The sequence below is a fragment of the Pontimicrobium sp. MEBiC06410 genome, assembly GCF_053601615.1.
In genome coordinates this window covers 115,343-570,210 of the sequence record NZ_JBSHNT010000164.1, presented here as the reverse complement: position 1 = coordinate 570,210, position 454,868 = coordinate 115,343, and the positions used below count along the sequence as shown (strand labels likewise).

387 protein-coding genes, 1 tRNA gene, 1 other RNA gene, 1 pseudogene and 1 riboswitch are annotated in these 454,868 nt (G+C 31.1%); of the genes and pseudogenes, 194 read left to right on the top strand and 196 right to left on the bottom strand.

Translation table 11 applies throughout. From position 1 onward, the window contains the following. Nucleotides 1–159: 159 nt before the first annotated feature. The 19 genes from ACVC08_RS20270 to ACVC08_RS20180 all read right to left on the bottom strand — a co-directional run bounded on the left by ACVC08_RS20270 (nt 160) and on the right by ACVC08_RS20180 (nt 27,187). Complete coding sequence (locus ACVC08_RS20270; protein WP_452603432.1) at nt 160–2,820, bottom strand: T9SS type A sorting domain-containing protein; 2,661 nt, start codon at nt 2,818–2,820, stop codon at nt 160–162. 246 nt (nt 2,821–3,066) lie between these two features. Next, the gene (locus tag ACVC08_RS20265) at nt 3,067–4,863 is read right to left on the bottom strand and encodes an acyl-CoA dehydrogenase family protein (protein ID WP_452603431.1); all 1,797 of its coding nucleotides are present in this window, start codon (nt 4,861–4,863) and stop codon (nt 3,067–3,069) included. Between the two features lie 105 nt (nt 4,864–4,968). Beyond that, entirely contained in the window at nt 4,969–6,162 is a 1,194-nt protein-coding gene (locus tag ACVC08_RS20260) for an acetyl-CoA C-acyltransferase (protein ID WP_452603430.1), read from the bottom strand. A 56-nt stretch (nt 6,163–6,218) separates the two neighbouring features. Further along, nucleotides 6,219–6,578 (bottom strand): four helix bundle protein, encoded by a 360-nt coding sequence (locus ACVC08_RS20255; RefSeq protein ID WP_452603429.1) that lies wholly within the window; start codon nt 6,576–6,578, stop codon nt 6,219–6,221. 42 nt (nt 6,579–6,620) lie between these two features. Next, nucleotides 6,621–9,029 carry a 3-hydroxyacyl-CoA dehydrogenase/enoyl-CoA hydratase family protein gene (locus tag ACVC08_RS20250; RefSeq protein ID WP_452603428.1) on the bottom strand — a complete coding sequence of 803 codons (2,409 nt, stop codon included), beginning with the start codon at nt 9,027–9,029 and terminating at the stop codon, nt 6,621–6,623. 1 nt (nt 9,030) lies between these two features. Then, entirely contained in the window at nt 9,031–9,486 is a 456-nt protein-coding gene (locus ACVC08_RS20245) for a MarR family winged helix-turn-helix transcriptional regulator (protein WP_452596559.1), read from the bottom strand. Nucleotides 9,487–9,593: 107 nt separating this feature from the next. Beyond that, nucleotides 9,594–10,571, bottom strand: coding sequence for a VPGUxxT family thioredoxin-like (seleno)protein, type 2 (locus ACVC08_RS20240; protein ID WP_452603427.1), 978 nt, complete (start codon nt 10,569–10,571; stop codon nt 9,594–9,596). A 73-nt stretch (nt 10,572–10,644) separates the two neighbouring features. Continuing rightward, nucleotides 10,645–11,670, bottom strand: coding sequence for a helix-turn-helix domain-containing protein (locus ACVC08_RS20235; RefSeq protein WP_452603426.1), 1,026 nt, complete (start codon nt 11,668–11,670; stop codon nt 10,645–10,647). An 11-nt stretch (nt 11,671–11,681) separates the two neighbouring features. Then, entirely contained in the window at nt 11,682–12,143 is a 462-nt protein-coding gene (locus ACVC08_RS20230) for a hypothetical protein (protein WP_452603425.1), read from the bottom strand. 162 nt (nt 12,144–12,305) lie between these two features. Next, a complete protein-coding gene (locus ACVC08_RS20225; RefSeq protein ID WP_452603424.1) occupies nt 12,306–14,078 on the bottom strand; it encodes an AMP-dependent synthetase/ligase in 1,773 nt (590 codons plus the stop codon). Between the two features lie 367 nt (nt 14,079–14,445). Continuing rightward, complete coding sequence (locus tag ACVC08_RS20220; protein WP_452603423.1) at nt 14,446–15,246, bottom strand: helix-turn-helix domain-containing protein; 801 nt, start codon at nt 15,244–15,246, stop codon at nt 14,446–14,448. A gap of 199 nt (nt 15,247–15,445) precedes the next feature. Next, nucleotides 15,446–15,937, bottom strand: a complete 492-nt coding sequence (locus ACVC08_RS20215) for a GNAT family N-acetyltransferase (protein WP_452598992.1) — start codon at nt 15,935–15,937, stop codon at nt 15,446–15,448. Nucleotides 15,938–16,026: 89 nt separating this feature from the next. After that, on the bottom strand, nt 16,027–19,689 hold the full coding sequence (gene purL, locus ACVC08_RS20210) for a phosphoribosylformylglycinamidine synthase (RefSeq protein ID WP_452603422.1): 3,663 nt from the start codon (nt 19,687–19,689) through the stop codon (nt 16,027–16,029). A gap of 161 nt (nt 19,690–19,850) precedes the next feature. Then, a complete protein-coding gene (locus ACVC08_RS20205; protein WP_452603421.1) occupies nt 19,851–20,942 on the bottom strand; it encodes a heparan-alpha-glucosaminide N-acetyltransferase domain-containing protein in 1,092 nt (363 codons plus the stop codon). A 27-nt stretch (nt 20,943–20,969) separates the two neighbouring features. Beyond that, nucleotides 20,970–22,091 carry a serine hydrolase domain-containing protein gene (locus ACVC08_RS20200; RefSeq protein WP_452603420.1) on the bottom strand — a complete coding sequence of 374 codons (1,122 nt, stop codon included), beginning with the start codon at nt 22,089–22,091 and terminating at the stop codon, nt 20,970–20,972. A gap of 164 nt (nt 22,092–22,255) precedes the next feature. Next, nucleotides 22,256–22,747, bottom strand: a complete 492-nt coding sequence (locus tag ACVC08_RS20195; protein WP_452598188.1) for a hypothetical protein — start codon at nt 22,745–22,747, stop codon at nt 22,256–22,258. Between the two features lie 24 nt (nt 22,748–22,771). Beyond that, a complete protein-coding gene (locus tag ACVC08_RS20190; protein ID WP_452603419.1) occupies nt 22,772–23,254 on the bottom strand; it encodes a hypothetical protein in 483 nt (160 codons plus the stop codon). A gap of 133 nt (nt 23,255–23,387) precedes the next feature. Beyond that, entirely contained in the window at nt 23,388–25,799 is a 2,412-nt protein-coding gene (locus ACVC08_RS20185) for an endonuclease (RefSeq protein ID WP_452603418.1), read from the bottom strand. 173 nt (nt 25,800–25,972) lie between these two features. Then, nucleotides 25,973–27,187, bottom strand: coding sequence for an RsmB/NOP family class I SAM-dependent RNA methyltransferase (locus ACVC08_RS20180; protein ID WP_452603417.1), 1,215 nt, complete (start codon nt 27,185–27,187; stop codon nt 25,973–25,975). Nucleotides 27,188–27,580: 393 nt separating this feature from the next. Between ACVC08_RS20180 and ACVC08_RS20175 the strand changes: the two genes are divergently transcribed. Then, the gene (locus ACVC08_RS20175) at nt 27,581–28,588 is read left to right on the top strand and encodes a hypothetical protein (protein ID WP_452603416.1); all 1,008 of its coding nucleotides are present in this window, start codon (nt 27,581–27,583) and stop codon (nt 28,586–28,588) included. A 50-nt stretch (nt 28,589–28,638) separates the two neighbouring features. After that, on the top strand, nt 28,639–29,736 hold the full coding sequence (locus ACVC08_RS20170; RefSeq protein WP_452603415.1) for an oxidoreductase: 1,098 nt from the start codon (nt 28,639–28,641) through the stop codon (nt 29,734–29,736). 55 nt (nt 29,737–29,791) lie between these two features. On the opposite strand, the gene ACVC08_RS20165 is transcribed toward ACVC08_RS20170, so the two are convergent. From ACVC08_RS20165 to ACVC08_RS20135, 7 genes are all read right to left on the bottom strand, one after another. Further along, nucleotides 29,792–30,259, bottom strand: coding sequence for a sensor of ECF-type sigma factor (locus tag ACVC08_RS20165; RefSeq protein ID WP_452603414.1), 468 nt, complete (start codon nt 30,257–30,259; stop codon nt 29,792–29,794). A 1-nt stretch (nt 30,260) separates the two neighbouring features. Continuing rightward, nucleotides 30,261–30,839: a hypothetical protein gene (locus ACVC08_RS20160; protein WP_452603413.1), complete on the bottom strand. Its 579-nt coding sequence runs from the start codon at nt 30,837–30,839 to the stop codon at nt 30,261–30,263. Nucleotides 30,840–30,894: 55 nt separating this feature from the next. Beyond that, nucleotides 30,895–31,437: an RNA polymerase sigma factor gene (locus ACVC08_RS20155; RefSeq protein ID WP_452596466.1), complete on the bottom strand. Its 543-nt coding sequence runs from the start codon at nt 31,435–31,437 to the stop codon at nt 30,895–30,897. A gap of 243 nt (nt 31,438–31,680) precedes the next feature. Further along, entirely contained in the window at nt 31,681–33,510 is a 1,830-nt protein-coding gene (locus ACVC08_RS20150) for an ABC transporter ATP-binding protein (RefSeq protein ID WP_452603412.1), read from the bottom strand. Beyond that, a complete protein-coding gene (locus tag ACVC08_RS20145; RefSeq protein ID WP_452603411.1) occupies nt 33,511–35,241 on the bottom strand; it encodes a phospho-sugar mutase in 1,731 nt (576 codons plus the stop codon). 79 nt (nt 35,242–35,320) lie between these two features. Then, nucleotides 35,321–36,268 (bottom strand): glycosyltransferase family 2 protein, encoded by a 948-nt coding sequence (locus ACVC08_RS20140; RefSeq protein ID WP_452596555.1) that lies wholly within the window; start codon nt 36,266–36,268, stop codon nt 35,321–35,323. A 39-nt stretch (nt 36,269–36,307) separates the two neighbouring features. Continuing rightward, the gene (locus ACVC08_RS20135) at nt 36,308–36,838 is read right to left on the bottom strand and encodes a DUF4199 domain-containing protein (protein WP_452603410.1); all 531 of its coding nucleotides are present in this window, start codon (nt 36,836–36,838) and stop codon (nt 36,308–36,310) included. Between the two features lie 158 nt (nt 36,839–36,996). Here ACVC08_RS20135 and ACVC08_RS20130 point away from each other — a divergent pair, with 158 nt between their 5' ends. From ACVC08_RS20130 to ACVC08_RS20115, 4 genes are all read left to right on the top strand, one after another. Then, the gene (locus ACVC08_RS20130; protein WP_452596557.1) at nt 36,997–37,248 is read left to right on the top strand and encodes a type B 50S ribosomal protein L31; all 252 of its coding nucleotides are present in this window, start codon (nt 36,997–36,999) and stop codon (nt 37,246–37,248) included. 144 nt (nt 37,249–37,392) lie between these two features. After that, nucleotides 37,393–38,568: a GlmU family protein gene (locus tag ACVC08_RS20125; protein WP_452603409.1), complete on the top strand. Its 1,176-nt coding sequence runs from the start codon at nt 37,393–37,395 to the stop codon at nt 38,566–38,568. A 309-nt stretch (nt 38,569–38,877) separates the two neighbouring features. Continuing rightward, the gene (locus ACVC08_RS20120; RefSeq protein WP_452603408.1) at nt 38,878–39,489 is read left to right on the top strand and encodes a lysoplasmalogenase family protein; all 612 of its coding nucleotides are present in this window, start codon (nt 38,878–38,880) and stop codon (nt 39,487–39,489) included. Nucleotides 39,490–39,498: 9 nt separating this feature from the next. Beyond that, nucleotides 39,499–40,206, top strand: coding sequence for a lysoplasmalogenase family protein (locus tag ACVC08_RS20115; RefSeq protein ID WP_452603407.1), 708 nt, complete (start codon nt 39,499–39,501; stop codon nt 40,204–40,206). Here ACVC08_RS20115 and ACVC08_RS20110 read toward each other — a convergent pair. Then, nucleotides 40,181–41,821 (bottom strand): ABC transporter substrate-binding protein, encoded by a 1,641-nt coding sequence (locus ACVC08_RS20110; protein ID WP_452603406.1) that lies wholly within the window; start codon nt 41,819–41,821, stop codon nt 40,181–40,183. The two genes, ACVC08_RS20115 and ACVC08_RS20110, sit on opposite strands and share 26 nt — an antisense overlap. A 105-nt stretch (nt 41,822–41,926) precedes the next feature. On the opposite strand from ACVC08_RS20110, the gene mtaB reads away from it, so the two are divergent. Beyond that, complete coding sequence (gene mtaB / locus ACVC08_RS20105; protein WP_452599891.1) at nt 41,927–43,240, top strand: tRNA (N(6)-L-threonylcarbamoyladenosine(37)-C(2))-methylthiotransferase MtaB; 1,314 nt, start codon at nt 41,927–41,929, stop codon at nt 43,238–43,240. Nucleotides 43,241–43,310: 70 nt separating this feature from the next. Here mtaB and ACVC08_RS20100 read toward each other — a convergent pair whose 3' ends face one another. Next, nucleotides 43,311–43,607: an N-acetyltransferase gene (locus ACVC08_RS20100; protein WP_452599890.1), complete on the bottom strand. Its 297-nt coding sequence runs from the start codon at nt 43,605–43,607 to the stop codon at nt 43,311–43,313. 120 nt (nt 43,608–43,727) lie between these two features. On the opposite strand from ACVC08_RS20100, the gene ACVC08_RS20095 reads away from it, so the two are divergent. Next, nucleotides 43,728–44,390 carry an alpha/beta hydrolase gene (locus ACVC08_RS20095; RefSeq protein ID WP_452603405.1) on the top strand — a complete coding sequence of 221 codons (663 nt, stop codon included), beginning with the start codon at nt 43,728–43,730 and terminating at the stop codon, nt 44,388–44,390. Between the two features lie 52 nt (nt 44,391–44,442). Then, a complete protein-coding gene (locus ACVC08_RS20090; protein WP_452599888.1) occupies nt 44,443–45,372 on the top strand; it encodes a lytic transglycosylase domain-containing protein in 930 nt (309 codons plus the stop codon). Nucleotides 45,373–45,448: 76 nt separating this feature from the next. Here the strand turns inward: ACVC08_RS20090 and ACVC08_RS20085 are convergent, their stop codons facing one another. After that, a complete protein-coding gene (locus ACVC08_RS20085) occupies nt 45,449–46,030 on the bottom strand; it encodes a DUF2892 domain-containing protein (RefSeq protein WP_452603404.1) in 582 nt (193 codons plus the stop codon). A gap of 302 nt (nt 46,031–46,332) precedes the next feature. Between ACVC08_RS20085 and rpmH the strand changes: the two genes are divergently transcribed. The 4 genes from rpmH (at nt 46,333) to ACVC08_RS20065 (ending at nt 51,020) form a co-directional block, all read left to right on the top strand. Further along, the gene (rpmH, locus tag ACVC08_RS20080; RefSeq protein ID WP_452599886.1) at nt 46,333–46,494 is read left to right on the top strand and encodes a 50S ribosomal protein L34; all 162 of its coding nucleotides are present in this window, start codon (nt 46,333–46,335) and stop codon (nt 46,492–46,494) included. Between the two features lie 98 nt (nt 46,495–46,592). After that, on the top strand, nt 46,593–49,445 hold the full coding sequence (carB, locus tag ACVC08_RS20075; protein WP_452603403.1) for a carbamoyl-phosphate synthase large subunit: 2,853 nt from the start codon (nt 46,593–46,595) through the stop codon (nt 49,443–49,445). 201 nt (nt 49,446–49,646) lie between these two features. Next, entirely contained in the window at nt 49,647–50,201 is a 555-nt protein-coding gene (locus ACVC08_RS20070; protein WP_452603402.1) for an ankyrin repeat domain-containing protein, read from the top strand. A 3-nt stretch (nt 50,202–50,204) separates the two neighbouring features. Beyond that, complete coding sequence (locus ACVC08_RS20065; protein ID WP_452599883.1) at nt 50,205–51,020, top strand: T9SS type A sorting domain-containing protein; 816 nt, start codon at nt 50,205–50,207, stop codon at nt 51,018–51,020. Nucleotides 51,021–51,175: 155 nt separating this feature from the next. On the opposite strand, the gene ACVC08_RS20060 is transcribed toward ACVC08_RS20065, so the two are convergent. The 4 genes from ACVC08_RS20060 to ACVC08_RS20045 are packed head-to-tail and all read right to left on the bottom strand — an operon-like array spanning nt 51,176 to nt 53,410. Further along, nucleotides 51,176–51,724, bottom strand: coding sequence for a YceI family protein (locus tag ACVC08_RS20060; RefSeq protein ID WP_452596609.1), 549 nt, complete (start codon nt 51,722–51,724; stop codon nt 51,176–51,178). A gap of 49 nt (nt 51,725–51,773) precedes the next feature. Beyond that, the gene (locus ACVC08_RS20055; protein ID WP_452596608.1) at nt 51,774–52,145 is read right to left on the bottom strand and encodes a hypothetical protein; all 372 of its coding nucleotides are present in this window, start codon (nt 52,143–52,145) and stop codon (nt 51,774–51,776) included. A gap of 20 nt (nt 52,146–52,165) precedes the next feature. Further along, on the bottom strand, nt 52,166–53,014 hold the full coding sequence (locus tag ACVC08_RS20050) for a DUF5777 family beta-barrel protein (RefSeq protein WP_452603401.1): 849 nt from the start codon (nt 53,012–53,014) through the stop codon (nt 52,166–52,168). Between the two features lie 9 nt (nt 53,015–53,023). Beyond that, complete coding sequence (locus tag ACVC08_RS20045) at nt 53,024–53,410, bottom strand: OB-fold protein (protein ID WP_452603400.1); 387 nt, start codon at nt 53,408–53,410, stop codon at nt 53,024–53,026. A gap of 169 nt (nt 53,411–53,579) precedes the next feature. Between ACVC08_RS20045 and ACVC08_RS20040 the strand changes: the two genes are divergently transcribed. Continuing rightward, nucleotides 53,580–54,989 (top strand): T9SS type A sorting domain-containing protein, encoded by a 1,410-nt coding sequence (locus ACVC08_RS20040; RefSeq protein WP_452603399.1) that lies wholly within the window; start codon nt 53,580–53,582, stop codon nt 54,987–54,989. A gap of 21 nt (nt 54,990–55,010) precedes the next feature. Here ACVC08_RS20040 and ACVC08_RS20035 read toward each other — a convergent pair whose 3' ends face one another. From ACVC08_RS20035 to ACVC08_RS20010, 6 genes are all read right to left on the bottom strand, one after another. Then, complete coding sequence (locus ACVC08_RS20035; RefSeq protein ID WP_452596604.1) at nt 55,011–55,571, bottom strand: acyl-CoA thioesterase; 561 nt, start codon at nt 55,569–55,571, stop codon at nt 55,011–55,013. An 11-nt stretch (nt 55,572–55,582) separates the two neighbouring features. Continuing rightward, complete coding sequence (locus tag ACVC08_RS20030; protein ID WP_452596603.1) at nt 55,583–55,831, bottom strand: hypothetical protein; 249 nt, start codon at nt 55,829–55,831, stop codon at nt 55,583–55,585. Beyond that, nucleotides 55,821–57,209: a DNA recombination protein RmuC gene (gene rmuC / locus ACVC08_RS20025; protein WP_452603398.1), complete on the bottom strand. Its 1,389-nt coding sequence runs from the start codon at nt 57,207–57,209 to the stop codon at nt 55,821–55,823. The genes ACVC08_RS20030 and rmuC (ACVC08_RS20025) overlap by 11 nt, the downstream gene beginning before the upstream one ends. A 453-nt stretch (nt 57,210–57,662) precedes the next feature. Further along, nucleotides 57,663–58,457, bottom strand: a complete 795-nt coding sequence (locus ACVC08_RS20020) for an ABC transporter ATP-binding protein (RefSeq protein WP_452603397.1) — start codon at nt 58,455–58,457, stop codon at nt 57,663–57,665. 74 nt (nt 58,458–58,531) lie between these two features. Continuing rightward, nucleotides 58,532–59,563, bottom strand: coding sequence for a FecCD family ABC transporter permease (locus ACVC08_RS20015; protein WP_452603396.1), 1,032 nt, complete (start codon nt 59,561–59,563; stop codon nt 58,532–58,534). Then, nucleotides 59,564–60,721 (bottom strand): ABC transporter substrate-binding protein, encoded by a 1,158-nt coding sequence (locus tag ACVC08_RS20010; RefSeq protein WP_452603395.1) that lies wholly within the window; start codon nt 60,719–60,721, stop codon nt 59,564–59,566. A 70-nt stretch (nt 60,722–60,791) separates the two neighbouring features. Beyond that, nucleotides 60,792–61,080: riboswitch (cobalamin riboswitch) on the top strand. A 32-nt stretch (nt 61,081–61,112) separates the two neighbouring features. Here ACVC08_RS20010 and ACVC08_RS20005 point away from each other — a divergent pair. The 3 genes from ACVC08_RS20005 to ACVC08_RS19995 are packed head-to-tail and all read left to right on the top strand — an operon-like array spanning nt 61,113 to nt 65,592. After that, nucleotides 61,113–62,945 (top strand): TonB-dependent receptor plug domain-containing protein, encoded by a 1,833-nt coding sequence (locus tag ACVC08_RS20005; RefSeq protein WP_452603394.1) that lies wholly within the window; start codon nt 61,113–61,115, stop codon nt 62,943–62,945. A 9-nt stretch (nt 62,946–62,954) separates the two neighbouring features. Continuing rightward, entirely contained in the window at nt 62,955–64,013 is a 1,059-nt protein-coding gene (locus ACVC08_RS20000) for a YncE family protein (protein ID WP_452603393.1), read from the top strand. Between the two features lie 34 nt (nt 64,014–64,047). Next, nucleotides 64,048–65,592: a thrombospondin type 3 repeat-containing protein gene (locus ACVC08_RS19995; protein WP_452603392.1), complete on the top strand. Its 1,545-nt coding sequence runs from the start codon at nt 64,048–64,050 to the stop codon at nt 65,590–65,592. Nucleotides 65,593–65,642: 50 nt separating this feature from the next. Here the strand turns inward: ACVC08_RS19995 and ACVC08_RS19990 are convergent, their stop codons facing one another. From ACVC08_RS19990 to ACVC08_RS19980, 3 genes are read right to left on the bottom strand one after another with little or no spacing between them, the layout of a single operon-like run. Continuing rightward, nucleotides 65,643–66,335, bottom strand: coding sequence for a Dph6-related ATP pyrophosphatase (locus ACVC08_RS19990; protein WP_452603391.1), 693 nt, complete (start codon nt 66,333–66,335; stop codon nt 65,643–65,645). A gap of 10 nt (nt 66,336–66,345) precedes the next feature. After that, nucleotides 66,346–67,725, bottom strand: coding sequence for a thrombospondin type 3 repeat-containing protein (locus ACVC08_RS19985; RefSeq protein WP_452603390.1), 1,380 nt, complete (start codon nt 67,723–67,725; stop codon nt 66,346–66,348). Between the two features lie 29 nt (nt 67,726–67,754). Continuing rightward, nucleotides 67,755–69,170: a S41 family peptidase gene (locus tag ACVC08_RS19980; RefSeq protein WP_452603389.1), complete on the bottom strand. Its 1,416-nt coding sequence runs from the start codon at nt 69,168–69,170 to the stop codon at nt 67,755–67,757. A gap of 133 nt (nt 69,171–69,303) precedes the next feature. Here ACVC08_RS19980 and ACVC08_RS19975 point away from each other — a divergent pair, with 133 nt between their 5' ends. Genes ACVC08_RS19975 through ACVC08_RS19960 form a run of 4 tightly spaced genes read left to right on the top strand, consistent with a single transcriptional unit; the run spans nt 69,304 to nt 71,468 of the window. Then, complete coding sequence (locus tag ACVC08_RS19975) at nt 69,304–69,813, top strand: RNA polymerase sigma factor (RefSeq protein WP_452598723.1); 510 nt, start codon at nt 69,304–69,306, stop codon at nt 69,811–69,813. Continuing rightward, complete coding sequence (locus tag ACVC08_RS19970; RefSeq protein WP_452603388.1) at nt 69,800–70,264, top strand: hypothetical protein; 465 nt, start codon at nt 69,800–69,802, stop codon at nt 70,262–70,264. The genes ACVC08_RS19975 and ACVC08_RS19970 overlap by 14 nt, the downstream gene beginning before the upstream one ends. Nucleotides 70,265–70,298: 34 nt before the next feature. Next, nucleotides 70,299–70,898, top strand: a complete 600-nt coding sequence (locus ACVC08_RS19965; RefSeq protein ID WP_452598725.1) for a DUF4252 domain-containing protein — start codon at nt 70,299–70,301, stop codon at nt 70,896–70,898. 24 nt (nt 70,899–70,922) lie between these two features. Further along, nucleotides 70,923–71,468, top strand: a complete 546-nt coding sequence (locus ACVC08_RS19960) for a DUF4252 domain-containing protein (RefSeq protein ID WP_452603387.1) — start codon at nt 70,923–70,925, stop codon at nt 71,466–71,468. A gap of 147 nt (nt 71,469–71,615) precedes the next feature. Here the strand turns inward: ACVC08_RS19960 and purB are convergent, their stop codons facing one another. Then, nucleotides 71,616–72,959 carry an adenylosuccinate lyase gene (gene purB / locus ACVC08_RS19955; protein ID WP_452603386.1) on the bottom strand — a complete coding sequence of 448 codons (1,344 nt, stop codon included), beginning with the start codon at nt 72,957–72,959 and terminating at the stop codon, nt 71,616–71,618. Between the two features lie 166 nt (nt 72,960–73,125). Further along, on the bottom strand, nt 73,126–73,689 hold the full coding sequence (locus ACVC08_RS19950) for an adenylosuccinate lyase (protein WP_452603385.1): 564 nt from the start codon (nt 73,687–73,689) through the stop codon (nt 73,126–73,128). A gap of 36 nt (nt 73,690–73,725) precedes the next feature. Here ACVC08_RS19950 and ACVC08_RS19945 point away from each other — a divergent pair, with 36 nt between their 5' ends. The 4 genes from ACVC08_RS19945 (at nt 73,726) to ACVC08_RS19930 (ending at nt 77,920) form a co-directional block, all read left to right on the top strand. Continuing rightward, nucleotides 73,726–74,202: a heme-binding domain-containing protein gene (locus ACVC08_RS19945; RefSeq protein WP_452598729.1), complete on the top strand. Its 477-nt coding sequence runs from the start codon at nt 73,726–73,728 to the stop codon at nt 74,200–74,202. 164 nt (nt 74,203–74,366) lie between these two features. Beyond that, nucleotides 74,367–75,599 (top strand): glycosyltransferase, encoded by a 1,233-nt coding sequence (locus tag ACVC08_RS19940; protein WP_452603384.1) that lies wholly within the window; start codon nt 74,367–74,369, stop codon nt 75,597–75,599. Nucleotides 75,600–75,753: 154 nt separating this feature from the next. Further along, a complete protein-coding gene (locus ACVC08_RS19935; RefSeq protein ID WP_452603383.1) occupies nt 75,754–77,304 on the top strand; it encodes a serine hydrolase in 1,551 nt (516 codons plus the stop codon). Nucleotides 77,305–77,314: 10 nt separating this feature from the next. After that, complete coding sequence (locus ACVC08_RS19930) at nt 77,315–77,920, top strand: carboxymuconolactone decarboxylase family protein (protein WP_452600299.1); 606 nt, start codon at nt 77,315–77,317, stop codon at nt 77,918–77,920. A 7-nt stretch (nt 77,921–77,927) separates the two neighbouring features. Here ACVC08_RS19930 and ACVC08_RS19925 read toward each other — a convergent pair whose 3' ends face one another. From ACVC08_RS19925 to ACVC08_RS19905, 5 genes are all read right to left on the bottom strand, one after another. Next, nucleotides 77,928–78,857 (bottom strand): M28 family metallopeptidase, encoded by a 930-nt coding sequence (locus ACVC08_RS19925; RefSeq protein WP_452603382.1) that lies wholly within the window; start codon nt 78,855–78,857, stop codon nt 77,928–77,930. Further along, the gene (locus tag ACVC08_RS19920; protein WP_452603381.1) at nt 78,850–79,296 is read right to left on the bottom strand and encodes a GNAT family N-acetyltransferase; all 447 of its coding nucleotides are present in this window, start codon (nt 79,294–79,296) and stop codon (nt 78,850–78,852) included. The genes ACVC08_RS19925 and ACVC08_RS19920 overlap by 8 nt, the downstream gene beginning before the upstream one ends. A gap of 69 nt (nt 79,297–79,365) precedes the next feature. Beyond that, nucleotides 79,366–80,001 (bottom strand): tRNA (guanine-N1)-methyltransferase, encoded by a 636-nt coding sequence (locus ACVC08_RS19915; RefSeq protein WP_452600302.1) that lies wholly within the window; start codon nt 79,999–80,001, stop codon nt 79,366–79,368. Between the two features lie 160 nt (nt 80,002–80,161). Continuing rightward, nucleotides 80,162–81,610, bottom strand: coding sequence for a glyceraldehyde-3-phosphate dehydrogenase (locus ACVC08_RS19910; protein WP_452600303.1), 1,449 nt, complete (start codon nt 81,608–81,610; stop codon nt 80,162–80,164). Nucleotides 81,611–81,759: 149 nt separating this feature from the next. Beyond that, nucleotides 81,760–83,169: a trypsin-like peptidase domain-containing protein gene (locus tag ACVC08_RS19905; RefSeq protein ID WP_452600304.1), complete on the bottom strand. Its 1,410-nt coding sequence runs from the start codon at nt 83,167–83,169 to the stop codon at nt 81,760–81,762. 180 nt (nt 83,170–83,349) lie between these two features. Here ACVC08_RS19905 and dapF point away from each other — a divergent pair, with 180 nt between their 5' ends. The 5 genes from dapF to ACVC08_RS19880 all read left to right on the top strand — a co-directional run bounded on the left by dapF (nt 83,350) and on the right by ACVC08_RS19880 (nt 87,388). After that, nucleotides 83,350–84,123, top strand: a complete 774-nt coding sequence (gene dapF / locus ACVC08_RS19900) for a diaminopimelate epimerase (protein WP_452603380.1) — start codon at nt 83,350–83,352, stop codon at nt 84,121–84,123. Then, entirely contained in the window at nt 84,123–84,656 is a 534-nt protein-coding gene (locus ACVC08_RS19895; RefSeq protein ID WP_452603379.1) for a GNAT family N-acetyltransferase, read from the top strand. The genes dapF and ACVC08_RS19895 overlap by 1 nt, the downstream gene beginning before the upstream one ends. Further along, nucleotides 84,646–85,689: an endolytic transglycosylase MltG gene (mltG, locus tag ACVC08_RS19890; protein WP_452596973.1), complete on the top strand. Its 1,044-nt coding sequence runs from the start codon at nt 84,646–84,648 to the stop codon at nt 85,687–85,689. Before ACVC08_RS19895 ends, mltG begins: the two co-directional genes overlap by 11 nt. A gap of 2 nt (nt 85,690–85,691) precedes the next feature. Next, the gene (locus ACVC08_RS19885) at nt 85,692–86,600 is read left to right on the top strand and encodes a DUF2279 domain-containing protein (protein ID WP_452603378.1); all 909 of its coding nucleotides are present in this window, start codon (nt 85,692–85,694) and stop codon (nt 86,598–86,600) included. 107 nt (nt 86,601–86,707) lie between these two features. Continuing rightward, nucleotides 86,708–87,388, top strand: coding sequence for a peptidoglycan-binding protein LysM (locus ACVC08_RS19880; protein ID WP_452596971.1), 681 nt, complete (start codon nt 86,708–86,710; stop codon nt 87,386–87,388). Between the two features lie 6 nt (nt 87,389–87,394). On the opposite strand, the gene ACVC08_RS19875 is transcribed toward ACVC08_RS19880, so the two are convergent. The 3 genes from ACVC08_RS19875 to dnaA form a co-directional block, all read right to left on the bottom strand. Then, a complete protein-coding gene (locus ACVC08_RS19875; RefSeq protein ID WP_452596970.1) occupies nt 87,395–88,111 on the bottom strand; it encodes an SAM-dependent methyltransferase in 717 nt (238 codons plus the stop codon). A gap of 113 nt (nt 88,112–88,224) precedes the next feature. Next, a complete protein-coding gene (locus ACVC08_RS19870; RefSeq protein WP_452603377.1) occupies nt 88,225–88,686 on the bottom strand; it encodes a low molecular weight protein-tyrosine-phosphatase in 462 nt (153 codons plus the stop codon). A gap of 14 nt (nt 88,687–88,700) precedes the next feature. Next, complete coding sequence (dnaA, locus tag ACVC08_RS19865) at nt 88,701–90,128, bottom strand: chromosomal replication initiator protein DnaA (RefSeq protein WP_452603376.1); 1,428 nt, start codon at nt 90,126–90,128, stop codon at nt 88,701–88,703. A 215-nt stretch (nt 90,129–90,343) separates the two neighbouring features. Here dnaA and ACVC08_RS19860 point away from each other — a divergent pair, with 215 nt between their 5' ends. After that, complete coding sequence (locus ACVC08_RS19860; RefSeq protein ID WP_452603375.1) at nt 90,344–90,739, top strand: acyl-CoA thioesterase; 396 nt, start codon at nt 90,344–90,346, stop codon at nt 90,737–90,739. Here the strand turns inward: ACVC08_RS19860 and ACVC08_RS19855 are convergent. From ACVC08_RS19855 to ACVC08_RS19835, 5 genes are read right to left on the bottom strand one after another with little or no spacing between them, the layout of a single operon-like run. After that, entirely contained in the window at nt 90,736–91,356 is a 621-nt protein-coding gene (locus tag ACVC08_RS19855) for an IMPACT family protein (protein WP_452603374.1), read from the bottom strand. The genes ACVC08_RS19860 and ACVC08_RS19855 overlap by 4 nt on opposite strands. A gap of 1 nt (nt 91,357) precedes the next feature. Then, the gene (locus ACVC08_RS19850) at nt 91,358–92,218 is read right to left on the bottom strand and encodes an EamA family transporter (protein ID WP_452603373.1); all 861 of its coding nucleotides are present in this window, start codon (nt 92,216–92,218) and stop codon (nt 91,358–91,360) included. Further along, nucleotides 92,215–92,826 carry an HAD family hydrolase gene (locus ACVC08_RS19845; RefSeq protein WP_452603372.1) on the bottom strand — a complete coding sequence of 204 codons (612 nt, stop codon included), beginning with the start codon at nt 92,824–92,826 and terminating at the stop codon, nt 92,215–92,217. Before ACVC08_RS19845 ends, ACVC08_RS19850 begins: the two co-directional genes overlap by 4 nt. Nucleotides 92,827–92,878: 52 nt before the next feature. Continuing rightward, nucleotides 92,879–93,916 carry a bifunctional diaminohydroxyphosphoribosylaminopyrimidine deaminase/5-amino-6-(5-phosphoribosylamino)uracil reductase RibD gene (ribD, locus tag ACVC08_RS19840; protein WP_452603371.1) on the bottom strand — a complete coding sequence of 346 codons (1,038 nt, stop codon included), beginning with the start codon at nt 93,914–93,916 and terminating at the stop codon, nt 92,879–92,881. Nucleotides 93,917–93,918: 2 nt separating this feature from the next. Continuing rightward, nucleotides 93,919–94,374 (bottom strand): LEA type 2 family protein, encoded by a 456-nt coding sequence (locus tag ACVC08_RS19835; protein ID WP_452603370.1) that lies wholly within the window; start codon nt 94,372–94,374, stop codon nt 93,919–93,921. Nucleotides 94,375–94,428: 54 nt separating this feature from the next. Between ACVC08_RS19835 and ACVC08_RS19830 the strand changes: the two genes are divergently transcribed. The 5 genes from ACVC08_RS19830 (at nt 94,429) to ACVC08_RS19810 (ending at nt 99,618) form a co-directional block, all read left to right on the top strand. Continuing rightward, on the top strand, nt 94,429–94,920 hold the full coding sequence (locus tag ACVC08_RS19830; protein ID WP_452600105.1) for a GNAT family N-acetyltransferase: 492 nt from the start codon (nt 94,429–94,431) through the stop codon (nt 94,918–94,920). A 141-nt stretch (nt 94,921–95,061) separates the two neighbouring features. Continuing rightward, entirely contained in the window at nt 95,062–95,940 is an 879-nt protein-coding gene (gene prmC / locus ACVC08_RS19825; RefSeq protein WP_452603369.1) for a peptide chain release factor N(5)-glutamine methyltransferase, read from the top strand. Between the two features lie 93 nt (nt 95,941–96,033). After that, entirely contained in the window at nt 96,034–96,615 is a 582-nt protein-coding gene (locus ACVC08_RS19820) for an LOG family protein (RefSeq protein WP_452603368.1), read from the top strand. Between the two features lies 1 nt (nt 96,616). Beyond that, nucleotides 96,617–98,611, top strand: coding sequence for an NAD-dependent DNA ligase LigA (gene ligA, locus ACVC08_RS19815; RefSeq protein ID WP_452603367.1), 1,995 nt, complete (start codon nt 96,617–96,619; stop codon nt 98,609–98,611). Between the two features lie 287 nt (nt 98,612–98,898). Continuing rightward, entirely contained in the window at nt 98,899–99,618 is a 720-nt protein-coding gene (locus tag ACVC08_RS19810; protein WP_452600110.1) for a hypothetical protein, read from the top strand. On the opposite strand, the gene ACVC08_RS19805 is transcribed toward ACVC08_RS19810, so the two are convergent. The 3 genes from ACVC08_RS19805 to ACVC08_RS19795 are packed head-to-tail and all read right to left on the bottom strand — an operon-like array spanning nt 99,610 to nt 101,728. Then, on the bottom strand, nt 99,610–99,990 hold the full coding sequence (locus tag ACVC08_RS19805) for a DoxX family protein (protein ID WP_452603366.1): 381 nt from the start codon (nt 99,988–99,990) through the stop codon (nt 99,610–99,612). The two genes, ACVC08_RS19810 and ACVC08_RS19805, sit on opposite strands and share 9 nt — an antisense overlap. 52 nt (nt 99,991–100,042) lie before the next feature. Next, nucleotides 100,043–100,960, bottom strand: a complete 918-nt coding sequence (locus tag ACVC08_RS19800) for a bifunctional metallophosphatase/5'-nucleotidase (protein ID WP_452603365.1) — start codon at nt 100,958–100,960, stop codon at nt 100,043–100,045. Between the two features lie 9 nt (nt 100,961–100,969). Continuing rightward, nucleotides 100,970–101,728 (bottom strand): 5'-nucleotidase C-terminal domain-containing protein, encoded by a 759-nt coding sequence (locus ACVC08_RS19795; protein WP_452603364.1) that lies wholly within the window; start codon nt 101,726–101,728, stop codon nt 100,970–100,972. Nucleotides 101,729–101,892: 164 nt separating this feature from the next. Between ACVC08_RS19795 and ACVC08_RS19790 the strand changes: the two genes are divergently transcribed. The 16 genes from ACVC08_RS19790 (at nt 101,893) to ACVC08_RS19715 (ending at nt 117,555) form a co-directional block, all read left to right on the top strand. Continuing rightward, on the top strand, nt 101,893–102,414 hold the full coding sequence (locus tag ACVC08_RS19790) for a DUF6913 domain-containing protein (protein ID WP_452603363.1): 522 nt from the start codon (nt 101,893–101,895) through the stop codon (nt 102,412–102,414). 2 nt (nt 102,415–102,416) lie between these two features. Continuing rightward, nucleotides 102,417–103,295, top strand: a complete 879-nt coding sequence (dapA, locus tag ACVC08_RS19785) for a 4-hydroxy-tetrahydrodipicolinate synthase (protein ID WP_452603362.1) — start codon at nt 102,417–102,419, stop codon at nt 103,293–103,295. Between the two features lies 1 nt (nt 103,296). Continuing rightward, nucleotides 103,297–104,220, top strand: a complete 924-nt coding sequence (locus tag ACVC08_RS19780; protein WP_452603361.1) for an ion channel — start codon at nt 103,297–103,299, stop codon at nt 104,218–104,220. A 139-nt stretch (nt 104,221–104,359) separates the two neighbouring features. After that, nucleotides 104,360–105,160 (top strand): outer membrane protein assembly factor BamD, encoded by an 801-nt coding sequence (locus tag ACVC08_RS19775; RefSeq protein WP_452599652.1) that lies wholly within the window; start codon nt 104,360–104,362, stop codon nt 105,158–105,160. A gap of 12 nt (nt 105,161–105,172) precedes the next feature. Further along, nucleotides 105,173–105,496 (top strand): DNA-directed RNA polymerase subunit omega, encoded by a 324-nt coding sequence (locus ACVC08_RS19770; RefSeq protein ID WP_452599651.1) that lies wholly within the window; start codon nt 105,173–105,175, stop codon nt 105,494–105,496. Between the two features lie 15 nt (nt 105,497–105,511). After that, on the top strand, nt 105,512–106,723 hold the full coding sequence (gene coaBC / locus ACVC08_RS19765) for a bifunctional phosphopantothenoylcysteine decarboxylase/phosphopantothenate--cysteine ligase CoaBC (protein WP_452599650.1): 1,212 nt from the start codon (nt 105,512–105,514) through the stop codon (nt 106,721–106,723). Then, nucleotides 106,716–107,603 carry a type IX secretion system protein PorD gene (gene porD, locus ACVC08_RS19760; RefSeq protein ID WP_452603360.1) on the top strand — a complete coding sequence of 296 codons (888 nt, stop codon included), beginning with the start codon at nt 106,716–106,718 and terminating at the stop codon, nt 107,601–107,603. The genes coaBC and porD overlap by 8 nt, the downstream gene beginning before the upstream one ends. Before the next feature lie 69 nt (nt 107,604–107,672). Then, a complete protein-coding gene (recN, locus tag ACVC08_RS19755; RefSeq protein ID WP_452603359.1) occupies nt 107,673–109,325 on the top strand; it encodes a DNA repair protein RecN in 1,653 nt (550 codons plus the stop codon). 17 nt (nt 109,326–109,342) lie between these two features. Further along, nucleotides 109,343–109,861 carry a hypothetical protein gene (locus ACVC08_RS19750; RefSeq protein WP_452600074.1) on the top strand — a complete coding sequence of 173 codons (519 nt, stop codon included), beginning with the start codon at nt 109,343–109,345 and terminating at the stop codon, nt 109,859–109,861. A 29-nt stretch (nt 109,862–109,890) separates the two neighbouring features. Then, nucleotides 109,891–110,712 carry an enoyl-ACP reductase FabI gene (locus ACVC08_RS19745; RefSeq protein WP_452603358.1) on the top strand — a complete coding sequence of 274 codons (822 nt, stop codon included), beginning with the start codon at nt 109,891–109,893 and terminating at the stop codon, nt 110,710–110,712. A gap of 154 nt (nt 110,713–110,866) precedes the next feature. Further along, nucleotides 110,867–112,588: an FG-GAP-like repeat-containing protein gene (locus ACVC08_RS19740; RefSeq protein WP_452603357.1), complete on the top strand. Its 1,722-nt coding sequence runs from the start codon at nt 110,867–110,869 to the stop codon at nt 112,586–112,588. 49 nt (nt 112,589–112,637) lie between these two features. After that, the gene (locus ACVC08_RS19735) at nt 112,638–113,645 is read left to right on the top strand and encodes a glycosyltransferase (RefSeq protein WP_452603356.1); all 1,008 of its coding nucleotides are present in this window, start codon (nt 112,638–112,640) and stop codon (nt 113,643–113,645) included. Then, nucleotides 113,645–114,607, top strand: a complete 963-nt coding sequence (locus tag ACVC08_RS19730) for a YbbR-like domain-containing protein (protein WP_452600078.1) — start codon at nt 113,645–113,647, stop codon at nt 114,605–114,607. The genes ACVC08_RS19735 and ACVC08_RS19730 overlap by 1 nt, the downstream gene beginning before the upstream one ends. Before the next feature lie 5 nt (nt 114,608–114,612). Beyond that, nucleotides 114,613–115,206 (top strand): dephospho-CoA kinase, encoded by a 594-nt coding sequence (gene coaE, locus ACVC08_RS19725; RefSeq protein ID WP_452603355.1) that lies wholly within the window; start codon nt 114,613–114,615, stop codon nt 115,204–115,206. A gap of 70 nt (nt 115,207–115,276) precedes the next feature. Continuing rightward, nucleotides 115,277–116,842, top strand: coding sequence for a sensor histidine kinase (locus ACVC08_RS19720; RefSeq protein ID WP_452603438.1), 1,566 nt, complete (start codon nt 115,277–115,279; stop codon nt 116,840–116,842). Between the two features lie 5 nt (nt 116,843–116,847). After that, a complete protein-coding gene (locus ACVC08_RS19715) occupies nt 116,848–117,555 on the top strand; it encodes a response regulator transcription factor (protein ID WP_452599535.1) in 708 nt (235 codons plus the stop codon). A 91-nt stretch (nt 117,556–117,646) separates the two neighbouring features. Here the strand turns inward: ACVC08_RS19715 and miaA are convergent, their stop codons facing one another. The 9 genes from miaA to ACVC08_RS19670 all read right to left on the bottom strand — a co-directional run bounded on the left by miaA (nt 117,647) and on the right by ACVC08_RS19670 (nt 127,466). Next, nucleotides 117,647–118,555: a tRNA (adenosine(37)-N6)-dimethylallyltransferase MiaA gene (miaA, locus tag ACVC08_RS19710; protein ID WP_452603437.1), complete on the bottom strand. Its 909-nt coding sequence runs from the start codon at nt 118,553–118,555 to the stop codon at nt 117,647–117,649. 36 nt (nt 118,556–118,591) lie between these two features. Then, on the bottom strand, nt 118,592–119,422 hold the full coding sequence (locus ACVC08_RS19705; RefSeq protein WP_452597881.1) for an ion transporter: 831 nt from the start codon (nt 119,420–119,422) through the stop codon (nt 118,592–118,594). A gap of 28 nt (nt 119,423–119,450) precedes the next feature. Further along, the gene (locus ACVC08_RS19700; protein WP_452603354.1) at nt 119,451–121,415 is read right to left on the bottom strand and encodes a DUF3857 domain-containing protein; all 1,965 of its coding nucleotides are present in this window, start codon (nt 121,413–121,415) and stop codon (nt 119,451–119,453) included. Next, complete coding sequence (locus ACVC08_RS19695) at nt 121,416–122,777, bottom strand: exonuclease domain-containing protein (protein ID WP_452603436.1); 1,362 nt, start codon at nt 122,775–122,777, stop codon at nt 121,416–121,418. It abuts the gene before it with no gap. A gap of 49 nt (nt 122,778–122,826) precedes the next feature. Beyond that, nucleotides 122,827–123,498, bottom strand: coding sequence for a YggS family pyridoxal phosphate-dependent enzyme (locus ACVC08_RS19690; protein ID WP_452603353.1), 672 nt, complete (start codon nt 123,496–123,498; stop codon nt 122,827–122,829). A 98-nt stretch (nt 123,499–123,596) separates the two neighbouring features. Then, entirely contained in the window at nt 123,597–124,835 is a 1,239-nt protein-coding gene (locus tag ACVC08_RS19685) for a DUF1015 domain-containing protein (protein ID WP_452597878.1), read from the bottom strand. Nucleotides 124,836–124,856: 21 nt separating this feature from the next. Next, nucleotides 124,857–125,507: a M23 family metallopeptidase gene (locus ACVC08_RS19680; protein ID WP_452597877.1), complete on the bottom strand. Its 651-nt coding sequence runs from the start codon at nt 125,505–125,507 to the stop codon at nt 124,857–124,859. A gap of 19 nt (nt 125,508–125,526) precedes the next feature. Beyond that, the gene (locus tag ACVC08_RS19675) at nt 125,527–126,414 is read right to left on the bottom strand and encodes a 3-hydroxybutyryl-CoA dehydrogenase (protein WP_452603352.1); all 888 of its coding nucleotides are present in this window, start codon (nt 126,412–126,414) and stop codon (nt 125,527–125,529) included. A 92-nt stretch (nt 126,415–126,506) separates the two neighbouring features. Then, complete coding sequence (locus ACVC08_RS19670) at nt 126,507–127,466, bottom strand: Gfo/Idh/MocA family protein (RefSeq protein ID WP_452599925.1); 960 nt, start codon at nt 127,464–127,466, stop codon at nt 126,507–126,509. A gap of 161 nt (nt 127,467–127,627) precedes the next feature. On the opposite strand from ACVC08_RS19670, the gene ACVC08_RS19665 reads away from it, so the two are divergent. After that, complete coding sequence (locus ACVC08_RS19665) at nt 127,628–128,269, top strand: protein-L-isoaspartate(D-aspartate) O-methyltransferase (RefSeq protein ID WP_452603351.1); 642 nt, start codon at nt 127,628–127,630, stop codon at nt 128,267–128,269. Between the two features lie 6 nt (nt 128,270–128,275). Next, on the top strand, nt 128,276–129,556 hold the full coding sequence (locus tag ACVC08_RS19660; protein WP_452603350.1) for a T9SS type A sorting domain-containing protein: 1,281 nt from the start codon (nt 128,276–128,278) through the stop codon (nt 129,554–129,556). A 57-nt stretch (nt 129,557–129,613) separates the two neighbouring features. On the opposite strand, the gene ACVC08_RS19655 is transcribed toward ACVC08_RS19660, so the two are convergent. The 16 genes from ACVC08_RS19655 to ACVC08_RS19580 all read right to left on the bottom strand — a co-directional run bounded on the left by ACVC08_RS19655 (nt 129,614) and on the right by ACVC08_RS19580 (nt 145,078). After that, a complete protein-coding gene (locus ACVC08_RS19655; RefSeq protein ID WP_452603349.1) occupies nt 129,614–130,699 on the bottom strand; it encodes a serine hydrolase in 1,086 nt (361 codons plus the stop codon). Between the two features lie 581 nt (nt 130,700–131,280). Then, the gene (locus ACVC08_RS19650) at nt 131,281–133,746 is read right to left on the bottom strand and encodes a DUF5686 and carboxypeptidase regulatory-like domain-containing protein (RefSeq protein ID WP_452603348.1); all 2,466 of its coding nucleotides are present in this window, start codon (nt 133,744–133,746) and stop codon (nt 131,281–131,283) included. Nucleotides 133,747–133,930: 184 nt separating this feature from the next. After that, entirely contained in the window at nt 133,931–134,386 is a 456-nt protein-coding gene (gene smpB / locus ACVC08_RS19645) for an SsrA-binding protein SmpB (protein ID WP_452596829.1), read from the bottom strand. A 35-nt stretch (nt 134,387–134,421) separates the two neighbouring features. Next, on the bottom strand, nt 134,422–134,958 hold the full coding sequence (locus ACVC08_RS19640) for an aspartyl/asparaginyl beta-hydroxylase domain-containing protein (protein ID WP_452603347.1): 537 nt from the start codon (nt 134,956–134,958) through the stop codon (nt 134,422–134,424). An 81-nt stretch (nt 134,959–135,039) separates the two neighbouring features. Further along, nucleotides 135,040–135,597: a GNAT family N-acetyltransferase gene (locus ACVC08_RS19635; RefSeq protein ID WP_452603346.1), complete on the bottom strand. Its 558-nt coding sequence runs from the start codon at nt 135,595–135,597 to the stop codon at nt 135,040–135,042. Between the two features lie 7 nt (nt 135,598–135,604). Continuing rightward, entirely contained in the window at nt 135,605–136,276 is a 672-nt protein-coding gene (deoC, locus tag ACVC08_RS19630; RefSeq protein WP_452603345.1) for a deoxyribose-phosphate aldolase, read from the bottom strand. A 332-nt stretch (nt 136,277–136,608) separates the two neighbouring features. Beyond that, nucleotides 136,609–137,100, bottom strand: coding sequence for an acyl-CoA thioesterase (locus ACVC08_RS19625; protein ID WP_452603344.1), 492 nt, complete (start codon nt 137,098–137,100; stop codon nt 136,609–136,611). 51 nt (nt 137,101–137,151) lie between these two features. Then, a complete protein-coding gene (locus tag ACVC08_RS19620; protein WP_452603343.1) occupies nt 137,152–137,748 on the bottom strand; it encodes a TetR/AcrR family transcriptional regulator in 597 nt (198 codons plus the stop codon). 74 nt (nt 137,749–137,822) lie between these two features. Continuing rightward, entirely contained in the window at nt 137,823–139,736 is a 1,914-nt protein-coding gene (locus ACVC08_RS19615) for a hypothetical protein (protein ID WP_452603342.1), read from the bottom strand. A gap of 266 nt (nt 139,737–140,002) precedes the next feature. Beyond that, on the bottom strand, nt 140,003–140,536 hold the full coding sequence (locus ACVC08_RS19610; protein WP_452603341.1) for an acyl-CoA thioesterase: 534 nt from the start codon (nt 140,534–140,536) through the stop codon (nt 140,003–140,005). Nucleotides 140,537–140,668: 132 nt separating this feature from the next. Beyond that, the gene (locus tag ACVC08_RS19605) at nt 140,669–141,286 is read right to left on the bottom strand and encodes a hypothetical protein (protein WP_452603340.1); all 618 of its coding nucleotides are present in this window, start codon (nt 141,284–141,286) and stop codon (nt 140,669–140,671) included. A gap of 76 nt (nt 141,287–141,362) precedes the next feature. After that, entirely contained in the window at nt 141,363–141,509 is a 147-nt protein-coding gene (locus ACVC08_RS19600) for a hypothetical protein (RefSeq protein WP_452603339.1), read from the bottom strand. Nucleotides 141,510–141,617: 108 nt separating this feature from the next. Continuing rightward, a complete protein-coding gene (locus tag ACVC08_RS19595; RefSeq protein WP_452603338.1) occupies nt 141,618–142,415 on the bottom strand; it encodes a 1,4-beta-xylanase in 798 nt (265 codons plus the stop codon). 75 nt (nt 142,416–142,490) lie between these two features. Continuing rightward, nucleotides 142,491–143,420, bottom strand: coding sequence for a hypothetical protein (locus ACVC08_RS19590; RefSeq protein WP_452603337.1), 930 nt, complete (start codon nt 143,418–143,420; stop codon nt 142,491–142,493). A 74-nt stretch (nt 143,421–143,494) separates the two neighbouring features. Continuing rightward, nucleotides 143,495–144,073 (bottom strand): hypothetical protein, encoded by a 579-nt coding sequence (locus ACVC08_RS19585; RefSeq protein WP_452603336.1) that lies wholly within the window; start codon nt 144,071–144,073, stop codon nt 143,495–143,497. Between the two features lie 141 nt (nt 144,074–144,214). Further along, complete coding sequence (locus tag ACVC08_RS19580) at nt 144,215–145,078, bottom strand: HEAT repeat domain-containing protein (RefSeq protein ID WP_452603335.1); 864 nt, start codon at nt 145,076–145,078, stop codon at nt 144,215–144,217. 152 nt (nt 145,079–145,230) lie between these two features. Between ACVC08_RS19580 and mqo the strand changes: the two genes are divergently transcribed. Next, nucleotides 145,231–146,721: a malate dehydrogenase (quinone) gene (mqo, locus tag ACVC08_RS19575; protein ID WP_452603334.1), complete on the top strand. Its 1,491-nt coding sequence runs from the start codon at nt 145,231–145,233 to the stop codon at nt 146,719–146,721. Between the two features lie 600 nt (nt 146,722–147,321). Here mqo and ACVC08_RS19570 read toward each other — a convergent pair. The 3 genes from ACVC08_RS19570 to clpB form a co-directional block, all read right to left on the bottom strand. After that, nucleotides 147,322–149,250 (bottom strand): PEP/pyruvate-binding domain-containing protein, encoded by a 1,929-nt coding sequence (locus ACVC08_RS19570; RefSeq protein ID WP_452603333.1) that lies wholly within the window; start codon nt 149,248–149,250, stop codon nt 147,322–147,324. Continuing rightward, complete coding sequence (locus ACVC08_RS19565) at nt 149,251–149,820, bottom strand: DUF4956 domain-containing protein (RefSeq protein WP_452603332.1); 570 nt, start codon at nt 149,818–149,820, stop codon at nt 149,251–149,253. It lies immediately after the preceding gene. An 829-nt stretch (nt 149,821–150,649) separates the two neighbouring features. Then, nucleotides 150,650–153,256: an ATP-dependent chaperone ClpB gene (clpB, locus tag ACVC08_RS19560; protein WP_452603331.1), complete on the bottom strand. Its 2,607-nt coding sequence runs from the start codon at nt 153,254–153,256 to the stop codon at nt 150,650–150,652. Between the two features lie 160 nt (nt 153,257–153,416). Between clpB and ytxJ the strand changes: the two genes are divergently transcribed. Continuing rightward, the gene (gene ytxJ / locus ACVC08_RS19555) at nt 153,417–153,806 is read left to right on the top strand and encodes a bacillithiol system redox-active protein YtxJ (RefSeq protein ID WP_452603330.1); all 390 of its coding nucleotides are present in this window, start codon (nt 153,417–153,419) and stop codon (nt 153,804–153,806) included. Nucleotides 153,807–153,868: 62 nt separating this feature from the next. On the opposite strand, the gene ACVC08_RS19550 is transcribed toward ytxJ, so the two are convergent. From ACVC08_RS19550 to fahA, 3 genes are all read right to left on the bottom strand, one after another. After that, nucleotides 153,869–155,050: a hypothetical protein gene (locus ACVC08_RS19550; RefSeq protein ID WP_452603329.1), complete on the bottom strand. Its 1,182-nt coding sequence runs from the start codon at nt 155,048–155,050 to the stop codon at nt 153,869–153,871. Between the two features lie 227 nt (nt 155,051–155,277). Continuing rightward, the gene (locus ACVC08_RS19545) at nt 155,278–157,461 is read right to left on the bottom strand and encodes a hypothetical protein (protein ID WP_452603328.1); all 2,184 of its coding nucleotides are present in this window, start codon (nt 157,459–157,461) and stop codon (nt 155,278–155,280) included. 102 nt (nt 157,462–157,563) lie between these two features. Then, on the bottom strand, nt 157,564–158,853 hold the full coding sequence (gene fahA / locus ACVC08_RS19540) for a fumarylacetoacetase (protein ID WP_452603327.1): 1,290 nt from the start codon (nt 158,851–158,853) through the stop codon (nt 157,564–157,566). 210 nt (nt 158,854–159,063) lie between these two features. Here fahA and glyA point away from each other — a divergent pair, with 210 nt between their 5' ends. Beyond that, a complete protein-coding gene (glyA, locus tag ACVC08_RS19535; protein ID WP_452603326.1) occupies nt 159,064–160,338 on the top strand; it encodes a serine hydroxymethyltransferase in 1,275 nt (424 codons plus the stop codon). 48 nt (nt 160,339–160,386) lie between these two features. Then, nucleotides 160,387–162,105 (top strand): FG-GAP-like repeat-containing protein, encoded by a 1,719-nt coding sequence (locus ACVC08_RS19530; protein WP_452603325.1) that lies wholly within the window; start codon nt 160,387–160,389, stop codon nt 162,103–162,105. 70 nt (nt 162,106–162,175) lie between these two features. On the opposite strand, the gene ACVC08_RS19525 is transcribed toward ACVC08_RS19530, so the two are convergent. From ACVC08_RS19525 to ACVC08_RS19500, 6 genes are all read right to left on the bottom strand, one after another. Continuing rightward, nucleotides 162,176–162,802 (bottom strand): hypothetical protein, encoded by a 627-nt coding sequence (locus tag ACVC08_RS19525; protein WP_452603324.1) that lies wholly within the window; start codon nt 162,800–162,802, stop codon nt 162,176–162,178. Nucleotides 162,803–162,905: 103 nt separating this feature from the next. After that, nucleotides 162,906–164,471: a right-handed parallel beta-helix repeat-containing protein gene (locus ACVC08_RS19520; RefSeq protein WP_452603323.1), complete on the bottom strand. Its 1,566-nt coding sequence runs from the start codon at nt 164,469–164,471 to the stop codon at nt 162,906–162,908. A gap of 133 nt (nt 164,472–164,604) precedes the next feature. Then, nucleotides 164,605–165,354: a hypothetical protein gene (locus tag ACVC08_RS19515; protein ID WP_452603322.1), complete on the bottom strand. Its 750-nt coding sequence runs from the start codon at nt 165,352–165,354 to the stop codon at nt 164,605–164,607. 139 nt (nt 165,355–165,493) lie between these two features. Then, a complete protein-coding gene (locus ACVC08_RS19510) occupies nt 165,494–165,967 on the bottom strand; it encodes a carboxypeptidase-like regulatory domain-containing protein (RefSeq protein ID WP_452603435.1) in 474 nt (157 codons plus the stop codon). Nucleotides 165,968–166,227: 260 nt separating this feature from the next. Beyond that, nucleotides 166,228–166,371, bottom strand: coding sequence for a hypothetical protein (locus ACVC08_RS19505; RefSeq protein ID WP_452603321.1), 144 nt, complete (start codon nt 166,369–166,371; stop codon nt 166,228–166,230). A gap of 73 nt (nt 166,372–166,444) precedes the next feature. Continuing rightward, nucleotides 166,445–167,479, bottom strand: a complete 1,035-nt coding sequence (locus ACVC08_RS19500; protein WP_452603320.1) for a glutaminyl-peptide cyclotransferase — start codon at nt 167,477–167,479, stop codon at nt 166,445–166,447. A gap of 88 nt (nt 167,480–167,567) precedes the next feature. On the opposite strand from ACVC08_RS19500, the gene ffs reads away from it, so the two are divergent. The 3 genes from ffs (at nt 167,568) to fsa (ending at nt 169,418) form a co-directional block, all read left to right on the top strand. Then, nucleotides 167,568–167,666: signal recognition particle sRNA small type (gene ffs / locus ACVC08_RS19495), an RNA gene on the top strand. A gap of 136 nt (nt 167,667–167,802) precedes the next feature. Next, nucleotides 167,803–168,606 (top strand): SDR family oxidoreductase, encoded by an 804-nt coding sequence (locus ACVC08_RS19490; protein ID WP_452603319.1) that lies wholly within the window; start codon nt 167,803–167,805, stop codon nt 168,604–168,606. A 158-nt stretch (nt 168,607–168,764) separates the two neighbouring features. Next, nucleotides 168,765–169,418: a fructose-6-phosphate aldolase gene (gene fsa, locus ACVC08_RS19485; protein WP_452603318.1), complete on the top strand. Its 654-nt coding sequence runs from the start codon at nt 168,765–168,767 to the stop codon at nt 169,416–169,418. 75 nt (nt 169,419–169,493) lie between these two features. On the opposite strand, the gene fumC is transcribed toward fsa, so the two are convergent. Further along, nucleotides 169,494–170,891 carry a class II fumarate hydratase gene (fumC, locus tag ACVC08_RS19480; RefSeq protein WP_452597664.1) on the bottom strand — a complete coding sequence of 466 codons (1,398 nt, stop codon included), beginning with the start codon at nt 170,889–170,891 and terminating at the stop codon, nt 169,494–169,496. Between the two features lie 185 nt (nt 170,892–171,076). Here fumC and ACVC08_RS19475 point away from each other — a divergent pair, with 185 nt between their 5' ends. Both ACVC08_RS19475 and ACVC08_RS19470 read left to right on the top strand, forming a co-directional pair. Further along, nucleotides 171,077–172,012, top strand: a complete 936-nt coding sequence (locus ACVC08_RS19475) for a tetratricopeptide repeat protein (RefSeq protein WP_452603317.1) — start codon at nt 171,077–171,079, stop codon at nt 172,010–172,012. 106 nt (nt 172,013–172,118) lie between these two features. Next, nucleotides 172,119–172,292: a hypothetical protein gene (locus ACVC08_RS19470; protein WP_452603316.1), complete on the top strand. Its 174-nt coding sequence runs from the start codon at nt 172,119–172,121 to the stop codon at nt 172,290–172,292. 137 nt (nt 172,293–172,429) lie between these two features. Here the strand turns inward: ACVC08_RS19470 and ACVC08_RS19465 are convergent, their stop codons facing one another. The 3 genes from ACVC08_RS19465 to prfB form a co-directional block, all read right to left on the bottom strand. After that, entirely contained in the window at nt 172,430–174,895 is a 2,466-nt protein-coding gene (locus tag ACVC08_RS19465; protein ID WP_452597469.1) for a TonB-dependent receptor domain-containing protein, read from the bottom strand. A 247-nt stretch (nt 174,896–175,142) separates the two neighbouring features. Continuing rightward, nucleotides 175,143–175,484, bottom strand: coding sequence for an arsenate reductase family protein (locus ACVC08_RS19460; protein ID WP_452597468.1), 342 nt, complete (start codon nt 175,482–175,484; stop codon nt 175,143–175,145). A 16-nt stretch (nt 175,485–175,500) separates the two neighbouring features. Beyond that, nucleotides 175,501–176,611, bottom strand: a protein-coding gene (gene prfB, locus ACVC08_RS19455; RefSeq protein WP_452603315.1) for a peptide chain release factor 2 whose coding sequence is annotated in 2 segments (ribosomal slippage) — nt 175,501–176,547 and nt 176,549–176,611 — 1,110 coding nt in all. Because the reading frame shifts where the segments join, the coding sequence is not laid out codon by codon here. Nucleotides 176,612–176,703: 92 nt separating this feature from the next. Between prfB and ACVC08_RS19450 the strand changes: the two genes are divergently transcribed. From ACVC08_RS19450 to ACVC08_RS19440, 3 genes are all read left to right on the top strand, one after another. Continuing rightward, nucleotides 176,704–177,723 (top strand): threonine aldolase family protein, encoded by a 1,020-nt coding sequence (locus ACVC08_RS19450; RefSeq protein WP_452603314.1) that lies wholly within the window; start codon nt 176,704–176,706, stop codon nt 177,721–177,723. Nucleotides 177,724–177,945: 222 nt separating this feature from the next. Further along, nucleotides 177,946–179,619: an OmpA family protein gene (locus ACVC08_RS19445; protein WP_452597465.1), complete on the top strand. Its 1,674-nt coding sequence runs from the start codon at nt 177,946–177,948 to the stop codon at nt 179,617–179,619. 326 nt (nt 179,620–179,945) lie between these two features. Next, entirely contained in the window at nt 179,946–180,470 is a 525-nt protein-coding gene (locus tag ACVC08_RS19440) for a hypothetical protein (protein WP_452597464.1), read from the top strand. A gap of 66 nt (nt 180,471–180,536) precedes the next feature. Here ACVC08_RS19440 and ACVC08_RS19435 read toward each other — a convergent pair whose 3' ends face one another. After that, nucleotides 180,537–180,860: a YbaB/EbfC family nucleoid-associated protein gene (locus tag ACVC08_RS19435; RefSeq protein WP_452597463.1), complete on the bottom strand. Its 324-nt coding sequence runs from the start codon at nt 180,858–180,860 to the stop codon at nt 180,537–180,539. 140 nt (nt 180,861–181,000) lie between these two features. On the opposite strand from ACVC08_RS19435, the gene ACVC08_RS19430 reads away from it, so the two are divergent. The 3 genes from ACVC08_RS19430 (at nt 181,001) to ACVC08_RS19420 (ending at nt 185,667) form a co-directional block, all read left to right on the top strand. Then, nucleotides 181,001–183,070, top strand: a complete 2,070-nt coding sequence (locus ACVC08_RS19430) for a S9 family peptidase (protein ID WP_452603313.1) — start codon at nt 181,001–181,003, stop codon at nt 183,068–183,070. A 69-nt stretch (nt 183,071–183,139) separates the two neighbouring features. After that, on the top strand, nt 183,140–184,180 hold the full coding sequence (locus tag ACVC08_RS19425; RefSeq protein ID WP_452597461.1) for a PLP-dependent cysteine synthase family protein: 1,041 nt from the start codon (nt 183,140–183,142) through the stop codon (nt 184,178–184,180). A 227-nt stretch (nt 184,181–184,407) separates the two neighbouring features. Continuing rightward, nucleotides 184,408–185,667: an aminotransferase class I/II-fold pyridoxal phosphate-dependent enzyme gene (locus ACVC08_RS19420; RefSeq protein WP_452597460.1), complete on the top strand. Its 1,260-nt coding sequence runs from the start codon at nt 184,408–184,410 to the stop codon at nt 185,665–185,667. 70 nt (nt 185,668–185,737) lie between these two features. Here the strand turns inward: ACVC08_RS19420 and ACVC08_RS19415 are convergent, their stop codons facing one another. Together ACVC08_RS19415 and ACVC08_RS19410 are read right to left on the bottom strand one after the other, a co-directional pair. Continuing rightward, a complete protein-coding gene (locus ACVC08_RS19415; RefSeq protein ID WP_452603312.1) occupies nt 185,738–186,859 on the bottom strand; it encodes a GTP cyclohydrolase in 1,122 nt (373 codons plus the stop codon). Nucleotides 186,860–186,869: 10 nt separating this feature from the next. After that, on the bottom strand, nt 186,870–187,901 hold the full coding sequence (locus tag ACVC08_RS19410) for a transporter (protein WP_452603311.1): 1,032 nt from the start codon (nt 187,899–187,901) through the stop codon (nt 186,870–186,872). A 121-nt stretch (nt 187,902–188,022) separates the two neighbouring features. Between ACVC08_RS19410 and ACVC08_RS19405 the strand changes: the two genes are divergently transcribed. The 5 genes from ACVC08_RS19405 (at nt 188,023) to ACVC08_RS19385 (ending at nt 194,593) form a co-directional block, all read left to right on the top strand. Next, nucleotides 188,023–188,286, top strand: a complete 264-nt coding sequence (locus tag ACVC08_RS19405) for a DUF4834 family protein (protein ID WP_452597457.1) — start codon at nt 188,023–188,025, stop codon at nt 188,284–188,286. A gap of 35 nt (nt 188,287–188,321) precedes the next feature. Continuing rightward, complete coding sequence (locus ACVC08_RS19400) at nt 188,322–189,269, top strand: peptidase (protein WP_452603310.1); 948 nt, start codon at nt 188,322–188,324, stop codon at nt 189,267–189,269. Nucleotides 189,270–189,371: 102 nt separating this feature from the next. After that, entirely contained in the window at nt 189,372–191,810 is a 2,439-nt protein-coding gene (locus ACVC08_RS19395) for a YfhO family protein (RefSeq protein ID WP_452603309.1), read from the top strand. Nucleotides 191,811–191,860: 50 nt separating this feature from the next. Then, entirely contained in the window at nt 191,861–193,138 is a 1,278-nt protein-coding gene (locus ACVC08_RS19390) for a glycosyl transferase family 1 (protein WP_452603308.1), read from the top strand. Next, nucleotides 193,139–194,593, top strand: coding sequence for an oligosaccharide flippase family protein (locus ACVC08_RS19385; RefSeq protein WP_452603307.1), 1,455 nt, complete (start codon nt 193,139–193,141; stop codon nt 194,591–194,593). A 60-nt stretch (nt 194,594–194,653) separates the two neighbouring features. On the opposite strand, the gene ACVC08_RS19380 is transcribed toward ACVC08_RS19385, so the two are convergent. Then, nucleotides 194,654–195,712: a hypothetical protein gene (locus tag ACVC08_RS19380; RefSeq protein ID WP_452603306.1), complete on the bottom strand. Its 1,059-nt coding sequence runs from the start codon at nt 195,710–195,712 to the stop codon at nt 194,654–194,656. Between the two features lie 139 nt (nt 195,713–195,851). On the opposite strand from ACVC08_RS19380, the gene ACVC08_RS19375 reads away from it, so the two are divergent. Then, nucleotides 195,852–196,460 carry a DEAD/DEAH box helicase gene (locus ACVC08_RS19375; protein WP_452603305.1) on the top strand — a complete coding sequence of 203 codons (609 nt, stop codon included), beginning with the start codon at nt 195,852–195,854 and terminating at the stop codon, nt 196,458–196,460. 54 nt (nt 196,461–196,514) lie between these two features. Here the strand turns inward: ACVC08_RS19375 and ACVC08_RS19370 are convergent, their stop codons facing one another. Next, on the bottom strand, nt 196,515–197,219 hold the full coding sequence (locus ACVC08_RS19370; protein ID WP_452596519.1) for a hypothetical protein: 705 nt from the start codon (nt 197,217–197,219) through the stop codon (nt 196,515–196,517). A gap of 246 nt (nt 197,220–197,465) precedes the next feature. Between ACVC08_RS19370 and ACVC08_RS19365 the strand changes: the two genes are divergently transcribed. Next, complete coding sequence (locus tag ACVC08_RS19365) at nt 197,466–198,539, top strand: DUF3667 domain-containing protein (RefSeq protein WP_452603304.1); 1,074 nt, start codon at nt 197,466–197,468, stop codon at nt 198,537–198,539. 115 nt (nt 198,540–198,654) lie between these two features. On the opposite strand, the gene uvrA (ACVC08_RS19360) is transcribed toward ACVC08_RS19365, so the two are convergent. Next, on the bottom strand, nt 198,655–201,429 hold the full coding sequence (gene uvrA, locus ACVC08_RS19360) for an excinuclease ABC subunit UvrA (RefSeq protein WP_452603303.1): 2,775 nt from the start codon (nt 201,427–201,429) through the stop codon (nt 198,655–198,657). Between the two features lie 238 nt (nt 201,430–201,667). On the opposite strand from uvrA (ACVC08_RS19360), the gene ACVC08_RS19355 reads away from it, so the two are divergent. Then, nucleotides 201,668–202,252 carry an RNA polymerase sigma factor gene (locus ACVC08_RS19355; protein ID WP_452596516.1) on the top strand — a complete coding sequence of 195 codons (585 nt, stop codon included), beginning with the start codon at nt 201,668–201,670 and terminating at the stop codon, nt 202,250–202,252. Between the two features lie 84 nt (nt 202,253–202,336). Continuing rightward, nucleotides 202,337–202,480 carry a hypothetical protein gene (locus ACVC08_RS19350; protein ID WP_452596515.1) on the top strand — a complete coding sequence of 48 codons (144 nt, stop codon included), beginning with the start codon at nt 202,337–202,339 and terminating at the stop codon, nt 202,478–202,480. A gap of 60 nt (nt 202,481–202,540) precedes the next feature. Here the strand turns inward: ACVC08_RS19350 and ACVC08_RS19345 are convergent, their stop codons facing one another. Beyond that, nucleotides 202,541–203,740, bottom strand: a complete 1,200-nt coding sequence (locus ACVC08_RS19345) for a sensor histidine kinase (protein WP_452603302.1) — start codon at nt 203,738–203,740, stop codon at nt 202,541–202,543. 133 nt (nt 203,741–203,873) lie between these two features. Beyond that, nucleotides 203,874–204,530 (bottom strand): endonuclease III domain-containing protein, encoded by a 657-nt coding sequence (locus ACVC08_RS19340; RefSeq protein ID WP_452603301.1) that lies wholly within the window; start codon nt 204,528–204,530, stop codon nt 203,874–203,876. A 34-nt stretch (nt 204,531–204,564) separates the two neighbouring features. On the opposite strand from ACVC08_RS19340, the gene bcp reads away from it, so the two are divergent. Beyond that, nucleotides 204,565–205,023 carry a thioredoxin-dependent thiol peroxidase gene (bcp, locus tag ACVC08_RS19335; protein ID WP_452603300.1) on the top strand — a complete coding sequence of 153 codons (459 nt, stop codon included), beginning with the start codon at nt 204,565–204,567 and terminating at the stop codon, nt 205,021–205,023. A gap of 56 nt (nt 205,024–205,079) precedes the next feature. Here bcp and ACVC08_RS19330 read toward each other — a convergent pair whose 3' ends face one another. The 4 genes from ACVC08_RS19330 to ACVC08_RS19315 form a co-directional block, all read right to left on the bottom strand. Further along, entirely contained in the window at nt 205,080–206,252 is a 1,173-nt protein-coding gene (locus tag ACVC08_RS19330; protein ID WP_452603299.1) for an MFS transporter, read from the bottom strand. Nucleotides 206,253–206,258: 6 nt separating this feature from the next. After that, entirely contained in the window at nt 206,259–206,840 is a 582-nt protein-coding gene (miaE, locus tag ACVC08_RS19325) for a tRNA isopentenyl-2-thiomethyl-A-37 hydroxylase MiaE (protein ID WP_452603298.1), read from the bottom strand. 27 nt (nt 206,841–206,867) lie between these two features. Continuing rightward, the gene (recG, locus tag ACVC08_RS19320) at nt 206,868–208,970 is read right to left on the bottom strand and encodes an ATP-dependent DNA helicase RecG (protein WP_452603297.1); all 2,103 of its coding nucleotides are present in this window, start codon (nt 208,968–208,970) and stop codon (nt 206,868–206,870) included. A 104-nt stretch (nt 208,971–209,074) separates the two neighbouring features. Beyond that, complete coding sequence (locus tag ACVC08_RS19315; RefSeq protein ID WP_452596523.1) at nt 209,075–209,842, bottom strand: universal stress protein; 768 nt, start codon at nt 209,840–209,842, stop codon at nt 209,075–209,077. 220 nt (nt 209,843–210,062) lie between these two features. Here ACVC08_RS19315 and ACVC08_RS19310 point away from each other — a divergent pair, with 220 nt between their 5' ends. Together ACVC08_RS19310 and ACVC08_RS19305 are read left to right on the top strand one after the other, a co-directional pair. Next, nucleotides 210,063–212,015, top strand: a complete 1,953-nt coding sequence (locus ACVC08_RS19310) for a M1 family metallopeptidase (protein WP_452603296.1) — start codon at nt 210,063–210,065, stop codon at nt 212,013–212,015. Between the two features lie 54 nt (nt 212,016–212,069). Next, on the top strand, nt 212,070–212,990 hold the full coding sequence (locus ACVC08_RS19305; RefSeq protein ID WP_452596525.1) for a patatin-like phospholipase family protein: 921 nt from the start codon (nt 212,070–212,072) through the stop codon (nt 212,988–212,990). On the opposite strand, the gene ACVC08_RS19300 is transcribed toward ACVC08_RS19305, so the two are convergent. From ACVC08_RS19300 to ACVC08_RS19290, 3 genes are all read right to left on the bottom strand, one after another. Further along, the gene (locus ACVC08_RS19300) at nt 212,987–213,508 is read right to left on the bottom strand and encodes a DUF7935 family protein (protein WP_452603295.1); all 522 of its coding nucleotides are present in this window, start codon (nt 213,506–213,508) and stop codon (nt 212,987–212,989) included. The genes ACVC08_RS19305 and ACVC08_RS19300 overlap by 4 nt on opposite strands. Before the next feature lie 99 nt (nt 213,509–213,607). Then, nucleotides 213,608–215,173: an FMN-binding glutamate synthase family protein gene (locus ACVC08_RS19295; RefSeq protein WP_452603294.1), complete on the bottom strand. Its 1,566-nt coding sequence runs from the start codon at nt 215,171–215,173 to the stop codon at nt 213,608–213,610. Nucleotides 215,174–215,253: 80 nt separating this feature from the next. Then, on the bottom strand, nt 215,254–216,498 hold the full coding sequence (locus ACVC08_RS19290) for a hypothetical protein (RefSeq protein WP_452603293.1): 1,245 nt from the start codon (nt 216,496–216,498) through the stop codon (nt 215,254–215,256). Nucleotides 216,499–216,628: 130 nt separating this feature from the next. Between ACVC08_RS19290 and ACVC08_RS19285 the strand changes: the two genes are divergently transcribed. Both ACVC08_RS19285 and ACVC08_RS19280 read left to right on the top strand, forming a co-directional pair. Beyond that, nucleotides 216,629–218,974, top strand: coding sequence for an ATP-dependent helicase (locus tag ACVC08_RS19285; protein ID WP_452599603.1), 2,346 nt, complete (start codon nt 216,629–216,631; stop codon nt 218,972–218,974). Nucleotides 218,975–219,053: 79 nt separating this feature from the next. Next, a complete protein-coding gene (locus tag ACVC08_RS19280; RefSeq protein ID WP_452603292.1) occupies nt 219,054–219,659 on the top strand; it encodes a hypothetical protein in 606 nt (201 codons plus the stop codon). Here ACVC08_RS19280 and ACVC08_RS19275 read toward each other — a convergent pair. Next, a complete protein-coding gene (locus ACVC08_RS19275) occupies nt 219,640–220,503 on the bottom strand; it encodes an alpha/beta hydrolase fold domain-containing protein (protein WP_452603291.1) in 864 nt (287 codons plus the stop codon). The genes ACVC08_RS19280 and ACVC08_RS19275 overlap by 20 nt on opposite strands. A 334-nt stretch (nt 220,504–220,837) precedes the next feature. On the opposite strand from ACVC08_RS19275, the gene ACVC08_RS19270 reads away from it, so the two are divergent. Continuing rightward, a complete protein-coding gene (locus ACVC08_RS19270; protein WP_452597799.1) occupies nt 220,838–221,458 on the top strand; it encodes an L-threonylcarbamoyladenylate synthase in 621 nt (206 codons plus the stop codon). 91 nt (nt 221,459–221,549) lie between these two features. After that, nucleotides 221,550–222,440 carry a tail fiber domain-containing protein gene (locus ACVC08_RS19265; protein ID WP_452603290.1) on the top strand — a complete coding sequence of 297 codons (891 nt, stop codon included), beginning with the start codon at nt 221,550–221,552 and terminating at the stop codon, nt 222,438–222,440. Between the two features lie 89 nt (nt 222,441–222,529). On the opposite strand, the gene ACVC08_RS19260 is transcribed toward ACVC08_RS19265, so the two are convergent. The 4 genes from ACVC08_RS19260 to ACVC08_RS19245 form a co-directional block, all read right to left on the bottom strand. Continuing rightward, nucleotides 222,530–223,888, bottom strand: coding sequence for a cytochrome-c peroxidase (locus ACVC08_RS19260; RefSeq protein ID WP_452603289.1), 1,359 nt, complete (start codon nt 223,886–223,888; stop codon nt 222,530–222,532). Nucleotides 223,889–224,003: 115 nt separating this feature from the next. Then, nucleotides 224,004–224,864, bottom strand: a complete 861-nt coding sequence (locus tag ACVC08_RS19255; RefSeq protein WP_452603288.1) for an OmpA/MotB family protein — start codon at nt 224,862–224,864, stop codon at nt 224,004–224,006. A gap of 88 nt (nt 224,865–224,952) precedes the next feature. Then, entirely contained in the window at nt 224,953–225,942 is a 990-nt protein-coding gene (locus ACVC08_RS19250) for a glycosyltransferase family 2 protein (RefSeq protein WP_452603287.1), read from the bottom strand. Between the two features lie 33 nt (nt 225,943–225,975). Then, the gene (locus ACVC08_RS19245) at nt 225,976–226,422 is read right to left on the bottom strand and encodes a type I restriction enzyme HsdR N-terminal domain-containing protein (RefSeq protein ID WP_452603286.1); all 447 of its coding nucleotides are present in this window, start codon (nt 226,420–226,422) and stop codon (nt 225,976–225,978) included. Nucleotides 226,423–226,537: 115 nt separating this feature from the next. On the opposite strand from ACVC08_RS19245, the gene holA reads away from it, so the two are divergent. From holA to ACVC08_RS19220, 5 genes are all read left to right on the top strand, one after another. Continuing rightward, nucleotides 226,538–227,542 carry a DNA polymerase III subunit delta gene (gene holA / locus ACVC08_RS19240; protein WP_452603285.1) on the top strand — a complete coding sequence of 335 codons (1,005 nt, stop codon included), beginning with the start codon at nt 226,538–226,540 and terminating at the stop codon, nt 227,540–227,542. A 24-nt stretch (nt 227,543–227,566) separates the two neighbouring features. Next, nucleotides 227,567–228,490, top strand: a complete 924-nt coding sequence (locus tag ACVC08_RS19235) for a hypothetical protein (RefSeq protein ID WP_452603284.1) — start codon at nt 227,567–227,569, stop codon at nt 228,488–228,490. Nucleotides 228,491–228,803: 313 nt separating this feature from the next. Continuing rightward, nucleotides 228,804–229,583, top strand: a complete 780-nt coding sequence (locus ACVC08_RS19230; RefSeq protein ID WP_452603283.1) for a hypothetical protein — start codon at nt 228,804–228,806, stop codon at nt 229,581–229,583. Nucleotides 229,584–230,182: 599 nt separating this feature from the next. Next, nucleotides 230,183–230,959: a sensor histidine kinase gene (locus ACVC08_RS19225; protein WP_452603282.1), complete on the top strand. Its 777-nt coding sequence runs from the start codon at nt 230,183–230,185 to the stop codon at nt 230,957–230,959. Then, the gene (locus ACVC08_RS19220) at nt 230,949–231,629 is read left to right on the top strand and encodes a response regulator transcription factor (RefSeq protein ID WP_452603281.1); all 681 of its coding nucleotides are present in this window, start codon (nt 230,949–230,951) and stop codon (nt 231,627–231,629) included. Before ACVC08_RS19225 ends, ACVC08_RS19220 begins: the two co-directional genes overlap by 11 nt. Nucleotides 231,630–231,650: 21 nt before the next feature. On the opposite strand, the gene ACVC08_RS19215 is transcribed toward ACVC08_RS19220, so the two are convergent. The 9 genes from ACVC08_RS19215 to ACVC08_RS19175 all read right to left on the bottom strand — a co-directional run bounded on the left by ACVC08_RS19215 (nt 231,651) and on the right by ACVC08_RS19175 (nt 235,719). Beyond that, the gene (locus tag ACVC08_RS19215; protein ID WP_452598751.1) at nt 231,651–232,157 is read right to left on the bottom strand and encodes a hypothetical protein; all 507 of its coding nucleotides are present in this window, start codon (nt 232,155–232,157) and stop codon (nt 231,651–231,653) included. Between the two features lie 98 nt (nt 232,158–232,255). Further along, the gene (locus ACVC08_RS19210) at nt 232,256–232,519 is read right to left on the bottom strand and encodes a RebB family R body protein (protein WP_452598752.1); all 264 of its coding nucleotides are present in this window, start codon (nt 232,517–232,519) and stop codon (nt 232,256–232,258) included. A gap of 108 nt (nt 232,520–232,627) precedes the next feature. After that, entirely contained in the window at nt 232,628–232,894 is a 267-nt protein-coding gene (locus tag ACVC08_RS19205) for a RebB family R body protein (protein WP_452598753.1), read from the bottom strand. 109 nt (nt 232,895–233,003) lie between these two features. Beyond that, nucleotides 233,004–233,270 (bottom strand): RebB family R body protein, encoded by a 267-nt coding sequence (locus ACVC08_RS19200; protein ID WP_452598754.1) that lies wholly within the window; start codon nt 233,268–233,270, stop codon nt 233,004–233,006. A 42-nt stretch (nt 233,271–233,312) separates the two neighbouring features. Then, entirely contained in the window at nt 233,313–233,564 is a 252-nt protein-coding gene (locus tag ACVC08_RS19195) for a RebB family R body protein (RefSeq protein ID WP_452598755.1), read from the bottom strand. 54 nt (nt 233,565–233,618) lie between these two features. Continuing rightward, nucleotides 233,619–233,984 (bottom strand): hypothetical protein, encoded by a 366-nt coding sequence (locus ACVC08_RS19190; protein WP_452603280.1) that lies wholly within the window; start codon nt 233,982–233,984, stop codon nt 233,619–233,621. A 35-nt stretch (nt 233,985–234,019) separates the two neighbouring features. Next, nucleotides 234,020–234,829, bottom strand: a complete 810-nt coding sequence (locus ACVC08_RS19185; RefSeq protein ID WP_452603279.1) for a hypothetical protein — start codon at nt 234,827–234,829, stop codon at nt 234,020–234,022. 6 nt (nt 234,830–234,835) lie between these two features. Continuing rightward, nucleotides 234,836–235,477 carry a hypothetical protein gene (locus ACVC08_RS19180; protein ID WP_452603278.1) on the bottom strand — a complete coding sequence of 214 codons (642 nt, stop codon included), beginning with the start codon at nt 235,475–235,477 and terminating at the stop codon, nt 234,836–234,838. A gap of 17 nt (nt 235,478–235,494) precedes the next feature. Then, the gene (locus ACVC08_RS19175) at nt 235,495–235,719 is read right to left on the bottom strand and encodes a RebB family R body protein (protein WP_452599308.1); all 225 of its coding nucleotides are present in this window, start codon (nt 235,717–235,719) and stop codon (nt 235,495–235,497) included. A 250-nt stretch (nt 235,720–235,969) separates the two neighbouring features. Between ACVC08_RS19175 and ACVC08_RS19170 the strand changes: the two genes are divergently transcribed. Next, nucleotides 235,970–236,629 (top strand): hypothetical protein, encoded by a 660-nt coding sequence (locus ACVC08_RS19170; RefSeq protein WP_452603277.1) that lies wholly within the window; start codon nt 235,970–235,972, stop codon nt 236,627–236,629. Nucleotides 236,630–236,635: 6 nt separating this feature from the next. On the opposite strand, the gene ACVC08_RS19165 is transcribed toward ACVC08_RS19170, so the two are convergent. The 13 genes from ACVC08_RS19165 to uvrA (ACVC08_RS19105) form a co-directional block, all read right to left on the bottom strand. Then, nucleotides 236,636–237,106 (bottom strand): hypothetical protein, encoded by a 471-nt coding sequence (locus tag ACVC08_RS19165; RefSeq protein ID WP_452599306.1) that lies wholly within the window; start codon nt 237,104–237,106, stop codon nt 236,636–236,638. A gap of 58 nt (nt 237,107–237,164) precedes the next feature. Beyond that, nucleotides 237,165–237,860, bottom strand: coding sequence for a LytR/AlgR family response regulator transcription factor (locus ACVC08_RS19160; protein WP_452603276.1), 696 nt, complete (start codon nt 237,858–237,860; stop codon nt 237,165–237,167). Next, nucleotides 237,857–238,723 (bottom strand): sensor histidine kinase, encoded by an 867-nt coding sequence (locus ACVC08_RS19155; RefSeq protein ID WP_452603275.1) that lies wholly within the window; start codon nt 238,721–238,723, stop codon nt 237,857–237,859. The genes ACVC08_RS19160 and ACVC08_RS19155 overlap by 4 nt, the downstream gene beginning before the upstream one ends. A 187-nt stretch (nt 238,724–238,910) precedes the next feature. After that, nucleotides 238,911–239,573, bottom strand: a complete 663-nt coding sequence (locus ACVC08_RS19150) for a hypothetical protein (RefSeq protein ID WP_452599303.1) — start codon at nt 239,571–239,573, stop codon at nt 238,911–238,913. 99 nt (nt 239,574–239,672) lie between these two features. Beyond that, nucleotides 239,673–239,936 carry a DUF202 domain-containing protein gene (locus tag ACVC08_RS19145; RefSeq protein WP_452603274.1) on the bottom strand — a complete coding sequence of 88 codons (264 nt, stop codon included), beginning with the start codon at nt 239,934–239,936 and terminating at the stop codon, nt 239,673–239,675. Beyond that, nucleotides 239,937–241,541: a class I SAM-dependent methyltransferase gene (locus tag ACVC08_RS19140; RefSeq protein WP_452603273.1), complete on the bottom strand. Its 1,605-nt coding sequence runs from the start codon at nt 241,539–241,541 to the stop codon at nt 239,937–239,939. A gap of 84 nt (nt 241,542–241,625) precedes the next feature. Beyond that, nucleotides 241,626–242,825, bottom strand: a complete 1,200-nt coding sequence (locus ACVC08_RS19135; RefSeq protein ID WP_452603272.1) for a cytochrome-c peroxidase — start codon at nt 242,823–242,825, stop codon at nt 241,626–241,628. A 74-nt stretch (nt 242,826–242,899) separates the two neighbouring features. Further along, nucleotides 242,900–245,311, bottom strand: a complete 2,412-nt coding sequence (locus tag ACVC08_RS19130; protein WP_452603271.1) for an alpha-ketoacid dehydrogenase subunit alpha/beta — start codon at nt 245,309–245,311, stop codon at nt 242,900–242,902. A 235-nt stretch (nt 245,312–245,546) separates the two neighbouring features. Next, nucleotides 245,547–245,933: a hypothetical protein gene (locus ACVC08_RS19125; protein ID WP_452599067.1), complete on the bottom strand. Its 387-nt coding sequence runs from the start codon at nt 245,931–245,933 to the stop codon at nt 245,547–245,549. A gap of 50 nt (nt 245,934–245,983) precedes the next feature. Further along, nucleotides 245,984–248,191: a S41 family peptidase gene (locus ACVC08_RS19120; RefSeq protein WP_452603270.1), complete on the bottom strand. Its 2,208-nt coding sequence runs from the start codon at nt 248,189–248,191 to the stop codon at nt 245,984–245,986. A 174-nt stretch (nt 248,192–248,365) separates the two neighbouring features. Then, a complete protein-coding gene (locus ACVC08_RS19115) occupies nt 248,366–251,203 on the bottom strand; it encodes a metalloprotease (RefSeq protein ID WP_452603269.1) in 2,838 nt (945 codons plus the stop codon). A 75-nt stretch (nt 251,204–251,278) separates the two neighbouring features. Continuing rightward, on the bottom strand, nt 251,279–251,968 hold the full coding sequence (locus ACVC08_RS19110) for an LOG family protein (protein WP_452603268.1): 690 nt from the start codon (nt 251,966–251,968) through the stop codon (nt 251,279–251,281). Nucleotides 251,969–252,291: 323 nt separating this feature from the next. Next, complete coding sequence (uvrA, locus tag ACVC08_RS19105) at nt 252,292–255,129, bottom strand: excinuclease ABC subunit UvrA (protein ID WP_452603267.1); 2,838 nt, start codon at nt 255,127–255,129, stop codon at nt 252,292–252,294. A gap of 197 nt (nt 255,130–255,326) precedes the next feature. On the opposite strand from uvrA (ACVC08_RS19105), the gene ACVC08_RS19100 reads away from it, so the two are divergent. Then, on the top strand, nt 255,327–255,851 hold the full coding sequence (locus ACVC08_RS19100; RefSeq protein WP_452603266.1) for a hypothetical protein: 525 nt from the start codon (nt 255,327–255,329) through the stop codon (nt 255,849–255,851). A gap of 56 nt (nt 255,852–255,907) precedes the next feature. Here the strand turns inward: ACVC08_RS19100 and ACVC08_RS19095 are convergent, their stop codons facing one another. After that, entirely contained in the window at nt 255,908–256,390 is a 483-nt protein-coding gene (locus tag ACVC08_RS19095; protein WP_452603265.1) for a hypothetical protein, read from the bottom strand. A 19-nt stretch (nt 256,391–256,409) separates the two neighbouring features. Beyond that, on the bottom strand, nt 256,410–257,126 hold the full coding sequence (locus tag ACVC08_RS19090) for a hypothetical protein (protein WP_452603264.1): 717 nt from the start codon (nt 257,124–257,126) through the stop codon (nt 256,410–256,412). Between the two features lie 103 nt (nt 257,127–257,229). Between ACVC08_RS19090 and ACVC08_RS19085 the strand changes: the two genes are divergently transcribed. Then, entirely contained in the window at nt 257,230–257,832 is a 603-nt protein-coding gene (locus ACVC08_RS19085) for a hypothetical protein (protein ID WP_452603263.1), read from the top strand. Nucleotides 257,833–257,842: 10 nt separating this feature from the next. On the opposite strand, the gene ggt is transcribed toward ACVC08_RS19085, so the two are convergent. Both ggt and ACVC08_RS19075 read right to left on the bottom strand, forming a co-directional pair. Further along, nucleotides 257,843–259,561 (bottom strand): gamma-glutamyltransferase, encoded by a 1,719-nt coding sequence (gene ggt, locus ACVC08_RS19080; RefSeq protein WP_452603262.1) that lies wholly within the window; start codon nt 259,559–259,561, stop codon nt 257,843–257,845. Nucleotides 259,562–259,564: 3 nt separating this feature from the next. Continuing rightward, nucleotides 259,565–260,167 (bottom strand): acyl carrier protein phosphodiesterase, encoded by a 603-nt coding sequence (locus ACVC08_RS19075; RefSeq protein WP_452598480.1) that lies wholly within the window; start codon nt 260,165–260,167, stop codon nt 259,565–259,567. Between the two features lie 78 nt (nt 260,168–260,245). On the opposite strand from ACVC08_RS19075, the gene glmM reads away from it, so the two are divergent. Both glmM and ACVC08_RS19065 read left to right on the top strand, forming a co-directional pair. Continuing rightward, entirely contained in the window at nt 260,246–261,634 is a 1,389-nt protein-coding gene (gene glmM, locus ACVC08_RS19070; RefSeq protein WP_452603261.1) for a phosphoglucosamine mutase, read from the top strand. A gap of 27 nt (nt 261,635–261,661) precedes the next feature. After that, nucleotides 261,662–263,161 (top strand): aminotransferase class V-fold PLP-dependent enzyme, encoded by a 1,500-nt coding sequence (locus ACVC08_RS19065; protein ID WP_452596694.1) that lies wholly within the window; start codon nt 261,662–261,664, stop codon nt 263,159–263,161. A gap of 73 nt (nt 263,162–263,234) precedes the next feature. On the opposite strand, the gene ACVC08_RS19060 is transcribed toward ACVC08_RS19065, so the two are convergent. Beyond that, nucleotides 263,235–264,125 (bottom strand): lysophospholipid acyltransferase family protein, encoded by an 891-nt coding sequence (locus tag ACVC08_RS19060; RefSeq protein ID WP_452603260.1) that lies wholly within the window; start codon nt 264,123–264,125, stop codon nt 263,235–263,237. A gap of 146 nt (nt 264,126–264,271) precedes the next feature. Here ACVC08_RS19060 and ACVC08_RS19055 point away from each other — a divergent pair, with 146 nt between their 5' ends. Next, on the top strand, nt 264,272–264,943 hold the full coding sequence (locus ACVC08_RS19055; RefSeq protein WP_452603259.1) for a rhomboid family intramembrane serine protease: 672 nt from the start codon (nt 264,272–264,274) through the stop codon (nt 264,941–264,943). Nucleotides 264,944–265,000: 57 nt separating this feature from the next. On the opposite strand, the gene ACVC08_RS19050 is transcribed toward ACVC08_RS19055, so the two are convergent. Beyond that, nucleotides 265,001–266,131, bottom strand: coding sequence for a redoxin domain-containing protein (locus ACVC08_RS19050; RefSeq protein ID WP_452598331.1), 1,131 nt, complete (start codon nt 266,129–266,131; stop codon nt 265,001–265,003). A 232-nt stretch (nt 266,132–266,363) separates the two neighbouring features. Between ACVC08_RS19050 and mnmE the strand changes: the two genes are divergently transcribed. The 24 genes from mnmE to ACVC08_RS18930 all read left to right on the top strand — a co-directional run bounded on the left by mnmE (nt 266,364) and on the right by ACVC08_RS18930 (nt 296,386). Next, nucleotides 266,364–267,755: a tRNA uridine-5-carboxymethylaminomethyl(34) synthesis GTPase MnmE gene (mnmE, locus tag ACVC08_RS19045; RefSeq protein ID WP_452598332.1), complete on the top strand. Its 1,392-nt coding sequence runs from the start codon at nt 266,364–266,366 to the stop codon at nt 267,753–267,755. A 153-nt stretch (nt 267,756–267,908) separates the two neighbouring features. Further along, nucleotides 267,909–268,328 (top strand): helix-turn-helix domain-containing protein, encoded by a 420-nt coding sequence (locus tag ACVC08_RS19040; RefSeq protein WP_232225197.1) that lies wholly within the window; start codon nt 267,909–267,911, stop codon nt 268,326–268,328. Nucleotides 268,329–268,334: 6 nt separating this feature from the next. Continuing rightward, nucleotides 268,335–269,429: a phage integrase SAM-like domain-containing protein gene (locus tag ACVC08_RS19035; protein ID WP_452603258.1), complete on the top strand. Its 1,095-nt coding sequence runs from the start codon at nt 268,335–268,337 to the stop codon at nt 269,427–269,429. Next, nucleotides 269,429–270,433, top strand: a complete 1,005-nt coding sequence (locus tag ACVC08_RS19030; protein WP_452603257.1) for a DUF6617 family protein — start codon at nt 269,429–269,431, stop codon at nt 270,431–270,433. Before ACVC08_RS19035 ends, ACVC08_RS19030 begins: the two co-directional genes overlap by 1 nt. A 210-nt stretch (nt 270,434–270,643) precedes the next feature. Then, the gene (locus ACVC08_RS19025; RefSeq protein WP_452603256.1) at nt 270,644–270,946 is read left to right on the top strand and encodes a helix-turn-helix domain-containing protein; all 303 of its coding nucleotides are present in this window, start codon (nt 270,644–270,646) and stop codon (nt 270,944–270,946) included. After that, nucleotides 270,943–271,239 (top strand): helix-turn-helix domain-containing protein, encoded by a 297-nt coding sequence (locus ACVC08_RS19020; protein ID WP_452603255.1) that lies wholly within the window; start codon nt 270,943–270,945, stop codon nt 271,237–271,239. Before ACVC08_RS19025 ends, ACVC08_RS19020 begins: the two co-directional genes overlap by 4 nt. After that, a complete protein-coding gene (locus ACVC08_RS19015; RefSeq protein WP_452603254.1) occupies nt 271,226–272,134 on the top strand; it encodes a BT4734/BF3469 family protein in 909 nt (302 codons plus the stop codon). The genes ACVC08_RS19020 and ACVC08_RS19015 overlap by 14 nt, the downstream gene beginning before the upstream one ends. Further along, nucleotides 272,131–273,870 (top strand): DUF3987 domain-containing protein, encoded by a 1,740-nt coding sequence (locus ACVC08_RS19010; RefSeq protein WP_452603253.1) that lies wholly within the window; start codon nt 272,131–272,133, stop codon nt 273,868–273,870. Before ACVC08_RS19015 ends, ACVC08_RS19010 begins: the two co-directional genes overlap by 4 nt. 163 nt (nt 273,871–274,033) lie before the next feature. Then, nucleotides 274,034–274,336, top strand: a complete 303-nt coding sequence (locus tag ACVC08_RS19005; protein WP_452603252.1) for a helix-turn-helix domain-containing protein — start codon at nt 274,034–274,036, stop codon at nt 274,334–274,336. A gap of 11 nt (nt 274,337–274,347) precedes the next feature. Further along, complete coding sequence (locus ACVC08_RS19000; RefSeq protein WP_452603251.1) at nt 274,348–276,411, top strand: Piwi domain-containing protein; 2,064 nt, start codon at nt 274,348–274,350, stop codon at nt 276,409–276,411. A 25-nt stretch (nt 276,412–276,436) separates the two neighbouring features. Then, the gene (locus tag ACVC08_RS18995; RefSeq protein WP_452603250.1) at nt 276,437–277,462 is read left to right on the top strand and encodes a helix-turn-helix transcriptional regulator; all 1,026 of its coding nucleotides are present in this window, start codon (nt 276,437–276,439) and stop codon (nt 277,460–277,462) included. Between the two features lie 20 nt (nt 277,463–277,482). Next, nucleotides 277,483–279,051 (top strand): AAA family ATPase, encoded by a 1,569-nt coding sequence (locus ACVC08_RS18990; RefSeq protein WP_452603249.1) that lies wholly within the window; start codon nt 277,483–277,485, stop codon nt 279,049–279,051. Further along, entirely contained in the window at nt 279,048–280,067 is a 1,020-nt protein-coding gene (locus ACVC08_RS18985; protein WP_452603248.1) for a hypothetical protein, read from the top strand. The genes ACVC08_RS18990 and ACVC08_RS18985 overlap by 4 nt, the downstream gene beginning before the upstream one ends. A gap of 84 nt (nt 280,068–280,151) precedes the next feature. Next, nucleotides 280,152–281,963: a type I restriction-modification system subunit M gene (locus ACVC08_RS18980; protein WP_452603247.1), complete on the top strand. Its 1,812-nt coding sequence runs from the start codon at nt 280,152–280,154 to the stop codon at nt 281,961–281,963. Continuing rightward, the gene (locus tag ACVC08_RS18975; protein WP_452603246.1) at nt 281,963–283,309 is read left to right on the top strand and encodes a restriction endonuclease subunit S; all 1,347 of its coding nucleotides are present in this window, start codon (nt 281,963–281,965) and stop codon (nt 283,307–283,309) included. The genes ACVC08_RS18980 and ACVC08_RS18975 overlap by 1 nt, the downstream gene beginning before the upstream one ends. Before the next feature lie 2 nt (nt 283,310–283,311). Continuing rightward, complete coding sequence (gene rmuC / locus ACVC08_RS18970; protein ID WP_452603245.1) at nt 283,312–284,781, top strand: DNA recombination protein RmuC; 1,470 nt, start codon at nt 283,312–283,314, stop codon at nt 284,779–284,781. A gap of 2 nt (nt 284,782–284,783) precedes the next feature. After that, nucleotides 284,784–287,768: a type I restriction endonuclease subunit R gene (locus tag ACVC08_RS18965; protein WP_452603244.1), complete on the top strand. Its 2,985-nt coding sequence runs from the start codon at nt 284,784–284,786 to the stop codon at nt 287,766–287,768. Between the two features lie 16 nt (nt 287,769–287,784). Next, nucleotides 287,785–289,557, top strand: a complete 1,773-nt coding sequence (locus ACVC08_RS18960) for an AAA family ATPase (protein WP_452603243.1) — start codon at nt 287,785–287,787, stop codon at nt 289,555–289,557. Further along, nucleotides 289,550–290,854, top strand: coding sequence for a 5-methylcytosine restriction system specificity protein McrC (locus tag ACVC08_RS18955; RefSeq protein WP_452603242.1), 1,305 nt, complete (start codon nt 289,550–289,552; stop codon nt 290,852–290,854). Before ACVC08_RS18960 ends, ACVC08_RS18955 begins: the two co-directional genes overlap by 8 nt. 793 nt (nt 290,855–291,647) lie before the next feature. After that, nucleotides 291,648–291,944, top strand: a complete 297-nt coding sequence (locus ACVC08_RS18950) for a helix-turn-helix domain-containing protein (protein WP_452603241.1) — start codon at nt 291,648–291,650, stop codon at nt 291,942–291,944. A 246-nt stretch (nt 291,945–292,190) separates the two neighbouring features. Continuing rightward, a complete protein-coding gene (locus ACVC08_RS18945) occupies nt 292,191–292,664 on the top strand; it encodes a DUF6943 family protein (protein ID WP_452603240.1) in 474 nt (157 codons plus the stop codon). An 88-nt stretch (nt 292,665–292,752) separates the two neighbouring features. After that, nucleotides 292,753–293,394, top strand: coding sequence for a DUF6266 family protein (locus tag ACVC08_RS18940; protein WP_452603239.1), 642 nt, complete (start codon nt 292,753–292,755; stop codon nt 293,392–293,394). A 402-nt stretch (nt 293,395–293,796) separates the two neighbouring features. Then, nucleotides 293,797–295,185: a DUF1800 domain-containing protein gene (locus ACVC08_RS18935; protein ID WP_452603238.1), complete on the top strand. Its 1,389-nt coding sequence runs from the start codon at nt 293,797–293,799 to the stop codon at nt 295,183–295,185. Between the two features lie 10 nt (nt 295,186–295,195). Then, nucleotides 295,196–296,386, top strand: coding sequence for a DUF1501 domain-containing protein (locus ACVC08_RS18930; RefSeq protein WP_452603237.1), 1,191 nt, complete (start codon nt 295,196–295,198; stop codon nt 296,384–296,386). A gap of 268 nt (nt 296,387–296,654) precedes the next feature. Here the strand turns inward: ACVC08_RS18930 and ACVC08_RS18925 are convergent, their stop codons facing one another. Both ACVC08_RS18925 and ACVC08_RS18920 read right to left on the bottom strand, forming a co-directional pair. Then, complete coding sequence (locus ACVC08_RS18925) at nt 296,655–297,326, bottom strand: hypothetical protein (RefSeq protein ID WP_452603236.1); 672 nt, start codon at nt 297,324–297,326, stop codon at nt 296,655–296,657. A gap of 108 nt (nt 297,327–297,434) precedes the next feature. Continuing rightward, the gene (locus ACVC08_RS18920) at nt 297,435–298,568 is read right to left on the bottom strand and encodes a formylglycine-generating enzyme family protein (RefSeq protein ID WP_452603235.1); all 1,134 of its coding nucleotides are present in this window, start codon (nt 298,566–298,568) and stop codon (nt 297,435–297,437) included. 141 nt (nt 298,569–298,709) lie between these two features. Here ACVC08_RS18920 and ACVC08_RS18915 point away from each other — a divergent pair, with 141 nt between their 5' ends. The 11 genes from ACVC08_RS18915 (at nt 298,710) to ACVC08_RS18865 (ending at nt 315,948) form a co-directional block, all read left to right on the top strand. Continuing rightward, complete coding sequence (locus tag ACVC08_RS18915) at nt 298,710–302,540, top strand: hybrid sensor histidine kinase/response regulator transcription factor (RefSeq protein ID WP_452603234.1); 3,831 nt, start codon at nt 298,710–298,712, stop codon at nt 302,538–302,540. Nucleotides 302,541–302,739: 199 nt separating this feature from the next. Continuing rightward, nucleotides 302,740–305,484 carry a reprolysin-like metallopeptidase gene (locus ACVC08_RS18910; RefSeq protein ID WP_452603233.1) on the top strand — a complete coding sequence of 915 codons (2,745 nt, stop codon included), beginning with the start codon at nt 302,740–302,742 and terminating at the stop codon, nt 305,482–305,484. Between the two features lie 4 nt (nt 305,485–305,488). Next, entirely contained in the window at nt 305,489–305,929 is a 441-nt protein-coding gene (locus ACVC08_RS18905) for a DUF6438 domain-containing protein (protein WP_452603232.1), read from the top strand. A gap of 184 nt (nt 305,930–306,113) precedes the next feature. Continuing rightward, the gene (locus tag ACVC08_RS18900) at nt 306,114–307,571 is read left to right on the top strand and encodes a sulfatase (protein WP_452603231.1); all 1,458 of its coding nucleotides are present in this window, start codon (nt 306,114–306,116) and stop codon (nt 307,569–307,571) included. Then, entirely contained in the window at nt 307,568–308,548 is a 981-nt protein-coding gene (locus tag ACVC08_RS18895; RefSeq protein WP_452603230.1) for an aldose 1-epimerase family protein, read from the top strand. Before ACVC08_RS18900 ends, ACVC08_RS18895 begins: the two co-directional genes overlap by 4 nt. Before the next feature lie 136 nt (nt 308,549–308,684). Beyond that, complete coding sequence (locus ACVC08_RS18890; protein ID WP_452603229.1) at nt 308,685–310,457, top strand: T9SS type A sorting domain-containing protein; 1,773 nt, start codon at nt 308,685–308,687, stop codon at nt 310,455–310,457. Next, the gene (locus ACVC08_RS18885) at nt 310,458–310,658 is read left to right on the top strand and encodes a hypothetical protein (RefSeq protein ID WP_452598224.1); all 201 of its coding nucleotides are present in this window, start codon (nt 310,458–310,460) and stop codon (nt 310,656–310,658) included. Nucleotides 310,659–310,905: 247 nt separating this feature from the next. Then, the gene (locus ACVC08_RS18880; protein ID WP_452603228.1) at nt 310,906–312,624 is read left to right on the top strand and encodes a hypothetical protein; all 1,719 of its coding nucleotides are present in this window, start codon (nt 310,906–310,908) and stop codon (nt 312,622–312,624) included. Nucleotides 312,625–312,637: 13 nt separating this feature from the next. Next, nucleotides 312,638–312,994: a hypothetical protein gene (locus tag ACVC08_RS18875; protein WP_452598222.1), complete on the top strand. Its 357-nt coding sequence runs from the start codon at nt 312,638–312,640 to the stop codon at nt 312,992–312,994. 65 nt (nt 312,995–313,059) lie between these two features. Beyond that, the gene (locus tag ACVC08_RS18870) at nt 313,060–314,283 is read left to right on the top strand and encodes a T9SS type A sorting domain-containing protein (RefSeq protein WP_452603227.1); all 1,224 of its coding nucleotides are present in this window, start codon (nt 313,060–313,062) and stop codon (nt 314,281–314,283) included. A gap of 75 nt (nt 314,284–314,358) precedes the next feature. Then, complete coding sequence (locus tag ACVC08_RS18865) at nt 314,359–315,948, top strand: solute:sodium symporter family transporter (protein ID WP_452603226.1); 1,590 nt, start codon at nt 314,359–314,361, stop codon at nt 315,946–315,948. A gap of 95 nt (nt 315,949–316,043) precedes the next feature. Here ACVC08_RS18865 and ACVC08_RS18860 read toward each other — a convergent pair whose 3' ends face one another. After that, nucleotides 316,044–317,375 (bottom strand): exonuclease domain-containing protein, encoded by a 1,332-nt coding sequence (locus ACVC08_RS18860; protein ID WP_452603225.1) that lies wholly within the window; start codon nt 317,373–317,375, stop codon nt 316,044–316,046. A gap of 195 nt (nt 317,376–317,570) precedes the next feature. On the opposite strand from ACVC08_RS18860, the gene ACVC08_RS18855 reads away from it, so the two are divergent. From ACVC08_RS18855 to ACVC08_RS18815, 9 genes and pseudogenes are all read left to right on the top strand, one after another. Beyond that, nucleotides 317,571–317,948: a DUF423 domain-containing protein gene (locus tag ACVC08_RS18855; protein WP_452603224.1), complete on the top strand. Its 378-nt coding sequence runs from the start codon at nt 317,571–317,573 to the stop codon at nt 317,946–317,948. A gap of 397 nt (nt 317,949–318,345) precedes the next feature. Further along, nucleotides 318,346–318,867, top strand: a complete 522-nt coding sequence (locus tag ACVC08_RS18850; protein WP_452603223.1) for a hypothetical protein — start codon at nt 318,346–318,348, stop codon at nt 318,865–318,867. Between the two features lie 215 nt (nt 318,868–319,082). Continuing rightward, nucleotides 319,083–324,050: a glycosyl hydrolase family 18 protein gene (locus ACVC08_RS18845; RefSeq protein ID WP_452603222.1), complete on the top strand. Its 4,968-nt coding sequence runs from the start codon at nt 319,083–319,085 to the stop codon at nt 324,048–324,050. 307 nt (nt 324,051–324,357) lie between these two features. Continuing rightward, a complete protein-coding gene (locus tag ACVC08_RS18840) occupies nt 324,358–325,443 on the top strand; it encodes a restriction endonuclease (protein ID WP_452598902.1) in 1,086 nt (361 codons plus the stop codon). A 115-nt stretch (nt 325,444–325,558) separates the two neighbouring features. Then, nucleotides 325,559–326,401 (top strand): glycosyltransferase family 2 protein, encoded by an 843-nt coding sequence (locus ACVC08_RS18835; RefSeq protein ID WP_452603221.1) that lies wholly within the window; start codon nt 325,559–325,561, stop codon nt 326,399–326,401. Nucleotides 326,402–326,403: 2 nt separating this feature from the next. Further along, a complete protein-coding gene (locus ACVC08_RS18830; protein ID WP_452603220.1) occupies nt 326,404–327,156 on the top strand; it encodes a glycosyltransferase family 2 protein in 753 nt (250 codons plus the stop codon). After that, nucleotides 327,153–330,449 carry a glycosyltransferase gene (locus tag ACVC08_RS18825; RefSeq protein ID WP_452603219.1) on the top strand — a complete coding sequence of 1,099 codons (3,297 nt, stop codon included), beginning with the start codon at nt 327,153–327,155 and terminating at the stop codon, nt 330,447–330,449. The genes ACVC08_RS18830 and ACVC08_RS18825 overlap by 4 nt, the downstream gene beginning before the upstream one ends. Further along, nucleotides 330,436–331,068 (top strand): 7-cyano-7-deazaguanine synthase QueC, encoded by a 633-nt coding sequence (gene queC / locus ACVC08_RS18820; RefSeq protein ID WP_452603218.1) that lies wholly within the window; start codon nt 330,436–330,438, stop codon nt 331,066–331,068. The genes ACVC08_RS18825 and queC overlap by 14 nt, the downstream gene beginning before the upstream one ends. Nucleotides 331,069–331,164: 96 nt before the next feature. Next, nucleotides 331,165–332,501, top strand: a pseudogene (locus ACVC08_RS18815) (MATE family efflux transporter). An 18-nt stretch (nt 332,502–332,519) separates the two neighbouring features. Here the strand turns inward: ACVC08_RS18815 and ACVC08_RS18810 are convergent. The 6 genes from ACVC08_RS18810 to ACVC08_RS18785 form a co-directional block, all read right to left on the bottom strand. Then, the gene (locus tag ACVC08_RS18810; RefSeq protein WP_452603217.1) at nt 332,520–333,071 is read right to left on the bottom strand and encodes a tyrosine-protein phosphatase; all 552 of its coding nucleotides are present in this window, start codon (nt 333,069–333,071) and stop codon (nt 332,520–332,522) included. Nucleotides 333,072–333,106: 35 nt separating this feature from the next. Further along, entirely contained in the window at nt 333,107–333,460 is a 354-nt protein-coding gene (locus tag ACVC08_RS18805) for a DUF6686 family protein (RefSeq protein WP_452596727.1), read from the bottom strand. Nucleotides 333,461–333,479: 19 nt separating this feature from the next. After that, nucleotides 333,480–335,681: a PepSY domain-containing protein gene (locus tag ACVC08_RS18800; protein WP_452603216.1), complete on the bottom strand. Its 2,202-nt coding sequence runs from the start codon at nt 335,679–335,681 to the stop codon at nt 333,480–333,482. 12 nt (nt 335,682–335,693) lie between these two features. Further along, nucleotides 335,694–336,182 (bottom strand): DUF2271 domain-containing protein, encoded by a 489-nt coding sequence (locus tag ACVC08_RS18795; RefSeq protein WP_452603215.1) that lies wholly within the window; start codon nt 336,180–336,182, stop codon nt 335,694–335,696. A 93-nt stretch (nt 336,183–336,275) separates the two neighbouring features. Next, nucleotides 336,276–337,772, bottom strand: a complete 1,497-nt coding sequence (locus ACVC08_RS18790) for an ankyrin repeat domain-containing protein (protein ID WP_452603214.1) — start codon at nt 337,770–337,772, stop codon at nt 336,276–336,278. A gap of 7 nt (nt 337,773–337,779) precedes the next feature. After that, a complete protein-coding gene (locus tag ACVC08_RS18785; RefSeq protein ID WP_452603213.1) occupies nt 337,780–338,682 on the bottom strand; it encodes a DUF6607 family protein in 903 nt (300 codons plus the stop codon). A 103-nt stretch (nt 338,683–338,785) separates the two neighbouring features. Between ACVC08_RS18785 and ACVC08_RS18780 the strand changes: the two genes are divergently transcribed. The 10 genes from ACVC08_RS18780 to ACVC08_RS18735 all read left to right on the top strand — a co-directional run bounded on the left by ACVC08_RS18780 (nt 338,786) and on the right by ACVC08_RS18735 (nt 350,311). Then, complete coding sequence (locus ACVC08_RS18780; protein WP_452603212.1) at nt 338,786–340,933, top strand: TonB-dependent receptor plug domain-containing protein; 2,148 nt, start codon at nt 338,786–338,788, stop codon at nt 340,931–340,933. 4 nt (nt 340,934–340,937) lie between these two features. Beyond that, nucleotides 340,938–342,341 carry an HmuY family protein gene (locus ACVC08_RS18775; RefSeq protein ID WP_452603211.1) on the top strand — a complete coding sequence of 468 codons (1,404 nt, stop codon included), beginning with the start codon at nt 340,938–340,940 and terminating at the stop codon, nt 342,339–342,341. A gap of 18 nt (nt 342,342–342,359) precedes the next feature. Then, nucleotides 342,360–343,601 carry a T9SS type A sorting domain-containing protein gene (locus ACVC08_RS18770; protein ID WP_452603210.1) on the top strand — a complete coding sequence of 414 codons (1,242 nt, stop codon included), beginning with the start codon at nt 342,360–342,362 and terminating at the stop codon, nt 343,599–343,601. Between the two features lie 274 nt (nt 343,602–343,875). Continuing rightward, entirely contained in the window at nt 343,876–345,489 is a 1,614-nt protein-coding gene (locus tag ACVC08_RS18765; RefSeq protein WP_452603209.1) for a vitamin K epoxide reductase family protein, read from the top strand. Nucleotides 345,490–345,614: 125 nt separating this feature from the next. Continuing rightward, nucleotides 345,615–345,851 (top strand): hypothetical protein, encoded by a 237-nt coding sequence (locus ACVC08_RS18760; RefSeq protein ID WP_452603208.1) that lies wholly within the window; start codon nt 345,615–345,617, stop codon nt 345,849–345,851. A 95-nt stretch (nt 345,852–345,946) separates the two neighbouring features. Next, a complete protein-coding gene (locus ACVC08_RS18755) occupies nt 345,947–348,133 on the top strand; it encodes a peptidase domain-containing ABC transporter (protein WP_452603207.1) in 2,187 nt (728 codons plus the stop codon). A gap of 114 nt (nt 348,134–348,247) precedes the next feature. Beyond that, nucleotides 348,248–348,415 (top strand): hypothetical protein, encoded by a 168-nt coding sequence (locus ACVC08_RS18750; RefSeq protein WP_452597942.1) that lies wholly within the window; start codon nt 348,248–348,250, stop codon nt 348,413–348,415. 102 nt (nt 348,416–348,517) lie between these two features. After that, nucleotides 348,518–348,700 (top strand): hypothetical protein, encoded by a 183-nt coding sequence (locus ACVC08_RS18745; protein WP_452597941.1) that lies wholly within the window; start codon nt 348,518–348,520, stop codon nt 348,698–348,700. 18 nt (nt 348,701–348,718) lie between these two features. Then, nucleotides 348,719–348,904 carry a hypothetical protein gene (locus ACVC08_RS18740; protein WP_452597940.1) on the top strand — a complete coding sequence of 62 codons (186 nt, stop codon included), beginning with the start codon at nt 348,719–348,721 and terminating at the stop codon, nt 348,902–348,904. Between the two features lie 120 nt (nt 348,905–349,024). Further along, nucleotides 349,025–350,311: an HlyD family efflux transporter periplasmic adaptor subunit gene (locus tag ACVC08_RS18735; protein ID WP_452603206.1), complete on the top strand. Its 1,287-nt coding sequence runs from the start codon at nt 349,025–349,027 to the stop codon at nt 350,309–350,311. 8 nt (nt 350,312–350,319) lie between these two features. On the opposite strand, the gene ACVC08_RS18730 is transcribed toward ACVC08_RS18735, so the two are convergent. Both ACVC08_RS18730 and ACVC08_RS18725 read right to left on the bottom strand, forming a co-directional pair. Beyond that, complete coding sequence (locus ACVC08_RS18730; RefSeq protein ID WP_452598548.1) at nt 350,320–351,663, bottom strand: sensor histidine kinase; 1,344 nt, start codon at nt 351,661–351,663, stop codon at nt 350,320–350,322. Next, complete coding sequence (locus tag ACVC08_RS18725; protein WP_452603205.1) at nt 351,653–352,996, bottom strand: sigma-54-dependent transcriptional regulator; 1,344 nt, start codon at nt 352,994–352,996, stop codon at nt 351,653–351,655. The genes ACVC08_RS18730 and ACVC08_RS18725 overlap by 11 nt, the downstream gene beginning before the upstream one ends. A 209-nt stretch (nt 352,997–353,205) precedes the next feature. On the opposite strand from ACVC08_RS18725, the gene ACVC08_RS18720 reads away from it, so the two are divergent. From ACVC08_RS18720 to ACVC08_RS18670, 11 genes are all read left to right on the top strand, one after another. Then, complete coding sequence (locus ACVC08_RS18720) at nt 353,206–354,651, top strand: S41 family peptidase (RefSeq protein WP_452603204.1); 1,446 nt, start codon at nt 353,206–353,208, stop codon at nt 354,649–354,651. A 286-nt stretch (nt 354,652–354,937) separates the two neighbouring features. Next, entirely contained in the window at nt 354,938–356,188 is a 1,251-nt protein-coding gene (locus ACVC08_RS18715; RefSeq protein WP_452598551.1) for an efflux RND transporter periplasmic adaptor subunit, read from the top strand. A 27-nt stretch (nt 356,189–356,215) separates the two neighbouring features. Beyond that, complete coding sequence (locus tag ACVC08_RS18710; RefSeq protein ID WP_452598552.1) at nt 356,216–356,893, top strand: ABC transporter ATP-binding protein; 678 nt, start codon at nt 356,216–356,218, stop codon at nt 356,891–356,893. A 51-nt stretch (nt 356,894–356,944) separates the two neighbouring features. Beyond that, complete coding sequence (locus ACVC08_RS18705) at nt 356,945–359,347, top strand: ABC transporter permease (RefSeq protein ID WP_452598553.1); 2,403 nt, start codon at nt 356,945–356,947, stop codon at nt 359,345–359,347. Between the two features lie 23 nt (nt 359,348–359,370). Further along, nucleotides 359,371–361,815, top strand: a complete 2,445-nt coding sequence (locus tag ACVC08_RS18700) for an ABC transporter permease (RefSeq protein WP_452603203.1) — start codon at nt 359,371–359,373, stop codon at nt 361,813–361,815. 38 nt (nt 361,816–361,853) lie between these two features. After that, nucleotides 361,854–364,280: an FtsX-like permease family protein gene (locus tag ACVC08_RS18695; RefSeq protein WP_452603202.1), complete on the top strand. Its 2,427-nt coding sequence runs from the start codon at nt 361,854–361,856 to the stop codon at nt 364,278–364,280. Nucleotides 364,281–364,305: 25 nt separating this feature from the next. After that, a complete protein-coding gene (locus ACVC08_RS18690) occupies nt 364,306–366,693 on the top strand; it encodes an ABC transporter permease (RefSeq protein WP_452603201.1) in 2,388 nt (795 codons plus the stop codon). Between the two features lie 220 nt (nt 366,694–366,913). Further along, complete coding sequence (locus tag ACVC08_RS18685) at nt 366,914–369,268, top strand: ABC transporter permease (RefSeq protein ID WP_452603200.1); 2,355 nt, start codon at nt 366,914–366,916, stop codon at nt 369,266–369,268. Nucleotides 369,269–369,332: 64 nt separating this feature from the next. Next, nucleotides 369,333–370,076 carry a head GIN domain-containing protein gene (locus ACVC08_RS18680; protein WP_452603199.1) on the top strand — a complete coding sequence of 248 codons (744 nt, stop codon included), beginning with the start codon at nt 369,333–369,335 and terminating at the stop codon, nt 370,074–370,076. Nucleotides 370,077–370,112: 36 nt separating this feature from the next. After that, complete coding sequence (locus tag ACVC08_RS18675; protein WP_452598559.1) at nt 370,113–370,781, top strand: ABC transporter ATP-binding protein; 669 nt, start codon at nt 370,113–370,115, stop codon at nt 370,779–370,781. 10 nt (nt 370,782–370,791) lie between these two features. Beyond that, nucleotides 370,792–372,210 carry a TolC family protein gene (locus tag ACVC08_RS18670; RefSeq protein WP_452603198.1) on the top strand — a complete coding sequence of 473 codons (1,419 nt, stop codon included), beginning with the start codon at nt 370,792–370,794 and terminating at the stop codon, nt 372,208–372,210. Between the two features lie 165 nt (nt 372,211–372,375). Here the strand turns inward: ACVC08_RS18670 and ACVC08_RS18665 are convergent, their stop codons facing one another. The 8 genes from ACVC08_RS18665 to ACVC08_RS18630 form a co-directional block, all read right to left on the bottom strand. Beyond that, the gene (locus ACVC08_RS18665) at nt 372,376–373,014 is read right to left on the bottom strand and encodes a peptidylprolyl isomerase (RefSeq protein WP_452603197.1); all 639 of its coding nucleotides are present in this window, start codon (nt 373,012–373,014) and stop codon (nt 372,376–372,378) included. Nucleotides 373,015–373,241: 227 nt separating this feature from the next. Further along, complete coding sequence (locus ACVC08_RS18660) at nt 373,242–373,883, bottom strand: MIP/aquaporin family protein (protein WP_452603196.1); 642 nt, start codon at nt 373,881–373,883, stop codon at nt 373,242–373,244. 63 nt (nt 373,884–373,946) lie between these two features. After that, nucleotides 373,947–374,345, bottom strand: a complete 399-nt coding sequence (locus tag ACVC08_RS18655) for a GlcG/HbpS family heme-binding protein (RefSeq protein WP_452603195.1) — start codon at nt 374,343–374,345, stop codon at nt 373,947–373,949. 129 nt (nt 374,346–374,474) lie between these two features. Then, entirely contained in the window at nt 374,475–375,311 is an 837-nt protein-coding gene (locus tag ACVC08_RS18650; RefSeq protein WP_452596749.1) for a helix-turn-helix domain-containing protein, read from the bottom strand. A gap of 432 nt (nt 375,312–375,743) precedes the next feature. Next, nucleotides 375,744–377,780 carry an alkaline phosphatase family protein gene (locus ACVC08_RS18645; protein ID WP_452603194.1) on the bottom strand — a complete coding sequence of 679 codons (2,037 nt, stop codon included), beginning with the start codon at nt 377,778–377,780 and terminating at the stop codon, nt 375,744–375,746. A 2-nt stretch (nt 377,781–377,782) separates the two neighbouring features. Beyond that, on the bottom strand, nt 377,783–378,892 hold the full coding sequence (locus tag ACVC08_RS18640; RefSeq protein ID WP_452603193.1) for a ferritin-like domain-containing protein: 1,110 nt from the start codon (nt 378,890–378,892) through the stop codon (nt 377,783–377,785). Between the two features lie 3 nt (nt 378,893–378,895). Then, a complete protein-coding gene (locus tag ACVC08_RS18635) occupies nt 378,896–380,722 on the bottom strand; it encodes a GMC family oxidoreductase (RefSeq protein ID WP_452603192.1) in 1,827 nt (608 codons plus the stop codon). Between the two features lie 142 nt (nt 380,723–380,864). Beyond that, nucleotides 380,865–381,197 carry a hypothetical protein gene (locus tag ACVC08_RS18630; protein WP_452603191.1) on the bottom strand — a complete coding sequence of 111 codons (333 nt, stop codon included), beginning with the start codon at nt 381,195–381,197 and terminating at the stop codon, nt 380,865–380,867. Between the two features lie 261 nt (nt 381,198–381,458). On the opposite strand from ACVC08_RS18630, the gene ACVC08_RS18625 reads away from it, so the two are divergent. The 10 genes from ACVC08_RS18625 to ACVC08_RS18580 all read left to right on the top strand — a co-directional run bounded on the left by ACVC08_RS18625 (nt 381,459) and on the right by ACVC08_RS18580 (nt 400,887). Further along, nucleotides 381,459–384,269, top strand: a complete 2,811-nt coding sequence (locus ACVC08_RS18625) for a triple tyrosine motif-containing protein (RefSeq protein WP_452603190.1) — start codon at nt 381,459–381,461, stop codon at nt 384,267–384,269. 265 nt (nt 384,270–384,534) lie between these two features. Further along, nucleotides 384,535–387,684: a glycoside hydrolase family 2 TIM barrel-domain containing protein gene (locus ACVC08_RS18620; protein WP_452603189.1), complete on the top strand. Its 3,150-nt coding sequence runs from the start codon at nt 384,535–384,537 to the stop codon at nt 387,682–387,684. A gap of 9 nt (nt 387,685–387,693) precedes the next feature. Continuing rightward, a complete protein-coding gene (locus tag ACVC08_RS18615; RefSeq protein ID WP_452603188.1) occupies nt 387,694–389,097 on the top strand; it encodes a glycosyl hydrolase family 16 in 1,404 nt (467 codons plus the stop codon). A 26-nt stretch (nt 389,098–389,123) separates the two neighbouring features. After that, nucleotides 389,124–389,957: a glycoside hydrolase family 16 protein gene (locus tag ACVC08_RS18610; RefSeq protein WP_452603187.1), complete on the top strand. Its 834-nt coding sequence runs from the start codon at nt 389,124–389,126 to the stop codon at nt 389,955–389,957. 24 nt (nt 389,958–389,981) lie between these two features. Beyond that, a complete protein-coding gene (locus ACVC08_RS18605) occupies nt 389,982–392,033 on the top strand; it encodes an immunoglobulin-like domain-containing protein (protein WP_452603186.1) in 2,052 nt (683 codons plus the stop codon). Between the two features lie 100 nt (nt 392,034–392,133). After that, nucleotides 392,134–395,574 carry a hypothetical protein gene (locus ACVC08_RS18600; RefSeq protein ID WP_452603185.1) on the top strand — a complete coding sequence of 1,147 codons (3,441 nt, stop codon included), beginning with the start codon at nt 392,134–392,136 and terminating at the stop codon, nt 395,572–395,574. A gap of 4 nt (nt 395,575–395,578) precedes the next feature. Further along, complete coding sequence (locus tag ACVC08_RS18595; RefSeq protein ID WP_452603184.1) at nt 395,579–396,865, top strand: glycosyl hydrolase family 17 protein; 1,287 nt, start codon at nt 395,579–395,581, stop codon at nt 396,863–396,865. 70 nt (nt 396,866–396,935) lie between these two features. Beyond that, nucleotides 396,936–398,384 (top strand): glycoside hydrolase family 30 protein, encoded by a 1,449-nt coding sequence (locus ACVC08_RS18590; RefSeq protein ID WP_452603434.1) that lies wholly within the window; start codon nt 396,936–396,938, stop codon nt 398,382–398,384. A gap of 11 nt (nt 398,385–398,395) precedes the next feature. Continuing rightward, complete coding sequence (locus tag ACVC08_RS18585; RefSeq protein ID WP_452603183.1) at nt 398,396–399,961, top strand: MFS transporter; 1,566 nt, start codon at nt 398,396–398,398, stop codon at nt 399,959–399,961. A gap of 17 nt (nt 399,962–399,978) precedes the next feature. Next, nucleotides 399,979–400,887 (top strand): glycoside hydrolase family 17 protein, encoded by a 909-nt coding sequence (locus ACVC08_RS18580; protein WP_452603182.1) that lies wholly within the window; start codon nt 399,979–399,981, stop codon nt 400,885–400,887. Nucleotides 400,888–401,197: 310 nt separating this feature from the next. On the opposite strand, the gene ACVC08_RS18575 is transcribed toward ACVC08_RS18580, so the two are convergent. The 5 genes from ACVC08_RS18575 to ACVC08_RS18555 form a co-directional block, all read right to left on the bottom strand. After that, on the bottom strand, nt 401,198–403,942 hold the full coding sequence (locus ACVC08_RS18575) for a CHAT domain-containing protein (RefSeq protein ID WP_452603181.1): 2,745 nt from the start codon (nt 403,940–403,942) through the stop codon (nt 401,198–401,200). 154 nt (nt 403,943–404,096) lie between these two features. Beyond that, entirely contained in the window at nt 404,097–405,851 is a 1,755-nt protein-coding gene (locus tag ACVC08_RS18570; protein ID WP_452603180.1) for a hypothetical protein, read from the bottom strand. A 4-nt stretch (nt 405,852–405,855) separates the two neighbouring features. Then, nucleotides 405,856–407,517, bottom strand: coding sequence for a T9SS type A sorting domain-containing protein (locus tag ACVC08_RS18565; protein ID WP_452603179.1), 1,662 nt, complete (start codon nt 407,515–407,517; stop codon nt 405,856–405,858). A gap of 19 nt (nt 407,518–407,536) precedes the next feature. Continuing rightward, nucleotides 407,537–408,088: a hypothetical protein gene (locus ACVC08_RS18560; RefSeq protein ID WP_452603178.1), complete on the bottom strand. Its 552-nt coding sequence runs from the start codon at nt 408,086–408,088 to the stop codon at nt 407,537–407,539. Nucleotides 408,089–408,090: 2 nt separating this feature from the next. Continuing rightward, on the bottom strand, nt 408,091–408,849 hold the full coding sequence (locus ACVC08_RS18555) for a hypothetical protein (protein ID WP_452603177.1): 759 nt from the start codon (nt 408,847–408,849) through the stop codon (nt 408,091–408,093). A 111-nt stretch (nt 408,850–408,960) separates the two neighbouring features. On the opposite strand from ACVC08_RS18555, the gene ACVC08_RS18550 reads away from it, so the two are divergent. From ACVC08_RS18550 to ACVC08_RS18515, 8 genes are all read left to right on the top strand, one after another. Then, nucleotides 408,961–409,506 carry an RNA polymerase sigma factor gene (locus tag ACVC08_RS18550; RefSeq protein WP_452603176.1) on the top strand — a complete coding sequence of 182 codons (546 nt, stop codon included), beginning with the start codon at nt 408,961–408,963 and terminating at the stop codon, nt 409,504–409,506. 9 nt (nt 409,507–409,515) lie between these two features. Beyond that, nucleotides 409,516–410,223 carry a hypothetical protein gene (locus ACVC08_RS18545; protein ID WP_452603175.1) on the top strand — a complete coding sequence of 236 codons (708 nt, stop codon included), beginning with the start codon at nt 409,516–409,518 and terminating at the stop codon, nt 410,221–410,223. 408 nt (nt 410,224–410,631) lie between these two features. Beyond that, nucleotides 410,632–411,150 carry a hypothetical protein gene (locus ACVC08_RS18540; protein WP_452596813.1) on the top strand — a complete coding sequence of 173 codons (519 nt, stop codon included), beginning with the start codon at nt 410,632–410,634 and terminating at the stop codon, nt 411,148–411,150. 209 nt (nt 411,151–411,359) lie between these two features. Continuing rightward, on the top strand, nt 411,360–411,851 hold the full coding sequence (locus ACVC08_RS18535) for a hypothetical protein (protein WP_452603174.1): 492 nt from the start codon (nt 411,360–411,362) through the stop codon (nt 411,849–411,851). Between the two features lie 41 nt (nt 411,852–411,892). Continuing rightward, on the top strand, nt 411,893–412,219 hold the full coding sequence (locus tag ACVC08_RS18530; protein WP_452603173.1) for a hypothetical protein: 327 nt from the start codon (nt 411,893–411,895) through the stop codon (nt 412,217–412,219). A 112-nt stretch (nt 412,220–412,331) separates the two neighbouring features. Next, the gene (locus ACVC08_RS18525) at nt 412,332–414,695 is read left to right on the top strand and encodes a hypothetical protein (protein ID WP_452603172.1); all 2,364 of its coding nucleotides are present in this window, start codon (nt 412,332–412,334) and stop codon (nt 414,693–414,695) included. 60 nt (nt 414,696–414,755) lie between these two features. Next, nucleotides 414,756–415,208, top strand: coding sequence for a type II RES/Xre toxin-antitoxin system antitoxin (gene parS / locus ACVC08_RS18520; protein ID WP_452597290.1), 453 nt, complete (start codon nt 414,756–414,758; stop codon nt 415,206–415,208). Further along, nucleotides 415,208–415,660, top strand: coding sequence for an RES family NAD+ phosphorylase (locus tag ACVC08_RS18515; RefSeq protein ID WP_452597291.1), 453 nt, complete (start codon nt 415,208–415,210; stop codon nt 415,658–415,660). Before parS ends, ACVC08_RS18515 begins: the two co-directional genes overlap by 1 nt. Before the next feature lie 90 nt (nt 415,661–415,750). Here the strand turns inward: ACVC08_RS18515 and ACVC08_RS18510 are convergent, their stop codons facing one another. From ACVC08_RS18510 to ACVC08_RS18465, 10 genes are all read right to left on the bottom strand, one after another. Next, complete coding sequence (locus ACVC08_RS18510; RefSeq protein WP_452597292.1) at nt 415,751–417,481, bottom strand: sodium:solute symporter; 1,731 nt, start codon at nt 417,479–417,481, stop codon at nt 415,751–415,753. Between the two features lie 143 nt (nt 417,482–417,624). Beyond that, complete coding sequence (locus tag ACVC08_RS18505) at nt 417,625–420,150, bottom strand: PIG-L family deacetylase (protein ID WP_452603171.1); 2,526 nt, start codon at nt 420,148–420,150, stop codon at nt 417,625–417,627. Between the two features lie 82 nt (nt 420,151–420,232). Then, nucleotides 420,233–420,769, bottom strand: coding sequence for a mechanosensitive ion channel domain-containing protein (locus ACVC08_RS18500; protein ID WP_452597294.1), 537 nt, complete (start codon nt 420,767–420,769; stop codon nt 420,233–420,235). A 32-nt stretch (nt 420,770–420,801) separates the two neighbouring features. Next, nucleotides 420,802–421,725 carry a septum formation inhibitor Maf gene (locus ACVC08_RS18495; RefSeq protein WP_452603170.1) on the bottom strand — a complete coding sequence of 308 codons (924 nt, stop codon included), beginning with the start codon at nt 421,723–421,725 and terminating at the stop codon, nt 420,802–420,804. 36 nt (nt 421,726–421,761) lie between these two features. Continuing rightward, nucleotides 421,762–422,352, bottom strand: coding sequence for a Maf-like protein (locus tag ACVC08_RS18490; RefSeq protein ID WP_452597296.1), 591 nt, complete (start codon nt 422,350–422,352; stop codon nt 421,762–421,764). Nucleotides 422,353–422,355: 3 nt separating this feature from the next. Next, entirely contained in the window at nt 422,356–423,267 is a 912-nt protein-coding gene (locus ACVC08_RS18485; protein WP_452603169.1) for a geranylgeranylglycerol-phosphate geranylgeranyltransferase, read from the bottom strand. Nucleotides 423,268–423,385: 118 nt separating this feature from the next. Next, nucleotides 423,386–423,898, bottom strand: a complete 513-nt coding sequence (locus tag ACVC08_RS18480; protein ID WP_452603168.1) for a KdsC family phosphatase — start codon at nt 423,896–423,898, stop codon at nt 423,386–423,388. Beyond that, nucleotides 423,888–424,646, bottom strand: a complete 759-nt coding sequence (locus tag ACVC08_RS18475) for a Rossmann-like and DUF2520 domain-containing protein (RefSeq protein WP_452597299.1) — start codon at nt 424,644–424,646, stop codon at nt 423,888–423,890. The genes ACVC08_RS18480 and ACVC08_RS18475 overlap by 11 nt, the downstream gene beginning before the upstream one ends. A 53-nt stretch (nt 424,647–424,699) precedes the next feature. Beyond that, complete coding sequence (locus ACVC08_RS18470; protein WP_452603167.1) at nt 424,700–425,074, bottom strand: hypothetical protein; 375 nt, start codon at nt 425,072–425,074, stop codon at nt 424,700–424,702. 83 nt (nt 425,075–425,157) lie between these two features. Then, nucleotides 425,158–425,745 (bottom strand): Crp/Fnr family transcriptional regulator, encoded by a 588-nt coding sequence (locus ACVC08_RS18465; RefSeq protein ID WP_452603166.1) that lies wholly within the window; start codon nt 425,743–425,745, stop codon nt 425,158–425,160. Between the two features lie 77 nt (nt 425,746–425,822). On the opposite strand from ACVC08_RS18465, the gene ACVC08_RS18460 reads away from it, so the two are divergent. From ACVC08_RS18460 to ACVC08_RS18415, 10 genes are all read left to right on the top strand, one after another. Further along, nucleotides 425,823–426,104: a hypothetical protein gene (locus ACVC08_RS18460; RefSeq protein ID WP_452597302.1), complete on the top strand. Its 282-nt coding sequence runs from the start codon at nt 425,823–425,825 to the stop codon at nt 426,102–426,104. A gap of 6 nt (nt 426,105–426,110) precedes the next feature. After that, nucleotides 426,111–426,521, top strand: a complete 411-nt coding sequence (locus tag ACVC08_RS18455; protein WP_452603165.1) for a group III truncated hemoglobin — start codon at nt 426,111–426,113, stop codon at nt 426,519–426,521. A gap of 100 nt (nt 426,522–426,621) precedes the next feature. Continuing rightward, on the top strand, nt 426,622–429,834 hold the full coding sequence (ccsA, locus tag ACVC08_RS18450) for a cytochrome c biogenesis protein CcsA (RefSeq protein WP_452603164.1): 3,213 nt from the start codon (nt 426,622–426,624) through the stop codon (nt 429,832–429,834). A gap of 195 nt (nt 429,835–430,029) precedes the next feature. Continuing rightward, complete coding sequence (locus ACVC08_RS18445; protein WP_452598679.1) at nt 430,030–431,436, top strand: MATE family efflux transporter; 1,407 nt, start codon at nt 430,030–430,032, stop codon at nt 431,434–431,436. A gap of 53 nt (nt 431,437–431,489) precedes the next feature. Beyond that, nucleotides 431,490–431,678, top strand: coding sequence for a hypothetical protein (locus ACVC08_RS18440; protein WP_452598678.1), 189 nt, complete (start codon nt 431,490–431,492; stop codon nt 431,676–431,678). Between the two features lie 152 nt (nt 431,679–431,830). Continuing rightward, the gene (locus ACVC08_RS18435) at nt 431,831–432,988 is read left to right on the top strand and encodes a trans-sulfuration enzyme family protein (RefSeq protein WP_452603163.1); all 1,158 of its coding nucleotides are present in this window, start codon (nt 431,831–431,833) and stop codon (nt 432,986–432,988) included. A gap of 11 nt (nt 432,989–432,999) precedes the next feature. Next, nucleotides 433,000–433,896, top strand: coding sequence for a 23S rRNA (adenine(1618)-N(6))-methyltransferase RlmF (gene rlmF, locus ACVC08_RS18430; RefSeq protein WP_452603162.1), 897 nt, complete (start codon nt 433,000–433,002; stop codon nt 433,894–433,896). A gap of 35 nt (nt 433,897–433,931) precedes the next feature. Further along, entirely contained in the window at nt 433,932–434,648 is a 717-nt protein-coding gene (gene bshB1 / locus ACVC08_RS18425) for a bacillithiol biosynthesis deacetylase BshB1 (RefSeq protein ID WP_452603161.1), read from the top strand. A 99-nt stretch (nt 434,649–434,747) separates the two neighbouring features. Next, nucleotides 434,748–434,823: transfer RNA gene (locus ACVC08_RS18420), tRNA-His, on the top strand. Nucleotides 434,824–434,889: 66 nt separating this feature from the next. Next, complete coding sequence (locus ACVC08_RS18415; RefSeq protein WP_452598674.1) at nt 434,890–435,042, top strand: hypothetical protein; 153 nt, start codon at nt 434,890–434,892, stop codon at nt 435,040–435,042. A gap of 8 nt (nt 435,043–435,050) precedes the next feature. On the opposite strand, the gene ACVC08_RS18410 is transcribed toward ACVC08_RS18415, so the two are convergent. The 3 genes from ACVC08_RS18410 to ACVC08_RS18400 form a co-directional block, all read right to left on the bottom strand. Continuing rightward, nucleotides 435,051–436,361 carry a C1 family peptidase gene (locus tag ACVC08_RS18410; RefSeq protein ID WP_452598673.1) on the bottom strand — a complete coding sequence of 437 codons (1,311 nt, stop codon included), beginning with the start codon at nt 436,359–436,361 and terminating at the stop codon, nt 435,051–435,053. Between the two features lie 200 nt (nt 436,362–436,561). After that, on the bottom strand, nt 436,562–437,212 hold the full coding sequence (locus ACVC08_RS18405; RefSeq protein WP_452603160.1) for a hypothetical protein: 651 nt from the start codon (nt 437,210–437,212) through the stop codon (nt 436,562–436,564). A 499-nt stretch (nt 437,213–437,711) separates the two neighbouring features. Then, the gene (locus tag ACVC08_RS18400; RefSeq protein ID WP_452603159.1) at nt 437,712–438,143 is read right to left on the bottom strand and encodes a hypothetical protein; all 432 of its coding nucleotides are present in this window, start codon (nt 438,141–438,143) and stop codon (nt 437,712–437,714) included. A 656-nt stretch (nt 438,144–438,799) separates the two neighbouring features. Between ACVC08_RS18400 and ACVC08_RS18395 the strand changes: the two genes are divergently transcribed. Beyond that, nucleotides 438,800–439,075: a hypothetical protein gene (locus ACVC08_RS18395; RefSeq protein ID WP_452603158.1), complete on the top strand. Its 276-nt coding sequence runs from the start codon at nt 438,800–438,802 to the stop codon at nt 439,073–439,075. A 79-nt stretch (nt 439,076–439,154) separates the two neighbouring features. On the opposite strand, the gene ACVC08_RS18390 is transcribed toward ACVC08_RS18395, so the two are convergent. The 5 genes from ACVC08_RS18390 to ACVC08_RS18370 form a co-directional block, all read right to left on the bottom strand. Then, nucleotides 439,155–440,705: a M28 family peptidase gene (locus ACVC08_RS18390; RefSeq protein ID WP_452603157.1), complete on the bottom strand. Its 1,551-nt coding sequence runs from the start codon at nt 440,703–440,705 to the stop codon at nt 439,155–439,157. Nucleotides 440,706–440,890: 185 nt separating this feature from the next. Continuing rightward, nucleotides 440,891–441,925, bottom strand: coding sequence for a M28 family peptidase (locus ACVC08_RS18385; RefSeq protein WP_452603156.1), 1,035 nt, complete (start codon nt 441,923–441,925; stop codon nt 440,891–440,893). 159 nt (nt 441,926–442,084) lie between these two features. Continuing rightward, nucleotides 442,085–442,426 (bottom strand): FUSC family protein, encoded by a 342-nt coding sequence (locus ACVC08_RS18380; RefSeq protein WP_452603155.1) that lies wholly within the window; start codon nt 442,424–442,426, stop codon nt 442,085–442,087. Nucleotides 442,427–442,452: 26 nt separating this feature from the next. Then, a complete protein-coding gene (locus tag ACVC08_RS18375) occupies nt 442,453–443,235 on the bottom strand; it encodes a DUF3108 domain-containing protein (RefSeq protein WP_452603154.1) in 783 nt (260 codons plus the stop codon). A gap of 199 nt (nt 443,236–443,434) precedes the next feature. Beyond that, nucleotides 443,435–444,226 (bottom strand): hypothetical protein, encoded by a 792-nt coding sequence (locus ACVC08_RS18370; RefSeq protein WP_452603153.1) that lies wholly within the window; start codon nt 444,224–444,226, stop codon nt 443,435–443,437. A 387-nt stretch (nt 444,227–444,613) separates the two neighbouring features. Between ACVC08_RS18370 and ACVC08_RS18365 the strand changes: the two genes are divergently transcribed. From ACVC08_RS18365 to ACVC08_RS18350, 4 genes are all read left to right on the top strand, one after another. Beyond that, on the top strand, nt 444,614–444,976 hold the full coding sequence (locus ACVC08_RS18365; protein ID WP_452596502.1) for a hypothetical protein: 363 nt from the start codon (nt 444,614–444,616) through the stop codon (nt 444,974–444,976). Between the two features lie 6 nt (nt 444,977–444,982). After that, on the top strand, nt 444,983–446,587 hold the full coding sequence (locus ACVC08_RS18360) for an FAD-binding protein (RefSeq protein ID WP_452603152.1): 1,605 nt from the start codon (nt 444,983–444,985) through the stop codon (nt 446,585–446,587). Nucleotides 446,588–446,682: 95 nt separating this feature from the next. Continuing rightward, entirely contained in the window at nt 446,683–446,871 is a 189-nt protein-coding gene (locus ACVC08_RS18355) for a hypothetical protein (protein ID WP_452603151.1), read from the top strand. Between the two features lie 140 nt (nt 446,872–447,011). Beyond that, a complete protein-coding gene (locus tag ACVC08_RS18350) occupies nt 447,012–450,065 on the top strand; it encodes a P-loop NTPase fold protein (protein ID WP_452603150.1) in 3,054 nt (1,017 codons plus the stop codon). A 107-nt stretch (nt 450,066–450,172) separates the two neighbouring features. On the opposite strand, the gene ACVC08_RS18345 is transcribed toward ACVC08_RS18350, so the two are convergent. The 5 genes from ACVC08_RS18345 to ACVC08_RS18325 form a co-directional block, all read right to left on the bottom strand. After that, a complete protein-coding gene (locus ACVC08_RS18345; RefSeq protein WP_452603149.1) occupies nt 450,173–451,051 on the bottom strand; it encodes a hypothetical protein in 879 nt (292 codons plus the stop codon). A 16-nt stretch (nt 451,052–451,067) separates the two neighbouring features. Continuing rightward, on the bottom strand, nt 451,068–451,541 hold the full coding sequence (locus tag ACVC08_RS18340) for a hypothetical protein (RefSeq protein WP_452597496.1): 474 nt from the start codon (nt 451,539–451,541) through the stop codon (nt 451,068–451,070). Nucleotides 451,542–451,615: 74 nt separating this feature from the next. Further along, nucleotides 451,616–452,044, bottom strand: coding sequence for a hypothetical protein (locus ACVC08_RS18335; RefSeq protein ID WP_452597495.1), 429 nt, complete (start codon nt 452,042–452,044; stop codon nt 451,616–451,618). Between the two features lie 10 nt (nt 452,045–452,054). Then, nucleotides 452,055–453,215, bottom strand: coding sequence for a hypothetical protein (locus tag ACVC08_RS18330; protein ID WP_452603148.1), 1,161 nt, complete (start codon nt 453,213–453,215; stop codon nt 452,055–452,057). Between the two features lie 386 nt (nt 453,216–453,601). Further along, the gene (locus ACVC08_RS18325; RefSeq protein WP_452603147.1) at nt 453,602–454,702 is read right to left on the bottom strand and encodes a helix-turn-helix domain-containing protein; all 1,101 of its coding nucleotides are present in this window, start codon (nt 454,700–454,702) and stop codon (nt 453,602–453,604) included. Nucleotides 454,703–454,868: the final 166 nt, after the last annotated feature.

The window sequence follows — 454,868 nt, the reverse complement described above, 5'->3', positions numbered from 1 at the left end:
CTCCAATACAAATGCACAAACAAAATAAACTTAAAAGAAAACAATACAAATCAAAAAAGCTGAACAATCATAGGATTGTTCAGCTTTAAATAATAAATTTAATCCTTTATTAATCTGTATCGATTATTTAGGACTAGACATATGTTAAACAGGTAACAATTACTTTATTATAAGTTTTAAAGTTTTTGTTTGCTGTTTTGTATTAGTCATTTTTACAAGATATAAACCGGCTGACAACTTTGATGTGTTTAATCTAAGAGGAGTATTCTTATTAAAAAGGTGTTTTTTAGAAATTACTTTCTGGCCTTGAATATTAATAATGTTAACAAACATTTCTGAAGATTCAGTAGAATTTAATGCAATCATTACATAATCGCTTGTAGGGTTTGGATACATTTTTATTTGACTTGTAATTAAGCTTTCTTCTTCAACGCTTAAAGTGTTTTCAATATTAAAATCTAAAATACCTGCTCCCCATGTTGCAAAGCGAATACTATTTGTAGAATTTATATAGTCTACATCCATTGCATTAAAAAAGCCTATACCTTCTGCTAGAGAGTACCATGTTTCTTGAGCTACATCAAACACATATGGACCAATGTCTGTTCCTGCAAAAACAAACTCACCACTAGGTATTACTATCATACCTCCAGTTTGTGCATCATCTCCAGAAGGAAAAATTCCTGTTACATCTGTCCAAGTATTACCACCATCTGTAGATAATATAGAGCCTACATTATTATTACTTGGTCCAGAAAATAATATCCAGTTATCATTTCCGGGTAGTACAACACCACTTCCAATATCCCCTCGTGTCCATCCGCCAGGTGTTTTACTAAATGGTGTAATTGTACCAGAATCGAAAGTATTACCTCTATCATTAGAAATAAATACCTTACCATCTTGTAACATGTATATTTTATTTGGGTTTACAGTTCCTTGAGCCAGTGCTGCAATTTGGTTATCTCCTTTATCTACAGTATGCCCAGATAAATTAGACCCATTCCATTCTGCTCTGTGCAAACTTTGAGATAGCATCCATATTCTTTTATCTGGATCATGGTGGTCTATGTAAGTTTGAACCCATCCCATTTCTGTATCTGAACTGAAGTTTACTGTTTGACTAGAATTAAATTGAGAATTTATAGAGCCAATTGATTGAAAGGCACCTCCACTTGAATATACATTTACAGGCGACCATACTTTATCTCCTTGTCTAGACCATTTCCATGCATTTTCTCCATCGTAACTATCTATGGAAGGCCCATCTCCACCTATAGATTGGTAAAAATCTAAGACGTCTCCACTAGTTCCAGGAATAATACTTTGCGAACCTTGGTCTTGCGTTCCGTAATTAATATGATTTGTATCATTAATACCAGTAAATAAACAATCTCTGTACACTAGAGGAGTAATAGTATTTAATACATTTAAGTTAATAAAATGAGCATTAGCATATCCAGAGTTATCATATCCGACACCTGAGGCTGGAAAATCGGACCATTCTTTATAAGAAATGAAAACACCTCCATCTGAACATCTTGCCGAAAATAAATCTCCGCTGCTATTATAGAAAAAATGTGACGATTGAAAGTCTGGATGATAGTTAAATCGAATTCGATTTTGATAATCTGTTGGAGATAAGTTAGTTCCATTTTGATACCAACCCCAACCAGTTTCGTCTGTTAAAACAGAATTTAAGGCATTTGTAGATATAATAGGTATAGCATAACCACCTAAGCAAATATTAGGATTTTCTGGATGTGCAGCAAAGAATTTACCGGCATCCATTTTTCCACTAAGGTCTCCATACCAGTTACCATGTGGAAATTTTGGTGTCCAAGTAACACCTTCATCATTAGAAACCCAGTAATTTTTATTTTCTGTTACGTATAGTAAACTACTATCTCCTCCAATACTAAAGGCATTATTGCCGTGCGAAGAGGTATAAGACCCCATAACATCAAAGTCTGTTTGCGAGGCATTTAATTTATACATTGCCCCACTTCTTGCTAAGTATATATTGTTTGCACCATCTTGAGTTGTATATCGTGGCGTATATAAAAAAGAGCTTAGAGAGGTCCCAAAATTTTTGAGTAATGAAAAATTAACGCCAAAATCTGTAGAAATATATATTGCAGAGTTATCTGTAACATATATTGTGTTGTTATCTTGTCTATTTATTGTAGAACTAGTATTAGTTGAAGGAAGCCCGTTTGAAAGTGTCCATGTAGCCCCATCATCATCTGAATAGTATAATGGGCCGTTTTCTATATGAGCAATAAGCCTAACTGTTCCACTCATATTAAATACCATTAAATTTTCATATCTATTTGGCCAACTTGCCGTTAATAATTGAAAATCGTCGCCTCCAGTGCCAGTGTTTGGATTATATACTGTTCCTTTATATATATAAGATTTAGAATTATATTCTCCTGCATAATGATTTAAAGTAACAGCATACATGGTATCTGTACCATCTAACATTTCTGCAAATTTAAATGCTCCAGGCATGTTTTTTGGACCTCTATTTAACCAGTTTCCTGTTAATGCTCCATTTGCATAAATATTACTTAGTAAATTATTTTTACTAGATGAAGGTTTAACTGTTTTAGATAATCTGGCTAATATTTCTTGATGACGAGCAGCTTGTTCTGGTGTCCATCTCGCATGTTTATCTGGATTATGATTTTCTTTTTCTTTATTTTCTGCTTGAAGTAGTGGTTTTTTTAACTTCCCATTGGTGTCTTTATCTTGTTTACAAGACTGTAGGTTAAATACCATTAAAAGTACTATTATAAAAAAGGAGAGTTTTTTCATTTTCATTTTTTTAGTTAATAAATGGGGTTTGCACAAATTTAATATAAAAAATAAGTTTTATTGTTTAATTAAACGAATCGCTATTTATAGTAAATGTGTTTTGTAGTAGATTCAAATAGAAAAAACGTTTCAAAAGAAACGTTTTTTTATAATTTAATAAGTTTTTTAGTTGATAGATTCTAAATATAACAAAAAAAGCTGCTTCAAATATTTGAAACAGCTTTTTTAATAATAATTAAAACTAAATTAAAAGCAGTACTTATTTTCTGCTTTAACTTTTTCTGCGATCTCGTTACGTAAGTCTACGATATCTGGGTAATTTGTATATTTAGTGAAACGTTTAAGTCCCATAAGCATCATACGTTGCTCGTCTCCTTCAGCAAAAGAAATAATACTTTCTTTTCCTTTTCCTTCCACAATACTTACAGCATTGTATAAATATAGTTTAGACATTGCAATTTGTACAGCTTGTTCTTTCTCTCCAAAACGTTTTGCGTTTTTCTCAGTTCTCAAAATTGTAGATTCTGCCATATAAATTTCAATTAAAATATCGGCAGCCGCAATTAATAATTGCTGGTGTTGTTCCATTTCTGGTCCAAATTTTTGAACAGCAGCTCCAGCAACCATTAAAAATACTTTTTTAAGTTTAGCTATCATTGCTTTTTCTTCAGAAAATAATTCTGAATAATCTGGCGTTTCAAAAGAAGGAATACCCATTAATTCTTCTTGTACGGCCATTGCAGGTCCTAATAAGTCTACATGCCCTTTCATAGCTTTCTTTACTAACATTCCAACAGACAACATTCTGTTAATCTCGTTAGTCCCTTCATAGATACGAGCAATACGCGCATCTCTCCATGCTGCTTCCATTGGCGTTTCTTCAGAGAAGCCCATTCCTCCAAAAATCTGGATACCTTCATCTGCACAATTTTGAACATCTTCTGAAACGGCTACTTTTAATATAGAGCATTCTATTGCATATTCTTCGACTCCTTTAAGTTCTGCTTCCTGATGTGTATTTCCTGCTGCTTCACGTAAAGCAATACGGTCTTCTATATTTTTAGCTGCTCTATAAGTGGCAGATTCTCCAGCATAGGCATTGGTAGCCATTTCTGCTAGTTTTATTTTAATAGCTCCAAAATCTGAAATTGGTGTTTTAAATTGCTTTCTTTCGTTAGCATATTGTACACCAATAGTTAATATTCTACGTTGAGAGTCTAAACAAGCTGCTGCTAATTTAATACGGCCAACATTAAGTGCATTCATGGCAATTTTAAATCCTTCACCACGACCAGCTAGCATATTTTCGATAGGTACAACAGTGTCGTTAAAGAATACTTGACGAGTAGAACTTGCTCTAATACCAAGTTTATGCTCTTCTTCTCCTAAAGTGATGCCGTTAGATGGATCATTCTCAACAATAAAACCGGTAATGTTTTTATCGTCTTCTATGCGTGCAAAAACGATGAATACGCTACAGAATCCTGCATTTGATATCCACATTTTTTGACCGTTAATTTTATACGATTTTCCATCTTCTGAAAGTTCAGCTGTAGTTTTTCCAGAGTTAGCATCCGATCCTGCTCCTGGTTCTGTTAAACAGTATGCTCCAAACCATTCTCCTGATGCTAATTTTGGAACGTATTTTTGCTTTTGTGCTTCTGTACCATATAACGTAATTGGCATTGTACCAATTCCTGTGTGTGCTCCAAATGCTGTACTAAAAGATCCTGTACCAGAGGAAATATAATCGCAAGTTAATACTGTAGAGACAAATCCCATTCCTAATCCTCCGTATGCTTCTGGTACAGCAACACTAAGAAATCCTAGATCGCCAGCTTTTTTCATACACTCTTCGGTTAAAGCATAATCTTTAGCTTCAAAGCGTGGTTTATTAGGTATAATTTCACGGTCATTGAATTCCATAACCGCTTCTTTCATCATATTTTGTTCTTCTGAAAAATCTTCTGGAGTGAATACGTGTTCACAATCTGTTTCTTTTACAAGGAATTGCCCTCCTCTTAATAAATCTTTTTCTTCCATTTTATTTGTAGATTCTAGACAGCTAGATTTTAGATTCTAGACTGCTTTGTTGATTATAATATTTTATTTTTTAAGTCTATGCTCTAGACTCTAATCGTCTATTTTCTAGTTAAGAAATTCAAATATTCCACATGCTCCTTGCCCTGTTCCTACACACATCGTTACGGCACCATATTTCCCTTTCATGTTTTGCTTACGCATTTCATCGAATAACTGTACAGATAATTTTGCTCCAGTACATCCTAATGGATGCCCTAAAGCGATAGCTCCTCCATTAACATTTATAATGTCTGGATTTAAGTTTAACTCACGAATGACTGCTAAAGATTGAGAGGCAAAGGCTTCGTTTAATTCTATTAAAGATAAATCGTCTTGTTTTAACCCTGCTTGTTTTAATGCTTTTGGGATGGCTTTTACTGGACCAATTCCCATAATGCGAGGTTCTACACCTGCAGCTGCATAGTTTACTAAACGAGCTACTGGTTCTAGATTTAATTCTTTTACCATGTCTTCGCTCATTACCATAACAAAGGCTGCACCATCACTCATTTGCGATGAGTTACCAGCTGTTACACTTCCGTCTTGAGCGAAAACAGCTCTAAGTTTTGCTAAAGCTTCTTTATTAGTTCCTTTACGTGGGCCTTCGTCTTTGGTTACGGTATAGGATTTTGTTGTTTTTTTTCCGCTAGCGTCAATATAAGTTTGTTCTACTTCTATTGGTACTATTTGGTCTTGAAAGCGATTTTCAGCTTGTGCTCTTAAGGCTTTCATGTGAGAGTTGTATGCAAACTCATCTTGATCTTCACGAGATACTTTAAATTGATTTGCTACAGCTTCGGCAGTATTTCCCATTCCCCAGTAATAATCTTCATGTCCTGCTTTTACAATAGCATCATAATTTAATTCTGGTTTAAACCCTGTCATTGGTACAGAACTCATACTTTCTGCTCCTCCTGCAATGATGCAATCGGCCATTCCCGCTTGAATTTTAGCAGTTGCCATACCAATAGTTTCTATTCCTGATGAGCAAAAACGATTTACTGTTACTCCTGGTACATCTACAATATCTAATCCCATTAAAGAGATTAAACGTGCCATGTTTAGTCCTTGAGATCCTTCTGGCATTGCATTACCAACTATAACGTCGTCTATACGCTTAGGGTCTAAGTTAGGCAGTTCTTTCATCATGTGTTTAATGGTTTCTGCTGCCAGTTCATCTGTTCTTTTAAAACGGAACACGCCTTTTGGTGCTTTACCAACTGCGGTTCTATATGCTTTTACTATATATGCGGTCTTCATAGTTCTACTGTTTGTTAATTAATAAGAATCTAGAGTCTAGACGTCTAGAAATTAGACTAGTCACCTAGGTTATCTATAAACTTTCCTAACATTTTTTGAATTTGTAATATTTTATTTTCTAGCGTTTCAAATTGATTTTTATCTAGATAGCCTTCATTAAATGCAACAATTAATTGTGTTTCCCATTCGAATGCTGAACCTAAGCTATTTTCTAAATATTTTTTGAAATGCTTATTTGTACTTTTACTTGAACCTTCAGAAATATTAGATGGTATTGATACAGCGCATCTATTCATCTGGCTAATCAAATTGAATTTTTCAGTATCAGGGAATGTCTTTGTTAGTTTGTAACTGTCACTTACCAGTGCAATTCCATCCTGCCAAATTTTTAATTTTTTAAAATTATGTCTTCCCATTTATCTAAAAATCTAATTGTCTATAATCTAGTCTCTATTAGTCTAGTTTCTTAACGGTTTCCCTTTAGTAAGCATGTGCTGAATACGTTCTAAAGTTTTACGTTCTGTACAAAGCGATAAGAAGGCTTCTCTTTCTAAATCTAATAAGTATTGTTCGCTTACTAGAGTAGGTTCAGATAAATCCCCACCAGCCATTACATATGCTAATTTGTTAGCTATTTTATGGTCGTGTTCACTTATGTAGTTACTTGCTTCCATAGAGTCTGTTCCTACTAAGAACATACTTAAGGCTTGTTTACCAAGTACTTTTACATCTTTACGTTTTACAGGTTGTGTATACCCCGCATCTGCCATTAATTTAGCATGTGCTTTTGCAATAGCTAATTGTCTGTCTTTATTTACAACAACGATGTCTTTTCCTTTTTGTAAGATTCCTGTATCGAAAGCTTCGTATGCAGATGTCGCTACTTTAGCCATACCTATTGTTAAGAAGTACTCTTGTAGTGTGTTAAGTTGTACATCTCCTTTTTTAAAGGTGTCCGATGCTCGTAAAGCCATTTCTTTAGAACCTCCTCCTCCAGGGATAACGCCTACTCCAAATTCTACTAAACCAATGTATGTTTCTGCTGCAGCAACTACTTTATCGGCATGCATTGATAGTTCACAACCGCCTCCTAATGCCATACCGTGTGGTGCAGCTACTGTTGGTATTGCAGAGTAACGCATACGCATCATGGTGTCTTGGAAATATTTAATGGCCATATTTAGCTCATCGTATTCTTGTTCGGCAGCCATCATGAAAATCATACCTATGTTTGCGCCTACAGAGAAGTTTGCAGCTTGATTTCCTACTACTAATCCTGCGAAATCTTTTTCTGCTAAATCAATTGCTTTATTAAGTCCTGCTAACACATCTCCACCTATGGTATTCATTTTAGATTGGAATTCTACGTTTAAGATTCCATCTCCTAAATCTTGAACAGATACTCCTGAATTTTTAAAGACTTCTGTTGTTTTTCTAATATTATCTAAAATGATAAATGCGTCTTGTCCTGGTATTTTTTCTTGAGATTTTTTAGGAATATCGTAGAAGTATGTAGCTCCATCTTTAATAGAGTAGAAGGCATCACTTCCAGATTCTAGCATGTCTATAACCCAGTCTGCTGGTTTTAAACCTTCGGCTTGCATCATTTCTATTCCTTTTTCTACTCCTATAGCATCCCAAATTTGGAAAGGTCCATGTTCCCAACCAAATCCTGCTTTCATAGCATCGTCTATTTTATATAGCTCGTCTGTAATTTCAGGAATACGATTTGAAACGTAAGCAAATAATGCCGAGAAACTTTTTCTGTAAAATTCTCCTGCTTTATCTTTTCCTTTTACTAACACTTTAAAACGGTCTGCTACTTTATCTATAGATTTTGTTAATTCTAATGTGGCAAATTTTGCTTTTTTAGCAGAACGATATTCTAATGTGTTTAAATCTAATGAAAGGATTTCTTTTTTTCCTTCTGCCGATACTTTTTTCTTGTAGAACCCTTGCTTAGTTTTGCTTCCTAACCACTTATTTTCCATCATAGTGTTGATGAAATCTGGTAGTTTAAACAATTCTAAACGCTCGTCATCTTTGCAGTTTTCTCTAATTCCATTAGCTACATGCACTAAGGTGTCTAAACCTACAACATCTACTGTACGGAAAGTGGCCGATTTTGGTCGTCCAATAACTGGCCCTGATAATTTATCGACTTCTTCTATGGTTAAATCCATCTCCTTAACGGTGTGGAATAAACTCATAATACTAAAGATACCAATTCTGTTTCCAATAAATGCTGGTGTGTCTTTAGCTATTACAGATGTCTTACCTAAGAATTTCTCTCCGTAACCGTTTAGGAATTCTAAAACTGACGCCTCTGTTTTAGGTCCTGGAATTATTTCAAATAATTTTAAGTAACGCGCTGGATTAAAAAAGTGAGTTCCACAGAAATGTTTCTGGAAATCTTCGCTTCTTCCTTCACTCATAAACTTAATAGGAATACCAGAAGTGTTAGAGGTAATTAACGTTCCAGGTGTTCTGTGTTGTTCTAATTTCTCGAAAACTTGTTGTTTAATATCTAATCTTTCTACAACAACTTCCATAATCCAATCTACATCTGCCACTTTAGCAATATCATCTTCAAGGTTTCCTGTTGTGATACGGTTTTTAAAAGAGGGATGGTATAATGGTGCTGGTTTCGATTTTATAGAGGCCGTTAGGGCATCATTAACCAGGCGATTACGGACTGCTTTATCTTGTAAGGTCAATCCTTTAGCTTCTTCTTTAGCATTTAGTTCACGAGGAACTATATCTAATAACAGGACATCTACACCAATATTGGCAAAATGACAAGCGATACCGCTTCCCATGATTCCGGAACCAACTATCGCGACTTTTTTTATTCTACGTGTGCTCATATTATTTTAAAACAGATTGTTTTTGGTTGTATATTTTTTTGTTTGAAATTAATTCGTTGATGACTTCTGATACTTCGTAGAAGTGTTTTAGTTTTTCTTCGGAAACATTTTTTCTTACTGTCTCATTAAAGATTAAAACACGGTCTCTTGAGTATTCTCTTTTTTCTCTACCAAATTCGGTTAAATGTATTAGTACTCCACGACCATCATTAGGGTTGGGTTTACGTTCTATTAAACCTAGTTCTTCCATTCTTTTTAGAATACGAGATAAACTTGTGGCTTCCATTCCCATAATTGGGCCTAGAGAAGTTGAAGGTGTGCCATTTTCTGGGTCTATACTTAATAAAGTAAATCCAGTTGCCATTGTAGAGTCAAATTTGGCAGCTTCTTCGTTATACATTTTATTCACAGCCAGCCATGTTGTGCGTAAAATATAATCTATCGTTTTATCTTTCATTTTAAGGGAACTATTTGTTAGTTCCCAAATATAATAAAAATTTACTATGCACGCATAGTAAATTTTAAAAAAGATTATTTTGATTTATAAAAACATTGGTTTGTAGTTTAGGAGTCTAATAGTTTATTCCAAGCGCTATCGAAATCTTTATTATAGAGAACTTCACTATTTTTCGCATCTACTTTAGCTAACCATTGTTTTTGTTTTGGACTTAAATAGGGTATAGGTGATTTATTATTACCTAAGGCACTATTTATTTTGGTTTTTTGAACTTGGCTTAAAGGTAAGAATTTTAATTGACTGTGTTGCAGATAATAATCTTCATCTTTTTCTGCCCATGTAAACTTGTTTTTAGAGATAACGGGAGACATTTTATTAGCTTTTGCAAATGTATTTAAAGTTTCTTCAGATATTTTAGTTGCATCATATTTTACTTTTACAACTTCTCCATTTATAAAACCTGCTTGTGTTATTAAAACACCATCTTGTGAACCTAGTTGTTTTTCGCCTGTCCAGAAACAATACATTTTATAATGGGTCTCTTTTATATTTGGGGTGTTGAAATTAATAGTTAATTCTTGCCCTAAAATTTTTACATATTCTGGTATTATTTTGCCTTCTGCTTTTAGTGCTTTTACCATAGCATGGTATAGTCCTTTTGCAGAATAATCGCTAGCGACTCTTTTTACTATATTATCTCCTTTTTTGTTTACAATACGTACCACTGGGTTATTCCAGGTTGGTTCGTTATACTTTTTTAATGTAATTAAATCTTTTCCTTTTTTATTGTTGAATATTGCTAATGGAATAAATTCATTTTCTATGGTTTCTGTCATTAAAGGATTACTTAATACATTATGGCCATAGTTTCTACAGGTTGCACAGCCTGGTACTTCTTGGAATAATATTAAAACGGGTTTGTTTTCTTTTTTTGAGGCTGCAATAGCTGCATCGTAATCGCGATACCAACTTACTTTACCTAATTCTTCATCTTGATTTTTTGGGTTTGTGCGTTCTTGCGCATTGCTATTTTGAAAGAGTGTTAGTACTAATGTTAACGTAATAGTTTTTATAATATGCTGCATAATTCCAGGTTTTATTTTCAGGAATTAAGTCTTAAATAGTTTGAAAATCTTACAAGTAGAGATGTTAAAAGGATTATAAATCAATATCTAATACTTCTTTTCTAGATTTTATATCTAGTTTGTTGTAAATACTGCTTACATGAGATTTTACTGTGCTTATACCTATATTGCAAGTTTCGGAGATGTCTTTATTTGACTTCCCTTCTTTTAACAGATTAAATATTTTTCGTTCTTGTATGCTTAAAGATTGTAATAGCTTCTTTTTAGTATTTATTTTTCTTTTAAAAATATAATTGAATAAAAAACCTAAAGTAAAAGAAACTAATATTGTTATGGTTAAACTTAAATAATTACTAAAATCATTTTTTTGAGCAGGTATTTTTTCTCTAAAATATTGAAAGTATGGTGATTTTTCTTTTTTCCATTTTTCTAAGAATGCATGATAAAATTTTGTGTTTTTAGAAATGTCTGTTTCATATTTACTTCTATGTAAAGCATATAAAGAAGCTAAAGGATACGTGGTTGTGTCTGCTATTTTTCGTAATTGTTCTTGAAAAGCATTGGTTATAAATTCGCTTTTTACTCTAGATTCATTAAAATTAGTACTATCTATATACCTTACTATTTCGTCGACTTTTCTAATAATGTTATTTTGTTTACTAGATTTAATGGTAACTGCACTTATAACGTTGTTAAGGTTATTAACCTGAAAGTTTGCATTTTTATTTGCGATAATAAAAAAATGGTTCTCGTCTTCTCCTCCTATAATTAAAGAGGCTGGTGACGCTCCTTTTTTAGAAACATGAATTCGATACAAATTATCTTCTTTTGGAAGGTAATTTGTATCGAAAGAGAAATAGCCGTTTTTATCGATATTCGACTCTGCTATTATCATGCTTTTAGACATCGTGTACATTTTGCTAAATGAAGGTATGTGAGACAAATAGACTTTAGGTGTCCAGATACTGTCTAATACAATTGTACCAGTAATTTGGTTATTTGTATTACTTTGCCCTATACTTATAGTAGAATGCAATACTATTAGTAATAATATATATATGGTTTTGGTTTGTTTGGTTGTATGGTTAGTTGGAATCAAAAGATATATTATTAATCGTTAGACATTACTCTTGAGTTAAACATAACTTGCCCAATTGTTTTATTAGTGACCATTTTTATAATCCATTTACCTGGAGTTGGGTTATTAATAAATTTTTCTATTTTTCCAGCAACTCTTTCCATAGTACTACTATTTGTTTTATCTACTTCTTGAATTGAGCTTTCTACAGAAAACTCTCCAACAATTGTTCCTTTAGGATTAAAAATTATAATGGTTAAGTTACCATTAGTTATTTCTGATGCTATTTGTAAAGCTATGGTTGTTGTTTTAGATTCTACATTAAGGGTAATGTTTCGTGTTGTAGAGTCTGGTTTTAACATATCTATGCGTCTATCTATGTTAAAGCTAGATTCTTGACTATAACTAAATACTGTAAATAGTAAGATTAAAATAAATACTGTCGATTTTTTAATTGATGAACTCTTTGCCTTTGTTGATTTAACTGTTCTCATTGTTTTTGATTTTTTAATTAATGTTGAGACAAATCTATTCGCCAAAAGCTAAAATACACAATTTTATACGTTTGAAAAGTGTATGAAAAAGGGACTAAAATTGGTTTTAAACAAAAACTCACCCTTTTTTAGAGTGAGTTTTATTGTTTATTTTAAAAGTGTTTATGGACGATAAATTTTCTCATAAAGATCTTTATATATTTCTTTAATAATATTTCGTTTCATCTTCATGGTAGGGGTTAGGTGCCCTCCATCTATAGACCATACATCTGGCGTTAACTCGAAACGTTTAATTTGTTCCCATTTTCCAAACTTGGTATTACAAGAATCTACTTCTTTTTGAATTCTGTCTATTACTAATTGAGATGCCGATATCTCTTCGTTAGATTTTCCTATGTTATGTCCTTTTTTATCTATCCAATCTTTTATGAACTCAAAGTTAGGTTGTATGATAGCGGCAGGCATTTTTTCTCCTTCTCCAACTACCATAATTTGTTCTATAAATAAAGATTGTTTTAAATCGTTTTCTAGTAGGGTAGGGATAACATATTTTCCTCCAGATGTTTTAAACATTTCCTTTTTACGACCAGTTATTTTAAGGAAACCGTCTTCATCTATCATACCTTTATCTCCTGTATGGAAGTAATCTCCCGTCATTACACTAGCCGTTTTTTCAGGATCCTTATAGTAGCCTTTCATTACATTTCTACCTTTTATAAGTAGTTCGCCATCTTCTGCGACTTTAACTTCTACACCATCAATAGGTTTTCCTACAGCACCAATTTTAAACATATTATCTGCGTATTTTCCAACGGATACAACAGGAGAGGTTTCGGTTAAACCATAGCCTTCCATAACTTGCATTTTTGCTGCACAGAATATTCTAGATAATCTAGGTTGTAAAGCGGCACTACCAGAGACCATTGTTGTTAATTCTCCTCCAAGTGCTTCTCGCCATTTACTAAATATTAATTTATTTGCAATTTTTAGTTTAAACTCATACCACGCTCCATTTTTACCATAAGGCTGCCATTGTTCTCCTAATGCTATTGCCCAATGAAAGAGTTTACTTTTTATACCTGTTAACTCAGTTCCTTTAGCATAAATTTTGTCATACACTTTTTCTAGTAGCCTAGGTACAACACTCATTAAATTAGGTTTTATTTCTTTGGCATTATCTCCAATTTTATCTATGCCTTCTGCAAAGTATATAGAAACTCCTGCATGTTGATATACATATATTAACACACGCTCGAAGACATGACAAATAGGTAAAAAACTTAATACTCTTGGGTTACCATGAGATAGTGGTAATCTTGGTATACTGTTTAAAACGTTACTTGTAATATTATCATGAGACAACATTACTCCTTTTGGTTTTCCTGTAGTACCAGAGGTGTATATAATTGTTGCTAAATCGTCAGGAGTAACGGCATCTTTTCTTGCGTCTACTTCTGCTTGATTGCTAGTTTCTTTTCCTAATTCGAATAATTCTGAGTAATGTTTACAGCCTTCTATATGGTCGAAACTGTATACTTCTTTAAGCTTTGTATTTGCTTTTATTTTATTAACTTTTGCTAAGACTTCTTCGTCTGATACAAAACAGTAAATAGATTCGCTATGGTTTAAAACATACTCATAATCTTCAGCAGAAATGGTAGGGTAAATTGGAATATTTTGGGCGCCTATTTGTAGCACTCCAATATCTACTATATTCCACTCTGTTCTATTTGTTGTAGATATTACGGCAATTTTATCATTTTTTTGCACGCCTAACTTTAAAAGTGCGCGACTCATTGCATTTGCTTTATCTATATATTCTTTAGTAGACGTTTTAATCCATTCTCCATTATATTTTGTAACTAAAGCGGCATCTAAATTGTGTTTTTCTAGTTGATAATAGGGAAAATCGAAAAGTCGTGTAATTTCTGTCATTCTCTTATAGGACGTTAGTATGTTCTTGCAAAGTATAAAAAATACAAGGATTATCAAATGTGATAATTAAAAAAGAAAGTAGTATAACAACACCTCTTTTTTATATTGTTATTAATAATTGTCTGGAAACTATCTATTTATATAATGTCGTTATTTACTTTAAATCATGACAAAAATAAGGGAGTTATTTTTTAATAACTCCCTCTGCTAATTAAATGATAGCAAAAATTTATGCTTCCTCGTATATATTTAATAACTAACTGTTTTTAAATGAACCCCTTAACTTTCATTTGATTAAATATGTAGCACAAATTCTTCGTAAAAGTATGTAGAATTTAAGAATTACAAATGTAAAAAATCGTAATTTTTACTCTTTTAGATATTCTTTCATAAAAGTATTATCCTTTTTAAAATACTCTTTTGGAGACTCTTTCATGAATAATTTGAATTCTTTTAAAAAATGAGACTCGTCATAATAATCGTACATAAAAATTAAATCTTTAAATTTAATAGGCTTACTGGCATATTTTCTCATTAATTTTAAAAAGCGATAGAGTTTTATGTATTTTCCTGGGGTTACACCTACAATTTCTTTAAATTTTGTTTCTAATGTTTTTTGAGAGACAGGGATGATATCTAGTAAATCGCTAACATTTAACAGGCCCTCTTTTTTTCTAATATATTTTATAGCATAATCTATGTTTTTGGTATGTTTTGTTGTTGTTCTTGTCAAATCTTTTAGTGCAGATTGAAATGCTTCTAGGGCTATTTTTTTATTACGATTAGATTGTAATAGTGGGAGTAAAACGTTTTCTAGTTCTTCTGAAAGTGTTTTTAATGCTACATGTTTGTTAGTTATTGCAGAGAGGTTTTGATTAGTAAGTTTATATAAAGCAGTTGGATGAAGCACTATACCAACAATTTTTGTTGCTTCATCAATTGCAAAATCGTAAGCATGTAAACATTGTCCAGATACTATTATATCGTTACATTTTTTTGAAACGTCTCCAACTTTTTTTAAACTTCCTTTTTTTATTAGGGTAATTAAAGGAAAAGCTATAGGTATAATTGTTGTAGCGAATGGCACGATGGCTTCGTTAAAGGATAACTCGAAATACTCCTCTACTAAATTATAATCATCTTTAGACCTATACGCACTATATATCATTCTTGATTTGTATACTACTTATTCAACAACATTGTAAAATACGATTTTTTACACAAAGTATGCTTGTTATTACCCTAAGCCTTTAATTAACAATTGTTTTAAAGTCTGTAAAGTAGTAATTAAATGAGGTGAACTATAAGGGTATTAGTAGTATTTTGCTATTACATTTGTTCCTTATAAATAGTATATCGTTTTTTATTTAAAAGCGATACTCAAAAATATAGTCATTCATAACATAGCCATTTCCTATATCGAAATCGTCTTCACCTATAATTTTAAAACCACTACGTTTATAGGCTCTTACTCCTTTTTCGTTACCTCTATTTACCGTTAAATAGACTGCTGTACAGTTATTTGTTTTGGCATAGTTTTTTACTCTATTAAGGGCTAGTTTACCTAAACCCAATCCTTGGACTTCTGTTTTTAAATATATTTTACTTAAAAACACGCGGTTGTCTTCTTTTATAACATAGGCAAGGTAACCAATAAGGTTATTGTTATGGTAAATAAGTTCCCATTGATAGCCTTCATTTAAATCTTTTTGAAGTTGCTCAGGATTATACATTAAATTTAGCATGTAATCTATTTGTCCTTGAGTAATCATGTCTCGGTAATTATTGTTCCAGATTTCTTTGGAAAGGTTAAAAACCAATTCGAATTGATTTGGAGTAATAGCGTTAAAACTGGTCATTGTTTATTATGAGTTTATTAGTAAAAATAAAAAAGACCTCATAAGTATCAAAAACTTATGAGGTCTAATATTTATATTACTTGAGTCTGTTATTTTTTATCAATCCAAACTCTTGCATTAACAAAAGCTTCTAGCCAAGGCGATACTTCGTCTTGTCTGTTTTCTGGATAATTTGCCCAGTTCCATTGAAAAGTAGAACGCTCTATGTGTGGCATCATTACTAAATGACGTCCTGTTGTATCGCATAACATAGCGGTATTAAAGTCCGATCCATTAGGATTGTTCGGGTAGCCTTCGTAACCGTATTTTGCAACAATATTGTATTGATCTTCTGTTTTTGGTAAACTGAATTTTCCTTCTCCATGAGAAATCCAAACGCCTAATGTAGCCCCTTCTAATGACGATAACATCACTGAGTTATTTTTTTGAATTGCCACAGATGTAAACGAGCTTTCGTGTTTTTTAGACTCGTTATGAATCATTTTACCATGGACATCATGCTCTGGGTTAATAAGGTCTAACTCCATGAATAATTGGCAACCATTACAAATACCTACTGATAGGGTGTCTTCTCTTTTAAAGAAATCGTTAATGACTTTATTCGCTTTTTCGTTGTATTTAATAGCTCCTGCCCATCCTTTTGCAGAGCCTAAAACATCACTATTAGAAAATCCTCCTACAGCTCCTAAAAATTGAATGTCCTCTAAAGTTTCGCGACCAGAGATTAAATCGGTCATGTGTACATCTTTTACATCAAAACCTGCTAAGTACATAGCGTTAGCCATTTCACGCTCAGAATTCGATCCTTTTTCGCGTAATATAGCAGCTTTTGGTCTTGGTTTACTAGCGTCTATAACAGGCAGTTTTCCTGTAAAATGTTCTGGAAACGTATAGGTTAAAGGTTGTGCTTTATAATTATTATAACGTGCTTCGGCTAAGTTATTAGCGGTTTGTTTTTGGTCTAATAGGTAAGAGGTTTTATACCAAACATCTCTTAATCTAGAGACTGTAAGTGTGTATACTTCTGCATGGTTAATAATGCTCAACGTATCACTTCCTGTAACTTTTCCTATGTTAAAAAATTCAATATTAGCTTCAGATAATACGTTTTCTATCGAAGCGTCTTTTGCTTGAATTACAATTCCTGAGTTTTCAGAAAATAATAGTTTTACTGAGTCTTTTTCGGCTAAAGCTGTAAGATCTAGTTCTGCTCCTAAATTTACATCGGCAAAACATAATTCTAACAATGTTGTAATTAATCCGCCAGAAGCTACATCGTGTCCTGCAACGATTTGATTATTGTTTATTAGGTTTTGAATGGTATTAAATACTGTTTTTACATAACTAGCGTCTTTTACATTAGGGGCATCGTTACCAATAGTATTTAATACTTGTGCGAAAGAACTACCTCCTAATTTAAATTGGTCTTGAGAGATATTTATATAGTATATATCTCCTGCATTTTTATTAAAAACTGGCTCTACTACTTTAGTGATTGCATTACAATTTGCTGCTGCCGAAATAATTACCGTTCCTGGAGAAATAACATCTTCGTTAGGATATTTTTGTTTCATAGATAAAGAGTCTTTACCTGTAGGAACATTAATACCTAAATCTATAGCAAATTCTGAAATGGCTTGTACTGCTTCGTATAAACGCGCATCTTCGCCTTCATTTTTACATGGCCACATCCAGTTTGCAGAGAGTGAAACCGATTGTAACCCATCTTTTAACGGTGCCCAGATTATATTAGTTAAAGCTTCGGTAATACTGTTACGGCTTCCTGCTACTGGGTTTATTAATCCTGATATAGGGGAGTGCCCAATAGAGGTTGCAATACCTTCTTTACCTTTGTAGTCTAAAGCCATAACACCAACATTGTTTAATGGTATTTGTAATGGGCCTACGCATTGTTGTTTGGCTACTTTTCCGCCAACACATCGGTCTACTTTATTTGTTAACCAGTCTTTACAAGCTACAGCTTCTAGTTGTAATACTTGATCTAGGTAATGCAAAATATTATCTGCATTATACTCTAAGTTTTTATAATTTCTATTAACTGTTTTGTCTGTTAATATCGTTTTTGGAGAGCTTCCAAACATATCTTCTAAGGCTAAATCCATTGGTTTGTCTCCTTTGGTTTTAGACTCGAAAGTAAAACGGTCGTTACCTGTAACGTCTCCAACAGTGTACATTGGCGAGCGTTCGCGTTCTGCTATTTTGTTTAGTATTTCTATATGTTTTTCGGCAATTACTAATCCCATACGTTCTTGAGATTCGTTTCCTATAATTTCTTTTGCAGATAGGGTTGGGTCTCCAACTGGTAAAGCGTCTAAATCGATGTGTCCTCCGGTATCTTCTACTAATTCACTTAAACAGTTTAAGTGGCCTCCTGCTCCATGATCGTGAATAGATACTATAAAGTTTTCATCGCTTTCTACCATGCCTCTTACTGCATTTGCGGCACGTTTTTGCATTTCTGGGTTAGAGCGTTGTACGGCATTTAATTCTATTCCCGAAGAGAATGCTCCTGTATCTGCACTAGATACGGCAGCTCCACCCATACCAATACGGTAGTTTTCACCGCCTAGTATTACTATTTTATCTCCTTCTTTAGGGGTATCTTTTAGGGCTTGGTCTGCTTTACCGTAACCAATACCTCCTGCTTGCATAATAACTTTATCGAAGCCTAGTTTTCTAGCGTCTTCTTCATGTTCGAAGGTTAATACCGAACCACATATTAATGGTTGCCCAAATTTGTTACCAAAATCTGATGCTCCATTACTTGCTTTTATTAATATATCCATTGGCGTTTGGTAGAGCCATTTACGCTCATCCATACCTTTTTCCCATGGTCTGTTATCTTCTAAACGAGAATACGATGTCATGTAAACTGCTGTCCCTGCTAATGGTAGCGAGCCTTTTCCTCCTGCAAGTCTGTCTCTTATTTCTCCTCCAGATCCTGTTGCTGCTCCATTAAATGGTTCTACAGTTGTTGGGAAGTTATGGGTTTCGGCTTTTAATGATATTACCGATTCGTAGTCTTTTGTAGTATAAAAGTCGGGTTTGTCAGCCGTTTTAGGCGCAAACTGTTCTACTTTTGGGCCTTTTATAAACGCTACGTTGTCTTTATATGCCGAAACTATATCGTTAGGGTGTTGTTTCGACGTTTCTTTTATTAATTTGAATAATGATGTTGGTTTTTCTTCGCCATCTATAACAAAGGTACCGTTGAATATTTTATGACGACAGTGTTCTGAGTTTACTTGAGAAAATCCAAAAACTTCTGAGTCTGTTAACGGACGTCCTATTTTTTTTGAAACGCCTTCTAAATAGTCTACTTCTTCATCACTTAAAGATAAGCCTTCTTGTGTGTTGTAAGCTGCTATATCTTCAATATTTAAAATAGCTTCTGGTTGTACGTCTATAGTAAATGACTCTTGATTTAATCCATCGAATTTCTCTGAAATCATTGGGTCGAAGTCCGAGAAATCTTTAGTTGATGCTTCAAATTCTTCAATTCTAATAATGCCTTCAATACCCATGTTTTGGGTAATCTCTACAGCATTAGTACTCCATGGCGTAATCATAGCTGCACGTGGGCCAATAAAAAAAGCGTCTAGAGACGCCGCATTTATTTTTGGTTGATTACCAAAAAGCCAGTTAAGCTTAGAGATAGTTTCGGTTGTTAATTCTTTTGTTGTTTGAACAGCGAATACTTTACTGCTTGTGTTTCCAAAGAAATGAATCATTTTATATGTAGTTTGTGTTGTTTTTTAAAAACGCAAATTTAAGCTTTTTTAATGGTATTTTTTTACTAAAATGTATACTTAATTTTTTAGTTGTTCACGGGGTTATTAACTATAATTAAAAAGATGTTCTAAAAAGCAATTTATTATTAATTAATCTATAATTAAGCTGTTTTATTCTTAAGGTATAACTTTCTAATTTTATTGTAGATAAAGGCATTTGTTTTAACGTAATGAAAAGAGATTAGGCAAACTATTATTACAAATAATAGTGCTCCTACAATGGCTTGATATGGTGTTAACGCTTTATAAAAAAAATGTTTTAAGCCATAACCTGTTAATGCCCCAAAAATAATTGCAAAATGAATGGTATATATAGATAGTGTTTTTTCTCCTATTTTAATTATTATAGATTTTTTAGAAAACCGCTCTAAGCAATAAAATATTCCAAATATTATTAATACATTACCTAAGCGAGTAAACAGGTAGTTATAACTAGCACTAGATTTTAGTAGCTCTATATTAGTTAAATTATATAGTTTTATTAAAAAAGTGGAGGAGTAATAAATAAGGAAAAAACCATAGACAAAAAAGGCAATAATGGTAAATGGTTTAAATTTAGGTTTGTGTTCTAGGCTAAAAAATAGTGTTGCTATGCATCCCCCAAAGGCAGAGAAGCCAAACCAAGGTAAAATGGTAAAAACAGATCCGTTTGCGGTTGTTATATAGTTTTCTAAAAACGTAGGGAGTTTTTCAACATTTAGTGTTCTGTAAAAGGGTTCGGTTACAAAGCATAAATTACCTATAATAAAAAGTACAATACCTAGTATGTGGTAAGATTTTTTAAATATAGAATAAAGAAATATTAATAGTAATAGGGATAAACCAATGCATTGTAAGACATCTACTGCTAAAAAATTAGGACTGAAGTAGCCGCTTATTAATTGGAAAATATTGGCTCTTAAAGCATAACCAATAAGTATTAGCATGATGCCTCGAATAATTCCCTTTTTTATTCTTTTCCTTTCGTTTCCTTTTATTTTTGCTTTTAATAGTAAGTAAATAAAGACTAATCCTGAAATAGTAAAAAAAGTTGGCGCTGTTATACCTCTAAAATAACTCCAAATATTATAAATGTTGTTAGTGGTATCTCTGTAAATAGGGTTTAAAAGTGTGTCAATAAAATGACCTTGCAACATCATTAATATAGCAAAAGCCCTAACGGCATCAATAAAATATAATCGCTTAGTTTCCAAGTAAGTATTATTGCGTTAAATTTATATTTACTCTGGTTTTGCTTTTAAAAACAGTTGGACTATTCTCTCTAATACATTCCCGTATTTGGTTTTGCTTGAGTTAGATAGTGCTACTACAACCATTTTATTATTTGGGTATACTATAAGTTTAGTTATACCTCCAACAGATGTTCCATCATGGCTAAACCTTTTTAAGTTTTTATCATTAACTACTGCCCATCCTATTCCATAACCTGTTTCTTTTCCATCATTTATAGTGAGAGATGTTGTTAATGTTTTTATAGTTTTTTCTGAAAGAAATCCTTTATTAATAAATGCTTCTCCGAATTTAATTAAATCTGCAGTTGTAGAAATAAAGCCTCCTCCAGCCCATTTATAGCTATTATCAACATAAGGTGCATGTACTATAGTTTTAGAGGAATCTAGTGTGTAAAAAGATGTACGGTTAAAAATAATTTTTTCATTTTTATCGGCATAGGTTGTATGCATTTCTAGCGCATCAAATACTTCTCGTTGTACATAATCTATAAAATTTTCTCCACTAGCACCTTCTATTACAGCACTTAGCAAATTATAGCCATAGGAAGAGTAGGAGAATTTTGTTCCTGGCTTAAATAATAATTTATCATCTTTAAATATAGCAACACCAGATTTAACGGTTGTATAGTTCTCTTTGGATAAGTATTCGTTATTTTTATAATGTCTTATTCCTGCTATATGTCCTGCAACTTGCTCTATTGTTATAGGGTGTTTTTTTTTAGGAAAGTAGGAGACGTATTTTTTTACGTTATCGTCTATATTAATTTTACCGCTATCTATTAATTTACCAAGAGCTGCAGTGGTAATGGGCTTAGAAACACTGCCAATTCTAAATACTGTTTTTCGTGGACTTACTGGGACATTGTTTTCAAGATCTGAAAACCCAAATGCTTCCGACCATACTATTTCTCCATTTATAGAAATTGCAATATCTATTCCTGGAATTTTTTGTTTTTGCTGAAGCGAATCTATAATACGGTGTGCTTCTAGTGTTACATTGTAATAATTATTATTTCTAATGGATTGGCTAAAGCCTTTTAAACTAGAGAAACTGAGTGTTATTATAGAGAATAGCGTATAATATATTTTTATGTAATTGTTACTGTACATTTAAGTATTGAAGGTTATGTTTTATAAATTAGAATTTAGGGCGTTTAAGTTTTTTTGGAAGCAAAAAAATAAAGATGAATAGATGCGTATTCTAAATGTTTTTAACATCTATAATTGTAGAACATAATTTGTGTATTTATTAATTTCTAGTACTCCTAAATTTGTTATTCTATATTTAATCGAGATTTAATTCTAGCTATAATGCTTTTATCTGTGTCGGCATGTATATCTCTTAGTAAGTAATTATAGTGATCGGGGTGCATTTTGTCTGCAAATTCAGTAATTCCTAAATTGAATAGGGCTTGTCCAAATCTTTGATCGTAGTTTTTTATTAAATATTGAGATATGAGTTCTATGATTTCTTTATGTTCTTGTTTTAATGTTGCATTTAACCATTCTTTTTGAAACTCATTTGCTTTAATTTGATATTTTAAATACTCAGAAAAATTAACTAATTTATGTCTTAAATGGCCATAATCGTCAGATTCGTTTTCTAAATCATATTGTAATCGATTACCATTTTCATAGACTTGAATTTCTCTTAAAGGTAGCCCTCTTTTACTGGTCTCGTAATAGCAGGTGTAATCTCCCCAAGAGCTACATTCTCCTTCTCTTAGATTTTTTCGTTGTCTTTTAAAATATTTGTGTCTATCCATGTTTAGGATTAAGTACGATGTTATTTAATTTAGCAATCTAAAGCTTTTCGCGATTTTCTGCCCTTCTCCTAAATCATTACTGTAGCAATATATTGTTGCTTCGTAAGCTATACCAAGTTTTTTGTTAAGTGCAGCTATTACAAAAACTGGATTGCGCTCGCCATCATAAACTTCATAAGCTATGGCGTAATATGCATTTGGTATGTGCGGTACTTTTCCGCCTAAAGCTGCATCTTCTAAACCTAAAGATTTTGCTGTACTTACAGCTCCGCGTTTTTGCGATGCTATAAAGCTAGCTGGTTGTTCTTCTATTTTAAATACCTCTATGTCTACTGCATAATTATTGTTTTCGTATCCTAAAACTGTCTCAGCTTCTGTTTCATACTGTTTTAGTTTTTCGGTAGTAGTAAAAGCTATTTTATATTTATCAGATTTTACTTCGTGTTGTGCATTCATAGTAGAACACATAACAATCATTACTATTAGGGTTGATAAAATTGATTTCATTTTATATTAGTATAGGGTTGTTTAAAATATATTTAAAGATACTTAATTCTTTTGTCTTTAAAAGCGTAATAAAATTTGAGAATAAAAAAACGACTAGTGTTAGTCGTTTTTTTATATAATAGTAGAACTATATTTAGTTTGCTCCTTCTGGTAATTGTTGTGTAAAGATATAAGTTGCAACTGGTGGGCCTCCAAACACAGAGTTTGATGGATTGTTAAAAATATTGTTTCTTATATGTAAAACATCACTTGTAGCGCCAGAGTATACTGTATTACCATCTAAATTTATATCTGTAGCATTATACCCAGCAGAAAGGTAAGTTGCTACTGGAGGGCCTCCAAATACAGAATTATTAGGGTCGTTAAATACTTGGCTTCTAATAGAAGGTACATCTGATTGTCCTCCTAAGTAATTAAGCTTTCCATCTTGGTTAGCATCTCCTGCCCACATTGCAGCAATACCTGTTGGCATTATATATGTTGTTTGAGCATCGGTACCAAAAGTAATAGGGGTAGCACTATCTGTAAAGTCTACTGTAGTAGCTATTGTAGATAACGTTATTGTATTACTAGACATTATGCCTAAGTGATTGCGGTGTTTTATTGCTATAAAATAATTATCTGGCATAGCTGTAAAACTTAAACTAGATGTGCCATCTACATCTACAATGTCACCATCTCTTTGTAATAGAGCAGATTGACTTTCTATTATCGAAGTATTATCTGCGGAGTCTCTTAATTGTACTAAAACCCAATCCACAATGGCATCACTACCTACAGTGTTAAAAACTGTAGCATTACATGTTGTTGCATCGTAAGGGCTTGTTGTTGGGATTAAATTATTTACTCTTAAATCATCTCGCATCCAATCTTCTTCTCCTGATACAAAACTTCTATTTATGGCAGCTCCTTGTAAATAAACTTTTGCTGCTAATTGTAAATCTGTAGATGGAGCAGAGTAGCAGGTCCATGATAAATCGTCTATTCTAACTCTATTAGAAGTAGATTGATTATCTAAAACAACAATAACATTACCTTCTATATTAATATTAGAAACCGTTGTTGTTGTAGGTGTTGTATTATCTCCACTGTAAGGTATACTACCTACAGATACGCCGTTTACTAATAAGTCAAATGTGCCAGAGGAACCTCCAAACGTTAATTGAGTTGTTACTGTTAACTCACCAATTCCACCTCCAATGGTAGGAGAGGTTAAATTACCATTTCTAACAGTAATTGCTTCTCCATTAATAGTTTGGTCTGTTCTTGCATCTGTAGCATTCCAGATAAGTCCATTATCTCCAGTCCAAATTCTAGTGGTATAGGATGTAGGAATACCGCCAGATGAAGGAATATTTTGGAAACTTTCGTTTGCACATTCACTACCACTTCCTGAGCCCATTAATGTAGTTTCATTCGCAGTTGTACTTTGTGCAGACATATTATTTGCAGCATCTGTGGCTAATACGGTAAATGCATACATTGTTTCTGGTGATAACCCTGTTACAGTATAAGTTGTTGCCGCCGAGTTAGTAGAAACATAAAATGAACCGCCTATGTATATATCATAATTTGTTACAGCAGTATTATCTGTAGAGGCTGTCCATGATAAATCTACAGTTGTTGCTGTAGGGTTAGAGGCTGTTAAGTTTGTTGGTGTTGTTGGTGCTTGCGTGTCTGCAGTACCACCTCCCCATATAGTATTTACCCATGTTGGATTATCTATAAATGGGTTTCGGTTATTTTGTCTGGCAAAAATAGCGTTATTTCTATCTATTTCTCTTTGAGATACAGGGTCTTGTGCATGCCATTGTAATAAAATACTTAAAAATGTATCTGTATATACTTGCTGACTTGATTTTATAATCATATCATAATTTGCTGAATATGTAGGGATATCATCTTCATAACGCGTTGCAAAATAAAAATGCATTCTTGCGATGTCTCCTTTAAATTCATCTATAGGCTCAAATACAGTATTGGTATATCCTGCCGAGTATCCAGAATTTAAGTTGTTACCTCTTCTAGAGCCATTTGTGTATGTTGCATTTGGTGTTTGTACTACACCGAATGGAAAACTACCACGTTGGTTATTTACATATTTGTCTGATGGGACTACAAAGTGCGCATCTGAACGTTCTGGAGTAGATTGACTAAAAAAAGACTGTGGTATAATATGTTCTCTATTAAAGTATTGCCCTTCGGAAGTACCACCAGAGCCAGGATCTCTATCTGTATCATGATCATATTCTTTAACATCTGTACCACTAGGGTTTTCTGTATACATATCTAATACAGTACCGTTATTCTCGTAGTAATTATCTACATCCGATGTTTTGTACGTTTCATATAAGCCACTATAACCAGGATCTGTAGATTGATATTCTGGAGATAAACCATCATTGTTATTGTCAATAATGTCTTTAAGTTGTGTTTTTAAAGTATACCCTGTTCCAGTTGCGGAATTATAATATCCAGAAGGAGCTTGAGCAAAAGTTGTTAAGCATACAATTAATAGGGTAATTGTTAAGTAAACTTGTTTCATTTAATTTAAATTATAGGTGGTAATTCTTTTTTGCACTTTACACTTATGTAATTTAAGAATTTATATTTATTGTTTTATTAATTTTGAAACTTAATTTTAAACACTGTATGGTTGAGGTATAGTGTTTTAGCTATTGTTTAAAGGTTTATTTACGTATAATATTATATGTGTAATTAGCCTTTTCTTTCTAATAAAGCCATGTAAAAGCCATCGAAACCAGATTCGTGAGCTAGTATTTTTTTATCCTTAATAAACGTAAAATCTTGTCCAGTTTCGCTGGTTAAGAATGTTTTTACTTGGTCTTGGTTTTCTGAAGGTAAAATAGAGCATGTTGCATAAACTAACTTTCCTCCTGGTTTAACCATTTTAGAGTAGCTGTTTAAAATATCGGCTTGTGTACTTTTAATTTTATCTATAAATTCTGGTTGTAATTTCCACTTAGCGTCTGGGTTTCTTTTTATAACTCCTAAACCAGAACATGGTGCATCTATTAATACACGATCTGCTTTGTCGTGTAATTTTTTAATAGGTTTAGTAGAGTCAATTACACGCATTTCAATATTATGTGCTCCAGCACGTTTAGCTCTACGTTTTAATTCTTTTAATTTATTATCATAGATGTCCATTGCAATAACTTGCCCTTTGTTTTCCATTAAAGCTGCAATGTGTAATGTTTTACCCCCAGCTCCGGCACATGTATCTACAACTCTCATTCCTGGCTTTACATCTAAGAATTTAGCAACTAATTGAGAGGATGCATCTTGAACTTCAAAATATCCTTTTTTAAACGCATCGCTAGTAAATACGTTTTTACGCTCTGTTAATTTTAAAGCATCTGGATAGCCTTTAATACTTTCGGTTTCTATATCTAAATCAAATAGTTCTGATTGCAGTTTGTCTTTTGTTATTTTAAGTGTATTCGTTCTTAAAATAACATCAGCTTGTACGTTTAAGGCAACTGCTTCTTTATTCCATACAGTTTCCCCTAGTTCCTTAACAACAAGTTCATCCATCCAATCTGTAAAGGATTCTTTTACTTTTCTAATTTTAGAAAGCTCATCAAAACGCCCTTTAATTTTACGTATTGGAGTCCCTTTAAAGTATTTCCAATCTGGTAATTTTATACCTTTTAAAGTAGCCCAAACTGCAAATAATCTCCAAATATCGTCTCTTGAAAATGGTTCTTTTACATTTGCAATTTCGCTATATAAACGTTTCCAACGTACAATATCGTAAGTTGTTTCTGCTACAAAACCTCTATCTCTGCTACCCCAGCGCTTATCGCGTTTTAAAAGTTGTTGTACTACTTTGTCTGCATACATGCCTTCGTTAAAGATTAGTAATAAACCATCAACAGTAGCAAAACATAAATTTCTGTGTAATCTCATTTCTTTATCCTCTATAATCTTCCTTTATTCTGGCATATTGCAGGTAAAGGCGATTGGTGTTTAATTAAACGAATTAAAATCAAAGAATTATCGTTTTTAATTCGGGCTTGCAAAGGTACGATTTTAGAAGCAATTAAAATTATTTACAATAGGTAATTAAACGTTTAAGGTTTATTGAAGTCTAATTAATTGAGTTTTATATGGTAAAGTTGATAACTAGTCCTGTCAACTTTATATTTAATTAATAACAACTCTAATAAAGGGAGAGTTGATTGTTTTTTGATTAATTAATTTTAAAAAAGCTTCAGTGTGGTTACTGAAGCTTTTTTTTGAATTCTCTTTTTTACGTTAAAGTGGCATAATTATATTATTTTTCAGTTTTAATTTTTGTTTATGGGTAATTTTAAAGTAGATATCTTAAATACTGGCTTAATTGTAGTTGCATTTATTTTGGCCTATTTTTTACCATTTGAACTTTTTTTATTTTCTTATGCCGTTCTAGGGCCATTGCATTACTTTACAGAGATTAACTGGATTAAGGATAAAAACTATTTTATAGATAATAAACTTTGGATTTATATTATCTGCGCCTTTTGTTTTATTATAACTTTGCCCACATTAATAAAGCTGCCGTTTTTTGAGAGTATTGGTAATAACACGCTAGTACAAAGTATACGATACATTATTTTAAAGTACGATACTGCACTGTTTTTTCTGGCAATAGTTATTGCTTTCGCCTTGTTGAACTTTAAAGATAGAAAGAAGCAATACGGAGTCGTTATCTTGGGTTTAATTGTTGCTTATTTATTGCGCAATGTAGAAGCATCTATTATTTTATTTAGCGTTTTTTTACCAACTATAATTCATGTATACCTTTTTACATTGTTATTTATGTGGTATGGCAATTTAAAAACCAAAGCTCGTGTAGGTTATTTTAATGTTATTTTATTACTGCTTGTTCCTGTTATTATTGCTATTATTAATATTGATGGTAAATCGTATCATTTTTCTGATAGTGTTAAGCAAATATTTACAGAGAACAATTTCCATATTATTAATGTGCATATCTATAAATTACTTGGTTTAAGTGATGGGACAAAGTTCTTTTTTTATGAGAGTATAGACCTAAAAGTGCAAATGTTTATTGCTTTTGCCTATACTTATCATTATTTAAACTGGTTTTCTAAAACAACTGTTATTGGTTGGCATAAACGTTTAAATAAAAAAAAGACAATTGTTATAATGGTGTTATGGATCGCTTCTGTAGCATTGTATTTTTATAGTTATAAAGTTGGTTTAATTATGTTGTTGTTTTTAAGTATGATTCATGTTTTTATGGAGTTTCCTTTAAATATTATATCTATAAAAACGATTGGCAAATCGTTCTATAAAAAGAGATAATCTGTAAAACAAATGCATTATATTTATTGGCAGAATTAAAATTGTTATAAATGAATAGAATTAATATTGTTTTACTGTTAGTATTACTGGTTATGTCATGCGGTAATAAGCGTTTAATGAAAGAGGCTAGGCCTAGTATAAAAACAATTAGCGCTGTAGATATTGATGTGCTTATTGAAGATTCTACATTAAACGTAAGGGCTCTTGAAGTAATTAAAAAGAAAGATGGTTTTGCTTTTTTAACTTCTAAAGGGCAATTTGGAACTTTTGTTATGCCCGATGTTACAATAAATATTAAAAAAGACTACATTAAAAACTTTCCTATTCAATTAAAGCACGATTCTATTTTGCCTAATTTTAGGGCTTTGGCTGTAAACAAAAAAACTGCTTATGGTATTAGTATTGGTAACCCTACTTTAGTGTATAGTCTAGATGTTGATAAAGAAAAAATAAAGCTAGTTTATACAGAAGTAAATGAGAAAGCATTTTATGATTCTATGGAGTTTTGGAATGAGGAGGAAGGTATTGCTATTGGAGACCCTACAGAAGATTGTATGAGTATTATAGTTACAAGAGATGGTGGTAATTCATGGTCTAAGTTATCTTGCGATGTATTACCAAAAGCTAAGGATGGAGAGGCTGCTTTTGCAGCTAGTGATACTAATATTGCTATAGTAGGTGATAAAACATGGGTTGCTACTGGTGGTAAAACCAGTAGAATTTTATATTCACCAGATAAAGGACATACTTGGCAGGTTTTTGAAACACCTATAATACAAGGTATAGAAACAACAGGAATGTATTCTGTAGATTTTTATGATGAATTGAATGGTTATGCTATTGGTGGTGATTATACAAAACCAGAGGCGAATGCAGCTAACAAAATAAAGACTAAAGACGGTGGAAAAACATGGGAGTTGGTTGCACAAAACCAAAACCCAGGGTATAGAAGTTGTGTTAAATATGTACCTAATAGTGGCGGAAAGGCTTTAGTTGCTATTGGTTATAAAGGGATAGATTATTCTAACGATAGCGGAAACACTTGGAAACATTTAAGTGATGATGGGTATTATACTATTAGGTTTTTAAATGACAGTATCGCTTTTGCAGCTGGAAATAAAAAAATCTCTAAATTAACGTTTAAATAAGAAGATTACCTTATGCTATAGAGATATTAAAAAAAAACAGCCAATTGGCTGTTTTTTAATGTCTTGATTTTCTTATTTCTCCTTTTTTACCTCTATGTCGTTCTTTAAACTCTCTAATCATTTTTTGTCTAAAAGATCTATCGGCCTGCATAAGTTTCATTATTTTTTTAGCAGAAAGTACCTCTTGAAGTTTTTTGTAATAACTTTTTTGTAGCTTAATACGTTCTTCTTCAATTTTAATAATATTATCCAAAAGCATTTTAGCTTCTGCTTCTGTTAAATCTTCAGGGTTTTTACCTTTTAATTTATGTTTTAAATCGCTCTTTTCTCTAATTTTATGTCTTGCTTCTTCATTTGCATTGTATATAGGCCAAAAGTCTTGAGCTTCTTTTGTGGTTAAGTCTAGTTTTTCGGTAATATGTGCTATTTTTAAAGCTTTTAATTTATCCTTACTTATGCGCTGGGCGTGCATATTAACTGTAAGGAGTAGTAATAGTATTGAGAGTATTTTTGTTGTATTCATTTTATTGCAATATTAATTCATTTTCATCTAAGTCTTCTAAATAGGTATCTAGTGCATCGTCACTTAAATTGTAATTTATAAAACTAGTTTCGTCTAATTCTGTTTCTGTAAATAGAATGGCTAGGTCTGTGGCCTGTGTTTCATCTAATACATATTTATCTATTAATTCTGTATCTATATCGGAGATAGAAAGTGCTTCTGTATTCTTCTCATTAGAGAAAATAGGTAAGCTAAAAAATAAAAGTATAACTGCTGCTATACTGGAGATATATAGAAAAGTCTTTTTATTAAATAATGGTATTATTTTTTGGTTTTGTTTTATCTCTACTTTATTAATAATAGTATCTTCTATGGTATCAAAATAATCTTCTGGTGTTTTAAAACCAGTAGTATTAACTTTTTCGCTAAGTTTAGCTTTACTTAAAATTATATCTTCTAAACCATCAAAATAATGATCTGGGACCTCTATATTTTCACTGAGTTGTACTTCATTTAAAATAGAATCTTCTAAACACTCAAAATAATGATCGGGTGTTTTAAATCCAGAGTCTTTAATGTTATGTAAGTTGTTTTTTTTCATTTAATTTTTTACAAAATAATCTTGTAATTGTAAGACTGTTAATGTATTAAATAGTTTAATGTGCTGTTAAGTATTTTTCTATTTTTTTTATAGCTATGTGGTACGATGCTTTTAAAGCTCCTTCACTTGTTTCTAGTATACTAGCCATATCTTTATATTTTATGTCTTGAAAATACTTCATATTAAAAACTAGCTGTTGTTTATCTGGTAATGTTGCAATGGCTTTTTGTAATTTTAATTGAATTTCATCTCCTTCAAAATAAACATCAGCTTGCAAGTTATTTATAGCTAAATGCTGTACTTCCTCACTTGTTATCTGCAATCGTTTAGCATTTTTATTTACTAATGTAATAGATTCGTTAGTTGCAATACGATATAGCCAAGAATATAGTTTACTATCTCCCTTAAAATTATCAATGTTTTTATAGACCTTTATAAAAGTGTTTTGTAGTACATCGTCTGCATCATCATGAGACTTTACTATATTTCTTATATGCCAATATAAACGTTCCTTGTAAAGGCTTATAAGCGTTCTAAATGCTTGGTCTTTACTAGTTTTTGTTTGTAGTTGTTTTACGAGTTCTTTGTCTTTAGTCACAAAAATTAATTTCTTATTAGACTACAATCGTTTATAATGGTTTAATTTTAAAATAACACTTTTTTAAACGTAAAGTTTGAATTCGATTAAGTGTTGCTATTTATCGATTAAAAACACTTTTTTTTGTTTTCTTATTTTTTTTAAATTACTTTTGAGGAACAAACATACTTATGTTGTTAGTCGTCCCCAAATCTAACAATGAACAAAAAAGGATAAACATTATGTTTATCCTTTTTGTATTTATTATTCGAAGCTTTGCATATCTACTAGTTTTTTATAAACTCCATTTTTAGCAATGAGTTCATTATGCTTGCCTTGTTCGCATATTTCTCCTTTTTGCATAACTATAATTTCGTCTGCATTTTGAATGGTAGATAATCTATGAGCAATAACTATAGATGTTCTATTCTTCATCATATTTTCTAAAGCTATTTGTACGGCCCGTTCGCTTTCTGTATCTAAAGCAGATGTGGCTTCATCTAAAATCATTATTGGCGGATTTTTAAGTACTGCTCTTGCAATGCTTAAGCGTTGTTTTTGTCCGCCAGAAAAATTGTTACCAGCGTCACCAACATTAGTTTCGATACCTTGTGGTAAATCTTTTACAAACTCCCATGCATTTGCTATTTTTAACGCTTTTATAATATCTTCTTGTTTTGCATTTTCTTTTCCAATTAAAAGATTGTTTTTAATAGAGTCATTAAATAGAATAGAGTCTTGTGTTACTAAGCCAATTAAACTTCGTAAAGATTTTTTTGTAATATCTTTTATGTTAGTATTGTCAATACTTATGCTTCCTTCGTTAACATCGTAAAACCTTGTTAGTAAATTTGCGATAGTACTTTTTCCAGATCCAGACTGCCCAACTAAAGCTATTGTTTTTCCTTTAGGTATATTTATTGAGAATTTTTTTAATATAGGATCATTATCATATTTAAAGGTGATGTTATTAATAGATATATTTTTATTAAAGGTGTTTAAGTCTTGTGCATCTGGTAAATCGGGCATTTCGTTATTGTGATGCAGAATTTCGAAAACACGATCTGCAGCAGCCATACCATTTTTTACACGGTATGAAGCTTTACTTATAGCTTTTGCAGGCGTTAAAATACCGTAAGCTAATAACATGAATCCTATAAAGGTTGTCCCTTCTATAGCTTTATCTATTAGTACTAATTTACCTCCATACCATAATAATACTGCTATAGTGATGATTCCTAATATCTCACTAACTGGGCCTGCTAGATTATTTTTAAGTCCTATACTGTTTGATAGTTTTAAAAGCTTACTAGCCGAATTTCTAAAATTAACTCTAAAAATGTGTTCTGCATTGTAGCTTTTAACAATTTTTAGTCCGGTTAACGATTCTTCAATTATAGAAATTAATTTTCCAGATTCTTGCTGTGCTGTTAGGGATTCGCTTTTAAGTTTTTTTCCAATTAGAGAAATTATAAATCCAGCAGTAGGAATAAAAACTAGAACAAAAAGGGATAGTTTCCAATTTATATAAAACATTGTTCCTAAAGCAAAAATAATATTTAATGGTTCTCTAACAATTAACTCTAAAACTATAAATAAAGAATTTTGCATTTCTACAATATCTCCTAAAATTCTTGACATTACGTCTCCTTTTTGTTTTTTAGAATGGAAACTTATAGGTAGATTAATGATGTTATCGTACAAATCATTTCGTAAATCTGTTAAAACCCCATTTTTTAGGTACATAACATGCTGGCTGGCTAGATAACCAAATAAATTTTTTAGAGCAAAAGTGAAGATTACTATAGAAATTACTATAATTAAGGCCATTTGAGCGTTATTGTCATCTAAATAACCACTAATTTTATAGTTAAGTAAATCGTTACCATAATCTTTTAAATCCCCAATTCCATTCCAAACAGGTTCTTTTGTTACTCTATTTGTTTTATCGAATAAAACATTTAGCATTGGTATTAATGCTACAAAAGAAAGTGTAGTGAATAAGGCATTAAGAATGTTAAAAATAACATTTAAAACAACATGTTTTTTATAACTCTTTATAAAGGGTAATAATTGATTTAATATTTTTTTCATTTAGTTTAGCTGCATATCTTTTAAAATAGCATCAATATTAGTTTCCAATTGTTGTTCCGTTACTTTAAATGCTGACATATTGTCTAGCGGTGAATTTACGCTAATGTAGAACTTAATTTTTGGTTCTGTTCCACTAGGGCGTAGTGCAATTTTACTTCCGTCTTCTGTATAGTATATTAATACGTTAGATTTAGGAATATCGATTGTTGAAACTTCTCCTGTACTTGTGTTTTTAGAAGTTGATAATTGATAATCTTCAATTAAAGTAACTTTAGAGTCATTAACATATTGTAAAGGGTTTTCGCGAGCATCAATCATCATTTGTTTGATTTCTTGTGCGCCTTCAATGCCTTTTTTTGTTATTGAAATTAAACGCTCTTTATAAAGCCCGTGTGTAACATATAGTTGTATTAACTCTTTATAAAACGAACTTCCTTTTGCTTTTGCTTGCGCTGCAATTTCGCAAGCTAAAAGGGCAGAGGTAATGGCATCTTTATCTCTTACAAAATCACCAACCATAAACCCAAAACTTTCTTCACCTCCACCAATAAAATCTAATTCGGGGAAGTCATTAATCATTTTTGCAATCCATTTAAAACCAGTTAGCCCTATTTTGCACTCTACATTATAGGCGTTAGTTAAAACAGACATCATTGGTGTAGATACAATTGTACTTCCTACAAATTCTTTGCCTTTTATTTTATTACTCGCTTTCCATTGCTCTAGAAGAAAGTGAGTCATCATAATCATGGTTTGGTTACCATTAAGTAAAACTAACTCGTTGTCTAAATTTCTAACTGCTATACCAACACGATCACTATCTGGGTCTGTACCTATTACTATATCGCCATCTACTTTATTTGCCAAATCTAAAGCCATTTTTAAAGCTTCGGGTTCTTCAGGATTAGGAGATTTTACAGTTGGAAAGTCGCCATTTGGTACTTTTTGTTCTTCAACGATATGTACATTGGTGTATCCTGCGCGTTTAAATGTTTCAGGAATGGTCATTATAGAAGTACCGTGTAAAGACGTGAATACTACATTTAAGTCTTCTTTTGCTTTTTGAGGTGTATTAAAACTTCCATTTTTAACTGAAGCGTTAATGAAAATATCGTCTACTGTTTTACCTATGTATTCAATTAAGTTATTATTAGCTTCAAATTTAATTTCAGAGTAATCTAATGTATTAATTATTTCTATAATTTCGGCATCTTGTGGTGGTACTAATTGTCCGCCATCTTGCCAATATACTTTATAGCCATTATATTCTGGTGGATTGTGAGATGCTGTTAAAACAATACCACAATGACAGTTTAAATGTTTTAACGCAAATGATAACTCTGGAGTAGGGCGTAAGTCTTCAAATAAAAAAACTTTAATATTATTAGCCGAAAAAACATCGGCAACGACTTTTGCTAAGGTTTTACTATTGTGTCTACAATCGAAAGCAATAGCTACTTTTAAGTCTTGGTTAGGGAATACCTTATGCATGTAATTGCTTATGCCTTGTGTATTTTTCCCTAGTGTATATTTGTTAATTCTGTTTGTGCCAATACCCATAACACCTCGCATACCGCCAGTACCAAACTCTAAATCTTTATAGAAACTTTCTTTTAGTTCTGTTGGGTTAGTAGCAATTAAATGTTTTATATGGTCTTGAGTGGCTGTATCAAAAACTGGAGTTATCCAGGTATTAACTCTGTTTAATAATTCGGGTTCTATGTGTATCATAGTTTATTGTTATAGACTGCAAAAATAATCAATTATGAAAATGTTAAAACCTAAGACGGTGTTAATTTGAGTGTTTTAATTAGAAATTTAATTCATTTCCAATTAAATAGCGTTTTTTGTCCCGTTTTGTGCTTAAAATAATTTCTCCTAAAAAGCCAGCCACAAAAAATTGTGTACCAATTATCATGGTTACTAAGGCTATGTAAAACTGTGGTCGTTCTGTTATTAAACGTCCTGTTTTATTTAGGTATAATTTATCTATTCCTAAATAGGCAGAAAATAAAATACCTATTAAAAACATAATAACACCTAGGGCACCAAACAAATGCATTGGACGCCTCCCAAAACGAGAAATAAACCAAATGGTAATTAAATCTAAAAAACCGTTTATAAAACGATCCATACCAAATTTGGTTTCGCCATATTTTCGGGCTTGATGTTGTACTACTTTTTCTCCAATGCTAGTAAATCCAGCATTTTTAGCTAATACAGGTATGTAACGATGCATTTCGCCATTAACATCTATATTTTTTACAACGTTTAAATTATAGGCTTTTAAACCACAATTAAAATCGTTTAATGTAACACCAGATGTTTTTCTAGCTGCCCAGTTGAATAATTTAGAAGGTAAGTTTTTAGTTAATTTATTATCAAATCTCTTTTTTTTCCATCCAGAAACTAAATCGAACTTTTCCTTTACAATCATGTTGTATAGCTCAGGGATTTCGTCTGGATTATCCTGTAAATCGGCATCCATGGTAATAACAACATCTCCTTTAGCTTTTATAAAACCAGCATGTAATGCTTGAGATTTACCAAAATTTTTAAGGAAACGAATGCCTTTTACATTATTATCCTTTTGAGAAAGATTCGTGATAGTCTCCCATGAACCATCTGTAGAACCGTCATCTATAAAAATGATTTCATAAGAAAAATGATTGGATTGCATAACTTTTGCAATCCAATCATATAATTCTGTTAGTGATTCTTGTTCGTTAAGTAGTGGTATGACTACTGATATGTTCATAAAATGTATTTGAAATTATATGTTTCAAATATATGAATATTATGCGTTTTGACGAGGTCTTTTAATAATTAACGCTATAATAAGTCCTATTATCGCTTGAATAATTAAAAAGATTGCAGTAGATTGTAATTGAGGTCCAATTGCAAATTGATTTTTTTGCGCTTCCATTTGTTCTAAACTCTTTGCTATAGCTTCTTCAGGAGCTCCAAAGTTTCTCATGATTTCTATAGATGATTCTATTGTTTTCTCTTTTAAAGTTATAGCTGCTTCAGGATCTATAAAATTAAATATGATTATGCCAACAGTCATACTTATAATAAGACCTACAGCTACAGTTATAAAATAAGAACTGAAGGCATCTTTGAATTCAATAAATCCTTCTTGTATTTTTTTAGATTTGTATCCAGACATAATTCCAAATACAATTATTACAATAAATAACAATACTCCTAACCACCATTTGGTTAGTAATCCTAAATTTACTGCATAGCCTAAAATAGTAACAGCAGAAAGAGTTCCTCCTAAATATAAGCCATAATTTAATGCTGATGATTTAATTGAATTTTCCATATTTTTGTAGTTTAATAGTTAATTATCTAGGTTAGTATTCAAATATAGCGAAACGTTACAAAAATAAGTTTAAAATTATTCTTATAAATTTGTTGTTAGTTAATAAAAAAGAATTAAATTTGCACCTCGAAAATAGAATAGAATTAAAGCATTTAGCGATGAAAAAAGGTATACATCCAGAAAATTATAGATTAGTAGCATTTAAAGATATGTCGAATGAAGATGTATTTATAACTAAATCTACTGCTAATACAAACGAAACTATAGAGTTTGAAGGAACTGAATATCCATTAATTAAAATGGAAATTTCAAGAACATCTCACCCGTTTTATACTGGTAAATCTAAATTAATTGATACGGCAGGACGTATTGATAAATTCAAAAACAAATACGCTAAATTCAAAAAATAATTTAAGCGAAACTATATATAAAGCCTTTCAAATTATTGAAAGGCTTTTTTTGTTATACACAATTAAGCTATTTTTGAAAAGACAAACAAGTATTTTAAATTAGGATGAAATTCCTAGTTTTAATATCTAACTTTTATGCATATAATGAACTATATTCTTTTTGATGGCCCATCACGTAATCAACTATTACCTTTTACATATACACGACCAGTAGCAGATATTAGAGTTGGAATATTAACTATTAGAGAAAAATGGGAACATTACCTTGAAGCAACAACAACTACCATAACAGAGGAGTATTTATCTGATAAATACCCAATGGTAGAACTGGAAACAAACATAATGATTAATGCATCGTATTGTCCAAATCCAGAATTGGTTGCTTTAATAAATGATTTAAAAGAAAATCAAGCTATTTTTAAAGGAGAAGATGTTATCGCATTTTTTACTTTAGAATCTCAAGAAGATATAGATTTAAATGCATTTGAGGCTATAGAGTTTAATGAAGATATATTACAAATAGAACACACTTGGGATATTTTTTCTAAAAATGCAGAGGCTATTGCTCAAGACTTTACTTTACTAACAAAAGGACGTCAATCTCAACCCATACCTAGTTCTAATAATATTATTGCTGCAGAAAATATATTTATTGAAGAAGGTGCCACATTAGAATTTACGACACTAAATGCAAGTTCTGGACCTATATATATAGGGAAAGATTCTGAAATAATGGAAGGTACTGTAGTACGAGGACCTTTAGCATTATGTAATAATGCAGTGTTAAAACTGGCAACAAAAATTTATGGAGCCACTACAGTAGGGCCATATAGTAAAGTTGGAGGGGAGGTTAATAATTCGGTTCTATTTGGATATTCTAATAAGGGGCATGATGGCTTTTTAGGGAATTCTGTATTAGGAGAATGGTGTAACTTGGGTGCAGATACTAATAATTCTAATTTAAAGAATAACTATGCAGAAGTAAGGCTTTGGGATTACGATACAGAAAGTTTTGCAAGAACAGGATTGCAATTTTGTGGGTTAATGATGGGTGACCATAGTAAATGTGGTATTAATACTATGTTTAACACAGGAACAGTAATTGGAGTAAATGCTAACATTTTTGGTAGTGGTTTTCCACGTAATTTTGTGCCTAGTTATAGTTGGGGAGGAAGTTCGGGATTTACAACATATAATACTAAAAAAGCTTTTGAAGTAGCAAAAGTTGTAATGTCTAGACGAAATCTAGAATTTACCGAACAAGATGAAAAAATATTATTAACTATTTTTGAAGACACTAAAAAATACAGAAGAGAATAATTTAGTGTCTACTAGTAAGTATTAAGGGGTATATTAGTCTACATAATTAATGAAAACAGCTCTGTAATTTTTCTAATAAGTATAGTACCCTATTATATAATGGCTATAGATACCGCCTATTTGTTTTGTTATTGATTTATAGTCGTTTGTCTATAAAACTGAATATAGAATCAATATGTAATAAAAAAAATATATATTGCTTAAGTATTCCCCTACAGTCTACTTATGAGCGTGCTATTTAAAAATTTTTGGTGTTTTTCTGTATTATACATAGTTCTATTAATAATAGACAGTTATATAAAAGTTAATATGGAAGCTTTTCCTTATCGTTATATAACTAAAACACTGCTTATTTTTTCTTTGATAGTCTTTTTTATAGTTAATGAAAAAAAAGAAAAATTAACCAAAGTATCTATTGTAATATTAGCATTATTAAGTTTTACAATTGGAGATGTTTTTCTAATAAATTCAGAATCGAGTGTAATGTTTGTTATAGGGTCTGTATTTTTTGCATTAGGTAAAATTTTGTATGCCATTAGGTTCTCTAATAAAGAAGACTTTAATATTTTAAAATTAATACCATTTCTGTTGTTTTGTTTTGTGTATATGTGTAGCCTAATGATGCTAGTATATAATAACCTAGGAGACTATTTTATATTTTTACTCATGTACTTATTTATAGTCATGATTTTAGCCCAATTTGCTTATTTAAGAAAAAATGAAGTTAATAAAACAAGCTATTGGTTAGTATTAGTAGGTGTTATTCTCTCCATGTTTTCTGATAGTTTAACCATACTTAAACAATTTTATGATAATAGCATAGCCTATAACCATATTACAATTATGCTGTTTTATGGTATGTCTCAGTATTTTATTGTTCTTGGAATTGTTAAAGAAAGGAAGAAGTTAAATACAGTCTAGAAGTAAAACATGAAGGCATTATTTAAAAATAAAGTTTGTTTTGTAGTTCTTTTTATGACGATAATAATTGTAGACCTAATAATAAAAGATACATTAAAAACAATACCATACCGTTACCTGTCGAAATCTCTAATAATGATTTCTCTTATTATTTTTTATTTTTTACATCAAAAAGAACAACAGAAAAAACATTTGTACTACATGTATATAGCTATGTTTTGTTTTTTTATAGGAGATATGTTTCTTATTAATTATGAGGAGGTTATGTTTTATATACTAGGTGTTTTTCTGTTTATAGTAGGAAAGTTATTTTATGTTTTTAGATTTTCTAATCAAAAAGACTTTAAACTGGTCGATTTATTCCCCTTTTTCGCTCTGTGTTTTATACATATGCTCTTAATAATGAATTTAGTAATAGGAAACTTAGGGAGTTTTTTAATACCAGTATTTATTTACCTATTTATTTCTCTAATACTAATGTTATTTGCATTTTTAAGAAAAAATGAAGTAAACAGAATTAGCTATATTTTAGTATTACTTGGGGTTTTACTATCTGTAATTAACGACAGTGTAACCGTTTTACAATCGTTTTACAACCCAGAGATTATACCACATTATGATGTTTTTGTAATGATACTTTATGGAGTATCTCAATACTTAATTATTTCAGGAATTCTTAAAGAGTCAGACACTAAAACGATGACTTCTGTTTCTTAACACGTTTTAAATTTAATAGGTTAATAGGGTTAATGCCTAGGCCAGAAATAGGTTTTTGAGTAAACCTTACAACTTCATCATAATATAGGGGAACTATTGGGGTTTCTTGCATTACCAAACTATCCATTTTAGTATAAAGTGCTTCTCTTTTTGTTATATTAGTTTCGGTAAAAGATTGCGTATACCATGCATCGAATACACTATTTTTAAAATGAGTATAGTTAGGGCCGTTTGGTGCAAAATTATTACTGTAATATAATGAAAGGTAATTTTGTGCATCTGGATAATCTGCAACCCAACTAGCTCTAAACATATCTAGCTTACCATTAGCTTTAGAGGATTTTAAGGTAGAGGCGGGTATAACATCTACTGCAACTAATAAGCCAGTTTTTTGAAGTTCGCGTTGAATGTATTCACAAAAATTTAAATAATTACTAGTTGTAGTTATTGTAATTTTGGGTGTTTTGTTTCCTGTTTCTTTTATATATTGAGCTATTAAAGCTTTAGCTTTTTCTGGGTTGTAAGTAAAACCAATAGATGCGTTATACCCAGGAAGCCCCTTAGGAATAAAACCACCATTTGCAGGAATGCCAATACCATTTCTTAAAAAAGTCATCATTTTTTGCCTGTCAAAACCATAATTTACAGCTTGACGTAATAATTTGGATTGCATTTCAGACGATTCAGATTCCATAAAAAAGGCTAAATATTCTGTGTTTAAATATGGCCCTCTTAACATGTCTATACGGTTAGAGTATTTGTCTCTTAACGTTCCTTTTGCTGTTAAAATATCATCTTGATAAGAAGCATCCAAAGAATTTAAAAAATCTAGATTACCCTGAATAAACTGTAAAAATTCACTTTGTTTATCGGGTAAAAAAGTAATAGCAACAGCTTCAAGATATGGAAGTTGTTTTCCGTTGCTATCAGTTTCAAAATAATAATTATTTTTTCTAAAAACTAATTTTATATTTTCTTCCCAGCGCTTAAATTTAAAAGGCCCAGTACCAATAGGGTTAGCCCTAAAACCTCTTCCGTAATGTTCAACAATTTCTTTAGGAACTACAGAGCAGTATTTCATGGTTAGTAGCCCTAAAAATGCAGGAAAGCCTTGTTTTAATTTAATATTAAAAATGGTGTCATTAATAGCCGAAAAAGACTCTACTTTATTCATTACCCAACGGCCAGAAGAAGCAACTTTATCATCTATTAACCTATTCAAACTATATTCAAAATCTGAAGCCTTAACCGTTCTAGTAGAATCTTTTCCAAAAAGCGAATGTTTATGGAAATAAACATCATCACGTAGTGTAAAGGTGTAATTTAAAGCATCTTCAGAAATAGACCAATCTTTTGCAATACAAGGCTGTACATTTAAATTGTTATCCATTTGTACCAAACCATTAAAAAGCTGATTCACTGCCCAAATATCTGCATTATCTTTAGCGAAAGCGGGATCCAATGATCCAATGTTTTTATGTTCGTTATATCTAAAAACAAGATGCTCATTATTTGAATTTACAGCTGTATTACAAGAAAAAAGTAATATAATACTACAACTAGCTAATAAATAGTTTGTTATTGGTTTAAAATGCTTAGTTACACGTTTTATCATATTATAATTTAGTTGTAAATTTGCACGCTCTTATTTGTACATAAGAGAATTAAAGAAAGTAAATATAAAGAGATTTATAGCGTCACGAAAACGACAAAACCATTTATGAGAAAAAAAGTAGCATTTTATACTTTAGGTTGTAAACTTAATTTTTCTGAAACTTCTACTATAGCTAGAAATTTTACAGATGAAGGCTTTGATCGTGTGGATTTCTCTGAAACAGCAGATATTTATGTTATTAATACTTGTTCTGTTACAGAAAATGCAGATAAGCGCTTTAAATCTATTGTAAAACAAGCTCAAAAAGCAAACCCAGAAGCTTTTGTTGCTGCTGTTGGATGTTATGCACAATTAAAACCACAAGAATTAGCAGATGTTAATGGTGTAGATTTAGTACTTGGCGCTACAGAGAAATTTAAAATTACAGACTATATAAACGACCTCTCTAAAAACGATTTTGGAGAAGTACACTCTTGCGAGATAGAAGATGCCGATTTTTATGTGGGTAGTTACTCTATAGGAGATAGAACACGTGCATTTTTAAAAGTGCAAGATGGTTGCGATTATAAATGTACGTATTGTACAATACCATTAGCAAGAGGAATATCTCGTAGTGATGCATTAGAAAATGTGTTGAAAAACGCAAAAGAAATTTCTGAAAAAAATATAAAAGAAATTGTATTAACAGGGGTTAATATAGGAGATTACGGAAAAGGAGAATTTGGAAATAAAAAGCATGAGCATACTTTTTATGAATTAGTAGAAGCTTTAGATACTGTTGAAGGAATAGAGCGTTTACGAATCTCTTCTATAGAACCTAATTTACTTAAAAACGAAACTATAGATTTTGTCTCAAAAAGTAGAACCTTTGTACCTCACTTTCATATACCATTACAAAGTGGAAATAACGAGATGTTAAAATTAATGCGTCGTCGTTACATGAGAGAGCTATATACAGATCGTGTAAACAAAATAAAAGAGGCAATGCCTCACGCTTGTATAGGAGTAGATGTTATTGTTGGTTTTCCTGGCGAAACAGAAGCCCACTTTTTAGATACTTATAACTTTCTTAATACGTTAGATATATCCTATTTACATGTGTTTACTTATTCAGAAAGAGACAATACAGTAGCTGCTACTTTGGATGGTGTGGTACCTAAAAATGTTAGAGCCAAACGAAGTAAAATGTTAAGAGGTTTAAGTGTTAAACTACGTCGTGCATTTTACGAAAAACAATTAGGAAGTAAGCGTACCGTACTTTTTGAAAGTGAAAATAAACAAGGATATATTTATGGTTTTACAGAAAACTATGTAAAAGTTAAATCACCATGGAATCCAGAATTAGTAAATACATTACAAACAGTTGAGCTAACCAAAATAGATGAAGATGGTATTGTTAGATTTAAGTTTATAGATTAAGGCTATAACTATAAAACATAAAAAAACCGAAGCTAATACTTCGGTTTTTTTATGTTTTTATATGTTGTTTTTAGATTCTTACACCCACAGGTAATAAACTTTTATATTGTCTATTACGTCTAATAAACTTAGCTATTTCTGGGCTTGTGGGAACAACACTTAAGTTGCGGTCTTTTACATTTTCGAATACTAATTTAAGAAATTCTGTAGTAAAATTTTCATCAGAAATGTCTTCAGGAATAATTAACTTAGTAAGAAAAATTTTGCGTTCTTGAAGAGAATATTCAATTTTTGCAAAATGATCGTCCATTTTTAATTCGAATTGACGTAAAAAATCGTTGTCAACTAGTTCAGCAGCATCAATCATAATATATTAAATTTAATTTTTAAGTAGGAATTCAAAAATAGTACTACTATTTTTATAGCTTTACTGCGCGAATTTACGAAATTTTTTTCGTTCTGGCGTGTTTTTTACTGTTAAATACTTATGAATCAAGATCTAATACACGTGTATTTAATGCCAGGGATGGCAGCAAACCCTTCTATATTTGATAATATAAGCTTACCTGAGTCTCAATTTAGACTTCATAAATTGCATTGGTTTATTCCAACAGAAAACGAAACGCTAAGTGATTACGCACTGCGCATGACCAAAAACATAAAACACGATAATATAGTACTAATAGGGGTTTCTTTTGGAGGAATTTTGGTTCAAGAAATGAGTAAGCATATTAAATTGCGTAAACTTATAATAGTATCTAGTGTTAAAACAAAGCACGAACTACCAAAACGAATGAAAGTATTACGAGCTACTAAAGCCTACAAACTATTACCAACACAATTAATGAGTAATATAGACCTATTAGCAAAATTTGCTTTTGGAGAAACCATTACCAAACGCATAGAATTGTATAAAAAATACCTTTCTGTAAACGATAAGCGTTATTTAGATTGGGCAATAGAGCAAGTTATAAATTGGAATCAAGATAAAGTGAATCCTGAGGTAATACATATACATGGCGAAAAAGATAATGTATTTCCATTTATTAATTTAGAAGGCTGTATTTCTATAAAAAATGGAACACATATTATGATTATTAATAAATACAAGTGGTTTAATGAGAATTTACCTCAATTAATTTTAGGTTAAAAAAGAACCAATTTCGCAAAATATTTTTAAATTTACGTAAAACGTATTGAAGATGAAGATTATATATAAAACACTAGCATTAATAGGAAGTGTATGCCTAGCAGGATTATTTATTAATGCCTACCAAAATGCACCAACAGATGAAAACTTTGAAACGAAACGTATTAACGACTATAATGTTTATGCACTACAAGTTCCAGATCATTTAGAATTTGCAGGAGAAGGCGTGCCTTTAGAAAATCCAGATATTTTAGAGCGCATGGACAAAGAGTTATTAGTAAATACCTATTGGCAATCTAACGGCTTATTAATGTTTAAACGTGCAAAAAAGTACTTTCCAATAATAGAGCCTATTTTAGCAAAACATGGTGTCCCTGATGATTTTAAATATCTAGCAGTTATAGAGAGTGGGCTAACAAATGCTAAATCTCCAGCTGGAGCCAGTGGCGTATGGCAAATAATGAAAGCAACAGGTCGTGAAAACGGATTAGAAGTTAATAGAAATGTAGATGAACGCTATCATTTAGAAAAAGCCACAGAAGTAGCTTGTAAATATTTAAAGAAATCAAAAAACAGATTAGGGTCTTGGACATTGGCTGCAGCTGCATATAATGCAGGAAATGCAGGTGTTTCTAGACGATTAAAAGCGCAAGACGTTACAACATATTACGATTTATTGTTAGGTGAAGAAACAGGGCGTTATGTGTTTAGAATAATAGCACTAAAAGAAATTTTGTCACACCCAGATAAATACGGATTTAATTTTAGAGATAAAGATTTGTATAAAACAGTTCCAACCTACAAAGTAAGTGTAGATACTGCAGTTACAGACTTTTCTCAGTTTGCTAAAAAATTCGATATTAATTATAAAATATTAAAATTGCACAACCCTTGGTTAAGAGAAAATGTACTTAACAATAAGTCTAGAAAGCAATATTATATTGATATTCCAGAAAAAGGCTATTACTCTAAAGTAGAGTAGTGGTGGTGTAATAATATAAAATTAAAAAGGAGCTAATATTAATATTAGCTCCTTTTTTAGTATAAATAATTCTTATTTATCGTCTACCAGCACGACGCTGTTGTCTCATAGAACCACCCTGTCCGTAATGTTGCTTAGGCATTTGAGCGCGTTTCATGTTATTTTTCATTTCTTTAATTTGCTCTTTTAACATGCCCTGCTTATCTAATTTCTGTGCTTCATTAATTAATAAAGTAGCTTCTTGCTTTCTTCTTTTTGAAAAAGCAATACCTGCCAAATTAAGTTTAGCCATAGCTAAATCTTGATCCATAGATAACCCTAAAGCGACGGCCTTTTTAAAATAACGTTCCGCCTCATTCATATCTGTTTGTGAAACTAAAATCCCATTTAAATAATTAAAATATCCTTGCTGTTTTGTAACTAAAGCAGCTTCTGGGTTTTTAATTTTATCTAACCAATTTTTTGCTCCAGCCATGTCTTGCTTACGTAGCTTTAAGAATGCAAGAAGTATAAATTCATTTTTAAAGTATAAGAATATAAATATTAGTGAGAGTAATATTAACATAATTCCATTACCTATACCACCTTCTGTAAACTGCCATACAGCTGTAGCAAGAATTAAACCAGCAATTATTAATTTAAATATTTTGTTATACATATTGTATTTTTAATGAAAATGACGACTTAAAAAGTCTTCAAAAGTTGTTATTTATTATTTTAGATTGCAAAGAAACTAATTTTTGATGAAATATTAAGCTTTATAAAACGTAATTTATACTTCTGTAAGTCCACAGTTTATGCAGTATTCATACAAAATAAAAAATAATAGCAACGATATTAAAATATTTTTAAAATAAGGTTTGCGAAATAAAAAAGTCGTTGTATATTTGCGCTCAGTTTTGGGGTAATACCAAAGACAATACAAAGTATATAATTTTTCAGATTTAAAGATATTATAAAATGAGTAAAAGAACGTTTCAGCCATCAAAAAGAAAGAGAAGAAACAAACACGGTTTCAGAGAAAGAATGGCATCGGTTAATGGTAGAAAAGTATTAGCTCGTAGAAGAGCAAAAGGAAGACATAAAATATCTGTTTCATCTGAAACTAGACATAAAAAATAATGATTAACAATTGTTAACATAAATTGGGCGTTACTTAGGTGTAACGCCTTTTTTTGTATCTTATTATTACTATTTTTGAAACTCTATAAATCAACACAATGCCAAAGAATTCAAAACTAAAATCTATACTAATTATAGGATCTGGGCCAATTATTATTGGTCAAGCCTGCGAGTTTGATTATTCAGGAACACAAGCGTTAAGGTCGCTTAGAGAAGATGGAATTGAAACTATTTTAATCAATTCTAATCCAGCAACAATTATGACAGATCCTTCTATGGCGGATCATGTCTACCTATTACCTTTAAATACAAAGTCTATAATACAAATCCTTAAAAAACATCCACAAATTGATGCTGTTTTACCTACAATGGGAGGGCAAACGGCTTTAAATTTATGTATTGAAGCAGATGAAAAAGGAATTTGGAAAGATTTTGATGTAGAAATTATAGGGGTAAATATCGATGCCATTAACATTACAGAAGATAGAGAGAAGTTTAGAGAGTTAATGTTAGAAATTGGTATTCCAATGGCGCCGCAAGCCACTGCAACATCATATTTAAAAGGTAAAGAGATCGCTCAAGAATTTGGATTTCCTTTAATTATTAGAGCCTCATTTACTTTAGGAGGTGCAGGTGCTTCATTTGTATATAAAGAAGAAGATTTTGACGAGTTATTAACACGTGGGTTGGAAATTTCTCCAATTCATGAAGTCATGATCGATAAAGCATTAATAGGCTGGAAAGAATACGAGTTAGAGCTATTACGTGATGAAAATGATAATGTTGTTATTATCTGTTCTATAGAAAATATGGATCCTATTGGTATTCATACAGGAGATTCTATTACAGTAGCACCAGCAATGACATTAAGTGATACAACCTATCAAAAAATGCGTGATATGGCTATACATATGATGCGTAATATTGGTGACTTTGCAGGAGGGTGTAATGTACAATTTGCAGTAAGTCCTGATGAAAATGAAGACATTATTGCTATAGAAATTAACCCGCGTGTATCGCGTTCATCTGCATTAGCAAGTAAAGCAACAGGATATCCTATTGCAAAAGTAGCAGCAAAACTAGCTATAGGTTATACTTTAGATGAATTAGAAAACCAAATAACTAAATCTACTTCGGCATTATTTGAGCCAACATTAGATTATGTTATCGTGAAAATACCACGTTGGAATTTTGATAAGTTTGAAGGATCAGACAGAACTTTAGGCCTACAAATGAAATCTGTAGGAGAGGTGATGGGAATTGGACGCTCGTTTCAAGAAGCGCTTCATAAAGCAACACAGTCATTAGAAATAAAGCGTAATGGTTTAGGAGCAGATGGTAAGGGCTACAAAAATTACGATCAAATAATAGAAAAGTTAACCTATGCAAGTTGGGATCGTGTTTTTGTTATTTACGATGCTATACAAATGGGGATTCCATTAAGTCGTATTCATGAAATCACTAAAATAGATATGTGGTTTTTAAAGCAATATGAAGAATTATACCTATTAGAAAAAGAAATCTCAACGTTTAAAGTAGATACCATCCAAAGAGATTTACTTCTAGAAGCGAAACAAAAAGGATACGGAGACAGACAAATAGCACACATGTTAGGCTGTTTAGAAAGTCAAGTTTATGCTAAACGAGAAGAGTTAAATGTAAATCGTGTATACAAATTAGTAGATACATGTGCTGCAGAATTTGAAGCTAAAACACCATATTATTATTCAACATTCGAGAATGAAGTTGAAACAGCAGATGGAAAACGTTTTGCAGATAATGAGAGTAAGGTTTCTGATAAGAAAAAAGTAATTGTTTTAGGTTCTGGGCCTAATAGAATAGGACAAGGAATTGAATTTGATTATTGTTGTGTACATGGCGTTTTAGCAGCTGCAGAATGTGGTTACGAAACCATTATGATTAACTGTAACCCTGAAACCGTTTCTACCGATTTTGATACCGCAGATAAGTTATACTTCGAGCCTGTATTTTGGGAGCATATATACGATATTATTAAGCACGAAAAACCAGAAGGCGTTATTGTACAATTAGGAGGACAAACCGCTTTAAAATTAGCCGAAAAACTAGAACGCTATGGCATTAAAATTCTTGGATCTAGCTTTAAATCTTTAGATTTAGCTGAAGATAGAGGAAGCTTCTCTAACATATTAAAAGAAAACAATATACCTTATCCAGAATTTGATATTGCTGAAACAGCAGAAGAAGCATTACAAGTAGCCGATAGATTAGACTTCCCTATACTTGTACGACCATCGTATGTATTAGGAGGGCAAGGAATGAAAATTGTAATTAATAAAAAAGAACTAGAAGAACACGTTGTAGATTTATTAAGAAGCATTCCAGGAAATAAATTACTATTAGACCATTATTTAGATGGAGCAATAGAAGCAGAAGCAGATGCAATATGCGATGGCGAAAATGTATACATTATTGGTATTATGGAGCATATAGAACCTTGTGGAATACACTCAGGTGATAGTAATGCTACGTTACCACCTTTTAACTTAGGGAATCTGGTAATGCAACAAATAAAAGATCATACCAAAAAAATTGCCTTAGCGTTAAATACTGTAGGATTAATAAATATTCAATTCGCTATAAAAGACGATACTGTTTATATTATAGAAGCTAACCCAAGGGCCTCTAGAACAGTACCATTTATAGCAAAAGCTTACGGAGAGCCTTATGTAAACTATGCAACAAAAGTTATGTTAGGCGAAAAGAAAGTTACAGATTTCGATTTTAAACCAGAATTAAACGGCTATGCCATAAAACAACCAGTATTCTCTTTTAATAAGTTTCATAATGTAAATAAACAACTAGGACCAGAAATGAAAAGTACAGGAGAGAGTATTCTATTTATAGACGATTTAAAAGACGACGAATTCTATAATCTTTACTCAAGACGTAAAATGTATTTAAGTAAATAAAAAATATAATCAACTTATATATTTATAACGCAATGCTAATGCTCGAAAAGAGTATTAGCATTGCGTTCTTTTTTTTCCTATATAAATTGTAGGGTTTTTTGAGAATGTATTGTTATATATATAACAATGGAATGTTAAAGAAAATTTTATGTGCAAAAAAAATGCTAACTTTACATATAACGTATATAAATCCCTATACTATTGAAAAAAACTACAATTGCTAATTCTATAAAAAAACAAACATTACTATGTGCTATAGTAATGCTATTTTGTGTGTCTTTATTTGCTCAAAAAAATATTTTTGATGTTAGCAGATCTGGCACTATTGAAGAGATCCAAGCACTTTATAAAGAAACCCCAAATATTATTAATACAGCTAACGAAAATGGCTATTCACCACTTGTTTTAGCATGTTATAATGGTAATGATGCCATTGTTACATTTTTAGCGGATAAAGTGGATAATATTAACGGTACTACTAATTACGGTTCTCCATTAATGGCAGCAACCGTAAAAGGCTATATTAAAATTGTAAATATATTATTAAAGCATAAAGCCGACCCAAATATAACGGATGCTAAAGGCGTAACAGCAGGACATTATGCTGTAATGTTTAGAAAATATAGTATTATTGAAATGCTTGTGGAAGCCAATGCAGATTTTAACCTAAAAGATGATAATGGTAAATCAGCATTAGATTATGCTAAAAATTATAACGACGAAAAAATAAATAAATTGTTAAATATAAAATTATAGACTATGAGAAAAATTACTTTTTTATTACTTTTTTTAACAGCTAACATTATGTTAGCGCAAACTTGGACAACTGGACAAGTTACTCTAGATGCTGGAGATAATTATTCTGTACAGTTTGATATTAATGTAGGAACCAATACGGTTACTATGACAATGATTGGAAACCAAAATGTATGGTTAGCTGTTGGTCCTGGAATAGCAACTAATAGCCCTAGTGGTGGGATGGGAGCTCTTGATGATGATGCTATTGTATTTAATAGTGCTGGTTTACAAGACAGGAATATGCCATCTGGTACAGGAACGCCTCCTTTAGATAATGCAGGTTCTCCAATTGATGAATGGACATTAGTAAGTAATGACCTTAATACTCCATCTGCAGGAATTAGAACTGTAGTCGCTACAAGAGCTATAGATACAGGAGATTCAGAAGATTTTGTATTCCCAACATCTGCACAGGCGTTACCAATACTATGGGCTCATGGAAATGGTACTACAACATTTGGTTATCACGGATTTTCAAACAAAGGAGGGGTTACTGCTAACATTACATTAAGTACTCCAGAATTTGAATCAGAAATTAGAGAATTCTCTATTTATCCTAATCCAAGTTCATCTACAATGAATATTGGTCTTCCTGCTTTAGTAGAAGGATTAAAAGTTGAAGTATACGATATATTAGGAAAAAAAGTGTACTCAGATAATATAAGTACACTATCTACAAGTGTAGATGTTTCACAATGGAACAGCGGCATGTTTTTAGTTAAGTTATCTTCTGTAGAAGATAATGTTTCTTTAACAAAGCGTTTCGTTAAGATGTAATGTAACTAGAAGCAAAGATTTAAAAGAAAAATTTAAAAGCCTTCAATATATTTGAAGGCTTTTTTTAGTATTATACTCAGGAAATAATGATGGATTATGCTGGTATAAAAAAAGCCTCAATGAAGAGGCTTTAATATTAAATATATTCATCTAAACTATTTTTTGTTCAATTCAAAATTGTAGCTAACATTTACGTTATTGGATAATTTGTCACTGACAACTTTAGGAATTTCTATATCAAAATCTGAAACAGTCACAGTAAAATCACCTGTAACCGTTATTTTTCCGTCTAGCATAGCTAAGCTTAGCTTTTCGTTGTTTAATTGTTTCGTTTTTCCATGAAAGGTTAAAGAACCATTAAAACTGTATTCGGTGGCTGTTTTAGAAAGTTTAGAAACATCAAAATCAGCAATATTACCTTTAAAAGTCGCCTTAGGGAAATCGTCGGATTCGGCATAATTTTCATTAAAATGCTCTTCCATTAAAGCATTTTTAAAACGAAAACCTTTTACTAATACCAACGCAGCAAAGTCACCATTTGTAGTATTTATAATGGCAGTAGTAGATGTATTTGTCGCTTTAACTTCTTCTACGGCCGGTACAGAAGCTTCAAAAGTAGTGCTTCCTGTTTTTGTGTAATATTTTTGAGCCAAAGCTACAGAGGATGTAAATGCTAAGGCTATTACAAAAGCTATTTTTTTCATAATCTTTTAGTTTATTAATAAGTAATCAAATAGTTTGCCAAAGCTCCATTTAATTCTCTAGCAAACCATCTGCTTGCCATTGTACAACAATATCTATAAAATTTTGCGGTAACCTTGGGCCTCCTAATGGCATGGCTCCAGCGTCTCCAGCCTGAGCAGAAATTCTATTAATTAAATTAATACTCTCTACAGAAGTTTTTACATCATTATAAGTTACTAAAGATGTAGATGCACCATTTATTGGAGGATTGTTATGGCAAGAAATACAATTATTATCTATTATAGATTTTACATTAGCATCGTAAGTAACAAATACATTAGGTTCTATTACTATAGGTTCAGTTAAATCGTCTTCACTTGCATTATCGCAAGCCATAAAGGCATATAAGGATAAGAAAAGTATGTAGGTTATTTTTTTCATAAGTTTAATTTTTTTTGTGACTAGAAGTTTCTGCTTAAGTTAAATCCGAAATAGATATCTCCATCTCCCCAATCTCCTGTTGCTTGACCTAAAAAGCCATTAGCATTCATAGCTTGAGAGTTACTTAAATGCATTTGGAATACATGTCCTCCAGTTTCTAAATCGAAACCAATAGATAACGGATTTTTAAATGGAGAGTTACTAGCTCTGTTTAAATGCCATCCATAATCTGCATTAAAAGACCAACGTTTACCTAATTTGTAGCGACCACCCATACCTAAAGCAAATTGAGAGTTGTCTTGCTCGTTTAAAACAACAAAATTATCATGGAAAAAAGTTGGGGCTAATTCTAATGTTAATTTTTTACTTACTTTTCTGGCTATTAATAATTGCGCGGTATAGCCAACACGGTGTTTAAATTTTAGTTTAGGTAAGTTTGCTTTTTCTAAACCTGTATTAATATATACAGAATTATAACCAACCATAGTAAAAGGGAAACCATTATCTTGTTGCCTCGTTAATCTATATTTTAAAGCCCCCTCGTATATTTTTTGGAAAGAGCTTCTAGAGACACTAATATTAATAGCATCTGTTAAACCATAAACAAAATTTAAACGTGTTACGGCATCATCTAGTCCAAAAAAGTTGTCTAAACCATTTTCTAAACTCCCAAATCGATGAGAGACTACAAAGGTTAATTCTTTTTTTGCAACGAGTTTAGTAGATTCAAAATTTACAATCTTTAAACCTTTAAAACTTGCCGAGGCATAATTGTTAGCATTGTCATCTGTATCTATTTCATCTAATAAATCATCTTGAGCGAAGATGGTTAATGGGAGAAAAAGAATAATAAATAGTAATTTCTTCATAGTTTTTGTTTAGTTTTTAATACTGCATTGATCTAATTTAACTTGCTCTAATAAGTCATCGTAACCTATACAACGCCCTTTTATAGTTATGTTATCGTTTATTTTAAATTTAGTAGTCTCATTACCTTTACTTAAATTACAAAAAAGAGTATTATTTATTGTAAGATCTTTTGCATTGACTTCTGTTATATTACCAGAGACCATAATTGTTTTATTTAAATACTTGGTTTCTGCTGTAGTAGCATCTTCTGCAAATTCTTTAGCAATAGCATCAGAAGTTACTATAAATTCGGGTTTTTCGGCATCGATGTCTCGATGGTCTTGATAGATGTAACTATATCCTAGATAGCCTCCTATAACAGCTATTAATAGAATAATCCAATAGAGTTTTTTCATAAAGATGTTTTTTTAAGTAATATAAAAAATATTAAGGACTTAATAATTAATGTTTTTAAAAAGTACTACTAGTTTTAATGTTTTGCTTTAGAAACCCAAAATCACTTTTTAGAAACTAATAGGGTAGATACATTTAAGGACCTCGTAATTTAGTCCCTAAAAATATATTATGAAAACTATAATGCTATACGTTACTCTATTTATCTGTAATATAGTAATAGCAAATACTATACCTGCTCATTCTTTAAATTCATGTGAATTTAATAACTGTGTCGTTACTATTCCAGATGCTAATTTTAAGTCGGCATTAGTTAATAATGGTAATATAAATACTAATGGAGATACCGAAATACAATGTAGTGAAGCGGCTGCATATTCATTCATTTTAAACCTTGGTAATTTAAATATATCAGATTTAACAGGAGTGGAAGCGTTTACAAGTATACCAGAGCTAAGAGCAAGTAACAACCAAATAACGAGTCTTGATTTAACAGGTATGACTGCTATAGAGAAGGTTATCATTAATGATAATCAAATTAACACCATTACTATTAGTGGTACTCCTAATTTAAAAGATTTACAATTAAAAAATAATCAACTAACAACTATCGATTTAACTAACGTTTCAAGTTTAGAATCTCTTATCGTTTCTGAAAATGTATTAACTGCATTAGATGTTTCTAACAACCTAGGACTTTTGGGATTAGCTTGCGATAATAATAGTTTATCGAGTTTAGATGTTACCTCGAATACTAATTTAACGCAGTTGTTTTGTAATAATAACACAATTAGCTTTTTAAATATTACTAACCTTACAAATTTAAACAGATTATTTTGCCAATTTAATAGTTTAGTAGATTTGGATATTTCTACCAATACGGGTTTACAAGAATTATTAGCTAACGATAATAGTTTAAATGCATTGGATACTTCTAATGCGGTATTGTTAGAGCAGTTATTTATTCAAAATAACAATATTTTTAGTATAGATTTAACTAATAGCCCCAATTTGTTTGTATTGTACTGTAGTAACAATATTTTTAATACACTCAATGTTACTAATAATATAAACTTACAAGCAATAGTATGCGACAATAATGACTTAACTACTTTAGATCTTTCTTTTAATTCTGTTTTAGTAGGTGCTATCTGTAATGACAATAATTTGAGTAGTTTAACTATTGCAAACGGAAATAATACTAATATAATAAACGCTAATTTTGTTGTAACTAATAATCCAAATTTACTTTGCATTGAAGTAGATAATGTTGCTTACAGTGATGCTAATTGGACTAATAAAGATGCTGTTGCATCTTACGGAACAAATTGCGCTACATTGTCTGTCTCTACATTTGCTATTGAAACTATTGCAGTATACCCTAATCCTGCAAAACATACTTTAAACATTGCAATTCCAACTGAGCTAAACACTATCTCTATTTATACTTTAGATGGAAAAAAAGTTTTAAAAACAAAGTATAAATCTATAGCTGTATCTAATTTACAAAGTGGAGTATATTTAATAAAAATTGAAGATGTATCTGGTAAACAGTTTACCAAACGCTTTGTTAAGCAGTAATTTAATAATTAAAAACTGGTGTTATTCGCTATAATTATCAGGGAGTTCTATCTTTACTTTGTATTTTTCTAATTGATTAAGGTAATCTTTTAATGAAAAGTTTTGATGATCGAACTCCAACTGGCGTTGTTTTTTCATTTCATTACGTTTTAATGCTTTTAAAAAACGTTTCACTTCCTGTTTATCGTTTAAAATTAACCCAGGAACTTCTACAGATTGGCCAGCTTCGTTTTTTGCAACCATAGTAAAGTAAGACGAATTACAATGTTTTATGCTCCCCGATTGAATATGCTCTGCTTCAACACGAATGCCAACTACCATAGAGGTACGCCCAACATAATTTACCGATGCTTTCATGGTAACTAATTCACCAACTTCAATTGGTGCTAAAAAATCTACAGTGTCTACAGACGCTGTGACACAATAGGTTTTAGAGTGTTTAGAGGCGCATGCAAAAGCTATTTGATCCATTAGTCCTAAAATATAACCACCATGAATTTTTCCACTAAAATTGGAGTGAGAAGGTAACATAAGTTCCGAAATACTAATACGAGAAGCGTCTACAGGTTTATAGGTATTCATTATACTTAAGTTTAAAGGTTATGTTTTTTTATATAATATTCTATTTCTCTCATTTTGTAAAAACCAGCAATAATAAGTGCTATACCAATAATTACCATTATAATGGAAAAAAAGAGATTTGCTTCTGGAACGTCTATAATTGTTTCAAAACCTAAAAGACCACTAATTCCCGGAGCAGTTACAGCAGCTCCAGCTAAAAAAGGCCATATGTATTGAAAACGTAATGTCCATTTATAGATTAAATTTTCATTAATCTTCATTACTTTCGGCACGTTTTATAAAAGATTCAGGGAGTGCTTTTTTTGCTTTAGCTCCCATTTTCTTTAATTTTTCTACACTAGTAATTAAGTTACCACGGCCCTCTACAAGTTTATTCATGGCAGACGAATAGTCAGATTTTGCAGCATCTAGTTTTTTACCAACACCTGTTAAATCTTTTACTAAGCCTTCAAATTTATCGTACAAAGCTCCAGCTTGTCTTGCTATTTCTATGGCATTACGCTGCTGTTTTTCGTTATTCCACATGGTATCTATAGTACGTAAAGTAGCTAATAGGGTAGAAGGTGTAACGATAACTATATTACGCTCAAAAGCTTTGTTATACAGTGAATTATCTTCGTTTATTGCTATGGCAAAAGCGGGTTCTATAGGAATAAACAGTAATACAAAATCTGGAGATTCTATATCGTATAAATCTTGATAGTTTTTAGCAGATAGTTGTTCTACATGACGCTTTATAGAGTTTATATGTGCCTTTAAATGTAATGCTCGCTCTTCATCTTCTGCATTTACATAACGCTCGTAATCGGTTAAAGATACTTTACTATCTATAATCATTTTTTTATTATCTGGTAGGTGTAATACCACATCTGGTAATACACGAGAGCCATCATCTAACGTAAAATTTTGTTGTACATAATATTCTCTGTCTTTTTCTAATCCCGATTTTTCAAGTACACGCTCTAAAACGAGTTCCCCCCAATTACCTTGCATTTTACTATCGCCTTTTAAGGCTTTAGTTAGGTTATTGGCTTCTTTAGTCATTTGCTGATTTAAATCTTTTAAACCTAATAACTGTTCTTTTAAGGCAGAATGTAAACTAATACTTTCCTTTTGGGTGTCGTCTACTTTCTTTTCGAAAATCTGAATTTTCTCTTGTAGTGGATGTAATATATTTTTAATGTTTTCTTTATTCTGAAGTGTGAATTTTTCCGATTTTTCATCCAGAATCTTTGTTGCTAACAACTCAAAGTCTTTACGTAATTGTTCTTGGCGTTCTTCTAATTCGGCATCACGCTTTAGGTTAAGTTGCTGTAAGTTTTCAAATTCTGAGTTTCGTTGGGCTAATTCTATATTTAAACCTTCGCGTTCGTCTCTAAAGATATCACGTTCTTTTTCAACCTTTATAATCGTATCTTTTAACTCCTGTAATTGAGAATTAAAAACGTCGTTTTGTTTTTGGTTTTCTATTTCCGAAAACTGTTTGAAGTCATTGAATTGTTGTTGCAAATTCTGGTTTCGCTCTTCTAAGGTGCTTTTTTCTGTTTTACTTTTTAGTTTTGTAAATAACATGCCTAAATAGCCTCCAATTGCTGCGGAAACTAGGATTGCTATAATGAGGATGAGGTTGTCGGTCATTTATAATTTTAATTTATACCAAAGATAATTTTTTTGTGTTTAAGATTGAAGTAGTATTTTAGAAGTTATTAAGAGAAGCGAAGCGTATAATATCAATTTAAAAATTAAGAGATTTTATATGTGAATTATTGCACAAATATGAAACATAAAATTGTTAAATATTATATTTCGGCTCTAGTGTTTAATCTCATTATTCCTTTACTATATATTTTATTTATATTATATCAATACCTTATTCAGCTTTAATAATTATTCTTTATCTAGTCTATTTTGATATTAAAAGTCATTATAGTAAATGGAGTATCTATTTAAGGTTTATGTTCCCTTCAATTGTTTTTTTAATTATCTGTTTGTTTATTAAAGAAGGTTTTTTTTTCTTCTTATATCATTTATTAATAAACAATTGTTTTGCTTTGATTTATTTAATACTAATCAATAAAAAATAAAGAAGAATTATTTTTTCACCCTAAAACTCCCAATCGTTTCATCAAAAACAATTAAATCTTCTGGGAACAGACTATTAAATGCACCTTGCTTAATTAAGTTTTTAGGCGTATCTGTAATTATGCCATCTTTGGACATAACAATTAATTTATCGCATAATTGTATGGCTAAATCTATTTCGTGAGACGAGAATAAAATAGTTTTATTGGTGTCTTTGGTTAGCTTTTGCAGCAGTTTTAATATATAGGCTTTATGGTACATATCTAGATGTGTTGTAGGCTCATCTAGTATAATAAGTGAGGTATCTTGTGCTAAGGCACGTGCAATCATGACTTTTTGTAATTGCCCGTCGCTAAGCTCGTAGCATTTTTTATGTTTTAAATCCTCGATATTTGCTTGCGCTAAGGCGTTGTTTGTAATGTCTATATCGGTTTCAGACAAATTACCAACCCAATTAGTATAGGGTTGTCTTCCCAAAGCGACTAATTCAAAAACAGACAAATTTTTAGAGCTTACACTTTCGGTTAAAACTAAGCTTAATACTTTGGCTAAATCTACAGCGTTGTAACTGTTTATAGGCTTATTTTGTATTAAAATATTACCATGTATAGGTTCTTGTACACGTGTAAGTGTTCGTAATAATGTAGATTTACCAATACCGTTGGCACCTACTAAACCAATAAGTTCGCCTTGATATAGTTCTAAATTAATATTAGATGCAATCAAGGTCTCTACTTTTTTTGAAGCATAACCTATTGTTAAGTTTTGGGTGGTTAATATGTTATTGGTTTTGTCTATGGACATTTTCTTTTTTCAAGTATCAAGTAGTTAGTACTAAGTAGTTTTATATTTATAATTTAGCGTTTTTCATTTTTCATTTAAAATACCATTTTCTTTTTTCTAACCAATAACCAAACTACTACTGGTGCACCAATTAAAGAGGTAATGGCATTAATTGGTAAAGTGTAATCTGTATTTGGTAGCTGTGCAATGCTATCGCAAATAAGCATAACGATTGCGCCTAATAAAAATACAGCAGGTAATAATGTTTTATGGTTAGAGGTATTAAATACTTGTCGTGTTATGTGCGGTATGGCTAAACCAATAAAAGCAATTGGCCCTGCAAAAGCAGTTATAGTTCCTGCTAATAAGCTGGTTGCTATTATAATGAATAAACGACTTTGTTTTATGTTTAGGCCTAAACTTTTGGCATAATTTTCACCTAGTAATAAAGTATTTAATGCTTTTATTGAGGCGATACTAAATAACAATCCTAATCCATATATGGTGGCAAATAATTTTAACTCATCCCATTGTAAATCTCCCAAACTACCAAAGCCCCAAAATATGTATTGTTGTAAATCTTCTGCCGAACTAAAATAGGAGAGTACACTTACTACTGCAGCTGTTATACTACCAAACATTAACCCTATTATTAGTATAGCCATAGTGTCTCTTACTTTAGAGGAGACTATTAATACGGTTAAAAGCACTAAAAAGCTACCTAAACTAGCAGCTATTACTAAACTCCATTTAGAGATTAATATAGTCGTTAAAATACCTCCTAATAGGGAAGACCCCATAATAACTAAGGCAACTCCTAAACTAGCACCAGAGGTAATGCCCAAAACAAAAGGCCCAGCTAATGGATTACGAAACAGGGTTTGCATTAATAGGCCAGATACGCCAAGCCCAGAACCTACTAAAATGGCTGTTATGGCTTTGGGTAATCTGTAATTTTGAAAAATATACTCGTTACTAGTATAATGTTCTGGGTTTGCAAAAAAACTATTAAAACACTCACTAAAAGAGATATTTACAGAACCTAAGCTAACATTTATAATGCTAAATAGGAAGAGTATTACAATTAAGAGTACAAAATATATTCTATAAGATTGTGTTTTTATCATTTAGTTTAGAGGTTTAAAAAATACAGGTGTATAATCGTTTAATAACTCTGGGTGACAAATTTTTATAATATCTTTTAAAACTAGGTCGGGTCTAGCAGTACCTAACTCATAATAGGTAACACCTCCTGTAGCGCCAGTTGTATTAGAAAATGTATATATTTTTTTGGCTTTAAAAGCGTCAAACTCTGTGTAATGTGTATTGGCTTTTTCTAAGGCTTCTATACTTGTATAATAAGAAGGACTTAACCATAAATCTGCCGATTTGGCCTTGCTAAAAACGGTTTCGAAATTTAAAGTTAAACTTCCTTTGCCTTTAGTATCGCTCCATAAATAATTGGTGTTAGCGTCTTTTAAAAACTGAGCTTCTGCACTTGTGCCGTTTGGTAAATACCAAGTGTCTTTATACATGGCTCCACTTAAAATTGTAGGTTGTTTTGTTGCTTTTTGTGCTAATGTTTTAGCATTTAAATAATCGGTTTCTATTTGTTTAAAAATGTTATTTGCCTCTTCACTTTTATTGTATAGAGCGCCAAAGAATTTAATCCACTCGGCTTTTGCTAGAGGTGTTTTTTCTACCCAATCTCCATTATATATAACAGGAATATTGGCATTTTTAATGGTTTTTAACGATTTACTTTTTCCATCTACTCCAAAAGCGACCACAAGATTAGGTTGTAAACTTAACAATACTTCTGTATTTAAGCCTTCGTTTTTTCCTAATTCTCTTACAGTTCCACTATCTATCCTTGCTCTTGTTTTTTTTGAAGACACATAGTTGGTTCCAGGAAAACCGACTAAAGTGTTTTCAACACCTAATAATTCTAATGCAGGAATATGCGTTGTTGAGGTAACTACTATTTTTTTTATAGGTGTAATAATAATACCATCGTATTGATCTCGCATAAAGGTTGTTTTCGAAGCTTCTTCGGCAGAGATTAAAACATATTTAAAGTTATCTTGAGAGTCTGGCCATGGTGCATTTATTTCTAAAATGGAATGATTGCCGTTGCTTGTTATGGAAAATCCTTCCGCGTAAGCGTTAGCAATATTAATGCTTGGAGTATTAGACTCTAAAGGTGGTAATTGGCGTTCTATGCCTTTGTTTTCCTTACATGAAAGGATGGTAATGCAGACTAAAAGAGGTATAAGATATTTCAATTGTAATGGATTTTATGTTTCAAAAGTAATATTATTTAATCTTTTGTAAAGAAGATAAAACAAAAAGGTTACTTTTGCAGCGAATTTTGGTTCGGCTTTATAATTATTATAAAATCGATTAAAAGGGAATCAAGTGCAATGATTTACAATTGAAGATTTTAGATTGACAATTTTTAATACATATAATCTAAAATAGAATAAACGTTTTAAACTCATTAATTCTTGAACTGTTCCCGCAACTGTAATCTTAGTCACGTAAGGTGATGCTAATTATTAAACTTCTAACCACTGGTTTTTATAATCGGGAAGGTAAATAATTAGACGAGAGTCAGGAGACCTGCCATTATTTAACATCTAAAAATGACTTTCGGGTAAAGAGTCTTGAAGATTTATGAAAAAAACACTTAGTATATTAGGGCTTTTAGTAGTTAGTTTTTGCAGTTATGCACAAACACTAACGGATTCTATACAAACATTAGATGAGGTTGTGCTTAGTGATAGTAAGCTTAAAAACTATGCTGCTGGTGTAAAAATAGAAACACTTAACGACTCTGTTTTAACTAAAAACCCAATGTCGTTAACCAGAATATTATCTTTTAATTCTAATATTTATTTTAAAGAGAACGGTTTTGGTATGATTTCTTCTCCATCGTTTAGAGGAACTAATGCATCGCAAACGGCAGTAATTTGGAATGGTATAAATATTAACTCACAACTTAATGGACAGACCGATTTTAATACCATAAATACTACAAATTATAGTTCTATTGCTATAAGAAGTGGTGGTGGAAGTGTACAATATGGAAGCGGTAGTATTGGCGGAAGTGTGCATTTAAATAATAAATTAGAGTTTTACTCACACTTTAAAAATAGAGTAAATCTTTCTTATGGCAGTTTCGAAACTAGACAAACTAATTATACAGCCTCTTACGGGAATAATAGATTTTCGGGTAATTTAGGGGTGAGTTATATAGATTCTGAGAACGATTATCGTTTTCTAGGTACAGACGATGTTAATACCAATGGGCAGTTTAATAACTTTAATATTAATGTAAACCTGGGGTATTTTATTTCAGATAAAGATGTACTTAAATTATATCAGCAAAGTTTTAAAAGCGAAAGAAACCTGTCTGGCACTTTAGTTGCGCGTTCAAGAAGTAAGTACGATGATGAAAATTACCGTACCATGTTAGAGTGGTCTCGTGTTTCTGATCGTTATACCTCGAAACTTAAAGTGGCGCATTTACAGGAGCTTTTTCGTTATTTTGAAAATAAGGATAAGCCCAATTATTCTTTCGGAAAAGTAAATACGTATTTAATAAATCATAGTTTTAATTATCGAATCTCTAATGCGCTTCAATTTAAAACGATTGTAGATTTTAATAGTTTTAAAGGTTCTGGTAGTAGTTTTGGTGAGCCTAAACGTACGGTAGTTTCTGCAACGGCACTGTTAAATCATAAACCAACAGAAGCATTAAGTTATGGTGTAAATATTAGGAAGGATTTTACTTCAGGTTTTACTAGTCCATTTGTATTTTCTGTAGATGCTGCATACCAATTAACAAAGCATTATACGTTACAATTAAATGGCTCTAAAAATTATAGAGTGCCAACATTTAATGATTTGTATTGGCAGCCTGGTGGTAATTTAGATTTAGTTCCAGAGTCGTCTTACCAATTAGATTTTGGGCAGCAAATTCATTTTAAAACAATTACAGCAAAAATTAATGGGTATTATATTAATACCACCGATTTAATACAATGGCGCCCAAATAATAGTGGTACTTGGAGCCCAATAAATATTGCAGAAACAGAAAGTTATGGGGCAGAATTAGAATTGAATTCGCATTATAAGTTAAAAAAGCATCATTTTAACTTAATTGGGCGTTACTCATACACTATTTCTGAAGATTCGAGAACCAAAGAGCAATTGGTATACGTACCATTTCATAAAGGAAACATATCTGTAGCTTATAATTACAAACAATTTTCTATGTTTTACCAACATTTATTTAATGGAGAAGTATTTAAAATAGATAGAAAAAACCTATCAACTTACGATCTAGGTAACCTAGGTTTAAGTTATGTTTTTAATACTAAAGGTAAAATTAATTATCAACTAGATTTTAGAGTAAATAATATATACAATAGATATTACGAAAACGTAGCATTGCGTCCAATGCCAAATAGAAATTATACATTACAAACAACAATTAAATTTTAAATTATGAAAATGAATAAATTAACGCTAATAGCTTTAGCAATAGGTTTTGTCTTTACAGCTTGTACTAGTGATGATACACCAGATGCAGTAGTGCCAAGAGGTGATTACGAAAATGGAATTTTAATATCTCATGAAGGTAACTTTGGACAAGGAAATGCTTCTGTAAGTTATGTGTCTAATGATTTAGCGACTGTTGAAAATGAGATTTTTAATAATGTAAATAGTGAATTATTAGGAGATACTGCACAGAGTATGACATTTTTAGGGAACTTAGCTTATATAGTGGTTAATGGTTCTCAAAAAATAGAAGTTGTAGATCGTTTTACATTTCAATCGGTTGCTACTATAGATGCCGGATTAGTAAACCCAAGATATATGACTATTATTAATAATAAAGGTTATGTTACAGATTGGGGAGATGGGACAAGTTCTACAGATGATGTTATTGCAATTATAGATTTATCGTCCAATACTGTTACCGAAACAATTTCTGTCGCAGAAGGACCAGAGCAAATTTTATCTAAGGGAAACAACATATATGTATCTCATAAAGGAGGTTTTGGAGTGAATAATAAAATTTCTAGAATAAATGTTATTTCAGAAACTGTTACTACTATACCAGTTAATGATGTTCCAGATGATATGGCTTTTGATAATTCAGGGAATTTAGTTGTATTATGTCAAGGTGCAAACTTATTTTGGCAAACACCCCCTGTAGAAACTCCAGCTTCTATTGTTAAAATTAACACAATAAATAGCTCTGTTTCTTCAACTTTAACTTTTCCTGATGGAGTTCATCCTTCATTAATGAGCTATAGTAGTGGGAAAACATATTTTCAACATTCAGGTAAAATTTATGTGTTAAATGATTCTGATACAGCTTTACCAACAACTAGTATTATTGATGAATCTTTATATGGCTTCTCTGTTAATAATAATACATTATATGGTGTAAAAACTGATTTTGTTGCAGGTACTGGAGAATTAGTTGTTTACGATTTATCAAATAATACCTTAATAGATATTAAAGATTTAAGAGTAGGTGCTTCAAAAGTTTATTTTAACTAACACTTAAGCAATAGAATACCAAAAGATTTAGACAGTGAAAAAATCAATAATCTATTTGTTATTATTTTTTAGCATATTTACTTATGCGCAATATGAAAATTCACCAATTACTAATGTCAATGTATTTATCGCTGACGATTATTATCAAAGATTAGGAGAGCCTTACAGACTTAGATTAGAGTTTGAATTAATAGGAACAACAGAAGATATTGTTAATCCAGACATGTGGCATGCATTTATTAGGAAATCAGGAGATATAAATACATCTTCTGCATTTCCTAATTGGCCTATATCTGGCGCTCCATATGTTGGAAATGTTGGAGGTCAACAACAAGGTGAGTTTTTATTTGATATAGAAGTTACAAGTTTAAATAATGGATATAAATTAGTTTCTTCTACAATTGTTATAGATCATGTTTATGAATCTTATCCTTCAGGTAATTACGAGTTAATTATAGATAGATTTGTAGGAAGTAGTAATGGTTTTTTTGCTTCTATAGCTAACGGTTCCTATGTTCAGTATGTAGAAGATAACACTATCACATTTAATCTAGCTAATCTTTGCCCAAGTTGTCCGCTAGTTTATGAAGGCCATGATGATGATAATGATGGTATTTTTGAATTATATGATAATTGTCCAGATACTTACAATTTAGATCAAGCTGATACGGATGGAGATGGTATTGGGAATGTTTGTGATAATTGTGAAGATATAGCTAATGCTAATCAATTAGATACAGATGGTGATGGTATTGGTGATATTTGTGACCCAGATGACGATAATGATGGAGAACCTGATAGTACAGATAATTGCCCTTTAGTAGCAAATACCAATCAACAGGATAGCGATAATGATGGTATTGGTGATGTTTGCGACCCAATAGATAATAATGCCCAGCCTAATTTAGCTTTAGAAAGCTTTAAAATAAATGTTACAGGTCAAGGTAATTTTAATGTGTTTCCTGGAGGGCAGGTACCAACATTTAGGTATAATCAACCAGCAAGTTTTGAATTGAAAATCAAAAATAATGATGACGCCCCTTCTAGTTCTTTTATTTGTAGTTTATTAGTTTCTGGGTCTAACAGTGCGTATCCAGACACTAATGGTTTTCCTGTATATAATTTTAGAAATTTAAATTTTTCGGGAATAAATCCAAACGATTCAAGAACAGTTACAATATCTGAAACCATCTATGACTACATAGGAGGGCTTGATTTGGAGACAGGACAAACTTATTTTATGTATTTGCATATAGATTCAAATAATGCTGTAGCAGAAAGTAATGAAACTAACTCAGACAATATTAAAATACTGTCTTTTAAATTTATTAACCCTTCAGGCAAAGCATTTTTAAATTTAGGAAATAATAACACTGTAGAAATCCCTGTTAATGGAACAAATGTTAATTTAAAACTATATAATATAAGTAATCCTAATACTCCAGTTGTAAACCAAAGTATATCAGAAGACGATACAGTAAATTTGCTTTTAACTAATGGTATTTATGCAATACATGTAAATGATAAGTATATTAAAAAAATAAAAGTAGGAAGAAGCATTCTAAAATTTAATAACTAGTAACTTTGATGTTTAGTAAAGGCTTTCAATTTAAATTGAAAGCCTTTTTTTTATTCCTCTTGTAAATTGCAAAACCAAAACCCCGTTTTACTATTAGCATTAGGAGTATTGTATTCTCTATATATTTTTTCTCCAATAGAGAAGGGAACTGGGTGTTTAAAAATGGGACCATCGTAACAAAACGTATGAAATTCTCCATTTTCACCACATGGATCTACACCTTCAGGTAAGTTTTCAATAAGTTCCTTAGTTAATAGTTTGCCTACAAAATCTTCATTAAAGTACTTTGCGCTGGCACAAACAATAACTGCCTTAAACCCTAAATTTAAAAAGGTGTTAATAAGATCATTTGTATTTGTTTTCCAAAGCGGGAATAAGGCTTTAATATTTTGTTTACTTAAATGTTGCTCTCTATAAGCCTTTAAATCTTCTAAAAAAATATCTCCAAATACGCAATGTGTATAGCGTTTTGCTTTTAAACCATTTAAAGCATTACGCATAATAGTTTCATAATCTTCCATAGTTGGTTGTTCTGGAAGTTCTATGGTTTGTAATGGAATACCAATAGCTTTAGCTTGCTTTTGTAGTAATGCAGTATGTAAACCATGCATAGAAACCCTATTATAATGCGAGTTTACTGTTGTAACTAATGTATCTATACTATAATTAGTGTCTTGTAAAAGATAGTACAGTGCTAAAGACGAATCTTTACCCGTACTCCAATTAAAATAAGTTTTGTGCATTTAAATTTAATTAATTTCTCATAAAAGGAAGAGTTAAACCCCCGTTTTGTTTCTTAAACTTCTTTTTGTAAATATCATTTATCATAACTGCGTAAACCCCTATTGGTAAGCTGGAAATATTAATTGTTTCTACTTGATTGTTAAAGTTATATTGAAAAGCGGGTGTGTATAGATTGTTTATATTATATATTTTTAAATTAGTCGGACTTGAGTTTTCAACGTAATTGTAAGGTATTTCTATTTGGATATTATTACCTAAATCTAAATAAACTCTACCTCCAGAGTTTTCATATTTAAATTCCATGTAGAATATATTATCACTATTATTCTCATTAGATTCTAAGATGTTGTTATCAGGATCTATATGTATAAACATATAATAAGTTGTATTTTCCTGTAATTGTAGATTAGAAATGCTTTCATAAAGAGTTACTATAAATGTGTCTGTTTCTTCTGAATTACCATTTATGTTTCCTGCATTTTCGCTTCTATAAAAATATACAGGAGTCGAATTAAGATCTGGATAAGCATCATTTGATGTAGATACTAATAGCTCATAAGGTGAGTTGCTCGTGTTTCCTGAGTCATCATTTTTAATAGTAATATTAAATGTGTGTTGTTCTCCATATTTAAAAACGGGAATAAAGTTAGAATTGCTACTTGTATCATATGTAGTCCCGTCAACAGAAACAGTAATCTTTTCTAAAGTCAAATTAGGAAGAGCATTATTCTCTTCACAAACATCTCCTATTCCATCATTGTTTGTATCTTCTTGATTAGGATTGAATATGTTTGGACAATTATCTGTATCATTAAATATACCATCATCATCATAGTCATTATCTACAGAAGGACATCTTTTTTTATAATTAATGAAAGAGTCAGTGTAGGTTGAGAAAACTTGATAATACATTAAATCAGGATAACCAAATAACTTGTATTCTTTTATTGTTAGAGACATAGTGTAATTTTCAAAGTTGGACTGTATTGAATCTAAGTCTAAATTACTAGATGTATATCTGTACTGTCCATTTGATAAAACGTAGTTGTTTAAATCGAAGGTAACAGAACCAACATAGGTTGGTGTATCATTACTAGAGTTTAATCCATAAATTTCAGCTTCTATTTCATAATATTCGTCATCAAAAGTAAAATCCTTATTCCCATCTAACGTTCTGAAAAATTTTAAAGAAACTCTAGCAGAAGATTTACAATTATTAGTTTGATTAGTTCCGAATAAATATAACCCGTCTGAAAAATTAGGATTATTATAAGTATTACTTAAATCAGAAAAATCACTTAAAGGATAGGTTTCTCCAAATTGAGCTTGACATATGTTGGTAATATTTAAAACACTTATAGTGATAATAAGTTTAGTTAATAATTTCATTGGTTTTATTTATATATTGAAAAATAGAATTAATATGCTAAATACATATTGTTTTTTGTAGGTTTAAAATCGTTAGAGTCGGTTATAAGATTATATGTCTTTTGTACAACATTAGCAGCTTTTCCATTACCAGTTATGTGTTGTATGGCTCTTGCGAATAGTGGTTCATCAATCTGTCCAAGAATGCCTAGATTTGTCAAATCTTCAGGAAATGAGATATCTGGATTTAAACCATCTTCATAGTCTAAAAATCCAACAGCATTTTCATTTTTACCAACTAAAGGTTGCATTGCCCACAAATGACTTGGATTAGGTTGTCCAGAGCAGTCTGAAGTTCTTAGATAATTACATTCTGGAACATCAAATAATGTAATAGAAAATTCATTTTTACCTGTAGTAGTATCTCCTATATGTACAACATCTATGTATGGATTCAGCCCATTTATAACAAGTTCGCTAGCAGAGGCCGAACTTCCTTGAGCCAAAATATATACTTTACTTAAATTAAGATGATTTATAGCCGAGCCATTATTTAAATTACTAACAAAATTGCGCTTAAGTGACGATTCTTCAAAAATAGATAACGCTTTACTATTCCATCGTTGTTTTAAAAATAAGTTACCAGTAAATTGACCAGTAATCATACTAGATAAATTAACAGCCGAACTAACACTACCTCCAGGGTTATAGCGTAAATCTATAACTAATTCATCTATATCTTCAGCTAAGAAGTTTGCGAAAGCATTATTAAGCTGCTCATCAAAATTACCTGTAAAACGGTTATACATTAAGTATCCAATTTTTATATTATCTACAGTAACAGTTTCAGTAATATAAACAGGATTTTCAGTGTAAGGGACTTTTGTTAATGTAACAGTTTCATTATTTAAAACAATGTTGTCATTAACTACATTAGCCATACTTAAAGTGTAGTTAGTGTTAGAAAGTAAGTTTCTAAAATTGTTTTCAGTTAATTGCTGACCGTTAACTTCTAAGAAAAAATTTCCTCTTTGAATATTTTTTGTAGATGCATCAGAATTTGGTAAAATGTATCTTACATAACCCATAATTTCAGGACCATTACCTATTCTTGCAAGTCCAAATTCTAGACCATTTGATAGAAATACACCATTTATTGAATTATTTAAAGCAATATAATCATCAACAATCCAACTAAAACGATCGCCTTCAAATAGTAGACTATCAAATAATTCAGCAGGACTACTAAATGAATTTAGATAATTATCATATTCTAAATCTGATGAAAATCTATTATCTGCTAAATCAGGTACAGATTCCTGCCAGAAATACCAACTGTTTAAGCCTCTATATACAAAATCATTAATATCTGTAGTACTTACAGGATTATCGTCTCTATCTTCAAAACAACTTGTAATAGATAAAATAACAAGAAGGAGTAAAGCAATTTTTGAAGTTTTTTTCATAACGTATCTATTTCTTTTTCAGTTTAAAAATAGGTACTTTAATTGAGATTAAAAATTTTTTGTAACAAAATTAAAAGTCGTTCGTCGTAATAACATAGAGCGATAAAAAAGCTTTTATAACCACAACCAAAAAATGACACAAAAGGAATTTTTAAATATTGTAACCCCTTTTAAAGACAAAGTCTTTCGATTAGCGAAACGTCTTTTAGTTTCGACCGAAGAAGCAGAAGATGCTACACAAGAGGTTTTAATAAAATTATGGAATAATAAAAAGAAAATATCAGAATATAAAAACATTGAAGCATTTTCAATGACTATGACAAAGAATTTTTGTTTCGATAAATTAAAATCTAAACAATCACAAAATTTAAAAATTGTACATAGTAATTATCAAGACCATAATGTCGCTTTACAAAAGCAAGTAGAATTAAATGATAGTTTAAATTGGGTAGATCGCATTATGGAAGACTTACCAGAACAACAAAAACTGGTAATACAGTTAAGAGATATAGAGCAATACGAATTTAAAGAAATTGCTAAAATGCTAGATATGAACGAAACGGCAATACGTGTAACGCTATCTAGAGCAAGAAAAACAATAAGAGAAAAATTAACAAAAACACATAACTATGGTGTTAAATAATATAGAACAACTACTAGAAAAGTACGAAAACGGTGAGACATCACTAAAAGAAGAGCAGCAGTTAAAAGACTATTTTTCGCAAGAAACTGTAGCGCCACATTTAGAAATGTATAAACCTATTTTTTGCTATTTTTTGGTAAACCAACAAGAACAGTATACTAAACACGTATCACTAAAAACTAAACGCGTAATAAATTACAAGTGGTTATCGGTTGCAGCAGTTACGGTTCTTATGGCAGGATTCTATTTTAATAATTCAGGTTCAACAATTACTGATCAAGATAGGATAGATTATGCAAATGCAAAAGCAGCTTTAGCTTCGGTATCTAAACATTTTAACAAAGGTGTTAGCCAAGTTAATTACTTAGAGACTTTAGGGCAAGCGACTAAACAAGTCACTTATCTAGATGAAATGAATAATCCTATGGATAGGATTTTTAAAAACAACTAAAAAGAAAGATTAAAACCTTAAAAAAACAACAATTATGAAAACAATAAATATAACATTCAATACAATGAAAAAGACCGTAGTATTATTTGCATTAGCTATACTATTAATGCCATTAACAGCAATGGCGCAGAAAAATATTTTTGATAAATACAGCGATAACGAAGATGTAACTTATGTATCTATAAAGCCAAAAATGTTTCAAATGCTAGCTAAAATAGATATCGATACAGACGATAAAGATGCTAAAGAGTTTTTAGAAATGGTAAACAGTATTACTAGTTTTAAAACTATGGCAACAGATAATAAAGCAATTGCAGCAGATATCGCAGGTTGGGTTAAATCTCGTTCTAATAGTTTAGAAGAATTAATGGAAGTAAAAGACGATGGTACTATAGTTAAATTTTACGTAAAAGAAGGTAAAGATGCAGACCACGTTAAAGAGCTTTTAATGTATGTAAACGGATTAGATGAAAAAATGAAAGATGCTAACATTAATATTAATGGCAAAAAAAGAAGTATAGAAACTGTTGTTATTTCTTTTACAGGAGACATCGATTTAAATCAAATCTCGAGATTAACAAGCAAGATGAATTTACCAGGAGGTAAAGAATTAGAGAAGAAAGATAAAAAATAATAAACCAATAACAACTCATCAATTATGCAACAACTAATCAAAATTACTGTTATAACTATTTTATCGGCTATTATGCTGTTAAGCTGTAAAAACGAAGCGTCTATACAAACTTACATTGTAGAGCATCAAGACTTACCAGATTATAAAGCTGTAGATATTTCTGCAAATATTGTAGACTTTTCTAAAGCAGATTTAACAGACGAACAGAAAGAAACGCTTAACTCTTTAAAGAAGCTAAACTTTTTATTATATCGTTCTAAAAAAGATGATTTAGAAGCCTATAAAGCAGAATTGGCTAAGGTTAAAAAAGTGTTTAAGAATGAGAAACATAGCGAACTTATGGAGTTTAGTTCTGGTAAAACTAAATTTAGAGTAAGTGCTATAGGAGACGATAAAACGGTTGATGAAATTTTGGTATTAGCCAGCTCAAGCGATTTTGGTTTTGGCTTGCTTAGAGTTTTAGGAGATGAAATGAATCCTGAAAAAATGGTTGCATTAATTAGTAAACTGCAAAATGCAGATGTTGACGATAGTCAACTCAACGGAATTATGGATTTCTTTAAATCTTAATTAAGAGAAAAGATTTTTATAGTTTATATGTTAAAGAGCTTAAAAAAAGTTCATAAAAAAAAGGATTGTTGGCGCAATCCTTTTTTGTTTTTATAAAACTCTAACCCTCTTATAATAAAAGTTAGAGTGTCTTTAAGTGTGTTATATTTATATTCCTGTATAATTACTAGGAGTTATAGCTTTTAACTCAGTTTTAATAGTATCGTTAACCTCTAGAGTATCTATAAAATTAGCTATAGACGTTTCTGTAATAGCTTCGTTAGTGCGAGTTAATCCTTTTAAAGCTTCATAAGGGTTTGGGTAAGCCTCACGACGTAAAATGGTTTGAATAGCTTCTGCAACTACGGCCCAATTATTTTCTAAATCTTGTGCAAATTTAGTTTCATTTAATAATAACTTGCCTAAACCTTTTAATGTAGATTTAAAGCCTATTAAAGTATGTCCAAACGGTACACCAACATTACGTAATACAGTACTATCTGTAAGATCACGTTGTAAACGAGATATAGGAAGTTTTGCCGATAAATGTTCGAAAATAGCATTTGCTATACCTAAATTCCCTTCACTATTTTCAAAGTCTATAGGGTTTACTTTATGTGGCATTGCACTACTTCCTACTTCTCCAGCTTTAATTTTTTGCTTGAAGTAATCCATAGAAACATAAGTCCAAATATCGCGATCTAAATCTATAATAATTGTGTTAATGCGCTTTAAACAATCGAACAATGCAGCCATGTGGTCATAATGTTCAATTTGTGTAGTAGGGAAGGAGTGGTATAACCCTAATTTTTCTTGTACAAATGTACTACCAAAAGTTTTCCAGTCTATGGCTGGGTAAGCTACTTTGTGTGCATTGTAATTACCAGTAGCACCACCAAATTTAGCAGCACTAGGGATATCGTTTAATAAGTTGAATTGTTCTTCTAATCTAACAACGAATACTTCAATTTCTTTTCCTAATCGTGTAGGAGAAGCTGGCTGTCCATGTGTTCTTGCTAACATTGGGATATCTGCCCATTCTTTAGCTAACGTTTTTAAACGTTCTAAAACTGCAAAATATTCAGGAACATAAACATCGTTCATAGCCTCTTTAATACTTAAAGGTACAGCGGTGTTATTTATGTCTTGAGAAGTTAAACCAAAATGAATAAACTCTTTATAATCACTTAGATCTAAGGCATCAAATTTTTCTTTAATGAAGTATTCAACGGCTTTTACATCATGATTTGTTACTTTTTCAATATCTTTTATCGCTTGCGCATCTTCCGAAGAAAACGTTTTGTATATAGCACGTAAATCTTCAAAAATAGAAGCGTCTATTGAAGACAGTTGAGGTAAAGGCTGTTCACAAAGCGCGATAAAATATTCTATTTCTACTAAAACTCTATATTTTATAAGAGCTTCTTCAGAAAAGTAATTGGTTAAAACATCGACCTTATTTCTATAACGACCATCTATTGGTGAAATAGCATTTAATGTTGATACTGACATAGTGTGTTGTGTTGTTGTTTTTTTGAAAGCTGCAAAGATAGGTTTTTGTATGCCGAATTACGAATTACAAATTATGATTTTTAAAAGTCGCTCTAGGTTTAAATATTTATTAATAAAAAAGTAGTAAGAATATTTAGAGACTAAAGTGTTATTTATAATAAGTTGGTTATTTTTTTAGTTGCTTTAAAATACGTCTAGCTCTAGCTTTAAACCCAGAACTTTGCATTTGGTAATCGCGCTCTAAAATCATAACCAATTCTGGATGTACCCAATCGTAATCCCTACCTAATAAATATAATGTATTCATAGCGTAAGCTTTAGGTGCTATTTTTTCATCATTAATCATCCAGTCGAAACAAGCTTCAATAATTCTCTCATGATGAATAGGCGATAAGACAGATTGTATTTTGTTTTCTGTTTTAGAGTAGTATGCAGTTATTAAATATTCGCAAACTTTAGCAACTGGGCGTACGGCAGAATCTAAATGTACTTTACCTATGTTTTTGGTAAACATATCTAAATAGGGGATAACAGCTTCTAGGTTCTCTCCACACATAAACTCAAAAACCCATCCGGCTCTAGGAGAAATTTTATCATCTACCATAAATAAAATGTCTAATAGAATAGGAACTAAATTAGGATTGTCTATAACTAAATTGGCATAGTACAGACGTTTTTCGCGTGAGTGATTCACATAATTTAATTCTTGATATAAGTCCTCTTTAGTCAATCGTTTTGTATTTTTAAAGCCTAAAACTAATAAATAATGAAAGGACTTAAAAAAATACTTATTGTTTTATTAGCAATATTTATTGTTGCTCAATTTTTTGGACCAGAAAAAAACGAAGGCGATATAGCTTCTATGGATGCCTTTTTAGAAGAGACAAACCCGCCAGAAGACGTTAAAGTTATTTTACAGGAAAGTTGTTTCGATTGCCATAGTAATGTTACTAGATACCCATGGTATAATAATATAACTCCAGTTAATTATTGGTTAGCAGACCATATAGAACATGGCACAAAGCATTTTAATGTTTCTAAGTGGAACGGAAATTCTATAAAACGAAAAGACCATAAATTTGAAGAGCTTATAGAAATGGTGGAAAAAAAGGAGATGCCATTACCATCTTATACTTGGACGCATAGTGAAGCCAATTTAAGTGATGAACAAATTGAAGCTGTAGTAAAATGGGCTAAAGAAGTTCGTTTAAAATACCAAATAGCCATGCCAAGACCTCAATAATTACCCTTGTAATTAAGTGAAAAGTATATAATTGATTGTTTTTTAGGTATTTAATTAGTTAAGTCTAGTAAAACTATAGGTTATTATTGGGAGTTTTAAGAATAGTATTTTATATTTGTCTCGAGGGAGTTAAATGTGTAAATTAATCTATTCGCTATTACAATTTGAAAAAACAGTTATTAATCATTGGTTTTGTTTGGCCCGAACCCAAGAGTTCTGCTGCGGGCAGTAGAATGATGCATCTTATAGAGATGTTTCAATCTAAAGATTACGATATTACATTTGCAACATCTTGTGCCAAAAGTAAAAATGCTTTCGATCTAGAAAGTATAGGCGTAACGACTAAAGCCATTGTTTTAAACGATTCAAGTTTCGATATTTTTATTAAGCGATTAGATCCAGACATTGTTTTGTTTGATCGTTTTATGATTGAAGAACAATTTGGTTGGCGTGTTGTAGAACAATGTCCACATGCATTAAGGATACTGGATACAGAAGATTTGCATTGTTTACGAAAAGGAAGACAACAAGCATTAAAAGATAATACAGTATTTGATATAGACCATTTATATAATGATGTCGCTAAACGTGAAATTGCAAGTATATATAGATGTGATTTAACCATTATGATTTCTCAAGTAGAGATTGAAATATTGAAACATCAATTTAAAGTAGATGAGCATTTATTACAATACCTACCATTTTTACTAGATTCTATTTCTTTAAAATCTCAAAAAGAGCTACCTAATTATAAAAAACGAGAACATTTTATAACAGTAGGAAACTTTCTACATGAACCTAATGTAGATGGATTAATACATTTAAAAGAAAACATTTGGCCATTTATACGTAAAAAACTACCTAAAGTTGAAATTCATATATATGGAGCTTACGAGTCTCAAAAAGCAAAGCAATTACATAGCGAAGAAGATGGTTTTTTTATTAAAGGTTTTGTAGATGATATTAATGAAGTAATGCAACATTATAGAGTTTGTCTCGTTCCGCTTCGTTATGGAGCTGGTTTAAAGGGAAAAATAATAGATGCCATGCTAAATGGAACACCTTGTGTAACCACTAGTATTGGAGCAGAAGGCATGTATGGTGATTTAGAACCTAATGGTTTTGTTGAAGATGACCCTAAAGAATTTACTATTAAAGCAATAGAATTATATACAAATAAAATTTTCTGGGCAGGAAAACAGAAAAACGGAGTAAAAGTTATTAATATTCGTTTTGATAAATTATTATTTACTGCCGATTTTTTACATCGTTTAGAACTACTACAAAACGGACTTGAAGCACATCGTAAAAGTAACTTTACAGGTACAATGTTAATGCACCATACATTACAAAGCACCAAGTATATGAGTAAGTGGATAGAGGAGAAGAATAAATAAAATTAATATTAAAACGATTTTACTCCAGTTATAACGTCTTAAATAGCAAAGCTTTTTTTACTTTTTTATTAAAAATAGATATAGATATTATATTTTTATATAATAATCTAACATGTATCCTTTTTTTATCAATCAAAATTAAAAACGTAATATCATGAAAAGCTTTTGTAAATTATTAATAGCAATTTTACTATGTGGTAGTGTTAATGCACAAATGAATTCTAAACAAATAGATTCGTTAGTAAATTATGCTATGAGTAAATTTAATGTGGCAGGCACAGCGGTTGCAGTTGTAAAAGATGGAAAAATAATTCATAACAAGGGATACGGTGTAAAATCTATAGAAACTAAAAGCCCAGTAAATGAACATACCCAATTTGCAATAGCATCAAACAGTAAAGCATTTACAACAGCGGCTTTGGCTATTTTGGTAGAAGAAGGTAAAATTAACTGGTTAGATAAAGTAAAAGATCACATTCCAGAATTTACTATGTATAATGATTATGTAGAGAACAACTTTAATATTCAAGATTTAGTTACTCACCGTAGTGGATTACCATTAGGAATGGGAGATTTAATGTTTTTTCCCGATGGATCCGATTTTACAATAGACGATTTATTAGCAAATTTTAAACATTTTAAACCAGAATCTGCTTTTAGAACAAAGTGGGATTATGATAATCTTTTGTATTTAGTAGCAGGAGAACTTATAGCAAGAAAGAGCGGAATGTCGTGGGAAGCTTTTATAAAAACACGTATTCTGGAGCCTTTAAATATGGATAATAGTTACGCCTCTTTAGATCAAATTAAAGATACTAGTAATTTATCTGCATCTCACTCGACAGAGACAGGAACAATTAGAGTTATACCTACATTTAAAGAAATGATTAATGGTGCAGCTGGAGGTATTTTTTCTAATGTAGACGACTTATGCCAGTGGATGCTTTTACAACTAAATAAAGGGAAATATGGGGAAGGCCTTAATAAACAATTGTTTACAAGTTTAAACCATAAAGAAATGTGGAAGATACATACCGTAATGGGAGTAAACCCAAACCCACGTTACAACTCTCATTTCTCTGGTTATGGCTTGGGTTGGTTTTTATCTGATGTAAAAGGAAATATGAAAGTAGAGCATACAGGAGGTTTGCCAGGGATGCTCTCTAATACAGTTATGATTCCAGATTTAAATTTAGGTATTGTTATCTTAACAAATACCAGTAATGATGGAGGTGGATTATTTTCTTCTGTAGCCAATGCTATTGTAGATAAGTATTTAGAACTAGATGATTTTAAATGGGTAGATAAGTATGCGGCATATTTTAAACAAAGGGCTAGTGGCAATGATGATTTTACCGAGAAAGTATGGAAAGATGTTTCTATTGCAGATGCATCAAAAATAAAGCCTAAAAATTACATTGGTTCATACAAGGATAATTGGTTTGGAGTTATGGAAGTTTTTAAAAATAATGGTAAGTTATATATTAAGTCATTACGCTCTCCTAAATTAAATGGCGAGTTGCAATATTATAAAGACAATACGTTTGCTGTAAAATGGGAATACCAAGATATGAATGCTGATGCTTTTGTAACTTTTAGTTTAGACGATAAAGGAAAAGCACAAAACATTAAAATAAAAGGAATTTCGCCTAATATAGATTTTAGTTTCGATTTTCAACATTTAGATTTAAAACGAGTAAATTAAAAAAAGAAAAATGAGTTGGATAAAAGTAATACCTTATAACGAAGCAGAATCGCGTTTAAAGAAAATTTATGATAAAGTAAAAGGGCCAGATAATAATGTAGATAATGTGCTAGCAATACATAGTTTAAGACCCCATTCTTTAATTGGGCACATGACGTTGTATAAAAATGTATTACATAACTCTAATAATACCTTGCCAAAATGGTATTTAGAAACTATAGGGGTTTATGTTAGTGCCCTTAATAAATGTAGCTATTGTGTAGAACATCATTTTTCGGGATTAAGCCGTTTATTGGATGACGATAATAAATCACAAGAAATATACAATGCTATTAAAGCAGATAAATTAAACCATTGTTTTGATGACAAATTGGTAGCAGGTTTACAGTATGCAAAACAATTAACTGTAGACCACACAAGTATAACAGAAAGTGTTATAATAAATCTAAGAGCTTTAGGGTTTACAGATGGAGAAATCCTTGAGTTAAATCAAGTAGCAAGCTATTTTAATTATGTAAACAGAACAGTTTTAGGATTAGGTGTAAATACAGATGGCGATATAATAGGCTTATCTCCTAATAATAGTGATGATGCTAATAATTGGTCTCATTCTTAATATAAGATTATTCGGTTATTAGTGCTTTAATGGTTAAATACATAATGTTGGTTGTTGAAGATAAATAGTTAAAATCTACAGTCTCATAAGTATCACTAGATTTATGATAATGAGGTGTTGTATCTTTATTTTTAAACTCTTCGGTTAAACCTATAGCATTATAACCAATATTTCTAAAAGCAGCATGATCAGTTAAATCTACATTAGAAATATGTATAGGGATATTGTATTTAGCGGCAATAGTTTTATACTTTTCTTCAAGACGTTTTGTTGGGAGTTCTAATTCTATAGCCATGTCTTTATCATGATCCCATCCCATTTGGTCAACAGTATGTACAGAGTGAATATTATAGCCTTTTGTTTTAAGCATTTTTGCAAAAGCTTTGCTACCTATTAACCCTTTTTCTTCTTGATCGAAGAATATTACCATTACATTTTTATTTCTAAAGTTTAGTGCCTTAAGGTTAGACATTACACTATATACCATTGCGACACCAGTAGCATTGTCATTAGCTCCAGGCGAGTTTTTAACAGTGTCATAATGTGCCCCTAAAATAATATACTCATTACTTTTATTCGTAGCAGGTAAGGTAGCATATACATTAGTACCAGTATAATATACAATAGGAATTTTCGGGTTAGTATTAGGTACTAAATAATCATGTTCTTTTACCTCTAAACCAATAGCGGTTACTAAAGTTTTTAAATAATTTTTGGTTACAAGCCTTTCGTTTTCTGTGTATCTACTTTTTAATACGGTGCTATCATTTATCCTTTTATTACCAGTAAGCTTACCAATAATTTCTTTTTGAATAGTTATTGAATTGATAGTAGGTGTTAAAGGAGCTTTATTTTGAGAGCTTTTTTTAGAAGAGCATGAAACGCATACTATTAATAAAACTAAAACAGTTAGTGGGTGTTTTGTAATATTATTCATGAGATTCATTTGTCCAAAAATATTGTAAATCTAAATCTTTTTTCCAACCTAAACTTTCATATAAAAATTGAGCAGGATTTGTTGTTTCTGTTTGTAAACCAATGCCTTTGTATTTTAAATTTTTACAAGTGTCTTTAGCTTTATTCATTAAAGCGACACCAACTCCTTTTTTACGATAGTTGGTATTTACAAACAAATCGTTTAAAATAAATATAGGCTGCATAGATACCGATGAGAAACTATGGAATAAATGGGTAAACCCTGCAGGTTTATTATTTATATAAGCTATATATATAATGGTGTCTTGCTTTGTTAAACGCTCTATTAAAAAAGGTTTTACGCCTTCTATATTTGTGGGTTGTCTATAAAATACTCGGTAACCATCAAATAAAGGAGCTAAATCCTCTAGGTGCGTTATATTGGCTCTTATAATTGTCATAATATTTCAAAAAAAATCTGTAACCGAAGTTACAGATTTTAATTTTAAATATATTAAAAAGCGAATTTTCTACTTATTACCAGACTTTTGTTTGTTTATTTCGTCTTGTAGTTGGCGTCTTACTTTTTGTTCACGCTCTAAAGCTACTCTTCTATGTTCTTCAAATTGTTCTTCGGTTTCAGCTAATGTTGTTTTTGCCTGTTTAGTTATAGAGTTGCTGTCTTTAAATTTATAGATAAATAGTAAAAGCAGTGCAAATAACCCTCCAATTATAGACCACATTAGCGTATTATAACCGCCTTTGCTCATTTGTATTCCAAATAAAGACATACTATCCTTTTCTGTATTTGTTTGGTCTAGAGTACCTTGTGTAGCTGATAAATCTGTTTTTAATTTTTCAATTTCTTGAGCTTGTTTATTAACTGTTGCTTTAGTGTCATTTAAGTTTTTGTGTACAGCTTTTAATGAGTCTAAAACATTACCTCTTAATTTTAATACCCAATTCCTTTTAATGACTTCATACGATTGTCTGCGTTCGTCATTCCAGTTACTAGATTTTGTAATAATAAATTCAAACTGATCGTTAATACTTCCACCATCAAGCGATAATTGCTTTTCTGTAGAGGGAGTTTCATTTTGAGCTTGTGTTGTTAGAGAAAAAAAAGCTATTAAAAGTAGTGCTAAAGTTGATTTTTGAAAGTTCATACAGGGAGTTCGTTTAATAATACTCAATATTACGAAAAAAGATTAATTATATAAATTTTAATAGTAAAAAGCCCCACTTTGGTGAGGCTTTTTATATATACGTAAAAGAATAGTGTTTAGATGTTTTTAATCACTATAATTTTATTCATTTTTTAATCTACTAATAGTAAGTAAAACGTCTTACTTTAGCAATGTGTTTAGCTAAACGAATAACTTGGTGGCTATAGCCATACTCGTTATCGTACCAGATGTATAGTATTGCATTTTTACCATCTTTACGTACAATAGTAGCTTTACTATCGTAAATAGAAGGTGCAGAACTACCAACAATATCACTAGATACTAATTCGTCGCTCATTTCATACTTTATTTGCTCAACTAAATCTCCTTCTAAAGCATACTTTTTTAATGTAGCGTTCATACTATCTACACTAGCTTCGCTTTCTAATTCTAAGTTTAAAATAGCTAAAGAACCATTTGGAACAGGAACACGAATAGCATTAGACGTAAGTTTACCTTCAAAACTTGGTAAAGCTTTAGAAACAGCAGCTCCAGCTCCAGTTTCTGTAATAACCATATTTAATGCAGCGGCACGACCACGACGGTATTTTTTGTGGAAGTTATCTACTAAATTTTGGTCATTTGTATAAGCATGTATTGTTTCTAGGTGACCGCTTTTTACACCATAAGTATCTTCTACAGCCTTTAAAATAGGTGTAATAGCATTTGTAGTACAAGATGCAGCAGAGAAAATGTCTAACTCGTCTGGGTTATTTTCTAAATGGTTTACACCATAAACAATATTAGGAATTCCTTTTCCAGGAGCCGTTAATAATACCTTATCTGCTCCTTTAGAAGACTTTAATCTTGTTAACGCTTCTTTATCTCTAAATACACCTGTGTTATCAATAATTAAGGCATTATCTATACCGTAAATAGTATAATCAATTTCTTCTGGCTGATTTGCAGAAATAATTTTAACAGTAGTACCATTAATAATTAAAGCTTGCTTTTCAACATCTATAGCAACTGTTCCTAAAAATTCTCCGTGAACAGAATCATTACGTAATAAAGCTGCTCTTTTTTCTAAAACAACTTCATCAACTTTACCACGAGTAACAATAGCTCTTAAACGTAATTGACTTCCTTTTCCTGTTCTAGTCATTAACTCTCTAGCAACTAAACGTCCAATACGACCAAAACCATATAGTACGACATCTTTTGGAGTAATAACTTCATTATTGTTAGCTTCCTTAAGTTTATTTGCAACAAAAGCCATAGCATTGCTATACTTTTTCTCTTCTAAATGATACTCGTACGTTAATTTACCAATATCTAGCTTTGCAGGCGGAACATCTAAAGTTTTAATGGCTTGTGCTATCTCTACAGAATCGAAAACCGAAATAGGTTTTTGTACAAACTCTCCAGCATATTCATGAAGATTTAAAATCTGGCTTACATTTCTATCAATTAATTGATTTCTAAAAATCACTAATTCTATAGACTTGTCGTACCATAAATCGCTTACAATTTTAATAAACTCTACAGTAGCTCTACGTCTATCTGCTTGAAACGCTAATTCGCTCTCGTAACTTTCTTTAACAGGCATTAGTTTAAATGTTTTGTGTGTTGTTAAAATTTTTGCAAAAGTATCGATTTCAAACGTTTTCGTAAAATTTTTAACGTAAAAAAACAAAAGCACTTTAAGGAATACCCAAAGTGCTTTTGTTTTAGTTAATCTTAACTTTTTACTATTTTCTATTTTAGTCCGTATTTATTTTTTTCGCCTTTAGAATTTAATATTTCAATACTAAGAGGTCTGTAAGGATCTCTATTTTTAATAATTTCCTGAACTTCGTCTATAGAATTAATTTTTACATTATTAATAGCGGTAATAATATTGCCTTCTTCTATACCTTCTTGCATAAAATATTGAGAATATGGACCACTAAGCTTAGAGATTTTTACACCATTATTTACATTATATTTTTTTAAGTCTTTTGGTTTTGCATCTTTAAGCACACCAATTATTGGAACAGTGATACTGTTGTTTTTTAGTAATGTAACTTTAGCTTCTTTCTCTTTACCATCACGTAAAAAACTTACTGTAACAACATCATTTGGTCGTTTAGAATTTATAAAACCTTTAAGATCTGTGAATTTTCTAATTTTTATACCATCAATTTTTTTAATGATATCTCCACTTTGTAAACCAGCATCAAAGGCTCCAGTGTCTTCTTCAACATCATCTACATAAACACCTTCAGTTTCAGAAAGTCCAAATTTTTCAGCAAAACCACTACTTAAAGAGTTTCCAGAGATTCCTAAAATTCCATTTTGTACATTACCATACTCCATAATGTCCTGTATAACCTTTCTGGCAATATTGCTAGGTACTGCAAACGAATACCCTACGTAAGATCCTGTTTGCGAGGTTATGGCAGTATTAATTCCTATTAATTCTCCATTAGCATTTACCAAAGCACCTCCAGAATTCCCAGGGTTTACTGCCGCATCTGTTTGTATAAAAGATTGACTGCTATTACCAGATAAGTCTCTAGACTTAGCACTAATAATACCTGCGGTTACAGTAGACGTTAAATTAAATGGGTTACCTACGGCTAATACCCATTCACCAATTTTAGCATTATCACTATCGCCAAAGGTAGTGTATGGTAAATCTTCATCTGCTTCAATTTTTAATAAAGCAATATCCGTTTTGGGGTCAGTTCCTACTATTTCTGCTTTAAAAGTTTTATTATTATTTAAAGTAACACTTAAGGCTTCCGATCCTTCAATAACATGGTTATTTGTAATAATATAACCATCTGGAGAAATAATAACACCACTACCAGTGCCTAGTTGCCTACGTTGTTGTGTACGCCCCATAAATAAATCTTGAAGTGTAATTTGTTTACTACCAATCGTTACGTTCTTTACGTGCACAACAGCATTAACAGTTTTTTCTGCAGCAGTAACAAAACTTATGTTTTCCATTGCAGTTAAATTAGTATTACTTACTGTATTATTGGTAGGTATAAATACAGGTGCAGTTTGTTGTTGTGTCGTAACAACATCTTGTTTTTCTTCTAAAAAGGTTTTATATGTTCCTAGAGTAATTGCTCCTCCTAATACCGAAACTAAAACCAGCGATAAAATCTTTTTCATGTGTTAAGTGTTTATTGTTAAGGTTTGTTTTTTTTATGATACAATGACTAGTTATTAGCCGCTTGTAATAGATAACTATAAAATTAAAATATTATTGAGTGTCGTTTTCAATTTTAACGCGTATTTAACAGCTCCAATAAATTTCTAAAACAGTATATTTGTCGTAATTATTTTAATTAAATGACACATACCTTTTATAAGTATCAGGGCACAGGAAATGACTTCGTGTTTATTGATAACAGACAACAAGTATTTGACAAAAAAGATGCCAAACATATTGCTTTTCTATGCGATAGACGTTTTGGCATAGGAGCTGACGGTTTAATCCTATTAGAAGAGGATGACACTACAGATTTTAAAATGGTTTATTTTAATGCAGATGGTAATGAGAGTAGTATGTGTGGAAATGGAGGACGTTGTATTGTAGCGTTTGCAAAATTCCTTAATATTATAGAAGAAAAAACAACATTTAATGCTATAGATGGTTTGCATCATGCCACTATAACTAACAATTATGTTAAACTACAAATGCAAGATGTAAATACAGTAGAAAAGTATAACACTCATGCGTTTTTAAACACAGGATCTCCTCATCATGTAGAAATCGTTAGTAACTTAAAACAGTTTAATGTAAAAGAGGAAGGTGCTAGAATACGTTATGGGGCACCCTATAATAAAGCTGGAAGTAATGTTAATTTTGTAGAACACGTAACCGAAAATACTTTTGGGGTTCGTACTTATGAAAGAGGCGTAGAAGATGAAACATTATCTTGTGGAACAGGTGTAACAGCAGTTGCATTGGCTATGCATAACAATGGCCTGACAACAGCAAATGAAGTAACACTAAATGTAGAAGGAGGTGTTTTAAAAGTTTCTTTTGAAACCGAAGGAGAAGGTTATAAAAATATATGGCTACAAGGGCCAGCTCATCAGGTGTTTAAAGGTGAAATATAATGATAACGCTAAAAGGAGAACATATATACCTTAGAGCTTTAGAGCCAGAAGATTTAGATTTTATACATTGTATAGAAAACGACGAGTCTATTTGGGAAATAAGTAGTACAATTACACCCTATTCAAAGTTTTTAATAAAACAATATCTAGAGCACGCCCATAAAGATATATACGAAGTAAAACAATTGCGATTGGTTATTTCTAATTACGAAGATGAAGCATTGGGGATGATAGATGTTTTTGATTTTGATATAAAAAACAGAAGAGCAGGAATAGGTGTTTTAATAAAAGCTTCTAAAAACAGAAAAAAGGGATTTGGAAGCGAAGCACTTCAATTATTATGCAATTATTGTTTTAATCACTTAGATTTGCATCAATTATATTGTAACATCTCTGAGGATAATGAAGCAAGTATAAAACTATTTAAAAATCAGGGATTTAAAAAAATAGGATTAAAAAAAGACTGGAATTTTTATAACGGTCAATTTAAAAACGAATATTTATTTCAACTTATTAATACTAATGTACATTAAAAAAATACTTTTTGCTATAGTTGCCATTGGTTTAGTCGTAGCAGCTTATTTTGCTTATTATGTTTATGGAGTTATGTTTTCTCCTAATACAATTTTTGAAGAAAATACTGTTTCAGTTTACATATCACGAGGCGCCAATTATAATGAAGTAAGAAAAGAATTAGAGCCATTATTAAAAGATATTGAGGCCTTTGATGCTTTAGCAAAACAAAAAAAATATGTAAATAATGTTAAGGCTGGTCGTTATATTATTGAAAAAGGAATGACTAACAATGATATTATTGCCACATTACGTATTAAAAATAAACCAGTTAAAGTGACGTTTAACAATCAAGAAACGATTGAGAAGTTAGCTGGAAGAATAGCAGCACAAATAGATGCCGATAGTTTAGCTTTATTAAAAGCAATGACAGATAAAACGTTTTTAAAAGAAAATGGCTTTAAAGAAGAAACAGCTTTAGGGATGTATATACCAAATAGTTATGAGTTGTTTTGGAATAGCTCCGGTGAAGGTTTTCGTAACCGCATGCTAAAAGAATACAAAGCCTTTTGGACAGACTCTAGAAAAGCAAAAGCTAAAAAACTAAAACTTACAGAAGCAGAAGTTATAGCATTAGCCTCTATAGTCTATGAGGAATCTAAGCAAGCTAGTGAGCAACCGCGAATAGCTGGTGTATATTTAAACCGTATTAGAATTGGGATGCCATTGCAGGCAGATCCAACCATTCGTTTTGCGGCATACAAATTGCCAAAATACAGTAACACCATAATTAAGCGTGTATTAAATGTACACAAAGAAATAGAATCTCCATATAACACGTATACTAATTTAGGATTACCTCCAGGATTAATAGCTATGCCAGACATATCTGCTATAGACGCTGTTTTAAATAACGAAAAACACAATTACCTTTATTTTGTTGCAGATGCTAAACGATTAGGCTACCATAAATTTGCAAAAACATTAGCGCAACATAATGCTAATGCTAGGGCATACCATAAATATTTATCCTCTCAAGGTATTTACAAGTAGTATTGAAAAAACACATTTTACATCTTGTCTTTGCATTAGTGGTATTCTCCGGAATGGCGCAATCTAAACTTAATCTGTTTTTAAAACCTAGCGATACGTTGCATAAGCCAAGGCGTAATGTAGTTGTAATAACAGAAGCTACAGCTGGAGGACTAACGCTACTAGGTTTAAATCAGTTATGGTATAGCGATTTCGAGCGGTCAAAATTTCATACCATTAACGATAATAACGAGTGGCTCCAAATGGATAAGTTAGGGCATGCCTTTACCGCATACCAAGTAGGTAGAATTGGAGCAGACGTTTTACATTGGAGTGGTGTAAATAAAAAAGACCAATTATTATATGGAGCAACTTTAGGGTTTTCTTTTTTAACAGCAGTAGAAGTTTTAGATGGTTTCTCTAAAGAATGGGGATTCTCTTGGGGCGATTTTGCTGCCAATGCATCAGGTACAGGATTATATGTTGGTCAAGAATTATTATGGAAAGAACAACGTATTACATTAAAATACTCTTTTCATAGAACAGGATTTGCAGCACAACGACCAGATAAATTAGGAGTAGGATTACTAGAAGAATCACTTAAAGATTATAATGGACAAACGTATTGGTTAAGTGCAAATTTACATTCGTTTTTTAAGCAAAGTAAGCTGCCTAAGTGGTTAAATGTAGCATTTGGCTATGGAGGAGAAGGACTATTAGCAGGTACAAAAGCAAAACAGATAGAGCTATTTGGACAACACAATAGACGCCGACAATACTACTTAAGTCTCGATATAGATTTAACAAAAATTAACACTAACTCACACATTTTAAGAACATTATTTAGTATTTTTAATGTAGTAAAAGTACCACTTCCTACGGTGGAGTTCACCGATAAAAATGACCTAAAATTTCACGCTATATACTTTTAATTGTATTTTAACGAGTAATTTTGCTATATCATTTTTTTTGTATAATTTTGCACGCTGAAATTTTAGGCTCGCTTTTTGATTAAAACTAGTCTAAGAAATTAAAAATTATGAACAAAAAGAGTAGTGCAAGTTTATTATTACTAGCGATTACAATTTGTGTTTTAATTGTTGTGTCGCTATCAACAGAAGAAAAGTTAAATCATACAGAAGTAGAATATTATTCTACGAAGGGGTTAAATTTAGATTACTCAGTTAATCAAGATGCCTCTAAAGACATTGCGTTTCTGGGAGAGAAAGAAGAAACGTATACACTAGAGCTTGGAAAGTCGTTTTTAGGATTTAAAGAAGCTATAGGGTTTAAAGAGTCTCAAAATAATTATTTCTCAGTTAATACTTTAGGCTATCTAGGTAAGTACCAATTTGGTAAAAGTACACTTAAGTTAATAGGTATTAACAATGCAAGTCTGTTTTTAAAGACGCCAGAATTACAGGAAAAAGCTTTTATAGCTAATACACAGCGTAATAAGTGGGTATTAAGAAGAGATATTAAGCGTTTTGAAGGAAAGTATGTTAATGGTGTTAAGGTTACAGAATCTGGAATTTTAGCAGCAGCTCATTTGGCTGGGCCAGGAAGCGTAAAAAAATACCTTAGAAGCTATGGGAAAAGAGGTTTTTCAGATGCGTATGGAACTTCAATAAGGTCATACATGAAACGCTTTTCTGGATATGATACATCGGTTATAAAACCAAACAAAAGACCTAAAGTGTCTTTAAAGCTTAAAGCATAAGCATTTTTAATTTTTATGAATTATAAATAAGGTTGGTCTTTTATGAAGGTCAACCTTTACTTTTTTCCATGCGTTTGCAGGCATGGTTTTTATGTATTCGCTAGGTAGCGTAATATCGCAAGCAACACAAATAGCAGTGTTGCCATTTAAAATATTACATAAATCTTCTAACATTTTGTTGTTTCTATATGGCGTTTCAATGAATAATTGCGATTGATTTTGTTCGAAAGAAAGACGCTCTAATCGTTTCAACTCCTGTTTACGCTCACTTTTATCAATAGGTAAATAACCATTAAAAGCAAAGCTTTGCCCATTCATTCCAGAGCCCATCATTGCTAATAAAATAGAGGAGGGGCCAACCAAAGGAACTACTTTTATGTTGTTTTCATGGGCAATTTTAACAATATCTGCGCCAGGATCTGCTACCCCTGGGCAGCCTGCTTCAGAGATTACACCAACATTTATTCCTCTTTTACAAGGTTCTAGATAGCTAGGTAACTCACTTACATCTGTAAATTTATTTAAAGGAAATAATGTTAAAGAAGACTGTTGTTTTCCAGAACTTATTTTTTTTATGAATCGTCTGGCTGTTTTTTCGTTTTCAACAATATATGTATCTACCTGTTCTATAATTTTCTTTACAGTTAAAGGGAGTACGTTTAAAGGTTCTGTATCACCTAAAGTTGTTGGAATAAGATATAACGTGCCATAAGAATTATTCATAGTAGTGTATGTTTAGGGGATTTTACTGTTAGTAAAGTTAATGAAAAGAAAATAAATTAAATGGAGACTAGACTGTATAGTTAAAAGAAACATGAGAATCTTTCACTTCTTTCTTAGTCATTACTTTTTAATTTATTGGCTATAATATTACAGGCTTCATCAAGCATTATATAAACATTATTAAATCCTGCGTCTCCTCCATAATAAGGATCTGGAACATCTAGATTTTCGCCAGGAACACTTTCGTTTAAAATTAATTTCACCTTGTTTTTATCTTGGTTATTTCTAGCTAATCGAATAATATTTTTATAATTAGAATTATCCATGGCGTAGATATAATCAAAACGGTCAAAATCTATTGTAGTAAACTGTCTGCCTCTTTGGTTGTTAATATCTATTCCGTAATCTCTGGCTATGGCAATAGAGCGTTTATCGGGTTTTTCTCCTATATGATAATTACTGGTTCCTGCAGAATCAACAAAAAAAGAATCTTCAGGAAGTTTAGATTTTAAAATACCTTCCGCTAGTGGAGAGCGACAGATGTTCCCGAGGCAAACCATTAGTATTTTTGTCATTTAAAAAAGGTGTATTAAACAGATAGTTTTTTAGTAAGATCTTCAACGTATTTTCTAAATTGCTTATCAGTAGAAGATAAGTTGTCTACAGTTTTACAAGCATGTAATACAGTAGCATGATCACGTTTCCCTATTTGAGAACCAATACTAGCTAAAGAGGCTTTTGTAAATTTCTTAGCAAAAAACATAGCCAGTTGTCTTGCTTGCACAATATGACGTTTTCTGGTTTTAGATTGTAATGTATCTACATCCATTTGGAAGTAATCTGAAACCACCTTTTGAATATAATCTATAGATACTTCACGCTTTGTGTTTTTAACAAATTTTTCTACAACTTGTTTAGCTAAATCTATATTTATTTCTTTTTTATTGAAAGAAGATTGTGCAATTAAAGAGATAATAGCGCCTTCTAATTCTCTAATATTAGATTTTATATTTTTAGCAACATATTCTACAATATCATTAGGCATCTCAACACCATCACGATATAGTTTATTCTTTAAAATAGAAACACGAGTTTCAAAATCTGGAGTTTGTAACTCTGCAGATAAGCCCCATTTAAAACGAGATAATAAACGCTGTTCTATGTCTTGCATGTCTACAGGTGCCTTATCACTAGTTAATATAACCTGTTTACCGTTTTGGTGTAAGTGGTTAAAAATATGGAAGAAAACATCTTGTGTTCCAGATTTTCCAGATAAAAACTGTACGTCGTCAATAACTAAAACATCTATAAGTTGATAGAAGTGAATAAAATCATTTCTATTATTCTTTTTAACAGAATCTATGTATTGCTGTGTAAATTTTTCTGCAGAAATATATAAAACAGTCTTTTCAGGGTATTTATCTTTAATATTTACACCTATAGCGTGTGCTAAGTGTGTTTTACCAAGACCAACCCCACCAAATATTAATAATGGATTAAAAGAAGTTCCTCCTGGTTTTGCAGAAACAGCTAAACCAGCACTTCTTGCTAAACGGTTAGAGTCTCCTTCTAAAAAATTATCGAAATTATAATTTGGATTAAGCTGAGATTCAATTTTTACATTGCGAATACCAGGTATAACAAACGGATTACGTAATTCAGGATTTTTGTTGTTTAATGGAACATCTACATCCTGTGCTTTTACAGCAGTTCTATTAGAACTTGGTATTTTTTCTGTAAACGGTTGTTTGTTACCATAGGTGTTTTCCATTTTTATAATGTAAACCAGTTTAGCGGTTTCACCTAATTCTTTGGTAAGAGCTACCTTTAATATTTTTACATAATGCTCTTCTAGCCATTCGTAAAAGAATTTACTAGGCACTTGTATACTCAAAGCATTATCAGTTAGCTTAACTGCTACTATCGGTTCGAACCAAGTTTTGTATGCTTGTGGTTGAATGTTGTCTTTTATAAAATTTAGACAGTTATTCCATACCGATTGCGCAGTTATACTCATTTGTTATTAAAATACTTTTATTGTTAGTTGTTTAACAGTACAGATATAAGGGGCAAAAACTGTGCTGTTTTATAGCGTGACAAATATGTGAACAAATTTCTAAAAAAAAAAATCATTTGCTATTGATTTTGTAGTTTTTTTTCCTCATGTTTAACACCTCTGTAAGCTACAAAAAATAATTGAACATAGAGGGGTTAAAAGTTGAAAATTGTAATATGAAAATTGATGAAATAGAAATACGGGTTAGGTATGGCGAAACCGACCAGATGGGAGTAGTGCATCATGGTAATTATGCGTTATATCTAGAAATGGGACGTATAGAATGGTTGAGAAAGTTTGGCTTGTCGTATAAAAAAATGGAAGAAGAAGGGATTGGTTTACCAGTAGTTTCATTACAAGTAAATTTTAAAAAATCTGCGTTTTATGATGATGTTATTAAAGTGAAAACAATACTTAAGAAATTACCTACGGCAGTAATACAATTTGATTATGAGATTGTAAACAACTCAAATGAAATTATTGCCACTGCAAATACCGTTTTAGCTTTTATAGATTTAAAAACAAAACGACCAGTTCGCCCACCTAAATATCTTATAGATGTTTTAAGTTAATTGTCTAGAGTTTTAATGTCTACTTTATATAAAGTATTAAAAATGGCTTCAATTTCTGAAGCCTTTTTTTTGCGAACAGAAATTGTTATTTGGCAGTTTAATTCTAGTTTTTGAGCAATAATGTTAATATTTTTTTCTTTTATAACGCGCATTACTTTATTCATGTTTGCATAATCGAAAGTTATTAAAAACTCAATATTTATAGTTCGTTCTACAATAGCTGAAGCTTCTAAAGCTAATTGTGCTCCGGTACGGTAAGCATTAATTAAACCTCCAACACCTAATTTTACACCACCAAAATAACGAACAACAACAATTAGTACATTAGTAACATCGTAAGATTGTATTTGTCCATAAATGGGCATTCCTGCACTATTACTTGGTTCCCCATCATCATTTGCTCTGTATTTTATAGCATTAGCTTCGGTACCTAATTGGTAAGCATAACACCAATGCCTAGCCGAATGGTGTTGTTTTTTTAAGGCGTCTATATTTGTTTTAACATCTTCCTCTGTAGAAATAGGGAATGCATACCCGTAAAACTTACTATTCTTATCCTTAAATAGTGTCTCTTCAGAAGGGGTTATAATTGTTTTATATGTGTCTTTTGTTTCCAAATTATGTACTTGCTACTAATAGTATACTAATAACGGCTAAGGCAATACCTAGCCAATTCTTTTTAATTAATCGTTCTTTAAATATTATAATGCCTAATATAGTAGATAACATAACAATTGCCACATTATTAATGGTAAATACTGTAGAACTATTTAAATCTTGATTTTGTAACGCCTTTAATAAATAAACAATAGAAAAATAGTTTGGGACACCTAATAATATACCACCTACAACGTTTTTCCATTTAAAATTAAAATCTCGTTTAATAATTAAAGTTACGAAACCTATTATTCCAGCAAAACTAAAGACCATTGCAGAAAAATAAGGAACTTCCTGTTGAGATAGGTAATTTGTTTCCATATATTTAATAAATGTATCTATAATTCCTGAACCTATAAATAATAAAATAGGATAGATTAAGGTTTTTTTATTAAAAGGAATAGTATTACTTTTTTCTTTAACAGAAGTAAAATATACAGCCAAAAGCGCTATAATAATACCCAAAACTTTTAAAAGGCCTAATTGCTCTTTGTACACAATAACAGCGAATAGAATAGGAATTACTACAGACATTTTACCAGAAACAGAAGCTACAGACAAACCATTTTTTTGAGCGGTAAGAGCCATTAAGTTAAAAATAAAAATAAATAGGAAACCTAACGCTACTGCGCCAATAAACCATGGTTTTTCTGGAACAATACTAAAGTTAACTTTGCCGTTGTAAAATAGAAATCCACAAGTGCCAGCTACAATATAATTTACTATTATAGCATGTAGTGTATTTACATTGTATTTTTCAAAATATTTAAAAACTACGTAGAGCGAGCTCGAGAATAAAATGCTTAATATTAGATTTATCAAAACAAATTGCTTTTAATAGAAAATAAATTTACTACATCTTGCGTTTTAGGGTCGTTGTTCCAAACATTAATTCCTAATTTATGCGCAGCCTCTGTGTTTTCTTTGGTGTCATCTATAAATAAACAGGCTTCAGGTTTTAGGTTGTTTTCTTTTAAAACAAAATTGTAAATATCTGCATTGGGTTTTCTATACCCTATTTCATGAGATAAATAGAATGCATCAAAACTATTTTTAAATGCTTCGTAAAAAGGAACATGTTGTTTAATACTATCTATATGTAATTCATTTGTATTACTTAATAATATAAGCTTGTATTTTTTGTCCTTTGCTAGTTGTTGAATAAAATCTAATCTATGCGGAGGGAAATCGCATAAAATATAATTCCAAGCTTCAATAATTTCGTTTTTTGATAATTTAGGAAAATTGTAACAATAAAATTCTAAGAATTCTGTAGTATCCATAAAACCTTGTTCATATAAAGCGTTAACAGCAATCATATCTTCAGGGAATTCATCCAACTCAAATAATTCTAAAGCGTTAGTCATTGCACCTTCTTTATCAAGGTTAATAAATACATCTCCAAAATCGAAAATTAGTGTCTTAATCATATTTATTTCCGTAAAAACGGTAAGCTTTGTTGTCTACAAAATGTAGGGTTATTTAATTTGTATTTGTGTATACTTTAAGTGTGTCTTCTTTAAGTTGTGTTTTATAAAGCAATTGTCCAGAAAACTTTGGTGCTTTTATACCTTCTTTAAATTGAGTGGTTCCAGTGAAAACTCGGGCTTCATCCCAAAGGTTTTCATTTATAAAAGTTTGAAGCGTTTTCGAGCCACCTTCAATAATTATAGAGTTAATATTTCTATCATATAAAACATTACAAATTTGATGCGCAATAGCATTATGTTTACTAAAATCTATAATAGCACTATTGTTTTTGTCTTCATGTTTAGAGCTAATAATTAATGTTTCTGCTATGGTGTTAAAAACAGAAAAGGTAGTATTTAACTTTAAATCTTTGTCTATAACAACTCTAAGTGGTTGTTGACCTGTCCAATCTCTAACAGTTAAACTAGGATTGTCTTGTATAACAGTATTAGTACCTACAAGAATGGCCTGTTCTTCTGCTCTCCATTTATGTACCAATTGGCGCGATATTGTATTAGTAATCCAAACAGGTTTTATTTCTTTTTTTATGGTAGGAGCAATAAAACCATTGCTAGTTTCTGCCCATTTTAAAATAACATAAGGACGTTTTTTGTTATGAAAAGTAAAAAAACGCTTATGATGAATTTTACATTCATTTTCTAAAACACCTACAGTAACATTACAACCATTACTTTGTAACTTTATAATGCCTTTTCCAGCAACCTTGCTATGAGTATCTACAGTACCAATAACAATATTTGGAATGTTATGAGCAATAATTAAATCGCTGCAAGGCGGTGTTTTTCCGTAATGAGAGCAGGGCTCTAATGTAACATAAAGCGTAGCTTCTTTTAAAAGCGATTTATCTTTTACAGCATGTATAGCATTAACCTCTGCATGATTGCCTCCGTATGGACTAGTATAACCTTCCCCAATAATTTTATTATTATGTACTATAACACAGCCAACCATAGGGTTGGGTCTAGAGCTACCTAAAGCATTTTTTGCAATCTCTATACAGCGGGTTATGTGAAATTCGTGAGTAGACACAATTATAATTTAACTTTTACGTATTCGGTTTTATCTATAGCATAACGGTGCGAAAACCCCATTACTTTATATTTTAAATCTCCAATATATTGCACTTTCACTTTCTTACTTAAAATACTATTAAGTAGTCCGCCAAGATTATCTAAGTTGAATATTTTATTGGATGGAATATTCGTTTTTAAAGGGATAGAAAATTCTTTTTTTGCAGGAACCTTGAAGGCTTCAGAAGATACTGTTGCCATTTCCACATCATTAATAAGTACTTTTATACCTTCAGTTTGTAACTCTCCTCCAATATCGTTAGGATTAATAAAAAAAGCATCAGCACGAAGTGTAACATATTCTGGAGTAGATTCTACTACTTCTATGTTTTCAACTTTTAAGAATAGAGACTTTTCATTTACAGAGCAACTTAAAAAAGTTACAATAATTGTTGATAACATTATAAGTTTCTTCATTCCACTTTTTTTCGAATTCATGTATCTTCACAGGCGTAAAAATACTATATTAAAGTGAGTAAAAATAATATTGTTATTAGAGAAATACAGGCAAAAGATAATAAGCAAATAGAAGCAGTTATTAGAGATTGTTTTCCAGAATTTGGCTTGCCTTTGGTAGGTACGGCTTATGAAGATGACGAAACACCAAAAATGTTTGAATCGTACCAAAACAATAATGATGTGTATTATGTTGTAGAAGATAATGGAGAAATCATTGGAGGAGGAGGCGTAAAACCTTTGAAAGATTTTGAAGGCCATGTGTGCGAAATACAAAAAATGTACTCTGCACCCAAAATGAGGGGAAAAGGCTATGGAAAACTATTATTTGAGAAATGTTTAGAATCTGCAAAAGCACTAGGTTACAAACAATGCTATTTAGAATCGGCATCACAATTAAAAGCAGCCATACACATTTACGAAAGTTACGGATTTAAACACCTAGACAAACCATTAGGCAACACAGGGCATTACTCGTGTGGTGTTTGGATGATTAAGGATTTGTAGAAAGTTACTTTATGTAGTAAGCGCTTGGCATGAGAGCGAAAGAGAAAAGAAAAAGTGAGTGAGTATAGAATATATTTTACATTACAGATAGATAGAATAATTTAATTTTAAAGGCTATAAACAGCCAACAATAATAACCAAATGAAGTTAAAAGACTTAGAACAACTATTTCATAAAGAATTAGACGCTATTTATGGACCAGAAGAAGTATTTAGCTTCTTTTTTATCTGTTTAGAATCGTTTTATAACATTTCGCGCTTACAATTAGCAACAAATCCAGAATTATCGATAACAAAAGAAGAGCAAACCCCCATTTTTGATGCGTTAGAGCAGTTAAAACAACAAAAACCCATTCAGTATATAATTGGGAAAGCCCATTTTTATGGCATGTCGTTTAAAGTTAATACCAAAACACTAATACCAAGAGCAGAAACAGAAGAAATTGTAGACGGTATTATTAAAGAAACCATTAGAGAGATTGGGTTGGGTAACTTAAAAGCCCCAGTACATATATTAGATATAGGAACAGGAAGTGGGTGTATAGCAGTAACGCTAGCAAAACAACTACCAGAAGCAGAAGTGCAAGCCATAGATGTATCTAAAGAAGCCCTAAAAGTAGCAGAAGAAAATGCAAAATTAAATGACGTAAAAGTAAACTTTACAGAAGCTAATATATTAGAAACAAAAACCTTAGTAAACGATACTAAATTCGATATCATAGTATCTAACCCGCCTTACGTTAGGGAAATGGAAAAGCAACACATGCGACCAAATGTACTAGACAATGAGCCGCATTTAGCACTGTTTGTAGATAACGATAACCCTTTAGTGTTTTATAAAGCTATTACCGAATTTGCAGAGCAAAACTTAAAACCTAATGGCATGCTGTATTTTGAAATTAACGAATACCTAGCAAACGAAATGATCACTTTAGTAATAGACTATAACTTTACTAATGTTTCGGTAAAAAAAGATATGTTTGGTAAATATAGGCTGCTTAAGGCTACAAAAAGTGAATAGAATCCTAATTATAGTAAGAGATAAATAATAAAATTCCCGTTGGAATATATCCTGAGTGCTGACGAAGGTAGGGAATGAAAAATAAAGATTTTTATGAAGAGCATTGCAGTATTTTGTGGCGCAAGCTTAGGAAACGATGAGCAAATTGTTTCTACCGCCTATACATTAGGAGAAACATTAGCGAAACAAAATATAACGCTAGTTTATGGAGCGGCAAAAATTGGTATTATGGGACAAGTTGCAAATGGAGCTACAGATGCTAATGGTACAATCATTGGCGTAATACCAGAGTTTTTAAAAGCTAAAGAAATTGTACATAACAAATTGTCTGAGCTTATTGTAACCACTAATATGCATGACAGAAAAGTACTTATGTATGAGAAATCTGATGGGTTTATGATAATTCCAGGAGGTTTTGGTACTATGGATGAGTTTTTTGAAATAGCAACTTGGGGACAATTAGGCTTACACACTAAACCCATTGGCATTTTAAATATAAATGGCTATTATGATGCTTTAATTGCACAATGCGACACCATGGTAGCACGTGGGTTTTTAAAACAAGAACACAGAGATGCTATTGTAATAGATATAACAATAGAAGGACTTTTAGAAAAAATGAATAATTTTAAACCATTACCAGCACCAAAATGGTTGAAAAAAGAGGGATTGTAAAATGACTATAGAACAACAAATAAACGCACTAAGAGACGAATTACGTGAACATAATTATAATTATTATGTGTTAGATAATGCAACTATTAGTGATTACGAATTCGATATAAAATTAAAAGAGCTACAAACTCTAGAAGAAGCACATCCAGAATTTTACGATGCCAATTCACCAACGCTAAGAGTAGGAGGAGAGGTCACCAAAAACTTTAATACTGTAGTACATGATTATAGAATGTACTCTTTAGATAACTCATACTCTTTAGAAGACTTAAAAGACTGGGAAACCAGAATTAAAAAATTAGTAGATGGAGACATCCAATACACTTGCGAACTTAAATACGATGGTGCATCTATAAGTTTAACCTACGAAAACGGTAAGCTATTACGCGCTGTAACACGAGGAGATGGCTTTCAAGGCGATGAGGTGACTGCAAACATAAAAACCATAAAATCGGTACCGTTACAATTAAAAGGCGATTATCCGCCAAAGTTTGATATTAGAGGCGAGATTATTTTACCATTCGATGGCTTCAATAAAATGAACGAAGAACGTATAGCAAATGGAGAAGAACCATACCGAAACCCTAGAAATACAGCATCAGGAAGTTTAAAGCTGCAAGACAGTGCAGAAGTCGCTAAGCGTCCTTTAGAATGCCTATTATACAATTTAACAGGCGAAAACTTAGGTGTAGACTCCCAATTTAACAGCTTAGAAAAAGCTAGAGCTATGGGTTTTAAAGTACCAGAAGCTGCGAAATTAGTAAATTCTATAGATGAGGTTTTCGAATTTATAAACTATTGGGATACGGCAAGGCACAACTTGCCTTACGAAACCGATGGCGTTGTTGTAAAAGTAAATAGTTTGTTCCAGCAAGACGAGTTAGGCTACACCTCTAAGGCGCCACGTTGGGCAATGGCCTATAAATTTAAAGCAGAACAAGTATCTACTAGGTTAAACTCTATTACCTATCAAGTAGGAAGAACAGGAGCGATAACACCAGTAGCAAACCTAGAACCAGTAGAGTTAGCAGGCACAACAGTAAAACGTGCCTCGTTACACAATGCAGACCAAATAGCTAAGTTAGATATAAGAGTAAATGATGAGGTGTTTGTAGAAAAAGGAGGAGAAATAATTCCTAAAATTATTGCGGTAGATATAACTAAGAGGTCAGTAGATTCTAAGCCAACAGAGTATATTACCAATTGCCCAGAATGTAATACAGTATTAGAACGAATAGAAGGAGAAGCAAAGCATTATTGTCCCAATTATAATGAATGCGAACCTCAAGTAATAGGCCGAATTCAGCATTATATTTCTAGGAAGGCTATGGATATAGAAGGTTTAGGAGGGGAAACAGTTGCACTTTTAGTAAAAGAAGGTTTAATTTCTAATTACTCAGACTTATACGAACTAACAGTAGAGCAACTATTGCCATTAGAACGTATGGCGGAAAAAAGTGCAGAGAACTTAGTAAATGGAGTAGAAGCGTCTAAAACTATACCTTTTGAAAATGTGTTATTTGCATTAGGTATTCGTTTTGTGGGAGAAACAGTAGCAAAAAAACTAGCCAAACATTATAAAACAATTGATGCTTTAGCGGCAGCTACAATAGAAGATTTAGAACAAGTAGACGAAATAGGAATAAAAATAGCGCAAAGTGTTGTAGCATTCTTTTCAGTAGAAGCTAATGTGGCTATCGTTGAGCGTTTAAAATCTTTTGGAATACAATTGGAGATTTCTGCAGAAGAATTAGCAAACCAAACCAACAAATTAGAAGGCTTATCTTTTGTTGTATCGGGAGTTTTTGAAACAGTATCTAGAACAGAACTTAAAAAGTTAATAGAAGGTAATGGTGGTAAAAATGCATCTTCAATATCATCGAAAACAAATTATGTTGTAGCAGGTGATAAAATGGGACCAAGTAAAAAAGAGAAAGCAGAAAAATTAGGAGTTACTTTATTAACAGAAATCGAGTTTTTAGAATTATTAAAATAACACTGCTTTACTGTTAAGTTGTTGATTTATAATATGTAGTACACACCAATTAATTGACATTAAAATAGATTTTTAGCATAAAAACATTAAAGAGGTCTTTTTTTAAGGATGTGTGTAATGTATTGATTTCTAAGTTTTTGAGGTTTTTTATGCATAAAAACAAGAGAATTTTTAAGTATTTTATAAAAAAAACGTTAAAACACTTAAGAACCGACAAAAAGATGCTTTTTATCGGCTAAGTGCTTTTTATTCATATATTTGCACTCCCTCCCCCAAATCTGTGCGTAATGAAAGTTGATCGATTTAAGTTGATTAAAAGGGCCGTTGTGTTTCTGGCTGTTTTATTTATTGTAAGTGTTTTGTTTGGTTTTACTTTAGTATCTACCATTATTAAAGCATTTATATTTCCTATGTTTTTATACTTGTATCTCTCTGAGGCTGAAGCGAAAAGTAAATCGTTTATAGGATTTTTAGCTATTTTTTCAATAGCAGGTATTTATGCAGTAATCGTGGCGTTAAATGCTACATTTTACTCGCATTTGGGTAGTATACCCTATGTGGTAGCTTACATTTGTTTGTTAATTTATATAATAAAAGGATTTAATTTTAAAGAATTATTTAAGCGTTTTAAATACTACTTATTGGTGCTAGTTGCATTTAATACCTATGTTATTTTTATATTAAATCAAATGATTTTAGAAGACGAATCCTTACAAGTTAACACGCTGGAATTCATGTTCGAAGGCATGTATAACTTATGTGTTCTATTAGTGCTTTCGTTCTCCCTATTAAACTACCTGTACCATGACTCTAAAACAGGGTTTCTACTATTTGTAGCTAGTGTATGTATTGTTTTCTCAGAGATGGTACAGGTCGCTTATATTTTTATATCTGCCGATTATGTTTTAAATGTAGCCTATTCTACATTATTAATTATTGGGTTTTACTTTGTATATATGTATATAGAAATAAAAATTAATAATAAAAACTATAGTTTATTATCCTAGTTTTAAAAAAGGAATGTCTTTTTTGTAGAAAAATAATGTTATCGCAGATAGTATAAAAGTAATAACAGCAGTGGCAAATAAAACACCGCCATCGCCTTTAACCTCAATACCTAATTGTGTTAAATGCATCATTATTGCGCCACCAATTATGCCAAGAGTTAATAAAGCTCCAGCCCAAACTGTTTTAGGTATTAAAAGCAATAGCCCTGCAATTAACTCTAAAACACCAATGCCAATTCTACCTATAGGTTCTAAACCTACAGTCTCAAAAATATAAACACTGTCTGGGTGAGCGGTAAATTTAAAACGTAAGGTTTGTATTGATATAACAGCAATAATTAATCGTAAGGCAAATAATAGTTTAGTTTTCATAATATTTTTTGTTGATTATTTACTATAACTAGTAGTTGCTTTTATAAATACCTTACACTATAATGGAAGTGCCGTCTGCCGATTTGTTTTTTTCTGAATCAAAATAGAAATCTATTCTGCCTAAATTAATACCATAACAGCCTACTTGATTTACTAACACATTTTTACCTTCGCTATTTTGAGCAACCGTTGGTTTTGGTAGAAATGTATGCGTGTGGCCTCCAATAATTAAATCTATATCTTTTGTAGATTTTGCTAAATTTAAATCGCATATTTTGTCTGGGTTCTTTTTGTAATAATAGCCTAAATGCGATAAGCAAATAATAAGATCGCAAGCTTCCTGTTCTTTAAGAATGCGTGTCATTTCTTGAGCACTCTCAATAGGATCTAGGTACTCGGTTTCTTTGTACATTTTTTTATCTACTAAACCGTCAAGTTTAATACCTATGCCAAAAACACCAATTTTAATTCCATCTTTAATAAAAACCTGATATGGTTTTACATGCGTATCCATTACAGTATTTTTAAAATTGTAGTTAGCCGAAAGAAATTGAAACTTAGCATGTGGTAATTGTGCGTATAAACCATCAATGCCATTATCAAAATCATGATTTCCTATTGTGGCAGCATCATATTTCATTTTAGACATTAACTTAAATTCCAATTCCCCGCCATAATAGTTAAAATAGGGAGTTCCTTGAAAAATATCTCCTGCATCTAACAATAAAGTGTTCGCATTTTCTTTACGAATCGATTCAACTAAGCTAGCACGTCTAGCTACACCACCTTGGTTTGCATTACGTGCAGCATCTGGCGCAAAAGGATCAACATGACTATGCACATCGTTAGTATGTAAAATAGTAATTTTTTTTAGCCTTGGAGCAGCGCCAAAAGATTGTAACCCAAAACCACCAATAGTTACTAAAGCAGTTGCAGCTGTCGATTGTTGTATAAATGTTCTACGTTTCATTTGTGTCTATTATTTGGTTTGAGTAAATCTATCATCTATAACGGGTTTAATAGTATCTACTCTTTTAAAGTAATCTATCATGGCGTTCCGAATTTTATAGTCTAAAACATATAAGCTGTCATTAGGTCTAAAAAAACGCATTCTATCTCCGCCGCTATATAAGTAGTCGTTTGTAGCAATGTAATATGTTTTATTGGTATCAATAGCTTTTCCGTTTATTAAAGCTTCAGTAATGTCGTAATTTTTGTCTAGCGTTAATTTAATACCATTAACAGGGTGGGCGCGTTTGGCTTTACTTAAATAACACATCATACTATCTACTTGTTGCCCTTTTAATGCGGCAACAACAATACTATTTTCAAAAGGCATTACTTCAAAAGCAGTTCTTGTTGTAATATTTCCTTTAGAAATAATAGAACGAATACCACCGTGGTTTAATATAACAGCGTCTATGTTTTTACCTGTTCGTTTATTAAAAACAAAATTACCTTGCTCATAAACAATGTCTGCCATTAAATTACCAATAGCTGTGTTAAGGTCTCCGTTACTTTTAGAATAAGTTTCTGGAGCGTAAGATATAACCTCATTCATATCGTTATTAACCTTGTCTCGATAAGGTTTTATAATAGCTTCTACACTTTGATCTATTTTAAGCGTATCCTTAATAGAAATTTGTTTTCCTTCAATTTTAGTAATAACCAAGGGCTCTTCTTTGCAAGCAAAAAAGTTTAAAGCTATTAAGAATACAAAAATGGTGTTAAGTTTCATTGGTTTGCGTTTTGTAAATTATTGGTTTTGTAAAATTTGCTAAGACATATAATAGTAAAAAACTAACAAGCTGTTTAGCGCATTTTTGTAATACTAAACTTATTGAAATTAGGTAAAGTATTTAACCGTCTTTTGCTATTTTTGTAGCAAAGCAATAAATATAAATGATTTTAAAAGGATTTAAAGAAAAATCTAATAAAAAGTATATTAATAAAACAGTAAGCGAAAGAGTTGTTGTTACCTCTAAAAGCAAGGTGCAGCATGTAGGTATACTTGTAAATAATAATGAGCCAGTAGATTATAAGTGGTTTAACACAATAAAAGACGTGTTAAATATAACTAATAACGCAATTGAAGTTATTGCATTTACCAATGATAAGAAAAAAGACGAAAGTAATGCACTTATTTCTACTTACGATGTAAGCGATTTAGGCTGGAATGGAACGATTAAAGATACTAAGCTAAAAACATTTATAAATACAAATTTCGATCTTTTAATAAGTTATTATACAGATAATAATACACCATTAAAGCTATTAACAACGGCCTCTAAAGCAAAATTTAAAGTCGGTATACTACAAGAAGACGAACGTATTAACGACTTGATAATAAAAACAGAATTAAACGATTTTAAAACATTTAAAATTGAATTAGAAAAATACCTTAAAATATTAAATAAACTATAATAATGAAGAACCCCTTTGTAGGCACAGGAATAGCTATTGTAACGCCGTTTAAAAAAGATTTAAGTGTAGACCATGAAGCACTAGCAAATATAGTAGAGCACAATATAAAAAATGGTGTAGACTATATTGTAATAAGCGGTACTACTGGAGAAAGTGTAACCGTTACTAAAACTGAAAAGCAAGAAATTATAAAAACCATTAGTAAAACGAACAATGGTCGTGTTCCATTGGTTTTAGGAATAGGAGGAAATAATACAGCAGCAGTAATAGAGGAAATTAAAACAACAGATTTGTCTTTATTTGAAGGTATACTATCTGTATCACCCTATTATAGCAAGCCAACACAAGAAGGCATTTACCAACATTTTAAAGCTATAGCAGAAGCTTGCCCTGTATCTATTATTTTGTATAATGTACCAGGTAGAACAGCTTCAAACATGACACCAGAAACTATTTTTAGGTTAGCAAGCGATTTTGAAAATATTGTAGCAGTAAAAGAAGCAGGTAATAATGTTGCGCAATACCTACAATTAATAAAAGGAAAACCAGAAGGCTTTGGTATTATATCTGGAGATGACGATTTAGTGTTAGGTGTAACCTTAGCAGGAGGAGATGGTGTTATATCTGTAATAGCACAAGCTTTACCAAAAGACTTTTCTAAAATGATTCAACTAGGGTTAGAAGGAAAAGCAAAAGAAGCCTATGCTATACATTATAAACTAATGGATATAATAAGTTTAATATTCTCTGAAAATAACCCGGCAGGAATAAAAGCAGTTTTTGAAGCATTAAATCTATGTAACGACACCGTTAGATTGCCTTTAGTACCTGCAACAGAAGCATTAAAAACTAAAATTAAAGTAGCTTTAGAAACCATATAATTTGGGAGAAAAAATAAAAGATCCAGGATTTGGAACGTATTCCAACAAGCACGCTAGACGAATGGTTAATAGCGATGGGTCTTTTAATATAAAAAGAGTAAATAAACCAAGACGATTATTAGAAACATATCATTACTTAATTAATGTGTCTTGGTTTAAATTGTTTTTATTAGCAGCACTAGCATTTCTTATAGTAAACATTCTATTTGCAGTAATATATTTAATTATAGGAGTAGAACAAATAGCCAAGCCATCTGGCGATGCATTACAAGATTTTTTTAATGCTTTTTTCTTTTCATCCCAAACCTTAACCACTTTAGGATATGGTGCTATGGCGCCAAAAGGTATAGCTAGTGGAGTTGTGTCTTCTTTTGAAGCCTTTTTGGGGCTCTCTATGTTTTCTTTTTTAACAGGACTTATTTATGGACGCTTCTCTAAACCTAAAGCTTCAATAAGATTTAGTGAAAATATTGTACTTAGGGATTTCGACCATACAAAAGCAATTATGTTTAGGTTAGTAAACAACCGCTCTACAGTAATGATAAACCCAAAAGTAACAGTAACATTATCATTTACTAAACTAAATAATATTGGAGAATATGTGCGCTCTTTTTACGCTCTAGAGTTAGAACGAGATACAATTACTTATTTACCTACAACGTGGACAGTAGTTCATGAAATAAATGAAGATAGCCCATTGTACCAATTAACAGATAAAGATTTAGTAAAAGGTAATGGCGAATTGTTAGTTATGATTAGTTATTTTGATGAGTCATTCGATCAAGAAGTATATCAAATGCACTCTTATATGCTAAGCGAACTTAAAATAGATTATAAATTTTCTCAGGCCTACTATTACAATAAAGAAGGCGAAATGGTTTTAGATTATGATCTTTTCGATAAAATAGAGCGCATTACCATGTAATATAGTTACAGTAATAGCCGTTAAAAGTTAAATAATACTTAATCTCAATTTAAAACCCTTTGCAAATAGTATTTTAGCCAATAAATTATATTTTTAAATTACATATAAATAGCGTAATTTTGCGTCTTGTTAAAAAATTATGAAAAACAGTTTTTACATCTTATTATTAGTTTTATCATTTAGCTCTTGTAACGAATATCAAAAAGCGTTAAAATCTGAAGATATTACAGAAAAGTTTAAACTTGGTGAGCGACTTTATAACGAAGGTAAATATAACAAAGCCAATAGGTTGTTTGAGCAAATAATACCAAAGTACAGAGGGAAGCCACAAGCAGAGAAATTAATGTTCTTAAATGCGAATGCATCTTACGAAATGGAAGAATATTATATCTCTGGTTACCATTTTGAGCGTTTTGTATCTGCGTATCCAAATAGTGAAAAGCTTGAAGAAGCAATGTTTAAAAGCGCAAAAAGCTACTATCAATTATCACCAGTATTCTCTAAAGATCAAGAAGATACAGTAACAGCTTTAGAGAAATTACAAACATTTGTTAATGTATACCCAGAATCTAAATACCTAGCAGAAACTAATAAATTAGTAAAGGAATTAGAACTAAAACTAGAAGAAAAGGCCTATAGCATAGCAAAACAATATAATCATATATCAGATTATCAGGCATCTATAGCGTCTTTTGATAATTTTATTATAGACTTTCCTGGTTCTTCATTTAGAGAAAAAGCCTTATTTTACAGATTCGATTCTGCATACCAATTGGCAACTAAAAGTGTAGAATACAAAAAAGAAGTTCGTTTACAAACAGCTAAATCATATTATACAACATTTAAAAAAGCATATGCTAACTCTGAATTTATTGAAGAAGCAGAGGAAATGTATAATGATATCGAAAAGCAATTAGAAAAGTACAATACAAAAAGTTAATATAACTATATTATGGATTTAAAACAGATTGATGCACCTTTAAGTACTACAACGTACAACAGAAATGCAGTTGATGCTCCAACAGATAATATCTACGAAGCAATTTCTATTATTTCTAGAAGAGCAGAACAAATCAATTCAGAAATTAAAAAAGAACTTATTGAGAAGTTAGAAGAATTTGCTACTTACAATGATAGTTTAGAAGAAATTTTTGAAAACAAAGAGCAAATTGAAGTCTCTAAATTCTACGAAAAGTTACCAAAGCCACACGCTTTAGCAGTTCAAGAATGGTTAGACGATAAAATATATCATAGAAATACAGAAGCAGACAAATAATACTAAAACAAAAGTATGTCTATATTAAGTGGCAAAAATATACTACTGGGCATTAGCGCTGGTATAGCTGCTTACAAAACAGCTTCACTAGTAAGAGGATTTATTAAAGCAGGCGCCAACGTAAAAGTTGTAATGACGCCTGCTTCTAAAGATTTTGTAACACCTCTTACCTTATCTACACTCTCTAAAAACCCTGTAAGTTCAACCTTTTACAATGAGGAAGACGAAAATGCAGTATGGAATAATCATGTAGAACTCGGTCTTTGGGCAGATTATTTTATAGTAGCACCAGCAACAGCCAACACATTATCTAAAATGGCAAATGGGGTTTGCGATAATTTATTACTAGCAACCTATCTTTCTGCAAAATGCCCTGTGTATTTTGCGCCAGCAATGGATTTAGATATGTACAAGCACCCTTCAACACTAAATACATTTAAAACCCTTGAGCGTTTTGGAAATATCATGATTCCTGCAACCTCTGGAGAATTAGCAAGTGGATTAGTTGGGCAAGGCCGTTTAGCAGAACCAGAAGATATTGTTACCTTTATAGAAAATGATATTTTAGGAAAATTACCATTACGAGGAAAAAAAATACTAATAACAGCAGGACCTACATACGAAGCTATAGACCCTGTACGTTTTATAGGAAATCATTCTAGTGGTAAAATGGGGTTCGAAATTGCAAAAGCAGCAGCAAACCTAGGAGCAGAAGTTGTATTAGTAACAGGACCAACATATCAAAAAGTAGCACACAGTCTAATACAAGTACAACCAGTAATTAGTGCACAAGATATGTACGATGCAGCTCATGAACATTATAATACTGTAGATGTAGCCATACTTTCTGCAGCAGTTGCAGATTATAGACCAAAAGAAGTTGCAGATAAGAAAATAAAAAAGAAGGAAACAACGTTAACATTAGAGTTAGAAAAAACAAAAGATATATTAGCTTCTTTAGGAGCCGTTAAAACAAAGCAATTATTAGTAGGGTTTGCCTTAGAAACCAATAACGAGTTGGAATTTGCAAAAGGAAAACTAAAAAAGAAGAATTTAGATTTAATTGTATTAAATTCGTTACAAGATAAAGGCGCTGGTTTTAAAGGAGAAACAAATAAAGTGACTATTATTGATAATAAAGATAATGTAACCGCGTATACATTAAAATCTAAAGCAGAAGTAGCTATAGATATAATGAACGAAATAATAACAAAATTAGATGCGTAATATTTTAATCCTTTTATTATTGTGTGTTGTCTCACTTGGGAGTGCGCAAGAGTTAAACTGTAATGTTGTAGTTAATGCACAATTAACAGGAAATGAAAACCTACAGTTGTATAAAACACTAGAAAACCAATTAACAGAGTTTGTAAATAAACGAAAATGGACAAAAAAAACAGTTGGTTTACAAGAACGTATAGACTGCAATATTGTTATAAACGTTACAGAAAACTCTGGAGAGAACTTTAAAGCAGGCATACAAGTACAATCGTCAAGACCAGTATTTGGATCAAGCTATACAACACCAGTTTATAATATAAACGACAAGGATTTTAACTTTAGATATGTTGAATTTCAGAATTTAATATATAACGAAAACCAATACGAATCTAACTTAATATCGGTACTAACATTTCATATTTATATGATTTTAGGTATGGATGCAGATACGTTTTCTAAAGATGGAGGTACAGAATATTATACACAAGCACAAAAAATAGTTAACTACTCACAACAAGAAAATTTTAAAGGGTGGAAGTTAGAAGATGGGTTACAAAGTAGATTTGCATTAATAGATAATATTTTATCGCCAACCTATAGAGAGTTTAGAGAAGTAATGTATAATTACCACAGAAAGGGGTTAGACATTATGGGAGACAACGTAAAGGGCGGAAAAAGTGAAATAGCTACAGCATTATTGGCCTTTAAAAAAATGAATAATAGACGCCCAAACTCATATCTAGCAAGAGTGTTTTTCGATGCTAAGTCAGACGAGATAGCTAGTATATACACAGGAGGGCCAAACGTAGATGTAGCAAATTTAATAGACGTACTTAATAGAGTAGCTCCAACGTATTCCAGTAAATGGAGAAATATAAAATACTAATATAATATAGTATTAAAATAAGGTTATAACCTAAAAGCAAGACGTATAATTTTATACATTACTTAAAATATGTTAACCTCACTAACTATAAAAAACTATGCTTTAATAGAGCATCTACAAGTAGATTTTAATACAGGCTTTACTATTATTACAGGAGAAACAGGAGCAGGAAAATCTATTTTACTAGGAGGTCTATCTTTAATCTTAGGGAAAAGAGCAGATTTAAGTAGTTTAAGAGATAAAAGCAGTAAATGTATTATAGAAGCGGTATTCGACGTAACAAACTATAACTTAGAAACACTATACAAAGCTAACGATTTAGATTACGAATCTCAAACCATTATAAGGCGAGAAATATTACCTTCAGGAAAATCTAGAGCATTTGTTAATGATTCTCCAGTAAACCTTAGTAGTTTACAAACACTAGGAGCACGCTTAATAGATATTCATTCGCAGCATGAAACACTTCAATTAGTAGACGATGACTTTCAATTTCAAGTTATAGATGCTTTAGCCGATAATAAAAAAGGATTAGAACAATACAGTGCAAAACTGTCTATTTATAAAACTCTTAAAAAAGAGTTAACCACACTAATAAAATTTCAAACCGAAGCCATAAAAGAGCATGACTATAATGCCTTTTTATTAAAAGAACTAGTCGACGCTAATTTAAAAGAAAATGAATTAGAAGGCTTGGAAGAGGAGTACGAAATTTTAAACAATGTAGAAGTACTACAAGAAAAATTAACAACCGCGAACCAATTATTAAGTGAAGAGCAAATAGGTATTTTAAATACTTTAACGGAGTTAAAGAACACATTACAAAATGCTTCAACACTTTCAACTAAATACACAGATATATATAATCGTGTTAATAGTAGCTTAATAGAATTAGATGATGTTTTTGGGGAGTTAGAAGACTTTCAAAATAATTTAGACGTAGACCCTCAGCGCTTAGCAGAAGTAAGCGGTAAATTAACCGTACTTAATAATTTAATGCAGAAACATGTGGTAAACACCGTTTCAGAATTAATAGAAATAAGAGACACATTATCTCAGAAAGTATCAGATACAGAAAATATAGATGCTACAATTAAAGCTAAAGAAGCAGAAATAGCTACCGTAACATTAGCCTTAAATACACTAGCAGAAAAGATACATAAAAAACGTTCGGCAGCTATTCCAAAGCTAAAGAAGCAACTAGAAACCATTTTGTCTAGTTTAGGAATGCCAAACGCACAGTTTGATATAAGTTTAGAATTAGTAGATACCTATTATAATAATGGTAAAGAAGTATTAAACTTTTTGTTTTCTGCTAACAAAGGCGGGCACTTTAATCCATTAAAAAAAGCAGCATCTGGCGGAGAGTTATCTAGAATTATGTTAGCCATAAAATCTATTTTAACCCAATATATAAATTTACCAACCATTATGTTCGATGAAATAGATACAGGAGTATCTGGAGAAATATCAAACAAAATGGGAGATATTATGGCGAAGATGAGTGCAACAACGCAAGTATTTAGCATTACACATTTACCACAAATTGCAGCAAAAGGACATACACACTTTAAGGTATATAAAGAAGATGTAGATAATATAACAGTTACAAACCTCGTAAAATTAAATCATGACGATAGAGTTGTTGAAATAGCACAAATGCTAGGAGGTGTAGATTTATCGAGTTCTGCTATAGCACATGCAAAACAATTATTGAATTAATAGTATCTTTGAAGAATATGGATGAGTTTAACCACGCAGAAGATTTACTTTTTGAAGTTGATAACCTTATATCTAAAAATAACATTGTAGAAGCTAAAGATTTGCTCTATAAAGTTTTATTAGATTATCCAGATTATAGCAAAGCGCATAATCATTTAGGATGGATTTATCATTTAAAAATGAATAATTATACTAAAGCTGAAACACATTTTAAATTAGCATTAAAATATGCTAATAATTACCATTCTCCTTATATTAATTATTCATACTTTTTAGTAGATATAAATAAGTATGACGAAATGATAAAATTTGGAGAAGAAGCTTTAAAAATAGAGGGGATAGATAGAGGTACAATATATAGCTTAATGGGTAAAGCATTCGAGCTTAGAAATAATTTAGAAATAGCGTACAAATACTATAAGTACTCTAAAATAAATTCGACAAATCATAGTTTTATAGAAGAAATAAATGCTTCTTTATATAGAGTTAAGAATAAAATGAATAGTTTTCAAAAAATTAAATTTTTATTTAAATAATATAACAATCGACTAAACATAAAAACAGTATGTCATACAATTTACTAAAAGGTAAGAAAGGAATTATTTTTGGTGCATTAGATGCTAATTCTATAGCATGGAAAACTGCAGAACGTGTACATGAAGAAGGAGGAGAGTTTGTATTAACAAATGCACCTATAGCAATGAGAATGGGGCAAATAAATGAATTAGCCGAAAAAACCGGATCTCAAATTATACCAGCAGATGCAACCTCGGAAGAAGATTTACAAAACCTTGTAGAAAAATCTATGGAGATTTTAGGAGGTAAAATAGATTTCGTATTGCACTCAATAGGAATGTCTGTAAACGTACGAAAAGGAAGAGTGTATACAGACCAAAAATACGATTGGACACAAAAAGGAACAGATGTTTCAGCAATGTCTTTTCATAAAGTAATGCAAACACTTTACAAAGCAGACGCAATGAACGAGTGGGGAAGCGTAGTAGCATTAACATATATGGCTGCACAACGTGTATTTCCAGATTATAATGATATGGCAGATAACAAAGCTTATTTAGAAAGTATAGCACGTAGTTTTGGTTATTTCTTTGGAAGAGATAAAAAAGTAAGAGTAAATACTATTTCTCAATCACCGACACCAACAACAGCAGGACAAGGCGTAAAAGGATTTGATGGATTTATAGCCTATGCAGATAAAATGTCTCCTTTAGGAAACGCAACAGCATTAGATTGTGCTAACTATACAGTAACATTATTTAGTGATTTAACAAAGCGTGTTACATTACAAAACCTTTATAACGATGGAGGATTTAGTAACATGGGCGTTAGTGATGCTGTTATGGATGCTTTTGTAGGAACAGAAGAATAAACTACACACTAAAATATATTAAAAGCCTCAAAACAATATGTTTTGGGGCTTTTTTAGTCTTAAAATATCACAACATACACCCTATATTAGTCTTATTTTAGTATATAGAAAAATAATACTATATTTAACTAATAACCAATTAAATAAACTAAGCATGAAAAGCATTAAGCTTTTACTATGTCTATTATGTACTATAAGTATAAAAGCTCAAATTAATTTTATAGATGAAGCCACATCTTTAGGAATAGCAGAAACCTGCGGAGACACACCAATAGGTAATGGAATAAGTTTTTATGATTATAATAATGATGGTTGGGACGATATTACATTACCATCGCAAGCAGGACAGCCATTACGATTTTTTAAAAATGTAAACGGAGCTTTTATTGAAGACAATATAAATATACCCAGTAATACTTCGCAGCACAAACAAGTTAATTGGGTAGACTTTGATAATGATGGCGATAAAGATTTATTTGTTACAAGTAATGCAAGTAGTAATAAACTATATTTAAATGATGGTAATTTAAACTTCACAGATGTTACAGTCGCTTCACAATTACCCACCATAAATATATTTACTTATGGAGCAGCATGGGGAGATTATAATAACGATGGATTTTTAGATGTTTTTTTAAGCAACAGAGATGTAAATGAAATAGTGCCTAATTATTTATATAGAAATAATGGAGATGGAACATTTACAGATGTTAGTGTGGCATCAGGAATTTTAAATGTTAGTGATTTAACATTTTGTGCCGCATTTTTAGACTTTAATAATGATGGCTGGCAAGACATTTATGTGTCTAATGATAGAATAGAAAACCCTAATGTACTATATAAAAACAATGGAGATGGAACATTTACAGACGTAAGCGTCTCATCTAACACTAATTTAATGATTGGTGCTATGTCTGTTACTGTTGAAGATTATAATAATGATGGTTGGCTAGACATTTATGTAACTAATACAGCAGAAGGTAATGTGTTTTTAAAAAACAATGGAGATGAAACCTTTACAAATGTAGCTGTAACAAACGGAACAACATTTAATAGTATAGCATGGGGAGCAGTATTTTTAGATGCAGATAACGATATGGATTTAGATATATATGTAAGCGGACTGCTTGACGGCTCTAATTCTAATTATCTATCCGCGGCTTTTTATGAAAACGATGGGTTGGGGCAGTTTTCAATCTCTAATGCAGGTTTTAGTAATGACACAAGAGAAAGTTACTCTAACGCTATTGGAGATGTAGATAATGATGGATTACCAGAAATTATAGTAAGTAATGCAGATAACGAAAATATATTTATATGGAAAAACGAAACTATAACAACTAATAATTGGTTAAAAGTAAAATTAGAAGGTGTACAAAGTAATAGAGATGGTATAGGATCTCTTATAGAAATATCTATTAACGGAAACAAACAATATAGATATACGTTATGTGGCGAAGGCTATTTAGGGCAAAACTCAGGAACAGAATCTTTTGGCATAGGTGCAAATACAATAATAGATTATGTAAAAGTGAGTTGGTTAAGTGGAAATGAAGATATATACTATAATATTGCAGCCAACCAAACATTAAATATACAAGAAGGAAACTCCACATTAAGTATAGATGAATACAATTTGGAGACTAAAACATTTTTGTTTCCTAACCCAACATTAAATACACTAACTATTAAAGCAGAACATAATATTGATAGACTTGTAATATATAATGTTTTAGGAGAAGAAGTGTTGAGAGAAACATTTGCTAAAGTAAAGACTAAAAATATTAGTGTAGCACAATTAAATACAGGGCTTTATTTTATAAAATTGGCGCAAGACAATGTAGAACGCTATACACTTCAATTTATAAAAAAATAAATCGATTCCACAACTTAAATTTTAAAAGCTATTAGATTACATTTGCATCATGCAATTACAGTTTTCTTTTGTTATCCCTGTATATAATCGCCCAGATGAAATAGAGGAGCTTTTACAAAGCTTTATAGCTTTAGAAGCCTCTGTAGATTATGAAATAGTTATAGTAGAAGATGGCTCTACCATAACCTGTGAATCGGTTATAAAAAAATATAATACTACACTTAATATTTCATACTATAACAAACCGAATTCTGGACCGGGAGATTCTAGAAATTATGGAATGAAAAAAGCAAAAGGAAACTATTTTATAATATTAGATAGTGATTGTATTTTACCTAAACAATACCTTACAGAAGTAATAAAAAGTTTAAAATCTAATTATGTTGATTGTTTTGGAGGACCAGATGCAGCACATGAATCCTTTACTAATTTACAAAAGGCAATTAATTTTAGCATGACTTCCTTTATAACAACAGGAGGTATAAGAGGGAATAAAAATAGCGTAGGTAAATTTCAGCCAAGAAGTTTTAATATGGGAATTTCTAAAAAGGCATTCAATACAACAAATGGTTTTGGACGCATACATCCGGGGGAAGATCCAGATTTAACTATACGTCTTTGGAACGCTGGATATAAAACAAAATTAATTCCAGAAGCATACGTATATCATAAACGACGCATATCGTGGTCTAAATTTTACACACAAGTAAATAAATTTGGAATGGTTAGGCCAATACTAAACCTATGGCATCCAGAAACTAAAAAACTAACATATTGGTTTCCAACCCTATTCTGTTTAGGTGCACTAGCAGCAGTTATTTTAGCTATTTGTAATGTTTTTTTACCATTAGTATTACTTTCTGGATATTATTTATTAGCTTTAGTTTTAGCATTAATAGAAACTAAAAGTATTGTTATAGCATTACAAGCTTTAATAGCAATAAATATTCAGTTTTATGGATATGGTACAGGCTTCTTAAAAGTAACAACAGCAATTAAATTATTTAATAAAAAACCAGAAGAAGCATTTCCTAAGCTATTTTTTAAAATTAACTAATGACTGCGTTACAATCCAAAATAGTTAAAGTAATTAAAAGTAAGAGAATTAATGTGTTTTTTCTTTTTTTTCTACTAGCGTTTATAATTTTAGTATTAACTAAATTATCTAGGGAATATACTAACACTATTACTTTTAATGTAAAACCAGAAAATGTACCAGAAGAAGTTATAGTATTAAATGATTCTACTCATCAATTAAAAGTAACGTTAACTACATACGGTTTTAAATGGCTTAATTACTATTTAAAAACACCAAGATTAGAGATAGATTTTAATGAAGATGTAAATAAAACAGAAGACTATTTTATATGGAGTCAAGCTAAAGGTTTTTCTGGTATTAACGAACAGTTTGATAAGAATACAATAATTAAAAGCATAAACCCAGATACATTAAGGTTTAAGTACGATACCAATGCTATAAAATATATTCCTGTAAAAATAAATACCGAAATTACATACAGTCCTGGTTATGATATTTTGGAGCCTATTAAAACAACCCCAGATTCCATTAAAGTCATAGGTCCCAAAACAATGCTTTCTAAGTTGGTAAGCATAGAGACAGAACCGTTAATATTAAAGAATGTAAAAACACCAATACAAAAAACATTAAACCTAAAAGTGAATGGTATTGATAAAAAAGTTAAATTAGACTATACTTCCGTTCAAGTAAGTGCAACAGTAGAACGGTTTACAGAAGGTACAATTAGTGTGCCTGTGCTTATAACTAATGTGCCTAAAGGAATAAAATTAAAGCATTTTCCTAAAAATGTAAATGTATCCTATTATACAAGTTTAGAAGCCTTTAATACTATAGACCTAATGAGGTTTAAAGTAATATGCAATTATAAAGACCTAAGAGGAGATAGTACTTATTTAACACCACTATTAATAGAGCAACCAGAAGGCGTAAAAAGTACGAGGCTGCATCAAAAAAAGATAGAATTTATTATTACAGAATAAACAATATGATTACAGTAGGATTAACAGGAGGCATTGGAAGCGGAAAAACTACAGTAGCTAAAGCATTTGAAGCATTAGGAGTACCTATTTATATAGCAGATGAAGAAGCCAAAAAATTAATGGTAAAGTCTAAGGTTATAAAACGTAAATTAACAACGTTATTTGGAGAAGAAGCCTATGTAAATAATGAATTAAACAAACCATTTTTATCTCAAGCTATATTCAATAATAAAGCTTTGCTGGAGCAAATGAATGCTATAGTACACCCAAGAGTTGGTAGACATTTTAATAAATGGAAAGCAAAGCAAAAAGCAGCATACGTTATTAAAGAAGCTGCTATTTTATTTGAAAATGGAAGCTACAAACATTACGATTATATTATAACAGTAATAGCCCAAAAATCGGTACGAATAGAGCGCGTAATGCAACGAGATAATACAACTAAAGAGAAGGTCCTTTCTATTATTAAAAACCAATGGGACGATGCTAAAAAAGTAGAAAAATCTCACTTTGTAATAGAAAACAATGATTTAGAATCTACAAAAAAACAAGTGTTAGCAATACACAAAAAACTTATTACATTTAAAAAGGAAGCTTAAATTTTAACATTTTTGTTAATGTAAGGTTAAATGGTCTTATTGCTAAATGTTAAAATATTAATTTTGAATGATGAGTAAAAAAGTATTTCTGGTTTTAGTCATCTTAATGAGTTTATCTTTAATGGGGATCATTTTTGTGCAAGCCTATTATATAACAAACTCAGTAAGAAACGAAGAAGATCAATTTGAATTTAAAGTTAAAAAAGCTTTAAGTGATGTTTCTAATGAAATTGGTAGTAGAGAATATAGAGATTATGTCTATAAACTATCAAAATTACTGAATAAAGGAGGGAAAGTTCCAGACTCTACAGCTATTTTAGATTTATATTTAAAAGAAGAAAAAGATGGAAGCAATGAGATCTCAACTTACAGACAAGGAATATTAGAAGAAAGTTATAAATTATCATCAACGCTCTTTGACATAGGTTTAGACAGTACAAGTATAAAACGCATTATTAATAGGCAAGAAACTAGGGTTATTAGAACAGATGCCGTAGACGGAAAAACTAGAACCAATGCAATGTTATCTCAGTTTGGTAATATAACACGTTCTATGAACGTATTATACGAGGATTTTTATGACGAATACGCGCATAGAAAACCAATTCATAAAAGAGTTAGTAAAGAAGAAATAGACGAACTCTTAAGAGATAAATTATTAGAAAGTAATATTGATATAGATTATGAGTTTGCTATTTACAGTAATGATTTAGCAACTAAAGTTAAAACAGAAAACTTTGAAAGAGAACAAGCATATGTAAGTGTGCCTTTTTTTAACAGTGAGAAAGGAGTAAGTAACTATAAACTATTAGTAGAATTTCCAGAACGTAAAAAATTCATTCTATCCTCAATAATGACCATGCTAATACTATCTGTAGTATTTACCTCGATTATTATTTTGGCATACTCTAGTGCATTGTTTCAATTAATAAAACAACGTCAAATTTCTGAAATAAAAACAGATTTCATTAATAACATGACACATGAGTTTAAAACACCAATAGCAACAATAAATTTAGCATTAGACGCTATTAGGAATCCCAAGATTATAGACGATAAAGAAAAAGTAAAACGTTATCTATCTATGATTAAAGAAGAAAATAAACGCATGCATGCACAGGTAGAAAATGTACTTCGTATATCTAAACTTGAAAAGAATGAATTAAATATAAGTAAGGAAAGAGTAGATACTCACGACCTAGTAGAAGATGCTATTACTCATGTAGAGTTAATTATAGAAGATAGAGGAGGGACTATCACAACAGACTTTAAGGCCGAAAAAACATCGGTATTGGCAAACGAAACACATTTTACTAATGTATTAGTAAATATTTTAGATAATGCTATTAAATACTCTGTAGACGCTCCAGTTATAAATGTAAATACACAGAATGTTGGAAATAACATTCTAATTAAAGTAAAAGATCAAGGTAGTGGAATGAGTAAAACGGCACAAAAAAGAGTGTTCGAAAAGTTTTACAGAGAACATACCGGAAACATACATAATGTAAAAGGCCATGGATTAGGTTTAGCATATGTTAAGAGAATTATAGAAGACCATCATGGTCATATATCAGTAGAAAGTGAAAAAGAAAAAGGAAGCACATTTACAATTAAGCTGCCATTAATATCGTAATTACTATGGAAGAACAACAAAAGAAAATACTATTAGTTGAAGATGATCCAAATTTTGGAACTGTCTTAAAAGATTATTTAATAATGAATGACTACGAAGTTACACATGCTAAAAATGGTATGGAGGGCTTTGAAAAATTCAAAAAAGATGATTTCGATCTATGTATCCTAGATGTTATGATGCCTTATAAAGATGGTTTCACTTTAGCTAAAGAAATAAGAGAGAAAAATACAGATGTACCAATTGTTTTCTTAACTGCAAAAGCAATGAAAGAAGACGTGTTAAAAGGGTATAAAGTAGGAGCAGACGATTACCTAAATAAACCTTTTGATAGTGAAGTGCTTTTAATGAAAATAAAAGCCATTATGCAACGTAAAGCAACAGAAACAGTTGCAGATAGTAAACAGTTTGAATTTAAAATTGGAGATTTCGATTTAAATTCTAAATTACGTTTTCTTAAATACAAAGGAGGAGAACCTACAAAGCTGTCTCCTAAAGAGAATGAATTATTACGTTTATTAGCATTACATGAAAATGATTTAATGCCAAGAGAATTAGCATTAACAAAAATATGGAGAGACGATAACTATTTTACATCTAGAAGTATGGATGTATATATCGCTAAACTTCGTAAATACTTAAAAGTAGACGATAAAGTAGAAATATTAAATATTCATGGAGAAGGTTTTAGATTAGTCGTTAACCACGAGTAAAACAAATCTTTTTACCATATAAAAAAACCTAAACAAAATTTTATTTTGCTTAGGTTTTTTTGTGTTCTAGAAAAATAATATAGTTATAAAACTATAATTGCTTCTTTATTTGATTGATAATTAAATCGAAATCATAATCATAATCAAACCAAAGCGTTTCTTTATGTCTCTTAAACCATGTTAATTGGCGTTTAGCAAAACGTCTGGTGTTTTTTTTAATTTCAGAGATGGCAAAATCTAATGCCCACTCTCCATTAAAATAATTGAATAATTCTTTATATCCAACAGTGTTTAGTGCGTTTAAATCTTGATGTTTTAATAAGCCTTTAGCTTCTTCTAATTGCCCCTGTTCTAACATAATATCTACACGTCTATTAATACGATCGTAAATTATAGAACGCTCCGCAGTTAAACCAATAGTAATAGTTTTAAAAGGACGCTTGCCTTTATCTTTATTTAAAAAAGAAGAATACGGCTGCCCAGAACCAATACAAATTTCTAAAGCACGAATAACCCGTTGTGGGTTATCTATGGCAATTGTATTATAGGCAACAGAATCTAATACTTTAAGTTGTTGTTGTAAAGTTTCTAAACCCTCAATCTCTAATCTATTATTTAATTGTGTTCTAATTGTTTTATCTACCTCAGGGAAGTAATCTAACCCTTTAGTAATGGCATCTACATATAAACCAGAACCACCAACCATAATAACCACGTTGTGTAATTTAAAAAGAGATTCTAAACGCTTTATGGCCTCTTTCTCGAAAGCACCAACATTATACTCTTCTATAATAGATTTATGGTGTATAAAATGATGTTTGGCTTCTGCTAACTCCTCTGGAGTTGGTGCAGCAGTACCAATTTGCATTTCATGAAAGAACTGACGAGAATCTGCCGAAATAATTTCTGTTTTAAAATGCTTAGCCAATTTAATACTTAAACTGGTTTTGCCAATGGCTGTTGGGCCAACAATGGACAGAAGTACCTTATTTGATTGTATAGATTTAATTTTGATTGGTTTAAAGTTAAAAAGCGGCTATTTGTTTATTTTATGCCCACACCCATAGCAAAACTCAGCATTGTCTTTATGCCCTTCTATAGAACAGCTTGGACAAGATTGTGTATTTACAGGAACTTCTTTATCGTTAGTTTTTGTTATTTCTGAAGTCACAATTCCAGTAGGAACAGCTATAATACCATAACCCAAAATCATAACCAATGAAGCTATAAATTGTCCTATAGGCGTTTGCGGTGCAATATCTCCGTAACCTACAGTTGTTAAAGTAACAATACACCAATAAACACTTTTAGGAATATTTGTAAACCCATTCTCTTCACCTTCTACCAAATACATAATAGTCCCTAGTATAATAGATAGAATGATTACTGCAAATATAAACACCGAAATTTTTACACGACTGGCCTTTAGGGCACGGACTAAATTATTTGAAGCGCCTAGGTATCTAGCTAATTTTAATATTCTAAAAACACGCAGTAAACGTAATGCTCGCAATGCAACCAATGCATGTGTGCCCACAAATATTAACGATAAGTATTTTGGAATGGTGGATAATAAATCTACAATACCATAAAAACTAGTAATATATTTTAATGGTTTTTTTACAGAAACGATTCTAGCAATATATTCTAAAGTAAATAATATAGTAACAACCCATTCTCCAATATTTAATAAATCATGATATTTATTATCTATACTAGTAACACTTTCTAGCATAACTAATACAATACTAGCTAGAATAAATATAAGCAGCACAACATCAAATAGTTTACCAGCAGGTGTGTCGGCTTCATAAATGACTTCATGAAGCTTCGTTTTCCAGTTTTTATGAGATGTTTGTTCTGTCATACTAATATCAAAAATACTAAAAGATTAATTACTTTTCTTTTAATACAATTAAAGAGTTGTTTTGTGTGTTTACAATATGTGAGAAAAAAGATTTTAAATGGTTGTAGTAATTAGAGGTATAAATAGCTTCATTAAAACTAAATTTAAAAAAGACCATTACGCTATCTCCTTCGTGTTTTGTATTTACTAATAGTACACCCGTATTATTAGGTAACTTCATAGATAAACTTTTGGGTAATTCTACAACTTCATATTTACCATTTAAATCTATTTTAAAGTTATATAAATAAGCTTCTTTATATCCAAAATCTATAGGGTAGGTACGTTCTTGTAATTTAAAAGGGTTTTCCGAGATATACTTAAATAAAAAAGGGTTTAAATAGATATTTTCGCCAATAATTTCTGGAGCTACAGTGATATTAAAAGTTTCTTTAAAAGTCTCACTATTCTTCTCTTTTGTGCTTACTTCATGGTTAGTAATATCCATAGCGGTGTATGCATCTTTATAAGCTTTAAGATATTCACTGCTATTACCAAAGTACTTGCGTTTAGCAGAAAGTGCATGGTATCCTGTTTTTTTAGATTTTATAGAACCTTCAATATTACCTTCATCGTTAAAAGTAAGTTCGGTTCTAAACGTTTTAGTCGTTGTTTTATTTGCTGTAAATGGAAGCCAATAACTTCCGTTTTTAAGATCTAATAGGCGACCATATTGGTTTAGGCATCTAAAGGATAATTGTCCAAATGCTAAATACGGGTCTACTGCATCTAATAAATAAGGGGTGCCATCTATAGTAGCTTGAACTATTAAGTAATTAAAATCGGTAAGTACTGGATATATTTTTGTTGCTAAGCCATTAGCTCGTGTAGAAATTAGTACAGTTTTAACATCGATGTCATTAGCATTTAGCAAATTAAATAATAATAAGTTAATTTCTGAAGCGCGACCAGATTTACTCTTTACTAAGTTTTTTAAAGACACTTCTTTAAATAAATTAAACTCTTTATTCCAAGTATAATTTTCCTGTACATATTTAAAGATATCTTGAGCTTTTTTAAGCTGATTTTTCTCTTTAGCAATTTCTGAAGACAATAAGCCTTTTGCTATGCTTTTTTTATTTAACTGCCTTCCTATACTTTGTTCCGTCTTTAAATCTTTATCTGTAGTCTTCCATGTTTTGGTATAGTTTTTTACACCACCATCGAAACCTCTTAATATTTTTAGTTCGTAATCTACTCTAGATAAATAATTATCTCTTGTAGTCATAAAATCTTCCTCTATAAATGCAGGAACATTTTTCATAACATATTTGGTAATTAAACAGTCGGCAGAAGCACCAGTACCATCAACAAGACATTTTTTTTTCAACGTCGCTTCATTAACATCTAATTTTTGTTCTCCAACCAATTTTATATTGTATTCATAATTTCCAGGAATACTAGCTCTATATTCACTATATAAAGTAGGAATGTCGTTTTGAAAAGACCAACCTCTATACTTAAATAAAAAAGGAGTTTCTAGTGTATAACTATACGAAATAACAGAGCCTTCTTTTATATTTGGAAGTGTAAATTTTACTCGTGTAATATTATTATTGTATTGCTCTCTAAAGATTTGATTGTTTTCTAATTTAGTTCTAACAATATTACCGTTTTCTATATTACTTGTTGTTGCTTGTATGTTGGATATTTTTTCTTTAGAACTACCTTGGTCATTATTGTAGAGTCCTACAATAACATTGGCATGACTGAATCCTTCACGGTCTAAAATTTTAATTTTTCGTTTAACTTCTGTTTTAAGTTTATAACTATCTTGATCTAGATAAGAACTACCAAATTCGTATATAACAAGTGCGTGTGCGGTTGAATCTTTTTTAAAGGTATTAGTTTCAATATCGTCTCTAGATACTATATAATTCTCTGAGTTAAATTTTGTTTGACCAAAGCCAATTATTGATAAGAGAAAAAAGGTTAAAAAAAAAGGAGTTTTCATTTATAGTGATATAATTTTTATTTTTTTATTACGTCTTAAATAACTTTGTATAATGTGTTTATTATCTCTATTATTTTCCATAGGAGTTATAATAGACTCTAATACTTTTTTGTTGTTAATTTGATAATTTAAATTATAATAGCCTATACCTTTAAAAATACCATTCTCTATTAAAATGGCACTACGTTCATCAACTTCACGGCCACGATCTATAATAACCATGTTTTTATTTTCGTAACTATTTTTTGCTATTAATTGTTGTACTCTTTCATTATAAACTTCAGGATCTTCTTCTTGTATACATGCACCATTACATTCTTCTATATTATAGTTAAAGCAGCTAGAATCGGATTTATATAAACCAGTTAACTTCTGGCATAATTTAAATTTTTCTACAGCATTAAATAAAAAAGACTTTCCACTTTGTTTATTATTAAAGGTCGTAATAGCATTTTTACGCCCATCTGCTTTATCTAAATAGAGATTAAGGTAACCCTCATTATCTGTAAAACTATATAGTGCATGATTAAATTTTCTTTTTCTTAATGCACGATTAAGGGGAGGTCTATTACGTTTAATTTCTTCACTTTCTTTTAAAAGTGCAACAAGCTCGCTTCCTGTGGCATCGTAAGTAACAGTAGCAACTTGTTTTTGTATTTTTTTAGATTTTATATTGGTTCCTGTGAAGTGTTGGTTTATTCTCTTTTTTAAGTTTTTGCTTTTACCAATATAAATAATATCGCCATTTGCATTATGTATATAGTATACACCAGTTATAGAGGGAACACTACCAACAATATCTATAAGTTTAGGTTCTAATTGAAGTTTAGGTGTTTTACGTATGGCGTTTTGAATAATCGTTTTTTCTACATCTTTAGCTAATAATAGTTTAAATAGTTTTACTGTAGCTAAAGCATCTCCAGAGGCACGGTGTCTATCTGTTACTGGAATTCCTAATGCGCGAACTAATTTTCCTAAGCTATACGAAGGTTGATCTGGAATTAAATCTTTAGATAATTCAACAGTGCATAAGGTTTCACGTTCAAAGTTAAAACCTAAACGGCTAAACTCGGTACGTAAAATACGATAATCGAAATTAGCATTGTGAGCTACAAGAATACTATCTTGAGTTATTTCTACAATACGTTTTGCTACTTCGTAAAATTTAGGCGCATTACGTAGCATTTTACTATTAATTCCTGTTAAGTTAACAACGAAAGGTTGAATCTCTCGTTCAGGATTAACTAAACTTATAAACTGATCTACAACTTCATGCCCATCAAACCTATATATAGCAATTTCTGTTATGCCTTCTTCATTAAACTTCCCTCCGGTTGTTTCTATGTCTACTATTGTATAAATAAGTTATATTGTTTTATAAAGTTATAGTCACTTTTAAGAAAACTAAATGCTAAACAGCATAGTTTCTGGAGCCAAATATACTACTTCCTACGCGAACCATTGTACTTCCGGAAGCAATTGCTAATTGATAGTCTCCACTCATTCCCATAGAAATAGTATGTAAATTACAATTAGGAGTATTTAATGACTTTAAATTATCGAAAGTTTGTTTTAATGTTGCAAATTCCTGTTGTATTTGCTTTTTATTATCTGTAAAAGTAGCCATCCCCATAACACCAACAATATTTACATGTTTTAATTCAGAGTATATTTCCGATTGTAAAAGTGTCTGCGCTTCTAGAGGTGTCATTCCAAATTTAGAATCTTCGGAAGCTATTTTTATCTGTAATAAGCAATCAATTTTACGATTGTGTTTTTGGGCTTGCTTATTAATTTCCTTTAGCAGTTTTTTACTTTCTACACCATGAATTAAATCAACAAAAGAGGCCATATACTTTACTTTGTTTGTTTGTACATGCCCAATCATATGCCATTTTATATCTTTAGGCATAACCTCTTGTTTTTCGGCCATTTCTTGAATTTTATTCTCGCCAAAAATGCGTTGCCCTGCATTGTAGGCTTCCATTAAGTCACTAACAGGTTTTGTTTTAGATACAGCTACTAATGTTACATGTTCTGGTAATGTAGATTTTATAGTATTGAGGTTGTTTGCTATGCTCATATTATACTTCAAAATTAGTTTTCGATACGATTTTTCATGCTTCAAAATTACTCTAACAGACGTTAACTTCTGTTTTTATATTATAATAATCTACTATTTTAAAACTCGTAAATAGTAACACCGCTTCTTAATTTGGGTTGAATATAAGTGCTTTTTGGAGGCATTTTTAAACCATCATTTGCAATTTGTTTTAAATCATCTATAGTGGCAGGAACCATACCAAACCCTACAATATATTCTCCATTATCTATTTTACTTTTTAAATTTACAATATCTTTTTTACCACTTAAATAATCTATACGTTCATTATTTCTTAAATCTGAAATTCCAAGAATAGGTTTCAAAATAGTTTTATACAACAGTTGAGCATCTAGCTCATCTAGAGAAGTTTCAAATTTAAAATTAGTTTTTCTAAGATATAAAGAGTAAAACTCCCCATCTAAATACATACTAAAATGATGTTTTTTTGAAGGTTTATAAGGAAAAATCCCCCTATTTTCAATACGAAACATAGCATCTAACTTAATTAAAAACTCTTCCTTTGTTAGCCCGTTTAAATCTTTAACTAAACGATTAAATTCGTGTATTCTTAAATCAGATTCAGGAATAAGGTAGCTCATAAAAAAATTATAAGGTTCGGTACCATTATGCGCTTTATTATTTATTTTTAAATCGTTACTTAACAATTGAGAAGAAGACGATCTGTGGTGCCCATCTGCTATATATAGTGTGTCCATAGCTTCAAAGGCTTTTGTAATAGATTCTATATGTGCCTTATCTTCTATTAGCCATAAATAATGGGTGTCTCTATAAGTTGTTGTAAACTCAAATTCGGCACGTTGTTTTTGTGTGTGTGCTATTATGTTAGAAATAATGTCATTATCTGGGTAGGTGAGCAGTACTGGTTCTGCGTTAAACCCTACAGTTTTTAAATAGTCTTTAAAAACAATCTCTTTACTCGCTATAGTATCTTCATGTTTTTTTATAACATCTGTTTCATAATCTGTTACACTAGCAGCAGCAACAATACCATTAAAAACTTCTTTTTCTCTATTTACAATTTTATAACTATAATAGGCAGGAGTTTGGTCTTGTATAAAAACATTATCTTCTTTAAATTCTAAATACCTGTTTTTTACCAATTGATAGCGCTCTTCTCCAGAAATCTCTTTGTCGTATTTGTAGCCAGGATTTACAATATGTAAAAAAGAAAATGGATTGTAATCTAATCGTGCTTCACGCTCAGCTTGAGTATAGCTTTGGTAAGATCTAGATGCTACTAAACTTACTTTATCTCTAGTTGGTCTTACTGCTTTAAATGGAAGTATTTTTGCCATAGTTTTCAGTATTCGTGTTTTTTACTCTCTATTATTTTTTATAAATAAAGTAGGATCTAAATAGCCAATTGTTTCATTAGAGTAACCATTACCAATATCTAAAGTTAAGGCATCTCTAATTTCTAAGTGCAAGTGCGCGAGATAGATTCCGTTGCAGTTACCTATTGTTGCAATTTGGTCTCCTTTTTTTACAAAGCTACCTTCTGTAACAACAATACTATCGCAATGTGCGTATAAAGATTTATATAGTTTATTATTATAATAATGTACTATTTGGGCAACATTACCCCAACCGCCTTCATAATTTTTTACTTCTGCTATGTATCCATTAGCAATACTGTAGATAGGGTCGCCTAAATCTGAGTTTCCGCCACCCACACCATTCCAGTCATCACCTAAATGATTATTTTCTCCAAAAGGTTGAGCGTTGTAGTAGCCTTTAGCATCTGGTTTACCTACAGGAAAGTCAAAACTATTTGCTACAAAATTGGGATTAGATTTAAATAAAGCTCTATAATTAATAACGCCTTTGGTGGTATCTTCTATTGTTATTTTTGAAGTTGTTTCGCTTAAAACAATAGTATCTTCTGTTGCTTGTTTTGTTTCCATTTTACAAGAGACGATAACTAATATAACAATAACAGATACTATTGTTTTAATATGAAACTTCATATTTTACATTTTATATAGATTAAGCGAATTGTTTAGCTACTTTTTCAGCTTTTCTACTTTCGCTATAATCGTAAAATCCTTCACCAGATTTAACACCTAATTTACCCGCATTAACCATATTTACTAATAAAGGACACGGTGCATATTTAGGGTTTTTAAAACCATCGTACATTACATTTAATATAGATAAACAGACATCTAAACCAATAAAATCGGCTAATTGTAATGGTCCCATAGGGTGAGCCATTCCTAATTTCATAACTGTATCTATTTCACTAACACCCGCAACACCGTTATATAACGTTTCGATAGCTTCGTTTAACATTGGCATTAAAATCCTGTTAGCAACAAAACCAGGATAATCGTTAACCTCTGTAGGAACTTTTCCTAAAGTTTTACTTAACTCCATTATAGTATTGGTTACATCGTCACTGGTATTGTAACCACGAATAATTTCTACTAACTTCATAATTGGTACAGGATTCATAAAGTGCATACCTATTACCATTTCTGGTCTAGAAGTTACTGCTGCAATTTGAGTAATGGAGATAGAAGAGGTGTTTGTAGCTAAAATAGTGTCTTCTGGGCAGGCCTCGTCTAACTGTTTAAATATTTTAAGTTTTAAGTCTAAGTTTTCTGTAGCAGCTTCTACAACTAAACCAGCATATTCTACACCTTCGTTTATGTTTGTATACGTTGTTATGTTTTCTAGAGTTGCTACTTTGTCTGCTTCAGAGATTTTCTCTTTAGCAACCATTCTATCTAAATTTTTAGTAATAGTTGCTAGTCCTCTTTTTAAAGACGCTTCACTAATATCAATAAGTTGTACTTTAAATCCTGATTGTGCAAAAGTGTGAGCAATACCATTACCCATTGTTCCTGCTCCAATTACTGCTATGTTTTTCATAGAAAAGTTTATTTTTTATTCCCGCAAATACAGGAATCTTGTTAATGTTAAAAAATTATATTTAAGGTATGAGATGTTCTCTTTCGTGGAAATTAAAACTGATTAATAATCATTGTAGCCACACGCAATGCTTCTGTTCCATCATGTAATGTAACAATAGGCTTGGTGTTATTATTTATAGCATCTGCAAACGTTTCAAGCTCATCTAAAATGGCATTGTTTGTAGATATTTCTGGATTATCGAAGTAAATCTGTTTTTTTATACCTTCTGCATTTTGAAGAATCATATCAAAGTCTCCAGGGTTTTCCGGAGCATCTTTCATTTTTACAACTTCACATTTTTTTTCTAAGAAATCTACAGAGATGTAGGCATCTTTTTGAAAGAATCTCGTTTTTCTCATGTTTTTTAACGAAATCCTACTTGCAGTTAAGTTCGCAACGCAGCCATTTACAAACTCTATTCTTGCATTGGCAATATCTGGAGTATCACTTATTACAGAAACACCACTGGCAGACACATGCTTTACTTTAGATTGTACTACACTAAGGATAACATCTATATCATGAATCATTAAATCTAAAACCACAGGAACATCTGTACCACGCGGATTAAACTCTGCTAAACGGTGTGCTTCTATAAACATTGGTGAATCTAGTTGTTCTTTTACAGCTATAAAGGCAGGATTAAAACGTTCTACATGCCCCACTTGTCCTTTTACACCATGTTCTGCAACTAAAGCCCTTAAAGTTTCTGCTTCTTCAACAGTATTAGTTATAGGTTTTTCTATAAAAATATTTTTGCCCTTTGCAATAGCTTGCTTAGCACAATCGTAATGTGATAGCGTAGGAGTTACAATATCTACCATATCTACAGCTTCTATTAAAGCTTCAATAGTATTAAAGTATTTATAACCAAATTCTTCTTCTACTCTTTTGGCATTAGCCTCGTCTGCATCATAAAACCCAACAAGGTTATATTTTTTAGATTGATTTAGTAGTCTTAAATGAATTTTACCAAGGTGTCCAGCACCTAATACTCCAGCGTTTAGCATTCTCTATTACGTTTTCAACAAAACTAAGTATTTTTCGGTATTTATTTATGCGAATATGCTAATAAAATGGACTTTAGCTATGGATACTATAATTTATAGAGAAATTAGTTTTCGACTTTAAAATCTTTCACTAATTTTATCCCTACTAAACTCTCTAACTTTTGAACGATACTTTTAAACATCAAGGCTTACGATTACAGTTGGTTTCTGTATTGAAATCCAAAGGAATAGCTAATGAAGCTGTTTTAAAAGCCATTACTAAAATACCTAGACATTTATTTATGGATTCTAGTTTTTTAGATCATGCCTACCAAGATAAAGCATTTCCTATTGCTGCAGACCAAACCATTTCACAACCCTATACTGTGGCTTTTCAAAGTGAGTTATTACAAGTTAAAAGAGGTGATAAGGTCTTAGAAATAGGTACAGGAAGCGGCTATCAAACAGCTGTGTTATGCGAGTTAGGTGCTAAAGTATATAGTATAGAGCGCCAACAAGAGTTGTTTAAAAAAACGAGTAAGTTTTTACCAAAATTAGGGTATAGACCTAAAAAATTAATTTTTGGAGATGGCTATAAGGGGATGGTAGAAGAAGCGCCTTTTACTAGTATTATAGTCACAGCAGGCGCCCCTTTTGTACCTAAACCGTTGTTAGCACAATTGGCAATTGGTGGACGTTTAGTAATTCCTGTGGGCAATAAAGTACAAACTATGACACTTTTTGTTAGAACTGGCCCTAAAGCTTTTGAAAAAACTGAACTAGGAGAATTTCGTTTTGTACCTTTACTAGAGAACAAAAACTAGAAAGGCATGAAATGTTTAATTTATATATTATTAGTAGTATCCTTTACAAGCTTTTCTCAAGATTATACAGAATATCTTACAGGAAACATCAATGATTTAGTTGTTGTACCCGAATCTGGAATTTGTTTAATGGGCGGTGCTAGCGAGAGTGACGAAGCTATGATTTGGTTTTTAGAAAAAGCCAATGGAGGTGACGTTGTAGTACTAAGAGCATCAGGAAGTGATGGTTATAACGATTATTTTTATACCGAATTAGGTGTTTCAATAAATTCAGTAAGAACATTTGTTATTAATAATGTTAATGGCGCAATTGACAGTTATGTTTTAGATAAAATAGAAAAAGCTGAAGCGATTTGGTTTGCAGGTGGTAACCAATATAACTACATAAATTATTTTAAAGATAATGCTGCAGAATTAGCTTTAAATGAATTTATAAATACAAAGCAAGGTGTTATAGGTGGTACTAGCGCAGGAATGGCTATTTTAGGAAGTAGTTATTTTGATGCAGAAAATGGTACAGTAACAAATGCAGAAGCATTAGCAAATCCATACGATAATAAAGTCTCTTTAGGGTATAATGATTTTTTAGATATTCCATATTTAGAAGGTGTAATAACAGATACGCATTATGATGACCCAGATAGGCGTGCAAGGCATAGTGTTTTTCTAGCAAGACATGCTACAGATACTGGCTTTGCCTCTTTTGGTATAGCCTGTAATGAATACACAGCAGTATGCGTAGATAATAGTGGTAGAGCTTATGTGTATGGAGATTATCCAAATTATGAAGAACATGCTTATTTTATTAGCAGTAATTGTAATATAGAAAACTTTAGCCCAGAGCTTTGTTCTAGTGGTAATCCTTTAGACTGGAATAAGGGTGGAGAAGCTTTAAAAGTGTACAAAGTTCCTGGAATGACTACTGGAGAAAACTATTTTGAATTAAGTGATTGGACTAACGGTAATGGCGGGACATGGGAAAATTGGTATATAGAGAACGGAACTTTTAATACGGCATCTACAACAAATCCGTTTTGTAATTTACTTTCAGTAACCGAATTCACAGATAAAAACATAGTGGTATATCCTAACCCATTTCAAAAAGAATTGCAAGTTTCTATTCCGTATTCAAATTATAAGGTCGTTTGTTATGATAGCTTTGGGAGAGTAGTTGCATCTGTTAAAAATAAAAATACAATTGATACGTCTTTGTTAGCTTCAGGTATATATTTCGTTAATGTAACTTATAAAGGTGCTTCTAAAACGATAAAGATGATTAAAAAATAGTAGTTTTTAGTCTTCAAGTCGTATTTTTATTTTAATTCAGTTTTTGGTACAATAAGGTTACTCTTTTAAAGTGTTAGTTATAACATTTAAAAAGCTTTCATCGAATAAAATAGTAATAATAAAATCATTTAGACTTTCTGTTAGTTGTTGTGCTTCTGTAGGTGTTAAGTTATTAAAAAATAGGGCAAGCTCTGTTGTATTTCCTTTTTTATCGGTAGCGTAAAAAGCTTTAGTTAGTACAAAAGATGTCGAGCCTCCTTTAGTTCCAGCATGCTTTAAGTTTGCTTTATTTCTGGGGCTTTGCATTAATCCTTCCATAACATTATCTAAAAGGGTCTGTACATTAGAGGTGAAATAAGTTTTAGAATTAAATTTCTGCATTAATTTTGCATATTCTTTTGTAGTAGATGCTGGTAAATTATCGGACCATATTTTTTGTATTGGCATGCTTAAATCTCCTAAATCTTTCTTGTATAAAGTATCAGATAATAGTTTATTATGTATAATCTCGGTAGACGCTATATAATTTTTTAAAGGCATTCCTTTTAAAGCAATTTGTAGGCCCTGTCTTTTAAATTGAGGAAATGCTTCCTTGCCAACAAATAAAGAGGATACTAAATAATAAATTTCGGAATGATTTTCTATACCTAATGTTTTAATACGGTTGTTTATGTTTTTTAAACCTAGTTTATGTTGTAGCCATTCTGTATTTGCATTAGAGCTAAATAAAATCATCCCTTTTGCAATGTTCCGAATACTTATTTTGTTGTCTTTAATATCTGGTTCTACATATTTTAACCATGCGGTATGTGCGCCACCATCTGTATAAGCAGCATAATAAGTGTCTAACTCTTTTAAAGGAATAAGTGTTTCTGGGTTTATAGTACCATTGGCTGCTTGCTCTGCATATTCTATAGCTATAATTATTTTAACAGTACTAGCTAGCGGTTGCAATCGTTCTGCATTTTTATTAGCAATAATTTTATTGTTTCTAATAAGTGTAATGGCCGCTTTGTCTGGGTTCTCCTTTATAAAATTTATAATATTAATTTTATTGGATGAAAAATAACGCATCCCAATAATACCAATAGTTATTGCTAGCCCTAAAAGAGCAGTACCGATAATTAAAATTGCCTTAGTCATAAATTCGTATTTTAATATAAGTAGCGAAATACGAATATCGTTACATTTTTTCTGCATTTAAAATTAATAATATTAATAGCGTTGATATTGTTTTTAAACAAATCAAGGTGGTTTGCAATGACTAATAATAACATGGTTGTTTGTTGTTATTATTGGTGTTTATATAGAAGTTAGTTATAGCTTGTACTATTAAGTTTCAAAAAAACTATTTCATTACCCATTTTTTTGATCCTTTATTTAAAATTGCGTTATAACAATCTTTATATAGTTTTCTTAAATATGAATTTGTAATAAGGTTTTTTGATTATCCGTAATCAATTATAAAGTCTGCTGTCAACCTAAACTTGTTTCAGGTTCTCACTATAAAGCATCTATGTTTTTAGCCGTTATGTGATGCTGAAACAAGTTAAGCTAGACATGATAGTAGCATTATAATACAAAAAGGACAACCTGTAAGGTTTTATTGATTTGGTTAAGTTTCAATAATATTTACAAATTTATATTTAAGAATTGTTTTCTATTAATAAAATTACTTATGCATAGTCTTTAGTAATAACGTTAATTATTACATTTCAGTGTGTTTAAAAGCTAAATCCAAATAAAACGGCATCATTTAAAAAACCACTTTGGTAAGAGCGAACATAATCTACACGTAAAAATCTAAATTTACCAAACCCTAAATTATCTATTCCGATAGAATATTCACTATAAGGTTTGTTGTCTTGTGTTATAGCTGCATTTGCGCCTATAATTAGGTTAAAGTTAAGTTTATTTAATAATGGTATTTTATTTAAAATAAAACCATTAAAATTATGTTCTACATGCATTTCTGCATACGATTTATTAGTGCTTAGCCCGTAATATGGTAAATTTTTAAAGGCATTTAAGTACGATCCATCCAATTTAACGTTGGTTTGATTGCCATTGAAGTGATGATAATCCATAAAGGCTATATTATCTGCGTTAGAGAAGGTCCCACCGCTTACATTGTATCTAAAAAGGCCTTTATTACCCAAAGATACATTTTGTCTTAGTCTAACCTTAAACTGATCGAAATTATAGTTTTCGTTAGTTGCTCCCAATCCTTTTTCGTAACCAATGCTTAAAGTGGGGTATTTATTACTTCGTATGTTATACTTTCCGTCTGGATAACTTAAATAGTTTTGTGCAAAATTTATTGTTGTAATGGCATTAAATTTAACAATATTGTGTGTGCTAAAAGGAGCAATACCATAAGCTAACTCATTTACAGGGTTGTTACTTGTATAACGATCTCCATCTTCATTAATTAAAGTATAGTCTGTATTATTAAATAATGCTTTTCTACGTTCGTAACTTAAAGAAGAATTAAAGAAAAAGCCGTTAAGTATCTCTTGTGAGAATGCTAATTGAGCGAAGCTTTTATCATAAAGTTTCATGTAGTTATCTTCAAAAAACAAGGTACTTACAGCATTCTCTAATCTAGAAATAGGTCTAGAGGCATTAAATTGCTCAGTTTTTACACCGCCAGAAAGCGATATAGAACGTTTATTTTTATTATTAAACTTGTAATATATAGAAGCCGTACCACGTAAACGATCGTCTGCTTCTCCATAATTTATATTAGAATTGATACTTAAAAAACGCTTGTACTCGTCGTAACGCTTGGTATAATTTAAACCAACATTACCATTCCAGCCTTGTACGGTATTAAAGCTAATACGCTCAAGAGGAGAACTTATACTAAATCTATACTTTTTATGTGAGTTTTGGTAACTGTAGCCTCCTATGATGTCTCCTAGTTTAAATTTATTGTTTTTTTGATCTATAGAATCTAAATACGGTTTAGATTCTTTTACTATTTGTATACTATCTTTTTTTACATAATCTGTAGATTCAGCAACGGTTAAAGGTACTGGGCGTATAGTACTCCAATATGTAGAATCCTTTTTATTAGAGTTTTCTGCAAAGGATAATACTTCTCTGTTAAATGTTCTAGCTTCAAATTCTGGTGAAAAGTTATAATTACTATATACCGATGTAAAACGACCATCTCCTTTAATACCAAAAAGACCAAATCTAAAATCGAAGGTTTGCGATATTAATGCCCACACACCATCTTTTTCTGAATACGAAAACGTTTGTTGTATGGTAAATAAATCTACAGGTGCAGTTTTTACTTGAGCGCCTCTAATATTTACATCAACAGCGTATAGGTTCCATTGATCTTCTATAATATAAACGTAACCAGAGAAGGCCTTATCATTTTCACGTTTAGGCGTTATTTTTATTTTATTAATTAGGTTGTTCTTATCATCGTAAAATACACCTTCTAGTTTATAACGATAATAGTTAAAAGCCATATCGGAGATTGGAGAAACTACTTGTGTACCTAATTCGAAAGTATTTTTATAAAAATTGAAATTAACATCGCTAGCATTATTAAAACTAAAACCATTATCATCACCACTAACTTTAGATGCTATTATTTTTTCTTTTAGTGGTTTAGGACTTTGGTATTTTAATTTAGAAATAGTTTCCGATAGATATATAATACCACTTCTAGTAGAATCTAATCCGCCACCTAAATCTCCAACCTCTTGACCTAAGATTTTTTCAGGTGCATTTTTAATTTGAATAACACCACGAGAGTAAAAGTCTGATGTGTATTTGCTTAATTTCTTAAGGACTTTTTTTCTATTGTTGATAGTATTTCTAATAATACTATTTGCAGGATTCTCTTCAGAGTTTACAATCACTTCATTTAAAGAAATATCTTCTTCAACCAATACAGCATCCAAAGTAAATGGGAAACTTTTAATAGTAACGTTTTTTTTCAATGTTTTATAGCCCAAATATTGAAACACAATAGTATAATTACCTGGCTTAGTTACATTAAGCTCATACATCCCTTCACTATTTGTGGTTGTTCCTGTATAAGTGTTATCTATAAAAATGTTGACAACAGGAAGTGTTTCGTTTTTTGAAGAGGTTACTGTTCCTGTAATTTGCGCAAAAGAAAAGCTACACAATAATAATATAGCAAATGATAGTAAAGATTTTAACATGTGTTGGTTTTGTTTCTTATTGTTTGTATCTATTAGTATAGACGCACATTTTATAAATAAGGTTGCCCGAAACTAATTATTTTATGTGTAAATCTATAATATAGACACCAAACATAGATATAAAACGTACATGCGTTTGTTATAGTATTCCTAAAACTTTGTGAAATTTATTTTAAATAAAACTTTAAAAGTTTTTCTTTATTCTATCTAGAGAGCGTTTATTGTCTCTATCTTTAATGGTTTCTCTTTTGTCGTATAACTTTTTACCTTTTGCTAAGGCTATGTCTAGCTTAGCATAACCGTTTTCGTTAATAAATAAGCGTAAAGGCACAATAGTAAGCCCTGTGTTTTGGACTTCTTTATTTAGCTTTTTTAATTCTCGTTTATTAAGCAATAGTTTACGCTCTGCTTTTGGTGCATGATTGTAGTGATTACCATATAGATATTCTTGAATAGTCATATTAACAACAAATAACTCTCCTGCTTCGTTAAACTCGCAAAACGACTCTGCAATAGAGGCTTTACTCTCTCTAATAGATTTTATTTCGGTTCCAGTAAGGACAATTCCTGCGGTATATTTATCTAATATCTCGTATTGAAATCGTGCTTTCTTATTCTGTATGTTTATGTTTTTTTGCATGTGGAGCAAAATTAAGTATAAAAATTAAAATAGACTTATGCTATTTGGTTAAAGAGGTTTTTTATCCAATCGTTAACTATGCAATCCATAATAATATGTACTCTAGGTTTGTTACTTCTATTATGAACTTCATGAGTAATGTGAAAATTACAATACCAAGTTTCTCCAGTTTTCATTTTAACGGGCTTGTTATCAAGTAGTATTTCTACTTGGTCATTGGTTTCTACAGGAATATGAATACGTATTTTACCATGCTCTAGACTATAACCTATATCTCTATGTGGTTTTATACTCGCACCTGCATCTAAGGTGTGAATTCTAAAGGTTTCTTTATTGCATTTAAAGGTTTCTAATACCGATAATAAGTAAGGGCATTTTTTTAAAGCTTCATTTGGTATAAATACTGGTAAGCCATCTGTACCAATTATAGGCTCTATAAAGTGTTTAGACCATAATGTTTCTAGCGTTACAGAAGGATTATAAATATCGTAATAGTCTTTAAGGGTGAACTGTAAAAGTTCTTGTTTTATAACCTCAGTATCAAAAGTAAAAGGAAGTTTTATAGCGTTCATGTTGTTTTATAATAGCAATTAGTATAACAAGGAATTAAAGTACAATTTTGGATTTAATGATTATATAACTTTTGTATAAAATTAAGTGATGTGTAATTCTTTTTGCATTATTACCATACCTCTTAATGGTTCATGTAACAATTCAAAATTTAAATGAGATTTTCCTGTTATTGTAAACCCTTCTTTTAAGTAAAATTTAAGGGCTTGTTTTTGCGTATCCATAGCTTTTAACCATAATACGTTGTTGTTATGGGCTATTGCTTGTGTTGTTATCCAATGAAACAATTGTTTTGCAACACCTTTTCCTTGGGCTTGGGTTCCTAAATAAATTCTATTAATATAGGTGGATAATCTACTAAAACTGTTTGGAGAGGTTTGATTGTGTCGTATTCTAATAATACCAACAGTTTCGTTATTATACTCCACAAAATAGTAATGACTATCTGGTTCTAAAAGTTCTTTTTCTAGCGGTTTTTTACTGTAAAATAGATTAATATAAAAACTACAATTTTCATTAACCCATAAATGTTTATATACGGGTGGATAAATGGTTTCCATTAACTTGTATAGCTTAGATTGGCTACTAATTGTAACGGGAGTTAATTGTAAATTATTTGAAATCCTAACGGTTGGTGTCATTCTCTATTTAATATGGGTTGCCGTTTTTTGTGTTACTGCCTGTTACAATTGCTATTCCAGATGAGGTGCCAATTCTATCGACTCCTAAATTTATATATTTAAGTGCTGTTTTGGTATCTCTAATACCTCCAGAAGCTTTAATTTTTACAACGGTATTGTTGGTAACACTTTTCATTAGTTTTATGGCATTAACTGTAGCACCATTGGTTCCAAAACCAGTTGAGGTTTTAATAAAGTTAGCACCACTGTTTACAGCAAGTTCACTAGCTTTTATAATTTCTATTTCATCTAGATAGCAGGTTTCTAAAATAACCTTTAATAAGGTGTTTGGTATAGCTTTTCTAACAGCTTCTATATCTTGCCAAACAGTATCGAAAGCTTTGCTTTTTAAAGCGCCGATATTTATAACCATATCTATTTCGTCTGCGCCATCTTTTACAGCTTGTTGTGCTTCTGCAACTTTAGCTTCTGTACTCATAGCGCCTAAAGGAAAACCAATAACACTACAGATTTTAACGGTGCTATCTTTAAGCTGAGATTTGGCTTGTTTAACATAACAAGAGTTAACACATACCGAAAAGAATTCATGCATTTTTGCTTCATTACAAAGTGCAATAATATCTGTTGCTGTTGTTGTTGGTTTAAGTAAGGTATGATCTATATATTGATTGAAAGTCATAAATTTATTTAAAATATAATATTATTCAGATGTATATTTTGATAATATTCGTCAGTTCGAGTGGATTTTACGATTGAAAATGAGTGAAATCTGTATCGAGAACAAGAATTTTATTTAAAAAATGTTCTCGATACGATTTTTTAAGCTTCGCTTGGGTATCTTCAATCAAAATATATTTTGATTTCAATAATCTCAAAATCACTCGAACTGACATGTAATAGTCATTTTTAATTCCAAATACACAATATGTAATTTAAAATATAAAAATACAATCTTTTCATTAGGACTGCATTGTTTTTAACTTTTAGATGTATATTTTCAAGAAAACAATACTAAACCATAACTTTTTTAGAGCGTATTTGTAATAAGCGTTCTTCAAAAGTAATAGCATTAATAGGTTGTAAAATGCTTTCGAATAAGGTATTCATATCTTCAGCATGTATTGCTCTTTTTTGTTCTAATAAATTAAAATGTGTGAAACCACACCAAATAACAGCTTTTAGTTGAGTTTTGTTTTCATTATACATGCGCATTTCTACATATAATTCACTTTCGGTTTTACGGAATAATTGAGAGCTTATTGTTACCGTTTCCATTAAAAACGCAGGTTTTAAGTAGGCAATTTGATTACTACTAGAAACCCAACTTTTTCCTGTACGTTTTGCCATGTCGAACATATCTAAATTATAATGTTCTAAAATTGCATCTTCTCGATGATTAATAAAGTAGTTAATATAACTTCCGTTATTTAAATGGTTAAATGGATTGCAATCTTGAAATCTAATTTTGGTTTTACTTTCTACTACTTTTGGTAATGTTTTCATTTTTAGTTTTATTTAAATATACCAATCGGTATATTATTAATTAAAAAAATATTAAGCTTTTAGCTCATTATGTATCATGTGGTCTATTTGTGTTGTGGTGTCTTTTATATAAAATTCATCATCCATAGTATAGGTCATAAATACAGCACCTTGTATCATAGAATCTATACGTTTTGCATAATGCATTGCGTTAATCTCTGAAGAAATTTCTCCTATTTCAATACCATTTTCTATAATAGTTGCTACTTGATCTTGTATTCGCTCTATTACCACACGTACTTTTTCCAGTAATTTTGTGTTTTGGTTGTTTGCATCTACACCAATGTTAAGAACAGGACAGCCACCAATTTGTTTGCTGTAATCGTAATAATTTCTGTAAAAGTCTGAAATAAGAAATAATTTTTGAATAGGGGAGTCACTACGTTCTAGATGCTTAGCTATTTGATTCATCATGTTTTTTACTGTGAATTTAAAGGCTGCTATGGCTAAAGATTCTTTATTTTCAAAATTACCGTAAATAGCACCTTTTGTTAAGCCAGTTGCTTTGGTAATATCACTCATGCTTGTTGCTGCATAACCATTTTTATTAAAAATGGGTGCTACAGTTTCTAAAATAAATTGTGTAGTGAGTTCTGCTTTTGTTAACATAAGTACAAATGTAATAAAAAAATACCGATCGGTATTTTTTTATTACAGCTAATATTCTTGTTTACTAATAGGAATTAGTGAGGCGGACAGAGAATTCCAACCCATTCGTTTGTTTTTTTTGTGTATAATTTTTCGAATGCATGACCTTTATCTGTACTGTTATAATAATATTTTAATAAATAGTAAGGATTACCTCTGGCTCCTTTTTCTGGAGCAATGTTGGTATAGTAGTGTACAGCCCCTTCCCAGTCTTGTTGTTGTAAAATATATCCCCAGCTAGCTTTTAATTTGTTGTTAGATTTAGAGTAGTTGAAAAATTGATCCTCAAGGCTTTTTATTTTTGCATTGTACCACTTGTATTTATTACTTTTTTTATAGGTTTCCCAATCGTCAAGAGCAGTTTTAAAATGTTGTATTTGGTTTTGTTTAAAGCCTAAGTTGCTTTTGTTAATTCGTTTTCTAAAGTCTTTGCGTAAGTTTTCCCACCTGCTCTTAGAACTAAGTGTGCTTAAGTAACGATCTACTTTTTTATGATAAGCTTTTATTTCGTAAACAGTGTTTTTAGATGCCTTGTTTACTGTTTTTAAATCTTTAGTGAGTTCTTTATTTAAGGCTTTTAATTTAGCATTGTTATTTGCTTGAGCATTAAAACTATTTGAAAACTCTTTAGCACAATTTTTTATATCTGCTTTAATGGATTCTTCTGTGCTATTAAATGCCTTTTTAAAAATGATTTCTGTTTTATTATTAATAAATTCTTCAATAGGCTCATGAATAATGGGGTCTATAAAATGCTCTAGAAAGGGAATATCTGTTTTTAAAATTTCTAATAATCCATTAATCCATTTTTTTCCAGTCTTTTTGTAAATATTTTTTATTATTATATTTAATGGTTCTTTATATTTACGATAGTACTTAGAGTATTTTATATTGTTTGCACTTCTCGCTTTTTTATATTTTTTTGTAGCATTATCAACATCTGAAGCAGTATGCTTATTCTCAGACCAATCCGTGTTTTTCCTCTTAAATTCCTCATAGATTGTAGAACTACTTTTTGTAGTGCTCGTTTTTGTTGCTTTACTGTATTTATTAACGCCATAATAAAATACTTTCGAAAAATTAAATTTTGGTTTAAGTGTTTTTTTTAGAACATTAACATTAAGCTTATTAATAATATGTTCTGGAACTAATGTATTAAAATCTTCATAGTCATCATTATCGGTAGCAGCATCTAACTTAGGTTTAATAGCTTTAGTTTTACTTAAAACATCTTCTATGTTTTCGTTTAGTAATATTTCGTTAATAACAATTTCTTTAATTTTTTCACGGATGTTACTATATAATAAAGTATTATTTTCTATAATCTGTAACTTATGTATTTTTAAGTTTGCTATCCTTTTTTGTTCTACAGCATTTAATCTATTACCAAAAAAGGTGAAAGAGGTTGAGACGGTAAAAAAGAGTAGTAGTAATTTTAATAGCTTATTTAGTTTTTGAAACTTTTTTTTAAGCTTTAAGCTTTCTAGAAATGGAAAAGATGAAATACATATAATAAGCACTATAAGGATTAAAGCTTCGTAACCACTACTTATTGAAAAGAACTGCATAGTCTCTTTTATTTTGTGTTGTGCATGCTCAATTTGTAGAATTGTAGATTTTGCATACTCTATATTAGTTGTCGAATCTAACCAAAGTTGAAATAAGCTAAAAATAAATGAAACTATTATAAAGATAGCGAAGAATTCACTTAAACTTTTTATAATAGCGTACCTCCATTTATGACTTTTTGAATGGTTTAATTTCCAATTAATTCTTTTTTTTTGAAAAATGTTGAGTAGAAATAGTTTTAATGTTGTGAATACATTAAACTTTGGAGTTAGCTTGTTGTCTTTAGCTTTATATTCAACTTCAAGATAATCATAATAAAACTTACTTAATCTTAACCCAAGATATATCAAGACAGAAATTATAAAAAGAAAATAAATCATTGTTAGTTAATTTTAAGTAAAAGTCGCAAACAATAAGGTCGCATTCAATACCTAATTATAGGTATTTATAAGCTTTTTTAAAGGTCTAATATTTTTTTGCTAATTCCAATACGTAGATCTACGTATATTATTTGGTGTTAGATTATTATAAGGTTTAAACATGTGTTAATGATGCTTTATTAGGTAAGAAAAACTATAATATTTAACACATTTAAAGAATAGCGTATTAACTTGTATTAATTATGAAAATTAATGGTTGAAAAATGTTAATTCCAATGATTAATCAGTCTGTCGTTCATTTTAATAGTCTCTAATTCATAAGTATTTATTAAATCATATTTAAATGTTGGCACTTTTTCAATGTTAAGTGCTTTCATTATTTCTGATGTAGGAATCGTTTTTCTACCTTTTTTTATTGTGTTTTTAACAATACAAGCAGCAACTGTTTTTCCTTTTCTTATAATTTTTTGTTCTATATAAATCCATTTTTCATCCACGTAAGAAATCCTAGTTAATATTTGGGCTTTCTGGAACATTTTTAATGGTCTGTAGAATTGAATACTTATTGCTTGGCTAGGAAAAAACCATTTGTTTTTTGATGCTATTTTAAAAAAGTTAGATCTTACCATTAAATCTAACCGACCAGTTTCTAGAATGGTCATTATGGCGGCATGATTTGTAACAGAAACATCTATATCTGTAATCCAAACTCTAAATGATTTCGAAACGGTTTCTGTACCAGTCAGCTTTTTTTTAAACTTTGCGCTTAGCAGAGCTATTATAAGTCTAATCCATCTCATGTTGTGTGCCTATTGTATTAAAAAAATAGGGTTAGTATTTACGTTATGAGTTGCAAACTTGAGCCAGCTAGGGTAAAGGTTCGAGTATTATGTGTATTCTGTTAAGATTACACTGTATTATGCAATACGTTATTAATTTTTAATCTCTAAGGTATCTAAAAATAATTCAATAACCGCTTTATCTTCTTTTGAGTCTTCGTTTAACAGCATTGTTAACAAAATTAGTCCTTCATCTTTTTTCCCGTAACTGGCTACGGTATATATTTCTTTTTCTCCTTTGTAGGTTAGCGTGGCTTTTATACCTTCTATTGTTTGGCCCGTTTTTAGCTTTTTACTGAATTTTTCTTCACTCATAGTGTAGCCGTAATTAAGACTCTCTTTAGTTATTTCACTTAGCATTAATCGTGTTAAACCACTAGGGTTAATTGTTTTATATTTTTGAACCATAAAACCACTTCCTGTAGATTTCATTATCATACATTGTTCTATTCCCTCTTCAATTTTAGAGTTAGAGACACTAAGAGATTTATCGTGATTAAAAGAAATCATACTGTCTGAATACAATAGTATATTAGGTTGAGTAAGTTTTATATTTAATTTTTCTCCTTTTGAGGTTTTATGTTTAATATCTGTATTAAGATTAACATGAATGGTATCATTATTTATAATTAAAATATAGTTTCCTTGGTTTTGTGCATAACTTAAAAAGCTTATTAATAAGGCTCCTAAAATTGTAATTGTCTTTTTCATGTATTCTTTTTTTATCAATAACACTACATTCAAGCAGTAGAAATTGTAGTTTTATATTTAGTTTTTGTCAAAAATACTACATTTTAGGCCATGTATTCCAAAATATATTAGAAGCATGCTGGTATTGCTGTTTGTCCATTTCTTTTTTCCACATTTTAGAAACATATTTACTTTCTTGAAGTCTAGAGTCTACTTTATTAAATGTAGAGTTAGTCTGCCACATAGGTTGAGCAGCCCAATTTGAATTGATATAACTAAAGGCCTTAATTACATCTAAATTGTCGTTTATTATCTTGAAAAAAGGAACAAACCATTCTTTCCAGATTGTTTTTTATAGTTCTACATTTTTTAAGTCACTATCAAAATATAAGCGGTCTATTTGCCTTACAGGAGTGGCTTCTGAAATAAATACAGGTTTACCATGTTTTCTTGCAAAAATGAGCATTTCTTGGTCAGGTTTACCAAAGTAAGAATAGGCACACCAATCTACTAAATCATCTCCAGGATACCATTTTTCTAATAGTTTTTGATTGGAGCCCGTTCCTTTAGATTGCCAAACAAAAGCAACATTATCTACTCGCATAGCTTTAAAAATAGAATGTATTTTTTTCCATGTATTTAAATAATATTTCTTTTTATAATGATTCCAATCCCATCCATCAAACTCATAACCAATTCTTAAAAATATTGGACGTTTTGCTGCTTTTATCCAATTTGCAAGCTCTTTAATTAAGTCGTCATGTTTTCCTTTTGCAACGTTTTTTTCATGATTTACAAAAGATAAGCCTATAGCAATAGCACTATTTTTATAAGTAGAGTCTTGTATATAAAGGTTTGCCCAAGAATCCCCAGCGCCCCAATTGGCTTTAGTTTTAATACCATCTAATCCTTTATTATAGTATCCGTAGGATTCGTTTCCTGGCGATAAATTTGTATATATAGTTATACCTGCTGGAGTCTTAAAATAATCTGTATAGCCCTTGTTATAATTAGTTAGCCCTCCTGTTGCTTCTAGATCTTGACCAATAAAAACAAGGCATTTACCATCTTCTGGTTCAAACTTTTGAGCTGTGGAGATGTAAGTAAAAGAAAAAAATAGTGTTGTTATAATGAAGCTTTTAAATGGCATAGTATTATTAAATGAAATTAAAACTTAGCTAGAGTTCTTAATGTAAGTTATAACAAACATTATTTATAACTGCTATTATTTGTTTTTTAGCATCCAATTTATCAAATTTTCTTTGTCAACTATAGCCCAACTGTGCGGGTGTCTTTCTCCATTTGCTCTGTAGCCTTTGTTATTTGTAGGAATATATTCTACGGCTTTAAACTGTTGTGCTTTTAAACGCTCTGCTAGCTTCTTAATATAAAAAGCATTTGTTTGTTTATAATCTGCCATTCTGTGCTTTTTCCACCAAAGTGTATCTGGTTCTGTATAAAGTCTAATTTTTGTATGCTTTAACTTTTGCAAGTTATTAGTATTATTACTTTTATAGGTGTAAACAGAATTGTTTTCGTACTTTTTTAGCTTTTCATTTGGGTTGCCAAAAGTAGTCTCTAACGTTTCTATTATCCATTTGCTTTCTTGTACAGAAACTTCAGAAAAATTTTGTTCAATATTTTTTTCTGAAGACGTGTATAATGCAGCCAAATCAATAGGAGAATCTATAATAAATACTCCTTTCGGGTCTATATAAAATTGTTTCATCTCAATGATATAATTACTTATTAAAAGACTTACTACTCCGCCACTTGAAAAACCACCAATAAAAATATTGTCTGTTGGTAACTGATTATTTATAATAGTATTTTGAAGTCTTTTAGCAAGTTGGTATTTTTCGTGAGCTTCCAACCAAAGTTTTTTATTGTAATTTAAAATTATTACAGCTATATCATTATTTTTTGCTAATTCAAGTATTTTAAACTCTCTTTTAATGTCTTTTATAGTTTCTGGATAGCCTCCAAAAAGAATTAAAACGGCCTTTGCTTGCGTCTCTGGTTTATAGAGCTCATAATCGTCTTTTATAATTTCTATAAATTCTGGTTTTGTAATATTTGTACTGTTCTCTTTGGGCGTATTATCCTTACAGGAAATAAACATGAAAAATATTAATAATATGAACGTTTTATTCATGTGCTTGGTTAAGATTAGAATTGGTTTAAACATTGGGTTTGTACTTTTTCTTTCGGGTAAAAGTAAAACGCTATTTATTTTCTACTAAGTTTAGTGCTTAGCGTAAGTTCTTTAATTTTTTTCTCAATACCTAGAACTCTTTCATTCCAATATATTTGAGCGTTTTGAGCATCGTACTTAGGTTTCTTCTTAGAACCTGTTTTCATTTCTTTTGGTATACTGTATAGAAAGGTTGCATTTCTATATTTATCTTTTGCAATATCTCCTTGTGTTTCTGGATCTTCTTTTCTTTGCGCCCAAAAATGTTGGTGTTTTAAGTAGTTGTTTTTTATTTCTTTGAAATAATCAATTAAGGTTTTTGTGTCATTTGGTATATAGCCTGGCCCATTGCAACCACATGAATGAAACGTAATTCCAACTTTATATAAAGTTGATAGATGATTCCATGTTTTTATGTCGGTTTTCTTTGGGGATTCAAAATCCAAACCCATATTAGCCATTAAATCTCCACATTCAGGGCATTTAGCGGGGGATTCTTTGTCATCTTTATCATAGCCGCCATTAATATCACTTAGAAGTCTTCTTTTATATGTTTTTCTGCAATTAAAACAGGCATAGTGAGACTTATAGGTTGTTATAGCATACCGACACATAGTTCAAATGTATTAATTTTGATAATATACTTATGTTTATTGGATTTAATTTTAAACTCTCCTTTGTTAAAAATAAATTCTGTTTTAATTGCTCTAATTCAAAGCTATAAATATTATTACCTAATTTTTGTTAGGTTCAATTTAATTATTTTTTTTCCAAAATTCCCACCACTTATTACTGTCATTAGCTTTCTTGGTTTGGGTATTAAATTTGCGATTTAATTCTTCAAATTCTATTTCTTTTTCGATAGTACTAATTTCTATTGCACTAATCTTTTTCTCCAAAATATCCTTAGAAAAAGCTTTTATTTCTTGATGAGGATCACGCATTCCTAATTTTAAAAGCTCGATTGATTTATTGTTAGAGCAATATTTTAGTCCTCTGGCAGCATGATATCTAATCGGTGCTAACTTGTCTTCTTTTGGGTTATAATTTTTTAAATCTAAAGTTTGAATTCCTAATTGAATCAACCGTTCTATCTCAGGAATTGCTTCATTCTTACTTAATTTAGCTAAAGTTTCAACCGCTAGACCAACAGTAATGATTCTATTCCTTCTAAAAGGGTTTTTTCCTTTAGGTTGCGATAAAGGATTAAAATGGGTTATTTTTCTAAGGGATGGGATTGCTCTTTTTTCTTCTAATTTTCCAATTTGAGTTATAATTTCTTCATCTAATGCTCTTCCTGCTGGATATTCGTCTTTAGGAATTTCTTCAATTTCTCGTAAAAGCTTTAGAAGAGAATCTCTAGTTTCTTTAGTGTCTGGAGATTCAATCAAAATCTGTCTGTCTTCTCCAAAATATACTGGGCCTAAAGGTATTTCCACTCTATTTGGATTATGATGTGGGTGATTAATACAGTAGGTGTAAAATGGGTCTTCAATTTCAAGATCTCTTATTTGGCAGGTTGCAACTCCTTCTTTTCTAGAGCCGTGGTATCCTAGTTCACCATCGTTTTTAGAATTAAACCAACAAGTTCCACAACAATCAGATCCTCCGTTAGGCATATTTTATTTTTTATAATTATATACAAGTATTATATAAATATAATAGATTGTATTTATTTTTCTTACGTATTACAATATACAAGTTTTTATATGTGGTAATTAAGTTCTTGAGGTCAAAATATGTATATTTATTCAGAACATAAATACTAAGTATGAATAAGCAGAATATAGATGTTAATACCGATTACGATTTAATCTGCGTAGGCGCAGGCATTATGAGTGCAACCTTAGCACTATTAGTAAAATTGGTAAAACCAGAACTTAAAGTATTAATATTAGAACGTTTAGAAGATGTGGCTTTAGAAAGTTCTGCTGCTTGGAATAACGCTGGAACAGGACATTCTGCTTTATGCGAATTAAATTACACACCAGAACAAGATAATGGAAGCATAGATTGTACAAAAGCCTATAAAATTTGCAAACAATTTGAGATTTCTAAGCAATTTTGGTCGTATTTAATTTCTGAAGGCTTAATAGATAACTCTAGAGATTTTATTAATACAGTGCCACACCATAGTTGGGTTACAGGAAAAAACAACGCTAATTATTTAAAGAAGCGTTTTGAAGCTTTAAAAGAGCATTTTATGTTTGATAGTATGGAGTTTACTACTGCAATAGATAAAATGAAACAATGGTTTCCTTTAATTATAGAAGGTAGAGGAGAAGGTGATATTATGGCAGCTACTAGAATAGAACGTGGTGCTGAGATGAATTTTGGAGCTTTAACTAAAAAGCTATTTCATGTTTTAGAAACAGAATATAATACACCCGTACACTGTAACGAAGCTGTTATAGATATAGATCCAGATAAAGAAGTCGAGTGGTCTGTAGAAGTGCAAAATACCAAAACAAAAGAAAAACAATATCTAGACGCTAGACATATATTTATAGGCGCAGGAGGTGGTAGCTTATTGTTATTACAAAAAGTAGAAATAGCAGAAAAAGAAGGCTATGGTGGTTTCCCTGTAAGTGGTGAATGGTTGGTGTGTAAAAACGAAGCTATTATAAACCAGCATTTTGCTAAAGTCTATAGTAAAGCAGGAGTTGGAGACCCACCAATGTCTACACCGCATTTAGATACCCGTTTTATAGATGGTAAGCGCGCCTTATTGTTTGGACCCTTTGCAGGATTTAGTCCTAAGTTTTTAAAAGAAGGCTCCAATTTCGATTTATTTAAATCGATAAAAACAGATAATATAAAACCAATGTTAAACGCGTTTTGGGATAATTTACCTTTAACCCAATATTTGGTAAAACAAGTAACAGCATCTCATGAAGATAGAATGAACGATCTACGTAAGTTTATAAAAAATGCTAGAAGTGAAGATTGGGAAATTCTAGTTGCTGGACAACGTGTACAAATTATTAAAAAAGACCATTACGAAGGTGGTAAACTGCAATTTGGTACAGAAGTAGTACGTAGTAAAGATGGGAGTATAACTTGTTTATTAGGAGCTTCCCCAGGCGCTTCTACAGCTACACAAATTATGCTAGAAGTTTTAGAAATTGCTTTCCCAGAAGTTGTAACATCTGAAGAAGGGAAAGCAGTATTGAAAAAAATTGTTCCAATATGGAAACAGGATTTAGATGCAACCAGTTTTAAAGCTGCTGTTGCGGATTCTAAGCGCGTGTTGAAACTTTAATAGTGAGCAGTGTTGATAGTATACCGTTTTCGGTATAGTGTAGAATATATTCTGTATGCTCGTTATGCGTTTTAATAAGATATTGTTACTTCTATTTATTTTAAATTATTTACTCCCGTCACGTCGAGTAGTTTTGTGAAGCCAAAGCGAAACAAAATTGTATCGAGACGCTTTGTTACTGTATATGGTTCTCGATACGTTTTTCGTACCTCAAAACACTCGAACTGACGATGCATGTGCTATTTCACTCGAACCAATGTGCTATTTAAAATAAAGCTCTACCGTCACGTCGAGTGGTTTTGTGGAGCTAAAGCGAAACAAAATTGTATCGAGATGCTTTGTTACTGTAAAAGGTTCTCGATACGTTTTTCGTAGCTCAAAACACTCGAACTGACGATTTATGTGCTATTTCACTCGAACCAATGTGATATTTAAAATAAAGTTCTCCCGTCACGTCGAGTGGTTTTGTGAAGCCAAAGCGAAACAAAATTGTATCGAGACGCTTTGTTACAGTAAAAGGTTCTCGATACGTTTTTCGTGCCTCAAAACACTCGAACTGACGATGCGTGTGTTATTTCACTCAAACAGGCGTTTTCTATACTAATCATTAAAATAACGTACTTGTTTAATATATAAATCTCGTGTTGCTCCATCTATTTTAAATTCTACGTCCAAGCCATAATTTAAATACGTACTTTTAACTTTATACAAACGATTATAGAAATAGTGTTTCTTTATTTGTTCTAGTTGTTGTGTTAGTTTAACTGTTTCTTTTTCAGATAGAATAAGCTTATTATTATTTAAGCTAGAATGAGAAATAACTTCTACTATATTTCTATCGTAAAGACTGGTTTTGGTGCCCGAATAACAAATTAATTGATCGCAAGTTACAGCTTTGTCTGGGGCTACAACGGGTTCTTCTCCTAATTGTACATTTATTACGGTACCGTAATAATTTTTACGGTATAGGTTTTTAGTAATGGCAACACCGTTTGCTTTTTCGCTAGGGAAGGAGCGGTGTACTAAAATACCCATTGCAACACTGCTTTGATCTATATTATAATAATTACGCTCTAAGTACGCACGCTCTAACCACAAGCTGGCCCAAACCTTTTTTATGGCTTTTTCTATGGTCTTTACAGAGTCTCCAACAATTCCTGTTTTAGAGTCGTATAAACCTGCACCACTAAACCCTACAATATCTTCTGCATTGGTAGAGCTTCTAAAACGCATACGTTTATAATTGCCTAAGGCTTTAATTTTTTGTTCTACGGCTAAAATTAAAACAGGGTCTAGTTTGGTTCTTTTTATGCGCTTTCTAATTGTTTTAAGTTGTGTTTTTACTGTTTTTTGGGTATTATTAGCCGAGTTGTCTATTAGTTTTTGTAATAAGGTGTCTGCTCCAGAAGTTTTTAAGTGCATTTCGTAATAATAAAACGGAATGGCAAATGCTGCTTCTGGAACTTTAAAGTCATTTTTTTTAGAGAGTTTTTGTAATTCTCCAAAGTTAGCGGCTTTTCCTCCTACAAGGTTTACAGATTTTATAGTAACATCTTTCATGCTTATTAACGAGTCTGTAAATACATCTTTATAGAGGTAATTAAGTGATTGTTTCTTTTGTTTTGTTTTTTTATCGAAAACGGTTTTTGTTACAGGGGTTATATAAAAGGTGTCTAGTTTTACTTCAAAAGCAACATATTTATTTGCGTACTGTTTTAACCGCTTAGAGTGCATGGCTTTTGTATAAGCCGCCATTGGTACTTTTCTGTTTTTGCCTAATATAGAGATATGGCTTAAGGGTGTTTGTAAATTAGTTGTAATTAAACCAGCAGTTAAAGGTAATTCTAAAATTGGTTTGTCTATAACTATAATATCGTGTTTCGAAATTTGTAGGTGTTTTATAGAGTCTATGTTTACAAAGCGTAGTTTTCCATAACTTTTATAGGTGCTTATGGCTTGGTATGTTTGGTTATCGTATAGTGTGTTGGCATGTAATGTAGGGATAGAAAACTGGTGTTCTAACTTTTGAAGTCTTGCTGTGTGTAAAAAGAACTTGAAGTTTTTAAAATAACTAGCTTCTTTTATTAAACGGTATAAAAATTCGATATCCTGAACCAACATTTGGTCTACTGGAGATAACTCCATTGTATATAAATTATTAGATTTATAATAATTTATATTGGCTAATAAATAACGCTTGTACTTATGTTTTGCCGAATAGTTATAGTTGTTAAATTGATACTGCTCGTAATTATGCCCTAGATAATCTAAACAGAAATTATAATGATATTTATAACGGTTACTATTAATAAAATAGAGTTTTTTTGCTTTTAAATCGTAAACAACTTTTAATGCATTTACATTGCCGTATTTGTTAGATATAGGTTTAGCTTTTAATTCATTAAAATCTGAAACCGATGTTAACTCGTCTAGGCAGTTTATTTGTGCTGAAACGATTTGGTTAGCAAGAATGAATACAACTGTTGCAATAGAAATTAACCTAAAAAATGTATTTTTTAATAGTGTCATTTATTGAATGTATTGTATGTTAATTTCTGCTGTTTCTGAAGCAAAATCGATGCTTTTAATTTCTATTTTATAAATGGTTACTTGTAATTTTAATTCTATGTCGGCCTTTAAAGCTGCTTTATCATTGAGTTTTAAAAGATCTAAATTGGTATAATTTATTTTGGTAGACGCTATTTGCTTGTATTTAAAAACGGTTTCTAATAGCCAGATAATGAATACAATAATTCCGTTAGAGAGTGCTAGTTCTAAATAATGAGAAGGCGTTGTTAATGCATTAATTACAGATAACCCTATTATAGAAAACAAATAGGTCATTTCTTTAATATTAATAGCTGTTGTACGGTATCTAATAATTCCAAAAATGGCAAAAAGCCCTAATGCAAAGCCTAGTTGTAATTGGATGTTTTTTAAAAGAAAACAGAGTAGAAATACAATAATACTAATAACGCTATAGGTAAATAGATATTCGCTTTTTTGGGTAGCCTTGTAGTAAATAAATCGAATGATTAGTGTAGAAATAACGAGATTAATACCTAATTTAATTAATAGCTCTATAAAGGATTCTTGCATGGTTATAGTTTAGTCTATATTGTATTCGTTTTGTATGTGTTGAAAATTCGTCAATTCGAGTGTGTTTTACGATTGAAATGAGTAAAACTTGTATCGAGAATAAGAATTTATATTTCTAACATGTTCTCGATACGATTTTTCGTTTCTCAAAATCACTCGAACTGACTTACTAGTATTCTTTAATTCATAATAAACAACTCGTTATTTAAATATAACGCCATTTTAATATAAGTATTTTCTAATGTAATCAAATTTATATAAATGTCCTTTTTGGTATTGTTTTATGTAGGATGTTATATAAGAGTTTTATTGTATTGGGAACTGTTTATTTAATTAAAATGAGCTTCGCTATTTTTTTGAAAAACCATCCGATTTTTTCATTCTGAAAAAACCACCTTCCTTTTTTTAAAGGAAGGAGCTGTGCTTTTAGATTTCTATTAGTTTCGATAAGCTAAGACAGACATTTGAGTGAGCAATCGTAACTCGTAATTCTCATTCATTTAGAAGTATTTAAAAACAAAAAAGCAACGCAGTCTTTAAAATGGACTAACGCTGCTTTTTTCAAACTAACTAACTATCACTATCAAAACGCGGGACTTTCCGCTTTATTTTTAAGTTAACACAACTTTATGATTGTTTAACATCTTATTGGCTTTAGTTTTTTTATTTCTAGCCATTTATATTTTATTACAAATGTTGTTTCATCAATTCGATTGAATTTTACGATTTTATGAGTGAAATTTGTATCGAGAATAAAGATTTCGTTACTTAATCTGTTCTCGGTACAATTCCGATAGTTATTGGAATCACTCGAACCGACGGAAGGGTTTTAAATTTCTTCGGTAACAAAGTTGGCTTCGTTTCTAAAAACCAATTTGTCGTTAAAGGCATCTAATAGTATAATACTATCTGTTGTTACTTTTCCTGCCAAGATTTCTTTACTTAATTGATTTAGCACTTCTTTTTGTATCACTCGTTTTACTGGTCTTGCCCCATATTCTGGATGATAGCCTTTTTCTGCTAAATACTGTCTAGCTTCTTCTGTAGCATCAAACGTAATGCCTTGTTGCGCAATCATTTTTGTAATGCTTTTTAATTGTAAGCCTACAATGTCTGTAATGTTTTCTCTACTTAAAGGGGTAAACATTACGGTATCGTCTATTCTGTTTAAAAACTCTGGTCGTACAGTTTGTTTTAATAAACCTAAGACATCTACTTTTGCAGCTTCTATTGCCGAGTCTACATCTTTTAAGGCATCAAAGCGTTCTTGTATTATCTGACTCCCCATATTAGAGGTCATAATAATAATAGTATTTTTAAAGTCGGCTATACGGCCTTTATTATCTGTTAAATGGCCCTCGTCTAGTACTTGTAATAAAATATTAAAAGTATCTGGGTGCGCTTTTTCTATTTCGTCTAAGAGTACTACAGAATAGGGTTTACGTCTCACGGCTTCTGTTAACTGTCCGCCTTCATCATACCCTACGTATCCTGGAGGTGCACCAACTAATCTGCTTACGGCGTGACGTTCTTGATATTCGCTCATATCTATTCTTGTTAAAGCACTTTCGTCATCGAATAAATATTCTGCTAATGCTTTTGCTAATTCGGTTTTACCAACTCCTGTTGTTCCTAAAAACAAGAAGGTTCCTATTGGTTTTTCTGGATTTTGTAATCCTGCTCTAGAGCGTCTTACAGCATCACTAACCGCGGTTATGGCTTCTTCTTGGCCAACAACACGTTTGTGTAATTCGTCTTCTAAGCGTAACAGCTTTTCACGTTCACTTTGCAGCATTTTTGTTACAGGAATACCTGTCCATTTTGCAACAACTTCTGCAATATCATCATAAGTAACTTCTTCTTTTATTAAAGAGGTCTCGGCTTGTGCTTCTAGTTGCTTCTGGTATTCTTCTAGTTTTTCTTGTGCTTCTTTTATTTTTCCGTAACGTAATTCGGCTACTTTACCATAATCGCCTTCACGCTCTGCGCGTTCTGCTTCTAGTTTATAGTTTTCAATATCCTGTTTTGTGTTCTGAATATTATCTACAACTTCTTTTTGGCTTTTCCACTTTGCATTAATTGCGTTGCGTTCTTCTTTTAAATTAGCCAGTTCAGAGCGTAATGCTTTTAATTTGGTTTCATCTTTTTCACGCTTAATAGCTTCAATTTCAATTTCTAACTGCATTACTTTTCTATCGAGCACGTCTAACTCTTCTGGTTTAGAGTTAATTTCCATACGTAATTTAGACGCAGCTTCATCCATTAAATCAATGGCCTTGTCTGGTAAAAAACGATTGGTTATATAGCGTGTTGAGAGTTCTACAGCTCCAATAATTGCATTGTCTTTTATGCGTACTTTATGGTGCGTTTCGTACTTTTCCTTTATCCCTCTTAATATAGATATCGCGCTTTCTGTATCAGGTTCGTCTACCATTACTTTTTGGAAACGACGTTCTAAGGCTTTGTCTTTTTCAAAATATTTTTGATACTCGTCTAATGTTGTCGCGCCTATTGCTCTTAATTCGCCACGTGCTAATGCTGGTTTTAAAATGTTTGCAGCATCCATTGCGCCTTGTCCGCCTCCAGCACCTACTAAGGTGTGGATTTCGTCTATAAATAATACGATATCTCCTTCGCTTGTTGTAACTTCTTTTATAACGGCTTTTAAACGCTCTTCAAATTCGCCTTTAAATTTTGCACCTGCAATAAGCGCTCCCATATCTAGAGCAAAGATTTGTTTGTCTTTTAAGTTTTCAGGAATATCACCATCTATAATTCTATGGGCTAATCCTTCTGCAATGGCAGTTTTACCTGTTCCTGGTTCTCCTACTAGTATAGGGTTGTTTTTTGTACGTCTAGATAGTATTTGAAGAATACGTCGTATTTCTTCATCTCGTCCAATAACGGGATCTAGTTTTCCATCTTTGGCTAACTGATTTAAGTTTTTAGCGTACTTATTTAAAGCGTTATAGGTTTCTTCTTGGTTTTGCGAAGTTACACGATCTCCTTTTCTTAACTCTTCAATAGCAGCATTTAGCGCTTTTTCTGTAACACCTTGATCTTTTAATACTTGTGCTATTTTACTTTTAGATTTAAATATTGCTAAAATTAAATGCTCTATAGAGACATAATCGTCGCTCATTTTTTTAGCAATTATAGAGGCCTCGTTTAGGGCTTTACTTGCTTCTTGAGATAGCATTAAATTACCGCCCGAAACTTTAGAGAAACTTTCTATTTGCTTATCTAAAATTTGCTGAAGTATGGTTATATTTACATTTAGTTTTTTTAATAGAAAAGGCAATACATTTTCGTCTATTTCAAAAATAGCTTTAAATATGTGTTCGTTTTCTATTTGTTGATGGTTGAAACTTTGTGCAAGTTGTTGTGCTTGCTGTATAGCTTCTTGTGATTTTATTGTATAGTTGTTAAAATTCATAACATGATTTTTTTTCTTGTTTACGAAGCTATTAAAACAATAACTTTACCATTGTAGTTTATAGGACAAAATGACCGTTAATACTTAAAAGCACATGACTTTTAGTCAGTTTGTAAGCTTTTAGTTTACTACCGACTTAATTAAATATAAATGACAAAACATGGGATTAATAAATAAACTATTTGGGGGTTCTAACGAACCAAAGGAGGAAAAAGTATTGCCTTGGATACCTTTAAGTCAATTACAACAGCTTAAATTTATTAAAGATAAATCGAAAACAAAAACACAAGTTATATTTAAACACTCTACACGTTGTGGCATTAGCCGTATGGTTATGAGTCAATTTGTAGAGAATTACGAGTTTACAGAAAAGGATTTAGATTTGTATTATTTAGATTTATTAAGTTATAGAGATGTTTCTAACGAAACTGGATACGAATTTCAAGTGATGCACCAATCGCCTCAAATTATAGTTATTAAAAATGGGGTAGCGGTAGCTAATGCGTCTCACGGTGCTATTAATAGTTTAGATTTAAATCGTTTTGTTTAGATAAGATGCAAAAACTAATAAGTATAAAAAAAACTCCCGAAGCTATTCGGGAGTTTTTGTTTTTATCGCCTAAAACTATTGCCTGTTATAATTTCTTTAAGCTGTAGTTTGAGGTCTTCTCCTGTATCGAAAATCATTTGCTCGTTACTTGGGAATTGTACTCTTCTATTATCTAAATAACTTAATAAGTTTTGGTCTAATGCACGACGATCTCCTCTAGAGGTGGCATAGAAATGTTCAAATAGGTATTCGCTTTGTAGTGGGAAGGCTTCTATAAGTTGTTTTGTATTGTAATCTTTATAGGTTACAGTACCAACGATACTAGAGGTTTTAAATTGTCTAGTTTCATAATACTCACAACGTACTGTTTTAAATTTATCTACTTTAATTTTGTTTCCTAAGCTATCTTTAAGCACGTTTCCATCACCATCTAATGCATATTTCCAACCATCGACTACTTGTTTTTCTCTTATTATTTCTCGTTCTTTAATTTGTTCTGGAGAAATAGCAATGTTACGTAGTATAACTTCCATACCAAAATCGTATCGTCTTTGTGTGTTGGGGTTGTTATGGTAAACGGTCCATAAATCATTTAAACCATAAGTGCTAAAGTTAAGTAAGTCTTCTTCCAATCTTCTAGGAATAACTTGTTGTGTATCGTTAACCATATTAACAATAACATAATCTGTTCCTTTTTCGTGTGCTTGTTTTATAAGTTGCCTAACGTTTTTGTAATTGGGGTTAATACGGTCTAAGTATTTAAAGTCATCAAAGGCCTTTCTGTAATCGTACTTATCATTACTGTTTAATAGTTGTTTTGCATTGTTATATAAATAGTTTGATGTTTTATCTTTTGCAGCAATTATTTGCGAATTATAATTTTTAAAGCTAAAGGCTACTTTTTTGTTCCCTATGTATAATGGTAGTACTGGTTTTATACGCTCTTGTCTAGCTCTTAAAGTTTGATATAACTCATAGATTTGTTCGTAATTAGCAGGATTATTATCTTTTTCTAAATAGGTAATACGTTCTTTATCTCTTGCTTCAGCCTTATCGAATGCTTCTTTTAGTAAATAGATGTAATCTACTTTCCTCTTTTTGCCTTTATTGTTTTGTAGTTTTCTTAATGCATCACCAATGGCACGGTCATAATTACCAGTCGTTAATTGTTTTTCTATACGACTAGTACTTCCGCAAGCCGTTAAAAGTATTAGTGTTATTAATGTTAGAGTAATGTTTTTCATAGTAAATATCCTATTTGGGAAATTGATTGAACCATCAATAATTTTTCAAATTTAAAAAATGAAATGTGTTTATATGGTAATTTATTTAATTGTTTTTTGATTTTTGAAATTTATATTATATGCTACAAACCAATTTGTATGCCAAAGCCAAATAAATATGTTTTAATACTAAAAAAAACGCCTAAAATTAATTTTAGGCGTTTTTTTTAAGTTTTTCTGCTAACTACTTATTGATTAGAAAGCGATAGAATTTGTTCTTTATAAATAGGTTTTCCGTCTTCTGTAATTCCATTTATAATTATTTTAAGATTGTTATAATTTTGTCTGTTAACTTTTAAAATATTGTCTGTACCTGGTGTAATTTCAAAATTTGGAACCCAATCTATGGTGCTATAATTGTCTATAGAGCTTTGGGTTGTGAATTGTAATTCTGGTTTTTCGTATTTGGTTTTAGAGTCATTAAATCCAAATGCAATTTTAGATTTTTGAATTTTAGGGTTGTTTACAATAGGTTTTCCAGACTCTCCTTTACGAGTTACAAGGTGTATTACACCATTTGGATATAATGGGCCGTAACCTGCACCATTAATGTTAAGAACTACATATTCTATTTCTTCTACTCTTCTAAAAGATAAAAGGGTTAAATCTGTATATAATACTCCATCTACAGTAACACTAAGTAATCTAGGCCCTGTATCGTTTATGGTTCTTGCACCTCTATTATTTTGAATAGAAATATCTCCTGAAGCATTATATACTACTGTTGTACTAGGTAATGTTTGTAAGTAATCTAAAATAGTGGCATTAGAAAAACCTGAATCTTCTGGCTTGTATACTCTAGATGAGCCTAAACCAAGAATATTGTATTTGGCTAATGTCTGCCTAAGTTGTAATTGTTTTTTCTTTTTATTTGCAGTTATTAATATTTCATCTAAAGCTTCTGCATCTTGGTATTCTGGCAAGCTTGAGTACTCATTGTTTGTTGGTTCTGTTTCTACAGGTGCGTTATTTTTATAAACTAAATTTTGCGGTAGCGTATTATCCGCTCTATAATCGACATAATTATTGTAAACAAAAAATGTTGCTTTCTCTATTTTTCCTTTTTCATTAATTAATGCTAAACTATAATTTGACGATTTTTCAAAATTAAGTTTATCGAAGTTAAAGGTATGGTCTTTAGCGATAGTACTTACTTCGGTTAATTTATTTTCGTTTGATGATAATAAAACGGTGTAGTTTGATAAATCCTCTATTTTGGTATTAACTTTACCGTTTATATTAATACCATTTTCATTTTTGTAATGTAAACTAGATGTTGTTAAACCTTTATATGGAAATGTGTTTTCTGTAGTTGCTATTTTAGAGATGTAATCTAATTTATTTGTGTTTATAGTTTTTTTGGACAGCAAATTTGCAGCTCCATAATTATTAGCTTTTAAGTAAGGATCTATTAAAAAGGATGATATAATATTATTATTGTTTTTGTATAGTTTTGTTTCTTCTGGTAGCACAGAAACACTAACATTAGCTTTACTACTAATATTAAATATTTTTAAATTAAGCGATAACGTATCGTATGTTTTTGAGCGTTCTGTAATTTCAATATCTATTGGGTTATAAGCGTTCCAAAAAAAAGATTTTTCTGAAACTATTTTTTTATCTTCTGTAAATAACGCAATCATATTTACACCATTAAAAAGGTCGGATTTTGCAAAGGCTATTTTATAAGAAACCTTATCTTTTTTTAACTGTAACGGAAGAATGGATTTTAAATCTCCGTTTCTATGTAAAACTGCAAAAAGATATTTGTTTTTAAGTTTTTTGTTTATAATCGTTTCACTAGAGGTATTTATTTCAAATGCAATAGTTTGTGGTGTTTCAACAGCTTTATTTCTGTTTATACTAAAAGGTGTTGTCGTATTTTTAGCAAACTCTACTTTTTGTATAGGTGTATTGTCTGAAAAAATATCACCTTCACTTAGGTTAATAACTTCAATTTTAAAAAGTGGCGCTTTCTTTTTAAAGTTTTTATTCCATTGAGAATCTAACTGTAGATAATATAGTCCTTGTTTAAGGTCTTTTTCGAGCTCAAATTGCCCATATCCCATTCCGTTTTCTACATATACCAGTTCGCTATGTACTAGCTCTAATGCATCGTTATATAAGTTTACATGTAAGTTTGTAGATTCTATAAAAGGTAGATTGCTTCCATCTTCTACAGTATAAGTTTTAAACCAAATTTGTTCTCCTGAGAAATAAGTGGTTTTATTGGTATGAATAAAATACTTTTCAATTTTAAACTTATGAAAGTACTCACTATTAATAATTTTTTCAGATTTTTTTGAGATCGCATCTTGCGAAGACCCTAAACTAAATAGTAATAGGGCAAGTAGTGTAAATAGTTTTTTCATTTTGGCTATATTGATTACTAGCTTTTTTTATCAAATATAATACCAAAAAAGAACCCCTTATTAAAAAATAAGGGGTTTATAATTTATTTAACAAGAATTAACTTATTTTTTCTTAGGGTTGAATACTGGTAATAGTTTTGTTGAAACTTCTCCAAAACCAATACGTGTTCCTTCTTTTTCGCAGTAACCTCTCATAATAACGGTGTCGTTATCATTAATAAATTTACGCTCAGTGCCATCATTCATTTTTAATGGTTTTTCGCCTCTCCAAGATAGTTCTAACATAGAGCCATAAGAGTCTGGTGTTGGCCCAGAAATAGTACCACTACCCATCATGTCACCAGAATTTATAGGGCAACCGTTTACTGTATGGTGTGTTAATTGCTGTGCCATGCTCCAATACATGTATTTAAAATTTGAGCGACTTACTACTGTTTCTTTAGCTTTTTCTGGTTGTATTGCAACTTCAAGATTAATATCGAAACTCTTTTTTCCTTTTTGTTGTAGGTATTTTAATTGTTTCTTTAATGGTTTTGGACTGTCTACTCTGTATGGTTCTAAAGCGTCTAGAGTAACAATCCATGGCGATATAGATGAAGCGAAACTTTTAGCCAAGAAAGGGCCTAATGGCACATATTCCCACTTTTGAATATCTCTTGCACTCCAATCATTAAACAAAACTAACCCAAAAATATACTCTTCTGCTTCTTCAATAGGGATTGGTTCTCCTAAATCGTTTGCATCTGTTGTTATAAATGCCATTTCCAATTCAAAGTCAACTAACTTTGAAGGTCCAAAAACAGGTGTTTCTGCTCCAGCAGGAAGCGTTTGCCCTTGCGGTCTGTGTACGGGTATTCCAGATGGAATTATAGAAGAACTTCTTCCATGGTATCCTACAGGAATGTGTAACCAGTTAGGTAATAAAGCATTGTCTGGATCTCTAAACATAGTACCTACGTTGGTAGCATGTTCTATGCTTGAATAAAAATCGGTGTAGTCACCAATTTCTACTGGAAGTTGCATTTCAATTTCGTCTAAACGAAATAAAACAATTTCTTTATTTTTTTTATTGTCTTTTAAAACAGGGTTTTCTGCATCAAAAATTTCAGCAATTCTATTTCTAACTAATCGCCATGTTTTACGACCATCTGCAATAAAATCGTTTAGAGTATCTTGAAGAAAAATATCATCGGTTAACGGGATACCTTCAAAATAGCCTAATTGATGCAATGCACCTAGGTCTATAGCTGTATCACCAATTCTGGTTCCTATTGTAATAATATCATCTCTAGTTAAAAAGACTCCAAAAGGAATATTTTGTATTGGGAAATCTGAGTTTTTATCGACGTGTAACCACGACTTTCTATCTGGATTGTTAGCAGTTATTGGCATAACAGTTGTGTTTATTAAAAGTGATTTGTTATTCTATTCAAACCTACATATTTTTTTTATTTAAATGCAATAAAATGGGTAAAAAATAGATGTATTTTACCAAATAAATAAAAAGTAAGAGTATTGAAAGTAAATATGTGATTTAATGAATAATATAACTAATCTATTTCTTATTTTTGAATTCTATTTTAAATTTAGATATCAAAATTCATGCAACGCGACGAACAAATTTTTGAATTAATACAGGCAGAAAAAGAACGCCAATTAGATGGAATCGAATTAATAGCATCAGAAAACTTTGTTAGCGACCAAGTTATGGAAGCTGCGGGTTCTGTTTTAACTAACAAATATGCAGAAGGTTACCCTGGTAAACGTTATTATGGAGGCTGCGAAGTTGTAGATGAGGTTGAGCAATTAGCTATAGACAGAGCAAAGAGTTTATTTGGTGCTGCATATGTTAATGTACAACCACATTCTGGGAGTCAGGCTAATACAGCTGTTTACCATGCGTGTTTAAAGCCTGGAGACAAAATATTAGGATTCGATTTATCTCATGGTGGGCATTTAACACATGGTTCGCCTGTTAACTTTTCGGGGAAATTATATAACCCTGTTTTTTATGGAGTAGAAAAAGAAACAGGAGTTTTAAATTACGATAAAATACAAGAGATTGCTACTAAGGAGCAACCAAAATTAATAATAGCTGGAGCATCTGCATATTCTAGAGATATAGATTTTAAACGATTTAGAACCATAGCAGATAGTGTTAATGCCTTATTATTGGCAGATATATCACACCCAGCTGGTTTAATAGCAAAAGGGATATTAAGTGACCCAATACCGCACTGTCATATTGTAACAACAACAACTCATAAAACCTTAAGAGGCCCAAGAGGAGGTATGATAATGATGGGGAAAGATTTTGAAAACCCATTTGGATTAAAACTTAAAAACGGAAACTTACGTATGATGTCTTCTTTATTAGACTCAGGAGTATTTCCAGGAAACCAAGGTGGACCTTTAGAGCATATTATTGCAGCTAAAGCAATTGCTTTTGGAGAGGCATTAACCGATGAGTTTATGCATTACATGCTACAAGTAAAGAAAAATGCTGAGGCTATGGCAAAAGCTTTTGTTAATAAAGACTATAACATTATTTCTGGAGGAACAGATAACCATATGATGCTTATAGATTTACGTAATAAAAATATAACAGGAAAAGATGCAGAGAAAGCATTGGTAAAGGCAGATATAACTGTAAATAAAAATATGGTGCCTTTTGATGATAAATCTCCATTTGTAACTTCAGGAATTAGAGTTGGTACTTCTGCTATTACTACAAGAGGCTTAAAAGAAGATGATATGTCTAATATTGTTGATTTAATTGATGAAGTAATATTAAATTATGAAGATGAAGAAAAATTAGAGGCTATTGGTATAAAAGTTAATGCTATGATGGGGGATTTGCCTTTATTTGCGTTTTAACTATTTAATTAATAGGAATTTAATATTTTTGTAAAAATCCCAATCAATATGAAAAACATTTATACTCTTATTTTTTTAGCCTTTTCTACTATTGGTTTTGCCCAATTAGCTTTCGAAGAAGTTGCCACCCTTAAAGGTGTTGGTGCCTCTTATGGAGCCTCTACTTATGGAGGTGGAGTTTCATTTTGTGATTTTGATGGCGATGGTTGGGATGACTTAACATATTCTACTACTGATGGTGAGAAAGTTTATTTTTATAAAAATCAAGGTGGTACATTTACACAAGTAGACTTGGTTGGTATAGATGATACCTATAGAGCAAAACAAGTACTATGGGTAGATTACGATAATGATGGAGATAAAGATTTTATGGTAACAAGTATTACTGGGTTAAATAAGTTTTATAGAAACGCAGGAGATATGACGTTTACAGATGTTTCTAGTACGATAGGTTTTTTTACAGATAATTTTTATACTTATGGTATTTCTTTTGGAGATATAGATAGTGATGGAGATTTAGATGCTTTTATATCTAATAGAGACGATCAAACCTTTAACCAGTATAGTTACTTATATAGAAATGATAATGGAACTTTTGTAAATATTAGCTCAGCAGCTGGAATTTATTTAGGAAACCAATTATCGTTTTGTTCTGCGTTTTTTGATTATGATAATGATGGAGATCAAGATATATATGTAGCAAACGATAAGCTTGCTAACATGAATAGGCTATATCAAAATGATGGGAATGGCAATTTTACAGATGTATCTGTTGCTAGTGGAGCTGGGATTACTATAGATGCAATGTCTACAACTATTGGAGATTATAATAATGATGGTTGGTTTGATATATATGTTTCTAATACTACTAGCGGAAATTATTTATTAAAAAATAATGGAGATGGTACTTTTTCTAATGTATCTGCATCTGTAGGTACAGAAATGAATACTATTGCATGGGGATCGTCATTTTTAGATGCCGACAATGATACAGATTTAGATTTGTATGTAAGTAGTAGTATAGATTCTAATGGTCCACCATGGTTAAATGCTGCTATGTATATAAATAATAATAATGGTAACAATTTTACAATACCAAGCGGTGCAGGATTTAGTAATGATACTAGAAAAAGCTATGCTAATGCAATGGGAGATTTTAATAATGATGGTTTAGCAGATATTGTTGTAATGAACGATACCGAAAATAATTTTTTATGGCAGAATAAAACCAATAACTCTAATAATTACCTAAAAGTAAAACTTGAAGGTGTTGTAAATAATAAAGATGGTATTGGTTCTAAAATAGAAATTTCTATTGGTGGAAATAAACAGTATAGATATACTTTATGTGGCGAAGGCTACTTAGGGCAAAACTCTGGAACAGAAATATTTGGTTTAGGTACAGCTACAACAGTAGATTATGTAAAAGTAACATGGTTAAATGGAGTAGAAGATGTGTTTAACAATGTAAGCGCAAACCAAACACTAAATATTGTTGAAGGTTCTTCGCTTTCTGTAGAAGAATTTAATACTGCAACTAATATAAGTGTTCATCCTAACCCTACCAAAGGCTTGGTTTCTGTATCTAATTTAAAAGAAGATGTAACACTAACCATTTATAATATTTTAGGAAAGCAAATTGTTAAGCAGAGCTTATCTAGTATAAGTAACACTGTAAATATTAGTAATTACCCTAAAGGAATTTATTTATTTACATTTAAGAATAAACAAGGATTAGAAGCTACAAAAAAAGTAGTGTTACAATAGTAACCTATAAATACATATAAAGAAAAACCTCTCAAATTTTGAGAGGTTTTTCTTTATATAAATAATTGTTTTATTCATTTAATTTAAGAACAAGATCATTAATTGTTTTAAAATCTCGTCTTTTATATTTCGCATTGCTTCTTTTATTAATGTAATTTATAACATCTTGTTTAGGGCCAGAAGACCAGAAATTATAGGTATTGGTTATAGAATCGTTTTCCTCAACAAATACATCTCCTATAAGGAGTCCATCAAAAGGTTTTGTCGCGCTATCAAATAACTTTACTTGATATGCTTCGTCTGATATCATGCGGTATAATTTAGAATCACCTTTAATTTTAATAAACAATGTTTTATTGGCTATATCATTCTTTTCTTTTTCGAAAAGTGTCACACTTTTTATAGAATCTGTTGGAATGTAACGGTATTTATCTTCTTCTTTATAAATAACTGAATAAGTCTCATTTTTATAGTGATTAATACTAAACTTACCATTTATAGTCTTCGTATTGTTAAGTGTGAGTGTACCATTATAAAAATGGGTGGAATCATTTGAGTTATTGAAAAATAAATCGTTTAAAAATAGCGATGTAGCTGCAGCGTTATTATTATTGTTACATTCTTGTGCAAAAGAAAATTGCAGGCTAAATAATGTAATGCATAGTAACATTATTTTTTTTAAAGTTTTGTATTGCATGGTTTTGAAAGTTTGATGATGTTATAAATGCATCAAAAAACATACCATAGATACTAATAATCAGTATTATAAGGAGATGTGTGGAAAATAATATACTTATTTGTTAAAACATAATATGTTGGTAAGCGCCAATATCTGGGCTTGCTGTTCTGTCTACTCCTAAAATATCGACACCTAAAAACGGAGGCATTGTAAAGTTTGGACTAGCCATACCGTTAGTTGAAGACGCTCCAATAATTAAATCGTTCTGGTTAGCATCTCTAAAATTTGGATCTATGTTACGAAATATATTATCGTATTTAGTGGCATCATTAAAATTATAATTATCACCATTAAATTCGTTGTTATTATCTAGAAAACGAACGATGCAATTAGTAAATTTAAAATTAAAGTCGACAGGGTTTAAAGGATCTGCTTGAATTTCGTCTATTAAAAACTCTGGGTTATCATTACCGTATATAATAGAGTTATTAAAGTTTGCTTCGGTTAAATCTGTTATAACAGTATCCCCATTAGCATTTATTGTAAAGTTATTAATTAATAAAGCAGGAAATTGTCTAAAACTAGTATTCCAATAATTTGCAATAGTACTATGTGTTACGTTGTATTTTCCTCCAAAAGTTGCGGCAAAAGAGACTTGCCCAGAATTATTTATTACTAAATTCTCAGCTCTTATAGATGTGTTTCTTGCTAAAATACCATAATTACTTGAATTGTATATTTGGCTATTAGTAATGGTTAATTTATCTGTAGGTGCGTCTGGATTACCATCTGTTAAAAGCCCAACAGTTCCATTTTTTATAGTGGCATAATTTATAATGTTATTTTCACTGTTTTCAAATAACCATACTGCCCCCCATTGTCCAGGGATATCTGCAAAAGCAGATTCTAAACGATCTCCTTCAAAAACTACTTCGTTTTCTAAAAGGTCTGGGTCTGTACTTAATGTTCCGTTTACTTGTAGCGATGCGCCTTCAGAGACTAGAAGCCCGGAATTTGCATGGAAATGTACACGTGCTCCAGCATCTACAGTTAGTGTTTCTCCATTAGGTACAGCTGCATAGCCATAAATAACATAGGGTTTTTGGTTGGTAAAGTTTAATTCTTCTGGTAATAACTCTCTTCCCTGTATTTCTGTGTCTACAATTTCTCCATTTAAGCTAAGTGTTAATGTTTCAATAACTCCTGTAGTGTTATCACGATCTGGATATATAAATACTGCATCTTTTACTAAAGTTACTAGCTCTACTTCTTGAAGGTTAGCACCAGAATCGAACTCAATTTTATCTGTATATAAAAATTCTTCATCTAAAGTTGGTAAATTATCAATATCTATTGTTGTTTCAACAAAAATAAATAAACTGTCTTTGGCTAAAATTTCAACATTTGTAAAAGACTTTCCTGCATTACCATCTACATTTAATCTATAATTAGAATTTTCTCCACGGCTTAGCCCAACAGATGGAATACTAATATCTTCGTTACTGCGGTTGTATACTTTTAAGTTATAAGTACTGGAACCAATGTTTGTAAAAACAGTGTCTAAGTATACCGTGTCTTTAGAAAACTCTAAATTTCCTGTGCTAGGTGAGAATTCGAAGTCTTTACGACAAGAGCTCCAAAGTAAAAGAAAACCAAAACAAATAAAAAAGTATAGCGTACGTTTCATATAATTAAATTGCATTTTACGTTGTATTTAATTTTGTATAGACCAAGAATTAGATACATTCGTTTTAAACGATAAAAATATAACTTTTGAAATTAGGATTTAGTATAGAATGCTATATTAATTTTTGTAAGCTTTAATTTTTAGTGTCTTGTTTGTATTGTGTTATAAAAGATAAGAACTCTTCACTTATTTTAAATAGTCGATCTAATAGCTCTACTTGATGTTTTGCATTTAGTAACTCAATATTTATTTGTTTAGCATCGCAAAACTCAAAAAACAAATATTTATAATCATCTTCTATTTTTAAGTCCTTGTTTAGTAATGTATTATTAAAAAACGAATCTTTTTCGAATAAATCTTTAAAGTCTGTATAGGTTGCGTAAACTATAATGTCTGTTTTTTTCTTTTTAAACAGTTTTCCTATTAACCCAATGATTTTAATAATATCCATATTCCCGCTAGGTGGCGGCCCATATAAATGCGGGTTATTTTTCATATCGTTTTTTAATTGTTCACTAAAACTTACATTGTACTTTTTTTCATTAAACGCTTTGGCTTTAGGCGTGCTTTTTAAGGCAATTTCATCTAGGCTATTGGTTATTTTTTTTAGCTCTACAACAAATGTATTATCTAAATGATATTGCGTTACAGTTATGTTTTGTTCTTTATAAAAGATAGAGGAGAACACTATAGAATCATTGAGCTCTGCTTTTATTTTAAATAGGCCTTGATTATCTGAATATACAGTACTTTGTTTTGTGATGTTAGAGACTTTAATGTCTTTAAGTACAGATTTGTTATCATATACTTTACCTGTTATTTGCTGAGCAGAAGTAGCTATTGAACATAATAAAAAGAGGAGGTAGCCTATTTTTTTGCACATTTTTATTCTAGTTAGTAAACCAAATGTAATAGATAATAGGATGGGTTTGGATAGGTATTAAGAGACTTTAACAATAGGTTTAAAGTATTATTAACAAAATTAACTTTCTTAATAAGAAATCATTATTTGCTAAATAAGATTACTTGCGTTTTCTAAAAAGGTTAGTAATGTTATATAGTAATTTGCCAATTTTTGAGCGTTTAATTTCTCCATTTCTTATTTGCTGGCGTTTTAGTTTTTTTGCCTCAATACGTTCAGTAAATAACTTATTATTAAGTGCTTTATGGTTTTGTTTTCTTATAGATTCTCTTTTTTTCTCTTCGGCGATTTCTTGAGATGTTTTTTTATGTGTATAATTAGAATCTATATTTACTCTTCCAGTAATTATTACTTCATCATAGGCATTGATATCTACTTCTATAGTATAATTGTAAACTGAATTATCGGTAATGAGTATTTCTGACGTTTTATAACCAATAGAACTTATAACTAACGCGTTTCCATTTTTTACTTTTAATTTATAGTTGCCATCAAAATCTGTTTGGGTTACTGTAGAAGTGCCTTTTACAAGAATATAAGCACCTGGCATGGGTAAACCATTTTCATCTAGTATAGTTCCAGAAATAACACGTTCTTTTAAAATAGAGTGTGCTACTTTTCCTTTTATTTGATTTGGTGTTTTATGAGTTTGTGAGATCTCAGTTGATGCTCCTTGCGCATAAGCTTCATTAACACCTAAAGTTAAAAGAGTGAATAGGCTAGAAGCTACATATAATAAATAATTATTTTGGTTTTTCCTGCTATAAGAAAGTTCTCTATTTAATTGAGCGTTTTTAAAGCGTCCACAAAGTTTTCCATTTTGTTCAAAAGATTTTACAATATACTCATCGGTTTTACTAGTAAAATCAAAAACAGTTTTTCACAAACCTTACAGTGGCGCCCTTTGTCTTTTGGAGTCATGGCATCCCAGTTTTCATGGCAAGACTTAGGTATAGATAATTGTATAGCTTTTCTCATATTTCAAAGAAACTTCAATAATTGAAGCTATCCAATCTATAATGAGTAAACACTATGTATTGTTGCGTAAAGGCTACTTCTCAACTATTTTAACTTCAAACAACTTATCCCAACGTTTCCCTGTTACAAAAATGGTTTGTGTCTCTGGGTTGTAAGCAATACCGTTTAAAACATCTAAACCTTTATGCTGTGTTACTTTTTCTTTTAAAGGGGAAAAATCTATAACAGCTTCTGTAGCACCGTTTTTTGGGTTTATAATAACAACTCCGTTTTTTTGATAAATATTAGCATAGATTTTTCCATTAATCCATTCTAATTCATTAAGCTGACCTATTTTTCCTTTATTAGTAAAAACTTGTATGTTACCTTCTTCAATTAAATTTTCAGGGTTTAATAACCATATTTTTTCGGTTCCATCACTTTTATATAACAATTTATTGTCGTTACATAATCCCCATCCTTCTTTACTTTGTCCATACCTAAAGCTACTAGTACGCTCTAAAGTTTCTGCATTGTATACAAATCCTTTCCCTGCTTTCCATGTTAATTGGTACACATTATTATTTAGTACTGTTAAACCTTCACCAAAAAACTCACCTGCTAAGTTTACATTTTTTGTAACCGTTGCATCTTTATAATTTACAGTTCTTAATTTAGACTCATTATACTGCCCAGTGCTTTCATACAATGTACCATTGTAAAATTCTAAACCTTGTGTGTAGGATGTAATATCGTGAGGGTAGGTGTTTATTATTTCGTAGGTTAATACTTTTGGCTTTTCGTTATTTAATATCGAAATACTCTTAGAAGCTGTTTCCGTTTCTCCATCATATTGTATAGTTGCTTCGATGGTGTGTTTTCCTAATTTAAAATCTTTTAAATTAGTTTCTTCGGTTAATGTTTGTCCATTTAAAGTGTAAACAACAGATGATACTTCTAATTTTTTTGGATTTTTTAAAGACAATTTTAGAGTCTCATTTATAGAAATAGCATTGTTTTTTGCATTAGTTTGAATAGAAAAGCTATTTTTTTTCTTTCCAGAGTTACTACCACATCCTATGATTAAACTTCCTAAAAATATGATTGTAAGTATTTTAAATGTTTTCATTTTTGCTTTATAATTTTAAGCAAGATATTTATTAAAATTCAGTATAAAAAATCATTGTGATAAAATTAAAAGATTGTATATTTGCACCCGGCAAGTCCTACACAACCAGCTCCTGTTGAATCCTCCAGGTCGGGAACGAAGCAAAGGTAGATGGTCGTAGCGGTGTGATGTAGGTAGCTTGCCTTTTTTTGTGCACTAAATTTAGATTTAAAATCTAATTATTATATAGAAAAGATTTGCTAATAATTACTAGCAAATCTTTTTCATTTTATACCATTTAAAACAAATTCATTTTTAATTTTACAGTCTAATTATTTCAATGTATGTCTAAAGTTATTTTAATTACAGGCGGTTCTTCAGGAATAGGGAAATCTGTAGGTGAATTTTTAACAACTAAAGGGTTTAAGGTTTACGGAACTAGTCGTAATCCAGATCGTTACAAGGATAGTAAATTTCCTATTATTGCTTTAGATGTTAAAGATGTTGTTACAATTAACAAAGCTGTTGAAAACGTAATTAATGCAGAGGGCAGGCTAGACGTTGTTATTAATAATGCTGGAGTAGGTATTACTGGGCCTATTGAAGAAACACCAGAAGAACAAATACAGCATAATTTCGATACAAATTTCTTTGGGCCTATTAATGTTATAAAAGCTGTTTTACCGCAAATGCGTAAGCAAAATAGTGGTTTAATTATTAATATAACATCTATAGCTGGTTATATGGGATTACCATATAGAGGCATTTATAGCGCTAGTAAAGGTGCTTTGGAATTAATTACCGAGGCGTTTAGAATGGAACTTAAAGATTTTAATATTAAAATGACTAATATCGCTCCTGGGGATTTTGCAACTAACATTGCTGCTGGTCGTTTTCATGCGCCAGTTATAAAGGGATCTCCTTACGAAAAAGCCTATGGTAGTGTTTTAAAAGATATAGATGAGCATGTAGATAGTGGTAATGATCCTATAGAAATGGCCGAAATGGTTTTAAAAGTAATTAATACTAAAAACCCAAAAATTCATTATAAAGTAGGGGCTTTTATGCAGAAGTTTTCTATTATTCTTAAGTTTATTCTTCCCGATAAAGTTTATGAAAAGATGCTACTAAATCATTATAACCTATAATACTAGCTATTTAAGCTTTACAAAACCATTTGTTAATATTATTTAATATCATTTTTTTATAGTTAGATAAGTAATATTGTAAATTCGCGTTAGATTTTAATAAACACAACAAAAACAAAACAAAGTTCTCAATATTAGAGAATTACAAAACAAATTTTATGAAATTTTTTATTGATACAGCAAACTTAGACCAAATAAAAGAAGCTCAGGATTTAGGAATCTTAGATGGTGTAACTACAAACCCTTCATTAATGGCTAAAGAAGGTATTACAGGACATGATAATATTTTAAAACATTATGTAGATATCTGTAACATTGTAGATGGAGATGTAAGTGCAGAAGTTATTGCTACAGATTTTGAAGGTATGGTTAAAGAAGGTGAAGCTTTAGCTGAATTACATGAACAAATTGTAGTTAAATTACCTATGATTAAAGATGGGGTGAAAGCATGTAAATACTTTAGCGATAAAGGGATTAAAACAAATGTAACATTAGTATTTTCTGCTGGGCAAGCTTTATTAGCTGCTAAGGCTGGAGCAACTTACGTGTCTCCTTTTATTGGAAGGTTAGATGATATTTCTACAGATGGTTTAAATCTTATTGCAGAAATAAGACACATCTATGATAACTATGGTTTTGAAACAGAAATATTAGCTGCATCTGTACGCCATACTATGCACGTAATTGATTGCGCTAAAATTGGAGCAGATGTTATGACTGGGCCACTAAGTTCTATTGAAGGTTTATTAAAACACCCTTTAACAGATATAGGTTTAGCTAAGTTTTTAGCAGATTATAAAAAAGGAAACTAAGTTTTCTAAAATGTTATAAAAAGAAAAAGCGCAATCTATAAGATTGCGCTTTTTTTGTATATAGATGTGAGATCATTATTTTAAACTACCTACCATGTCTTCTGGCTTAACCCAGGCATCATAATCTTCGGCAGTAACATAACCTAAATTAATAGCTTCTGTTTTTAAAGTAGTACCATTTTTATGTGCTGTATTTGCAATTTCAGCAGCTTTGTAGTACCCTATTTTTGTATTTAAAGCCGTAACTAGCATTAAAGAGTTGTTAAGTAATTCTTTAATAACACCATGATTTGGTTCTATACCAGCAGCACAGTTTTCTTCAAAACTTCTACAAGCATCTCCAATAAGTTGTGCCGATTGTAAGATGTTTGCAGCCATCATTGGTTTAAATACATTAAGCTCATAATGTCCTTGTGTTCCACCAACAGTAATTGCTACATCGTTACCCATAACTTGAGCACAAACCATAGTTAAGGCTTCACATTGTGTCGGGTTTACCTTTCCTGGCATAATTGAACTACCTGGCTCGTTTGCAGGAATAATAATTTCTCCAATTCCAGAACGTGGCCCAGAAGCCATCATTCTAATATCATTAGCAATTTTATTTAAAGAAACTGCTAATTGCTTTAATGCGCCATGTGTTTCTACAATAGCATCGTGTGCAGCCAAGGCTTCAAATTTATTTGGAGCAGTTATAAATGGCAATCCAGTAAATTCTGCAATAAACTCTGCAACACGTTTAGAGTAGCCTTTTGGTGTATTTAAACCTGTACCAACAGCTGTACCACCTAAAGCTAATTCGCTTAAATGTGCTAAAGTGTTTTCTAAAGCTTGCAACCCATGATCTAATTGAGAAACATATCCAGAAAACTCTTGCCCTAAAGTTAGAGGCGTGGCATCCATTAAATGAGTACGACCTATTTTTACAACGTTTTTAAAATCGGATGATTTCTTTTTTAAAGTATCTCTTAATTGCTTAACTCCTGGAATAGTATTTTCTACAACTTTTTTGTAGGCAGCAATATGCATACCTGTAGGGAAAGTATCGTTGGAAGATTGAGATTTATTTACATCATCATTAGGTTGAATTGTTTTTTCTCCTTCACCTATTTTATGCCCAGCAATTTGGTGCGCTCTGTTTGCAATAACTTCATTAACATTCATGTTACTTTGCGTACCAGAACCCGTTTGCCAGATTACTAGAGGGAATTGGTCGTCATGCTTACCTTCTAAAATTTCTTCGCATACTTGTGCAATTAAATCTCTTTTCTCAATAGGTAAAACACCCAACTCACAGTTAGTAAATGCTGCTGCTTTTTTTAGGTAAGCAAAGCCATATACAACTTCTAATGGCATTGTAGCCGCGGCTCCAATTTTAAAATTATTACGAGAACGTTCTGTTTGCGCTCCCCAAAGCTTATCAGAAGGGACTTTTACTTCTCCCATCGTGTCTTTCTCTATTCTGTAATCCATATCGTATTGATTAATTAAGGCTGCAAATTTACAATATTTTGGGGTATTAGGTGATTAGTTTATGGTGTTTTTGTAACGAAATAATTATTGAAAATTAATTTAAAAGTATTCTTCATCATCATTAGAAGATTATAAAAAGATTACTTTTGAAAACTTAAATGAGATATAAATAATAAAAAAATAGAATGAATAAAATAATTGTAAGTGTATTATTAATGAGTTTTACTTCGCTATGGAGTCAAAATGCTGAGGATTATTATAAAAAAGCACAGTTTTCTTTTGAAAGTAAGGACTATAAAACCGCTTTAAAACAAATAGATAATGCCATAGCAATAGATTCTAGTAATGTAGATTTCTATTTTTTAAAAGGATCAAGTTATCTAGAATTAGGTGAAGTGTTAGAAAGTTATAAAGTCTATTCTAAAGCAATTAATAAATTTCCTAAAAATGCAGCTCTTTATAATCAAAGAAGTACGCTATTATATTATAGTAAAGAATATAATGCAGCACTCAAAGATATTTCTAAAGCAATAGAAATGGAGGCTAATGATACTTTAAGAAATGAATATTTAATAAATAGAGGTTCTATTAAAGGAAAAAAAAGAGATTTTACAGGAAGCTATAAAGACTTAATTAAAGCTTATAAATTTAACCCCAAACACTTAGGGACATTAACTAATTTAGGAGCAGTCTGTGATGAAATTGGTAAAGGAGACGAAACCTTAAAATACTTGTTAGAAGCAGTCGCGGTAGATTCTACATTTTACCCCGTTTATAATAACATAGGTTTTAAATACCAAGAAATGGGAGATCACAAAAAAGCAATTAAGTATTTTAATAAAGTATTAAAATATAATATAGAGGACCCTTTTGCATACAGTAATAGAAGCTATAATTGGTTAAAACTTGGGGATACTGAAAAAGCAATGGAAGATATAAACAAATCTATAGAATTGTTCTCAGAAAACTCGTATGCCTACAGAACAAGAGCCTTAATTTACATAGAGATGAAAGCTATTAACAAGGCTTGCGAAGATATTGATACTGCTATAAAAAAGAAGTTTACAGTAACATATGGTGATGAAGTTGAAAAGTTGAAAGAAGAGTATTGTAATAATTAATAGAAAAACTCTTAATAACCCTGTTAATAATTATTAAAATAGTATTGTATAAAAAAAGAGTTTAACTTATCTTTGTGCAAGATTTAAAAACAAGATACAGACAATTATGTTCGAATTTGACCAATATTTAGGCTTTTTAGCATTTTTAACAATCTTAACCATCGGGTTTTGGTTAATGATATTTTTAGTAACATTTGTTGTTCCTTATTGGATAGGAGGAGCTTTAATAGAGCGTCTTAAAGAAATTAAAGAAGAAAAAAAAGCTAAGCGTAACGCATAGTTTTAAACATATACAATAAAAAAGGGAAACTCTAGAGTTTCCCTTTTTTTATGCATAATTATGTGTACTTATAATATTCTATATACCATTTACAAGAACTAAAGAAATTATTGTATAATTTAAATCATACATAAAAATTACCCTTCAAATCCTTCATCACCTCCATTTGGTCTTTGGCCTCTACGTTGTTGTTTCTTTGTTTGATTAAATCTGTAAGTAAACGATAAATTAAAACTACGCTCTCTCCATTGAAATTCGCTTTCGTTTACAAATGTACTAGTCGTTGTTACTTGTTTTCTTTTCCTAGAATTAAATAAATCACTAACATTAAAAGCTAAAGAAGCCTTTTCTTTAAATAAGTCTTTGCTAAATGCTAAATTAGTAGAAAAAACACCTTCTCTTTTATTTTGTGCATCTTCACTAGGGCCTCTATAAGATAGGCGTGTTTGCCAATCTATATTACCAGGAAGCGTAAATTTGTTATTTACACGAGCAAACCAACTTGTATTTTTATTTCCTAGGTTTTCTCCATTTGGCGTAACTCCTTCGGTTTCACTTTTGAAAAAATTGAAATTTCCATTAATATTCCATTTTTTGGAAGCTCTGTAACTTAAAGTAAATTCAAACCCAAATCGGTCTTGTGTTGCCAAGTTAATAGGCGTACGTTGTATTACAGGAATTTCTTGTCCGTTAACAATAGCAGTTTCGCCAGAATCGAAACTAGTAAAATTAAAAATATCTGTAGCATGCGAAAAATAAGCAGAAGTATCGAATGTAAATTTTCCAAAACGTTTTAAATACCCTAGATCTACTTGTCCAGAGTAACTAGGTGCAAGAGCAGGGTTTCCTTGAAAAATACTTGTTACACTAGAGCGAGAAGGGAAGGGGTTTACAAAAAATGAACGTGGGCGACGTATACGTCTGTTATATCCTAGAGTAATGTTTTCACTTTCGCTTAGCTCGTAACTTAAATTTAAAGTAGGGAATAACCCATTGTATGTGTTTTTTACATAATCTCCGCTCGTAGGCTGGTCTAATGTTATTTGCGTGTTTTCAAAACGTAAGCCTAAAAGGTAAGAGAATTTACCAATCTTGCTTCCATACTGCGAATATACAGCAGTAATAAATTCTCTATAATTAAATAAGTTAGTTAGGTCTGTACTTACATTAAATACATTCGTGTCAAAATCTAAAAACTCAACAGTGTAATCTGTACTCTTATCATTAAAGTTACCGCGGTAACCTAACTCAAACTGACTTTTTTCTCCTATGGGTAAAACATAATCTGTTTGTAGAAGAATACGTTGTTCGTCCTCTAATGTCGCAACCTTTTCAGAAACAGTCCCGTCTACATTTACATTAGATAATTCATCATTACTACTATCTTCATATTGAAAATCGAAAGTTAATTTATGACCACTAGTTTTAAATTGCTTATCAAAATTAACAGCATATTGTATTGTTTGTCTGTCAGATAACTCTGGGTCTAAACGTAGTGTACTTGATGTAAGTGTGTTATTCGCATCAAATTGACTTACACGATTGGTTGTATTGCTTTCATTATCTCCATTGCTATAAAGCACCGAAGTTGTTAAAGAAGACGATTCGTTAACATACCACTCCACTCCAAAATTAGTATTAAGCCCTTTTCTAATACGGTCGTACCTATTAGTCTCTTCTAGAAAGGTATCAGGATTGTCTGCTATTAAGTTACCAGAAGCGTCAAATTCTTGATTAAAATATCTAGTAAAGCCATCATTGTTACCTGGTACTTCTCTATAATTATATGATGTAGTGTTAAATATATTAATATCTCCTGTTCTGTAATTAATATTTCCAGAAATTCCGGCAGCTGGATTATAACCTACATTTGTTGTTATGGCTCCGTTTAAACCTTGTAACTTACTTCTGCGTAAAATAATATTTAAAATACCACCAGTACCTTCTGCATCATATCGAGCAGATGGAGACGTTATAACTTCTACTTTCTCAATAGATTCTGCAGGTAATTGTCGTAAAGCATCTGTAGAATTTAAACCTACCAAGCCAGAAGGTTTTCCATTAATAAGTATGCGAACATTATCATTCCCTCTTAAGGCAACATTACCTTCAACATCTACAGAAACAGAAGGGACATTATCTAAAACATCACTAACAGTACCACCTCTAACAGTTAAATCTTTACCTACGTTATAAATTTTCTTATCTAGTTTAATTTCTACAGTTGTTTTTTCTGCAATAATTTCAATTTCGTCTAACGCTTCTGTATTTTCATCAAGTAATTGTATGCCTAAGTTTACCGTTTTTGTTATTTGTTTGTTTTCAATTTTAACTGTTGTAAACCCTATATATTCGTAAGATATAGTATACGAACCTACAGTTACAGGAATATTATATTCTCCTTTCTCGTTTGTAATACCTCCAGTAATATTTGTTTTATCTGTAGTATCTGTAAATACTACTGTAGCATATTCTAAAGGGGTTTTAGAATTGCTGTCTAGAATTTTTCCGCTAATAGTTACTTCTTTTTTAGAGGTGTTTTGTGCGCTAGATGTTGTTACAAAAGTAACGAGACATACTAGGGTAAGTATTAATTTATGCATGAATATATTTTAGCAGTTAAGACTGCAAAAATAGATTATGGTTTAACTTAGATTGGTTAAATGTATGTTAAATAAGAAAGCTTCAAAATGTTAATATTTTGAAGCTTTTTTTATTTATTAAGTCGCCTTTAAAGCTAAAGTGCTAGAAGACGTTATTAGGGTAGTATTACTATAAGTCTATTTTTATAATAAGTTTAAATTTAATGCTACAGTATTTTCATTATATAAGTTAATAGAGTGTTTTAAATTATATAATTGTAGTTATAAGCTCTGGCGGACGCCCAATAACAGCTTTGTCACCGTTAATTACTATTGGTCTTTCTATAAGTTTTGGATGCGCTACCATAGCTTTAATAATGTCTTCATTAGTTAAATCTTTTCCTTTGTAATCGGCTTTCCAGATAGCTTCATTTTTACGAATAAGCGCTAGAGGTTCTATATTTAATAAACTTAATAGGTTTTTTACATCTTCAACAGTTGGTGTATCTACTAAATAGTTTATAACTTCATAATCTTTACCAGAGTCCTTAACAATTTCTAAACCGCAACGCGATTTACTACATCTATTATTGTGGTATATTTTAATCATATTTTTTTATTTTTTATTATAACGAATCTTGTGTTGTATCTTTTTGTCCCATCATCATTAAATACGCTTTTAAGAAAGGTGTAATATCACCATCCATAACAGCATCTACATTACCTGTTTCGTGTGCAGTACGTACATCTTTAACCAGTTTATACGGGTGCATAACATAATTACGTATTTGGCTACCCCATTCAATTTTCATTTTACCAGCTTCAATATCATCGCGCTGAGCCATTTGCTTCTGTAATTCAATTTCGTAAAGCTGAGATTTAAGCATCTGTAATGCACGCGCTCTATTATCGTGTTGAGAGCGAGTTTCTGAACACGAAATCTGTATACCAGACGGTTTATGTGTTAGTTGCACTTTAGTTTCAACTTTATTTACATTTTGTCCTCCAGCACCGCTAGATCGTGCAGTAGTAATATCTATATCTGCAGGATTAATGTCTATTTCTATACTGTCATCAACTAATGGGTAAACATAAACAGAGGCAAAACTGGTGTGGCGTTTCGCATTACTATCAAAAGGAGAGATACGTACTAAACGGTGTACCCCATTTTCGCCTTTAAGCCAACCAAAAGCGTAATCACCTTCAATTTCTATAGTCACCGTTTTAATACCTGCAACATCTCCATCTTGTAAGTTAAGTTCCTTTACTTTAAAACCATTTTTTTCGGCATACATTAAATACATACGTAATAACATATTTGCCCAATCGCAACTTTCTGTACCTCCAGCACCAGCAGTTATTTGTAAAACGGCACTTAAATTATCACCTTCTTCCGAGAGCATGTTTTTAAACTCTAAGTCTTCAATTAGAGTTTTTGCTTTTTCAAAGCGAGTTTCCACATCCTTAATTGTTGCTTCTTCTTCCTTATAAAATTCGTAAATAACTTCAAGATCCTCTACGAAAGTATTCGATTTTTCGTAGTCTTCAACCCATTTTTTCTTTATTCTAAGCGACTTCATAACAGCCTCTGCAGCTTTAGAGTCGTTCCAAAAATTAGGGTCAAACGTTTGCTCTTCTTCGTTTTGAATTTCTATTAATTTCTTATCTATGTCAAAGATATTGCCTTAAAGCATTAAGGCGTTTAGAGAGATCTTTTATATGATCTTGTGTTATCATTATATTGTAGTTTGAAACAAAAATATAATTTATACCATTATATTAAAGTAATTGAAAGCATATTTTATAATTTTATGCATAAAAATAAATAAATGATAATAGATTTAAGAAGCGATACGGTAACAAAACCTTCTAAAGAAATGTTAGAAGCTATAATAAATGCTAATGTAGGAGATGATGTGTATAAAGAAGATGAAACCGTTAATGCATTAGAACTAAAAATTGCAGAATTATTTGGAAAACCCAAAGCATTGTTTTTCCCGAGTGGAACAATGGCGAATCAAACCGCAATAAAATTACATACAAACCCAGGAGATCAAGTTATTTGCGATAAGTATTCTCATATATTTAATTACGAAGGTGGGGGTGCATCGTTTAACAGTGGGGTTTCTTGTAAACTAATAGATGGACAGCGTGGCATGTTTACAGCAAAACAAGTTGAAGAAGCTTTAAATCCTCCAGATTTTTACCATAGCCCACTAACTCGATTAGTTGAAATAGAAAATACAACCAATAAAGGAGGAGGAGCTTGTTGGGATTTTGAAGAGATAAAGAAGGTGCGTAAAGTATGCGATGCAAATAGTTTAGGATTACACTTAGATGGGGCACGCTTATGGAATGCTTTAGTTGCAAAAAAAGAAAACCCTAAACAATATGGAGATGTGTTCGATACTATTTCTGTGTGTTTAAGCAAAGGGTTGGGATGCCCTATAGGCTCTGTGTTGGTAGGAGACGAAGATATTATGAAAGATGCAATTAGAATTAGAAAAATTCTAGGAGGCGGAATGAGACAGGTTGGCTTTCTAGCTGCAGCTGGACTATATGCATTAGATAACAATATAGAGCGATTAGAAGAAGATCATGAAAAAGCTAAAGAGATAGCGAATACATTAAAAACGCAAGCGTATGTAAATACAGTAGAACCTGTAGAAACTAACATTGTAATTTTTAGTTTAAAAGAAGGGATTTCTGAAAGTGAATTTATACAGACTTTAGATAAAAAGGGAATAAAAATTATAGCATTAGGTGCTGGTAAAGTAAGAATAGTAACACATTTAGATTACACTAATGAGATGCATAACCATTTCTTAAAAGCGTTAAACTCCCTATAAAATAAGAAAAAAAACTAAAATTTCATAGTAGTTTTGTAAGATTAAATTTGTTAAAATTTTTAACGTGTTTTTTTGCGTTTCATCGAAAGAGTGTGCTTTTTTCGTTTTAAAAACCACTAAAGGGTTTGATTGCTAGTATTTTTGTACGAAATTAGTAGAATAGGCTAAACCCTAACTACTTAGCGTATATAAATAACCATATAATCATTAAACTTTAACAAAATGAAAAAATTACTACTAACATTTTTATCTTTTGCAATTGGCTTAGTTGCATTTGCTCAAGATTTACCAGCTAATCCTGAACCAGGGAAGTGTTATGTTCGTTGTGTAACACCAGATATTTGGGTAAATCAAGACGTAACAGTTCAAGTAGCACCAGCTTACAAGAAATTAAGCACAGTACCAGCAAAATACGGAACAGAAACAGAAACCGTTGTAGTTGCTAATGCAAGCCAAAGATTGGAAGTTGTGCCAGCAAAATATGAAACACAGACTTTTGAAGTCGTTGTAAAAGAAGCAAGTCAACGTTTAGAAAAAATAGCTTCTAGAACAGAAACAGAAATAGAAACTGTTGTTATTAAAGAAGCAAGTCAACGCTTAGAATTGGTGCCAGCAGTGTACGAAACACAAACATTTGAAGTGGTAACTCAACCAGCTAGCCAAAAATTAGAAATGGTACCTGCGGTTTACGAAACACAAGATGTTACTGTAGTAGTTAACGAGGCAGGACAACGTTTAGAAGTTATTCCTGCTGAGTATGGTACAGAAAATATTACGTACAAAAAAAGAGAGTTTGGGTCTTCATTAAAAGTCGTTCCTGCTAAATTTTCTTCTAACTATCAAGTTATAGAAACTAAACCAGCTACAGCAAAATGGGGAATGAGTGATACACCTGCAGCAGATTGTCAATCTAGCGATCCTAACGATTGTAGATACTGGTGTTACAAAGCAGTACCAGCACAAAATATAACAATTAATACAACAGAATTAGCGTCGGATGCATCTTACATTAGAACTCCAGATTGTGATACAAGTGCAGATCCAGATTGCGGAATGTCTTCTTATACAAGAAAAATAGTTGTTAAACCAGCATCTACAAGAACAATAGATATACCTCAAGTAACTAAAACGGTTAAGAAAACTGTTATGGTAACACCTCCAACAACGAGAGTAATTCCTATTCCAGCTGTAACGAAAACAATGAAGCGTACAGTAATGGTAACGCCTCCAACAACAAGAGTAATAGAAATACCAGCAGTTACTAAAACTGTTAAGAGAACAGTAATTATACCAGAAACTACAAGAGTTGTAGAGATTCCAGCCGTTACAAAAACAATGAAACGTACAGTAATGGTAACGCCTCCAACGACAAGAGCTATAGATATTCCTCAAAAAACAGCAACAATTAAGAAAACAGTTTTAGTTGAAGATTCTAAAGTTGTTGAAACTCCAGTGCCACCAGTAACGAAAACAGTAACTAAGGAAGTGTTACAGAAAAAAGGAGGATTAACAACATGGAAAGAAGTAGATTGTAAAGTTGTTGAGTATAACGACCTTAACATAAACTGGAACTTAGGTTCTGCAACATTAACTAATGCTGCTAAAGCAGAAATTGATGCTAAACTATTACCTGTATTAGCAGATGGTGTATCTGTAGAGATTGCATCGCATACAGATTCTAGAGGGTCTAAAGCTAGCAACCGTTCTTTATCAGAAAGAAGAGCACAAGCAGTAACAAACTATTTAATATCTAAAGGTATTAACTCTAGTAGAATCGTTTCTAATGGTTATGGAGAAACTAGATTAACTAACAGATGTTCAGATGGTGTATCTTGTACAGAAAGAGAGCACTTAGCAAACAGAAGAACTCAGTTTAGAGTAATAAACGCTAACTAAGTACCTTAGAAATACAAGATGTTTAATCCTACAATAATCTATACAGATTAAATAAAGGATTAAAAATAGAATAAAAAGAGAAGTTTTTGCTTCTCTTTTTTTATATAAATAACTATTATAAAACGAAAACATAAATGAATTAGGTGTTCTCAATTTTAATGTAAGTAAATGCTAAAATTATTATAAAGTGTAATAAATGAGCAATATAGAGCTATTAAATAGCGTTGATGTAAAAGCTATAACCCTTTTATATAGTAACTAGAAGTATGTCTATCGATTGTTGATACATTGGAGATTGCGTTACAATAAATTAAAAATTTTACAACATGAAACTAACGCAATTAATTCTCTGCTTGCTATTTACATTTACTGTAAGTAATATAAACGCTCAAAATTCTAATTACGAATTACCAAAACGCACACCAACATTAAATACTTTAAAAACAGATGGTTTAATTCAGCCATACCTAGACGATTTTTTAAAAGAATGTAAAAAGTACAATATTAAGTTTACAGATAAACTATTTAGCTTAAAAGAAATAGCAATTGTAGATACATTACAAGTATCAACAAAAGGCGGTACTTTAGGTATGTTGGTTAGAAATAAAAAAAATGAAGTTGAAAAAATAGTATTTAGCTGGATGACGCTTTTAGATAAAGAAATTTTAAAAGTAGTCGCATTTCATGAGTTTGGACATTATTTTCTAGGTTACAAACATACCTGTAAAGATTGTAACGCTATAATGGCAGAAGTAAATACAAGTTATTTTAATATTGTTAGAGATTGGGAAAATCAAGTAGAACAATTATTTTTAAACTCTCCAGAATATTTAAAACGAAAGTTACAATAGAAAAAAATAAGAAATAGAGTGAAATAAAAAAGGCTTTTAATATACATATTAAAAGCCTTTTTTAAATTATTTAAACATATCCATTCCAGGTATATTAGGCATCCCATCTTTTGCAGCAGCTGCAAGTTCGGCTTCGTTAATACGTGTCGCTTTTTCTATGGCCTTATTTAATGTTAAAATTAAGTAATCTTCTAACTGTTCTTTATCCTCTAACAATTCATCATTAATTTCTATAGATTTTATAGCTCTATTTGCTGTTAATGTTACTTGTAATAAGCCATCGTTACTCTTCTCATCAACTAAAACAGTATTTAGTCGCTGTTTTGTTTCTTCTACTTTTTTTTGAGCATCTTGAAGCTTGCCCATCATACCACTAAGGTCTCCAAACATAATTCTTATATTAATAGTTTAATTTGGTGCAAAGTTATTAAATTTGAGAGGAAATTGTTTAAATATTTAATATGAAGAAAATTACTATAATTTCACTTATAAGTTTATATTTTTGTGTTTCCTGTAAACAAAAAGAAGATATGACAGATAAAACAATAGTTAAAACATTTCCATTAGCCAAGAAAAAACCTAAGCAATTAGAAATACATAATGATATAAGAATTGATAATTACTATTGGTTAAATGATAGAGAGGATGCTGAAGTTATAAACTATTTAAATGAGGAGAATGCCTACACTAAATCTGTTTTAAAACATACAGAGCCATTTCAAAAAGAATTATTTGAAGAAATGAAAGCCCGTATTAAAGAAGATGACGAATCTGTACCTTATAAATTAAACGGATATTGGTATATAACTAAATACGAAAAAGGAAAAGGATACCCTATCTATACACGAAAAAAAGGGAGCTTAGAAGCAGAAGAAGAGTTGCTTTTTGACTGTAATGAAATGGCCAAAGGACACGCTTATTTTAGATTGGGAGGTATTTCTGTTAGCCCAGACAATACTATGGTTAGTTTTGCTGTAGATACTGTGAGTAGAAGGCAATATACGTTGCAAATAAAAAGCTTAATTACTGGAGAAGTATTTTCAGACAAAATAGAAAACACAACAGGGAGTTCTACATGGGCTAATGATAATAAAACATTATTCTACAGTAAAAAAGATGAAGTAACATTGCGTTCTGATAAAATTTTTAAGCATAAATTAGGCACATCTAAAGAAGAAGATGTTGTTGTATATAATGAAACAGACGAAACATTTAACACCTTTGTATACAAAACAAAGTCTAAAAAATATATAGTAATAGGCTCTTCTAGTACATTAACTTCAGAGTATCAGATACTTAATGCAGATACGCCAGACGGAGCATTCAAAATGTTTCAAGAACGAGAGCGAGAACTAGAATACTCTATAGCACATTACGATGATAGCTTTTATATTATAACAAATAAGGATGGAGCTAAAAACTATAAACTTCAAAAAACATCAGAAAATAAAACAGAAAAAGATAATTGGGAAGATGTATTACCGCACAGAGCAGATGTTTTAATAGAAGATATAGAAATTTTTAGTAAATATTTAGTTGTTAATGAACGCCAAAATGGATTAAATAATATAAGAGTCATCAATTGGGATGGAAGTGAAGATTATTATTTAACATTTAATAATGAAACCTATACGCTAAATATAGGAAACAATCCAGATTTTGATAGCACAGATTTAAGATACAGTTATAACGGTTTAATAACACCAAATTCTGTAATTGATTATAACTTTGAAACGAAACAGCATAATGTTTTAAAAGAACAACAAGTACTAAGTGATACGTTCGATAAAAACAATTACGTGTCAGAACGTATATGGGTTACAGCTAGAGATGGAGCCAAAGTACCCGTTTCAATGGTATATAAAAAAGGAATGAAAAGAGATGGTAGCCATCCATTATTACAATATGCTTACGGCTCTTACGGCTCTACTATAGACCCGTATTTTTCATCTATAAGATTAAGCCTTTTAGATAGAGGATTTATATATGCAATAGCACATATTAGAGGAGGTGAATATTTAGGGCGCAAATGGTACGAAGATGGTAAGCTATTAAAAAAGATGAATACATTTACAGACTTTATAGATTGCTCTAAACACTTAATTAAAGAAAAATATACTACAGCCGAACATTTATATGCAATGGGAGGAAGTGCAGGAGGTTTATTAATGGGTACAGTAATTAACCTAGAACCAGAATTGTATAATGGTGTTATTGCAGCAGTACCTTTTGTAGATGTTGTTACTACAATGCTAGATGATACAATACCATTAACAACAGGAGAGTATGATGAATGGGGAAATCCTAATGATAAAACATATTACGATTATATGAAATCGTACTCACCATACGATAATGTAACCTCTAGAGACTATCCAAATATGTTAGTAACTACTGGCTTGCATGATTCACAAGTACAATATTGGGAACCAGCAAAATGGGTAGCTAAATTAAGAGACTTAAAAACAGACAATAATACCTTGTTATTTCATATAGATATGGAATCTGGTCACGGTGGAGCTTCGGGGCGTTTTGAAAGTTTAAAAGAAGTTGCATTACAGTATGCTTTTCTGTTAGATTTAGAAGGAATTAACTATTAAAAAAAAAATCCGTATTTTTGCGAGGTTTTAAACACAATAACCAATTGATTTAGCTTATAAGTAGCGTTTATGGAAAACAATAAACAAGTTTTTGACAATGTATTAGACCTAATAGGAAATACACCAATGATAAAACTGAAAAAAATAACGTCTGAATTTAAAGGTAATTTCTTAGCTAAGGTAGAAGCTTTTAATCCCGGACATTCCTCTAAAGATAGAATTGCATTATATATAATTGAAGAAGCAGAACGTCAAGGTATTTTAAAACCAGGAGACACTATTATAGAAACGACCTCTGGTAATACAGGGTTTAGTATTGCTATGGTAAGTGTAATAAAAGGATACGACTGCATTTTAGCTGTAAGCTCTAAGTCTTCTGCAGATAAAATAGACATGCTTAAAAATATGGGGGCTAAAGTTTATGTTTGCCCTGCAAATGTTAGTGCAGATGACCCAAGATCTTATTACCAAGTAGCAAAACGATTACATGATGAAATAAAAGGATCTGTATATATAAACCAATATTTCAATCAGTTAAATATGGATGCGCATTACCATTCTACAGGACCAGAAATCTGGAACCAAACTAATGGTAAAATAACGCATTTAGTAGCATGTAGTGGAACGGGAGGAACAATTTCTGGAACAGCAAAATATTTAAAAGAGCAAAACCCAGAAATTAAAGTTATAGGTGTAGACGCTTATGGTTCTGTGTTAAAAAAGTATCATGAAACAAGAGAGTTTGACGATAAAGAAATTTATCCATATAGAATAGAAGGCTTAGGTAAAAATTTAATACCTACAGCTACAGATTTTGATACAATAGACGAGTTTGTTAAGGTTACAGATGAAGAAAGTGCACATACAGCACGTGAAATAGCAAAAGTTGAAGGACTTTTTGTAGGTTATACCTCTGGAGCAGCAATGCAAGCTATAAAACAATTAGAAGGAGAAGGAGAATTTAAAGAAAACGATGTTGTAGTTACAATTTTTCCAGATCACGGATCGCGTTATATGAGTAAAATATATAGCGATAAATGGATGAGAGATCAAGGCTTTTTTGATAGTATTAATGAAGAAGCTGCACAAAGTATACAATACGTAAAATAAATAAGAATAAACATATTGAAATTAGCTGATTTTAAGTATTTTAAGTCAGCTAATTTTTTTGTGAAAAATAGACAGTAAAAAGATTATGCAAAAAAGGTAGAATTACCTAATTTTGCATCTACTAACTAATGTAATGGCTTATAATAAATTATTCAAAATAAACTTTTACCTTAAAGATGTTTTGTGTGTAGAGTTATGGGCGTAAAGTAAACAATGAAAACGAACCGATGAAAGACTTATTTGCAAAAATATACAAGGATAAAGGACCGTTAGGGAAATGGGCATCAGCTGCAGAAGGATATTTTGTATTTCCAAAGCTGGAAGGACAAATCTCTAATAGAATGAAGTTTCAGGGAAAGGAAGTTATCACATGGAGTATTAATGATTATTTAGGATTAGCTAACCATCCTGAGGTTCGTAAAGTTGATGCAGAAGCAGCAAAAATGTACGGGTCTGCATACCCAATGGGAGCACGAATGATGTCTGGTCACACAGAACTACACGAGCAGTTGCAGAATGAATTAGCGGCGTTTGTTAATAAAGAAGCTGCTTACTTATTAAATTTTGGATACCAAGGAATGGTTTCTACTGTAGACGCATTAGTATCTAAAGATGATATTATTGTTTACGATGTAGATTCTCATGCATGTATTATAGATGGAGTGCGTTTACATATGGGTAAACGTTTTACATATAAGCATAACGATATAGATAGTTTAGAGAAAAATCTTGAACGAGCAACTAAAATGGCCGAGCAAACTGGCGGAGGTATTTTAGTGATTTCTGAAGGGGTTTTTGGTATGCGTGGAGAACAAGGGCGTTTAAAAGAAATAGTTGAGCTTAAAAAGAAATTTAATTTTAGACTATTTGTTGATGATGCTCATGGTTTTGGAACACTTGGAGCTACTGGAGCAGGAGCAGGAGAAGAGCAAGGTGTACAAGACGAGATAGATGTGTATTTTGCAACATTTGCAAAATCTATGGCTAGTACAGGAGCATTTATTGCAGCAGATAAAGAAATTATAGATTACTTAAAATACAATCTACGTTCGCAAATGTTTGCAAAATCGTTGCAAATGCAATTGGTTGTTGGTGCATTAAAACGTTTAGATATGTTACGTACAATGCCAGAGTTAAAACAAAACCTTTGGACTATTGTTGATGCATTACAATCTGGATTAAAAAAGCGTGGTTTCGATATTGGAACAACACAAAGTTGTGTTACACCAGTATATTTAAAAGGGAGTATTCCAGAAGCAATGGCTTTAGTTAGAGATTTAAGAGAAAATTATGGTATTTTCTGTTCTATAGTAGTATACCCTGTTATACCTAAAGGTTTAATTTTATTAAGAATGATTCCTACAGCTACACATACTCTGCAAGATGTTTCTGAAACTCTAGATGCATTCGATGCTATTAGAGATAGATTAGAAAACGGAACTTATAAACGTATGTCTGCCGCTTTAGTAAAAGCTATGGGAGAGTAAAAAACGTAAAATAGATACTTAATAAAAAAATCCAATTCATTTGAATTGGATTTTTTTATTACCAGCTTATTTATTCAATTGCTTTACGGTATGTTTTACGACGCTTAACAACAATAGGGTTGAAGTGTTTCCATATTTTATGTATGGCTTCGTTATCTTCTAATTCTGGAGTTCTGTAGCAATTAATAATACCTTTCTTGGTAAACGTTTCATAATATTCATTAAAAATAACAGCATGAACGCCTTTATTTTGATAATCTGGATGTACACCTATTAAATAAAATACAACATCCTTACTATGCTTTTTAGCTTTTAGCAATTTGGCAAAACCAAAAGGAAATAACTTTCCCTTAATTTGTTGTAATGCAGAGGCAAACCTAGGCATTACAATAGCGAAAGCTACCATGTTATCCTGTTCGTCTACAATAAATTTAATATATTCTGGATTAACAAAACTTATAAATTTCTTTTTAAAATAAGCTTTTTGAATATCAGTAATTTCTACAAAAGAAGCTAAAGAAGAATAACTTTCATTAAATAAATCAAACATTTTATCTGCATAAGGCATAACCTCTTCAGTAGTAGTTAATTGTAATGCTTTAAGCTTATAACGTCTCTTTATAAGCTCTTGCGCTTTTTTAAACGTTTCTGGATTTACATTAGCAAAAGGGAATTTACTTTCTGAATACGATTTTTCAATAGTATAACCCAAAGCCTCGTAATGTTTTACATAGTATTCGTGATTATACCATGTAATCATATTACTAACTTGATCAAAACCTTCGGTCATTACACCAACTTTATCTAAGTTAGAGAAACCTACAGGACCTTCTGTATATTCTAAATTATGAGCTTTACCAATTTTTATAACTTCATCTAATAAAGCCTTAGAAACCTCTAAATCATCAATAAAATCGAACCAGCCAAAACGCATTTTTTTCTGGTTTTGGTTTTTTACCTCTAACCAGTTTATAATTGCTGCAACACGCCCAACAATTTCTCCGTTTTTATAGGCTAGAAAAAAAGTTGCTTCTGCATCTTTAAAAATGGGGTTCTTTTTTTTGTCAAAAGTTTCTAATTCCTGATTAATAATTGGGGGAACCCAATATTTAGAATCTTTGTATAAAGAAAAAGGAAACTTAACAAAAGCTTTAAGTTCCTTTTTAGTAGTAGCCTGTTTTACTGTAATCATATTCTAGTGGTTAATCTTCGTCATCAAAATCAATCTCTTGGGCTTCTTTTTTCTGTTTTTTATCACCACCAGCATCACCACCTTTTTTCTTATCCTTTTTGTTTTTCTTACGTTTTTTATTGGCTCTACGTTCAGCTTCTTCTTCAGCAGAAACACCATTATCTGGTTTATCGTCTTGATGGAAATCTAACCTGTAAGATACACCAAAATTAATACTAAATACAGAAGGCGTATCTTTAGTATTAAATGTTAAAGCAGTGTCTAATTGTAAGTCTTTACCCCATAAATATGCACCCCCAAAACGGAATAAGTTATCCGCATAGAAATCACTTTTTATTCCTTGAGTTTCTCCAAATAAAACGACATTTTGATTAATTGCTTTAGTTAAAGTAAGGATGTATTGAAAATCTGAAAACTCAGACCCAATTCTATCTTTTATTAAGTTTAAAACCATAACCCAACCACTAGCAAAGTTATTTTGTGTAGCTACAATTACTTTAGGGCTAAACCCTTCTACATCTGGTGCTGTGTATGGGTTATCTTTAGTGTCAAAATTAGCGCCTAAATACACAGAAACTGCAGGAATTAGAGACTTCCATTGGAATTTTTTATTAGCATGGTAACTGTATAAATTGGGTTTTTCTTCTTCGGCATTTTTATACGGATCGTATACCAAATACTTAGCACCTATAGTTAAGTTTTTAAAATTTGAACGTTTATTTTCCGAAGAAATAGAAGAACGATTATCTGTAAATGTGTCGCTTTGGTATGCGCCTTCAATATTAAGTTCTAACTCTGGTAGTAGTAAGCCGTATCTTGCAGCAAAATCAATTCCGAAACCAGAAACATCATATTTTAAAGGGGTGTGTTTTTCTTTTACAGTGTAAGGGCCAATTTCAATTTGGGCAACATTTGTACCGACAGCGAATGCAGAACGCGACACTCCAGGTCTATTAGAATTTATAACTTCTGTATACTGAGCGTTTACAGTATAACTAACAATAAATAATAAGGTCGGTAAAAAGAATTTTTTTAAGGACATAAATATTAGGTTTAGCTCCAAATATAGAGATTTTATATATTTTTTAAGTATTTATAACTGAAATTACCCAAAGAGTATTGTATTTTTGTTTAAATAAATTAAAACAACAATATTACTTTTTATGGGATTATTAAAGACCATACTTTTTATTATATTATTTTACTATGGTTTTAAGATATTGTCTAGAATTTTTGGACCACTGTTTTTAAAGTACCTAAGTAAAAAAGCAATGCAACGTTTTGGAGGGCAGTTTGAAGGATTTCAAAATCAAAAATCGCAACAGGAACAACAAAAAGAAGGAGAAACGACTATAGATAAAATACCAAATAGAAAATCTTCGAATAATACTGTTGGGGAATATGTAGATTATGAAGAAATAGATTAAGTTTATTTCGTTTTCTTACTTATATACCATAATATATGTTCAAAGCAGAGATTAAAAGCAAAATAAACGAAGATATCTGTATCTTGATCTCACCAGATAATGATTCTTATAATTATATATGTGATTGTGGTGAAGCTTCTAATTTATCTGTAAAGGATTGCCAGAATACAAATGCCGTTTTTTTGAGTCATACACATATAGATCACTTTGTTAATTTCGATACTATTTTAAGACATCAAATAGGAGTAAAACGACGTATTATTATTTGTGGTCCAGAAGGTATTATTAAACAAGTGCAGTCTAGAATACAAAGCTATTGTTGGAATTTAATAGCTGAGGATGCTATTGTTTACGAAGTTAGAGAAATTCAAAAAAATAGTATTATAAAGCGAGCAGAGTTAAAACCGCCGTTTTGGAATGCAAATGCTATGGAGGATTTAAGTACTGAAACTATTTTTAAAACAAATAAATTTGAAGTTCGTTTTACTATTTTAAATCATAAAACACCATCTATAGCTTACCTTTTTAAAGAATATGACTCGACTAAAATAAATATTGTTGGTACAAGTTTTAAAGGCGGAAAGTGGATTAATACGCTTAAAGATGCATACCGTTTAAAAGAACACGACGCTATAATTGCTGTAGAAGATAACGTTTTTAAAGCTTCCGATTTGTTTCATTTAATACATGTTAAAAAAGGAGAAACACTTGGGGTAATATTAGACCATGCAGCTACTGTTGAAAATCATGAAAAAATAAAACAGCTCTTTTTTAATGCAGATACAGTATATATAGAAAGCTTTTATAATGAAGAAGATAAAGCTTTTGCTAAAGCAAATTTTCATAGTTATTCTACAGCCTCTGGTAAACTTATGAAAACGTGTAATGTTAAAGAGGCAATACCAGTTCATTTTTCTAGAAAATATAAACCAGAAGCTATAGAGGTGTTAACGAGTGAGTTTAAAAATGCTTTTAAAAAGTAACAACGATTCTTTAGTTTTAAGAATTTCTAAAATTTCAATTCAATTAAGCTTAATTTCAAAAAATAGTATTATTTTTCAATTTCATAGTATTTAATATATTTTATGCAACTTTCATTCAAAAAAATCCTACCTCATATATTAGTAATTATTGGGTTTGTAGTTTTAGCCTTAGCCTATTTTAGTCCTGTATTACAAGGAGAAGAAATATTACAAAGTGATATTGTTCATTATGTAGGGATGGCAAAACAACAAAAGGATTTTAAAGCACAAACAGGAGAGGAAACCTACTGGACCAATAGTGCTTTTGGGGGAATGCCTACCTACCAATTAGGAGCTAAATACCCACATAACTATATTAAAAAACTAGATTTAGGGCTGCGTTTTTTGCCTAGACCAGCAGATTATCTATTTCTGTATTTTATTGGGTTTTACATTCTGCTTCTAAGTTTAAAGGTAGATTATAAACTTTCTGCTCTTGGTGCTTTAGCGTTTGGATTTTCTACATACCTTATTATAATTATAGGAGTAGGGCACAACAGTAAAGCTCATGCAATAGCGTATATGCCACTCGTATTAAGTGGTGTTATACTTACATTTAGGCGAAAATATGTTATAGGTTTTTTAGTAACGGCTGTAGCTATGGCTTTAGAAATTGTTGCTAATCATTTCCAAATGACCTATTATTTACTATTACTAGTTATTGTATTAGGTATAGTATATTTAATTGATGCCTATAGAAAGCAATTATTACCACATTACTTTAAATCTGTTGGATTATTGGTTGTGGCAGTTATTTTAGCAGTAGGTTTAAATGCAACAAGTATATTAGCGACACAAGAATATGTAAAAGAAAGTACAAGAGGTAAAAGCGAATTAACAATAAACCCAGATGGCTCTCCAAAAGAAGTGACATCTGGACTAGATAAAGCCTATATAACAGAATATAGTTATGGCTTTTTAGAAACATTTAATTTATACATTCCTAGATTATTAGGAGGAGGGAATACAGAAGATGTTGGTAAAAACTCTGAGCTCTATCAATTCTATTTAAAACAAGGTGCTACACCTTTACAAGCTAGAGATGTTGCTGAGAACGCACCAACTTATTGGGGGAGTCAGCCAATTGTGGAAGCACCAGCCTATGTAGGTGCAGTAATATTATTTTTATTTGTACTAGCATTATTTTTAGTTAAAGGCCGCTTAAAATGGTGGCTTGTTGCTGGAACACTACTATCGTTACTATTGTCCTATGGTAAAAACTTAGGGTTTTTAACAGATTTTTTTATAGATTATGTTCCGTTGTATAACAAATTTAGAGCGGTTAGCTCAATACAAGTTATACTAGAATTATGTATACCTATATTAGCAATTTTTGGATTAGTAAGGTTATTTAATGATTATGAGAAAGAAGACCATAAATTAAAAGCTTTAAAGTATACTGTTTTTATAACCGCTGGGTTATCTATTTTCTTTTTATTAATTAAAGCTTTTGGGTGGCTAGATTTTGTAGGAGGAAATGATGGATATTATAGGCAAGAAGCTGGTCTAGAATTTGTAGATGCGTTAAGAGCAGATAGAGAAATGCTTTTTACAAAAGATACATTAAGAACACTATTATTAGTAATACTTTCTGCAGGAACAATCTTCTTATTTTTAAAGAAAAAACTAAACGAAACAAAAGTAGTATTAATTTTTGCAGGATTAATATTGTTCGATTTAGTAGGAGTAGATAGGCGCTATGTAAATACAGATGATTTTGTTTCAAGCAGGCAAGTAGAAGCACCGTACAATGAATCTCCAGCAGATGTAGAAATTAAAAAAGATAAATCTCATTTTAGAGTATTCGATGTAACCTCTGGAGGCGCAAGGACATCCTATTTTCATAACTCCCTTACAGGATATCATGCAGCAAAACTGAAACGTTTTGATGATGTTTTTAATTTCTACATAGTTAAAAATAATGTGAATGTATTAAATATGTTAAATACAAAATACATTATAACAACAAATGAAAAAGGACAACCTTATCCATTAATTAATGATAGAGCTAATGGTAACGCATGGTTTGTTAAAACACTAGAGCCTGTGAATTCTGCTAATGAAGAAATACAAGCTTTAGATAAATTAGATAATAAAAATGCAGCTGTGTATACAGTGCCAAAAGAAACTAATACTAAAAAATTACCAAACCGTTATGAGGTAGATTCATTAGCATCAATAAAAATATTAAACTATAAGCCCAATGCAATTACATACCAATCTGAAAATATTAATGATGGTTTTGCTGTGTTTTCTGAAGTGTATTACGGAAAAGGGTGGCAGGCTTATATAGATAATAAACCAGTTCCACACTATAGAGTAAATTACGTTTTAAGAGGATTAGAGATTCCTAGAGGTAACCATACAATAGAATTTAAGTTTGAAGCTCAGGTTGTAAAAACTGGAAGTAAAATAGCATTAATTAGTACTATAATATTAGCTGTGCTATTAATAGGAGGTCTATTCCTTATGTTTAAAAAACAAACGATAGAAGAAGCGTAGTGTTTGTAATGCTAGATTACGAGTTTTACAAACGATAGGATAGACTTAAAATGGATAAAAAAAAAGTACTTATAATAACGTATTATTGGCCACCAGCAGGAGGTCCTGGAGTACAACGCTGGTTAAAATTTGTAAAGTATCTGCCAGATTTTAATATAGAACCCATAGTATACTGTCCAGAAAACCCTAACTATCCATTAATAGATAAGAGTTTAATAACAGATGTAGCTAAAGACCTTACAGTTATAAAACAACCAATAAAAGAGCCCTATAAAATAGCAAGTATATTTTCTAAGAAATCTAAAACCATTAGTAAAGGAATTATTCCTGTAGAAAAAAAACAAAGTTTTATTGAAAAAGCAATGCTATACGTGCGTGGTAATTTTTTTATTCCAGATGCAAGAAAAAACTGGGTAAAACCTTCGGTAGCGTTTCTTTATAACTACATAAAAACAAATGCAATACAAACAATAATAACCACTGGGCCTCCGCATAGTTTACATTTAATAGGGTTGCAATTACAACAACGCCTTGATGTAAAATGGATAAGTGATTTTAGAGATCCATGGACAACCATAGGTTATCATAAACAATTACGATTAACAGAAGCATCAAAAGCAAAACATAAGACCTTAGAGCATGAGGTTTTAAATGCTGCAGATGAAATTGTAGTAACGAGTAATAACACAAAGGTGGAATTTGAAACTATAACCAATAAACCAATTACTGTTATTACTAATGGGTATGATGTAGAAAAAGTAAAAACACAAGAATTAGATACTAAGTTTTCAATATCACACATCGGGTCTTTATTATCTAAGAGAAATCCATTAGTACTTTGGAAAGTTTTAAAAGCATTAGTAGAAGAAGAAAAAGGGTTTGCAGAAGATTTAGAAATTAATTTTGTAGGAGCAGTTAGCGATTCTATTTTAAAAACAATAGCCTCTTACAAGCTTGATACCTATGTTAAAAACAGGGGGTATGTGCCTCATAAGGAAGCTATAATGTATCAAAAAAAATCGCAGATATTATTAGTAGTAGAAATAGATTCTGAAGAGACTAAGTCTATTATTCCAGGAAAACTGTTTGAGTATATGGTGTCTCAAAGACCAATAATAGCATTAGGACCAAAAGACTCAGATGTAGAAATAATTATAAATAAAACCAATACGGGTAAGTATTTTGATTACAATAACTACAAAGAACTTAAAGAACTATTAAAAGCACATTACATAGCTTTTAAAAAGAACGATTTAAAAACACAACCTATAAACCTGCAAAATTACAGTAGAAAAAAATTAACAGAAACCCTATCTAAACTCATATAAATGGGAATAGTAATAAAACAATCTATTAAAAATATATTAATAACCTATATTGGTTTTGCTGTAGGTGCAATTAATGTATTGTTTCTGTTTACCAAGTTTATAGATCCAGTATACTATGGGTTAATAACCTTTATACTATCTACTGCTAATATTTTAATGCCTTTAATGGCATTTGGGGTAAATAATACTATTGTTAAATTCTACTCCTCATTTAAAACAAGAAAATCTCAGAATGGGTTTTTAAGTTTAATGCTAGTATTGCCTTTAGGAGTAATAATACCTTTTGCATTATTTACGTTCTTTAATCTAGAAAAAATAAGTGTATTTATAGCTCAAGAAAATGTGAAAGTAAAAGAGTATACTTGGTATATTTTTTTAACAGCCATAGTGTTTGCTTATTTCGAAGTATTTTATGCCTGGAGTAAAGTGCAATTAAAAAGTGTCTTTGGGAATTTTATGAAAGAAGTATTTCATAGAATATGTATTACACTTTTATTAATAAGTTTATACTATAAATTGTTAACAGTACATGTGTTAATAGAAAGTATTATTGTGGTTTATAGTATAAGAATGTTAATAATGATGTTTTATGCATTTAGCCTAAAACCTCCGGTATTTAAATTTGTAAAACTAAGCCTGTTTATTCCTATTTTAAAATATACATCTTTAATTATAATAGCTGGATCTGTAGCTAACATAATATTAGAGATAGACAAATTTATGATTGGGCAGTATGTTGCTATAGAAAATGTAGCTTATTATGGTGTAGCTATTTACATAGCAACAGTTATAGGTGTGCCTTCTAGATCTATGCATCAAATAACACATCCTTTAACAGCAAAATTGCTTAACGAAAATAACAAGGTAGATTTAAAAATTTTATATAAGAAGAGTTCGTTAAACCTATTAATTATTAGTGGTTTTATTTTTTTAATAGTAATATTAAATGTAAACCAATTGTATAATTTATTACCTAATGAATACGCGGGTGGTTTTATTGTTGTGCTAGCAATAGGGTTGGTAAAATTATTTGACAATATGTTAGGTAATAATAACTCTATATTATTTAATAGTGACTATTATAGAGTTATTTTGCTTTTAGGAATTGTTTTAGCAGTATGCACGGCACTACTTAATATAGCTTTTATTCCCAAGTTTGGAATAAATGGAGCAGCTTATGCAACATGTATAGCTATATTTATTTATAATACTATAAAGGTGCTATTTGTATATGCTAAATTTAAAATGCTACCTTTTAGTTTAAATACGCTAAAAGCATTAATATTAATACTAATATGCGGATTTGGGTTTTATTTTTGGGAGTTTCAATTTCATCCAATATTAAATATAGTTTTAAAATCACTCTTAATAAGTCTGTTTTATGGAGTTATAGTATACAGATTTAATTTTTCTGAAGACATTTCGATCTTAATTAATAAACTCCTTAAACGATAAAGTCCCGCATACTTAGTTAAGTATAACAGGACTTTTTTTAACCAACTTAAATAATTATAATTAGATACGTCTTGAAGATCTTGATCTTGTAGACGCATTATTTCTTCTCGAATTAGAAGACCTTGTTGTCCTTGTTTGGGTTTTATTCCTTTTAGGAGTTCTAACTGAAGTTCTGGTTCTAGAACTAGGAGTAGCTTTTTTTCTAACTCTTGGCGAACTAGATTGTGGACGCACACTAGAAGATCTAGGTTTAGAAAGTGTTCTATTAGGTCTTGTTGTATTTCTGTTTATATTTCCTCTAGTTCTTGTAGTAGTGTTAGTACGTGTACGTGTTCTAGGGGTATTAGCTTGTGTCGTTGTGCGCGTTCTATTAGTACGTGTAATGTTTCCTCTTGTTCTAGGAGTATTACTTGTAGAAGATTGTCTTACACTACGCCCATTTCTTCTAGAAGCATAACTTGTATTTCTAACAACCCTATTACCTCTTCTACTAGCTACCGCAGTTGTTCTTCTATAGTTATTTCTATAAGGTCTATCGTAAATATAACGAGTAGGAGTATAAAATTGTCTGTAAGGTCTGTTGTAAACTACACAGTAATTTGGTGAAGGAATTACATAATAAGAGTGCCATGGCCTATATACATAACGTCTATTATAAACATTAATAAAACCTGTACAGTTGTAAAATCTGTTAAATCTATAATTTACATATAATCCACCAACTCTAGAAATAAAACCTCTGTTGTTGTATGAAATGCAGACATCTCCAATCTGTCTAACTCTACCATAGTAGTCATAAAACACAGGCGTATTTTCTACTTGAATTACGGCTCCAAACTCATCGTACTGTACGTAAGCACTATAATCGTAACCAGTGTTGAAGCTAATATTTACATGAGGATTACCTATAGAAACATTAACGTTAGTGTGATTATTAGGAATATAAAAATCGAATTGTCCATCTGCGAATACTGAAAACTCAATACCTTGTTCATTAAAAATAAAAGATTTACCGTAACCGCGATAATTTGCTAGACCGCTAGCCTCTAATGTTTCATCTGCATTAGCAGTAACACTAGTTATTAGTAGACCAACAAATAAAAAGAGTAATTTTTTCATAATTGTTTGTTTTTAGGATTGAATATTAACTACACTTCAACCATCGTGCCAAAAACAATAAAGGCTAAATTTTGTAGGCTCGTAAATTACCTTTAGTTTCGCTTAGTTGAGTAATCATTTTGATTTAAATACTTAAATTATGTCATTCAAAAAATTAAATCCAGAAATAAAAGAAGCCTTAATTAATAAAGGGTTTGAGGAACCTACTTCGTTTCAAAAAAAAGTATTACCTAAAATTAAAAGTGGTGTAGATTTATATGCAATTGGAGAAAAAAATAGTGGAAAAACGACAGCGATTATTTTAAGTACAATGCAAAAATTAGGAAGTAAAGCATTTGAAGATGCACCTAGAGCATTAATATTGGTTAAAGATAAAGTGGAAGCTCTAAAATTAAAAGAAGCCTTTTTAGAATTTACAAAACGAACAAATTTAAGAATATATACTGCTTACGACGAACATAGTATAGATGCCGAAAAAGATGAGATATACTATGGGCAAGATGTTATAATAGCTACGCCAAAACGTTTAAATAAACTTTTTTATATAAATGCAATAAACGTAACACAATTAAAACTATTTATTATAGAAGATGCCGAATTTGCAGAAAGAGGAATGTACTTTGCAGATGTTAACAGAATTCCTGAAAGTATTGGTAAATGCCAATATGTAATTTTTGCAGAAAAACTAACAGACAAGTTATTACGTTTTCAAGATACTTTTATGTTTAATGCACAAACGGTTAAATAAAAATAAACCTTACACTATGTAAGGCTTATTTTTAAATATATTAGCTATAAAGAATTAACGTTTACTCTTTTTTCTTTTTTTACCACTCTTGTAGTAATAGTTATCATCATCATTTCCGTAATCATCATCCCAGTCATTATCGTAGTGATCATCTTGGTCATGGTGATTATCATGGTGGTTAGTACTACAACCTGTTACTCCACAAAATCCACAACCTTGATTATTAAAGTTTACATACCCTGTTGTTGCAATAATATGCCCTCGTCTGTTATATCTTATATGTAGCCCTCCAATTTGTCTTACCAAACACGCTCTATTATAACTTACATATACAGAGCCAATACGTTTTACTTGTCCAGTACGGTTGTAGTTTATAAAAACATTACCAATTCGTCTAACTCTACCATTGTAATCATGCTTTATAATTACACCTCTATTTCTTCTGGATTTTGAGAATTTAACTCTTGTGCCTGGAGCACCAAATGTTCCGTTTATAGAGCCACGTCTTGTTTTATTTCTTCTGTAATAAACATCGTAATCATCATAATGATTTGAGGTTATATCTGTATTAAAGTCAAAACTACCATCAGGGAAAATTAAAAACTCTACACCACGCTCTACAAACTGAATTGGTTGTGCATAACGATAGCGTGTTGTAATAATATCTTCACCTTGTGTTGCAGTGTCGATTTTTTCTGCTGCTGAAACAGTTGTTAGTCCCACTAACAATACTGTAAATAATTGTACTAATGTTTTCATAGTATTAGGGTTTTAGATGATGCCTACTCATTTAGCTTTTCGGCTTACGCTATTTGTAGTTGTAAGTTTCAATTAACGTGCCAAAACGGGGAGCCCTTGTTATTACTGCGATTGTGTAAGATTTTAAAATGTAACTTTTTATAAATTAAAAGACCTATAAATAGAGAAGTGATTTAATTTTTCTATTTTTAGCGTAATTATTTATTTTAATGCCATTAGATAGATATAACAAACGTAGCCAACTCAATGTCTAAAGAAAATATAACCTGCAAAAATTGCGAAACATTATTAGAAAGTACTTTTGAATTTTGCCCCAATTGTGGTCAAAAAACAAAAGAAGAGCTAACAGTTGGCGTATTATTTTACAACACTATTAGCAATTATTTTGCTGTAGATGCTCGTTTTTTTAAGAGTTTTATTCCATTAATGGTAAAACCTGGTTATTTAGCTAACAAATTTATACAAGGAAAACGTTTACTATACCTGCATCCAGCACAATTATATTTGTTTATATCTATAGTTTTCTTCTTTCTATATTCGTTTAAACAAAAAGAACAAATAAATGCAATAAGCACAGCAGCAACTATTGATGAGCAAGTGCGTAAAGCTACAGACTCTGCAGTTTCAGAAATAGAAAAAGATTCTATAGCTAAAGCAGTGATTTTAGAAGAAATGAAGAAAAATCAAACGGTTATGGGGATTAAAGATGAAGATATGAAAGCTTTAGATTCTATAGTTAAAACCCAAAAACCAGAAGAGAACTTAAGGTTTACTTTTGGGTTTGATGAAAAGAAAGTAGATTCTCTTTTAGCAATTAAAGCCTCTAAAGATGAAGTATATACAGCCATGGGGATGGAAGAAGGGGATGGGGCACTAACAAGGAAGTTTTACGCTCAAATGCTTAAAATTTATAAAAATAAAGGAGGGATTGGTAATATTTTAAGGGCGTTTTATGATACTGTACCAATATCTATGTTTTTTTTACTACCAATTTTTGCATTTATTTTAAAAATGCTGTTTTTTAGAAGAGGTCGTTTTGCCCATCATCTAGTGTTTACATTTTACTTCTTTGCGTATTTATTTACTGTATTTAGTATTTTAATATTTATGAGTTTAATATGGGATGTAATACCAGTATGGTTAGATGTTTTAATTGTATTATCTACATTTTTCTATTTATTTCTAGCAATAAAACGATTTTATGGTCAAGGTTGGTTTGTTAGCTTGTTTAAAAGTTGGGTAGCTACCGTTACCTTTATGGTTTTTGTTTTACCAATTGCTGGAGCTTTTATGTTAATATTTGCCTTTATGTTTTATTAAAATATAAACACATTTCATAGCCGAATGAGCTTATAAAATTAAGATATAAAGCAAGCAACAAGCTTTTTATTTTTTAAGTATAAAAATATATAGTTGCCTAAAGCAATTAAATAAATTATAGCTTTTGTTTTAAATACTTTCCTGTTTCAGAAGCTTTATTTTTTACTATTTCCTCTGGTGTACCAAAAGCGACCAAATGGCCTCCATTTTCTCCTCCTTTAGGACCTAAATCAATAATATAATCAGCACATTTTATTAACTCTAAATTATGCTCAACAACAATTATAGAATGTCCTTTTTCAATTAAAGCATTAAATGATTTTAAAAGCTTTTGGATATCATGAAAATGTAACCCTGTAGTCGGTTCATCGAATATAAATAAAGCTGTTTCTTTAGTATTACCTTTTCCTAGAAAAGAAGCAAGTTTTATACGTTGTGCTTCTCCACCAGAAAGTGTAGACGAACTTTGGCCAAGTGCCACATAACCTAAACCAACATCTTGAAGCGGCTGTAGTTTGTTTTTTATTTTAGAGACTCCATTTTCATCAAAAAAAGCAATAGCGTCATCTATAGTCATACTTAAAATGTCATCAATATTTTTATCAGCAAACGTAACCTCTAAAACCTCTTTTTTAAAACGTTTTCCTTTACAAGTTTCGCATTCCAAATGCACATCTGCCATAAATTGCATTTCTATAGTAACAACACCTTCCCCTTTGCAGGTTTCACAACGTCCACCATCTACGTTAAAAGAGAAGTGTTTAGCCTGGTAGTTTCTAATTGCACTAAGTTTTTGTTTAGAGTATAAAGCACGAATATCGTCATAAGCTTTAATGTAGGTTACTGGGTTGGATCTAGAGGATCTTCCAATAGGGTTTTGGTCTACAAACTCTATATGCTTTACATTACTATAATTTCCTTTTAGTTCTGTAAATTGGCCTGGTTTGTCTCCAAATCCAGTTAATTGTTTTTGTAAAGCTGGGAACAAAATCTTTTTTACCAGAGTACTTTTACCGCTTCCAGAAACACCAGTAACTACAGTTAACATGCCTAAAGGAAATGTAACATCTATGTTTTTTAAATTATGTTCACGCGCTCCAATAATATCTACATGATATTTTGAGGAGCGTCTTGCTTTTGGAACTTCAATTTTTAATGTACCATTTAGGTATTTTGCTGTTAAAGAATTTGAAGCCAAAATAGCTTTATAATCTCCAGTGGCCACAACATGTCCACCAAAAGTACCAGCTTCAGGGCCAATATCTATAATTTCGTCTGAAGCCTTCATAATATCATCATCATGCTCTACTACAATAACTGTATTACCCAAATCGCGTAATGCTTTTAGTACTACTATTAAACGTTCTGTATCTTTAGGGTGTAACCCAATACTAGGCTCATCTAAAATATACATAGAACCAACTAAGCTACTACCTAATGATGTTGCCAAATTTATACGTTGACTTTCTCCTCCAGATAATGTGTTAGACTTTCTGTTTAAGGTTAAATAATCTAGTCCTACATTAGATAAAAAGGCTAATCGATTATTTATTTCTTTTAATAAACGTTTAGCAATAGTTGTATCATGATCATTAAGCTCTAGTTGGTTAAAGAAATTTGCTAATTTGTCTAGCGGCATTTCTACTAAATCTGTTAATGTCGCCCCAGCAATTTTTATATAATTTGCTTCTGGGCGTAAACGTTTACCATTACAAGTTTTACATTTTGTTTTACCACGATAACGTGATAACATGACTCTATTTTGAATTTTATATGCTTTAGATTCTAGCTCAGCAAAAAATGAAGATAATCCTTCAAAATGTTTGTTTCCTTTCCAAATTAACTGCTTTTGCTTTTCACTTAGCTGAAAATAAGGCTTGTGTATAGGAAAATCGAAATGATGAGATTTATTTACTAATTGATCTCTGTACCAACTCATGCTTTCTCCTCTCCAAGGAAAAATAGCATTTTCATATACAGAAAGCGCTGTGTTGGGGATAACTAAGTCTTCATCTATACCAATAACATCTCCGTAACCTTCGCATTTAGGGCAGGCGCCATAAGGATTATTAAAACTAAATAAATGTACATTGGGTTCTAAAAAGCTAATGCCATCTAATTCAAATTTATTGCTAAAATGCCGCGTTGTACCATCTTTTACATATTCTATAAAACATTCGCCTTTTCCTTCAAAAAAAGCGGTTTGTATAGCATCGGCCAAACGATTATAAAAATCTTCATCATGTTTAACAACGATACGGTCTACAACTAAAAAGACATTTTTAGTAGCTTTAGCTTCGTCTATACGAATAACTTTACCTTCAGCTTTTATACGAGCGTAACCTTGTTGGTTTAGTGCTTTTAATTTATCGGCCATCTCTCGCCCTTCTTCTAAATAAATAGGAGAGAGCAGTAACAGCTTTTCTTTTTCATCTATGGTTTTAATAAACTCTATAACATCGGTTACGGTATCTTTTTTTACCTCTAATCCAGATTTTGGAGAATAAGTTTTTCCAATTCTAGCAAATAATAATTTTAGATAATCGTAAATTTCAGTAGTAGTCCCTACTGTAGATCTTGGGTTGGTAGAATTAACCTTTTGTTCAATAGCTATTGCAGGAGCAATTCCTTTTATGTAATCTACTTTAGGTTTATTTAAGCGACCTAAAAACTGTCTTGCGTAACTAGATAAGCTTTCTACATAGCGTCTCTGGCCTTCTGCATATAAAGTATCGAAGGCTAAACTAGATTTTCCTGAACCCGATAAGCCAGTAATAACAACTAACTTATTTCTGGGGATAACAACATCAATATTTTTTAGGTTGTGCAATTTAGCCCCTTTAATAATAATGTTTTTTTTAGGATTTACTTCAGAAAGACTAGTACTCATAGGTGTTTTATAAAAAATAATTTAGCAAAGATAACATATCTATTCTAGCTTGTAAATAACTTTATTGTGCAATAAAATGTTAAAAGTTTAATTTTTTTTTGTTTTTTTTAAATGAATGTTGTTATATTTGAGACATACAAACAACAAAACTATCATTGCCTATAGCAAATTTTTACTTTTTAAAATTATGAATCCCTAAGTATGAAGTCCGCTTCTGCTGGAAAAAAAAGTAAAAATTATGCGAAAAGAACTTATCTCGGACGCTACTTTAGTTAGTAGTTATATTAAAGGCGATGAATCCTCTCTGGAAATATTAATTAAAAGACATAAACAGCGTATATATAGTTTTATATACTCTAAAGTTTACGATAGAGATGTTGCAGAAGACATCTTTCAGGATGCTTTTATTAAAGTAATAAGAACCTTAAAAAAAGGAAATTATAATGAAGAAGGTAAATTTTTACCTTGGGTAATGCGTATATCCCATAATTTAATTATCGATTATTTTAGAAAAAATAATAGAATGCCAAAATTTGATAATGGTGGTGAATTCAGTATTTTTTCGGTGTTAAGCGATACGAGTTTAAATGCAGAACATGCTTTAATAAAAGATCAGGTAGAGTTAGATGTAAGACGCTTAATAGAAGAGCTTCCAGAAGATCAAAAAGAAGTTATTTTAATGCGTATGTATAACGATATGAGCTTTAAAGAAATATCCGAACGTACAGGAGTTAGTATTAATACAGCTCTTGGAAGGATGCGTTATGCACTTATTAATATGCGTAAAATAATAGAAAAGCATAATATTATTTTAACAAATTAATTACAAGAATTTTAAAATATTTTATAATAACACAATATAGTCAGTTTTGCTCCGTTATTAAGTCATAATCAATTAATAAGTAATATGGCAAAACTTTACTCAGAACAATCTAAAAAAGAAATTAAATTGAATCCAAAAGATGAAACTATAAGTTTTATTCTCAATTATTCAAAGTCTTTAAGTGTTATAAAGTATAAAGACGTTACGTTTGAATCGCATAAGAACTAAAACTAAAAAGCCTTGATATAATTATCAAGGCTTTTTTATGCATAATAGATTTAGTAAAAGTTAGTCTTTTTCTATTTTGAACTTAAATGTAGTATGTTTGCCTAAAATAGAAGAAGCGGTTATAGTCCCCCCTAATGCAGTGATAAGCTTTTTTGTAGTAGCCAAGCCTATTCCGTTACCTTGATTACCATACTTGTCTTCTTGTGCTATTGTTTTAAACAAATCGAAGATATTATCTAAATCCTCTTCTGGTATACCACGACCATTGTCTGTATGGCTGAAGTAGTAAAAGTTATCATCTTCGTTGCAGTTAATATTAATAATAACCTGAGTTTTATCGTTATATTTTATAGCATTAGTTAATAAATTAACAAAAACTTGCTCTAAAGCTGCTCTGTTTAAAAAAATGTTTTTTGTAGTGTTTGTTAAATTTATTTCAGCTTCTTTGCTTATATCTACAATACTTTTACAGTCTTTAATAATTTCTTCAACTGTAAATAATTCTTTTTTTAATCCTAATAATTTGTCGCTTCTGTAAAAGCTTAAAACGCCATCAATATACTTTTTTAGCGAAGTAGAAGATTCCTGCAAGTAGTCTATATATTGCATAGAATCTTTTGAGAGATCTGGATTTTCTGTTTTTAATAATTCTGTTAAGCTAATTATATTGTTAACGGGAGATTTTAAATCATGAGAAACAATAGCAGCAAATTTTTCCAAATCATCATTTCTACGCTGTAAATTTTCTTTTAGCTTTAAAAGCTGTTCGTTTTGTAAACGCTGTTCAAAAAGTGTAACGACTTGTTTAGCAATTATTTGTAGTGCTTTTTTTTGCTCTAGTGTTAAAGTTCTTGGTTTATGGTCATACACGCACAAGGTTCCTAATTTATAGCCTTCACTGTTAACAAGTGAAACACCTGCGTAAAAAATGGCGTTAAACTCTTTTACTAAAGGATTGTCATGAAAACGTTCATCTTTTCTAGCGTCTTCAATTATCATAATAGGAGCATCGGAGTTTATAGTATGTCCGCAAAAAGAGATGTTTCTAGGAGACTCATTAAAATCTATTCCATAGTGTGATTTTAGAAAGTTGCGGTCGTTATCTAACAGTGTTATTAGTGAGATTGGAGCATCACAAATATCAGAAATAAAACTGGTAATATTATCATATTTATCTTCAGAAGGAGTGTCAAGCAATTTATATTTTTCTACAGCTTTTTGTCGCTTTCTCTCGTTTTTAGGGAATTTTGGGGAGATCATAATAATCTATTTTATAAGATATTAAAAATTACAATAAGACAATATACACTAATCTATAAGCTGCACATGTTTTTTTTAATAATTTCTTATTTTTTCGATTAAAAACAAGTTTTAGGTAGTATAAGGATATTTCTTACGAATTATTCTTTTTATAGTCTTTTAAAACACTTTGTCTTCCTATAGTTTTAGTTATAATATCTTTCTCTAAATCCCAACCTCGTGCTTGCGAATACTCTCGACCATACCAAATAATTTGAAGGTGTAAGTCGTTCCATAACTCTTTTGGAAACAAACGTTTAGCGTCTTTTTCTGTCTGTGCAACATTTTTACTATTAGTTAAATTCCAACGGTACATTAAACGATGTATGTGTGTGTCTACAGGAAAAGCTGGCACACCAAAAGCTTGAGACATAACAACACTTGCCGTTTTATGGCCAACAGCTGGAAGCGCTTCTAAAGCTTCAAAACTCTGAGGAACTTTACCACCATGTTTATCAATTAGAATGTGAGAAAGCCCATATATACCTTTACTTTTCATAGGAGATAAACCACATGGTCTTATAATTTCTTTTATTTCTTCTACAGAGAGTTTAACCATGTCATATGGGTTATCTGCTTTAGCGAATAGAAGTGGTGTAATTTGGTTAACCCTAACATCTGTACATTGCGCAGATAGTAAAACGGCAACAAGTAAAGTATAAGGGTCTTTATGGTCTAAAGGAATAGGAATTTCTGGATATAATTCATTTAACGTTTTTATTACAAAATTTACCTTTTCTTGTTTCGTCATTAGTCGTATTTTTGATAAAATCAAATTTACAACTATGAATACATTAAAACAAGGTGATACAGTTCCTAATTTTACAGTTAACGATCAAGACGGGAACTCAATTTCTTTAAGTGACTATAAAGGAAAAAAACTAATTGTTTTCTTTTACCCTAAAGCAAATACTCCAGGTTGTACTGCGGAGGCTTGTAACCTGAGTGATAATTATAAGGTATTGCAAGATAAAGGTTTCGAGATTTTAGGTGTTAGTGCAGATACAGAAAAGAAGCAGTCTAACTTTAAAAATAAGTTCGATTTTCCTTATCCGCTTTTAGCCGACACAGAAAAAGAAGTTATTGAAGCTTTTGGTGTATGGGGGTTGAAGAAATTTATGGGGAGAGAGTATGATGGTATACACCGTAAAACGTTTTTAATTGATGAAAACGGAGTTGTTACACATGTTATTGATAAGGTAAAAACAAAAGACCATGCTGCTCAGATTTTAGAGTTGCTATAAGTGCGTTGCATATACAATTTTAAATGCTGTTTGTTAACATTAACAAACAGCATTTTTTATACCGTTTTTCTTTTAAAAAGCACAATAAGCCCTAAAATAGGCCCAATTGCTAGAATAGTATAGTTGTATATTGAAGGATTGTAAGTGTTTAAAATGCTTAATAGTTGAATGCTTACTATTGTTATTGCAAAACCTACACAGTTTACTATTGTTAAGGCAGTTCCTTTTAGTGTTGTTATAGCGTTTTGTGCTACTAATGTTGAAAATAAAGGAGAGTCTGCAATGACTACAAATCCCCAAAAAAATAGAAAACTAATAAAAAAGACTACTGGAGTTATTGTAAATATAAGCGGTGAAATTAAACAACATAAAGCAGAGAGTAATAATATAATAGTAGCTGTTTTTTTTGTACCTAAACGAGTGGATACATAGCCAGCAATAACACAAGAGATACTGCCTACTGCAATAATTAAAAACGATAATAAAGGAATATTTAAATTAGCAATGTTATGTAGTTTTTGGTAGCTGGAAAGCATTACAGGAACAAATGCCCAAAAAGCATACAGTTCCCACATATGTCCAAAATAACCAAAAGCAGCTTGCCTAAATGTAAGTTTTTTAAATACTTTAAAAAGAGCTGAGAAATCTAATTTTTGACTTGGTGTTCTGTAGGGACCATTAGGTACAAAAGCAAATAATAATAAGCCTCCACAAACTGCTAATATAGAAGTAACTATAATAACATATTTCCAAGGGATTATATTAACAAATCCCTTTAAAAAATGTGGAAATGCTGTACCCAAGACCAATGCGCCAACTAAAAAACCTAATGATTTCCCTAAACCTTTGTTGTAATAATCGGAAGCTATTTTCATGCCTATAGGGTAGATTCCTGCTAGAAAAAAACCTGTAAAAAAGCGCAATACTACTAAACTAAATAGTGTATTGGTGTTTAACAACATGCTAATGTTAAATAAGGCAGCTACTAATGCGCTTACAAAAAACACTTTTGATGGCGAAAAGCGATCAGCTATAGTTAGTAGGGCAAAAACTAATGTACCAGTAATAAAACCAAATTGAATGGCTGAGGTTAAATTACCTAACGCTTGTACTTCTAAATTAAAATTACTTATTAAATCATTAATAATAGCATTGCTAGCAAACCAAAGCGAAGTACAGCAAAACTGAGAAAATATAATAATAGGAAGAATCCACTTAGCGACTTTCATGAATGATTAACCGTGTATGGTTTCAGATTTACCATAGCGCTTAATAACTTCACTTTCAAAGGCAACAAGTTCTTGCCAACGTTGTTCTACATTAATGTCTTTACCATATTTTCTGGCAAACGTAATAAAGGTTGTGTAGTGTCCAGCCTCGCTAATCATTAATTCTCTGTAAAAGGTGGCTAATTCTTCATCATTAATGTTTTCAGATAATACCTTAAAGCGTTCACAGCTTCTAGCTTCAATCATAGCCGAGAACAATAAACGGTCTACTAAACTTTGAGTTCTATTACCGCCTTTATTCATAAACTTATACAACTCATTAACATAACTGTCTTTACGCTCTCTTCCTAATTTGTACCCTCTTTTTTTTATAATGTCGTGTACCATTTGGAAATGTTCTAGCTCTTCTTGTGCTAATAGCAGTAAATCGGTAACTAACTCTTCGTGTTCGCTATTGTTGGTAATTATGGTTATCGCATTAGTCGCCGCTTTTTGCTCGCACCAAGCGTGGTCTGTAAGAATTTCTTCAATATTAGACTCTACTATATTTACCCAACGCGGGTCTGTTTCCAACTTTAAATGAAGCATAATTTTAATTTTTGGTAAAGGTAGGTATTAACTTATATAATTCCAGATGTTTTTGTATTTACTCATCTGTCTATAGGTTTCTAAAATAGGGGCGTGTTCGGGTAATCTAAGCGAAGGGTCGTTTTTTAATACTTGTTTGGCATGGTAACGTGCGTGTTGCAATATATCGTTATCTTTTACAATATCTGCAATGCGTAGGTTTAAAACACCGCTTTGTTGTGTACCCATAATATCTCCTGGGCCACGTAAACGTAAATCGACTTCAGCTATTTCGAAACCATCGTTGGTTCGTACCATTGTTTCTAGGCGAGTTTTGCTATTCTCAGACAGTTTATGACTCGTCATTAAAATACAGAAACTTTGTTCGGCTCCTCGTCCAACTCGGCCTCTTAATTGATGTAATTGCGATAAGCCAAAACGTTCGGCACTTTCAATAATCATGACCGAAGCATTAGGTACATTTACACCAACTTCTATAACTGTTGTAGCTACCATAATTTGGGTTTGCCCCTTAATAAAACGTTGCATTTCGAACTCCTTATCGGCAGGTTTCATCTTGCCATGTACAATAGAAATTTGATACTCTGGTGCAGGAAAATCTCGGGCAATACTTTCGTAGCCATCCATTAAATCTTTGTAGTCCATTTGGCTGCTTTCTTGTATTAAAGGATAGACAATATAAACCTGTCTTCCTTTAGCAATTTCATCGCGAACAAAACGAAAAACTTTAAGGCGATTGGAGTCGTATCTATGTACTGTTTTTATAGCCTTTCTTCCTGGTGGTAATTCATCAATTATAGAGATGTCTAAATCACCATAAACAGACATAGCTAATGTTCTTGGAATTGGTGTTGCGGTCATGACCAAAACGTGAGGAGGGAGGCTGTTTTTTTTCCATAATTTAGAGCGTTGAGCAACACCAAAACGATGCTGTTCGTCGATAACTGCGAGTCCTAAATTCTTGAATTTTACTTTATCTTCAATTAATGCATGAGTGCCAATTAGGATGTCTAATTCGCCATTTTCTAGCATTTCATGAATTATTTTTCGTTCTGAAGTTTTACTTGAACCTGTGAGTATTTTTATGTTGATATTCAGGTTTTTACATAGTTCATTTAATCCGTTATAGTGCTGGACTGACAAAATTTCAGTTGGCGCCATTAAACAGGCTTGAAAACCATTGTCAACCGCCATGAGCATTGACATTAATGCTACAATAGTTTTGCCAGAGCCTACATCTCCTTGTAATAAACGATTCATTTGTGCATTTTGCCCTAAATCGTACCTGATTTCTTTCAACACACGTTTTTGTGCATTGGTTAATTCAAAGGGTAAATTGTTTTTGTAAAAGGTATTAAAATGCGTTCCGATAGAATCAAAAGGAAAGCCTTTTATTTTTGTTTTATGAATTAAATTTTTCAGAATTAATTGCAATTGAATATAAAATAATTCTTCAAATTTTAGTCTAAATTGAGCCTTAAAAAGTAGCTCAGAATTCTTAGGAAAATGGACGTTAAAAAGCGCTTCAGATTTTGAAATTAAATGCAGTTCAGATAGCAAATTTTTAGACAAAGTTTCAACAAATCTTCCATTGGTTTCAAGGAACAAATTTTGCATAATTTTTGTCATTACCCGATTGGTAATTCCCTTGTTAGATAATTTCTCTGTAGAAGGGTAAATGGCTTGCATGGATGAGCGTAAATTTTTCTCGTGCTCTTTTAATGATTCAGTTTCGGGATGCGGCATGTTAAACTTGCCATTAAACCAATTTGTTTTTCCAAAAATAACATAAGGTGTGTTTAATTTTAAACTTTCTCTAATCCATTTTTGTCCTCGAAACCAAACCAATTCCATAGTCCCAGTTTCATCTTGAAAAGTAGCCACTAATCGTTTACCTCGTTTTTGAGCGATTTCCTGGAACTTTATAATTTTTCCTATAATTTGTACTTCGGCACTATTTCGCTGCAATTGGTTTATCTTAAAATACGTTGTGCGGTCTAAATAGCGATTAGGAAATAAGTTTATTAAATCTTGATAGGTATGTATGCCCAATTCTTTGCGGAGCAAATCGGCACGATTTGGTCCAACACCCTTTAAGTAGTCTATTGGTGTTTGTAGATTGGTAGCCATAATCTACGAAATTAAGATATTTGTAGTTAAAGTAAAAGCGAAATTAACGATAACAAAAAAGACCGCCATAAAGCGATCTTTTTTCATAGTATTAAGGTTGTATCTTACTGTTCCCCTTTAAGGACTAATAAAGGTATTCTACTTTCAAAATCAGATTTTCTAACACCATTATCGTGGATTGCGTCATCCCATAATTGTTTAAAGAAACCACGCTTACGTCTAAATACGCAAAGTAATTCTGGTTCTACAACATGAATGTATTCTAAAACTCCTTGGAATAATGTGGCGTTTTCAGAAGAGTAATATTTAGATGTTACGGCTGCTAAATCTTTATCGAACATTAAATCTTCTGGTAAAAATGTAGGTGTTTTAACTTGTAATAAGGTCATACGAGCCTCTAAAGCTTCTAATGTAGCCTCTAAAGGTTTAAGAGCGCCTTTCATTTTTATAACACCAGACTTAACAGCAGTTAAAACAGTTTTAATTGCTTTAAATTTATAGTTCTCTGGAATTAATAACACTGGCATATCTGTTTTGCGGACAATACTACCAGATAAATTATCTAAAAATAACTTTTCGTTAGTTTTTGGTGTTCTTGCAGATGCAATAACTAAATCGATATTAAAATCTTTTGAAAATGATTTAACAAAATCAATAATGTTCTCATCTGTAGGTAAAGAACGGAAGTTAATATCTATTTCTTGCTTTTTTGCATGAGCTACAAGCTCCTCTAAATGATCGTCTTCTTGTATTTCATTTATTTGAATACCATAAATCATTTCTGCGCCTACAGCTTTTGCAAAGTCTATAGCGTAAATAATAGTAGACATCTTTTCTTTTAGAGAACTAATTGGGACTAAAAATGTTTTCATCTTGTTTTTATTGGATGTTAATTTTTGTGCAAAAGTAGTTATTTTAATAGATGTATTATAATATTTCGTTGAAAGGCAATTATTTAAGAGGAACTGTTAAAAAAATGAATATTTAAGTTTAATGGATTAAATCGTAATATTCTTAGCAATAATAAAAGTGTATTCTCTGTAGAAATTACAAAAAATTGTATTTTGGCTTAGCCTTTGATTGGGATTTATTATGAAATATATTTTAGCCTTTTTTTTTCTTACTAGCCTTTTTGTAAAAGCACAGCAAACTAATTCTGTAGACTACACTTCTATTAACGCGGCGCTTAATATAAAACCAGAAATAAAAGAAGTTTCAGGAATAGTACAAGTCGAGTTTAACATATTAAAAGCTACAGACTCTATATACATAGATGCTGTAGGAATGGAATTCGATTCGATAGTGTTAAATGAAGCAGAAGTAAAAACTGTTAATGATGGTAAAAAACTTTGGATTATAAACGATTTTAAAGCTTCTAAGCACCATGAGTTAGTCTTTAAGTATAAAGTTAAACCCAAAAAGGCGCTATATTTTATTGATTGGGATACTTCTGGAAGAAATCAAGTTTGGACACAAGGGCAAGGAAAATATACAAGCCATTGGTTACCAAGTATAGATGATATGAATGATAAAATTGAATTTGATTTAGCAATCACTTTCGATAATAATTATCAGGTTATTGCAAATGGTAAACTTGAAGATAAAATTGAAAAGGCTAATAAAACAACATGGATTTACGAGATGAAAAAACCAATGTCTAGTTATTTAGTAGCATTGGCAATTGGAAAATACAACAAAAAAGTAGAACAGTCTTTAAGTGGAATTCCTTTAGAGTTATATTATTACCCAGAAGATTCGGCTAAAGTAGAACCAACATACCGTTACACTAAAGCAATTTTTAACTTTTTAGAAAAAGAAATAGGTGTAAAGTATCCATGGCAAAATTATAAGCAAATACCTGTAAAAGATTTTTTGTATTCTGGCATGGAGAATACAAGCGCGACTATTTTTTCAGATAGTTTTGTAGTAGATAGTATAGCGTTTGTAGATAAAAACTATGTAAATGTAAATGCTCACGAATTAGCACACCAATGGTTTGGCGATTTAGTAACAGAAACTTCAGGAGCACACCATTGGTTACAAGAAGGTTTTGCAACATATTATGCGTTATTAGCAGAGCGAGAGGTGTTTGGAGCGCACTACTATTATTGGAGATTATACGAGTATGCACAAGAGTTAACAAGACAAGAGCAGGAAGGACAGCACACAGCGCTATTAAACCCAAAATCTAGCAGTACAACGTTTTATAAAAAAGGTGCTTTGTTGTTGTTTATGCTACAAGAAAAAATAGGTGATGCGGCTTTTAAAAAAGGGGTAAAAAGCTATTTGGAACAATTTAAATACAAAAATGTAAGTTCTCAAGATTTTATAGTGGCAGTTGAAAAAGCTTCAGGAGAAGATTTAACTACTTTTTTTAAGCAATGGTTGGAAGATGCACATTTTTATTATGATGAGGTAGAAGAGCAACTCGTATCTAATTCTGAAATGATAAACGGTTATTTACAGATTAATTGCGAAGCTTATAGCTCTAAATGTTCAGAATATTTAACGTCTTGGATTTTTGACGCTTCTAAAATAAAAGTCATAGAGCAAATGCCAAACAGAATCCAAGCAAAAGATTTTAAAAATAGTGTAAAAGTAAGACAAGCCATTGCTGTAAATTTAAGAAAAGTTCCATGGTCACTAAAACAGGAATATGAAAGTTTGTTAAACGATAAATCTTACGTAACAGTAGAATCTGCTTTGTATAACCTAATTAATAGTTTTCCAGAAAACACAAAAGAGTATTTAGAAAAAACAAAGCATATTATTGGTTTTAATGATAAAAATGTAAGGCAACTATGGCTGTTTTTAGCATTAATAACAGAAGCCTATTCTGATGCAGATAAAAGAATATTTTATAAAGAACTTGTTAATTACACCAAGCCAGAATATACTTTCGAGGTTAGGCAGCTAGCCTTTGAGTTCTTAAATGCAATTAGAGCTTGTAATGAAGAATGTGCTAAAAACCTTAAACAAGCAACTACCCATCATAATTGGAGGTTTAAAAAATTCGCTAAAGAATTATTAAACAAAAAGGAATAACAATAATACAGTAAGATTGTTACTTTTGTGTAACAAGAAAGATAAATTAATATAATGAAAGCATTAGTAATGTCTGGTGGTGGGAGCAAAGGTGCTTTTGCAGGAGGTGTTGCCCAATATCTTATAGAGCAGGAAGGTAAAAACTACGATATGTTTTTAGGAACCTCTACAGGAAGCTTGCTTGCTCCACATTTGGCTGTAAATAATATTGGGAAACTTTACGACATTTATACTAGTGTAAACCAGAATACTATTTTTAGTATTAACCCCTTTGTTGTTAAAAAGAAAGGCGATAGAGAATTTGTTGGAATAAATTATTTCAATACCTTATTACAATTTATTAAGCGTAAAAGGACGTTTGGAGAAAGCAAAAACTTAAAGCGCCATATAAGAAAGCAATTTACAAAAGAAGAATACGATTTAATTAGAGCAACAAAAGCTGATGTTGTTGTTACGGTTACCAATTTATCTAAAAACAGAACAGAATATAAGTCTATAAATGATTATAGCTACGAGGAGTTCTGTGAGTGGATTTGGATATCCTGCAATTATATTCCGTTTATGTCTTTAGCTAAAAAAGATGGTTTTGAGTATGCAGATGGTGGGTTAGGTTGTGTTATTCCTATTCGAGAGGCTATACAAAGAGGGGCAACAGAAATAGATGCTATTGTGCTGGAAAGTGAAAATTTAGAATACAATAAAGTTCTTGGTAAAAATCCTTTTTCATTACTAATAAACCTTTTTGGACACTTAATAGATCAAGTTGAAAAAGGAGATATTGCTATAGGTAAACTAGCAGCAAGACATAGAAATGTAAAATTAAATATTTACTATACACCAACAAAACTAACAGAAAACTCCTTAGTTTTTAATAAAAGATTAATGGAAAAATGGTGGTTAGAAGGGTTTCTTTATGCCCAGAAAAAGCATAATAAAGAATTTCCTTTAAATTCTACAGTAAACGTTAGATACTAACAGATGTCTCTAACCTCTTTTTTAATATAAGATAAGGCTGCATCACTAGGGGCTTGTTTTTCCATCATCTCCGTTAAAAGAACTTCGCGTAATTTATTCGCTGTGTCTGTTTTTTCTAACATACTCGCTTTTCTAATAAGTTGAATTGTAGCATTTTTAGAAGCGTTTATAATATTCCAACATTCGTCTGTAATATATATTTGTTGCGATAAGTTATGCTCAAACTCTTGCTCTATACTTTTTATAAGTAAAGACTCGTATTGTTCTTTGTCTGATGATATAGGAGATACTCTAATTAATAATTTACTAGGTGTAATACGCTCTAAAAATAATGTCATGCGCTCGTATGCTTGTAAACGCGTAGGAAGTGCTGTAACCTCTAAATCTTTGCGTAATAAGTAATTTCTTCTACGGTCTTCATTGTTAACATGTTCTTTAAAAAAGAAATAAGCAGCAAGTCCAACAATAACAGCTGGTAAAATATTTAATAAAAGGTCAATAATTCTGTCGGCATTCATGTACAAGTAAGTTTAAAGAGCAAACATAACTTGTTTTCTTTTATTGTACAAGAAAACAAGTTTTTTTGAAAAATTAAGTATAAAAAAGAGACGCTTTATTTAAGCTTTCATCGCTTTTGAAGCTCCAAGATAGTTGCAGTTTTTTAATGATTGCATACCTGTAAATGGAACTGGTGTTTTTTCGTATAAATAAGTTTTATCTAATTCTGTAGAGAGTTTATGTGCATCAATATTTAATTCAATATCACTCATTTTTAATTGGCACGGATGTTCGTAACCAGCAGCATGTGTTATTTCTATAAACTCTTTTCTAAAGGTTTTAAAATATTGCGCTAACCTAACAGATTTTAATGTCGGGTCAATACCACGCTGTAACCATTTACTTTGCGTAGCAACTCCTGCGGGGCATCTGTTAGTATGGCATACTTGTGCTTGTATACAACCAATACTCATCATGGCTTCACGAGCAACATTAATACAATCTACACCCATTGCAAAAGCCATAGCAGCTTTAGCAGGAAATCCTAATTTTCCACTACCAATAAATACAATACGTTCGTTTAATCCTTTAGATTGAAATAAGCGGTAAATATCACTAAATCCATAAACCCATGGTAATGAAACATGGTCTGCAAAACTTGGAGGCGCAGCACCAGTACCACCTTCGCCACCATCTACTGTAATAAAATCGGGGCCTTTACCTGTTTTTAGCATAATATCTGCAAGCTCTTCCCATTGTTCTAATTTACCAATAGCAGCTTTTATTCCCACAGGAAGCCCTGTTGCATCTGCTATGCGTTCAACAAAATCAACTAATTCAGGGACGTTAGAAAATGCTTTATGGTTTGGAGGAGAAAGTACATCTTTACCAACTTCTACACCTCTAATTTTTGCAATTTCTGGAGTTATTTTAGACCCAGGTAATACACCTCCTTTTCCAGGTTTAGCCCCTTGAGATAATTTAACTTCAATAGCGCGAATAAAAGGATTGTTTTCAACTAATTGTATCATTTTTTCCATAGAAAAGCCACCATCTTCCGCACGAACACCAAAATAGCCTGTTCCAAAATGAAAAATTACATCACCACCATTACTGTGGTAAGGCGATAAACCACCTTCGCCTGTATTATGGTAGGCACCAGCCATGTGTACTCCTTTATTTAAAGAGTCTATAGCTCTAGCAGATAAAGAACCAAAACTCATGGCAGATACATTAATTACAGAAGCTGGCCTAAATGGACGTTTACGGTTGTTATATTCGCCAATAACTTTTGCACATGGTAAAAAACTTTTGTCTATTGTATTGGGGTGGTCTTTTTCTATTTTATACGGAAGCATTGCATTATTAATAAAAATATGCTGATGAGCGTAAATATCTCTATCTGTTCCAAAACCTTCATAGTTGTTTTCTTTTTTTGCAGAAGCATAAATCCAACCACGTTCTATACGATTAAAAGGTAATTCTTCTCTGTTATTAGCAACAAAGTACTGACGTATTTCTGGTCCTATACTCTCAAATAGATAACGAATATGCCCTACTACAGGGAAGTTATGACTAATGGTGTGTTTTTTCTGAATAATATCTCGTAGAGCTATAATTGCTAAAACAATAATAATCCAAAGCCACCATGAAATAGTTGATAAAAAAGTAAGAATTGTATCCATTTCCAAAATCGTTTTGTCCAAAAATAAACATAATCTTCTCTTTTATAAAAACTAATTGACGGCTTTTTTATATTTATGGATTAATCTTTTAAAATAGGTTCTGGAAATAATTCAGAGTAGGTGTCTAAAACTTTATATGCTGCATCGCAAATGCCTTCTGTTGGGTGTCCGTTAGGCGCTCCTGCTGTCCAACGATAGCATATAAGCTGGCTGTATATATCTTCAAAAGTTAGTGGAACCCCGTTGTTTTTAGGGCTAAACTTATAATATATATAAAGCGCGGTTACTGTAACAGAACGGCTGCCACCATCGTAACAATGAATTAATAAATTTCCTTGTTGATAGAAATTAACCATTTTTGGAATGGTTTGTTGCTCTTCTAAAGAAGGGAATTCTAATAATTGATCTGCGGCATATAAAGCAGCAATCAATGTAGTAATTTCATTTCCAGGGCCATCAATTAAGCCGACTTTATCAAATTGCATAGGTAAATAAGTAATCCCATTTTTTGTAATAGGACTGCCTTGTAATACAGTAGTATTATCATCTAGATCGTAGGCGACATTTAATACACCAGCTATTTTAGCATCTTCAATAATACTATTTGTTAAAGCATACCCTTCACCTATATAAATAATTTGATTTTTTCCATTAGGTAAAACGGTATTAGGTACAGTAAAAACAGGAGTAACTACTTCATACCCTGTAGGCCGAGCAGGCGTTGTCCAATATAAATTAGAGCATACCTGTTCTTTAGTAACACTCTGTAGCGTTTTGCATATTGGTGAGTTTTCTGTTAATAGAGTTGGTGCATTACCTATAGTATTCTTTTTATCTCCGTGTAATAAAAGTTGAGGTATTTGATTTAAATGGTAACTGCCATTATTTTGTAAAGTTAATTTCCAAACCAAATCGAAACAATCTTTTGGCCATGGTGCAGTTGGTGTATTAGTTGCACCAAAAGCATTAGCTATAGATTCTATATCTGTATGTTGCCAACACACTACTATTTGCTCATTTGTGTATTTTTCTGGTTTAGAAAAAATATCCTCAATCATGTCCTTGTAATCCTCTTTTAAATAGTTTTGATGCACTTTTAACCCTAAAATATTAGCAAGAGGCTTTACAGTATCTACGGGTCTATGGCTATTACTGTGTTTACCTATTCCTGCTGCGAAAATATGATCTATATGCCCAAAAGCATTAGGCATGTAATAAGCTAAAGCAGCGGCTCTTTCATGACCTTTAATAGAAAGATATTCATCACTTTTAGTTTTTGGTTTTTCGGCATGCCTTAGAATTAATATTGTTTTTGGCTTTCCCATGATGTATTGTTAGTTTTAATCCTTTTTAGAAACTAAAGTAAATCCTTGCAATTGTTTATAATTATTAATAAAACGGAGTCGTTTAACGAGAGACAATACTTATTTTTACAGCTTAAAAATTTAGAGAATTTTGGAAAAATATTTAAGTCAGTTAAACGAAGCACAATACGCACCTACAGTTCAGAAAGAGGGCCCTATGATTATTATTGCAGGTGCAGGATCTGGAAAAACACGTGTGCTTACGTATCGTATTGCTTATTTAATGAGTCAAGGTGTTGATGCCTTTAATATACTTGCATTAACCTTTACTAATAAAGCTGCTCGTGAAATGAAAGAGCGTATAGCTCAAATTGTAGGAAATAGCGAAGCAAAGAATTTATGGATGGGAACGTTTCACTCTGTATTTGCAAAGATTTTACGTTTTGAAGGGCATCATTTAGGGTTTCCTAGTAACTTTACTATATACGATACACAAGATTCTCAGCGATTAATGGGGTCTATAATTAAAGAGATGGGCTTAGATAAAGATGTTTATAAAACTAAGCAAGTTTATAGTAGAATCTCATCCTATAAAAACAGCTTAATTACTGTAAAAGCCTATTTTAAAAATCCAGAATTAATGGAGGCAGATGCTATGGCACGCCGACCAAGAATGGGTGAGATCTATAAAGAATATGTAGATCGTTGTTTTAAAGCTGGAGCAATGGATTTTGATGATTTATTGCTTAGAACTAATGAGTTATTAACGCGTTTTCCTCAAGTTTTAGCACAGTATCAAAACAGATTTCGCTACATTATGGTAGATGAGTACCAAGATACTAACCACTCTCAATATTTAATTGTTAGAGCCTTAGCCGATCGTTTTCAAAATATATGTGTAGTAGGAGACGATGCGCAAAGTATTTATGCATTTCGTGGCGCAAATATTAATAATATATTAAACTTCCAGAAAGACTACGATGGAGTGAAACTATTTAGGTTAGAACAAAACTATCGTTCAACGAAAAATATAGTTAATGCAGCAAATTCTGTAATAGACCATAACCAAACAAAGCTAGATAAGGTCGTTTGGACTGCTAACGAAGAAGGAGAAAAGGTAACTGTGCACCGTTCGCTAACAGATGGAGATGAAGGACGTTATGTAGCTAGTACCATTTTTGAAACTAAAATGAATAATCAGTTGCAAAATAGTGATTTTGCAATACTATATCGTACCAATGCACAATCTCGTGCTATGGAAGACGCCCTACGTAAAAGAGAAATACCATATCGTATTTATGGAGGGTTATCCTTTTATCAGCGTAAAGAAATAAAAGATGTTACGGCTTATTTAAGATTAATTCTTAACCCAGCAGACGAAGAAGCATTAAAACGAGTCATTAATTATCCAGCTAGAGGAATAGGGCAAACAACTTTAGACAAATTAGTTGTGGCTGCAAATCATTACGGAAAAACTATTTTTCAATTACTAGAAAATATAGATAATGTAGATATAAAGATTAATGGTGGAACAAAAACAAAGCTTCGCGACTTTGTAACTTTAATTAAAAGCTATCAGGTAATGAATGAGACCGCCAATGCGTTTGATTTGGCAGAACATGTTACCAAAACGAGTGGCTTAATGCGCGAATTTAATAAGGATGGTACACCAGAAGGCGTTACACGTTTAGAAAATGTGGAAGAACTGTTAAATGGTATAAAAGACTTTGTTGAAGGGCAAATTGAAATAGCTGATGCTTCCGATTCTTTAGCAGAGTTTTTAGAAGATGTAGCCTTATCTACCGACTTAGATTCCGATAAAGGAGACACAGACCATGTTGCTTTAATGACAATTCACTTAGCAAAAGGATTAGAGTTTAACCATGTATTTGTGGTTGGTTTAGAAGAGGATTTATTTCCAAGTGCTATGAGTATGAATACTCGTACCGAGCTAGAAGAAGAAAGACGTTTGTTTTATGTTGCACTAACGCGAGCAGAAAAGCAAGCTTATTTAACGTATGCATTATCAAGATACCGTTGGGGAAAGCTAGTAGACTCAGAGCCTAGTCGCTTTATAGAAGAAATAGATGACCAATATTTAGATATTAAAACACCAATAGAAGAGCGTCGTATTAACCCAATGCTATCTGCAGATATTTTTGGAGATACACCACCAAACAAAGTAAGATTTAAAAAGCCGATTCAACCAAAAATGCAAAAGAAAGGAACTAAGTTAGCACCAAAAAAAACACCTGGTTTTGAAATAAGCGCACCAAAAAAAATGAAAAAAGCTTCAGAAATAAAGCCACCAACTGGTGCTAATTTATTTGATGGAGAACTAGCTGTAGGTAATATTGTAAAACATTTAAAGTTTGGTAAAGGAGAAGTGCTTAAAATAGAAGGTAAAGGTGGAGATAAAAAAGCAGAAATAGATTTTCAGTTTGGTGGGGTAAAGAAATTATTATTACGTTTTGCTAAGCTACAAATTATTGGCTAGTATCGTTTTTAATGCAATTGCATTTTAAACGTTGAGATAAAATAAGAGTCTAATGAATTAATTAAATCAAATTCATGATATGAATAGAATTATTTTAATAGTTGTTTTATTTCAATTAACGTTTAGCTTTTCTCAAGATAGAGGTGGAGTTTCTTCACAAAAAGGAGGCATGGGAATACCAAAATTTGAAGCAGTTAAGGTTGCTGGTATTTTTGAGTACGACACAAAAAAAGTGTTAAAGAAATTAAAGTTAAAGAAAAAGGATTCTGTAACCGAATCTGTAGAAAAACAGATTACAACATATAATGCAGAGATAAAAGCGATAGAGACTGCTAATAAAGATTTATTTGAAGGCTTAGATATTATTGTAAATCAAAACATAAAGTCTGCGATACAAAATAGAGATCGAGAGACACTAATGGGAATTCGTAAAATGACCATTGAAAAATTACAACCCGTTAGAGATCAGGTTTTAGCAGAAGAAACGAAATTAAATACTGTTTTAAAAACACTTTTAAGTGAAACGCAAAATGAAAAATGGTTAAGCTATCAAAGATTTCAAAAAGAAAAACTAGAGCCAAAAATTAAAAGGCCAGATGGTAGAGGTAGACCAAATGGTTTAAAAAGACCAACAAGGAGAAGGGGTGGCTTTCAATTGTTACACTTTAAAAATTTGCCAAAATAAATAGTTTAAGCTTAGTCCAAGTATCTAAAAGGTTGTTTCCAATCCAGCCATGACCTTCATTTTCATATAAAGTGAATTGGTGGGTTACACCTAAAGCTGTAAGTTTTTCATCTAGAGCAGTACCTTGTGTTGTAGGAACTAAGGGGTCCATGCCACCATAAAATAGTATAGAAGGAGGCGCTGTAGAGGTTACCTGATGCAAAGGGCTAACTTCTTCAAGAAAAGAAGTTGTTACATCTATACCAAAGGTGTCTATTAAAATTTGTAATTCTGGGTCTGTATTATTTAAATATGCGGGGTCTGTAAAGTTTGTTGGGCCAACAATACTACACACCATGTTTATATTAGTTTCTGTATCAAAGGCATAACTCCATAACATCGATAAGTGAGCACCAGCGCTAATACCAATAAACCCGTAGTTATCAGAAATTATATAGTTTGTTCTATTGGCTTTTAAGTGCGCAATAGCAGCCGTAATATCATTAATTTGCATAGGGTAAGGCTCTGTGTTTTCATCTGCCAACCTGTAATTAATATTTACAATTGCATAGTTAGGTAAATCTTGACGAATAATGTCTTTAATGTTATTCATTTCATTTTTATCGCCAGAAGTCCAACCACCACCATGAACAAGTATAATAACTTTAGTCTCTAACGACCTATCTTGTGGCAAATAAATATCATAAATTTGGTCGCTATAACTACCATAAGCTACATTAAGCTCTTGTCTGTAATTATTAGAGCTAGGAGGCGTTTCGCTAATAAGGCTATCATCGCTAACACAGCTAGAAAAAACAAGGTTAATTAATAAAACTATTAAGATAAGTTTAGATAGTTTGTACATAATATTAATACTTTTATTGATTGTTCGTTTTGTATCATAATGCTGCTTATGGTGTCTTGCTTAACTTATTTATGCATCATATAACACCTAAAAACATAGATGATACATGGTGAAAACCTGAACAAGTTTAGGTAGACAGCAGATTTTTATAATTGATTACGAATATTCAATACTTTTTAAAAGTAAACGTACAAACAAAATTATTATTACATAGTATGTTGAACACTAAGGTTTTGTTAAAGTTAATTAAAGAATATATAGCTATATAAAGAATAATAGGCAGACGTATTAACACTTAATTAAAATGTATAACTTTGCTGTTAAATTAATTATTGTGGCAGAGTTTATTAAAATATACGAAGACAACCCTAATCCTAAAGAGATTAAAAAAGTAATAGATACTCTTAAAAAAGGAGGGCTTATTATTTATCCTACAGATACAGTATATGGCTTAGGTTGCGATATTACTAATACTAAAGCTTTAGAGCGTATTGCTAAAATTAAAGGAGTAAAGTTGGAGAAAGCTAATTTTTCGTTCATTTGCCGAGATTTAAGTAATTTAAGTGATTATGTTAAACAAATAGATACGTCTACATTTAAAATTTTAAAAAGGGCATTACCAGGACCATACACTTTTATATTACCAGGAGCAAAAACATTGCCATCAGTTTTTAAGAAGAAAAAAACAGTAGGAATTCGTGTGCCAGATAATCAAATTGCATTAGATATCGTTGAAGCATTAGGAAATCCTATTGTATCGACATCTATTAGAGATGAAGATGAAATATTAGAGTACACTACAGACCCCGAATTAATTCTTGAAAAGTGGGGTGCCATTGTAGACCTTGTTATAGATGGAGGTTATGGAGGAAACGAAGGGTCTACTATTATAGATTTCTCAAATGATAATCCAGAAGTAATTAGGGAAGGTAAAGGTAGTTTAGAGATTTTTTAAACAGCAATTTTTTAAGATAAAATTAATTTGTAAGGAAATACATGCTTTTTAGACTTAATGTTTAAAAAACTAATTCCCAAATTAAAATTCTATGAAAAGAAAGCTCCCTAAAATGCTATTTCTTGGCATTATTTTATTCCCATTTGTTGTAGTTTCTCAAGTTGGTATAGGTACTACAACTCCAAACAATCAATTAGACATTAATGTTGTAGGAAAAACTTCTGATGGTATAAATATTGAGAATACAGGTTTTAATTCTCAAATATTAACTGAACCAACAGGAAGTATCTTTGCATTAAATAACAGTAATGCTTTAGGTAATTATAATATTAGGTTTAATAATGTAACTAGTTTTGTTTTTAAGGCTCAAACATTTGAACCCGCTGTAGAGTCCCTAACAAATATAGATGCTAATGGTATAGATATTGGCGTTTTCGATAAGCATTTTAGAAGAGTATATACTAGGGCAATACACACTAACGATAATACCGTAAACGGTGGATTAAATATAAGTATAGGTGCTGGAGGGGGTGTGAATTCCGATTATGTTTTTAGCGATTTTGCTTTCTACCCTTTTGTAGACCAAACATACGATTTAGGACGTAATGGAAATTTTTGGAATAATTTCTTTTTTGTAAACGCTTTTACACCATCCGATAAACGTTTAAAAGAGAATATATCTAAAAATGATAGAGGTTTATCTACAGTAATGCGTTTAAAAACATATCAATATAATTACATAAAAGATAAAGAGAAAAAGAAGCATTATGGATTTATAGCACAAGAGTTAAAAAATATAATTCCTGAATTAATAAACGAAAGCGATAGAGATAATAGCATGTTAGCCGTTAATTATATTGAAACGATTCCAATTATGGTGAAAGCTATACAAGAACAGAACGAAATAATTTCTAAGCAGTCTGAAAAAATTAAAACTTTAGAAAACGAGATTGCTTTAATAAAAGAGTCCCTTAATAAGTAGTTATTAGAAGGGCTGTTTAAAAAGTATTTTAAAAAATCGTTTTCGATTAGACTAAAATATGTTTTTAGATAGCCCTTTTTAATTATGTTTTAATTACACCCTAAATCTATTTGAGATTGTGTATCTGCATTAGGAATACAATTGCCAGAGAAAACGTCATCTGGTACGTAGCGTTCTAAATTAGGATCATATAACGCATGTTCTACAAAAGCGACCAAATCATTAATTTCTGCTGTTGTTAAGTTTAAATTGGTAAACTCTTCTGCTAATTGAGCATCGGGAACATTACTATTTTCTTTCTCACCTAAAACGATGTAAGTAATTATTTCTGTTAAATTAGTAAAAGTCCCCCCATGACCGTAGAAGGAATTGTTTTTTAAATTATATAAGTTTGGAACTTTAAATTTATAATTATCATTTGCGTTATTAGTAAAACCACCTCTACCTTTTTGCATCATTTCAAACTGTTCTTGGTTTATAATTATGCCATTACTTTGGTCTATGTCACCTAAGCCTAAAGCATAGAATTCGTTAGATTTTAATGCTGGACCAGTATGGCAATTAACACATTTTGCTTTATCTAAAAATAAAATAGCACCTCGCTTTTCTTGTGTAGACATAGCATTATGCTGTCCTTTTAACCAATCTTGCCATGGCGACTGGTTTGCCAATACGGTTCTATTAAAAGCTGCTATTGCTAAGCCCGCTGTAGTTTTCGAGTATCTTGTGCTTTCTGGAAAATCTGGAAATGCCTCATCAAACATAGCTTTATACTCGTAGGTTGTAATAAATGCCTCGTCTATTTTTAATCTATGTGCGTTTTGTCCAGCTATACCTTGTGTTTCAAGACCTTGATAGCCTAGTAGGTTTTCAGGAATGTCTTCTGCGTTCTGCGATACAAAAGGTGCATTTATTCCTGTAGCGCCCAAAGCACCATTCCAAAGCATTACATCTTGGTATGCGGTGTTTAATAAACTAGGGACTTTAATAGGTAAGATATCTATTAAATTTAAAGGCATGTTAGTATTTACCTGTCTACCTTCTCCTTGAAATCCAAAACCTACACCGCCTTCTCCTATACCTTGTAAATTTCCAGAATAAAAGCCAGAAGCTACTGGGTGACAGCTAGCACAAGAATAGGTTTGGTTTGCATCTGTAATTTGTGGATTTCCCCCTGTAGCAGTCTCATGAACTAACATTTTCCCTAAGCTTACTTTAGCTGTATTTAAAGGATTAAGTGGGTCTTGAGGAATGTTCTGAAAATCTGTAGAACTTGGTAGCTTAAAAAAGTCTACACCTTGTCCATTAGATTTATCATCTACTAGCGATAATAGTTGCAAATCTATGGTAGAAACATCTTCGTAGTACGGTTCATCTGTACAAGACACTATAGCAAATAATGCTAATAATGTTATCGTTTTTATACTCACTCTCATTATTGTATTCAAAACGTATTTTTTATATGTTGGTAGTATAAAGTTACTATTTATACTTGTATAGGCAAATAAAAAAAGCGCAATCTTAAAGATTACGCTTTTTAGTATTTAAAAAGAAGGTTGTTTTTTAGTTTCCTTCTTTAGATAAGTTTTTCATCTCTGTTTCTATCATGTCGTAAAACTGATCTATTTTAGGTAAAATTAAAATTTTTGTTCTACGGTTTGTTGCTTTATTTTCAGGAGAATCGTTTGGAACTAGTGGTACATAATCTGCACGTCCTGCTGCAATTAACTGTGCAGGGTTTACACCTAATTCTTGTAATGCTCTAACAATAGAGGTACTACGTTTTACACTTAAATCCCAGTTGTCTACTAATACACCTTTTTTGTAAGGCACATTATCTGTATGCCCTTCAATCATAGCTTCAAAATTTGGTTTTCCGTTAATTACTGTAGCAACTTTTCCTAAAATTTCTTTAGCTCTGCTTGTAATATTGTAGCTTCCGCTTTTAAATAATAATTTGTCTGATAGTGAGATGAATACAACACTTTTTTCAACATTAATTTCAATGTCTGGGTCATTTAAACCAACTTCTTTTTTAAGGCTTGTTACTAATGCTAATGTAACACTGTCTTTTTTAGATAAAGCATCTTGTAAACGCGTTATTTTTAAGTCCTTTTCTTTTAAACTTTCTAAAGATTTTTCAAGATTTTCTGCCCCTTTAGTAGTTAATACAGTCATGTCTTTAGAGGACTGGATTAAATCTTGGTTCGTTTTCTTCATATCAGCTAAACGCTCCTCCAACTCTTTTCCTCTAGCAGCTGCTGCTGCTTCATCTGCTAAACATTTGTTTAGTTTTACTGTTGCAGAGTTTAATAAATCTTGAGTTTTTTTATGTTCTTCTTCAAGGGCTAAAAATTCTTTTTTAGACACACAAGAACCTAATGTTAATAGTGCAACTGCACCAAATAATACAATTTTCTTCATAATTTGATAAAATATATTTTTTTAACGCTTCAAAAGTATAGAAAAATAAAATGTTAAAATAACGATTAACAAAACTTTTACTAAAGATTTACAAATGGCTAAATCGTTTCTTTTTATTTACGTAATAGTTCCAAACTATGGATTTTAGTTTATAATAATTTTTAGATTGTTGCAATTGTCTACGTTGCCTTATAAGTCGAGTAAAATGTTTGTAAAAGCTTAAATGTGCTCTTAAAATGGCTAATATATGGCGAAACTTTAATTCGGTTAGGAATTTAAAGGCAGCCAAGCCATCTAATACCATACGTAAAAAAAGTATAAAAAAGAGGCCGCCAGAAGCATTTTTAGTAAGTGTAAATAAACTATTTCTAAAGTTTAAGTATGTTTTTTTTGGGTTTGTAGCATTTAGAGTTGCCCCACCAACATGGTACACGGTAGATTGATGATTATATTTGGCTGTATACCCCAAATTATGAGCTCTCCAACACAAGTCTATTTCTTCCATGTGTGCAAAAAAAGAGTCATCAAAACCCTGTAAAGTATTAAAAACATGAGCTCTAATAAAAAAACAAGCTCCAGAAGCCCAAAAAATATTTGAGTCTTTATTATACTGCCCATTATCTGCCTCTATGGTATTAAAAATACGCCCACGACAAAAAGGATAACCATATTTATCAATATATCCGCCAGCAGCACCAGCATATTCAAAATGTGTTTTTTGCTTATAATCTAATATTTTTGGCTGTATAATGGCTGTTTGTGGCTCAGCAGTAAAAGTAGATATAATAGGTAATAACCAATTCTCGCTAACTTCAATATCGCTATTAACTAAACAAAAAATATCGGCATTAATATGCTTTAAAGCATCATTATAACCTTTTGCGTAGCCTCCGTTTTCTGTATTCTGAATAATTTTTACCGAAGGAAAGTTAGTACTAACAAACGCTACAGAGTTGTCGGTTGAAGCATTGTCTGCAACATAAACAGTAGCATTTTTAGAATGGCGTACTATGGACGGTAAAAAGGTCTCTAAAAGCTCTTTTCCATTCCAATTTAATATTACAATAGCTATTTCCAAAAAATGTGTTATATCTTTAATTTAATAGTTTACCTACTTTTTATACTCAGGAATATCCCTTAAAAACTGATACTTTTCAGCATTAAAATCCATCATGCAATAATAATGATTTAATCCGTTGGTAACCATTAAATAGGTTGCGTTTAGTGCTAAATTATACCTAGCAACCTGGTCGAAAGTAGTTTGATCTATTTTAATTTTAGGTGCTTTACATTCTACAATTAAAAAAATACTCCCATCTGGATTAAAAATTACAATATCGTAACGTTTCTTTAAATCGTTAACTTTTAACTCTTTTTCAACATTTATAAGCGATATGGGGTACTTCTTTACATTAATTAAATAATGTACGCAATGTTGCCTTACCCATTCTTCTGGTTGTAAAATCACAAATTTTTTACGAATAGTGTCGAAAATAGATACTTTATTTTCGCTATTTTTGAAGCGAAACGAATATGTAGGAAAGTTTAATTCTTGCACAGTACAAATTTATAATTATAAAGTCATTTGCAAGACTTTTAAGTTTAAAATTTACTTAAAGCACTCAAGACACGTATGTGTTAGCGCATAACATGTATAAAATACAGAATATATTTTGGACGAAGTAAAACAACTGGTAACCGATATAAAGAACAAAAACCTTAAGCCCATTTACTTACTAATGGGAGAAGAGGCCTATTATATAGATAAAATTTCAGATTTTATTGAAGATACTGTTTTGGCAGAAGAGGAAAAAGGCTTTAACCAAATGGTGTTGTATGGAAGAGATGTTACTATAGAAGACATTGTTGGTAACGCAAAACGTTTTCCTATGATGGCAGAACGACAGGTGGTTATTGTTAAGGAAGCTCAAGATTTAGCACGAACCATAGATAAACTGGCTGCGTATGCAGACAATCCGCAACCCACAACCGTTTTAGTTATTTGCTATAAATATAAAAGCATAGATAAACGTAAGGCTGTATATAAAACCATTAAGAAAAAGGGTGTTGTTTTTGAAAGTAAAAAACTATACGAAAATCAAGTGCCAGATTGGATTCGTCGTGTATTATCTACAAAAAGCTATAGTATAGTACCAAAAGCATCGCAAATGTTAGTAGAGTTTTTGGGGACAGATTTAAGCAAAATAAACAATGAGCTAGAAAAACTACAAATTGTTTTACCTAAAGAGACACAAATAACTCCAGAGCATATTGAGGAAAACATAGGTATAAGCAAGGATTATAATAATTTTGAGTTAAGAAAGGCTATAGGGGCAAGAAACGATGCGCAAGCCTTTAAAATTATAAACTACTTTGCAGATAACCCTAAGGATAACCCTATGGTAGTAACGGTGTCGTTATTATTTAATTTCTTTTCTCAGTTATTACAATTGCACGGTATGACAGATAAATCGCCTAGAAGCGTAGCTTCTGCATTACGAGTTAACCCCTATTTTGTAAACGAGTATTTAACAGCGGCACGTAACTTTCCTATGCGAAAAGTTAGTGGTATTGTTGCTACGTTGAGACAGTTTGATGTAAAAAGTAAAGGGGTAGGAGCAAATGCCGTACCGCAAGGAGATTTGTTAAAAGAGCTATTAGTAAGAATTCTTGCTTAAAAATAGGATTCTAAAAGATAAAGTATGATTAAAGGACTTTTTATTGTAGTAGGAATTATAGTAATTGCTGTAAACCTATTAAAGAAAACTAAAAAAGGCAAACCTATTTATTCTTTAGGTTTGCAAGAGGCAGAAACAATAAGAGCGTTAATTAGTGCCAAAGCATTTAATGAGGCCGAGAAACTAATAAAAAAGTTAAACTCAGATAATTTAACACAAACCGTAGATCATGTTACATTATCATTAAGCGAAGCTATTTTTATAGAATGGCAAGAGCAAGCAAAAGACAAAACTATAACTGCATTATTTTTAGGGGTATACTATAGCCATTCTGCATGGAAGGCAAGAACTAATGCCTATGCAAAAGATGTGTCACAGAAAGGAATTGAAGGCTTTTTCTTTTATCAAGAAAAAGCTACAGCATGTTTAACGTCTATTAATGAGAATTTTGAACTTATTGGAGAAGTGTATTCTAGATTAATAAGGATTTCTATGGGAAATAGTAATGACCAAGCCGTGGAAACGTATTATAAAAAAGCAATAGCTATTAACCCAGATATGGTTTGGCCCTATATACATTATGCAGAAGCAATACAGCCAAAGTGGGGTGGAAGCCTTGAAGCTATTGATGCACTTATGAATGCCTTACCAGATAGATTGTTAATACGCCAAATAGTAGAATTGAAACTAAGGTTAGATTCTTTCATAATCTCAGAAAACTATTTTTCAGGGACAATGTTTGAGTTAAAAGAAATAACTAAAGCTAGATTAATTGAAATAGATAAGTCTATAAAAGAAACCCCTCCAAAATCTATTCATAGGTATATTTTGTATAATTATATGATGGCGCTTTCAGGTGAGTTAAACAAATTTACAATGAAAAAGTATTATAAAACCTTAATGAATGATTGGTATACATTATACCCATTTGGAATACCAAAATCTTAAATTATAAGATATAACAAGAGTGAAATTCCTTGAATATTTAATTAAGTATAATTACCTGATTATACTGTTGGTGTTTTTTTTGAACACTAGAAATTATTATCTTACTTTACTTAAAAAATAAGTAAAACCAAAAATAAGGTGCTACTTATTTATTTAATACAAACTTTGTACTTCCCTAAATACAAATCTGTAGCAAAACAAATAGTTAGTTTTTGCAGAGTTAAAATATTATAAATCAACAATTAAAAAAGACAAAGCCTTGTGTAATATAAGGTTGTAAACGTATTCTATTTTTTAATAATATTTAATATTTATGGATTTAGAAATTGTAAAAAAAGAAATTAAAGCATGGAGCAATCTAGTAAATGGTTTTAAAAGAAGTAAAGAAGGAAGTGTTGAATATCTAGAAAAAGGCAGTACAATTTTAAGAAGCCTTAATCAAGGTGATTATTTTACAATTACCGAAGCGGAAATTAAAAAATGGAGTACCGTTTTGAGTACTGCTACCAATGCTGCATCCATTCATATCTATGCTGCATTAGATATATATAGTCAATATTTTAAATTTTATATTATCGATTCTGAAAATGATAAAAACAGAAATTTTCAAGGAACAATTATTGAAAAAAAATTCTCTTATAATTTGCTAAACGGAAAAGAATCTAGAGGTCTTTTAAATAAATTTAATAACTCTTTTTCTCCTAGAAAAGACTCATCTAGTACATCATCAGATAGAGACGAACTTGCTTTAGAAACTGTAATTGTGAGGCGTTTTAAATGGTCTTTATTAAGTAAAGATTGGCTTATAAATCAAAAAGATGCAGGCGTTTCTGTTTTTAAAGTTATGGAAACCCCTTTTCAGGATTATGAAGCTTTAAATTTAGGCCCAGGCGACTACTGTTTTAATTTTTTTGGTTTAAAAGCAAGCAATTTAGTAGAAGAAAATGATAAGATAGAAATAATAGTTACCAAAGAGTTTACATTAAATACTATTCTTGGAAGCGGACAAGATTTCTCGTCTCCTAGGCCTCCGTTCTCACTTGTAGATCCAAAAAGTAATTATCAATTATTAATAGCTAGCGAAAATGTATAATGTATTATCTTATCTATTACAAAGTATAGTGTGTATAATATTATTGTTTGGCTTAATAAAGTTGCTAAACTTTAAACCTAAAAACATGCTCCCTATTATTCTTATACTTGCCAGTAGTTTATTTCTAGAAGTAACAGATTTTACTTGTCGTTTATTTAAAATAAATACGAACAACCATTTAAATTACTTAATAAGCCAATTACTACTGTTTGTTTTTATTATAGAAATATATGGGAAACATTTTTTTAAACTTTATAATAGCATAAAATATCTGTTGTATAGTATTGCCGTTATTCTTTTTGTTATTACAGCTTGCATTATAGGGTTGTCTAAAAGTTATAGTGTGTACTCTAATATTATTATAAACTGTATACTATGCTGTTTTGCAATACTATATTTTGCTAAAACAATAAAAGAAGGCAGAGCAGAAAAGGGAGCTTTGTCTTTAAATATTTGTATTTATTTTTTTTTTCGGTCGATGCACTCATATCGGTTACGTTTAATTTTTTAATAGCTAACCATTTAAGTTGGGTTGCACCCATTTGGCTTTTTAGAGGCGTACTACTATTAGTTTTTTATATAACATTAATAAATTTTGGATGGAAGACTGGACTAAACAAGCAATAATAGTTTGGATATGGATAGTAATAGCTATTTTAAGTCTATTTGCAACGCTTATTGTATTTTTAATAAAAAGACATTTAAAAGTTATAAAAGTTACAGAAGAATCTTCTGTACAAACCATTCTAGAAACCAAAAAAGAGTTTACCAAAAAAGTAACACGTTATCAAGAGTTAGATAGACAACGCCTGTCTGAAGAATTACACGATAATGTTGTAAGCCGTTTAAACCTTTTGCACCTTAACTTATTTGAAGGCAACATTACATCACTACAACGTAATCTTAAAAAATCTATGCAAGTAGTAAGAGAATTGTCTCATAATTTAACGCCAGTAGAGTTAAATGTTGTTGCCCTTTCAGACCTAATAGAAGACTATTTAGAGCAGATAACAAACATAATAACTATACAGTATTGCAAATACACATTAAAAAACCATACAACAACCTCTAATACTATAAAATTAAACCTTTTTAGAATCTTTCAGGAGCTAATAACAAATACATTAAAACACGCAGAAGCTACAGAACTAAAAATAGTATTACGTAGATCTGCAAAATCTGTAGTGTTAATAGTTGAAGATAATGGGCGTGGTCTTATAACCGATAGTCATAAAAAAGGAATAGGACATAAAAATATTGAAATTAGAGCAGGACATATAAATGGGACGTATAAGTTTAAAACGCGGTCCGGATATTATACACGTTTTATTATCTGTGTTCCGCAAATTAAAAATATAAGTAAAAATGAATACTAAAATACAACTGGCTATTGTTGATGATGATTTATTGTTTGTACAACTTTTAAAAAATTATATAGATAATTATATAAATACAGAAGTTGTACTTACAGCATCTACAGGAAATAAATTTTTAAATGGTATAAGAGAAAAAAAAATAAATATAGATGTTGTTATTCTAGATTTAAGAATGAAAGATGGGAGTGGTTTGGATGTTTTAGAAGCACTTAAAAAAGAAGATAAGGCAATAAAAACTATTGTACTTTCAAGCTTTTATCGTCGTTCTTTTATGGGGCAGATGCTTAAATTGGGAGTTAATGCATTTTTACCAAAAGAAATAGATCAAGAAGAATTAATAAAAGTTATAGAAACAGTATACAACAAAGGGCATTATTTTTCTGAAGAGCAAGTAGATGTTATGAGAAAGCAATTGTCTAATAAACTACCAGAATTTCGCAATCAAAATATAGATCGTTTAACAAGTAGAGAACTTGATATATTAAAATTACTATGTCAACAACTAACAACAAGAGAAATAGCTGATAAATTATTTATTTCTTCTAAAACTGTAGAAACACATAAAAGTAATTTGTTTATAAAAACTGGAGTTAAAAATACAACAGGCTTGGTTATTTATGCAGTACAAAATAATATTATAAACCCAGAAGAAATGATTTTGTTAAACTAATAGAGAATAGAGGATTCTTTTTTAAATAAAATATGTAAAAACAAATTGGCCTACATGGTTATTAAATCTAGAAAAATTGCCTCTTCCTTCACCTGTAATTCTTCTATAGACTCTGCCATTTTCATTATAATATAAAATACGTACAGTACCGCCAAACACATGTCCTGGTAGCGCTATGTTTAACATCTCTAAATTTTCGTCATTATTTATAGTTCTAACTGGACCACCAAAAGAAGCATTAACAGTTTGCCCACTTATTCTGTTTCCAAAAAAACGACGATCTCCTCCTAAAATAGCTCCAGGAACAGATTGGCCAATTCTACCGTAAGCACTTTGTCTATATAGCGTTAAAGCATTATTTTCTTCACTTATTTCTCCTAAATCTATTGTGTTTGTATAGTAATGATTATCGTAATCTATTGTATAGTTAGATAAATGATTGCGAAATTGTTGCATTCTAAGCATACCGTTTCCTCCAGCTCTATAGTAGTTATATTGAGCTCTAAGCTCTAGTAAAAATTGAAACATAAGTATTTTGATTTAGTTAGCGATAAGTTTAAAATTCAGCGAAGAAATACACCCCTATTTCCCCGCTGAATTGCTTGCTTAATCCAATTTAAAAACAATTAAGCGTTTAACATTTTTGAAATTGCAATAGCATCCGAAACGGTATCTATGCTATAAATTTGCATAACACCTTGCGTTGTTGCTGTTTGTGCCAAAATATTTTGTTGGCTTTGTGCATTAACTGCGTTTTCAAACATTAATCCTGTAGAATGTGCAGCCGATTGGTATACGTTACCAAGAGCCATTGCTGGAGCTTCTGCAACCACTTTTACATTAGATTGAGTTACTGCATCTGTAATTTGTCCGTTTACTGTTTGTGACATAATAAATTGTTGTTTTTGAGAATACTAGAGATTCTCTGGTTAGAAATTGAATGAATTGGATTTTCCAATTTTAAATTAATTGCGATAATAATATTATCAATAGCTTTTCTATGATGCGTTTAGCATAGTAGAGATAGAAATAGCATCGGCAATTGTATCGAAGCTATAAATTTGCATAACACCTTGTGTCGTTGCTGTTTGTGCCAAAATGTTTTGTTGGCTTTGTGCATTAACTGCATTTTCAAACATTAATCCTGTAGAATGTGCAGCCGATTGGTAGACATTACCTAAAGCTATTGCTGGAGCTTCAGCAACCACTTTTACATTAGTTTGTGTAACTGCATCTGTAATTTGTCCGTTTACTGTTTGTGACATGATAAATAGTTGTTTTGAGAACGTTAAAAGTTCTCTGGTTAAAATAAATGAATTGGATTTTCCAATTTTGAATTGATTGCGATAAGTAGTAAAATTAAATGGTACTAGCTTATGATGCATTTAGCATAGTAGAGATAGAAATTGCATCGGCAATTGTATCGAAACTATAAATTTGCATAACGCCTTGTGTGGTTGAGGTTTGCGCTAAAATGTTTTGTTGGCTTTGTGCATTAACTGCGTTTTCAAACATTAATCCTGTTGAGTGTGCGGCCGATTGGTAAACATTACCCAAAGCCATTGCAGGAGCGTCTGCTACGACTTGTACGTTGGTTTGTGTTACTGCATCTGTAATTTGCGAGTTTACGTGTTGTGACATAATTTTCTGGTTTTATTAATTAATACTCTATTTATATTTAAGTTAGAGATTGAAAAAACGATGACGTTTTATCTTTTCAATACGATTTTGCTTTCCTTTTTTTATATTTAAAATCTTCTTTATATCCATTGTTGAAGTGCTAATAGCAGTTTGAAAATGATTTTGTTGTTGGTTAATAGACTGTTCAAATAGTATTCCTAATGAATGTACATTGGTTTGAGCGGTATTTCCATTAGCAGTTGCCGTAGAAAATCCTAAATTACTGTTATTTATATCTTGATTTGTAGTATCCATAGTTATATTTATTGTTATTAGAAATAGATTTGTATTAGAAATGACTTATTAGTGCTATCCGCGTTTTACAATTTTAGACTGTAGATTTTGCATTCGTTTACTAATCTTCAATTCTTGTAATTGTATCCTTTCTTTAGCTGCATTTTGAATATTTTGTATTTGTTCTTGGTAGCTTAAAGCATCGGTTGTATTATTTTGGCTAGCAGCACGTTCCTGCGCCTGTTGTTTGGCAGCTTCTTCAAGTTTATCTAACAATGGTTTAAGCTTTGTCATTGTGGCTTTAATAGCTTTTTTTGTTATATTTTCTATAATTTCATCTTCTTGATCTGCTGTTAAAGCTAACGGTGCAATAGAAGGTTCTTTATCTAAAATAATTTGGCCACATTTTTTACAAGTTTTATCTCCTTTTTTGCTTTTCATTTTAATTCTTTTTACTTGTTAAAACTATTATAGTGTTATAGCATATAGCCTACAAAAGCACTTGCGTTTTGCCAATCTTTATTAATGTTTTTTATAGCATCTATTCCTACAATCTCTTGGGAAACTTCAGCTATTGTTGTTATTGCAGTGAGTAATTTTTTTAACGCTCCAGAAGGGAGACTTAAAATATAGTTGTCTTCTAATAATGAATTTTCGTCTGTTTTTGAATTATCATCCAATACAATGTCTAAGACTTCTTGGCAGAAATGAGCAGAAATTTTTGCACCATTATATTCTAAATCTTTAGTTAATTGTAAAATCTGATCTTCATTTATAAATTGAGAAATGTTACCAGTATTTACATCATGAGTTAAGTATAATGCTTCTCCTGTGTTAGAAGGCGTTATTGTAATATCCATTTTTAAGAGCACATCAACGTTTCCAATATTTACTGTTAACAATTTTGAGTCTGTATTGGTTTCAGCGATATCATTTAAGGTGTTTAAAGGCAGAATCCTAACGTTGCAAAAAAAGTTTTTAGAATCTTCTTTTTTTATCATAACTACTACAATACCAGTACTTCCGTTTTGCGATTCAATAACAAAAGAATCATAGGTATTGTATTTTTTATTTTTATTAATAACCTGGACATTTCTAATAGTCGGTTTTATATTAATATTGGCAGTTTCTTGCGTAAAAACATACCTGTTAGTATTATTATCGGTGTTTTTAAAACTATAATAGGCTGTATCATCATCTCGTTTTAAGTACAATCTATTTGCTAAATCCTCTAAAGGAAGTTGGTTTAATATTTTGGCTGGTTTAAGATCTGTAGAATAACTCATAGCGTTTTATTTTTTTCGTGAAAACCAATAGGTTTTTTCTTTAGTATTTGTTTGTTTTTGTTCAGGTTTATCATCTGGCTTAGGTGTCTCAACATCTTCATATTGACTGGTTTCAGTATTTTGTGCCGTAGTTGTTTCTGGCTTTGTATTGGGAGCCGTAGAAGTTGGTTTAAAAGGCGTTTTGCTATATATTTCATCTAAAGGCTTTGACGCATCTGGATTATGCATTAATGCACTTATTTTAGATTTTGCTTCACCGTACTCGGTAACCATTTTAAACAAGCTATGAAGTACTTCTTTGCCATCTGTTTCGTTAGGGTTTGCTACAAATTGAGTGTTTGCTTCTGGTGCTTCTGAGTTAGATTTTACATGGCGAGATGAATCTTGAGGTTTTGGAACAAGATTAGCAGGATTGTAATAAGTACCGTAGGTTAAAAAGTTGTTTGCTAATTTGGTAAGGGCAACTAAACTTATTTGCTCAAAACCTTTTAAAAACACTTGTAAATCTTGCACCATCATGCCAACAGACTGGTCAATCATGGTGGCGCTAGAACCTACTTTTGGGTTTACATCTTGACTTAACACTTCTGTATTAATAAAATCTACAGCATTTTGTGTTTCGGACATTCCTGGAGTTAAATTAGACATATAATAATGGGTTTAAATTATGAACTGGTTAGCATTTTAATAGCATCTGCGACGATAACTGCATTTAGTTGGTTTAAGTTTTGTTGATTAGAGACCGAGTTTTGCATAGCCATACCATTAGCATGTGTTGCCATTTGGTAGAGGTTACTTAGTGCCTGTGCAGGAGATTCGCCTAGTACGGTAACATTTGTTTGTGTTACAGCATCGGTTATTTGTCCATTGACTGTAGAATTGTCTGCCATAATTTTTTATTTGTTAGATTAATAGTTTTGTGTCTTGGTTTATACAAAGCTCTGAATATTAAATGGTTGTTTTTTAAGGGGATTCCCTGAATTTTAAAAAATAAGGGAATTTACTTAGTGCATTAATATTTGGTCTAAAGGCGATGAAAATGAGCTAAATAGCTAATTATATTATAGGGACTTGTTGTTACTATTTATAAGCATATAAAGCCTACTTTTGTAGTATTAATAATCATTATTAAGCAGGAGTATGAAATTTTTTAAGAACATTTTTTTAGTTATAGTAATAGTTAGTATTACATCGTGTAAAGAAAAAGAAGAAGCAAATGTTGCTAAAACTGATGAGGTTTTTGTAGAAGAGCATACTACTGCTGTTGAAGAAGAAGAAAAAAATAAATTTGTTTTAGATAATTTATTAAAATATAACTCTGAAGCAGAACTAAAAGAAGCCTTTAAAGGAAAAGTTAAACGAGTTAAAGGTTATTATCCTGAAGGAATGGGAGTGTTTTTAAAAACAGTATTATATCCAGGAACTAAAAATGAAGTAGAATTTATTTGGAAAGACGATTCGTTGAACTTTAACCAATTGCACCAAATTAAAGTGTTTAAAAAAGATACAGATTGGAAAACTAAAGAAGGTATTACCATAGGAACCAATTTAAAAGCATTAGAAAAACTAAATAAAAAAGTATTTTCTTTTTATGGCTTTGAGTGGGATTATGGAGGGATGGCTAGTTGGGATGATGGTGCCTTATTAAATAGAAATATAGCAATTAATCTAGCTTTGCCAGAAACAATAGATTTTGCTGATTACGAAAAACTACTAGGTGATTCCCAATTTAAAAGCAATTCTAAAATTGCACAGAAGGTAAATCCTACGGTTAGCGAATTGTCTTTAATTAAAAAGTAAGCTGTATTATAAATCCTCTAACTCTAAATTATAATCGTATTGCAAATCTTCATGTAAAGTTGCTATTCGTTTTTTTATTGTTGCTATTTGCCTGTCGTAAATATTCATTAATGTCACGTTTCGTTCTATAGAAGGCGTAAAATCGTTTAGTTTATTACAAAAATAGAGTAGTAGCTGTACTTCGGTTTCTTTATTTAAAGAGTATCTACAATACTTTTTTATGTTTCGTAGAATTTTGCGAACGCTTTTTTTTATATAAAAGTAACTATCTGTGTTAATAGTGCTAAACTGTTCATCTATTTCTTGCTTTACAGTTTCTATATAGCCGTTTTCATTATCTGCTTCAAATAACAAGTAGGTAAGGAGTTCTTTATTTTCTTTTTTAAAGCGAGATAAACGCAAACATAATTCGGCAAGTTCTTGGTTAGATTTATGTTTTAATTCCTTTCTAATAGTAACTACAGATACTGCTTTCATAATTTATTTTCGTGACTATGGACTCTTTATTTTAATTGCTGTATTATAATAATCAAAACTAATTCTTTTTTTCTAGTCTGTCTAAAAAGGCTTGTTTGTATGTTTGTCCAATAGGGATTGTTTTAGAGTTTATAGAAATTCTGTTACCAGCAACACTATTAATTAAGTCTATATTTACGGCAAATGATTTATGTGTACGCACAAATTGAGGTTCTGGTAAAAGCTTAAGTATGTTTGAGAATGTGTTGTTGGTTATAATATAATCATCATTTCTATGTAATTTAACATAGTCGCCAAACGCTTCAATATATTCTAGAGAGTTTAAAAGTATTTTGTGTAATACTTTGTTAGATTTTACCATTATAAACTGATTGGTAGCTGGAGATTGCTCTTTGGTTTTTAAGTCTAGTACTTTGTTAACAGCTATAAAAAAGCGATCAAACGAAAACGGTTTTAAAAGATAATCTATAGCATTAACCTCAAAACCATCTACCGCATATTGCGGGTAAGCAGTGGTAAAAATGACATTTGGTGGGTTTTGTAAAGATTTATAGAACGTTAATCCAGAGATTTTTGGCATATTAATATCTAAAAACAATAAATCTATGGTATTATGTGTTGTTAATACTTGCAGCCCCTCTATAGCGTTATTACATACAGCAACGAGTTCTAAAAAAGAGACGTCCTTTACAAAGTGTTTTAAAACACTTTGAGAAGAAGGCTCATCATCTATAATTATACATTTAATAGTCATTCTTGCAATGTGTTTAATGTTATAGTTATGTCTACTTTAAAGGTGGTTTCTGTTTTAGTGATTTTAAATTCGTGTTGTTCTGGATAAACTAAATTTAAGTTGTTTTTAATATGCTCTAAACCAACACCTGAATATTGTAGTTTTTCATTGGATGCATCTAAAAGCATATTATTTTCTATAGAAAACTTGAAAATATGGTTTTTTTGAAAAATATTGATGAGTATAAAAGTATCCTTTAGGTTGCCTTTTAAACCGTGTTTAAAACTATTTTCTAATAATGGCAATAGCAGCATAGGGTATAGGGTTAAACTTTCATTTTCAATACTGCTATTAAACGTTATATTATTAAAACCATGAACTCTAAATTTTTGAAACTTTATATAATTATCTAGTAGTTTAATTTCTTCTTTTATGGAGATACGTTTTGTATCGGCATCATATATAATGTATCGTAAAATATCAGAAAGTTGTACAATAGCATCAGTGATACCTTCTTTTTTTTCAATAGCTAACGCATAAATAACGTTAAGAGAGTTAAATAAAAAATGAGGATTTATTTGTGCTCTTAAATTAGATAGTTGTGTTTCTATTTGCTGGTTTTTTATACGTAATTCACGATTTTCATTTCTGTTAAAATGAAACCAATCTTCAGATAGTTTAATCAATGTTGTTGCTACTAGAAAAATACTAAAAGTAATAATAGGATTGGTGTTGGAATGGTATGAAATAAAAAAGTAATTAGGAAATAAGTTATTTAGTATAGGTTTAAAAAATGCAATATGTAATTGCGAAAATATAAGAAGGTTTATTATAAAGGCTAAACAATACAAAATGTACTTTTCCTTTTTTAAAAGACGGGGCATCAAGCCATATAGGTTTATTATGGAAGGTAGGGCCAAAGAAATAAGGAAGCCAACGGTATAAATATAATCTACAGTTATTGGGCGTTGTCCACGAGAAAATATAAATAATAAAATTATAAAAGCGGATAACCACAGCCCTAAATTAAATAGTATAGGGCTGTGGTTGTTTATTTTTTTTAGATATGGATTAAGGTTTAACATTATACCTGCTTAGCTTTTTATCGGACGTTGATTTCCATTTGTTTTCAACACTTGAAGCCAAATACTTTTCTAAAAATTCGTATAATTCTTTTGAATCTGCAGTAAGTAAAAAGTCCTCTTGGATACCTATTGTTTCATGTTTAATTCTAATTTTACTATTTTTAAATAAGTCTTTAATACGGTTTTCGTCTAACCATTTAATATCTACGTTATCATTGTTTATCATGTCGAATTTTACAACAGAATGGGCATTTATAAGATGGGATGATAAAAGTGAGTTTAATCCAGTATCGTCTTGTATATAAGGCGTAAAGTCTAATAATAATTGGTTTTTAACTTTAAAAGGTGTAGCCATAAAAGTGGCTTTTTTATCGTTAGAAGTATACTCTACGTAGTAATTATATTTGTATTTTTCAAATGCTGCTAAATCTTCTTTAGAAGGTTTGTTTTTTGAGTTAAACTCTTTATCGAACATGGCTTTAAAAGATTCCACATGCCATATTGCTCCTTTATTATCTTTCCAGTCTCCAACAAATTTTTCTTCAAAAGAAATAGCTTCTTGTATATAAAAAGGATGAAGAGATTTTACAATGCATGAGTTTAATACTAATACACTAAAAAGGATAATTACTAGGTTTCTAGTTTTCATAATTATAGGTTTTATTGATTTGCTTTCAAAACAAATAAAATTGTAAAAACACAACAATAAATTTCGGTAAACACGGCTTAACTCCTGCCAAACATTTATTTAGGCGTTATAATGGCGTTTAATATTCTTTTTTACACGTATTAAGCGATAAAGTCCAATGATTAGTATAATAGGCGAAATGACTAATAATATAAGTCCAAAGGATTTTAAATCTGTAAAGAATTCTAGCTTAAGTATGGTAAGTCCTGTGCCTAAGAAAACAATAAAAGTTCTAAAATAGGCTAAAAAAGTGCGTTCGTTTGCTAATTTGGTTCGTTCTATGGCTAACCAATCTCTTGTTATTAGCTGGTTTTTGTTTTCCATTTAATTCCCTTTTAATAAGTTAACACTAACAGTAGCTAATTCGCTATTGGGAAATTTAGAAAAATAGGTAGGATCTGGATGTAAACCAGCTTCTGCTGCTACTTTGTTAAATACATCGACTTCTAGAATGTATTGATCGCTATAACCATGCGTAGCATCGTAAGCGGTTGCTGCTGTTTTTCCTATATTATTAGCGGTAAGTTCGGGTTTTATAGTATGTAATTCTATAATTAATAAGCCAAATTGTTCTACATATGGTTTCCATTTCTGTAAATGCTCTAATAAAGAATCTTCAACGAGGTTATTGTTTATTCGTTTTCCTTTGTAGGCATAAGCACCAGAAGACTTGCTAATTCGATCTGTTGTTTGTTTAGGGGCTTCCCATATACGGTTATGATCTAGAAAAGTACGTACATTTAGTAAGTCTTTTAAATCTATATTATAATCTTCTTTTAAATCTTTGGCTAATAAATCGGGCCTACCAATGTCTCCCCATATTACTTTTGCCCAGATATCTGCTTTAATTAAATTAGCTCTAGTTACTTTTAAAGCTGCTTTATTAAAATCTGCTCCTACAAGCAATAAAGGGTGTTCATCTAATACTTTTCCTCTTAAAGTTTGATGTTCAATAACATCAAAGATATGTTGTATAAAAGCACCATTGCCACAACCCATATCTAAAATACCTTTGGGTTGTTGGTCTATAGGTTTATTAAAGAGTTTTGTAATTACTTGATCTATAACCTTAAAGTAGGTAGAGTGTGCGCCACCGCTTCCCCAAACATTCATTTCTCTATGTACATGTTTTTCTGTATCTTCAGGGTTGTCTGTTTTTAAAATTAATGGGTTACCAAAAAGTAATTCGTCTAACTGTAAAAAAGTTGGCAAATAGGACACTGTAACTCCGTAAGCACTAGCGCGTTTAGCAAAAAATAAACCTTCATCTGTAAATTGATAGGTACTGTTTTTCTTTTTAAACCAACCTAGATAGGTGAGGAAATCGAGTATCTTTTTAAAACTTTCTGGGTCTTTATGGTATTCTTCGGCAGTAAAAGAGGCTTCCATAAAATATTTATGAAACATACCGTTAACGCCTAATAAAACAGTTATAGGGGCTACAATAATGCCTTCTATATGTTTAAGTATTTGGTATTGAATAGAATCATTTTCTACTATACTTAATCCAAAACTTGCTTCGTATTTTTTAAAAATACGTTCTAAAACAATAAATGCATCGGCTCTTATGCGTTCTTCAGGAAAGTTAACAGCATATTGTAATAGGTTTACTGCGTCCTCATATAAATGTGCTAATGAAAAAGCAATATTACTATTAGCATTGGTAGTAAAAGTAATTGTATCGTTTTTAGTATCTACCTGCTGTGTTAACCAGCCTTGAGCACAAAGAATTCGTAAGGCGACATTTAAGTAGCCCTCGTTAGCGTTAAATTGCTTGGAGAGTTCTAATATGGTTATAGTTTTTTTTTCTAATATAAAGTCTAAAACACCTTTTTTATGTAATGCAAAAGCTGTTGTTGCTGTTGCTATACCATCTAAATGTCTAAAAATTGTGCCTCGTAATTGTGCTTTGTCTTGCTTTGTTAGCATATTATGTTTTTGTTTAGTATTAAAGATAAAAAAAAAGCGCTTACTTGGGTAAACGCTTTTTATAAATTAGGAAAATTATAAGAACTACTCAATAAAAGGGTTGCTCCATTTTTCGTTTGTATAGACATCTGTACCGGCTAATGTTATTAAAAAGGCTATTACAGCATCACGTTCTGTATCTGTTAAGTTTAGTTGTTGTGCATTACCTCCTGGACGCAGTCTTGGATCTAGATTATTATTGCCAGCTAAACTTATTGCATTATAATGATTTAAAACTGTTGTTAAATTATTGCTAACACCTATATGCATAAATTGCCCATTACTAGTGCCATTTGCTTTTACAACATCTCTAAGACTAGGGGAGCGGGTATTAGTTAAATCTGTACCTGTAGTTACACCAGCAATACCAATAACTCCGTTGTTTCTAGAGTTTGGGTCTATATCAAACTCTGGTGCTCTATGGCATCCGCCACAGTCAATGCCGCCATTAATTCTGCTTCCTTGATTATTAAAAACGGATGGTTGTAAAAATAATTGCTTTCCATTATTTTCTTGTTGTGTAAAATTTGGGAAGGGTTGTCCGTCGTTATTAACTAAAAGTCTTCCTTCATCATATTTACTATCAAAAGATTGTATGCTTCTTATAAACTGTGCTAGAGCATTTTGCATTTTAGCTTCTGTAATTTCTGGTGTGCCATACGCTAATGTAAATAAAGGGGTGTAGTATTCTAGGTCTTCTAATTTGTTTATTAAATCATCGAATCCTAAATCTCCATTTTCTCCACTAAAGCCCATTTCTATATGGTCTTGTATTGGCATGGTTGTTTGTTGTTCTAAAGTGTTTGCTCTTTCATCCCAGAAAAATTGGCTTTCGTTTGCAAAGCGGGAGTTTATTAATCGCATAGAATGTCTACCTGTAATACCATTTACTCCATTACTTTGACTGTCATTATCGCCAAATGCTAGTTCTTGTTTGTGGCAACTTGCACATGCAATGGTGTTGTTTACAGAAAGTTTTTTATCGTAGAATAATACACGGCCTAATGTTGCGCCTTCATTTGTTATGGCATTATTTTCTGGAGTGTTATCTTTGGTAATATAGGCTGGAATGTATTGGTTGTTATAATTTAAAAGGGCATTTAAATCTATATTTAAAACGGTAGAAATATCAAATGCTGTTGGAGAATCTGCTCCTGTGGTTGTAGAAGTCTCTATTGCGCCAGACTCTTCATTTGAACATCCTGTAAATACTAATAGTAGTGCTAAAAAAAATAATCCTCTCATAAACAGTTGGTTTTTAATTACAACTGATTAGACAGGATTATTTTAAAAAGGTTTAATCTTTTTTAATTGATTTGTTATCTTAATTTTGGAAAACTGTTAGGATTTGCTTCGTGCATAACCTCGTATACAGCTTCAAAAATATCTTCTGCAGATGGTTTAGAAAAATAATCTCCATCTGTTCCATACGCTGGCCTGTGTGCTTTTGCTGTTAAGGTTACTGGTTGGCTATCTAAATGCTTGTATGCATTTTGGTTATTTAATACTTCGTTTAACAAGTAAGAGGATGCGCCTCCTGGTACATCTTCATCAATAATCATTAAGCGATTCGTTTTTGCTACACTTTTTACAACATCGTGATTTATATCGAATGGTAATAATGATTGTGCATCTATAACTTCTGCATTAATGCCTACTTCTGTTAATTCTTTTGCTACTTGTTCTACAATTCGTAATGTAGACCCGTAAGATAATAGTGTAATATCTGTACCTTCTTTTATTGTTTCTACTACACCTATTGGTGTTTTAAAACTTCCAAAGTTTGTTGGTTTTGCTTCTTTTAAACGGTATCCGTTTAAGCATTCTACAATTAAAGCTGGTTCATCGCTTTCTAACAGTGTGTTATAGAAACCAGCGGCTTTAGTCATGTTTCTAGGGACCAATACATGAATTCCTCTAACTAGGTTTAGTATGCCTCCCATTTGTGAGCCAGAGTGCCAAATACCTTCTAATCGGTGTCCTCTAGTACGAATAATTAATGGTGCTTTTTGGCGCCCTTTAGTTCTGTAATGTAATGTTGCTAAATCGTCGCTAATAATTTGTAATGCGTATAGTATATAATCTAGATATTGTATTTCTGCAATTGGGCGTAGGCCACGCATTGCCATACCAATACCTTGACCAAGAATTGTTGCTTCTCTAATTCCAGCATCTGCAACACGCAATTCTCCATATTTTTCTTGTAGGCCTTCTAATCCTTGGTTTACATCTCCAATGGCTCCTGCATCTTCTCCAAAAATTAGAGTTTCTGGATACTTGTTAAAAATAGCATCAAAATTGTCTCTAATAACAACACGTCCGTCTACTTGTTCTGCGTCTTCGTTATATGTAGGTTTAACTTCTTTTACATTAATTGCTGCTGAAGTTGTTTCGTTATGTAAATGAGAACTGTACTTTGGCTGTACTTCTTCAAAGAAATTATTTATCCATTGCAATAATTGTTCTTTTGCTGAAGAGTTTTCATTTATAACATAGCGTAATGCTTTACGACTTGCTGTAGCAATATCTTTACGATTTGGTTCGCTAATTGCTAAAAGATCTGTATTTGTTTTTTCAATAAATACTTTATTGGCGCTAGATGCAGCTAATTGTGCTATTAAATTAGATGCCGTTTTAAGTTCTGTTAATATTGGATTTAAATAGTTGTTCCATGCCGTTTTTTTACCGTCACGAACTGCCTTTTTTATTGTTTTGTCAAGAGTTGTTAATTCCTCATCGGTAGCAATACCTGTAGCAATCATCCATTCTCTCATTTTTAAATTACAATCGTGTTCAACTTCCCACGCTAAACGATCTTTGTCTTTATAACGTTCATGTGATCCTGAAGTAGAGTGGCCTTGAGGTTGTGTTAATTCGTTAACATGAATTAAAACTGGCACATGTTCTTCTCTTGCTATTTTAGAAGCTTCTTGGTAAGTTTCTACTAAAGCAACATAGTCCCAACCTTTTACTCTTAAAATTTCGTAGCCTTTACTGTCTTTTTCTCTTTGGAACCCTTTAAGAATTTCCGAAATGTTTTCTTTAGTCGTTTGGTGTCTTGCGTGTACAGAAATACCATACTCGTCATCCCAAATACTTATTACCATTGGTACTTGTAATACTCCGGCTGCGTTTATGGTTTCAAAAAACAAGCCTTCACTTGTGCTGGCATTTCCAATAGTTCCCCATGCGACTTCATTTCCTTTTTCTGAAAACTTAGTAGTATCTATACCGTCTACGTTTCTGTATATTTTAGAGGCTTGTGCTAATCCTAATAATCTAGGCATTTGTCCAGCAGTAGGAGAGATGTCTGCACTAGAGTTTTTCTGTTTTGTTAAGTCGTTCCACTGCCCATTTTCGTCTAAACTGTGTGTGCCGAAATGACCTCCCATTTGGCGACCAGCAGACATGGGTTCTTGTGTTAAATCTGTATTGGCATATAATCCTGCAAAAAATTGCTCTATGGTTAATTCGCCAATAGACATCATAAAGGTTTGATCTCTGTAGTACCCAGATCTAAAATCTCCATTTTTAAAGGCTTTTGCCATGGCTAATTGTGGGACTTCTTTTCCGTCTCCAAATATTCCAAACTTGGCTTTTCCTGTTAAAACTTCGCGTCGTCCTAATAAACTACATTCCCGACTGGTAACCGCGATTTTATAATCTTCTAAAACTTGCGCTTTAAAGTTATCGAATGAAATCTCTTTGTTTACGTCGGATTTTGTTTGCATAGCTCAGATTTTAAGTTTCGCAAATTTACTAAAAAAATGAATCTCTTGCAATAGCCAAAAACCTTAAAATAATATTGAATTATTAGTTTAGTGGGGTTTTAATTGTGTTTTATTTAAAATTTATGAGTTTTTTAACTTTTCGTTGAAAATAATTCAATGTTTTTAGGTTTTTGTAAAGGACTGATTTTAAGGATGCATGTGTTTTGGAATGCACATGTTCTTTTATTGTTATGTATTAATCAATATTTATTCCATTTTCAGAAAGATACTTGTACTTTTCAAGATTTAACTTGAAGTTTTCATTTAACTTAATAAAAATAGAATCGTATTCTTTATTTGTAAGTTTAAGTTTTTCTGCTACTTTTTGAAACGCTCTTGCTTTTTTATCTATTTTGGCTTGAAAATATATTAATTTAGGCTTTATGAGTTCTTTAATTTCAATAGCATCTTTACCTTCTTTAAATAGTTTAATTCCTAAATCAAAATAATGAGAGGAGGAGTCGTTTATTTTTTTCATTTCAGATTGAAAACTCTCAATTTGTTCTTGTTTATAGCTTTTTGATTGAGAATAAGATAAATGTCCTAGAAGTATTGTTATTAAAAGAACAATCAGTTTCTTCATTTGTTAGATTTCTTAATGTTATAAATAACTCAAGTATGTGAAATACTATTTTATTTCTTCAAAATTATTTCAATTGCTTTTTCTAATAATTCATCTTTTCCATCTCTAATGCCTTTTACTGTAGGTTTAACTTCTACATCTGGTATAATTCCAACACGTTGTGTTTCTTCTCCGTTTGGATAGTGTACTCCAATCCCCGAAATCATTGTTCTAAGGCCGCCAGGTAACATAATTGCAGAGACGTTTCCGTCTGCTCCAGCTGTTGTGCTTCCTATAATTGTGGTATTATCTCCTGCTCTAAATGCCATAGCTGTATATTCTGCTTGGCTTTGAGATAGTTCGTTAACTAAAACTACTAATTTTCCTTGGTAAGTATTGCCGTTACTTGGAATTTCTATAATATCTGTAAATGTAAATTCGCCAGGGGTATTAATATTTCCTTTAGTAAACTTAACGAATGGAGTTTTTGAAGATACAAAATAAGACCCTAAGCTGAATGGCACAAAGGTAGAAGGGTAATTGCGGATATCTATTACAATTCCTTTTGTGTTTTTAAATTCCTTTTTAATTTTAGATATATCTTCTTTTTTTATGTTTTGTAGCGTTACATAGCCTATGTTGTTATCTAACATTTTATAGGACTTATCTTCGGTTTTTTTGTACCAACGATATATATTTAGGCTATCTCTTGGGTATAGTTTTAGTATTTTAGATTGTTCTTTATTATTACTCGATTTATAGCTTATTTTTATGGTATTAGAATTGGAGCGTAAAAGGTCTGCCGATATATCCCGAAGTCTTGTTGGAACATTTGATGCAGGATAGTATTTAGACTTTTCTCTTACAATTTCTTCTACTTCGATATCGTTTATTTTAGTTATTACATCTCCAATTTTTAATCCTACTTCACTTTTTAACTCTTTGTTGTAATAATCTGTTATGGTTAATTTGTTTTCTATAAACCGAACATGTATAGGGGCGTAGTTTGTGCCTTTCCATTCGCTTATTTTGTCGCCGCCGCCCCATAAGTTTGCATGTGTATCTTTTACATCTCCTATAATGCGTATTGCCGCTAATTCGTATTCTAATTCATTTTTAGCATTAAGAAATTGTGGGATATATTCGCCAAGTTTAGAGTTCCAATTTGTATCCATTAAATGTTTGTAAGGGAAAAAATACTCTATCATGTTCCAATATTTATAAAGAGCCAAAAGTCTATACCCATCGTCTGGATAAGTCATATTTGAATAGGCATTTTCGTTTTTAAATTTTGGATTGCCTACACCTCGTGCCATTTCTATATAATAATGTTTTCCTTGAGAGCGACTATTATAAACCTGTAGTAACTTCTTTTTAAGGTTTTCTTTTTGTTTTTGTATCCACTTCAAGTCTGGTTTAAGAAATGCGTTTTCATCTGTAGATTTACATGTAGAACATTTTTCTAATGTTCCTAAGGCATCTATCCATGAAATTAGGGCTTCATTTCTATCATTTTCATTTGTTGTTTTAAGATACTTTGGAAGGAATTTAAAAAGTTCATAATCCCAATTGTAATTCCCTTTTGCTATTTCTGGATGGTGATATTTAAGAAAGCCCCAAACTCTGCCTAATAATTCAAGGTTTTGAGTGTCTTTAGGTGTTAAGTTTGATATTGTAATTAAAGAACCTTCATCGAAAGTATTGTCTAATTGTGCTTTTGTTAGTACTTTTTCGGCTTCTTTTAAAGTTTGAATATCTTTTCCATCAATAGAAAGTGTAAAACCATCAAACCAAGCTTCTCCTTTACCAACAAGTATTCCTGCAACAAAAATATTTTCTGCGTTTTCAGGATATTCAAGAGTTATACTGTATTTCTGCCAGTCTTTTGTTCCATTTATGTTTTGATTTTGCATGTTATCGAAACCTAAAATATCACCGTCTCCATCTAAACGTAATAACAAGCCAGCAAAACCATCTTCTACATTTTTAATTTTCATACAACCTTCTAGGGTTATTGATTCTCCTTTATATTTAGCTGGAATTTTATAAGCAATGCTTCCAAAAGAGCCTCCTGTTTGGTTTGATTCAATTTTACCGGATTTTTTACCTATATATGCGTTATTATCTATAGATAGTTTATAATCACCCCATTTAAACCATCCATCAGACAGTTTATCTTCTTTGCTTTGGTTTTCAAACCCCAGATTAAACTTTTCGGCTTTTTGTGCTTGAATATTAAATGTAATAATTGTTAGTAGCGCTATTAATATTTTTTTCATTGTTTAGTTTTTATAAATGGATGGAGAATTGCATGAATTAATATCTATTGAATAAATGTAAAATAGAAAATCTGTATATAGATTGTATTTACAATATTTTTAACAATAAAACATTGACAATAAATTAATACTAATTATATGGTGTTATTGTTGGTTGAAGGTTATTACAGTCTATTAATACCAACGACGTGTAAATAAGCTTAACAATGTTTTTGGAGATAAGGTGACAATAAAACGAATGCTTTGGTCGTAATTTGGTTGTGCAATTTCCCAGCCTAAGTTGGAGTATACGGGTAAATACAACTCGAAATAATCTTCTACTAAATTTAAACGTATACCTGTATCGTAAACAAAGTTAGGGCTACTACCATGACTATTTACAACACCAACATCTCCATAAGCCATAATATAACGCCAAATGGTTGTACTAGTGTTTATGGTAGTTATCCATTGGCTTGCAAACGGCGTTTTTAATTTAGATTTAAAACCACCTTCAGCAATAATTAATTGTTGACTAAGCAAACCTGTTTCTTCTGTACGCCCTAGATAGTTATAATCAAAAAGATAATCGGTTGGGCGATCTAAAGCAAAACTAAAGAAGTTAGAGTCTTGAAATGTTTTATTGTACAAAAATGTTCCAGTAAAGACACGTAAATTATACTGTCTATTATTCTCGGTTAACTTTCTAAATTCTAAAGTAGCAGATACTTTACCAAAGTTTTTTGCTAATTGTAAATCGGTAGACCAAGAACTGAAGTTTTTTAAATTAGGATTCGATTTTCTAAAATTAGCATTAAAAACACTGTATTTTGGTTCTCCATCGGTTTCAAACTCTCCTGTAGGGTCAACTTCTCTATTTATATTTACATACCTAAGTGTTAAAGAACTGTGGTTGTTATCTCTTAAGTTTTTATGGTCTCTAAATCTAAAGTTTATAAACGGCGTATAAGAGGTGTAAGATAGGTTTGGTGCATAGTTAAAGTACTCACCAGAAATACCATATTTAATATAATTGTTATCTGTGTTTTCCCTTCTGTCTGTATAACTTATAGAGGCACTACCTACAATTTGCTTACTCTTTATTGCGTATTTAGGACTAATTTTATAAAGTAAGTTTTTAGTTAATAGTGTTTTATTATATAGTTTTAACCCTGGTGATAGTCCATCGTAAAAATTATAATCGAATTCAGGCATAAAGAAAACCTGATTGTAGTTGGGGTCTTCTATATCTTTAAATAACCTAAATTGTAGTGGTTTATTATTTCCTAAAAACCCTTTAGTAGATTTCCAGTTGTTACGCATATTAAACTCTGGTATAACTTGGTTGTAATTAACGGCTAATTTATCTATATCGTTATTATTAGGTATGGTTACCGTTTTAGTGCCTTTAAAACCTTTTATCCATTGCTTAGAAACTATAGAGTCGTTTTTTAAAGTATATAAAGAGATAGGCATAACATTATTTCTCTTATTTTCTAAAGTAACTCTAATAGAATCGTTTATTTTTTTTACTCTTTTTATTTTATAGTCTATTTTACTACTTGTTGCTAAGTAATCTTTAAAAAACCAACTAAGGTCTTTATCCGTTTTAGATTCTATTAAGGTTTTAAAATCTTTTGTAGCGGTAGGTTTTAGTTTGGTTGTGGTTAAAAACTCTAAGAGTGTTTCTTCTATTATATCTGAATTAATATAATCGTCTAAGTATTTTAGTCCTATACCAGCTTTGTATTTATTGGCTATGTTTTTATTAAATTTTAATAGCGAATCTTTCGCCATAGTTAATGGCTGATCGATATTAGTTCTAGCCATGTGTAAGTACAAAAAGTTGTATTGATCGTTAAAATTTAAATCGGCTGCATGAAAAGCACGAACGCCCCATATATTGGCTAGGTTTCCTAACAATTTCATGTTTGGGTAGTGTTCTTCAACATATTTCATTAAATAATATACCTGTATACCATCTAACAACCATTGGTCTTTTCTTGGGTTTATTAGTAATGTGTTTTCTAGATAATTATGAAGTGTCGTTTTTAGTATTTTTAGTTCGTATTGAAACTCGCTTGTAAACGGACGAACAAAATCTGGTAACTGATTTAATCCATATATAGGGCTTTTTTTATAGTCTATTTTAGTTAATAGCACTTTTTTATGTGGGTAATCGCCTAAATTTTTAGTGATAAAACTGGCTACTTTATCTGTTGCAATTGCAATTTTAGGAGCTTCTAAGTCTTCTTCATCTATATTAGATACTACTGTAAAAAAATCGGTTTCTACTGCTTTGTAAGTGTTAGTTTTATTTAAAAATAATTTAGAATTAACTCTATTGTTACCACTTAGTGTTGTTTTAGTAATGCCATCTTTAGTAGATGAAGTTGTTTCGTCTAGCTCAGATATAAGGTTGTAACTTTCTGGGTACTCAATTTCTAAATGTAAATTTGCTTTAGGTACGTAGGCATCGTCTAAGTTTTTATTGCTATAGTAATGCCATTCACCATCATAAATAGCTGGAGTAATATACCAATACCTTAAATTATAATCGCCTTCTCCTGTAATGCCATAACGTGTAAACTTATCGTTAGGAATTTGTATGGTGTAGTTTAATTGTAGTGTATAGGATGTGTTTGGTAATACAGGATTGTTAAGTGTAACTTTAATAATATCTGGATGTTGCTCTAATCTAGAATATTCTATGTTTGTATTATTTTGATTAATAGAGGTGATAACAGTAAATCCTCGGTCGTCATTTTTAGCAAAATGAAAGGTGTTTTTAAATTCTTCAGCAAAGCGTTCGGCTAAAGGTGTGTTTTTAGCCGAATAGCTGTGACTCCAATCGGTAAGGTATATTTCGTTAAGTGTAGCGTCTGTAGTGTTATAATACTCTATAGTTTGCGCTATTGTAATTGTTTTACTTTCAATATTAAAAGCGGCCTTTATATCTATGGAATTTTCCTGACTAAAGACAGAAATACTAAAAATTAGACATAGGAAGGTTTTAAAATAATTATATTTCAATGGGTATAGCTTTTTTATTTAAAGTAACGTAAAAATATCCTTACGAGTATGGGTTTAACAATTGTTTATGTTTTTTTAGAAGTTTGGACTTAGGCCATATTCTTTATAGAATGCATTTAATATGTCTACAACTTCATCTTCTGTATCTACTAAATGAATTAAGTCTAAGTCTTTAGGGCTAATGTTAGAGAATTTGTCTAAAAGTGTCGCTTTTACCCAGTCCATAAGTCCAGACCAAAACTCTGTACCTACTAAAATAATAGGAAACTTTTCAATTTTATTAGTTTGTATAAGTGTAATAGCTTCAAATAATTCATCTAAAGTTCCAAAACCTCCTGGCATAACTACAAAACCTTGTGAGTATTTTACAAACATTACTTTTCTAACAAAAAAGTAATCAAAGTCTAAACTCTTATCGCTATCTATATATGGATTATCGTGTTGCTCGAAAGGGAGTTCTATATTTAATCCAACAGAAGTTCCTCCTGCTAAATGTGCTCCTTTATTTCCTGCTTCCATTATTCCTGGTCCACCACCAGTAATAACACCATATCCTGCTTCTACAATACCTTTTGCAACGCTTTCTGCTAGTTTATAATATTTATCTTCTGGTTTAGTTCTAGCCGACCCAAAAATAGAAACACATGGTCCTATTTGACTCATTTTCTCAAATCCGTTAACAAATTCCCCCATGATCTTGAATATAGCCCAAGAGTCATTTGTTTTATTTTCATTCCAATCTTTATGATGTTGTTCTTTTCTCATGTTCTTTTCAAATTTTAAAAGCCTCGAAAGATAGTACTTTAAATTATGTTATTAAACAACAAAAACAATTTTAGTTATAATTGTTTTTTGTATGTATTTAAGCTCTAAGATAGGTGTAAAAATGTAAATTGTGAAGGGCTTGAATAAAAAAGGAATTTACCTAATATGTTTATAGGTTTTTTCCTGTTGATTGCTAGAGGTTTATGCGGGATATTTGTGCGAAGTATAAAATATAACTTAAATAAGAAAAGCTTAAAACTCTAGAATTAGTCCAAATATATCCTCTACAATAGCTAGCTTTTGTAGAGGATATATTATTTGCTTTAGGCTAGTTCTTTTTTTAGAAAACGTGCGGTATGGCTTTTTTTGTGTTTAGCAACAACCTCAGGTGTGCCTTCTACAACTACTTTTCCACCACCTTTTCCGCCTTCGTAACCTATATCTATAATGTGATCTACTGTTTTTATAACGTCTAAATTATGCTCAATAATTAATACCGTATTGCCCTTATCTGCTAATTTATTTAAGACGAGCATTAGTACACGAATGTCTTCAAAATGTAAGCCGGTTGTAGGCTCATCTAAAATATAGAAGGTATTACCCGTATCTCTTTTACTAAGTTCTGTTGCAAGTTTTATACGTTGTGCCTCACCACCAGAAAGTGTTGTGCTTTGCTGTCCTAGAGTAATATATCCTAAACCAACGTCTTTTATGGTTTTTAGTTTTTTATGAATTTTAGGAATGTTCTCAAAGAAGTCTACCGCGTCATTTATAGTCATGTTGAGCACATCGCTAATACTTTTTCCTTTATAACGAATCTCTAATGTTTCGCGATTAAAACGTTTACCTTGGCAGGTTTCGCATTCTACGTAAACATCTGGCAGGAAATTCATTTCTATAACTTTTAAGCCTCCTCCTTTACAGGTTTCGCAACGTCCACCAGCTACATTAAAACTAAAACGCCCTGGTTTGTAACCTCTAATCATGGCTTCAGGGATTTTTGCAAACAGACTACGTATTTCTCCAAAGGTACCTGTGTAAGTCGCTGGGTTACTTCTAGGCGTTCTACCAATTGGAGATTGGTTAATATCTATAACTTTATCGCAATGTTCTAACCCTTTTATACTTTTATAAGGCATTGGTTTTTTTACACCGTTGTAATAATAGGCGTTTAAAATAGGGTAGAGGGTTTCGTTTATTAGTGTCGATTTTCCGCTACCAGAAATTCCTGTTACTCCAATCATTTTTCCTAATGGAATTTTTACAGAAACGTTCTTTAAATTATTTCCTGTACAGCCTTTTAACTCGATAAAATTTCCGTTTCCTTTTCTTCGTTCTTTAGGAATTTCTATAGCCTTTGTACCATTTAAATAATCTGCAGTTAAGGTGTTATGCGTAAGTAACTCTTTTGGAGTACCTTCGCTAATAATTTGGCCTCCATGTTTTCCAGCTCTTGGCCCTATATCTATAACATGATCTGCACGTTCTATCATGTCTTTATCATGTTCAACAACGATAACAGAGTTTCCTATGTCTCGTAAAGCTACTAAGGAGTTAATTAATTTTTCGTTATCACGTTGGTGTAGTCCTATGCTTGGTTCGTCTAAAATATATAATACACCTACCAACTGCGAGCCAATTTGTGTGGCTAAACGTATACGCTGTGCTTCGCCACCAGATAAAGATTTTGAACTTCTATTTAATGATAAATAGGTAAGTCCTACATCTACTAAAAACTGTAAACGTGCTTTTATTTCTTTAATAATTTCTTCGGCAATTTTAAATTGCTTTTCAGATAAATGTTTGGTTAAATCTTGAAACCACTCTGCTAGTTCAACAATGTCTTTATGCGCTAATTCGGCAATATTTTTACCATTTATTTTAAAGTATAAAGATTCTTGTTTTAAACGAGAGCCTTTGCATACGGGACATTCAATTTTATCCATGTATTCTTTTGCCCAACGTTTTAAAGAAGTCGATTCTGCATTTTTATATTGGTTTTCAATAAAATTGGCAACGCCTTCAAAATCTATTTTATAATCACGGGTAATGCCTAAAGTTTTACTTTCTACCGAAAATTTATCATTCCCGCCATATAAAATAAGCTGTTTTGCTTCTTTTGGGATGGATTTATAGGCATCGGTTAATTTAAATTTATAACGGTCTGCAATTAATTCTAACTGTTTAAAAATCCAGCTTTTTTTAGCAGGACCATGTGGCGCTAATGCTCCATTTTTTATAGAAAGGGAATCGTCTGGAATAATTTTATTTTCATTTACTTGGTATAAGTCTCCAATACCATTACAGTTATCGCAAGCACCTTTTGGTGAGTTAAATGAAAAATTATTAGGCTCAGGGTTTGGATACGAGATTCCCGAAGATGGACACATTAAATTACGACTAAAATAGCGTACTTCTTGCGAGTCTTGATCTATAACCATTAGTACATCGTCTCCATGATACATGGCCGTATTTATAGTTTCGGTTAAACGTTTATCATTATCCGCATTGTCATCAATTTTAAGTCTATCTATAACAATTTCAATATCATGTGTTTTGTAACGATCCAACTTCATACCTTTTACAAGGTCTTTTATTTCACCATCGGTTCTTACTTTAACAAAGCCTTGTTTTGCAATTTGTTCAAATAATTCACGATAATGTCCTTTTCTAGACCTAATTACTGGAGCTAAAATGTTAATGCGTTTACCTTTAAAACTTTCGGTTATTAACGATTTAATTTGTTCATCGCTATAACTAATCATTTTTTCACCAGTATTATAACTGTAAGCATCACTTGCTCTAGCAAATAATAAACGAAGAAAATCGTAAATCTCTGTTATGGTTCCTACGGTAGATCGTGGTGATTTACTGGTTGTTTTTTGCTCAATGGCAATTACAGGAGATAAACCATCAATTTTATCTACATCTGGGCGCTCTAAACCACCTAGAAATTGCCTAGCATAAGCAGAGAACGTTTCTATGTAACGGCGCTGTCCTTCGGCATAAATAGTATCGAAAGCTAAAGACGATTTTCCACTTCCAGAAAGTCCAGTTATAACAACTAGTTTTTCTCTAGGGATGGTAACATCGATATTTTTTAAGTTGTGGGCTCTTGCGCCTTGAACTTCTATATTTTCTTCGAAATTTGTAATAGACATAAGTAATTCTGTAGCTTGTTAAAACAGATTTGCGAAGATACGGGTTTTGTCTTTCTTTTTGAAATGAGTTAGTTATGATTTATTGTTAAAATAAAGTGAAGAGATCCTTTGCTGTTTTTCTAATTTTATGTTTAAATTTAAAACTGAAAAACAAGTTTAATACACAAACAAGATACCCGCTTTCTCGGGTTATGCTTATGAAATTATTAGGAATAGGATCAAGAATCAATCATCCAGAATATGGAAAAGGTGTAGTAACTAATGTGGACTCTAAACAGTATTGGGTAACTTTTATTGATAATGGTTTAGAAATGATAGATTTAGATGCAGATGTGGAAGTTATTGAAGCTGCCGATAAAGATGTAGATACCATTAGTTTTTTTGATATTGAAAGTAGTTTAAGGCATATTTTGAAACGTTACAGTGATGTTTCTGAAATTGTCCCGATTGCCGATAAATGGAAAGGTGGAAAGTTAATTTTAGAACCTAGCGACACCAATTTAAAAGGGAAAGAGTTACCAATTGATAGTTTTTTCCATAAAATTACCATGGTACGTGACCGATTACGTGTTATGGAACAAAAGGTGAATTCTAGTAATTTAGAAGAACAAGAAAAGATAGATTTACAACAATATATTACACGTATTTATGGAAGTTTAACCACCTTTAATGTACTGTTTAAATTGAAGGATCATAATTTTGTAGGGCAGAAGAGTAAGTAGGTTTACTTTAAAGGTTAAGTGAATTTTAAACATTTATTATCAGAATAATACAGTGTCTATTTATAAAGTAAGCGATATTTCTGGTTGTTAATTTCTAGATTAATTGTCGTAGTATCTGTTTTCTTTAGGTTTAAAAACGGCTTTCTTTTTATACCATGTCTTCTGTTTTTATTCATGAATAAAATCACAAGGTTTAAGGTGTCATTTGGTTTTACATCTATTGGGATGTTTGGTGTTATCGTTTTTCCGTTAGGTACAAATTTAACAACCAATGAATCGCTTTCAAAGGCTTTAGAGCTAAAGTCAATAGCATTAATATTTAGCTTTGTATTATTTAAAGTTAAAAGCTTTAAATGTAATGTAGACCATAAATACCTATTTCCTGTGTAAATTGTACTAAATTCAGGATTTTTTATAGAAAGTGTATTATTATTTGTGTTGTCTTCTATTAAATTGTAGCTATGGTATTTTGGAGGCGGTGGCATTAAGCAAGAGGCTACCGTAAAATAAACCAATGTTATAAAAATTACTTTTTTCATAGTATTAAAACGTAAAAAATTATTTTACAGTCTTAATATCCGTTATCTCTATACCCAAAACCAATAATTTATGAAAGGTTGGTAATTGTACTCCAGTTTTTGTCGTAGTCCAATCACTCCAAGTAGCTTCTAAACCATCTATAGGCAACATGGACGTCCACATTTTAAAACTTTTAGGTTTACCATCTTTGTCTAATAACCATAAATAAGAATCTCCAGGTGTAGAACCACCTTTAGTGTAAGTTACTAAAAGTGCTTTTTCATTATCTTCTAATGTAACGATGCTTCGTTTTACGCCTTTATCGAATACTTTATAGGGTGCTACAACCCAAAAGGAATCGTTATTAAATAAATCGATTGCTTTTTGTTTGAGTTCTGTTGTGTCTTCTCTTGTTACTTGAACTTCGTCTTTAAATACAGTAGTATTAGCAGGTGTTGTAAAATCTAGATTCACCTTATAGTTTTTCCAATACACTTCGCAAGTGTTTTTTGCTTTATTCCATTTAAAATGATGACGCTTTTTAAACGTCCATTCTATATAATCGGTTACATTAAAAGCATGATAATCTAAAGCATTAAGCATTTGGTATGCTAATGTATCAGCTTGTTCTCCTTCTTCACCTGTTGGTAATTCTTCATTATATTTAAAGTAAAGAAAACCATAAAGTAATAGTGTTGGTAGTGTAAAGAAAACGATTAAACCTAAAGTAATCTTTAGTATTTTTTTTAGTTTCATAAAAGCAAATATTTCATTTTCAAAGATAAAGAATTAATTCATTTCATTTTTTTATTCGAGTTGTAGTATTTCATTATATTTAGCCAAAATAAAGAGAGAATAAATGAAAAAAACTACACAGATTTTTGCCTTAATATTACTAATATGTAGCTATAGTTTTATGGGGTGTAAAAATGAAAGTGCTAAAGATGGTATTATTGAAATTCCTAAAGAAACAAGAGAGCCAAATGATGACGAACTTCGTGATTATGGTATAATTTCTGGAATAGAAGATAACGGTTATCCTTTTTACTCTATAACAGTGTCTTTTCCTGAGCGAAATGTAAAAGGATCTTATAATCTAAATATAGAAGCAATTCATCAAGATATTGAAGCATTGAATGCATTAAAAGATAAGGATGTTACATTATACTATAAAAGTGAAGCAGATAATATGGTTATGGATGTGCATTTTAATGAGCGTTCTATACATTTTGAATCTACACCAGAAATTGATGCTTCATGGAAAAAAGTTACAGGTATACTTAAAGAAGCTATGGCAGAATCTGGTGATACACCTAATACTTTTTCTGTAACGACAAAAGAGGGTAGAGTAGCGTACTTTACTGATTTTATTACAGAAAGAATGGCTCTAAGAAATGGTAAAGAAGTTACGGTTTATTATAAACCAAGATATGTTAATAAAATTACTTATTTAAAAGCTTAAAAACCATAATTTAAAACCCAGAAGCGGCATCATCTCCACGATTATCTGCGCCACCCTCTAGTTTTCCACCTGGCAAGACTAAAATGGCATCTACAATACCAATTACAGGAGAGCGCTCTTCATTAATATGATGTCCTTTTTGTTCTAATGCAGTTATAATATCTTTAGAAAAGCGATTAGGTTCCATTCTAATTTCATCGGGTAACCATTGGTGATGAAAACGAGGTGCGTTTACAGCATTTTGCATAGACATGTTAAACTCATGGACATTTAAAATAGTTTGCATTACAGAGGTTATTATGGTAGAACCTCCAGGTGTACCAACAACCATATATAGTTTTCCCTCTTTTTCAACAATAGTTGGAGTCATAGAACTTAGCATTCGTTTTTGGGGTAAAATAGCATTAGCTTCGGCTCCAATTAGTCCATAAACATTTGGTACTCCAGGTTTGCTACTAAAGTCGTCCATTTCATTATTTAAGAAAAAACCTAACGCTTCACAAAATAGCTTAGACCCAAAACCAGAATTAAGCGTTGTGGTTACCGAAACAGCATTTCCAAACTGGTCTACAATAGAGTAGTGGGTTGTTTCATCACTTTCTATAATGTCTACAGTACCATGCGAAATGCTACTAGATGGCGTAATAGCATCAAACGAAACATTAGCCATTCTATTAGATAAATAAGCATTACTAATAAGTTCATCTTGAGGAACGGTTACAAAATCTGGATCTCCTAAATAATAACTTCTATCGGCATAAGCTCTTCGTTCTGCTTCTGCTAATATGTGAATTGCTTTTACAGAGTTATGGCCAAACTCCTCTAAGTTATAAGATTCTACAGATTTTAAAATTTGAGCTAAAGCAATACCGCCACTAGAAGGTGGCCCCATAGAAATAATATTTAAATCATCGTATTTAAAAGTAATAGGTGTTCGCCATTTAGCCCTATAATTTGCTAAATCTTCAACAGTAATAATACCTCCATTATCTTGAATAAATTGAGCCAATATTGTAGCCGTTTTTCCTTTATAGAATTCGTCTGGACCATGCTGCATAATCCTAGTTAAGGTTTTGGCTAGATTAGGATACTTAATAGTATCGTTAGCTTTCCATGCTTTTGCAAAAAGTATAGTATCGTTATTTGCAAGTGCAAAATCTTCTAACTTTTCTTCTATACGTTTCTCTTGCTTTTTTGTAACAATAACGCCTTTATTGGCAAGCGCTATAACAGGTTTCATAATCGTTTCTATAGGTAGAGAGCCAAATTTTTTATGGGTTTCAAAAACACCAGCAATAGAACCTGGTACACCAACAGCCATAGCGCCTCGAGTACTTAAATTGGGGATGACATTGCCAAGCGAATCTAAATACATGTTTTTAGTCGCCAATGCAGGGGCTTTTTCTCTAAAATCAAGACTGCCTATAGCACCGTTGTTTAATCTGTAAACCATAAAACCACCACCGCCAATGTTTCCAGCGTATGGGTAGGCTACGGCTAGTGCTAATTGTGTAGCAGCCATAGCATCAAAAGCATTACCGCCTTGTTCTAGCATGAGTTTACCTATGTTAGATGCTTCAACACGTGCCGAAACAACCATAGCTTTTTCAGTAATAAGTCCTCTTTTTTGAGTCTCATTTTTACAGGAGTTAAAAGCTATTAAAATAAAACAAAATAGTACTAATGATTTTGTTTTTAAGGTGTTGTATGCTATAAAAAGGTGTCTCATTTTTTAATTGTTTAGGCTATTTTGTATTTCGGTTAATTTTTCTCCAGAAAATTGAATGAGTTCCTCAAAAAACTGAGTGAATTCGTTTTCAAATTCATTATAAAACTCTTGCAATTCATTAACTGCCAAATTCATTTGAGATCTATTTTTGGTACGACGATTCATACCTTCTAAAACTTTTGCGATTCCTTCAATAGAGGCATAGCTTAATAACCAATTATCTGCAATCATGTATGGCATCATTTTTTGAATGCGTTGTGGTAGTGTATTAAAGCTGTCTTCTAATGTATCGTAGAAATCATCAACATAATCAGCCAATGGCGTATTAGAATAATTCTCCCAATTTTTAGCAAGAAAATGGTCGTACAAGATATCTACAATAACTCCAGAATAGTGACCGTATTTTTCGTGTAATCGTTTTGTGCTTTGTCTTACAGTTTTATGAGCATCTGTAAAAGTATCTATTTGCCTATGTAATAAAATACCAGCTTGTATGGCTTTAGGGTACTTTTTGTAATTTTTACCTCGAATACCATCGGCAATAAAATTACCAATAGTTACATCTTTGTTCTCTCCAGATAAATAAATGTGTGCAAGAAAATTCATTCGGTGAATTTACGAATTCCGATTTAAGAATTCCGATTCTGAAATGTTATATTTGTACCTCAATTTTAAAATTTATTTATGACACTTATAAAATCTATTTCAGGAATTCGTGGAACTATTGGTGGAGCTGTAGGAGATAACCTAACACCTATAGACGCTGTTAAGTTTGCTTCGGCTTATGGAACATGGTTAAAATCGCAACGAAGTAAAGAGAGTTATAGAGTGGTTGTAGGGCGCGATGCTAGAATTTCTGGAGAAATGATTCAGAGTCTAGTAATGCATACTTTAGTAGGTTTAGGAATACACGTTATAGATTTAGGCTTATCTACGACACCAACAGTAGAGGTTGCAGTGCCAATGGAACATGCAGATGGTGGTATTATTCTAACAGCGAGCCATAACCCAAAGCAGTGGAATGCTTTAAAATTATTAAATGCAAAAGGTGAATTTTTAGATGCCGTAGAAGGCGCTAAAATTTTAAATATAGCAGAATCTGATGCTATGGAATTTGCAGATGTAGACGATTTAGGAAAAATAACTAAAAATGAGGCATATATAGATTTGCATATAGATGAAGTATTAGCTTTAGAATATGTAAATAAAGACGCTATTGAGGCTGCTAACTTTAAAGTTGTAGTAGATGGTGTAAATTCTACAGGAGGTATAGCAATTCCTTTATTACTAGAGCGCCTAGGAGTTGAAGCAGTAAAGTTGTATTGCGAACCTAATGGGCATTTTCCGCATAATCCAGAGCCTTTAAAAGAGCACTTAACAGATTTATCTGATGAAGTTAAAAAAACGCATGCAGATTTTGGTATCGTAGTAGATCCAGATGTAGACCGTTTAGCGTTTATGGATGAAAATGGAGACATGTTTGGAGAAGAATATACATTGGTAGCTTGTGCAGATCATGTTTTAAGTAAAAATCCTGGGAATACTGTAAGTAATATGAGTTCTACCAGAGCATTAAGAGATGTTACTGAAAAACATGGCGGGACTTACGAAGCTAGTGCGGTGGGAGAAGTTAATGTAGTGGCGTTAATGAAAAAAAACAATGCTGTTATTGGAGGAGAAGGTAATGGAGGTATTATATACCCTGCATCTCATTATGGGCGCGATGCATTAGTTGGTGTGGCTTTGTTTTTAAGCTTATTAGCAGAAAAGAAAATAAGTGTTAGCGCGTTACGTAAAACATACACTAGCTACTTTATGAGTAAAAAGAAAATTGCACTAACGCCAGAAATAGATGTTGATGCTATTTTAAAAGCTATGGAAGCTAAATACGCAAACGAAAACTTAACAACGATAGATGGTGTAAAAATTGATTTTGCCGAAAACTGGGTACACTTACGTAAAAGTAATACAGAACCAATTATTAGAATTTATACAGAGGCTAAGTCTCAAGATGTGGCAGATTCTTTAGCAGATAAAATCATTTCAGAAATTAAAGAAATCGCTAATATTTAGTATTTTAGCAATAGCAAATAAGGTATTATGATAACTACAAAAAAAGAAAGTACACGTTACTCTGAGTTAGAACACTATTTTTCTCAATTCAGAAATAATATTGTAGGAATAGATCAAGAGTTTGAATCCCCATATGGTAGACAAAAAATAATCTATACAGATTGGACTGCTTCAGGTCGATTATATAGACCTATAGAAGATAAAATTTTAAACCAATTTGGCCCTTTTGTAGCAAATACCCATACAGAAACTACTGTTTCTGGAACTGCTATGACGAATGCTTACCACAAGGCAAGAAACATTATTAAAGGTCATGTAAACAGTAATGCAGATGATGTATTAATTGTTGCAGGAAACGGAATGACAAGTGTTGTCAATAAATTTCAACGTATTTTAGGCCTAAAAGTCCCTGAGAATATTATTAAATATACTAAGATTCCAGACGAAATACGTCCTGTTGTTTTTGTGACACATATGGAGCATCATTCTAATCATACCTCTTGGTTAGAAACAATAGCTAAAGTTGAGGTTATTCCAGCTGGTGAAGATGGTCTTTTTAGTTTAGAAAATTTAGAAGTTCTTTTAGAAAAACATAAACATTGTACTTTAAAAATAGCTTCGGTTATTGGGGGATCTAATGTAACAGGAATACAGACACCATATCACCAAATAGCAAAATTAATGCATAAACACGGAGGTGTTTGTTTTGTAGATTTTGCTTGTTCTGCACCTTATGTAGATATTAATATGCACCCAGAAAATGAAGATGAAGCATTAGATGCTATTTTCTTTTCCCCTCATAAATTCCTAGGTGGACCAGGAACATCTGGTGTTTTAGTTTTTAATAAAAAACTATATAAAAATATGATTCCAGATTGTCCAGGTGGCGGAACCGTAAGTTGGACCAATCCTTGGGGTGAGCATAAATATATAGATAATATAGAAGATAGAGAGGATGGTGGAACTCCAGGTTTTTTACAGACTATAAAAACGGCTTTAGCTATTAAGTTAAAAGACCAAATGGGAGTTAAAAATATGCTAGACAGAGAGCATGAGTTATTACATCAAGTTTTTAAAAACTTTAAAGGCATAGACAACATAAAAATATTGGCGCCCAAACATACAGATCGCCTTGGTGTTATTTCTTTTTACATAGAAGATTTGCACTTTAATTTAGGAGTGAAACTATTAAACGATCGTTTTGGAATACAAACGCGTGGTGGTTGCAGTTGCGCTGGAACTTATGGCCATTACTTATTACATGTAGATCAAGAACAGTCTAATAAATTAGTTCATGAAATTACATTGGGAGATTTAATACGCAAACCAGGTTGGATACGCATGTCTATACACCCAACGACTACCTGCGATGAAATAGATTATGTATGCGATGGTATTGTGGCTTTAGCAAAAAACCACAAAGAATGGGCTAAAGATTACGAATATAATAAGGCCAATAACGAGTTTATTCATAAAACATTTATGCCTAAACAAGATACACGTGTTAATGATTGGTTTGAATTATAAGTCTTTCTTAATATAATATTAAAACAAAAATGCCAAGATTAAATAATCTCGGCATTTTTGTTTTGTACGGTTTTTATTGAAATTCCTTTGGAACTTTATCACGATGTTTCCAGCGTTTGTGAGTCCATAAATAGTACTCTGGAGCGTCGTTAATTTGTTTTTCTACTAATTTAATAAAAGCATCAGTTATGTCATAATTTTCACAAACTAAAGGATCTTCTGCTATGGTTGTAAAACTGGCTTCGTAAAAGCCTCGTTTTATTTTTTTAACACCAAAAAACACCACAGACATATCTAGTCTTTTGGCTAGCATTTCTGCACCAGTATGTATAGGTACTTTTATACCCATAAAATTGTTCCAGTGATGTGCTTTTTGAGGTTTTGGAGATTGGTCTGAAGCAAAACCACTTATAGATAATTCGCCTTTATTTTTAGATTCTGTTAACGTAGGCACCGTTTCTTTTGTTGTAATTAAAAAAGTATTGTAACGTGCTCTAATGCGTTTTACTAATGCATCAAAATACTTGTTATGTAATCGTTTATAAACACCAAATCCTTTATGACTCATGTAACTTTGCATAATAAAAATCCATTCCCAACTAGCATAATGAGCACACATTAAAACAACACTTCGTTTTTTGGTTTCTAAATCGGTTATTAATTCCATGTTAGTAAAGGTAAAACGCTTTTTCATTTGTGCTTCAGTAATAGTCATAGATTTTATAGACTCTACAACCATATCACAAAGATGATGATAGAATTTTTTTGTAATACGGTTTATTTCTTCCGAAGATTTTTCAGGAAAAACTAATTTTAAATTAGCGATCACTACTTTTTTTCTGTACCCAATAATATAGTAAATAAGTACAAATAAACCATCTGAAAACACATATAGTAAACGAAATGGAAGTATGGATATTAACCATAAAAATGGATAAAGAATAATGTAAGCTAAAAGTTGCATTTATACGTTTTAAATTTGCAATGACAAATATATGCTATATTTTGGCGGTATAAAACAATAAAGAGTCTTGTGATAACTAAGATGATGTGTTTTGTAATTTTATATATTTATAATTTAAAAAATACTTCTAAAAAGAGTAACACTTTATGGGGAACTTAAATTTAATAACAATTGTTATTATAGCTGCAAATGTTTTTATTTCTATAAAAGGATTTAATGATTTTTATTTTAGAGAACAATATAAATTTAATGTAGGCGCCATTAATAGAGGCGAAAAATACAGATTGTTTACTTCTGGTTTTTTACATGCAGACCCTAACCATTTAATCATGAATATGATTGGATTATACTTTTTTGCAGATCAAGTTGTAAATACTATTGGCTCTGCAGGTTTTATAGCAGTTTATTTTGGAAGTCTATTTGCTGGAAGTTTACTATCCTTATATTTTAATAAAGATAATTACATGTATAGTGCTCTTGGTGCTAGTGGGGCTGTTACTGGAGTGTTGTATTCTGCTATTTTATTGGGGCCAGAACTAAAACGATATTTTATTTTTTTACCACAACACATAGGTAGTTTAGATTTAGGTATAAAGGCCTATTTATTAGGAGTTGGTTATTTACTATACACCATTTATGCTATGAAACATAAAAATGATAATATAGGACACGATGCCCATTTTGGCGGTGCAATAGGTGGTTATATTATTACCTTTATTTTAGCTAGTGGTATATTACTTAATCATTTAGTTATGACCATTTTGTTAACGATACCTATTGTAATATTATTTGTTATGAAACGCATGGGGAAACTATAAAATAAAAAAAAGGAGGCCTTTTAAACCTCATTTTTTTGTTCTATAACCTAAGTCGTATTATAAACTTAATAATTCCTCTACTTTATCTTCTAGAGCTTTACCTCTTAATCTAGTTGCTACTATTTTTCCTGTTTTGTCAAGTATAAAAGTAGCTGGAATAGAACGTACTCCATATTGCACGGCAACAGGTTCTTTCCATCCTTTTAAATTTGATATTTGCGGCCAAGTTAAGCCATCTTGCTCTATTGCTTTTACCCAACGGTTTTTTTGTCCGTTATTGTCTAGAGATACTCCTATAATTTCTAATCCTTTATCATGGTATTTTTCGTAAAGCTTTACTACATTTGGGTTTTCTCTTCTACAAGGTTTACACCAAGAGGCCCAAAAATCTATTATAGTGACTTTAGATTTTACATCGTTTAAAGAAAGTGTTTTTCCCTCTGGTGTTAAACCAGAAAAATCAGGTGCAATATTTCCTATAATGGCAGGAACAGATTTCTTTTTATTTTTATTGTCTTTAATATACGTTTCTACCTTTTTTGCTGGATTAGATTGTTTTACTTTTTCTGAAAAAGAATTGTATAATTCTTCTATTTCCTCTGTAGAAGAAGAGTTTCCTCTTACTATACGCTCTAATGTAATAGCAGCAAAAGTGTAATCTCCATTCTCTTTTATAAAGGCTTTATCAAAATCTATAGCTACTTTAATAAAACTATCGTAAGATGTTCTAATAGCAGCCATAGCCTCAGGACTTCCACTTTGCTGCGCTTTTTTAGAACGCTCCATAAGTTTTTTATTTAATACACTTAAAAACTTAGCTTCTTTTATATATTTTTTAGTAATGTCATTTTCTTTACTTCCTTCTATTAAGGATTTAGGTAAACTATCTTTATATATAGTAATATCCATTTTAGTGTTTTCTAAAATAATAGGTAAAGAGCCATTAATACTATTTATTGTTATGAAATGAATATCTGGAGACTCTATATTACCTTTAAAGACAATTTTACCATCTTTTACAGTAGTAGAATCTTCAATAATTCTGTTAGAATTATCCATTCTAAATAATTGAGCGACTTGGTTGTTGGCAGAACTGTCTACACTTGCGTTAATCTCGTAGCCATTTTGTTCTTCTTTACAAGAAAATAGGCATACAATTAAACTAAGGAATACTATTTTTTTAATCATGATATTAAGTTGTTTACTTTACAAATATATTAAGATATTGAATATGGATTATTGTTCTTAGATTATTATTTATATTAATTACTGGTTGTTAAAAATTGAGTGTTAAACAAATCTTTAAAATTAAGTACCATATCTAGACAGCAGATTTTCTAAGGAGGAAATAATTAAATAACAACTGCATAGTTATATAGAAAAACCATTAACATAAAATGCAATTCACTATTTTTGCACCATGATTAGTAATGATAATATAGTAGCATTGGCAACGGCATCTGGAGCAGGAGCAGTAGCCATAATTCGTATTTCGGGGCCAGACGCTATAACTATAGCAAATACCTGTTTTAAATCTGTAAAAGAAAATAAACAATTAACTAATCAAAAAACACATACTATACATTTAGGGCATATTATAGACGATAAACGTACTATAGATGAAGTGTTGATTTCTATATTTAAAAACCCCAATTCGTATACAGGAGAAAATGTTGTAGAAATATCATGTCATGGCTCAATATACATTCAACAAGAAATAATACAGTTGTTATTACGCAAAGGTTGCCGTATGGCCAATGCAGGTGAATTTACATTACGGGCGTTTTTAAATGGAAAACTAGATTTAAGTCAAGCCGAAGCTGTAGCAGATTTAATAGCAAGTGATAATGAAGCTTCTCATCAAATAGCAATGCAACAAATGCGAGGTGGATTTTCTAGTGAAATAGCAAAACTTAGAGAGGAGTTAATGAATTTTGCCTCATTAATAGAATTAGAACTCGATTTTGCAGAAGAAGATGTAGAGTTTGCAGACCGTTCGCAATTTAAAGCCTTAGTAGAGCGCATTACCTTTGTATTAAAACGATTAATAGATTCGTTTGCAGTTGGCAACGTTATTAAAAATGGAATACCTGTGGCAATTGTGGGCGAACCAAATGTAGGTAAAAGTACATTGTTAAATGCCTTATTAAATGAAGAACGAGCCATTGTTAGTAACATCGCAGGAACAACTAGAGATACTATTGAAGATGAGTTAGTTATAGAAGGAATTGGTTTTCGTTTTATAGATACTGCTGGCATTCGCGATACAGAGGACGTTGTAGAAAGCATTGGGATAAAAAAAACCTTCGAGAAAATGGAGCAAGCGCAAGTAGTGGTTCTTCTATTTTCTGCCGAAGAATTTAAAACCGAAAGCCAACGCCTTAAAATTGAAATAGAGAAAATTAAAAACCGTTTTCCTTTAAAACCGTTAGTTATTATAGCTAATAAAATTGATACCTTAAATACTTCGGAATTAAATGCTCTAAAAACAGAATTTGTAAATATACATTTGCTATCTGCAAAAACAGGAGTAGGAGTAGAGGAGTTAAAAGAAAAACTAATAGGTTTTGTAAATACGGGAGCACTTAGAAATAATGAAACTATAGTAACCAATACACGTCATTACGATTCGTTATTAAAGGCTTTTGAAGAGATAAATAAAGTTAAAGAAGGACTTGAAATAGGTATTTCGGGCGATTTATTAGCTATAGACATTAGGCAAGCACTATATCATTTCGGAGAAATTACAGGAGAAATTACAAGCGATGATTTATTAGGAAATATTTTTGCTAATTTCTGTATTGGAAAGTAATTAAGTTTCTTTTTATTGGTTTTTACTTGTTTTTCAATGGTTTACATATTCTTTTTTGTTGCCTAATTGCCCTTTTTTAACTATATTTGTTTCATATATGTTGCCCAACATACGGATTTGTTGCCCAAATCTGTTGGCAAAAATAAAGGCGAAATGATGCACCATATTGCCCCACGTTGCACCATAACGCTACATAAAGCACCATTTATGAGCAGTAATTTATACATCCCAAAAACTTGTAAGCATTGCGGAAATGCTTTTACAGCACGTACAACAGTAACTAAATACTGTGGTAATTCTTGCGCTAAAAAAGCCTATAAGGCCAGAAAGCGTAAAGAAAAAATTCAATCAACTCTTAATGCTGATATGAAGCAAAAGAATGAAGTGGTTGAGGTTCAAAATACAAATGCTGTAAACAATAAAGATTTTTTAAGCGTTACAGAGGCTTCTCAATTAATTGGTGTTAGTAGATGGACCATTCAAAGAATGATTCAACAAGGACGTTTAAAAGCTGTTCCTTTTGGAAGAAAACGTATTGTAGCCAGATGGCAAATAGAAAACCTTTTTAATTAGCACCCTATGAAAGTAACATTAAGACAACGCAAGAAAAATGACAAAGTAAGTTTGTATTTAGATTACTATCATAAAGGCAAACGTAAAACCGAATATTTGCGTTTATACCTTACACCTAACCCTAAAACTAAAACCGAAAGAGAGGTTAACAAGAAAACCAAACAATTGGCGGAAACTATTTGTGCTCAACGACAGATTGAAATTCAAAACGGTATTTATGGATTCCAAGATATTGAGAAATTAAAAGGGAGTTTTATTACTTATGTAACAGCATTAGCAGAGAAAAAGAATACAAGCTCTGGTAACTATGGTAATTGGAACAGTATGTTAAAACATCTAAAAACGTTTTGTCCAACAGACGTAAGTTTTCAAGATATTGATAAGGATTTCGTAGAACGCTTTAAAGAGTATTTAGATAAGGATGCAATGGCAAGAGCAGGTAAAAAATTATCTCAAAACTCTAAATATTCCTATTACGGAAAATTCAACGCTGCATTAAAACAAGCTGTAAAGGATGGTATTTTAAGAATAAACCCAGCAAATGGTGTTGAGTATTTTAAACAAGGTGAACCTCAACGAGAGTTTTTAACTTTGGATGAATTACAAATAGCAGTTAACACAGAATGTGAGTTACCACTTTTAAAAAGTGCTTTTATATTTTCTGCGCTTACTGGTTTACGTTGGTCAGATATTGAAAAACTAATTTGGTCAGAAATTCAACATTCTAAAGAAATGGGCTATTATATTCGTTTCAGACAAAAGAAAACAAAAGGAGTTGAAACTTTACCTATTTCAGACCAAGCGGCAGAACTGTTAGGAGATAAAGGTAAACCCGAAGAAAAAGTTTTTCAAGGTTTACATTATAGTGCTTGGTCAAATTTAAAGTTGCAACAATGGATGCTTAAAGCAGGAATAACAAAAAATATCACGTTCCATTGTGCGCGTCATACCTATGCAACTTTACAATTAACTTTAGGAACAGATATTTATACTGTTTCCAAGTTATTAGGTCATAAGGAATTGAGAACAACGCAGATTTATGCAAAAGTTATTGATGATAAAAAGAAAGAAGCTGCTAATAAAATTAAATTGGATTTATAATGGCTAAAGACCTATTTATTGACTTACTGTACGTGGAAAAGGTTACTGATGATAAAAGAACTGATAACCAATTTAAAGAGCTTTTAAATGGCTTTAAAAAAGAATATCCTATAACCACGCCTAATTATGAAATCGACTTTAAAAAAGCATATTCAAACAAGCGTAAATATTACTTTAAACTAATTGAAAACGATTATATCAAAAAGTTTAATGCTATTAATGATACCCTTGAAGCAAATTCAACAGCTGGTCATTTGTATTTCCTCTATGATAAAGAATATAACCGTATTACAAATTATTTAACCCAGATTAGCAATTACATTTCTGAAAATGATCTTGATGAAAGTTTATATTTAAAACCTATTCAAAATGATAAATCAGATGAAGCCTATATAATTACATTTTTAAAGGCTAATGCAATGATGCTTTTTATGGAGCTTCAAGAACGATTTTCAGATTTAAGTGATACAGAAATTTATACTATCGAAGAACTACACGAAGTATTTTTTACCGAAGAACCACCACAAGAATTAATTATAAATGTTTATAGCGGTGCAGAGATAAAGACAGTTAGAAAACCTAAAAAACAAAGTTCTATATTTAAAGCTATACAAGGCGATATTAGAGAGGAAAATAGCGAAGTATTATCATATAACGAGTTAATAGACAAAACTAAACAAAGAGAGTTTTCTAAATTAGAGGAAACCTTAAATGAAAAAAACATCATCGATGATAAATACAACTTTATCAAGAAAAAAGGTAATAAAATATTACTTGCAGCTTTTATGGTGAAACTAACAGAAGCTAAATATTTTAATGAAAGACTGTTTTTTGATGATAACCCACCAAAAAAAATACAACGTAAACATATTTATAAATTCTTTGCTTATCGTTATGGTCCAAGTAGCAATGCTAATAGAGAGTACCGTAATTTTTTAGGTACAGATAAAAGAGCATATCAAAAATTGGTTGATAATACCTATTGGTTAGACCAAATCAAATAAATCTTCATTTTTATAAAGTGGTATTTTCTCTATTTAATACCAAATAGATAATACCAAAAACAATATAACTTATTGTTTTATAGTGGTTTAATAATGCCATTTTTTCTCTTTTCTATTATACCAAACACCTTTTTCCATATTTGCTATGTCCTTGACAATCAAGGATGACTTTTGCGCAGAAGTCCATTTTTAAATTAAAATTTATAAAAGATGGACGTTAAAATTATAGAACGTTTAGAAAGCATCGAAAAGTTGTTAATAGAACAACAAACGTTGCAAAAGCAAGTATTGAACTTCAATGAAACTTGCAAGTATTTAGAACTATCACAATCGCACTTGTATAAACTTACAAGTACGGGAGCCATTCCACACTATAAACCGAATGGCAAAAAAATCTATTTCCAACGTCAGGAGCTAGACCAATGGTTACTGCGTAACCGTATGGATTCCCAATATGAAATCGAACAGCAAGCTGCCGATTACCTAATCAAAAAAGGAAAGGTAAAGTTATGACTGAAATAATCGATTTACTCTTGGCACTCTCACAAGAGATTAAGGACATAAAAACACGTATTGAATTAATAAGAGTAACGAGAGCAGAATGCTTAAAAGATACGTGGATTGACAATCAGGACGTATTGCAAATGCTACATATTAGCCAACGCACATTACAAACGTTCCGTACAAATGGTACGATTCCATATAGTAAGGTACAAGGTAAATTTTATTACAAGGTATCTGATATAGAGGAACTATTACAGAGCAATTATTATAACCCAAATTTCAAATGCGATGGAAATAAGTAAAGAAAACATCTTGAAGAAAACGCATTACGGGTTAAATATATATGCGTATGTATTAAGGCAGTATTATCCCAAATCAACAGTCCTTTCCCTAAAAGGAAGGGACTGCGGGGTAACCCGTAACCCTTTTAACGGTGGTAAATCAACTTTGCAAATTAATGTTGTCGATAATAGAGCGGTGCATTACGATACAGAGTTAACCGATTTTAAAGGTGATGTTTTTGATTTTGCATCTTATCATTTTAAACTCGTAGATGATGAAGAATTATTGCTGAAAATCAACACTGAATTACATCTAAATATTGAAGTTAAAAAAGAAAATGAATTGTCTTGGTTAGATGATCCCGATGATACTTGGTATGCTTACAGCAGTTTTTATAAAGCACCAATTAGAAATGTATTTCCAACCGAAAAAGTGCGGTTACATCAAATATTTGAGCGTATTACAAGCGATAAGTATAAAAGTATCACAGAACAATTTAGAGCGATTAAAGACCCAAAAGAAGCACGAAAATTTAAAGCAAATCATTTTGATTATGTAACATTTTCAGGCGTGTTTTCTAAACGAAATGATGATAGTTTAATTGAACATTCATCCTTGTTGACAATCGATTTTGACCATTTAGAAAATCTTGAAGAACTGAAACAACAATTATTAAACGATGAATATTTTGAAACCGAATTGCTGTTTACATCACCTTCAGGAGAAGGCTTAAAATGGATAATTAGAATCGATTTATCCAAAGTGTCACACAATGAATATTTTATTGCGGTGGCCAATTATATAAAACATACATATAACATAGAGGTTGACCAATCAGGTAAAGACATTTCCAGAGCGTGTTTTTTATCCCACGATCCATTGGCATTCCTACATAAAAGGCATCAAAAGTTATGACAAAAATATTTAACCCAAAAGATTGGTTAGCTGTTCCAGAGCAACAAGAAAAACCTAAAAAGCCAATCAACAACAACCCAATGACGGTTGTTAGTAATGATATTGAAACATATATTAACGCTTTAGAACAATCAGGTATTGATATTACAGATACTTATGATAAATGGCGTGATATTGGATTTGCAATTTCAGAAGAATACGGAGAAGCTGGACGTGATTACTACCATAGAATAAGTAAAAATTATTCAGGTTACGACCATAAAGAATGCGATGAGCAGTATAACAAGTGTTTACAAGCAAAAGGACACGGTATAGGTATTGGAACATTATACCACCATTTACATCAAGTTGGTATTAAACCACAACAGCAACAACAAGTTGTTGAAGTGTTGCAACAGTCAGAAGAAGTAAAACAACCATTGCCAACAATACCAACAACAGTTTACAACAATATTCCAACATTTTTGCAACAAGTAATACAACCTTCAAGTAGTAATGAAGAACGTGATATTTTGTTGTTGGGAGCATTAACAGCGTTTAGTGCTTGTTTTCCAAAATTATTTGGTGTGTACGATCAAAGTAAAGTATTTAGCAATTTGTATTTATTTGTAACTGCACCAGCTTCAGCAGGAAAAGGAAGGTTAAACCAAATTAAAAATTTGGTAAATCCTGTTCACAAACAACAACGTGAACAATCCAAAATCCTAAAACAACAACATCAAGTAGAAATGGCAACTTATAATATGAATAAGGGTAAAAGTGAAACAATGGAGAAACCAAATAAACCACCAGAAAGGATGTTGTTTATTCCTGCTAATAATAGTGTAACAGGTGTATATCAATTAATATCCGATAATGAAGGCAGAGGGTTAATTTTTGAAACCGAAGGAGATACTTTAGCACAAGCCTTTAAAAGTGATTACGGTAATTATTCAGATGGTTTTCGTAAAGCATTTCACCACGAAACAATTAGTTATTATCGAAGAACAGATAGAGAATATGTAGATATTGAAAGACCTTGCTTATCAACAGTTCTATCAGGTACACCAAAGCAAATTCAAGCGTTGGTTCCAAGTGCTGAAAATGGCTTATTTAGTCGATTTATATTTTATTATATGAATATCAAACCAACTTGGAAAAACGTTTTTCAAACAGGCACATCAAATGGTTTAGATGAATACTACGACCAACTTGGAAAAGATTTTTTTGAGCTATATAAAACTTTAAAAAACAATCCAACTATTGAGGTAAGGCTAACAACAGAGCAACAACAAAAATTCAATGTGTTTTTTGAAAAGTTACAAACCAAATATCTCAATCTTCAGCCAGATGATTATATAGCAACCGTAAGACGATTAGGTTTAGTTTCATTTAGAATTATGATGTTATTTTCTGTGTTTCGCATTATGGAAGATGGCGATGTCAACCAAGTTAGACATTGTGAGGATATAGATTTTGAAAATACATTGGAAATAATTAGCGTGTTAGTAAAGCATAGTAGTAAGGTTTTTAATGATTTGCCTATTGAACAAAAGCAAGTTAAACGAGCCAATCGAAAAGAACGTTTTTTAGAAGAATTACCTTATCAATTTTCAAGACAAGATTACCTAAATATAGCCGACAAAAATAAAATACCTCACAAAACAGCAGAAGGCTATATTACCAAATTTGTTGATGCAGGTTTAATACATCGAGAAGCACACAACAATTATACAAATCCTGCAAAAGCACAATAAGGTTATTGAGGATTTTAAGGAAACAAGGGTTTACAGATTTACTGCATATCCTCATATCCTTAACTTCCTCACTTTCTGTTTGTAACTGTTAATATCTTTTTCTTACTTCTTACTTTCTTTTTCTTAAATTAGACAAATATTGACAAGTCAAAATATCCCAAAAATGACATTTGGTGAATACATCAGAGAATTACGAGAAGAAAAGCAATTATTGTTAAGAGAAGTTGCGTCTCAAATGAATATAGATACTGCACTTTTAAGTAAAATTGAACGTGGTACTCGTTTAGCTCGTAAAGAACAAGCAGAAGCATTAGCTAAAGCATTAAAACAAAATAAAAATGAGTTGTTGCAATTCTGGATGGCAGATAAAATTGTCTTTATGTTAAAAGATGAAAAAAACATTACGGAAATCCTCAAAATTGCAGAACAAAATATTATTAGATTGAGCAAGAAAAATAAAAATTAAAAAAGTAACCTATGAGTCAGGAGCTTTATTTCAATATCATAACGTTTGATTTACCAGACAAACCAATAACTTTTTATTTAAGTAAAGAGAAAATTGGTAATGCCCAAAAACTATATAAAAACAAATTTCCCGTTAATCTAGAAGAATTGTTCCCTGGTATTGAAAAAGAAAATCCTGATTTCATATACACATCTTTTATTTATGAAAAAGAAGGCTATCTGCCTTTAACAATTAATCTAAAGGAACAGCCAACCGACCTCATAAAGCACTATTATAATTGGCGTATTAAAAAATTCTTTAATAGTATTAACAAACTTGTCGATAAGAATTTTGTGAAAGACAATCAAATATGGGTGGGTAATAATTTATATAAAAACGACCATTTTTATCAATATTTTAAATTTACTGTTAAAGTCCAAATTAAGGAAGTAAGTGAATATGGTGAGTTGGTAATATCTTCTGATGGTATGGCCAAAGTATTTAAAAAGCCTATTTCAGAAATCATAAAACACACTTCTACAACTAACCTCAACAAAATAATTTATAAAAAGAGGATATTAAAATATCATAAAGACAAACAGTACATTGAGGATAATACAAAGGCTTATGCAATATTAAATAATGATTTACGAACTGCTTTTAATATTAAACCAGAGCCTAAAGATGATTCCAATAAATACATTAGCTACAAACATAAAATAGACAAGTTTATACAGAGTTTTATTTTAAGTGATGATTTTAGAGAAATAATTGCTGTAAATAACGATGATTACCTACCTGTTGAAATTAATCGTATTGGTGAAGTGGATGATGAATGTAATGAATTAGTGTTTCAAAATGGTGTAGGTAGAATACCTAAATCAGATTTTAGAAAGCTCAAACCTTTAAACCCTTGTCAATTAGAGAATGTTCATTTCTTTTTCATTCACCACACAAGTTATACAAAAGAGGTAGCAACATTACAAAAATTATTAGAGGATGGTACAAGTTGGTATAAAGGTTTAAATATTTATGCTGGGGTATTAGCACATTTTGATAATAGTGTCAACATAATATTTGATGATTTAGAGAACCCATTACCTCAAATAAAAGAAGGTATTAAAAAATTTAAATCAGACCCTAACATCAATTATGTAGCTATTTATTTAAGTCCTTTTAATAAACACGAACCTAATCTTGAAAAGAAGTTAGTGTATTATAAGGTTAAAGAGCAATTACTTTATAAAAGAATTATATCTCAAGTAATAGATTTTGATAGATTTAGAAGAAACCAACACAAATTTATTTATGATTTAACCAACATATCATTAGCCTTATTAGCAAAATTAGATGGTACACCTTGGCAACTTAATGTTAAACCAAAAAATGAATTGGTAATTGGTGTTGGTGCTTTTAAAAATACCGAAGAAAATATACGTTATGTAGCAAGTGCATTTAGTTTCAAAAACAATGGCAGGTTTAATGAGTTTCATTATTTCAGTAAATCTGATGTCAAACAATTAGGTAACGCTTTAAGCGATGCTATCTATCAATATGTACCAACAAATAAAATACCTGAAAAAATTGTAATTCACTTTTATAAGGATATGAAGGATGAGGAAATCCAACCTGTTTTGGAAATGATGGATAAACTCAAATTACCTTGTCCACTTTTTGTCTTAAACATAAATAAAACAAAATCAGAAGATATAATTGCTTTCGACCAAAATTGGAATGGAGAATTAATTCCTATTAGTGGCACATACATCAACATAGGGCCTAAAGATGAACACAAATATTTGTTATTTAATAATTTAAGATATAAGAAAACAGTTCAGTACCCAAGTTATTCAAGTTATGCGTTTCCAATAAAACTTAAAATATCAAGTCCTACACCAGAAGCTTTAAATGATAGTAAGATGATTAGAAAATTAATTGAACAAGTATATCAATTTAGTAGGCTATATTGGAAATCATTAAGTCAACAAAATGTACCAATTACAATTAAATACCCTGAAATGGTTGCAGAAATAGCACCTCGTTTTGATAGTAAAGTAATACCTAATTTCGGACAAGAAACATTATGGTTTTTGTAAAAAAATATAATTTCAGTTAAGCAATATGCCAAATACAAAACACGCTATAATCAGATACCAAGCATTGGATAAATGTTTCAGAAATATATCTAAAAGGTATTTTATTGATGATTTAGTAAATGCTTGTCAATCAGCTATTGAAAACTTTACAGGAAATGCAGAAGGTGTTCAGAAAAGGCAAGTATATGACGATATAGCTTTTATGATGAGTGAGAATGGTTATAATGCACCCATTGAAAAAGATAAAATGGGCAGAAAGGTATATTATTACTACAGTGATGTTAATTTCTCTATCAATAATCAACCTCTTACTGAATCAGAAGCATTAGAATTAAAGGAAACATTAATAACATTAAATAGATTTAAAGGCTTACCTCAATTTGAATGGATTGAAAATATAACCACCAGATTAGAAGCATCCTTTCAATTTGGTGAACAGGCTAATGAAATTATTGAGTTCGATCAGAATGAATTTTTAAAGGGAAAAGAATATATTAATACGTTATATCACGCCATTATTAATAAAACGGTTTTATTAGTCACTTACGAGAGTTTTAAATCGGAATTAAACACGATTATAGAGTTTCATCCTTATTACTTAAAACAGTATAATAACCGTTGGTTTTCATTTGGTCAAAACCCAAACTTTGATAACATTACTAATTTGGCATTAGACCGTATAATTAATATTGAAATATCAGATAAGCAATATGCAGAAACCCGTATCGATTTTAAAGAATACTTTGAAGATATTATCGGTGTAACTTTTGACGAAAATCAAACCCCTATTGAAGTAACGATTAGGATTGAAAAATCATTATGGCCATATATTAAAACAAAACCATTACACGGTTCTCAAAAGATTAAGCAAGAACAACAAGACCATATAGATATTAGCTTACAGCTCATTCCAAATTACGAATTAGAAAGTATGCTACTACAATATGGTGAAAGACTAACAGTATTAGTACCCGAAACATTAAGGAATTCTTTAAAAGAAAGAACTAAAATGATAATGGAAAACTATAACAGTGTAGATACAATGCACTAATAAGAACAATATTTGAAAAAATGAATAAACAAACAAAAGGAATTTCCTTTAAAAATTTCAGACGTTTCCAAAATTTCCCAATGCTTCAATTAGGAAATATCACCTATATGGTAGGACGAAACAATTCAGGTAAATCTACAATGGTAAAAGCATTACTGTTAATTACCGATTATTTACAAAATCAGTTATCAGATACCTTTTCATTTGATAATGTCGTACTTGAAGATGCTAATATTGTAACGTTTGGTAGAGCAAAAAACAATCTATCTAAAGAACCTACTATTACATTTGAATATCAATTAGATGAATTCGATATTCATATAGTTATATCCGGACAAGATGAAAATACGAAAGCGAAAGTAAATGTATTAAGTGTTAATGACGCCAAAACAGGTATTGACCTAAATATCAATTATTCAAAAGGTAATATTACGGTAAGTAAAGAGCTTATTGAAGATGAAAAAGTTGATGACAATAAACTTAATGTTATAAAACAACTTGAAGATTCAGTATCAGAATTACAAGAGGAATTAGATGCTATAACCGATAAAACTTCTAAAGAGTCAATTGAATTAATGACAGCTTTTAGAAAAGCAAGTGAAAAGCTTAAAGACGCTAAAAAATTACTGCCAAAAGAAAATAAGTTAAAGGGTGATAAGCAATACACGTTAACATACCCTTTATCCGATGTATTACCATATGGCAATAATGATGATAATCTTTTAAGAGCCACCATCGAAAAATTTATACGACATAACGAAGTATTATCAACCAAGAGTAAAAAGGAAATTAAGAATTTTGATGATGTATTAGAGTTAAAACGAAATAGTGGTCACTTAACAGATTTTTCTAATAAGATAACCCAATCTATAAACCGACAATACTTTTACTTTATAGGTGCAAACCCATCTAAACAATCAGCACTTTTTTATTTAAGAGATAAAAACAATGCACTTGCACAAGCCATTCATAATTTTTATCAGTTAACAGCTGGAGAAAAAAATAATGACGAAACAAGGTTTATCAAAGAATGGATGCAAGTATTTGAAGTTGGTGTAGATTTCAGTATTAATATGCAAGCAGGAGAAGCTTATGAATTTAAAATCTTTGAAAAGGATTCTCAAACAGCAGTATCACTTTCAGATAAGGGTATGGGGTCTTTACAAGCAATGACACTCATATTAAAAATAGCAAGTTTAATTCGATTAAGTAAAAAGAATAAAAAGTTTATCACTGTTTTAGTTGAAGAACCCGAATTAAATCTGCACCCAGCTTTACAATCCAAATTATCAGATTTTTTCCACTATGTAAACAAAGAATATAAATTCAACTTTATTATAGAAACACATTCTGAATATATCGTTAGACGATCTCAACTATTGGCTTTAGAAAATGATTATTTATCTAATCAAGAACTGAATCCTAACCCTTTTTCAATTTTTTACTTCCATAAAGAAGACGGACCTTATCAAATGGAATATAATAGTCAAGGAAAATTTAATAGGGATTTTGGTCCTGGTTTCTATGACGAAGCTGGAAGTCTAACCCTAAAAATGATTAAAGAACTTCGCAAAAATAAAGCACAATGATAACACTCTATATTGAACCCAATAAAATAGAGGAATTTGCTTTGTTTGAAGAAGAAATGCCTCATTGGAATAAAATTATTAAAAGTGGTATTCATCTATGTTTAAATATTTCTGATGAAGAACTTGATGCTAAAATTACTGACGAGTTCGACCCACTCTATATTGCTTATAATAGTTCAGGCACAATGAAACTTCCTGTAGCTTTAGGTGGTTATATAGAACAGGTTAAAGAAGATTTATCCCAAACAATAGAAAAGCCAAATGGTATTTTTGTTTTAGATATAGATAACGATGCAGCTATAGACGCTCAAAATAAGATGGGAATGGCTGTTTTTTCAAGCGCGAATGTTCCAGAAGATTTATTTTCTAAAACTTTTTTCATAGAACTTGACAAAAACGCTGAAATAAAAGATGGATGGAAAGGCATCATCCATTTTAACAAACCACTTTCTAATAGTCTTGTAATTTCTGATAATTATTTCTTTACAAATGAAGATAATGGCTTAAATAGAGGTTTAAGTAATTTAATTCCTTTTATTAATGCGTATTTACCAGACCAATTAGAAATTGAATATCATATCACTGTCGTTGCACCTAATAGTAAAGAAAAATCTAACGATTGGTGGATAAAAGAATATGGTAAGTTAGTATTAGCTATTAAACAATTACGAGAATATCCAATAAATATTGAACTTGTTTTAGCGAAATCAGAAATTCATAAAAGAAGAATTGTTAGTAACTATGTAGTCAATAAATCAGACAAGGGGTTTGATGTCTTTTATTCAAATAATTTAGAGAAAGTTAAAGAAGAGAACGATTTTGAATATTTAGAGATATTCTCAAATTTAGATAATTCAGGCACAAAACATTTTCAATCAGCAATAAAATTGATAGATCAAATAAGTAAGCATTGTAATGGTATTGCGGGTTATGTAGCAGTAAATAAAAACCAAATGGATAGAAGTCTTTTTGGCTGTAATGGTGATAAAACAATTAAAAATAGACTGTTAAATTAAATTAAAAAATCTGTGCACTAAAAATGCACACATTATTCCCATATTTGCAATGTCAAACAAAATAAAAGACAACAAACACTAAAAATGAGCAACCAAAATAATAAAGTAGAAGTAGGATTTATTTGGCAGATTACAGACGATGTATTGCGTGATGCCTTCAAAAAAAATGAGATTGGCGATGTCGTATTACCATTTGTAGTTATCCGTAGATTAGATTGTATTTTACACCCTGTGAATGCAAAAGTACGTGAGACCTTCGAAAAATTCCACGACAAACTATCTTCAGAAAAATTAATTCCCGTGTTGCGTAAAGCAGCAGGTGGCTTAAAATTTTACAATACTTCTAAACATACCTTACAGTCTTTAAAAGACGAACCGCAATACATAGAAATTAACTTTAACAACTACCTACAAAGTTTTAACCCAGAAGTACAAGAAATTTTAGAGAGTTTCCAATTCGATAAAATTGTGTCGCGTTTGGTTAAAAACAAATTACTCTATGAAATGATTGATGCTATCTGTAAAATTGATTTACACACAGAGGCTATCGACAATCACGGTATGGGATATGTGTTTGAGGAGTTAATTCGTATATCAAACGAGCAATCTAACGAAACAGCTGGTGAGCATTTTACACCACGAGACGTGATTGAAATTATGAATAATTTCCTTTTCGCAGGCGAAAAAGAAAAGCTATCACAACCAGGTATTATTCGCACCATTTTTGACCCTGCTTGTGGTACAGGTGGTATGGTAAATTTAGGTAAAAAGTTTATTCTCGATAAGGTGTGTGCCGATACTAATCATAAACCGACATTGGTAACTTACGGACAAGAAATTAACGAGCAATCGTATGCCATAGCAAAATCAGAAGCTTTAATTACAGGAGAAGATGCCAATAATATCAAACACGGTAACTCATTTAGCGAAGACCGTTTTCAAGGGAAATCCTTTCATTATATGATGGCAAATCCACCGTATGGGGTAACGTGGAAAAAAGACCGCAAGTTTATAGAAAATGAAGCCTTAAACCCTTCTGGTCGTTTCTATGCAGGTACACCAAGAGTTAGTGATGGGCAATTACTGTTCTTACAGCATATGCTGTCTAAAATGGAACGTGAAGGCTCTCGTATTGGCGTAGTTACCAACGGTTCACCATTATTTACAGGTTCTGCTGGTAGTGGCGAGAGTGATATACGTCGTTGGATTATAGAAAACGATTGGTTAGAATGTATTGTGGCATTACCTAAAGACTTGTTTTATAACACAGGTATTAACACTTATATCTGGTTTTTAACCAATAATAAATCCTCTGAACGTAAAGGTAAAATTCAGTTGATAAATGGTGATGCTAAAGAGACTATAACTACAGAAGGAAATGGAAAGGATAAAGTTAACCAACTATTCTGCCAACCCAACAAAAAGAGTTTGGGTAACAAACGAAACGAAATCACATCGCAACACATTGCGCAATTGTTGGAGATGTACCAAAACTTCGAGGAAACCGACCACTCTAAAATATTTGATAACGAATACTTTGGCTACTACCAATTAACGGTAGAGCAGCCTAAAGTAGATGCTAAAGGAAATATTGTAAAAGATAGTAAAGGTAATCCTAAACCAGATACCAAAAAACGAGATTCTGAAAGTGTTCCATTGACTGAAGATGTAGAAACCTATTTTGAAAACGAAGTAAAACCACACGTGCCTAATGCGTGGATAGACTACGATAAAACACGTATTGGTTATGAAATTAACTTTACCAAGTATTTCTACAACTATACTGCTTTAAGACCTGCAAAAGAGATTAAATCAGAAATTAAAAAGTTGGAAAAAGGAAACCCAGAAACTGGTGAAAAAGGTATTCTTCAATTGCTAAATGAATTATTAAGCTAATGGAAAAAGCATACGAGACATATAAGGATAGTGGTGTAGAATGGATTGGTAAGATTCCAGAAAATTGGAAAAGCGTAAGTCTAAAATGGATTAGCAATATTACCAAAGGAAGAAAACCTAAAGTTGATTATGATGAAAGTGGTGAAAATTTATTGCCATATTTGTCAATGGAGTTTTTAAGAGATAAAACTTCAAATCCTACATATGCATCAATAGATGAAAAAGGATTAGTGTTTGTAGATGATGGAGATATTCTGATATTATGGGATGGTTCTAAAGCAGGTGAAATTGTGAAAGCTAAAAAAGGTGCACTTTCATCAACTATGGCAAAAATTGACATAACAGATTCTGATTTTGAGTCAACTTATCTCAATTATTTATTACAACTAGGTGAAAAACATATTCAAGAGAATACAATTGGTATGGGTATTCCTCACGTTAGTGGTGATGTTTTAAAAGGCTTAAAAATGTTATTACCACCAAAACAAGAACAAACCCAAATCGCAGCTTATCTCGATTACCATACCCAATTAATAGATACCTTAATAAGCAAAAAAGAAACCCTTATAAAAAAACTTCAAGAACAACGACAAGCCATTATTAACGAAGCGGTAACCAAAGGTATCTCAAATAACGGGTCATCGAGCGTAGTCGAGTTGAAAGAGAGTGGCATTGAGTGGTTGGGGGAAATTCCAGAGCATTGGGAAGTGGTGAAGTTTAGATACAAGTTTGAAACTTCAAAAGGCTTAACAATTACAAAAGCTAATTTACAAGATGAAGGAGTTCCTTGTGTAAACTATGGTGAAATTCATTCTAAATATGGGTTTGAGGTTAATCCAGAAATTCACAATTTAAAATGTGTTTCAGAAGAGTATTTAAACACTAATGAAAGTTCATTATTATCAAAAGGCGATTTTGTTTTTGCTGATACATCCGAAGATATTGAAGGTTCTGGTAATTTTACACATTTGCATTCTGATATTCCAACTTTTGCAGGTTATCACACGATAATTGCAAGATTGGTTGATAATAGTAATTATAGATTTTTTGCATACTTTTTTGATTCAAGTACATTCAGAACTCAAATACAAAACTTGGTAAAAGGTGTTAAAGTATTTAGTATAACAAATAAGATTTTGAAAGATACAGATTTACTTTTTCCACCTATTGAAGAACAAAATCAGATAGCAGATTTTATTGATGTAAAAATTGATAAAATATTCGTTTCGAGTGAAAAATTAAAAACTTCAATTCAAAAACTCAAAGAGTACCGTCAGTCTTTAATTTCAGAAGCAGTAACGGGTAAAATTGATGTTAGAGATTGGCAAGAGCCAAATAATAATTAATTATGGAAGCACAGTATATATATCTTATTGTAGGTCTCATTATTGGTGCTGTTATTGCTTACTTATGGTTAAAGCAAAAATTTTCAGCACAAAATGCAACTTTAAAAGCACAAACTAATCACGCTCAAGAAGAACAAACGTCTTTACAAAATGAAGTAAATAGTTTAAATGAAGAAAATAATTCACTTAAAAATGATATAAGTAATTTCAAAACCACCATTGCCGAAAAAAAAGTAGCATTGGATGGTTTAGAAAAAGACCTTAACAAACTACAATTGCAATTCAACAAGTTGGAAGAAGGCTTTAATGCTAAAACAGAGTCTTATAATGCCTTAAATAGCCAATTGGCAACTGCCAATGCTGATAATAAATCATTAAATGAAAAATTAGTATCTCAAAAGGAGGAAATGGATGCAATGGGTAAAAAATTCAATGCAGAATTTAAAAACATTGCTAGTGAAATATTAAAAGATAACACAAAGTCCTTTTCAGAAGTGAACGAAGCTAAAATTAATGAGTTACTTAAACCTTTAAACAAAGATATAGCAGCTTTTAAAACCAAAGTAGAAGAGGTTTATGATAAAGAAGCAAAAGAACGTTTTTCTTTAGGTGAAAAAGTAAAAGAATTAGCAGAGAAAAGTGATAAAATTAGTCAAGATGCTATCAATTTAACTAATGCGCTTAAAGGCGAAGTTAAAACCCAAGGACGTTGGGGAGAAATGATTTTGGAGAATATTCTAGAGATTTCAGGACTTGCAAAAGGGCAAGAGTATTTTATGGAGCATCAGTTATTTGGTCCAGATGGTAAAGCTTTACGTTCAGAGGTAGAAGGTAAAAAAATGCGTCCTGATGCTTTAATTAAATATCCTGATGAACGTAATGTTATAATAGATTCAAAAGTGTCCTTAAATGCGTTTACACGTTATTTTGAAGCTACCACACCAGAACAACAGACCGAGGCTTTAGAGGAACACGTAAAAGCAATTAAAAACCACATCATAGGTTTAAGTGCCAAAGGCTATGACGATTACGACAAAGCACTCGATTTTGTGATGATGTTTATCCCAAGCGAACCTGCCTACATTGCAGCGATGCAGTCAGATCCAAACTTATGGAATTATGCTTACGATAAGCGTATCCTATTAATGAATCCAACCAATTTAATAACGGCTTTAAAATTAATAGTGGATTTATGGAAACGGGAGTACCAAAACCAAAATGCCATAGAAATTGCAGGTAGAGGCGAAAAACTATATAAAAAATTTGTTGGCTTTGTAGAGAATATGGAAAAAGTGGGAGATAATATTGATAGAGCAAAATCAGCCTATGATGATGCTTATGGTCAATTAAGTACAGGTAGAGACAATTTAGTAACTCAAGCAACTAAATTAAAGGAGCTTGGTAACTTTCAACCTAAAAAAGATATTAATCAAACCCTTATTGATAGTGCGCAACAAAACGGACAAGAATAATTATGGCAGGAGGAACTAAAGAAATACATTTTGAAGACCATATAGTAAACTATTTAACTCAAGAGGTTAAAGAGTATAATTTGGTAAACAAAAATAAGTACGACAAAAAATTATGCATCATACCAGAAGATGTATTGGCATTTATAAAAGAAAGTCAACCCAAGAAATACCAAAACATACAAACCCATTTAGGGGTAACTACAGATACTAAAATTGTAGAAGCTGTTGCCAAAAGTTTACGCAATAACAAAACCTTAAAAACCTTACGCAGTAAATTACGTATTTCTGGTGAACGTTTAGATTTGGTATATTTTCAACCTGCTAATAACAAAACACCAGAACACGAAACTTGGTATAAACAAAATCGTTTATCTGTCATTAGGCAACTAGCTTATTCTACTAAAAATAATAACGAGTTAGACCTATGTTTCTTTATTAATGGTATTCCAGTAGCTACAGCTGAATTAAAAAATGCTCTTACAGGGCAAAACCACCACAATGCCATTAAACAGTATATGCAAGACCGAGACCCTAATGGGGAACCCTTGTTAGAGTTTCAGCGTTGTTTGGTACACTTTGCTATCGGTACAGAAAAAGTGTTTATGACCACCAAATTGGATGGTAAATCAACATTCTTTTTACCATTCAATCAAGGGTTAAGAAATTACAATCCTAATGGTTTTGCCACAGCCTATGTTTGGGAAGATATTTTACGTAAAGATTCAGTATTGGATTTAGCACAAAACTTTGTCAATCTACAAGAAGATGTTGAAAAAGTTTACGATGCTAAAAAGAAAGCTATTGTAGAAAAAAAATCTACCAAATTATTGTTTCCAAGATTTCATCAATTAAAAGCGGTTAGACGTTTGTTAGACCAATTAAAAATTGATGGAACAGGTACAAACTATTTAATACAACATTCAGCAGGTTCAGGTAAATCTAATACCATTACTTGGTTAGCATACCGTTTAGCAAACTTCTATCAAAATTATACAGACCAAACAGCCTTATTTGATTCTATTTTTGTTTTAACAGATAGACGTGTATTAAATACTCAAATTCAAGAAAACATCAGGCAGATAGATAACATACCAGGTATGGTTGCTTATTTAGATGAAAAAACAACTGCTCAAGATTTAAAAAGGGAAATAGAACACGGTACACGAATCATTATTACTACCATACAGAAATTCCCTGTAATTTCAGATGAAGTATCTCAAAAGTTAGATAAGAAATATGCAGTAATTATTGATGAAGCGCATAGTTCACAGTCTGGGGAAACTTCAAGGCATATGCGTAAAGCATTAAGTTTAGAAGAAGCAGCAGAAAAAGATACACCTGAAAAGGATTTAGATGAGGTTATAGCAGATGAAATCAGTAAAAAAGGGCAACAACCTAATATTTCACAATTTGCCTTTACCGCAACCCCAAAACCTAAAACCATTGAGTTATTTGGTACACTACAACCAGATGGTGGTAAAGAACCATTTGATATTTACTCAATGGAACAAGCTATTAAAGAAGGTTTCATTTTAGATGTATTAGAAAATTATATGTCATTTAAACGCTATTACAAATTAATTAAGCGTAGCGATATAGAAGATAAAGAATACGAAAAGAAAAAAACAGTACGTGTTTTAGGTAATTATGTCGATTTACAAGACCACGCAATCGAAAAGAAAGCACGTATTATTCTGGAACATTTTGCAGCAGAAACTCAAAATAAAATTCAAGGGAAAGCAAGAGGGATGCTGGTTACTAAATCACGTTTGCACGCTGTAAGATTTAAGCGAAAGTTTGATGATATAATGCGTGAAATGAAGTTGCCATATGAAGCTTTAGTAGCTTTTTCAGGTACTGTAAAAGATGATGAAACTGGAGAGGAATACACCGAAAATAAAATGAATGATTTAGGTGGTAAAATATCAATAGTAGATGCATTAAAATTACCTAAATATAGATTATTAATCGTAGCAAATAAGTATCAAACAGGGTTCGATGAACCAATGATGCACACAATGTTTGTTGACAAAAAATTAGGAGGCACAAGCACAGTACAAACCTTATCGCGTTTAAATAGAAAAGCACGCGGAAAAGAGGCTACTATGGTGTTAGATTTTGTCAACGCCCCAGAAGAAGTGCAAGCCGATTTTCAACAATATTATGGTAAAAACTTTATTCAGGAAGAAAACTTAACAGACCCTAATGCTATTTATGATAGCTTAAATCAGGTAGAAAGTTTTGAAGTGTATTATCCTCAAGAAGTAGAAGCTTTTGCCAATATATTCTTTAGTCCAAAAGATGACTTTGAAAAAATACAACCTATTTTAGAAGAGATAGCAGCTCGTTTTGTGGATAACTTGGAAGAGGAAGACCAAGCTGCCTTTAAAAGTGCAGCTAGTTCTTTTGTGAAGCTATATCGTTTTTTAAGCCAAATCATCACATTTACGGATGTAGAATTAGAAAAAGTATATGTGTTTTTAACAGCTTTAATAAAAAAGTTGCCTTATGCTAAAACGTCTTTACCATTAGATGTGGTAAACGATGTAGAGTTAGATAGCTATAAGATTCAACATAAATACACAACCCAATTAAAGTTAGAATCAGCAGATGGTGAACAAGAAGGAATGAAACCAAGTGGAGCTATGGGTGGAAACGAAGATGAATTAGATTTCTTAACTAAAATAATAAAGGTCTTAAATGAAACATATGGCATTGAGTTAACCAATGAAGATAAAGTCGAGTTTAAAAAAATGAAAGAGAATATTTATTCGAATGCAGAGTTAATGTCTTTTTTCAATAAAGGAAACTCAAAGGATAATATCAAAGATAAGTTTAGTGAAGAAGTAGATTCGGAACTATTAAACTTCATTGATAAGAAATTGGATTTTTACAATAAAATGACAGAAGATAAGATTAACACCTTATTCAAAACAATGTGGTTTAACGAATTATATGATGCTCGTGTTAGAGGCATTGGTAAATAAAATTAAATTTTAAAAAATGAGAAATCCTAATTGGGCAAGAATACACGAGCTTTTCGATGAACTTATCAATTCCTTTATAATTAATAAAAGCAGCATTTTAACGGATGACACGAATATACTTTCTATTGAAACAATAGATAGTATTCAAGGTAGATTTATTGAGAATTACAATGATGAAAAAGACTTAAAATTTCAAGAAAAATTAGCAAGTCAATTTGAAGGAGCGTCATATAATGAAAAACTTGTATTTGCGCACGCAGAGTGGCTATGGTCATATTCTGTTAATGACTTACATACAGCAACAAAGAAAAATTACACCAAAATAATAACCGGTTTAGACGATAATAAAATTAAAGATGAACCTTATAAATATGGTTTTGGTAGTGCTGGTCAATTTCATAAAACCAATAAATATTGGGAGATAGCATTTAATATTGAATTAATAAAAACACTTGTTGAAAAACAATCTGAAGGTGCTGATTTAGAAGAATTAAAAAAATGGGTAGAAGCAATTTGCTTATATCTTAAATACTATCAAGAGAAAGAGAAATATCCTGTAGATGCAAAATTCAGAGAAAGATTTCAAGATAAGGCTCTTACGATGTATAATATATTAACATATTGTGCTTTCCCAGATCGTTACGAAAGAATTGCTTCTAATGGCCATAAAGCTCAAATCTACCATACATTTAGGTCACTTATTAAGGATGAAGAGGGTGAAAACACCAATGCTGATGAATGTATTTTATTAATAAGAGAAAAGCTAAATAAATGGAGAAATAATGGTTTTGACTTCTACGAAAATGACCTAAAAAAGCTATGGAATTATAGTGCAAGTGATATACCTTATGATGAATTACAAGCAATATTATACAAAAAAGCGATTGTTTTATATGGCCCACCAGGCACAAGTAAAACTCATTCTGCAAATACAATAGCAAATGCACTTATAAAAGAAAGCTATCTAAAAAATAAAGGGAATCTTGACACCTTCTTTTCAAATAGTGAATCCATTGTTAATAATAGAATACATAGACTTCAATTACACGCAAATTATACATACGAAGATTTTGTTGCAGGTATGCAATTAGTTGAAGACCAAACCAAACCCCAAAAAGGCAAACTATTTGAGTATTGTGCTTTAGCAAAAAACGATAGTGATAATCTACCTCACGTTTTAATATTAGATGAAATCAATCGTGTTGATTTATCAAGAGTCTTTGGGGAAGTTTTTTCAGCAATGGAAAATAGAAATGAAGATATTGTAACGGCAGTTGGTAACTTCAAATTAAACATACCAGATAATTTATACATTATCGGTACAATGAATGAAATTGACTTTTCTTTAGAGCAAATAGATTTCGCATTAAGACGTCGTTTTTTATGGTTCCCTTATGGTTACAATTCTGGTATCTTACAAGATATTGTTTATTTAAAAAATGAAAAACAAAAGGCAGGCTTATCACATAGAGATATTGAACGATTAATAAATGCTGCAAATGCTTTAAATATTGCCATATCTAATGCTGATGAATTAGGAAAACAGTTTGAAATTGGTCATACATTTTTTGCTGAAATAGTTGATATATATTCGTCTTTTAAAGCGATTAATAATAAAACAAATAGAATTAAAGATAAATTATTCAGAGCCAATGGTCCTGCATCTATTCTTTGGGATATTTCTATTCAACCTATTTTAGAAGCATATTTGGGCAACGTTGAAGAAGATGAAAAGAAAAAAACAATTCAAGATTTAAACAACACCTTCTTTAAAGCATCACTTGATTAATATTAATAAGCATATAATTCATTTAAAAGAAAGCACTCGTATTGGTAATGAGTTGTCTTATGACATAATTCAATTTGTTAACGCTCAAGTTGTTTCTAAAAATTCATTTTTCCATTTTTCTGATAAAGAAAGAGATGCCGAACCTGTTTTTAATTATTATAATAATCAATGGTGGGTGAATAGATTTGTGGGAGAAATTTCATTTACATTTCAAGAGGAAGAATATCAAATTATTATTAAACCAAGATTTGGTGAATTATTTTTATTTGAATTATTAGAAGTCATTTTTAATTTCAAATTCGCAAAGAGTAAACAATCATTAAGTAAATCTGACACCACAGATGATTACATAAAACGTATAATAGCTAAAATTTGGTTATCTAAATTAATACAGGCAAATAAGTATGGTTTACCTCGTACAAATAAGAAAAGAGTTTTTTATGGAGCACAAATAAAGGGTAAGTTAGAAGTTAGAGATAGTATATTACCTTATAAAAACAATAATAAGTTAATATCGTCAAGTTATGAAAAAACGATTAACCCAGATATAGCATCATTGTTATATGAAACATTTAAAAAACTATCAAAAAGTTACGGTTTACCACAAATAAATAAACTACCAAAAAACGCAATTCAAATTATACATCAATTAGAATTAGCGAGAGGTAAATCTTTAAATCGACAATCATTCTGCGATACTTCTAAATTGCCAAAAATATACCAATCCTTCAAAGAAGTATTAGATTTATCAATATCCATTTTAGCCAACAAAACAATGAATAATCAAGCATCAAATAAGCACGGTTACGCATTCTTTTTAGATATGGCTGAAATTTGGGAAATGTATTTATTAAAAATATTCCAAGAAAAGTATAAACTTGAAGGATGGCAAGTAGAATCTGAAACAATACAATCCTATAAAGGTAGCTTTTATTCACGTAAATTAATTCCAGATATTGTATTAAGCAAAGGTAATAAGGTAGCTGTTTTTGATGCTAAATATAAACTTATGAAAGGTTATTATTTAGATGTTGATAGATCAGATTTCTTTCAAATTCATACATATAAGGCATATTACAATAAGAGGAATCAATTAGTAATTTCAGGTTTATTATATCCTATTACTTCAAATAATATCAAAAAAGAACCTGTAAATAGCATTTTGAATGATTATACAAAGTTTTTAATTAGTGGTATTAATATTGAAGATATAGAGAGTACGGAAGATTCATTGTTTAAGTTTAATCAATCTTCAAATGAACTTCTATCATTTATTGATTGTGAAATTAATAATTGAAATAATAAGTCCCCACAAAACAAAACCCAGTTTTTTCGTACCTCAAAACCCTCTGTCTTTTGTTTTGTTCCGCTATCCAACGCGCTTGTAGTTTTTGGTTGCCAACCCACACACAGCACATTGCTTATTTTGTCTAATCAACTATTGATTTTAATTGGTACAACAAAAAAGCAAAGAGCTGTTGCCAACGCGCACACCAAAAACTACCCCAAGCTATGTTTACATAATACAAGTTATAGTAGCAAACGGCACTTTTCAAAGGTTTGCTATCGCAGTGTTAATGCATTTTGTAGCTATAACTGGTATTATGTAAAATATCCGCTATTCCAACGCTCACATCCGAACATATAACGATATTTTGAACAAGCATTAAACAGTCGTAAATTTAAAAGGTTGAATTAGTTTAGTATTATATTCATTATCTCATTCAAGCTGCACAAAACCATCGTTAAGTCCAAGTATTCCTTACCTCAAGTCTTTGTTTGTTTCATTTCGTTAACAAATATAAAAGTCCACTTTTCCCCACCACCCAAGTCAGCGGTTATAAAAAAATAGGTTCATAATATGCAGTAATACGACATAGCATATTGCTTTTTCTCGTGTCTCAAAAAAACAAAAAGCTATTGCCTAAAAGTCCTGTATAAGTAGCTTGTTTAAATGCTGTTTTATCAAACAACTATTTAAAACGCTACCCATACAAACGCTTCACCCCACGCTCAAATTGGAAATAACCTATTTTTTTAAGAGTTTATGCCCCAAAAAGTGTTGTTCAATTAATTAAATACATTTCAATATGATTACAAAAACAATCCAAATTACAGAAGTCACAATTGATGAATTAGCCGATAAGGTAGCTGATAAATTATTACTTAAAATTGAAGATTATCTTAAAGAACTATCAAAATCAAAAAATGATGAATTACTAACAAGACAAGAAGTAGCCGATTATTTAAGAATAAATTTAGTAACAATACATTCTTGGAATAAACACGGTATTTTAAATCCAATTCGTATGGGCAACAGAATCTTATACAAAAAACAAGATATTTTAGAAGTTTTAGAAGAACAGTCAATAAATAAAAAAAGGTAGCAAATATATGTGGCTACCACAGCCAACGCGCAAGGCTATAAAGGTCAAGCCCTACGGGTTTTGAATAAAACTTTTTTCAAAAGCATTTTTCAAAATGATTAAACATTTAACCTCAAAAAACTTTTATCCAAAAACCTTGACAGCCTTATCCACGCCACAAGAGCATTAGGCTTTCTTTTTTTATTGTTTTTCTTTTAAAAAATTAATGGTGCGAAGCGTAGCGAAGCAATTTTAAATTGGATAGCTATGTCAACTTTTGAACTAAAAACACACCAAATCGGAAGAACCTACTCGCAACCTCATTTTTTTATTTTGAATAAAGGGCAAAACAGTGGAAAGCCTTTAATAAATCCCTGCCCTAATTGCTTTGTGTTATCTGTCTCAACCGAAGAAGAAAAACAAACCCTTTATCATTTATCAATGATGTTACAAATAGGCGGTTTTTATGCTTATTATTTAAAAGGGAGTGTTATTCCGTTTATCTCAATAGATGATTGCCGAAACACCTTAAAAAACAGTTACACCTCGTTGTTAAGTGATGAATTTCAGTTACAAAAGCATATTAATATAGTTTCAGCTATTTGTAAAAAAGAAGCTGAACTTCAAAAAGTTATTTCAAAAATGGCAGATTTAAAGGTGTCATATATTCAAAACCTATTTTCTAAAAAGCAAAATCGGGCAACAAAAGGCAACAAAAACCAAATCAATCTATTAGCATAGTATTTGCCATATATTACTTGTGTTGGTTAAAGACCGTACCAAGTCCGAACCAACTTCGAACAAGTATTAATTTTAAATTTTATATACAATGGGTGTTATTTCACAAGGAATCCTGGGCGGTGTATCAGGTAAAGTAGGAAACGTAGTTGGTGCTTCTTGGAAAGGTATTGACTATTTGAGAATTAAGCCTTCAAGTGTGGCAAATCCACGAACAGAAGGGCAAGTTAACCAAAGAAACAGGTTTACAGTTACTTTGGAGTATCTTCAACCGAATTTAGGTTTTATCAAGAAAGGGTATAAATCTTATGCGGTGCAAAAAACAGAGTTTAATGCAGCAATGTCTTATGTGTTGAATAATGCGATTACAGGAGCTGCACCAAACTTTACTGTAGATTATTCTTTAGCTTTATTAAGTAGAGGTAATCTATCTGGAGTATTGAACCCTGTAACAGATTTAGCAACTGCGGGACAAGTAGAATTTACTTGGGATGACAACTCTGCTGAAGGTAATGCCAATGCAACTGATAAAGCAATGATTTTAGTTTACAATCCAAGTAAAAAGGAATCAATGTATATTCTTGATGGTGCTGATAGAACTGTAGGATCTCAAATCATTACAATTCCAAGTACCTATGCAGGTGATACAGTCGAGCTTTTTATGGCATTTATTACTGCTGAAGGTAATACCGTGTCAAACAGCGTTTATTTAGGCTCTGGAACAGCTAATTAACGGTTGATGTTTTTATGTATGAAACCACTCTTTATGAGTGGTTTTTTTATGCTATATTCGTAATTGAATTTATTAATGATTGCCCTTAATTTACCCTTTTTAGGTGTTTTTTGTATCCTATTTGTTGCCCAAATGCTCTAACCCCAATAAATATAAGGTAAATTACATATTGTATTGGGAAGTAGAAAGGCTTTAAACTTAATAAATATAGAAATAAACCCTTATAGTATTGGGTAGATAAATTTGCTTTTTTTACTATTTATCTTTTACTCTCATAATAATTATATAGTATACTCTTTAGGATAATTATTTAACCCCTTTTTCTAAGAAACCTTATATTTTAGTTGATGCTAATTAAACCATTAGTTAAACAATGTGTCTAAATCTAAAAGCATTATAAGGGTGAAACAAAAACACGTTCAACATTTATATTCAAGAGCTGGATTTGGTATTGGGTATAACCAATTTCAAGCGTTACAATCCAAATCTAAGTCTGCAATCGTTTCAGAACTATTTTTAAATGCTGAAAAAGTAGAACCATTACAGTTAGACCTTTCAGAGTTTAAAGAGCTACTCCTGCCTAAAAAATATTCGAAATCGAAAATGATGGATGGAGCGTTTAGAGCGTTGAATAAGAAGAGTAGAGAGAAAGTTAAAGAACTTAATTATGCCTGGATAGATAGGATGGTAAATCCTTCATCAGTCTTAAACGAAAAAATGACTTTGTTTTGGGCAAATGTTTTTGTTTGTCGTGATAATACAATTTGGCATATTCAGCAATATAACAATACACTTCGGGCAAATGCTTTAGGTAATTTTAAAGATTTTGTAAAGGCTATAGCCAAAGAGCCATCAATGAGTAAATACCTTAACAATAGGCAAAATGTAAAGCAAAGCCCTAATGAGAATTTTGCACGAGAACTTATGGAATTGTTTACCCTTGGAGTAGGTAATTATACAGAGCAAGATATAAAGGAATCCGCGAGAGCGTTTACAGGTTGGTCGTTTAAAAGAAATGGAGCTTTCTTTTTACGTTCTAGAAAACACGATTATGGAGAAAAAACGTTTTTAGGGAAAACAGGAAATTTTAATGGCGATGATATTATAGATATTATTTTAGAACAAAAACAATGCGCTAAATTTATCTGCGAAAAAATATACAGATATTTTGTCAACCCTAGAATAAATGAAGCTCGCCTTGAGGAACTTACCGAATTATTCTATAAAGATTATGATATTAAAAAACTAATGCATCATATTTTTAGTTCAGATTGGTTTTATGATGAAAAAAATATAGGAGTAAAAATAAAATCACCTATTGAATTGTTTATAGGGATTCAAAATATTGTGCCAATTGCTTTTCAAAAGAAAAAACAACTATTGTACTTGCAGAAAATAATGGGGCAAACGCTACTCGATCCACCTAATGTTGCAGGTTGGAAACAAGATCGCTATTGGATTGATGGCAACACATTAATGGTTAGGATGAAATTAGCAGCTCTTCTATTAAATAATGCAATTATTAATGTTGGTGTTAAAGGCGAATTTGAAGACTCTTTTGAAGCCTATTACAATAAAGAACGTAAGAAAAATAAATTTTTAAAAGTATCTTCTAATTGGGATGATTTCTACAATACCTATGGAGACTTATCACACGAAGAATTAAAAAACTTGCTTATTGTTTCTAATATAGATAAAGATACAGAGCAATTTTTAGAAGAATTGTCTACAAAAGATATTAAAGAATATATGATTCAATTAATGTCGTTACCAGAATACCAATTGTGTTAAAAATAAAATTATGAAAAGACGCGATTTTATTAAACAAAGTAGTTTAGCTAGTAGCTTGTTTTTAGTTCCAAGTTTTGTAAAAGCTTTTGAAACGGTTACTAAGGACGTTTTAGGTTATAAAAAACTGGTTATTATTCAGCTTTCTGGTGGTAATGATGGTTTAAACACCATTGTACCATATACTAATGATGTTTATTATAACAGTCGGCCAACATTAGCCATCTCTAAATCTAATATTCTAAAAATAAATGATGAATTAGGGTTTAATAACAAATTAACACCACTTAAAAAACTTTACGATAAAGGTTATTTGTCTATAATTAATAATGTAGGTTATCCTAATCCAAACCGTTCACATTTTAGATCAACCGATATTTGGCATACCGCTAGTGATAGTAATGCTTATTCTAATACTGGTTGGTTAGGCCGTTATATTGATAACTACGGAAAAATGCCATTTTCTGGAATAGAAATAGACGATAGTTTATCACTTATTCTAAAAGGAGAAAAAATAAATGGTATAGCAACTAAAAACCCAGCTGTTTTAAATAGAAATATGAATACGCCATATTTTGAATATATACTTAAACAGCAAACAGATGCTCATTTAAGCGAACATAACTTAGGATACCTTTATAAAACAATGATTGAAGCAAAATCATCTGCTAAATACATTTTTGAAACTTCTAAAACCTATGTCTCTAAGTTTGAGTACCCTAAAAACCCATTTGGTAAACAATTAAAAACGACTGCGCAGTTTATAAATTCTGGTATTAAAAGTCAAGTATACTATGTGTCTATGGGTGGATTTGATACACATGTAAACCAAAGTAAAAGGCAAGAAAGGTTGCTAAATGTTTACGCAGAAGCTATGGATGTTTTTATAAAAGATTTAGAAAAAAACGATACGTTTAAAGATACTTTAGTACTCACTTTTTCAGAATTTGGAAGACGTGTAAAACAAAATGCAGCAAACGGAACCGATCATGGAGCAGCGAATAATGTGTTTGTAATAGGTAAAAACCTAAGTAAACCAGGTTTTTATAATGAAGCACCCAATCTTCTGAATTTAGATAAAAATAATGATTTAAAATACACTGTAGATTTTAGATCAATTTACGCAACAGTTTTAAAAAAATGGCTTGAAGTTAATGACGAAAAAATCTTAAATTCATCATTTAATACGTTAGATTTTATATAAAAAATAAAAGACTCAGCTTGTGCTTGACAATTATTAAACTATAATAGACTTTAGGTAAACTTAACTATACGATACGTAGAATATATTTACATTATATAATCAACCCTCATCGTTATGAAACTAATTAACTTTTTTTTACTTTTATTTTCAGATAAATTAGATAAAGAGTTTGAAAATGAATACAATAGCACAGATATGTCGTAAAGGGAATAGTACTAGTGCCTAAACAACTCTAAAGCTAAAATAAAGACTGTTTTTTGCGTTTAATCTATTCGAAAAACACAGCGTCAAAAGTATATGATGTTGAAGCCCAAGGAATATCAACATCACCAATCATATCTATTCTATAAACATCTACAATTAAAATTGTACTAGTTAATTTTTTGCAACTTAATGTAATACCATCATTGTAGGTCGTGTCTTCTTGATTTGGCGTTAATGCCTTCCCAGAAGGAATATATGGTAATGCAGGAGAAAAAGTATACCTTAATTTTAATCTTTGAGCTACATCTGGACTTCCATTATCTTTAGCTTGAGTACGTCTTGTAATTGAATAATTAACACCATTAATAGTCATAGCGAAAGTAAAGTCTGAGCCAGCTCCTACTGTTGCAGTTTCAAGCGCAGGTATTGGTAGCTTAGGGAAAACTAATGCTGAAGTAGTTGTAGCTCCAAAAGTAACCCAAGCTGTTCCATTATAGTAATAGAAACCAGGAGTATTATCTGTTTGAAATATTAATAACCCAGTAGCTGGAGAAACTATAGCATTTCTTTCAGACATATCCATTCTTGGTATTAATAACCCAGAATTTGTTGATGTAATATCTAAAGAAGAACTAGCATCTGGTGTTGTAGTACCTATGCCTACTTGAGAAAAACCAATAGAAGTTAGTAATAAAAATGATAAACAAATTAAAGTGAAATACTTACTATTAAACATATTAGATAGGGTTTTGAGTTTTGCTGCTCAAAAATAACTAACACCCTGTTTTAATAGGTTTGGTTATAAGTGTATTAGGTTTAAAAAACGTCAATAGAAGATTAATAGTTAATTTATTTTTTTTGATTTTATCATATCTATACTAGCCACAGTTCTAAACCCTAAATGGTCTGACCCAGAATCTCTACTAGTAGACATTCTTGCAGAAATCCTAAAACTTGCACAGTAAGAATCATGACATAAGTATGAACCGCCTTTCATTACCATTTCTATTTGATATGGATTTTGTGGATTATAATATTCTGTTGCACCCTTTGGGTTTATTATAGGTTTTGAAAGATCTAATTCTTTATAGTAATTTGCGTTGTATACACTGCTAGTCCATTCCCAAACATTCCCTAACATATCATACAGCCCTATACTATTTGGAAGATATGATTTTGTAGGCGCTATATATTCAAACCCATCTATAGATTCATTATTAGTTGGGAATTGACCTTGCCAAGTATTAGCATTGGCGTTTAAAATTTCAGTATTATTTCCCCAAGTAAATATGGCATCAGTATTATTGCCTTGTGCTGCCGATTCCCATTCTGCTTCTGTTGGTAAGCGCCTATTTGCCCATTTACAATAAGCCAAAGCATCTTCAAAAGCAACGTGAACCACAGGGTAATTGTCTTTTCCTTTAATAGAACTTCCTTTTCCATAAGGTTGCTTCCAATTAGCACCAATTTTCCAAGTCCACCATTGGCTGTAATTGCTCATATTAACAGTAGCATTTACATCTTTGTTAAAGACTAAACTTCCTGGTTGTAAAATAGAATCATGTGGTTTTAGAGTGCCTTCTGGTAGTTCTTTTTTCATTTGTTCCCAATCTATAGGTCTTTCAGCTATGGTTATATATTTGGTAGCATCTACAAACTTTTTAAATTGTGCATTAGTAACTTCGGTTATATCCATAAAAAATCCATCAACCGATACTTGGTGTGCTGGTTTTTCTCTAGGCATTGCATAATTATCTGTTGTTTTAGCACCTTGAGTAAATGTTTTTCCTTTAACCCAAACCATACCTTTAGGCGTTTCAATATTATCTAGTTTTTCTATTAAAATATTTGGTGTAGCATCTGTTTTAGAGGGTGTTAAAGTTGAATTTTTATCAAGCGGTTTTTCATTTTTACAAGAAAAAATCAAAGCAAAAACTAATAATATTAATGTGTTTTTTAAAAGGAAACGAGTATTCATTAAGTTTAAATTTTCAGAATAAATTATATTTTAATTACATTTAGAAATTAAATAAAACAAATATAGACATTGAATTTAAAAGCAATTATTTTTTTATTCGCCTTAACTTTTTTTTCTGCGTTTTCTTTTGCTCAAAACACAGTGAAATTTCAACAATTAAGAGGAGAAAATGTGCCAACACAGAGTATTACTTATGCTATTGAGCAGGATGGTGTTGGTAATATTTGGGTTGCTACAGAAGAAGGCGTTTTAAAGCATAATTCGCAATTTTATAAAATATATAACAACTATAGCGGGTTGCCATCTGCAATGAGCAACCGAACAAAAGCCATATTTGTAGATTCAAAACAACATATATGGATTGGGTTAGAAAAAGGTGTTTGTTTATATAATAGTGATCTTGATCGTTTTGAATTAGTAGAACATAATGAAGATATTAATCCAGCTTTAATTAATGTTATAACCGAAGATAAAAACAACACGATATGGGTTGGTGCTTTTAACGGGCTTTGGAAATCTGAAAGGTCTCCAAAAAAAACTATAATGAAACGCGTTATTGCGAATCATAACATTCAGGCAATTAAGCAATTTGAAGATAAGCTCGTGGTTGGGACTCCAAAAGGGTTGTTTATTTTCGATTTAAAAACGGAAGTGTTTAAAGAAATACCTACTGGAGTAAAAAATAATAATATTAGTAGCATTTCTACTATCAATAATCAAATATTAGTAGGCTTTAAAGATGGAACTCTCGTTAAATTAGAAGCAAATTTTAAAGATGTAACACTATTAGAATTAGGTTTTAATTCAACAAACCCAATAACAGATATTATTAAAAATACAAAAAACAATCTTTTAATTGCTACAGATGGTAGTGGTATTTTCGAGGTTGATAGTATGTTCGTAATGATAAACCATTACACAGAGAATGTAAATAATAAGCATTCGTTGTCAAGTAATGGCGTTTATGATATTTGTGTTGATAAAGAAAATATTTTATGGGTAGCCACTTATGGAGGAGGTGTTAACTTTTTTAATTCCAACCAATTACCAGTTACAAATATTCAACACGAAATAAATAATACTAATAGTATAATTGCAAACTTTACTAGAGCTATTACAAAAGACAATAATGGTAAATTCTGGTTTGGCACAAAAAAAGGATTAAGCATTTGGGATCCAGAAACAAACAAATGGAAACATTTAGAACATTTATTAGGAGATTCTAAAAAAAATCAGACCATTATATTATCTCTATTAACAGATGACAATGTTATTTGGGTTGGCACTTACAACAAAGGGTTATTTAAAATTAATTCAAAAACATTAAAAATTACGCCTTACAATAAAGCTACTGGATTCGATATTATTAAAAAAATATATGCATTGTATAAGGATGCTAAAGGTAATCTTTGGGCAGGTGGTATAGAGAAAGATTTAACCGTTTTAGATAAAAATAATAATATTTATACATACCCAATACAGCAAATAAAGTCGATTTCAGAAAATAAGAAAGGTGAAATATTAGTTGCCTGTAAACAAGGTGTTTTTAAAATTAATCATACAAATAGAACCTTTGGTTTAATAGAAGATTTATTGTCTGATAGTTCTAATTTATCCTATTCTACAATAAATGCAACACAACAAATGGAAAATGGAAATTTGTTGGTTGCTACAAATGGCGCAGGCCTATTGTTTTATAATACAGAAACAAAAAACTTAAAAAAAATAAGTGTTGTAAATGGGATGCCATCAGATGTTATTCAAGGTCTAATAGCTACAAATAATAACACCATTTGGGCAAGTACAACAAAAGGTATCGCAAATATTAAAATAACAGAAAACGATACTATTATAGATGTTTACGATAAAAAAGACGGTTTAGCAACAACAGAATTTAATTACGGAAGCTTTAAAAAAATAGATGATAATCTTATTGCTTTTGGAGGAGTAGATGGTGTAACGCTTTTTAATCCTAATAAAATTGAAGAAAAACTCTACAAGCCAGAAATAATATTTAACTCGTTTAAGCTGTCTAATAAAATAATAGAACCTAATCAAAGCCCTTTAGAGAAACACATTAATAAAACTGAAGCCCTAGAATTAAACCACGAGCAAAATTCAATAGAAATAGATTTTACAGGTATACTACATAGTGCGCCTTCTAAAGTAAAATACAAATGGATGTTAGAAGGTTTTGATGAGCAATGGTCTCCAGTTACTAATCAAAATTTCGCAACCTACACAAATTTAAGCCCAGGGAATTACCTTTTTAAGGTTAAAGCCTATAGTAAACATGATAATGAATCTAGTGAGAGGCAACTAAAAATTAATATTGCTTCCCCATGGTGGGCAACAAAAAAAGCCTATCTATTATATGCTTTATTGACTTTTGCATTGGTCTATGCGATTATTCATTTTACCAGTTTAATAATTAAAAAAAGAAATGCCGATCAACAAATTGATTTCTTCAATAACGTAACGCACGAAATAAAAACACCATTAGCTATTTTAATTTCATCGTTAGATAATGTTACCGAAAGTGTAGATTCTACTGAAGATTCAAAAGAGCGAATAAAAACTACTATAAAACGAATAAACTCACTTTTTGAACAAATGCTAAACTTTCAAAAAGTAACAGCAGATGATAATAGCATTCAGGACATTTCAAAAATCGATGTATACGAACAAATTAAACAGCGCATCAACAATTTTAAACCACTTACTAAAGATCAAAACCTTGATGTTGTGTTTAATAATGAATGGACCGAAGACTTTTATTTTAACAAAGAAAGTTTAGATAAAATCCTTTTAAACCTTATTTCTAATGCGATTAAGTATTCTTTTAAAGATGGCACAATTTTTATAAATACAAATAAAACTAAATCTGGAGATTTAAGAATTGAAATTAAAGATGAAGGACTCGGCATACCAAAAGATCAGCAAAAACACATCTTAAATCAGTATTACAGAGCCAGAAATGTTATTAATAGCCAGCGTCCAGGAACAGGATTAGGTTTAATGTTAATTAAAAAATTACTCGAAAAAACAGGAGGGTCTATAAGTTTTCAAAGTGAAGAAAATAAAGGAACAACCTTTGTTGTACTATTAAATAATTTAAAGAAAAGTTATACAGAAATTAACGAAACTAGCACGCCAACCGATAAAATTACAGAAATTGCAGAAAACACTACAGAACTAACTGAGTTTAGTAATAGTAAAATATTAATAGTCGAAGATAATGATGAGTTAAGAAACTCGTTAGCAAATACGTTAGCAACTTACTTTCAAGTTTACGAAGCAACCAACGGTAAAGAAGGCTTAGAAGTGGCTAATCAAATATTTCCAGATATTATTTTAACCGATTTAATTATGCCGGAAATGGATGGTATGCAAATGGCTAAACAGCTTAAAAATGATATTAGCCTTAATCATATTCCTGTGTTTATGCTTACAGTACTTCAAAACTCAGACCAAAAACTGGAGAGTATAGAAAGTGGAATTTCAGAATACATAGAAAAACCAGTAGACATAAAGTTTCTGTTGGCAAAAATGATAAATGCACTAAAATGGCAACAAAAACTACGTGATAAGTATGTTAAAGACAGTGATGCAGATACAGCAGAACTTTTTAGGAATAAAAAAGATCAAGAGTTTCTTCAAAAACTAGAAGCTACAATTATGGCTAATATTGAAAGCGATTCATTCTCAGTTCACGACCTATCAAAAAGTGTAGGTATGAGTAGAACTTCCCTATATATGAAGCTTAAAAACCTAGTAGATTTGTCACCTCAAGATTTTATTATTCATACAAAACTAAAACAAGCCAAAAATTTACTGATAAGAGGAGATATAAGTATTAAGGAAGTTGCATACCAATCTGGATTTTCAAATCCAAAATACTTCAGTACATCGTTTAAAAAATTCTATAAAATGACACCAAGCGGATTTATAGAAAGCCTAAAAAAGAGCTAAAAAAGAATAGTTTTATTTTTTCTGTACTACTATTTCTACATTTAATAAAAATAGTTGCGAACTATTGATAATTATACAATTATCATATAGTTACATTACATGTTTATTATATTTTGACAATAAATAAACCATTTGTGATGCATATTAAAACTCAAAATAAAAGTATTAAAGTAGTTTAGCAGAAACTAATTAGTTAATTATGAAAAAACATTTTTGCCTACTACTTTTAATACTTCCAACATTTATAATTGCACAACAAATAATCACAGGAACAATAAAAGACAATACTGGGTTTCCGCTTCCGGGAACATCTATTATAGTAAAAGGTACAGATAAAGGCGAAGTCACAGATTTTGATGGGCAATTTACCATCGAAATGGATAAAACACCTGCAACTTTAGTTATAAGTTATGTAGGTTATATAGCTAAAGAGATTGAAATTACAAACCAAAAAAAACTTGACATTGTTTTAGAGGAGTCGCAAGAAAAACTTGATGAAGTTGTAATAATAGGATATGGTCAAGTGGATAAAGGAGATCTTACAGGTTCGGTAACAACCGTTAAACCTAAAGAAGATTTAGTCAACCAATCTCAAAATATAGAAAGCCTTTTGCAAGGGCAAGCAGCAGGTGTGTTAATACAGCAAAATACAGCTCCAGGCTCATCATCTACAATAAAAATTAGAGGTTTAAATAGTTTAACAGGTAATACAGAGCCGCTTTATGTTATAGATGGTATTATTGTTGACTCCGCAAACGAAGATACATTAGACCCATTAGGAGGCGCTGGAAACAGTTACAGTGCACCTCAAAATGGTATTACAGGTCTAAATCCTAGAGATATTCAAAGTATTTCTGCTCAAATAGAAAAGTCAGATTGGAAGTTTTCAAAAAAGCAAGAAATCAAACTTAATTCAAAAAGTCTTGTTAACAAGAAATTACCGTCTAACTTTTCAGTTTTTGAAATGTCAATAAACGATTTTAAAAACAAATTGAATGCAAATAATAAATTTCAGGAAATTACTATTCCTGCACCTAATGGGGAATTTGAAACCTTTATAATTAACCCATCAAGTGTAGTTGCAGATGAAGTAGCTCATTTATATACCATAAAAACATTTAGAGGGTATAAAAAAAACGATCCAAGCACGCTTATAGCATGCGATATAAGTGACTCAGGTTTTCATGCGTCTGTATTTACAGAGGACAAGTCTTATTTTATCGAGCCTGTTTATAAAAACTCACCAGAGACCCTTATGGTTTTTTATAAAAAACATAGTGCTACGGAGGGATTTAATTGTAAAACCAACATTGTAAACACAGAAAAAAGAATCAATGATTTAGACTTAATGAGGTCGCCAAGTACTAAACGAACTTACAGACTAGCAGTTATGGCTTCAAATAATTACAGACTTCAATTCGGTGGAAACCCCTATAATGAAGTGAATGTTTTAAACGCTTTAGCTTCTGGAACGAACATGGTGAATGCTGTTTATTTAAGAGATTTAGGTGTTGAGTTTACGTTAGTTAACAATAATGCGCTAATTCAAAATAATAATAACACTAATAATTTAACCAATAGAATTAACAATGCCATAGGTGTTGTTGCATACGATGTAGGACATTTAGTTTTATGGGGAGAAGAAAATGGTTTAGCAGGTTTTAAGGTGGTCTGTGGAAACAATAAAGGAGATGGCTTTTCTTCATCGAGTATAGGTGTGTCTACGTTATGGGTAGATTACGTTGCACATGAATTAGGGCACCAGTTCGGTTCAGAGCATAATCAGTCTGGCTGTAATGGTGTAGATAATTTTAGATACGAGCCAGGAGAAGGGTCTTCTATTATGTCGTATGCAAATGTTTGTCAAGGAGCAGAGCAATATGCTCAAAATTCAGATCCATTCTTTCATTATGCCTCAATTGCTCAAATGTTGGCAGAATTAAGTAGCTATAACTGCTCTTCAAATGATGCAACAGGAAATGCGTCAGATCCAGTTGCAGATGCAAAAGCTAATTTTACAATTCCTAAAGAAACCCCATTTATTGTAGTTGGTGATGGAATGGATAATAATGATCCTAATAATAACTTAACCTATCAATGGGTTCAATATGATGGAGGAGGAAATGTTGTGTTTGATTCTCCAGAATGTAATGTTAATAACAATGCCTTATTTCGTTTTAGATCTGCTACAACCGAAAAATTTAGAAGTTTACCTCAGTACAGCGACGTTTTAGCTGGTAATAATGACCAAGAATGGGAAAAACTTCCTTGTATTGCAAGAACGATGAACTTTTCACTTACAGTAAGAGATAACAATACAGCTTTTGGTAGGTTAGATGAAGATAGAACTGTAATAACTGTTGCCAATACAGGGCCTTTTAATGTAGTAAGTCCTAATGGTGGAGAAAATTATAACGCAGATAGCTCGCAAATAGTTACATGGACGGTAAATAATACAGACTCGCATTGTAATAATGTTGATATTTTAGTTTCAACAGATGGTGGAGTTACCTATACAGTTATTGCAGATGCTACACCAAACGATGGTTCTGAAAGTATTACAATGCCTAATGTACAAACTTCTACAGCAAGAGTTTTAGTAAGATGTGATGTAAGCGGAGGTTTTAGAGCAGAATCAACTTTTTATGATGTTTCTAATGCTAATTTTTTTTTACAAGAATCTTTAAGTGTCGAAGAGTTTTCAGAATTTGATATTTCTATTTTTCCAAATCCTGCATCAGATATTATTAATGTAACGATGTCTGTTGACAATGAATTTAGATATAAACTATATAGCATCACAGGTAAAGTTATTTATGATAATACAATAAACGGTTCATCTGTAATTGATACATCTGCTTTGGCTAATGGCTTATATTTGTTAGAATTAGAAGATATTAAGACAAATAAAAGTGTAACCAAAAAGATAGTTGTAAAACATTAATTTAATGAAACTTATAGTTAAAATATATGTTGTTATGTCTATGGTAACTTTTGGATGTGCCTCCAAAAAAAATAAGGATAAACCATTCGAGGTTTCTTATATTAAATCTAAAGGCAGATCTGCAAACACTCCATATTACAAAGTAGAAATTAAAGACAATGTATTAAACTATAATGGTTTTGCTAACATGTCATTACTAGATAAACACACATTTAATATTTCAAGTAATGATTTGAAATTGCTTAAAGTGGCTTTTAAAAACAGTCGCTTTAAGCAATTTAAAAATACTTACATAGGCCAGATTAGAGATGTACCGCTTACATATTTTACATATAATGCTTACACAATAAGTTATCACGATTTACATGCTCCAAATGATTTAAAAAAGTTAGCGTCTTTAATTGAAGAGTTGCTTTTAGATAATGCTATTAAAGCAACTAATTAAATCTTAAAAATTAACATTGAATCTAAATGTTGTTTTGGTAGCTAAAAACTAATCTTTGAAATAGTTGCCCAAAACTTTCTTCAATAACAAATTATTGACAATTATTAATGCTCTAAAGGTTAATTTTGAACCTTTTTTTTTGTTTCTAGTTTTAATTTTGAGCCCAATTCAAAACAATAATAGAATGCATTTTTTATATAGGGTCTTATGTATAAGTCTTGTTTTTACTTCTTGCAATAAAACTATCAGCGAAAAAAAACAGACCAAGCCTAATGTACTTTTACTTTATATGGACGATTTGCGTCCAGAATTGGCAAGTTATGGCGCTTCGCAAATACAATCGCCAAATATTGATGCTTTAGCAGAAAAAGGTGTAAAATTCACAAACGCATATTGTAATGTGCCAGTTTGTGGTGCTTCGCGAGCTAGCATGCTTACAGGAATGTTGCCGACTAAAAACCGCTTTTTAAATTATAATACGTTTGTAGAAAAAGAAACGCCTAATGCTATAACGCTTCCGCAGTTATTTAAAAATAATGGCTATACTACTATTTCTAACGGAAAAATATACCATCATTTAGACGATAGGGAAAACGATTGGGACGACCTCTGGCGCCCATATGCCTTTGATAAAAACAATCAAGGATTGGCACCAACAGATTATTGGCAATCGCTTTGGAAAGATTATCAACTACTAGAAAATATTTTGGAATATAAAAAAACAAATACAGGACCAGCCTATGAAAAAGCACCTGTAAACGATTCCATTTATATAGATGGTTTACTCACTGAAAAAGTAATTAGAGATATTAAAAAGCTTAAAAAAACTAACAGGCCTTTCTTTTTGACTGCTGGATTTATTGCGCCTCATTTACCATTTAACGCACCAAAAAAATACTGGGATTTGTATGATAAAAATAGAATTAAACAACCAGAGAATTATAATTACATTCCAAAAAATGCGCCAAAAATGTCTATTAGCAATTGGCCAGAAATGCGAGCATATTCTAATATTCCTAAAAAAGGACAAGTATCAGATAGTTTAGCAATTAACTTAATCCATGGGTATTATGCAACCGTAAGTTACACTGATGCACTCATTGGAAAAATTTTAAAGGAGCTAAAAATAGCTGGATTAGCTAAAAATACTATTGTAGTATTAGTCTCAGACCATGGTTATAATTTACAGGAACATACGCAATGGGCAAAGTTTACTAATTATAAAACATCAACCAAAGTGCCGCTTATTATTTATAATCCACTTACAAAAAACAAGGAAGACACTAACGCTTTAGTTGAGTTGGTAGATGTTTATCCGACATTAGCAGAGTTATGCGGTTTAGAAATTCCAGAAAACCAATTAGATGGAAAAAGCATGGTCTCTATACTTCAAAATCCAAAATTAAAAGGGAAAGACCATATTTTTATTAAAAAAGGGAATGGTTATACCCTGCAAACACCAGAGTTTAGCTATACCGAATTTATTAAGCCAGAAGATAACACTGTAATCACTTCTATGTTGTACGATCACAGAACTGATGAAGATGAAAATATGAATGTTGTGAATGAGCAAAAATATCAAGATATAGTCATCAGTTTAAAAAACATTTTGCACACTAAATATAAAATGAATGTATTATGAAACAAAGTATAATTTTTAGCATCTGCATTTTTACATTGTTCATGAGTTGTAATAGTGCAAAACAAAAAACAGAAATAGTAACTAGTAAACCTTATGAAGAAATGGCGGTTCAAACAATAGGCAATGAGAATTTAAAAGTGTCTATAAAAACAAAAGGAGCAGAGTTAACAAGTATTAAAGCAGATGCAACAGAATATTTATGGCAAGGGAATCCAGAATTTTGGAATAGACAATCGCCAATACTGTTTCCAATAGTTGGACGATTAAAAGACCACGAATACACCTTTGATGGTAAAACCTATAAATTACCACAACACGGTTTTGCACGAGATTATGATTTTACGGTTGTTAATAAAACAAATCAAAGTATCACTTTCGAGCAAACTGCATCAAAAGCATCTAAAGCTATTTATCCTTTCGATTTTGTACTACAAATAACATACACTATTAACGGGAAATCGTTAGACGTTGATTATTTGGTTAAAAACCCATCAGCAAGTGATGAATTATATTTTTCAATTGGTGCGCACCCAGCATTTAATTGCCCAATTGAGAAGGGGCAAAAACGTAGTGAATACCAATTGGTTTTTAATACAGATGATATGCCAAAGACACAAGATAAAATAGATGGATTATATATAGATCAATGGACGCAGTATTTTACAGAGCCTGGTATATTAGAGTTACCAGATACAGTTTTTGATGAAGGTTCTTTAACTTTCAATTCTAATCCGTTTTCAAAAGTGACGTTGGTTTATAAGCCAACTAACAAAAAGTATTTAAGTGTTACGTTTAAAGACTTTCCATATTTAGGTATATGGTCAAGTAAAAACAACTCACCTTTTGTATGTATAGAACCTTGGTTTGGAATAGCAGATCATACAAATCATAATAAAGATTATAAACAAAAAGAAGGTGTTATAAAATTAGAGGCTAATGAAACTTTTAAAAGTCGGTATACCATAGAAATACTTTAAAAACCAACGTTAAATTTATTCAGAAGCATAAATATATATCACAAAAATATAACAAAGTCTAATTTTTGATTATTAACGAACCTAAAGATTATTAATAAATTCTATTTTTAATAAAATTATAAAACTAATGAAAACCATGAAGTTATGCCTAACATTTTGTTTCCTATTATTAACATGCATATATTCTTTTGCGCAAACGACTTATTATGTCGATCAGCAAAACGGATTAGATTCTAATAATGGAACATCAACTTCAACAGCATTTCAAACATTTACTAAAGCAAAAAATAGTGTTTCGGCAGGAGATACTATTGAAATAATTGGAGAGTATAAAAATCCAAGTTACAATGCGAGTTATTCTTACTCTGCCGAAAACGATGCACATTTATGGCATTCAGAAAACACAATAAGAGTACACAATCTAAACGGTTCAGTAGGAAATTTTATTACTATAAAAGCTTATGATAGCAATACGATTTTAAAAGGAGATGGAGCAAACATTTTTAGAGTTACCAACAGTTCGTATTTAAAAATTGAAGATTTTAATATTCAAGGCGAAGTAGATAACATTCCTTTAAGCATTGCAAATGCTTTACAGTTTGTGTATATTATAGATGACAGTAATTTACAAGGAACAGTTACTGCACCAGATGCTACAGACATTAAATTTAGAAATGAAGACGAAACAAATGATACTGATGATGTGGTCGAGGAGACAGATACCTATACAGATATTAGTGCGCTAACAGTAGTAAGACCATCATATATAGATACGAGAGGCTTATACATTAGTAATTCAAATAATATTAAAATTACTAGCAATACAATCCATCATACCCCTGGTGGTGGTTTAAGAGTTTCTGATAGTAAATTTATAGACATTGAAGAAAACGAAATATACAGATGCTCTGCTAAATCGTATTCTGGTACACACGCACTCGTAGTCACTAAAACAGAACCAATAGGGACTAATGCTTATAGTATTAATATTTTAAGAAATAAAATTCATCACAATTATAACGAGCAATACTCGTGGGCACCTACAAAAACGATTATTACACCACGAATAGATGAAGGTAAAGGTATATCACTACAAAGAAACAATACATCTTCTTGGACTAATGGTAGCGGCCGTATTTTAGTAGCCAATAATTTGTGCTATTGGAATGGATTTAGTGGTGTACATACTAACGATGGTAATAGAATCGATTTTATTAATAACACTTGTTATATGAATTCTTACACCAATACTGTAACATACGCTGGAGAAGAACAAAGAGGCAATAATATTGGTATTAGTGCTCAAGGAAGTGACGATATTAAAATCATTAATAACATTTCGGTTATTGATACAGATTGGAATGCCTTTGCGCTTGCAGCTGGAGGAACAACTAACTTAGTGGTTACAGACAATATTATTTTTGGTGCCAATGGTACAGTAAATGAAGATTCAGATATAACAGCAGTAGATGAAGATACAACAATTGCAGATCCGTTATTTATTAACGCAGGAGATGAAAATGCAAGTAGTTATGATTTTGGCTTAAATTCAAATTCACCAGCAATTGGTATTGCAGATTCTGCTGAAGCACCAACGGATGACTTTTTTGGTGTTACAAGAGATGTTACCCCAGATTTAGGAGCAATAGAATATCAATCTACATTATCTGTAGGTGAGCAAGAATTGAATACAATGTCTGTGTTTCCTAATCCGTTTCAAGATCAAATTACTATCCGTAAAGCTGAAATTTCTTCAGAAAATATTACGTTATATACTATTTTAGGGCAGAAACAAACGTTTAATTTTCAATCGAGTACAAATTCAATAACTTTAAAATTGAATAATTTACCTAGCGGAATATATGTATTAAAAATAGGCTCGATTGCCAAAAAAATTGTAAAGCAATAAATGCCAAAACGTAAGTTTTTACTTGTATTAAAAGGTCGTATAGTTTGCTTATTCATTACTGTGTTTGCATTTGCATTGTCTTCGCGCAAAACTTTAGAAACCAAAACGGGTAGTTTAGAAACGTATTTAAAAAAAGAAAACCTTATTCCTTGGACTATAGTTGGTTTTGATGTTAAAGAACATACACCACAACAGCCTTAGAAATTTCAAAAAAAATAAGAACTTCTATTCATTAAATTCTGGAAACGTATTATGTCTATAAAATTAAAATAGTCTGTTTTTTTATCAAATTTAAAAAAGCACTAACTATAGATGTGTTATTTATTAAAATTACTACAAATGCCCTGTATTGCTAATGAATTCACAATTATTAAACGTTATCAGACAATAATGAAACCATTTTTAGCGTCTTTTTTTTCAATTTTACATCACTTAAAACAACTACTATATGAAAACCAAGTTTTTACTCTATTCAATTTTAGCAATCGTTTTTATTTTCTCGTGCGAAGATGACGACGAAAATTTAAATGGAACAGGTATAGTAAATTTCACTTTAGATGAACTAGTTGAAATTGAAAACGCAACAATTCCATTAAATATTAATTTAGGTGTAGACACTTTTAATCATGGTGGCGGAACTGTTGATGTTTCAATTTCTGGTGCAAACTACGGAACAGATTACGAAACAAGTGGTGGTAGTGCAAATTTTAGTATTGAAATTGGACAAGGTAGTTTGTCGAGCTCATTTAGCTTAACACCAATAGATAATGATACTATAGACGGTAACCTAAACCTAACCATTACAATTACAAATGCAACAGGTGCTTTAACTTTAGGCGAAAATACAACACTACAGTTTACTATTTTAGATGATGATGATCCCTTAATTGCAATAGTAGGTTTTGAAAATGCAACAGGTACTTTACAAGAAAATGATGCAACTAATTATTTAATAAATATACCTTTTAATCAAGCCTCTACAGATGGTGGTACAATTACTATAACAGCTTCAGGCGATGCCGTTTTTGGTACAGATTATACAGTTGTAAACCAAACAGCTAGCCCATTTACTGTAACAGTTCCTGCTGGAGCAACATCAGCAAGTTTTGAAATGACTGCAATAGACAATACCGTTTTTGCAGCAAATAAAACAGCAACCTTTACAATAACAGAAGTAACAGGTGGTTTGGCAACAGGTGTAACAACAGCGACTACCATAACGATAGAAAATGATGATTCGCCGCCAAATCCAGTAATAGATTTTGATGCGGCAAACACATTAACTTACAATGAAGATGCAGGAACAATCACATTAAATTTCAATTTATCAGGAGCAACAACAGCAGATGCAACAATAGAATTAACAGCTTCAGGTACAGCAGATACTTCCGATTTTAACTTTGGAGGAAGTAATAGCCCATATTCGTTTGTTATTCCAGCTGGTTCAACAACAGCAAGTTTGGACATTACAATTGTTGATGACATAGATACAGAAACAGATGAAACTATAGTTTTAGATATAACTTCAGTTTCTGGTGGTTTAGACACTGGAGTTAATTTACAACAGCAGACACTAACCATTACAGATAATGATACTGTTGCAGCTTTTAATTATGTAGAAACTTTTGAAACTGTTGCAGATTTAGAAGCTGCAGGTTTTAACGCCTTTTTACTATCGGCTCAAGACTTACCAAGTAGTAAAAAATTTAAGTATAATATGAACGCTGGTAAATATGCAGATGTTGATGATGTCACTCAAGATTCCGATACAGGTTTGGTTGTTTTTTATAATACTACTCAAAACGGAAATGGTGTTTTAGATAACGTAGTTATAACACCTCAAATGCAAGTTACAGGAAATGTAGATGTATCTATAGATATAGCATATTCACAAGCTCCTGCAGTAAATAATGCAGTAGTAACATTTTATTACTCAGAAGTATATGATGGTACAGAGACTTGGAATCAAGCAGATTGGACAGAAATAGGAACAGAAACTGCTGCCGATATGAATACTGAAGGGATAGCTATAGGTGATTACAAAAGAAAAGTAATGAACATAACCCCTAATGCAAACTTCTATATAGCTGTTAGAGTTAACCAAACTATAGATAACACGTTTACTAAAACACAATGGCGTTTAGATAACTTTAAAGTAAATAATTAAACAAAATAATATTATGAAAAAAATAATTTTTGCGCTAATAATGCTAATTGGGTTTTCATTTTCTGGTTTTTCTCAATCAGATAAAATGAAAGAAAAAGCAAATCAAAAAATCAAAAAAATAAATTCTCAAATTACTAAGGGAAATGAGAGCGTTGCTTTAACTAATGAGCAAAAGGAAAAGATTTATGCTTTAGAAATTGAAAAGCTTAAAAAAATTAAAAGCTTGAGAAAAGAGATTAAAGATAAGTCTGTACTTAAAGAAAAAATTAAAGCTTTAAATAAAGAAGAAGGTAAAGAAATTTCACAAAACATCTTGACAAAAGAGCAAAAGGTGGCTAGAAGAATAGCTAAAAAAAAGAGTGAAGAATAATAAATGCTCATTAGTAGCAAAAACCGAATAAAATAAATTATTAATTAACTACTAAATTAAATATTATGAAAAAAATTACATTATCAATAGTCTTAATTTTGCCGTTACTAGGTTTTAGCCAAGTAGTTGCAAATGGAACTTTTGATACAGATACTAGTAACTGGGTTGAACAACAAAGTTCAACTTTATCTCATAGTACAGACGATGCTAGTGGAAGCGGAACATCTGGATCTATGCAAATCGTAGCAGGAGCAGCTACAAATACAGGAGCTAAATCTAACCCGAACACTCAACCAGCTATGGCTGGATCGTATTTGTTAAAATTTAAAGTAAAAGGTACAGCAGGAAATAAAATACAAGGATCATTATTTCAAGGATCAGTACTTCCTGGATCTCAATATACAATTCAAACAACTGGTGTTTGGGAAGATTACTCAACAACATTTACAGGTATTACAACAGCAAACATGAATATAAGAATATTAGGGAAAACTGCTAGTGCTACATACCTAGTAGACGATGTTGAATTTGTTGAGTTGGTAACTCAAGATACTTGGGTTGCAAATTCTAATTTCGAAGCAACTTCTAGTTGGACAGCTACAGGTACACCAACCGAAGCGACTGCCTCTTTCAATACAACAATACCACAAGAAGGCTTACAAGCTGGGCAATTGACATTTATTGCTAATCAAACAGAAAATCAATTTTTAGATAATACAATGAATGATTTTGGTGAAACAGTTACCCCTACAGAAATAAACACAACTTTTTGGGTAAGATCAAGTAATGCAGACCTTGCAGTTCAAGTTGTTTTTGATTTATTTGATGAAGCTGGAACAAAAATAACTGGGGCTAATACAGGTGTTTATAATATTACTGCTGCAGATACTTGGGAAGAAGTTACATTCACTAAGCCTATTACAAATGCCTTTAATCAAATTAAATATAGATTAAAAGTAAGAAAGCAATCACCTGCAAATTCAGGAGATGTTATTCTTTTTGATAATATAACAGCAAGTTTTTCGTATCCTACTTTAAGTGCACCAACTTTTGAAGAGAACCTTACTTTTAAGATCTATCCAAACCCTGTGAAAGATGAATTAAAAATTACTAATAGTGGTCAAATTTCAAATATTGATATTTATAATATTACTGGACAAAAAGTGTTGTCTAACAATAAATTAATTAATAATATCTTGGATGTTTCGTCTTTAAATTCGGGAATTTACCTTTTAAAATTAGAAGATAAAAAAGGTCAAGTTGCTACAAAAAAATTAATAGTAGAATAAACTATTTATTGTAATTATTATAAGTCCAGTTAAATAATATTCTGGACTTTTTTTATTAAATAAAATATCAAACATATGCTTGCAATTGCTTCTTTTGTTGGATTTACGGCCGTAGTAGCTGTTATTTCGTATTATGCTACTCGTAAAACCGATGAAACTACCTCAGAGGGGTACTTTCTTGGAGGAAGAAGTTTAACAGGTGTCGTTATTGCAGGTTCATTACTATTAACCAATTTATCTACCGAGCAAATTGTAGGGCTAAATGGTTCTGCTTATAAAGAAGGTATTTTGGTTATGGCCTGGGAAACTCTTGCAGCTATTGCAATGGTAATTACGGCACTTTTTCTATTGCCAAGGTATTTAAAAGGAGGTATAGCTACTATTCCTACTTTTCTTGAAAGACGTTACAATAAAATAACAAAAGCATTAACCTCAGGCTTGTTTTTAACAGGTTATGTTGTTGTATTGCTTCCAATAGTTTTATATTCTGGTGCTTTGGCTATTAATGCAATGTTTGATGTGCCAGAATTGCTAGGTGTTTCTAAAACTACAGCATTATGGATTTCAGTTTTTACTATTGGCATAATAGGATCTATTTATGCTATTTTTGGAGGGCTAAAAGCAGTTGCTGTTTCAGATACCATTAATGCAGTTGGTCTTTTAATTGGAGGTTTATTAATTCCGTACTTTGGATTAAAGGAGATTGGAAAAGGTCGTATTTCAGAAGGAATTTCAACATTAATGAATAGTAATCCAGAAAAATTTGATTCTATAGGAAATGCAGATTCATCTATTCCATTTGCAACAATTTTTACAGGGATGATGTTAGTTCAATTATTTTATTGGGGAACAAATCAAGCTATTATACAACGAGCATTAGGAGCAAAGAACCTAAAAGAGGGGCAAAAAGGATTATTGTTAGCTTCGTTTATAAAAATTTTAGGACCATTAATTGTAGTGGTTCCAGGTATAATTGCATTTCATTTATTTCAAGGCGGATTAACAAACCCAGACGAAGCGTATCCAGAATTAGTCACCAGAGTATTACCAACCTCATTAGTTGGTTTTTTTGCTGCAGTATTGTTTGGTGCTATTCTTAGCTCATTTAATAGTGCTTTAAATAGTTCTGTAACATTATTTTGTGTAGATATTTATAAAGCGTTTTTTAATAAAGAAGCATCAGAAAAGCAAGTCGTAAAAGTGGGTAGACGCTTTGGTGTTTTGCTAGCATTATTAGCAATGTTTGTTGCTCCTTTTATAGCAAATGCACCAGATGGATTATTTGGTTATTTACAAGAAATAAACGGATGCTATAGCATACCAATTTTAACTATAATTGTAGTTGGATATTTAACTAAACGTGTACCAGCTAAAGCTGCAAATATTGCTATTGTTTTAGGTGCAACTTTATATATAATTAGCCAATTTATATTAAAGCCTTATGTTTTTGGAAAAGATAATTATCCTCATTTTCTCCACGTAATGGCAATTTTGTTTGTGTTGAATGTTATTGTAATGCTAATAATAGGTAAGCTTTCACCAAGAACTGTGGACTATGAACAAAAATTTACACAAGAGGTAGATATAACGCCTTGGAAACATGCTAAACTTGTAGGGGTTATTGTAGTAATAATTGTGGTTACGTCATTTATTTATTTTTCGTAAAGTTTAAAAAGACAGATGTCTCTTAATTCAATAGAAAAAGAAACTTATAATTGTTAAGTCAAAAGTATGAAGGATTTATTTACTAGTATTAAAGATTAATACTTAAACTTAGCAAGAATACTTCTTACATCGCTATTATCTTTTTGCTTAATTAAAAAGGGCTCCAATTGCTCTTCATGTGTTATCTGTTCGCTTTTATCTATAAAACCATACCCTAAATATGCTCCGTTTTTTATAATAACAAATGCCTCTTCTTCGGGAGTTCTGCCTTTTTCTTTAATAATACGATCTTGACTTTTATTTATAATATCGCAAATAGCATTAGTAACACGTTCATTATAAAGCTCTACAGACTCGTCTCCTCTACAAATGCCATTACAATTAGTAATAGTATGATGAGAACAAAAGTCTACACCCTCTTGTAAGTGGCAAAATTTAGGACACAAATTAAACTGCTCGCAAACACGTTCTAAAAACAATCTAATATCGCGCACACTATACAATGTAATAATAGGTTTGGGTGTGGCTTTTGCTGCATTAATGGCTAAATGCATAACATTATTTCTATCTTGGTAGCTAAAAATAGAATAGCCTTTTGGTGTCCGTTTAGAGGCCTTATTATATTGAGGAAAATGATGCTTAATAGCTGCATCTTCCATTAATAAAGCCAGTAACTCGCTACCAGATAATTCAAAATCAATATCTGCCGTTTCTCTAACCATATCTAAAGATTTTTGCGCTTTGCTGTAAAAATGACTCAAAACCCTTTTTTTAATATCTTTAGCCTTTCCAACATATATAATTGTGCCTTTTTTATTTTTAAAATAATAAATACCAGTAGCGTTTGGCAAGGCATTAAATACCTTATTAGGTAGGTTAGGAGGTAAGGTTGCCTGTTTATTGTTTTTATTTAAAAAATCTTTAAAAATAGGGTCTGCATTTTCCTGTTTCTGTAGAAGTTTAAATAAAATAACAGTGGCTTCTGCATCACCGCGAGCACGATGTCTGTCTACAAGATTTATGTTTAGAGCTTTGCATAATTTTCCTAGGCTATAACTACGGTGTCCAGGTATTAATTTTCTACTTAAACGAACAGTGCAAAGTTTTTTGCGAGTAAACGCTATACCTAATAATTTAAACTCACCTTGTATAACATTATAATCAAAATTAACATTATGAGCCACAAATATGGCATCTTTGGTAATCTCTAAAATAGTATCTGCTATTTCAGAAAATTCAGGAGCATTAGCAACAGTGCCATTATCTATACCAGTTAAAGCTGTAATATGCTCTGGAATAAAACAATTTGGGTTTACAAGCGATGTAAACTCATCTACAACAACATTACCATCGTATTTAAAAATAGAAATCTCAGTAATACGGTTACTGCGTCCAGAGGTTTCAACATCTATAATAGTATATAACAAATCTTCTTTTTTTTAGCAGGATAAAGATACAGGATTTAATAAGTAAATAGAAAAGAATTTATACAACTGCTCTAACTCTTCAGTTTAGAATAAACGTATTTAAAAATTAATAAAAACAATATATTTTGCTATATACATTATACAATAAATAAAGGAGTCGTATTATTGTATTAATATAATAGAACAAACTAAATTATGACAGCAAACATGCTAATAGTAATCGCTTCAATTTTTGGTGCTTTAGGCATTATTTTAGGTGCTTTTGGTGCTCATGCACTTAAAAAACAATTTACACCAGAGCAAATGCAAAGCTTTGAAACAGGTGTTAAATACCAAATGTATCATGCTATTGTACTCTTAATTTTAGGATTTCAATTGCCTATGGAAACGACATTAGAGTATGTAATTGTTTGGTGTTTTTGTATAGGCATCATTTTATTTTCGTTTAGTATTTATGGGTTATGTATTTCTTCGGCTAAAGGAAATAAAATTAAAATTCTAGGGCCAATTACACCAATAGGTGGTTTATGTTTGTTAACAGGTTGGATACTGTTATTGGTTCATTTTATTTAAAAAAAAAGCTGAAAAACTCGCTATGCATGTTGGTGTAATCTATTATTAGAAGATTATTGTCAGTTCGAGTGCAATTCCCTTTTGGGAATTTAGTATCGAGAACGATTTGAGTTATAAAACTTCTCGATACAATTTCTCGTACCTCGAAATCACTCGAACAGACAACATTTAGATTAATAAAAAAGAAGTACATTTAACCCTAAATATAATATTGAATATCCGTAATCCATCATAAAATCTACTGTCACCCTAAACTAGTTTCAGGTTCTCACCATGAAGCATCTATGTTTTTAGATGTTATATGATACAGCAACAAGTTCAGCATGACGTTATGTAGCATTATCATACAAAACGAATAATCAAATATTAAATAGACACAAACAAATTATTAATGAATATGATGAATAAAATTTTAACCCTACTATTGTTCTGTTTTCTTTTTAACTGTAATAACAACTCTAAAAAAACAAAAGAAGTAATAGAAGAAGTACAACAAGAGCAAGAAGTGAAACTAGTAAAAGAAAAGAAGGCAGTTAAACCTATTAAACAAATACATAATATCCCTTTTCTTACAGATATAAAAACTTTAGAACAAGATACAAGTGCAAACCCTATCGAAAATTTTAAAAAGACAGCTACAACCAAGGCTAATAAAAGTATTGTACTAACTAAGGCCAATATAAAAACAGCTTTAGAAGATGCTAAACAATACAAGCATACCGTAATAGTAGTAGGGACACATACTATTGTTAAGGTTATAGATTATGCTAATTGTAAAGTATCTGCATCTTGGGGTGCATGCATGCCTTATGTAAAAGGTTATGTAAAAAAAGGAGGTTTACAACCAAAAATCGACTATGCTAATAATATTATAGGGCTTCCAGACACTCAAGAACGTGTTATGTATATGTTTAATTAATGTAAATAAAGGCACTTAGTTTATAAGTTTAAACAGTTTTTTTAATTAAAATAAAACCATCCTATTTTGGATGGTTTTTGTTTTAAATGTTTTTTATGTCTTAAATTATGTTGTCTGTCGATAAAATACAGCCAATGATATAATTTTTTTAAAAATAATAGCGGTATTGTCTTATCTTCAACCTATTAAATACAACTTCATAAATCCCTCAAATCATGAAAAAACACCTACTTTATGTTTGCCTAATTGTTATTACGTTTTCACAAACATTATATGCGCAAACAGCCCCACAACACAACAAGAAAGTTATAGGCTATTATGCACAATGGGCTATATATGCCAGAGATTACAATGTGCTAGATATTGAAGCCGACAAGTTAACTCACTTGTTATATGCTTTTTTCGATACAAAGTATGATGCAGCTACAGACTCTGGCTATATACAAACCTTAGATGATTATGCAGATTTTCAGCATAACGAAAGTGGCCTACACGCATTTGATGCTCCTGTAAAAGGAAACATAGGAGACCTTAAATTATTAAAACAAAACTATCCGCACTTAAAAGTTATTATTTCTTTAGGTGGTTGGACACGCTCTCAAGCTTTTCCAGACATTGCAAAATCGGCCAATGCTAGAACAACCTTAGCACAAAGTATGGTTGATTTTATGACCAATTATCCATGGATAGATGGTTTCGATTTAGACTGGGAGTTTCCGGTACAAGGCGGAATTGATGGAACAGAATCTGTTGGAGGTGTTTTAATACCTGCACAACCACATTATCCAGACGATCATAAAAATCTGGTACTATTATTAAAAGAAATGAGAACCGTTTTTGATGCTAATAGCATGCAGAATAAAATCATTTCTATGGCAGCAGGAAATAACGTTACCAACTTATTACCAACGCATGTAGGGCCAGGAACAGAAGCTATGCATGGCGTTACAGAAAATGTTTTTGATTATTGCGATTTTGTAACCTTTTTTGGTTACGATTTTGGAGGTAACTGGTACGATAAAACATGTTATAATGCCCCTCTATACGGAGGTGATCACGCCGAAGACCCATTAAATAGAGGCGCAGGCAATCCAAATCAAGTTATGGATGGACTTGTTGGATTATATTTAAACGGATTGCAAGTGCCTACAGATAAATTAGTTATGGGTATTCCTTTTTACGGCAAACTATTTGAAGGTGTTGCTAACACTGGCGCTGTATCCGGATTGCCAGGATTATACGAAGCCGCGCCACGAACAAACAATCCAGCCTGTAACAATCCGCAACCACCACAAGGTACTTGGGACGCAGCCAATTGCGAAAATTCGGGCTCAATAGAATTTTGCGATTTATTTCAAGGTATAGGTACAAACACACACCATTATTTAGATACTACAAACCCATTACAAGTATCTTCGGCAGCTGCGGCTAATGGCTGGGTAAGGTATTGGGATGATACAGCAAAAGTACCTTACTTGTATAATGCGACGACTAATAAATTTATTTCCTATGACGATAACCAATCTATAGACCTAAAAGTAAAATATGCTCTATCAAAAAACTTAGGAGGTGTCATGATTTGGGAACTCTCTCAAGATGCCAGAAACAATTCTAGTAATAGTTTACTTAATACAATAGACAATTCGTTACAATTTGCAGATTACGATTTAACTATTAATTTTAAAGATGCTGCAAACAACCCATTGCAAGGTGTTGTAGTAGAATTAAAAGATGAAAACAATACTATATTAGAAACCTTAACTGCTAATGCCTCTGGGCAAGTTGTTTTTGCAAATAAACCAGGCAATGTACCTTATACTGTAAATTACACATTAACCAATTATGCCTTTTTACCTAACAGTATAACGTATGCTGCTTTAGAGTTTAATGAAGATAAAGTGGTAAATGTTACAGGATCCGATCAATTAGTTTCCATAACGGGTTCGGTAACAGAAAACAATGTATTGTTAACCGATGTAGATATTGTATTAAAAGACACCACAACAGGCAATGAATTAAGTAGAGTAACTTCCGCAGATGGTAATTATAGTTTTACAGATGTAATTAGTGGAAACGATTATACCATTACAGCAGAAAAAGACTTTTTCTCATTTACTAGCCTAGTACATGCTAATGTAACCACCAATCTAACAAATCAAGAGATTCTAGCCACTAGAAATACACATACTATTAGTGGTACTATTCTAGCAGGAGCTAACCCATTACAAGGCGTAACCGTTACGGTGTCTGGAAACGGACAAAATTATACAGATACAACAGATGCTTCAGGAAGCTATGCAATAGCTAACCTTTTAGCAGGTTATAATTATACAGTAACACCTAACTTAAACAGCATTGTTTTTCTTCCAGCCAATGCACAAGCCAATACACTAGATGCAGACCAAACCTTTAATTTTGTTCAAAACTTAGGCTTAGTCTACGGTACTGTTAAAAATGGAAGTACGCCAGTAGATGGCGCTATAGTAACATTAATAATGCCTTGGACAGATGCTTCACATCCTTACGTTGCACTTACTGCAACAACCAATGCACAAGGCGAATACTATTTTACAGAAACACAGTTAGATGGGTACGCGACTATATCTTCGTTAAAATTAAATGATTACGAAAATAACAGTACCGTATATTTACCAACCGATATCGCAAACATTCCTGTGCCAACCACAGCAACAGAATATAATTTTAACTCCCAGCCAGTATCTCCAGAGATTACAATAAATCAACCCAATCAATCTGTAGTTTCTATAGCATCAGGAGGAACGGTTAATTTAGAAGCTTTAGTAGGCTTAACCTTTAATGATGGAACAACCACACTAAGCTCGGTAACATTCGATGTGGATGGTACAACAATAACGCATAGTAACACAAATGATACATATACAGGTGTTTGGACACCTTTAAATTCCGATTTTGGAGCCAGTCATACCTTTACAGTAACAGCAGAAGATTCTAATGGTGTAAGCGTTACAGAAATGTTTACTTTTAGTTTAGAATGTTCAGGAGTAGGGTGCCCAAATATACCACCAACAATAACTTTAAATGCGCCAACAAGTACCACACTAAATCAAAACGGAGGCTTTCAAAATATACCAATAGAGGTTACAGTTACCGATACAGATGGAACAGTAGCATCAGTTACTATTACTATAAATGGTAATACTGTGGCTATGGTTGCAGGTACCAATAATACGTACAGTTATACCTTTACACCAACAGCATACCAAAGTTACCCAATGGTAATTACAGCTGTAGATAATGAAGGTGATTCGTCTACATTAAACGAAAGCTTAACTATTATAGATTCTATATTTACACCACTACCAAGCGGAAATATTGTGCTAGGTTATGCCCATTCGTGGGAAAATGCCAGTGCGCCATTTTTATATTTTAACGAGATGCAAAACACAAAATTTAATGTAGTGATGTACTCGTTTATAGAAACAGTAGGGCAGAACGGTTATACACCGCAATTAACCATAAACTCTAATAGATATTTAACCAATGGTGTGTTCGATAGTCAATTATTAAAAGACGATATTAATGTATTACGAAGTCAAGGCATTCCCGTAATAGCGTCCATAGGAGGGCAAAACGGACATGTAGAGCTAAGTACTACAGCTCAAAAAGACGAATTTGTACAAGGGCTTAAAGACATTATAGACGAATACCAGTTTGATGGTATCGATTTAGATTTTGAAGGCGGCTCTATGAATTTTGGAGCAGGCGCCTTAACCGATTTTTCTTATGCTTCGTTAAGTCCATACCCTAAATTAAAAAATGTAGTAGATGCCTTTAAAGAGTTAAAACAACATTACGGAAGTAATTTTATAATGACCTGTGCACCAGAAACCTTTTACGTGCAAGTAGGCTATTCTACATATAGTGGCATTGCAGGAGCATTTTTACCAGTAATACATAATTTAAGAGACGAGCTAGACCTTATTATGGTACAACTATACAATACAGGTTCTATAAATGCTTTAGATGGTACAGCATATTCGCAAGCTACTCCAGATTTTTTAACGGCTATGACCGATATGTTAATAACAGGCTTTAATGTGTCTACCACAGGTTTTAATTTTCCAGGTTTACCAGCCTCTAAAATAATGGTTGGTATCCCATCCTGTCCAGCAGCGGCTCCAGCAGGCGGTTATATTCAGCCAACAGAAGCCATAAAAGCGTTAGATTATTTAAGGTTTGGTACAGATTTTACAGGACGAAATTACACCTTGCAAAATGGCAATCACCCCAATTTGCGAGGGGTAATGACTTGGTCTATTAACTGGGATGTCGCAGCTGGTTGTGCTTCTGCTAACGAATTTGGCAATAGCTACTGGAACTATTTTAATGCGACACTTGGTGCTTTACCAAAAGTCTATTTACAAGGCGCAGCTCTTAACCCCAATACAGGAGAAGAAACCCTTATGCGAGACGATTTAAGAGTAGAAGGCTTACTGCCAACCACAAGCCCATATAGCGTAGCACCAGCAACCTGTAATGCGTCTGTATTTAATACTACAGGACCAAATGCTATTGTAGATTGGGTTCTGGTAGAATTACGTAACGCTGCCGATAATACAGCAGTAGTAATACAACAAAGTGCCTTATTACAGCGCGATGGCGATGTAGTAGCTACAGATGGCGTGTCTCCTTTAAGCTTTACACAAATAGCAGGAAACTATTATGTAGCTATAAAACACTATAACCATTTGGCTATAATGACGACAAATACCATTGCCCTTTCGGGAGTAGCACGTACTATAGATTTTACAGATGCTAGTAACCTAATTACTTACGGTACCAATGCACAAACAAGTTTTGGTATGCCAAGCGGATTATTAGGTATGTGGGGCGGCGATGCCAATGGCGATGGTAAGTTAAATTACCTTGGGGCAGTTTCCGATGTGCCTGCAATACGAAGTCAAGTTTTTAACGATCCCGATAACTCTATATTTGGTGGCCCAGCTGTAGCAACATACCCTTCGCAAGGCTATTCGCCTACAGATGTAAACCTGTCAGGGTATACTCTTTATTCTGGTAGCTCTAGCGATGTATTATATATAAGAAATAACATTTTTAATAACCCCTCAAATGCCGTGTTTGGTGGCCCACCAGTGCCTACTTTCATTTTTGAACAACAATTACCAGAAGGCGGAAACTAAATTCTGGTAATTTTTAATTCTTTTGATGGCTAATTGTAATAAATTAGCCGAAAACCACCCAAAATTGGGTGGTTTTCTATTTTATAGTACTAACTATGAGTAGGTTATGTTTAAGGTAAGCTGAGGTTACGGATTTCCGTAGTTTTAAAAACGAGATTTCAGTTATTATTGTTTAGTAATTAATAGTATATTTATGGGCATTCTTCCCTATAAGAATATATAATATTATTTAGAAAATAACCCATGCATAAGTGCTGTTATGCTTAAAATAGCCTTTTGCTAGTATCACATTATACTCAAAAAACAAATGACAAAAAGTAAAAACAACTTTAAAATCTGGATGGTACGCGCAGGTCGTGGAAGTTATTTAATAGAAGAATTTTTAAAAGAAAACATTGTAGCCATTGGTTGGAACGCTATTGGGCCTTTGGAAGAAGGCACAACCTTAAAAACCATAAAAGAGAAACTAAGCGAAGCTTACCCAGATGATTCAGATAATAGAATTAGAATGAGCGCTGGGCAATTGTTTCGAATGTTTAAAGAATTTAAAGTAGGCGATAAGGTGGTGACTTACGATTCTGATTCTAGAGTTTATTACCTAGGTAATATTGTTTCAGGGTACCAATACAGCGAAAAACAAACCTATCGCCATTACAGAACAGTAGAATGGATAGAAGAACCAATATCTAGAGACGAACTTTCAGTATCCTCTAAAAATACTTTAGGTGCTATTTTAACCATTTTTGAGATTCCTTTAACGATTTGGGAGGAATTAATAGAAGCGCATCCTAGCTTCATTTCAGAAGAAGAGCAAGCGGATTTAAATGATGTTATTGGAAAGCTTGAACATGAAAGGATAATTTTAGAAAAGGAATATAATATTATTACTAATAATATAGAAGATCAACTAGAAGACATAAAAGAAGACGTCATTTCCCGTTCTAATGAATTCATTAAAGACCTTATTGTAAAATTAGAATGGCACGAGCTAGAAAAACTAGTAGCAGGGATATTACAAGCTATGGGCTATAAAGCACGATTAACAGGACGAGGCCCAGACTTAGGAAGCGATATCATCGCCTCGCCAGATGGTTTAGAAATGACAGAACCTATTATAAAAATAGAAGTAAAACATAAAATAAAAAGTAAAGAAAAAATAGGCGCACCAGACATAAGAAGTTTTGTAGGCGGTTTACGTAACACTACCAAAGGCATATATGTATCTTCAACAGGGTTTTCTAAAGACGCTAAAATGGAAGCCGAACGCGCTAACTTTCAAATCACACTAGTCGATTTAGACCGTTTGGTAGAACTACTTATAGAATATTACGAAACATTAGATTCCGAAAGTAGAGCGTTAGTGCCTTTAAAGCGCATCTATTGGCCAGTATAAAAAACAAATACAGAATATATTTTACATTATATACATAGTAATTAATAGAAAGGGCTAAACAACAAAAATTGAGTATTAATAAATAAATGCAGGTTGTATAGTTTAAACTAAAGAAATGTTACAAATAACAGTATTAATAGCAACCTCTATGAAAAGAAGCCATTGGCTTATAAATAGGTGTTTGCTATCTGTATATAATCAAAAAGAAATTAATCCAGAAAAAATTAATATTCTTATAGTAGACGATAATAAAGAAGAAAAAGAATATAATATAATTAAAGCTGCAGTTAAAAATAAAAGAAAAGCAATTAAACTGCCCAGCACCCATTTTAAAACCAGAATAATAAGAAACTTAAAAACAAAGAATAACTCTGGTACGGGAGCTTGGAATACTGGTATTTTAGAAACGTATAAAATATATAAAGAAGGCTTTATTTCTATCTTAGATGATGACGATGAATACTTACCCAATCATTTATCAGACTGTATTTCAAGAATTGAAGAAAATACACTAGCCGTATTTCAGAGTTTAGAATGGAAAAACCCAGATAGCTCTACAGTAAAATTCACTTTAAATAAAAAAATAATAACACCAGCACACTTTTTTATCGGTAACCCTGGAATACAAGGCAGTAATATGTTTTTTAAAACAAAAACTTTAATAGACATTGGTGGTTTTGATGAGTTATTACCAAATACAACCGATAGAGACCTAATGATTCGGTTTTTAAGACATGTAAACACAATTCAAGGAGCTATAAATAGTGTCGTAGTAATTCCATCATTAGGGGTAATACATTACAATCACAATAAAGAGAAAGTAAATAACAATTTAAATGAAAAACAAAAAGGGTTAGATTTATTTTATAACAAATACAAAAACAAATTTTCGTCAGAAGCTTACAAGCAATCTTTACAAAGAGCAGTTAAATACTTTAATTATCAATATTCTAAATAGTAATGAAAGAACAGATAGTTATTAATATGCCTTTAAAAAATGGTGCATTTACACTTGTTAGAGCAATAAATTCCATATTAAATCAAAAAAATGTAAAACGTGAAATAATTATTTTAATAGGTAATGATAATTCTACAGATACCTCGTTACACATATTAAAATCGTTTACAGCAAATAAAAATATTAAAGTACACCATCTTAATTTTAATACCTCCTACAAAACTAGAAATTATCTATTGAATTATACACGATTACATTTTCCTAATTGTGTGTTAATTGGAAGATTAGATTGCGATGACTATTTATATAACAATACAGTTTTATCTGCCGTAGAAAAAATATTTGAAGCGACAAATTGCGATGTTTTAATAGCAGGAAACAAACAAGGAAAGAATAATGTAATATTAAAAGGAGCAAACAAAGCAGATAAGAGATTATTAAATAATACGTATTTAAAATCCAGATTGTATAACATGAGTATTGGTAAAGCAGAGGCAGAGTTGCCATCATGTAACACGTTTATTAAGCCATCTGTAACTGTAAATTACCCCGAAATAGAGAGCGCAGAAGATCATTGGTTTACAATAGAACTCCTTTTAAATAAAGAGAGACTAAATATAAATATAGCAGAACATTTAATTTACTGTGTGTACTCTTTAGATGGTAATTTAACAGAAAATAACCTAGTTAATAATTACTATTATAAAAGTAGAAAAGCCTTATACCAATACTTTATTAACCAGTTAGAGAAATGACTACAAGACAAAAAAAAGCATTACACATTTTATTAAATTTTGATAAGCAAAATTATCAGCTCCTTGGAGAAGGAGCTACCTCTGTGGTTTTTAATACAAACCATCTTGTTTACAAAGTTTTCTTGTTAGATAATATAGAAGCGTTAAGTTATAAAAGAGAGATGTTAAATGCTTTTAGATCTAAATTTCATTTATTTAATAACTCAAACTTCTTTTATCCTATACAAGAGTTTATAGAAGTAAATAAAAATACTTTAATCCTTATATACCCTTTTGAAAGTAGTGAGCGATGTGTTGGTTTTGATTATGAGGAAATTCAAGACTTTCTGGTAGAATGCTGGCAAAAAAGAATAATATTTCAAGATATAAAACCAGACAATTTTATTAGAGTAAAAAATAATTTAAAATGGATTGATTACGAACCAGATAAATTTACAGATAATCTATTTTTAAACATGGCGACGAGAGCCTTTATTTATTGCAAATACAGTTTTAAGGATTTAAGTAGTTTAAACAAGTTGTGTAGGAGTGCAATTAATAATTTCTCTTTGCCAGAGCTAAATGGTTTGCAGAGTTTTATTAATAGAATTTATTCGAAAATAATATTTTGCGAAAGTAAACACACTTTACCCGTTAAAAAAGTAGAAACTAAAGAAATACATTATAAAAGCCTAGATATAGCTTTAAAACAAATAGCTTTTGATGATGAAAATACTTTTTCCATACCTTATTCTAATACGATTAATCCTGATGAATTATTCTTCTATTTAATAAAACAAAAGCTTCATTTAAACAGTATAAATTTTGATACTGTAATGTTAAGTGAGGATAACTACTTTACTCCCAAAAAAGCGATATTGTCAGTTTCTAAATTGAAAAACCCCAAACATAATGTTTCTCTAATTATAAAAGCATGCATTCAAGACTGTGAAATAATTTATCAAGCAACAAAGCACATTATAAAACAAATAGCTTCTCCAAATAATTTTAATGAGAAAATTATTGCATTAGATAGTCGAGAATCTGAGTTTCTAAGAGAATATAATAGTCATGGTAATTGGAGTAAATTAATTACAGAAGTAAATAAACTAATAGACGAAGGTATTATTGATAAAGTTATATTTCCAGAGAGTGAAGATGCTAGAAAAATAAATAAACAATATTTTGAATTAAATACTAATAAAACACATACCTACAAAGGTGTGCCAGTAGTATCTCAATTGTATGCTTTTGAGGAAGTTGAAAATAATTATATTTTGCAATTGGATTGTGATGCAATCATTGGGAGAATTAATAAAAAACACTCTTTTTTAAAGGATATGATTGCTGTAATGGATAGTGATGAAACTGTTATTTCAGTTGGGTTTAATATTTATAAAGGAGATAAAACAGAATATATACCTTATTTTGGTTTTGAGGCCGGAGGATTTGTTCCAGAGGTTCGTTTTTGTTTATTAAACAGAGAACGTTTACATAAACAACTGCCTTTATCTAATAAGTTATTTAATAACAATTTAAAGTTAAGCTGGTATCGCTCTTTAGAATTAAAACAAAAACAAGCAAATGTATGTTCTATTAGAGGAGGGAGCTCAGAATCATTTTTTATCCACCCACCAAATTTTAAAAAAAAGGATAAAGATGTTTGGTTCACTAAAGTTGATAGAGTAGAACAACTACAGATTCCTGAAACACAAGCGAATCAATTTGACCTTATAGATTCTTATTATAACTGGACAAATCCAAAGCGTAATGAAGATCTAGTAATAATATCTTGTTTTAGAGATGTAAGCCTTCCTAGGTTTTTAAGATACTGGTATTCATTAACCAGTCAAACCTTTCAAAACTGGGGGTTGATATTAATTGATGACCAATCTGAAAATGGAATTTCTTATTTTATTAAAGAATTGATTAAACCTTACAGCGATAAAGTGACTTTTATAAATAATAAGTTTAAAATGGGGTCTGCTCACAATATCTACAAGGGGATCCATTATTTTATGAATAATCAAAACTCTATAGTTGTAGTACTTGATGGAGATGATGCGTTAATAGGGAAAAAGGCTCTAAAAAACCTTTACGAAAAATACTATTATAATAAAGCAGATGTAGTAATTGGTAAAATGTATAGAACAGATAAATTACATGCACATTATAATTATACACCAAATTTTATTAACCCTCGATTATATGGAGGGAATGTATGGCAACATATTAGAAGTTTTAAAAAATATTTATATGACTCGTTAGGGTTTGAAGACCTTAAAATTAAAAATGAAAACCAAAATATTCAAGATGTTTTATTATCGAAACGATTTAGTGAGAAAATGGTTTTTCCAGAATATTGTTGTGATTTTTCATATATGATACCTATAGTTGAAATGTCTAGTAATCCAATATGGATTAATCATTTTAATGTTTTACACGATAGAACCACAATAAACACAACGGAAGTTAAAAAGCTAAAAAACAAAATAATAGATGAGATTTTATTAAAGAAACCAAAATCGCAAAAAGATGTTTTTATAGGAAGAAAAACATTTTTACCAAATCTAAAAAAGATTGAAATAGATATAACATACGAGTGTAATTTAAAGTGTATAAATTGTAATAGATCTTCAACGCAAGCACCAATTAAAACAGGAATGACTCTAGCCCAAATAGAAGAATTTGTTAAAGAATCAATCAGTTTAAATAAAAAGTGGGAACTTATAAATTTACTGGGAGGGGAGCCAACTATTCATATAAATTTCATTGAAATTGTAAATTTAATTTTATATAACTATATCATTCCATATTCACCAAATACTATATTACAAATTACAAGTAATGGTTTTGGTGATATTGTTAATAATAAGCTTAATTTAATACCTAAACATACTAATATAATTATAGATTACGCTTCATTTAAAGACGAGAGAGTTGTGCCTTATTTTTCTCCATTTAATGATGCACCAATAGATAATAAAGAATTAAATGATAAGGAATACAATAAAGGATGTTGGGTAACATCATACTGTGGTATAGGTTTAAATCAATTAGGTTATTACCCATGTGGTGTAGCTGGAGGCATAGATCGTGTTTTTGAAAAAAAAATGGGTGTTAAAAAATTAGTGAATGTTGATGAATCCATTGCAGATTTATTAGATGAATTTTGCAGGTACTGTGGAAATTTTACAGATTATAGTGTAAATCAAGGAAATTTCATCCCTAGGCACGAAAAAGCTGCTGTAGAAAAGCCTAAGATGTCTTTAACGTGGAAAAAACAATACAAAATATATAATGGAAAAAAATAAAGTTATCTTATTGCTTAGCGGAGGTATTGATTCTACAACATTATTAGCAAAATTAAAAGATGAAAAAAAAGACGTATTGGCAATTAGTTTTTCATATAACCAGAAACATGGAATTGAATTAGAGTATGCAAAGAAAAATGCAAAGAAATATAATGTTATAAATCATAAGATAATTATGTTAGATAGTCAATTATTTTGTGATTCAGCACTTGTTAACACTAATAAAAACCTTTCTATTTATAAAAAAGGTGATAAGCCTAACGGTCAAGAAAATGCTTATGTACCTTATAGAAATTTAATTTTTTTAAGCTTAGCTTTAAGTTTGGCTGAATCTTATAAAATAAATGAGGTTTATGTTGCATTTAATAAAGATGATAGTAGAAATTTTTGGGATTGTTCTAATTCCTTTTTATTAAAACTGCAATCTATTTCTAAGAATACCAATACTAAAATAGAAGCACCATTAATTAATTTAACAAAAGCTGAAGTTATTACATTGGCAAATGAATTAAATGTCGACTTAAGTGAAACCATTAGTTGTTACCATCCAAAATATAATAAAGAATGTGGTCAATGTCTTAGTTGTTTATTAAAAAGAGAAGCTATAAGTGACTTTTAAAATGGATAAACCCTAATGTTAATTATTATCTAAAAATGAGGCTTTTTTCCTGTAAAGGGAGTAATTATGCAGATATTTAGTGCCAGATACTAACCAATGAATAAACAAACCAACGCCTTAGGTGTAGAAAAGATTAGTAAGCTACTGTTAAAACAAGGCATACCAGCCGCTATAGGTATTTTGGTTATGTCTGTAAACATGATAGTAGATACTATTTTTGTAGGCCGCTGGATTGGTGTTTTAGCTATAGCAGCCGTAACCGTAGTATTGCCAATCGCCTTTTTAATATCGTCTATAGGCATGGGTATTGGCATTGGCGGAAGCTCCATAATTTCCAGAGCCTTAGGCGCAGACAATGCAACAAAAGCCTTTAAAGTCTTTGGAAACCAAATAAGTTTAACCGTAGGTTTATCGATTCTATTTGTATTTCTAGGCACGTTTTTCTGCTTACCAATATTAGAACTCTTTGGAGCCAAAGGAGACATTACAGCTCCTGCTACCAGTTATTTTCATGTTATAGTATGGGGCGTACCATTTCTAGCATTTGCTATGATGGGGAATCCTGTAATTAGAGCAGTTGGTAAGCCTAATTATGCCATGTTTACACTAATATTCCCAGCCATTGCTAATATTGCTCTAGATGTCGTCTTTATAAAGTATATGGATTTAGGGATGTATGGTGCAGGTTTAGCAACAGCAATATCTTATGCCGTATCGGGTTTATTTGTATTGTGGTTTTTCCTGTCTAAACATTCCGAGTTAAAAATAATTCCTAAATACTTTGCTATTAATTGGCCAATTCTAAAAGAAATTGTGGCTTTAGGCGGTGTAACAGTAGTTAGGCAAGGCACCATAAGTATATTAGTAATTGTATTAAACTATACACTTTTTAAATATGGAGGCGAACTCTCTATTGCTGTATATGGTATTATTAATAGAGTCATGCTATTTGCCTTATTTCCTGTTCTTGGAGTTGTACAAGGCTTTTTACCTATAGCAGGTTATAATTACGGTGCTAACGATGTAAAGCGTGTAAAACAAACTATAAACACAGCTATTCTTTATGGTACAGCTATAGCCACACTTATATTTATAATTATCATGATGTTTCCAAGGCAGCTTGTTGGCATTTTACAGAAGACCAAGCCTTGTTACAAGCTACGCCCAATGCCCTAATTATTGCATTTTTAGCAACTCCAGTAATAACTACACAGCTTATAGGATCTGCTTATTTTCAGGCCGCAGGTAAAGCATTACCAGCATTAATTTTAACCTTATTAAAGCAAGGTATATTTTTAATTCCTTTGGTGTTTTTTCTACCTAAATTTTATGGTATAAATGGGGTGTGGATGGCGTTTCCTATCGCCGATATTTCATCTACACTAGTTACTTATTTGTATTTAAAGAAAGAGATAAAGCTAAACTTAAAATAGAAGGAATGTAACCTCTTTTTAAGCATTTAAAAGCATATTTTTAATTTGTTCTAAATCTAACCCTTCAAAATAATTAGCAAGCGGTAGCATTCCATCTATCGCTAAAGTAATAAGTGCTGTTGTAACTTCTCCATTACTAAGTAAATACTCTTCAATAATAGTTTCTTTATCTATATCAATAATTAAAAGCAAAGCAGCGACTACTATACCTGTTCTGTCTTTTCCAGATAAACAGTGTATTAAAACAGGGTATTGAAGTTTTGGGTTTTCAAAAGTTTTTATAATACTGTTTAACCAGTGTTTTACTTCCTTTTGGCTAGTATCATATTTTTCAATGTTGTTAGCCATAGAAAAATGTAGGTAGTTACAATTAAAGTCTTCAAAATCTGCACGTTTGCGTAAGTTAATAATAGTTTTACAGTGTGCTATTTCTAAAATGTCTTTTACATAATCTATACTACCACCTCTATATAATTTACCTTCAGGATGCACTTGTTTACCTAAAATGAGGTTAATGTATGCCCCAACATCTCTAAAATTTACGCATCCTTCTGTATAATCTAAGCCCATAAGTAATACTTCTTAAGCTTATAAAACTAGTCTATTTAATTTATAATTAAAGTGTAATCGATATCATTAATATCTAATAGTTTATATATTGATGGTGTTTTAGTGGTTAAAAGTGTTTTTAACTCTTTAATTTCTTGAGTATTAAATATTAAAAGTAAGTTTTTTTGTAACGAAGGAATAGGAATGCGTCTTTTTAGTTTAGAGCAAGCATATTTTTGCCCAGCATGGTCTAATTCTATATTAAGAATATAATTTTTAAAGGCATCAAAATCGTCTTGATTAAATTCAAAAAAAAGGTTGTTAAATATTAATTGGTAGCTATTACAGCCTTTACATATAGATAATTCCCCACTTTTTACTGTAGCTATTGTTTTTAGTTTATGGCACATGTTTTATTGTTTTAATCAATTAATAGCAATCCATTTTTAGTTGTCCCGAATTTTCAAGCGTACTTAAAGAACAATTTAATTGCGTTGTTATTATCTGCTCTAAAGTTTGTAATACGGCATTTTGCATAGACACAGAGCCACATAACATAATAATACTGCCGTTTTGTATTGCTTTGCTTATAAAGTCTTTTTGCTCTAATAATAAATCTTGTACATATATTTTTTTATCGTAAACTCTAGAATAGGCCACATGTATACTAGATAAGGTTTTATTTGCAAAAGCATTATCTACTAATTGGGAGTACATACCAAAGGACTCTTGTGTACGGCCTCCCCAAAATAAATGTGTTTTTATTTGTTTCTTGTTGTCGTTAATCATGCCTAAAAATGGCGCTATGCCTGTACCGTTAGCAATCATTATAACTTCTTTGGCGTGTTTAGGGATATAAAAATTAGGGTTACGTTCTATAGTTGCAGTAATCATGTCGTTTGTTTTTAATTGGTAGAGTATATTAGAGCATTTACCTAACTCATGCTTTTTAACACTTAATACAATAGAGTCATTTAATTTGCCTATAGAGTAGAGGCGCTTTACAGGATCGTTATTTGGGTAAATAGCTAATAAGTCTCCAGAGGTAAATGGAGTACGTTTAGTAGGTTTTAACGTTAATAAAAAAGAGTGGTCTATATTTAATGGACTTTTATTTTCTACTAAAAACGTGGTGTCTTTTTTTCTAGATTTGGTATTAGGTATAGGAGATAACTTTAATGTTAAACCAACACTTTTACTCCATTGTTTTGCCCATTCTTTAAAGACTTCAAAAGATTGATTGTTTATTTTACATAAAGGGCGATTAGGAATAAAATTTGGATGTAATTGTAGCATTGCATCTACCATTAATGCATATTTACAATATTTAGGGTATATAAGGGACCCAAACCCAACTACCGAATAATTAAGTGTGTTTTCTACAGGTGTATTATGTACCAGTTTTTTAAAATGCTTGGCATTGCTTGGAGCTTCGCCATCACCATAGGTTGCAGTAAAAATAATTAAATGCTTTGCTTTTTTGTAAGTACTATAATGGTTTAATTCTGATATGTAAGCCGTTTTTTCGTTAGTAATTAAGGCGTTATAAAAAGTAGTGGCAAAATTAAAAGTGCTTCCTGTTTCTGAGCCTACAAGTATAATAAATTCTGCGTTGTCTTTACTGTAACGATTATGGGGTAAGGGGCTTTTCTTTTTGCGTTTTAAAGTCATTGCAAAACCCGAATAAATAAAAAATAAAATAGCAATACAGGTTATTAATAAAATAATAGACCATAATATATTGCCCTGCCCTGTATGTAATATAAAACTCCATCTCGATAATGTTGCCATTAACGTGTTCTTTTTCTCGCTTATTATTTGCCCAGTGTATTGATTTACTAATAGTTCACGGTTTAATAATTTAATTGAGAAAAAATCCTCGACATCTTTAGAAAAGGGAAACTCTACAGATTTTACTGTATTTAATGTAATTGTTTTAAAAAGAGCAAAATCTGTAGTATTTATTTTAGGAGATGCTGTGAGAGATGCAGTATTAATAGTATGTGTTGTTTTATGTTTTGGTATTACCGAAAATTTTTCTAAAGACAGATAAATCCCCGTTAACGTAATAATTATAATAGGTATAAGCGTATATTTACCTATTACAATATGATAATATTGCTCAAAATTTTCTTTAATGGTTTTTGAAAAAAACCGTTGTATGCCTCCTTGTCTTTTTGCAATTAACAAGACGCCAGTAATTGCCATTAATAACAACACTAATGCTATTACTCCTATAATAAAACGCCCAGTAGACTTTAAAAATAAAGACCTATGTAAGTTGGTAGCAAACTTAAAAAGGGGTGCCTTTTCTATAATAGAACTTATTTTTTCTCCTGTTCTAGGGTTTATATAAAAGGTTTTATTCTCTCCTTTTTTAGTAACAACAGATGCCGATACAAAACGATTAGCATCTATGGTTAACATAATAACCTCATCATAATGTTGCTCTAAAGCACTAACTGTTTCGGCTAAAGTTATTTGTTCGCTATTGTCTATAGCGTACGGTTTTAACTGATTAGAAATGGGTTCTACAGCTAAAATAATACCAGTAATAGAGGCTAACGCTATGAATATGAAAGAAGATATAGCCAAGGCTAAATGGCTATACCTCCAAATTGAAATGGTCATTTTTTATAACTATTATTGTGGCATCATGCGTACATAGCGTATAAAGCCATTACCTTCAATTTTACTTTTTATAGTTTCAGAAGTTAATTCAAATTCCACATCATCTTTATAATATTCTTGATCTTCTACGGCAGTCTCAAAACGTATTTTATAACCTTTATCTATTTTATCGTTATCTATAGAGATTATACTAATTACACGCTCTCCACCGCTTAAAGTAGCACCAGTAATTGCATCAATATCTGTTCTTGCTTTTCCTTGAAATTTCCACCATTCTGTAATATCATAATACCACTCGTCATCATCCCCTTGTACATACAGTGTTTTTTCATACGCTCCTTCAGGATTTAATAATGAAATGGCTATATAGGCACCTTCGCCAGCATAATTAGTCATTTGTATCATACATTTATATGAAGTAGTTTTAGTGATAAAACTTGAAAATATTATAAAAGAGAATATAAGGAATGGGAGCGTTTTAAATAAGTGCATTTTTTTCATTTGCTTAAATAGTATTGTTATTTTTTTTTGATTTATTGTAGTTAACATGAGCATTACAGTTGGCACTAATATGTGTTATAGTGTTTTAAAACTCTATTTTAAAAACTCTATATTAATAGTATTAAGCTGTAAAAGCTCGTTTTCTTTAGCTAAATCGTATACAGACTCATTAAAATCTGTTTTAATAGTTTTATCTGCACCAATGCTTATTAAATATTTTAAAATAGATTGGTCTTTAGCTTTCATAGCAGCAATGTGTAATGGCGAAATCCCTTCATCGTTTTTCTGGTTTACGTCTATACCTAAGTCATGCACACGTTTTAATAAATTTAAATTACTATTGTCTAATGCGACATGAAACAGTGTATTACCATTAGCCTGAGTTGCTTTTATATTTAACCCGTTTTTAGTTAATAAGGCTAACTTTTTATTAAATATTTCAGGAGATTTACTCCTATATGCTTTTAGTAAATAGTAAGCCAAGGTGTTACCGTTTTTGTCTTTAACTGTAATATCTGCACCGTTTTTAATAAGAAGGTCAACGACATCAACTGTATTTCGATATATGGCATTCGTTAATGCCGTTTTCCCTTCATTATTAGCTACATTTATATTGTCTGTTAATTTTATTAAGTGTTTTATTACTGCTAAATCATTATTATATGCAGCATTTAATAGTGCTGTATTTCCCTCTTTATCTGCTTGATTTATTGCAACACCTTTAGATATAAAATAATCGAACACTTTTAAGTCTTTACATTTATAAGCTAAGGCATGTAATGGCGTGGTACCACTATTTGTTGTAATGTTTGGCGTAACCCCAATAGACTCTAAATATTTAAAGACTTCTAAAGAATTGGTGTGTCTTCTTGTGCCTTGACTAGCAAAAATCATTGCATTACTTCCATTTTTTGTTATTACATTAGTTTTTACACCTTTACTAACTAGTGTTTTTAATAGTTCTATATTCCCGTTTTTTGTGGCATAATTAAACAACCCATTTCCGTTTGCATCTGTACTATTTATAGAGATGCCTTTAGAGGTGAAGTAATTAATTAACGTATCGTTTTGTAAAAACGGAGCTACCAGTAATAAGGCATTAGCACCATCATGATTGGTTTCTGTTACGGGGTTAGAGCCGTTTGCTATACATAAATCGTATAGTTTTGGGTTTAGTTGTCCTGTTACCGCAGCAAAATTTAGAACAGAATAGCCATGACTATCTATAACATTCATTTTTGCCCCCTTATTTATAAGGTACTGCATCATTTCTAAGTTGTTTTTGTAAGCCGCCCAGAATACGTAAGTTCTACCATCGTGAGTTTTCTTATTAGCATCGTTACCCTTTTTACTAAGCAAATACTTAATAGTTCTATTATCTACTTGTTCTATTAAAGCCCATGAAACAGCATCAAAGTACGAGGAACTTAAAGCCGAAATATCATGACCTTCTGTAATGTTTTGCTCTATAGATTTTATAGATGGGTTTGTTTTCCAGTAGGCTCTATCTAAAAAAATATTAGAATCTTGAGCATTACCCATAGCTATTGTTAATAATAACAGACTAAAGGTTAGTTTAATAGATTTCATAAGCTCATTATTTTACAAAAGATTCTATAACGTCTGCTATTTCATCTTCTTTAGTCATTTCATCTGCAAATAGATGCTTATATAAAGCTTTATTATCTACCTTAGCTTTTAAAGACAGTGTTTTGTTATTACCGTAAACTACATCCCATTTTTTACGAACTATAGCCCATTTTTCTTCATTTTTTTTCCACCAATCGGCAGCAGCTTTACATTTACTATCATCTACTTTTACATAAGTGTTAAAGCCTTTTTCTTTAGCAATTAATACATCGGTTTTACCAGATTCTCTTAACACCTTATCGTTATCTTGATCGTGTACCCAACCGTTTTTTGTAATTTCTTGTCTGTTACCTCTAACTGTTACATTGTAATCACTTCTTTTGGTGTATTCTCTTCTAGGTAATGGGGCATCTGTTGTGTTTTCCCAATAACTCTTACCATCTACATGTACCCATGTAGAAGAACCTTCGTAACGCGGGCTATCGTCTACCTGATATACTTTTTGAGTCCATTGTCCTTTTACATCTGCTTTGGGTTTGCTAACATAGTTCCAGGTATTGTCGCCATTAAACATGTAAAAATCTGTGTTTTGGTATAACCAATCTTGTCTCCAGTGTTTTACGATGTAAGGTTTTGTAGGTGGGCCTACTTGTAATAAATGTTGAATAGATATTTTGTTTTTACCGTCTTCAACCAATTGTGCCCATTCTAAAGCTTTATCTGTTTTAGTTTTTGATGCTTTATAAAGAGAGTCTTTACTATACTTAAAAGTCTCGGCAAAGTTAAACGTAACTTCAAAACAACCACACATTTCTTTAATAGCTTGGCGGTCTTGTTTTTTCTTGCTTTGAGCGTTTATAGTGCCTAGAAATACTATAAAGCAAATAATGAATGTAGTTGATTTTTTCATTTTGTAAGATTATTTGTATGTGTTAAAAAAAATTAAATTTTTTACTATTCTTATTTAGATTGAATAAAAATAAGATATATATTTGCAGCAAATTTAATTAAGAATGATTCTAAATAAAAAATATTTAACGATTTATTTTTCACTTTTTTTAATAACAAACCTTTTAGCTCAAGAGCGTAATAAGGTTGAAAAAGATTCTACAAACATTGAATCCCTTAATGAAGTTGTAGTTACGGGACAATACAATGCGCAATCTGTAAAAAAGTCTGTTTTTGAAGTAAAGGTTATAAATAGAAGAGAAATAGAACAACGTGCCACAAATAACTTAGCAGACCTTTTAAACCAATCATTAAATATAAATGTAACACCAAATACATCTACAGGTAAATCTGGTGTAAGTTTATTTGGTTTAGATGCCCAGTATTTTAAAATACTAATAGACAATGTACCGGTAATTAATGAAGAAGGTGTTGGAAACAATGTTGATTTAACATTAATAAACTTAGACGATGTACAGCAAATAGAAATTGTAGAAGGCGCTATGGGGGTGCAATATGGAGCTAATGCAGTATCTGGAGTTATTAATATTATTACAAAAAAATCGTCTCGCAGTAAAACTGCGTTAACAATCTATGCTCAAGAAGAAACCGTAGGTAGCGAATATGAGTGGTTTGACAAAGGAAGGCACATACAATCTGTTAAAATTGGCCATAATATTACAGATAATCTTTTTGGAAACATAGCTTATACAAGAAACGACTTTGGAGGATTTTGGAATAATAGGCTAGGAGAGGCTTACGATAGAAATGATGGACTTAGAGGGCATTTATGGTTACCAAAAGCACAGCACAATGCTAAGTTACTTTTAGATTATAAAAAAAAGAAGTTTAATATATTTTATAAGTTCGATTTTTTTAATGAGCGTATAAATAAATACAACAGTACAGTAGATTTAAACGAGAATTCTGCAACTGCAACTAGCGATCCCTTAGCCCTAGATGAAATATATAGAAATAATAGATACATACATCACTTAAACAGTAATGGGCTTATAGCTAATAAAATAAATTATAATATATCTTGGTCTTACCAAGAGCAAAAAAAAGATTTAGAAACCTACACTTACCGTATAAGAAGGGACGAGAAATTAAATAAGCAAGAAGGAGAATACCTGTCTAGAACAGCATTATTTTCTAGAGGAACCTTTAGTAATATAATACAAACTGCAACTTTTAATTTACAAGCAGGTTATGAACTTACTAACGAAAAAGGTTTTGGATCTCCGTTAGCAATTACAATAGATCCAGATGAGAATTTAGTTGAACAGAAACTAAATAATTACGATGTATTTGCTTCGTCTGAAATAAATATAAATAATCAATTTTCGCTAAGACCTGGAGCGCGTGTATCGTTTACAAATCTTTTCGATAACCAATATGTATTTTCATTAAGTTCTAAATACGTATTTAAAAACGATTTAGAGTTAAGAGCTATTGTTGGTTCTGCAAACAGGACACCAAATTACGATGAGTTGTTTACCTATTTTGTAGATGTAAACCATAATGTACAAGGAAACCCTAATTTAAATCCAGAAACAGGTTTATCTGCATTCATACATGTAAAGAAAAAATACACCTTATTTAATGAAAACATACGCATAAAGCATAAAATAAGTACTTCTTACATAGCTATTAACGACAGGATAGAACTTATAGTTGTAGAGCAATCACCATTAGCATTTAAATATAACAATATAGATAGTTATAAGTCTTTTGGAGTATTTACCGAAAATACAATAGCCTATAATAGGTTTAAGGTTAATCTAGGAGTTTCTTTATTAGGTATCTCTAAAATTCTAGATACTAACACTAGCGCTAAAGACGATTTTTTATACAATTTTCAGTTAAATACCAACATCAATTATGTTGTTCCAGATTGGAACACAGCATTTGCACTTTATTTTAAATATATAGGTCAACAACACCAATTTGTAGAAAGAACAAATGCAGAAGGAAATCAAGAGTTTCAAAAAGGGACTACAGAAGGTTACAGTTGGCTTGATGCCACAGTAAAAAAATCATTTTTAGATAAAAAAATTGAAGCAACATTTGGTGTAAGAAACCTACTAGATGTTACTTCTGTAAATACAACGGCCTTTTCTGGGGGGGCTCATAACGTGCCACCAACAAATCTACTCTTGGGCTATGGCCGTTCGTATTTTTTAAAATTAGCTTACAATTTAAATATATAAAAACATGAAAATTTCATACTTAAAATTTACAACTTTAATACTATGCATTTCTGTATTGGTAGTAAGTGGTTGTAGTAAAGATGATAGTTTGGAAAGCGATCCTTTTGTCGTGGCTTTCTCAAGTTTATCGAAAAATTTAATGGAAATAGAGAATGAAGAAACTATTACACTAGTATATTCTGAAACAGCTGTTCAAAATGGAAGTGTAACCATTCAAATTAGTCCAGAAAATGCTATTTATGGTATAGATTTTTCTACATTACCAGCAGCCATTAATAATGTTATAACATTACCAATAGTTAATGGCGAGGTCCAAAATACTATTGCTTTTAATAAGTTAAATACAGCATTAGATGAAACTACAGAAATTGAGTTTGCTATTACCACAATAGATTATGGAAATTCTAATATTCAAGGAAACTCTAATTTTTTAATTAATGCATCTGCAGCATTAGGCGGTAGTATAAATGCAGAAGTAGGTGGACCAAATGAAGGCAATCAAGTATATGTAGATTTAAGTAGCGAAAGTACAACGTTAGTACAAAGAGATTCTTGGGATTTAGGCTTTTATAACGGAGATGAATTTAGAGTAACCATAAACGGATCTATTTATATGGCTACTAAAGCATTAGCCGAAACTAATATAGATGCTGTAACAGAAGCAGATGTGGCAAGTATACAGTCTCAAGTAGCCATTGGAACTTTTAATCCTTCAAATGCAGCGTATGTAGATGCGCCAAATGGAAATATTTTAGAAACTGCTATAAATGAAATATCAGATACAGATAGTGAAAACCCAGTATATCTTTTAAACCTTGGTTACGAAGTAGGTACAGTAACTCCAAATGTTGGAAGTGTTGCCATAGCAGGAGATGCTAGAGGTTGGAAAAAAATTAGGGTACTAAAAAGTGGTGAAGACTATATTTTACAATATGCTAATTTAAATGATACGTCTCACCAAGAAATTACAATATCTAAAAACGCTAGCCATAATTTTAAACACTTTAGTTTTAATACCAATACACTGGTAGATGTAGAGCCACAAAAAGAAAAATGGGATCTCTGTTTTAGTGTGTTTACAAGTGTATTACCTGGAGCTGGGAGTTACGGGTTTTCAGACTTTGTATTTCATAATAGAAAAGGTGGAGCTGTAGCTTATAAAGTAGATACAACAGCTTTTACTTATAATGATTTTACACTGCAAGATGTTATAAACTCTAATTTTTCTCAAGACCAAACTACTATAGGAAGTAGTTGGAGAAGTGTATTTACAGGAGCTGTAAATACAGACCGATTCTATATTATAAAAGACTCAAACAATAATATATACAAACTAAAATTTTTAGGATTAACTAATAGTAATGGAGAGCGTGGTTACCCTGAATTTGAATATAAACTATTACAATAAATTATTAAATAAATTAAAATGAACACAAAATTACATTTTTTATTCGCCTTGCTATTTAGTGCAGCTATTATTAGCGCACAAGAAACAACTGTAAATACAAGTATGGGAGCTGGATACTCTAATCAAGTTTATTATAAACTAAGTACACAAACAGAAACAGTATTTGCTGCTAACTCTTGGGATATAGCATTTTTACGAACCAGTAACTTTGCACAAGCTATTCGTGTAAATGGAGGTAAAGGCATTGAAGTTTTTGAAGCCTCTAATAATATTAATGACTGGAATACTATAGATGTAGCTAATGAATCTTCATGGACAAAATTATACAATAGTGATACAGTATGGAATGATGGCGCTTTTTCTAAAGGGTCTGCAACCTATGGTTGGGGAGAATATAATATTGTAACACATACAGTAGAAGGTACAGTAATATTTGTATTAAAATATGCCGATGGTAGTTATAAAAAATTTATAAACGAATCTTACCAAGGTGCATATAATTTTAAATATAGCAATTGGGATGGAAGTTCGTGGAGTACAGATGTAACTGCTACAGTAGCCAATACCAGTAATCCAAACAATAAATACAACTATTACTCATTACAAGATAACACCGAAGTAGTTGCAGAACCAGCAATTGCAAATTGGGATATAAAGTTTACAAGATATTTTACAGAAGTAGCACCAAACACTCAATATTTAGTAACAGGAGTGTTACATAATGATTTGGTAGAAGTTGCAGAAAATGATGAGCCAGGAGGAATGCCAGCCAATCCAACATTAACGTATTCTACAGCTATAAATACTGTAGGTTATGATTGGAAATCGTTTTCTGGAGCAGGTTTTACTGTAGATTCAGATAAAGCATTTTATATAAAGTATGCAGATGATACAATTTATAGAATATATTTCACAACTTTTTCAGGAAGCGCTTCAGGAGATTTAACATTTAAATTTGAAAACATTACTAATACTTTAAGTGTAGAAGAAGTTGCAGAAGGTATCTCTTTCGGAATTTATCCAAACCCATCAGTAGACAAAAAGATAAACTTAATCTACGATGTAAATAAACTTAGCGGAAATAAAAATGAAGTTGCAGTTTATTCTACAACTGGGCAAAAGGTGTTTCAAGAAACCCTAAAAAATAAATCGGGGTTTTATAATAAAACCCTAGACTTATCTAGTTTGTCTAGTGGTATTTATATTTTACAATTTAACTCAGGAGACCGTACATTAACTAAAAAAATAATATTAAAGTAATACTTACTTCTTCAACATAAAATAATTACAAAAAATATTGCCTTATCTACACGTAGATAAGGCAATATTTTTATATAAAATAAATGACGTGAAGTTTTTGGGGCGTTTAAAAACAGCTAATAATTTTAAACTTTGCAAACACTTATTTCTATGGTTAGCAATAGAAGTATGGTTTAGCCTTACTTATTGTATGGCTTTTTTTAAGCTTTTTTTAAGTTAAAAAAATAGCTTTGGTAAATACTGAAAATAGCTATTCTAAAAACTATACTTTTTTTTGAAAAATTCACTAACACATTTAGTACAGAGATTACTTAAAAAAAATAGCATCTCTTTTGATAAAGAAGAGTTAAGTTTTCAAATACAAAGTCACCCATCGTATCCAAGTTTACATGCCATTACAGGCGTTTTAGATCATTTTAATATAGACAATGTCGCTGCGGAAGTTCCTGTAGATATAGAAACCTTAGAACAATTACCAAATTGTTTTATAGCGCAAATAAAAGAGGAAAATATTAAACGCTTAGTTGTTGTAGAAAGAAAGAATAGTAATTATGAACTCTACAGCACAGAAAATAAGAAAGAAAAAGAAGTAGTATTAAAAGATGCATTTCTTAAAAAGTTTACAGGTATAATTGTAGCTGTAGAAAAAACAGAAGGCAGCCAAGTAAAAACAAGTTCATCTAAAATAGGAGACTATATAAGTGTAAGTTTACTAGCTGTTTTTACTCTGTTTTTAGTATTTAGTAGTACAGCCTCAATATATAATATAGCATACTTAGTATTATCCATAATAGGCGTAGTAATTAGTGTAGCAATTATAAAACAAGAGTTAGGTTTCCAAACATCTATTGGAGACGCCTTTTGTTCTGGAATGGATAATAAAAAAGACTGCGATGCAGTACTAAGCTCTAAAGGAGCAGAAATTATAAAAGGCTATAAGTTGAGCGATTTTTGCTTAACCTATTTTTCGGCAATAACAATAACCACTTTTATTCAAATAACAAACCCTGTATTGCCTTTTATGGTTAGCCTGTTAGCAATTCCAGTAACTATATATTCATTGTATTACCAGTATGCAGTTGTAAAAACATGGTGCTTATTATGTTTAAGTATAGTAGGATTATTATGGTTACAAGCCTTAATACCAATAATTAAAAACAATGTAATTACAGAATTTAATCTTAATAATAGTATTGTTTTTGCTTTCATTATTATAAGCTCAGGACTAATATGGCACAATATAAAACCACTTATTAAGGAGGTTAACAGTTTAAGAAAAGTGAAAATAGAAAGCGTTAAGTTTAAAAGAAATTTTGAACTGTTTAAAACCATGCTTAATAAAGCACCAAAATTAAATACAAAAATAACAGAAAGTAAAGAAATTATTTTTGGAAACCACCAGTCTAAATTAGAGATTGTTATTGTAACAAGCCCTTTTTGTGGCCATTGTAAGCCCGTACACAAGCAAATACATAACATATTACACAAGTATAATGAAAATGTAAAAATTATAATTCGATTTAATATAAGTATTCAAGATAAAAACAATGAAGCTGTTAAAATAACCACTCGTCTTATAGAGCTATACAGAGTAGAAGGAGAATATAAGTGCTTACTAGCAATGAGCGAAATTTATGAAAAAGGAGACACTATTACCTGGTTAAAAAAATGGGGAGAATGCAAACAAAAAGAAACTTCGATTATAGAACTGGAAAAAGAAAATATATGGTGCAAAAATAATAGCATACATTTTACTCCAGAAATTTTAATTAACGGTAAGTCTTTTCCAAAAGCATACAATAGATCGGACTTAATTTTATTTATAGAAGAATTAGAAGAAAGTAGTAATCAAAATTCTAGTTCCATTACTACAGTACAAACAATGTAAAGAAATAAACAAAGCCCTTTTTAGGGCTTTGAGTTTGAACATACATATTCTCTCGCGAAGAATAGACACAAATGGTGAGTGTCATAAAATGTTCGCCACAAATATAGTTATTAAATAGTTTCACTATGAAAAAACAAATTTTAAACCTTGGAGTTGCTTTAAATAAAACAAAACAAAAGGCAATACATGGAGGAGGACCTAAGCCAGGGCCAAATTGTCGTTGTTTTTGTCACGTCGGTACAACAGTACAAGCATCCAATTGCCAGACACTGTGCCCAAATGGAGACATACCAGGCGTATATGAAGGCACTCCACCATCCTTGTTTTGCAAATGCAGATTATGGCCCAAACTAGTTTTATAAGCAAAGGTTTAAAAACTTTTAAACGCGTTAAAACTAAAAAATAGAGAAGGGAGGAACTTTTTCCTTTCTATTTTAATATAACAACTAGGTTTTCTTTGAAAAAATTTCCAACATACAAGCAAACAGAAGCCAAAGACTGTGGACCTACTTGCATTAAAATTATAGCTAAGTATTACGGTAAAACCATTAATACCCAACAGTTACGAAACTTAAGCGAAACAACTAGAGCGGGAAGTAGTTTATTAGGCTTAAGTGAAGCTGTAGAATCTGTAGGTTTTAGATCTATAGGCATGAAGTTAGCCTATAAAAAATTACTAGAAGCACCACTACCTTGTATTGTACATTGGAATAAAAACCATTATGTAGTACTCTATAAAATAAAAAAAGATACCGTTTATATTTCAGACCCTGCACACGGTTTAATTACATACACCAAAGATGAATTTATTAAACATTGGATAGGTAATAATGCAGATGATAATACAGAGGAAGGTATAGCCTTATTAATAGAACCAACACCCAAGTTTTATCAATCTACATTTGAAAAAGATGAAGCCTTTGGTTTTTCGTTTATATTTAAATACCTGTTTAAATATAAGCGCTTTATAATTCAATTAATTATAGGCTTATTAGCAGGGAGTTTACTACAATTAATTCTTCCTTTTTTAACACAAAGTGTTGTAGATGTAGGGATTAAAAATCAGGATTTAAACTTTATTTATTTAATATTATTTGCACAATTATTTCTGTTTATTGGTAAAGCATCATTAGAAGTTATAAGAAGCTGGATTTTATTACACCTAAGCACACGAATAAATATTTCATTAATCTCCGATTTTTTCATCAAATTAATGAAGCTACCCATTTCTTATTTTGATGTTAGAATGACTGGCGATTTATTACAACGAATAAACGACCACAAACGTATAGAAAGAATACTAACTACTTCTTCTTTAACAGTACTCTTCTCGTTTTTTAACCTTATAATATTCAGTTTAGTTTTGGGCTATTATAGCCTACAAATTTTTGGAGTCTTTGTAATAGGAAGCGTATTATATTTTGGTTGGGTCCTATTCTTTTTTAAAAAAAGAAAAACACTCGATTATAAACGATTTTCTGAAGTAAGCCAAGAACAAAGTAAAGTTATAGAACTTATAAACGGAATGCAGGAAATTAAACTGCATAATGCCGAAAGGCGTATGCGTTGGAACTGGGAATACGTACAAGCCCGATTATTTAAAGTAGCAACCAAAAGCTTAGCCTTAGAGCAAACACAAAGTGTAGGCTCTAACTTTATTAACGAGTTAAAAAACATGTTCATTACCATACTATCTGCCAAACTTGTAATAGATGGAGAAATAACTTTGGGTATGATGATGGCAATTAGTTACATAGTAGGCCAATTAAATGGCCCTATAACCCAACTTATAAGCTTTATGCGAGATGTGCAAGATGCACAAATTTCTATAGATAGATTAGGCGAAATTCATAATATGGAAGATGAAGAAAAACCAGAAGACGAAAAAGTAGCCAATATCCCAGAAAACGCATCCATTACGCTAAAAAATATCTCGTTTAGATATACAGGAGGTTTAGAACCCGTTTTAAAAGATTTAACATTAGAAATTCCAGCAAATAAAACAACAGCAATTGTGGGAGTAAGTGGTAGCGGAAAAACAACTTTAATGAAACTACTGCTTGGCTTTTATCAAGTAGATAGTGGTGATATTACTGTAAATAATTTCAATCTTAAAAATATATCACAAAAGGAATGGAGAAGAAACTGCGGGGTAGTTATGCAAGAAGGCTATATTTTTAATGATACCATTGCTAAAAATATTGCAGTAGGAGAGGACTATGTAGATAGAAAAAAACTAGAACATGCCATTAATGTAGCTAATGTTTCAGATTATATAGATGGCCTACCACTTGGATTTAATACAAAAATAGGAACAGAAGGTTCAGGATTAAGTACAGGACAAAAACAACGATTATTAATAGCAAGATCTGTATATAAAAATCCTAAGTTTCTATTCTTTGATGAAGCGACTTCAGCTTTAGATGCGAATAATGAGAAAGTTATAATGGAAAAACTGAATACTTTTTTTACCAATAAAACAGCAGTAGTCATAGCTCATAGATTAAGTACAGTTAAAAATGCGCACCAAATAGTTGTTTTAGATAAAGGAAAGATTATAGAAAAAGGAACCCATGAAGAATTAATAGCACTCAATGGAAGTTATTACCATTTAGTAAAGAATCAATTAAACTTGGGCAAATAGATATTAAGATATAAAATGGGTTTTAAACCTAAAAAAATTCTCTCGCGAGGAATAGACACAAACCTTGAGTGTCTTTAAATGATCAAGGCATATTAATGTTTTAATTTTTTTATTATGAAAAAACAGATTTTAAATTTAGGTAATCCTTTAAATAAAGGAGAACAAAAACAAATTAATGGGGGTGATAGAAAACCCGAATTATGCAATTTTGAAGGGTTTATATGCTATCCTCCTAGAAAATGTCACTTAAATCCTGATGGAAGCTATAGCTGTGTCTATTAAATATAAAAATACGAGCCAAAGCTAAAGAAATAGTTTTGCTCTAAAATAGTATTAAAAACTTTAAATAATCAAGTTAAACAAAAACACTTAATTTTTTTAATTATGAAAAAACAAATCTTAAACTTAGGAAAAGCTTTAAATAAAGTAGAACAATCTGAAATTAATGGAGGTTACATTTACACCTGCGAACAATTCTGTAGCGCATCTCCAGCAATGCGACAAATGCAAGTAGATAGGTATGGAACAGAGCCTTTTGAAGATTGCCCTTGCTATCTTCCTTGTTAATATTTAATCTATATTATTATGAAAAAACAGATTTTAAACTTAGGGAAAGCTTTAAATAAAGCAGAACAAAGAACTATTAACGGTGGTGTAGAGCAATGTGATAGTCAATATCGTTGCGGAGCAGGTAAATGCTGTAACACCGCAGGTTGGTGTCAATCATTTAATGCAAATACTGGGTACTTATGTGCACCATATTTAAATTAATGCTAGACAGCTAATATGCAGTAGTATTAAGCATAACATACTCTGCATAGCTTATTAGTTATTAGAAGCAAAGAGAATTGTGCTCTTTGCTTCTAATTATTTTAATTTTAAAAAAGTAAGATGCCGCAAAACAATAGAGACATACCAATACGAAGCGAAGAAGTACAAGAAATATTAAGCCACATACCACACTGGATGATTCGTTGGGGGAATACCCTGTTTTTTTTACTAATTTTAATACTTCTTTTTATTTCTTGGTTTGTAAAATATCCAGATGTTATAACGGCAGAAGTAATGGTAACCACTTCATTTCCGCCAGAAAAAATTTATGCTAAATCAAGTGGGCAATTTGAAGTTTTTTTAGCAAATGAAGAAGAAAACGTTTCAAAAAATCAAATATTAGCAGTTTTAGAGAACAGTGCATCCTATAAAGATGTATTGTTATTAAAGAGTATTGTAGATACCATAAATTATGAGCAAACGTTCTCTTTTCCTTTAGATAAAATACCACCACTAGTTTTAGGAGATATAACTACTAGTTACTCTCAATTTGAGAATGATTATACAGAATATGTTTTAAACAAAGAACTAGCGCCTTACAGACCTGAAGATTTTGCTAATAGAATGTCTGTAATAGAAGCAAAAGGCAGGTTACAAATATTATTATCGCAAAAAAAACTAAACTTAAAGGAATTAGAATATAAACAAAATGATTTAGAGCGGAGTAGAACAATGTTTGCTAAAGGTGTTATTTCAGCAAAAAATAAGGAACAAAAAGAGTTAGAGTTTTTACAAGCAGAACGCGCTTACAAAAATTTAGAAGCATCTATTTCACAACTACGTGAATTAATAGGAAACTCTAAACAGAACATAGAAAATACCTCCATTAAAAAAATTCAGAACGACACACGATTACAAAAAAAAGCCATCCAATCGTTTCTGTATTTAAAAAAAGCTATAAAAGACTGGGAAAAACTATATGCCTTAAAATCATCTATAGAAGGGAAAGTATCATTTCTGTCCTATTGGAGCGAAAATCAAACAGCAAAATCAGGAGATTTAATTTTTACAATTATTCCCCAAAAAAACACCTCTTTTATAGGTAAAATAAAAGCACCTGCGGCAAATTCTGGGAAGATTGAAAAAGAACAACGTGTGCAAATTAAGCTGTTAAATTATCCATCGGATGAATTTGGAGAACTCAATGGAAAAGTAAAATCAATTTCTTTAATACCAAATGAAGATGGACATTATTTAATAGATGTCGATTTACAACAAGACTTAATTACGAGTTACAATAAAAAAATTACATTTCGTCAAGAAATGAAAGGAACGGCAGATATCGTTACAGAAGATTTACGCTTAATAGAACGTTTTTTCTATCAACTTAAAAACATAGTTAATTAAATTAATGACTAAAATACTAAGCTAATAACGGTCCCTTGACCTTCTTTACTATTTACTAAAATTTTCCCCTTGTGTAATAGCATTATTTGCTTACAAAGGCTTAAACCTATACCACTTCCTGTAGATTTGCTGGTAAAAAATGGAATAAAAATACTTTCCATTATATCCTGTGGTATTCCAGAGCCATTATCGTAAACCTTAATAACAATAGTTCTATTAGGTGTCTGCTCTGCAATTACTTTTATTTCGGGGCTATCCTTATGCTTGCAAGCATCTACAGCATTAAGGATAAGGTTTATTAATACCTGCTCTATTAAGTAACTATCTATATCTAGTTCTAGTTTTGGTGTTTTTAATTGAAAATCTATAGCTATATTTTTAACATCTAGAGACGGTTGCATTAATAATTGAATGGTTTCAAACAATTCAGAAACCTTTTTCTTTTCAAGGTTTAAATGCGTTACTTTACTTAAACTACGGTAGGTTTTTGCAAATTTTAATAAGCCTTCACTTCTGTTTTTAATTGTTCTAATTCCAGAGTTTAAATCTTCTAACTCAATAGTATGTTTATCTGGATTATTTAAAGCTAGTTCTACATGAGATTGCAATGTGTCGGCTAAGGACGAAATAGGAGCAATAGAGTTCATAATTTCATGAGTCATAACACTTAAAAGTTTCTTCCATGCTTCCGATTCGTTTTTGTTTAAAGTATCATCTATATTTTGAAGCACAATTAACTTAAAAGCATCATCTTTAACCTGAAAAATAGTATCCGAAATTAAAACTTTAATTTTTTCATTTTGTACAGCTATAGCAATAGAATTGGGTTCTCTATGGTAGGTTTCAAATACAGCATCATACAACTCTGGTTTTCTACTTTCTATAAAACGAATGTTTTTAAACGAAGGCATACTAAGCGTTTCCTTAAAAGAATCGTTAGACCATAATACATCGCCCGTTTCTAGATTGTAAGCAATAATGCCAATGTCTACCATTTCTAATATTTTTTGTAAGTAGACATATTGGGCTTCATTTTTAGAGTTTATTTCTTTTATAGTTTTATTAACCTCATTAAAACCTTTGTATAAAAAACGAATGTCTTTTGGCCCTCTATCCTCTGGAAACCATCTTGAAAAATCACGGTATTTAACAGCTTCAAAAAAATCGTCCATAACTACAAAACGACGTTTAATAAATGCATACGTAGTATAACAAAAATATAAAATACCACAGCTTAATAATGCTATTATAGTGGCGTTTTCTTTATAGATATAATAGGATAAAGTTAATAGTAAACCTACTAGAACAATAATTCTTAAAAAGAGCCTAAAAATGTATCCTCTATAATTCATATTTTTCTAGTCTTCTATATAACGCAGCTCTAGTAATACCGAGTTCTTTTGCAGATTTAGAAACGTTACCTCTATTTTTTTCTAATACGGTAAGAATTGCATTTTTTTCTAAATCATCTAAATTCATTGTTTTATTTACTGGCTTAGAAACAGACCGCTCTATAGAAGAGAATACTAAATCGTCTGCTTTTAATACATTACCATCCGTCATAATAACAGCTCGCTCTAAAACATATTGTAGCTCCCGTACGTTGCCAGGGAAGTCGTGTTTTTTTAATTTAGAAATAAATCCAGATTCTAGTTTAAAAGGGCTTTTATTGTATTTATCTGCATAAATATTAATAAAGTGCTTAGATAACAAAGTAACATCTGTTCCTCGGTCTCTAAGTGGAGGTACTATTATATCTAGAGTATTAATTCTATAAATTAAATCCTTTCTAAATTTAGATTCGTCGGCAAGTATTTCTGGGGCAATATTAGTTGCACAAATTAGCCTAATATCTATAGGTATAGACGCGTTAGAGCCTAAAGGCGTAACCATTCTGTTTTGTAATACAGTTAGTAGCCGTACTTGCTGACCTAAACTAATATTACCTATTTCATCTAAAAATAAAGTTCCACCATTTGCGGCTTCAAAACGTCCTTTTCTATCCTCTTTTGCATCAGTAAAAGCACCTTTTTTATAGCCAAATAATTCACTTTCAAATAAGTTGGCAGTTAAAGCACCAACATCTACTTTTACAAAAGGCTTGTCTTTTCTATTAGAGTTATCATGTAATGCTTTAGCTATTAAATCTTTACCAGTCCCGTTTTCTCCTAGAATTAGTACATTAGCATCAGTAGGGGCAACTTTTTTTATTTTAATAAACACATCCTTAATAGCATCGCTTTCGCCTAGAATAGGGCTACTATTTGGGCTTAAAAATGTACTTTTAGTTTTAGATGTTTTATCCTTTAGTAAAGCCTTTATGGTTGTAATAATCTTTTCATTTTTCCATGGCTTAACTAAAAAATCTGAAGCCCCTTCTTTTAAAGCACGAATAGCCAAATCTATATCTGCATAAGCGGTAATTAATATAACAAAGGTCTCTGGTTTTTGTTGTTTTATTTTATTAAGCCAAAAAATTCCTTCATTTCCTGTATTTACAAGGCCATTAAAATTCATATCTAGAATAATAATATCGAAGGCCTTTTTTTCAATTTGCGATCCAATGTTACTAGGGTTCTTTTCTATAACAACTTCTTTAACCAATGGTTTAAGTAATAAACGCAAGGCGGTTAAGACATCTAGATCATCATCTATAACTAATATTGAAGCTTCTTTTAATACCATAATACTACAATATTACAATATTATACTGAGCTTATAAAGGATAAAAAAAAGAAAGTTTTTGAGTATAAATAAGTGTTCATTTTTGAACATAAAGTGTATTGAAATCGAACACTTTTTTAATTAATAAAATAGATAATGTGTTTAATATTAGTGGCTTATGTTTTTGGCATTATGTTAACTATAATTTTGGTATAATAAAAATACATATCATGAAACTATTTACTATTACTATGCTTTTAATGACAATTTCTGTTTTTTCTCAAGATTGTTCATGCGAAGAAAATTTTAATTGGCTAAAACAAACTTTTGAAAAAAATGACGCGGGCTTTTCCTATGCACTTGAAACTAAAGGAGAAATAGCTTATGCAATACACAATGATAAATATATAGAAAAAGTAAAAAGGATTTCCTCTCCAGATGAATGCTTAAAAACAATGTATAACTGGTTAACATTTTTTCGTTCTGGACACCTTGGCTTAAACAGAATAAGTGATAACAATAATGTAGCTATACAATTAACAGAGAAAGAAATTATAGAGAACTATAAAGAGACAGAAAAACTGGATATAAATATAAATACATTTAAGAAGTACTTAAAAACAAAAACCAAAGTAGACTATGAAGGTATATGGAGATACGGGAGTTACACTATTGGGATAAAAAAAATAAAAGATAATTATGTAGGGTTTATTATAGAAGCCGATGGTGTTTATTGGACTAAAGGGCAGATTAAATTAAAAATTAATAAAGATAACGTTACAGATTATTATATGAAAAATCATTCTAAAAATGAGTTTTATAATACAGAATTAATTGGAAATAACTACTTAATAATAGGTAATGACTTTGCTAGGTTTAAAAGAGTAACACCTATAGCAAATGAGGATAATAATATAAACAGGTATTTTAAAATACTTGATGCAAAACAGCCGTATTTTAAAAAGATAGATGCTAATACCACTTATTTAAGAATCCCATCATTTCAACGTTCTCATAAACAAGTTATAGATAGCGTTATAGCTGTAAATAAAGATATTATTATAAATACGCCAAACCTAGTTATAGATATTAGAAACAATGGAGGAGGAAACGATTCTAGTTATAGTGCTTTATTACCCATTTTATACACTAATACTATAAGAGAAGTAGGTGTAGGCTTTTACTCAACAAAATTGAATAATCAAATACTATATGATTTTTTAATAAGTCCAGAAGCTAACCCTACAGAAGCTTCAAAACAATGGGCTAAAGAAGCTTATGATAAGCTCTCTAACCAATTAGGAACATACGTAAACCTTCATGAAAAAGAAATTATAACAACCGAATACGATACAATTTACGAATACCCAAAGAATATTGGAATTATTATAAATGATAATAATGTTAGTACAGCAGAGCAGTTTTTATTGGCGGCAAAGCAAAGCAAAAAAGTAAAGTTATACGGCACAACTACAAAAGGAGCTTTAGATATCTCTAATATAATAGCAACAAAATCGCCTTGTGGTGATTTTGAGTTGGAATATTGCATGTCTAGAAGTTTTAGAATTCCTGATATGGCAATAGATGAAAAAGGAATTCAACCTGATTTTTTCATAGATAAAACGATACCAAAATATAAATGGTTAGCATTTGTAATCAATTCATTAAAAGTATAGATTAAAAAATATTAAACTATTTTAAATCGGTAGATTATAGCATTTGTTTCATTGAAAAAATAAACCTACAGATTGCCTATAAAACGCACATTGATTTAAATGATTAAAAGAAACTATTTAAGTTAAATAAAAAAGTGATCGTTTCCGTACAGAAAGTGTATCAAAACCGAACACTTTTATTTTTAAACAAAATTGTAAGTAATTGATAGTTAGTTAAATATGTTTTTGGCATTATATTAACTATATATTATATATAAAAAATAAACCGACCTTAAAGAAGATATATATGGATGTTCCAATTGAAAAGAAGAAGTTTTCAAAATCAAAAATAGCAATGTTTGTAGGAGGACTAGTAATAGTAGCTCTCATAGCTTTTGTAATCTCTAAGACCTCTGGAGGCTCTAAGTTAAATGTAGACAAAGAACGTATAGCTATAAACACAGTAACTAAAGACGTTTTTCAGGAAAATATTCCAGTAAACGGTATTGTATTACCAATAACTACTATATACTTAGATGCACTTGAAGGCGGAAGAGTAGAGGAGAAATTTGTTGAAGACGGAGCAATGATGAAAAAAGGAGAGCCAATTTTAAGGTTGTCTAATACAGATTTAGAGTTAAGTCTTGTTAATCAAGAAACCTCTGTATATAACCTATTAACGCAAATGCAAATTTCTCAAAATGCAGCAAGACAAAACACTATAAATAAGCTGAATCAATTTACAGATGTAGAGAATAGCCTTATAGAAGCTAAGCGTGTCTACGATATGAATAAAATATTATACGAAAAAGACGCTATAGGTCGCCAAGACTATGAGTCTTCAAAAAATAGTTATAACTATCAAAAACAACGCATGCAGCTAGCTAAAGAAGTTTTAAGACAAGATTCTACATCTACAAAGCAAGAAGTAAGCCAAGCCAAAAGTTCTTATGCTAGAACACAAAGTGCATTAGAGTTAATGCGCAGAAAAGTTGGAGACTTAGTGGTTCGCGCTCCAATAGATGGACAGTTAACAGCTTTAGATGCAGAAATTGGGCAATCTAAAAATAAAGGAGAACGCTTAGGACAAATAGATGTATTAAGTGGTTATAAAGTAAGAGTAGATATAGACGAACATTATATTTCTAGAATATATAATGGGCAAAAAGGGGTTGCAACGATTAATAATAAAACCTATACGTTAATAATTAAAAAAGTATTTACACAAGTTAATAATGGACGTTTTCAAGTAGATATGCAGTTCGAAAATAATGTACCAGAAGGCATACGTAGAGGACAAAACTTGCAAATAAAAGTAGCATTAAGCGCAGAAAAAGAGGCTTTTTTAATAAAAAAAGGCGGGTTTTTTCAAAAAACTGGAGGAAACTGGATTTTTAAAGTTAGCGAAGATGGTAATACAGCCTATAAAGTAAACATACGATTAGGAAGCCAGAATACAGAATATTATGAAGTTGTAGAAGGATTAAATATAGGAGATAAAGTAATAACTTCTAGTTATGATAGCTACGGGGATACTCAAGAATTAATTTTAAAATAGAACAATCAATTAAAAAAATATAATCCGATGATACAGATAACTGATTTAGAAAAATTTTATAAAACTGAAGAAGTACAAACCATAGCTTTAAATAAACTATCTTTTAATGTAAAAGAAGGAGAGTTTGTAGCAATAATGGGACCTTCGGGATGCGGTAAATCTACATTACTAAACATTTTAGGTTTATTAGATGATCCAGATGGAGGGAGTTTTAAGTTTAATGGAGAAGAAGTCGCTGGGTATAATGAACGTCAACGTTCAGAGTTACGTAAACATAATGTAGGTTTTGTATTTCAGAGTTTTAACTTAATTGATGAATTAACAGTTTTTGAAAATGTAGAACTACCATTAATATACACAGGAGTAAAACCAGCAGAACGAAAACAAAGAGTAGAAGCCGTTTTAGAGAAAATGCAAATTATGCATAGACGTAATCATTTCCCACAACAACTATCTGGAGGACAACAACAACGTGTAGCTGTAGCTAGGGCTGTAGTAAACAATCCAAAACTAATACTAGCAGATGAACCAACAGGAAACCTAGACAGTACTAACGGTAACGAAGTAATGGATTTACTAATAGAGTTAAATGAAGCAGGAACTACTATTATTATGGTAACACACAGTGAGCATGATGCAAAATATAGTCATCGTATTATACGCATGCTAGATGGACAAAAAGTTACTGAAAATATCTTAATGTAATCATCAATCAATCAATCAATCAATCAAAAACGAACAGTAAAAGCTTAAATCATGCTTAAAAACTATATAAAAATTGCCTTTAGAAACCTTCTTAAAAACAAGGTGTATTCTTTTATAAACATTTTTGGTTTAGCTATAGGTATGGCAGTAACTATAATGATTGGGTTATGGGTAAGCGATGAACTAAATTATAATAATTATTATAAGAATAAATCTAAAATAGCTCAAGTATACCAAAGCCAAGGCTTTAATGGTAAAGTAAATACAGACCCAGCAGTGCCAAGACCTTTAGAGTTTAAAATTAGAGAGAACTATAAAGATAATTTTACAAATATAGTTATGGCATCCTGGACAAACTCCAGATACCTACAGTATGGAGATAAAACAATAACCAGAGATGGTAGCTATATGCAAGCGGGAATTTCAGATTTATTAGATTTAGAAATTATTGAAGGAGACAAAAATGGCATAAAAGAAAAACATGGCATAATGCTTTCTCAATCTACAGCTAAGGCTTTATTTGGCGGAGAAAAACCCCTAGGAAAAACAATTAAATTAAACAGCAGTTACAATATGGTTGTAACTGCTATATATAAAGATATACCAGTAAATAACACCTTTCATAATTTAGATTGTATCATGCCATGGGAACACTATGTAACAAGTAGAGAGTGGGCACAAAATTCGAAAGATGATTGGGGCAATAATTCGTTCCAGATGTTTGTTAAAATTAATGATAACACAACAATGGATGCAGTTTCTTCAAAAATTAAGAATGTTAAGAAAGATAATGCTTCAGAGGATATTAAATTGTATAACCCTCAATTGTTTTTATTACCAATGGAAGATTGGTATTTGCGTTCTAAGTTTGAAGGTAGTATTCAAACAGGCGGACGAATAGAAAATGTATGGTTATTTGGTATAATAGGTGTATTCGTATTATTACTTGCATGTATCAATTTTGTAAATTTAACTACAGCCCGTTCAGAAAAAAGAGCAACAGAAGTAGGAATAAGGAAGTCTATAGGCTCTAAAAGAGGGCAGTTAATTTTTCAATTTTTAAGCGAATCTTTTTTGGTTATCGTTTTTGCTTTTATTGTGGCAATCTCTATAGTGCTTATATTTTTAAATGGATTTAATACGCTAGCCCATAAAGCTATAGTTTTTCCATGGTTAAATATACAATTCTGGATTATATCTATATTATTTATTCTCTTTACAACCGTTTTATCTGGAAGCTACCCCGCATTATACTTATCATCGTTTAAACCAGTGTCTGTATTAAAAGGGACATTTAAAGCAGGGCGTTTTGCAGCATTACCTAGAAAAATATTAGTCGTTACTCAATTTACAGTATCTATAACCTTAATTATTGGCACTTTAATAGTAATGAGCCAAATAGAGTATAGTAAAAATCGTCCTATAGGATACGATAAAGAAGGGTTAATACAATTACCAACAATGAGCTCCGATTTTATAGGTAAAGCAGATGTAATGAGACATCAGTTTATAGCTTCTGGAGCAGTAATAGAAATGGCTACATCAAGTAGTCCAGCTACAGCAGTTTGGTCTAATAGAAGTGGTTATATGTGGGACGGTAAACCAGAAGGTTTTCAAGAAGATTTAGCTTATACTACAGTCTCTTACGAATTTATAAATACACTAAATGCAGAGTTAGTAGCAGGACGTGGTTTTTCTCGAGAATTTGCAACAGATTCTAATGCCGTAATACTTAACGAAACAGCCGTAAAGTATATGGGGTTAAAAAATCCAATAGGAATGTATTTAAGAGACGATTCTCCTGAAAATCCAGAAGCACCACTTAAAATTATAGGCGTAATTAAAGATATTATAGTGCAATCGCCTTATGACGATGTAAAACAAGCAATGTATGTTTTCGATAAGTATGGAAAGACCAGTTACTACAACCTGCGTTTAAACCCTAAACAAAGTGTTAGCAGTAGTCTAGCATCAATAGAGAAAATATTTAAAGCAAACTTTCCTAATTTACCTTTTGAATACCAATTTATAGATCAAGAATATGCCGATAAATTCATGTCTGAAGAACGCATTGCAAATTTAGCTAAGATATTTACTATTCTTGCCATATTTATTAGTTGTTTAGGACTGTTTGGCTTAGCCTCTTTTGTAGCAGAACAGCGTACTAAAGAAATAGGAATACGAAAAATTTTAGGCGCATCTGTATCTCATTTATGGACCTTGTTGTCTAAAGATTTTATTGTACTGGTTATTATATCTCTTATGGTAGCCTCTCCAATTGCATATTATATAATGTATCAATGGCTTCAAAAATTTATATATAGAATAAACATATCGTGGAATGTGTTTTTAATTGCTGGTTCTGGAGCGCTTGCCATTACAATAATCACCATTAGTTTACAAGCAATACGCACATTGAGAGCCAACCCAGTAAATTCATTACGAACAGAGTAAAATCAATCAAAAAACGAACAATAATGTTACGAAACTATTTTAAAATCGCTTGGAGGAATCTTGCAAAGCATAAAGTGTTTTCAATAATAAATATTATTGGACTTACTATTGGGCTTAGTGCATCATTTGTAATAGGATTAATCATTTATTACGATTCCACATTCGATACGTTTCATAAAGACAGTGACCGTATTTATAGAGTAGTAACAGATTTTAAAACTAATGAAGGAGGCTTTTATAATTCGGGAGTATCTCTTGCTCTAAAAGATGCAATAAAGGATAATTCAAATTTCGACATAGTTAGCGACTTTTATATAGAAAGACCTATGAAAGTTGAAAACAAGGATTTAAACTTAACATTTAAATTACCAAACTTTGTAATCTACACAGATGGTAATTATTTTAAATTATTTGATTATAATTTTCTAGCAGGTAACAAACAAAAGGTATTATCTAATCCTAATAATGTAGTCTTAACACAAGAGCGGGCAGCTCGTTATTTTCCTAAAGTGCAGCTCTCGGAAATTATAGGAAAAACACTAGTATACAACGACTCTATTACTGTAACTGTAACAGGAATTGTTGAAAATTTTAAAGAAAGAACCGACTTTGTTTTTCAAGAGTTTATTTCATCACCCACTATTTTACAAACGAGACTTAAGGATGATTTTATAGATAAAAACTGGAATAATACCAATTCTAACTCTCAATTATTTGTAAAGTTAAGTCAAGGCGGAAATAAGGCAACAGTATTAAATAAATTTAATGATTTAGCAGAAGAGCATAGAGATGAAGATTCAAAAAAGTTTGGAGACGAAAGGATTTTTAATTTACAACCTCTTAACGATATTCATTTTAATGAAAATTATGGTATTTACGATTGGAATAAAGGGCAATCTAGTAAAGCACTTTTAACTAATTTAGCATTAGTAGCCTTATTTTTATTATTACTAGGTTGTATTAATTTTATAAATTTAAACACAGCGCAAGCTACCCAACGCGCAAAAGAAATAGGAATACGTAAAACATTAGGAAGCTCTAGAAAACAACTTATAGGGCAATTTATAGGAGAAACATTTCTTTTGGTGCTTTTCTCTGCATTAATATCTCTAGTGTTATCAAAATGGTTAATTTCTGTGTTTTCAGATTTTGTGCCAGAAGATTTAAGTTTCGAACTATTTAAATCTCCAATAATTATTATAAGTATACTACTTCTTTTGTTACTAGTTACTTTTATGTCTGGATTATATCCTGCATTTATTTTATCGCGTCTTAAAACAGTATCTGTACTAAAGAATAACTTAGTAATGGGAGAAGGTAAAGTTAAGTTGCGTAAATTCCTTACAGTATTTCAATTTTCTATAGCTCAAGTATTCATAATAGGCACACTGTTAGTTGGCAAACAAATTAACTTTTTATTAAACAAGGATATGGGGTTTAAAACCGAAGCTATAGTCTCTACTAGAAGCCCTGTAAATGATAGAGGTGTCTCTAAAAAGAAGGTGTATGCCGAACTGTTAAAAACTATACCAGAAATTAAAAAAATAAGTTTAGGTGCAGCGCCACCAGCATCTATGTCTACAAGCTCTTCTAATGTTACATATATAAATAATGGAAAAGAAATTAATACAGAATTGCAATTTATATATGGCGATACAAACTATGTAGAGGTCTTTGGGTTGAATCTATTAGCTGGTCGTGTACAAAGAAGTGATACAATTAAAGAATTGGTTATTAATGAAACCTATAGAAAGGTTTTAGGCTTAAAAAGCCCTCAAGACGCTATAGGAGAAACCATTTTATATGGAGATGAGACTGTTGAAATTGTTGGAGTAATGTCAGATTTTAACCAACGATCATTAAAATCCAATATTAAACCAATGGCACTACGCGGCGATTGGGATAGATCGAGATACACATCGTTTAACAATATACATATTGCTTTACATAATAAAACAACCAATAGTTTAAAAGAAACTATGGCTAAAATAGAGGAAGCCTTTAAAACCGTATATCCTGGAGAGGCATTTAGAGTAAATTTTTTCGATGAATCTATACAACGGTTTTATACAAGAGAACTTAAAATATCTAAACTATTAAACTGGGCTACAGGCTTATCTATTTTAATTAGTTGTTTGGGGTTATTAGGCTTGGTAATTTATACTACAGAACGTAGAGTAAAAGAAATAGGAGTACGAAAAGTATTAGGAGCAACCTTACTACAAATAAACACACTATTATGTAAAGAATTTATAGTATTAGTGGCAATAGCCTTTGTTATTGCAGCTCCAATAGCTTGGTATGGTATTAATAATTGGTTACAAGATTTTGCTTATAAAACAAATATTAGCATCTGGGTCTTTTTATTAAGTGGTATTGCCATGATTTGCTTCGCATTATTAGTTATGAGTATAAAAACACTGCAAGCAGCAAATGCAAACCCTACTAAAAGCTTAAAAGCAGAATAACATCATCAATCAATCTATCAATCAAAAAACGAGCAATTATGATTAGGAATTATTTTAAAATAGCATGGAGAAGCCTTCAAAAGAATAAATTACAAACAGGAATTAACTTATTAGGCCTTACAATTGGTACTGTATGTTGTTTAAGTATTCTAGTATATGTATTTGCTCAATTAGGTTTCGATACGCATCATGAAAATAGCGAGGCTATTTATAGAGTTAGAACCATAATAGATGACCCAAGTACGCCACAATTTAATGCGGCATCATCTGGACCACCAATAGCTATGGCTATGAAAGAAGATTTTCCTGAAGTAATAGAAGCAGGACGATTAGTATATATGGGAGAAGGTACAGAAGATTTAATACGGGTTAACAATAGTACCACAGGTTTTTATGAACCACGCGGTTATCTAGCAGATGCGACTATATTTAATATTTTTAAGTTTAATTTTACAGAAGGCAACCCAAAAACAGCTTTAGTAAACCCTAACACCGTTGTATTATCTTCAACACTAGCCCATAAACTTTTTGGAAGTGTACCAGCACTTAATAAAACAATAATTTCAGGTAGTGGAGAACAACAATTATTATTAACTGTTACTGGTGTATTTAATGATAATAACAAAGAAAAATCACATCTAAACCCTAACTATTTTGTAACGATGAATACGCCAGGTTTAGGTGAGTTTGTTAGAACAAATCAAAACTTCGCAACACAAAACTTTATTTATAGCTACGTGAAGCTTAATGCTGTAGAAAGCGCAACCAAGGTACAAGGTAAACTACCCGAATTTTTAAATGCTCGTGGAGCTAAAGATTTTGCACAAGTATCATTTAAGAAACGATTAGAGCTTCAAAAAGTAAGTGATATCCATTTACACTCTAAAGGAATTTCTAGACAAATAGGAGCTGTATCAGATATAGGGTATTTATATTTATTAATCACATTAGCTTTATTTATACAATTAGTTGCCTGTGTTAACTTTATTAACTTAAGTACGGCAAGAGCCAATAAAAGAGCTAAAGAGATAGGCGTTAGAAAAACGATAGGAGCCGATAAAAAATCGTTAATTGGACAGTTTTTAGGAGAGTCAGTTTTACTTTCCTTATTAGCAACCTTAATTAGTATTCCTATAACAGCATTATTATTGCCATTAGTAAATAAGTTAACGCAGGGAGATATTGGTTATGAGGCTATTTTTCATTGGCAAGTATTCATTATTTTATTAGTAATAGGTGTACTTACAGGTTTAATTGCTGGTATTTACCCTGCACTAATATTATCTTCAATAAAACCAGTGCGAGTATTAAAAGGCACAATGTCTTCTAATGTTTCTGGTACATTATTACGAAAAGGATTAGTTGTTTTTCAATTTGTAATTTCCATAGGTTTAATAGCCATAGTATCTATTATTACACAGCAAGTAAGATATGCGCAAAATAAAGATATGGGGTATAATAAAGATAATTTAATAGCAGTACGTTTAGGTACAGAAGAAGCCTATAGTCAATATCAAAATTTAAAAACTAACATGAGCCAAATTTCTGGAGTTGTATCAGTATCTGGCTGTAACTTATATCCGTCACAATTTGTTAGAGGCGATTTAGGCGTGCATTTGCCTGGTGGAGATTCTAAAAATCAAATTTTAGTAAAACATAATGGTATACACGCTAATTATTTAAAAACAGTAGGAACTAAACTTTTAGCAGGTAGAGAATTACGAAATACAGATGAAAACCAGATCGTTGTAAATAAAGCTACAATAGATGATTTAGGAATAAAATTAGATGAAGCCATAGGCTCTAGAGTATTATCTGCATATGAAGATAATATAGATACTTATGAAATAGTTGGAGTTACAGAAAACTTTCATTTTGCATCATTAAAAGAAGAAGTAGAGCCCCTAATGATGTATTTAGATAATAGTTTAGAATGGCTTTTAGTAAAAACAGAAACAACCGATTTTGAAAGCATACTTAATCAAATGGAAATAACTTGGAAAGACGTTAATAAAACAACACCATTTGTATACAGTTTTGTAGATAAAGAAACAGAAAAATTAATTGCTGAAGAAAAACGCTTAGCTAATATTTCTGCTGTTTTTACAACATTAGCAATTATAATAAGCTGCCTAGGATTGTTTGGATTAATATCTTTTATGGCAGAGCAAAAAAAGAAAGAAATAGGTATTCGTAAAGTGCTAGGTGCTAGTATAAGTACAGTTATGAAAATGCTTACTAAAGATTTCTTTTTACTAATAGTTATAGCATTAGTTATAGCGACTCCAATGGCTTATTTTTTAATGGAAAACTGGTTACAAGACTTTACCTATAGAATTTCAATTAGTTGGTGGATATTTGTGATTGCAGGAGCAGTTACTTTACTAATAACACTACTAACAGTTAGTGTTCAGGCTATTAAAGCAGCCACAGCAAACCCTGTAAATTCTTTAAGAACAGAATAAAAAACATTATCAAAAACAAAGAATTATGATTAAGAATTATATAAAAATTGCTTGGAGAAATATAAAAAAAGATCGCCTCTTTTCCGTTGTAAATATTTTGGGATTATCTGTAGGCTTAGCAATAACAATACTATTATTTCTTTTTATAAGTTATGAAAAAAGTTATGATAATATGTATTCAAAGAAGGAGCAAATACATAGGGTATTATTGCATACAGAAGACGAAGGAGGAAAGGAGATTTGGGCTAATGTACCATCTGCACTGGCTCCAGCGATGACAAAAGATATTCCAGAAGTAGAAGCAGCTGTACGTATGTTAAAACATGATTTTGGAAGCACAGCATATATTAAGGCGGCTAATAATGATTATGAGGAGAAAGAGTTGTATTGGACAGATCCTGAGATTACAACAATTTTTGATATGGAGTTTTTAAAAGGAAACCCAAAAGAAGCATTAAAAGACCCTAAAACAGTAATATTATCTCAAAGTATATCAAAAAAATATTTTGGAGAAGAAAACCCCATAGGCAAACAAATTATAGTAGACAATAGAACGTCATTAACTGTAACTGGAGTATATAAGGATTTCCCTAAGAATAGTTCTATATCATGTAATATTATAGGAGCGTTTAACACACTTAATTTTTTTAAAAACCCTACATGGAGCAATGCTAGTTTTGAAACTTTTGTGTTATTAAATAAAAACACCCCTTCTAAATTAGTATCAAATAAAGTAAAACAGTTACTAAATAAACATGTAGCTGAAAAAGATCAGTGGTACTCATTTTCACTACAACCCTTAGAGCGTATTCATTTATATTCTTCACAGTATAAGGATTCGTACACAAGTAGAAACGGAAGCATTAATGAAGTAAGGAATCTAGGTACATTGGCTTTTTTAATTTTAATAATAGCCTGTATTAATTATATGAACTTAATTACTGCCCGTTCAGAAAAAAGAAGTAAAGATGTAGGGATAAATAAAACAATGGGAGCAACAGTAAAAAATTTAATACTACGGTTTTATATAGAAACGGGCTTAATAACTTTAGTTGCAATAATCATAGGATTAATTATTGCAATTATTTTAATTCCTATATCCAATAATTTTATGGGCAATGTATTAACTATAAATGATATTTTTTCTCCGCACATACTAATAGCGCTTGTTATAATATGGGGTGTAACAACATTAATATCGGGGTCGTATCCTGCGTTTTATTTATCACGATTTTCCCCAAAAGAAGCTGTTAAATCTTCTAGAAATAAAGGCGGAGCATCCGTATTTATTAGAAAAGGATTGGTAGTAACACAATTTACAACATCTGTAATTTTAATAATTGGTGTTGTTGTTATTCATCAGCAATTAAAATACATGCAAAATAAAAATTTAGGCTACAACCCAGAGAATGTTATTGCAATTTCTACAGCAGCACTTAGTAAAAATACAAACGATACACATTTAATAAATGCTTTTAAAGCATTACCTAATCTATCTTCTGCTGCATTTGCTCAAGGTTATCCTGGAATGGGAGTAAGTGGAAGAGGACTGTATAAAAATGACACAGATGAAAAAGGGATGAATATTCAAACCAATTTAGCCGATTCAGATATTGTAAATGTGTTAGAATTAAAATTATTGTCTGGAAATTTACTACCCAAAATAAAACAAAAAGGAGACACTCTGGTAGATGTTATACTTAATAAATCGGCAGTAGAATATTTAGGCTATACGCCAGAAGAAGCTATAGGTAAAAAAATAAGCATTCAATTAGGTGATAACTCTTATGTTCGCGGAGTAGTTGATGATTTTAATTTTTCATCATTACATACACCAATAGGAGGTTATGCCTTTCATAACATGGCAACAGAGTATAAATCGTATCTGCTTGTTCGTTTTAAAGCAGAAGCAATTTCAGAAGCAATAACAACTTTTGAAAACACTTTTAAAAATGCTGCACCCAATACAGCCTTTGGATATACTTTTTTAGATAAAAACTTAGAACGTATGTATGCACAAGAGCAAAAAATAGCAAGAGTAGGCTTAGTATTTTCTATACTAGCCATATTTGTAGCCTGTTTAGGTTTGTTTGCCTTAGCTGCTTTTACAGCAGAACAGCGTAAAAAAGAAATAGGAATAAGAAAAGTATTGGGAGCAAGTTTAATAGGCATTACTAAATTACTATCTAAGCAATTTATAACCTTAGTCGTTTTAGCATTACTTATAGGGTTTCCTTTAGCATATTGGCTTATGGATAATTGGTTGCAGGACTTTGCCTATAGAATATCTATAAACTGGACTGTATTTGCTTTAACAGCAGCAGCAGCATTAATTATTGCGATTATTGCTGTAAGCTCTCAAGCGTTAAAAGCAGCAATAGCTAACCCTGTAGAATCATTAAAAACAGAGTAGAATAATTAGTGAAAACCTTTGAAGTGTTCGTTTGTGGACAAAAAGTGTACTAAAATCGAACACGTTTAATTTTTATTAAAAATATAACACATTGTTAGTGAATGTTTTATGTGTTTGGCATCATCTTAACTATATAAACAGTATAAACATAGACAGAACTAGAATAGCTTTTATCTCATAGAATTTTGAATAAGTTATTTCCCGATAAAACGAAACAATTATGATTAAGAATTATATAAAAATTGCATTCCGTAGCTTACTTAAAAACAAGGGCTATAGCTTTCTCAATATTTTTGGGTTGGCTATAGGGATTACTTGTGCTAGCTTAATATTTCTTTGGGTAGAAGATGAAATGAGTTTTAATACTGTTTTTGAAAAACAAGATGAAGTTTATTATGTGCCAACAAACCAACAATACGAAGGGGAGTGGAGAACCTTTTATTCTACTCCAGGCCCACTAGCAAAAGTGTTAAAAGATGAAATACCAGGAGTAGTAAGAGCAGCTAAAACATTTAATGAAAGTTTTACGTTTGCAGTAGGTGATAATACTATTAGCAGAAGAGGACTGTATGCAGATACAGATATTATAGAAATATTTGGTCTTAAATTTATTGAAGGTAATGCAAAAGAAGCATTAAAAAAACCTGAAGCTATTATAATTACAAAAGAAATAGCCGAGCAACTCTATGGAAAAGACAAAACAGTTTTAGGAAAAACATTAAAAGTAAACAATACAGATAATTATGTAATAACAGGAGTTATTGAAAACATCCCAGATAATGTAAGTTTTCCTTTTAAATGGATTGCCCCTTTTAATCGTTTTGGCGCCAATAGAGAATGGACACAGGAATACGGTAGTAATTTTGCAGATACTTTTGTTGAATTATCTCCAGAAGCTAATTTTGAAACTGTAGATGCACAAGTGCGTAAAATATACCAAGCTAAAACAGGTGATAATGAAACCTATGCATGGTTACACACTATAAAAAACTGGCATCTAAAATCTAAATTTGAAGATGGTAAAGTTATTGGTGGACGTATTACCTATGTACGTTTATTTATTGTAATTGCGCTAATTATACTATTAATAGCCTGTATTAACTTTATGAATTTAGCAACCGCAAGAAGTGAAAAACGGGCTAACGAAGTTGGCGTACGTAAAGCTATGGGATCTGGGCGTTCCCGTTTAATGTTTCAGTTTATAGCAGAAGCACTTTTAATGTCTAGTATAGCTACTGTAGTTAGTGTACTCTTATTATTTATTTTATTACCACAGTTTAACTTATTAATAGATAAAAACCTTGTGTTAGGCCTATCAAACCCATTACATGTTTCAGTATTATTAATAATTACACTAGTCTGTGGTTTATTTGCAGGATTATATCCCGCATTTTATTTGTCTTCATTTAAACCAGTTGAGGTTTTAAAAGGAATAAAAGCAACAGCAGGTAGTGCCATATTTATACGTAAAGGTTTAGTTGTAGGGCAATTTACTATTTCTATAGTATTTATTATAAGTACTATATTAGTCTACCAGCAAATTCAACATGTAAAAAATAGAGATTTAGGCTACAATAAAGAACAATTAATAAGACTAGATGTTAATGGTGATATGATAGAAAATTTTGCAGTAATAGAGCAAGATTTAATAAACTCAGGTGTAGCCGAAAGCGCAGCATTTAACAATTCTAAATTACTATCTGGAGGAAATAATGGCTCTGGATTAAAGTGGCAAGGCGGGACCAATACAGAAGATATATTAATATCGTTTAGATATGTAAGCCCAAAGTTTTTAAAAACAACTAATATAAAACTTATAGAGGGACGAGACTTTAGTGCTAATACGGCAGCAGATAGTACGCGTACTATTATTACAGAATCTTTAGCAAAATTAATGGGAGAAGGTAGTGCTATTGGTAAAACCATTAGAAGAGGTGATGATACATATCAAGTAACAGGAGTTGTAAAAGATTTTTTATACGGTAATATGTATACTAAAAGTGATCCTGTTATGTTTTTTAATGCACCAGAAAATGCACGCTATTTATACATAAAAACTATTGCAGGAATTGAGACAAGTACAATGCTATCTAAAATTGAAGCTATAATGAAAAAAAACAATCCAGCTTTTCCTTTTGAGTATACTTTTGTAGATGAGGCTTTTAATAATAAATTTAAAAGCGAACAATTGGTAGGTAAGCTTTCTCAAATATTTGCTGTATTAGCTATTCTAATATCATGCTTGGGACTCTTTGGTTTAGCAGCTTATACAGCAGAACAACGCAGAAAAGAAATAGGAGTACGTAAAGTATTAGGAGCTAGTGTTCCTACTATAGTAAAACTTTTATCTAAGGATTTTATAAAACTAGTGCTTATTTCTATAATAATAGCAGCACCTATAGCATGGTTATTAATGAGTAATTGGCTAGAAGATTATGCTTATCGCATAGAAATTAATTGGTGGATATTTATTGTAGCAGGAATAATAGCAATTATTATAGCATTAATAACCGTAAGTTTTCAAGCCATTAAAGCAGCAATTACTAATCCAGTAAATAGTTTAAAAACAGAATAAAAACATATAAAACAATAGAGGCTTAGTTTAACTAATTCTCTTTCATATAAAAATATAGAACAAAATGAGAAAGTTAAAACACTATATAGCAATCTTATGCCTGGGTATAGTAACGACAGGAATAGCACAAATAAAACAAGCGGTAAAACCATTTAATAAAGTAGTAATAAGCCCGCATATTGAAGCCATTTTAGTAGAAGGAGATGAAGAAACGGTTACAATAAAAGAAAATAAATTATCTAATAATATTGTAAACATAGAAGTAAAAGGAAAAACGTTACGCGTGTATTTAGATGATGCAAAAGAAGTTACTAAGAGCAAAACGATAGTAGTAGATGACACTAAGAGAAAAGTACCTATTTATAAAGGCAAGGTGTTAACTATATTAGTTACATACAAAACATTAGAAGAATTATCTACTAGGGGAGAGCAGTTAATAACTTGCGAAAGCACATTAAACCAAGAGGAGTTTAATCTTAAAATATATGGAGAATCTCAAGTAACTTTAAAAAATATAGAATTAAACAACTTATATGCTACTATCTATGGAGAAAGCGAACTTACGGTAAAAAAAGGAAAAACTACAAATCAAAAAATTACAGCCTACGGAGAAGGCATCATTAATTTATTAGGCATTGACAATAAAGACACAAAATTAAGAGCCTATGGAGAAGCAGAATTTAAAATAAATGCTTCCAATCAAATAAAAATAACTGCCTATGGAGACGCTTCTTTAGAATATAAAGGAGGAGCCTCTATAAAAAAAGGCATAGCAATTGGAGATGTTCAAATCTCTCAAGAAGATTAACGTATACCATAAACTATTATATAAAATAAAACCACTATGCTTTTAGAACTCAATAATGTTTCAAAAACAGTAAAATCTGGCAGTAAAAAAATAACTTTATTAGACGCTATAAATCTTAATGTTGAAGAAGGAGAATTTATTTCTCTAATGGGGCCTTCAGGCTCTGGTAAATCTACTTTATTAAATGGTATAGGTATGCTAGATAGTTTTACAGATGGGCATTATACTTTTTTAGATGTACCAGTACATACAATGAAAGAAAAACAACAATCTAAATTATATAAAGAATATATAGGTTTTGTATTTCAAGCTTACCATTTAATAGATGAGTTAACTGTTTATGAAAACATAGAAACACCATTATTGTATAAAAATATAAAATCTTCAGAACGAAAAGCATTAGTAGCAGATAGTTTAGACCGTTTTAATATTGTAGGAAAAAAAGATTTATTTCCCTCTCAACTAAGTGGAGGACAACAGCAATTAGTAGGTATAGCAAGAGCATTAATAACAAAGCCTAAGTTAATTCTTGCAGATGAACCAACAGGTAATTTAAACTCTAAACAAGGCATAGAAATTATGGAGCTTTTTGCAGAGTTAAATAAAGAAGGCGTAACTATTATACAAGCAACACACTCTGAAAGCAATGCAGCTTACGGATCGCGAATTATTAATCTTTTAGATGGTAAAATCGTTTTAGAATAATATAAAAATCATGTTACAGAAAATAATAATATTTACTGTGTTGCTTATGCAAGGCATAGGATTCGCACAGACTAAACCTAAAAATGAATACACTTTAACAGAGTGTATAAACATTGCGCTTAAAAATAATTTAGATCTAAAATCGACAACATTAAGAGCAAACACAGCGAATATAAATTTTAAACAATCTAAAACTAATATATTACCAACCTTAAATGGGAATTATAATATAGGGGTAAACACAGGGAGAAGTATAGACCCTTTTACAAACGATTTCATTAATCAAGAATTAACATTCTCTAATGCTAGACTTAGTTTAGATGCAACAATATTTAATGGATTTAGGTTACTTAATACAATTAAACAACAACGATTAAATAAACAAGCAGCAGACCTAGAAATAGAAGAAGCAAAACAAAATTTAGTTTTAAATGTTACACTTGCATATTTACAAGTTTTAAATAGCAGGGATCTTTTAGAGTTGTCTAAGAAAAGATTAGAAACAACAATAAAGCAATATAAGAGGCAAGAAGTGCTCTACAATCAAGAAGTAGGTAATCCTGCAGATTTTGCAGACATAAAAGGACAATTAACTAGGGATGAAACATCAATTTTGGTTTCTAAAAGTGTATTAAACAATGCTAAAATTAATTTAGCTAGACTGTTAAATATTACTAATGGAATAACAATAAATACAACAGATTTACTTTTAGATATAAAACATTATGGTTTCTCATCAGAAGAAGTTTTTAATGAAGCACTATTAAATTTAGCAACCTTTAAAGCAAAAGCATTACGCGTAGAAGCAGCCAAAAAAGGAATTAATGTAGCTAAATCGCAATTTACGCCAGAAATCACCTTTTTTGGGCAGTTAAATACCAATTACTCTAGTGCAGCACAAACGTTTACAGCTACAGGAACAAGTGTAGAAGATACTGGAGATTTTGTAACGATTAATAATCAAGACATTGCTGTGCAAACTAATAGAACACAGTTTGAAGGGCGTAAAATAGGGTATAGAGATCAATTTGATAACAATTTAAATACAGTTGTTGGTGTTGCCATTAACATTCCATTATTTAATGGTTTTAGAGCAAAAAATAACGTTGCGTTAGAAAAAATAAAAGTAGAAGAAGCTATAATAACATTAGACAGAACCGAGCAGGATATAAAAAATGCGATAGCGCAAGTACATTTCGATATGCAAGCAGCTTACAACAGGTATAATAGTTTAAAAAAACAAGTAGAGGCGTTTACCGAATCGTTTCGTGTTAACGATGTCCGTTTTAATAATGGAGCCTCTAATTTTTTAGCTTACATAACAAGTAAGAATAACTTAGATGCAGCACAAACCAATTTAATAAATGCTAAATACGAGTATTTACTACGAGTTAAAGTATTAGAGTTTTATAGAGGGAATATGCTTTAAAATCTTTTATTAATTAAATCTGCTGTGTTTTAATCCCAGCATTAGTTCCAGTGTATTGTTAAAATAGTAATTCATGATTTTATTACTTATTTACATATAAATTAATAACAGCAGTATTATCTGGAGCAGTTGTTAATTCTTAACATAAGAATAGTTATTACATTGCTAACTACTGCTTTTTATTCTAATATAAGTATGCGTTTTGCTAATTCTATCGTCATATGTTTTTAAAACTACATAATACCAATCATGCCAATGGCTGTCTGAATTATCTACATCTACAATAAAAATATCAGATTTTTTATGTTCAATGACAGCTTTCTCAAAGTCAGGAACCATCATCCCTTTTTTTAGCCATCCTAAATCCCCTTTTTTTGAGTGCTCATCCATATTATAATCTTTAAATAAATCGACAAATGGAACTCCAGATTTATATTTTTTGATTATAACTTGTCTAATTGAGTCAATTTCTTTTTTTACTAATTCATTTGCATTTAAGTAAATATAATTTACACGAAACTCGGTTTCTTTAGAAGAGCTAATTAACTTATAATAATATGTTTCATTGTTGATTTTTATTGCTTTTATTTTCCCTTTTTTTAACCCCAAAAGTTTTCTTGGAATTATAGTGTCTAATGTGTTTAGTTCAATAAGTTCAATATTCCAATCAGAATTTCTAGATTTATACTTTTTAAACTCTTCTCGAGACTCTATGTTATTTAGAGTTTGCTTTATTTCTTTTTTAGTTTGTCCTTTAGCGATTATAGAGAAAAGAACTAATAATATTTTAATATAGTGTTTCATTTTTTAGTCTGATTATAGTTGTAGTTAAAACAGGCTTGTAAAATATACTGTTATCTAACATTTCGTATTCAACTTCGCCAGGTTTAGAGTTTATTTCAAGAGAGACAATCTTAGTTACAATTTTTTCCATTTTTTACAACATATAATTCCGCTATGCGTTGTTTTTTGCAGAAAGATATAGAAAATATCTTTTTAGCATAAAATACCCGTTGCCATCTGTTTGCTTTTTATCCTTTTTTCTCAAATACTTTCCAGATAAGTGTTGCAATTATTGCCCCTAATGTAGGAGCAGTAATATAAAGCCATAGTGCAGAGAAATTTCCAGATATAAGCGCAGGAGCTAAACTTCTTGCAGGATTAAATGAACCTCCAGAAATTGGGCCAGCAAATAGAATAATTCCAGTAACAAATAAGCCAATGATGAGTCCCGCTATATTGGAAAGTTCTTTTTTAGAGCTTATTCTTAATATTGTAAGCATTAAAAAGAGCGTTAAAACAAATTCTAGAATAAATGACTGTAGCAATGTACCTGAAGGAATTGTAGCACCTAACGTTACGTTTTCTGGAAACATAAATGTTAATAAACCACTTGCTAAAATTGCTCCAATAATTTGAGCAGAACTATAGAATATAGCCTCTTTTTTTGGTATTAACTTACCAATTACTAAAGCTACAGTTACAGATGGGTTTATATGTGTTCCAGAAATGTTTCCAAAAATAGATATCATTACACTAATTGTTATTCCAAACGCTAAAGCGATTCCTAGTAGGCCTAGACTTCCATTAGATTGCTCATTTACAATTATTGCTCCAGTTCCACAAAAAACCAAAGCAAAAGTACCAATAAATTCAGCTATATATTTTTTCATATTTTTCTTAAAAAAAGAGGGTAATTAAATCTAACTACCCTCTTAATATTAATTAGTAAGCTATTAAATTGCTGATGCTCCAGCTTCTGCAACTGTATGATCGTTTTCAACAGAGCTTCCACTTACTCCAATAGCTCCAATTATTTCGCCTGATGTATTTTTAATAGGTACACCACCAGGAAAAGTAATCAATCCATTGTTTGAATGTTCAATATTAAATAAAGGTTGACCAGGTTGAGATAACTCCCCAATAATTCCAGTATTCATATCAAAATAACGAGCTGTTTTTGCTTTTTTAATAGATATATCAAGAGAACCTAACCAAGCACCGTCCATTCTACCAAATGCTACTAAATTTGCTCCAGCATCTACAATAGCAATATTCATTTTTGTGTCTATTGCTGTAGATTTTTGTTTTGCTGCTGCGATTGCCTTTTCTGCTTGTGCTAATGTAATATTCATAATTTTATTTTTTATGTATTGTTATTAATTTGATGCAAATTTACATTGAGCATTAAAGTATTTAGTTACTAAAACAGTTCAATAACTTATGAAAAAAGGTCAAGTTTAAAGTAAAGCAGAAATATGAAATTAAGAAACTATTTCACTTGGGCTAATCCCAAATTTATTTTTAAATGCTATACTAAAGTTTGAGAGGTTGTTGTATCCAAAATCTAAATAGATGTCTGAAGGTTTTAAATGCCCTTGTTCTAAAGTCTCTTTTGCTTTTTGAAGCCGTTTATCTTGAAGCCATTTTCCAGGAGATGTATTATATTCTTTAATAAAATGACGTTTAAAAGTTGATAAACTCATATTACATAAAAATGCAATTTCCTCCAGTTTTAAATTAGAATGTATTTTACTTTCTACAATTTTTTTAAAAGGTGAGGTTTCTTTAATGATTAAAGAATGTAGGTATAATTCAAATTTATTTCCATATTTCTGTAAAAGATAGAGCATCAATTCTTCAAACTTCACAGAAAGTAAATTCTCCATGAAAACTGTTGGTGCTTCACTAATTGTTGATAATGAATTTAAATATGATGTAATGTATGAGTCATTCCTTATTATAAAATATGGTATTTCATTTTTTATTATTTTGTTTTTAGAATGTTTCTCTAAAAAACCTTTTAGTTTTTCTTCAGAAAAAAAGAATAACTTACAGTAATATATTGCTTCTGTATCTAGTAACTCTGTCCATAACCAGTTTCCTTTTTTTAATAATAATGATTGGTCTTTATTAACTGCTACAGATGTTCCAGCGAAATGCACTTGCTTTTTTCCAACTTGCAAAAAGCTAAACATATTCATTTCTAAATTGACTTTACTTTTAACAACATCATTTGTCATTTTAAAATCATAGACAAATAAATCTGGATTTTCATTTCTATCCTTAAGGTAGCTTGTAGGGATATTTTCTATAGACATCTAATTTCTTTTTTTAGTTTGAAGTTAATGTAAGGTAGACTATAAATCATTTTTTACAGTGTTTTACACTGTTTTTTTATAATTTTTTAATCTTTCCAAACCTGTATACTCTATTTTCTTCAATGTAAATTTTTACATATTACTATTTAACACCTTCAAGGTCATTAACAAAAAAGCATTATTGAATTTAAGAAAAAGCTAGAAAGCATTGTGAGATAAAAATCTGAATATAATTTTTCATAGGTTTATTCAAATGCTACAAAATGTTAAGATATACTCAATACAAAAAAAGTACTCATAACCACTTTTTTAAGGGAGTTATGAGTACTTTATAATAACAAATTTTAAAGGTCTAACTTTTTAAGTATACAACATGCGTAACTAATATATTTTAATTAGTTAATTTAAAAACTCGTCATAAGTTTAATAACGCTACCCGCATGCATAAGCACCTTGTTTATACTGTATAGTATTCGTTTTAGAATCTATCCAGACTAATGTTAATACGTTTGTATTAGAACAGATGGCAATTGGCGCATCTACAGCAATTTCTACATCATTTAGTTCTTGTTCTAAAGTCCATCCAGCTTGGTTTAATGTGCCAAAACCATTTGTAAATTGGTTTTCTGCAGAGTATATACCTGTTAACCCAAAAACTTCGGTATAGGCGGTAGAAATATCTGCATATCCACCTCTATGTACTAAATGCAATTCACCAGAAATATTAGCCATAGCCATATAACCTATAGTTTGATACTCGTTACCCAGAGCAGCCATTTTTTTAGAAAAATGCCCTACAGGAAAATCTGTAACAGACCATTTATGTAAAGTGGTATTGTTTATTGGATCGGGTTGGTCTTGAAAATTTACAGCTTTAAAGGCATTAAACTTTCCAGTATTGTATGATGCCATACGCATTTTTCGAGTATTTCGCTCTTTATATACCAAAAGTAAAGATGCTCCAATTTGGCTTATAGTCATTGGGCCATCTGTTAATTGATTTACAGAAACTACAATACCAGAAAACCCATTAGCATCGCCTTCCATAGATTGTATAAAACCATCTGTGTTAACCCAACAAAGCATGAATTTGTTCTTAGCTGTAGCCATATCATAATAAGCAGTTAAAGCAAAGCTTCCAGCTGTTTTTTGCTGTAATGGATAGGTAGGACCCCATGTTTTAGTATCCATATTATAACTATTAACTAGTAAGTTACCCTTGGCATCTGTAGTAATTAATATACTAGTATTTGCTATAGAAGCCATAGCAATAGCACCTTGAGTACTGTTGTTTATTTGCTTAGGTTGGCTCAAACCAGATGTACCAAAAAAGCTTTCAAATAACTGCCCTTTTGTATTAGCAAACACCATATGTTCTCCATTGCTACTATTAGTAATGGCTAATGATTTAGCAGCGGAAAAATCTGTATCTGTAGCGATTGTCCATGAAAAAGATTCGTCCCATAAAAAGCGAAACCAATTAGCGCCAAAATCGTTTTTGTGTAATGAGTCTAATTGAAAATTTTCTTCAACTGTTTTTATTAAATTATAGTGGTTGTATGGAGTATCTATTTTAGTACCAGGTTTTATCATATCTCCTAAAAGCACAGTGTAAATCTGGTTTGGGCCATCGTAATTAGTATCGTAATCTCCTGGTTTAGCATTAAAATCTGCTTCATCGAATGTAATGACTAATAATGTCCCTTTTGGTACTTTAGATTGTGCCCATGCTTTATCAGGATCGGTTAACAGTAAATCGACATCTAAGTTTAAGCCTAAATAATCTATATTTTTATCGTTTTCAAAGCCTTGTACATTAGAGGTTGCTATATGTCCTAAAAACACATGTTCTAACCAAGTAGATAACTGTGGCACTAACTGTGTTCTAGGGTTGGTATCTACATGCGTATTGTATAAGTAGTGGCCATCATTCCAAATATCTGGAGTAAACCAGCTATATTCTGGTAAAGTTTCATGTTTTACATCTTCCCAAAACTGTGCATCGCTTACAATTTTCTTCCATCTGTTTTCGTCTTTTTGAATATTGTAGCAAGAAGCAAAAGCATTGTGCTTACGAAAATATCTTGCTAATTCTTTTGGGTTTTTATTAGGATATTCGGTTATAGGTTGTTCTGTAGTAGGATAATCTGGATTAACCCAAGCTCTATTCCAAGGTTCATTTGGGTAAGCTTCCATGTAGGCTTTCCAACTCACATTTTTGGCTTCTAATAAATCTACTAAGGTCTCTTGCATTAATGGTTTTGCTGGAGGTGTATCGTTTGTAACGCAGCATATTTCTCCTGTTAACGAGGCAATATAATTAGTCTGAGAAGGGTGGAAGGCACCAAAATAATTGGTCATGTCTGCACCAGCAGAAGCTAATTTTTTCATAAAGGCGTTTTGCATGACATAGCTTCTGTATTGGTTCTCGAACATAATAGTAATAACGCGATTAAAAGGTTTCTTCATAATTAGCTTTTTTGTGTTTTAGTAACTAACTCATCTATTAACCAGTTATATTGTTTTCTACTAGCAGGCGAAATATATTCAAATGGAGGACCAGCATACTTTTTATTAGGTAATTCACAATTTAATAAATCGGCAGCTAAATATTTCATTTGATACATCATACCGATAGCTTTTACTATTAAAGATGATTGGCCATTAAATGCTAAGTGTAATAACTGTAAAAAGTAAGAGTATAACTGATTGAATTCTTCAGCTTTTTCACGAGCAGGAGAACCTACAGGGAGATCATTAACCTTGGGGTTATCTACCATATTTATTGCAGCATCCCAATTAATTGGTACTTTCTCACCAGTTGGTTTTTTATTTGGAACGTCATTTGGTTTATACTTTTGCCCTAAATAAATTTCATTAAACCTAAAATAGTGGGCTACTTCTTCATTTTGGCCAAAATACGCATCATCTCCATCTGCTATAGAACCTGAAGCGCCTTCACCTTGATCGACTATAATATCTATAGCAAATAAGGCCTTTTCTAAATTATCTACAACAATAATTTCACCGCCACCACCATAATAATCTTTTGGAGTAATCTGTAAAGATGTATCACCAGAAAATACATTATCTTCTCCATAAGTATCTACCATATATATTAACTGTTTTTTTATGGTATTGTAAAACTCTCCTATAGTTTTTTCTTTTAATTTTATTGGTTGCATTAATCCTTTGGCATATTCACCACGTGCCATTAATTTATCTTCTGAAGGCTTTTCTATTTCTAAAAAAGTTTCAATAGATGCTTTTGAGAATTTAATAATCCCAACATCAAACTTTCTGTCGGCAAATTCCATTTTTGTCGGATATTCTGGTATAAACTTCGGGTTGTCTATTGAAGGATGCCCTCCAACAGCATTCATAACATTACAAGCTAAAGTCATGTGAAGCATTTCTTCCATGAAAACACTTCGTATTACATTCCATGAAAACCCATTGGTATCTTGATTTATAGTAAAATAAGCAGTTAAATATGGCGGGATAGTAGAGTGCTCTAGCTCTATCGCCGTTTGTAAATTATCATGAAGTTGTTTTTTATGTGTTTCTAAAGTTTCAGGCATAATTTATTTTTTTAATTCGGTTAGGTCTTTATCAATGTTTTCTGCTGCCCAAAATGAAAGCGCAGCCATAGTAAGTGTTGGGTTAGAAGTACCCATTGAAGGCATGTTTCCGCACCCTACTAAAAATAGATTTTTATGTTCATGGCAACGTTGGTTTCTATCTACAACCGAATTCTCCTTATCAGTTCCCATAATATGTGTACCAGCTAAGTGTCCTGCTCCTTGCCACCATAAAGATTCGCCTTTATATTCAATATAACCACCTCTACTAGAATCGTATTCTGTTTTGTTTTCTCCTTTTATAGTTTCAAAAAATTGTTCAGAGAATGATTTTGCCGCTAGCATGCCTTCTTTTTCATGATCTGTAATATTATAATTAATAATTGGACGATGATTACCTAATGCATCTTTATAACGGTCATCTATAGTTACACAATTATTAGATAATGCTTGTTGTTCTATTAAAAAGCCAAAACGAAATTCTTTTTGCACTTTGTTTAGTAGGCGTGCCCTTAATTTTTTTCCAAATAAATTTTCAGATAAACCATCAGTAAGTTCAGTGGTTGGTGAGCCAGCAGGCCAATTCCAACCCCAATTTCCTATTTCTACTCTAAACGCAGAACGATCTTTTCTAAACGCACCATCTCTTAAACTCGGGATTCCAGAAGTAGATCCTGGGCCACGGAAAGCTCCAATTTTCTCAGGAGCTAATCCCCATGTTAGTAATACAGGATGATCCATTAAGTTCTGTCCTATGTTTTTATTTTTAAAACCAGAAGCAAGCATTAATTTAGCATTCTCTACTGCATGAGCAGCTAAAACATAACGTTTTGCAGTAATTGTTTTTTCTTTATAATTAGGAGATCCGCCAGAGGTTAAAGCTTCAATATCGTCGTATTGTTTGTATTTAATCCCTTTTATATCTCCAGTAGTAGCATCGTACAAAATTTGAGAAGCCACACATTGTTCACTAATAATAACACCTTTGTTTACTGCTTTTTCTAATGTTTTTAAAGCATTGTATTTGGCTTGTACTGGGCAAATTGGTACACAAGCAGAGTTACCTTCGCAACGTTGTCCTAGATCTGGGTTGCCAACAGCTCCAACGGGTTGATAACCTTCTCCATTATTATAATTAGGATTGGGGTTACTGTTTCGTCCTTGTGGTGTGCTTACTACATCGTAACTATAACTTTCACCATCATAATTAAAAACTGCACCTTTAGTCCATTTCGTTAATTGCTTATCTAAATGGCTTTGAGGAATTTTAGTCATTGGATAGACATAATCCTCTTCAAAAGCAATACCCAAGTAGCTTTGTTCTTCGACATCTGCTGAGACACCAATTTCAAATTCTGCCATCCTGTAATACTTCATTAAATCATAATAACTTATTGGCCAGTTTTTACCAATACCAAATAAGTCTTGTTCTTTAAAATCTGAAGGAAGCATTCTTAAACAAGTTCCTAACCAATGTAAGGTTGTACCTCCTTTTGCACGTGTATAAGTGCTTTGAAAAGGTGCTGGGCCAAATTGTTTAAAATAACTATCCTTGCTAAATTGTTGAATTCCATCTTCTATATTGCCAACATCTGTAACTAAAGGTTGCGGAGCATTAGGATTTTGCGGATATGGAGAGTTAGGAATTTTTACAGTATTTTTATAATAGGTATGTAAATATGATCTGTAAGTTTCAAAACTAAAGTCTTTTTTTGCTCCTGCTTCTAAAATTAACACACTGTGTCCTTTTTCTGCTAGTTGATTTGCTACTATGGCACCACTAATTCCAGCACCAACTATTACTACGTCGTATTCTGTTTTTTTACTCATTATTATTTTGGAATTAGTTAATCTTTAGATGAAAATGTTAAAGGAGGGAAGCCCCAAGTTGCATAACCAGGTTGTTTGCCTCCCATAGGGTGCGCTGCTATAGCTTTCCATATTAAACCTTCTAAATAAGATTCAGAAGAAATTATATAGTTTTAGGGTTATATGTACCAACAACCCATTCACCTAAGTACCATAATTGAATAATTTGATTCACGGGGTGTTTAAAATTGCTATTATTCATTAAGTCAGTTATTTTTCTAGACTCTGTAACAGATAAACAATCTGGGTTTTCAACTTTAATATTTTTGAAAGCCTCTAAAACTGCTTCAAAAAGTTGTTTCCCTAGTTCTTTTTTTACAGTCTCGAAATAGGTTTGTAATAAACCAGTTCCTGCTAGATCTGCTTTAGAAAACCCAGTGAGTATAATGCTAAGGTTTTCAAATAAATCAATAGGTTTTTCTTTTAATTTTTTCATAAAAAATAGTCGATTTTTTTAAAATTAAGTTTTATAGATACAATGTATATAAATGCAATTCTTTTTTATAGCGTATAAATACCTGTTTTTATATAATAAATATTTATCAAGGTATAACTATTTTAATAAAAAAGAGTAGACCATAATAGTATCTTGTTGGTAGTTTGTAACTTAATGACTTGTATGGTTTTTGTAGACAATAAAAAACTACCATACATTCTTTGTATATTGCATGTATACTTACAAGATTTAAGAGACATTATGCAAAAAATAAAAGCTTTTATATATATATTGTTTGGGTTATGTGTACTATTAAGTTCTTCTCAAGAGCTTCCTCCAATAGAAGTTTATACTCCTGAGGCATATAAAGCGCAAAACCAAAATTGGGCAATATCTCAAGCTAAAGACAAAACGGTATATGTTGCCAACAATGCAGGTCTTTTAGAGTTAGATGGAGAAAGATGGCGCTTATATCCATCTCCAAACGAAAGTATAATGAGATCTGTAAATGCTGTAAATGGCTACATTTATTCAGGGTTTTATATGGAATTTGGATATTGGAAAAAAAATAATCTTGGAACTTTAGATTATACCTCACTGTCTAAAAAACTTAAAACCCCTTTAATAGAAGATGAGCAATTCTGGAACATAATTGCAGTAGAAGACTGGGTACTATTTCAATCATTAAACCGAATTTATATTTATAACCTAAAAACGGAAACATTTAAAATAATAGAGTCTAAAACGACCATTACTAAAATGTATGAAGTAGAAGGAAGCATTTATTTTCAACGCATTAATAATGGGATTTTTAAAATTGAAAGTGGAAAGGATATTTTAATGACTAATGCAGAACCACTAAAGGAAAACATAGTTGTAAATATCTTTAAAAGAGACGATACACTCTTTCTTGAAACACAAGATGATGGATTTTACACATATTATAATGACATTTTAAAACCTTGGGAAGCTCCTATAAATAATGAACTTAAAACACTAAGTATATATAACAGTATACAGTTGCATGATGGCAGTTTTGCTTTAGGAACAATCTCTAGTGGAATAATTATTTTAACAAAAGAAGGAAAAGTTAAATATAGAATTAACCAAACTAATGGCTTAAGTAATAATACAGTTCTTAGCCTATTTCAAGATATAGAGCATAATATATGGTTGGGATTAGATAATGGAATTAATTGTATGAACATGAATTCTAATTTTAAAGTATATAATGATTATAGAGGAGAATTGGGAGCTGTTTATGCAGCAGCCGTACATAAAGAAATTTTATACTTAGGAACAAATCAAGGCCTGTTTTACAAGGCACTAAACAAAAATGAAAACTTTACATTTATAGAAGGAACTCAAGGTCAAGTATGGTGTTTATTGGAGTTAGATGGAAAACTATTTTGCGGACACAATGCAGGAACTTTTATTGTAGAAAAAAATAAAATAGAAAAAATTTCAAATATTCAAGGTACTTGGAATATTAAAGCGATAAAAAACAACCCTAATGTATTAATACAAGGAAATTATGATGGATTATATATTCTGAAAAAGAATAATAATAAATGGCAATACAGTCATAAAATAGAAGGCTTTGATATTTCTTCTCGTTTTTTTGAGTTTATAAACAATAAAGAACTCTTTGTTAGTCACGAATATAAAGGTGTTTTAAAAGTTAAGTTAAATGATAACTACACAAAAGCGTTAAACATAGAAATAGAACCAATTAGTAAAGGTTTAAAATCTAGTCTATCTAAATACAATAATAGCATTCTTTACGCCTATAAAGATGGTATTTTTAAATATGATAGAGAAACGAAAAAGTTTTTAAAAGATACGCTTTTAATGAGCCTATACAATTCAAAATCATTTGTATCTGGAAAATTAATAGTTGAGCCTAAAACGGACAGACTATGGGGGGTTTCTAATAATGAAATTAGTTTCATATCTCCAGGAAAATTTAGTAAAACACCAGAATTAAGTAGTATTCCATTACCTTACGAACTGCGTAAAAGTACTATTAGTTTTGAGAATGTTATTTCTATTGATAATGAACACTATTTATTAGGAACTACTTCTGGTTATATCCTAATAAATCTAGAAAAACCTTTTGATAAAGAATATAAAACAAGAATAAACTTAATTACCAAAAATAAGAACAGGAATAATGATGTTATTGAATATGTAGATAAATCGATTGCAGGTCGTTTTAATAATGATGAAAATAACATTGAGATATTTTACAGTATTCCAGAATATAATAAATATCTAAAAGTAGAATACCAATACCAACTAATAGGTATTTACGATAACTGGAGTGAATGGAGCTCTAACTCTAGCGAACTATTTGAAAACTTACCATACGGAGATTATACTTTTAATGTAAGAGGAAGAATAAATAATAATCGTACACAAAATACAGCAACATACTCTTTTACAATACAACGGCCATGGTATTTGTCAAATGCTATGATCGCTGTATATGTTATTAGTTTGATATTATTTTCTTTAATGATGCATAATATATATAAACAATATTATAAGAAACAGAGAAAAAAATTGCTAGAGCAAAAAAATAAAGAATTAGAACTAAAAGAACTTGCCAATCAAGAGCAATCTATGCGTTTTAAAAACGAAAGTTTAACTAAAGACATAGAAAGTAAAAATAGAGAATTAGCAATCTCTACAATGAGTCTTATAAAAAAGAATGAATTCCTAAATAGTATTAAAAATGAGTTGATTAATATTAAAGATGATAAAAAAATAAAACCAGTAATTAATATAATTGATAAAAACCTTAACAATACAAACGATTGGGAATTGTTTCAGGAAGCTTTTAATAATGCAGATAAAGACTTTCTTAAAAAAATTAAAACACTACACCCTGTATTAACTCCTAACGATTTGCGTTTATGTGCATACTTAAGGTTAAACCTATCATCTAAAGAGATTGCTCCACTGTTAAACATATCTACAAGAAGTGTAGAAGTTAAACGCTATCGTTTAAGAAAAAAGATGAATTTACCACACGAATCTAGTTTAACAAACTACATCATTGAATTGTAAGACCGCAACAAGACATTAAAACACCTATACATCACCACAACATTTTAATTAAATAGTATTTTTGTTTAATAATTTAGTATATTTATTAAACAATAAATAAGCTGTGATTTGCTACTATTATTAAGGATTTCTCAATTTTCAGTGATAAATTTTGAATTGTATGTTTTTTGTAGTGGTAAAATTTATCATTTTCACAATAGCTAACCTTAAATTTACAACAAGGCAAAACACTATATATAACAGCCAACTTAAATTAAACATTAATATGAGAAATAATTTTCTAATACTAATTACCTTCTTATTTGCAACTTCTGTCTATGCACAATCAAATGTGGTAGAAGTTAAAAGTACTACAGAAGGCAAGAAATTAGTAGTCAATGGAGAAGACTTCATGATTAACGGAATGAACTGGGATTATATTCCTATAGGGACAAACACAATAAATGCAAATTTTTGGAAAAAGTCTGACGATATAATTAAAGCTGGGCTTGATAAAGAAATGTCTCTTTTAAATAACATGAATGTAAATGTAATTCGTCAATATACAGGAGTTCCAGCAAAATGGATTCAATATATATACGAGAATTATGGTATTTATACAATGCTTAATCATTCATTTGGTAGATACGGATTAACCATAAATGGTGTATGGACGCCAGTAACAGATTACTCTAACCCAAAAACACAAGAACTCTTACTATCTGAAATAAGAACGCTTGTAGAAGAGTATAAAGGAACCCCGGGATTATTAATGTATTTATTAGGTAATGAAAACAACTACGGACTGTTTTGGGCAGGAGCAGAAACAGAAGACTTTCCTGATGAAGAAGAGAAAAAGCGCGAAGTAGGAGAAAAAAGAGGAAGACCAATGTATAGGTTAATGAATGAAGCAGCCAAAATAATGAAGTCTATAGATAGCTCTCACCCAGTAGCAATTTGTAATGGAGATGTTTTATTTATAGATATTGTAGCCCAAGAATGTAAAGATGTAGATATCTATGGAACCAACACATACCGTGGTGCCTCTTTTACAGACATGTTTAAAGTTGTTAAGGAAACTTTAGATATGCCATTAATGTTTACCGAATTTGGCGCAGATGCCTTTAATGCAATAAGCAATTCCGAAGACCAAAAAGCGCAAGCATATTATATGGTTAATAACTGGAAAGAGATTTATGAAAATGCAGCAGGTTTAGGAAAAGCACAAAACTCTATAGGAGGATTTACATTTCAATTTAGTGATGGTTGGTGGAAGTATGGTTTCGATGATAGAAAAAATGCAGATGTACACGATAATAATGCTTCATGGGCAAATGGAGGTTACGATAAAGATTTAGCTCCAGGCGAAAATAACATGAATGAAGAATGGTTTGGTATCTGTGCAAAAGGACCAACAGACGAAAGAGGACTATACGATTTATACCCTAGAGCAGCCTATTATGCTTTAAAAGAAGCGCACAAAGTAAACCCTTACGAAAAAGGCATGTCGTTAGAATTTATACAAAACTACTTTAAAAACATCCAACTTATGGATGCCGTTTTAAGAGCTAGGGGAGATAAAGCAGCAAGAGGAGGAGGAGATAATAAAAAACTAGGAATTAGTCAGTTAAGAGCAGAATTTACAACATTTAACACAGGAGGAAGTCTGTTAACTACACCAGATAATGCAGATCCAGATAACCGAGTTTTTCCAGATGAATTAGGGTTCGACCACATGCAATCGTATTATGTTGGAGTAGAAGGAAAACCATCGGCTAATATGAAAGCAAATGTAAATTTCAATATTTTAGGAAATGTTGCAGATAACCCAATCGATGAAATATTTTATGAAAATAGAGGACGAACAGTATCGGTAAATACAGACGAAGGAAACTTAGACTTAACAAATATTAATAGAGTTCAAGTTTACAATGCAGAATTCGAATGGAATGCTAAAGATTTCGATTTAAGAGGATTCTACCGTACAGGACATTACCATTGGGGATACGAAGGCGATTTTTTTGGTCTATACCCAGAAGCAAATTATGGCCCTAATTTAGATATCTATAATGGCGAGATTTTAGGTATAGAAGTAGATGGAAAAAAAGCACTAAAAGGCTTAAAAGCAGCTTTTGGACCACAATTATGGTGGGGAGCCAATCCAGCAGTATTATTAAAATACCACAGAAAAATTGGAAAGTTCGATGTAGCAGGTATTTACCATGAAGATATAGATGATGCAGGAGAAGCAATAAGTACATTTGCTGTACCAGTACCAAGAACAAGAAGAGCATCAGTTTCAGTAGAAAGAGAAATAGGAGATTTTAAAATTCAATTGGGAGGTCTTTGGGCTGGAGAACCATTAAATGGAAGAACATTTCAAGTCGCAAAAGGAGAGCCAGGAAACTATGTAATATACACCGATAAAATTAACACTGAAGATAATTGGGGAGCTAAAGCAAAAATTACTTACCAAAAAGGCGCTTTTAATTGGTACGCACAAGGTGCATACCAAGGGCTAGTAGCAAATGGTGGCGCAGACCAAACCCAAACATTTACAGGGTGGAGACTTAAAGATAGTGGTAGTGGAAACCAAACAAACATTTTATCTGGTTTTGCATATACCTTTGGTAAATTTCAAATAGCACCAAACTTTTTATGGCAAAAACCATTGGTAGCCGCTATGCCTAACGATGTAGGTGGCGTAGGAAGATTAAGAAACATACAAGACGACCCATTTGCAGTTAGAGCCAATAGAGAAACTACAGCAGGAGAACTATTATTAACCTACGATCCAACCCCAGGGACTTGGATGTACGAATGGGATAATGATAGAGCAGAAGATGCCAAATTTGCAATGAATTTAGGCTTTGTATTCCGCCATCACCCAACAGCACAAGATGCAGCAATTGGATTTTTAAGCGATCGTACATCTTTTGCATTTCCAAATTCGGCACCAGCACAAGATTTATGGGAAGTCCATTCTCGTATAGTTTCAAAAACAGGACCAGATTTAGGCTTTATAGCAAACCTATATGGAGGAAACGCTCAAGCAAATGGAAGCGATACAAGACTAATAGAGCGATTTGGTGGAGATGTAAGAGTTATTTATAAAAAAATAAAATTAACCTATCAAGCAAAATTTAACGATTGGGGACCATTTGATTATCATAGAGACTTTAACCTAACATATCCAGCTCAATTTATGTTAGACTTATCAACTACAGTAGGCAAACCAGACTGGTTTATATTACCAAATACAAGAGTTGGAGTAAGAGGAACATGGAGATCGCTTGATGAATTTTCACCACGATACGCACCCAATACAATAGCACCAAACACATTCCCGCCAGTACCAACATTAAGTCCAGTAGGCTTTGATAATGGAAGCGAATGGGAAATAAGAACATATATACATATCAACATAGGAAAATAAAAGACGAATATGAAGACTAGAAAAAATACTTATTCAAAAATCATTCTCTATGTAGGATTGATTGTTATCATGGCCAGTAGCTGTGAAAGAGACCTTTCAGACGAAGCCGAATTCGCAACATACCCAACAACCCCAGAAATCTTTACAGATAGTTTTGTGGGTGGTTTAGACTATTTTCCATTTACAGGATCATTAGCAGAAGCTTTTTCTGTAGACACAAATGAAAAATATTTAGGCTCAGCATCTATGCGTTTCGATATTCCACAATTTGGAGTAGGATATGGAGGTGCAACATTTCCAAGTGCATCACCACGAGACTTATCAGGTTACGATGCTTTAACATTTTGGGCACGAGCATCACAAGGAGCAGATATAAACGAAATAGGTTTTGGAATTAATGGAGATACAAACAATAAGTTTCAAGTAACCATGCAAAACCTACCCATAACAACCATGTGGACTAAATATGTAATAGCTATACCAGATGCTACGAAACTAAATCAAGAAAAAGGAATGTTTTGGTATGCAGAAGGTGCAGAAAACCCATCAGACGAAGGCGGTTATACTTTTTGGATAGATGAGCTAAAATTTGAAAAACTAGGAACAATAGCACAACCACAGCCAGCAATTTTAAATGGAGAAAACCAAGTACAACAAACCTTTGTAGACACTAACATAACACTAACAGGTTTAACACAAACGTTTAACTTAGGATCAGGAGAAAACCAAACCACCACAGTAGCACCATCATATTTTACATTCACATCAAGCGATACAGATATAGCTATAGTAAATGAGTTAGGAGTCGTATCTGTAATAGGAACCGGAACAGCAACAATTACTGCTAGTTTAGGAAATGTATTAGCACAAGGTTCCTTAACAATAGAATCTTCAGGAGCATTAGCAACAGCACCAATACCAACACAACCAGCAAGTAATGTTATCTCAGTTTTTAGTAATGCCTATACAAATGTGCCAGTAGATTATTTTAATGCAGGCTGGACAGGCTCTACAACACAAACAACAGACATTAATTCAGGAGGAGACGATATAAAATATTATACGCAGAATAATTTTGTAGGCATTGGTTTTGAAAACCCAACAATAGATGCCTCAGCAATGACGCACATGCACATAGATATTTACACAGATGACATTATTAGTGGAAATTTCGAAATACAAATTAGAGACCGTGGAGCTAATGGACAAATAGACTCTGATAATAACGGTTTTCCAACAGTAGATGATGCCGATTTAAGATACTCGGTGAGTAGCTTACCTCAAGGGCAATGGACATCTGTAGACATTCCATTAAATGGAAACTTAGCAACACAAAAAAATAATCTAGCATTACTAGTTTTTGTAGGAGGAGTGCCTAATTTTTATATAGACAACATCTACTTTTATAATTAAAGAGAACAATTTAAAACAAATAAAAGATGAATAATAAAATTAAAAATAAAAGCAGCGTAGTTAAAGGAATTGCCCTGCCTTTTATAATAGTGTTATTGCTTACTACTATAAGTTGTTCAACCGATGAAACCCAAACAGTAGCTAATTTTCAAACATTAGTAATAGCAGACGAATTTAATACAGATGGAGCACCAGATAGTTCAATGTGGACATACGATATTGGTACAGGAGCAAATGGCTGGGGAAATAATGAATTGCAATACTACACCGATAGAACAGAAAATGTTAAAGTAGAAAATGGCTATTTATTAATAACAGCTAATCAAGAAGATTTTGAAGGTGCATCATACACTTCAGCAAGAATAAAAACACAAAATTTATTTGAAAGAGCCTATGGTCGCTTTGAAGCACGTATAAGATTACCCTATGGAAAAGGATTATGGCCAGCCTTCTGGTTATTAGGCAATGACTGTGAAACAAATATTTGGCCGCAATGTGGTGAAATAGATATCATGGAATATTTAGGCGATAATCCAACCACAATATTTGGAACTGTACATGGACCAGGTTACTCAGGCGGAGAAGCAATCTCTAAAGATTATGTTTTAGAAAACGACCGTTACGATACAGGATTTCATGTATTTGGTATAGAATGGGGACCAGACTATATAAACTATTATGTAGACGATGCTCTATACCAAACGATAACACCACAAGATGTACCTGGAGAATGGGTATTTAACCATCCGTTTTATATAATTTTAAATGTAGCAGTAGGAGGCAATTTTCCTGGATCTCCAAACAATGAAACAGTTTTTCCACAAACGATGCTTGTAGATTATGTACGAGTTTACCAATAACAATAAATACTAAAAAAGAATATTATGAAATATCTAATCAAACAAACTAAAATACTTGTACTATTAGTTTTAGCATTTACCATAACGGGATGTGAAGATGATGACCTTAAATTACCCGAAGTAGTAGCAGGATTTACGCACACTATTAACCAAAGTAATGGTAAAGTTACCTTTATAAATACATCAACAAATGCAGACTCTTATTCTTGGTCTTTTGGAGACGGTAACAGCTCTTCAGAAATTAACCCTATAAAACTATACGCATCAGGAACATACACCATAACTCTAGAAGCTAAAAATGTATCTGGAGCTACAGATACTTTCGAAGATACTATTACTATAGCAATTCCTGAGGCCATAACAATACCATTTAATTTTGATGAAAATTTGGTAGTTTATGAAGCAACAACATTTAATGGTGTAGTATTTAATGTTGTAGAAAACCCAGACCTTTCAGGCACTAATACTGTAGCATCTAATGTAGGTGCAATAACAAACAGTGGAGCAGCTTTTGAAGGCCTATTCTTTGAATTAGGAGCGCCATTAGATCTAACCACAGATAAGTCAGTAAAAATGAACTTTTGGGCTAACGTACCAGTAGATATTTTATTAAAGTTAGAACAAGGAACAGCAGGAGATGTCGAAACAACAGCTAGCCATAGTGGATCTGGTTGGGAAGAACTTATTTTTACTTTCGATTCTGCCGCAGAATACTCACAATTTACACTATTTGTAGATGGCCCAGGAACAACAGCAGGTACATTTTATTTTGATGATGTAGCACAAATACCTACAGTAGATTTAACAGCACCAGTAATTACATTAAATGGAGATGCAATGATGAATGTAATTGTAGGAACGTCATTTACAGATCCAGGAGCAACAGCTACAGATAATACAGATGGAGATATTTCAGCGAGTATTGTAGTTGGAGGCGATATGGTAGACACAAATACAGTAGGAACTTATGTAATAACCTACGATGTTAGCGATGCAGCAGGTAATGCGGCAGATCAAGTAACAAGAACGGTAGAGGTAAACACAGCGCCAACAGCACCAACAACTTCAGCACCAGTACCACCAGCAAGAGACCCAGGAGATGTTATCTCAATATATGGAGGCGCTTACGCTAATATAACTGTTGATAATTTCGACCCTAATTGGGGACAATCTGGACACATGCAAGTAAACACAGCTTACGATCCAGGCGATGGAAATTTAGCATTAGCATACCCTAATTTTAATTATCAAGGAACAGATTTTGGATCTGGAGGACCACAAAATGCATCAGCAATGGAGTTTTTACATGTAGATATATGGACACCAGCAGATCCAGCAGCAACAGATATACAAGTAAGCCCAATAAATAATGGAACAGGAGCAGGAGAAACACTAGTGTCTATACCTTACACAACAGGAACATGGACAAGCGTAGATTTACCTATTGCCGATTTTACAGGAATGACCTGGGATAGTGTTTTCCAAATGAAATTTGCAGCAAATGGTCCAGGAAGCACAGTTCCAGTAGACATATACTTAGATAATATTTACTTCTACAGAGCTCCAGGTGGTGGAGGTGGAGGTGGAACAGGCACTACACTTTTAGGCTTTGAAGATAATGTACCATTTACAGGTGCTTTCGATGGAGGAGCAAATGGAGCTATAGCAGCTAACCCAGACCAAAGTGGTATAAATACATCAGCAAATGTTTACCAATTTAACAAAGTCGTTAATTCAGCATGGTATTCTGGAGCCTTTCATATTTTTAGTCAAGATTTAGACCCAACAGCAGGAACGACTTTTAAAGTTAAAATGTGGTCGCCAAATGCAAATATTAATGTGAGATTTCAATTAGAAAAAGAAGGAAATCAAGGCCCAATAGTTACATACAATGTAGAACAAAATTTAGCACAAGCTAATACATGGGTAGAACTTACATTCGATTTCTCTACAACAGCAATAAATCTAGCAGATGGCTATGATAAAATTGTGATATTTCCAGATTACGATGAAACCAATATGGTACCTGTAGCTACAGAGGCTATATATTATATAGATGATGTAATTCAAGAATAGCTCCCAATCGAAATGATTTTTTTGAATTAAGAAAAGGTCGAGTATAATCTCGACCTTTTTAAACATGCCCAATCTAAACACTGCTTTAAGCTAGAAAATAATGATTAATACAATTTTAGAAGAAAATATAAAACGAGAGGTTACCCTAGAAAAAGTAACACTTAATGGCGAACATTTTTTTAAGATTTCAAATAATGATGAAATGCGCCCATTTTTTATGAGTATTGTTAGCGATTCAAATCATTGGATGTTTATTTCTAGTAATGGAGGTTTAACCGCAGGAAGAAGAAATTCAGAATTTGCATTGTTCCCTTACTATACAGATGATAAAATTACAGAGAGCGCAGATACAACAGGAAGTAAATCTATTTTTAAAATAGATAAAAACGGAGCAATACATATCTGGGAACCATTTTCAGAACGTTATGAAGGCCTGTATAAAACAACACGTAATTTATATAAAAACAGTTATGGGAATAAGATTTTATTTGAAGAAATTAATCACGATTTAGAACTAACTTTCCGTTACCAATGGAATTCAAGTAACACTTATGGTTTTGTACGTAAAAGCCAATTATTAAATATAAGTGTAACTACCGTAAATGTTGAAATTCTAGACGGTATTCAAAATGTTTTACCCTATGGAGTAGGTAGTGATTTACAAAATGCAAGTAGCAATTTAGTAGACGCTTACAAAAGGAGTGAATTAGAAGAACAATCTGGCTTAGGCATCTTTGCATTAAGCGCCATTATTGTAGACAAAGCCGAACCAAGCGAAGCCCTAAAAACCAATGTAGTGTGGTCTCTTGGATTAAATAATCCTAAATATTTATTGTCGTCACTTCAACTAAAAAACTTTAGAAGAAAACAAGTTTTAAAACCAGAAGTAGATATAAAAGCAGAAAAAGGAGCATATTTTGTGAATACAACGCTAGAACTAGCACCAAAATCTGATAAAAATTGGATGCTAATTGCAAATGTAAACCAAGACCATTCAGATGTTGTAACTCTGTCTGAAAGCATACAAAATGAAAGTAATTTACAAGATAAGATTGATGCAGATATTACATTAGGAACAGAACGCTTAATAAACTTAAATGCATCCTCAGATGCAATACAACTAACAGCAGATAATGCAAGAGATACACGCCATTTTTCCAACACATTATTTAATATTATGCGTGGTGGAATTTTTGATAATAATTATACTATAGAGAAATGGGACTTTAAAAATTATATCTCTAGGGCGAACAAAAAAGTGGCACGAAATAACGAACAAGTTATAGAGCAACTTTCTAAACAGTTTTCGTTATTTAAGCTTAAAGAAATAGCTTTAAATACAGAAGATAAAAACTTTCGCCGCTTATGCTTAGAGTATATGCCATTAAAATTTAGTCGTCGTCATGGAGACCCTAGCCGCCCTTGGAATAAGTTTTCAATAAACACACGTAATGAAGATGGATCAAAAATATTAGATTATGAAGGTAATTGGCGAGATATATTTCAAAATTGGGAAGCTTTAGCCCATGCATATCCAGAGTTTATAGAAAGTATGATTCATAAATTTCTGAATGCCACAACTTTCGATGGTTACAACCCATACAGAGTTACAAAAGGAGGGTTCGATTGGGAAATTAGTGAGCCAGATGACCCATGGAGTTATATAGGCTATTGGGGAGATCATCAAATTATTTATTTGCTCAAGTTTTTAGAATTTATAGAAAACCATCAACCTAAAAAACTAGAAAGTCTATTTAACAAAGATATGTTTGTGTATGCAAACGTACCCTATCGTATAAAATCTTACGAAGACATTCTTAAAAACCCAAAAGATACTATAGAATTTAATGAAGCACTAGACCATAAAATACGAAGAGAAAGAGACGAATTAGGAGCAGATGGTGCTTTACTACGTGATGAAAACAGATTTATTGTTAAAGTAAATTTTATAGAAAAAATATTAGCTACAACGCTAGCAAAATTATCCAATTTTATTCCAGAATGTGGCATTTGGATGAATACCCAAAGACCAGAATGGAACGATGCTAATAATGCACTAGTAGGTAATGGTGTTTCTATGGTAACACTTTACTATTTAAGACGATTTTTAAGTTTCTTTAAAACCATTTTTGATGGCACAACATTAGAGTCTGTAGAAATTTCAAAAGAACTCGTTACATTATATAAAGCTGTATTTAAAACGTTTAAAACTCATGAGAACTTACTGTCTAGTAGCTTTAAGGACGAAGATAGAAAGCAAGTTTTAGATGGTTTAGGTCAACCAGCAAGTACATTTAGAAACGCTATTTATAAGCATGCATTTTCTGGCAGAAAAGAAACACTTACACTACAATCTTTAAAAGAATTTGTAGGTATTAGTTTAAAATATTTAGAACACGCTATAGAGGCAAATAAGCGAACAGATAACCTGTATCACGCTTATAATTTAATGACTGTTACAAGCAATAGCAAAATTACTATATCATATTTAGAAGAAATGCTAGAAGGGCAAGTAGCCTCTTTAAGCTCAGGGTATTTAACCGCAATAGAAGCACTAGCGGTTTTAGATGCAATGAAAGCTAGTAAGCTTTTTCGTTCAGATCAATATAGTTATTTACTGTATCCATATAAGGAATTAAAAGGGTTTACAGAACGAAATAACATTCCTAAACAAGCTGTAGAACAATCTACTGTATTAAAAACTTTACTAGCAAGCAATAACACTCAAGTAATAGAGCAGGACAGTCGTGGTAATTATCACTTTAATGGTAATTTTAAAAACGCAAATGATGTAAGTGAAGCATTAAGTAACCTTTCGCAATCCATACCAAATGAAGAAAAAGAGCGTATTCTTCAAATTTTTGAAGACGTTTTTAATCACAAAGCATTTACTGGACGTTCAGGAACGTTCTATGGTTATGAAGGCTTAGGCTCTATTTATTGGCACATGGTTTCAAAACTGCAATTAGCCGTTCAGGAATGCTGTTTAAAAGCAATTGAAAATAATGAAACTCCAGAAATTATTGGTCGTTTATTAGAACATTATTACGAAATAAATGAAGGCATTGGTGTACACAAATCACCAACATTATATGGCGCATTTCCAACCGATCCTTATTCGCATACACCAGCAGGAAAAGGAGCGCAACAACCTGGCATGACAGGACAAGTAAAAGAAGATATACTAAGCCGTTTTGGAGAATTGGGTGTTTTTGTTTCAAGTGGGAAACTACATTTTAATCCGTGCATGTTACGTAAAAACGAATTTTTAAAAGAAGATAAAACAGTAACATTTATCAGTACCTCTCAACAAAAGAAACAATTAAAACTAAATAAAGGCATGTTAGCTTTTACATATTGCCAAATTCCCATAATCTATAAAATTTCTAATGAGCAGAAAGTAGAACTTATTAATAGTAGTGGAGAACACTTAATATTTAATGGCTTAAGCCTAGGGGCAGAAACTAGTAAAAAAATATTTAAAAGAACAGGAGAAATAGTAGAGATAACTGTACATATTAAAGACAACCAATTAAAATAGAATAATGAAAAAGCGCACAACATATTTTATGTCCATTTGTATAGGGATTATTATGTTTTCGTGTAACAATTCAGAAAAAAAAGAAAGCAAAGTACAACCTGTTATGGAACAAGAAATGTTGAGTGCTGAAGAAATTTTGGGCAATCCAAATTATTTAGCCATATCGTATGGAGGTTATCGCGGAAAAACAAGAGAGGCGCAACCAACAATTAATGAACTTAAAGACGATATGAAGTTATTGTCGGCAATGGGAATAAAAATAGTACGTACATACAATGTACAATTACAACAAGCACCAAACCTACTTAAAGCAATACAGGAGTTAAAAGAAGAAGATCCAGATTTTGAAATGTACGTAATGTTAGGCGCATGGATAGATTGCCTTAATGCTTGGACAGATAAAGCACCAGATCATAATATAGAAAGCCCCAATAATGCAGCAGAAATAGAGAGAGCAGTAGCACTTGCAAATAAATATCCAGATATAGTAAAAATTATTGCTGTTGGAAATGAAGCCATGGTAAAATGGGCAACTAGCTATTATGTATTGCCAGACGTTATTTTAAAATGGGTTAACCATTTACAAAACCTAAAAAGAGAAGGAGAATTACCTAAAAGCTTATGGATTACAAGTTCAGACGATTTTGCATCTTGGGGTGGAGGAGAAGAAAATTATCATACAGAAGCATTAAAAAAGTTAGCAAAAGCAGTAGATTATATATCTATGCACACCTATCCTTATCATAACACACACTATAACCCAGCGTTTTGGGGTGTTAGAGAAAAAGAGGCACAACTTCCAGAGACTAAAAAAATTGATTTAGCTGTAGAACGAGCAGTAGCATTTTCAAAATCGCAATACGATAGTGTAAAAAATTATATGAAAAGTATTGGCGTTAATAAACCCATTCATATAGGCGAAACAGGTTGGGCTACAGTTTCTAACGGATTTTATGGACCAAAAGGCTCTAAAGCAACAGACGAATATAAACAAGGCGTCTATTATAAATTAATGAGAGATTGGACTAACCAAAATGGAATGTCTTGTTTTTATTTTGAAGCATTTAACGAACAATGGAAAGATGCACATAATCCAGAAGGCTCCGAAAATCATTTTGGATTATTTACAATAGATGGTAAAGCAAAATATCCTATTTGGAATTTGGTAGATAAAGGCATTTTTAATGGATTAACCCGAAATGGTAATACCATTGTAAAAACCTATAATGGAAATAAACAGGAACTAATGAAAACAGTGTTAGTACCGCCTATGAGAGTTAATACTCAATAAAGAACAACATGTTAAACCAAGTATTATGAAAAGAATAAATGGGTTTAAATACATCTTTTTTTTACTTCTTATGACGAATTGTAGTGAAAAACCAGAGCAGTTAAATGTTGAAGTCTATGAGACTTCAGCAAGCGGAAATAAATTAACTAGAATCACTGAATTTATCACTGAAGATTCTGCTTCTAAAATAAAAATTTTACCAAACAAAGAATTTCAAACTATAACAGGTTTTGGTGGTGCTTTTACAGAATCGTCGGCTTATTTACTAAATAAACTAAGTAAAAAAAACAGAGACACTATATTAAAAGCTTATTTCGGTAAAGAAGGTGCTAGATATTCATTAACAAGAACGCATATGAACTCTTGCGATTTCTCTTTAACGAATTACTCATACACTCCTATTGAAGATGATATAGATTTAAAGCATTTTACGATTAAAGAAGATAAAGATGATTTAATTCCTATGATTAAAGGTGCCATGTCTGTATCTGAAGATGGCTTTAAAATATTTGCTTCACCTTGGACCGCTGCACCTTGGATGAAAGATAATAACAATTGGGTAGGAGGGAAACTACTGCCAAAATATTATAATACATGGGCTTTGTTTTTTTCAAAATATATAGAAGCTTATAAATCGGAGGGAATAGACATTTGGGGATTTACCGTAGAAAACGAGCCACATGGTAATGGTAATAATTGGGAAAGTATGCATTTTACGCCAGATGAGATGACACATTTTGTTCAACACTACCTAGGACCAAAGTTAGAAGCCGATGGTTATGGAGATAAAGTTATTTTAGGTTACGACCAAAATAGAGCAGGTTTAAAAGAGTGGGTAGATTCTATGTATAAAGATGAAGCATCATCTAAATACTTTGATGGTACAGCTATACATTGGTATGAGAGTACTTATGAAGTTTTTCCTGAAGCCCTACAATATGCACATAATAAAGCACCAGATAAATATTTAATTGAAACAGAAGGCTGTGTAGATTCAGAAGTTCCTAAATGGCAAGATGATGCTTGGTATTGGAAAAAAGAAGCTACAGATTGGGGTTGGGACTGGGCAAAAGAGGAAGACAAATATCTACACCTAAAATATGCACCAGTAAACCGTTATGCAAGAGATATAATAGGCTGTTTAAACAATTGGGTAGATGGTTGGGTAGATTGGAATATGGTGTTAGACAAACAAGGAGGTCCAAATTGGTTTAAAAATTGGTGTGTGGCTCCAGTAATTGTAGATCCAGATAAAGATGAAGTTTATTTTACACCGCTATACTACACAATGGCTCATTTTAGTAAGTATATAAGACCTGGAGCAAAAGTTTTAGGCATTGATAAAACAGATGAATCCATTATGGTTTGTGCAGCAAAAAATCCAGATGAGTCCATAGTACTTGTTATGTTTAACGAAACGGATAAATCGAAAAACTTCACATTGTCTTTAGAAGAAAAGACTGTAGATATACAAATAAGCGCGCAAGCCATTCAAACGATAATTATACAAACTAATTAAATAATAATGTTATGCCAAATATTAAAACACCAGCTAAAGATAAAGTCCCTGTTGGGCAAAAGTCAGCCTTTGGTGCTGGTCACTTTATTTTAAATATTTTACCAGGTACTTTAGGCGTCTTTATTCAGTTTTTTCTATTAACAGCATGGGGAGTAGATCCTTTATGGGCTGGTCTTTTAGGTGGGTTGCCAAGAATATTTGATTCAATAACAGACCCAATAATGGGGTTTATTTCTGATAATACAAAATCTAGATGGGGGCGAAGAAGACCCTATATTTTTATAGGAGCTATTATTAGTGGAATACTCTTTTTTTTAATGTGGCAATTAGATGATAATGCATCACAAACCTATATTATTTGGCATGTAATGGTAATTCAAATTCTATTTTTAATAGGGAATACAATGTTTGCTACACCATTGGTCGGGTTAGGTTATGAAATGACATCAGATTATAATGAACGTACTCGTATCATGGCATTTTCTAATACTATGGGGCAGGTTGCCTGGATGATTGTACCTTGGCTTTATGTAATTATTCCAGATTCAAATACATTTAGTACACAAACAGAAGGCGTAAGAACAATGGCACTTATTGTAGGTGCACTTTGTGTTGTGTTTGGAATTTTGCCAGCTTTATTCTGTAAAGGCATAGATTCTTCTCACATGGAGAACCGAAAAGAGATTAATTTAAAAACACTATCTGCTAACATGAAAGAATTATGGGCAGGAATTAAGCAAGTGTCTAAAAACAAGCCCTTTATGAAGCTTTGTGGAGCTACGTTTCTAGTGTTTAATGGGTTTCAACTTGTAGCTGCATTTGGTGTATTTATCATAGTGTTTTATATGTACAATGGTAGTTATGAAATGGCTGGTACATGGCCTGCTTGGTTTAATACTATAAATGCAATTATAACAGCAATTATGGTAATACCAATAATTACAAGAATGGCTAATAAATGGGGTAAGAAAAAAGCATTTATAATTTCTACAATATTATCTATTGTCGGATATATTTTAAAATGGTGGGGCTTCGATAAGGAATTAAACAGTCAATTTAGCCAAACGGATATAGGTAAAAGCTTAAATTCTGGTATTGGTGCTTTATTCGAATCATTAAATCCTATGTTAGACAGCATTGGTATGTCTTGGTTTAGTATAGACCCTGGTAGCGAAATCCCATGGCTTATATTTTTACCAATTCCATTATTTGCTTTTGGAATGGGAGGTTTATTCACATTAATGATGTCTATGACTGCAGATGTTTGTGATTTAGATGAATTAGAAAATGGTATGCCTAGAAAAGAAGGGACTTTTGGAGCTATTTATTGGTTAATGGTTAAGATTGGACAATCTATAGCACTTGTTCTTGGAGGAGTGATTTTAAGTATTGTTGGGTTCGATCCTAATGCGACAGAACAATCAGTAGAAACAATGACTAACTTGAGAATAGCAGATATTGTTGTACCGGCTTTTACAGCAGGACTAGCCGTATGGGTTATGTGGAAATATAATTTAAATGAAGGGAGAGCTAGAGAAATAAAAGCTGAACTTGTTAAGCGAAGAGGAGAATTATAAATAATAATAGAAATAGAATGTCATATAGAGGAAATCATAATTACTTATTAAACAACACCAATTTCAACAAGCATAACGGTGTAAATTTTAATGAATATTCTAAAGAAGCATTAGTACAATTGTGGAGAGAAACTTTAAAAAATGGCATGCATGGATTATGTTTTAGTATGTATGAAGATGGTCAAGAACCTGGAGATACTATTACAGAAGCACAAGTAGACAGGCGCATACAAATTATAAAGCCTTATACAAAGTGGGTGCGCTCGTTTTCTTGTATTGAAGGTAACGAACACATACCTCGAGTAGCTCACAAACACGGTATAAAAACATTAGTTGGTGCTTGGCTAAGCGACGATTTAGAAAAAAATGAAGAAGAAATAGAGGCTTTAATAAAATTGGCTAAAGAAGGTTGTGTAGATATTGCTGCGGTTGGTAATGAAGTGATGTATAGAGAAGAATTAACCGAAGAACAATTGCTAGAATATCTCTATAAAGTAAAAAAAGCTTTACCAGAAATTCCTATTGGTTATGTAGATGCCTATTACGAATTTTCTCATCGTCCAAAAATCACAGAAGCTTGCGATGTTATTTTATCCAATTGTTATCCCTATTGGGAAGGATGTAGTATAGAAGATTCACTAAACCATATGCAGCAAATGTTTGGGCAAGCAACTAATGCTGGACATGGAAAAAAAGTAATTATAACTGAGACAGGGTGGCCAAGTGAAGGAAGCAGTTTAAGAGGAGCAGTAGCCTCTAAGGAAAATGCAATGCGTTATTTTATTAATGCCCAAATGTGGTGTAAAAAAGAAGGTATCGAATTATTTTATTTTTCATCTTTTGATGAATCTTGGAAAGTAGGAGATGAAGGAGACGTAGGCGCCTATTGGGGGCTTTGGGATAAATACGAAACGTTAAAGTTTTAAATGGTTAACCAATAAGGTATTAAATAAAATATTCTGAAAAACTCTAAAACAGCTTGTGTAAAGAACACCGTTTTTACAGAATAATAATCTGTAAACTTTAGTGTTAAAATAGAGTATATATATTATACATAAATAATTTATTATAGCTTATATAAGACTGTAAAGTGAGAATTATTGCGTATATTGCATAAGTGAAAATATCTTTAAAAAGAATTTTTACTATCTAAAGACTTTTTTTGAGGGACTGAGTCTTTATATAAAACCATCCATACTTATGGGTGGTTTTTTAGTTATTATATAAATTAAAATTTTACAGAGTTTTCTTTATAAAACGGTATAAATAAATAAAAACTAGTATAATAATTATAGAAAATAAAATATAATTAATTATTGGTAATTTACTCTCTGTTTTAAAAGGAATGCTATTGGTGTTTCCATTAACAACAAAACCAGCCCAATAAAAAGGCTTTGTTAAGTTTACGTCTGTAGTTTGTTGTAAATAGTCTTTTTTGGCATTAGCTAGTGCTTTAGCTTTATTTTCTCCTTTTTTTAAATGATTATAAAAACTAATCATTATAGTTTTGGTAGTCTTATCGGGAACACTCCATAGACTAGCTACGTTTGAAGGGACTCCAGCAAATGTAAAAGCCCTACTTAAAGAAGTAATGCCGTTGTTGTTTTTAATAAAGTCTTTGCCCGTATTGCAAGCACTTAATACAACTAAATCTGAATTTAATTTTAAACTATACAACTCCTCTAAATACATTTTATTTTCTTTAGTATTTTCTGAAAAGGAGAAGTAACTTAGTTCAGGCATCTCCGTATTTATATTAGCATGCATTGCTAAGTGTATAACTTTTGATGATTTACTATTTTTAATAAAGTTTTCTTTAGAAGCATCATTTGCTTCAAAATGTTTGGTTTTAAATAATGTTTGTAATGCTTTTGTTTCCTCTTTTGCACCTTTAAGATGATAATTTTGGTCTCTATAATGCTCTGATAAATTATTTTTAATGACGTAGTTTGGAGTAAAGATTAGTAAATCGTTTTTTTGATGATTTGCTTGTTCTTTTTTAGTATTTAAAAACACTAAATGTGGTGAGTATGCAATAGACTTTATTTCTACTAAATACTGTTTGTTATTATTTACTAAAGTTTCAAAGGGTAGGTGACTTATGCTAACATCGGGTATAATTGTTAGTGTTTTATAGGTTTTTATACTAAGTGGAATAAGGGCATTATATAAAACATTAGCTAAACTTATATTATCGCCCATATTACTAATTGTTTTATAGTAGGTGTCGAGTTGTTTTAAAATAGTTTTAGCGTTATTAATTTCAAAATAATTAATACTATCTTTTGTTACTGTAAATAAAAATAACGCATCATTACACTTCTTATACCTTAAGATTAAGGCATCATTAGCCATGTTTTTTTGTAAATCTTCTATGTTATAATTTTCGTAATTAAAAACACTAATTAATGGATATTGTGTTTTTATTTTGTATAAGTGATCGTTAAGCTTATTTTTTAATAATTGTATTGCCTCTTTATTTTTAGATTTTTTTGCATTTACAAGTTTACTTCTTAGTTCAATTTCTTTATACTGGAGAGAATCGGGTATAATAGATGTTTTTAATTGTCTATTTAAATTAAAATGTTTCCAAGCTAATCTATTCTCTATAGTTTCTATAGTATTTAGTATTGTTTTTGGTGAAATATTAGAGTTATAACCAAGCCCTTTTGTTTTTAAAATACCTTTAATAGCTGTGTCGTAATAGGTTTTTAACTTATTGTTTAAATAACTTTCTTGATAACAGTTTTTAAACTGTTTTAACCCATTATAATATAGTTTAGAAGCTAGAGAGGTTACAATAGAATCTTTTGGATATTTTTTTACAATAATATCCGCCATTTCAACTAGTAACCCAGTTTCGTTTATATCTTGACTTGGTGAAAAATTTGAAAAATCTTGGCGTAAAGGAATAGAATCTGTATGTATTTCATTCATTACCTTATTTAAAAAACGTAAAGCTTTTTCTTTTTTATTTAATGCTAAAAAAATATTGACTTTTTCTGCATAAAAAAAAGAGAGCCTATGGTCTTTTAGGGGAACATTACTAATAATGTTATTTAATATGTTAAGCGCTCGATGGTATTTTTTATCTAGTTTATATGCTTTTGCTTTATTAAATAAAAATTGGGTATAGTTATCAATATTGGTTTCTTTATCTATAGTCCTTATGGCATTATCTAAATAATAATGTGCTAATTTAATATCCTTTTGCGATACGTTATTTTTTCTTAAAAAAAAGTCCCCTGAATAATTTAAAGCAATGGCATACATTAAATTTTCTGTAGGATTAAATGCTTTATTCTTTTTTAGTTCTAAAAAAGCTTTAATAATATTTGAAAGTTCTATTTCATCTTTAGTTGAAAATTCTATTTTGTTATTAATAATAGTACTTTTTTTATATAAAAATAATACAGGCTTAGAAGCCGAATTATTGGTGTTAATAAGCTTGTCTTTGTGTTTATTATATAAACTATAAGCCTTTTGTATATAGTCGTTAGCTTTTTCATTAAAACCATAATATGACGCCTCACCAGCAAGATCTGCATAAATAGAAAGTAGATAATCATAATCTGGTTTACTAACAGATTTTAACACCTCTAATGCTTTTTGTGAACTTTTATAAGCAAATAATCCAGCACCTAAACTATATTCAGAAAAAGCACGCTCGTAATACATTTTTCCTTTATGATTTTTTCCTTCGTCTGTATCAGGGCAGTTTGCTATAGCTTTATTGTAGGAAACAATAGACGCTTTATAGTGCTCTAAATAATATTGTGAAGCACCTTTATAAAAATATAACTCGGCTAGAGCCAAACTGTCATTTGCAGTATTCAACACCTTTTGTTGCTTAATTAAAGCATTACATTTGGTAAGAGAACTATTATAATCTCCATTATTATATAGCGTAATAATATTGTCTAACGCAGTCGTTTTAAGTTCCTGTGCTTTAATAAAGAAAGGAATACACAGAATTAACAATAGATATAGTTTAGAGTTTGCTTTATAACAGTTAAAATGTGAGGTATAGATTTGCAAAATGTACTATTAATAAATTGAAAATATTGTATAATGTTTAGTTGAAGTAAGATAATAAAAACCTTTCTTTTTAAACTTTAAATAAAACGTATTCTTGTTAATTGCTTTCGTATTGGATAATTATAGATTTTAAATGTGTATTTACTGGATCCCAGTTTTGTCCATTTAGGGGTACAACACGTACTACATAAGAGTAATTAGCATTGTTGACTACAATAGAAAGTCCAGATATAATTTCGGTTCTATTGCTACTAGAAGAACCAGAAGACGTTGCAGTACTAATAGTAGATATTATATTTGAGTTATTATTAACACGCGTTAAAGAAAATTGAAAATTTGTAGTACTAGAATTATCTAAATAATTAACCGTATAACCAGTAATAACAGAGTTATCAGGAATATGTATAACACCAGTTACAGCTCTTTCAGGAGTATTGTCTAGTAGTTTAACAGTACTATAATTACGTCTTAATTCGGCATCAGGAAAACTAGCCTCAAAATCATAAGGACTAATAGTGTAATTTTGAGTCGTGTTTGTTGTAGTTATTAAGTCGCCGTTGGCATTAACTTTTACATTGCGAGTATCTGTGCCAGATAAATTTTGAATATTTACAATACCATTTCCCATAACTTTAAAAATAGTATTCCTATTGGCATTTACAAGCCCAGAGTTTCCGTTTCCAATCATAAATAAGGCATTGTCATCGGCTTCATTAAATTTTCCAATGGCTGTAGAAGAGTTGCCAGAAGCAATAGTATTTTGCCCTAAAGCAGTAGAATTTACTCCAGAAGCTAAGGTGTTTTTACCAAAAGCGGTAGAAAAAACACCTACATTATTGTCGTCCCATGTAGAGCCACCTAATATGTCATTAGACCAACCAGCTCTAAAAGCACCTTTAGATTTGTTAAAGTATAATCTAGAATTATCATAACTTATTTCATCTTGATTATTGAATTGATTGGCTCCTAAAATTAAACTACCGTTTTCTGTAATTAAAAATGCATTTTGTCTTGTTGCATCATCAGTACCATTTCCTATAATAAATAAAGCATTAGTTTTTTCTATATTATATTTTCCAGAAATAAGTTGGCCAACATTATTCGATTTAGTTCCTAACCCAGTAGTTAATGATGCATAGCCATTTGCAGCTGTATTAACACCAGTTGCCATAGAATAGGAGGTAAGTGCTTCTGTATTATACCCAAAAGCAGTAGCGCCTATGCCGCTGGCCTTTGTGTTTCGTCCACCAGCAAAAGAGTATAAACCTCTATTGCTATCGTTCCATTGTGTACCATCTACAGTACCAGCTCTAAAAGCAACTTTACTTTTATCAAAAAACAATCTGCTATCTAAATTTATATTATTAGAATCTTCTGTGTTGTTGCTACCAATTATAAAATCGGCATTAGTGTTAATTCCAGAAACTACATTAGGGCTTGTTTCTGCAAATGGGCTTGAGTTTGCTGTGTTTTCTGCATATAAAGCATAAGGGACAGCTCTAAACTCGCTAGTACCAATGGTTACAAAACCACTGCCAGTGTCTATTTCTGTTTTTAAAAAATGTTTATCTACCCCCCAATTTATGGTTGTAAAGTCTCCTGTTATATTTACACCTTCACCTATATTGGCTATTAAAAGACCATAAGTATTGGTGTTGGTAGTGTGGGTTTCTTTGTAAACTTCTACAGTAGTACTAGCGCCTTCAAGAATTGTAAATTGTACTGTAACCGATTGGTCTATTACAAGTTCTCCTCCTGCATCTCTCACTACAGCTTGATAATTAAACGATTGAGAAAAACTAGAAGAAACCATGCCTAGAAAGAGATAAAATAGTATAGTTTTAACAGACATAATGCTATATTTTTATAAATTTAAAAGAGTGTTCTTTTTGGTTTTGTATAAAATTTATAATGTAAATACCTTTTTTTAAGAAAGTTACATCAATAGAGTTATTAATTGGGTCTACCTTATTCTTAGTAATTAGTTTACCCAATACATCGTAGATTGTGTATTTTGTAGGCGAAACTAAGGCATTAATATGCAGTTGAGATTGGGTAGGGTTGGGGTAAACTGAAATTTGAGGAGTGTTGAAATCTATAATATGTAAAGTGCTATCAAACAGACTAGTAAGCTCGTTGCCATTACCTGTTTTTAAAGCTGTAAACCATAGTTTTTGATTGTATAATACAAGACTCCCAGATGATGTTTGTATTAGTTCTTGAGTACTATTAGTAAGTTGAAATGTGCCAGCTGCTGTGCCATTTGTAACCCAAAGCTGTTGAAAATTATGATAAAATAATTTGCCATTATATATTGTAGCATTAAAAAATTGTAAAGACTCCCCTGTAGCTGTTGTACTAACAGCTTTTATAGTGCCAGAAGTAGTGCCATCGGTTTTCCATAATTCCTGATCTGAAGTCGTATTATCTGAAGCAGAAAAATAAAGCTCATTATTATATATGGTAAACTTTGGGCTATTAATACCACTAGCAAGATTATCTGTATTGATGTCTTTTATTAAATTAACAGTAACACCATCGGTTTTCCATAACTCTCTACCAATAATTTGATTTGTTGTACTATTATAGCTTCTAGCTGAAAAATACAACTCGTTATTAAAAATAAAGAAATCTGAAGGATTACTACCTAAACCAAAAAATGGATTTAAATTGTTAGGAAATATATCAAACTTTAGTGCTGTTCCTGCAAGAGTACCATCTGAAGTCCATATTTCAGACCCAAATCCATCACTATCAGCACCAGAAACAAAATACAAAAGATTGTTAAATACTTTTAAGTGATTAATTCCATTTAGCCCGCCTTTAACCATTTGTGTATTAGCAGTAGTACCATCTGTTTTCCAAAGTTCATGTGTACTACCACGCAATACAGTAAAATACAATAAGCCATTGTAAACAGTACCTAGCTTCTGCTTTCCGGCTGTACTAAAGTATACTGGTGCTCCATTTGTTGTGTCTTCAAAGTTTTTTAAGCTTACAGTACCAGTTGTAGTACCGTTAGTTCTCCAAAGCTCTATAGAAGACGCTGTTGAGCCTCTAAAATAAAGTTCTCCATTATATTCTAAAAAAACTTCTTTATCGTTATTTGTATTAAAGTCTAAACCACTAGAACTTCCACTCCTTACATCTTTTAATAACTGAGTGCCAGCTTCTGTTCCATTTGTTTTGTATATTTCTGTGCCTATTCCAGAGACAAAAGCTGTAAAATAAAGTTCTCCATTAAAAGACGTTAAAGATTCTGGAGAATAACCAGCGCCTCCATTTAAATTTGGGGCTACAATACTTGTTCCTAAATCTGTACCATCCGAGACATACAATTTCTTAAAGGAAGGTGTTATTTCAAAAGCCTGAAAATACAATTTTCCATTATGTTCTGTAATGTATTTAGGAGAGCTACCATTGCTACCAGACCAAATATCTATTTGCTGAAAAGTGTATTGAGCTTGTACAGTTGTAAAGAGTAATAGAAAAATATATAGCGTAATTTTTTTCATCATAATTATATGTGTTGTAATATTATTTTCTTCTAGATTCAATAGCTTTAAAAACCACATTAACAGTTGTATTAATTGTAGTTTCAAGGCCATCATCTTGTCTAATTTTCATTTCTAATTTATCTGAAAAACTTCCGGAGACTGTCCTTCTTTTTTTTACAATACCCGTTTCCCATGCAGAGACTTCTTTAATGGTAGTTTCTGAGCAGTCTATAAAATCGCCATCAATTTTATGAAAAGACTGATTGTTTTGTAGATCTATAAAGTTTAAACTTCCGCAACCAGAAGTATCCGTTTTAGCTTGATGCTTACCTTTGGTGGCTTCACCTAAAAAATATTTATTAATGTAATGTATTTGTATACCACTTTCTGAAACCAATTTAGAAGCATTGATATTGCTTATGCCTTTATTAAATCCTAGGTTAATTTGACTTGTGTAATTCCCTTTTTCTGGAGTAAATACATGAGTTCCTTTAAGTGGACCTTCATTAAAAGTTATTTTTAAATAAACATTTTGTGAGAAAGAAAAAGAGACGAATAGTAGGCAAATAATGATTAGACTTTTAAATTTCATAATTACATAGATTTATAGTGGTTAGTATTAATTTCTAGGGTTATATTTTCTTTTATTTTTAAAGCTTTAATAGAGCCAGTTTCATTTACAGATTCATAATAAAGCTCAAGCACAAAACCTTTATAAGGGCTATTTGTATGCATACCAAGAATAGGTAAATAGTTACTTTTTATGGGGAAGCTACCTTTTACCACCCAGGCCAAAACTTTTGAGTTTTCTTTTGTATAGCTGTATTCATGACATAAGTAACCTAAAATGGTTTTAGTATTACCTGTTTTTTTTATTTCAGCTTTAGGCGGAATTTTATCTGAATTATCAAAAGCCTTAATATCTTGATCTGTAATGTTTTTTTTAATTTTCATTCCAGGTAAATCCATGAATACAGTTGCATGATCTGGAGTTAAAACATTATATATATCACCTTCCATAGCATCATTTTCTGAAGCCCCTAGTTTTATACATGATATATTAGAATTTTGTTTGCTAAATAAGAATTCTAAAGTTGTTTTCTCGTTGTCGTTAGCGCTTAACTCTAATAAAATACTTTGGTTAAAGACATATACATCTTGCTTTATATTTGGCTTTTTATTAGTTGTAATGTCCTCTAGTGTTTTATCTGTTTTTTGGTCTACAGTTTCTACAACCTTATCCTCAATTTTAGCTTTAACTTTTTTCTTTAGTTTGCTTAGTAATTGTGCATTACAGTTAAAAGAAAGGATTATAGTGATGATACCTAAAAATAATTTGTTGTTTAGTGCCATTTTTAATACTTTAGATTATGATTATTTCTCTTTTGTATGGGAAAGAATAAAAAGGTTAACATTTATATATTTTATTTTTTATGTTAACCTTTTTTCTATTAAATCTACTTAATGAAAAAACAACCAACAGATTTAGAACAACGTTTAAGAAATAATGATAAGAACGCCTTAGAAGAAGTTTATCTCTTATATAAAGAAGCTTTTCTTAATTATGCGTCTAAATTTAATTTACCAAAGGAGGACGTTATAGATATATATCAAGATAGTATTATTGTACTATTCCAGAATTTTGTAAGCAAACAATTAAGCCTAGAGAAAAGCTCAATTAAAACGTATTTGTTTGGAATAGGAAAACATAAAATATACGATAGACTAAAAGAAAAAAAGATATTATATATAACAGAAGATATACATGAAGCGGATAACGATATTATAATATTTAAAGAGGACAGCTTAACAGAACAACAAGTATTACTAAGAAAAAAATATAAACAATTAGGGGAGCGTTGTAAATCGATTTTAAACATGTTTTATTATAGAAACCTTACAATAAAAGAAATAGTGACTTTAACTAACTATAAAGATGAAAATACAGTAAAGAGTCATAAATCTAGATGTATGAAAAAGTTAAGAACTTTAATAATTGGAGAGGATTAAAATACGTTTATGGAAAAAGAAGTATTTATACAAAAATATAACAGAGGTGAATTAACACCACTAGAAGAGGCTGAATTTAAGCGCCTTTTAAAAACGGATACTGAATTTAAAGCCCTATTTAAAGAATTTACAGATGTTAATAAGGTAATAGAAAGTTTAGAGAAAGATGAATTAAAGGCACAACTAAAGAAGCTAGAGAATAAGACCAAGCAAAACAACTTAAAAAAATGGTTAGTAGCTGCTTCGGTTATTATTTTTTTAGGTTTGGGTAGCTCGTATTATTTTATAGAGAAGCAAGATACTTCAGCAACACTGTATGCAACTTATTTTGATGTATACCCAAATGTATTAGCCCCAGTAGTACGAGGAGAAGAAGAGTTACAACCATTGTCTAAAGCCATGTTAGCATACGAAAACGGACAGTACGACAAAGCACTAGAGCTATTAGAAACTATTTTAGTCACTAATAAAAACGAAAACATACGCTTTTATAAAGCAATGTGTTTATTAAATAAAAGTAAAACAGAAGACGCTTTATTAGAATTAAATAATTTAGAAGAAACAAAGTTTAAACAACAAGTTCTTTGGTACAAGGCTTTAATTTATTTAAAACAAGATAATATTAAAAAAAGCAAAGAAAAGTTAAAAGAAGCAATACGTATAAAACACTTTTTTAAATTAAAAGAAGCTAAGCTATTGTTAGAAAAAATAGAATAGTAAAACTAGCCAAACTATATTATAAAGAAAGCGATTACTCATTAAAACGACTACTTCACTCAATATTCTTTTTAAGAATAAAAAATATGTTACACCTTGGTAACTGTTAATAAAGTCAATGACATGGTATAATTATTGTTATTATACATTTTAAGACTCACTCATTTACTCATAATAATTGGGTAACATTTAGTACAAAAATAGACTTAATTATAGAACCTATTTTTAAGGTTAATAAAAATAAAGAAAACATTAGGCGTACATTTATAATTAAAGCTACACTGTTTTTAACACATATTTATTACCATATTCTAAAATAAAAAAGAATTTATATAGTTAAATAAAAAGAGCCGTTAATCAATAAACACCATAGAATATAATATATTCTAGCCCCAAACCCTTTAAACTGTGACCGAGTTAGAAAGAATACATAACAATACAAATGGAGAATTGCCAAATGAAGATTACAATATAATTTTAGTTGAAAACATTATAAATCCAAAAGAAGCATTACATCTCTTTATAAAAACGATGCAAGTATTTTTAGAGCATAAAGCACTAAGCATCTATAGTATTACATGGGAAAATTTATTACCAAAACCATTAGTAGCATTTACTAAGCAACTTGATAATGAAGACTATCATAAAGATGATTTATTATTTCCAAGCATAGACATTTTAATCTATAATTTAAGATATTTAAGAACCTGGGAGTGGTATAGTTCTGAGTATACAAAAACAGGGTTTAAAGTAATTGTAAAAGGAGAATTTAAAGAATCTTTTTTACAAATATTGCACCATCAAGGCATACCACATATAAATTTATTTATAGTAAGAAACGATAAATTATATACAGTAAAAGCTAAAACCGATGTTTTAACATATAAAACATGGAATGCAGATACCTTGAAGTTAAAAAGAAATTAGATACAAAAAAATAAGAGGTTTCACCCTATTAATAATACGTGATAAAACCCTTGATAATTAAAATAATTTATTATTAATTACTATTTTTTATATACAAAAAATAATAACTATTTAATTAATTTAAAAGAGCAACCAAAACATGTAAAAGAGGTAACTTTAGAATATAAAACAAGAAAAACGATAATCAATAATAACAAAAACAAGAAAAAATGAAAACAATATGCAACCAAAACCCATTAAAAAAAATTACTAGTATTATTTTAGTAGTAGTTGGGTTAATGTTAATGACCTCATGCGATGCCTTAAAAACTGCGGTTTACGATCAATATTCGTATCAAAAAAGCGTTGAAATAAAAGTAGAAGCCTCTAGTTTAATGGATAAAGCTATAACACCCTATGCAGATAATAAGGAAGAAATTGAAGCATTAAATAAAGAGATTCAAAAAATAGTTGAGTACGAAAAAAACAAACCTAATAATGAAATTACTTACGCTATGTGGAAAATACTAAGTAATAAAGAAAAGAATTTATTAGCAGGCTTTTTTAAGCGTTGGGAAGAAAAAGGGCAAATGTCTCAGTTTTTTGTAACAGAATCCAAAGCACAAGTGTTGGAAGCTATGGACTTATTAATACAATATGAAGGTAAAAAAGATAAAGTAGCTAAAGACAGATTGCTTGACATTATAACAAGTAATAATTAATATATACGACTATTAATCAATAAGATAAAAAACATACAACTATGGATTTTGAAGCATTATTAAAAGAGTTAAAAGCATCAATATTAGGCCTGTTTGGAGAAAAATGGGATGATTTAAAGAAAGAATCTAAAAAAGATGTAGAACAGTTTCTTGCAGAAAGCAAAGTAAAATTAGAACGTTGGACTAAATTATTAGCTAATGGAGATATTACATTAGATGATTTTGAATGGCTATTAAAAAGTCAAAAAGACGTATTATTAATGAAAGCCTTACATAAAGCAGGCGTGAGTAAAATTAGTCTTGGACATTTTAAAAATAAAATAATAAAAACAATTGTAGATACAGTAAAAACAATTGTTATCTCTTAATAAAAAGAGAATATTAGTTCTTTTTAAATCATAATTCTAAATATATTTTTATTAACGTGATGGTTATTCTATAACCATCACGTTAACTTATATGCCCCAATAAATAATTTTTATGAGTAAAATAATGACCTTTTTTAATAGTTTTGGTATATGGTTCAAGGTATTAATCTCTGAGTTGGCTAATAATATTATAAGTGTTTTATTAGTCGTCTTAATATATTTTATGCTTTGGTTTTTCCCGCAAACACTAGACTTATTATTAGTATTAAACCAAAATAACGCAATTAATTTTTGGGAGATTTTTACTCTAGAAGTACCGCTTTATTTTTCATTATTACTCATTATTTCATTTTTTATATGGAATGCACCAAAATATTATTACAGACCAAACTATACAAAAATTACATTTAAGAACTTTTTAAAATTTATACCTACAAAACATTACAGAGCAATAGAAAAAAGTGATAAATATAGCTATAATTGTAAGTATCATGTTAGAAAAATATTACCTAGAATTTTAGGTTGTTTAGTTCTGTTTATATCGGCATTTGCCATATTAAATGCTATGAAACTGTTTGATATAGAAAACAGATTAAGCAATTTATTAAACCCCTCCAATACATTGGCCATTCTTACTCTAATATTAATTTTACTATTAGAGCATAATATATATCGTTTTTTAAGACAATTAGTGAGAAAAATACCCAAGCTTAATTACATTATTACTGGCTCTATATTTATATTATTCATTTTTATATTAGGGCTAGGGGCAGCAAATAATCAAGCAGAAAAAGATTTAATACTACTATTTTATTCCAATTTATCATTAGCACTAATATTTTTTATTGTAGCGTTTAATACTAAAGATTTACTAACAATACGTACAAAACCTTTTTTTTATGGAGGTATTATTATTTCAGGAATACTAGTGTTACTAGTATATATTGTATTTAATATAAAGCCAGACATAGCAATGCGTTTAAACCCACTATCTGTATTGCTAATATGTTTAATGTCATTATATTTAATCTCTTTTATATTTGTATTTATAGGAAAAAAAATACAATTCCCATTATTCACATTTGTAGTTATATTAGGTTTAATATTATCAAAATATAATGCAAATAATGATCGCTTCGACCATTACGAACTAGACAAAACGGTTACAAGTAAAAATGATAGAAAATTTTTAAAAGCTTACGTTAAAGATTGGATTAATAATAGAAAAGCAAAAATAGAACAAGCAAAAGAGGATTGTTACCCTATATTATTTGTTTCTTCAGAAGGGGGAGGCTCTAGAGCTGGTTTATGGTCTTTTTTAATACATAGTTATTTATCAGAAAACTCTAATAATAGATACTATAAAGATCACTTATTCTCTTTAACAGGCGCATCAGGAGGAGGCGTTGGAAATGCTATGTTTTTTGCAACAGCACAGCAAGCAGAACTAAATAATACCACAATTAATTATAAGAATACAAATAAACCGTTTACCTATAAAGCTAGTACTATATATTCTAAAAATTATTTGTCAACTTCAATTGTTGGCTTACTAGGAAGAGATTTTTTTAAAAGTATTCTAAGTCTATTTCCCTTTGATAATAGAGGCGAATTATTACAAAATGAATGGCAAAATGCATATAAAGAAGTATTTAATACTAAAGAAAATGATTTAGAAAAAGAAGTGTTATCCTACTATTCTAAAAGTGATACATCTGGCTTTGTACCTCCATTATTATTTATGAATAGTACACATGCCCAAACAGGACGCTATAGTGTTATTAGTCCTGTAGATTTTGGAGACTCAAAATTATTTTCAGGATATTTCGATTATATAAAAAAACTAAGAGCAAAAAAAGGCGATAAGCATTCTGTAAAATTAATAGAAGCTATGCGTATTAATGCAGCATTTCCTTATTTAACTCCAGCAGGAGAAGTAAAAGATGTAGGACTATTTGGAGACTCTGGATACTATGATAATATAGGAGGAACAGTATCTACGGCTTTGTTATATGTTTTTAAAGAAGTGCTTGACGAAACACCAGAGTTTTATAGTATAAAAAACAAAGTTAATTTACAAAGTGTTTTAATATTTAGCGATTTAGACAATGAGCGACTAGAAGGTGAGCAATTTAAACCAATCTCTCAATTAGATGCCCCATTAAAAATATTAATGAATGTGAGATCTGGACATACAAAAGAACAAATAGCAAAATTAAATGAAGTGCCATTACAATTAAGGCGTACCTATATAATACCAAGTACAAAAACCAGTACATTGTTACAGAAAAAAATAAGAGATTTAAAATCTGAACAAAGTGATAGCATTAAACCAATACTTGCCCTAGGGCGTTACTTATCTGGTACAGCAATAAAAGCCATGGAAAAGAGCTTACATTTAGAAGATGTAAAATCTAGATTAGATAATTTATTATACTACGAAACGGTTTCTGAAACAAAAGATACTATTAAATAGTTAAAATTTAGACAATTGTCATTTTATTTTGTATATTTGTCATGTTTAAAAATTAAAACTATGAACACAGCAATTCAGCATTCATTATCAGATGATGGAGAAGGAGGCTTATTACGTTATTTAAATTTAGATATTCCTTTACATAATGTCTACGATTTTATAGAATTATCTAGGAATGGAATAAATAAAAAAAACTTATTATTTCTTGCTAAAAAAATTGAATTCGATTTAAAAGAACTAGCAGCAATACTTCATATTTCTGAACGTACATTGCAACGCTACACAACTTCAAAAATATTAAGCCCAGATGTAAGCGAGCGCGCTATACAATTAGCACGACTATATTGTAAAGGAGAAGATGTTTTTGGAGATTTAGAGCAGTTTAAAAAATGGATGAAATACCCAAGCACGGCTTTAGGAATGAAACAACCTAAGGAGTTACTAGACACCACATTTGGGTTTCAATTATTAAACGAAGAACTTACAAAAATAGAATACGGGATTTTTTCATAATGTTAGTATATCGCATATCTAAAGATATTTACATAAGAGATTTAACAGGAATAGGAGCTAAGACAGTAGGTGGACGTTGGAATTTTAAAGGCGTTTCTGTATTATATACAAGTAGTTCTATAGCATTAAGTATGTTAGAATGTTTAGCGCATTTTCCAGCAGCATTTGCACCTAAAGACATGGCATTGGCTTGTATAGAGTTACCTGAAGATTCTATAAGCGAAATAACTGTAGATGAATTACCAGAGAATTGGAGGGCAGTGCCATCTCCAAGAGAATTAAAACAACTATCTTATAACTGGATAAAACAACAAGAAACATTAATTTTAAAAGTTCCTAGTATTATAGTACCACAAGAATTTAATTATATTATAAATCCATTTCATAAAGATTTTGATAAAATAGTATTAAAAAAAGTACTTCCATTTTATTTTGATAATCGGGTATTATAATAAATACTACAATCAAGAAATCTATAGATTCGTCAAAACAAACCTATAAATCTTAGGCTTTATAATAATTAAACAGCTTTGTTTAAGTTGTTAAGTAGTTACTATTGTACTATTGTTGTCTTTTCTTGGACTAATACTCTGTAATAAACACGCAATTACAATTACAATAATACAACCCACAAAATTCAACCATAAAAACGGTAAGTTTATATATTCGAATTCATTAAGTAAAAATAGAGCGATAACAATAGCTTGAGTAATTAAGGCTCCAATAAATACAGCATTAGACTTTACAAACTTAAAAAAGAAAGCTAATAGAAAAATACCTAGAACGTTACCATAGAAAATAGAACCAATAATATTTACTAACTGAATTAAATTCTCTGCTAAATTAGCAACACAAGCAACTCCAATAGCAATAATACCCCAAGCTAAGGTAAATAATTTAGATACTTTAACCATGTCTTCTTCGCTTTGCTCTCCTGTATTACGCTTGTATAAATCTATAGTTGTTGTGCTCGCTAATGCATTTAATTCGCTAGCAGTACTAGACATCGCTGCACTTAAAATAACAGCTAATAGTAAGCCTATTAAACCACGTGGTAAGTTGTTTAGTATAAAATGAATAAAAACATAATCCTTATCATTAGATTCTACCTTTATATTTTTAGCATCACCAGCTTTTTCTATTAAAGCTTTAGCTTCTGCTCTTAAAGCATCATGTTTTGCATTAGCATTAGCTACAGCATTAATATATTCAGGAGCTTTAGCTTCAGTATAATTGTTATCTATATAATTAGTTATAGCTTCTTTTTTAGCTTTAAAAGCTTCAAGTTGTTTATGCTCTAGCGTTTTATAGTCATCTGCATAAGTAGAATTTAATACTACTTCTTTTGCTGTAGGATTAAAGTTTATTGGAGCCTCATTAAATTGATAAAAAACAAATACCATAACACCAACCAATAATATAAAGAACTGCATAGGGACTTTTAAAAGCCCATTAAAAATTAAGCCTAGCTGCATTTCTTTAACCGATTTACCAGACAAGTAACGTTGTACTTGGCTTTGATCTGTACCAAAATAAGAAAGCATTAAAAAAGTACCTCCAATAATACCACTCCAAAAGGTATAACGGTTGTTTAAATCGAAAGAGAAATCTAAAATTTCCATTTTACCACTAGCACCGGCAATATCTAAAGCATTCGTAAAGTTTATGTTTTCTGGAAGCTTGTTCATTATTAAAACGAAAGCAATAACCATCCCTGTGAAAATAACCACCATTTGGTGTTTTTGCGTTACGTTTACAGCTTTAGTACCGCCCGAAACAGTATAAATGATAACTAGAATACCAATAATAACGTTGAGTAATAATAGGTTCCATCCTAAAACGGCCGATAAAATAATGGCAGGAGCAAAAATCGTAATTCCTGCAGCTAAACCACGTTGAATTAAAAATAATATTGCAGCTAATGTTCTTGTTTTTAAATCAAAACGACTTTCAAGAAATTCGTATGCAGTATATACTTTTAAGCGATGATAGAGCGGTATAAAAACCATACATATTACAATCATGGCTATAGGAATTCCAAAATAGAATTGCACAAAACCCATACCCGAATGAAACGCTTGCCCAGGTGTAGAAAGAAAAGTAATGGCACTGGCTTGCGTTGCCATTACAGAGAGGCCAATAGTCCACCATTTCGAGGTTTTTCCTCCTCCAATATAATCCTTTACGTTTTGGCTACCTCTAGTTTGCCAAGTACCATAACCAACAATTAATAACAATGTTCCTATTAGAATAATCCAGTCTAGTGTTTGCATAATTTAAAAGGCTTGCATGATTAAATGAAAAATAATAATGTACAGTGCATTAGCAGCTAATACTAAGGTGTAAAGCCTTTTCCATTTATATTTAGATTGTTCCATAAGGCTATATTTATAATAATTTAAAAGAGTAAAATGAACTAGTTTTTAATTTCAGGTGCGTTATCAATATTATCTTTCCCTATAGATAGCATATTGGCAAATAACCTATAAGCTCCAGACACACCTGCTGGAAATTCTCTAAAGAAACTTAAACCTGTGTATATATAATGGCCTTTACCATGCTTAGCTACTAATAAACTGCCAGTTTTTGGTGTTTCACCTTTATCATGCATAGACAAAAGTGGGGTAAATTCTGATCCCCATTCGCTAGGAAAATATAAGCCACGTTCTTGCGTCCAACCTTCAAAATCTTTAGACGTTATTTTATTAGGGAAATTAAGTAACTCATGTTCTGGATTTAAAAGTGTAACGTCTGCAAATTCATCGGTAACACGATCTCTAGATAAAACCAATTTATAAGGTGCTAATTCGTCTACTTTTACTCTATGTCTGGTATTGTATTGTACAATCATGTTACCACCTCTAGAGACATAATCAAATAAAATTTGTTGTTTAAAATTTAGGGATTCAACAGTATTATAGGCTCTAATACCTATAACTACTGCATCAAAACGATCTAAAGTTTCGGCGTTTATATCTTCTGGTTTTATAGTAACTACATTATAACCAATTTGCTTTAAACTTTCAGGAACAACATCTCCAGCACCTTCAATATAACCAATGTTTTCGCCACGTTTTTGAATGTTTAAACGTACAATTTTACTTTCGCTTGGTAGTAATACGGTTTGAAATGGGATGTGATCGTAATCTATTTCTATAAGCTCTTTTGTATAGGTTTTATCGCCTACAGTAACCATTGGTGTTATGTAGCCTTCACTTTGATTTTTTGGAGGTATAATGGTAAATGTTAGGAGCTGCTCTTGCCCTTTGTTAGCAATAGATACTTTTTGCTGTTTAGGGTACACATTCCAGTTTTTAGGATGGGCAATTTCAATATATCCTTCTAAATTATCGCGACCAGCTTTTACAATTACTGGAATTTCTTTTTGTTTATCGTTTTCAAAAATAATAACCTTTTCAGCAATTTTAGCTGAAGCTTCAGGAATAATCTCGAAAGGTTTATAAACTTCCCCCTTAACAGGATCGTTTGTTTTGTAAATTATAGGTTTTGTATAAGGAATGGTTACAGACCCAAAGTTTATATTAAATGTTACATTAAATGGTCTAGGGGTTTCGGGTTCGCCAATTAATGTTTTATCATCTACAGTATACATACCTAGCGTTCCTTTTTTTACTAACCAATACGGGGTGGTTACTACATTTTTATCTATAGGTGTAAAAGATTCATTTAAATTAATGATAACATTGTTGTTTAAAGCAATTCCTTTATTAATGCTTGTATTATCGGCAGAAACTATGGATGCTAAACTCATTTTATAGCCACTTCTATTAATAGCTTCTAGCTTTAAGTTAACTTTATCTGTTACGGTAGAATGATTTGTCTCAGCTACAGCTTCTAAATATAAACCCGAACAAGCTGCAATAATGGCTTTAATCTCTTTAGTTTTTATGGCTTTCCAATGCGCATCTTTTAATTGCTGAATTAAACTATAGGCTTCTAATAATTTAGGAAGTGAAGCCGATGGGTTTTTAAAATTGAAATCTGCTTGTACTTTTTCTAAAATAGCGCCAATAGTTTGTCCTCCTTTTACACGGCTCCAAGTTGTATTAATACCTTCAAAAATATTAGATTTATCCTTAGGTAAGTCTCCTTTTATAAGCTCTATATATTCTGTTTGCGTTCCACGTGTTCCCGTACTACCAAAGCCTTGAGATTTATGCTGGCTTCTGCTTAATGAAGCAATTTCGGTATTACTTAAACCACTGGACGGGTAGTAGGTACCAATATCGAAGTTTAATAAATTGGTTTTATCTGCTTTTTCAAACTTTTCTCTACTTCCATAAAACCACCACGAAGTATTAAAAAATAAACGTTTTGGTTGCCACGTAGTTACTCTATTTAATTGGTCTGGAAAGATTGTTTTGTCGTTTGTAATATCAAAAGCTTCAACACTTAACATGGCAGAACTAGTATGATGCCCGTGTGTAGTTCCAGGAGTTCTGTGGTTAAAACGATTAATAATTATGTCTGGTTTAAACTGGCGAATTGCTAATACTACATCGTTTAATACTTCTTCTTTATTCCAAATAGCTAGAGTTTCGTCTGGGTGTTTAGAGTAGCCAAAGTCGTTAGCCCTTGTAAAACGTTGTTCTCCACCATCTGTACGTCTAGCAGCTAATAGTTCTTGTGTTCTAATAACACCTAATAACTCTCTAATTTCTGGGCCAATAAGGTTTTGCCCTCCGTCTCCTCTTGTTAAAGATAAATAGGCCGTACGTGCTTTAACATGATTGGCCATGTAAGAAATTAATCTAGTATTCTCATCATCTGGATGTGCTGCTACATACAAAACCGAACCTAAAAAGTTAAGTTTTTCTATAGATTCGTATATTTCTGAAGCGTTAGGTTTCTGTGGTTGTTGTCCATTTACAGAAATTATATGAATAAAAACTGCAATAAAACAAACAAAGTAGTTTCTCATTATATTTTGATAGTTAGGTGTGCATCAAATATAAAAAGAAAAGGGCTATTTACTTTTGTTTTAGTGTTTCTTTAACGTTGTGTTAAATTGCACTGCTACCATCATCTATAGCATCTTTTTTTATAAGGGTAACTGCTTTTTGTAATATTAAATTATTAGGGTAGGTTACCAAATCTCCATTATCTAATCTTAAATGTAATTGAAAAGCTCTAATGTCTTCTATAATAGCTTCTATAGGATAATCTTTATCATGTATTTTTATTTTATCTCCAACTTTATATGGAAACGAAAAGAACATAATAATTCCAGTAGTAACATTACTTAATATAGACCATATTGCAAATAAGGCAATACCTATAACTGCAAATAAAGAAGAAAATATAACCGTTAAATCCTTAATCTCTGCACCAAATACATAAGCCTCTATTAATATAAATATAATAAGTAATGTAGCAGTAGTGTATCGGTTTATTAAGCCTATTCTAGCTTCGTTAACCCCATTATTTCTTCCAATTTTTCTAACAATACTTCTTGCTGCAAAACGAATAATGAAAAATACAACGAATACTATTACAGTATAAACTAATTGATTTTGATTTGCCTTTAAAAAGGTTTCCATATTACTAAATTATCATGCAAAGATAATTAAGTTTAATCTAGTTGAAGTGTTTTTCGTAAAGTTTCATCCTTATTACTATTTTTACTCCAATAAGGCGATTTTATCGTTTTAAGTTTTGTTGCTTTTGTTGTTAAACCGTTTATTGTTTCTTCCCAACTTTCAATAGTATACGGAAAGGTTTTAGTAAAATTAATACTTAAAGTTCTGTTTAATTCTGGGTAAGAAATCGTGTAATTGCCATTTTTTAACTTGGCAGAAGCGTTGTAAGCTTTTAACTTTTTATGCTTTAATCGTACATATTCTATAGAAGGAATAATTTTAAAAGTGCCTACAGGTAAAGATTTTGGATTAATACGTAGCTGTGTCCATATTTCATTTTCAAGATGTGTTTTTGAGATACTAAAATCTTGGTCAGCTTCGCTTTCAAAATAAGAGTGCGAGGTAACATCAAACTGGTCTCTATTATTTATTTGGGTATATACATGACCACACCATTCTTGAACAGAACCACTTACTTTTAGAGCATGCCTGTTATTTGAAACAGGATAAAATGTGCTCTGCATTATAGAATATGGGTAAATACCAGTATTAAATTTTTTAGTGCTATTTAGTTTTAAAACAGGAATGTTAGTGTCGTTATTGTAATCTGCTTTTACTTGCTTATCATTTAAAAATGGTTCTGTAACGTAAACTAATACAGCATATCCATTTCTAATCTCTCCATAACGTGCTTGTTCTAGTTTATAAGATGAAATTTCAGCTTCCCCAGCATACCAATAGTCATTAAACTCTTGTGATGTCTTTTGGGGCTCTTTTTCGGGTTTAACTTCAATAGGAGTTTCTGCTTTAGCGTAGTCTTCTGTTGGTATTACTTTTTCATTTTTGCAACCACTAGATAATAAAAAGAGCGTTACGATGCTTAGAGGGAGTAATTGGATATTAAATAAACGTTTCATTATAGTTTGTATTATAACTATAAAGTTACAATTCTATTACTTTTCTGCAATAACATTTAACGTTTCATATACAAGGTGTGTAGGTAAACCCATAACATTAAAGTAAGAACCTTCTAATTTAGTAACACCAATAAGGCCAATCCATTCTTGAATGCCATAAGCTCCAGCTTTATCAAAAGGCTTGTATGTATTTATATAATACCAAATTTCGTCTTCTGTAAAGGTTTTAAAGGTTACTTTGGTAACATTACTAACTGTTTTCTGGTAGCTATTTGTACGCATGCATACAGACGTAATAACTTCATGCGTTTGCCCGCTTAAAGATGATAGAATGCTAAAAGCCTCAGCATCACTTCTTGGTTTTCCTAAAGCTTGTTCGTTATGCCAAACAATAGTATCGCTAGTAATTAAAATATCGTTATCCTTTAAGTCTTTTAAATATGGCATAGATTTTAACTGTGCCAAATAATTAGTAATTTCAAAATGGCGTAGAGTTGGTGGGTACTCTTCCTTTATGGGCTTCAATCTAATTTCGAAATCTACACCTAAGTCTTTAAAAAATTGTTGACGTCTAGGAGAGCCAGAAGCCAAAATAATGGTATGGTTTTTTAGTTTATCGTTTAACATGTTTTAAAAGATAAGCCAATATAATACCATAACCAACATTCCTGTTAACATTGTTAGTTTTAATATAAAACTAATATGCTTAAACTCACTATTTTTTTCGGCTGTAAATAACTTTATAGCAGTATATATAAGTGGACCAACAACCATAATTAAAAAGTAAATAACAACTTCTTTATGCATAAAAAGATACTTAGTTACATAAAAAATAATTATAGCTATTGTAATTAGAGTTAAAGTAAAAGCAATTTTAGCAGTTCTTGATTTTCCTAGAATAATAGGTAAGGTTTGCATCCCAGATTTATAATCCCCATCTACATCCTGAATATCTTTTACTATTTCTCTAATAAAATTTAATAAAAAAGCGAAAATTCCAAAGTCTGCTAAAACTTCAAACATTGTCGATTGAAGGTTTTGGTTCTGTTCATTAATAGCTGGAAGCAATTCAAAAATACCAACAATTAAAATACTAGAGGCTACTAAAAAAGAAACTATAATATTCCCCACCACGGCAATTTGTTTTAGAGAAGTACTATAAACATATAATAAAGCAGCAATGATAACAAAGAAACCAAAAAACTTAGGGCGACCAATACCATTAGCTAAATAAAAACCAATAATAACGCCTATAAAGGTTAAAGCCATATATAGTGTATTGGCTTTACTTTCAGAGATGTGTTTACCTATAATAACTAAATTAGGTTTGTTTATAGTGTCTGTTTCTACATCATAAATATCATTTATAATATAGCCGCCAGCAGCTATACATAATGTAGATAATATAAGTAGCGTAAAGTTAATAGGACTTAAATAAGTATCTACAGCCAATGAATTAAATAAAGCATATTTTACTAATAATTGAACAAAAGCTATCATTAGTAAATTTTTCCAACGAATAAGGTTGAGGATATTTTGCATATATATAATTACAGTTTATTAGTTTAATTAAGCTTTTATGAGCTTAAAACAAATGTAATAAAAAAGACTTTCTGAAAAAGAAAGTCTTTTTTATTATTAGTGGAGATTTATAACTTTTTTACAAAGTCTCCCATTTATCTTGTACTTTCATAACTTGCTCAATAACATCACGCACACAACCTTTACCACCCAGTTTATGCGAAATATATTTTGAATTGGCTTTAACTTCTGCAACAGCATCAACAGGGCAAGTTGCTAAGCCAACAACCTTCATTACAGGCACATCAGGGATATCATCTCCCATATACAAAACAGATTCTGGTTTTATATTATGCTTAGAAATATACGTTGTGAACTGGTTTATTTTTTGATGAGCACCTAAATACACCTCTTTAATACCTAAAGTGTTTAATCTTTTTTCAACGCCTTCGTTTGTGCCACCAGAAATTATGCAAATATTAAATCCCTTAGCTAAGGCTTGTTTCATAGCATAGCCATCTTTAACATTCATAGTTCTTAATAAATCGCCATTAGTAGCAATGGTTAAAGAACCATCTGTTAATACGCCATCTACATCAAATATAAAAGTAGTTATATGTTTTAAGTACTCTTTATAGCTTTTATCTTCCATGTGTTTTTTGAATTGATTTGGTTAGCAGGTTGTAAATGTCTTTATGATGTTCGTTCTCCAATAATTTTAAGTGCCTTTTTATTGTTTTCTTATCTCTGCGTAGAGCAGGACCTGTTTGTGCTAAATACGGAGAAAGAGACTCTATTTTATTGGCCGTTTCTTTAATTAAAGGCTTTAAAATATCAAACTCGGCACCTTGAGATTCTGTAATTTCATGAGCAACTCTGTATAATTGATTTGTAAAATTATTTACAAAAACAGCAGCAAGATGTAAAGCCTGTCTTTGGTCTGAGTTTACTTTATGACTTTTACTTCCAATAGCTTTAGCAAGGGCTTTTAAAATAGGAAGATCTTCCCTTTTTAAAGCTTCTATACAAAGCGGAACATCTTTAAAATCTATTGGGGCGTCTTTAGAAAAGGTTTGCAAAGGGTAAAAAACACCACGTTTATGCTTTTTATCTACAGTATATAAACTAGAACTACCTGAAGTATGTACAACCAATCTATTTTTAAAAGGTAAATCTACAGATAGTGATTCTATTGCATCATCACTAACAGCAAGTATATATACATCTGCTTCTACTAACTCCGATAAATTATCGGTAATAGAGACGCTGTTTTTATATTTAGAAATAGACTTTAAATTCCTATTATACCATTGTGCAACAGTAACTGTTTCTGAGGCATTAAATGCTTTAAATAAATGTGTGGCTACATTGCCAGCACCAAGTATTACGGTCTTTATCATAAAGCAAAAATAAACATAAGTTGCGCTTTAATAAAGTGAAATACTTAAATTATTTAAGCGCAAGAAATAGTAATAGAGTGGGTATGTCCACTATCGTTAGACGAAGTTGCTGTAACCTGTTGATTACTTTGTAAAGTAGTAAACTGTGCTGCACTAACAGTTACAGTATGTGGATGAGCAGAATTACCTTGAATATTATATGTTTTTTCCACACCAGCTGTAACATCTGCGGCGGAAACAACTAGAGTATGTCCGTGGTTGCTACCTATAGAACTAGAAGTTCCATTAGTACCACAATTTACACCTGAACTTTGTGGGGGAGCTGCTGGAGCAGAATCGTCCGAACTTGAACAACTTAAAAGAGTATAAGCAGGTATTGCTACTGCTAGTGCACCTAATGATTTTTTGATGAATGTTTGTCTGTCCATAATAATTTTATTTAATAATTAGTATTCCTATTCTATTAAACGGAAGCTGATTTAAAAACTTACAGACTAGTAACTTAAAAGTGCTAAAAGTAAATTTTGCGCTTTAAAATGGAAAGATGCCCCGTTTTTTCGAGTTTTTTTACGGCTCTAATTACAGTTTCAACTCTTAACCCTGTTAAATCAGAAATTTGCTGTCGAGTTAAATTTACCTCATACAAGCCATCGTTATTAGCTGTAGATTTTAAATGTCCCAATAAGGTTAAAATACGATGCTCTGGAGGGTGTATTGAAACCTCTTTCATTATTTTAGCTTTATATACCATGCGTTTGCATAACAATTTTGTAATATTTAAGTGAACATCTGGATGCTGTATTAAAAGCTCTAAAAATGTAGCTTTTGGTATAATATAAATAGAAGTTTCTACTAAACTAATGGCAGCTGCAGGATATTTAAAATCACCAAACAAAGGAGGTTCTCCAAACGATTGATGATCTTCAAAGAACCCTTGAACAAACTCTTTTCCATCTTCAGTTAAATTATACATTTTAACACGTCCAGTTTGTATTTGGTAGTAATATAAAGGCGTTTCTAATTCGTTAAAAATAACTTGATCTTTTGCATAATGCTTGAGCTGAACATTATACTGTTCTAAAATATTAAGAGATATCATGAGCTTATGATTTGAATCATATAAAAACAAATACAAGGTATCGAAATTTGTCCTGTTAATCTAAAATACCCAAGAAAATGAATTATTATAATTATGCATTAGCCGATTTTAAAAAACGATTTATGGTTTATGTTCCACTAACCATTATTTTACAAAGCTGTATAGGGTCTATTGCAGCAATGTATATTTTAATGAGTAGTACAGCAGATTATTTTCCGTTTTTTCAACTTACACTTTGTGTTATCTTATCTATGCTATATAATGCGTCGGTATTAGCACAAATGCACTATAAATTAGTATTTAACCTATTGTTGTTGTCACTATTTACTAATATTGTATTATGCATTATTAATCTATAAACAATAATGAGCGCTATAAAAGAAGATATAAATAATAGAGCAGATGTTTTTTTACTAGTTTCTACATTTTACGAAAAAGTTAGAGTAGAAAACACACTAGGTCCAATCTTTAATTCAAGAATTAAAGATTGGGATGCTCACTTAGAGCTGTTAACAACCTTTTGGGAAACAAGTTTGTTTTTTACAAGAAAATTAGACACGAAATATAAAGGAAACCCCTTAGAAGCTCATGTAGAAGTAGATAAAGCAAATGCCAATAGTATAAACGAGCAACACTTTGGAATTTGGTTAAACCTATGGACACAAACTATAAATGAGCTTTTTAAAGGAGATATAGCGGAACTAGCTAAACGTAGAGCTAGAAAGATGGGAACATTTCTATATTTAAAAATATTTGAAGCGCGGTCTAAAAAGTAAATCACTTAAATTATTAAGTTTAACACAATATTGAAGCATTTGTCCTATAAGAAACGAACAAAAACGATTATATTTGCACGAGCTAAAAAAGGCTATAATTATGCAGAATAAACTCGCCAAAATTCTATTTTCTACAAGACTTACTGCCATTTTATTTATTGTCTTTGCTGCGGCAATGGCAACAGGTACTATTTTGGACAGAAATATGGACACATCACCAACACCATATACAAGAACATTAATATACAATGCTTGGTGGTTCGAGGCCATAATGGTATTTTTTATCATCAACTTTATAGGAAATATTTTTAGATACCGATTGTATAAACTAAAAAAATGGGCAACATTAACATTACACTTAGCCTTTATATTTATCATTTTTGGATCTTTTATAACAAGATACTATAGTTTTGAAGGGATGATGCCTATTAGAGAAGGTGTAACAGAAAATGTATTCTTATCTCAAAAAACATACATTTCTGGGTTTGTAAATGGAGATTATAAAATTAATGGAGTAGCCCAACGATTACGTATAGAAAACGAAGTAGATTTTTCTCCACGACTAGATAATGATTTTGAATTAAATAAAGATTACAATGGGCAACCATTTACGGTAACCTTAGAAAAGTTTGTAGCGGGAGCAGAACTAGATATTATTCCTGATGAATCTGGAGAAGAATATCTTAAAATTGTTGAAGCGGGTAATGGACAACCACATAACCACTTTTTAAAAGTTGGTTCAATAGAAAATATTCACAACACTTTAATAGCATTAAATAAACCAACAGAAGGAGCTATTAATATTACATATAAAAACGATGAGTTAACCATAGAATCACCATTTGAAGGCGAATATTTACAGATGGCAACCATGAATACGGGGCAATTAGTAAAAGATAGTATACAACCATTAATGTTACGTTCGCGTTATATTATAGGAAAAATGCAAATGGTATTTCCTAAGCCCGTTATAAAAGGGACTTTCGATATTGTTAAGAAATCGAAAATTCTTAAAAACGACCAAGACGGTATAGTGTTAAATGTGACAAGTAAAGGAGAAACAAAAAAAATAAACTTATTAGGCGGAAAAGGAACAAATAATGGCTGGGAGCGTGTAAGTGTTGGTGGCCTAGATTTCGATTTTCAATATGGTTCTAAAGTTTTAGAATTACCATTTAGTGTAAAACTTAACGACTTTAATGCAGAACGTTATCCAGGAACAGAAACAGGTTATTCTGCATTTTCAAGCCAAGTGACTATTATAGATAAGGAGGCAGAAGATTTCGACTATAAAATATACATGAATAATATTTTAGACCATAAAGGCTATCGTTTCTTTCAATCTGGTTTCGATCCAGATGAAAAAGGCACAATACTCTCAGTAAATCATGATTACTGGGGGACATGGTTTACCTACCTTGGATACTTCTTATTATACTTTGGTTTAATGGCTATTTTATTTGATAAAAACACACGTTTTGCAGACCTTAAAAAAGCATTAGAAAAAGTAAAAGAAAAAAAGTCTAAACTATTAACAGTACTATTAGTATGCTTCACCTTAAGTGGTTTTGCACAAGAGCAACACACAGAAAATGATGGGCACGATCACAGTAAAAAAGAAGTAAGGCAACGGGCAAGTAAAGTACAAATAGACTCTGTTTTACTAGCTAACGTAGCACCAAAAGAGCATGCCGATAAGTTTGGGCATATGGTAATACAAGATATTGGCGGGCGTATGATGCCTGTAAACACGTATGCATCAGAGTTATTAAGGAAATTAAGTAAAAAAGATTACTATGAGACCTTAGATGCTAACCAAGTGTTTTTATCTATTCAAGAAAGTCCTATGCTTTGGTATAATGTACCAATTATATACTTGAGATCTAAAAAAGCAGATTCTATTCGTAAAATAATAGGATTACCAAAAACAGAAGAATACGCAACACTGTTAGACTTTTTTACTGAAGATTTTAGGTACAAGCTAGACCCATACATTAATGAGGCTTCCAAAGCACAAGTTAAAAATGGATTTGAGAAAGAATTCATGGAAACACACCAACGTGTTACATTACTATCTAATGCAATAGAAGGAAGAGCATTAAAAATATTCCCTATACCAAATGACGAAAACAATAAGTGGATTTCTACATTCGAATATAGAAATGAAGGCTACAATGAAAAAATAAAAGACTCATCGTACGCCAGTTTTATAGACTTAGGCTTTAATTGGTATTTACAGACCTTAAATAAAGCAAAAAAAGAAAATGATTTTAAAGAAGCAGAAAAACTTTTAGCATCTTTCAAAAAAATACAAAATAATATAGGTAGCGAAGTCATGTTAAGTGACGATAAAATAAATGCCGAAATAACGTATAATAAATACGATATATTTAAGAAGTTGTATAGCTGGTATATGTATGCTGGAACACTACTATTTATACTTTTAATTTTTCAGATATTTAAAGATAAAAGTAAAGGAGTAAGTGTTGCTATAAATATATTTAAAGTTATAATTCTTGGCTTATTTATAATTCATACAGCTGGATTAGTAGTTAGGTGGTATATTTCTGGGCATGCACCATGGAGTGATGCATACGAATCTATGATTTATGTAGCTTGGGCTACCATGTTTTTTGGTTTAGCTTTTGGTAGAAAAAGTGACTTAACATTAGCCTCAACAGCTTTTGTAACCTCAATGATTTTAATGATTGCGCACTGGAATTGGATGGATCCAGCAATTGCAAACCTACAACCTGTTTTAGATAGTTATTGGTTAATGATTCACGTAGCAGTAATTGTAGCAAGTTACGGCCCTTTTACCTTAGCTGCAATTTTAGGAATCGTTACACTATTATTAATGATCTTAACTAATGAAAATAATAAAGCAAAAATGCTTTTAAATATTAAAGAGCTAACTATTATTAACGAAATGGCCTTAACAGTCGGGTTAGTAATGCTAACCATTGGAAACTTTTTAGGAGGACAATGGGCTAATGAAAGTTGGGGACGTTATTGGGGATGGGATCCAAAAGAAACTTGGGCTTTAATAAGTATCATGATATATGCATTTGTAATACACATGCGTTTAGTGCCAGGTTTAAGAGGGCGCTGGACTTATAACTTATCTTCTATTATAGCGTACGCTAGTATATTAATGACCTATTTTGGAGTGAATTTTTACTTATCGGGATTACATTCTTACGCAAGCGGAGACCAAATATTAAGTTTTCAAGTTATAGGAATATCTGTACTTTTAATAAGTATATTAGGCGTGTTTTCATATGTTAAGCACGCAAAATATTATAAGAAATAACATCTTAATGTTATAATGCAATAGCATTTTTTGCAAGATTAAAATTGCGAAAATCAAAATAAATAGTCATATTTGTTTTATTATGATTGATTAATTTATGTTTCTGGCTTTGTCGAATACTCCCTCGACGTTTAAGAATCGAATACAGTGATTATATTGTATTTGGTAATACCTCATTATACAACATAAAAACAAATGCAATCCAATAAACTATCCATAACTCAATTTTTTAAATATTTCAAGCAAGCATTAAGCGGCAAAGATCAGGATTTTACCTCAGGAAGTATTAGAAAAGCAGTATTTATGCTGTCTGTTCCCATGATTTTAGAAATGCTAATGGAATCTATCTTTGCTATAGTAGATATATTATATGTTTCTAAAGTAAGTGTAAATGCAGTAGCCACAATAGGTTTAACAGAGTCCGTTATTACACTAGTGTATGCTGTAGCTATAGGTTTAAGTATGGCAGCAACAGCAGTTGTAGCAAGACGTGTTGGTGAAAAAGATTTAAAAGGTGCTTCTCAAGCTACAGTACAAGTCCTATTTTTAGGTGTACTTATAGCTTGCATAATAAGCGCAATAGGAATACTATACCCTAAAGAAATATTAGCGCTAATGGGTGCCGAGCCAGATCTTATTGCAGAAGGCTATGGTTATACAAAAGTATTATTAGGTGGTAACATAACTATAATGTTACTCTTTTTAATAAATGCGGTGTTTAGAGGTGCAGGAAATGCTTCTATAGCCATGTGGACATTAATACTTTCTAACGGTTTAAATATAATTTTAGACCCAATGTTTATTTTTGGTTTTGGGCCAATTCCAGCTTATGGAGTAGAAGGCGCAGCAATAGCCACAACAATAGGTAGAGGCTCGGCAGTCGTTTTTCAATTAGTTGTTCTTTTTTATGGATACAGCAAAATAAAAATTAAGTTTAGAGACTTAGTTCTTAGAGCGACTATAATGCTTAACCTTATTAAAGTTTCGTTAGGAGGTATAGGCCAATTTTTAATTGGCACATCAAGTTGGGTGTTTTTAATGCGTATAATGAGCGAGTTTGGAAGCGAGGTCTTAGCTGGTTATACAATTGCTATTCGCGTTATGATGTTTACAATAATGCCGGCTTGGGGAATGAGTAATGCCGCTGCCACTTTAGTAGGGCAAAACCTAGGAGCCAAACAGCCAGATAGGGCAGAAGCCTCTGTGTGGAAAACCGGAAAATACAATGCTATATTTATGGGCTTTGTTTCGGTAGTTTATTTAGTTTTCGCACCTCAAATAATAAGTTTGTTTAATACTACACCAGAAGTTGTTAAATATGGAAGTTTATGTTTACGTGTTATTGCAGCAGGTTATGTGTTTTATGGTTACGGCATGACGGTAATACAATCCTTTAATGGGGCAGGAGACACCAAAACACCAACGTATATTAATTTTATATGTTTTTGGGTTTTTCAACTCCCATTTGCCTATTTAATTGCAGTTATTCTAGACTATGGACCAATAGGCGTGTTTTGGGCAATTACATTAGCCGAAGTATTAATAGCAGTTATTGGAATACTATGGTTTAAACGAGGGAAGTGGAAAACAGTAAATGTTTAATAAAAAGACTTATTAAATTTTTCCTATCTTAGAAAAAGTAATTATTACCATTCATGAATTTCATTAAAAAACTAGGAGCAGGAAGCATCTTTATGTTATTACTCTGCTTAGTAATTATTATTGTTGCCGAATACCTGTTTCTTACAGGAGATCAATTACATGGCATATTTTTAGGCCTTTGGGTACCAACCTTATTAGGTATTATGATATTTTTTAAACTTGTAGAAAATGGACGCAAATGATATAGTATTACGATTTTCTATTATAGTCTTTTTATGCGTTGTAGTATGGGCAGTTGTTATGATTCGTGTTTACAATAAGAATACGCGAAATTAATAATCCTTTAACGTATTAGGGTACTTATTTTTAGAGCTTCTTTTTTTATCTTTACCCTATGAGTAAAAATGAATTAGGTTTAAACACTATTTGCTCCCATGTAGGAGAAATAAAAGACGAACAATTTAATGGTGCAGTTTCACCAATATATTTAGCATCATCATACGCTTTTTTAGATGTCGATGTTAAACGATATCCAAGATATTTTAATACGCCAAATCAGGAATATTTATCGAAAAAAGTAGCGGCTTTAGAACATACAGAAACTGCCATGATTTTTGGTTCTGGTATGGCAGCTATAAGTCATATGTTTTTAGCATTTTTAAAATCTGGAGATCATATAGTTGTACAAAATACATTGTATGGCGGAACGAGCAATTTTATACGCGAAGAGTTTCCTAAGTTAAATATAGAATTCACCTTTACAAATGGTTATGATATTAAAGACTTTGAAGCAGCGCTACAACCCAATACCAAATTAATACACATAGAGACGCCATCTAATCCACTATTAACTATTACAGATATTAAAGCGGTTGCAGATCTTGCCAAGGCAAACAACATCGTTACAAGTATAGATAATACCTTTGCAAGCCCAATAAATCAAAATCCAGCAGATTTTGGAATCGATTTAATAATGCATTCAGCAACCAAATATTTTGGAGGACATAGCGATATATGTGCTGGAGCTGTTGCAGGATCAAAAGCGCATATGGATATTATATGGAATGTCTCTAAAAATTTAGGCGGGAGCCTTAGTGATCTTACTGTTTGGATGTTAGAGCGTAGTATGAAAACTATGGGACTGCGCGTAAAAGCACAAACAAGGGGCGCACGTAAAATGGCACGCTGGTTAAACGACCATGAAGCTATAAAAAAAGTATACTATCCAGGTTTAAAAAGCCATCCACAACATGAATTAGCAAAATCTCAAATGCGTGGATTTGGAGCCATGTTATCTTTTGAATTAGAAGACCATCTAGACTCTGAAGCGTTTCAGAACGCTTTAAAATTAATAAAACCTTCTATGAGTTTAGCAGGCATAGAAAGCACAATGTTAAACCCTGCAAAAACATCTCATGCGTTATTGTCTCAAGACGAAAGAAATGCTATAGGCATAACAGATGGTTTAATACGTTTTTCTGTAGGAATAGAAACTGTAAGAGACTTAAAAGCAGATATTGAACAAGCAATTAGTTCAATTACAAACTCATAATTAAATATATTTTGCATAAAAACAATAAGCATAAAAATGGTTATGATTTAAATATATTAAAAACAGAAAATCCAACATTGGAGCCTTTTGTTTTTACAAATAAATTTGGAAAAGAAACAATAGATTTTGCTAAGCCAGAAGCCGTAAAAGCTTTAAATACAGCCTTATTAAAAACGTATTACAATATAACCTATTGGGAGTTTCTTGATGCCAACTTATGCCCAGCTATTCCTGGACGAGTAGACTATATACACTATATTAATGATTTATTAAACCAATCTAGAATAACAAATAATATAACCGTATTAGATATTGGCACAGGAGCAAATTGTATATATCCGTTATTAGGACATAAAACGTATAACTGGAATTTTGTAGGAGCAGAAGTTAATAGAGAAGCACTTAATACAGCAAAGACTATTATAGAACGTAATACATTAAATAAAGTAATTACTTTTAGACAGCAACATAACGACAATAACATTTTTAATGGTATTTTAACTAAAACAGATCGTTTTGCTGTAACACTATGTAACCCGCCTTTTTATAAAAGTGAAACAGAAGCTATAGCGGCAACAACAAGAAAATTGAAAGGTTTAGGGAAACAAACAGACAAAGTAGTAAGAAATTTTGCAGGACAATCTCAAGAACTATGGTATAAAGGAGGTGAAAAAGCCTTTTTACACACTTATTTGTACGAAAGCAGTTTGCATAAAACCAATTGTTTTTGGTATACTAGTTTAGTCTCTAATAAAGATAACATAAAGTCGATGCAGAAATCGCTTAAAAAACTTGGAGCTACAGTTATAAAAACAATAGATATGTTACAAGGCAATAAAAAAAGCAGAATAATAGCTTGGACTTTTTTAACAGAAAAAGAACAGAAAACTTGGGTTAAAAACGAATAAAACACCCGTTTTTACGGAATTATAAAAAACGATTTATGAAATTAGATATATTAGCATTTGGTGCGCACCCAGACGATGTAGAGTTAGGAGCAGGAGGAACGGTAGCTAAAGCGGTAGCAGAAGGAAAAAAAGTTGGAATAGTAGATTTAACCAAAGGTGAGTTAGGAACAAGAGGAACCGAGTTTACTAGATTTGAAGAAGCGGCTAATGCCTCAAAAATATTAGGGGTTTCCGTAAGAGAAAATTTAGGCTTTGCAGATGGTTTTTTTGTTAATGATAAAACACATCAATTAGAAGTTATTAAAATGATACGAAAGTATCAGCCAGAAATAGTTATCTGTAATGCTGTAGACGATAGACATATAGATCACGGTAGAGGAAGTAAGTTAGTAAGCGATGCTTGCTTTTTAAGCGGGTTAGTAAAAATTGAAACCGAAATAGAAGGCAAACTGCAAGATAAGTGGAGACCCAAAACGGTTTACCATTATATACAATGGAAAGATTTGACGCCCGATTTTGTTGTAGATATCTCAGGATATATAGATAAAAAAATGGAATCTGTATTCGCATACAAAACACAATTTTTCGACCCCAATAGTAAGGAGCCAGAAACGCCAATTACAAGTAAAAATTTCACAGATAGCATAAATTATCGCGCAAGAGAATTAGGCCGTTTAGTAGGCGTTGAACACGCAGAAGGCTTTACTGTAGAACGTTACGTTGCCGTAGATAGTTTATTCGATCTGAAATAAGAAAAACAACGAAAAAAATATTTAAAAATTTTAAAAAAAGTCTTTGTAGAAACTATTAATTCTTTTACATTTGCACTCGCATTAGCAATAATGTTACACGGTGGTTGTAGCTCAGTTGGTTAGAGCATCGGTTTGTGGTACCGAGGGTCGCCGGTTCGAATCCGGTCTTCCACCCAAAAGTAAAAAGCTTCTCTTATTAAGAGAAGCTTTTTTTGTATACACATATTTTATATTTACTATTATGTTGTTTTTAATAATTACTACTGTTTTAGGCGTAATCCCTTTTGTATTATATTGGTATTTAAAAAGTATAAAAAAGGAAACCAATAAAGATATTAAAAAGGAGTTAGACGCTTTCTTTGATGACGATGATGATTCTTTAGATTATAAGTAGTTACTTTTTTACCACCTAATAACCATAGGCGTCATTGCAGATTTAGCCTTTTCAAATTCATTCATATATAATGTTGCTTGCACATTAACATTGTACGACATATTGCCATTGGTAGGTTTAAAATTTAAGGCATAATAAGGGATGTAAATACGGTAATTACCCAATGCAGCAGGATCTACATATACTTGATCTCTAAGAGTACCAGAGGCTACCAGTCCGTGAGCATCTCTATAGTTTTTTTCATTAATATTAGCATAAAGAGGGGTGCCATTTTGCATGTAAAATCTAATAACTAATTGAAAATGAGTTCCCTTACCGTTAAAAATAGTTCCAGGAACATTAATAATCATACCTAATTGGCTACCTATAGGTGTGTTAATGGTTTGATTATGCATTACTAACGGCTTATTTAAAACTGCATTTGCAAAAAGGGCGCTAGGAGGAATTGGAGGAGGAATTGTTACATTGGTGTTAATCTCATCCTGTTTTTTAATAGTAATTACAGCATTAGGGTTATTAATTACAATGTCTTGAGAGGTATAGGCTTCTTTTACTCTAGATTTAAAGGCATAATATGAAATCCAAGCATAACCGTTAGTTCCAAAGCTGGTACCCCATGAGTTTAAAACTTTATAAGCCTGTTTAGAATCATCATAACCAGTTACAACCATAGCATGTCCACCTTTTTCTAGGCCACTAGGCCCTGTGTAAATTTGATTAAACCCTAAGTTTTGAAACCCTTGATCTACTCGCATACCAATAACAACAGGGAATCCAGAGTTCAATTGACTTTTTACTTCAATATCATCTTTAAAATCAACGCGTCTCCATTCGGCTATAGCATAATTTTTAGCTCTCTGTTTAACAGTTGCATTGGGAATAGAATAACAATCTAATTGGTTGTAAGGAAAGTCATTAATAGTAGAAACACCATTGGACTTTAGTAAATTTAAAGCTTGTACTATATTAGAGCCACTTCCACAATTTCCTAATTTTATTTGATTATAGATAAAAGAAGGACTATAAATTTGATTATTTGTTATGGGTTTTATATTTCTTTCTCTGGCCTCTTGATACGTTTTTAATCCGTATGCAACAGCCCAACCTACACATGAAGATTGTTGCCCTTGGTTTCCAGGTGTAGGAAACCATGAAGATAAATCTACTGTAGAAGGTAGTGTGCCCATCATTGCAGAAGTAGCAAGTGGAATGTCTTTATAATCTTCTTCTTCTATAAAGATTAATCCTGTACCATTTTGAGCAGATAAAACATACGAACAGCATAAAATAGCGAATAAAATTAAGGCTTCTTTTTTCATGGGTTTATAGTTTTTAGTTAGATATATAGTTATGAATAGATAATATGTTTATTATTTTCTGTTCTGTTTTTTTTGAATAACTAATTAAATGAAGCTAAAAAATGAGTTTAACAATACACGCTTACAAATTAAGAAAGTTAAAGACCAAAAAAAATACGTAGATCTACGTATTTTTTTATAACCATTGTTGTGCATCGTTTTTATTCCAATGTTGTCCCATCCGTAAATATTATTTTTTCGGGTGTCCATACGACTTTCAAGTCGTCCATATCTTTACTTTTTAATCGAGTGTCTTCATCTCTAAATTGGTTGTAATCTGACGTATAAGTTCCTTTGAAAGTTTCGCCTGCTTTAATTGGGTCATCAATTGTAAGGTTTATAGATTTAATTTCTGTATCAAATAAGTCTTGTATTGAAATAGAACCTTTAAATGCACGAATATCTTTTTCAGTTTTATTCTCAAATGCCAAACTATAGGTCAGATATTCTTGATAATCATATTTCTCAAAACCTTTGTCGTACATAGCAACAGTTAATGCAGAGCTGAGTCTTTGTCTTTTTTCTTCTTCTTCTAATTTTACTTTTTTAGTTAATAATTCTTGCTCCTTTTTATAATCTTTTGCTTCTTTGATTATTTCATTGTAGGTTTTTCCTTCTAAATGTTCTCCTTTAAGTTTAGAACGCATTATCCATCCTACCATAATTAATGCGTCTTCTTCTGATAATTTTCCACTTTCTTTAATTTCTTTAGCATCAGTTTCAAATGTTTCTTCACTATATTTTTTATCAAGAGGTGTTGAACAAGAAAAAGTCAAAATTGATACAAGAAAGATTAGTAATGTTTTTTTCATAATATTTATTTTAATGGTTATTCAAATTATGGACAACTAGCGTATAAAAACAATAAGTTATGTTTATTTCCATTATATTTTTAAACACTCTCACAAACCTACTGCTATCAAAACCACAAACCTTATGGAAAACCATAAGCGCCTGTTTTATTAGAAGTATTTAGTATAAATAAAAAACTTCCCTAGGAGAGAAGTTTTTATACTTTTGAGTTTTCAATGGATAAAATGTAAAATATTAAGGGCACACTTAATATTTAAAAGTCAACAATTGGTGTATTTCAACAGTTTAAAAAACAAGTGATTACACCGATAACAATAATTGGTAATAATATAATTTCCCACCTTGAAAGGTGTTTTAAAAATAGACTCTTTTTAAATGGTTTATTATTCATACGTACAAAATTATAGAATACAAACGGCATATACAATACGTAGATCTACGTATATTTTTTTAGCTAATTTTAATTGTAGATCGTTGTTTTTTAGTTTGTTATTGTGCTTATCTATTCCAGAAGTATTTTTCCTTGTGTGGATAAAATGTTATTAAATGCTTTACCCTAAGCCATCGTAAATAAAAGAATAAACCAAAGACTAAGTAATGTGAAATTTTAGAAGTATCGTCTGGTAAAAACAATAAATAAATACTTATAGACATAAAGCCACAACTAATAATAAGCAGTTTATATAATTTTTTGGATGGCCTAAAATAGTCAGCTATAAATATAGGAATCATTACAACAATACCTGAGATAAGTAATGGGCTATTGCTAATAAAACCCCAAATAAAGACCAGGAATAAAAAGTATAGATAGAAAATAATACAAAAGTGTAGCATTTTCATTGTAATGCCAAAAACATTAATGCTATCATTTCTGCTTTCAAAAACTGGGGAGCCATCTGGAAATGTAATAGAATCAAAAAAATTAGACATATAGAGGATTAATTATAAAAGCAATTTATCAAATATAAATAAAAATATGCCTGTAATAATAGGAGAGTAACTATAGTGTAAAAAAGTGCTGTTTAAATGTTTCTTTTTAGAGGTACCATTGTACTTAATGTATGTTTCATTTAAAGAGCACTTTGTATTAATATTGGTAATAGCACATTACTGATTGATTAATAACAATACAAATAACTACATTTTGTTCTACTCTTGTTAGAGGATTTATACCTAATTTAAAAAAGGAAAAACACCCTTTTAAGTTAACTATTATAACTTCTTTGAATATTTGTAATCCATCATAAAGTCTACCGTTAACCTAAATTACCTTTAGGTTCTCACCATGAAACATCTATGCTTTTAGCTTTTATGCGATGCAGAAACAAATTCAGCATCATGCATTATGATACAAAACGGGCAATAAGATTTTTATAATCTCATTTTTGATAACTTAAAAACAGAATGACATTTTATCATAATAAGTTGTCCTCTTTGAGCTAAGGTATTGAAAAATTATATGATGTATACACGTGTAAATACCTGTTATTAAGCTTTATAGTTAAAAATATACTACTTATTGGGTATTTATTAAAGGGACTTATATATCTAATTTTATTCGTATTAATTCTAAAAAACATATAATTATGAAAAAAGTATTTTTAACAGTAGCATTAATGTTAGGTGTTGTGTGTATGTCTACAGCTCAAGAAAGAAAACCTGCAATGGCGAAAAAATCGGCTAAAAAAAGTAAAGTTCAAGCGCAAGGGTATATTAAAAATCAGCCAAGTAATAGAAGCCAAGATAAGCAACTAAAAGAGATAAACGATTCGGAAGCTAAAGCATATGCTCCAAAGACGAGAACGAAGCCAAAAGCAACAAATACTCAGCGCCCAAAAGGAAAAGCAGATGAGAGACGCTAATGCTGAAGCCTTAAATTAAAAATGCCAATCTTTTTTAGATATAAATAAGATTGGCATTTTAATATATTATAATTTGTATTTATTCTTCTCCAGCTTTATCTACAACAATACGCTCGTCACGATTTGCTACCTCCCATGCAGTATAGAATACTAAGCGTGCACGATTTTCTAATAAATCGTATTCAATTTTGTCTGGTGTATCTCCAGGTTGGTGATAGTCGTCATGAGTTCCATTAAAATAGAATATTACAGGAATGTTATTTTTTGCAAAATTATAGTGGTCAGATCTATAGTAAAAACGATTTGGATCGTCCTTTTTATTAAAGGTATAATCTAACTCAATATTCATATACTTTTGGTTCATTGCTTCCGATATATTGTGTAAATCGGTACTTAATTTATCACTTCCAATTAAGTAAATATAATTACGGTCTCCTTCTTTACGTTTAGGATCGGTACGTCCAATCATATCTATATTTAAGTTAGCAACGGTATTTGCTAAAGGAAATATAGGGTCGTTATCTGTATAGTGGCGAGAGCCTAATAATCCTTTTTCTTCACCAGTAACATTTAAGAATAAAATAGAACGTTTTGGCCCGTTACCATCTTTTACAGCTTTAGCAAATGCTTCTGCAATTTCTACTACAGCTACAGTACCAGAACCATCATCATCTGCACCATTATATACTTCTCCATTTTTAACCCCTTCGTGATCTAAATGCGCAGAGATAACAATAACTTCATCAGGCTTTTCAGAACCTTTAATATATGCTGCTACGTTTTCTGAAGAAATAGACTTAGATTTCTTTTTAAAATCTATGGTCATAGGCGTATTAATAACTTTTGGAGTATCATTGGTGTCGATATCGCTAATTATATTTGTTGCAAAATCTTCATTAATTAACAAGTAGTACATGTTATCTTCTTTCCCTACTAGAGACATTCTTCCGCTAGAAGTACCGAAACGCATTTTTGCCATAGGGAAAACTCTAGGGTAGTAAAATAAAACCGCTACAGCTCCTTTTTCTTTTGCAATGTCTCTTTTTAAAGCAAACTGCTGTCTAAAGTTAGACCATTTAGAATCTCCTGCTTCTCCAGAAATTAAGTTAGTTCCATCTTCGTTTTTTGGCTCACCAGCTTTTATAACTACAATTTTTCCTTTTACTTCAATGTTAGTATAGTTAGAATATTTTTCATCCTCTATACCATAACTTGCGTATACAATATCTTTTGCAGATAGTTTACCTGTTTCTCCTCCGCCAACAGACACAATATGGTCTGTAGCTGTAAATGTTTTATTATTTGCTGTGATGGTAACCTCTGGAGGCGACATAACTTCTAATGGTACATTTTGAAAATAATCGCCATCTTTTTTAGCAGCAGGAATACCATATTTAATATAATGGTCTTTCAAAAAGTCAACCGCCATTTTTTGGCCTGGCTCACCAGTTTCTCGACCTTGAAACTCATCTGATGCATATTTGTATAATGCTGTTTTAAGATCTTCTTGAGTAATTGTGTTTGCATAATCCGCAGGATTTGCAACGGCTTTCTTGCTAGCGGTTTTGTTAGATGTACCACAGGCAACAACTAATAGAGCTAAAGCAAAAAGAGATAATCCTTTTTTCATAAATTTAATGTCATTTTAAAATGGTTACCTGTTGTATTGTAAATAATTATAACAAAATATAACAGGAACAATTATCCTATTTGTTTTTAGATAATTGATTTTTGGTATTAATTAGTAAAAATGGTTGCCGTAAAAATACAAGAAAATAAGCGGTTAAACGATTGTGTTTAACACTTTTTAACACCTTAAAGTGCAGCATTATTAATGGGTCTATTTTCTTGGTTTGCGAGCTGCCATGCAGTAGCAAAAATAAACTGTGTACGTTTTTGCAATAGACTATAAGCTATTTTATCTGGTGTATCTGTAGGTTTATGATAATCGCTATGTTCTCCATTAAAATAAAAGATTACTGGAATGTCTTGTTGTGCAAAGTTATAGTGATCGGATCTGTAATAATAACGATTAGGGTCGTCTTCTGCATTGTAGGTATAGTCTAGCTCTAAATTAAAGAAGGTATTATTTACTTTTTCTGAAATATAATGAACCTCCTTACTAATACGGTCAGAGCCTATGAGATATATATAATTTGGGGTATTAGTATGTTTTGGGTCTACACGACCTATCATGTCTATATTTAAATTAGCAATGGTATTTTCTAAAGGAAAAGCTGGATTCTCTATATAATAGTTAGAACCATATAAACCTATTTCTTCTGCTGTTAGGTGTAAAAATAAGACACTACGTTTGGGACCATATCCATCTTTTGCTGCTAATTTAAAGGCTTGAGCTATTTCTAAAATAGCAACAGAGCCAGAACCATTATCGTCTGCACCAAAATGAATAGTATCATTTTTAACTCCTAAATGATCTAAATGCCCAGATATTATAAGTAATTCTTCAGGTTTTTCTGATCCTTTAATATAGGCTAAAACATTTTCAGATTTTCCAGCACCCTCAGGAAGAAATTGCGAAGGAATATGCTGAAAGTATGAAGAGGATAGAGCAGGGGCTATTTGTTCTCTTTCGTAATATGCCTTTAAAAAACGAGTGGCTTTTCTTTGACCTTCTTGCCCTGTTTTTCGGCCTTCAAAATCTTTTGAAGCAAATTGATATAAGTTTTCTTCTAGTTCTTTTACAGTAATAGTATTAGCATATTTAGCAATTAATGTACTATCGTTTATGGTTATACTATTCTTTAAGTTTTTAATTTTTGTACTATACTTAGTTGTTGCACAGGAGCCTACTAACGCAAATGCAGAAAGTATTAAAAAAGATTTCATGTATTGTATTGTGTCTTCAGTTAGGGATAATAATATACTATTACAGTAGTTATTATTTTAACCAAAGATATGAAATCGTTTTAAATAGTATTCCCGAATAGAAATTAATGTTTAGTAATAAAACTATTTTATTATCTATACATGAATACAACCTAAAGATTATTCATCAATGTCTATATCTTCTAGCTCCTCGTCTAATTCTTCTATAGAATTCTCTAAAGACTTTTCTTCTCGCTTTTCTAATTGCTCTATATCTCCAACTTCATTAGTTTCAAAAATAGTTTTATAAGTGGCTAGAGATAGGGCTATAATGCTAAATAAAAATATAAGTTGCACAGTATGTTTTGCACCACTTTCTTTTTTAGCTTTCCAAAAAGCTAGTAGCCCAAAAATAAACGTTAAAGTAGCAGGTATAAAAGCTAGTTTAAATGTTGGTAATACGGATAATACAACTGCTAAAACACCAGTGATGACCCCTAAAATGATAAAAAGTTTTTTCATTAGTTTATATTATTTGCTAGTAAGTATTAGTTTTTTAGGCCTGTTGCCGATTTTATTTTTAACTCACCATTACCTATGGCTACCTTAAATTTTGCAAAAACTGGTATTTTATTCTCGTCTGCTGTTAGCCATAAAAAGTTACTATTGCTCCCTTTTAAAACATTATTGGCAACACCAATTTTTAATTTGTAGCACTCTTTAGGCCCTATTGCGGTATTAATAGTTTCTTTTTTTACGTATGTAAAAGAGAATTTTGTTTCTTTATTATCGAACAATACAGTAAATGTATCACTAGCACCTACAGGCGCTTTTTTAATATCTAAACTTCTTAAATAATAAATTGTGGATACTATATCTCTTGTTCCAGATTTTATTTTTAGGGTGTTATTACGATCCCAAAAACCAGATTCAAAATTTTTACTTTTTTTACGGATTAAACTTTTTACAGTTCTACTTTTATGTTTAAAATTATATTTGACGTATTTGTAATACCCACCTTCACTAATTTCCCTTTTGTACAAATATGGTGTTACGGTTTTTGGGTTTACAAAACTTTCGTATAAATCTCTAACTTTAAAGAAGTTATCCCATTTTTTATAAGTAGTAGCAGCACATTTTAAATGTAATAATGTACCACTTTTAGTTTTTACATTATTTGCTTCCATGCTTATCTGTGCTATATCAGTCATTAAGCCAGACATGTTGTATGATGCCGTAAAAACAAGCTTTTCTCCAGACTGGAAAGCATTATTTTGCGCACTAACTATAAATGCAAAACCGAATAATAGTATTGAAAAAAATGACTTCATATTTTATATTTAAGGTTCAAAGATAAGAATACAAACATTAATTATGCCGAAGTATTGTGTGACAGAAAATAAAATTTTAAATAAAATATTAGAGAGGGGTAATTATGGTATTGTATACAGATGTTTAGATATAAAAAAACCGTAAATGATTTCATTTACGGTTTTTTTAACAATAATATATTGTAATACTATTTGAGATTTAGCTAAAGTTAATTTTTGTACATGTTTTTCCGTATACAAAAGTTAATACTGCTTGTACAGCTTCATCTGGTGTTACAGCTGTACCTATTTTACGTCCTCCATCTAAAACATCTCCGTTATCTGCCCATGTAAATGTTCTATCATTATTTCCTCTATTTACAATAGTACGTTTACCATCTTTTATGCTCACTCTGTAAGACTTATATTCTCTTTCATATTTTACACCTGCTGGGTAATATGTTTCGGCATTAAAAAATGATTTTCCTTTAGAGAATAAGTAGCAAACGCAGTTCCCAATTTCGCTTTCTTCAGAGACTCTTACTGTATTGTTTTGTGTTATTTTCCACTCGCCTTGAGACTTTGTAGCTACTATATTCATTAATATAGTTCCTTTTTCGGCAACTTTTCCATCAATTTTAGATTCAAAATTAATTAAAGCAGATACAGTACCAGAAGCATCTTTCTGAGATTCGTATACTGTTTTATCTAAAGCCATTGTAAAATTATAATTATGGTTTTTAATGTCTTCAGCTATTTGCTCTGCAAATTGACCATAAGTTGTAGAAGTTCTATGTAAAGCTCCTGTTAATCCAATATAAGCTGTGTTATTTTGATAATTTTTATCTAATAACATCATAATGTTATCTGGATTTTGATCTGCTTCTAAATTATTAGTCGCTTTAATGTACGTTTTTAATAATTGTGTAACTGGTTTGTCTTGTGCGAATCCTGAAATAAAAGATAAAAGGGCAATCGACATTACTAATTTAAACAAAGTAGGTTTTCTCATAAGGGAGTAATTAGTTTTTATAATTAATGTTAAGATTTTTTAATAATGTTGGCTAATATATGAAAAAGAAAAGTATATCAAGACTTGATTTTAACAAATCTTTAAGAATGCTTCTACCCCCCCTTTTTTTATTGGTTTTAGGAACAAAAGGCATAGGATTTACTAGACTATTCTCATCATTTTTTTAGGCATTTAATATTTTTTGAGAAGGAAACTTTTGCATAATAAAGGGTGTTTTGCCTCTTGATTAACTTTGTGTAATTGTCTAATTTTCAGACTTATAAAAATACAAGCTATTGGGTATTGTTTCAAGGTAAATCCTATTGTAATATTGAGTTATAAAGAATAGTAATCATTTCAACTATTAATCCATTAAAACCATAAATCATGTTTTGTTATCATTCTAAATTAATTAAAGTATTTCTAGCTATTTGTATGGCTCTAGTATTACAATCTTGTTATTCTATTCGTTTGATGAATACAGAAGGAGAAAGACAACCAGATCCCGTAAGCGAGCGTGAAGATGATTACCGTAATGTTAGTGTTGTAGAGATAGATACAACATTAACGATTAAGGCAACAACAAGGATTCCTACATTTTTAATAAAGAAAACGCCAAAATGTAAATCGGGACAACTGCATACTGTAGAGTACCGAAACACCTTTGGAGGTGTACTACTTAGTGCTGTTACATTGGGTAGAAAGCGAAGAATGAAAGTAAAATATGTTTGTGTTAAACCTTCTAATTAAACGATTATGGCAACGACAATAGTACACCCAAAAACATCATGGGATACGTTACACAATAACGGTCCTTTCCCTTTAAAGAAGTTATATGTTACCGAATTGGCTGGAGATGGTAATATTCCTGTTAAAATAGATAGGTATAATGATGCCGCTATAGAAATACAACGCTTATTACAAGAGGCAGCCAATAATGGAGAAGGTTTTAGAGCCTATGGTTCGCGATGGTCTATGAATAATATAGCCCATCATAAAGATAGCATGCATTTTAATGGGTTTATGAATATTCATTTACCTATTGCAGAGACCGATTGCCATGCTAATACAACTTTTGAAGCTTCAAATTTATTTTTATTTGAATGTGGCAATACTATTAAAGAAGTGTCTAAACAATTATCATCTCATGGAAAATCGCTTAAAACGACAGGAGCGAGCAACGGACAAACCATTGCAGGTTGTATATCTACTGGTGTTCATGGTTCTGCACTAGATGTTGGATCTGTTCAAGATTATGTAGTAGGTTTAAATATAATAACTGGACCAAACCCAGAAGACAATGTCTATTTAGAACGCCATACACAGCCGGCTTTAAATAATGCTTTTGTAGCAAGGTTAAATGCAAGAGTAATTCGTAACGATAAGTTATTTAATGCAGCATTAGTTAGTTTAGGATCTTATGGGTTTATTCATGGTGTGGTTATAGAAGTAGAACCCCGTTTTTTACTAAAACGTTATGTAAAAAAAATAGATAAACATGTTGCCTTAAAGTTGGCAAAAACTATGGATTTTAAAAATTCTACCTTTAAAATTCCAGGTGAGATTGATGCACAAGGTAATCCTAATAGACCTTACCATTATAAAATATTTGTAAACCAGTATAATGACGATTCGGAATATGTTGTAGAATTAATGTATAAGAAACCTTACGTTGTACCATACGAAGACCCATTTCCAATAATTAAAGAGTCCTTATACAGAGATTTAATTTATTTGTTTGTAAAAATTGCAGAGCAGTTTCCTAAACGAATTCCGTGGTTGGTTAGGCGTTTACGAAAAACAATATTACCAACCGTTAATGAAGAATTAATAGGAACAATACCAGAGATTTTTTGGGATGCACCATACCAAGGTCCTGCTTTTGCTTGTGCTTTTGGTATAGATCATACCGATGCACCAAAAGCAATGAAAGTACTAGGTGATTTAACGGTAGATGAAGGCCCAATACCTGGTATTTTCGCCATGCGATTTGTAAAACAATCTAAAGCCACTTTAGCATTTACAAAATTTCCTATAACCTGTATGATAGAAATAGATGGTGTACTTTGGAAAAAAACGAGACGCATTATGAGTATTACAGAATTTTCTAAGCGTATGATTGAAGTTTTAAAGCAACATAATATATCATTTACAATACATTGGGGAAAAACAAGCGATTGGACATTTCCAAATTTAATAAATGAAATGTACGATGATGCCTCTATTAAAGAATGGAAGAACTTTCGTAATGGCTTATTGTCTCCAGAAATGGCAAAGGTGTTTTCTAACGATTTTTTAGAAACCATTGGCTTACACACAAAAGATATTGATAATACAGATGATTGGATTGTGTCTCTGTAATATATACTCTTACGCTTAGAGATATAAAAACCTTATTGTTTAATTATGTCATTAGGTTTTTATATTTTTAAAAAGACTTAAATATGCTTTAATCAATGAACCAAAACAATACAGGAGTTACTATGGCAATTAGTAATTCGCCATTAGACTACGATATGGCTTTAGTTTCTGTTAATACACAAGGAACTTTAGGCTCATTAAATACTCAAGTATTAAATGCGTATAACTATTCTAAAATAAAAGAACTAAGTAGTGTTTCTTTAAGTAAGGATATCATTTACTAGAACACAAAGGACTAAAACCAATACTATTTGTTGTTACTGTAGGCCAAAACAACACTAAAAACAGTTTAACTAACAACCTTATAAACGCTCTAGAGAATAGCACAAGTGTATTAGAAGGTAAACGTGTCTGGGTACCATTAATGGGTACTGGAGCTGGCGGTTTAAGTTTTAAAGAAAGTTATGAGATTACTGTAAACATATTACGTAAGTTTTCGTTTAACACCAATTTTGTTATCTCATTTCCTGAAAATAAGGAAGGAATTGCGTTTTATAATTCGTTAAGAGAACAAAATTATAATGACATATTTGGTAGTACAATTGATGATGGTTTAACTACAAAAGGAAGTTTTTTTGACAAAGAACCTACAAAGCCAGTAACGAAACAAACTACAAATAAGAAATTACCAACAGAACCGCCTAAACAAAAGAAACCAGAACGTTTAGAACCCGTTTTAAAAGAACTTTTACAGCGCAATTACTATTTAGCAGAATTTAACGATTTAAAAGAACAGAATATTAATAATTACCTGTTCTCTGGACTTTGGGAAAATAAAACCCATGATAAAGCAATAGAAAGGATAGTAAATACTGTAAAAATAGGAGATGTTTTGCTGTTACTTTATGGTACAGAAGAAGAAAACGCCAAAGTATTACAGATTTATGGAGTAGGTGTTGTAAAAGAAAATGAAAAAAATGGTAAGACGTTAAAAATAGTTTGGCATAAGTTTGATGCTAGATATTTAATAGATAGCGCTATAGAATTTGAACATTTTACCAGAATCTTGCCTAAGGACATTAAAAATATTCTGAAGAAATATTTGAAAATTATACCCAACTTTCAAGAAAAACTAAAGCAAGTAGATGCCGCTACATATCAAGCGCCAGAAAACAAATTAAAAGCAGAACAACCTAAAAAAACAACTAACATAACCACAATCGCAGGTTTAGTAAGCGATGTAGATTCTGGAGAGGATTATCTAGAAATAGATCAAGATGTTAACGCTTTTGCACGTGTAATTTCTGCTAAAAGTTTTATCCCACCATTGGCAATAGCATTATTAGGTAAATGGGGCTCTGGGAAAAGTTTCTTTATGCGAAAGTTAAAAGAACGTATACAAAGTTACTCTAACAACACAGAACAAGAAGTGTACTGTACAGGTATAGCACATGTGCATTTTAATGCATGGTCTTATGTAGATTCTAATTTATGGGCAGGAATTATCACCAAAATATTTGAAGGCTTACAAGAATACATTAGTAACCAAAGTAAAGCAGAAGCACAGAAAAAAGAAATAGAAAAAATACTTTTAGAACAACTAAGTTCTAGTAAACAACATTTTCAAGAATTAGAACAAAGAAAAACAGATATAAATAAGAAAATACAACGCTTAAAGGATAAAAAAATAGCTTCAGAAAATTTATTAGAGGCAAAAATAGAAGACATTAAAAAGAAATCAATTAAAAACCTATTTAAACAAATAGATCACAAATTTAATGTTAAGCAAAAAGTACAAGAGGCGCTCCAAGCCAACGATTCATTCAATCAATCTACAGAAGAATTTAGTAAAATAATACCCGAAAAATATTGGCAAAGCCCAGAAGAACTCTATACCAAATCTAAAACAACATTAACCTTTATAAAAACCTTTTTTGGGAAGTCGGTTTGGAAAAATAATTTGTTATGGTTAGCTGTAATTTTAATAATAGTAATAGGTGTTCCTATTTTTATGTTATTTACAGAATATAAAATTAGTGAGATTGACTTTGAAAAGATTTTTAGGTATAAGTATTGGGTTACCATATCTTTAATAGGCACGGCACTACTAAGAGCCTATAAAACAGCTAGGCACTTACACCCATTAATTGCATCGTTTTGGAAGCTAAAAGAAGCCTATGTGCTAGAAAAAGAAAATGCACTCTTTAAATTTAAGCAAGAAGAAAAAGCAATAACATTACAAATAGAAAATTATAAGCAAAACATACAACAACTTAATATTAAAATAGGGGAGGCCGAAGTACAGAAAAAAGATATAGAATACCGTTTAGATAATACACATACAACCGAAGCCTTATTTAAGTTTATAGAAAACCGCTCTACTAGCGACGATTATAAAAAGCATTTAGGCATAGTCTCTGTAATACGAAAAGACTTTGAAATTTTAAGCGATTTATTTACCGATCATAATACCGAGTTAAACGAAGTAAAAGCTAAAGAAACATACCAAACCTTTAGAAGTAAGTTTGAAAGGCCTCTAGAGCGCATTATCTTATATATAGATGATCTAGATCGTTGTACAGACGATCGTGTTATACAAGTGCTAGAAGCTGTAAACCTACTAATGGCTTATCCATTATTTGTAGTTGTAGTAGGTGTAGACCCGCGTTGGGTAAAAAATGCCTTAATTAAAAAGCACGAATTACAGTTTGGAGGCCATGGGGAAAGAGCAAAGCTAATAGAACGTATAGAACCCTCAGGATATTTAGAGAAAATATTTCAAATTCCATTCCATCTACAAGAAGCCACAGACGAGAATGTAAAATATATGCTTAAAACATTAGCAGAATCTAACCCAAGTTTAAAAATTGCTACAAAAGAAGGGCAAGAAAAAAATGGAGGAGATGTAAAAGAATCAAATTCAGAATCCTTAGCAAATACAGGAGACGTATTAAAAGACGTAAAGGCAGAGCATAGCAGTAATAAAGAAGTGAATATTGATGATGTAAGACCTCTAGAAACAAATGAAGAAGTTATAGCCTCACTAAAATTTGTAACTAAGGAAATAAAATTAATACAAGAATTTTCTAAAATACTAGGTGCAAACCCAAGAACTCTAAAACGATTTGTAAATATTTTTAGAATAATAAAAGCACATAAAGGATTTAACTATTCTGAAGAAGCTAAAGATGAAGAATTATTAGCCATTATCTTTTTAATAGCCTTACCTATAGGTAAATATAAATGCTTAGTTAAACCATTTGAAGCTTTTATAAACAGAGAAACAGATAGCAAAATTGATGGTAAGACATTACAAGATTTTTTAAATAAAACTCTAGATAATAATGATGAAAAAGAAGCTCAAAATAAAATACAGAATATATTTAACATTAATGCTAATCAACTCTTAAAGACAGATAAGAAAGTATTTAAAAAATATAGCAAGTTTATAAAGCGTTTTACATTTAATGGCGTTTAAGTTCTATTTTTAATAAAAATAAGTTGTAGTAGTATAAAAAAGAAAACTTCTCTATAAAAAAGAGAAGTTTTCATGAATTCAATATTAAATAATGGGAGCTATTAAAGCTATTCAATATTGAAAGTAGATTTTAAAAATTGTTCTAAACCAGTATCTATAGCATCGCTATGGTTAGCTCCAGCAATAATATTTACAGAAGCACCCTTACCATTTAAAAACTGAATTTCTTCAGTTGTTAATTTACCAACTTGTTCATCTCTATCACCCGCAACATAGGTTATTTTAGAGAGATCGCTAATATTAGCAAATTCGGTAATATATCTATTGTTACCCAAGCCAGCAGCTAAGCGACTCATATTTCGGTCTTCAACGTCATCTAAATTTTGTAGTTGAAAACTAGCATTTCCATTAGCATCGTAAGTATAACCTCCACCTTGACCTTGGCTAAAACCAGTCCAAAAAGCATCTTCTATGTTAAGTCTACCTACCATAATTAAGTAACCATCTGCAACACCAATGCCATGCTCTGCAATAAGCTCTTGAGTCATGAAAGCTCCAAAGGAAATTCCTAAAACATAAACTCTTTTATTGGGCAAATTTTTAAAAAAAGAAACTACTTTATTTAAGTTTACAATACTTTCAGCATCAAAAGCCTTAGCTTGTTCAAAAGTAATGTCAGATTGAGAAAATTGCTGTGGCATTAATGTTTGCGCTTGATGCACGTTTACATATAATACATTTTGAGTGTTAGTAGAAGTCCTTATTTCATTAATAATATCATCTTCTAGAGTCGTTACTGGGCCTCCTTGAGTATTTACAATTACAATATTACTTTCTGCATTACCGTGAAAAGTAGCAATATCTTCAATTTCTGCAAACTGCTGAGGTTCAATAATAACTGTACCTGTATTATCATCATCATTATTGCAACTATAAAAGGTTGTAATAGTTAGTGCTAGTAAGACTATAAATTTTAACTTTTTCATGAGCTTAATGTTCTTTTTAGTTTATTTTCCTTTTAAAAATGTAACGTGTAATGAATATACCTTTTCCATCTTTGCTTCCTGCATCGCTTTCAACTGCACTAGTAACAAATGCTAAATCCCAACCCTCTGCTAACATCGTTGTTAGTTTTGATGAAATTACAGCATCATTAGCAGCAATATTTTGAAATCTGATACCGCCAAGGTTATAAAAGTTTAAAAGTTTTGTTTCTTCAAAATCTTTAACTCTAATATCCTTTCTTTTAGACTTGTTTCTAGAATTATCTTCTTCAGTTTGGGTAGAAGTAAATTGTTTGTAATCTCTTTCGGCATTGGCAGATATTATACGGGAACGCCCTAAACCATTTGGTACAATAGACTCTACACTTGTAATAACTTTTACTTCAAACTGTTTAGTATTTGTAGTGTCTTGCGCATGGATTGTAAATAATGTTGCGATGGCAAATAAGCCTGCTAAAATTGTTTTTTTCATTGTTTTCGTTTTTTAATTATTAAAATTATACAATGCATTCTTGTAAGAAAGCATTGTGTTATAAGCAGTTGAATTTAGTTTCTGTATTTTTCCTTTTTTCTGAATACCATATTTATTCTGTACTTAGCATTACTTCCAAATACTTCTACATCATCTCCACCACCAACACCTAAAGTGCCTGCATTTGCGTTATATGCATCTACATATTCGTAGCCTAGTTGAGAAATAGCATTTAAAAGATCTGTTTGGTTTCTAATACGAAGTTTTTTTCTGTTTTGAAGTAACTCTTCAAGTTCTTCTAGCTTATCTTGATAAACAGATTTTTTGGAATCGATAGAGATGTCTATACCTCCTAAGAGTTTTGTGTTTTCTGAGGTAACAACTATATATTCCGGTAATTCGTTAATATTTACAGTGCTACTTTCTACAACCTTTAGTTCTTGGGCAATACCACCAAAAGTTGCTACTATTATAAATATGCTTGCTAAAATTGTTTTTTTCATTGCTTAATAATTATTTTATTATAAATTTTGTTGCTACTTTTTCTTTAATTTCATCATTTTTCATCCAGTACATATCTCCAGCTGGAGCAGCAGATAATGTTCTGAAATAAAAGTCTGGCCCTAGTTTTTTTCCTAAACACATAGTAAAGTATTCTATTTGATATTGGTGTGCTGGGTGGTCTTTAGGTAACTCATCTGCCGATATGCCTTCACCTCCCCAAGAATGTATACCTAGCTGGGCTCCTTTAGTTACAATACGTTCGTTACCAGCGCAAAATAAATCTACTCCACCAGAAGATATTTTACTATTTACCAATACCATAGTATTAAGTCCTGCCTCTCTTATTAGTCTTCCTGTATGCATATTAACAGCATCGTTTATAGAACCAGGGACATTTTGTAGAACAAGGGTTTTTACTTCTGGATGATTAAGTGTTAAATTCTTTATTTGCGGATAGGTTACTGTCCCTAATGTGCCATTTAAAAAAGCTTTATTCTCTTTAACTTCTATAGTACTATTACCAGCACCAGTTATAGCTTCATTACTTTTAAAAGCAATAGTTTCTACAGTCGCGTCTTTAGCATATTTAAGCTGTCCTTTAAACGATATATCTAATGTATCTAAATCATTAACAGTAGCAGTAAGCGTTCCAGTTGCTAAAGGATTATTAAAAAGATTAGCAGAAGCTTTATCATTATCATCTAAAGCAATTATATCTGCATCTATTAAAATAGCCGAAGTTTCAACTGTTTTTTGTTTATCCGTTTTAGATTGTTCAGTATAAATAGGAAGCGCATTTGTATCTACAAATTGTAATAATGTTTGTGTTTTGGCACCCTTTTTAAACATTGTAATTAATATTATTTGCTCTCCATCTTCCTCTGGGAAGAAAAAGTTAATAGGGTAAGCCTCACCATCAATAACCATTTTTGTGTTATCAATTATTTCCATTTGCCTTTTAACTTCATTATCAATATTAGCTATAGAAATCCCTTCACTTTCATCAAAGTTTGCCCAACACTTATTTTTATACCAATAGCCTGCCTTCTTTTCACATACTTCTAAAGAATTTACTTTATATGTTTTTGTTAAATCGCCTATTTTGTTTTGAGCATTACAGTTAAAAAATAACAGGCTAACAACAGCATATACTATAGGTTTTAATCTCATAACGATTGCTTTTTATGTTTTTTTATTAATTGATGAATAGAGTATAAACTTGTAATTATTAGAGAAGGAAGTATTATTATTAAATCTATTCTTATAAAAGTATTAGGAGCTATAGTTAGCCATTTAGAAATAAACCATTCCCAGATAAAAAAACTAGCCCAAATTAGGATTAGAAATACAATAACGTATTTTGAGTTTTTCATAACATTCTGTTCATCATTCTTTTTGATGCAGCAAATATTTACGAAATGAAATTGTTAACCAATAAAAAGCAATTGGTATAAGTTCGAATTTCTGAAATCCAAACAATGTAAGTAGTTTTAATAGTAATTTATTGCAGTTTTCAGGAATCCGAACTCCCTAAAATAACTGTAATATGTAAAGAATTAAGCACTTTTGTATTTAGAAGGTGTAGTACCTGTTACTTTTTTAAAAGCAGCATAAAAAGTACTTTTACTTTGGAAGCCAACATTCATACCAATACCTTCTATACTTAAATTATTTGCCAAATCACTTTGTATAAGTGTTATAGCTTTTTCAATTCTATATTTATTAATGTAGCTATTAAAGTTTAATTGGTATATACTATTTAATGCTGTAGATATTTTTCTAGGATGTACATTTAATTCATCTGCAATATCTATAATGGTAAGTTCTGGTTTTGTATATATTTCATACTTATTTACATGCAAGTCTAGTTTTTCTAGTAATTGTTTTAGTTCTTGTTTAGGCTCTTGTACTTTTTCTTTAACTTCAATAGCCTCCTCAATTGTTTTATCTGTTTTCATATCAAATAAGGACGAGACATTATGTTGTAAAATACCGCGTAAAGAAACCCAGTATAATAAAATAACGTTTATACTAGAAAAGATTAAGTATGTAAGTTTAAACTCGAAAAATATAGTAATAAAAATACCAACAGTTAAGTATACAACCCCTGTAATAACAAATAACCTTGCCCATTTTAACTCTTTAAACTCAATAGCAGAAAATTGATTATTAACTTCTTTAATATGTTTATTAATCCATTTTACTGTAATATAAGCAACCCACATAGAATATAATATGCCAAATAGCTGTAACAAATTATACCACAAAGAATCAACTATTTCTAGTTTGGTAGTAGTAGGTAAACAAAAAATGATAAGGTCTATAATAAATACAATTATTCCTGGATATAACAAATGGTATTTAATTTTCTGATGCGAAAACACAGAAATCTTTTGAATGTATATAAAGAACAATGGAAAAGCTAACCAAGCATTTTTAAAAGGTAAGAGTAATAATCTAGGGTAGTATTTTGTTAACTCAATGTCTTCTATAATACTAGGTAATAAATCTAAAGAATAAACAATAACAAATAAACCTAGATAAACACTAGACTTGCTTTTTTTTAAACCAATAAATACTAATAATGACCCTAAAATAATTCCTTGTATAAAACCAAGAGTATCTACAAGAGAAACAGCATTGTAATTTAAATCCAAATTAATAATTTATTTTTTTACAAAATAAAGAAAATAAACCAAGCTGCCTTTAAAATACTTAGCATAAATTTTAAATAGGTCTTGGCATTAAAAAATGATCTAATTTTAATTAAAAAATATAAGCAGGGACTAGTAATAATGTGGTATTGTATTTTTATGTTGTAGT

Bases quoted from the DNA above. Each gene is read 5' to 3' on its own strand.
- ACVC08_RS19405 (WP_452597457.1), top strand. From the start codon at position 188,023: ATGGGATTATTAAAGACCATACTTTTTATTATATTATTTTACTATGGT.
- ACVC08_RS19200 (WP_452598754.1), bottom strand. From the start codon at position 233,270: ATGTCACAACACGTAAACTCGCAAATTACAGATGCAGTAACACAAACC.
- ACVC08_RS19620 (WP_452603343.1), bottom strand. From the start codon at position 137,748: ATGTTAACAAAAGCAGAACTCACTACACAATTTATTTTAGAAACTGTA.
- ACVC08_RS19660 (WP_452603350.1), top strand. From the start codon at position 128,276: ATGAAATGTTTAATTTATATATTATTAGTAGTATCCTTTACAAGCTTT.
- ACVC08_RS19425 (WP_452597461.1), top strand. From the start codon at position 183,140: ATGGAAAACAATAAACAAGTTTTTGACAATGTATTAGACCTAATAGGA.
- ACVC08_RS20170 (WP_452603415.1), top strand. From the start codon at position 28,639: ATGAATAGAATTAATATTGTTTTACTGTTAGTATTACTGGTTATGTCA.
- ACVC08_RS19930 (WP_452600299.1), top strand. From the start codon at position 77,315: ATGAGTTGGATAAAAGTAATACCTTATAACGAAGCAGAATCGCGTTTA.
- ACVC08_RS19395 (WP_452603309.1), top strand. From the start codon at position 189,372: ATGCAACTTTCATTCAAAAAAATCCTACCTCATATATTAGTAATTATT.
- ACVC08_RS19610 (WP_452603341.1), bottom strand. From the start codon at position 140,536: ATGAGATGGATTAGACTTATAATAGCTCTGCTAAGCGCAAAGTTTAAA.
- ACVC08_RS18620 (WP_452603189.1), top strand. From the start codon at position 384,535: ATGAGAAATAATTTTCTAATACTAATTACCTTCTTATTTGCAACTTCT.
- ACVC08_RS19500 (WP_452603320.1), bottom strand. From the start codon at position 167,479: ATGAAAACATTTAAAATACTTACAATCATATTTTTAGGAAGTTTAATC.
- ACVC08_RS18825 (WP_452603219.1), top strand. From the start codon at position 327,153: ATGACTACAAGACAAAAAAAAGCATTACACATTTTATTAAATTTTGAT.
- ACVC08_RS19180 (WP_452603278.1), bottom strand. From the start codon at position 235,477: ATGTCTAATTTAACTCCAGGAATGTCCGAAACACAAAATGCTGTAGAT.
- ACVC08_RS20115 (WP_452603407.1), top strand. From the start codon at position 39,499: ATGAAGGCATTATTTAAAAATAAAGTTTGTTTTGTAGTTCTTTTTATG.
- ACVC08_RS19230 (WP_452603283.1), top strand. From the start codon at position 228,804: ATGGATTTAGAAATTGTAAAAAAAGAAATTAAAGCATGGAGCAATCTA.
- recG (WP_452603297.1), bottom strand. From the start codon at position 208,970: ATGGCTACCAATCTACAAACACCAATAGACTACTTAAAGGGTGTTGGA.
- rpmH (WP_452599886.1), top strand. From the start codon at position 46,333: ATGAGTAAAAGAACGTTTCAGCCATCAAAAAGAAAGAGAAGAAACAAA.
- uvrA (WP_452603267.1), bottom strand. From the start codon at position 255,129: ATGTCTATTACAAATTTCGAAGAAAATATAGAAGTTCAAGGCGCAAGA.
- deoC (WP_452603345.1), bottom strand. From the start codon at position 136,276: ATGACTTTCAATCAATATATAGATCATACCTTACTTAAACCAACAACA.
- ACVC08_RS18940 (WP_452603239.1), top strand. From the start codon at position 292,753: ATGGGTGTTATTTCACAAGGAATCCTGGGCGGTGTATCAGGTAAAGTA.
- ACVC08_RS18480 (WP_452603168.1), bottom strand. From the start codon at position 423,898: ATGGAAGATAAAAGCTATAAAGAGTACTTAAAACATATAACTACTTTT.
- ACVC08_RS19975 (WP_452598723.1), top strand. From the start codon at position 69,304: ATGACACAAAAGGAATTTTTAAATATTGTAACCCCTTTTAAAGACAAA.
- ccsA (WP_452603164.1), top strand. From the start codon at position 426,622: ATGCAGAATAAACTCGCCAAAATTCTATTTTCTACAAGACTTACTGCC.
- ACVC08_RS19400 (WP_452603310.1), top strand. From the start codon at position 188,322: ATGTTCAAAGCAGAGATTAAAAGCAAAATAAACGAAGATATCTGTATC.
- ACVC08_RS20110 (WP_452603406.1), bottom strand. From the start codon at position 41,821: ATGATAAAACGTGTAACTAAGCATTTTAAACCAATAACAAACTATTTA.
- ACVC08_RS19060 (WP_452603260.1), bottom strand. From the start codon at position 264,125: ATGCAACTTTTAGCTTACATTATTCTTTATCCATTTTTATGGTTAATA.
- ACVC08_RS18750 (WP_452597942.1), top strand. From the start codon at position 348,248: ATGAAAAAACAGATTTTAAATTTAGGTAATCCTTTAAATAAAGGAGAA.
- ACVC08_RS18800 (WP_452603216.1), bottom strand. From the start codon at position 335,681: ATGACCATTTCAATTTGGAGGTATAGCCATTTAGCCTTGGCTATATCT.
- ACVC08_RS19280 (WP_452603292.1), top strand. From the start codon at position 219,054: ATGAATAGAATTATTTTAATAGTTGTTTTATTTCAATTAACGTTTAGC.
- ACVC08_RS19445 (WP_452597465.1), top strand. From the start codon at position 177,946: ATGAAAAAATTACTACTAACATTTTTATCTTTTGCAATTGGCTTAGTT.
- mtaB (WP_452599891.1), top strand. From the start codon at position 41,927: ATGAGAAAAAAAGTAGCATTTTATACTTTAGGTTGTAAACTTAATTTT.
- ACVC08_RS20250 (WP_452603428.1), bottom strand. From the start codon at position 9,029: ATGAGCACACGTAGAATAAAAAAAGTCGCGATAGTTGGTTCCGGAATC.
- ACVC08_RS18355 (WP_452603151.1), top strand. From the start codon at position 446,683: ATGAACCAAAACAATACAGGAGTTACTATGGCAATTAGTAATTCGCCA.
- dapA (WP_452603362.1), top strand. From the start codon at position 102,417: ATGAAGAACCCCTTTGTAGGCACAGGAATAGCTATTGTAACGCCGTTT.
- ACVC08_RS19050 (WP_452598331.1), bottom strand. From the start codon at position 266,131: ATGATTAAAAAAATAGTATTCCTTAGTTTAATTGTATGCCTATTTTCT.
- ACVC08_RS20200 (WP_452603420.1), bottom strand. From the start codon at position 22,091: ATGTACAGTAACAATTACATAAAAATATATTATACGCTATTCTCTATA.
- ACVC08_RS19410 (WP_452603311.1), bottom strand. From the start codon at position 187,901: ATGTCCTTAAAAAAATTCTTTTTACCGACCTTATTATTTATTGTTAGT.
- ACVC08_RS19380 (WP_452603306.1), bottom strand. From the start codon at position 195,712: ATGAAAAAATTACTCTTTTTATTTGTTGGTCTACTAATAACTAGTGTT.
- ACVC08_RS18890 (WP_452603229.1), top strand. From the start codon at position 308,685: ATGAAGTTATGCCTAACATTTTGTTTCCTATTATTAACATGCATATAT.
- ACVC08_RS19970 (WP_452603388.1), top strand. From the start codon at position 69,800: ATGGTGTTAAATAATATAGAACAACTACTAGAAAAGTACGAAAACGGT.
- ACVC08_RS18850 (WP_452603223.1), top strand. From the start codon at position 318,346: ATGATGAATAAAATTTTAACCCTACTATTGTTCTGTTTTCTTTTTAAC.
- ACVC08_RS19295 (WP_452603294.1), bottom strand. From the start codon at position 215,173: ATGGATACAATTCTTACTTTTTTATCAACTATTTCATGGTGGCTTTGG.
- ACVC08_RS18455 (WP_452603165.1), top strand. From the start codon at position 426,111: ATGAGCGCTATAAAAGAAGATATAAATAATAGAGCAGATGTTTTTTTA.
- dnaA (WP_452603376.1), bottom strand. From the start codon at position 90,128: ATGAGTATAACTGCGCAATCGGTATGGAATAACTGTCTAAATTTTATA.
- ACVC08_RS19860 (WP_452603375.1), top strand. From the start codon at position 90,344: ATGAAAATTGATGAAATAGAAATACGGGTTAGGTATGGCGAAACCGAC.
- ACVC08_RS18840 (WP_452598902.1), top strand. From the start codon at position 324,358: ATGACAAAAAGTAAAAACAACTTTAAAATCTGGATGGTACGCGCAGGT.
- ACVC08_RS19750 (WP_452600074.1), top strand. From the start codon at position 109,343: ATGGATGAGTTTAACCACGCAGAAGATTTACTTTTTGAAGTTGATAAC.
- ACVC08_RS19770 (WP_452599651.1), top strand. From the start codon at position 105,173: ATGGATTTAAAACAGATTGATGCACCTTTAAGTACTACAACGTACAAC.
- ACVC08_RS18715 (WP_452598551.1), top strand. From the start codon at position 354,938: ATGGATGTTCCAATTGAAAAGAAGAAGTTTTCAAAATCAAAAATAGCA.
- ACVC08_RS20045 (WP_452603400.1), bottom strand. From the start codon at position 53,410: ATGAAAAAACTCTATTGGATTATTCTATTAATAGCTGTTATAGGAGGC.
- ACVC08_RS19880 (WP_452596971.1), top strand. From the start codon at position 86,708: ATGAACAAAAAGAGTAGTGCAAGTTTATTATTACTAGCGATTACAATT.
- ACVC08_RS18365 (WP_452596502.1), top strand. From the start codon at position 444,614: ATGTTTTGTTATCATTCTAAATTAATTAAAGTATTTCTAGCTATTTGT.
- ACVC08_RS18875 (WP_452598222.1), top strand. From the start codon at position 312,638: ATGAAAAAAATAATTTTTGCGCTAATAATGCTAATTGGGTTTTCATTT.
- ACVC08_RS20230 (WP_452603425.1), bottom strand. From the start codon at position 12,143: ATGAGAACAGTTAAATCAACAAAGGCAAAGAGTTCATCAATTAAAAAA.
- ACVC08_RS18550 (WP_452603176.1), top strand. From the start codon at position 408,961: ATGAAAAAACAACCAACAGATTTAGAACAACGTTTAAGAAATAATGAT.
- ACVC08_RS20090 (WP_452599888.1), top strand. From the start codon at position 44,443: ATGAAGATTATATATAAAACACTAGCATTAATAGGAAGTGTATGCCTA.
- miaE (WP_452603298.1), bottom strand. From the start codon at position 206,840: ATGCTTCATTTAAAGTTGGAAACAGACCCGCGTTGGGTAAATATAGTA.
- ACVC08_RS18920 (WP_452603235.1), bottom strand. From the start codon at position 298,568: ATGAATACTCGTTTCCTTTTAAAAAACACATTAATATTATTAGTTTTT.
- ACVC08_RS18640 (WP_452603193.1), bottom strand. From the start codon at position 378,892: ATGCCTGAAACTTTAGAAACACATAAAAAACAACTTCATGATAATTTA.
- ACVC08_RS19505 (WP_452603321.1), bottom strand. From the start codon at position 166,371: ATGAGAAAAGCTATACAATTATCTATACCTAAGTCTTGCCATGAAAAC.
- ACVC08_RS19005 (WP_452603252.1), top strand. From the start codon at position 274,034: ATGACATTTGGTGAATACATCAGAGAATTACGAGAAGAAAAGCAATTA.
- ACVC08_RS19415 (WP_452603312.1), bottom strand. From the start codon at position 186,859: ATGATTACAGTAAAACAGGCTACTACTAAAAAGGAACTTAAAGCTTTT.
- ACVC08_RS20015 (WP_452603396.1), bottom strand. From the start codon at position 59,563: ATGATAAAAACACAATCTTATAGAATATATTTTGTACTCTTAATTGTA.
- ACVC08_RS19310 (WP_452603296.1), top strand. From the start codon at position 210,063: ATGAAATATATTTTAGCCTTTTTTTTTCTTACTAGCCTTTTTGTAAAA.
- ggt (WP_452603262.1), bottom strand. From the start codon at position 259,561: ATGAGACACCTTTTTATAGCATACAACACCTTAAAAACAAAATCATTA.
- ACVC08_RS20030 (WP_452596603.1), bottom strand. From the start codon at position 55,831: ATGAAGATTAATGAAAATTTAATCTATAAATGGACATTACGTTTTCAA.
- ACVC08_RS18870 (WP_452603227.1), top strand. From the start codon at position 313,060: ATGAAAAAAATTACATTATCAATAGTCTTAATTTTGCCGTTACTAGGT.
- ACVC08_RS18830 (WP_452603220.1), top strand. From the start codon at position 326,404: ATGAAAGAACAGATAGTTATTAATATGCCTTTAAAAAATGGTGCATTT.
- ACVC08_RS19275 (WP_452603291.1), bottom strand. From the start codon at position 220,503: ATGTACAAACTATCTAAACTTATCTTAATAGTTTTATTAATTAACCTT.
- bshB1 (WP_452603161.1), top strand. From the start codon at position 433,932: ATGAAATTAGATATATTAGCATTTGGTGCGCACCCAGACGATGTAGAG.
- ACVC08_RS18570 (WP_452603180.1), bottom strand. From the start codon at position 405,851: ATGTCTGTTAAAACTATACTATTTTATCTCTTTCTAGGCATGGTTTCT.
- ACVC08_RS18445 (WP_452598679.1), top strand. From the start codon at position 430,030: ATGCAATCCAATAAACTATCCATAACTCAATTTTTTAAATATTTCAAG.
- ACVC08_RS20245 (WP_452596559.1), bottom strand. From the start codon at position 9,486: ATGAAAGATAAAACGATAGATTATATTTTACGCACAACATGGCTGGCT.
- ACVC08_RS18880 (WP_452603228.1), top strand. From the start codon at position 310,906: ATGAAAACCAAGTTTTTACTCTATTCAATTTTAGCAATCGTTTTTATT.
- ACVC08_RS19585 (WP_452603336.1), bottom strand. From the start codon at position 144,073: ATGTGTCGGTATGCTATAACAACCTATAAGTCTCACTATGCCTGTTTT.
- ACVC08_RS18515 (WP_452597291.1), top strand. From the start codon at position 415,208: ATGTTAGTATATCGCATATCTAAAGATATTTACATAAGAGATTTAACA.
- ACVC08_RS19205 (WP_452598753.1), bottom strand. From the start codon at position 232,894: ATGTCACAAACAGTAAACGGACAAATTACAGATGCAGTTACACAAACT.
- ACVC08_RS18605 (WP_452603186.1), top strand. From the start codon at position 389,982: ATGAAATATCTAATCAAACAAACTAAAATACTTGTACTATTAGTTTTA.
- ACVC08_RS18660 (WP_452603196.1), bottom strand. From the start codon at position 373,883: ATGAAAAAATATATAGCTGAATTTATTGGTACTTTTGCTTTGGTTTTT.
- ACVC08_RS20220 (WP_452603423.1), bottom strand. From the start codon at position 15,246: ATGATATATAGTGCGTATAGGTCTAAAGATGATTATAATTTAGTAGAG.
- ACVC08_RS20140 (WP_452596555.1), bottom strand. From the start codon at position 36,268: ATGAACATATCAGTAGTCATACCACTACTTAACGAACAAGAATCACTA.
- ACVC08_RS18655 (WP_452603195.1), bottom strand. From the start codon at position 374,345: ATGAATATTACATTAGCACAAGCAGAAAAGGCAATCGCAGCAGCAAAA.
- ACVC08_RS18710 (WP_452598552.1), top strand. From the start codon at position 356,216: ATGATACAGATAACTGATTTAGAAAAATTTTATAAAACTGAAGAAGTA.
- ACVC08_RS19315 (WP_452596523.1), bottom strand. From the start codon at position 209,842: ATGAAAACATTTTTAGTCCCAATTAGTTCTCTAAAAGAAAAGATGTCT.
- ACVC08_RS18465 (WP_452603166.1), bottom strand. From the start codon at position 425,745: ATGATATCTCTTAATATTTTAGAACAGTATAATGTTCAGCTCAAGCAT.
- ACVC08_RS19155 (WP_452603275.1), bottom strand. From the start codon at position 238,723: ATGCCCCGTCTTTTAAAAAAGGAAAAGTACATTTTGTATTGTTTAGCC.
- ACVC08_RS18600 (WP_452603185.1), top strand. From the start codon at position 392,134: ATGATTAATACAATTTTAGAAGAAAATATAAAACGAGAGGTTACCCTA.
- ACVC08_RS20270 (WP_452603432.1), bottom strand. From the start codon at position 2,820: ATGAAAAAACTCTCCTTTTTTATAATAGTACTTTTAATGGTATTTAAC.
- ACVC08_RS18700 (WP_452603203.1), top strand. From the start codon at position 359,371: ATGTTACGAAACTATTTTAAAATCGCTTGGAGGAATCTTGCAAAGCAT.
- ACVC08_RS20190 (WP_452603419.1), bottom strand. From the start codon at position 23,254: ATGAAATCAATTTTATCAACCCTAATAGTAATGATTGTTATGTGTTCT.
- ACVC08_RS19580 (WP_452603335.1), bottom strand. From the start codon at position 145,078: ATGCCTAACGGAGGATCTGATTGTTGTGGAACTTGTTGGTTTAATTCT.
- ACVC08_RS19605 (WP_452603340.1), bottom strand. From the start codon at position 141,286: ATGAAAAAGACAATTACAATTTTAGGAGCCTTATTAATAAGCTTTTTA.
- ACVC08_RS20095 (WP_452603405.1), top strand. From the start codon at position 43,728: ATGAATCAAGATCTAATACACGTGTATTTAATGCCAGGGATGGCAGCA.
- ACVC08_RS18350 (WP_452603150.1), top strand. From the start codon at position 447,012: ATGGGTACTGGAGCTGGCGGTTTAAGTTTTAAAGAAAGTTATGAGATT.
- ACVC08_RS19595 (WP_452603338.1), bottom strand. From the start codon at position 142,415: ATGCCATTTAAAAGCTTCATTATAACAACACTATTTTTTTCTTTTACT.
- ACVC08_RS20000 (WP_452603393.1), top strand. From the start codon at position 62,955: ATGAATAAATTAACGCTAATAGCTTTAGCAATAGGTTTTGTCTTTACA.
- mnmE (WP_452598332.1), top strand. From the start codon at position 266,364: ATGATTAGTAATGATAATATAGTAGCATTGGCAACGGCATCTGGAGCA.
- ACVC08_RS19910 (WP_452600303.1), bottom strand. From the start codon at position 81,610: ATGCCTGTTAAAGAAAGTTACGAGAGCGAATTAGCGTTTCAAGCAGAT.
- ACVC08_RS20150 (WP_452603412.1), bottom strand. From the start codon at position 33,510: ATGAAAAAAATATTAAATCAATTATTACCCTTTATAAAGAGTTATAAA.
- smpB (WP_452596829.1), bottom strand. From the start codon at position 134,386: ATGCAAAAAAACATAAACATACAGAATAAGAAAGCACGATTTCAATAC.
- ACVC08_RS19210 (WP_452598752.1), bottom strand. From the start codon at position 232,519: ATGTCACAAACAGTAAACGGACAAATTACAGATGCAGTAACTCAATCT.
- porD (WP_452603360.1), top strand. From the start codon at position 106,716: ATGCGTAATATTTTAATCCTTTTATTATTGTGTGTTGTCTCACTTGGG.
- ACVC08_RS18555 (WP_452603177.1), bottom strand. From the start codon at position 408,849: ATGGCACTAAACAACAAATTATTTTTAGGTATCATCACTATAATCCTT.
- ACVC08_RS19530 (WP_452603325.1), top strand. From the start codon at position 160,387: ATGAAAAACATTTATACTCTTATTTTTTTAGCCTTTTCTACTATTGGT.
- ACVC08_RS18960 (WP_452603243.1), top strand. From the start codon at position 287,785: ATGAGAAATCCTAATTGGGCAAGAATACACGAGCTTTTCGATGAACTT.
- ACVC08_RS19935 (WP_452603383.1), top strand. From the start codon at position 75,754: ATGAAAAGCTTTTGTAAATTATTAATAGCAATTTTACTATGTGGTAGT.
- ACVC08_RS18790 (WP_452603214.1), bottom strand. From the start codon at position 337,772: ATGAAATCTATTAAACTAACCTTTAGTCTGTTATTATTAACAATAGCT.
- ACVC08_RS20160 (WP_452603413.1), bottom strand. From the start codon at position 30,839: ATGAAAAAAAACAACTTACATAACATTAAAGACTCTGGATTTAAAACA.
- ACVC08_RS19790 (WP_452603363.1), top strand. From the start codon at position 101,893: ATGATTTTAAAAGGATTTAAAGAAAAATCTAATAAAAAGTATATTAAT.
- ACVC08_RS18845 (WP_452603222.1), top strand. From the start codon at position 319,083: ATGAAAAAACACCTACTTTATGTTTGCCTAATTGTTATTACGTTTTCA.
- ACVC08_RS18945 (WP_452603240.1), top strand. From the start codon at position 292,191: ATGTCAACTTTTGAACTAAAAACACACCAAATCGGAAGAACCTACTCG.
- ACVC08_RS18545 (WP_452603175.1), top strand. From the start codon at position 409,516: ATGGAAAAAGAAGTATTTATACAAAAATATAACAGAGGTGAATTAACA.
- ACVC08_RS18510 (WP_452597292.1), bottom strand. From the start codon at position 417,481: ATGCAAACACTAGACTGGATTATTCTAATAGGAACATTGTTATTAATT.
- rmuC (WP_452603245.1), top strand. From the start codon at position 283,312: ATGGAAGCACAGTATATATATCTTATTGTAGGTCTCATTATTGGTGCT.
- ACVC08_RS19720 (WP_452603438.1), top strand. From the start codon at position 115,277: ATGAGTAAAAAAGTATTTCTGGTTTTAGTCATCTTAATGAGTTTATCT.
- ACVC08_RS19525 (WP_452603324.1), bottom strand. From the start codon at position 162,802: ATGCAATACAAAACTTTAAAAAAAATAATGTTACTATGCATTACATTA.
- ACVC08_RS19040 (WP_232225197.1), top strand. From the start codon at position 267,909: ATGATGCACCATATTGCCCCACGTTGCACCATAACGCTACATAAAGCA.
- ACVC08_RS19490 (WP_452603319.1), top strand. From the start codon at position 167,803: ATGTCTAAAGTTATTTTAATTACAGGCGGTTCTTCAGGAATAGGGAAA.
- ACVC08_RS19870 (WP_452603377.1), bottom strand. From the start codon at position 88,686: ATGACAAAAATACTAATGGTTTGCCTCGGGAACATCTGTCGCTCTCCA.
- ACVC08_RS18500 (WP_452597294.1), bottom strand. From the start codon at position 420,769: ATGGAAACCTTTTTAAAGGCAAATCAAAATCAATTAGTTTATACTGTA.
- ACVC08_RS19095 (WP_452603265.1), bottom strand. From the start codon at position 256,390: ATGAAAAAAGTAATTTTTATAACATTGGTTTATTTTACGGTAGCCTCT.
- ACVC08_RS19895 (WP_452603379.1), top strand. From the start codon at position 84,123: ATGATAACGCTAAAAGGAGAACATATATACCTTAGAGCTTTAGAGCCA.
- ACVC08_RS19370 (WP_452596519.1), bottom strand. From the start codon at position 197,219: ATGAAAACATTAGTACAATTATTTACAGTATTGTTAGTGGGACTAACA.
- ACVC08_RS20100 (WP_452599890.1), bottom strand. From the start codon at position 43,607: ATGATTGATGCTGCTGAACTAGTTGACAACGATTTTTTACGTCAATTC.
- ACVC08_RS19740 (WP_452603357.1), top strand. From the start codon at position 110,867: ATGAAAAGCATTAAGCTTTTACTATGTCTATTATGTACTATAAGTATA.
- ACVC08_RS19675 (WP_452603352.1), bottom strand. From the start codon at position 126,414: ATGAAAAACATAGCAGTAATTGGAGCAGGAACAATGGGTAATGGTATT.
- ACVC08_RS20240 (WP_452603427.1), bottom strand. From the start codon at position 10,571: ATGCAGCATATTATAAAAACTATTACGTTAACATTAGTACTAACACTC.
- ACVC08_RS18835 (WP_452603221.1), top strand. From the start codon at position 325,559: ATGTTACAAATAACAGTATTAATAGCAACCTCTATGAAAAGAAGCCAT.
- ACVC08_RS19220 (WP_452603281.1), top strand. From the start codon at position 230,949: ATGAATACTAAAATACAACTGGCTATTGTTGATGATGATTTATTGTTT.
- ACVC08_RS19915 (WP_452600302.1), bottom strand. From the start codon at position 80,001: ATGAACTTTCAAAAATCAACTTTAGCACTACTTTTAATAGCTTTTTTT.
- ACVC08_RS20085 (WP_452603404.1), bottom strand. From the start codon at position 46,030: ATGTATAACAAAATATTTAAATTAATAATTGCTGGTTTAATTCTTGCT.
- ACVC08_RS18885 (WP_452598224.1), top strand. From the start codon at position 310,458: ATGCCAAAACGTAAGTTTTTACTTGTATTAAAAGGTCGTATAGTTTGC.
- ACVC08_RS19800 (WP_452603365.1), bottom strand. From the start codon at position 100,960: ATGAAACGTAGAACATTTATACAACAATCGACAGCTGCAACTGCTTTA.
- ACVC08_RS19700 (WP_452603354.1), bottom strand. From the start codon at position 121,415: ATGAAAACTCCTTTTTTTTTAACCTTTTTTCTCTTATCAATAATTGGC.
- ACVC08_RS18985 (WP_452603248.1), top strand. From the start codon at position 279,048: ATGATAACACTCTATATTGAACCCAATAAAATAGAGGAATTTGCTTTG.
- ACVC08_RS20255 (WP_452603429.1), bottom strand. From the start codon at position 6,578: ATGGGAAGACATAATTTTAAAAAATTAAAAATTTGGCAGGATGGAATT.
- ACVC08_RS18720 (WP_452603204.1), top strand. From the start codon at position 353,206: ATGAAACTATTTACTATTACTATGCTTTTAATGACAATTTCTGTTTTT.
- ACVC08_RS18855 (WP_452603224.1), top strand. From the start codon at position 317,571: ATGACAGCAAACATGCTAATAGTAATCGCTTCAATTTTTGGTGCTTTA.
- ACVC08_RS18460 (WP_452597302.1), top strand. From the start codon at position 425,823: ATGAATTATTATAATTATGCATTAGCCGATTTTAAAAAACGATTTATG.
- ACVC08_RS18485 (WP_452603169.1), bottom strand. From the start codon at position 423,267: ATGCAAAATATCCTCAACCTTATTCGTTGGAAAAATTTACTAATGATA.
- ACVC08_RS18680 (WP_452603199.1), top strand. From the start codon at position 369,333: ATGAGAAAGTTAAAACACTATATAGCAATCTTATGCCTGGGTATAGTA.
- ACVC08_RS19430 (WP_452603313.1), top strand. From the start codon at position 181,001: ATGACAGATAAAACAATAGTTAAAACATTTCCATTAGCCAAGAAAAAA.
- ACVC08_RS19440 (WP_452597464.1), top strand. From the start codon at position 179,946: ATGAAACTAACGCAATTAATTCTCTGCTTGCTATTTACATTTACTGTA.
- bcp (WP_452603300.1), top strand. From the start codon at position 204,565: ATGAATACATTAAAACAAGGTGATACAGTTCCTAATTTTACAGTTAAC.
- ACVC08_RS19820 (WP_452603368.1), top strand. From the start codon at position 96,034: ATGAAGAGCATTGCAGTATTTTGTGGCGCAAGCTTAGGAAACGATGAG.
- ACVC08_RS18560 (WP_452603178.1), bottom strand. From the start codon at position 408,088: ATGAAATTTAAAAGTCTAATCATTATTTGCCTACTATTCGTCTCTTTT.
- ACVC08_RS18535 (WP_452603174.1), top strand. From the start codon at position 411,360: ATGAAAACAATATGCAACCAAAACCCATTAAAAAAAATTACTAGTATT.
- fsa (WP_452603318.1), top strand. From the start codon at position 168,765: ATGAAATTTTTTATTGATACAGCAAACTTAGACCAAATAAAAGAAGCT.
- ACVC08_RS20055 (WP_452596608.1), bottom strand. From the start codon at position 52,145: ATGAAAAAAATAACCTACATACTTTTCTTATCCTTATATGCCTTTATG.
- ACVC08_RS19365 (WP_452603304.1), top strand. From the start codon at position 197,466: ATGTCTAAAGAAAATATAACCTGCAAAAATTGCGAAACATTATTAGAA.
- ACVC08_RS19945 (WP_452598729.1), top strand. From the start codon at position 73,726: ATGAAAGGACTTAAAAAAATACTTATTGTTTTATTAGCAATATTTATT.
- ACVC08_RS18405 (WP_452603160.1), bottom strand. From the start codon at position 437,212: ATGAAAAAAACATTACTAATCTTTCTTGTATCAATTTTGACTTTTTCT.
- ACVC08_RS18730 (WP_452598548.1), bottom strand. From the start codon at position 351,663: ATGAATTATAGAGGATACATTTTTAGGCTCTTTTTAAGAATTATTGTT.
- ACVC08_RS18415 (WP_452598674.1), top strand. From the start codon at position 434,890: ATGTTGTTTTTAATAATTACTACTGTTTTAGGCGTAATCCCTTTTGTA.
- prmC (WP_452603369.1), top strand. From the start codon at position 95,062: ATGAAGTTAAAAGACTTAGAACAACTATTTCATAAAGAATTAGACGCT.
- ACVC08_RS19735 (WP_452603356.1), top strand. From the start codon at position 112,638: ATGCAATTACAGTTTTCTTTTGTTATCCCTGTATATAATCGCCCAGAT.
- ACVC08_RS20005 (WP_452603394.1), top strand. From the start codon at position 61,113: ATGAAAAAAACACTTAGTATATTAGGGCTTTTAGTAGTTAGTTTTTGC.
- ACVC08_RS19090 (WP_452603264.1), bottom strand. From the start codon at position 257,126: ATGAAACTAAAAAAAATACTAAAGATTACTTTAGGTTTAATCGTTTTC.
- ACVC08_RS18615 (WP_452603188.1), top strand. From the start codon at position 387,694: ATGAAGACTAGAAAAAATACTTATTCAAAAATCATTCTCTATGTAGGA.
- ACVC08_RS19685 (WP_452597878.1), bottom strand. From the start codon at position 124,835: ATGGCAAAAATACTTCCATTTAAAGCAGTAAGACCAACTAGAGATAAA.
- recN (WP_452603359.1), top strand. From the start codon at position 107,673: ATGTTAACCTCACTAACTATAAAAAACTATGCTTTAATAGAGCATCTA.
- ACVC08_RS18395 (WP_452603158.1), top strand. From the start codon at position 438,800: ATGAAAAAAGTATTTTTAACAGTAGCATTAATGTTAGGTGTTGTGTGT.
- ACVC08_RS19565 (WP_452603332.1), bottom strand. From the start codon at position 149,820: ATGCAAGAATCCTTTATAGAGCTATTAATTAAATTAGGTATTAATCTC.
- ACVC08_RS19120 (WP_452603270.1), bottom strand. From the start codon at position 248,191: ATGAAAAAAATATTAATAGCGCTACTAACAATTATTACATTTAATATT.
- ACVC08_RS20145 (WP_452603411.1), bottom strand. From the start codon at position 35,241: ATGATACACATAGAACCCGAATTATTAAACAGAGTTAATACCTGGATA.
- fahA (WP_452603327.1), bottom strand. From the start codon at position 158,853: ATGCCAATAACTGCTAACAATCCAGATAGAAAGTCGTGGTTACACGTC.
- ACVC08_RS19920 (WP_452603381.1), bottom strand. From the start codon at position 79,296: ATGACAATTATAAGAGCCAATATAACGCACCTAGAGGATTTAGCTCCT.
- ACVC08_RS19615 (WP_452603342.1), bottom strand. From the start codon at position 139,736: ATGATTTATTTTCTTTTTATAATTTCTGTCTTGATATATCTTGGGTTA.
- ACVC08_RS18995 (WP_452603250.1), top strand. From the start codon at position 276,437: ATGCCAAATACAAAACACGCTATAATCAGATACCAAGCATTGGATAAA.
- ACVC08_RS19055 (WP_452603259.1), top strand. From the start codon at position 264,272: ATGGGGAACTTAAATTTAATAACAATTGTTATTATAGCTGCAAATGTT.
- ACVC08_RS18595 (WP_452603184.1), top strand. From the start codon at position 395,579: ATGAAAAAGCGCACAACATATTTTATGTCCATTTGTATAGGGATTATT.
- ACVC08_RS19435 (WP_452597463.1), bottom strand. From the start codon at position 180,860: ATGTTTGGAGACCTTAGTGGTATGATGGGCAAGCTTCAAGATGCTCAA.
- ACVC08_RS18650 (WP_452596749.1), bottom strand. From the start codon at position 375,311: ATGTCTATAGAAAATATCCCTACAAGCTACCTTAAGGATAGAAATGAA.
- ACVC08_RS19135 (WP_452603272.1), bottom strand. From the start codon at position 242,825: ATGAGAGGATTATTTTTTTTAGCACTACTATTAGTATTTACAGGATGT.
- queC (WP_452603218.1), top strand. From the start codon at position 330,436: ATGGAAAAAAATAAAGTTATCTTATTGCTTAGCGGAGGTATTGATTCT.
- ACVC08_RS18675 (WP_452598559.1), top strand. From the start codon at position 370,113: ATGCTTTTAGAACTCAATAATGTTTCAAAAACAGTAAAATCTGGCAGT.
- purB (WP_452603386.1), bottom strand. From the start codon at position 72,959: ATGTCAGTATCAACATTAAATGCTATTTCACCAATAGATGGTCGTTAT.
- ACVC08_RS18665 (WP_452603197.1), bottom strand. From the start codon at position 373,014: ATGAAACACTATATTAAAATATTATTAGTTCTTTTCTCTATAATCGCT.
- ACVC08_RS19715 (WP_452599535.1), top strand. From the start codon at position 116,848: ATGGAAGAACAACAAAAGAAAATACTATTAGTTGAAGATGATCCAAAT.
- ACVC08_RS19545 (WP_452603328.1), bottom strand. From the start codon at position 157,461: ATGAAAAAACTATTTACACTACTTGCCCTATTACTATTTAGTTTAGGG.
- ACVC08_RS18330 (WP_452603148.1), bottom strand. From the start codon at position 453,215: ATGAGATTAAAACCTATAGTATATGCTGTTGTTAGCCTGTTATTTTTT.
- ACVC08_RS19640 (WP_452603347.1), bottom strand. From the start codon at position 134,958: ATGAACGCTATAAAACTTCCTTTTACTTTTGATACTGAGGTTATAAAA.
- rmuC (WP_452603398.1), bottom strand. From the start codon at position 57,209: ATGACCGACAACCTCATCCTCATTATAGCAATCCTAGTTTCCGCAGCA.
- ACVC08_RS19350 (WP_452596515.1), top strand. From the start codon at position 202,337: ATGGCAAAACTTTACTCAGAACAATCTAAAAAAGAAATTAAATTGAAT.
- ACVC08_RS19160 (WP_452603276.1), bottom strand. From the start codon at position 237,860: ATGACTATTAAATGTATAATTATAGATGATGAGCCTTCTTCTCAAAGT.
- ACVC08_RS19670 (WP_452599925.1), bottom strand. From the start codon at position 127,466: ATGCTAAACGCTGGAGTATTAGGTGCTGGACACCTTGGTAAAATTCAT.
- ACVC08_RS18910 (WP_452603233.1), top strand. From the start codon at position 302,740: ATGAAAAAACATTTTTGCCTACTACTTTTAATACTTCCAACATTTATA.
- parS (WP_452597290.1), top strand. From the start codon at position 414,756: ATGAACACAGCAATTCAGCATTCATTATCAGATGATGGAGAAGGAGGC.
- ACVC08_RS19625 (WP_452603344.1), bottom strand. From the start codon at position 137,100: ATGAAAACATTACCAAAAGTAGTAGAAAGTAAAACCAAAATTAGATTT.
- mltG (WP_452596973.1), top strand. From the start codon at position 84,646: ATGTACATTAAAAAAATACTTTTTGCTATAGTTGCCATTGGTTTAGTC.
- ACVC08_RS20215 (WP_452598992.1), bottom strand. From the start codon at position 15,937: ATGACCAGTTTTAACGCTATTACTCCAAATCAATTCGAATTGGTTTTT.
- ACVC08_RS18690 (WP_452603201.1), top strand. From the start codon at position 364,306: ATGATTAAGAATTATATAAAAATTGCTTGGAGAAATATAAAAAAAGAT.
- ACVC08_RS19255 (WP_452603288.1), bottom strand. From the start codon at position 224,864: ATGAAGAAAATTGTATTATTTGGTGCAGTTGCACTATTAACATTAGGT.
- ACVC08_RS18695 (WP_452603202.1), top strand. From the start codon at position 361,854: ATGATTAGGAATTATTTTAAAATAGCATGGAGAAGCCTTCAAAAGAAT.
- ACVC08_RS18580 (WP_452603182.1), top strand. From the start codon at position 399,979: ATGTCATATAGAGGAAATCATAATTACTTATTAAACAACACCAATTTC.
- ACVC08_RS18345 (WP_452603149.1), bottom strand. From the start codon at position 451,051: ATGAAAAAGTTAAAATTTATAGTCTTACTAGCACTAACTATTACAACC.
- ACVC08_RS18810 (WP_452603217.1), bottom strand. From the start codon at position 333,071: ATGGGCTTAGATTATACAGAAGGATGCGTAAATTTTAGAGATGTTGGG.
- ACVC08_RS19385 (WP_452603307.1), top strand. From the start codon at position 193,139: ATGGGAATAGTAATAAAACAATCTATTAAAAATATATTAATAACCTAT.
- ACVC08_RS19235 (WP_452603284.1), top strand. From the start codon at position 227,567: ATGATTAAAGGACTTTTTATTGTAGTAGGAATTATAGTAATTGCTGTA.
- ACVC08_RS18440 (WP_452598678.1), top strand. From the start codon at position 431,490: ATGAATTTCATTAAAAAACTAGGAGCAGGAAGCATCTTTATGTTATTA.
- ACVC08_RS19130 (WP_452603271.1), bottom strand. From the start codon at position 245,311: ATGCAAACAAAATCCGACGTAAACAAAGAGATTTCATTCGATAACTTT.
- ACVC08_RS18390 (WP_452603157.1), bottom strand. From the start codon at position 440,705: ATGAAAAAAGGATTATCTCTTTTTGCTTTAGCTCTATTAGTTGTTGCC.
- ACVC08_RS19795 (WP_452603364.1), bottom strand. From the start codon at position 101,728: ATGAAACTTAACACCATTTTTGTATTCTTAATAGCTTTAAACTTTTTT.
- ACVC08_RS18780 (WP_452603212.1), top strand. From the start codon at position 338,786: ATGATTCTAAATAAAAAATATTTAACGATTTATTTTTCACTTTTTTTA.
- ACVC08_RS20260 (WP_452603430.1), bottom strand. From the start codon at position 6,162: ATGAAGACCGCATATATAGTAAAAGCATATAGAACCGCAGTTGGTAAA.
- ACVC08_RS18565 (WP_452603179.1), bottom strand. From the start codon at position 407,517: ATGATGAAAAAAATTACGCTATATATTTTTCTATTACTCTTTACAACT.
- ACVC08_RS18630 (WP_452603191.1), bottom strand. From the start codon at position 381,197: ATGAAAAAATTAAAAGAAAAACCTATTGATTTATTTGAAAACCTTAGC.
- ACVC08_RS19745 (WP_452603358.1), top strand. From the start codon at position 109,891: ATGTCATACAATTTACTAAAAGGTAAGAAAGGAATTATTTTTGGTGCA.
- ACVC08_RS19100 (WP_452603266.1), top strand. From the start codon at position 255,327: ATGAAATTATTAGGAATAGGATCAAGAATCAATCATCCAGAATATGGA.
- ACVC08_RS20035 (WP_452596604.1), bottom strand. From the start codon at position 55,571: ATGAATACCTATAAACCTGTAGACGCTTCTCGTATTAGTATTTCGGAA.
- ACVC08_RS19190 (WP_452603280.1), bottom strand. From the start codon at position 233,984: ATGAAAAGCAAAAAAGGAGATAAAACTTGTAAAAAATGTGGCCAAATT.
- ACVC08_RS19960 (WP_452603387.1), top strand. From the start codon at position 70,923: ATGCAACAACTAATCAAAATTACTGTTATAACTATTTTATCGGCTATT.
- ligA (WP_452603367.1), top strand. From the start codon at position 96,617: ATGACTATAGAACAACAAATAAACGCACTAAGAGACGAATTACGTGAA.
- carB (WP_452603403.1), top strand. From the start codon at position 46,593: ATGCCAAAGAATTCAAAACTAAAATCTATACTAATTATAGGATCTGGG.
- ACVC08_RS18610 (WP_452603187.1), top strand. From the start codon at position 389,124: ATGAATAATAAAATTAAAAATAAAAGCAGCGTAGTTAAAGGAATTGCC.
- ACVC08_RS18385 (WP_452603156.1), bottom strand. From the start codon at position 441,925: ATGAAATCTTTTTTAATACTTTCTGCATTTGCGTTAGTAGGCTCCTGT.
- ACVC08_RS19420 (WP_452597460.1), top strand. From the start codon at position 184,408: ATGAAAGACTTATTTGCAAAAATATACAAGGATAAAGGACCGTTAGGG.
- ACVC08_RS19265 (WP_452603290.1), top strand. From the start codon at position 221,550: ATGAAAAGAAAGCTCCCTAAAATGCTATTTCTTGGCATTATTTTATTC.
- ACVC08_RS19875 (WP_452596970.1), bottom strand. From the start codon at position 88,111: ATGAATAATTCTTATGGCACGTTATATCTTATTCCAACAACTTTAGGT.
- ACVC08_RS19195 (WP_452598755.1), bottom strand. From the start codon at position 233,564: ATGGATACTACAAATCAAGATATAAATAACAGTAATTTAGGATTTTCT.
- ACVC08_RS20050 (WP_452603401.1), bottom strand. From the start codon at position 53,014: ATGAAGAAATTACTATTTATTATTCTTTTTCTCCCATTAACCATCTTC.
- ACVC08_RS18705 (WP_452598553.1), top strand. From the start codon at position 356,945: ATGCTTAAAAACTATATAAAAATTGCCTTTAGAAACCTTCTTAAAAAC.
- ACVC08_RS19010 (WP_452603253.1), top strand. From the start codon at position 272,131: ATGACAAAAATATTTAACCCAAAAGATTGGTTAGCTGTTCCAGAGCAA.
- ACVC08_RS18635 (WP_452603192.1), bottom strand. From the start codon at position 380,722: ATGAGTAAAAAAACAGAATACGACGTAGTAATAGTTGGTGCTGGAATT.
- ACVC08_RS18950 (WP_452603241.1), top strand. From the start codon at position 291,648: ATGATTACAAAAACAATCCAAATTACAGAAGTCACAATTGATGAATTA.
- ACVC08_RS19340 (WP_452603301.1), bottom strand. From the start codon at position 204,530: ATGACGAAACAAGAAAAGGTAAATTTTGTAATAAAAACGTTAAATGAA.
- ACVC08_RS20020 (WP_452603397.1), bottom strand. From the start codon at position 58,457: ATGTCCATAGACAAAACCAATAACATATTAACCACCCAAAACTTAACA.
- ACVC08_RS19460 (WP_452597468.1), bottom strand. From the start codon at position 175,484: ATGATTAAAATATACCACAATAATAGATGTAGTAAATCGCGTTGCGGT.
- ACVC08_RS20180 (WP_452603417.1), bottom strand. From the start codon at position 27,187: ATGAGATTACACAGAAATTTATGTTTTGCTACTGTTGATGGTTTATTA.
- ACVC08_RS18370 (WP_452603153.1), bottom strand. From the start codon at position 444,226: ATGAGAAAACCTACTTTGTTTAAATTAGTAATGTCGATTGCCCTTTTA.
- ACVC08_RS18760 (WP_452603208.1), top strand. From the start codon at position 345,615: ATGAAAAAACAAATTTTAAACCTTGGAGTTGCTTTAAATAAAACAAAA.
- ACVC08_RS19475 (WP_452603317.1), top strand. From the start codon at position 171,077: ATGAATAAAATAATTGTAAGTGTATTATTAATGAGTTTTACTTCGCTA.
- coaE (WP_452603355.1), top strand. From the start codon at position 114,613: ATGATTACAGTAGGATTAACAGGAGGCATTGGAAGCGGAAAAACTACA.
- ACVC08_RS18925 (WP_452603236.1), bottom strand. From the start codon at position 297,326: ATGTTTAATAGTAAGTATTTCACTTTAATTTGTTTATCATTTTTATTA.
- glyA (WP_452603326.1), top strand. From the start codon at position 159,064: ATGCAACGCGACGAACAAATTTTTGAATTAATACAGGCAGAAAAAGAA.
- ACVC08_RS19015 (WP_452603254.1), top strand. From the start codon at position 271,226: ATGGAAATAAGTAAAGAAAACATCTTGAAGAAAACGCATTACGGGTTA.
- ACVC08_RS18335 (WP_452597495.1), bottom strand. From the start codon at position 452,044: ATGAAAAAAACAATTTTAGCAAGCATATTTATAATAGTAGCAACTTTT.
- ACVC08_RS19375 (WP_452603305.1), top strand. From the start codon at position 195,852: ATGTCATTCAAAAAATTAAATCCAGAAATAAAAGAAGCCTTAATTAAT.
- ACVC08_RS19000 (WP_452603251.1), top strand. From the start codon at position 274,348: ATGAGTCAGGAGCTTTATTTCAATATCATAACGTTTGATTTACCAGAC.
- ACVC08_RS19655 (WP_452603349.1), bottom strand. From the start codon at position 130,699: ATGACTAAGGCAATTTTAATTATCGGTACTGCTCTTTTAGGGCTAGCA.
- ACVC08_RS19590 (WP_452603337.1), bottom strand. From the start codon at position 143,420: ATGAATAAAACGTTCATATTATTAATATTTTTCATGTTTATTTCCTGT.
- ACVC08_RS19520 (WP_452603323.1), bottom strand. From the start codon at position 164,471: ATGAAACGTACGCTATACTTTTTTATTTGTTTTGGTTTTCTTTTACTT.
- ACVC08_RS19570 (WP_452603333.1), bottom strand. From the start codon at position 149,250: ATGACACTATTAAAAAATACATTTTTTAGGTTAATTTCTATTGCAACA.
- ACVC08_RS19450 (WP_452603314.1), top strand. From the start codon at position 176,704: ATGATAATAGATTTAAGAAGCGATACGGTAACAAAACCTTCTAAAGAA.
- ACVC08_RS18965 (WP_452603244.1), top strand. From the start codon at position 284,784: ATGGCAGGAGGAACTAAAGAAATACATTTTGAAGACCATATAGTAAAC.
- fumC (WP_452597664.1), bottom strand. From the start codon at position 170,891: ATGGATTACAGAATAGAGAAAGACACGATGGGAGAAGTAAAAGTCCCT.
- ACVC08_RS19905 (WP_452600304.1), bottom strand. From the start codon at position 83,169: ATGAAAAAGATTTTATCGCTGGTTTTAGTTTCGGTATTAGGAGGAGCA.
- ACVC08_RS19730 (WP_452600078.1), top strand. From the start codon at position 113,645: ATGACTGCGTTACAATCCAAAATAGTTAAAGTAATTAAAAGTAAGAGA.
- ACVC08_RS19985 (WP_452603390.1), bottom strand. From the start codon at position 67,725: ATGAAATTATTAACTAAACTTATTATCACTATAAGTGTTTTAAATATT.
- ACVC08_RS18900 (WP_452603231.1), top strand. From the start codon at position 306,114: ATGCATTTTTTATATAGGGTCTTATGTATAAGTCTTGTTTTTACTTCT.
- ACVC08_RS20195 (WP_452598188.1), bottom strand. From the start codon at position 22,747: ATGGATAGACACAAATATTTTAAAAGACAACGAAAAAATCTAAGAGAA.
- ACVC08_RS19020 (WP_452603255.1), top strand. From the start codon at position 270,943: ATGACTGAAATAATCGATTTACTCTTGGCACTCTCACAAGAGATTAAG.
- ACVC08_RS18980 (WP_452603247.1), top strand. From the start codon at position 280,152: ATGAGCAACCAAAATAATAAAGTAGAAGTAGGATTTATTTGGCAGATT.
- ACVC08_RS19305 (WP_452596525.1), top strand. From the start codon at position 212,070: ATGAAAGCATTAGTAATGTCTGGTGGTGGGAGCAAAGGTGCTTTTGCA.
- ACVC08_RS18775 (WP_452603211.1), top strand. From the start codon at position 340,938: ATGAAAATTTCATACTTAAAATTTACAACTTTAATACTATGCATTTCT.
- ACVC08_RS18585 (WP_452603183.1), top strand. From the start codon at position 398,396: ATGCCAAATATTAAAACACCAGCTAAAGATAAAGTCCCTGTTGGGCAA.
- ACVC08_RS18360 (WP_452603152.1), top strand. From the start codon at position 444,983: ATGGCAACGACAATAGTACACCCAAAAACATCATGGGATACGTTACAC.
- ACVC08_RS20265 (WP_452603431.1), bottom strand. From the start codon at position 4,863: ATGGAAGAAAAAGATTTATTAAGAGGAGGGCAATTCCTTGTAAAAGAA.
- ACVC08_RS20060 (WP_452596609.1), bottom strand. From the start codon at position 51,724: ATGAAAAAAATAGCTTTTGTAATAGCCTTAGCATTTACATCCTCTGTA.
- ACVC08_RS19965 (WP_452598725.1), top strand. From the start codon at position 70,299: ATGAAAACAATAAATATAACATTCAATACAATGAAAAAGACCGTAGTA.
- ACVC08_RS19215 (WP_452598751.1), bottom strand. From the start codon at position 232,157: ATGTTTCAATTTTTACTAGAGCTTAGAGCTCAATATAACTACTATAGA.
- ACVC08_RS19085 (WP_452603263.1), top strand. From the start codon at position 257,230: ATGAAAAAAACTACACAGATTTTTGCCTTAATATTACTAATATGTAGC.
- ACVC08_RS18905 (WP_452603232.1), top strand. From the start codon at position 305,489: ATGAAACTTATAGTTAAAATATATGTTGTTATGTCTATGGTAACTTTT.
- ACVC08_RS19140 (WP_452603273.1), bottom strand. From the start codon at position 241,541: ATGCTAACAAAGCAAGACAAAGCACAATTACGAGGCACAATTTTTAGA.
- ACVC08_RS18380 (WP_452603155.1), bottom strand. From the start codon at position 442,426: ATGAAAAAACTTTTTATCATTTTAGGGGTCATCACTGGTGTTTTAGCA.
- ACVC08_RS19035 (WP_452603258.1), top strand. From the start codon at position 268,335: ATGAAAGTAACATTAAGACAACGCAAGAAAAATGACAAAGTAAGTTTG.
- ACVC08_RS19980 (WP_452603389.1), bottom strand. From the start codon at position 69,170: ATGAAAAAAACTTCAAAAATTGCTTTACTCCTTCTTGTTATTTTATCT.
- ACVC08_RS19165 (WP_452599306.1), bottom strand. From the start codon at position 237,106: ATGAAAGCAGTATCTGTAGTTACTATTAGAAAGGAATTAAAACATAAA.
- ACVC08_RS18795 (WP_452603215.1), bottom strand. From the start codon at position 336,182: ATGAAAAAAATGCACTTATTTAAAACGCTCCCATTCCTTATATTCTCT.
- ACVC08_RS19175 (WP_452599308.1), bottom strand. From the start codon at position 235,719: ATGGCAGACAATTCTACAGTCAATGGACAAATAACCGATGCTGTAACA.
- mqo (WP_452603334.1), top strand. From the start codon at position 145,231: ATGAATAAGCAGAATATAGATGTTAATACCGATTACGATTTAATCTGC.
- ACVC08_RS19330 (WP_452603299.1), bottom strand. From the start codon at position 206,252: ATGAAAGTCGCTAAGTGGATTCTTCCTATTATTATATTTTCTCAGTTT.
- ACVC08_RS18990 (WP_452603249.1), top strand. From the start codon at position 277,483: ATGAATAAACAAACAAAAGGAATTTCCTTTAAAAATTTCAGACGTTTC.
- ACVC08_RS19600 (WP_452603339.1), bottom strand. From the start codon at position 141,509: ATGTGGCAGACTAACTCTACATTTAATAAAGTAGACTCTAGACTTCAA.
- ACVC08_RS18495 (WP_452603170.1), bottom strand. From the start codon at position 421,725: ATGAAACGTTTATTTAATATCCAATTACTCCCTCTAAGCATCGTAACG.
- ACVC08_RS19925 (WP_452603382.1), bottom strand. From the start codon at position 78,857: ATGAATAATATTACAAAACACCCACTAACTGTTTTAGTTTTATTAATA.
- ACVC08_RS20175 (WP_452603416.1), top strand. From the start codon at position 27,581: ATGGGTAATTTTAAAGTAGATATCTTAAATACTGGCTTAATTGTAGTT.
- ACVC08_RS18475 (WP_452597299.1), bottom strand. From the start codon at position 424,646: ATGATAAAGACCGTAATACTTGGTGCTGGCAATGTAGCCACACATTTA.
- ACVC08_RS20120 (WP_452603408.1), top strand. From the start codon at position 38,878: ATGGAAGCTTTTCCTTATCGTTATATAACTAAAACACTGCTTATTTTT.
- ACVC08_RS18490 (WP_452597296.1), bottom strand. From the start codon at position 422,352: ATGTTAAACGATAAACTAAAAAACCATACCATTATTTTGGCTTCTGGC.
- ACVC08_RS19290 (WP_452603293.1), bottom strand. From the start codon at position 216,498: ATGGGAAAGCCAAAAACAATATTAATTCTAAGGCATGCCGAAAAACCA.
- ACVC08_RS19465 (WP_452597469.1), bottom strand. From the start codon at position 174,895: ATGCATAAATTAATACTTACCCTAGTATGTCTCGTTACTTTTGTAACA.
- ACVC08_RS20130 (WP_452596557.1), top strand. From the start codon at position 36,997: ATGAAAAAAGGTATACATCCAGAAAATTATAGATTAGTAGCATTTAAA.
- ACVC08_RS18625 (WP_452603190.1), top strand. From the start codon at position 381,459: ATGCAAAAAATAAAAGCTTTTATATATATATTGTTTGGGTTATGTGTA.
- ACVC08_RS19990 (WP_452603391.1), bottom strand. From the start codon at position 66,335: ATGCACAAAACTTATTTTAATTGGAGTACGGGTAAAGATTCGTCTTTA.
- ACVC08_RS19835 (WP_452603370.1), bottom strand. From the start codon at position 94,374: ATGAAGAAACTTATAATGTTATCAACAATTATTGTAACTTTTTTAAGT.
- uvrA (WP_452603303.1), bottom strand. From the start codon at position 201,429: ATGAGTACTAGTCTTTCTGAAGTAAATCCTAAAAAAAACATTATTATT.
- glmM (WP_452603261.1), top strand. From the start codon at position 260,246: ATGACACTTATAAAATCTATTTCAGGAATTCGTGGAACTATTGGTGGA.
- ACVC08_RS18685 (WP_452603200.1), top strand. From the start codon at position 366,914: ATGATTAAGAATTATATAAAAATTGCATTCCGTAGCTTACTTAAAAAC.
- ACVC08_RS18725 (WP_452603205.1), bottom strand. From the start codon at position 352,996: ATGGTATTAAAAGAAGCTTCAATATTAGTTATAGATGATGATCTAGAT.
- ACVC08_RS19125 (WP_452599067.1), bottom strand. From the start codon at position 245,933: ATGAAGAAACTGATTGTTCTTTTAATAACAATACTTCTAGGACATTTA.
- ACVC08_RS19650 (WP_452603348.1), bottom strand. From the start codon at position 133,746: ATGTTAAAATCTTTACTATCATTTGCTATATTATTATTGTGTAGCTTT.
- ACVC08_RS19550 (WP_452603329.1), bottom strand. From the start codon at position 155,050: ATGAAAAACATTACTCTAACATTAATAACACTAATACTTTTAACGGCT.
- ACVC08_RS19065 (WP_452596694.1), top strand. From the start codon at position 261,662: ATGATAACTACAAAAAAAGAAAGTACACGTTACTCTGAGTTAGAACAC.
- ACVC08_RS19810 (WP_452600110.1), top strand. From the start codon at position 98,899: ATGAAAGTTGATCGATTTAAGTTGATTAAAAGGGCCGTTGTGTTTCTG.
- ACVC08_RS20040 (WP_452603399.1), top strand. From the start codon at position 53,580: ATGAAAACTATAATGCTATACGTTACTCTATTTATCTGTAATATAGTA.
- ACVC08_RS18645 (WP_452603194.1), bottom strand. From the start codon at position 377,780: ATGAAGAAACCTTTTAATCGCGTTATTACTATTATGTTCGAGAACCAA.
- ACVC08_RS18400 (WP_452603159.1), bottom strand. From the start codon at position 438,143: ATGTCTAATTTTTTTGATTCTATTACATTTCCAGATGGCTCCCCAGTT.
- ACVC08_RS18590 (WP_452603434.1), top strand. From the start codon at position 396,936: ATGACGAATTGTAGTGAAAAACCAGAGCAGTTAAATGTTGAAGTCTAT.
- ACVC08_RS19075 (WP_452598480.1), bottom strand. From the start codon at position 260,167: ATGAATTTTCTTGCACACATTTATTTATCTGGAGAGAACAAAGATGTA.
- ACVC08_RS19030 (WP_452603257.1), top strand. From the start codon at position 269,429: ATGGCTAAAGACCTATTTATTGACTTACTGTACGTGGAAAAGGTTACT.
- ACVC08_RS18895 (WP_452603230.1), top strand. From the start codon at position 307,568: ATGAAACAAAGTATAATTTTTAGCATCTGCATTTTTACATTGTTCATG.
- ACVC08_RS18770 (WP_452603210.1), top strand. From the start codon at position 342,360: ATGAACACAAAATTACATTTTTTATTCGCCTTGCTATTTAGTGCAGCT.
- ACVC08_RS19225 (WP_452603282.1), top strand. From the start codon at position 230,183: ATGGAAGACTGGACTAAACAAGCAATAATAGTTTGGATATGGATAGTA.
- ACVC08_RS18735 (WP_452603206.1), top strand. From the start codon at position 349,025: ATGCCGCAAAACAATAGAGACATACCAATACGAAGCGAAGAAGTACAA.
- ACVC08_RS19355 (WP_452596516.1), top strand. From the start codon at position 201,668: ATGCGAAAAGAACTTATCTCGGACGCTACTTTAGTTAGTAGTTATATT.
- ACVC08_RS19705 (WP_452597881.1), bottom strand. From the start codon at position 119,422: ATGACAGAACAAACATCTCATAAAAACTGGAAAACGAAGCTTCATGAA.
- ACVC08_RS19185 (WP_452603279.1), bottom strand. From the start codon at position 234,829: ATGAGTTATTCTACAGATCTTAAACCAGCCAAAATATTAAACCAACTT.
- ACVC08_RS19170 (WP_452603277.1), top strand. From the start codon at position 235,970: ATGAAATTTTTTAAGAACATTTTTTTAGTTATAGTAATAGTTAGTATT.
- ACVC08_RS18530 (WP_452603173.1), top strand. From the start codon at position 411,893: ATGGATTTTGAAGCATTATTAAAAGAGTTAAAAGCATCAATATTAGGC.
- ACVC08_RS19690 (WP_452603353.1), bottom strand. From the start codon at position 123,498: ATGAGCATAGCAAACAACCTCAATACTATAAAATCTACATTACCAGAA.
- ACVC08_RS18740 (WP_452597940.1), top strand. From the start codon at position 348,719: ATGAAAAAACAGATTTTAAACTTAGGGAAAGCTTTAAATAAAGCAGAA.
- ACVC08_RS18745 (WP_452597941.1), top strand. From the start codon at position 348,518: ATGAAAAAACAAATCTTAAACTTAGGAAAAGCTTTAAATAAAGTAGAA.
- ACVC08_RS19300 (WP_452603295.1), bottom strand. From the start codon at position 213,508: ATGAATGCCGACAGAATTATTGACCTTTTATTAAATATTTTACCAGCT.
- ACVC08_RS18975 (WP_452603246.1), top strand. From the start codon at position 281,963: ATGGAAAAAGCATACGAGACATATAAGGATAGTGGTGTAGAATGGATT.
- ACVC08_RS20065 (WP_452599883.1), top strand. From the start codon at position 50,205: ATGAGAAAAATTACTTTTTTATTACTTTTTTTAACAGCTAACATTATG.
- ACVC08_RS19515 (WP_452603322.1), bottom strand. From the start codon at position 165,354: ATGTGCAAAAAAATAGGCTACCTCCTCTTTTTATTATGTTCAATAGCT.
- clpB (WP_452603331.1), bottom strand. From the start codon at position 153,256: ATGAATTTTAACAACTATACAATAAAATCACAAGAAGCTATACAGCAA.
- ACVC08_RS18340 (WP_452597496.1), bottom strand. From the start codon at position 451,541: ATGAAAAAAACAATTTTAGCAGGCTTATTTGCCATCGCAACATTATTT.
- ACVC08_RS18505 (WP_452603171.1), bottom strand. From the start codon at position 420,150: ATGAGAAACTACTTTGTTTGTTTTATTGCAGTTTTTATTCATATAATT.
- ACVC08_RS19150 (WP_452599303.1), bottom strand. From the start codon at position 239,573: ATGAAAACTAGAAACCTAGTAATTATCCTTTTTAGTGTATTAGTATTA.
- ACVC08_RS18930 (WP_452603237.1), top strand. From the start codon at position 295,196: ATGAAAAGACGCGATTTTATTAAACAAAGTAGTTTAGCTAGTAGCTTG.
- ACVC08_RS19145 (WP_452603274.1), bottom strand. From the start codon at position 239,936: ATGGAAAACAAAAACCAGCTAATAACAAGAGATTGGTTAGCCATAGAA.
- ACVC08_RS19110 (WP_452603268.1), bottom strand. From the start codon at position 251,968: ATGAGAAAAGAACAACATCATAAAGATTGGAATGAAAATAAAACAAAT.
- ACVC08_RS18865 (WP_452603226.1), top strand. From the start codon at position 314,359: ATGCTTGCAATTGCTTCTTTTGTTGGATTTACGGCCGTAGTAGCTGTT.
- ACVC08_RS18785 (WP_452603213.1), bottom strand. From the start codon at position 338,682: ATGAAAAAATCAACTACATTCATTATTTGCTTTATAGTATTTCTAGGC.
- ACVC08_RS20225 (WP_452603424.1), bottom strand. From the start codon at position 14,078: ATGACAGAAATTACACGACTTTTCGATTTTCCCTATTATCAACTAGAA.
- ACVC08_RS19845 (WP_452603372.1), bottom strand. From the start codon at position 92,826: ATGATTAAGACACTAATTTTCGATTTTGGAGATGTATTTATTAACCTT.
- ACVC08_RS20125 (WP_452603409.1), top strand. From the start codon at position 37,393: ATGAACTATATTCTTTTTGATGGCCCATCACGTAATCAACTATTACCT.
- ACVC08_RS19775 (WP_452599652.1), top strand. From the start codon at position 104,360: ATGAAAAACAGTTTTTACATCTTATTATTAGTTTTATCATTTAGCTCT.
- ACVC08_RS20135 (WP_452603410.1), bottom strand. From the start codon at position 36,838: ATGGAAAATTCAATTAAATCATCAGCATTAAATTATGGCTTATATTTA.
- ACVC08_RS19025 (WP_452603256.1), top strand. From the start codon at position 270,644: ATGGACGTTAAAATTATAGAACGTTTAGAAAGCATCGAAAAGTTGTTA.
- ACVC08_RS18805 (WP_452596727.1), bottom strand. From the start codon at position 333,460: ATGTGCCATAAACTAAAAACAATAGCTACAGTAAAAAGTGGGGAATTA.
- ACVC08_RS19805 (WP_452603366.1), bottom strand. From the start codon at position 99,990: ATGAAAACTAAACTATTATTTGCCTTACGATTAATTATTGCTGTTATA.
- ACVC08_RS18435 (WP_452603163.1), top strand. From the start codon at position 431,831: ATGAGTAAAAATGAATTAGGTTTAAACACTATTTGCTCCCATGTAGGA.
- purL (WP_452603422.1), bottom strand. From the start codon at position 19,689: ATGATTCATTTCTTTGGAAACACAAGCAGTAAAGTATTCGCTGTTCAA.
- ACVC08_RS19345 (WP_452603302.1), bottom strand. From the start codon at position 203,740: ATGATCTCCCCAAAATTCCCTAAAAACGAGAGAAAGCGACAAAAAGCT.
- ACVC08_RS18670 (WP_452603198.1), top strand. From the start codon at position 370,792: ATGTTACAGAAAATAATAATATTTACTGTGTTGCTTATGCAAGGCATA.
- ACVC08_RS18410 (WP_452598673.1), bottom strand. From the start codon at position 436,361: ATGAAAAAAGAAGCCTTAATTTTATTCGCTATTTTATGCTGTTCGTAT.
- ACVC08_RS20185 (WP_452603418.1), bottom strand. From the start codon at position 25,799: ATGAAACAAGTTTACTTAACAATTACCCTATTAATTGTATGCTTAACA.
- ACVC08_RS19680 (WP_452597877.1), bottom strand. From the start codon at position 125,507: ATGAAGTTTCATATTAAAACAATAGTATCTGTTATTGTTATATTAGTT.
- ACVC08_RS19470 (WP_452603316.1), top strand. From the start codon at position 172,119: ATGTTCGAATTTGACCAATATTTAGGCTTTTTAGCATTTTTAACAATC.
- ACVC08_RS18525 (WP_452603172.1), top strand. From the start codon at position 412,332: ATGAGTAAAATAATGACCTTTTTTAATAGTTTTGGTATATGGTTCAAG.
- ACVC08_RS18470 (WP_452603167.1), bottom strand. From the start codon at position 425,074: ATGGACAGACAAACATTCATCAAAAAATCATTAGGTGCACTAGCAGTA.
- ACVC08_RS20165 (WP_452603414.1), bottom strand. From the start codon at position 30,259: ATGAATACAACAAAAATACTCTCAATACTATTACTACTCCTTACAGTT.
- ACVC08_RS19390 (WP_452603308.1), top strand. From the start codon at position 191,861: ATGGATAAAAAAAAAGTACTTATAATAACGTATTATTGGCCACCAGCA.
- ytxJ (WP_452603330.1), top strand. From the start codon at position 153,417: ATGGGATTAATAAATAAACTATTTGGGGGTTCTAACGAACCAAAGGAG.
- ACVC08_RS19635 (WP_452603346.1), bottom strand. From the start codon at position 135,597: ATGACACCAACCGTTAGGATTTCAAATAATTTACAATTAACTCCCGTT.
- dapF (WP_452603380.1), top strand. From the start codon at position 83,350: ATGACACATACCTTTTATAAGTATCAGGGCACAGGAAATGACTTCGTG.
- ACVC08_RS18375 (WP_452603154.1), bottom strand. From the start codon at position 443,235: ATGAAGTCATTTTTTTCAATACTATTATTCGGTTTTGCATTTATAGTT.
- coaBC (WP_452599650.1), top strand. From the start codon at position 105,512: ATGTCTATATTAAGTGGCAAAAATATACTACTGGGCATTAGCGCTGGT.